This is a genomic window from Sphingobium sp. DN12, from assembly GCF_051058005.1.
In the GTDB taxonomy this organism is placed as follows: Bacteria; Pseudomonadota; Alphaproteobacteria; order Sphingomonadales; family Sphingomonadaceae; genus Sphingobium; species Sphingobium yanoikuyae.
In genome coordinates this window covers 2,250,272-2,696,914 of the sequence record NZ_CP173717.1, presented here as the reverse complement: position 1 = coordinate 2,696,914, position 446,643 = coordinate 2,250,272, and the positions used below count along the sequence as shown (strand labels likewise).

Genomic DNA, 446,643 nt, shown 5'->3' with positions numbered 1-446,643 from the left:
AGGCCCTGCGCCTCATTGCCGACGAGCAGGAAGCTGGGGCTCTGATAGCTCGGCTCCTGATAATCCTGGGTCGCTTTCAGGCTGGTGCCGATCAGTTCGCCCGGCCCCTGGCGTAGCCAGTGCATGAACTCGCCCCAGCGTGCCTGGGTGATCGACTGGGTGAAGAGGGCGCCCATGCTGGCGCGCACCGATTCGACCGAGAAGGGGTCGACGCAATCGTCGATCAGGATGAGGCCGCCAGCGCCCACCGCGTCACCTGTGCGCAATATGGTGCCGAGATTGCCGGGGTCGCGCAGCGACTGGGCGACGATCCAGATGTCGGCCGTGCTGCGATCGAGCTTCTCCAGCGGGGTCAGCCGGTCGCGATAGACGCCGACCACGGCCTGGGCATTATCCTTGCCACTGATCTTGGACAGGATGTCGGGCGTGGTTTCGATCACGTCGCCGCCGTCCGCCTCGATCGCGTCGATCAGGTCGAGCGCGAGCGGGTGGGTGGAGCCGGCATGGAAGAGCATTTCGGGCAGCACGCCTTCCTCGCGCGCTTCGGTCAGGATGCGCAGCCCTTCGGCCAGGAACAGCCCTTCGGCCTTGCGATATTTCTTTTCCCGCAGCGAGCGCACGCGCTTGACCAGCGGGTTGGAAAAACCGGTGATTTCGCGTGCCACGTTCTGCGTCCTGCCTTCTGGTCCGCGACCAGTGCGGACGAAGCGGCCTCTCTATCGAGGGAATGGGGAAAAGGACAGCCTTTCGGTGTCAGTCGGGCTGGGCGGCGTCCGTTTTCGCGATGACCACGCGATTGCGACCGCCATGCTTGGCCGCATAGAGGGCGACATCGGCGGCGGCGATCCAGGCGTCGCTGCTGATCCGGTCAGGCCCGATCTCGGCAATGCCGAAGCTGGCGGTGACGCGCAGCGGCGGCATATGGACGATTTCCAGCGCGGCGATGGCATCGCAGAAACGCTGGGCAGCGGCCCCGGCCTGCGCCGCATTGCTTTCAGGGAGCAGCACGCCGAACTCTTCCCCGCCAAGCCGGCCCAATATGTCGTTCGGGCGCTTGGTCCGGTCGCAGCAGGCCGCGACCTCGCGGATCACGATATCGCCGGCGGGGTGGCCGTGGCTGTCATTGACCCGCTTGAAATGGTCGATGTCGAACAGCAGCAGGCTGGCCGGACGCGTATAGCGGCGGAAGAGGGCGATATGCTTGTCCATCTCCGCCACGAAGGCGCGGCGGGTGAGGGCGCCGCTCAGATGGTCGCGCTCGGCGATGCGGCGCAGTTCCAGTTGCTCCACCACCAGCGCGCCGAGATTTTCGAGGATGGCGATCTGGCCGGGATCAAATTCGCGCGGCACGGTATCGATCGCGCAGAGGGTGCCGACATTATAGCCGTCGGGCGTCGCCAGCGGGACACCGGCATAGCTGCGGATATTGGGATCGCCGGTGACCAGCGGATTGCTGCTGAACCGCTGGTCGGAACAGGCATCGGGGACGACCATCGGCACGCGGTCGCGGATGGTGTGGTTGCAGAAGGCGATGTCGCGCGGGGTTTCGGTCGCGTCGATACCGGTGCGCGACTTGAACCATTGGCGATCGCCGTCGATCAGCGACACGACCGACATCGGCACACCCAGGATCGACCGGACAAGCTGGGTGATGCGATCAAAGGCGGGCTCGGGCGGCGTGTCGAGAATTTCGTAGCGCCCGAGCGCAGCCAGGCGGGCGGCTTCGTCGTTCAATTTCGTGTCGAGCATGGCGCCTATCCACTTGAACCGGTGGCGAATGCTGCCTCCCGATCAGCGGTCGCCCTATATTGCAAGATGGGGCGGCGGGGCCGTGACGTCAATGTCGGGATGGGAACCCGTCGCGGCAACGCGGCCGCTGGTCGCGCGCCTATTCCTCGCCGAACTTGTCTTCGACCAGGGCGACAAGCTGGTGAAGGCTGTCATGCGCGTCGGGGCCGGCGGCACTGATGGTGATGCTGTCGCCCATGGCGGCGCCGAGCATCATCAGACCCATGATCGACGTGCCGGTGACTTCGCTGCCATCCTTGCTGACGGTGATCTGGGCGGGCAGGCCGCTGGCCAGGGTCACGAATTTCGCGCTGGCGCGGGCGTGGAGGCCGCGCTTGTTGCTGATCCTGACTTCCCGGCTGATATCATTCATGAGGTGCTGCCCAGCAATTCCGATGCGACGCTGATATATTTCTGGCCTGCTTCGCGGGCAGCGGCGACGGCGGCGCGCACGTCCATCACCTTGCGGGCGCTTTCCAGGCGGATGAGCATGGGCAGGTTGATACCCGCGATCACCTCGATCTCGCCGGCCTTGAGCAGCGAGATGGCGAGATTGGAGGGGGTGCCGCCGAACAGGTCGGTCAGCAGGATGACGCCGGCGCCGTCGTTGACGCGCGCGACCGCCGCCGCGATGTCCGCGCGGCGCAATTCCATGTCATCCTCCGGCCCGATGCAGATCGTTTCGATCTGCTGTTGCGGTCCCACGACATGTTCCATGGCCACGACGAATTCCGTCGCAAGCGACCCATGGGTGACGAGTACGAGTCCGATCATCTGCTTCCGCGGCCCACCTTTGTCATGATATTGCTTTCGGGCCTCCCGGTCTGCGCTTCTCCAGACTGTCCTGGGGCGCTGATTCCATATTGCGGTGCGAGACGGTGGGCGAAAAGCCCGCATCTTGCAAGTATCTAGCGACATGTTCGGCGACATGGACCGAGCGATGGCGCCCGCCGGTGCAGCCGAAAGCCACGGTAATATAGGTTTTGCCGGCTTCGGCGTAGCGCGGCAGCAGGGTCGTCAGCAGATCCTGGATCTTGCCCAGCGCCTCCTGATAGGCAGGGTCGGCCTGGATATAGGCGGCGACATCGGCGTCGAGGCCGGTCTTGGGACGCAAATCCTCGTCCCAGAAGGGGTTACGCAGGAAGCGCATGTCGAACATCAGGTCGACATTGCGCGGCACGCCGCGCGAATAGCCGAAGGAGAGGATGGTCAGCACCGGGTCGGAGAGCTGTTCGCGGGCGAAGCGGGCGCGCATTTCCTGCTGCAGCGCATTGGTCGACAGGCTGGTGGTGTCGATCAGCTGAGCCGACCAGCGGCGCAGGGGTTCGGTCAGTTCGCGTTCGCGGGCGATGCCGTCGGCGGCCGGGCGATCCTGCGCCAGCGGGTGGCGGCGACGGGTTTCGGCATAGCGGCGTTCCAGCTCGGCGCCCGAGCAGTCGAGGAACAATGTCTCGATATCATGGCCATGGCGTTCGCGCAGCGCCTTGATCCGCTGGACGATGGCATTGGCGTCGAAGCCGCGGGTGCGTGCGTCGATGCCGAGCGCCAGCGGCCGGTCATCCTCTCCGCCATGACCCGCGGGCAGGGGCGTGTCGAGCAGGCGGTCGAGCAGCACCAGCGGCAGATTGTCCACCACTTCCCAGCCCATATCCTCCAGCGTCTTGAGCGCCGTGGTCTTGCCGGCGCCCGACAGGCCGGAGACGAGCAGGATGGTCTTGGGCGCGCTATCGCTCATGTCTTGCCCAGGGCCTTGAGCGCGAGTTCGACCTTGATCGGGGCGGACGCCTCATGCGCGACGACGGCGACCAGCGGAATCTCGACCCCGGCGATGGTGCGGGTGGCGGCGTGCATCGGCATGCGTTCGACCGTTTCGGCCAGATCGACGATCAGCGCGACCGGCGAATCGCCGACATGGGGCACGGGCACGATGCCGATGCCGCGCACTTCCATCTTGCCGCTGATGGTTTCGGGGGCGGTGGCGATCAGCCGGCCGTCGACCCGCTTGAGCAGGGTGTAATCGTCGGAAACCAGCGTCGCACCGCGATCGATCAGGCGCAGGGCGAGGTCGGACTTGCCCATGCCGCTGGCGCCATAGAGCAGCACCGAGCGTCCCTCGATCGCGACGGTCGTTGCGTGAAGCGTCTCTGATGAAAGTGCCCGCACCATGTTCCCCTGCCTTCCTGCTTCTAGCCCCAGTTCGCCGCGTTGGAAATCGAATTGCGTCGATTCACGCGACATCGCAGCGGAGTATTGTGGCCAGCAGGAATGAACAGCTTATTGCTTTCATTCGGACATTATGCCGGGGTCGCGTTCCACGGCCATGGGAAGACGGACGATGAAGCGGGCGCCGCTCTGCATGTCCTCGCGATCGGCGATGCTGATCTTGCCCTGATGCCCCTCGACGATCGAGCGGGCGATGGCGAGGCCGAGGCCCGAATGCTTGCCGAACGCCTCGCCTTCCGGGCGGACGCTGTGGAAACGGCGGAAGACATGCTCGCGCTCGCCCTCGGGGACGCCGGGGCCTTCATCCTCGACGCTGACCAGCACTTCATTGTCGGCGACGGTGGCGATGATCTGGACCAGCCCGTCGTCGGGCGAGAAGGAAATGGCATTGTCGATCAGATTGTCGAGCACGCGCACGATCCGCTGTTCCTCGCCCAGGACGACGGCGACTTCCTTGCGCGGGCGGGCGAAGGCGAGGCGGATGCCGCGCGGCACGCCGCGCGCTTCGCGGGCGAGCACCATGCGCTCGATCAGCAGGCCAAGGTCGATCGGCTCGAACCGGGTGCGGGACAATTGGGCGTCGATGCGGGAGGCTTCGGCGATGTCGGTGACGAGCCGGTCGAGCCGGCGGACATCATCCTGTGCGATCGCCATCAACTGGTCGCGCAGGTCCGGCCGGTCCACCCGTTCGAGCGAATCGAGCGCGGAGCGGAGCGAGGCGATCGGGTTCTTGAGTTCATGGCTGACGTCGGCGGCGAAGGCGTCGGTCGCGTCGATCCGCTGGCGCAGCGCATGGCTCATGTCCGACAGGGCGCGGGCGAGCATGCCGATCTCGTCGCGCCGCTCGGGCAGGCGGGGCACGGTGACCTCCCGCGCCCGGCCGAGGCGAACGCGCACGGCGGCACGGGCCAGGCGCTGGAGCGGCTGGACGATGGTGCGGGCGAGGAACAGCGACAGTAGCACGGAGGCGAGGACGGCGGCAGCCAGCACGATGCCCAGGCGCAGCCGTTCGGCGCGGACGATGCGGGTGATGTCGCGCGCATTTTCGGTCGCGAGCAGGCCCGAGCCGTCGCGCACGGCGACGGCGGCCGAAATCATGAAGGTGCGATCGGGCGCGTAGCGGTTCATCGCCTGGGGCTGGCGCGTCTTGGCGGCCAGCACCAGTTCGGGCCAGGCGCTGGCGCGATCGACGGCGGGTTCCTCGAAATTGGGCGGGCGATCGGCGGAGACGACGCGGTCGACCGCCTTGTCGAGGAAGCGGGCGACATGACGCTGCCATTCTTCTTCCGAGGGCAGGCGCAGCCGGTAGCGCGGGGCATCCATGGCGAAGCTGTCGGCCATCAGATTGCCGGCCGCGTCATAGCGGCGCACCCGGTCGCCGGTCTGGCGCGCATAGGCGGCGATCAGCGCATTCTGCCGGTCGGCAGGTGCATTTTCCAGGCCAATGGCGAGCAGCTTCAGCTCGCGCGCCGACTGTTCCAGCCGATCGTCGACGATCCGCGTGCGATAGCTGTCCAGATAGAAAAAGCCGCCCGCCAGCAGGGCGAGCGCGAAGACATTGACCGCCAGGATGCGCGGGGTGAGGCTCAATCGCCCCGACCAGCGCACCGCGAGCGGCGCGTCCTCATTCTTCGGAGAAGCGGTATCCGGCGCCATAGAGCGTGTCGATTGCGTTGAAGTCAGGGTCTACCTCTCGGAATTTGCGACGCAGCCGCTTGATATGGCTGTCGATCGTGCGGTCGTCGACATAGACGTCGTCCTGATAGGCGGCGTCCATGAGCTGGTTGCGGTTCTTCACCACGCCGGGCCGTGCAGCAAGGGTTTCCAGGATCAGGAACTCGGTGACGGTCAGCGTCACATCCTTGCCGTCCCATTTCACCCGGTGGCGGGGCGGGTCCATTTCCAGCCGGCCGCGCACGATCGGATCGGATGGCGGCTCATCGGCGGCTTCGGGCGTGCGGCTGATCTCTGCGCGGCGCAGGATGGCGCGGATGCGCGCGATCAGCAGCCGCTGCGAGAAGGGCTTGGAGATATAATCGTCCGCGCCCATGGCCAGGCCCAGCGCCTCGTCCAGCTCGTCCGCCTTGGAGGTCAGGAAGATGACCGGCATCTGGCTCTTTTCGCGCAGGCGGCGCAGCAGTTCCAGCCCGTCCATCTGCGGCATCTTGATGTCGAACACGCCAAGGTCGGCCGGATTATCGGTCAGCGCCTTCAGCGCAGCTTCCGGGTCGGTATAGATGCGCGTGACGAACCCTTCGGTCTGCAGCGCGATCGACACCGACGTCAGGATATTCTTGTCATCATCCACCAGCGCGATGGTTGCGGTCATGCTGCGTCCCGGAACGTCATGATAAAATGGGTGAAGGCATCCAGCGTTAGACGATGGCTGCCGGGCCTGCAAGGAAGGGGCGTTGCAATTGTTGCTGCGACCCATGCGTCGTTTTTCGGGACGGGCTGTGGTTCGCCCCTATTTGACGGCCGTAGCGCAAAGCCCTATGCCGGTATGGCTTGAAGGGGAGGATGTCCGCGCGACAAGGATCGCGGCGCTCCCGGACGGGCCGGTCGCATAAAAAGACAAGCGACTAAGGGACTTTTTACATCAGGAGCTAAGGCGTGCAGGCCAAATCCTCAATCACCCTGGTCGACCAGGGCATCTCCACCCATGCCACCCAGTTTTGGAACCTCGGCACTGCGCCGCTGGTCGAGGCCGCGCTTGCCAATGGCGAGGGCATTTTGGCCAAGGACGGCCCGCTGGTCGTCAAGACCGGCAAGCATACCGGCCGCAGCGCCAGCGACAAGTTCATCGTCCAGGATGCCGAAACGCAGGACACCGTTTGGTGGGGCAAGACCAATGTGCCGATGACGCCGGCGCACTTCGCCGCGCTGAAGGAGGATTTCTTCAAGGCGCTGGGCGAGAAGGACAAGCTCTATGTCGCCGACCTCTATGGCGGGTCGCAGCCCGAATATCGGGTCAATGTGCGCGTCATCAACGAGTTCGCCTGGCATAACCTGTTCATCCGCACGCTGCTGGTGCGGCCCGACGCGGCGGCACTGGCCGATTTCGCACCCGAATATACCATCATCGACCTGCCGACCTTCGTCGCCGATCCGGCCCGCCATGGCTGCCGCAGCGAGACGGTGATCGCGGTCAACTTCACCGAGAAGCTGATCCTGATCGGCGGCACCCGCTATGCCGGCGAGATGAAGAAGTCGGTGTTCGGCATCCTCAATTATCTGCTGCCGACCAAGGGCGTGATGCCGATGCACTGTTCGGCCAATATCGGCCCGAACGGCGACACCGCGGTCTTCTTCGGCCTGAGCGGCACCGGCAAGACGACGCTGTCGGCCGATGCCAGCCGCACGCTGATCGGCGATGACGAACATGGCTGGTCGGACCAGGCGGTCTTCAATTTCGAGGGCGGCTGCTATGCCAAGATGATCAACCTATCGGCCGAGGCCGAGCCGGAGATCTTCGCCACCACCAAGCGGTTCGGCACGGTGCTGGAAAATGTCGTGATCGACGAGGAAAGCCGCGAGATCGACCTGGACGACAACTCGCTGGCGGAAAATAGCCGCGGCTCCTACCCGATCGACTTCATCCCGAACACGTCGGAGAAGAATCTGGGGCCGGTGCCCAAGAACATCATCTTCCTGACCGCCGACGCCTATGGCGTTCTGCCGCCGATCGCGCGGCTGACCCCGGAACAGGCCATGTATCACTTCCTGTCCGGTTACACCGCGCGCGTGGCGGGCACCGAGATTGGCGTGACCGAGCCGACCGCCACCTTCTCGACCTGCTTCGGCGCACCCTTCATGCCGCGCCACCCCAGCGTCTATGGCAATTTGCTGAAAGAGCGGATCAACAAGGGCGGCGTCACCTGCTGGCTGGTCAATACCGGCTGGGCCGGTGGCAAGGCGACCATGCCGGGGATCAAGCGCATGCCGATCAAGGTCACGCGCGCGCTACTCAACGCCGCGCTCGATGGCAGCCTGAACAGCGCCGAATTCCGCACCGATCCCAATTTCGGGTTCGAGGTGCCGGTGGCGGTCAATGGCGTCGACAGCCAGATCCTCGACCCGCGCGCGATGTGGGCGGACAAGGACGGCTATGACGCGACCGCGGCGACGCTGGTGAAGGCCTTTGTCGACAATTTCGCCCAGTTCGAGGAGCATGTCGACGATGGCGTGCGCAGCGCGGCGCTGACGGCGGCCTGAATGGGCGCCTGATCGGACGCAGCATTCTAGTGAAGGGCCGGGGCGGAAACGCTCCGGCTCTTTTGCTTTTGGCGGGGGCGCGGCGGTGCTATGCTGCCCGCCTATCATGGCAGCGGAGATTAGCATGGGCATGTTCGACAATCTGATGGGTAATCTGGGCGGGCTGGAAGCGATCGCGCAGAAGGTCGGGCTGGAGCCGGAACAGATGCAGGGCCTGCTGAACGAGATCGGCGCCAAGATCGGCAGCGGCGAAACCAGCGTGTCGGCACTGGCAGAGACGGCGGCCGAACATGGCGTGTCGGCGGATGCGCTGCAGCAGTTGCTGGGCCAGTTTGGCGGACCGGAGGCGATATTGGGGCAGCTCGGCGGCTTCCTGGACCGCGATGGCGACGGCAATCCGCTCAATGAGCTGAGCGGCCTGGCCAAGGGGCTGTTCGGCTGAACAGGTTGCGGCGCGGGCCGGCAAAGCCGGCCCTTGGTTGCCCCCAAGTTTTTTTGGCCTTGCCTTCGCGATGCGGTGGGGCCATTTGCGGACTACACCATTATTGCGAATGATCCGCAACTAGCGCCGCCCGATCATGGCGGCGCCGACGAAATGCAAGGATAAGGTCTTGACCGACGTGACGATCGAAAAGCCGGTTCTGGAACCCACCGGCGCGCTTTCCGTGGAAACCGTGCTGTCGGTGAAGCACTGGAACGAGCATCTGTTCAGCTTCCGCATCACCCGCCCGGCAAGCTTCCGCTTCCGCTCGGGCGAATTCATCATGATCGGCCTGAAGGGCGACAACGGCAAGCCGCTGCTGCGCGCCTATTCGATTGCCAGCCCCGCCTGGGACGAGGAAATCGAATTCCTGTCGATCAAGGTGCAGGATGGTCCGCTGACCAGCAAGCTGCAGAAGATCGAGCCGGGCGACCAGATCTATCTCGGCCGCAAGCCGACCGGCACGCTGGTGACCGACGCGCTGCTGCCGGGCAAGCGGCTGTTCATGCTGTCGACCGGCACCGGCCTGGCGCCGTTCCTGAGCCTGCCGCGCGACCCGGACGTGTATGAGTTCTACGAGCAGGTCGTGGTGGTGCATTCGGTGCGCCGCGTCAGCGACCTCGCCTTCCGCGAAGAGATGGAAGGCAAGTGGGCCGAAGACCCGCTGGTGTCGGAACAGGCCGCCGGCCAGTTCCATTATGTGCCGACCGTGACGCGCGAAGAATTCCCCAACAATGAGCGCATCGACAAGCTGGTCGAGAGCGGCAAGCTGTTCGAGGGGATTCCGGGCGCGGCGAAGTTCGACCCCGAAACCGACCGGATCATGATGTGCGGCAGCATGGAGATGATCAAGCAGTTCGCGGCGTTCTTCGAGGAGCAGGGCTTCACCGAAGGCTCCAACGCGGCGCCGGGTCAGTTCGTGATCGAGCGCGCGTTCGTAGGCTAAGGGTCGGACGCAAAAAGATAGGAAAGGGCCGGGGGAGCGATCCTCCGGCCTTTTTTGTTGTCCTGTCCCCCTCCCTTTCAAGGGAGGGTTAGGGGTGGGTGGCGAGCGGAGCGAGCCTCCTTCGGAGGCTACCCACCCCCGGCCCCTCCCTAGAAGGGAGGGGAGATAGGCCGTTACGCGCCCTTCCTCTGGGCGACATAGGCGTCGACATTTTTCGCCAGCACGGTCATCGGCACGCCGCCGCCCTTGACCACGGCGTCGTTGAACAGGCGGAAGTCGAACTTGTCACCCAGCGCCTGTTGCGCCTGTGCCCGCAGGCGGACGATTTCGCCATGGCCGACCTTGTAGCCGCAGGCCTGGCCCGGCCAGGCGCAATAACGGTCGACCTCGCCCTGGACATCCTCGACCGTGGAGCCGTTGGTGGTAGCGAACCAGTGGATCGCCTGGTCGCGGGTCCAGCGCTTGGCATGAAGGCCGGTGTCGACCACCAGGCGGCAGCAGCGATAGGCGATCGACTGGAGATAGCCCAGCCGCCCGGCGACATCGCCATCATAGGCGCCCAGCTCGTCGCCCAGTTGCTCGGCATAGAGCGCCCAACCCTCCGAATAGGCGTTGAAGGCGAGCAGCGAGCGGATCAGCGGCAGCTTGTAGGTATATTCGCCCTGCCAGATATGGCCCGGAATCCCCTCATGATAGCAGAGGGTCGGCAGCGAATAGCGCGGCCAGATGCTGGTATCGCGCAGGTTGATATAATAATTGCCCGGCACGCTGCCGTCGATCGTGCCCGCGCCGGCATAGGCGCCCGGCGCCCCGGCCTCGATCTCCACCGGCACCCGCTTCACCACCAGCCTGGCCGGCACCAGGGTCGCGAAGGCGCGGGGCAAGCGGGTGCGGATGTCGGCCAGGCGCCCGTCGATATAGGAGAGGATCTGCTGGCGACCCTTGTCGTCATTGGGGAAGAGATAGCGCGGATCCTTGCCCATCGCCGTCATCCGCTCGCCCACGGTCCCCTTGGTCATGCCGAGGGATTTCAAGAGCCGGTCCATTTCCGACTGGAGGGCTTTGAGCTGTTCCTGGCCCAGCGCATGGACTTCGTCGGGCGACATGGTGGTGGTGGTGCCGGCCCGCAGCGCCCAGCCATAATAGGCATCGCCCTGCGGCAGTTTCCACACGCCCGCATCCATGGTGGCAAGGCCACTCTGGCGGGTGAGTTCGGCGGCCTGGCGGGCGAGGGCGGGGGCGATGGCGGTGCGGGTGATCTGCGCTGCCTTGGCGGCATAATCGCCCTGCATGTCGCGGGTGCGGCGCGCGATCGAGGCGACCGGCACCCACTGGTCGATCGGCTGGCCCTGCACCGCCTTCATCTGGCCCAGCGTCTTGTCGAGCAGGAAGGCGGGGGCGACGACGCCGATGCCGGCATCATGGCGGAGTCGCTCGGTCTCGCCGTCGAGATTGGCGGCATATTGGGTCAGGCGTTCGAGATAGGCGTCGGCGTCGGCCGGGGTGGCGATGGCGTGATTGGCGTCGAGGAAATCGGGCGTCTCGATGAAGGCGCCGGTATTCTGGGCAACGGCATAGGGCGCGTTGCGATAGGACCAGTTGCTGTTCATCATCGCCATGTCGCCAAAGGGGAAGGCGAAGCCGGCATCGGCCAGTTCATGGGCGGCGCGCACTACCTCCACATCGGTGCGGGTGGCGGGGGACAGGGCGTCGAGATCGACGGCACGCAGCTGGGTCAGGCGATCCTTCACATGGGCGGCGATCCGGGCCTGGCCGGCCGGGCTCTTGTCGCCAAGGCGCGCTTTGAGCGGGGCGCGGGCGCCGGTGTCGAGGCCAAGGCCGCTCGCCGTTTCGGGTGCATCGGCCAGCATCGCCTCGGCCATGCCGGCGAGCAGGGCTTCGGCGCGGGCGTCGGCTGTCGTTGCCTGCGCCAGGGCGCGGGCGGGGAGGGCGGACAAAGCGAGGGCGGAGGAGCCGGCGACGAGGAAATCGCGGCGGGAGGTCGTCATGGCGAAAAGGGTCTCCGTAGGAATTCACGCGGCTGGCGCGATTTCCGAGTCATCCGGCGGGGCGCCGGATTGGAAATCGCCCTCTTAACTTCGCATATTTCCCGCACATTTCGACATCTTATTTCCTACCCGCGACAGATCATAATAATCGGGCGATGCTGCCCAGGTCGATCTCCGGCGCGCTGATCGAGAGTTCCGCGACCAGTTCGCGCAGGGCGATGCGCTGGCGATGGGGCATGGCGGCGCGGGCGCCGCTGCGCTCGGCACAGATGGTGCGCATCGCCGCCAGCATCACCCGATTGTCGGGCGCGCGGCGATGGCCGACCACCACGCCGCGCCGGACGATGGGGCGGACCTACGCGCAGCGGGTCAGCGCGATCGCCTGGGCACGGGCGGCGTCCAGCCCCATCTCCAGCGCCCAGTCCCAGGCGGCGGCAAAACTCTCCGCCCCCTGTTTCTGCCGCAGCTGATAGGCCGAGCGCGGCGAACAGCCGACGCTGCGCGCCGCCTGCGCCACCACGCCGCAGCGCGCCAGCATGTCGATAAAGGCCCGCTGCGCGGCCGGCGACCATCCCGACGCGCGCCGGCGCAGCATCGGGACGGAGGTGAAATGGAGAAGGGGCATGTCGGTCATGCCGGCGAGGCTATCATGCGGGGGGAGGTGTAGGACAGTATGGCTGATAGGGGAGCGGCGGGTTTGTGAGTGACTAGAGATGGACCTGAGCCTTCGTTCAAAATACTAGAGAGGCAAAATCTCAATTCAGTAGCCACTATCCTTCGTCCGCCTTACGCGATCCAGAGATAGATTTGCCACCCACCTCCCCCGAGGCCCACGAGAGTCCCGATCAGGCCGATGGCTTTCGCCATCCGACTTTCAAAAAGGCGATCAAGTGCAACGCCAATGCCCTTAGAAGCGGTCCGGAGCCTACTCTTTATGAATTTCCTAATGACCGAATGAAAGAACCCCACTTTGGCGAGCGTGGAGTTATGCATCCGGATGAACTCGTTATTCTGAAATGCGTGGACCTCTTCCTCACCGCTCAAAAAATGTCGATGAATTCCACCGTTTAATTCCATGAGCGATTTGAGTTTTGGGTGAGCTGCATAATTGCTCCCATAGCGGTCGCTCAACAGATCGTTAAGATTTAGACGCCGTTCCACTGGAATGACCGGAGCATCCCCACCCCCAAGGACGCGGTAACGGTGCTCGAGGTGCTCGAAACCAAACGTGAGGTTGCGCATATTCCAATGCACCCAGAACTTGTCACGGCGATCACGGACAAAAGCGTAAAAATTAGCCAGCAGCCTCCGCTCAACCTCGTCAAACCTATCTCGTACTTCCTCGCGAGGAATGCTTAACTCCTCTGCAACTGCATGAGTCGAGAAGCTAACGGTTTGCTCTGTTGCAAAATGCGTGACAGCGATAGACGTTATGCGAGGGGACAAGCCCTGATCATTTTCATCATATAAGCTCTGGCACGAGTAATGGATGATATAGAAGTTCTCTGGATGCTTTTTAAGCTCCGCCAAAAATTCCCCGCTATTATTAATTCCCACCCTGTATCTGAACCGCCCCGGGTTTGCCGGAGGCTCCAACTCCTGAGAAGGTGGAGCCTGTATGAGCAAGACAACGAACAAGTTTGCGCCGGAAGTCCGCGAGCGCGCGGTGCGTATGGTGATCGATCACGAACGTGATTACCCCTCTCGCTGGGCAGCGGTGGTTTCGATTGCGGAGAAGATCGGCTGCGTTCCGCAGACGCTGCATGAGTGGGTGAAGAAGGCTGAGGTCGACAGCGGCAAGCGCGCGGGCGTCCCGACCGAGGTAGCCGACAAGATGAAGGCACTGGAGCGCGAGGTCCGCGAGCTGCGACAGGCCAATGAGATCCTGCGCAAGGCATCGGCATATTTTGCCCAGGCGGAGCTCGACCGCCCGTTCCGGCGATGATCGCCTTCATCGACGATCACCGCGATGCCTATGGGGTCGAGCCGATCTGCCGTGTCCTGCCGATCGCCCCATCCACTTACCACGAGCGCGTCGCAAAGCGGCAGGATCCGACACGCCTGTCGGCGCGGGCGCAGCGGGACGTCGCCCTGAAGCCCGAGGTCGCGCGCGTATTCGCCGAGAACTTCGCGGTCTACGGCGTGCGCAAGGTCTGGCGGCAGATGATGCGGGAAGGCTTTCCGGTCGCCCGCTGCACAGTCGCGCGGTTGATGCGGGAGATGGGCTTGGCAGGGGTGATCCGGGGCAAGCCGGTGCGCACAACTATCAGTGACAAGGCGGCGCCATGCCCTCTCGATCACGTCAACCGCAAGTTCTACGCGCCAGCGCCGAACATGCTGTGGGTGTCGGACTTCACCTACGTCGCGACCTGGGCGGGGTTCGTCTACGTTGCCTTCGTCATCGATACCTATGCTCGGCGGATTGTAGGTTGGCGGGCCAGCAGAACGGCCCATGCCAGCTTCGTGCTCGATGCTCTGGAACAGGCGCTTCACGATCGTCGGCCGGCCCATCGGGGCGGCCTCATCCATCATAGCGATCGCGGGTCGCAATACGTCTCCATCAAGTACACCGAGCGTCTCGCCGAAGCCGGGATAGAACCCTCAGTCGGCAGCGTCGGCGATAGCTATGACAACGCTTTGGCCGAGACGATCAATGGCCTTTACAAGGCTGAGGTGATCCACAGGCGTGGACCATGGCGCAGCTTCGAAGCAGTCGAATATGCCACGCTCGAATGGGTCGACTGGTTCAACCATCGTCGGCTGCTGGAGTCCATCGGCAACATCCCTCCTGCCGAAGCCGAAGAACAATATTATGCTGCCGCGGCCAACATCGATATGGCAGCGTGACTCACAACCCAATGCCTCCGGCAGACCCGGTGCGGTTCAATCTCCGCGCAAATCACGCCATTTGGATAGCAGCGCAGCGAGGTTCGATGAAGCGCAAGTTTATGTAGCTGCTCGCTCCTCCGAGAACCCCGAATTTATGTCCGCTTCCAAGTGTAGAGAAGTTGCAGGCGAATGGAGGAGAGTAGTGCAAAGCCGTCCCGCGCTGCCCTCTCATTGAGCTGTAATATTTTTTGGTATATCCTCGCCTCGCTCTGCAACAGGAAGGTGCGGCGATGGCGCGCAACACATCGGTGACGATCGGCGATCATTTTACTCGCTTCATCAGCGATCAGGTGCAGACCGGTCGCTATGGATCGGCCAGCGATGTCGTGCGGGCGGGGCTGCGTCTGCTGGAAGAACATGAGGCGCAGGTGCAGGCGTTGCAGGCGGCGCTGATCGCCGGGGAGGAATCGGGCGCGGCGATGCCATTCGATTTCGAGGCGTTCAAGGCGGCCAAGCGCGGCGGCTGAGGCGAGCGTGGCGGTGAAGCGGCTGCTTTTTACGCCGGCGGCGCAGGCCGACCTGTCCGACATTTGGGATTATAGCGCGGCGACCTGGGACATGGATCAGGCCGATCTCTATATCGACGCGATTCGCGATGTCTGCCTAGCATTGGCGGATGGGCGGCGGCCGGGGCTGCCGGTCGATGTGCGGCCCGGCTATCGCAAGGCACCGGCGGGATCGCACATGATCTATTATCGCGACGGGGGCGATCATCTGGTCATTGTCCGTGTCCTGCATGGGCGGCAGGATACAGGGCGGCATTTGATCTGAGGGAGCGGCCGCTCCGTTCGTTGTGGTGCGCGCGTGGCGCTACGATCGGGGGCGAGTGCCGAATGGATCCCGGATCAAGTCCGGGATGACGGCGGTTCGGTGGGGATGGCGTGGGGTTATGTTCCCTCCACCCATAGTACCGCGCCTTCTGCGCCCGTCACGCGCACCCGCGCGCCCGCTTCGCTGTCCGGGCCGCGGGCGGTCCAGACGCTGTCGCCGACCTTGACCCGGCCTTCGCCGCCGCGGATCGGCTCTGCGACTGTCACCAGTTCGCCGATCAGGCGGGCGGTGCGGTCGTTGAGATTGGGGTCGGTCGAGGGCACCGGATTGTCCACATACCAGCGCCGCCCGGCCCAGACCGAGACGACGCAGAGCGCGGCGAAGATCAGCAGCTGGAGCGGAATGCCGATCGGCAGCGCCAGTGCGGCGAGGCCGGTGATGGCGGCGGCGATCGCAATCCAGATCAGGAAGACGCCGGGGATCAGCACCTCCGCAATGGCCAGCAGCGCGGCGAAGACCAGCCAGGCCCAATGATCCTGGAGCAGGGTTAGCCAGTCGTTCATGGGGTGGTCCTGTGGTTGGTGGTGTGGGGTGTTTTTGCGTCGTTTCGGTGGCGGCGGGGCGCAATTGCTCTGGCGTCGCGGATAGCGGAAAGTGCGGGAGATGTCGAAGAGAGGCGCGGGCCTCTCTTCGACTCGCTTTCGCGGGAATGACGGGGGTGGGTGGGGCCAGCTTTCGTCCGTTCGGGCTGAGCTTGTCGAAGCCCTCGCCTGAGCGGAGCGAAGGCCTCACTTCGTTCGGCTGAGCCCTTCGACAGGCTCAGGGCGAACGGTGTTTGGGGCGGGCGTTGCGCTGCTGGCTTCTCGACTTGGCTCGAAGCGAACGGATGTGGTGGGCGCTTCGGGATGGTGGGGATGTTTTGGGCGCGCGGGATGGCGATGGGGTGTGTGGCGGGCCAGCCGGCTTTGCCTGACAGTGCTGCCCGATGACCGCGCATCGCCACGCGCCTCAGCCCTGCGCCTGGCCGAATGGGCCCCGGCGGGACGCGGCGGGTGGGGCTGGCGGGGTGGGGGTGTCGGCCAGCGCTTCCTTGGCGAGCTGGCCGATGCCGCCGAGCGTGCCGATCAGCTGGGTTGCCTCGACCGGGAAGAGGATGGTCTTGGCATTGGGCGAGGTGGCGAATTGTTGCACCGCGTCGGTATATTTCTGGGCGATGAAGTAATTGAGCGCCTGCGGATTACCGGCCGCGATCGCGTCCGACACCATCTGGGTCGCCTTGGCTTCGGCTTCCGCCTCGCGCTCGCGGGCTTCGGCATCGCGGAAGGCGGCTTCGCGGCGGCCTTCGGCTTCCAGGATCTGCGACTGTTTCTGGCCCTCGGCGCGCAGGATCTCGCTGCTTTTCAGGCCCTCTGCCTCCAGGATGTTGGCGCGCTTCTCGCGCTCCGCCTTCATCTGTCGGCCCATGGCGTTGACGATGTCGGCGGGCGGGCGGATGTCCTTGAGTTCCACGCGGGTGATCTTGATGCCCCAGGCGTTGGTGGCGTGATCGACCACGGAGAGGAGGCGGGCGTTGATCTCGTCGCGCTTCGACAGGGTTTCGTCGAGGTCCATCGAGCCCATCACGGTGCGCAAATTGGTGGTGGCGAGCTGCATGATGGCGACATAGAGTTCGGACACTTCATAGGCGGCCTTGGCGGCGTCGAGCACCTGGAAGAAGACCACGCCGTCGACCGACACCATGGCATTGTCCTTGGTGATGATTTCCTGCCCCGGAATGTCGACGACCTGCTCCATCATGTTGATCTTGCGACCGACGGCGTAGAAGAAGGCGGGGTAGAAATTGAGGCCGGGCTTCGCCACCTCGGTAAAGCGGCCGAAACGCTCGATGGTATATTGATAGCCCTGCCGCACCACCTTGACGCTGACCGCCAGGTAGAAGAGCACCAGAAACGTGACCGTGAGTGCGAAGGTCGTCACCATATGTCCTCCCCAATGTGGGAGCGCACTATGGCGGCTATTCGTTAACGGGAAAAGGCAAAGTGATGGAGAGACATAAGATGCAGTTGCGCCACGCCCGATCCCTGTTGTTCCTGCCCGCGTCCAATCCGCGCGCGGTGGCCAAGGCGCGCACGCTGGCGTGCGACATGGTGATCCTGGACCTGGAGGATGCGGTGCCCGACGCGGACAAGGCGGCGGCGCTGGACGCGGCGGTGGAGGCCGTGGGCGAGGGCTTTGGTGGGCGGCTGATGGCGGTGCGGATCAATGTCGAGGGGATGCCCTCGCATGGGCCCGAGATGGTGGCGCTGAAGCGCACCGCGGCCGACTATGTGGTGCTGCCCAAGGTCGAGAATGCCAAGCAGGTGAAGGATGTCTATTCCGTCGCGCAGAAGCCGGTGATCGCGATGATCGAGAGCGCGAAGGGCGTGCTGGCGGCGCCGGGAATCGCGGCGGGCGAGGGCTGTGCGGCGCTGTTCGTGGGCACCAATGACCTGCGCAAGGATCTGGCGATACCGCCGTCGGCCGGGCGGGCGGGGCTGGCCCATGTGCTGCAGAGCGTGGTGCTGGCGGCGCGGGCGGCGGGGATCGCGGTGTTCGACGGCGTGTTCAACCGGCTGGACGACGAGGCGGGGCTGGAGGCGGAATGCGCCGAGGGCCATGGCTTCGGCTTTGACGGCAAGACGCTGATCCACCCCGGACAGGTGCCGGTGGCGAACCAGGCGTTCGGCCCGGACGCGCAGGCGGTGGCGGATGCGCGCCGGTTGATCGAGGCGGCGACGGGCGGGGCCGAGCGCTTCGAGGGGCGGATGATCGAGGCGATGCATGTCGACGAGGCGCGGGCGCTGGTGGCGCGGGCGGAGGCGGTCGGGCAATAGCGAAAGGCGACAAGGCATGGCGGTGCGGTTCGACAAGGTTGCGATCATCGGGACCGGCCATGTCGGTGCCACGGCCGCCTATGCGATGATGCTGCGCGGGCTGTTTACCGAGATCGTGCTGATCGACGCGGACGGGCCGCGCGCACAGGCCGAGGCGCTGGACATTGCCGACGCCAATGCGCTGGCGCGGCCGGCCCATGTCCTGCGCGGCGACTATCGGGATGCGGGCGATGCGGCGATCGTGGTCATCACCGCCGGCGCGACCACCCATGGCGAGGAAAGCCGGCTGTCGGTCGCCGGACGCAGCGCCGCCATCGTGGCGGACTGTGCGCGGCGGGTGGTGGAAGCGGGCTTTGGCGGGGTGATGATCGTCGCGTCCAACCCGGTCGATGCGATGGCGCAGGTGGCGCAGCGCGCGTCGGGGCTGCCGGTGGGGCAGGTGATCGGCACCGGGACGCTGCTCGACAGCGCGCGCTTTCGCCGACGGCTGGCCGACCGGCTGGGGGTGGCGCCGGTGTCGGTCGAGGGACAGGTGCTGGGCGAACATGGCGACAGCGAGGTGGCGGTCTTTTCGGGCGTGCGGATCGGCGGGGTGACGCTGGACCAGTTTCGCGGCGGCGCGGTGCTGGACCGGGCGGAACTGGCGCATGAGACGATGCGGGCGGGCTATGCGATCAACTATGGCAAGGGCCATACAAGCTATGGCGTGGCGACGGCGATCGTGCGGCTGTGCGAGGCGGTGCGGCGCGACGAGCAGGTGGTGCTGCCGGTGTCGACGCTGGCCCATGGCGAATGCGGGGTGGCGGGCGTCTATCTGAGCCTGCCCTGCGTGATCGGGGCGCTGGGGGTGAGCCGGGTGCTGGCACCGGACCTGGATGCGGAGGAACGGGCGGCGCTGCAGGCGTCGGCGGCGGTGCTGCAGGGCATCATGGACGGGCTGGAATCCCATTGAAAAATCGCCGGCGATATCATCCTTCGGGCAGGTCCACCCTGGGCAGAAGTTCTGCCTCCAGCGCGGGATAGAGGTGCGCGACGCTGCGTTGCAGTTCGTAGCGGGCGGCGGCCATGGTGGCGAAGCGGTCGGGGATGGGGAGCGTGCCGGCCTCCACCATGTCGAGGCCGGACTGCACGGCGGTTCGCAGCGTCGCATCGAGCCAGTCGAGCCAGTCGCGGGTCTGGGCGATGGCGCGGGTGCCGGCGGGATCGAACGGGCCATGGCCGGGGATCGCCGCCTTGTGCGGCAGCTTTGCCAGCGCATCCAGACTCTCGCGCCAGCGGGCGAGGTTCGCGGTCGGGGTGCTGGGCGCGCGGTCGAGGAAGAGCAGGTCGCCCGCGATCAGCGTGCCGGTGCGTTCGTCCAACAAGGCGAGATCGGCATTGCTGTGGCCGGCGAGCGGCAGCAGTTGCAGGCGGCGGCCGCCGAAATCCTCCGCCGGCTGGTCGATCCGCCGGCCCGGCAGGGCGAGGTCGGTGCCGCGCATCCAGTCGCCCAGCAGGCGATAGAGCGCATCGGAAAAACCGCGCCCGTCCCGTTCCATGTCGGCGATGGTGCCGGGCAGGGCGGCGACGATGGCGGGATCGAAAGCGGCGATGCCCATGCCATGGTCGGGATGGAGATGGGTGACATAGACCCGCACGACCGGCTGGCCGGTCAGCGTCTCCGCCATTTTCCTGAGCATGTGGCCATAGCGGATCGACGGGCCGGCATCGACCAGCAGCGTGCCGGCCGGGGTGGCGATGATCGTAATATTGGCGATCGCGCCGCCATTGGCGAACAGCATCGGTTCATCGGCGCCATGGATCATCCACAGGCCATCGGCGACCGGCTGCGGATCGATGCGATAGTCATCGGTTGCGGCGCCGGTCAGCAGCGGGAGGGCGCCGGTCATGCCGGCCAGCGCCTGTCGGCGGCTGAGCATCATCGGCCGGTCGCGCCGGTGGCGGCGGGCAGGGGCGACTGGCGGGCGACCATCACCTTGGCGAGATAGGCGCGGCCATTGGTGTCGCGCGCGGCGATGGAGAGCGTGTCGCCGGGATGGGCGCGGGGCATCAGGGTGATGGCGGGGTCTTCGGCCACGGCGGCCCATATCTCCATCTGACCAAGCAGGCGGCCGTCAGGGCCGGTCACGCGCATCTGTTCGATATGATAGGTCGGGATATTGGCGACGAAGCCGGTGTCCATCGGATGGCGGAAGGTGACGCGCAGCCGGCTGGCGCCATCGGCCATCGGCCAGGCTTCGCCCCGCATTTCGCCCAGATGCTGGGCCCAGTCGCCCTTCACCCGGCTGACCGGCGGGGCCGAGCAGCCGCCGCCTGCCGCATCGACCCAGCCGCCGCTGACCAGCCATTGGCCGTCCGCCAGCTGCACCGCGCCGCGCACCGGGGTGCGCTGGTCGAGCTTGATGCGGGTGGCGACATAAGGTTCGGCGCCGTCGGGCCGATAATCGATGGCGATCGGGATGGGATTGAGATCGGCGAGGATCAGCATGCGCCTGATTGGACCGAGGCCGCGCGCGTCGAGCGCGACCGGGAAGCTGCGCTGGTTTTCCGCGATTTCGGGATAGCTGACCTTCACGCGCGGATCGAAGCGGACCGGATCGTCGCCGAAGATGGTCTGCGCATGGGCGGTCCACATGGGCGAATGCAGCGGATCGGCGGGATAGGGCGCGCGGGCAGGCGCGACGCCGCCGATCGCCAGCAGGCAGGACATGGCCATGGCTGTCAGGGTCTTGCGCCTGTTCATCCTCTTCTCCCAAAGTCCATGCCTAGCGCCGGGAAAAACCGGCTACCATTGCACCTTGGGTCGTGGAGCCTGGGAGGGATGGGGATGCGGGCAAGGATCGGGCTGATGGCGGCGCTGCTGCTGGTGCCTGGCGTGACGGAGGCGCAGGCGCAGGAGGCCGGGCTGTTCGATGCGGCTGGCTATCGCATCGCTTATTATCGCAGCCCCGTGCATCGCCCGCCCGAGGGGGTGGGGCGGATCGCACCGGCTGCTATCGCGGGGTTGCGGCCTGATATCGACATGATCCTGATAGATGTGCTGCCGGCCGAGGGCGGCCATCGCGCGGCGGACGGACGCTGGCAACTGGCCCAGCCGCATGAGAGCATCCCCGGCGCCCACTGGTTTCCCGAAAGCGGGCGGGGCGCGCCGATGCCGGATATCGCCGACTGGTTCGCGCGCGGGGTTGCGCGGCTGACCGGCGGGAGGCGCGACCGGATGATCGTCACCTTCTGCCGCGCGGATTGCTGGATGGGCTGGAATGCGGCGCGACGGCTGCGGGCGATGGGCTATCGCAATATCTGGTGGCTGGCCGAGGGAACGGACGGCTGGCGCGATCTGGGACGCGACCTGACGCCCGTCCAACCCGCGCGCCGATAGGACCAAAGGTCAATTGTCTGGCCCCCGTTTCTGGGCATGTTGCACGCTAACGGGGTAGTTCAAACCATTGATTTTCGGGAGAGAGTAAATGCTTCATCGTTCGGCGCTGGCGATCATCGGCGGCCTGGCCATGGCCAGTGCGATGCCGGCCGCGGCCAAGGATATCACCGTCCATATGAAGAACAAGGGCGCCGATGGCGCGATGGTGTTCGAGCCGTCCTTCGTGAAGGCGGCGCCCGGCGACGTGATCCATTTCCAGCCGACCGATCCCAGCCATAATGCCGAGACCATCTCCACCATGTTGCCGGCCGGCGCGACCCCGATGAAGGGGGCGATGAACAAGGAGGCGGTGCTGACCGTCAGCAAGCCGGGCCTCTATGGCATCAAGTGCATGCCCCATTATTCGATGGGCATGGTGGCGCTGGTGCAGGTGGGCAAGCCGACAGCGGCCGATGTGACGGCGGCCAAGGCGGTCAAGCTGCCGCCCTTCGCCGCCAAGCGGATGAATGCGGCGCTCGCCCAGGTGAAATAAGCGCGGGCCAGTCCCGCAAACAGGCAGGCCGGTCATCCACCAGGATGGCCGGCCTGTTTTCTGTCATTCGTAGCGCAGCGCGTGGATCGGGTTGGTGCGCGCAACGCGGAAGCTGTGCGCGCCGATCGTGAGGATCGCGATCAGCAGCGCCAGTCCGCCGGCCAGCAGGAAGGGCAGGGGCGTCAGCGCGATGCGGGAGTCGAAGCCGTTGAGCCAGTCGCGCATCACCCACCAGGCGACCGGCCAGGCGATGAGGTTGGCGATCAGCACCGGGCGGGTGAACTGCCAGACCAGCAGTTGCACGATCTTCCCCGTGCTGGCGCCCAGCACCTTGCGGATGCCGATTTCCTTGGTCCGGCGTTGCGCGGTGAAGGCCGACAGGCCGAACAGCCCAAGGCAGCCGACGATCACCGCCAGCAGGGCGAAGGCGGCGAAGGCCTGGGCCCGTGCTTCCTCGGCATGATAGACTTCGCGCACGATGTCGTCGCTGAAGCGGGCGGTGAAGGGCACTTCGGGAGCGAGCCGCTTCCACACGCTTTCGATCCGCGCCAGCACCGTCGCCGGATTGCCATGATAGCGGATCAGCATTTCGTTATGATTGTCGCGATCGAAGAGGAAGAAGATCGGGTCCATCGGATCGCGGATCGAGCGGAAGCGCGAATCCTGGACGACGCCGATGATGGTGATGGGCACGCTGCCGCCAAATTCGTCGCGCACCAGACCGCCGCGCACCTGCTTGCCGATCGCGTCCTGCGGTGAGGCAAAGCCCAAGCGCTTGACCGCCAGTTCGTTGACCACGGTATTGGCGCCGCGCGCGGCAAAGGCCCGCTCGGCCTCCGGATCCTCCGGGAAGGGACGGGTGATGTCGTCGATCGGCCGGTTGATGTCGAAGCTCCGCCCGGCAAGCAGCTTGATGCCCATCGTGTCGAAGAATTTCGTGTCGACCTGATAGATGCCCATGCTGATCGGCTCTTCACGGCCGGGCACCAATATGCCGCTGTTGGTGTTGTTGGTGGTGCTGATGCCGATATTGGTGCGGCCGACCGAGGTCACGCCGTCGACCTTCTCGATTTCCCGCACCATCGTGTCGAGCACCGGGTCGAGCTGGCGGCGGCTGATGCCCGAAATCTGGATCAGCCCTTCGCGCTTGTAGCCGGGATCGGAATTGCGGGCATAGAGGGTCTGGGCATAGACCACCGCGGTGCAGATGATGAGGCCGATCGACACGGCGAACTGGGCGACCACCAGTGCGCTGCGCAGCCGGCCCGATCCTTCCGCATCGGCGGCCGACTTGTTGGCCTTGAGCACGCGGGCGGGCTGGAAGCGGGACAGGTAGAAGGCGGGATAGGCGCCGCCGGCCACGCCGACCAGCAGCACCAGGCCGATGATCGGCAGGATGAGGCCGCCGCTGCCGAAATAATGGAGGCTGAGGTCCGCGTCGAGGAAGCGGCTGACCAGCGGCAGCAGCAATTCGGTCAGCGCCAGCGCGACCAGCATCGCCACCGCCGAGACCAGGATGGATTCGCCGATGAACTGCAACACCAGCTGGCGGCGATTGGCGCCCAGCACCTTGCGCAGGGCAACCTCCCGCGCGCGCTGGCTGGCGCGGGCGGTGGCGAGGTTGACGAAATTGACGCAGGCCATGCCCAGGATCAGCAGGGCGACGATGGCGAAGGTGATGATCGAGCCGCGATCATTGCCCGGCGTCATCGACCCGTTCTGGGCCCGGCCAAGATGGACGTCGCGGACATTGACCAGGGCGAAGTTCATGTCGTCGCCCTGGTTGAAGCGGCGGCCGCCGAAAAACTGGTCGGGGATGTTGCGCTTTTCCCATTGCGGCAGCTGGGCGTTGATCGCCTTGACATCGGCGCCGGGCTTCAGCCGGACATAGATCCAGCCCGACTGCCAGCCATATTGGCTGAGGAAATCGGGTGTCTGCGCCCAGTAGCTGGGCGGATCATAGCGGGCGAGCATGGTGAGCTTGAGGTGCGAAGCCTTGGGCAGATCCTTGAGCACGCCATTGACGCGATAGTCGGTCGAGATGCCGCGCGAGATGAGCGTCAGCGTCTGGCCCATCGGGTCTTCGCTGCCGAAGCGGCGCTTCGCCTCGCTGTCGGTCAGCACCATGTCGCCGGGCTTGGCCAGCGCGGTGCGCGGATCGCCCTTCACCAGCGGCAGGTCGAGCACGTCGAATACCGGGCCGTCGACGAATTTCATGTCGTCCACTTCGGTCGCGACGCCGTTGCGCAGCACGACTGGCCCCGCCGACAGCAGATGGACGGCCGCCGCGATCTGCGGGAAATCCTTCCGCAGCGCCGCCTGCGCGACATAGGGCGCCATCTGCAGGTTGTTTTCGCGGCCGCCATGCGGATCGGTATAATAGGTCTGGAACTGGAAGGTCCGGTCCGCCTGCGGCATCCAGGCGTCGAAGGTCAGTTCATTGCGGACGAACAGCAGGATGATGAGGCAGGCCGCCATGCCGGTCGCCAGCCCCAATATGTTGATCGCCGCATAGGTGCGGCTCTTGAGCAGCGACCGCAGGCCGACCGTCAGATAATTGCGCCACATGGGAAGTCTCTCCGTCTTGGGCTATCAGGCGGCGCGGCGCCGTTCCTGCAGGATGCGGCCGTCCAGCATGTGGACGACGCGGCTGGCATAATCGGCATGGGCGGGCGAATGGGTGACCATGACGATGGTCGATCCTTCGGCGTTGAGCGTCTGGAGCATCTTCATCACTTCCTCGCCATGGCTGGTGTCGAGATTGCCGGTCGGTTCGTCGGCCAGGATCAGGCGCGGTTCGGACACCAGCGCGCGGGCGACGGCGACGCGCTGCTGCTGGCCGCCCGACAACTGGCTGGGGCGGTGGCGGGCGCGATGGGCGATGCCGACCCGGTCCATCACCGCCTCGACCTTCGCCTTGCGCTCGGCGGCGGGCATGGCGTGATAGAGCAGGGCGAGTTCGATATTCTCGGCCACGCTCAGTTCGTCGATCAGGTTGAAGCTCTGGAAGATGAAGCCCAGATGCGTCTTGCGGATGCCCGCCAGCTTGGGTTCGGGCAGGCCGGCAATCTCGGTATCGCCAAAGCGGTAGGAGCCGCTCGACGGGCTGTCGAGCATGCCGATCATGTTCAGCAGGGTCGACTTGCCGCAGCCCGACGGGCCCATGATCGCGACAAATTCGCCCTGGAAGATGTCGAGGTCGATCGCGTCGAGCGCGGTGGTTTCGACCATGTCGGTGCGATAGACGCGGCTGAGTTCACGCAGGCTGAGCAACGCTTGGGTCATGTCTTTGCCTTTCACTTCTTTTCGAGGACCAGCCGATCCTTGTCGGCAAACCCGGTATAGGGGGATGTGAGCACCTGCTCGCCGGGCTCCAGCCCGTCGAGAATCTCGATATAATCGGCGTTGCGCCGGCCCAGGCGCACGGCGCGCTTCACCGCCTCGCCGCCGTCGGGCGTCACCACGAACACCCAGCTGCCGGTGTCATTGTAGAAGCTGCCATTGGGGATGAGGCGCGCGCGCACCGGATCGCCCAGCGTCAGCTTGGCCTGGAGCGTCTGGCCGCGCTGGATCTGGGGCGGTTCGCCGTCGAGGAATTGCAGGTCGATCTCGAACTGGCCGTTGCGCACGGTCGGATAGATTTTCGCGACCTTCATCCGATAGCTCTTGCCGGCCCAGTCGACCGTCGCGGTCTGGCCAAGCTGGACGCGGGGCAGATAGAATTCGTCGATCCCGGCGACCAGCTTGTTGCGGCCGGGGCTGTCGATCTGGCCCAGCCGTTCGCCGCGCGCCATCGACTGGCCGACCTGGATCGAGAAAGCGGAGACGGTGCCGGCGACCGGCGCGCGCAGATTGAGCGCCTCCAGGCTGGCGCGGGCGACACCGAGGCTGGACTGGAGGGTTTCGGCCGAGGCGCGCAACTGGGCGAGCTGGCTGGTCTGGAGCCGCTCGTCGGTCTGCTGGGTGCGGGCGAGGACGGCCCGGCGATCGCGCTGATAGCTGAGGTCATCGCGCGTGTCGGCAAAGGTCCGGCCGGCGACGAAGCCGCGCGCGGCCAGCGGCGCTTCCCGCTCATATTGGCGCTGCGCCTTCTTGAGGTCGAGATCGGCCTCCAGCATGGCGCGGTTGTTGGTGAGCCGGTTCTGCGACAGCGCCAGTTCCTGGCTGCGCATCGAATTGAGCTGCTGCGTCACTTCGGTCTGGCGGGCGAGGACCGACAGTTGCAGTTCGGCGTTGGACAGGCGGGCGAGCAACTGGCCCTTCTGGACGGTGGCGCCATCCTCGACCAGCACCTCTTCGACCCGGCCGCCCTCGATCGCGTCGAGATAGACGGTGATGAGCGGGGTGACGCGCGCGCGCAGCGGCAGGAAATCGTCGAACCGGCCCTGGCTGACGGTGGAAACGACGATGCGGTCGGCCGGCAGGGTCTGGCTGTTGCTGCTGGGCATATAATACCAGGCGGTGCCGAGCAGTGCGATCGCGCCGGCGGCGCCCAGCGCGATCTTCGCGCGCAGCGGCAGGGTCTTGCGCGCCACCACCCGGTCCATCGCGCCGCCACTGGTGGGCGCGGCGGCCCGCGGCGTTTCGCTGGGCATGCTGACGACGCTCATGCGCGGCGGCTCCACTGTCCGATTCCGAACATTGCTTGTCCGATACCGAACATCAGGCGAGGAAGGGCTTGCAGCCGGTGCCGGCGCGGGCGGGACAGCGGAGATGCCCGGCCTCGGCCGCCATCTGGCGTGGCGCTTCGCAGCCGAACGGCCGGGAAGCGGCCTGCGGCGCGGCCATCACCAGCAGGGTGGCGGCGATGCCGAGCAGGATCGAAAGCGGTTTTGACAGCGAGGAGCCGGGCCGGCGATACATTGTCAGTCTCCATCTGGACATGGGCGCGCACGCCCTTTGCCCGATGCTTCGCAAGCGGCGTGCCAGTTGCCTTTTTGCGGGCATGTGCGGGACAGAATCCGGGTCGTGACGGGTCTGGCACGGATATTGATTGCACGGTTCCGGACAGGCGCTGTACGGGAGCGAACGGATGACAGAGGGGCGGATGACACAGGAGAAGCCATTCGAGCTGTGCGTCGTCATCGATGATGATGATGACATATTGCTGGCCGCGCGCCTGTTGCTGCGCGCGATCTTTGGCGAAGTGCTGACCTTTCGCGACCCCGAATCCGCCTTTGCCGCGACCGCCGGCCTGACCCCCGAAGCGTTCCTGCTCGACGCCAATTTCTCGCGCGGGGCGACCAATGCGGCGGAAGGGTTCGAATGGCTCGGCCGTTTCCTGGCGCGCGATCCGCAAGCGGTGATCGTGATGATTACCGCCCATGCCGGGGTGCAGGTCGCGATCGAGGCGATGAAGCGCGGTGCAACCGATTTCGTGACCAAGCCCTGGTCGAACGAGCGGCTGCTGGCGACGGTGCGCACGGCCGCAGCGCTGCGCGCGTCGCGCAAGGCGGTGGCGCAGAAGGACAAGGTGGCGATGATCGCGGCGGCGCCGGCGGGGGAGACGCCGCTGCTCGGCACGTCGCCGGCGATGGCGCGGGTGCAGCAACTGATCGACCGTGCCGCGCCGACCGACGCCAATGTGCTGATCCTGGGTGAGAATGGCACGGGCAAGGAACTGGTCGCGCGCGAACTGCATCGCCGATCGCGCCGGGCCGAGCGGATCATGCTGCCGGTGGACCTGGGCGCGGTGGCCGAAAGCGTGATCGATTCCGAATTGTTCGGGCATGTGAAGGGCGCCTTCACCGATGCGCGGGCCGACCGGATCGGTCGGTTGCAGGCGGCCGATGGCGGCACCCTGTTCCTGGACGAGATCGGCAATCTGCCGCTGCACCTGCAGCCCAAGCTGCTGACCGCGCTGGAGCAGCGCAAGGTGACGCCGGTGGGCGCCAACAAGCCGGTGGCGGTGGACATCAGGGTGATCGCCGCGACCAACCTGAGCGCCGGGCAGATCGCGGACGAGGGGCGGTTCCGCCAGGATCTGCTGTTCCGGCTCAATACGGTCGAGATAGTGCTGCCGCCGCTGCGCGAGCGGCGCGAGGATATTCCCGCGCTGGTCGCCCATTATCATGCGCTTTATGCCCGCAAATATGCCCGGCCGGTGCATCCGATCGCGCCCGATCTGATGGCGGCGCTGATCGCCTATGACTGGCCGGGCAACGTCCGCGCGCTGCGCCATGCGATCGAACGGGCGGTGATCCTGGCCGGGGACGCGCCCTTTGGCATCGAGGATATCCCGCTGCGCAGCCATGGCAGTCCCGAGCCGGTCCGGATCGACCGCGCCGCCGTGGTGGAGGCGCCGCCACCGCCCGACGACATGAATCTGGAACGGGTCGAGCGGCGGCTGGTCGAGACCGCGCTGATGAAGCATGGCTATAATATCTCCAGCGCCGCCGCCGAACTGGGCCTGACCCGCGCCTCCCTCTATCGCCGCATGGAAAAACATGGGCTTTGATCGGCGCTTCTCGATCGGCCTGGCGCTGCGGCTGGTCATGGCGATGGCGTGCCTGGCGGCGCTCGCCTGGGCGCTGATGACGCCGGACCTTGGCGCGGTGCGCATCCTGTGCGCGATCGGGGCGGCAGTCAGCGCTATGGCGCTATGGCATCATGTGCGCCGCGCCAATTTCGAACTGGCCCGCTTTGTCGAGGCGATCGAGTTTGGCGACCTGCAGGCGCGCTTTGCCCGGCCGGGGTCGGACAGCGGCTTCGACCAGCTGGGCGCGGCGCTGGATCGCGGCATCCGCAAGCTGCGCGACGATCGGGTGCGCTTGCAGGAGGCGTCGCGCTTCTACGAGGCGCTGGCCGATGACGCGCCCGCCGCGCTGCTGACGATCGCGCCCGATGGCCGGATCGAACCGGTGAACAAGGCGGCGCGCAAGCTGTTCAACCGCCATGCCGGGGTGCGGCCGGACGATTATGCCCCCTATGGCGGCCATTTCGCCGCGACGCTGACGGCGCTGGAGCCGGGGCGCAGCCAGACCATGTTGATCGAGACCGATATCGGGCCGCAGCGCGTGCTGATCCGCTGCGCCAGCCTGACCCGGCTGGGCGGGGCGACGCGGGTGATTGCGGTGCAGGTGATCCAGCAGGCCCTGAACGCGGTCGAGGTGGCGGCGCAGAGCGACCTTATCCGCGTGCTGACGCACGAGATCATGAATTCGATGACGCCGGTGACATCGCTCGCCCGCACCGCGTCGGACCTGATGGCGCAGGCGGACGATGGCGGCGATCCGCTGATCGCCGATGCCCGTGCCGCCGTCGATACGCTGGCCCGGCGCGCCGACGGGGTAATGCATTTCGTCGAAACCTATCGCACCATCACGCGCCCGCCGCTGGTCGATCGCCGCCTGTTCGCGGCGCGGCCCTTTGCCGATGAACTGGCCAAGCTGTTCGCGGCCGATGCCGATCGCGCGAGCGTGCATCTGGAGGTGCGGGTCAGCCCGGCGGACCATCGCATCGATGCCGATCCCGACCTGTTGGCGCAGGTGGTCATCAACCTGCTGCGCAATGCGGCGGATGCGGCCGAATGCCATCGCGACCGGCCCGAAGTGTCGCTGAGCATCGCCGCGATCAACGCCGGGCGCACCCGGATCGAGGTGGCGGACAATGGCCCCGGCGTGCCCGAGGCGCTGCGCCACGACATTTTCCTGCCCTTCTTCACCACCAAGAAGACCGGCAGCGGCATTGGCCTGAGCCTTGGCCGGCAGGTGCTGCTGGCGCATGACGGCACGATCGAGATCGACAGCGCGCCGTCGGGCGGCGCGCTGTTCCGGCTGACGTTGTAGCGCGGCGGCCGGCCCCGGTCAGGGGCAGGGATCGGGCAGGTCGCGATGGACCGCCTCGATCGCGGCGATGGCGTCGGCGCTGAGCGTCAGGTTGACGCTGTCAATGTCGGCCCTGAGCTGGTCCAGCGAGGTTGCGCCGATGATCGTCGCAGTGACGAACGGGCGGCTGTTGACATAGGCGAGCGCGAGCTGTGCGGGATCAAGGCCATGGGCATGGGCGATCGCGACATAGCGGGCGGCGGCCGGGGCCTGGCCGGGCAGGTCGTAGCGGACGAACTGGCGCGCCACGTCGCGGCGGGTGCCGGGCGCGATCACCCCGCCCAGATATTTGCCGGTCAGATTGCCGCCGGCGAGCGGCGAATAGGCGAGCAGGCCGACATCTTCACGCAGGGCAAATTCGGACAGGCCGATTTCGAACACGCGGTTGAGCAGATTATAGGCGTTCTGGATCGACGCGATGCGGGGCAGGCCCTGGTCCCGCGCCAGGCGCAGATATTCGCTGACGCCCCAGGGCGTTTCGTTCGACACGCCGACATGGCGGATCTTGCCCGCCTTCACCAGATCGGCAAGGGCATCGAGCGTTTCCTCGATCGGCACGGTGTCGGGCCGGTCGGCCAGAGCGGACAGGCCGCGCACGCCGAAGGAGGGGACGGGCCGGTCGGGCCAGTGGACCTGATACAGATCGATATAGTCGGTCTGCAACCGGCGCAGGCTGTCGTCGATTGCCTGTTCGATGTTCCGACGATCCAGCCGGTCCGCGGTGCGGATGCCGCGCGAGGGGTCGCGGGCGGGGCCGGCCACCTTGGTCGCCAGGATGATGTCGTCGCGCTTCTTCCGCCCGGCGATCCAGCTGCCGATATAGGCTTCGGTCAGGCCCTGGGTGTCGCGGCTGACCGGGGTGACCGGATACATTTCGGCGGTGTCGATGAAATTGACGCCCTGGCCGATCGCATAGTCGAGCTGGGCGTGCGCTTCGGCTTCGCTGTTCTGCGATCCCCAGGTCATGGTGCCAAGGCAGATCAGGCTGACCCAGAGGTCGGTTCGACCGAGCGTGCGATATTCCATATGTCATGGCCCTTTCGTGGCAAGCGACTGGTTTCTAGCCGTTTGTCGGGAAATGCAAAGCCATGGCGGGATCGGTTGAGAAACTATCATTGACAGCATCCGTCCGGCCGCAGACAGGAAACAACTCGTCCATCGGTTAACCAAAGGCTCATCGGATCGCCCTAGGTTGCGACTCCTTCCCTGTTGGTGCGTTGATCGAGCATGTCTGACCTGTCTGATCTCATCCTGGACATGATTACCCGCTATGGCTGGTGGAGCGGGCCGATCATCGGCGTGCTGGCCTTTTTCGAATCGCTGGTGGTGATCGGGCTGTTCGTGCCGGCGATCGCCACGATGATCGCGGTCGGCGGGCTGATCGGGGCGGGGCTGGTCGATCCGGCGCCGGTGTTCGCCTGCGCCGTGTTCGGCGCGATCCTGGGCGACTGGGTATCCTATACGCTGGGGCGGTCGGTCGGGCCGGCCATCTATCGCCATCGCTGGCTGCGCGGGCATCGGCTGGCCTTTGCGCGGGCGCGGCTCTTCTTTCGCCGCTATGGCTTCATCTCGGTGCTGCTTGGCCGCTTCCTGGGGCCGGTCCGCTCGACCGTGCCGGTGGTCGCGGGCGTGGTGAAGATGCCGCATGGCCCGTTCCAGATCGCCAATATCCTGTCCGCCCTGTTGTGGGTGCCGGCGCTGCTGCTGCCTGGCTATCTGGCCGGCGGCCGTCTGACCCATTTCGATTTCGAGGCGGAGCATTTCGCCATGATGGCGCTGGGCCTGTGCCTGGTGCCGCTGCTGCTGGGGTGGCTGGCGATCCGTTTCTTCAACAAGCCGCGCCAGCGGCATCGCACCATGTCCGCACAGCGCGGCTGAAAGGTTGATGACAGGCTGCTTCGCTAATCGGCGGCGGCCCAATTCACACCCAATAGGCTGTTCGCTGCGGCGGTGATGTTCTTCACGTCGTTGCCTTGCGGGACGGCGAGAGGATTTATGAACGACATCTGGACTCACATAGTCGCCGATTTTTCCAATCTCGGCTCTCCATCCGCGCTGGCCGCCTTTGGCCAGGTCGTGCTGATCGACATCATGCTGGCGGCGGACAATGCGATCGTCGTCGGCGCGCTGGCGGCCGGCCTGCCGCCTGCGTCGCGGCGCAAGGTGATCGCGATCGGCGTGATCGCCGCGCTGGTTCTGCGCATCGCCTTTGCCCTGCTGGTGACGCAGTTGATGCAGCTTGTCGGCCTGGTCTTTGCCGGCGGCCTGTTGCTGGTCTGGGTCGGCTGGAAGATGTGGCGCGAACTGCGCGCGCATGGCGAACCGGAAGATGCCGAGGATATTGCCGGCAAGGCGGCGCCCAAGGGCTTTGCCCAGGCGGCCTGGGCGGTCGCGATCGCCGACGTCAGCATGAGCCTGGACAATGTGCTGGCGGTGGCCGGGGCGGCGCGGGAGCATCCCGGCATCCTGGTGATCGGCCTTGTCCTGTCGGTGGCGCTGATGGGCGTGGCGGCGAACCTGCTGGCCCGCGTGATCGAACGCTATCGCGCGATCGCCTATTTCGGCCTGGTCGTGATCCTCTATGTCGCCGGCAAGATGATCTATGAAGGGGCGATCGACCCGGCCACGGGCCTCATCACCCTGTTCTGAGAGCTGGTTTGGAAAATGCGCGGGAGCGCGCATTTTCGATGCGGCACCGGATGCGCCAGAGGTGCATTTCCAAATAAGAAGGCGGGGCCGGTCAGTCGGCCCCGTTCTTCCTTCCCATGGAGGCAAAGCCGAGCGGCGCGCCGATCAGCACCAGGATGACGCGGGTCAGATGGTGGATGACGACGACGCCCGGCTCCAGCGCCAGGCTGAGCGCGACCATGCTCATTTCGGCGAGGCCGCCCGGCGAATAAGCGAGCGTCAGCAGCACCGGATCGACCCCGGCAAGTGTACCGATCCCCGCCGCCCAGGCAAAGGTGACGGCCAGCAGGATCGCCGTCGACCCTGCCGCCAGCGCGAGGATGCGCAGCAATTCCTTCAACGTCAGGCCGACGAAGCGGCAGCCCATGGTGGCGCCCAGGCCGACCTGTGCCGCGGCCAGCGCCCAGCCGGGAATGCGGAAATCGGCGAGGCCGCTCATATGCACGGCGGCGCTGACCGCCAGCGGCCCGACCAGATGCCAGGCCGGCAGGCGTAGCAGCCGGCCGATCAGCAGGCCCAGAAGCGCGCAGCCCAGCCCCCAGAAGAGCAGCGACCAGCTGGCGACGTCGCCAGTCACCGGGGTGATGGCGCTGGCCGCGACCGGCGCATGGTCGAGCCGGATCAGGAAGGGCAGGATGAAGACGACGAGGAAGATGCGCGCGCCATGGATCAGGCCGATGGCGCGTTCGTCAGCGCCGCGCTCCGCCCCCATCACCACCATCTCGGCAATGCCGCCGGGCATGCCGGCGAAATAGGCGGTGGCCGGATCGAACTTCGCGACCTTGCGGAAATAGGTGACGCACAGCAGCGCGGCGGTGGCGAGGAAGAAGGGCAGGGCGGCGAGCGGGATGATCCAGTCGCGCGCCTGTGGCAGAAGATGCGGGCCAAAGCTGCTGCCCAGCACCACGCCGATCACCGCCGCCATCGGGCGGCGGGTGGCGGCGGAAGCCTGAATCGGCAAACCGGCGACGCTGGCGACCGCGCAGGCCGCCATCGATCCGAGCACCCAGGGCAGTGGCGCATGGATCGACCAGAAAAGCGCGCCGCCGGCCGCCCCGACGGCAAGCGCCGCCAGGAAGCGGAGAAGTGTGTCCAATCCCCTAGGCGACAAAGGGGAAGGCCAGGGCGATCATGCCGACCAGGGTCATGACGATGCCGACCGCGGCGGCGGGCAGCAGGGTGAAGCGCTGATGATCGGCCAGGTCCACGCCCGCCAGGCTGACCAGCAGATAGGTGGAGGGGACCAGCGGGCTGAGCAGATGGACCGGCTGGCCCATCAGCGACGCACGGGCGATCGCCATCGGTTCGACGCCATAATGGGCGCCGGCTTCGGCGAGGATCGGCAGCATGCCGAAATAGAAGGCATCGTTGGAGATGAAGAAGGTGAAGGGCATGGAGAGCAGGGCGGTGATCGGCGCCATATAGGGGCCGAGCGCGGGCGGGATGACGCCGACGACTTCCTTGCTCATCGCCTCCACCATGCCGGTGCCGCCGAGGATGCCGGTGAAGATGCCGGCGGCGAAGATCAGCGACACGACCGACAGGACATTGCCGGCATGGGCGGCGATCCGTTCCTTCTGCTGGGCGACGCCGGGATAGTTGACGATCATGGCGATGGCGAAGGCGATCATCATCAGCACCGAGAGCGGCAGCACACCCCAGACCAGCAGGACGAGCAGCGCCACCACCAGCAGGCCGTTGAACCAGCGCAGATGCGGCCGGCGCGCTTCGGGATATTGCGAGACGCCCAGGTCCGACGGGGCGACCGACTGGCGCGCCTGCACCTTGCCCAGGCGCCGGCGTTCCTTGATCCCGAACCAGAAGGCGAGGCCGAGCAGGAAGGCGAGGCCGGCGATCATGCCGGGGATGAGCGGCAGGAACAGGGTGGCCGGGTCCAGCTTCAGCGCGCTCGCGGCGCGGGCGGTCGGCCCGCCCCACGGGGTCAGGTTCATGATCCCGCTCGTCACCATCAGCAGGCAGACGAGATAGAGCCGGTTCATGTCGAACCTTTTGTAGAGGGGGAGCAGCGCAGCGATGGTGATGATGTAGGTGGTCGACCCGTCGCCGTCGAGGCTGACGACCGAGCAGAGCACCACCGTGCCCAGCAGGATCAGCAGCGGATCGCCATGCACGATCTTCACCAGCCGGGCGACCAGCGGGTCGAACAGGCCGGTGTCGGTCATGGTCGAGAAGAAGAGGATGGCGAACAGCAGCATGACGCCGGTCGGCGCCAGATTCTTGATGCCGTCGATCATCATGTCGCCAAGGCCGGCGGCCTGGCCGGCGATCACGCCGAACAGTGAGGGGATGACGATCAGCGCGACCAGCGGGGTCATCCGCTTGGTCATGATCAGCGTCATGAAGGTGGCGACCATCAGGAAGCCGAGCAGGGCAAGATTCATCGCTGCGTCCTTGAGGGGGCTGGAGGAAGGAGGATCAGAAGGTCACGCCGACACGGGCGCTGACGGTCTGGCCGTCATCGCCGCCCGTGTAGGTGCCGGCGCGGTTGTTGGTGTGCCACTGGATGCCGTTGAGCTGAATCCGGGTGAAGCTGTTGAGATACCAGTTGACGCCCAGCGTCGCGGCCCAGCCGTCGCCGCCCAGCACCAGGTCGGTATAATCGAGATTTTCGTAGCGGGCGGTCAGCTCGATCGCGCCGAGGCCGCCGTCCAGCACGGGATCGAGCACATTGGGCTGGCCGAAGCTGCCGAGGCGCGGGTTGTAGGGCGGCAGTTCGCCGGTCAGGAACAGGCCGCTCGACAGGCTCCAGGCCTTGCTTTCGAAGCTGGGGCGTCCGCCGTCGAGGCGCGCGATGCGGCGACCGGCCTCACCCATCACCCACAGGCCGCCGACATAGCCGCCCAGTTCCGCGCCATAGCCGGTGGTCGAGCGGCCGCCGAGCAGTTCGCCGGTGGTGACGCGGACCGCGCCGTTGAAGCGGCCGCCGATGACGGTGCTGCGGGTGAGCGTGGTCGCGGCGGAGGACAGGGCTTCGTCGAAGAACCATCCGCCGACATGGAGCAGCGAGCGATCGGTCCTGATCGGGTTCCAGTGCGCACGGCCGCTGAAGGTGCGGCTGTCATTGGTCGCCTGTTCGCCATCGACGCGGTCACCGGTCACGCTGAGCGAGGCATGCCAGTTGGGGCCGAACATGCGGCCCATGATGCCGATGCCGTAGAAGCCGCGTTGCGGGATGATGGCGGTCGACACCACGCCCCGTTCCAGGAAGGGGGTGGAGTCCGAACCGGTGCTGCCTTCGAAGGCGCGGTCGTTGAACAGGTGCCCCGCGCGCACGTCATAATCGACCTTGCTGCTGATCTTGTTGCGATAGCCCAGGAAGGCGGTGACGATGTCGACCTCATTCTCCGAAAAATCGCTTTCGAACTGGTAGAAGAAATGCGGGCCGACGCCGCCTTCCAGGCCCAGGCGCAGCGCGCGCATGCCGGTCGTCGTCGTGTTGCGGCCGCCATATTTCGACCCCATGGTCGAGCTGACGTCGACCAGAATGCGGCCGCGCGGCTTGTAGGTGAAGACGCCGTCGGCCGAGCGGAAGACGGGCAGGCCCGCGCCCCATTCGGTGGTGACGCCGGACGGGTTGGCGGCGACCGCGCGGGCCTGGGCCACGTCGATATCGGCCGGGCCGGGGGGCACGATCTGCGGCGCGAAGGGGGCGATGACCAGCGGCTGGGCCGCGTCCTGCTGCGCCATTTGCGGCGCGGGCTGCGCAGCGGCGGGGGGCGCCGCGGCCTGGGCGGCGGCCTGTTGCCCCTCGATCTTGTCGAGCCGGGCCTTGAGCGCGGCGATCTCGGCGGCCTGGGCCTTTACCAGTGCGGCCAGGTCATCGGCGCTGGGCGTCTGAGCAAGGGCGGGCGTGGCGACGATCAGTGCCAGCGCGGCGCAACCGCCGCGCAACATCAGATGGGACATGCTTATCGGGCTCCGGAAATAAGGGCCGCCTGCCATTCGCGCAGGAAGCGCTGGCGCGTGAGGCGGTCGAGATTGACGAGAAGCTGCGGGCCGACGCGGATCGAGCGGGCCTGGGCAGCGGGCAGGCGGCGACCGTTGATATCGGTCCGCACCGGCCAGAGGCTATGTTGCGCGAGCAGCGATTGCCCTTCGCGCGAGAGGAGGAAGTCGAGGAACAGCTTGGCGGCGGCAGGGTGCCGCGCCTCGCGCGCGATGAAGGCGATGCGCGACATCACGATGGTATAATCTTCGGGAAAGACGACGCCGATGCGCGGGTCGCGGCGGGCGCGTTCCTGCGCGTAGGAGCCGATCACATTATAGGCGATCGAGAATTTGCCTTCGGCCACGCCGCGCAGCATCGGTTCGGTGGTGATGTGCAGTTGCGGCCGGGTCGCGGCCATCGCCTCGACCAGCGAACCGGTGTCGCGGGTGATGGCATAATCCTGGGTCAGATAGAGATAGCCGGTGTTCGAGCGGGCAGGATCGAAGGTCGCGACCTTGCCGGTCAGTGCCTTGCGATCCTTGCGCAGCATCGCCTCCAGCGCGGCATGGCTGCGCGGCGGATTGGCAATCGCCTTCTTGTTGTAGACATAGGCGATCGGCTCTGCGGTGACGCCAAAGCCCATATTCTTCCACACCGCATTGGCGGGCAGGGCGGGCTTTTCGGGGCTGGCATAGGCCTGGGCAAAGCCGTCGTTGATGAGCTTGACCTGCTGGTCCATCGCCGACGACCAGACCAGGTCGGCCGACATCCGGCCGCTGCGCGCCTCGCTCGAGAAGCGGCGGAACATCTCGTTCGACCCGAGGTCGGAATAGCTGACGGTGACGCCGGGATAGCGGCGCTGGAACGCCAGGATGACCGGTGCCATTTCCGACGTGTCGGCATTGGCATAGACGATGACCTGCCGTTCGGCACGGGCATCGCCGATCAGATCGTCATAGGAACGCGGATAGCCGGTTGGCCTTTGCGCTACCGCTGTCGCGCTGGTGACGGACAGGCTTGCCAGCGCCGCCACTATCTGAATAACCCTTCGCATCGACCCTGCTCCTCACATGTTCCGTTCTTCTGTCGGATTGGGAGAGGCAGTTACGAAGCCAAGCTGTCATCAACCTTTCAGCATCGGGTGCCCTATTCGGATTTTGATGATCGAGGATGACGCCGCACTGGCGCGCAGCATTGCAGCCCTGCTGCGGGCGGGCGGCCATGCGGTGGACCATGTCGCGACCGGCGAGGATGCGCTGGCGGTGGTGGGCGGGGAACCCTATGCGCTGGTGATACTGGACGTGGGCCTGCCCGATATCGATGGCTTCACCGTATTGGCGGAATTGCGCCGGCGCGGCGAGAAAGTGCCGGTGCTGATGCTGACCGCGCGCGATGCGCTGGACGACCGGGTGCGGGGGCTGGACCTAGGCGCCGACGATTATCTGCGCAAGCCCTTCGAGCCGCAGGAACTGGAGGCGCGGGTGCGGGCGCTGGGGCGGCGGCGGGGGGGCGATCCGACCCCGGAAATCACGGTCGGGCCGCTGACCATCAATCGATCGACCGGGGCCGCCGATGTCGCCGGACGGGCGCTGGACCTGCGCCGGCGCGAGCTGGCGGTGCTCGAGTCGCTGGCGACCAGGGCCGGGCAGGTGGTGCCGCGCGAATTGCTGATCGGCGAGGTGTTCGGCTTTGACGAGCCGGTCGGCAGCAATGCGATCGAGGTGCATGTGACCCGGCTGCGCGGCAAGCTGGCGCCCGACGGGCCGGGCATCCGCACGGTACGCGGCGTGGGCTATATGCTCGATGCCCAATGAGGGACGGCCATCGGGCGAGGGGCGGGCCATTGCCCTGCGCACCCGCCTGCTGGCGGCGATGCTGGGACCGATGCTGGGCGCGGCGGCGATCATCGGCGTGGGCGGCGCGACGCTGATTTCCGACGTGGTCCGCCGGACCAACGACCGGGTGCTGGGCGGCGCGCTGGGCGCGATCGCCGAAACCGTGCAGGTGGAGCGGGGCGAGGTGACGCTGGACCTGCCGCCCGCCGCCTTCGGCATGCTGGAGAATAGCGAGCGGGACAATGTCTATTACCGGATCGCGGTGGGCGGCACGTTGCTGACCGGCTATGCCGATCTGCCCGCGCCCGACCCGCGGACCATGCCGGTCGACCAGCCGCGGTTCCGCTTTGCCCGGTATCGCGGGCAGGACATCCGCATCGGCGAGGTGAAGCGCAGCCTGCCGCGGATCGCCGACCCGGTGATCGTGCAGGTGGCCGAGACGCTGGATAACCGGCGGGCGCTGATGCACCGGCTGATGATCGCGCTGCTGATCGGCGAACTGACGCTGGTGGGGGTGGCGATCCTGCTGCTGCGGCCGGCGCTGGGCTGGAGCCTGCGGCCGTTGCTGCGGCTGCGGCGCGCGGTCGAGGTGCGCGATGGCGGCGCGCGGCCGGATTTCTCGGCACTCGAAGCGGGGCCGCTGCCGAGCGAATTGCGGCCATTGGCGCGGGCGTTCAACCGGCTGCTGCGCCAGTTGGACCAGGCGACGGGGGGCGTGCGCCGCTTCACCGCCGATGCCTCGCACCAGATGCGCACGCCGATTTCGGTGCTTAAGGTGCAGATCGAGTTGGCGCGCCGGGGATCGCGCGAGGCGTTCGACGAGATTGCCGATGCGGCGCAGCGGCTGGAGCGGCTGGTGACGCAGTTGTTGGCGCTGGCGCGGGCCGAGGAAGCCGGGGCATCGCCGCCGCTGGAGACGGTGGACCTGAAGGAAGTGAGCGCGGTGGTGGTCAACCGGCTGATCAACCAGGCGATCCAGGCGCAGGTCGAACTCAATCTGGAGGCATCGGACGCGGAAAGCTATCGCGTCGAGGCGCATCGCACGCTGGTGTTCGAGATATTGGCCAATCTGGTCGACAATGGCATCCGCTATAACCGGCCCGGCGGTACGGTGACGATCGCGCTGGCGCAGGGCGAGGACGCGACCCTGATGACGGTCAGCGACGACGGCCCCGGCATTGCGGTGGAGCATCGCGACAAGGTGTTCGAGCGCTTCTTCCGCGTGGGCGGCGCCAGCGCGCCGGAGGGGACGGGGCTGGGCCTTGCCATCGTCCAGTCCGCCGCGTCGCGCATGGGCGCGCAGGTGGAGATTGTCGAGAGTGGCGCGGGCACGCATATCCGGGTGCGCTTTCCGCGACGGGGGGAGGATGGCGGGGTTTAGCGCTTCTGCCCACTGGCGCGCAGGCGGCCGCTTCGTGGCGCACCCACCCCCGGCCCCTCCCTGGAAGGGAGGGGAGCAAAGGCGCGCATGATCAGCGCGGCGGCAGGTCGGGATAGCTGTGCGCGATCGGCCCAAGTGCGTCGGCCAGTGGGGCCAGCCAGGGTTCGAAGCGCCGCCAATGATCGACGCCGCCGGTATAGATGGGCTGGCGCACCTGTTCGGAACTGGCGGTGCGCACCGCCCGGTCGGTCTGCCAGAAGGACAGGCAGGCGGTCTCGAAATCGAGGCCGAGATAGGCGAGCAGCCGGTCGACCTCGCCCGGCGTGTCGGCGACCATCCGTTCATAGATGACGCGATGGACCCGGCCCGGCGCGGCCGCGTCATAGGCGGCCATCAGCGCGACATAGTCGCGATAATAAAGGCCGATGTCGGTGAGGTCATAGGTGAAGGCCTGGCCGCGCGCAAAATGCTGTTTCCAGCCGGAAAAGCAGCAGCCCATCGGATGACGGCGCGCGTCGATGATGCTGGCATTGGGCAGGATCAGCTTGATGAGGCCGACATGCTGCCAGTTGTTGGGCATCTTGTCGATGAAGCGCGGCTTGCCGCTCTGGCGGTGGACGCGGGTCTGCTCGACATATTCCTCGCCCAGCCGCCGGCGGTCGGCCGGGGTCAGCGACGCCGCCATGGTCGCGAAATCGGCAAATTCGCCATCGTCCACCCGCGATTGCAGGCGGCTGGCGATCATCATCATCTCGGGCAGTTCCATCGTGCCTTCGACCTGGCTGTGGCTGGCGAGGATCTGTTCGACCAATGTCGATCCCGCGCGCGGCAGGCCGACGATGAAGATCGGGTCGGGCGCAGTGCAGCCGCCGTCGCCCATGGCGGCGATGAAGGGCGCGCTGAAGGTCGTGGCAGTGGCCGCGACTTCGGCGGAAAATTCGCCGGCATCATGGCGGATCATGGCGCGGCGCAGCCGGTTGCCGGCGTCATAATGGCGGAAGGCCGCTTCGTCCGCCTTGCGATCCTCCTGCGCCTTGCCGAGCGAGAAATGGAGGTGGAAGACATCCTCGCCCTCCGTCTGGCCATCGCGGGCCAGGGTTTCGAGCGCGCGCTCCATCGTGGCGAGGTCGTCGGCGTCGAGCGTCACGGTCTTGAGGTTGGCGAGGCTCCACCAGGCTTCGCCCATGGTCGGGCGATGATGGACCGCCTGGCGATAGGCATGGACCGCGTCGGCCTGTCGCCCCAGCGTCTTGAGCGCATGGCCCAGATTCTGCCAGACCTGCGGCTGGTCGGGACGATCGGCCAGCAGGCTTTCATAAATGGAGCGTGCCGCGTCCTGATCGCCCAGCCGCACCAGCACCGATGCGCGGATGAGGTCATAGCCCGGATTATGGATCGGCGAGCGGGCGAGGATTTCGGCATGGGCCAGCGCTTCGTTCAGGCGGTTGTTCTGCAATAGCAGGCGGATGAGGAAATCGCGGGCGAGGTCGAAGCCGGGCGCCAGCGCGACGGCGCGCTCGACATGAGCGAGGGCGGCATTCATGTCGCCGCGCCGCCATTGCACCTCACCCATCAGGCGGATGCCGGCTGGATCGTCGGGCAGGCGACCGGCGCGCGCCGTCAGCAGCGCGGCCGCGTCGTCCAGCCGCCCCTCGTTCATCGCCATTGCGGCTGCCAGCAGGTCGCGATCGCGCGAGGCGGCATGAACCCCCGACAGGTCGGCGCGCCAGGCATCGCCATCGCGCCCAACCGTGCGTAGCAGCCCGGCCAGCAGGAACCAGCCGCCGGGGACGCCGGGTTGCTGGCGGGTCAGGCTTTCCAGCGCGCCGATTGCCTGCCGATGGTCGCCGGCTTCCTGCGCGGCCTGGGCCAGTTCCCACAATATCGCCGGGACGCTGGGATGCTGGCGGGCGAGGGGATTGAGCCGGGCCAGTGCGGCCTTGGGCTTGCCGAGGCGGCGTAGCGCCTGGCCGATCAGCAGTTCGGCGGGGGGCAGGCGCCCGGCCCGGCGCAGGATCGCCTCGGCCTGCGCCAATGCCGCCTCGGGGCGGGCGTCGAGCAGGGCTGCGGCGTCTGCCAGCGCCGTCTGGATGCTGTCGGTTGCCGGTACGGCGGACGCGTTCCCCATAGCCCCTCATATTTGTGCGACTGCTCAAAATCTTATGTCGGCTGCAGGCGGGCGTCGAGTCAGCTTGTCGTAAAAGTTTCAAAAAGTCGCCGAACAGCCGCTTGACAGGGCGTGTCCGATCGGCAGTATCGAATTTAGGACAGTTGTTCTGATTGCTGCAAAAGCGAACTGTCCGGGGATTATGGAACAGATAAACAGCGTGGCCAGCGTCTGGCGGCGATCCTGAAAGAGTCTCTCTTTCGGGCGGGGCATCCTTCGCCCTGTCGGCCGTCGGTGCGCGAGGCCATGCGAACGCGTCAGGGAAGGAGACCCGGAGCACCGGGCGAATTTCGCAGGAGAGGACGAGTCGCAACGCGTATCAGGGGGTATTCGTATGGCCATTCGTCTCCGCTCGCGAAGAGTGCGCACGTTCTGCGCGCTTGGCACGGGCACGTTCCTCACACCGATGATCCTGTCCGCGCCGGCACTGGCGCAGGCTCCGGCGGCGGATGCCGCCGCCGCCGATGCGGCCGCAGCCGAGGCCGAACAGGGGCTGGGCGAGATCGTCGTCACCGCGACGCGCAGCGCGCAGAGCATCCAGAAGGTGCCGATTTCGATGCAGGCGCTGGGCGCGGAGAAATTGCAGGAGCGACAGGTGAAGGGCCTGAGCGATTTCGCCGCCCTGCTGCCGTCGGTCTCGTTCGAGGGCATTGGCCCCGGCCGCAACACCGCCTTCTTCCGCGGCATCGTGCCCGCCGGCGGCGCCTATGCCTCGGTAGGCTATTATCTCGACGACATGCCGATCACCGGCACCGAAGTGCCCGATATCCATGCCTATGACCTGGAACGGGTCGAGGCGCTGTCCGGGCCGCAGGGCACGCTCTATGGCGCGGGCTCGCTGGCCGGCACCATCCGCCTGATCACGAACAAGCCCAAGCTCGACAAGTTCGAGTTCGGCTATGACGTGGAAGCCAATAAATATGGCAAGGGCGATTTCGGCGGCCAGCTGGAATCCTACATCAACGTGCCGTTGGCGCCGACGCTGGCGGTGCGGGCCATGGGCTATTATCGGCGCGACGGCGGCTATATCGACAACACGCCCAACAATGGCACGTTCAACGATGGCAGTTCGTCGACCCTGACACTGGGCGACAACAACCCCAACACATCCTACACGCTCGACAATAGCGATATCGCCAAGGATGATTACAACACCATCCGCGAATTTGGCGGCCGCTTCCAGCTGCTGTGGCAGCCGACCGAGGGCTGGGACATCACGCCCGAGATCACGGCCCAGAAGCAGGTCGCGCGCGGCTATTTCGGCTATGATCCGCGGGTCGGCGACCTGGAAGTCCATGACTATGACCAGACCAAGAATGACGATCGCTGGTATCAGGCGGCGCTGTCGATCCACGGCCATATCGGCGACTGGGACATCGTCTCGGCCACCGGCTATTTCAAGCGCCGCACCCGCACGCTGAACGACTATACCTATTACACGGTCACCTATGACGGCTTCGGGCCGGGCTATGAAAGCTATCTGCAATTTTTCGACAATTGCACCGGCTCTGGCGCCAGTCAGCAGTGCCAGATGATCAACCCGACCCAATATTATCATGCCGACACGCACCGCAACAAATTCACCCAGGAATTGCGGATTTCGACGCCCAAGGACTGGCCGTTCGACGTGACCGTCGGTGGCTTCTACCAGCGGCAGAAGAATGAGCTGAACACCAGCTATGCGATCCGCGGGCTCGACACGATCACCGGCTATACCGCGACCGGCGGCGGCGATGTGGCGGGCGGGCTGATCGGCGTGCCGGCCATGTATGGCATCACCTATGATGACGACGGTAATCCCGTCTTCGATACCAGCGATGTCATCAATCCGAACGGCAATCCGCTGGGTACAATGATCCTGGGCACCCAGGCGGTGAAGGGCGACGCCTTCTATTATGTCGAGCAGGACCAGCTCTATCATGACAAGGCGATCTTTGCCGAAGGCCATTACAACATCACGCCGACGCTGAAGCTGACCGGCGGCATCCGCTATTTCTGGACCGACTATAAGGTTCGGGGCTTTGCGGGCGTGGCCGGATCGGCCGCAGGCGTGGGCTGTACCACGCCGCTGCCCGATGACGAGCGGCTGACCTGCGTCAACACCAACCCCAATGCGGCGGACGGCACTGGCCGCTACAAGGAGGATGGCGAGACCCACAAGGTCGCGCTCGACTGGCAGTTCCAGCCCGACAAGATGGTCTATTTCAACTATTCGACCGGCTTCCGCCCCGGCGGGTTCAACCGGCCTCTGCGCATCCGCAGCCTGGGCAAGATCGTCAATGTCGCGCCGTTCAAGTCGGAAACGCTGACCAATTTCGAGGTCGGCGTGAAGACGACCTGGAACAATATCTTCCGCTTCAACGCGGCCGTCTATTATGAGAAGTGGAACAATATCCAATATGGCGTGGTCGTGTCGGGCGCACAGGGCGCGGGCATGACCGGCAATGCCGGCAAGGCCGAGGTCAAGGGCATCGAATATGATGCCGACCTGCGGCTGGGCAAGGTGACGATCTCCACCTCCGGCGCGTTCAACGATGCCAAGCTGAAGGGCGATTTCTGCAACTTCGCGCTCAATACCGAGACCGAGTCCATTGCGCAGCTGAGCAGCTGTACGCTGGGCGAGTTCGTCGAAGGATCGAGCCCGCCGACGCCGCAGGTCGCGGCCGCCAACGGCACCCGCCTGCCGCGCCAGCCGCGCTTCAAGGGGACGACATCGATCCGCTATGACACCGACCTGGGCGACTATGCCGCCTATATCCAGGGCGCGGCGCTCTACCAGACCGGCGCGACGCAGGATCTGAACGTCGAGAGCAACGAGCTGCTGGGCAATACCAAGGGCTTTGTCAGCTTTGATTTTTCGAGCGGGATCAAGAAGGATAATTGGAGCGTCACCCTGTTCCTGCAGAACGCCTTCGACAAGCGTGGGCAGCTGACGCGCAACACCTTCTGCTCGATCGACTTCTGCGCCAACAGCTCGCGCACCTTCACGATCAAGCCGCAATTCTTCGGCATAAGGTTCGGCCAAAAATTTTAAACAGGTCGCCGAACAGGATGGCCATGCCCCGCACGATATGCGCGCGGGGCATGGCCATTTTCATGGGGGTGGCGGGCATGCTGCTCGTCATGCCGGAGCGGCCGCGCGCGCAGGAGGATCATTCCGGCCTGACGCGGGCTGCCTATCGCGCCCGATGCCTGATGTGCCACAGCCGCGCCGCGCCAGAGGGTGTCTCACCGGATATTTTGGCGGGGCTGCATCCCGAACCGGGGCTGAAGCCGGCGATCGCGATGCCGGGCGTCAGTTGCTGGCGGCGCTGCACCAATTGCTGGCCCGCAGAGCCGCGGGAGGGACGGAAGTAGATCCCTATTTCTTCTCATATTTCCAGTTGCGGCCCTTGCCCTCGCCAATCCAGTCGACGGCCTGGGCGATGCGCTTGTCGCGGGTGGCGTCGGTCTTCGCCTCATTGATCCACTCGCAATAGTCGCGGATCTTGCCGGGCGGGAAGGCGGCCCAGATGGCGGCGGCGGCCGGGGCAGCGGCAATGGCGGTCGCGAAGGCAGGATGGACGGGCAAGGGCGCTTTGGGTGTCTTGGGGCCGGTGCGCGGGCGGTCGCCGGCGTCGATCAGGGCCATGGCCTGCGCGATCAGCCCGGCGATGTCGGCATCGGAGGGGAGGTCGGAAAGGGCGGTGAGGCGGCCGAACTGGCCCATGGCGTCGTCGCTGGCGCCTTCACGCCCAACCTTGTCATGCCAGAAGCCGAAGGCGGCATGGCCCTTGAAAGCGGCCATGTTGGCGAGATTCTGGTCCCTGTAGGTGAAGAAGGGCATGCCCCATTTGACCGCTTCGCCCATGTCCGGTGACGCGGCGTGCATCAGCGCCCGGATATGGTCGAGGATGGGGCGGGCGAAATCCGCCTGGGCGGCGATATAGGCGTCGATCCGCGGATCCATGGCCATAGGATGATCCCCCTCGCTGTGCCGCGGGCTTAAGCGGCTGTCCCGATCGGCTGGTGATGCCATCAGCCGGCGGGCAGTGCAACGCACGGGGCGCAGCGAGGGGGACTGCGGGCGCGCGCCTTTACGCGCCCGCAGAGCCTGGCTCAGTTGGCGGCGCGCGGGGTGTCCGGCGTGTCGAGCAGGGCGATGGCCATGGCCGGGCCACCCGCGCGCCGGGCAAAGCGGGCATTATTGTCGAGCGCCTGCCGCCGGAGATCGCGGATCTGCCGGTTGTAGCTGGCCTGGGTTGTGGCGAAGAGGATGGTGGCGACATAATTCTGCCCGGCGCCGATGCCGGCGGGCAGCGGATGCAGGGTCGGGATGCTCTGGATGGCGCGCATCGCCGCCTTGTCGAGCTGGCGCGAGCCGGACGAGTTGAGCAGGGCGATGCCGGCCGGCGCACCGCTGTCGCTGCAGGCGAACTTGACCTGGACGATGCCTTCCTCCGGCCCGGACAGGATGGTGGGATAGCGCAGCCGGTTGGAAAGGATGTTGCCGGTGCGTTCGACCCAGCGGTCGAGCGTGGGCGGGGCGGTGGTGGGCGCCGTCACGTCGATCGAGGGGGCGGATGATTGGGCGCGGGATGCGGCCGGCAGCAGCAGCGGCACGGCCAGGCAGAGGCAGAAAAGCAGTTTCATGTTTCGATCTCCTGAGAGCGGATGATCGGCCGGGGGCGGGAAGGACGTCGTTGGTCGGCCCGCATGCGGTCGAAGGTGCAGACGGCGACCCGGCAATGTCTGCACCCGCATTTTTTATCAGGCGAAAGATGAAATGACAATTTTGCAAATGAATTTGCCATTTAGATGCTTAAGATGTTTGGTAATTAAAATTTAGTTGCAAATGCTTTTCGTGAGAACAGCGTTTCTTGGGCGACCTCTCTGGCGCTGGATGGCAGGGGAAGGGAAGAAGTCACGGAAAACCGCGCGCTATTCCGGTGCGTGGGCCGGCATGGCGCAGGATGGCGGGGGCGCGCTCGACCATGGCGGGGCGGTCGACTTGAGGCTGGCGCGCCCGAGTCTTCGTCAGCCCTTGTGACGCGCCGTCAGCAGATAGTTGATCGCTGTGTTGGCCGACAGGGTGAAGCCGCGCGCCGGATCGAAGGCAAGGCCGCTGCTGTCGGTGACTTCAAGGCCGGCGTCTTCGAGCAGGGCGGTCAGTTCATCGGGGGTGATGAACTTGGACCAGTCATGCGTGCCCTTGGGAATGCCGCCGATGCTTTCGCCGATGGTGATCATGGCGAGGCGGGACATGGGCGTGCGGTTGGGGGTGGAGAGGATCATCAGCCCGTCGGGCGCGAGCTTGGCCGCGAGGGCGCGAACGAAGGCGGCGGGATCGGCGACATGTTCGATCACCTCCATCGAGGTGACGAGGTCATAGCCGCTGTCGCTGACCTGCTCCACCGGGGTGGCGCGATAGTCGATGGCGAGGCCTTGGCCGTGTGCATGGGCGACAGCGACGGCGATATTTTCCGGCGCCGCGTCGAGGCCGGTGACGCTGGCGCCGAGGCGGGCGAGCGGTTCGGCCAGCAGGCCGGCGCCGCAGCCGACATCGAGCGCGCGCTTGCCGCTGAGCGGACGGAAGCCATGATCGTCGCTGTCCCAATGCCGGTCGATCGCGGCGCGGATATAGGCGAGGCGGACCGGGTTCAGCTTGTGCAGCATCGCGCTCGACCCCTTGGGATCCCACCAGTCGGCGGCCATGGTGCCGAAATGGGCGGCTTCCTTCGGGTCGATCGTCGCGGTCGTCTCTGTCATCATGCACCTTGGGTCTTGCTGGGTGGCGAAGCACCCGTGCCGCCGTTCTAGCAGCGGGCGGTGGGAAGGCCAATGTGCCATGCTGTCATAGCTATGTCTTTGAAGGCGGGGCATGGTGCGGTAAATGGACCGCTGCTGCGGCGGGCGGTGAGGCAGGATTGCTTGCCATATCCGCCGCGGCTGCTAATAGGAGCGCCGTTTTGGCCCTTTGGGACATTTTGTTTCACAAACTGGAATAGGTTCGACAAGCAAATGGCGCGCATCGTGATGAAATTCGGCGGCACCTCCATGGCGGGGATGGAGCGAATTCGCAACGTGGCCGCGCGCGTCAAACATGTCGTCGACCAGGGCCATGAAGTGGCGGTCGTGGTATCGGCCATGGCCGGCGAGACCGATCGCCTGGTCGGCTTCTGCAAGGAAGCCTCCGCCCTTTACGACCCGGCCGAATATGATGTCGTCGTGGCGGCAGGTGAGCAGGTCACCAGCGGCCTGCTGGCGATGACGCTGAAGGCAATCGGCGTGGACGCGCGCAGCTGGCTGGGCTGGCAATTGCCGATCCGCACGATCGAGGCCCATGCCAAGGCGCGCATCAGCACGATCGAGACCGACGCGCTGATCGCGGCGATGCAGTCCGGCCAGGTCGCCGTCATCCCCGGTTTCCAGGGCATGATGGACGATGGCCGGGTGTCGACGCTGGGCCGTGGCGGTTCCGACACGTCGGCGGTCGCGGTGGCCGCGGCGGTCAAGGCCGATCGCTGCGACATCTATACCGACGTCGACGGCGTCTATACCACCGACCCGCGCATCGTGGCGCGCGCCCGCAAGCTGGACCTCGTAACCTATGAGGAAATGCTGGAGCTGGCCTCGGTCGGCGCCAAGGTGCTGCAGACCCGGTCGGTCGGCCTCGCCATGAAGGAAGGCGTGGTCGTGCAGGTGCTTTCCTCCTTCGATGATCCCACCCAGGACGACCTCCCCGGCACGCTGATCGTGAGCGACGAGGAACTGGAAGCCAAGCTCAAGGAAACCAAGATGGAACGTCAGCTCATCACCGGCATCGCCCATGACAAGAATGAGGCGAAGATCATCGTCACCCGCGTGCCCGACAAGCCGGGCGCGGTGGCCAGCATCTTCACCCCGCTGGCCGATGCGGCGATCAACGTCGACATGATCATCCAGAATGACAGCAAGGACAATGAGGAGACCGACGTCACCTTCACCGTCCCGCGCGCCGACCTCGCCCGCAGCGTCGACATCCTGGAAGCCAACAAGGACGCGATCGGCTTCCGCCGGATCATCACCGACACCGAAGTCGCCAAGATCAGCGTCGTGGGCGTGGGCATGCGCAGCCATGCCGGCGTCGCCGCCACCATGTTCAAGACGCTGGCCGAGCGCGGCATCAACATCGAGGCGATCTCCACCAGCGAGATCAAGGTTTCGGTGCTGATCGACGAGGACGAGACCGAACTGGCGGTGCGCGTGCTGCATACCGCCTACGGCCTCGACGCCCCGGCGGCTTGACAGACATACTCCCCTCCCTTCTAGGGAGGGGCATGGGGGTGGGTGCGATTGCGTCAGCAATCGCCGCCTGCCTTGGTGGATAGGGAGGAAGCTCGCTTCGCTCGCTACCCACCCCAACCCCTCCCTTGAAAGGGAGGGGCTTTTTTATGTTGTAGGATATGACGATGACCACTGCCAAACTCGCTTCCCTGATGGCCCGCGGTACCGAATGTCTCGGCTGCGAGAGCGCGATCCTGTGCGGGGCGATGAGCTGGGTCAGCGAGCGGCATCTGGTGTCGGCGATCTCGAACGCCGGCGGTTTCGGCGTGATCGCCTGTGGCGCGATGTCGCCCGAACTGCTGGACGCGGAAATCGCGGCGACCAGGGCGCTGACCGACAAGCCGTTCGGCGTGAACCTGATCACCATGCATCCGCAGCTGTTCGACCTGATCGCGGTGTGCGCCAAGCATGAGGTGAGCCATGTCGTGCTGGCCGGTGGCCTGCCGCCCAAGGGCAGCATCGAGGCGATCAAGGCCAATGGCGCGAAGCTGATCTGCTTCGCCCCGGCGCTGGCGCTGGCGAAGAAGCTGGTGCGGTCGGGCGTCGATGCGCTGGTGGTCGAGGGCATGGAAGCGGGCGGCCATATCGGTCCGGTCGCGACCAGCGTGCTGGCGCAGGAAATCCTGCCCGAAATGGCGCAGCAGGTTCCGGTGTTCGTGGCCGGCGGCATCGGCCGGGGCGAGGCGATCGCCGCCTATCTGGAAATGGGCGCGGCCGGCGTGCAGCTGGGCACCCGTTTCGCCTGCGCGAGCGAGAGCATCGCCCATCCCGCGTTCAAGAAGGCCTTCTTCCGCGCGTCGGCGCGCGATGCCATTGCCAGCGTGCAGATCGACCCGCGCCTGCCGGTGATCCCGGTGCGCGCGCTCAAGAATGCCGGCACCGAAGCCTTCACCGCCAAGCAGCGCGAAGTCGCCAACCTGCTGGACAGCGGCGCGGTCGACATGGGCGAGGCGCAGTTGCAGATCGAGCATTATTGGGCCGGCGCGCTGCGCAAGGCAGTGATCGACGGCGATGTCGAGGGCGGGTCGCTGATGGCGGGCCAGTCGGTCGGCATGGTGACCAAGGAAGAGCCGGTCGCCGACATCATCGCCGAACTGATGGCGCAGGCCGCAACGGCGCTGGAGCGCCGCGCGGCCTGATCCCCGCTGCCTGGAAAACAGGCTTTATCGGCTTTTAACCAATATCGGGCATGGTTTCCGGCATCAGATTTGCCGGAGACCGTCCATGCGTGCCTCGATCCGTCGCCTGCTCTTGTGCCCGCTGGGCGGGATTGCGCTGCTGTCGGGCTGCGCGGGACAGCGGGAGGTGGCGGTTGCGCCGCCGCCCGCGCCCGTGCGGGCACAGCCCGTGCCCCAGCCGCTGCCGCCGCTGGGCGCGACGGCCACCATGCAGATACCGCCGATCGGCGCCGATGGCCTGCGCGTTACGCCCAACCGCGACCTGAGCGGGGCGGCGACGCTGTGGCATATGCGCATGGCGCTGAACGTGGCGGCCCTGTCCTGCCAGGGGAGCGGCGACGCGGCGCGGCTGCAATATAATGCGCTGCTGGCCCGGCACAGGGCGGCGCTGACGCGGGCCAATGCGCAGGTCGAGGGCGAATATAAGGCGCAGTTCGGCGGCGGCGCGATCGCGCAGCGCGAGCGGCTGAATACTATCGTCTATAATTTCTTTGCCCTGCCGCCGGCGCAGGCGGGTTTCTGCGCGGAGGCGGTGCGGGTGGGGGCGACCGTCAACAGTCTGCCGACGGACCAGTTGCTGGCCTATGCGCCGACCGGCCTCGCTGCGCTGGAAAAGCCCTTCACCGACTTCTTCGATGCCTATGCCCGCTATCAGACCGACCTGGCGGCATGGCGTTCGGGGCGGACGCTGGCGATGGCGCCGGTGGTGCTGGAGGTCGGGCTGAGCCGGGCGGAGCTGATCGCGGATGATGGCGTGACGGTGCCGAAGGGGGCGATGCCGCGTCTGCTGGCGCGGGCCGACTGAGAAAAATCGGTTATTTCCGGCCTTTTTCGCGCTGCTCGGCTTGCTGCATTGCAACCAATTGGGATAGCGGGCTTTTAACAGCAACCGGGCGGGGGTTCAGCGGTGAACCACAGGCGGGGCCGTCCCTGGCTGCGCGTTAAGCATATTTCCTCCGGTGGAAATGCCCGGCATGTTGGTCGGGCCAGATCGTCGGAGTAGTTGATGTTCCTGCCACGTTCCCTGTCTTCCCGTCTGTCGCTGCTTGCCCTGACGGCGCTGGCGGCCTGTGCGACGCCGGTGAAGCAAGTGCCGCCCGCGCCGCCGCCCGCGGTGGTGCCCACGGTGATGCCGACCCCGCCGCGCAATTCCGCGCCCGACATGGTGCCGCCGGACAAGGACGAGGCCGGGAAGTTCATCACCCCCAATCGCGATTCCGAGGGCGACCAGGCGCTGTGGCATGTGCGCATGGGGCTGAACGTCGCGGCGCTGGGCTGTCCCGAGACCAATGGCCAGACGCGCATATTGTACAACCAGATGCTGACCGTGCATGGCGCGTCGCTGAAGCGCGCCAACGACACGCTGGAGGTCAGCTATCAGCAGCGTTACGGCAGCAGCGCGATCCGCATGCGCGAAGTGCTGAACACGCTGGTCTATAATTTCTTCGCCCTGCCGCCGGCGCAGAAGGCCTTCTGCCAGAAGGCGGTGGCGACGATGACGATCATCAACGGGCTGACGCCCGAGGCGCTGGCCGCCTATGCGCCCAAGGCGCTGGATGAGCTGGAACAGCCCTTCCGGGATTTCTGGGCGGAATATGAGGATTATCTGCGGCGGCTGGAGGAATGGCGCAAGCGTTTCGGCGCGACGGTGAAGCTGGTCGGCCCGGTCGGCGGCGATGATCTGAACGACCATGAACCGCCGGCGCCGACCGCGCCCGCGCCGATGGGGCAGGTGCCGGCCACGCCGATGCAGCGGCCGTCGGACATGATCCTGCCCGATGCGCCGGCTTCCGCGCCCGCGCCTGCTGCTCCAGCCCTGTCTGTTCCGGGAACGCCGAGCGTGCCGCCGCCGGTGGTGCCGACCCAGCCGCAGGCGCAGGCGCCCAAATTGCCGTTGCAGCCGGTTCCCGCGCCGCCCGAAAGCTGATCGCCGGTCAGGCGTCGCGCGCGTCGAAGCGGGCGCGGGCGTCCTCGACCGTGGCGAGATTGCGTTCGGCCCAGACCCATACGCCGCAGAAGGCGGCGCTGAGGCTGTTGCCGAGCGGGGTGAGGGCATAGTCGACGCGCGGCGGCACGACCGGATGGACGGTGCGGGTGAGCAGGCCGTCGCGCTCCATCTGGCGCAGCGTCTGGGTCAGCATCTTCTGGCTGATCCCTTCGACCGCGCGGCCGACCTCGGTAAAGCGCAGCGTGCCGCGCTCCTCCAGCAATTCCAGGATCAGCATCGTCCATTTGTCGGCGACCCGGCCGATCAGTTCATTGACGAGTCGCTCGACCCGCGGATCGAGTTCGGTCGGCGGATCATGGTCGAGATATTGCTCGGCGGCCGCTATTTCAGCGGTGGCGAAGCGGGATTCCAGAGGATTTGCCATTTCTTACCTTTGGGTGCCTATGGCACTTTTCGGTGCCTTCTTTCCAAAAGAGAGTATAGGCCTAAATTAATGGGCAAGCCACCAAACTAAGGAGCTTTCCCATGAAAAATTCCGGCAACACCATCCTCATCACCGGCGGCGGTTCGGGCATCGGCGCGGCGCTGGCCCATGAATTCCACGCAGCGGGCAACCAGGTCATCATCGCCGGGCGGCGGCAGGCGGCGCTCGACGAGGTGGTCGCGGCGCACCCCGGCATGGCGTCGATGGTGATCGACATGGAAGATCCGGCGGCGATCGCGGCCTTCGCGGACAAGCTAGTCGCCGACTTCCCGGCACTCGACGCGGTGCTGCTGAATGCCGGCATCATGGTGGCGGAGGACCAGATCGACCTCGCCATCGCCGAGGCGACGGTGGCCACCAATCTGCTCGGCCCGATCCGCCTGACCCATGCCCTGCTGCCGCATCTGCTGGCGCAGAAGAGCGCGACGATCCTGACCGTGTCGTCGGGCCTGGCCTTCGTCCCGCTGGCGGCGACGCCGACCTACAGCGCGACCAAGGCGGCGATCCATAGCTGGTCGATCTCGATGCGCGAGCAGCTCAAGGGCACGGGCGTCGACGTGGTGGAGATCGTGCCGCCGGGCGTGCAGACCGACCTGATGCCGGGCCATGCCGAAAATCCGCAGATGATGCCGCTGGCCGATTTCATCAGCGAGACGATGGGCCTGTTGCGGCAGGAGCCGACCCCGGCCGAGATCCATGTCGAGCGGGTCAAGTTCCTGAGCGAGGCGACCAAGCGCGGCGAATTCGAGCAGGTGTTCGGGATGCTGAACGGGGCGCATTGACGCCCGCAAAGCTTGCCTCCTGCATCGGGGAGGACTATCTGGGCTTCGTCAAGCGAGGCCACGTCCTCCCCCGTCATGCGGGTTTCAAGTCCGGGACGGCCCGGCGCCCCTTGTGAAGGAGCGCCATCATGGCCTGGATTGCCCTGTTTTTTGCCGGATTGCTCGAAATCGTCTGGGCCTTTGCGATGAAGCAGTCGCATGGCTTCACCCGGCTGATACCGAGCCTCATCACCCTTGGCGCGATGATCGCCAGTTTCGGCCTGTTGTCGCTGGCGATGCGCAGCCTGCCACTGGGCACCGCCTATATGATCTGGACCGGGATTGGCGCGCTGGGCGCCTTTGCCGTCGGCGTCGCCTTCCTGGGGGAAGCGATCAGCCCGGCGCGGCTGGCGGCGGCGGCGCTGATCCTGTCGGGCCTGGTCATGATGAAGCTGGCGTCGCCTGGCTGACTGTCGAGGGTGCCTTGGGCGGCAGCGGGAAGAGGCGGACGAAGCGCGCCGCCAGTGCCCGGTCGCCCTCCATTTGCAAGGCCGGCGCCATCGCCGCGAAGGACTGGCCGCCATAGACGATGGCGGCGAGCGCATTCTGGTCGCCGGTGAAGATCAGGTCGGCGCCGGCCGCTTCGCCCCGGTCGATGGTGAAATCGCCATCATGGAGCGTGGCGCGAAATTCCTCCTCGCCGAAGCGGAAGCCGATGGTGGCATCCAGATCGCCGATTGCGGTGCGGTCGATCATCGTGCGCATCGACATCACCACCGACACCTGGCTCATCGGCATGCCCGGCTGCATCGTCGGCGATCGGCAGGCCCAGCGGCCCAGCACCATGAACAAGATTTCCGACTCGCGGCCCCATTGGGTCAGCTCGTAAATCTGGCTGGCGGCGGGCGGGGGCAGGCGGCGGCGGACAAGGATGCTGGCCGCTTCCAGTTCCTCCAGCCGCTGGGTCAGCACATTGGCGCTGATTCCGGGCAGGCTGGCGCGCAGGTCGGTGAAGCGCTTGGGGCCGAGCAGCAATTCCCGCATGATCGGCATCGCCCAGCGATCACCGATCAGATCGAGCGCATGGGCGGTGGCACAGCCATCCAGATAGGCGCGTTTGCGCGGATTGGGACTCATTGGTTATCTTTTCTAACTTGTCTGTTGCATAATGTAATCTTCGGGCGCACAAAGTTCAAGTCGGCGACTCACGACAAGGTGCGAGCCGCCATGAAAGCATGAGGAGAGAGACGATGGCCGATGCGCCCGCGCCGAAGATGATCTTCGTCAACCTGCCTGTCACCGATCTGCCCGCCGCGATCGCCTTCTATGAAGCGGTCGGCGCCGTGCGGAACAATGATTTCGCCGATGACAGCGCGCAGATGATCAGTTTTTCCGAGACGATCCACGCGATGCTGCTGACCCATGAACGGTTCGCCGGCTTTACCCCGCGCAAGATCCCCAATGCCCATGAAACCGCACAGGTGCTGCTGTGTTTGAGCGAGACGAGCCGGGACGCGGTGGACGCGACGGTGGACAGGGCGCTGGCGGCGGGCGGGACCGAGCCCAATCCGAAACAGGATCATGGCTTCATGTATGGCCGTAATTTCGCCGATCTGGACGGCCATATCTGGGAAGCGATGTGGATGGATGTCGCCGCCGCGATGGCCGCGAACCAGGGAGAAACTGCCGACGCCTGATGTCGACGACCTTGCACAAGGAGAGAGACGATGAGCTATATGGACGGGTTCGTGATCCCGGTGCCCAAGGGCAACAAGGAACGCTACAAGGAGGTCGCGGCCTTCGCCGCGCCGATCTTCATCGAATATGGCGCGCTGCGCGTGGTCGAATGCTGGGCCAACGATATCAAGCCCGGCAAGGTCAATGATTTCCGCACTGCCGTCATCGCCGAAGAGGATGAGGAAGTCGTCTTCTCCTGGATCGAATGGCCCGACAAGGCGACCCGCGATGCCGGCGCCGAGAAGGTGATGAAGGACGAGCGCATGCAGCCCAAGGAGGGCGAGGACATGCCCTTCATCGGCGCGCGGCTGATCTATGGCGGGTTCGAGGTGCTGGTCGACGCGACCGCCTGAGCTTTCCCAATATCGTTTTCGGGAGAAAGAGGATGACCGACTTTAGCGGCAAATTCTTCTGGTATGAACTGATGACCAGCGATCCCGCGGCGGCGCTGGCCTTTTATGGCGATGTCGTCGGCTGGACGGCAGAGCCGTTTGGCGGCGACCTGCCCGACGGGCCCTATCAGGTGATTTCCGGCAGCGCCGGGCCACTGGGCGGGGTGATGGCGATCCCGGCCGAGGCGAAGGAGTGCGGCATGACGCCCTGGTGGGGCGGCTATGTCGGGTCGGCCGATGTCGATGCCGATGCGCAACGGCTGAGCGCGGCGGGTGGCAACGTGAAGCGGCCGCCCGAGGATATTCCGGGCGTCGGCCGCTTTGCGGTGATGGCCGATCCGGGCGGCGCGGTGTTCATGCTGCTCAAGGGATCAAGCCCCGAGGGGATGGATGCGCCGCCGCCAATGGCGCCGGGCCATGTCGGCTGGCACGAGCTTTATGCCGGCGATTTCGACAAGGATCTGGCCTTCTATACCGGGCAACTCGGCTGGTCGAAGGGCGAGGCCATGGATATGGGCGAGATGGGTAGCTACCAGCTTGTCTCGCAGACCGGCTCGACGGACTTTGACGGCATGACCGGCGGCATCATGCCGGTGCCGCCGATGATGCCGGTGCCGCTATGGCTGTTCTACTTCACCGTCGGCGACATCGACGCGGCGGTCGAGCGGGTGACGACCGGTGGCGGCACGGTGCTGCAGGGGCCGATGGAGGTGCCGGGTGGCGCCTGGATCATCCAGGCGACCGATCCGCAGGGCGCGATGTTCGCGCTGGTCGGCAGCAAGGGAGAGGGGTGATGGACAAGATTTCCCCCTGTCTGTGGTTCGACGGTCAGGCCGAGGAAGCGGCGCATTATTATGCGTCGGTCTTCGGCGGGTCGGTCGACCATGTGAGCTATTATCCCGAGGTCAATCCGTCGCCTTCGCCGCTGCCGGGCGGGAGCGTGCTGCTGGTCGAGTTCAGCCTGTTCGGGCAAAGCTATCAGGCGTTGAACGGCGGGCCGCAATTCAGCTTTGACGAGGCGATATCGCTGTCGGTGGCATGCGCGGACCAGGCCGAGCTGGACGGCTATTTCGACCGGCTGACCGGTGACGGTGGCACGGCCGGGCCGTGCGGCTGGGTAACCGACAAATATGGCCTCTCCTGGCAGTTGGTGACGCGCCAGATCATGGACAATTATCATACGGGCGATCGCGCCGGCATCGCCCGCATGATGCAGGCGATGATGGTGATGCAGAAGCTGGACAGCGGCGCGATGCATGCGGCGTTCCTGGGAGAGGCGGCATGAGCGGGGCGGAGCATGAGCTGTCGGTCACCTGCCTGATCGAGGCGCCACGCGAGATTTGCTGGAAGGTGTGGACCGACCTGAAGGACGAATGGTTCTGTCCCAAGCCCTGGCGCGCCGAGGTGATCGAGGAGGATATGCGCCCCGGTGGCCGCAGCGCGGTGCAGATGTTCGGGCCGAATGGCGAGGAAACCGGGCCGATGGAAGGGATATTCCTGGAGGTGGTGCCCGGCGCGCGGATCGTGACGACCGACGCCTATGCCGCCGGCTGGATACCGCAGAGCCCGTTCATGACCGCGATCTGGGACTTTGCGGCGGAGGGCGATGGCACCCGCTTCACCGCGACCGCGCGCCACTGGGACGCGGAGGCGAAGGCGCGGCATGAGGAAATGGGCTTCCATCCCGGCTGGGACGAAATGATGGCCCAGTTCAAGGCGCTGTGCGAGACGTCGGCCGCGAGCGCCTGAGCGGATCGCCGGCGGGCTGGTCGGGCACCAATATTTCCGCCGGGTCCATTTTCGACATGGCGATGGCGGCGCGCATGAAGAGCAGGGCGGGGCGCAGCGATGTGTCGCCGCCTTCCTGCACCTGTTCCCGCAGCGCGCGGACGAACAGGTCGGGCCAGCGTTCGATATCCACGCCCTGGCCACGCAGGATCAGCGCGGTGGCGCTCCAGTGCCGCTGGAGCAGGCCGATCATGTCGGCATAGTCGCGGGAGTCGCCGACACAGGCATCGGTCATCTCGCGGAAGATCGGGCCGAGCAGCAGCGCCGGCTTGCCATCGCCCACGCCCGCCCAGAGCGAGCCGGGATATTCGGCGAGCAGGCCATTCAGGGCATCGCCGAAATAGCGCAACCGCCCGTCATGGGTCGCGACCTCGATCAACGGGGCGGCGGTGCCTTCCTGCTCGGCGCGATGGCGCAGCAGCATCTGGCAGGCGAAACCGGCCAGGGCGCCCAGCGTCGCTTCGGCCGAACGGGTGCGCGGCGGACGGACCCGGTCGAGCAGGCGGCGGGCGAGCGCCTCGTCCGGATCGAGCAGGGCGGGGATGCCCTGTCGCGCGCGATCGACGCGGTGCAGGCCGCGCGTGGCGTGGCGGACCCAGAGGAAGAAGGTGATGCTGAACAGCGCGAAGCTGGCCGCCATCGCGCCGAGCAGCGGCAGGGCGTAGGCGTTGCGCAGCGGCGGCAGGAACAGCGCGAACAGGCAGAATATCGGCAGCAGGGCGAGCGGCAGCAGGCGCGCGACGCCACGACGCAGGCGCTGCGCGGTGGCCATGTCGGGGATGGCATATTGGCCGCCGATCAGGCCGAAGGGCATGAACAGCGGGCGGCCGTCCGCGCCATGGCCAAAGGCGCTGTCGATGAAGCTGGTCGTGAGGCGGCGCATGGCAAGGGTCCGGCAGGAAGGAATGCGGGCGCGCCGCGGCGGCAGCCTGACGGGGAAGCTGTTACCAGAATATGAGGGAATGGGCTGAAAGGGGTGTTTACCCTGTTGGGCCAGATCGCCCGAGACGGAAGCGTCACGCGCATTCGCCGATGGTGTGAAACGGGCGCTATTCTTTGGTTCGGGGCTGCGTGGACAAATTCGGACTGTCTGCGAGCGACCAGAAGCAGACATTCCTCCCCGGAACGGGGAGGTGGCAGGCGCGGAGCGCCTGACGGAGGGGCAGGTGCCTATTGACGCTGCGCTATTGGGCCTGTGCCCCTCCACCACTCGCTGCGCGAGCGGTCCCCCTCCCCGTGCCGGGGAGGAATGTCTTGTTCCCGCCCAACTCCGTCACCCCGGCGAAGGCTGGGGTCTGAGGCGGTGGCAGAAGGAGGCCAGCCGTCTTGCGCTATCCGTTTATGTCGCGTGCGCCTGCCTGAGATGCCAGCCTTCGCTGGCATGACGGGATAAGGGGCATTGCGCACCCTACCCATCCTTGCCATTCGGCGGGCGTCGGACTTGTGTGCGCGCGGTCTAGCGTGGTTTCGCGATTTCCACCGCATAGATGGCGGGGCTGCCGGCGACATTGCTGCGATAGACCAGCCATTTGCCGTCGGGCGTGAAATGCTGGTTGGGTTCGAGCGTATAGTCATGGCTCGCCAAATCGACGAGCCGTTCCGTCTCCAGCGTGCCGGTGGCGATCAGCGTGTCGCCGTTCAGCGTGTTGCGGGCGCGGGGATTGTCGTCGGGGCGGGGGTGAAAGAGGCTGATATATTTGCCGTCATTGGCGCCGTCGCCCGAGAAGCTGCGGCCGTCGGGCGATGAGGCGAAATGATAGGAGCCCTGGCCGGGGCGGATCGCATACCAGCGACGCGCGCCATTGGCGACGTCATGGCCGGCGAGCCAGCGCATCCCCTGCGGCATGATGAGGTCATACCAGATGGTGCGGCCGTCGGGCGCCCAATATTCATGGCCGGCAATCTCGCCCTGCAGGATGCGCTGATGCACCTTGGTTTTGGCGCTGCCGTCGGTGCGGATGGTCCAGATACGATCGACTTGCTGCCAGGGGCCTTCATGGCAATACATGAGCAGATCGGGATCGGTCGGCGAGAATTGGACATGGTTGAGCCAGTCCTTCGACGCGGTGATGCGGCGCTGCTGACCGGTGGCGATGTCGATCGCGAAGATTTCCATTGGTACGCCGGCGGCGAGCCGGGCCTCCATCCATTTTTCCTTGGCGGCGGCGAAGGAGAGGGGGCGGCCCTGATCGTCGGTGCCGCTATAGCTGGGCGAGCCGGTTTTCGGATCGCGCTTGCCCTGGGCGGCGATGGCGGGCGGCGGCGGGGCGAGTTCGCGATGGCCGGCGAGCAGCGTGTCGTTAGCATTGATGGATTCGATGCGGCCGCCCGGCATTTCGGCAATGCGGCGGCGCTTGCCGCTGTCGAGATCGACCGACCATACGATGAAGGACGGCTCGCCCTCGCTGCTGCCGGTCGGGTTGGTGGTATAATAAGCGACATTGGCGCGGTGGCCGACGAACAGCAGCCGGTCGACCTTTTCCTTCAGCACCAGCCGGGTGGTCCAGTCGCTGGTGTCGGCGACGCGGATCCCCTCCGGCGTCAGATAGACCATGCGCTTTCCGTCGGGGGTGAAGGGATTATAGTTGAAATAGAGGCCGTAATTGCCCGGCCGGTCATCGACGCGGACGATGCGGTGGCCGGTGGTCGGGTCGGTCCAACTGGCGGGGGACGCGGCGGGTGTGGGTGCTTGCGCCGCGACGAGCAGGGGAAGGGCCAGCCCGATCATTGCCTGCCTCAACCGCATCCCATCCTCCCAGCTCAAGTTCAATTTGCGGGATTGGATACCGCATATCGGGAATTTGGCAAGGCGGCTGTGATCTCGGCGCGGCGCGTGCTTGCCGGGCCAAGTCTTTGACAGAGGAGGGCAATAAGGCGCGGGCTTCTGAAATATTCGTGAAATGACGGGGCAAAATCGGGTGGCCACAGACGGGGCGGAGATTTTCCACCCAGATGAAAGGCCATGACATGACTTATCCCTCGCTCCTGACCCTGGGCGCCGCCGCGCTGATGGCGACGCTGGGCGCGCCGGCCATGGCGCAGGCGCCGCATCATGGCGCGAGCCAGCCGGTGAGCAGCAAGACGCCGGCCAAGAAGCCTGCCCCGGCCAAGGCTCAGCCGGCCAAGGCCCCACCCGCCAAGGCCCAGGGCCGTTCGACCGGCGCGGCGCACCAGAAGGCCTGCCGCAATCGCTACAAGAGCTATGACGCCAGGCTGGACAGCTATCTCTATCGCGGCAAGCGGGTGCGCTGCACGCTCTGATCGCGATCGACGCGGGACGGCGCCGGGGGACGGCGCCGCCCCGTTCCTGTTTTCATGAAGAAGGACGAGGCGCGATGCGCAAGATGATGATCGGGGCGGCGCTGCTGCTCTGTTCGGCGCCGTTGCTGGCCCAGGGGGGCATGGGTGGCGGTATGGGCGGCGGCGGCATGGGTGGCATGGGCGGTGGCCCGCCCGGCGGCGGCGGCGGCCCTCCCGGTGGCGGCGAAGGCCGGCCGCAAAAGCCGCGCGAGATGAAGCCGATCAAGCGCAGCCAGATCGACAGGATCGTGACCGCCATGTTTGCCGAAGCCGACAGCAATCGCGATGGCATCGTGACGATCGACGAATTGCGGCTGGTGGTGCAGGCGCGGCGCGAAGCGATCATCCGCACGCGTTTCGACGCGATCGACAACAATCATGACGGCACGCTGAGCCTGGCCGAGTTCCAGGCCTGGCAGAGCAGCATGGGATCGGTCGCGCTGTCGGAAACGGGCGCGATGGGCGATCAGGGCGGGCCGGTGGCCGAAGCGATCATGCCCAAGCTGGGCGACGACCCCGAGGATGCGATACTGGGCCGGCTGATTGAGCCGCTCAATGCCAGCGCGATCGCCCAGGCCAACAGCAATTATGATGCCGGCGCCTCGCTGGAGGAAGTGCTGGCGTTCGAACATGCCCGCTTCGATGCGGCGGACGCCGATCATGACGGCGTGCTGTCGGCCGAGGAGATGCGCAGCCTGATGCCGCGGCGTGGTCCGGGTGGAGGCCCCGGCGGTCCGGGTGGACCGGGCGGCGCGGGCGGACCGCCGCCGCGCAACTGACGGGATAGATGCCGATGCCTTGCCTATCCTTGTCCTGCCGTCGGGCGGGCAGCGCCCTGCTGCGCGCCGGATGCAGCCTGTTCGCCCTGTCCCCGTTCGCCCTGTTGACGCCGGCTGTGGCGCAGGGCGTGGCGAGCGACGATATCGTCGTCACCGGGCAGGCGCCGCCGGGGGCGGTGATCGGCGACATTCCCGCGCAGAACCAGCTGGGCCGTGCCGACATCGATGCCTATGGCGTCGGCACGGTCAGCGAATTGCTGGACGAGATCGCGTCGCAGACCAGCAGCAACCAGGGGCGCAGCGACGACGGCCCGGTGGTGCTGGTCAACGGCAAGCGGATTTCGGGCGTCAACGAGGTCAGCGACCTGCCGACCGAGGCGATCTTGCGGCTCGACATCCTGCCCGAGGAGGTCGCGCTCAAATATGGCTATGATGCGCAGCGCAAGGTGGTGAACATCATCCTGCACCGCCGCTTCCGGTCGCAGGTGGCCAATGCGGGCGGCGGGATCGCGACGGCGGGGCAGGGCGAAAATCTGGCCGGCGATGTCGGCTATACCCGCATTCGCGACAATGACCGGGTGAGCGTGACGGCGCGGGCCAAATCCTCCGCCTCGCTGCTGGAGAGCGAGCGCGACGTGATCGTCGATCCGGAGGCGGCGGGCGATCCGACCGGGCGGGTCAGTGACGACCGCGCCTATCGCACCCTGTCGCCCGCCACCCGCAGCTATATGCTGAACGCCACGGTCGCGCATCAGTTGAGCGAGACGGCGAACCTGTCCTGGAACGGGCGGGCGGACTACAAGACCAGCAAGGCGCTGAATGGCCTGCCCACCGGCAGCCTGACCGATGGCGACGAGACGGTCGACCGCATCCTGTCGCTCGATCCGCTGCATCAGGACACGCGCGCGCTGACGCTGAGCAGCGGCGTCAGCCTGAACATCGACCTGTCAAAGACCTGGCGCATGTCGGTGATCGGCAGCTACAGCCATAGCGATAGCCGGACTGACAGCGATCGCGGCTATGATCTGGACGATGTGCAGGCGGCGCTGGACGCGGGCGATGTGGCGGCCAATGGCGTGCTGCCCGCGAGCCTGCTGGGGGCCATGGGCACGCAGAAGGCGCGCGCGTTGCAGGACACGGGCAGCGCCAGCCTGCTTGTCAATGGCAAGCTGTTCAAGCTGCCGGCCGGCAATGTCGGCATGAACCTGCGCCTGAGCGGCGACACGAGCAGCCTGCGATCGTCCAGCACGCTGGATGGGGTGATGTCGCAGCGGACCGCGAGCCGCACCAATGGCGGCGCGCAGATCAGTTTCGACCTGCCGATTGCCAGCCGGCGTAATGGCTTCCTGCCGGTGCTGGGGACGCTGACCGCCAATATGAACGCGTCGGTGACGCAGGTTTCCGACTATGGCACGCTCGGCACGCTGGGCTATGGCCTCAGCTGGACGCCGCGCACCGGCATCACCATCATCGCGGCGGTCAATAATGACCGGACCGCGCCGACGCTGGACCAGCGCAACAGCCCGACCATCACCACCAGCAATGTGCGCGTCTATGACTATGTGCGCGGGCAGAGCGTGACGGTGACGCAGGTGAGCGGCGGCAATCCGGCGCTGACCGCCGACAATCGCCATCAGTTCAAGCTGGGCGCGACGGTGAAGCCGCTCACCAAGGTCAACCTGACCCTGTCGGCCAATTATGTGAGCAGCGAGACGCGCGACGCGATCATCAGCCTGACCGGCGTATCCTCGGCATTGGAGGCGGCCTTCCCCGATCGCTACAGCCGCGACGAGGACGGGATGCTGACGCGGATCGACACACGGTCCGTCAATGTCGCGCGCGAGGAGGTGAAGCAGCTGCGCTGGGGCCTCAATTTCACGCAGATATTGCGCAAGCCCAAGCGACCCGAGCCGCCGGCCGGTTTCGTGCCGCCATGGCGGCGGACGGCGGCGCAGGGCGATGAGGCGCAGATGGCGGCGCCAAAGGCGGAGGGTGGCGACGGGCAGCCCGCAGAGGGCGCGCCCGGCGGTGGTCCCGATGCCGAGCAGGATGCGATCCTGGTCGATGGCCACCGGCCCGATGATGCGACACCGATGGGGCCGCCCGGCGGCTTTGGCGGGCCGGATGGCTTTGGTCCGCCGCCAGGCCCTCCGCCCGATGGCATGGGGCCGCCCGATGGTCCGCCGCCCGGTGGTGGACCTGGTGGTCCGGGCGGTCCCGGTGGACCCGGCGGACGGGGCGGCTTCGGTCCGCCCGGTGGCGGTCCGTTCGGCGGCGGCAGCGACAATGGCGCGCGGCTGCAACTCTCGCTCTATCACAGCATCATGCTGCGCGACGCGGTGCTGCTGAGCGAGGGCGGTCCGTGGGTCGACCTGCTGAACGGCGGCACGCTGGGCGGCAGTCCGCAGCCGCGCCACAAGGTGCAGCTGAGCAGTGGCGTGATCGACAATGGCGTCGGCATCCGGCTGGACGGCAACTGGCAGAGCGCGTCGCATGTGACCGGCGACCAGACGGCGTCGGGTGGCGACCTGCGCTTTGGCCAACTGGTGACGTTCGACCTGCGGCTGTTCGCCAACATGGCCAACCGGTTCCGCGGCCAGGACTGGGCGCGGGGCATGCGGGTGAGCTTCACCGTCGGCAATCTGCTCAACCGGCGGCAGAGCGTGACCGATGGCACGGGCGCGACGCCGGTCGCCTATCAGCCCGCCTATCTCGATCCCGAGGGGCGGACGCTGATGCTGTCGGTGCGCAAGATATTCTGAACGGGAAAGGGGCGGCCGATGACCGGCTGCCCCTTCAACCTGATTGAAAATGCGTCATAAAATGCGCATCTGACGCGGATGAGCAAAATCTCTTTCCTTGCCCGGATCGGGGCGCCGATCGGCGTCCTGCTGGGGACGCCCGCCGCTGCGCAGGAGGCACCGGACTTTTTCGGCGCGGCGCTGTGCCAGCCGCCCTATTCGACCGACAGCGCGACCGCCCTGTATGAAGCCGCCGAAAAGGTCGCCAAAGCAGATACATCGATGTTGGGGGCGGCGATCTATACGCTGCCCACGCCGATCGAGCGGGACGGCTTTGCGGCGCGGGCGGTGGTCTTCGCCGGCATGTCGGTCGGCGTGCTGCTGGATGGCGAAGTCGCGGAGGCCGCGGCCGCCCGTTATGGGCTTGCCAGGGAAAAGAGCCGGTTGTTCGGCGCGTCGAGCCTGGGCTTTGCGCGGCAACTGGACGATGGGGCGCAGGACATGCGCGAGATGGGGCTGATTTCCGTCGTTGCGCGGCAGGGGCCTGCCCTGGCCGGGCGGACATTGCTGACCTGCGAGTTCGTGTCGCATGAGGATCGCAAGGCGCTGGACAGTCAGGAAGGCGATGCGCCCTGATATGAAAAGGGGCGCCCGGTTGTCCGGACGCCCCTCCTTCGTGACGGCTTTGCTATGGGATGCCGTGGCTCAGGCCTTGTAGACCTTGTCCACAGCCGCACAGAATTTCGTCATGTCTTCGGCCGAGCCGACGGTGACGCGCGAGACATTGGGCCAGATCGGCCAGTTGCGGCCAATCTGCACCTTTTCCGGCGAGGCGAGCAGGGCGGCCTGCATTTCCTTGGCCGGCTTCTTCCAGTTGACCATGAACATGTTGGCCTGGCTGCCCGGCTGGACTTCGATGCCCTTCTTGGTGAGCCAGGCGATGGTCTGGTCGCGGGCGGCGATCATCTCGTCGCGGCGCGCCTTGATGAGCGCGGCTTCGGGATAGACGGCGTTGCCGCAGGCCATGGCGGTGATCGACAGGCCGCCGGCCGACGGGCCGAACAGCATCAGGCGCTTCTGCACTTCGGGATCGGCGAAGGTGAGGCCGAGGCGGATGCCGGCCATGCCGAACAGCTTCGAGAAGGTCCGCATGACGATGATGTCCTTGCGGTTGCCGATCAGCGAAGCGGCGCTGGGTGCGTCCGAGAAGTGGATATAGGCTTCGTCTACCAGCAGCATGGAATCGGCCGGCTTGTTGTCGAGCAGCCACTTGATGTCGGCGATCGGCGTGATCGTGCCGGTCGGGTTGTTGGGCGTGCAGATATAATAGAGGCCGGCGTTGGGGTTGGCGGCCAGCATGGCCTTCACGTCATGGCCCTTGCCGACGGCCTGGGGGGCCTTGGCGATCGGCGCCTTGAGGTAATCGGCGGTGCGCCAGGCGGATTCGAAGGTCGGATCGGCGGTCACCAGGCCCTTGGTCGGCGAGCAATAGGCCGCGACGGTCGAGACCAGCGGGCCGCCCGAGCCGGGCCACAGCATTACCTGCGCTTCGGGAATGCCCTCCACCTTGGCGATGGTCGAGACCAGGTCGCCACGATAATTGTCGGGATCATACCAGTTGCCGACCGCGCCGGCCTTGGCAATGGCGTCGACGCCCGAGGGGAAGGGGCCGGTCCAGCATTCGTTCGAGCCGATGCGGACCGCGCCCTTGATGCCGCGGGCGGCCTGCTGCTGCGCGAAGGCGGGCGCGGCCAGCATTTCGTGCATCGCGGCGCCGGCGCCGATCAGGGCGGCAACCTTGGCAAGCTGGCGGCGCGAATAGCCGCGCTCGATCAGGTCTTCCCGCGCTTCCTTGTCCAACATCATGGTCATGCCGATTGTCCCCTTGTTTTCCTGCGAAATGCCTTGGATTTCGTCTGGAGAAACGAAGGCGGAAACAATTTCCGCAATGCAAAAGGGGCTGCGGCACGCTTTATTTTGCGCGCCGCAGCCCCTTTTTCGCAAGGTCAGGTCAGATCAGGCTTTCCAGACCGCATCCACGGCCTTGCAGAAGGCGTCCATTTCGCTGGCCGAGCCGACCGAAATGCGCGAGACATTGGGCCAGATCGGCCAGTTGCGGCCGATCTGCACCTTCTGCGTCAGCAGGGCGGCCTGCATGTCCTTGGCGGGCTTGCCCCAGTCGACCATGAACATGTTTGCCATGCTGCCCGGCAGCACCTTGATCCCCTTCTTGGTCAGATGGGCGATCGCCTTGTCACGGTTGGCCGCCATTTCGACCTGGCGCGCCTTGATGAGATCGGCCTGGGCGACCGAGACTGTGCCGCAGGCAACGGCCGTCATCGGCAGCATGGCGGTGACCTGGCCACCGTCATAGCGCATCATCTTTTCCATCAGCGAGGGCGCGGCGAAGGTGAGGCCCAGGCGCATGCCGGCCATGCCGAACAGCTTCGAGAAGGTGCGCAGCACCAGCACGTCGTCGCGGGTGGCGGCGAGCTTGGCGGCGCGCGGCGTATCGGTCCAGTGGATATAGGCTTCGTCGACCACCAGCACCGAATCCTTGGGCTTGTTGGCGGCCAGCCATTCGATGTCGGCGATCGGCGTGATCGTGCCGGTCGGGTTGTTGGGCGAGCAGATATAATAGACGCCGGCATTGGGATCGGCCGCCAGCATCGCCTTCACGTCATGGGCATTGTCCTTGGTCAGCGGCACCTTCGTCACCTTGGCGCCGAGCCAGGCGCCGGTGCGCCAGATCGCTTCATAGGTCGGGTCCGCGGTGACGATGCCCTTGGTCGGCGAGGCGAAGGCGACGGCGACGCGGCTCAGCGGATCGGACGAGCCGGGCCAGGCGACGATGCGGTCGGCCGGAATGCCCTCCACCTGCGCGACGGCGGCGAACAGCTTTTCATGCTCATTGTCGGGTTCGTAGCGATTGCCTTCGGTCACCAGCTTGAAGGCGGCTTCGGCGGCGACCGGGAAGGGGCCGGTCCAGCATTCGTTGGCGCCGATGCGGACCGCGCCCTCGACCGGCTTGGCGGCCTGCTGTGCGGCGGCACCGACGGTGCGCATCGCGACGGCGCCGGCGCCGAGTAGCGCGGTCACCTTGGCCAGCTGGCGGCGCGAATAGCCGCGGTCCAGAAGCTCCTGTTCAAACTCCGTTGGCGTGGTCGTTTCCATGATCCCTGACTCCCAGACATGCTTGATGCTGCCTTTGTGGCGTTAGACGAATGTACAGCATGTATCCGCCACGCAAATGAGGAAGATGACCTAGCTTATCAGCGATGCGCAACAATCGTGCTTTTCTGCGGTGTTCATCAACATATCGCGAGGAAAGCGCTTGGAAAGAAAGCCATCCATCTGTTAGCGATTTGCCATGCCCAGTACGCCCGCCGCCGCCGCCCGCCAGATCCTCGTCCGCCTTCAGGAGGTGATGGCGGCGCGCACCAGCGCGCAGGCCAAGCTGAACAAGGTGGTGGAGATCATCGGCGAATCGCTGTCGAGCGAGGTCTGCTCCATCTATCTGGTGCGTGAGGGCGTGCTGGAACTGTTCGCGACCCGCGGCCTGAAGCAGGAGGCGGTGCATGTCACCCGCATGGCCAAGGGCGAGGGGCTGGTCGGCCTGATCGCCACCAATGTCGAGCCGCTGAACCTGGACGAGGCGGCGGCCCATCCCGACTTTTCCTATCGCCCGGAAACCGGCGAGGAGCTGTTCCACAGCTTTGCCGGCGTGCCGATCGTGCGGCGCGAGCGGGCGCTGGGCGTGCTGTGCGTGCAGCATGTCGAGCCGCGCAAATATGAAGAGGTCGAGATCGAGGCGTTGCAGACGGTCGCCATGGTGCTGTCCGAGCTGATCGCCAATGCCGAGCTGGCCGATGACGGCCCGACCGATGCGCGGGTGCAGGAAACCGGGTCGAACATCATGACCGGCCTGCAGCTGGTGATGGGTATGGCGCGGGGCCATGTCGTCTTCCACCAGCCGCGCGTCCATATCGAGCATACCGTCGCCGAGGATACGGAAGCGGAGCGGCAGCGGGTCATTTCCGCCTTTGCCAAGATGCGCGAACAGATCGACCGGATGACCGGCACGGCCGATTTCGGGACCGAGGGCGAGCATCAGGAGGTGCTCGAAACCTACAAGATGTTCGCCTATGACGAGGGCTGGATCCGCCGCATCAACGAGGCGATCGACAGCGGCCTGACCGCCGAGGCGGCGATCGAGCGGGTGCAGCAGCGCACCCGGATGCGGATGCGCCAGATCGACGATCCGCTGTTGCAGGACCGGATGCACGATCTGGAGGACATGGCCAACCGGCTGCTGCGCATCGTGTCCGGGCAATTGGGCACGGCGGCGCAACTGGGGTTGCGGCAGGACGCCATCCTGATCGCGCGCAACCTGGGGCCGGCGGAGCTGCTAGAATATGACCGGCGGCGGCTGAAGGGCGTGATCCTGGAGGAAGGGTCGCCGACCGCCCATGTCACCATCGTCGCCCGCGCCATGGGCGTGCCGGTGCTGGGCCGGGTGCGCGACATTCGCCACCGGGTCAATGAAGGCGACCTTATCCTGATGGATGTCGCCGAAAATGCGCTGCTGATCCGGCCGACGCCCGACATGGAGGAGGCGTTCGAGACCAAGCTGCACATCACCCAGAAGCGGCGGGCGGAATTTGCCGCGCTGCGCGACCTGCCGTCGGTGACGCAGGATGGGGCGCGGATCGAGCTGATGGTCAATGCCGGTCTGCGCGAGGATGCGCAGGCGCTGGACATGGTCGGCGCCGACGGCATCGGCCTGTTCCGCACCGAATTCCAGTTCCTGGTGTCGGCGACGCTGCCGCAGCGCGAGAAGCAGCAGCGGCTCTACAAGGATGTGCTGGACGCGGCCGGCGACCGGCCCGTCATCTTCCGCACCGTCGACATCGGCGGTGACAAGGCGCTGCCCTATATGACGCGCGAGGATGACGAGCATGAGGATAATCCGGCGATGGGCTGGCGCGCGATCCGCCTGGCGCTGGACCGCGACGGCCTGATGAAGGCGCAGGCGCGCGCCTTGCTGGAGGCGAGCGCGGGCAAGGTACTGAACATCATGTTCCCGATGGTGTCGGAACCCTGGGAGTTCGAGGAGGCGCGCACGCTGGTCGAGCATCAGCGGCAATGGCTGATCGGGCAGAAGAAGAAGCTGCCGGTGGCGGTGCGCTATGGCGCGATGCTGGAGGTGCCGGCGCTGGCCGAGGTGCTGGACCTGCTGTTGCCGCAGCTCGATTTCCTGTCGATTGGCACCAACGACCTGACCCAGTTCCTGTTCGCCGCCGACCGTGCCCATCCCAAGCTGGCGGAGCGTTATGACTGGCTGAGCCTGGCGATCCTGCGTTTCCTGGATCGGGTGGTGCGGATTTGCGAGATCTACAAGGTGCCGGTCGGGGTCTGTGGCGAAATGGGCGGACGCACGCTGGAGGCGATGGCGCTGATTGGCCTGGGTGTGCGGCGGCTGTCGATCACGCCGGCATCGGTCGGGCCGGTCAAGGCGATGATCCGCGCGATCGACGCGGCCGAATTGCAGGCGTTGATGCGCGATCTGCTGGACAGCGGGGCGAGCGATCTGCGCGCGCAACTGACCAGCTGGGCCGAGCAGCGGAACATCGAGCTGGCCTGAAAAGACACCGCCCCGGCGTTGACAAGCGCCGTCCCGCAATGAGACAAGGCCGCCAATCAAGGTCGCGGAGCAGCATGGCAGACGAACCCGAATTCGAACCCGTCGCGGACGACGCGACGGCAGCGCAGCCCAGCACCCCCGGCGCCAAGTTGCGCGCCGCGCGCGAGGCGCAGGGGCTGTCGGTGCAGGATATCGCCACCCGGACCCGCATCGCCCAGCGCCAGCTGGAGGCGATCGAGCGGGACGATTATGGCGCCTTGCCGGGCATTCCCTATGCGGTGGGTTTCGCCCGCGCCTATGCCCGCGCGATCGACCTGGACGAGGTGGCGATCGCCGCCGACGTGCGCAATGCCGTGCATAATTCCGACATGGGGGCGACCCGCTACGAAGCGTTCGAGCCGGCCGATCCGGCGCGGGTGCCGTCGCGCACCTTGGCCTGGACCGCGGCGGTGATCGGCATCATCGTGATTGCCGGCTTCACCATCTGGCGCACCCAGTTGCTGACCCCGCCGACCGGCGAGGAAATCGCCGAGCAGCAGGCGGAAAAGCCCGCCGCCGCGCCCAAGGCCGGCGTGCAGGCGCCGATCGCGGCGCCCGTCACCGGGCCGGTGGTGTTCACCGCCAATGACGATGTGTGGATGCGCATCGTCGACGAGGCGGGCGAGCGGCTCAAGGACGGGCTGCTGAAGAAGGGCGAGAGCTTCACCCTGCCGGCCGGCGCGCGCAATCCGACGATCCTGACCGGTCGCCCGCAGGCGCTGGACGTGACCGTGGGTGGCAAGGCGATCCCGCCACTGGGCGCGGCCGACCGCACCATCGCCGACGTTCCGGTCAGTGCCGAGGCGCTGCTGGCGCGGGCGGCTGCACCGGCAGGGGCTCCGGTGGGCGCTCCGGCGCCGGCTGGCCAGCCGCCGCGCACACCGACGACGCCCGCGGGCGGGCAGGGGAGCGTGCCGACGCCGGCTTCGTCCCCGCCGCCGACCGCCGCGCCGCAGCCCAGCGCAGGCAACTAATCCGTCCCATAGCCGGACAGGTACGAGCGGGCCGCGCTTTGTTGCGTGGCGCGTCCGCCTATGGTTAAAGGCGGAAAGATTTAGTCGGGGATCATCATGCGTTACGCCTTTTTCGCCACCACCGCCATCGCGCTGGCGGCCCCGCTGCTGTCGGCCGTGCCGGCCGCTGCCCAGCAGAATCCCACGGTCGAACTGCGGGTCGACCGGCTGGAAAAGGAAATGCGGGCGGTGCAGCGCAAGGTGTTCCCGGCCGGCACGCCGGTAGAGGCGGAAATCACCCGTCCCCAGACGCCGACCATCGCGCCGGGCAGCCCGACGTCGAGCCCGGTGGCCGACCTGACCGCGCGGGTGGGGGCGCTGGAGTCGCAGCTCGCCTCGATCACCGGCCAGGTCGAGGAAAACAGCTACAAGCTCAAGCAGCTGGAAGAGGCGTTCAACCGCTACAAGGCGGAAGCCGAAGCGCGGGCCGCGACGCCGGTCGAGGCTGGCCCGCCGGTGATGCGTCCGACGGTCGCGACCGATGCGCCCGCGCCCAAGCCGGCTGCTGCCAAGCCGACGACCCCGCCCGCAAAGTCCGCCGCCGCGCCGGCGGCCAGCGATGCCCGCAAGACGGCGGTGGCGGCGATCGAGAAGCCGGATACCGGCGATGCGGCGGGCGATGCCTATAGCTATGGCTTCCGCCTGTGGGACGCGAAATTCTATCCCGAGGCGCAGGCCCAGCTGAAGGCGACGGTCGACAAATATGGCGACGGGTCGGTCGGCAGCCGCGCCGCCAACCTGCTGGGCCGCGCCTATCTGGACGATGGCAAGCCGGCGCTGGCGTCGGTCGCCTTCTACGAAAATTACCAGAAGCGCCCGCGTGGCGAGCGCGCCCCCGACAGCCTGGCCTATCTGGGCGAGGCGCTGATCCAGCTCAAGAAGCCTGCGGATGCCTGCAAGGTCTATGCGGAGCTGGAACAGGTCTATGGTTCGACCCTGTCGAGCGGCCTGCGCGGCATGATGGACAAGGGCCGGACCAAGGCCAAGTGCAGCGTGTGAGCCGATAGACGTGCCGGAGCTGGCACCTTCCCATCGCCCCGATGCGCTGCGGCTGGCCGTGCGCGCGCTGGTGGACGGGGAGGAGACGGCCCGGTTCGGCATCGCGGTGTCGGGCGGGCCGGACAGCATGGCGCTGTTGGACCTGGCGGTGCAGGCCTGGCCCGGCCGGGTGGCGGCGGCGACGCTGGATCATGGATTGCGGGCTGAATCCGCGGCCGAGGCGGCGATGGTCGCGCGCTGGTGTGCGGAGCGGCGCGTCCCTCATGCGACCCTGGCGCCGGAGACGGAAGTGTCCGGCAATATCCAGGATTGGGCGCGGCGGCAGCGTTATGCTCAGCTGGAGGCATGGCGGGCCGGTGCCGGGCTGGACTGGATATTGACCGCCCATCATGCTGACGACCAGCTGGAAACCCTGTTGATGCGGCTCAACCGGGGATCGGGGGTCGGCGGCCTGGCCGGGGTGCGGGCGCGGGCCGGCCGGGTGCTGCGGCCGTTGCTGACGGTGCGCAAGGCGCAGTTGCAGGCCCATGCCGACCAGGCCGGGCTACCCTATGTGCTGGACCCGTCCAATGCCGATCCACGCTTCGACCGGGCGGCGCTGCGCAAGCGGCTGGATGGTGTCGACTGGATCGATGCCGAGGCGGCGGCGCGCAGCGCGGCGGCGCTGGCGGAGGCGGAGGCGGCGCTGCAATGGACGGTGGCGGGGCTGGCGGCCACGCATATCCATCCGTCGACCGACGCCTGGGTGCTGGACCGCACCGACCTGCCGCGCGAGCTTTTGCGGCGGCTGCTGATCGAGATGCTCTGTTCCGCCGACCCGGAGATCGTGCTGCCGCGCGGCGAGGCGCTGGACCGGGCGATTGCCGCGGCGCGGGCGGGGCGGCAGGCGAGTCTGGGCGACTGGCTGCTGCGCGGTGGCGCGGTCTGGACCCTGTCACCGGCACCCCCGCGACGCTGAGATTTTCGGAAAAGTTCCACCGTCCGACGCAAGGTGCCAACGGCCGGTCGCTTTTGGGCGGCATGCTGACCGGTTCTTAACCCATGGGCCGTTAACCACATGGCGTGACCAATAGCGGGATTTGTTCGGAATGATGGAATTTGCGGCGCTGACCTATGGCTTGCTGGTCAGCGTGATCCTCTCGGCCGTGAAGCGGAACCGGAAGCTGAACAAGGCGCATCCGCCGCTGCTTCTCTACATGGGCTATCTGCTGTGCGGCCTGTCCGCCGGCCTGGCGCTGGTGCTGGCCTATGTCGCGCTGTTCCAGCTGACCGGGAACTGACCATCTGACAATCGACAGGGCCGGAAATCGGCAGCGGACGGCGCGTCCAGCTTGCGCTTTGCCGGCCACACCCTATCTTGCGGGGTGAAAGAGAGTGATGATGAACGACGAAAAAGACCCACAGGGTAATCCCTGGATCAAGAGTGCGATGATTTGGGCAGGGGTCATCATCGCCCTGCTCCTGTTCGTTTCGCTGTTCGAGCGCCCGACCACCCAGGCCGGTAGCGCCATCGCCTATTCGGAATTCCGCGCCAAGGTGCAGGAAGGCCAGGTCAAGGATGTGGCGATCGCGCCCGACCGGATCACCGGCACCCTGTCGAGTGGCCAGGGTTTTAGCACGGTCCCGGTCAATGATCCCAAGCTGACCGACCTGCTGGACGATTATAACGTCAAATATTCGGGCCAGGCCGAACAGCAGCCCAGCTTCTGGCAGATCATGCTCTATCAGTCGCTGCCGTTCCTGCTGATCCTGGGCATCGCCTTCTTCGTGCTGCGCCAGATGCAGAAGGGCGGAGGCGCCGGTGGCGCGATGGGCTTTGGCAAGTCCAAGGCGAAGCTGCTGACCGAAAAGCATGGCAAGGTGACGTTCGATGACGTCGCCGGCATCGACGAAGCGCGCGAGGAACTGCAGGAAATCGTCGAGTTCCTGAAGGACCCGAGCAAGTTCGCGCGGCTGGGTGGCAAGATTCCCAAGGGCGCGCTGCTGGTCGGTTCGCCGGGCACCGGCAAGACGCTGCTGGCCCGCGCCATCGCGGGTGAAGCGGGCGTGCCCTTCTTCACCATTTCGGGTTCGGACTTTGTCGAGATGTTCGTCGGCGTCGGCGCGAGCCGCGTGCGCGACATGTTCGAACAGGCCAAGAAGAACGCGCCGTGCATCGTCTTCATCGACGAAATCGACGCGGTCGGCCGCCATCGCGGCGCGGGCCTGGGCAATGGCAATGACGAGCGCGAGCAGACGCTGAACCAGCTGCTGGTCGAGATGGACGGCTTCGAGGCGAATGAGGGCATCATCATCGTCGCGGCGACCAACCGCCCCGACGTGCTGGACCCTGCGCTGCTGCGTCCAGGCCGCTTCGACCGTCAGGTCGTCGTGCCCCGTCCCGACATCGAGGGCCGCGAGAAGATTCTGGCCGTCCATATGAAGAAGGTGCCGCTGGCACCCGACGTCAATCCGCGCACCATCGCGCGCGGCACGCCGGGCTTCTCGGGCGCTGACCTTGCCAACCTGGTCAACGAAGCCGCCCTGATGGCGGCCCGTCGCGGCAAGCGTCTGGTCGCCATGGACGAGTTCGAGGCGGCCAAGGACAAGGTCATGATGGGTAGCGAGCGTCGCTCGATGGTCATGACCGACGACGAGAAGAAGATGACCGCCTATCATGAGGCGGGCCATGCCATCGTCGCAGTCCATGAGCCGGCCTCCGACCCGATCCACAAGGCAACGATCATCCCGCGCGGCCGTGCGCTGGGCATGGTGATGCGCCTGCCGGAACGGGACAGCTACAGCTATCATCGCGACAAGATGCACGCGAACATGGCCGTGGCCATGGGCGGCCGCGTCGCCGAGGAAATCATCTTCGGCTATGACAAGGTGTCGTCGGGTGCGTCGGGCGATATCCAGTACGCCACCAAGCTGGCGCGCGACATGGTCACCCAGTGGGGCATGTCGGACAAGCTGGGCCCGCTGCAATATGAAGAGCAGCAGGGCGAGACCTTCCTTGGCTATTCGCAGAGCCAGCGCGTCCATATGTCGGACGAGACGGCGAAGCTGATCGACAAGGAAATCCGTGGTCTGGTGGAGCAGGGCTATGCCCGTGCGCAGGAATTGCTGAAGGGCCATGAGGACCAACTGCACCTGCTGGCCAACGCGATGCTGGAATATGAGACGCTCTCCGGCGAGGAGATCAAGGCGCTGCTGGAAAAGGGCGAGATCACCCGCGACGACGGCACCACGATCAAGCCTTCGGTGATCCCGGCGGCGGGGTCGTCCATCCCCAAGACGCGCAAGCGCAAGGGTCCGTTCGGCGATCCGACCCCGGCTGGCGCCTAAGCGCCGAGCAGGCAATGGAATGAACAAGGGGCGCGGCCATGATGGTCGCGCCCCTTTTTCGTTTCCGGTAGTTTTGCGTTTCGGACCATTGCGTTGCGTGCGCGAGCGGACCAGAAGCGGGGCCAGACACCATCAATTTTGGGGAAATATCTTGGCCCATTCCCGCCGTGACGCGATGTTTCTGGGACTGGCTTCGACGGCGGGGCTGGCGATGCCGGGGCTGGGCAAGGCGAGGGCGTCGGATAGCTGTGCCTCTGCGCCGGCCTGGCGCCATGGCGCTGAGGGCGAGCGGCTGGCGGACCTTGGCAATGGCCGTTTTCTGAACCCGGTGCTGTCGGGGGATCGGCCCGATCCCAACATATTGAAGGATGGCGACGACTATTGGGCGACCTTTTCGTCCTTCGACTATTTCCCGGCGGTCGTGATCTGGCATTCGCGCGATCTGGTGAACTGGCGGCCGGTGGGGCCGGCGCTGACCGCGCCTCTGGGTTCGGTCTGGGCGCTGGACATCGCCAAGCATGAAGGCCGCTATTTCATCTATATTCCGGTGTTCAATCCGACCGATCCCAGCTTTTCGGCGGGGCCGGCCATTCCTTGCAAGATTTTCGTCGTCCATGCCGACCGGATGGAAGGGCCATGGAGCGCCCCCGTCGACATGGACATCAAGGGCTATATCGACCCCGGCCATGCGGTGGGCGAGGACGGTAAACGCTATCTGTTCCTGAATGGCGGCGCGCGGGTGCGGATCAGCGATGACGGGCTGCGCCGGGACGGGCCGATCGAGCAGGTCTATGAGGGGTGGCCGATCCCGGACGACTGGATCATCGAGGCGCTCGCGCTGGAAGGCCCCAAGGCGCTGCGCCGGGATGGCTGGTTCTACCTGTTTTCCGGGCAGGGAGGGACGGCCGGGCCGCCGACCAGCCATATGGTGATTGTCGCCCGGTCCCGTTCGATCAACGGACCGTGGGAAAATTGCCCGCATAATCCCATCGTGCGGACGGCGCTGGCGGGGGAGCCCTGGTGGTCGCGTGGCCATGGCACCGCGGTGGAAGGGCCGGCGGGCGATTGGTGGCTCGCCTATCATGGCTATGAAAATGGCTATCGCACGCTGGGACGGCAGATGCTGCTGGAGCCGTTCGTCTGGGACGCGGATGGCTGGCCGCGCATGACCGGTGGCGATCTGTCAGCGGCGCTGCCCATGCCGGCGGCCAGGCGCGCGGGCGGATCGGGGCTTGCGCTGTCCGGCCCGTTCAAGCCCAGCGACATGGGGAGCCGGCTGGCCTTCTTTGCGCCGCAGAAGGATTATCTCGATCGTGCCGCTTTCAGGGATGGTGCGCTGGTGCTGAAGGCGCAGGGCAAGGGGCCGGCGGAGTCATCACCGTTGGCCTTCATCGCCGGGGATCGTTCCTATGAGGTGAGCGTCGATGTCGAACTGGAGGGGGGCGCTCAGGCGGGGCTGCTGCTCTTCTACAATCCCCAATATTTTGTCGGCCTGGGGTCGGACGTGGGCGCGCTGCACAATTACAAGGTCGGGCGTGAGCAGGGCTATCCGCCGCCCGGACCGGCGGAAGGCGGCCGTTTTTCGCTGCGGGTCGTGAATGACGACAATGTCGCGAGCTTCCATATTCGCGGTGCAGGCAAGGCATGGCGCAAGATCATTTCCTATGAAGTGTCGAGCTATCATCATAATCTGGCGGACGGCTTCCTGAGCCTGCGCCCGGCGCTGTTCGTATCGGGAGCCGGGCAGGCGCGCTTTTCCAATCTGGTCTATCGCGGGCGGGGCAGCCAGGGGGCATAGCGACCAGCCGAACGCCAAGATCGGGATCGCAAGAAAGGCGGCAAGAAAATCCCCAAGGGGTCTGGCCGTTTTGCGGGTTAATGGTTACATGGGCCGCCACGAATCCCCAGCGGTCCGGTTCCCCTCCGCCCGACCCGCGCAGCAGAAAGTGGCTTTCACATGGACATCCGCCTTGGCCTCACCTTTGACGACGTGCTGTTGCAGCCCGCCGAATCCGATGTGCTGCCCAGCCAGGCGGATACGTCGACCCATGTGACCAAGGCGATCAAGCTGAACATCCCGATCCTGTCGTCGGCGATGGACACGGTGACCGAGGCCGACATGGCGATCGTCATGGCGCAGCTGGGCGGCATCGGCGTGCTGCATCGTAACCTGACGGTCGAGGAACAGGCCGATGCGGTCCGCGCGGTCAAGCGCTTCGAAAGCGGCATGGTCGTCAATCCCATCACCATCCTGCCGACCGCCACGCTGGCCGACGCGCAGATGCTGATGCAGCGCCACAGGATTAGCGGCATTCCGGTCGTCGAGGCGAACGGCAAGCTGGTCGGCATCCTGACCCATCGCGATACCCGCTTTGCCGAGAATCCCGGCCAGCCGGTCAGCGAGCTGATGACCAAGGACAATCTGGCGACGGTCAAGGCCGGTGTCGGCCAGGATGAGGCGATGCGCCTGCTGCACGCCCGCCGGATCGAGAAGCTGCTGGTGGTGGACGATAATTATCACTGCGTGGGCCTGATCACCGTCAAGGATATCGAGAAGGCCGTCACCTATCCGCAGGCGACCAAGGATGCGTCGGGCCGGCTGCGCGTCGCCGCCGCCTCGACAGTGGGCGACAAGGGGCTGGAGCGCAGCAAGGCGCTGATCGACGCGGAATGCGACCTGATCGTCATCGACACCGCCCATGGCCACAGCAAGCAGGTCGCGGTCGCGGTGGAAGCGGTCAAGAAGCTGTCCAACCATGTCCAGGTCGTGGCCGGCAATGTCGCCACCGCCGAAGCGACCAAGGCGCTGATCGACGCTGGCGCGGACTGCGTGAAGGTCGGCATCGGCCCCGGCTCCATCTGCACCACCCGCGTCGTCGCCGGCGTGGGCGTGCCGCAGCTGACCGCTGTCATGGATTCGGCCAATGAAGCGCACAAGCATGGCGTGCCGGTGATCGCCGATGGTGGCCTGCGCACGTCAGGCGACGTCGCCAAGGCGCTGGCGGCGGGCGCGGGCTGCGTCATGGTCGGGTCGCTGCTGGCCGGCACGGCCGAAGCGCCGGGCGAAACCTTCCTGTATCAGGGCCGCGCCTATAAGAGCTATCGCGGCATGGGCAGCGTCGGCGCGATGGCGCGCGGCAGCGCCGACCGCTATTTCCAGGCCGACATCAAGGACCAGATGAAGCTGGTGCCCGAGGGCATTGAAGGCCAGGTGCCGTTCAAGGGCCCGGCCAAGGATGTCATCCACCAGCTGGTCGGCGGCGTGAAGGCGGCGATGGGCTATACCGGCAGCCGCACCATCAAGGATCTGCAGGAGCGTGCCCGCTTCGTCCAGATCACCAATGCCGGCCTGTCGGAAAGCCATGTCCACGACGTGACGATCACGCGTGAGGCCCCCAACTATCCGACGCGCTAACCCATTTCATTCCTCTCTCTTTCAAGGGAGGGGGTAGGGGTAGGTGGCGAGCGGAGCGAGCCTCCTGCGGAGGCACCCACCCCCAAGCCCCTCCCTGGAAGGGAGGGGGGAAGGTATAAATGACTCCATCCGCCCGTATCCAAGCCGCGATCGACCTGCTGGACGCGATCATTGCCGCTGCCCGTGATGGCGGGCCGGCGGCGGACACGCTGATCGCGCGCTATTTCAAGGAACGGCGCTATGCCGGGTCGCGCGATCGCCGTGCGGTGCGCGACCATGTCTATGACGCGATCCGCCGCGTCGCCGATCGGCCCGAGACCGGCCGCGCGGCGATGATCGGCCTGGTCGAGGCGCAGCCCGAGCTGGCGGCGCTGTTCGACGGATCGGCCCATGCGCCGCTGCCGATCGAGCCGGGCGAAACGGGCGCGGCGGCCGGCGCGGTGCCGGGCTGGTTGCAGCCCCTGCTGGCCGCGCCGGTGGAGCAGGACGCCCTGCTGGGCCGCGCGCCGGTGGACCTGCGCGTCAACCGGCTGAAGGCGACGCCCGCGCAGGTTGCGCCCGAATTGCCGGATGCGACGCCGATCGCCGGCATAGCTGACGCGCTGCGCCTGCCCGAAGGCTATCCGGTCGAGCAGAGCGAGGCGTGGAAGCGCGGCGCGGTCGAGGTGCAGGATGCCGGCAGCCAGCTCATTTCCGCGGCATGCGGCGCGCAGGCCGGCCAGACGGTGATCGACCTGTGCGCAGGCGCGGGCGGCAAGACGCTGGCGCTCGCCGCAGCGATGGGCGGCAAGGGCCGGCTGATCGCCGCCGATACGATCCGCAACCGGATCGACCGGCTGGCGCCGCGTGCCGAGCGGGCGGGCGTGACCTGTATCGAGAGGCTGCTGCTGGATCAGGGGCATGAGGCGCGCGCGCTGGCGCCGCTGGCGGGGCGGGCGGATATCGTGCTGGTCGACGCGCCCTGTTCAGGTACGGGCACCTGGCGCCGCAATCCCGAGGCGCGCTGGCGCCTGACCCAGGCGCGGCTCGACCGGCTGGTGTCGGAACAGGCCCGGATCCTGGATTTTGCCGCGCCCTTGCTGGCGCCCGGCGGTCTGCTGGTCTATGCTACCTGCGCATTGACCGACAGAGAGGGGCGGGATCAGGTGGATGCGTTTCTGGCGCGTCAGGCCGGCTGGAGTGCCGAGCCGATCGAAGCGGATATGGGCCGCGCCCATGGCCATGGGCTGCTGCTGACGCCCGGCCATGATGGCACTGACGGCTTCTACTTCGCCCGGCTGCGGAGGACCGCCTGAAACAGGCCATGGACAAGCGCGCGCAAAATAGCGACACTTGCCCTTCGGTCTGCGGGCCTGAGTCAATGCCTGAAACATGGCTGGAGATTTTGATGCGTTTCACCCCGGCCTCGATTGCCCTTGCCGTCCTTCTGACCACCGTTTCCAGCGTGGGCCTGACCCAGCGCCCCGATACCCAGATCGAACCGCGGTCGATCGAATGGCAGAAGGCGGGCGAGGCGGCACGCAAGGCGGGCAATCTGACTGGCGCGACCGACGCGCTGGAAAGCGCGCTGGCGGTCGATCCGCGCAATCGCGCGGCCTATATCGAACTGGCCGAAGTGGCGCGCGCGCAGGGGCTGCAGGGCAAGGCCATCCGCCTCTACAAGGAAGCGCTGCTGCTCGACCCGACCGACGTGACCGCGATCGCCGGGCAGGGCGAGGCGATGGTGGCCAAGGGCGCGATCGCCAAGGCCAAGGAAAATCTGGCCCAGGCGCAGAATCTGTGCAAGGGCAGCTGCCCCGAGGTCGCGCAGCTCAATGCCGCGATCCAGAAGGGACCGCCGGCAGTGGCGATGACCAGCAAGGAAGCGGTGCCCGGCGCCAAGGCCAACAGCACCGATAATCCGTAATCTATCCGGCTTTCGCCGGTTCGATCGATTTTTCGTAGAAGCGCGTGTCGACCGCCATCCTGGGGAAGGCGGGCGGCAGGCCGTCGGCGTCGACCAGCCCGAACCCATTCTTCTCGTAGAAGCGATGCGCCGCCAGGAAACGGGCGGTGGTGCCGAGATAGATTTGGGCCAGCCCGCGATCAGCCGCCGCGTCGAGCAGATGGTCGAGCAGCGCCTGGGCGACGCCAGCGGCGCGGCCGCGATAGCTGGATGCCACGAACATCTTGCGCAGCGCGCCCTGACCCTGGCCGATATCCTTGAGCGCGATCGTGCCGATGATCCGGCCATCCTCCTCCGCGACCCAGAAGCCGCCGGCGCCGGGCAGGTAGAAGCCGGCTATGTCAGTGAGGTCCGGCTGGTCCGCTGCGGTGATGGCGATGCCATATTCGTCGCGCTGGATGCCCAGGATCAGGTCGAGAATGCCCGGCTGGTCGGCGGGGGCGAAGGGGCGGATCAGGGGCAAGGGGCTGGGCTTCCTGGCAGCGGTTCGGAATGATCGACGCGGACGGAAACGAACGAGGGCGCCGAAAGCCGCTGGTCAGTTGCTGGCGTTGGCTGCCGGTGCGGGCGTGGCCGTGGCGCTGGCCCCCTCCGGCGTCTGGGCCTTGGGCGCGAAGATGCGCAGGCTGTCGAGCAGGGCCTGTGCGATCGGCTGATATTGTTCGCTCAGCATCTCGGGATAGACGAAGGTGGCGGTGACGATCGCGCCGTCAGGCTGTTTCAGCAGGCGCAGCGCAACATTATTGCCTTCGCCGTCATTGGCGGTGCCGCGATATTCATTCTCGCCGATGAAATCGCCATCCACGCCCTCGGCGCCGTCGGACAGCGCCTCGACAATCTGCTGCAGCGTCTGGTCATTGTCATTCTTCTGCCAGAAGACGCGGACGTCGGCCCCCGCACCGGGATCCTGATAGACGACGCCATCGGCATTGCTGGCTTCGCCATCCTTCATCCAGCCTTCGGGCATGGTGACGGAATAGCCATGGTCGATATTCACATAGTTGCGGCTGTCGCCGGCATCATCCTTCTGCGCGTTGGCCAGCGCATTGGCAGCGGCCGCATTGGCGGCGGCGGCCAGTTCCTCCTGGCTCGGCATGTCCGCGACCGGTTCGGCGCGGCCACAGGCGACCAGCAGCAGGAGGGGGGAGCAGGCGGCGAGGAGGGGCGCTTTCATGCCCCGTTCAAAAGCATAGGCGCGGGGATAATTCAACGCCGTAGCGGAACCCCCGCGACAATATGCCCCAGCCGCAGGGCGCCCGGTCCCGCGATCAGGCCGCGTTGTCGATGCCGAGTTCTGCGAGCTTGCGATAGAGGGTCGAGCGGCCGATCCCCAGCCGGCGGGCGACTTCGGTCATGCGGCCGCGATAATGGCCGATGGCCAGGCGGATGACGTCGGCCTCGATCTCGGCGAGCTGGCGGACATGGCCGTCGCCTTCGAACAGGGTGATGCCGGCCGCTTCGCGCGGCGGCGTGGCGGCAGCGCGCTGGCGCGGACCGCTGGCGCCGCGCGACAGGATATGGGCGGCGACCTGCGGGAAGTCATGCGGGGTCAGCGCATCGCCCTCGCACAGCACGGCAGCGCGGAACAGGGCGTTCTGGAGCTGGCGGACATTGCCCGGCCAGTCATGCTGCATCAGCAGCGCCAGCGCATCGTCGGTGAGGCCCAGGCCCCGCAGGCCCGGCTGCGTCGCGATGCGGGCGAGGAGATGGCGGCAAAGGGCGGGAATGTCGCCCATACGCTCCCGCAATGGGGGCACGGTCAACTGGACGACGTTCAGGCGATAATAGAGATCCTCGCGGAACCGGCCCGCCTCGATCTCGTCGCTGAGCTTCTTGTTGGTGGCGGCGATGACGCGGACATCGACATGGACGGGGCGACGGGCGCCGATCGGCTGCACCTCGCCATCCTGAAGCACGCGCAGCAGCTTGACCTGTGCGTCGAGCGGCATTTCGCTGACTTCGTCGAGGAAGATGGTGCCCATGTCGGCCGACAGGAATTTGCCGACATGGCGGTCGAAGGCGCCGGTGAAGGCGCCGCGTTCATGACCGAACAGTTCTGATTCGACGAGGTTGGCGGGGATCGCGCCGCAATTGACGGTCACCATCGCCTGCTTGTGACGCGGCGAGGCGGCGTGGATGGCGCGGGCGACGACATCCTTGCCGACACCGCTTTCGCCCTCGATCAGCACCGGCACGCGGGCGCGTGCGGCCTTGGCCGCGATGGCGAGGGCAGTGCGGAACTGGGGCGCGGCGCCGACGACATCCTCGAACGCCAGCGGGGCGCTGATCTTCTCGGTGAGCGGGCGCAGTTCGCCGCGCACATTGCCCTCCAGCGTGGCGTTGAGCGCGGCGAGCAGCCGTTCGGGTGCGATCGGCTTGGAGAGATAGTCGGTGGCGCCCGCGCGCATCGCCTGGACCGCGACGGCGACGCTGTTATGCGCGGTCAGCACCAGGATCGGCAAGGCGGGGCGCTGCGCATGGATGTCGCCGATCAGGTCGGCCGGATCGAAATCCGGACTCCATTGATCGATCAGGACCGCGTCGAGCTGCATGCCGTCCTGCGTGCCGAGCGTGGCCAGGGCGGTTTCGGCATCGCTGGCGAAGATGGTCCGCCATCCCGCGCGCGCGGCCAGCGCGGACACCAGCCGGCGCTGCGCGGGCTCGTCGTCGATCAACATCAGCAAGGGAACGCCTTCGCGAACCATCTGGACCCCTCTTGTGCAAACAGGAGGTCATCCTAGGCGCCGGGGGTAAAAGCGCCCTTAACCTGTAAAGATTTTCTTGTGCCCCTACGGCTTGAGGGGGGTGGGGGGACAGGATAAGAGGTTGCACAACGATGTAATAACTAGGGGAACGGATATGGCTTCTGACGGGAACATCAAGAGCGCAACCCAGACCTATGAAGGGTTTGTCGGCTTCGTGAAGTGGGGCACCATTGCCTGCCTCATCGTCGCCGCGATTGTCGTGCTGCTGATCTCCAGCTGAGCCATGTCGACGCTATAGGAGGGGGATGCTGATATAATGAAAATTGCGATATTGAAGGAACAGGCTGCGGGCGAACGGCGCGTGGCCGGTACGCCCGAGACCGTGAAGAAATTCATCGCGCTGGGCGCAAGCGTGGCCGTCGAGGCTGGCGCTGGCGCGACGGCGTCGATTGCCGACGACGCCTATGCGGCTGTCGGTGCCAGCGTTGGCGATCGTGCCGCGACGCTGGCGGGGGCCGATATCCTGCTGGGCGTGCAAGGCCCCGATCCGGCCAGCCTTGGCGGTGCGGCACCGGGGGCCTGGATCGTCGCGGGCCTCAACCCGTTCGGCGAGCGGGCGCGGGTCGATGCCTATGCCGCCGGTGGCTATGAGGCGCTGGCGATGGAATTCATGCCGCGCATCACCCGTGCGCAGTCGATGGACATCTTGTCGTCCCAGTCGAACCTGTCGGGATACAAGGCGGTGCTGGACGCGGCGGCCGAATATGACCGTGCTTTCCCGATGATGATGACAGCGGCGGGCACCGTGTCGGCGGCCAAATGCTTCGTCATGGGCGTGGGCGTGGCCGGCCTTCAGGCGATCGCCACCGCGCGGCGGCTGGGCGCGCAGGTGAGTGCGACCGACGTGCGCGCCGCGACCAAGGAGCAGATCGAATCGCTCGGCGCCAAGGCGATCTTCGTGGAGAAGGTGGCCGGCATCGAGGGGGAAGGCACCGGTGGCTATGCCACGGAAATGTCGGACGAATATAAGGCGGCTCAGGCCGAGCTGGTGTCGTCGCACATCGCCAAGCAGGACATCGTCATCACCACCGCGCTGATCCCCGGCCGGCCTGCGCCGCGCCTGATCAGTGACGCGCAGATCGCATCGATGAAGCCGGGCAGCGTGATCGTCGACCTGGCCGTCGAGCAGGGCGGCAATGTCGAGGGCGCGGTCGCGGGCGAAGTGGTCGTGCGCCACGGCGTCAAGATCGTGGGCCATCGCAACGTGCCCAGCCGCCTGGCCGCCGACACCTCCGCCCTGTTCTCGCGCAATCTCTATAATTTCCTGTCCGCCTTCTGGGACAAGGACAAGAACGCGCCGGTGCTGGACGAGGAAATCGGCAACGCCATCCGCCTGACCCAGGGGGGCAAGGTCGTCAACGAACGACTGCTGGGCTGAACGCATATCGCTGCGCGTTTTCGGTCTCAGGCCGGGCGCGAATGGCGCAGACGCTTCGCGAGCGATGCTCCGGGGCGAACAGGGAGTAGGAACGATGGACTTCATTGCCATCCTGTCGATTTTCGTGCTGGCGTGCTTCGTCGGCTATTATGTGGTCTGGTCGGTGACGCCCGCGCTGCACACGCCGCTGATGGCGGTTACCAACGCCATTTCGTCGGTCATCATCGTCGGCGCGCTGGTCGCGTCGGCGGAGGCCGGTAGCCTGGCGGCCAAGCTGCTGGGGCTGGTCGCGGTGGTCTTTGCATCGGTCAACATCTTCGGCGGCTTTGCCGTGACCGAACGCATGCTGGCCATGTACAAGAAGAAGGAGCGCAAGTGATGCACGAGCTTGCGCCCGTCTCGCCCTTCGTAGCGCTGGCCTATCTGGTTTCCGGCGTCCTCTTCATCCTGGCGCTGCGCGGCCTGTCGAGCCCGTCGACCAGCCGTCGCGGCAACCGCATGGGCATGGTCGGCATGGCGATTGCCGTGGTCACGACCCTCTATACCCATGATGTGCTGAGCCTGCCCGAAATCCTGGGCGCCATCGCCATCGGCGGCGGCATCGGCTTCATCATCGCCCGTCGCATCGAGATGACGGCGATGCCGCAGCTGGTTGCGGCCTTCCACTCGCTGGTCGGCCTGGCCGCCGTGCTGGTCGGTGCGGCCGCCTATCTCAATCCCGGCGCGTTCGGCATTCTCGATCCGCTGACGAACGAGATCCACAATGCCAGCCGCATCGAGATGGGGCTGGGCGTCGCGATCGGCGCGATCACCTTCTCGGGGTCGGTCATCGCCTTCCTGAAACTGAACGGCAACATGTCGGGCAAGCCGATCATGCTGCCGGGCCGCCATGTCATCAATCTGGCGACGCTGGCGGCGATCCTGGGCCTGATCGCCTATTTCGTGACCGACCAGTCGCCCTGGATCTTCTGGACCGTCACCGCGCTGAGCTTCGTCATCGGCTTCCTGCTGATCATCCCGATCGGCGGCGCGGACATGCCGGTCGTGGTGTCGATGCTGAACAGCTATTCGGGCTGGGCCGCAGCGGCGATGGGCTTCACCCTGGGCAACACGGCGATGATCATCACCGGCGCGCTGGTGGGCAGCTCCGGCGCGATCCTGTCCTATATCATGTGCAAGGCGATGAACCGCAGCTTCATCAGCGTGATCGCCGGCGGATTCGGCGCGGAAGCCGGCCCGTCGGGCGGTGGCGCGGCAGCGGTCGACCGTCCCTACAAGCGCGGCAGCGCCGAGGATGCGGCCTTCCTGATGAGCCAGGCGGACAATGTCATCATCGTGCCCGGTTACGGCATGGCGGTCAGCCAGGCGCAGCATGCGCTGCGCGAAATGGCCGACCTGCTCAAGAAGGAAGGCGTGAACGTCAAATATGCGATCCATCCGGTCGCAGGGCGCATGCCCGGCCATATGAACGTGCTGCTGGCCGAAGCGAACGTGCCGTATGACGAGGTGTTCGAGCTGGAGGACATCAACAGCGAATTCGGCCAGGCCGACGTCGCCTTCGTCATCGGCGCCAATGACGTGACCAATCCGGCCGCCAAGACCGACAAGACGTCGCCCATCTATGGCATGCCGATCCTGGACGTGGCCAACGCCAAGTCGGTGCTGTTCGTGAAGCGCTCCATGGGCGGGGCCGGCTATGCCGGCGTCGACAATGAGGTCTTCTATATGGACAATACCATGATGCTGCTGGCCGACGCCAAGAAGATGGTCGAGGAGATCGTCAAGGCGCTGGCCCATTAAAGTGACCCGATCCACCCGCGCCGGATCGCCCCGTCGACGGGGCGGGTGGATCGTCCTGACTTGTCGAAGCCGGCATCTTTCGTAAAAGAAGGGCTGGGGCACCGACATGCCCGGCCCGCACGGGGCCGGACAGGCGCCCCCATATTGGGAGCGACATGCGTAAACTCGGTCTGATTGGTGGTCTCAGCTGGACGTCCACCGCCCGCTATTATGAGATCATCAACCAGGCGATCCACCGGGCCAAGGGTGGCCAGCACAGTGCGCGGCTGCTGATCGAGAGCCTGGATTTCGCACAGGTTTCCGGCTGCATCACGCAGGAAGACTGGGATTGCGCATCGGGCCATCTGATCGGCGCGGCCCAGCGGCTGGAACAGGGCGGGGCGGAAGCGCTGCTGATCTGTGCCAATAGCATGCACCGCATCTATGACCGGATCCAGGCGAGCATCGCCATTCCCATCATCCACATCGCCGATGTCGTCGGCACGCGGATGAAGGCGGACCGGATCGATCGCGCCGCGCTGATCGGGACGCGCAACGTGATGACCGAGAAATATTATCGCCAGCGGCTGGTGTCGCACGGCGTGTCGCTGCTGCCGGCCGATGTCGCGCTGGCCGAGCGGATCGACCGGATCGTCTATGACGAACTGACCGTCGGCAAGATCAACCGCGATTCCGAGCGTTTCATGAAGTCGGAACTGACCGACATCGCCAAGGAGGATGTGCAGGCGGTTGTGCTGGCCTGCACCGAACTGGAGATGATCGTCGACGTGAAGGCCAATGTGCTGCCGATCTACGACTGCACCGAAATCCACGCCATGGCGGGCGTCGACTTCATCCTGGGCGAATAAGGATGGTGGTGGCCGGGCGCGGTGTCAGACCGCGCTCAGCCCCGCATCGGCCAGGCCCCGCCACAGATGGAGCGCCTGGACGCTTTCCTTGACGTCATGGACGCGCACCATCTGCGCGCCGAGTTGCGCCGCGCGGAAGGCGAGGGCGACCGAGCCACCGAGCCGGTCTGGCGCCGGTGCCTCGTTCGACAGGGCGCCGATCAGGCGCTTGCGGCTGCCGGCGAAGAGCAGCGGTACGCCCAGCCCCTGGAAGGTCGCAAGGCCGTTCACCAGCGCCAGATTGTCGGCCAGGCTCTTGCCGAAACCCAGGCCCGGATCGACCATGATCTTCTCGCGCGCGATGCCAGCGTCGAGGCAGGCGGCGATGCGGGCATCGAGATAGTCGAACACGTCGGTGACGACATCGGCATAGCCGTTGGGATTGTCGTGCGGATCGTCGCCGGTCGAAGGGGCGTGCATCAGGATCACCGGACAGCCGGCGCGGGCCGCGACCTCCAGGCTGCGCGGATCATGTTCCAGCGCGCTGACATCGTTGATGACATGGGCGCCGGCGGCCAGCGCCGCCTCCATCACCGCGGCCTTGCGCGTGTCGACCGACATGGCGACGCCGGCCGCGGCTAGCTTCTCGATCACCGGCACGATGCGGGCGATCTCGTCGCCCTCCCATAGCTTGGGCGCCTTGGGCCGGGTGGATTCGCCGCCGACATCGATCAGCGCGGCGCCGGCCGCCGCCATGGCAAAGCCGGCATCGGCCGCCGCCTGCGGGTCGGTCATATGCTTGCCGCCGTCGGAGAAGCTGTCGGGCGTGATGTTGAGGATCGCCATCGCCTGGGGCGCGTCGAAGCGGATGACGCGATCGCCAAGGCTGAGCGGCGCGCGCTGGGCGGAGATGTTCGCGGCCAGTTGGCGGGCACGCTCGGCCAGCGGGTCGGGCAGGGTGGCGGTGATCGCCTCGAACGCGGCGACCGGGATGGTTTCGCGGGCGATGCGGCGGCCGGCATGGCGCGCCGTCAGTTCATAGGCCTGGAACCAGATCAGGCCATTGCCCATCCGCGCCGTCGATCCGTCCGCCAGGCCGATCGGGCTCGGCACGAACCAGGTCGGCTTGAGGTAGAGCCGGGCATCAGCGGGGATGGAGGAGAGGGTCATAAAGCTCCGTTCGCCCCGGACGGGTCGGGGCCATGTCTTGGAAGAACTATGGCTGCCTCAACCCGAACGAGGGACGGAAATCAAGGCTCGTTGGCGAGCAGATAGGTCTGGCGCAGCGTGTCGATCGGGTGGAGCTTGCCCGCCTTCTCGATATGCCAGAAGGTCCAGCCGTTGCAGCTCGGCGCGCCCTGAAGCGTGGCGCCCAGCTTGTGGATCGAACCGGTGTCGCTGCCCACGGCGAGCGAGCCGTCGGCGCGCACGGTGGCGCTCCAGCGGCGCTTGCTGTCCATCACCACCGAACCGGGCTGGAGATAGCCGGTCTCGACCAGCGTGCCGAAGGCGACCTTGGGCTGCTGGCGCGCGGTCTGCATGATGGCGAGCGCGGATTCATCGAGCGGCAGCGCCTCGGCAATGCGTTCCTCGGCAACTTCGATATAGTCGGGCTCGCGCTCGATGCCGATCCACTGGCGACCCAGGCGCTTGGCGACGGCGCCGGTGGTGCCGGTGCCGAAGAAGGGATCGAGCACGATGTCGCCCGGCTTGGTGCAGGACAGCATCACGCGATAGAGCAGCGATTCCGGCTTCTGCGTCGGATGCGCCTTGGTACCGTTGCGCTTCAGTCGCTCCTGGCCGCCGCAGATCGGCAGCACCCAGTCGGAGCGCATCTGCAACTCGTCATTGAGCGTCTTCATCGCCTTGTAGTTGAACGTGTACTTCGCATCTTCGCCCTGGCTGGCCCAGATCAGCGTTTCATGTGCGTTGGTGAAGCGGGTGCCCTTGAAATTGGGCATCGGGTTCGCCTTGCGCCAGATGATGTCGTTGAGGATCCAGAAGCCCTCATCCTGCAAGGCAGCGCCGACGCGGAAGATGTTGTGATAGCTGCCGATCACCCAGATCGTGCCATTGGGCTTGAGGATGCGGCGCGCCTGCGCCAGCCACGCCTTGGTGAAGCGGTCATAGCTGCTGAGCGTGTCGAACTTGTCCCAGTCATTGTCGACCGCATCGACGCGGCCGCCCTCGGGGCGGAACAGGTCGCCGCCCAGTTGAAGGTTATAAGGCGGATCGGCAAAGATCATGTCGATGCAGCCGTCGGGCAGCTTGGCCATTTCCGCGATACAGTCACCGCGCAGCAGGCGGTTTGCCTCGATCGCCGGTGCCGGCGCGAGCGCAACCGCCTTCTTCCGCCGCGGTGCGACGCGTTCCATGACACCCATGTGTGCAACCCCCATATGTTTCGTCCATCAGCACTGAGTCCTCAGGAGTCTGCCGTCAAGGTCAGGGATTTAGCGGTCGTCGCTGTCAGGATTGCGAGGATGGTGGAGAACGAAGCGGGTAGCCACAACATATTGAGTCATGCGAGTCGCGGGAGACTCATCATCGGGTGGTGTGACTCAAAAGACTCAGCGAGGAGGCGGTTCGCACTTTTTTTAGTTAATGGCGCGACCGAGACGAAAATCATCCTCCGCTTGACCAACTCATAACCAGATGATTATGAAATTTGCATGACGGAAGTGAAATTCAGAGGCGATCTTGGAGCGAACAGCGATTCACTCTTCAAGGCGCTGTCCGACGGCACGCGACGTGCCCTGCTGGAATATCTGGTGCGCGAAGGGGAGCAGAATGTCGTTGCGCTGACCGCCGTGGCCGGCGTGTCGCAACCGATGGTGTCGCGCCATATGGGCAAGCTCAAGCGCGCCGGTCTGGTGACGGCCCGGCGGACGGGGCGCGAAACCTGGTTTGCGGCGCGGACCAAAGGGCTGGGGCCGGTGGTGCAGTGGATGGCGATCTATGGCGCGCTCTGGTCGCAGCGCTTCACGCCGATGGAACATGCCGGGGATTGAACGGGGCCGTATCGACAGAAAAAAGGGGCGCCATTTGGCGCCCCTTTCGTTTTCCAGGCTGTGCGCGGGATCAGCGCAGCGGCGTCCAGGTCTGGGTCTTGCAGAAGAAGGCGATGCAGCCCTGAACCTTGAGCGTGCCGTCGCCATTGCGGCTGACCTTGGACGTATAGCTCTTGCCGCTTTCCGGGTCGTAGATCGTGCCCTTCCAGATGTCGCCGGCATCGCTGAAGCCTGACAGCAGGGCAAGGCCGACCAGCGGCTTGGAGCGCAGCGCCGGATCGGGGTTCTTGATGTCGGTCTGGGGGCGGCCGGGCGTGGGCTTCACGATCTTCTCGATCTTGCCGCAGATGCTCTTTCCGCAGGGTGCGATCTGGACGATCGCCTTGCCATCGACGGTCGACCAGCGGCCGGTGATGGGCTGGGCCGCATAAGCGGGCAGGGCGGTGGTGAAGGCGGCCAGAGCGGCGATGGCGACGCGAGCGCCGGTCTTGATGGTCATGATGCGATCCTCTCCTTTTGGGTTGAGGGTGAGAATAAGGGAGGAAAATGCGGCGCGCCAGCGCTTCGCTTGCAGTTTACGGAAACGGAAAGAGGGGACGCTACGGCAGCGCCCCCTCCTTGCCCTGAATTTTTTTAGAAAGCCGTGCTGATCGAGCAGGCGGCCGGACCCAGGATGACGACGAACAGGGTCGGCAGGATGAAGAGAATCAGCGGCACGGTCATGATCGCGGGGAGACGGGCGGCCTTTTCCTCGGCGCGCATCATGCGTTCATGGCGGAACTCGGCCGACAACACGCGCAGCGCGGAGGCGAGCGGCGTGCCATATTTTTCGGTCTGGATCATGGTCGTGACCACGCCCTTGACTGCATCCAGCTTCACGCGCGTGGCGAGGTTTTCGAAAGCCATGCGGCGTTCGGTAAGGAAGCTGAGCTCGATCGCCGTCAACTGGAACTCGTCGCCCAGTTCGGGATAGGCGCGGCCCAGTTCGCGGGCGACGCGGCTGAAGGCGGCGTCGACGGTCAGACCGGCCTCGGCGCAGATGACCAGCAGGTCGAGCGCATCGGGCAGGCCCTTGCGGATCGCGGCGGAGCGCTTGGCGATCTTGTTGTCGATGAAGAGGTCGGGCGCCTTGTAGGCGAGCAGCAGTGCGCCGGCGAAGGCCATGAAGCGCTTGGCGCCGCCCCATTCGGGATAGATGCCCACGGCATAGAGCAGGATCGCGGCAGTGCCGCCGATCAGGATCGGCATGATCATGCGGCCGAAGATGACGGCGACGGCCCAGTCCTTGGACCGGATGCCGGCCTGGGCCAGGCGGATCTGGGCGTCCTTGAGCTGATCGTCCTGCAGCACCTTGAGGCTGGTCAGGAAGGACCGCATCTGGTCGGTCGTCTGATTCTTGTTGACCAGCTTGGCGCGGCGCTTGGCGGTCGAGGCGGTGATGCCGGCCTTGAGCTGCTCACGGCGTTCGTTGAGCGCCTTGACCCGCTTGGCCATCGGATCGCGCACGGTCATCACCGCATAGAGCGCGTAGAGGGTGGCAAGCGTGGCCAGTGCGGCGAGCAGCGTTCCGAAATCGGTCGCGGTCATGCCGAACAGGGTGCCGGTGGGGGTAGGGGCGTCCATATCTCTATCCGTTCCCCGTCAAATCTCGAAGTTGATCATCTGGGCCATGATGAAGGCGCCGATGGCCATCCAGCACATGCCGCCAATGCCGACGACCTGCATGGTCGAGAGCCCGAAAATGCCCGCCGGATCGGGGGTGAAGAAGGGGCTCATATAGCCAAAGTTGATGTAGCAGATCATGCCGAACACGAGGAAAGGCAGGACGCCGATGATATAGGCCGATGCCTTGGATTCCGACGACATGGCGCGGATCTTGAGCTTCATCTGGGCGCGCTGGCGCAGCACGGTGGCGAGGTTCTGCAGCGTTTCGGCGAGGTTGCCGCCGGTTTCGCGCTGGATCGCCAGGGTGATGACGAAGAACTGGAATTCCGGCGTGCCGAGGCGATCGGCGGTTTCCTGCAGCGCCTGGTCCATGCTCTTGCCGATCTTGATCCGTTCGGTGATCAGCTTGAACTCCTCGCCGACCGGTCCGGGGATTTCGCTCGACACGATGCCCAGCGTCTCGCCGACCGGCAGACCCGAGCGCAGGCCGCGGGTCAGCAGTTCGAGGGCGTCGGGAAATTTCGTCGTGAACTGGTTGATGCGCTTCTTGATCAGGCGGCCGACCCACAGATGCGGCAAGGCAAGGCCTGCCGCCAGCCCGACCATCAGGGCCAGCAGGAAGGGGAAGCCGCGCATCAGCAGGAAAAGCGTCGCGACCAGGAAGATCACGGCGCAGGACGTCATATATTGGCTGAGCGTCCATTTCTTGCCGGTCATGCGGATGCGCTTGGCCAGATTCTCCGGATTGGGGATCAGCGAGACCAGCATCTTGGCTTCGTTGCCGGTCGCCCGAGTGGAGATGGCCTTGCGCATGCGCGCTTCCATCATCGCCTCGGTGGAATCGCTGTGACGGCCCCGGATCAGGGCGACACGGCGTTTCTGCGCCTTGTCGGGCGAGGGGCCGGCAAAGGCGACCACGACCAGGCCAAGCATGGTCGCGACCAGCACCAAGATCAGAAGGAAATTGCCGTCCATTGTTCGCCCGTTCCCCGTGCGTGAATATGGCTGTGCGGGGCCGCCCTGAAGCGGCCCGCGCGTCAGCCTTCCAGTGCCGTCGCCTTGTCCTTGCGGCGCGACGGGATCATGCTCTTGAAATCGCCGATCTTGCCGAGCAGGGAATCTCCCTTCCTGGCTGTCGACTTGGCGCCCGGATTATCGGCTTCATCGCCGGCCAGACCCAGAACTTCGTCCATCATGGCGGTGCAGGCGGCGCCGACCTTGCTGCCCTTGGCGGTTTCGGCCAGCGTCTTGCCGAGCTTGGCGGCCTGGGCCGCGATGCGCAGGTCGAACGGCACGATCACATCGACCTTGCGTTCGATCGACTGTTCGAAATCCTTGCGGCTGATTTCCGGCGCGCCGGGATGGACGCGATTGGCGACCACCAGGATGCGGGCCTGCGGTGCATTCGACTTGAGCCAGGACAGGATGCGGATCGTGTCGCGCGCCGCCGCCAGGCTGAGTTCGGTCACCACCACCGCGACATTGACGTCGGTCATCAGGTGCGTGTGCTGGATCAGCATGTTGCGCGGCAGATCGATGATGCTGCATTCGAACGCCTGACGGAACTCCTCCAGCAACTGGTAGAAGGCGCCGCCGTCGGTCATCATCGGCTGGTTGATCGGCGCTTCGGCCGACAGGATGGCCAGCATGTCGCTGGCGCGGACCATGGCGCGCTCGATGAACAGGCCGTCGATGCGGCTGGGATTCTCGATCGCGTCGGTCAGGCCACGGCCCGGTTCCAGATCCATCGCCAGCGCATTGGTGCCGAAATGGATGTCGAGATCGAGCAGCGCGGTCGGGCGCTTCTTCTTCTCGCTCAGCATCCAGGCGAGCGATGTCGCCATGCTGGATGCGCCGACGCCGCCACGGGTGCCGACGACGGCAACCGTCATGTGCGGGCGTTCCGGCCCGGCGTCGCGCGGGGCGAGGAAGACGGCCTGGGCCTGGGCCAGTGCGTCGCGCAACTGGTCGGCGCCGAAGGGCTTGAGCAGATAGTCCTGGATGCCGCTGGCGACCAGATCACGATAAAGGCGCACGTCATTGACCTGGCCCGCCGCGATCACGACGGTGCCGGGTTCGCACACTTCGGCGAGGCTGTTGATGTCGTTCAGCGGATCGCCGCTTTCCGACATGTCGACGAACAGGATCTGCGGGCTGGCGGTGATCGACAGGCTCTGCACCGCATTGCGCATGCCGCCCTTGTTCACCTTTTCCGGTGCCCAGCCCATTTCGGAGGCGACCGCACGGAGCAGGTCGAAGCTGTGGTCGTCGCAGACGAAGGCGTGGAAGGGGTCGCGCTGGCCCACGGAACCATGTTTCCAGGGTGCGTTCATCTTACTGGCCTCCGTTCGAGAGCTGCTTGAGGTCGCCCGAGCCGGTCGGCGCCTTGTCGCGATAGGTGGAAATGGCGCGGTTCGAGGTCGCGGTGCGCAATTCGCTGTCCGTGCTCTGGCCACGAACCAGATCTTCGGGATCGGCAACCATTGCCGCCAGATTGCTGTTCACGCCGCAGCCGAAATTGGATGAGGAACCGAGGCTCATGCCGGTTTCCGACTTGTTGGACCAGTCGGGGCAGCCGGGGACCGAGGCGGTGGTGCGGCGGACGACCAGACGGACACTGCCTTCCGGCGCGGAGCCGGCGGCGGCCGAGCTGTCCTGGCCCAGCAACATACCGTGGCGGGCGACGACATTGGCAATGTCCTCGCCAAGATCGGGGCTGTAATAGCCGGCGTCAGTGACAATCGCGACCTGGTCGCCATAGCCAAGCTTGATCGTGGCAAACCAGTCGTCGAGGCGCGCGGCTTCGGCGGGTGCGAGGCGAGCGCCACCGGCCTGCACGTCGAACGTGTAGCTGGCATAGCTGACGACCGGCTGATGGACCGAATCCACGCCACGATTGACGCTGTCGGTCGAGCAGGCTGCCAATGGCAGTGCCAGCAGGGCGATGGCGCCGAGGCGGACGAGGGTCTTGCGGGAGGTGGAAGTCATGTCTTTCGTCCTTCCGTCAGAAACTGAAGCCGGGGGTTGCGCCGCCCGACTTGCCGGACGACCGGCTGTCTTCGCGCGCAGCGAGCGCCGGCGCGGCGATCGAAGCCTGCGGGCCGGGCGCGGGCGCCACGGGCGAACCGGGGGCGCGGGTCGGCATATTGGGCTGGGCCCCGCTGACGCCGTCATGCATCTGTTCCAGGAACAGGCCCTGACCGACATTGGCATTGCGGAAGCCGTCGGTCGGCAGACGAATGTCGGAGGCGTTGACCGGCTTCACCAGATAGGGGGTGACGACGATCACCAGCTCGGTCTCGTTGCGCTGGAAGCTGCGCGACTTGAACAGGCTGCCCAGGACCGGGATATTGCCCAGGCCCGGCACCTTGTTGATCGTGTTGCCGGTTTCATTGTTGAGCAGGCCGGCAATCATGAAGGCCTGGCCCGAACCCAGTTCAACGGTGGTTTCCGCCGTGCGGCTCTTGAGCGCGGGCACCGAGCTGCTGACGCTGAAGTCGAGGCTCGACACCGTCGGGCGGACGCGCAGCGAGATACGGCCGTCGGCAAGAACCGTCGGGGTGAAGGCCAGTTGCACGCCATATTGCTTGAACTGGATGCTGTTGCCCGACGAAGGGCCGTTGTTGACCGTATAGGGATATTCGCCACCGGCCAGGAAGCTGGCGGTTTCGCCCGACAGAGCGGTCAGGTTCGGCTGGGCCAGGGTGCTGGCCAGGCCGCTGGATTCGGCGAGGTCGAGCGCACCGGCAATGTCCATGCCGAACAGGCGAGCGACGCCACCAAGGCTGTAGGAGCCGTCGGTCGGAGTCGTGAAGGACCAGCTGTTGTTGGTCGAATCATAGCTGGCGAAGTCACGGGTGCCGCCGCCAATCGCGCCACCCCATTTGCCACCGCTATTATCCTGGCTGGAAAAGTTCGTGCCGATCTTGTGGCCGACATCCTTGCTGACTTCGGCGATCTTCACCTGCAGCATGACCTGCAGCGGGGTTGCCATCAGCAGGCGGCTGACGACGGTCACGTCCTTGCCAACGAAGGCCTGGGTCAGGCGTTCGGCTTCGGCCGCATCCTCGGGCGCCTTGATCGTCCCGGTCAACAGCACCATGCCGTTCATCTTGTTGACGGCGATGTTGGCACCCGGCATCGCCAGGCGCAGCATGTCGTCGATGGTGGTCAGGTTGTTGCCGACCCGGACCGTGCCGGAGAACAGCACCTTGCCATTGCCGGCGGTGACGAAGATGGTCGTTTCACCCGGCTTCTTCGCGATCAGATAGAGCTGGTTGTTGGTCCGGACATGGACATCGACGACTTCGGGGTTGGCGATGACGACGTCCGACATCTTGGCCGGCAGGTTGACGACCTTGCTGCCGCCGACCGACATCAGGATCGCATTGTCCTGATCGGCTGCGGGGGCGGCATTGAGGGCGGTGGTCGGCGCGGCAACCATGGCAAGCGCCAGGCCAAGCGCGATCGCCGGCGCGGCGAGCGGACGGGCCGCCTTGTGCCGCGCGAGCATCTGGTAAGCGTTCATCTTACTTCCCCCCGACCGGAACTTCGGTCACATTGGTGCCGCGGGCGATGCGGACGGTCGGCCCCTTGAAGACGGCCGTGCCGACCGGTGCGCCACCCGGAGCTGCCATCGCGGGCATGGCCGCATCAGGCTTGGCCGGGACGCTGCTGCGCTGGTAGCGCGACACGTCGGCGCCCGTGGAATAGGTGGAGCCGCGATCGACCGGGCGGGCCGCGATCTTGGCAATGATCGACTTTTCCGAACCCGGATTGGTGCCATCGGGCAGGTCGACGTCGGAACCGGCAATGGCGGCGTCAAGGTCCGATGCGGTGTCCGCGATCGAGCGCAGCGACAGCGACAGTGAGCCGATGGTCTGCGACACGGCGAGCTTTTCGGCGATCTTGGGCGTCACTTCGACCGTGACGTTGGAATAGGTCTGGACGACGGGCTTGCCATCGGGGCCCATGGCGTCGGTCCGCTGGTCGGTGGCGAGCACGCGCAGGTTACGCAGGATCGTTTCCGAAACCTTGAGCGGAGCGCCATCGCCGCCGCCCGAGACCGTCTGGGTCAGCACCAGGTCGATGCGGTCGCCAGGGAAGACGAAGCCGGCAACCGCATTCTGGGCCGAGACCGGCACGGTGACGGCGCGCATGCCGGGGCCGAGGGCTGCGGCCAGGAAGCCGCGGTCACCCGGACGGATGACGGCGCCCTGGGTCAGCGGCTGGCCGGCGGTGATCGCGTTGCGCACGACGCTGCCTGCAAGCTTGAGCGGATCGGTCTGGCCCTTGAGATAATAGGCGGCTTCGATCAGATCCTTGGGCCAGGGCTGGAAGCGGAAGCTTTCCGCGTCCAGGATGGTCCCCACCGGCAGGGCCTTGGTCGCCACCAGAACATGCGGCTGATCCGCCTCGTTCGGCATTGCGGCCGCGTTCACCTGCGGCGTAGATGAAGAACTCAGCATGCTGCGCGCAAGCAAGGCTGTAGTGACCGCTATGATTAGCGCCCCCACCAGCAGCACGATCTTCTTAGCATCCATGACGAAACTCGCCTTTCTCAAATGGGCGGCCTGCCCCCAGGGGCCCAATCATCACGCAAATTGGTTAAGATATCGTTCGCCAAGTAACCAAAGGGCGGCGATCGATATGGCTACGCCGTAGGGTATTTCGGGTTGGCCCTGCTTCCGGCGGAGGCGGTGGTGGATCACCGTGACGATCGTCACGGCGCCGCCCAGAATCGCCATCAGCGTCAACAGGGTCAGCACCGCCTGCCACGGAAACCACAGCGCCAGCGCGCCCAGCAGCTTCACATCGCCCCCGCCCATCATGCCGAACGCGAACAGCGCGGCGAACAGGACGAAGACCAGCAGGCCGACCAGCAACTGCACCGCCATGCCCGGCCAGAGCGGCAAGCCGCAGGCGATCCACCATAGTGGCGCCAGGGCGGCGACGCCCAGGTTCAGCCGGTTGGAGATGATGCGCGCGCGCAGGTCCGTGATCGCGGCTGCGATCAGCAGAATGCCCAGTGCGGCGATCAGCGCCAGTCTGAAATATTCCCCCAACATGAGGGTCAGGCACTAGACCATATGGCTTACCAAACCGTAACCATGGCCCATGGATTCGCCGATCTTCCCGTCGCTCGCCCTTGACCGTCGCGCCTGGCCGATGGGTGGCCAGCTCGATTATTGGCAGGCCCCCGACGGCTGGCCGATCCGCCGCTATCGGCTGGGCGCTGGCACCCGTGGCCGGATGCTGATCCTCAACGGTCGTGGCGACATGATCGAGAAATATCTGGAGGTGATCCACCACTGGGCACAGCGGGGCTGGGCGGTGACCAGCTTCGACTGGCGCGGGCAGGGCGGGTCGGGCCGGCTGACCGATGACCCGCTGTGCGGCCATATCGACGACTTCGCCCGGTGGATTGATGATTTGCGCGCGCTTTCAAATGATTGGCGCGCGGAGGGCAGCGGCCCTACGGTCATGCTGGGGCACAGCATGGGCGGGCATATGCTGTTGCGGGCGCTGGCTGAAGGACTGCCCGAACCGGATGCGGCCGTGGCCGTGGCGCCGATGCTTGGGCTGCATACCGCCCCGCTGCCGCGCTGGCTGGCGGTGGCGATCGCCAATTTCATGTGCGCGATCGGCCAGGAGGAAAAGCGGGCCTGGACACAGAAGGAAGAGAGCGAGCGGCAGCGCCAGATGCGGCAGAAGCGGCTGACCCATGATCCCGATCGCTACGCCGATGAAATCTGGTGGCGGGACCATAGCCGGGACATCGCGCTGGGGCCGCCGAGCTGGAACTGGGTGCGGCTGGCGCTCGAGTCGACTCGCGCCTTGGAGGCGGGAAACGGGCCGGAGCGAATCGCGGTGCCGACCCTGGTCCTGGCCGCCTGTCGCGACCGGCTGGTGGCGACGCCGGCCATCCGGCGCATTGCGGCGCGCTTGCCCGATGCCCGCCTGCATGTCTATGGGCGCGAGGCCGCGCATGAAATCCTGCGCGAGCTCGACCCGGTGCGGCTCGATGCGCTGGGGCGGATCGACCGTTTCCTGGATGAGGTTGCCCGTTGAACAGACCCGATATCGTGATTGTCGGTGGCGGGATTGCAGGCGCCAGCCTGGGCGCGGTGCTGGCGGAAACGGCGCGGGTGCTGATCCTGGAGATGGAGGACAGCGCCGGCTATCATGCGACGGGGCGATCGGTCGCCTTCTGGGAAGAAACCTATGGCGGGCCGGTGGTCCAGCCGCTGACCACGGCCTCGGGCGTGTTGCTGGAGTCGCCCGATCCCGATTTCTTCGATGGCTCCTTTTTGTCGCCGCGCCGCACGCTGCATATCGGCCGGGCCGGGGATGAGGGGCTGCGCGACGCGCTGCTGGCCGATTTTGCCGGGGCGGTCGAATTGCAGCCGGTGGCGCCGGCGAGTCTGGTGTCGGGGTTGCGGCCCGACTGGGTGCTGGGCGTGCTGGAACCGAGTTGCCGCGACATCGATGTCGCGGCGCTGCATCAGGCCTATCTGCGCCGGTTCCGCAAGCTGGGCGGCGAAATGCGGCTGGGTGCCAGGCTGGAGCGCGCGGAACGACAGGGCGATGGCTGGCGGATCGAGACCCGTGACGGGCCGATCGAATGCGGCCTGCTGGTCAATGCCGCCGGGGCTTGGGCGGATGATGTCGCTGTGGCCTGCGGTGTCGCGCCGGTCGGCATCACGCCCTACCGCCGGACGGTGGTGCAGTTGCGGCTGGAGGATATGCCAGCCGACGAGATGCCGCTGGTGATGGACATGCAGGGCGGCTTCTATTTCAAGCCGGAGGGGCAGGGGCGGATCTGGCTGACGCCGCATGACGAGGTTGCCTCGCCCCCCTGTGACGCCGCGCCCGAGGAACTGGCGATCGCGCAGGCCATCGACCGGTTCCAGGCGGCGGTCGACTGGCGGATCGCGGCGGTCGAGCGCAAATGGGCCGGGCTGCGCAGCTTCGCGCCTGACCGGGTGCCGGTCTATGGCTTCGAGCCGGCGGTCGAGGGGTTCTTCTGGTTCGCCGGGCAGGGCGGTTTTGGCATCCAGACCGCCCCGGCGGCGGCGCTGCTGGGCGCCAGCCTGTTGACCGGCACGGCCTTGCCGCAGGCGATTGCCAGCCTCGATATCGCTGCTTATGCTCCCGAACGGTTTCGATAGCGCAACCAGCAGGAGAGCATGATGGCGCACAAGTTCGTGATCGAGAAGAACAAGGCCGGCGAGTTCGTGGCCAAGTTCAAATATAATGCCGAGATCATCTTCTGGACCGAGGGCTACAGCTCCAAGGCCAGCGCGAAGAATGCGATCGAGTCGATCCTGAAGAACGGCCCTGGCGCGCCGATCGAAGAAGCCGAATAATCCGTGCGGCGCGGGGAGGGTGACCTCCCCGTCCGTCCCTATTTGCGGAAGCTTTCCGCCGCGGCGCAGGCGAGGGCATCGGCCCGCTCATTTTCCGGGTGGCCGGCATGGCCCTTGACCCATTGCCATGTCAGCTTGTGCCGGGCGGCGGCCTTCACCAGTTCCTGCCAGATCTCGACATTCTTGACCGGCTTGTTGTCGGCCGTCTTCCAGCCGCGCTTCTGCCAGCCGAAGATCCATTTGGTGATGCCGTCCATGACATATTTGCTGTCGGTGTAGAGCGTCACCTGGCACGGCTTCTTGAGCGTGTTGAGCGCCTCGACCGCGGCCATCATCTCCATGCGGTTATTGGTGGTCATCGCCTCGCCGCCGGAGATTTCCTTCTCCTGGTCGCCAAAGCGCAGCACCGCGCCCCAGCCGCCCGGACCAGGATTGCCCTTGCACGCGCCGTCGGTGAAGATCTGGACTTGGGGCAGGTCGCTCATGCGCCGAGCAGCTCCGCCGGGTCGGCCTTGGCGTAGAAATCCATGCGGCGCAGATAGGCGAGCGGATCCTTGCGCGTCACCAGTGCATCGGCGGGCGTGTTGATCCAGTCATAGGCGCGGGTCAGCAGGAAACGCAGCGCGGCGCCGCGGCACAGGATCGGGAAGGCGGCCCGTTCCGCATCGGTCAGGCCATGGGCTTGGCCATAGCCTGCGCCAATCGCGGCCGCGCGGTCGCCATACCAGGTGGCGCCGTCATTGCTGAAGCACCAGGCGCTGTGGGTGACGGCCAGGTCATAGGCGCGAATGTCGGTGCAGCTGAAATAGAAGTCGATGAGGCCGGTGACTTCATCGCCCAGCATCAGGACATTGTCCGGGAACAGGTCGGCATGGATCACCGAGCGCGGCAGATCGGCCGGCCAGTGGGCGTCGAGAAAGGCCAGTTCCTCCGCCACGCGGGCGCCGAGGTCCGGCGCGATCTGGTCGAAATCATCGCCACACTTGGCCGCCAGCGCGTGCCAGCCATCCTTGTCGAGCGCATTGCGCCGTTCGCCGGCAAAACCCTGTGCCGCCTTGTGCAGTTCGCCCAGCGCCACGCCGCAGGCGCGCGCCTGGGCCGGGGTCGGTTCGGTCACGGAAATGCCGGTCAGAAACTCGATCAGGCAGGCCGGGCGCCCGCCCAGCTGTTGCAGCCGCTTGCCATCGGTGTCGGCGATGAAGCGCGGCACCAGGCAGCCGCGCGCGCCCAGATGGTCGAGCAGGTCCATGAAGAAGGGCAGGTCCGCCTCATCCACCCGCTTTTCATAGAGGGTCAGGATATAGCGGTGGCCGTTTCCGTCATGGCCGGTGGTTTCGAGCAGATAATTGCTGTTTTCCACCCCTTCGGCGATGCCCTTGGCGGACACCAGCCGGCCGGCATCATAGCGGGTGAGGAAGGCGTCAATCTCTTCGGCGGGAACGTGCGTATAAACGGCCATGGGGGTTATGCGACCTCCAGTCCGCGCGGCAGCTTGAAGGAGATATTCTCCTGCGCCGTTTCCACCTGTTCCTCGGTCACGGCAAAGCGCTCGGCGATCCGGTCGACCACTTCGCGCACCAATATTTCGGGCGCGGAGGCGCCGGCGGTGAGGCCGAGCGTCGTCACGCCGTCCAGCCAGGCAAAGTCGATCTCCTCGGCGCGCTGGATCAGGCGGGCGGGGGTGCCCTCGCGCTCGGCGACCTCGACCAGGCGCAGCGAGTTGGAGCTGTTGGGCGCGCCGATCACATAGACGGCGTTGCAGCGGGCGGCGATCGCCTTGACCGCCGTCTGGCGGTTCGACGTCGCATAGCAGATATCCTCGCCCTTGGGCGCGATGATCGAGGGGAAGCGACGCTCCAGCGTGGCGACGATCGCGGCGGTGTCGTCGACCGACAGGGTCGTCTGGGTCAGGAAGGCGAGATTGTCGGCATCGCTGGGCGCCAGCGCCTCGGCATCCTCGACCGTTTCGATCAGCGTCATCGTGCCGTCGGGCACCTGGCCGAAGGTACCGATCACCTCCGGATGGCCCTTGTGGCCGATGAACAATATGTGGCGGCCGGCGGTCACCATGCGTTCGGCCTGGCGATGGACCTTGCTGACCAGCGGGCAGGTGGCGTCGAGATAGTCGAGGCCGCGCTCCTCCGCCTTGGCCGGCACCGCCTTGGGCACGCCATGGGCGGAAAAGACCACCGGCACACCGTCGGGCACCTGGTCCAGTTCCTCGACGAAGATCGCGCCCTTGGCCTTCAGGCTGTCGACCACGAACTTGTTGTGGACGATTTCATGGCGGACATAGACCGGCGCGCCATATTTCTCGATCGCGCGCTCGACGATGATGATGGCGCGGTCGACACCGGCACAGAAGCCGCGCGGGGCAGCGATCAACAGGGTCATCGGCGGGCGAGGGGCGGGGCTCTGCGTCATGGGCGCGGCTTAGGGCAATGTCGCGCCCGAAGGAAGGGCCAACGCAAATCACCGCGCTTTGTGTTGCGTGGGCGGCGGGGGATGGATAAGGAAGCCGGACGCCTCTGTCCAAGGGGCATGCTGAGGAATTGCTGCCTGTGACATTGTCCCGAATTGCGTTGACCGGAATGCTCGCCCTTGCCCTTGCCGGCTGTTCTCGCCGGGGGGAAATCGACCCGACGGGCGGTATCGTCACGGTGCGTTCGGCTTGCCCGGTGGCTGCAATCCCGGCCTATACCGGTGACGTGACCCTGTTCAATCCGGCCCAGAGCCGCGATGCCTCCGCGATCGACGTGGTGGCGAACATCACCGATCTGCGCTCGACCTGTTCCGATGGCGCCCAGCTTTATACCCAGGCGACCTTCGTGGTGAATGCGCGTCGCAACGACGCCAGCGCCGCGCGCCAGGTGACCTTGCCCTATTTCTCGGCGATCGTGCGCGGCGGCAGCGCCGTCGTCGCCAAGCGGATCGGCCAGGTGACGCTGAACTTCGCGCCGGGCGAATATCGCGCGACCGCGACCGCCACGGCCGGCTCCTATGTCGACAAGGCATCGGCCACGCTGCCGCCGGAAATTCAGCAGAAGATCACGCAGAAGCGCAAGGCGGGCGACGCGGATGCCGCGATCGACCCCTTCGCCCAGCCGGACGTCAAGGCGGCGCTGCAGCGAACCAGCTTCGAGCTGCTCGTGGGTTTCAACCTGACCCAGGATCAGCTCAAATATAACGCGACCCGTTAAGGTCGTTTCCGCTTAGATTTTTCCCCGTTCGTGCTGAGTAGGGACTGAGCGAAGTCGAAGGCCCATATCGAAGCATCTTGTGTCACATACATCCTTCGATACGCCATTTCGACTGCGCTCAATGGCTACTCAGGACGAACGGATTTTGTGACGCAGGATAGTTTGATGTCCCTTTACACCCGTTTCACCGCCCATCTCGATGCCGTGCTCGACGCGCTGGAGGCTGAAGGCACGCTGCCCGCCGGCCTCAACCGCAAGCCGGTGACGGTGGAGCCGCCGCGCGATCCCAGCCATGGCGACCTGGCCACCAACGCCGCGATGGTGCTGGCCAAGCCCGCCGGCACCAATCCGCGCGCGCTGGCCGACGCGATCGTCACCAAGCTGCAGGCGCTGGACGAGGTCGAGGCAGCCAGCATCGCCGGTCCCGGCTTCATCAACCTGACCCTGACCGACCCGACCTGGCGCGCCGAACTGGCGGCGATCCATGCCGAAGCCGCCGATTATGGCCGGTCCGATTTCGGCGCGGGCACGACCGTGAACGTCGAATATGTCTCGGCCAACCCCACCGGTCCCATGCATATGGGCCATTGCCGCGGCGCGGTGGTCGGCGACGCGCTCGCCACCCTGCTGGAATATGCCGGGCACAAGGTGATCCGCGAATATTATATCAATGATGCCGGTGGTCAGGTCGACGTGCTCGCCCGTTCCGCGCATGTCCGCTATCGCGAAGCGCTGGGCGAGGATGTCGGCGCGATCCCCGAGGGGCTTTATCCGGGCGATTATCTGGTGCCGGTGGGGCAGGCGCTGGCCGCCGAATATGGCGACAGGTTCGTCGGCGCGCCCGAGGGTGACTGGCTGGTCCTGTTCCGCACCTTTGCCGTTGCGAAGATGATGGACATGATCCGCAGCGATCTCGCGCTGCTGGGCATCCATCACGACATCTTCTCGTCGGAGGCGGAACTGCAGGCGGCAGGCAAGCCGGCCGAGGCCGAGGCCTGGCTGCGTGCCCATGATCTGGTCTATGATGGCGTGCTGGAAGCGCCCAAGGGCGAACTGCCCGACGATTGGGAGCCGGTGGAACTGCCGCTGTTCCGTTCGACCAGGTTCGGCGACGACCAGGATCGGCCGATCAAGAAGTCGAATGGCAGCTGGACCTATTTCGGCGCCGACATGGCCTATCATTTCCAGAAGGCGCGGACCGCCGATCAGCTGATCGACATCTGGGGCGCGGACCATGCCGGTACGGTGAAGCGCATCCAGGCCGCCGTCGCCGCCCTGACCGAGGGCAAGGCGCGGTTCGACGTGAAGCTGATCCAGATGGTCCGCCTGCTGCGCGATGGCGAGCCGGTGAAGATGTCCAAGCGCGCCGGCAATTTCGTCACGCTGGCCGATGTCGTGCGCGAAGTGGGCAAGGATGTCGTCCGCTTCACCATGCTGACGCGCAAGGCCGATGCCCAGATGGACTTCGATTTCGCCAAGGTGGTGGAAGCGTCCAAGGACAATCCGGTCTTCTATGTGCAATATGCCCATGCCCGCATTTCCTCGCTCGGCCGCCGTGCAGAGGAGGCCGGGATCGAGCTTCCCGCGCCCGACCTGTCCCTGCTTGGGACGGCGGAGCTGAACCTGGTGAAGCTGGCAGCGCAGTTCCCGCGCGTCGTCGAAGGATCGGCGCAGGCCCGTGAGCCGCATCGTATTGCCTTCTATCTCAATGACTTGGCTTCAGCATTCCATGGCTGGTGGAATATGGGCAATGATGATCCGCGCGCGCGCGTCGTGCTGGCGGACGATCCGGCCCTCACCTCGGCCCGGCTTTTCTTGAGCCGCGGAATCGGGCAGATCATCCGCAACGGCCTTGCCCTGATGGGCGTGGTCGCGCTGACCGAAATGCAGTGAGCCGAGCGGAGTTTCGATAATGGGTGACTATGCACGTGGGCGACTTGACCTCGATGACGAGGACCGGCTGCCCTGGCTGGAACCTGCGCTCGACGAGGCGGATGAGGAACGGATTTCGCCCTTGCGCCTGCTAGGCCTCATCATCCTGGGCCTGGTGCTGATCGGCGCGGTGGTCGCGGGCATGTGGTGGCTGCAGAACCGCAACGGCGGTGGCGCGGGCGAGGGGCAACTGATCGCCGCGCCGCAGGGCGACTACAAGATCGCGGCCAAGGAAGCGGACGCCAAGAAGTTCCAGGGCGAGGGCGATGCCAGCTTCGCCGCGAGCGAGGGCGTGGCCCGCGATGGCCAGATCGACCCGAGCCGCGTGCCCGAGGCGCCAATCACCCCGACCGGCGCTGCCCCTGCAGGCACCAAGCCCGCTGTTCCCGCCAAGCCCGCGCAGAGCGTCACCGCCAAGGTCGAGGACGAGACCAGGGCCGCGCCCAAGGCAGCCGCGCCCAAGGCCGCCGGCAGTGGCGTCATCCAGCTGGGCGCCTATGGCAGCGCGTCGGGCGCCAAGGATGCCTGGGGCCGCCTGTCGAAGCGCTTTGCCTATCTGGCGCCGCTCGCCATGTCGGTCGAGCCGGCCGAAGTGGGCGGCAGCACCGTCTATCGCCTGCGCGCCAGCGCCGGCGGACAGGCGGGCACCGTTTGCGGCAAGCTGAAGGTCGCGGGCGAAAGCTGCATCATCGTCAATTGACCCAAACAGGGCGCGGGCGTCGACAGCCCGCGCCTTAGTCATTAGCATCGGCGTCATGAAACCCGTTATCTTCGGCCTATCCGGCGAAACCTTGACCGCCGACGAGCGCGCCTTCTTTGCCGAGGCGCAGCCGGCCGGCTACATCTTGTTCAAGCGCAACATTGCCGATCGCGCGCAGGTGCGGGCGCTGACCGACGAACTGCGCGCGCTGCACGGGCGCGACGACCTGCTGATCATGATCGATCAGGAGGGCGGCCGGGTCGCGCGGATGCAGGCACCGGTCTGGCCCAGCTTTCCCGCCGGCGCCGTGTTCGACCGCCTTTATGACATTGCGCCGTCCAGCGCGATCGCGGCGGCACGGGCCAATGCACGGGCGCTCGCGCTGATGCTGGCGGAGGTTGGCATCACGGTCGATGCGCTGCCGCTGCTGGACGTGCGGCAGGAAGGCGCAAGCGACATCATGGGCGACCGGACGCTGGGCGCCGAGCCGATGCGCGTCGCGGCGCTTGGCCGCGCCGTGATCGAGGGGCTGGCCGACGGCAATGTCGTGGGCATCGTCAAGCATATGCCGGGCCATGGCCGCGCGCTGGTCGACAGCCATCTGGAGCTGCCGGTCGTCCATGCCGGGACGGAGGAACTGGAAACCGACCTCGCGCCGTTCCGCGCGCTCAAGGACGCGCCGATGGGAATGACCGCCCATGTCGTCTACACCGCCTGGGATGCCGACCGGCCGGCCAGCCTGTCGCCGATCGTGATCGAGGAGATTATTCGCCAGCGCATCGGCTTTGACGGGCTGCTGATGTCCGACGATCTCGACATGAAGGCGCTCAAGGGCTCGATACCCGAACTGGCCGCCGGCGTGGTCGCGGCCGGGTGCGACCTGGCGCTCAATTGCTGGGGGCGGATGGACGATATGGTCGGCATCGCCAATCTGCTGCCGGATATCACGCCGGCTGCGCGGGCGCGGCTCGATCGGGCGATGGGCTCGGCCCATGTCGCCGACCTGCCGCCGTTCGAGGAGTTGCTGGCGACCCGCGACACGTTGCTGGCGCTGGTTCCGGCCTGATCGCGGACGCGGGGGCGATGGACGATCTCTTCACCGCCCCGGCCGCGACGCCCGCCGAGGTTCTGACCGTCAGCTTCGAAAGCTGGGAGGGGCCGCTCGACCTGTTGCTGGCGCTGGCGCGGACGCAGAAGGTCGACCTGCGCGAAATCTCCATCCTGGCGCTGGTCGAGCAATATCTGGCCTATGTCGATGGCGCGCGGCAGCTGAAGCTGGAACTGGCGGCCGACTATCTGGTGATGGCGGCCTGGCTGGCCTATCTCAAATCGGCGATGCTGCTGCCCAAGGAAGCGCAGCCCGAGCCCAGTCCCGAGGAAATGGCGCTGCGGCTTCAATTGCGGCTGCAACGGCTGCACGCCATGCGCGAGGCCGGCGCGCGGCTGATGGCCGGCGATCGAATCGGGCGCGACGTGTTCGTCCGCCCCCGGCCCGAGGGGCTGCACATGGTGCGGCGGGCGAAGTGGAGCGCCAGCCTTTATGATCTGATCCAGGCCTATGGCCAGATCCGCGCGCGTAACCAGCCGGTGGTGCATATGGTCGCGGTGCGGCCGGTGATGACTCTGGACGAGGCGATCCAGCGGGTGAGTGCATTGGTCGGGTCGGCGCTCGACTGGACGACCCTGGAATCCTTCCTGCCCGACGATCGCGACGGACCGATGGCGAAATCGGCGCTGGCCAGCAGCTTCGTGGCGATGCTGGAACTGGCCAAGCAGGGGCGGGTGGACATAAGGCAGGACGGAATATTCGAGCCGATCTATTTGCGGGCGGCGCTGTCGGGCGATCAATGGGAGCAGTTGCGGTGATCCGGGAGATGGATGATTTCGCGCGCGCGGTGGAGGCGGCCTTGTTCGCGTCGGAGGAGCCGCTGACGCCCGCCGAACTGCGCGCCCATGTCGGCGATGGCGGCGACCTGCCCGCGACGCTGGCCGGGCTGGCGCAGGATTATGCCGGACGCGGCGTCAATCTGGTCGAACGGGGCGGGCGCTGGCATTTCCAGACGGCCGCCGACCTGGCGCATATCCTGCGGCGGGAACGGGACGAGACGCGCAAGCTGTCCCGCGCGGCGATGGAGACGCTGGCGATCATCGCCTATCATGAGCCGGTGAGCCGCGCGGAGATCGAGGCGATTCGCGGGGTTCAGGTGGCCAAGGGCACGCTGGATGTGCTGATGGAGGCCGGATGGGTGCGTCCGGTGGGGCGGCGCGAAGTGCCGGGTCGCCCACTCATCTATGCGACCAGCGTAGAGTTTCTGTCACATTTTGGCCTTAGCAGCCGCCGGGACTTGCCGGGTCTGGACGATTTGCGGGCTGCGGGGTTGCTGGATCCGGTGGATTTGGCGCTGGAGGGTCTGGGCGGTCAATCCGTTCTGGAAAAGGATGAGGAAGAGGCCTAGAAAGGCCTCCTTTCAGGAGTATGTGAAAATGGGTTCTTTCTCGCTGATGCACTGGGTGATCGTGCTCCTGGTCGTCATGCTGCTGTTCGGTGGCGGCCGGATTTCCGGCCTGATGGGTGACGTGGCCAAGGGCATCAAGAGCTTCAAGAAGGGCATGGCCGACGACGAGGATGACGCGACGCCGGCAAAGCCAGCGACCCGGATCGAGGGTCATCGCGTGCCCGAACAGGATGCGCCGAGCGCAACCGAAGAAAAGACCAAGGCCTGATCTCTAACGCAGGCTGGTAGTCGCGCATGTTTGGCATCGATTCGACCGAATTTCTGGTGATCGTGATCATTGCGGTGATCGTGATCGGCCCGAAGGATCTTCCGCGCGCGCTCTACAAGGTGGGGCAGATCGTGGGGAAGGCCCAGGGCATGGCCCGGCATTTCCGCACCGGCATTGATGCCATGGTGCGGGAAGTCGAGCTGGAAGAGCTGGAAAAGAAATGGGCCGAGCAGAATAAGCGCATCATGGCCGAGCATCCGCCCGAGACCCAGGTTCCCGAAACCCAGGTCATCGAGCATGGTTCGGCCAGCGATGCGCCCGCTGCTTCGGCTGTAGACGACAAGCCGCCTTATGTGGCGGAAGCGCCGGCGGCCCCCGCTGCCGATGCGCCGCCCTATGTGGCGGAGGCTGCGCCGCCGCCGGTGGCGGACAAGCCGCCCTATGTCGCGGAAGAACCCGCTGCACCCAAGCAGGGGGATGCGGCGGCATGATCGGCGATATTGACGACAGCAAGGCGCCCTTGCTGGACCATCTGATCGAACTGCGCAGCCGCTTGCTCAAATGCGTCTACGCGCTCGCCATCACCGGGGCGATCTGCTTCTATTTTTCGGAGCAGCTCTTCGCCATCCTGGTGCATCCGCTCAAGGAAGCCTTTGGCGATGCCGGCGGCAAGCTGGTCTATACCAAGCTCTATGAAGCCTTTTTCGTGCAGATCAAGATCGCGCTGTTCGGCGCCTTCTGCCTGTCCTTCCCGATCATCGCCAACCAGCTCTGGGCGTTCGTCGCGCCGGGGCTATATGCGAAGGAAAAGAAGGCACTGCTGCCCTTCATCATCGCAACCCCCTTCCTGTTCGCTCTGGGCGCGAGCCTCGCCTATTTCGTGGTGATGCCGACCGCCTTCCATTTCTTCCTGGGCTATCAGGGCAATGGTAGCGGGCTGCAGGTCGAGGCGCTGCCGAGCGCGGACAGCTATCTGGGCCTGGTGATGCAATTCATCCTGGCTTTCGGCATCTGTTTCCTGCTGCCGGTGCTGCTGATGCTGCTCAACCGGGCCGGCTTCGTGTCGCGCGAGCAGCTCAAGGGCATGCGCCGCTACATGATTGTCGGCGCCTTCATCCTGGCCGCGGTGCTGACCCCGCCGGATGTGGTGTCGCAGCTGATGCTCGCCATCCCGTTGCTGCTGCTCTACGAAATCACGCTGGTCGCGATCTGGTTCACCGATCGCAGCCAGGCGAAACGTGCCGCCGCAGAAGCGGCGGCCGAGGAAGCATCCGCATAAGAAAAGGCCCGCGAAACGCGGGCCTTTTTATGTGATCAGTTGGCCGACTTCTCGACGGCCTTGCCGGCGCTCTGCACATCCCTGCCAGCGCCTTCCACCGTGTTGCAGGCGGATACCAGCAGCGAGCCGGTGAGCAGCAGGGCGGTGACGATTGTCTTGGTCATCGGTTTCTCCTTCCGAAATTCGGCCGACCGCATGGCGAGCCATATCGGTGACCGCTGGAGAACACGCCTGGACGGGAAGGGTTCCGCCGGCTGACGCTGGTTCGGCGATGAGGGAGGGTGGCCCGAAAAAGTCTGAGCCCGGAACGCGTCGGGGGGGGATGATGCGTTCCGGGCTCATATTTTTTGGATAGCAAGAGCGGGGGGCAAAAGATTTGCTATCCGAAATGCAGAACGAGCGGCAAAGCGGGTGGTTCCCGATTTCCGCTCCTGATCGCGAATTTTAATTACCCTTGTTTTCAGGCATTTCGCTGGTTAATTGGATATTAACCTAAAATAATCTCGCCAGGCGAGCGCAAAAAGATGGTGCGGTTCAACCGAGCGGCCGGCCGCTGTTGCGATATTCGGGGCGGATCGTCGATTCCGGCAGATTGTCGATCGGCGCGGTGAGGACGGGCGCGGGGGCGGGCTGGGGCACCGGCGTGGAGGGCGCGACCGGCGGCAGGGGCACATAGGCGGTTGCCGGTCCCGCGCTCATCAGTTCGACGGGCGTAACCGGCTGGACCGGCCAGATCCGGCGGGCAGGGCCGGATATCAGTTCGCGCCCCGGATAGGCGTCGCTGAAGGCGGCGGGCGTGCCGTTGAAGCCCATGCCGCGATAGAAGATATGGGCGCCGATCACGGCAACCGGCTGCAGCGTGGCGGACCAGGCCGGGCGGACGGCCAGCGTATGATAATGGGTGGCAAGGCCCACCGGGGCATAGGCTTTGCCCGACAATGCCTGCTGGGCGATGCCGCGCGCGCGGACCCAGGCGACGGCGTTGGGCAGGCGGGCCATGGCGCCATCGCAGCTGAAGGTGAACTGGCAGTGGAAGTCGGTGCGTTCCGACCCCTGATAGACGACGCCGCAGACGCTGTTGGGCCAGAGCGGGCTGCGCACGCGGTTCAATACCACCTGTGCGACGGCGCGCTGGCCCTCCTCCGGCTCATTCCCGGCTTCATAATAGATGGCCGATGTCAGGCAGTTGAGCGCGCGATAGCTGTCTGTTGGAGTGATGCCGCGGAAGGTGGCGGCCGGTGCCGCCTTGACCTCGGCCAGGCCCATGACATGCGGGCTCTGGATGGTGAGTGCGCCGGGCGCCGGATCAAAGGCGCCTTCGGCATAGAAGAAGGCGGAGCCGGGGAAATTGGCGCCCGCCTGTTCGGCCGGGTCGGGGCCATGATGATCCTCGGCCAGCATGTCGAGCGGCGCGGCGGTGATGAGATGCGGCACGACCAGCACCGCAAGCGCCAGTGCGCCCAGGCCGCCATGCCAGATCCATCGTTCCTGTTGTCGCGAAAGCCGCATCATCCAGCCGGTATCGAGCGGGCCCGATTGCCGCGCGGCCTTGGCCATAGCCGATTTTCCTTTCCAATTCCTCCACGGAATCGGGCGGGGCATGTGTCGGGAGTGGGGGGGGGCGGCGCGCAAAGCCGGGGCAAACCGGCTCTTTTCGTGATGCAGCATTCCCTTGCTTGGCAAGCACGTATCGGCTCCGCTATGCGGGGTGCATGCTGCTCCAGAAAGATAGCCTCGCCCTGATCGGTAATACCCCGATGGTGCGTCTCGCCGGTCCGTCCGAAGCCACCGGATGCGATATCTACGCCAAGTGCGAATTCGCCAATCCCGGCGCATCGGTGAAGGATCGCGCCGCCCTGTTCATCGTCAATGATGCCGAGGAGAAGGGGCTGTTGAAGCCCGGCGGCACGATCGTCGAGGGGACGGCCGGCAATACCGGCATCGGCCTGGCGCTGGTCGCCAATGCCAAGGGCTACAAGTCGATCATCGTCATGCCCGAGACGCAGAGCCGGGAAAAGATGGACACACTGCGCGCGCTGGGCGCGGAACTGGTGACGGTGCCGGCGGCGCCCTATTCCAACCCCGGCCATTTCGTCCACACCTCGCGCCGCCTGGCGGAGGAGACGGAAGGTGCGATCTGGGCCAACCAGTTCGACAATATCGCCAATCGCAAGGCGCATATCGTCGGCACGGCCGAGGAAATCTGGACCCAGATGGAAGGCCGGATCGACGGCTTCATCTGTGCGGCGGGCACCGGCGGCACGATCGCCGGCGTGGGCCTTGGCCTCAAGGCGCATGACGAGAATATCGTCATCGGCCTCGCCGATCCCCATGGCGCGGCGCTCTATAATTATTATGCCCATGGCGAGTTGAAGGCGGAGGGCAATTCGGTCGCCGAAGGCATCGGCCAGGGGCGCATCACCGCCAATCTGGAAGGCGCACCGATCGACACCCAGTTCCGCATTTCCGACGAGGAAGGGCTGGAGTGGGTCCGCCGCCTGCTGGCCGAGGAGGGGCTGTGCCTGGGTCTGTCGTCGGGCATCAATGTCGCGGGTGCCGTTGCGCTTGCGAAACAGCTTGGGCCGCGCAAGAAAATCGTGACAATCCTGTGCGATACCGGATTCCGCTATCTGTCGACCCTCTACAACCGGCAGTGGCTCGAATCGAAGGGCTTGACGATATTCCCCTGGCTCGCGCACAATTGACGGGCCGACACGGGTCGCGGCGGCATAAAATAGAGCATGTTCATGGCTGATCATTCCCGCCGACAGGAGGGGTTGCAGCGCGTTCAGATAGGGCTGACCGGCCTGGCAGGCGTTGTCCTGCTGGTCGGACTGGCGAACATCGTCATCGACAAGGCGCGGGTGGACGATATCGCGTCCGCGCCGCCGGCCGTGCCGACGATCGACGTCAATGCCGCTGTTGCCGCCACCACGCCCAAGGAGCCGCTCGCCGAACTGGGCGTGCAACCCGCGCCGGAAATGGCGCCGATCGTCCCCGATCTGCAGCCCGATCCCAAGATCCGCAAGCCGATGGACCAGGAACCCACGCCGCAGACGCCCTGACGGGCGATGATGTCGTTCGTTCGCTGTCTTTCGCGATTGCTCACCCTGTTGCTGCCGGCGACGCTGATGCTGCTCGCCGGTCTGGCGGCTGCCTGGCGCACCGGGCAGGCGGATCCATGGTGCTGGGGCTGGCCGGCACTGCTGTTGCTCGTGCCAACGGGGTGGTGGCTGGCGCGGCAGGGCTTTCTGCAGGCGCTGTGGGTGGGGCTGGGTGGCGCCGGGATGGCGCTGCTCTTCTGCGCCCTGGCTGCTGCACGCATGCCTGCCCCCTGGGCCATCATCGGCTTGCTGCTGCTGGCGCTGGCGGCGGCCGGCGGTGGCGCTTTGCTGTGGCAGCGGCGCTGGCTGCCGGCATGTGTCGCATTGGCCGCGGCGCTGCTGCTGCTCGGCTTCGGTCCGGCCCGTCCCATTTCCTCCCAGCCTGATCGTCCGGTGCTTGCCGTCATCACCGCGCTGCCGCTCTTCTGGGAAGAGGGTGGGGCTGGGACAAGGCGGGACGCGCCGATCGTGACGCTGCTGCGCAGCCGGTTCGACGTGCGGCCGATCGATGATGTGCGGGCACTGGCCGCATCCGGCGCGCCCGTGCTGCTGCTGGCGCAGCCCCGACCGATGACGCCGCAGGCGCTGGTCGCGCTTGACCGCTGGGTCCGGGATGGCGGCCGGCTGCTGCTGCTCACCGATCCGCGTCTGCGCTGGCCGTCCGGTCTGCCGCTGGGTGACCGGCGCCGGGCGCCGATGGTCGGCACGCTTGGCCCTCTGCTGGCGCATTGGGGCGTGCGGGGCGGGGCGGTGCGCGATCAGGAAATACGCCATTTCCTGCCCGATGACCGGCTTTTGACGATGGCCGGGATGCAGCCCCTGTCATTGGAGGGGCAGGAGGGCGCTGTTCCGCTGCGGCTGCGGATCGGTCGCGGGGAGGCGCTGCTGCTGGGCGACGCGGACCTGATCGACGACCGGTTGTGGCTGGCCGATCCGGCGCGTCCGCTCGATCCGCGCGCCTGGAGCGCGGATACGCCGGCGCTGGTGGCGCAATGGCTGGGGGCGGAGATGCCGGATGGTCGCCGCTGGATGCGGAATGTCGCGGATGTCCGGCTGGGGCTGCGATCGGCGCTTCTGGCTGGGACAGGCTGGGCGATAGTGGGTCTGATGCTGCTGCGCCGTCGTCCGGGCGGAATGGCATGAGAACAAAAAGTGAAAATAAGCTGGTGAAAGGAGGAAAAAACGGTTAATCCCGTTTCTGACCGGCTTTTCCCAACTTCACCCAACATTTCCCTTTGCAGGCCGCCTCATGCTTGGTAGATATTCCAACATTGGGGTTAGTCAGGCTTTGCGAGAGTCTTGCGCCGGGATTCGAAAACGCGATTCCGGCGACGGGAGGCCTGCGCCCTGCTTAAAAGGGGCGAATTTCCAGCGTGTCGGACGTCATTCTCTATTCGGGCAACGCGTTCAGCGTCGCGGACGGCAAGGGCCGTTTCGTGCTGCCCCTGGAGATGCGCCGCCAGGTGAAGCTGGCGAGCGGCGGCGAGAACCGTCTGTGCCTGTCGGTCCATATGGACAATGGCTGCGCCACCGGCTTCGGCCTGTCCCACAAGCTGTTCCTGTTCGAGGAAGTGAATGAGCTGGAGCGCGAGGCACGCGCCGCCAATCGTCCCTTCAACGGCGATCTGGAGCGCGAAAATCGCCTGGGCACGATCGAGGACGTGAATTTCGACGAGGGTGGCCGCTTCTTCCTGCACCCCGATATCAAGGAAGAGGCCGGTATCACCGACGTCGTGTTCTTCTATGGCGTTGGCCGCTATTTCCAGATCTGGAAGCCCGAGGCGCTGGTCGAAAGCCCGGATCGCCCGGCGCTGATCCGCAACAAGGTGCGCCGCTGGCTGGAACAGCGCGCAGCGGAGGGCGGCAAATGAGCGCCGCGCCGCATATCCCTGTCCTCCTGACCGAAGTGCTCGATGCGCTCGCCATTACCCCAGGCGAGCGACATGTCGACGGCACCTTCGGCGCGGGCGGCTATTCCAGCGCCATGGCGGCGGCTGGCGCGCAGGTCTTCGCCTTTGATCGCGACCCCGATGCGATCCGGGAAGGGCAGGCGCTGGCCGATGAAAAGGGTATCACCCTGATCCCCGGCGAATTTTCGCGGATGGAGGAACTGCTGGCCGAACGTGGCGTCAGCAGCGTGTCGGGTATCACGCTGGATATCGGCGTGTCGTCGATGCAGCTTGACCGGCCCGAACGCGGCTTTTCCTTCCAGGCGGACGGTCCGCTCGACATGACGATGAGCCAGGGTGGCATGAGCGCGGCCGATTTCCTCAACACCGCCGCGGAAGAGGATATTGCCGACGTCATCTATCGCTATGGTGAGGAGCCGCGTTCGCGCCGGGTTGCCCGCGCGATCGTCGATGCACGGCCGCTGGAGCGGACCGGGCAGCTTGCTGCCGTGGTGCGCCGGGCGCTGGGCTACAAGCCGCATGACAAGAAGGATCCCTCGACCCGCACTTTCCAGGCGATCCGCATCCATGTGAATCGCGAACTGGAGGAGCTGGAGCGCGCGCTCGAAGCGGCGGTAGCGCTGCTGGAGCCGGGCGGCCGGCTTGCGATCGTGACCTTCCACAGTCTGGAGGACCGCATCGTCAAGCAGTTCCTGCGCAAGCGCAGCGGCAGCGAGGCGGGCGGATCACGCCACCTGCCCGAGAAGAAGGCCGAGGTCGCGCCTGCATTCGAAAAGCCCGCCAAGGCCGTCAAGCCCGGCGAAACTGAACTGGCGCGCAATCCGCGTGCCCGTTCCGCCACCCTGCGCAGCGCCGTGCGGACCGGCGCCCCTGTTGCCAATGCCCATCGGAGTGCCCGGCCATGATCGCGGTCAAGAGATTGCAGAGCCTGATCTGGGTGTTGCTGGTCGCGCTGGGCGCGCTCGGCGCCTATCTCGTCTCCTTGAAGGTCGCGACCGAGCGCAATGACGTGATGCGGGTGCGGATGCAGATCGCGCAGGCGCGCGGCGATATCCGCTATCTGGAAACCGAGTTCAGCGCGCGCGCCAGCATGCGCCAGCTGGAGCGGTGGAACCAGGACGACTTCATGTATGCGACGCCGACCGCCGGCCAGTATCTGGCGGGCGAACAGGCGCTGGCGCATCTGGATGGTGTCCAGCCCAACGGCCCGGACTATGTCGCGCCGCCGGTGATGGTGGCGATGGTCGAGACGCCGGCCGATCTGCCGTCCGCGCCGCAGGCCGCGCCGGCCAGTCCTGCCGCCAGCCAGATCCGCAGCGATATCGCCGTGATCCGCGAGGCGCACGCCGCCGACAATGTCGAGAAGCTGGCCAAGCCCGCCGCGCCGGTGAAGCTGGCCGAACAGCGCGCCAAGGCCGACGCCGACGTGTCGCGGCCCAATCCGGTCGCGCGCCGGGCCGAGCGCATGGCGATGCTGGACGCCAAGCTGCTGGACGACAGCACCATGGGTGACCTCAGTGCGCGTGCGGCGCGCGAGCGAAAGGGAGGCCGCTAATGGCCACGATCATCGTCCAGCCGGGCGGCGCCCGTGCCGGGCGGCAGCGGGTCAACCTGACGGCGATCGCGCATAATCGCCTGATGTTGCTGTTGATCCTGTTCATGATGATCACGGCCGTGCTGATCCTGCGACTGACCTGGGTCGGCATTTTTGCGAGCGGCAACGGCAATGGCGATGGATTGTCGGGCTTCACCCCGGCGCGCGCGGACATTGTCGACCGCAATGGCGTGCCGCTGGCGCGGACCATGGACGCCTATTCGATCGCGGTGCGCCCGTCCAAGCTGATCGGTGATCCCGACGAGCTGGCGCGCAAGCTGCACGAAATCTTCCCGGACGAATCCGAAGCAGTCTTCGCCAAGAAGCTGACCGGGCGCGGCTGGGCCTATCTGCGCCGCCGTGCGCTGCCCGAGGAAGTGGCGGCGGTGAACGCGCTGGGCGAGATCGGCATCGAATTTCCGCGCGAGAAGGAGCGCCTCTATCCCCAGCGCACGCTGGCCGCGCATATTCTCGGCTTTGCGCCCAATGCCGAGGGCAAGGGCGGCATGGGCGTGGAGGCCGCGTTCAATGATCGGATGATCGATCCGGCGCAGCGTAGCCGGCCCTTCGCCATGTCGATCGACAGCCGGGTGCAGGGCGCGCTGGAAAGCGAGCTGTATGCCCAGCTGGTCCAGACACGGGCCAAGGGTGCCGGTGGCATTATCCTGGACGTCAATACCGGCGAAGTGATCGCCATGGCATCGATCCCGGTGTTCGATCCCAACAAGCTGCAAAATTATGCCGGCAAGCGCTGCTCCGAATCGCCGCTCTGCAACCATATGGTGCAGGCCCGCTATGAGCTGGGTTCGGCGTTCAAGCCGCTGTCGATCGCGGCGGCCATGGATGCGGGCGTCGTGACATCGATGAGCAAGCGCTATGACGCGACCGCGCCGCTGGCCGTTGGCGGCTTCCGCATCAAGGACGACCACTCGCTTGGCCGCTGGATCAACGTGCCGGAAATCCTGGTCCACAGCTCCAACATCGGCACCGCCCGGATCGCCGACGAAATGGGCGCCGCGCCGTTGCAGAAGCTGTTCCGCAGCCTGGATTTCGACCAGCGTGCGCCGATCGAGTTCAATGAGCGTGCTGGTGGCCTGTGGCCGACCAATTGGGGCCGGATCACCAGCATGACCACGTCCTACGGCCATGGCATCGCGGTGACGCCGCTGCATCTGGCGGCGGCCTATGCGGCGCTGGTCAATGGCGGCATCTGGCGTCCGGCGACGATCCGCAAGCTCAAGGCCGATGAAGTGCCCGAGGGGCGCCGCGTCTTTTCCGCCGCGACCAGCGCGCGCATGCGCCAGCTGTTGCGGATGATCGTGTCGGCAGGTACAGGGCGTAGCGCCGACGCCAAGGGATTCCGGGTGGGCGGCAAGACGGGTTCCGCTGAAAAGCCCCAGGAAGGGCGCTACAACAAGACTTCGCTGGTGACGACTTTCGCTTCCGCCTTCCCGATGGACAATCCCCGCTATGTGGTTCTCGTCACGATGGACGAGGCGACGGGCCAATATGGCCTGCGTACCGCTGCATGGACGGCGGCGCCGGTGGTGAAGCGGGTGGTGGAGCGCACCGGGCCGATGCTTGGCGTAATGCCGGACGAGCGGCGGGACGTGGATATTTCGGATTTGATGCCGCTGTTGCACGGCGACAAGGAGACAGAGTGATGCGCCTCGGGTCGCTAATCGAGGAGCTGGGCGTCGAGGTCGGTGGCAACACCGGCCTCGACACGTCCGTGACGGGTTTTGCCATCGACAATCGCAAGGTTGCGCCGGGCACCATCTTCGGTGCCTTTCAGGGCCTGCGAGTCAATGGCGAGGATTTTATTGCCGACGCGGTGAAGGCCGGTGCGGTCGCGATCGTCGCCCGGCCGGAGGCGAAGGTCGAGGGCGCGGTGCATATCGCCGACGCCAATCCCCGCCGCCTGTTCGCGCAACTGGCCGCGCGCTATTTCGCGCCTTTCCCGGATGTGACCGTCGCCGTCACCGGCACCAATGGCAAGACCAGCACGGTCGAACTGGCGCGCCAGCTGTGGCGCATGCTGGGCCACAAGTCGGCCTCGATCGGGACGCTGGGCGTCACCACCTCGGTCGATCAGGTATCGACTGGCCTCACCACGCCGGACATCGTCACCTTCCTCGCCAACATGTCGGGCCTCAAGCGCGAGGGTATCACCCATGCCGCGTTCGAGGCGTCCAGCCATGGCCTCGACCAGTATCGCACCGAGGGGCTGCCGGTTGCGGCCGGCGCCTTCACCAACCTGTCGCGCGATCATCTCGATTATCATGGCGACATGGACAGCTATTTCGACGCCAAGATGCGCCTGTTCGACGAAGTCGTGGGCGACGGCGGCGCGGCCGTCATCTGGGCCGACGATGAATGGTCGGACAAGGCGATCCAGCGGGCTACGAAGCGGGGGCTTCGTGTGCTGAGCGTCGGGGTGCAGGGGCAGGCATTGCGTCTTGCCAACCGCACCCCGACCCAGTTGGGCCAGACGCTGGAAATCGAAGCCGATGGCAAGCTCTACAAGGTCAATCTGCCGCTGATCGGTGCCTATCAGGCGGCTAATGCGCTGACGGCGGCCGGTCTGGTCATTGCGACCGGCGGCGATACCGCCAAGGTGCTGGAATTGCTGGGCCGGGTCCAGCCGGTGCGGGGCCGTCTGGAACGCGCGGTCATCAGCAAGGCGGGCGCGCCCGTCTATGTCGATTATGCCCATACGCCCGACGGCCTGCGCGCCGCGATCGAGGCGCTGCGTCCCCATACCAGGGGCAAGCTGATCGCTCTGTTCGGCGCGGGCGGTGATCGCGATGCGGGCAAGCGCCCGCTGATGGGCAAGGTCGCCGCCGATCTGGCCGACCATGTCATCGTGACCGACGACAATCCCCGTTCGGAAGAACCCTCCGCGATCCGCGCCGCCGTGATGGCGGGCGCGCCGGGGGCGGAGGAAATTGGCGGGCGCCGCGCGGCGATCGCCGCCGCCATCGGTCAGGCAGGGGGCGACGATATCGTCCTGCTCGCCGGCAAGGGGCATGAGCAGGGGCAGATCATCGGCGACCGGGTGCTACCCTTTGACGATGTCACCGTGGCACGGGAGTGCGCGGGTTGAGCGATCTCTGGACCTCGGCCGAGATCGCAGACGCTACGGGCGGCGCCGTGTCGGCGCCGTTCGCCGTTTCTGGCGTCGCCTTCGACAGTCGCGAGGTGGGCGCGGGCGACCTGTTCGTCGCGATGAAGGGCGAAACGACCGACGGCCACAAGTTCATCGACAAGGCTTTCGCCCAGGGCGCGGCCGGCGCCATCGTCAGCGAGCCGGTCGATTATCCCCATGTGCTGGTGGCCGACAGTGCCGCCGCGCTGGAAGCGCTGGGCCGTGCATCGCGCAAGCGCAGCAACGCGAAGATCATCGGCGTGACCGGATCGGTCGGCAAGACTGGCACCAAGGAAGCGTTGTTCCATGCCCTTGAACGGGCCTGTCCGGGCGGCGTTCATCGGTCGGTCAAAAGCTATAACAACCATGTCGGCGTGCCGCTGAGCCTGGCGCGGATGCCGCGCGATGCGGCCTGTGGCGTGTTCGAAATGGGCATGAACCATGCCGGCGAACTGGCTGCGCTGACGCGGCAGGTGCGCCCGAACGTGGCGATCGTCACCGCCATCGCGCCGGCCCATATCGAATTTTTCGGGACCGAGGAAAAGATCGCCGAAGCCAAGGCCGAGATTTTCGAGGGGCTGGAGCCGGGCGGCACCGCTGTCATTCCCTATGACAGCCCGCATGTCGCGACCCTCTATGGCAAGGCGGAGCGTCATGCCGATCATATCCTGACCTTCGGCTTCAGCCCGGAGGCGGATATTTTCGTGCGCGATACCGTGCCGGCGCCGGGCGGCGGCACGCTGGTGACCGCGGCGCTGCCGGGGGTGGAACTGTGCTTCACCGTCGGCGCGCCGGGCGACCATTGGGTGTCCAATTCGCTCGCCGTGCTGGCCGCAGTCGAGGCGCTGGGCGGCGATCTGGCCGCGGCGGGCCTTGCGCTCGCGGAAATGCCGGGCCTGCCCGGACGCGGCGCGCGCCGCATCCTGCCGGTGGCGGGTGGCGAGGCGCTGCTGATCGACGAAAGCTATAACGCCAACCCCTTGAGCATGGCCGCGACGCTCAAGCAATTGGGGCGCGAGCAGGCCGACCGCCGCATCGCCGTGCTGGGCGGCATGCGCGAACTGGGCAGCCGCAGTGCCGAACTGCACGCCGCACTCTCGCAACCGTTGAGCGAGAATGGCGTCGACTATGCGATATTGGTGGGCGAGGAGATGGCGCCGCTGGCCGACGCCCTTGGCGGCCTCGTCGCCTTCGACCATGTGCCGGACGCTGCGTCGGCCACTGATCTGATCAACAAGGAAATGCGTGCGGGTGACGCGATCCTGGTCAAGGGCTCCAATGGCATCGGGCTGTCCCGCCTGGTCGCCGCCCTTGGCGATGCCACCCGCGACGGAGATAAAGACTGATGCTCTACTGGCTTGCCCAGACCCTGGATTTTGCGGGGGCCTTCAACCTCATCCGCTACCTGTCCTTCCGGGCGGGCGCGGCGATTGCGACCGCGCTGATCATCGGCCTCGTCATCGGCCCCAAATTCATCGGCTGGCTGCGCGTGCGCCAGGGCAAGGGGCAGCCGATCCGCAGCGACGGGCCGCAGAGCCATCTGGCCAAGCGCGGCACGCCGACCATGGGCGGCCTGATGATCCTGACCTCCATGGTTGTATCGGTGCTGCTGTGGATGGACCTGTCCTCCACCTATGTCTGGGCCTGCCTGTTCGTGACGCTGGGCTTCGGCGCTATCGGCTTCCTCGACGATTATGACAAGGTGACCAAGGCCAGCCACAAGGGGCTGTCGGCCAAGATGCGCCTGGCCTTCGAGTTCCTGATCGCCGGTTTCGCCGCCTGGATGATCGTCAACCAGCATGGCAACACCGCGCTCTACGTGCCCTTCTACAATGGCCCGGCGATCGAACTGGGGCCCTTCTATTTCCTGTTCGCCGCCTTCGTCATCGTCGCGTTCGGCAATGCGGTGAACCTGACCGACGGGCTTGATGGCCTCGCCACCATGCCGGTCATCATCGCCTGCATGGCGTTCATGGCGATCGTCTATCTGGTCGGTCGCGCGGACTTCGCCACCTATCTCGGCATCCCGCATGTGCCGGGCGCGGGCAACCTCACCATATTGTGCGGGGCGATCATCGGCGCGGGGCTGGCCTTCCTCTGGTTCAACGCGCCGCCCGCTGCCGTCTTCATGGGCGATACCGGCAGTCTGGCGCTGGGTGGCACGATCGGCGTGATTGCGGTCACCGCCCATCATGAAATCGTGCTCGGCGTCGTCGGCGGCCTGTTCGTGGTCGAGGCGCTGTCGGTCATCATCCAGGTCTTCTTCTACAAGCGGACCGGCAAGCGTGTGTTCAAGATGGCGCCGATCCACCATCATTTCGAACAGCTTGGCTGGGCCGAACCGACCGTGGTGATCCGCTTCTGGATCATCTCCTTCGTGCTGGCGCTCGCCGGCCTCGCCACGCTGAAGCTGAGGTAAGCGGATGATCGTTTCGCAGGCCTTCAAGGGGAAGACCTACGCCGTATTGGGGCTGGCCCGTTCGGGGGTGGCCACGGTCGAGACGCTCGTCGCCAGCGGCGCGCGCGTCGTCGCCTGGGACAGTCGCGAGGAAGCGCGGGCTGCCGTCGCCGACAAGGCGGAGTTGGGCGACCCGATGGAGATCGACCTGGCCGGTTTCGACGGCATCGTCGTGTCGCCGGGCGTGCCGCTCAACAAGCATCCGATCGCGATGCGCGCGAAGATCGCCGGCGTGCCGATCATCGGCGACATCGAACTGTTCGCGCTCGCCCGGCCGACGCTGCCGCCGCACAAGGTCGTCGGCATCACCGGCACCAACGGCAAGTCGACCACCACCGCGCTGATCCATCATATCATCGAACAGGCTGGCTTCCCGGCGCGGATGGGCGGCAATATCGGCCTGCCGATCCTGGGCCAGGAACCACTGGAACCGAACCTGCACGGCATGGGCGTCTATGTGCTGGAATTGTCGAGCTATCAGATCGACCTGACCCATAGCCTCGACTGCGATGTCGCGGTGCTGCTCAACATCACGCCCGACCATCTCGATCGCTACAATGGCTTTGCCGGCTATGTCGCGTCGAAGGCGCGGCTGTTCGCGATGCAGTCGGCCGACCATGTCGCGGTGATCGCGACCGAGGATGAACCGAGCCGTGGCATCGCCGCATCGGCCCCGGCGCAACTGCGCGAAGTGAAGGCCGCCGATATCGATCCGGAGGCTCAGCTTGGCTGGCCATCGCTGCAGGGGCCGCACAATGCCCAGAATGCCGCGGTCGCGATCGCGGTCGGCCGGGCATTGGGCATCGACGACGCGACCATCATGGCCGCGCTCGCCAGCTATGCCAGCCTGCCGCACCGGATGCAGGCGGTGGGCACGCATAATGGCGTGCTCTATGTCAATGACAGCAAGGCGACCAATGCCGCCTCGACCGCGCCGGCGCTGGGCGCCTGGCCGGCCAGGGATGGCAAGCCGCGCATCCACTGGATTTTGGGCGGCGTCGCCAAGTCCGACAATCTGGACGAATGCGCGCCTTATTATGGCAATATCGCCCATGCCTACACCATCGGTGAGGCGGGTCACATGTTTGCCGACCTGTTGCGGCCGCACATGGCGGTCGATGACAGCGAGATGCTGAGCGCCGCCGTCCGTCGCGCCGCGCGCATCGCCCAGCCGGGCGATGTCGTGCTGCTGTCGCCGGCCTGCGCCAGTTTCGACCAGTTCCGGGATTTCGAGGCGCGCGGCGATGCCTTTGCGGCGGCCGTGAGCGCGCTGGAATAGAACGCACTGGAATAGACAGGGCGATCGGGGGCAACGGGATGGATAGCGAGGGACGTAAGGGCATGTTCAGGGCGGGCGAACTGGTGAAGGGCTTCAAGACCCGCACCGTGCCGCGCGAGCGTACCGCGCTGGCCATCTGGTTCTGGGAAATCGACCGGGTGCTGCTGTCGCTGATCGTCGCGCTGATGGCGATCGGGCTGGTCGCCGTGGCCGCGGCATCGCCGGTGGCCGCGATCGACCGCTCGACCGCGCAGGTGGCGGTCAATCCGCTGATCTATTTCTATCGCCAGCTGATGTGGGTGTTCATCGGCCTGCCGATCATGCTGGTCATCTCCATGCTGCCGCGGCCGCAGGCGCGGCGGCTGGCGATCTTCCTTGCCGTCTTCTTCTTCCTGATGCTGCTGTTCGTACCGCTGCTGGGTTCCACGGTGAACGGCGCCAAGCGCTGGATCGACCTGCCGGGATTCCGCTTCCAGCCCTCGGAATTTCTGAAGCCGGTCTATGTCGTGACGCTGGCCTGGCTGTTGTCGCTGCGCGCCAAGGACCAGAGCCTGCCGGTGATGCCGCTCACCGGCGCGATGACGCTGCTGATCGCCGCGATCCTGATGAAGCAGCCGGACTTTGGCCAGACGGTCATCTTCCTTGCCTGCTGGGGCGTGCTGCTGATGCTCTCGGGGCTCGAAATGCGCTGGATCGCCATGCTGGGCGGGCTGGCGCTCGCGGGGCTTGTCGCGGTCTACATGTTCTATGAAAATGGCCGCCAGCGCATCAACGACTTCCTCGGCATCGGCGTCCAGATGGATACCGGCCCGGACCAGACGGACCTGGCCTTCCGCACCATCACTCATGGCGGCTTCACCGGCGTCGGGCCGGGCGGCGGCCAGAACAAGTTCCGCCTGCCCGAAGCCCATACCGACTATATCTTCTCGGTGATCGGCGAGGAGTTCGGCCTGCTCGCCTGCATCGCCATCGCCTGCGTCTATCTGGCGATCGTCGTGCGCGTGCTGCTGCGCCTGCTGGACGAGGAGGATAATTTCACCATCCTCGCCGCCGCCGGCCTCACGACCCAGTTCGGGCTGCAGGCGATCATCAATATGGGCGTCAATGCGCAGATTTTTCCGTCAAAGGGCATGACGCTGCCCTTTATCAGCTACGGTGGCTCCTCTATGCTCGCGCTTTGTATCGGCGTCGGCCTGCTGCTCGCATTCACGCGGCGCAACCCCTTCATGGGTCGGCACACGGTCGTCAAATGGAGTGGTCGATGAGCATTTCCCGTCACTTCGTCCTCGCCGCCGGCGGGACGGGTGGTCATATGATTCCCGCTCATGCGGTGGCCGAGGAACTGATGGCGCGCGGCCATCATGTCGCCCTCGTCACCGATGAGCGGGGCGCGAAGATCCCCGGCATCTTCGATAAGGCACAGGTCCATGTCATGCCGGCGGGCCGCATGACCAAGAATCCGGCGAGCTGGCCGGGCGCCCTGAAGGCGATCCTGGCCGGGCGCGCGATGGCCCGGCGGCTCAACGACACGTTCAAGCCGACCGCCGTGGTCGGCTTTGGCGGCTATCCCGCCATGCCTGCTTTGCTGGGCGCGCTGGCCGATGGTATCCCGACCGCGATCCATGAACAGAATGCGGTGCTGGGCCGGGTCAACCGCCTGCTCGCCGGCCGGGTCGACGCGATCGCCACCGCCTATCCGCTGGTCGAGCGCCTCAAGGACAAATATGCCGGCAAGGTGCATCTGGTCGGCAATCCGGTGCGCGAGGAAGTGAAGGCGCTGCGCGACGAGGAATTTCCCGCGCTGACCGACGAGAGCGTGTTCCGCGTGCTGGTGATCGGCGGCAGCCAGGGGGCGAGCATCCTGTCGAGCGTCGTGCCCGAAGGGCTGTCGATGCTGCCGATCGCGCTGCGCCGCCGCCTTCAGGTGACGCAGCAGTGTCGCGCCGAGGATATCGAACGCGTCCGCGCCACCTATGCCGAGATGGAGATCCCGGCCGATCTCGCCACCTATTTCAACGACGTGCCCGAAAAGCTCGGCTGGTCGCACCTGATGATCGCGCGGGCAGGGGCATCGACCCTGGCCGAGCTGACCTGTGCCGGCCGTCCCGCCATATTGGTGCCGCTGCCCAGCGCCATGGACGATCATCAGACCGCCAATGCGCGCGAGATGACCGAGGCTGGCGGCGCCCGCACCATCCCCCAGTCGCGCTTCACCGCGGTGGAACTGGCCAAGCAGATGCAGAAGATGGCGCTGGAACCGGGCGCCCTGCAAAATGCCGCCAAGCGCGCCCGTGCCTGTGGCCGCCCGGATGCGGCGCGCGACATGGCAGACCTGCTCGAAAGCATCGGCCCCGCGCCGATCATGAATGACCCGCTTCGCGTCGGCCCCACGCCGACCACGCTCAATTTGCAGGGCGTCCCTGCATGATCCGCACATATCTCTCCCCGTTCGGGCTGAGCCTGTCGCAGCCCTCTGCTGAGCGGAGCGAAGCCGCTTCGCCTGCGGCTCTGCTGGGCCCTTCGACTTCGCTCAGGGCGAACGGATATTGGAACAAGGAATATCAGGCATGAAGGGTGTCGGCACCGACATCGGCACGATCCATTTCATCGGCATTGGCGGCATCGGCATGTCCGGTATCGCCGAAGTCATGCATAATCTGGGTTACAAGGTTCAAGGATCCGACGTCGCCGAAGGCTATGTCGTGGAAGGGCTGCGCGCCAAGGGCATCAAGGTGATGATCGGCCACAAGGCCGAAAATCTGGGCGATGCCGCGGTGGTCGTCACCTCGACCGCGATCAAGCGGGGCAATCCGGAAGTCGAACTGGCGCTGGAAAATCGCGTGCCGGTGATCCGCCGCGCCGAAATGCTGGCCGAACTGATGCGCCTCAAGTCCACGGTCGCCATCGCCGGCACCCATGGCAAGACCACGACCACCTCGATGGTCGCGGCGCTGCTGGACGCGGGCGGGGTCGATCCGACCGTTATCAACGGCGGCATCATCAACAGCTATGGCTCCAACGCGCGCCTGGGCAACAGCGACTGGATGGTCGTGGAAGCCGATGAGAGCGACGGCAGCTTCCTGCGCCTCGACGGCACGATCGCGGTCGTGACCAATATCGATCCCGAACATCTCGACCATTATGGCTCGTTCGACGCGGTGAAGGACGCCTTTGTCGAGTTCGTCGAGAATGTGCCCTTCTATGGCGCGGCGATGCTCTGCCTCGACCATCCCGAGGTGCAGGCCATCCTGCCGCGCGTGCAGGACCGCCGCATCGTCACCTATGGCTTCTCCGCCCAGGCCGATATTCGCGGCGAGAATGTCCAGCCGGTGCCCGGCGGCAATCGTTTCGACGTCCAGATTCGCGAGCGCGACGGCGCGACCCGCCGGATCGAGGGCATCGAACTGCCCATGCCCGGCCGCCACAATGTGCTGAACGCCATGGCCGCGATCGGCGTGGCGCTGCAGATGGGCATTGATGACGCGACCATCCAGACCGGCTTCGCCAAGTTCGGCGGCGTGAAGCGCCGCTTCACCAAGGTCGGCGAAATCCCGGCCGGCGCAGGCGTCGCCACTGTCATCGACGATTATGGCCACCATCCGGTCGAGATCAAGGCGGTGCTCGCCGCTGCGCGCGAAGGCGCCAAGGGCCGGGTGATCGCCGTGGTCCAGCCGCATCGCTTCACCCGCCTGCGCGACCTGATGGATGATTTCCAGCAGGCCTTCAACGATGCCGACATCGTCTATGCCGCCCCGGTCTATACCGCTGGCGAGCAGCCGATCGAGGATGTCGACAGCGCAGCGCTGGTCGCCGGCCTCAAGCGCCGTGGCCATCGCAACGCCGCCACCGTCGCCGATGCGGACGATCTCGCCCGCGTCATCGCCGCCGATGTCCAGGCCGACGACATGATCATCTGCCTGGGGGCCGGCGACATCACCAAATGGGCGGCGGGCCTGTCCGCTGCGGTCACCGCCAAGGTCAAGGAAACCGCCTGATGTTCGAGCTCTTCAATGTCGGCCTCGAAATGCAGAAGCGCATGATCGACATGCAGATGCAGGGCGTGGAAGTCGCGCGCGACATGGTCGAGGCGGCGCAGAAGCAGGTGCAGACCGGCATGGCCGCGCATCAGGCCGGCGAGGCGGGCATGAAGGCGATGAAGAGCTGGATGAATCTCTGGGGCGTGCGCGGTTGACGATGATGGCTTCTCTCCCGGCCGTTCGCGGCGCGCTCAAGGCCGATGCGCCGCTGGCACCGCTCGTCTGGTTCAAGGCGGGCGGGGCGGCGCAATGGCTGTTCGAGCCCAAGGACGCCGACGATCTGTCCGATTTCCTCGCCATGCTCGATCCGGCGATGCCGGTGATGGCGCTCGGCCTCGGCTCCAACCTGATCGTTCGCGATGGCGGCGTGCCGGGCGTGGTCGTGCGCCTGGGCAAGCCCTTCGCCAGGGTGGAGGCGCTGGATGCCACGACGCTGGTCTGCGGCGGTGGTGCGTCGGGCATCCTCGTCTCCTCGACCGCGCGGGATGCCGGCATTGCTGGTCTCGAATTTCTCCGCTCCATCCCCGGCACGGTCGGCGGCTTCGTGCGGATGAACGGCGGCGCCTATGGCCGCGAGACCGCGGACATATTGGTGGAATGCGAGGTGGTGCTGCGCTCGGGCGAGCAGGTGACCTTGCTCGCGAGTGATCTCCATTACAGCTATCGCCATTCCAACATGGTCGACGGCGCGGTTGTCGTGTCGGCCACCTTCCGCGGCGAACCCGGCGATCCGGCCGCGATCCAGGCGGAAATGGACCGCATCGCCACCGCGCGCGAGGAAAGCCAGCCGCTGCGCAGCAAGACCGGCGGATCGACCTTCAAGAACCCGGACGGGCACAAGGCCTGGGCACTGGTCGATGAAGCGGGCTGTCGCGGCCTCGCGCTGGGCGGCGCGCAGGTGAGCGAGAAGCACACCAATTTCCTGCTCAACACCGGCGATGCCACCAGCGCCGACATCGAAGCGCTGGGCGAGGAAGTCCGCCGCCGCGTGAAGGAAAAGAGTGGCGTCGAGCTGGAATGGGAAATCCAGCGTGTCGGCATGTTTGCCGACGGCGCAAACAGAGATGCCGTGGGGTTGGCGAAGTGATTTGTGCTTCCAATCCGTCATCCCAGCGAAGGCTGGGATCCCTCTTTTCTTCCTTCGCTGCGTTCAAAGGCAGTGAGATGCCAGCCTTCGCTGGCATGACGATGTATCTGGAGTGTCTTGCATGAGCCGTGGTCCCTGGCATGTCGCCGTATTGATGGGCGGCTGGTCGGCGGAGCGGCCGGTGTCGCTGTCGAGCGGCGAGGGCGTTGCCAAGGCGCTGGAATCGCGCGGGCATCGGGTCACGCGGATCGACATGGATCGCGACGTCGCCGCGCGCCTGACCGAGACCAAGGCAGACGTGGTGTTCAACGCGCTGCATGGCGTGCCGGGCGAGGATGGCACGGTGCAGGGCATGATGGACCTGATGGGCCTCACCTACACCCATAGCGGCCTTGCCACATCGGTCATCGCGATCGACAAGCAACTGACCAAGCAGGCGCTGGTGCCGCACGGTATCCCCATGCCCGGTGGCCAGATCGTGGCGAGCGAGAGCCTGTATGCCGGCGATCCGCTGCCGCGCCCCTATGTTCTCAAGCCCGTCAATGAGGGCAGCTCGGTCGGCGTCGCGATCGTCACGGCCGAGGGCAATTATGGCAATCCCATCGCCCGCGACAGCGTCGGCCCATGGCAGGAATTTCCCGAGCTTCTGGCCGAACCCTATATTCGCGGGCGCGAACTGACCACCGCCGTGCTCGGCGATGAGGCGCTGCTCGTTACCGAGCTGCGCCCCAAGAGCGGCTTCTATGATTTCGACGCCAAATATACCGACGGCATGACCGAACATGTCTGCCCGGCGGAGATACCGGACGAGATCACGCAGGCGTGCAAGGCGATCGCGCTCCAGGCGCACCAGCTGCTTGGCTGCAAGGGCGCGTCGCGCTCCGACTTCCGCTGGGACGACAGCCAGGGCGTCGAGGGGCTTTACCTGCTGGAGGTCAATACCCAGCCGGGCATGACCCCCTTGAGCCTGGTGCCGGAACAGGCGAAAAAGCTGGGCATCGAATATGCCGAGCTGGTCGAGCGGATCTGCGAGGAAGCATTGACGAGGGGGCCGAACATGGGGGCTGGCAATGGCTGAGGCACGGATCCGGCGCGGCGGCACGGCGCGGCTGAGCACGGCGCGGGGCAAGGTGCGCGCCAAGGCCGGATCGGGCCGTGGCCGCCAGCTCAAGCGCCAGTCCTCGTTCGACCGGCTGCTCGAACTGCTGCCGATCAGCGAGGATACGCTGCAGAAGCTGGCGACCTGGGCGATCTTCGCGATCTTCGGTGGCATCGCCATCGCCATCGCCATCTATGCGGGGCTGCCCGACATGGCGCGCGAGCAGGCGGCAAGCCTGGCCGCGCGCGCCGGTTTCGAGGTGGAGAAGGTCGAGGTGCGCGGCGTCGAGCGCATGGACGAGATGCCGGTCTATAATATTGCGCTCGGCCAGGTCGATCGCTCGATGCTCTCGCTCGACCTGCCCAAGGTTCGACAGGAAATGCTGAAGCTTGGCTGGGTCAAGGATGCGCGCATTTCCCGTCGCCTGCCCGATACGCTGGTCGTCGATATCGTTGAGCGTGATCCGGTCGCGGTGTGGCAGCATGACGGGCAACTGCATCTGATCGACGTGGCGGGCGTGGTGCTGCAATCGGTGTCGGCCGGCGCGATGCCGGACCTGCCGCTGGTGGTCGGCCCCAACGCCAATCTCCAGACCGCCGGCCTCAACAAGCTGATGGAAAGTGCGCCGGCCTTGAAGCCGATGCTGGCTGGCGCAACCTGGGTCGGGAACCGTCGCTGGGATCTGCGCTTTCAGTCGGGGGAGACGCTGTCGCTGCCGGAAGGCGAACAGACATCGGCGGCAGCGCTGGTGAATTTCGCGCGCATGGATGGCGTCAACCGGCTGCTCGGCCGGGGCATCGTCAAGTTCGACATGCGCGATCCCGATCGTTTCGTGCTGCGTCTGCCGCAGGGCCAGACCAGCGATAAGCCGGCAGCGGCGGACGCCAAGGCGGAAAAGACCGCAAGTGCGCCTGCCGCGGGCGAGGAAGGCTAAGTCATGGCGCAGCCCAAGGTCGAAAAGCTCATCACCGCGATCGATATCGGATCGTGGAAGGTGTCCGCGCTGATCGCGGGGCGCACCGATACGGGCGAGCTGGCGATCCTGGGCACCGGCCAGCGCGAGAGCCGGGGCGTGCGCCGCGGCTTCATCGCCGACATGGAACGCACCGAACTGGCCGTGCGCGAGACGGTGGAACAGGCCGAGCGTGTTGCCGGCACCAATATCGAGGATGTCTGGGTCAGCTTCTCGGGCGGCAGCCTGGTGAGCGACGTCGTCACGGTCGAGCGCGACATGGGCGGCTATCGTGTCGAGCAGCCGGACATCGACGATCTGCTGACCACCGGCCAGCAGGGCATCGACCCCGATGGCCGCATCATCCTGCATGCGCAGCCGACCTGCTTCACCATCAATGGCAAGGTGCCGGTGAAGAAGCCGCTGGGCATGCACGCCGATCTGCTGGGCGTCGACATCCATGTCGTGCTGGCGGATGGCGCGCCGCTCGCCAATCTCGACCTGTGCGTGCGTGGCGCCTATCTGAACGTCAATTCGATCGTCGCTTCGCCGATCGCGACCGGACTTGCCTGCCTGTCGGAAGAGGAGCGCGACCTGGGCGTGGCGCTGGTCGAGATGGGGGCAGGGGTCACCAATGTCTCGCTCTATGCCGGCGGCATGCTGGTGGGGCTGCATTCGATCCCGATGGGCGCGTCCGATATTACCGACGATATCGCTTCGGCTTTCGGCATTCGCCGCAGCCAGGCGGAGCGGATAAAATGCTTCTATGGTTCGGCGATGCAGAACCGCCGCGACTTCCGCGAGATGATCGAGATCGCGACGCCCCATGGCGATGTCGCCATTCCGGGGCAGAGCGCCGGCCCCAATGCGGAAGGCGGCAAGATCACCCGCGCGGCGCTGGTCGGCGTCATTTGCGAACGACTGAACCAGATCATGGCGGAAGTGAATGCGGCGCTGGCCGGCATGGGTTTCAACAGCACCGGACGCCAGGTCGTGTTGACCGGCGGCGGCGCGGAGATGAAGGGCATTGCCGACTATGCGCAAGGTGCATTGGGGCGTGCGGTGCGGGTCGGTCGCCCACGCGGCTTGTCAGCCATGCCCGAAGCGCATAGTGGCCCGGCCTTCGCTACTTTGGCCGGATTGGCGCTTTACGGCGCTTCAAACCCGGTTGATCTTAGGGCGATGGCGCCTGCGCCGCAAACCGTGCATCGTCTGGGCGCCCCGCAATGGTGGCAGCGCATGATGCGGGCGATGCGGACGAATTACTGAGCGAATTTGAACGAAAACGAAAATAGCAGGTGAAATACTCTATTTTCTGGTGTTAACAATTGATGACGGTTGTCACTTCCTGACGAGGAAGCTGAGGGAGCAAAGTATATGAGCATCGAGATCAGCCCGCCGCATGTGGACGAATTGAAGCCACGCATTGCGGTGATAGGCGTTGGCGGTGCAGGCGGTAACGCCATCGCGAACATGATCGCGGCCAGCGTCGAGGGCGTCGACTTCATCGTCGCCAATACCGATGCGCAGGCGCTGAACGCCTCGCCGGCCGAACGGCGCATCCAGCTTGGCCCGCAGATCACCGAGGGTCTGGGCGCCGGTTCGCGCCCCGAAATCGGTCGCGCGGCTGCGGAAGAAACCATCATCACCGTCGAACAGGCGCTGGAAGGCGCCCATATGTGCTTCATCACCGCCGGCATGGGCGGCGGCACCGGCACCGGTGCGGCCCCGGTCATCGCCAAGGCGGCGCGTGAAAAGGGCATCCTGACCGTCGGCGTCGTGACCAAGCCCTTCACCTTCGAGGGCAATCGCCGCATGAAGTCGGCGGAAAGCGGCATCGACGAGCTGCAGAAGCATGTCGACACGCTGATCGTCATCCCGAACCAGAATCTGTTCCTGATCGCCAACCCGAACACGACCTTCAAGGAAGCGTTCCAGATGGCGGACGAGGTGCTGCAGCAGGGCGTGCGTTCGATCACCGACCTGATGATCATGCCGGGCCTCATCAACCTCGACTTCGCCGACGTGCGGTCGGTGATGGGCGAGATGGGCAAGGCGATGATGGGCACCGGCGAAGCGGAAGGCGACGGCCGTGCGCTCCAGGCCGCGGAAAAGGCGATCGCCAACCCGCTGCTCGACGGTGTGTCGATGCGCGGCGCCAAGGGCGTGATCGTGTCGATCGTCGGTGGCGACGACATGCGCCTGATGGAAGTTGACGAAGCCGCCAACCATATCCGCGAACTGGTTGACCCGGACGCGAACATCATCTGGGGCAGCGCCTTCAACGACAATCTGAACGGCAAGATCCGCGTGTCGGTCGTCGCGACCGGCATCGACAATGAAGTCGGCAGCCAGGCCGCGCCGCTGACCCAGCCGTTCAGCTTCGCCAGCCGTCCGGCCGTCGCCGTGCCGCAGGCACCGCGTCCGGCACCGGTGGCCGCACCCGCCCCAGCCGCGCCGGTCGCTGCTGCACCGGCCCCGGTCGCCGCGCCCGAGCCCGAAGCGCTGGAACTGGACGTGCCCGAAGCCCCGGCGCCCGCGCCGATCGCCGCGCCTGCCGCCGAAAAGGCACCGCCGGCCTTCGCGCCTGCGCGTCCCGCGGCCGTCTTCTCCGACGAGGATCCCTCGCAGGATGAACTGCTGCTCGGCGCCGAAGCGGCCGAACCGACCGCACCGGAAGCCGCGCCCAAGCCCGCCCAGCCGGCGCCGCGCGTCGCGACCGGTGGCACGCTGTTCGAACGTATGGCTGGCCTTACCCGTGGCAGCGAAAAGGCACCGGGCGCCGAAGAAGGCACGCAGGGTCTGGATATCCCGCGCTTTCTCAACCGCCAGAACAACCAGTAAGGCCAGCGTGCGGGCATAGGCCCGCACCGGCCTGCCAAAGGCGCGCCGTCGGTCGCTTCGGGCGACCCGGCGCGCTTTTTTGTGCAGGTCATTTCCCATTGCTTCCGCGATCCGCTAAGGGAGCGATGTGACACGATCTCATCTATGGATTCTCGGCAGCCTGCTTCTTGCCACGGCTGCGCAGGCGCAAACCGACCAGGCCGATCTGGTCCGGCCCTCGGGCGCCGCGGACCTCAACAATAATCTGGCGAAACTGGCCACAAATCCGCGTGATTTCAGCGCGTTGGTGGGGGCAGGGGAAGCCGCGCTGGAGCTGGACGATGCCCGCGCGGCCGCCGGTTTCTTTGCCCGCGCCGACGCGATCCAGCCCAATAATGGACGCACCAAGGCGGGCCTGGGCCGGGTCATGCTGAAGATGCAGAACCCGGCCGAAGCGCTGCGCCTGTTCGACCAGGCGACCCGTGCCGGCTATCCCGAAGCGACCATCCAGGGCGACCGTGGCCTTGCGCGCGACATGACCGGCGATCAGGCCGGGGCGCAGCGCGATTATCATGCCGCCCTGCAACGCACCCCCGACGATGCCGAACTGGTGCGCCGCTACGCCGCCTCGCTCGGTATTTCGGGACAGGTGGATGCCGCCGACAAGGTGTTGCAGCCGCTGCTCTACAAGAGCGACCGGGCCGCCTGGCGCTATAATGCCTTCATCCTGGCGATGAACAACCGCCAGGCCGAGGCCAAGAAGGTGGTCGACCAGACCATGCCCGCCCAGCTGGCGAGCGCCATCACCCCCTATATGCAGAAAATGCCCTATCTGACGGCGGCGCAGAAGGCGGCTGCGGTCCATTTCGGCCATTTCCCGCAGGTGGTCGCGACCAGCATCACGCCGATCATGCCGACTCCGCCGGCGCCGGGCGTCCAGCTGGCGTCGCGCGACGCCGCACCCGCCGCCGCCGCGTCGACCGCGCCGGCCCAGGGGGATCGCCGTACGACCCGCAACGGCAGTGGCCGGCAGCGCGGCACGTCGCTGGCCCGCGCGCCGCTCAGCACGCCCCCCTCTAGCCAGTCCCGCGCCCGCCAGCCTACTGCCAGCCAGCCTGCCGCCAGCCAGCCCGCGCCGACCCAGAGCCGGACGCAGATGGCCGCACAGGCCACGCAGCCTGCTGCCCCCACGCCGACGCCTGCGCCCGCAACGGTCCAGCCGCTGCCCGCCGACATGCGCGGACGCCAGCCGGTTGTCCAGCCGACGCGGAGCCAGAGCGCTCGTTCCGAGGTGGTGCAGCCGGTGCCCGGTCAGACGCCAGCGCCCGCGCCAACCCCGGCACCAACTCCCGCCCCGGTCCGCAGCGCATCGGCCGATGTGCAGGGGCCGCCCGCGCCGGGCCTCGACGCGCTGGATGACGGCGCGCCGCGCTCCACCGCGCCGGCGCCGACCACCGGCCAGCCGAGCGCCGCCTCGCAGCTCAATTCGAGCGCCCTTGCCCAGGCGTCGAGCGTGACCCCGCCCGCGCCGCAGGGCACGCCGCCCGCGCCGACGCCATCGGCGCCGGTCGCCACCCAATTTACGCCGCCGGCCGACAGCGCCGCGCCGCAGCCGGCGCCGGAGGCGACGCGCAGTCTGGCCGACATCATTCACGCCATCGACGTGCCCGACAGCGAGCGCCGCTCGAACGTGGTCGCGGTCGACCTGGCCGAGGTCGAGAAGCTGCAGGCTGCCCGCCGCGCCGCTGCGCGCCAGGCGGAGGCGGACAAGGCGAAGAAGGCGGCCGCCGCCAAGGCCAAGGCGGAAGCCGATGCCAAGGCGAAGAAGGAAGCCGAGGAAAAGAAGCGGCTGGCCGCCAACCCCGCGCGCAACTGGGTGCAGATCGGCACCGGGCAGAAGAGCGCGCTGGCCTTCACCTTCAAGCGCTTGCAGGGCAAGTATGACGCGGTTGCGCCGCAAGATGGCTGGAGCGCAAGCTGGGGCCAGACCTCGCGCCTGCTCATCGGTCCCTTTGCCAGCTTCGCCCGCGCCAAAGCGGTCGAGGCGGACCTCAAAAAGGCCGGTGCCGACGCCTTCGCCTGGCAGAGCGACGCGGGCGAGGTGGTCGAAAAGCTGGGAAGCAAATAAGGGGTTCGCATGACGATGCTCGCATCCTACGCCTCTCAGCCCGACCAGAGCCGGGGACGGCTCCATGCCGAACCGGGCGGCGAGATGCGCGGCCCGCGCGATGTGTTCCAGCGCGACCGCGACCGCATCATCCATTCGATCTCCTTCCGCCGGCTGCGGCACAAGACGCAGGTGTTCGTGTCGCCCGACGGCGATCATTATCGCGTGCGCATGACCCACAGCCTGGAGGTGGCGCAGATCGGCCGCGCCATCGCCCGCACGCTCGCCCTCAACGAGGATCTGACCGAGGCGCTGTGCCTGGCCCATGATATCGGCCATCCGCCCTTCGGCCATGCCGGCGAGGATGCGCTGGAGGCGGCGCTGGAGGATCATGGCGGCTTCGATCATAATGCGCATACGCTGCGCACGCTGATGCTGCTGGATTCGCCCTATCCGCGCTTTCGTGGGCTCAACCTCAGCTGGGAAATGCTGGAGGGGCTGGCCAAGCATAATGGGCCGGTGACCAAGCCCGGCTGGGCGATGCGCGAACTGGACGCGCTGTTCCCGCTTGATCTCACCAGCCATGCCTCGCTGGAGGCGCAGCTGGCGGCGCTGTCGGACGACATCGCCTATGACAATCACGACATTGACGATGGCCTGCGCGCCGGGCTGCTGAGCCTGGAACAGCTTTTGACGGTGCCGCTGGTGCGCCATTGCTGGGACCGGGTGACGGCCCGCTATCCCGATGTGCCGCAGGATCGGCTGCTGCGCGAACTGGTGCGCGAACAGATTGGCGTGATGGCCAATGACCTGCTCACCACCACCCGCGCCAATATCGCGGCCGCCGGGGTGGAAACGGTCGCCGATGTCCGCGCGCTGGGCCGCACGCTGGTTGCCTTCTCGCCCGAACTGGCGGCGCAGGAACGCGAACTGAAGCGCTTCATGTATGCGACCCTCTATCATCATCCCGACCAGCTGGCCGCCGCCGACCGGGCGCGGGTGATCGTGATGGACCTGTTCCGCGCCTATCTGGCCGATCCCGCGCTGATGCCGCCAGAATGGCGCGACGAATGCGCGCTGGAGGAACCTACCCGCAGCCGCCACATCGCCGACTTCATCGCCGGCATGACCGATCGCTATGCCGAAAAGCGGCATGCCGAGATTTGCGGGGCACTGGTCTAGGGGCGCACCGCCGGTCGGGGGTCAATACAAAGTACCGGAATGGAAAAAGGGGGCGATGGTGGCATCGGGCTGTGACGCTTAACGACCAGAAGCTGACGTTTCCAGTTCCTCCCCAAGCTTGCTTGGGGAGGTGGCAGCGCGAAGCGCTGACGGAGGGGCAGGTGCCTCTTAGCGATGCGCTATCCGGCCTGTGCCCCTCCACCACTCGCTACGCGAGCGGTCCCCCTCCCCGTGCCGGGGAGGAATGTCTTGTTCCCACCCTTTAGCGCTGTTCCGAAGACCGAACTCGCGGGGGAGGGACCGAACGGGCAGCATTCGGGGATCAGTTTTCGTTCCCTCCCTCTTCCAACTGGCACATGGGGCGGGGGACTTCATCCTTCTCCCTCCAAGGGAGAAGGAACGGCAAAAACAGGTCGAAACCTCGCCGGCCATTTTCGGCCCATCAGTCGGCGTCGTTTTCCGTAATCTGGAAGCTGCGGATGTGCAGTTTCTCCCCGGGGCGGCGGATGCGGGTGTGGCTTTTTTGCGGAAGTTCCAGGTCGGCCGTCAGCAAGAAGCGTTCGCGTTGCCACAGGCCCGGCGATCCGGCCGCCAGAGCGAGAGGCAAATAGCGGCGCTGGGCCAGCGCTTCGCCGACCAGGTCGGCCCAGGCTTCCGGGGCGACATGGCTGGTCGCTCGGCCTCTACCCACCTGCTCGATCGCGTCGATCCGGCCATCGGGCGTGATGAGATAGCGAAACTCCGCCCAATGGCCCGATGGATTGGCGGGCAGCAGCACATGTTTGCGCCGGTCGTCGGTCCACAGGACCAGGCTGTTACCCTGGGCTTCTATCCGCGGGCCGACCACCAGCAGGGGCGACGCGGAACGCTGGCCCGACAGGCGGCGCGTCAGTTCCTCCTCGGACAGGCCATTTTTCATCAGTTCCAGTTTCGCCAGCATGAGTAGCGCAGCGTCCTGATAGGGGCGGATGGCAGGAGCTGTCCGGCTTTTCAATGCGGCGTAGCGGCGTTGCGCCTCGTCATCATAGGCCGGGTCGACACTGGCTGCAGTCGCATAGGCGGTGAGGCCGCGAAACAGGGCGAACCCTTCCATCTCGGGCCAGCCCTGGGCGCTCGCTTCCTTGGCTACGCGGTCGTAAAAACCGGTGGCGCTGCGCATCTTGCCCTGACGCAGAAAGACGTCGCCAACGTGCATCCGCTGCATGGCGATGCGGCGATCCTGCGGGGGCAGTCCAGCCTTGAGCGCGTCGAGCGCATCGATGGTGCCGGTGCGGCTATAGTCCGCCAGCCCCCTGTAGGACGCGACCTCGGCATCGAAGTCGAGCAGTTGGCCGACCTGAACCGCATAATCCCGCTGGTGGCGCTGGTTGCGGGCGCGGGCCTGACGTAGCGTATCGCGCGCGCCCTGATGATCGCCCGCCAGCAACTGATTTTCAGCGTGGACGGTGGCAGCCTCCATATCTTCGTCTGGAGGGCATGACCGGGCGAGGCAGGCCGCCAGCGCCGCAGCGCTGGCATCGATGCGCACGCCGTCGACGATCAGCATGGTATCTTCGTTGCCGACCGGCGATGGTGCAGGGGGCGTCGAAGGGCGCGAGACGGTCATGGATGCCATGATTGTCGGCCGCGTGGAGGCGGGCAGGGCAGCGCCAGCGTGCGCGGCCATCATCATCGCGATCAGCATGCATCCTCCATCGGAGCGTCAGCGGCCGTCGGGGCGACTATGATCCTGCACCGGGGCGACCGCAATCCGGAAATGCGATCTGGCCTGCCGCCTACGCGCCGCGGAAACGCTGCTGGATCTTGCTGCGATGGGCCTTTTCCATCACGAAGATGGTGTCGGCCCAGCGCAGCATCTCATCGTCCAGCGGCGTTTCCGTATCATGGTTGGTGCCCGCCGACAGGGTTTCGATGCCGGGATGGTCAGCGAAAATCTGTTCGGCGGTGGGGCTGCGCAGCTTGTTCTGGCTGCAGACGAAGAGATAATGGCGGTCCCGCGCCTTCACTTGCCATAGCCGGTCATGGAGAAGGGCCGCGCCTTCACGCCGGTCGCCCATGTCTTGTTGGGGCTCGCCTGCATGGTGAAGCGTAATTCGCCGCCCGCGCGGATTTCCGCGTCGGTGATATAGCCGCGATCGAGCGGCTTGCCGTTCAGCGTCACCTGGCCGACATAGCGGTTGGCGTCGGACAGGTCATCGGCAATCACGGTGAAGCGCTGGCCGCTGAGCAAGGTCATCTCCGCACGGTCGACGAAGGGGCGGCCGATCACATATTCGTTGCTGCCCGGCGCCACGGGGTAGAAGCCTAATGCGGTGAAGACCAGCCAGGCCGACATCTGGCCCAGATCGTCATTGCCGGCGAGGCCATCGGGCGTGGGCTTATACTGGCTGTCGACGATCTGCTTCAGGCGCTCCTGCGTGCGCCAGGGCTGGCCCGCATAGCTGTAGAGATAGGCGACATGGTGGCTGGGTTCGTTGCCATGGATATATTGGCCGATCAGGCCGGATATGTCCTCGGCATGGCTATAGTCGATCTTGCTATTGTCATAGTCGAACATGGCGTCGAGCTTGGCGACGGTTTTCGTGTCGCCGCCCAGCAGGCGGAACAGGCCGCCCTGATCATGCGGCATGAACCAGCTATATTGCCAGGCATTGCCCTCCGTATAGTCGCTGCCATAGTTGATCGCGGTCGGATCGAAGGGGGTGCGGAAACTGCCATCCGCCTTGCGCGCGCGCAGGAAGCCGGTCTTGGCGTCGAAGCTGTTGCGCCAGTTTTGCGACCGTTTCTCGAAGCGCTGGGCCGTGGCGGTGTCGCCCAGCTGGCGGGCGAGGCGGGCGATGGTCCAGTCGTCATAGGCATATTCGACCGTCTTGGACGCGGCTTCCGGCTCGCGGTCGATGGGGACATAGCCGAGCGTCATATAGTCGCCGAGGCCGCCATAAGGGGCATAATCGGCGCTCGCGACCATGGCCTTGAGCGCGCCGACGCAATCGATGCCCCTGATCCCTTTCAGGCAGGCGTCGGCGATGACCGGGACGGCGTGATAGCCGATCATCGTCCAGGTTTCCTTGCCGCCAAACTGCCAGACGGGGAGGATGCCGAACGGGCTGGTCTTTTGCCCTGCGACCAGCGAGTTCACGAAATCGGCATTCTTCGCTTCGGGCTGGATCAGCGTCAGCAGCGGATGTTCGGCGCGGAACGTGTCCCATAGCGAGAAGGTGGAATGCATGGTGAAGCCGGCTCCGGCATGCACCTGGTCATCCGGTCCGCGCCATCGGCCATCGGCATCGCTCCAGACGCTGGGCGCCATCAGGCTGTGATAAAGGGCAGTATAGACATTGGTCCGCATCGGCTTCGGCGCGTCGATCTTCACCGCGCCCAGCGCATCGTTCCAGGCGGTGCGGGTCCTGGCCCGGATCGCGTCGAAATCGCCCGGCTCGCTGGCGAGGTTGGCGATGGCGCCATCCTCATCCACACCCGACAGCGCGACCTTCGCCTCCAGCGGCTTCGTCAGCGTGCCAAAGTCGAGTTGCGCCACCAGCGCGCGGCCGGAGAGGGAATCCAGCGTCTCGGGGCCGCGACCGGGGCCCTTGAAGCCCTTATACAGAATGTCCTTTTCGGTGCTGACGAACTGATGGCTGGTCAGCGGCGCGGAAAAGCGAATGGCGAAGAAGATGCGCCGCGGCGTGGCCCAGCCGCGCACCTCGCGCGATCCGGTAATCGTGCCGTCGGGACGGATGCGGATCGAGGACCAGAGGATCTTGCCGGGATAGTCATAGATGATCGAGCGCAGGTCGAGCACCAGATGCGCGGCCTTGCCGGTGGGGAAGGTATAGCGGTGGACGCCGATACGGGTGCCGGCCGTCATTTCCGCACGCACGCCCGGATCGGTCAGGGTGACGGCATAATAGCCGGCCGAGGCGACCTCATCGGCCTTGTGCGAGCGGAAGCCCGGCGTCTTGTCGTCGCCGGCCTCCAGCGGGACGCTGTCGCTGCTGACCGGCATCACCAGGAAATCGCCCAGGTCGCTATGGCCCGCGCCGGAGAAATGGGTGTGGGAGAAGCCGAGGATCACCGGGTCTTCATGGCGGTATCCGGCGGCCCAGTTATAGGTCTGGCGCGCCGGGCCGACATGGGTGTCGGGCGAGAGCTGGACCATGCCGAAAGGGGCGACGGCGCCGGGGAAGGTGTGGCCTTCGCCCGAGGTGCCGATGAAGGGATCGACCGCATCGACCGGCGCGGAAGGCGCTTCGCGGGTCTGGGCGGAAAGGGCGGTGCCGGCGAGCAGGGCGGCCAGCAGGAAAGGGCGAGCGATGCGGGTCAGGATCATGGCGCTGGGTTAAATCATGGCCGGGCGGTCGGGCCAAGCCGATAGCGGCAATTTTCTGTCCCCAAGAAAGGCTGGGCTGGCGTCGGCGGGTTTGGCTGGCTAGCTATCGCAGGTAATGAAAAGAGCGTTGATCGTCCGACATGTGCCGCGCGAGGGTGCGGCAGGCTATCTCCAGCCGATCGAGGCGGCCGGCTATCAGATCGAGCGGATCGATGTGGCCAGCCCCGATTTCGCCGATATCGACCTGACCGAACCGGACCTGCTCATCATGATGGGTGGGCCGATGGGCGTTTATGAACAGGATGTGCATCCCTGGATTCCGGTGCAGATCGGCAAGCTTTCCGCGCGGCTGTCGGCGGACCGGCCGACGCTGGGCGTGTGCCTGGGCAGCCAGATGATCGCGGCGGCGCTCGGCGCGCGGGTCTATCCGGGTGGGCATATGGAATTGGGCTTTGCGCCGGTCAGCGTCAACGCGGCGGGGGCGGGTTCGCCGCTGCGCCATATCGATGGGGTGCCGGTGCTGCATTGGCATAGCGACACGTTCGACCTGCCCGATCAGGTCGAACTGCTGGGATCAACCGACCGCTATGCGCATCAGGCTTTCCGGCGCGGAGCCAATCTGTTGGCGCTGCAATTCCACGCCGAAATGGGCGAGGATCCGCGCTTCGAGGACTGGCTGACCCATTTCTGGGCCGATCTGGACGTGGCCGGAAAATGCGGCATCGCGCTTCGGAAGGATCATGACGATCATGGGCCGGGCGCGGTGGCGGCGGGCCGGGCGATGATCGGCGAATGGCTGGTGGGAATCGAGGCGTAAGGAACCCACCTCCTTTCGCTAGCCACTGCGGGCTATCAGCGGCACTGCGGCCAGCCGGTCGGCCGACGTCAGGAACAATGTTTTGCCGTCCTCACCGATGCAGCAATTGGCGATCGCCTTGCCGGTGCGGATCTTGCCGAGCAGCCTGCCGTCGGGTGCGCAGACATGGACGCCGCCGGGGCCGGTGGCAAAGACGGTGCCGTCGGGCGCGGTCTTGATGCCGTCGGGCAGGCCCGGCTCGCCGGCGGCCAGTTCCTTGCCCATATCGCGGAACAGGCGCTGCCCCGTGGGCATGCCGTCCGCGCCCAGGCTGTAGGCCAGAACCTGCGGCCGCTTTTCGTCCGACAGCGCCAGATAGAGGGTGCGGCCGTCGGGCGAGAGGGTGACGCCATTGGGCCGGCGATGACTGCCATCGATCAGCGTCACCGTGCCATCGGGCGTCAGCCGGTAGAGGCCGTTGAAGCCGATCTCGCGCAGCGATGACGTGTCGCCATCGGTCAGGCCATAGGGCGGGTCGCTGAAATAGATGCTGCCATCGGCCGCGATCGTCAGGTCATTCGGGCTGTTGAAGCGCTTGCCCTGGTAACGGTCGGCGAGGATGGTCCGCGCCCTGGTCTTGAGGTCCACCCGCACGATCGCCCGCGTTCCGCTGTCGGCGCCGACCAGATGGCCGTCCTTGTCGATCGCGATGCCGTTGAGGCCGGCTTCGCGTATCTCCTTCGGGATCGCGGCCTGCAGGCCGGAGGGCGACAGGAAAGGCGACACACCATCCTTGCGGGTCCAGCGATAGACGATGTTGGAGGGCGGATCGCCGAACAGCAGCGCGTCGATCGGCGCGGCCCAGGTCGGCCCCTCGGCCCAGCGATAGCCCTGCGCCAATATCTCCACCTGCGCGCCGGGCGCGATGATGCGGTCCAGCGCCGGGTCGATCCGGTCGATCCGCGCGGACGGCAGGTCGGCGGCGTGGGCGAGCGCGTGGGTGAGCGGCAGGGCGGCCATCCCGGCCAGCAGGGTGCGACGATCGATCATGCGGTCAGGCTAACCGAACGATGCTCCGCCGCCGAGCGATAGATCGCCTCGATCACGCGCAGGTCGGCCAGCCCCTCCTCGCCCGCGACGATCGGCGCGGTGCCGTTGATGATGCATTCGGGCAGATGGTCGAGCTGGGCGGCAAACTGGTTCTTCGCCGGCACCGGCAGGCTGCGCGGCGCGGTCACGCCATCCTTGCGGATCATCATCGTCTGGCCGCTATATTGGGTCGCCGGCTCCATATCGATCCAGCCCTGGGTGCCGATCACCCGATAGCCATTATGGGCCGAGCTGTAGCTCGACACGCAATTGGCGATGATGCCCGACGGAAAGCGCAGCATGAAGTCGATCCGGTCCTCCACGGTGGCAAAGCGCGGATCGCTGCGGTCGGTGCTGGCGATCGCGCTCACCTCCACCGGCTCCTCGCCGGTCAGGTAGCGCGCGGCGTTCAGGCTATAGATGCCGATGTCCATCATCGATCCGCCGCCCGACAGGGGCCTGTCGAGCCGCCATTGCCCGGCCTTGATCGGGAAGCCATGTTCGGCGGTGATGATCCGCGTCGGCCCGATATGGCCGCCGCGCGCCAGCTCGATCGACAGTTTATTATAGGGCTCGAAGCGCGAGCGATAGCCGATCATCAGCTTGCGCCCAGCCTTGGCGCAGGCGGCGATCATCGCCTGGCATTCGGCCACCGACACCGCCATCGGCTTCTCGCACATCACATGCTTGCCCGCCTGCGCGGCGCGGATGCTATATTCGGCATGCAGGCTGTTGGGCAGGACGATATAGACGATGTCGATATCGGGATTGTCGCGGATGCGGTCGAAATCGGCATAGCTGTAGCGATGCGTCTTGGGGATGCCATATTGGTCGCCATATTGCGCCAGCTTGGCGGGCGTGCCGCTGACCAGCGCGACCAGCTTCGCATGCTCGCAGCCGGCGAAATTGGGCATGATCTGCTGCGTGGCATAATAGCCCAGGCCGACGATGGCATAGCCCAGCTTGCGCTGTGGCGCGGCGCAGGCGGCCGTGCTGCCCATGCCGGCCAGCACCAGCCCGGCGCCGATGCCCCCCAACAATTCCCGTCGCGAACGATCCATGCGGCGTCTCCCGCCAAGAGGGCAATTTTCAGTCGGCGGCGCGGCTCAGCGCCGGGCGCATCCAGCCGAAATGGCTGGCGGCGATGGCGACTTGGGTGCGGTTGCGGACGTTGAGCTTGCGCATCAGCGCGGTCATATGGACCTTCACCGTCGCCTCGGCCATGCCCAGCTCATAGGCGATTTGCTTGTTGAGCAGCCCCGAATGGACGCAGCGCATCACCTTCATCTGGGTCGGCGTGAGATGTGGGGCTTCGGGGACCATCTGGTCCTGGCGATCGAGAATGTGCAGATCCTGCATCCTGCCTCTCCCTATGATTGATCCGCGTTGGAGCCTGGTTTGGCCCAGGATTCGTTAGCGCTAACGATACTGGAATCAGTCAGACAGGTTCAAGCGGAATTTTGCAATATTCGGGAAATAACCTAGCGTGTGGCTGAAATACAGCTATAACCTGTCTAACAGATTTTCGGGATTCGCCCTGCGGATGACCGGCTACGCATAGGAAAGAGAGGGTGGGGATGGCGTTACCATATCGTCGATCGGTGCCATGTGGCCGGGCGTTCAGCCAGGGCAGACTACAGGGAGGCATGATCCGATGACCCCCGCCGACTATCGCCTGCTGATCGCCGCCGTCATCGGCATCGCCCTTTCCATCGCCCTCATCATCCGCGGCCGGCTCCATCCCTTTGTCGGCCTGCTGTGCGGTGCCTTCACCGTCGGCCTGATCGCCGGCCTGCCGATGGAGGAAACCGCCAAGGCGGTCGAAAAGGGCGCGGGCACCATATTGGGCGGCACCGGCCTGGTCGTGGCGCTGGGTCTGGGCCTTGGCGCGATGCTGCAATTGTCGGACGGCGCCGGCGGTCTCGCCCGCTCGGCGCTGCGCATCTCCGGCGTGAAGGGCGCGCCCTGGGCCAGCCTGTTCACCGCCATCGTCATCGGCCTGCCGCTCTTCTTCGAGACTGGCCTCGTCCTGCTGCTGCCGATCGTCGCGTCGGCCGCCGCCGCGCTGCCGGCCGGGCAGAATGGCGATACGGCGAAACTCAAGCTGATGCTGCCCGCGCTGTCGGGTCTGTCGGTGGTCCATGCGCTGGTGCCGCCGCATCCGGGGCCGCTGCTCGCCGTCAACGCGCTCGGCGCCAATCTCGGCCTCACCCTTCTCTATGGCCTGATCGTCGGCATCCCGACCGCGATCATTGCCGGCCCGCTGCTGGCGCGCTTCACCGCCCCCGGCGTGAAGCTCAATCCGCCCTTGCTCGATACGGTCAAGGTCGATGTCGCAACCCCCTCGGTCGGCCGTGCGCTGGCCGCCGTGCTGCTGCCGGTGGTGCTGATCGCCGCGGGACAGGCGGTGGCGCTGCTGCCGGCATCGGTCGCGCCGCATTTCCACTGGCTTGGCTGGGTCAGCGATCCGGTCGTCGCGCTGCTGATCGCGGTGCTGGTGGCGCTGCCCTTGCTGTTCGGCCGCCGCATCACCGACGCGAAGATCCAGAACGCGATCTGGTCCGAAGCGATGATCCCGGCCGGCGGCATTATCCTGGCGATCGGCGCGGGCGGCGCGCTCAAGCAGGTGCTGGTGACGGCCGGCCTTTCCGACCTGCTGGTCCGCTTTGCCGCTGGCGGCGCGATCTCGCCGATCCTGCTCGCCTGGGGCGTGTCGGTCTGCATCCGCCTCGCCACCGGCTCGGCCACCGTCGCGACGATCACCACCGCCGGCGTGATGCAGGGGCTGGTCGCCGCATCGGGCGTGGAGCCCGAATGGATGGTGCTGGCGATCGGCGCGGGCTCGCTCTTCTTCTCCCACGTCAATGATCCCGGCTTCTGGCTGGTCAAATCCTATCTCGGCACCGACATGCCGGGCACGTTCAAGACCTGGTCGATCATGGAAACCGTGGTCGCGGTGGTCGGCCTGCTGCTGGTGCTCGTCGCCAGCAGCATCTTCTGACTAGGGCGCTGCTGACGCTTGTCGTCGGCAGCCTCTCATGACTAGGAGGCACAGGATGTTGCCCAGCGATCCACAGGTGCGCCGATGAACCAGGCTCGATTGTCCGACCATGCCTATGCCGGCATAGTCGAGATCATCAATGACCAGGATCTGGCGGTCGGGGACCGTCTGCCGTCGGAAGCGGCGCTGGCGGAGCGGTTCGGCGTCTCCCGCGCGATCGTGCGAGAGGCGCTGGTCCGCCTCGCCTCGGACGGCATTACCGAGGCGCGCCGGGGTGCCGGCTCCTTCGTGAAAAGCCGCCCGTCGCAGCGCCTCGCCGCCTTCATGCCGGCGACCGAACTGCCCGCGACGCTTGGCAGCTATGAGGTGCGCTTCGTGCTGGAGGCGGAGGCCGCGCGCCTCGCCGCCACCCGCCGCAGCCCGATCGAAATGGCCCATGTCGAGGAAGGGATGGAGATGCTGCGCACCGCCCTGCTGTCGAGCGAACCGGCCCATGCCGAGGATATGGAACTGCACCGCCGCATTGCCGAGGCGACCGGCAACCCGGCCTTCCTGATCGCCTTCGACGCGCTCCATGCCGATGTCGACAAGGTGATGCGCGCCGGCGTCGACATCAGCCGATCGCGCCCGCCCGAAGTGATCGCGACCATGCTGCGCGAACATGAACAGATCGTCGCCGCCATCCGCGCCCAGGATGCCGAGGGCGCCGCGCTGGCGATGCGCTGGCATCTGTGGGAAGGGCGCCGCCGGCTGATGCCGTGAGGGTGGGCGGATAGCGGCGCACGATGACGGGACAGGAAGGGAGCAAGCTCCACCCAAACTCCCCCAACGGAAACGCTGCGTTGGCGTTCCGCCGGCTGGTCCGGTCGTCGCGCGGGCTTTATCTCTCTGCCCATGACACTGCATCCCCAGATCGCGGCCTTTGCCGCCCAGCTTGACGATCTTTCCCGCCTGTTGCGGGCACAGGGCGCGCGGCCCTGGGCAGATCGGATCGACCTCATCCAGCGCGCTGTCGCGGACTCCAACTATGCCGGCGTCACCCGCTTCCTGGAGATGTTCGACGGGGAAGGCGGCTTTGCCGAGCTGACCCTATCGGACGAAGCAGCCGATGCCGCGCTGACCCAATGCCGGGCGGCGGCGCTGGCGATGGCGCAGCGGCTGGCGCGCGAGGAAGGCTGATCCGGCTATAACCTGCGTCCCTGCGACATTTGCCCGATTGACGCCGCCCGCGCTTTGGGCAAATGCGTGGGGCGTCTCCGGTGCCGAGGATTCGGCAGCGGGCACGATGCGGGAGAGCATGGGCGCCTTTCAGGCTTGAGCCCGTCGCCGAAGGAGCAACCGCCCCGGAATCTCTCAGGCCAAAGGACCGCATCGCGCGTAGATACTCTGGAAAGCGGATGGCCCCCGTGCCGTCCCACCGAAGGGGTAAGCCAGCCGGTCCCAGGCCGCTGGTCAAAGCTCTCAGGTTCCGTGACAGAGGGGGTGGCATGCCGGAAGCGCCGATTCGTCGGCTGCGCTGGCCTGTCGCCGCATCCCTCCTACGGAAAGGTCTTGCCATGACCGCCACTGACGACGTCGCCGCCCTCGAAGCGGAACTGCCCCTCGAAGCCCTGCCGCTGGACGCCTGGCACCGTGCCAAGGGCGCGCGCATGGTCGGCTTCGCCGGCTATCACATGCCGATCCAGTATGAAGGCATCATGGCCGAACATAGCTGGACCCGCGAACATGCCGGCCTGTTCGACGTCAGCCATATGGGCCAGTTGACCTTCTCCGACGAGACCGGCGGCGCCAGCGTCGATGCCGCGCTCGAAACCCTGCTGCCCAGCGACATCAAGGGATTGAAGCCCTTCCGCCAGCGTTATTCGATGCTGCTCGATCAGGAAGGTGGCATCCTCGACGACCTGATGGTTTCGCGTCCGGGTGACGGCGCGTTCGATGGCTCGGCGATCTACATGGTCGTCAATGGCGCGACGAAATATGACGATATCGGCTGGATGATCGAACATCTGCCCGACGACGTCACCATGAACCATATGGCCGACCAGGCGCTGCTGGCGCTGCAGGGCCCCGAAGCGGGCGAGGCAATGGCCGCGCTCATCCCGGAAACCGCCGACCTCATCTTCATGCAGTCCGGCCCCTTCACCTGGCGCGGCGTGCCGCTGTGGATCAGCCGTTCGGGCTATACCGGCGAGGATGGCTTTGAAATCAGCGTGCCGGGCGATTCCGTCGCGCTGCTGGCCGATGCGCTGTGCGCGCTGCCGCAGGTCAAGCCGATCGGCCTTGGCGCGCGTGACTCGCTCCGTCTGGAAGCCGGCCTGCCGCTCTATGGCCATGACCTGTCGCCCGCCGTCAGCACCATCGGCGCGGACCTGGGCTTTGCCATCCAGAAGCGCCGCCGCGAGGAAGGTGGCTTCATCGGCCATGCCCGCGTGATGAAGGAACTGGCCGAAGGCCCCGGTTCCAAGCGCGTCGGCCTGAAGATCGAAGGCCGCTTGCCGGCCCGCGAGGGCGCGCAAATCTATGCCGGCGATGTGCTGGTAGGCGAAGTCACCTCGGGCGGTTTCGCGCCGAGCGTGGGCGCGCCGATCGCCATGGGCTGGGTCAGCCTGCCTTATTCCGCGCTCGACACCGCGCTGGAGATCGAGGTGCGCGGCAAGCGGATTGCAGCGGCGGTTGCGCCGATGCCGTTCGTTCCGCATCGTTATCGCCGCAAGGCCTGAATTACCGCTTTTCGAGGAGAGCAAGCATGAGCCGCTATTTCACCGACGAACATGAATGGATCGACGTTGCAGGCGACATCGCCACCGTCGGCATCACCGACTATGCGCAGGAACAGCTGGGCGACATCGTGTTCGTCGAACTGCCCGCCGAAGGCACGACCTTCGAAAAGGGCGATGACGCTGCCGTCGTGGAATCGGTCAAGGCCGCGTCCGACGTCTATGCCCCGATCTCGGGCGAAGTCGTCGAAGCCAATGGCGCGCTGGAAGACGAGCCGGCGCTGGTCAACAGCGATGCCGAGGAAGATGGCTGGTTCTTCAAGCTGCGCATCGCCGACGCCAGCGAGCTGGAAGGCCTGATGAACGAAGCCGCCTACAAGAAGTTCGTGGCGAGCCTCTAAGCAACATTAGCCCCTCCCCTTCAGGGGAGGGGTTGGGGTGGGGGACCGCCCCAGGGCGCCGCGCCAGGCGGACAGCCCCCACCCCCCGGCCCCTCCCCTGAAGGGGAGGGGAGAAGGAGTCAGAATGCGCTACCTACCCCTTACCGACACCGACCGGCAGGAAATGCTGTCCGTCATCGGCGCCGAGACGATCGATGACCTGTTCATCGACGTGCCCGCCGAAGCCCGCCTGAGCGGCACCATCGCCGGCCTGCCCGATCATGCCAGCGAACTGGCGGTCGAGCGCCATATGGGCGCGCTCGCTCGCAAGAATCTGTCGGCAGGGGAAGCGCCCTTCTTCCTGGGCGCCGGCGCCTACAAGCATCATGTCCCCGCCAGCGTCGATCATCTGATCCAGCGCGGCGAGTTCCTGACCGCCTACACGCCCTATCAGCCGGAAATCGCGCAGGGCACGCTGCAGGTGCTGTTCGAGTTCCAGACCCAGGTCGCCCGCCTGCTCGGCGTCGATGTCGCCAACGCCTCCATGTATGACGGCTCGACCGCCTGCTGGGAAGCGATCGGCATGGCCCGCCGCATCACCAAGCGCGGCAAGGCGCTGCTGTCGTCCGGCCTGCACCCCCATTATGTCTCGGTCGCCAACACCATGGCGAAGTTCACCGGCGACGCGCTGGTGCATCAGGCGCCGACGCTGGACGCCGCGACCGACATCGACGCGCTGATCGCATCGATCGACAAGGACACGTCCTGCGTCGTCGTCCAATATCCCGACATCCTCGGCCGCATCGCCGACCTGACCCCGCTGGCCGAAGCGGCGCACGCCGCCGGCGCGCTGCTGGTCGCGGTGGTGACGGAACCCGTCGCTCTGGGCGCGATCAAGGCACCGGGCCATATGGGCGCGGACATCGTCGTGGGCGAAGGCCAGTCGATCGGCGTCGGCCTGCAGTTCGGCGGTCCCTATCTGGGCCTGTTCGGCTGCAAGCAGAAATATGTTCGCCAGATGCCGGGCCGCCTGTGCGGCGAGACGGTCGACGCGGCCGGCAAGCGCGGCTTCGTGCTGACGCTTTCCACCCGCGAGCAGCATATCCGCCGCGAAAAGGCGACGTCGAACATCTGCACCAACTCGGGCCTGTGTGCGCTGGCGTTCAGCATCCACATGACCCTGCTGGGCGAGAAGGGCCTGCGCGAACTGGCGACCCTGAACCACGGCCTGGCCGTGCAGGCTGCCGATCGCCTCGCCAAGGTGCCGGGCGTGACCCTGCTCAACGACGGCTTCTTCAACGAATTCACGCTGGTCCTGACCAAGGATGCGCGCGAGGTCGTCCGCAACCTCGCCGACAAGGGCGTGCTGGCCGGCGTCTCGCTCGGCCGCCTGTTCCCGGACGCGCCGGCAATCGGCAACGGCCTGGTCGTCGCCGTGACCGAGACTGTCACGCCGGAGGATATCGAAACCCTTGCCGCAGCGCTTGAGGAGGAACTGGCATGACCATGTTGAAGGAAGGTCGCCCGACCACCCCGCAGGCCGTCGCGCAGGAGCATATGGCCCCGGCAACCGCCACCGGCAACCGCGCGCTGATGCTGGAGGAAAAGCTGATCTTCGAGATCGGCTCGACCGACACCACTGGCGTCGATTTCGCCGACGCGCCCAAGGTGGCCAGCCGCCTCGGTTCGCTCGCCCGCACCGACAGCATCGGCCTGCCGGGCCTGTCGGAACAGGAAACGGTGCGCCACTATACCCGCCTGTCGCGCCAGAACTACGCCATCGATCTTGGCCTGTTCCCGCTCGGCAGCTGCACCATGAAGCACAACCCGCGCCTCAATGAAAAGGTCGCGCGGATGCCCGGTTTCGCCGACATCCATCCGCTGCAGCCGCAGTCGACGGTGCAGGGCGCGCTGGCCGTCATCCATGAACTGGCCGCCTGGCTGGTCACGCTGACCGGCATGCACTCGGTCGCGATGTCGCCCAAGGCGGGCGCCCATGGCGAACTGTGCGGCCTGCTGGCGATCCGCGCCGCGCTCGAAGCCCGTGGCGACGCGCGCAGCGTCATCCTCGTCCCCGAAAGCGCCCATGGCACCAACCCGGCCACCGCTGCCTTCTGCGGCTACAAGGTCGAGGATATCCCGGCGACCCCGGATGGCCGCGTGGACCTGGAAGCCTTGAAGGCCCGTCTGGGACCGGACGTTGCGGCGGTGATGATCACCAACCCCAACACCTGCGGCCTGTTCGAGCGCGACATGAAGACGATCTCCGACGCGGTCCATGCCGCCGGGGCCTTCGTCTATTGCGACGGCGCGAACTTCAACGCCATTGTCGGCCGGGTCCGTCCCGGCGACCTGGGCGTCGACGCCATGCACATCAACCTGCACAAGACCTTCTCGACGCCGCATGGCGGCGGTGGTCCGGGTTCGGGTCCGGTGGTGCTGTCGCAAGCGCTCACACCCTTCGCGCCTTTGCCCTTCGTCGAGAAGCAGGGCGACAAGTTCGTGCTGGTCGAGGAAGAAACGGCGGAGGATCATCACGCCCAGACCTTTGGCCGCATGGTCGCCTTCCATGGCCAGATGGGCATGTTCACCCGCGCGCTGACCTATATCCTCAGCCACGGTGCCGATGGCCTGCGCCAGGTCGCGAGCGATGCGGTGCTGAACGCCAATTACATCCTGCGCAGCCTGGATGACGTTCTGGATGCGCCCTTCGGTGCGGCCGGCCCGTGCATGCATGAGGCGCTGTTCAGCGACAAGGGGCTGGCCGAAGGCTTCACGACGCTCGACATCGCCAAGGGCCTGATCGACGAAGGCTTCCACCCGATGACCATGTATTTCCCGCTGGTCGTCCATGGCGCGATGCTGGTCGAACCGACGGAAACCGAAAGCAAGGCCGCGCTCGACCAGTTCATCATGGCGCTGCGCAGCCTCGCCGAACGGGCCAAGGCAGGGGACGAAGCGCTGAAGGGCGCGCCCTATCACGCCCCGCGCCGTCGCCTCGACGAGACGCTGGCCGCGCGCAAGCCGGTGCTGACCTGGTCCGAACCGGATCTGGCGGTCGCCGCCGAATAAGGCGGAAGCAAAGGGCGGTGGAGGATCTCCACCGCCCTTTTTGCATCGGTCGGCCACAGACAAGGATTTGTCCATGACACAGGACGCCCCTGCACCCTGGACGCCGCAGGGCGACGGCCCCGATCCGCGCCGCCATGCCCCCGCGACGCTGCGCAATCGCGATGCGATCGCGACTGTCCTGCGGGACGAACTGCCCGATGCCGGGCTGGTGCTGGAAGTGGCGAGCGGCAGCGGTGAACATGTCGTCCACTTCGCTGTCACTTTCCCGGCGCTCGATTGGCAGCCCAGTGATCCCGATCCCGCCGCGCTCGCCTCGATCGCGGCGCTGCGCGGCGACGCCAATCTGCCCAATCTGCGTGCGCCGCTGCTGCTCGACGCGGCGGGTGCCGACTGGCCGATCGATGCGGCGGACGCGGTCCTGTGCATCAACATGGTGCATATCAGCCCCTGGGCGGCGACGCTGGGGCTGCTGGCGTGTGGCGCGCGATTGCTGGCGCCGGGCGCGCCGCTGATCCTCTACGGTGCCTATGTCGAGGATGATGTGCCGACCGCCCCCTCCAATCTGGCGTTCGACCGATCGCTGAAGGATCGCAACCCGCAATGGGGCCTGCGGACCCTGACCGATCTCGACCGGGCAGCGGCCGATGTCGGGTTCGACCGCACCCGGCGGGTGGCGATGCCGGCCAATAATCTGATGCTGGTCTATCGCCGGGGATAGGGCGCTGATGGTCGTCCGCGCATGATCCGCGCAAGATGCTTCCACCCGGCGGGATCTGGCTCTAAAGCGCTTGGCGATGACCAACAGCCTGTTCTCGCTTGTCGCTGCTGAACTGTCCGCGCCGGCCGATCCGCGCGCGGCCGCCATGGCCGGGGCGCTGGCGGCGAAATATCCCGGCGCGGCACGGGCGGTGCTCTTCTACGGCTCCTGCCTGCGCGAGGCCAATCTCGACGGGCTGATGCTCGATTTCTACCTGATCGTCTCCGATTATGAGGCGGCCTATGGCAAGGGCTGGCTGGCGCGCGCCAACCGGGCGATCCCGCCCAATGTGTTTCCGTTCGAACATGGCGGCCTGATCGCCAAATATGCCGTGCTGTCGGAGGCCGACTTTGCCCGGCTGAACAGCATGAAGGCGGACAATGTCTCGGTCTGGGCGCGCTTTGCCCAGCCCTCGCGGCTGCTATGGTCGGCGGACGATCTGGCGCGCCAGCGCGCGCTGGCGGCGGTGGCACAGGCCGCACCGACCCTGTTGTCGCTCGCCCGGCCGATGGCGGACGGGCAGGGCGATGACCCGATCCTGTTGTGGAAGACCGGCTTCACGCTGACCTATAACGCCGAATTGCGGGCGGAGAAGACGGGGCGCTCGCTCTCGATCGTCGATGCCGATCCCGAGCGCTATCGCCGTTTCGGCGCGGCGGCGCTGGCCGAGGGGCTACCGCCGTCGCCCGACCATGCGGACAAGGTCTGGCGCGGACTGCAGCGACGCGGCAAATATCTGTCGGTGGTGCGCCTCGCCAAGGCGAGCTTCACCTATGCCGGCGGGATCGATTATCTGGCGTGGAAGATCAACCGCCATGCCGGCACCGCAATCGAGATCAAGCCCTGGCAGCGGCGCTGGCCGCTGCTGGGCGCGGTCACTCTGCTGCCGCGGCTGTTCCTGGGTGGTTCGATCCGCTGAGCGCGTTCGACAGCGCAAGGCCCAGGGCATTGAGCGTGTAGGGCTTGCGCAGCACCTCATGCCCCCGGAAATCGTCGCTGTCGGTCGCGTCGCCGGTGAAGCCGGTGACGAACAGCACCGGCAGATGGCGCATATGGGCGGGCAGGGTGCGGATCATTTCCGGCCCGGTCATGTCGGGCATCAGCACGTCGCTCATGATGAGGCCAATATCGGCATTGTTGCTGAGCAGCTTGGCCGCCTTGCTGGGATGGTCGCAGGCGATCGGCAGATGACCGAGTTCGGCCAGCGCCGCCATCGTCTGGTTCAGCACGCGCGGATCATCCTCCACCACCAGGATGCGGGTCGGGGGATGGAGCGTGTGCAACTGCTCGCTCGCCGGGGCCTCTGCGGCGGCCTCCTGCTCGGTCAGGATGCGGCGCGGCAGGTAGATATGGACGCTGGTGCCGGTGCCCAGTTCGGACTCGATGCGGATTTCGCCCTGGCTCTGGCGCACGAAGCCGAAAATCTGGCTGAGGCCAAGGCCGGTGCCCTTGCCGACCGGCTTGGTGGTGAAGAAGGGTTCGAACACGCGGGCGGCGACCTCGGCCGTCATGCCGCAGCCATTGTCGGTGACGCTGACGGTGACATAGTCGCCGGCCGGGCATTCGCCGATCTGGTTGGCGGCAAGCTGGGCCTGGCCGGTCGAGATGGTCAGCTTGCCCCGGCCCTCCATCGCGTCGCGGGCGTTGACGCACAGGTTGAGGAGGGCGTTTTCCATCTGATGCTGGTCGACGAAGATGCGCCAGCCGCTCGCCTTGTGGGCGAAGCTGACGATGATCTGGTCGCCGATCGTGCGATCGACCAGATCGGCCATGCCGCGCAGCAGGCTGTCGGGATCGACCGCATTGGGCAGCAGCGGTTCGGATCGGGCAAAGGCAAGCAGGCGGCGGGTCAGCGCGGCGGCGCGGTTGGCGCCCTCCATCGCATTGTCGAGATGATGGCCCGCCTCGGCCGGCTTCAGCCGCAGCTTGCGCTTGGCCAGTTCCAGCCCGCCGACGACGACCGCCAGCATATTGTTGAAGTCGTGTGCGATGCCCCCGGTCAACTGGCCGACCGCGTCCATCTTCTGCATCTGGCGCAGATTATCCTCGGCGGCGGCGCGCTCGGCGGATTCGCGCTTCAACTGCTCATAGGCATCCGACAATTCGCTGGTGCGGGCCGAAACCGCCTCTTCCAGCCGGTCGGCGCGTTCGGCCTCCATATCCGCCATGCGGCGCGCGTTGCGCCGTTCGGTATAGGCCGCATTGACCAGCCACAGCGCGAACAGCACGCAGACCAGCAGAGCGAGGCCAACCATGCGCGACGTCTTGCCGACCAGTTCGGTGCGGTCGCCCGCCAGGCTGACGGCCAGGCTGCGTTCGCGCAACCGCGCATTTTCGGCCTGGATCACCAGGTCGATCAGCGCCGTCAGCCGCTTGATATCCTGCGATCGCCCGGCCTGATGGAATTGCGCCAGCGCGCCCATCTTCTGGTCATAGGTGGTGCGCAGGCCGATTTCGCTCAGCGTCTTGCCGCGCTGTTCGAAGGCGGCCTGGAGCGCGCGGACATTGCCGCGCTGCCAGTCGGACTTGCGGGTGGCATAGGTCAGCGACTTGAGCTGGCTGGCGGCGGTGCGCCACTGGTCCTGGAACAGGCGGCCGGTGTCGGGATCAAGGCTGATGACATAGCGGGCCAGCGTCACTTCGGCGCGGGCGGTCTTGGCCTCGAAGGCGCGGGCGAGCGCCATGATTTCCCAGCTGCGCTGCTGTTCGGCGAGGGCGCGCTGATGATCGCGCGAGGCGCTGCTGGCGCTGTAGAGCAGGGCGCCGAGCGATCCGATCAGCAATATGCCAAGGACCAGGGGCATGTAGCGCCGCGCCGCGGCGCGCCAGCCCCGGTCCTGTTCATCGATCACTTCGCGTTCCGCCATATACCGTTACACTAACCGAACTATGTTAACCGCGCGAATATGCAGGTTAGATGGTTCCGCTGCTGTAGCAGATTCTATCGCAGGAAATACCCGGTCGATCGTCGGAGTATCGAAAAGCGCGATCAGTTGATCGCGCCGGTGGCCTTGCCGGCGGCTTCGAACATGGCGATGATCTGTTCGACCTGCTCGTCGCTATGTTCGGCGCAGAGCGAGCAGCGCAGCAGGAAGGTGCCGGCCGGGGTTGCCGGCGGGCGCGCCATGTTGACGTAGAGGCCCAGCTCCAGCAGCGTCTGCCACATCGCTACCGCCTGCATCTGGTCGGTCAGGATGACGGCGATGATCGCCGACTGCGGCGTGGCGCTGCCCAGCTTGAAGCCGAGGTCGGTCAGACCCTGGTGCAGGCGCTGGCTGTTCTTCCACAGATGGGCGCGCTTCTCGCCGGCGTGCATCAGCTTGCGGATGCTGGTCGCGGCGGTGGCGACGACGCTGGGCGGCAGCGAGGCGGTGAAGACATAGGGACGGCAGACGAGGCGCAGTATCTCGAACTTGGGGTGGTTCGATACGCAGAAGCCACCGACCGTGCCGACCGACTTGGAGAAGGTGCCGACCACGAAGTCGATCTCGCCCTCGACGCCCTGTTCCTCGTATGCGCCACGGCCGTTGGGGCCGAAGAAGCCCATGCCATGGGCCTCGTCGCACAGGATCATGCAATTGGGGTGCTTGCGGATGGCGGCGACCATTTCGGGCAGCGGGGCGACGTCGCCGAGCATCGAATAGACGCCTTCCAGCACCACCAGCTTCAGCGCGTCGGCGGGCAGGCGGCCGAGGCGCTTGTCCAGATCCTCGACGCTGTTGTGGCGGAAGCGGACGATCTCCGCATTGCCCATGGCGCAGCCATCATAGATGGAGGCATGGCTGTCGGCGTCGAGCACGACATAATCGCCCTTGCCCGCGAGGGTGGAGATGATGCCCAGGTTCGCCTGATAGCCGGTCGAAAAGACCATGGCGCCCGACGTGCCGTAGAACTCCTTGAGCGCGTCCTCGACTTCCTTGTGGCCCTGATAGGTGCCGTTGAGGACGCGGCTGCCGGTGGTGCCGGCGCCGAACTCGTCCAGCGCCTTCTTGCCGGCTTCGACTACATCCGGGTCGAAGGTCATGCCCATATAATTATAGGTGCCGAGCAGGATGGTTTCCTTCCCCTTGATGATCGCGCGCGTGGGCGAGAGCACCTGGTCCATGACGATCGCATAGGGATCGCGCACGCCCGTCGCCAGCAGCGCCTCGCGCTCGTTGATCAGCGGATCGAACTTGGAGAAGAGATCGCGGGTTTCGGTAGCGATGGCGGCGTCGGTCATGATCTTGTTCCTCAACCCGTTCGTGCTGAGTAGGGACTGAGCTTGTCGAAGGCCCATATCGAAGCACTTCGCGCTGGTCCCCGATCCTTCGATACGCTGCTTCGACTTCGCTCAGCAGCTACTCAGGACGAACGGCGTAAAATTCTCAGGCGGTCTTGAGCTTGGCGACCGCGTCGACCAGCTGGCCCACGGTCTCGATCTCGGCCTGCATGTTCATGGTGATGATGATGTCGAACTCGTCCTCGATGGCGGCGACGAAATCCATCACGGTCAGGCTGTCCCATTCCAGGTCGCCGGCAAAGGTGGTGGCTTCGGACAGTTCGACGCCCTTCTTGTTGAAGGGGGCGATCTGCGCTGCGACGCTGTCGAAAATCTCGCTGCGATCGGTCATTATCTCTTCAATCTTTCCATGAAAGCACGGCTTTTGCCGCCTCACGCCGCTCTTTGGCAAGCGAATAAGGCGTCAATCGGGCAGCATCTGGGGCAAAATGCCTTGTTCGCGGCGCGCCGTGTCGCGCCGCGCTCTGCTATTCCAGCCTCGAACGGGCTGAAGGATCAGCGGAAATTGTCGGCGTAGGCCTGAATTTTCAGCGTCTTGGGCGGGGTCGCGATGACGGTGTAGGCGATCTTCTCGCGCTCGGCATAGGCGACGGCGGCGTCCTGCGAGGAGAAGCTGAGCTTCAGCTGCTGCTTGGTGTCGCCCGAACCGGCCCAGCCGGTCAGCGGATCGGCCTTCTTCGCTTCGGCGGGCGCATATTCCAGCACCCACTTGTGAGTCAGCGCCTTGCCGGACTGGAGGGCGTTCTTCTGGATCTGGTAAATGCGCGCGGTCATCGCGATGAAACTCCGTAAAATCGTCATTGTGCGTTGCACCAGCGGTCGCCGTGAAGTCAAGAGTTCCGGCGCGCGTCCGCATTTTTGGTGCGCAATGTGGCATTGGCGCTCGCCGGATCGTCGGGCCAGGGGTGGCGGGGATAGCGACCACGCATTTCCTTGGCCACGTCGCGCCAGTTGCCGGTCCAGAAGCCGGGCAGGTCGCGCGTCGTCTGGATCGGCCGGCCGGCGGGGGAGGTGAGCGAGAGGACCAGCGGGATGCGCTGATTGCCGACGGTCGGATGCTGCGACAGGCCGAACAGCGCCTGCACCCGCAATTCCACGCGCGGGCCACCCTCGGCCGCATAGTCGATCGCATGGGTGGAGCCGGCGGGTGACCGGAAATCGGGCGGGGCCAGCCGGTCGAGCTGCTGCTTGCCGTCCCAGCCGATCAGTGTTTCAAGGACGCCCGACAGTTGCGACCGGTCGATGTCGGACAGGCGGCGCTTGCCCGGCAGCAGCGGCGGCAACCAGTCGTCCAGCGTGTCGATCAGGGCGGCGTCGGACAGCGCCTCGATTCCTGCAAACTCGGCCCGCATCCGCAGCGATTGTGCGGCTTCCGACCAGGGGAGGAGGGCAAGGCCGCCCTGCCGCACGCCATCGACCAACGCGGTGACCACGGCATCGGGGTCGGGCCGGTCATCGGAGCCGGAGGACAGGCGCACGGCGCCCAGCCGGCGCTCCCGCAAGGCTTCGATCCCACCATTGGCAGCGCGGAATTTTACCGTGCGATGCTCGGCGATGCGCTCGCCGAACAAGGCGATCACGTCTGCCTCGCCGATCGGGGCGGCGGAAAGGATGCGCGCGCCGGCGGCACTGCCCTGCACTTCGCCCACCGCCAGCCAGGCTTCGCTGGCCAATGGCGAGAGCGGATCGAGCCGGAAGCCGCGCCCGCCCACGCTGGCCCAGTCGGCACCGTCGGCCGAGCGGCGCTTGGCGACGCGATCGGGAAAGGCAAGGGCCAGGCAGAGGCCGACATCGTGCAGTCCGCCCTCTGCGGGCGGGCGGCCGTCGACCAGGCGCGCCCAGCGCTTGGCGAGGCCGCGTCCTGCTTCGGCCCGCTTGCCGCCCTCGCGCCGCCAGCGCTGGAGCCGCAGGGTGAGGTCGGTATCCTGTCCGCCCAGGCCGCGTTCGCCCAGCAATACCGCGATCTCGGCGGCGGTGCGGGCAAGGCCGCGTTCGCCGGCACGCACCAGCATATGGGCGATGCGCGGCGCCAGCGGCAGCGTCGCGAGTGCCTTGCCATGGGCCGTGATGCGGCCGTCGGCGTCGAGCGCCTCCAGGGCGGTCAGTCGCTTGGCGGCCTCGGCCACGGCGGCGGCGGGTGGCGCGTCGAGCCAGCGCAGGCTGGCCGGATCGCTCACGCCCCACAGCGCGCAGTCGAGCAGCAGGCTGGACAGGTCGCTTTCCAATATTTCGGGCGGGTCGAAGGGCGGCATGCCCGCGGTCGCTGCCGCTTCCCACAGGCGATAGGCGACGCCGGGTCGCTGGCGTGCAGCACGGCCGGCGCGCTGGGTCGCCGACGCCTGGCTGGCGCGTTCGGTGACAAGGCGGGTGACGCCGGCGGCGCGGTCATAGCGCGGGCGGCGGGCAAGGCCGGAGTCGACGACGATGCGCACGCCGTCGATGGTCAGGCTGGTCTCGGCGATCGAGGTGGCGAGGATCACCTTGCGCCGCCCTTCGCGCGACGGGCGGATGGCGGCGCGCTGGGCACCCGGATCGAGCGAGCCGTGCAACATGTGGACCTCAAACGCGCCCCCCTCAATCCGCTCGGCGGTGCGCTCGATTTCCCGGACGCCGGGCAGGAAGGCGAGCAGGTCGCCCTGCGTTTCTTCCTCCAGCGCGCGGCGGATGGCGGCGGCCATCTCGTCCTCGATCCGCTTTTCGGCATGGCGGCCGATATGGCGCAACTCCAGGGGCTGGATCTTGCCCTCGCTCTCGATGACGGGTGCGCCATCGAGCAGTGTCGAGAAACGCGCGCCGTCGAGCGTGGCCGACATCGGCAGGATACGCAGGTCCGGGCGCAGCGCCGCCTGCGCATCGAGCGCCAGCGCCAGGCCGAAATCGCTGTCCAGGCTGCGCTCATGCACTTCGTCGAACAGTACCGCCGACACGCCCGCCAGTTCGGGATCATCCTGGATGCGGCGGACGAAAATGCCCTCGGTCAGCGCCAGCAGCCGCGTCTTCGCGCTGACCTTGCTGTCCATCCGCGTCGCATAGCCGACCGTGCCGCCGGGCTGTTCGCCCAGCATCTCGGCAATGCGCTCGGCCGCGGCACGGGCGGCGAGGCGGCGGGGGGAGAGCAGCAGCACCTGCCCCTCGCACCAGGGCTGGTCGAGCAGCGCCGGGGCCACCGCCGTTGTCTTGCCCGCACCCGGCGGCGCCACCAGCACGGCATTATTGCGAGCGCGCAGGGCGGCGAGCAGGTCAGGCAGGACGGCATGGATCGGCAGGGCGGGGGCGGTCATGGCCGTTCCTCTGACGCCAATGCGCCGCGACCACAAGTCGGCTGTGCGGCTATCGTGCTGGCGGCCTGGGCTTGGAACAGCAGAGCACGTCTACGATGATCCAGTGGTCGGCGAATTTCCCGATGGGGGAATGGTCATGACCTGGAGCGTCGGGAAGGGAGGGCTGTGGTCCCGAGCGATGTTGTGCCGGTCGGGGCGGACGGCACGGCAAGCGCTTCCTGTTCAAAAGAGAAAGGGGCTGCCGCAGGCTTGTCTGCGGCAGCCCCTGACTTCAATCCTGCGCTGCGTGTTCCTTGAACTTCTCGATCAGCTTGGAAAAGTCGCCCGACATGGCCTCCTGCCGTGGCGGGAACTCCTGAAAGGTCATGACATGCCTCGTCATGAAGTCGATGATCGGCAACAATACCCAGCCCTTATGTTCGGCCAGCTTGCGATTGACGTCGCCCCATTGCCGTTCGAACGGGTCCATCAGGATGTTGGTGATCATCGGCCGGCCGAGATGGACAAGCGGGTTGTCCCACTTGCCTTCCATCTTGGCGGCGATCGTCACCTTCCATGGTCCGTAGCGGACCGCCGTCAGGTTGGTTTCGTCATAATAGAAATAATGTTTGCGGGCCGACGGCCCCTTGCCGGTGAACAGCGCGGTCTGGTCATAGCCGTCGAGATGCACCTTGTAGGTCTTGCCGTCATGCTCGACCCCGGCCTTCAGCTTCTTGTCGATGTCCGGCATGCCGACCAGCGCCGCGAAGGTCATGAAGAAATCTTCCATCGCGACGATTTCGGGGCTGACCTGCCCGGCCGGAATCTTGCCCGGATAGCGGATGACGCAAGGGACACGCACGCCGCCTTCCCAGGTCGTGCCCTTGTCGCCGCGGAACGGTGACGTGCCGCCTTCGGGCCACATATATTGATAGGCGCCGTTGTCGGTGGTGTAGACGACGATCGTGTCCTCGACGATGCCGAGGTCCTCCAGCTTGGCCAGAAGCTGGCCGACATGGCCATCATGTTCGGCAAGGCCGTCGCCATAAATGTCGGCCTCGGACGCCCGCGAGACACCCTTGCGCTCATCAAGCATATGCGTGAACACATGCATGCGGCTGGCGCAGTGCCAGATGAAGAAGGGCTTGTCCGCCTTCACCTGCCGCTCCATGAAATCGGACGACTTGGCGACGATTTCGTCATCGATCGTCTTCATCCGTTCCGTCGTCAGCTGGCCCTCATCCTTGGTCGGGCCGTCCGCGGTTCCCGACACGACGCCGCGCACGCCCCATTTCTGTTCGAATTCCTTGGTCTGCGGGCGATCGGGATCTTCCGGATCTTCATTGGCATTGAGGTGATAGAGATTGCCGAAAAACTCGTCGAAACCATGGCGATGGGGCAGATGCTCCTCGCGATCGCCCAGATGGTTCTTGCCGAACTGCGCGGTGGCATAGCCTGCCATTTTCATGATCTGGGCGATTGTCGGGTCTTTTTCCGACATGCCCTGCGGCGCGCCGGCGCAGCCGACGGTCGTCAGGCCCGTGCGCGCCGGCATCTGTCCCGTGATGAACGCCGCGCGCCCGGCCGTGCAGGATGGCTGGGCATAGAAGGACGTCAGGCGGATGCCTTCATGGCCGATCCGGTCGATGTTGGGCGTGGCCACCCCCATCGTGTCGCCGCCAAAGGAACTGATGTTCCAGTAACCGATGTCATCCCCGAAAATGACCAGGATGTTGGGTTGCTTCTTCGCCATGCCGAGTCTCCGATCCTGATGGATGGACGGGAGGCTAGCGGCGAGCGGGCCGCGACGCTGCATGGGGATAATCCCGAGAAGCGGCGGGGACATCCCCTATGCCCGGCGAAGGGGGGGGCGCCTAGCCGAACAGGTAGATGTGGATCGGGTTCTTGGGATCGAGCAGCATCTTGGTGGTCAGCGCCAGCGACATGATGATGAGCAGCGGCTTGATCAGCTTCGATCCGAAACGCATGGCAAGGTGCGATCCGATCTGGCCGCCGGTGATCGATCCGACCGCCATGGCCAGGCCCGCGATCCAGATGACATGACCGCCCGCGACCATGGTCAGCAATCCCGCGACATTCGAGGCGAAATTGGCCGCCTTGGTCTGGGCGGTGGCGCGCAGCAGCGACAGGCCGCCCAGCGCGATGAAGATGGTGGTGTAGAAGGCGCCGGCACCGGGCCCGAAAAAGCCGTCATAGAAGCCGACCACGCCGATCATGCCGGACAGGCCCCATAGGCCGACGCGGGCATGGCGATCGGCATCGCTGAGCTTGGGCGAGAAGGTGAAATAGGCGGCCATCGCGATCAGCAGCGCGGGCATCAGCCCGGCTAGGATCGACGGATCGACCCGTTGCAGCAGCCAGGCGCCGCCGATCGACCCGATGAAGGCGGCGATCACCGGCCCCTTGTAGGTTTTGAGGTCCATATGGCCGCGCCGGGCATAGGCGACGCAGGCGCCGAAGGTGCCAAGGCAGCTTTGCAGCTTGTTGGTGGCGACCGCCGGCACCGGCGGCACGCCGGCGGCGAGCAGCGCGGGCAGGGCGATGAGGCCGCCCCCGCCGGCCATCGCGTCGATGCAGCCGGCCATGAAGGCGGCGGCCATGAGGAAGGCGATGGTTTCGGGGGACAGGATCATGATATTTACCCCGTTCGGGCTGAGCGAAGTCGAAGCCCGCACCAGAGCGAAGCGAAGGAACTTCGCCTGCGGCTCAGTTTTGCCCTTCGACTTCGCTCAGGGCGAACGGATATTGGAAGGGGAAACGAGCAGAAGTGCCCGTCTCCTCAACTTATGGTTTGCCGCATTTTCCGAGTCAGCGGACCTCCGTCCGCTTCGAAAATGCTTCAGTACGCCCGTGCTATCGCGAATTCGACCGCTTCGGTAAGGGCCGCTTTCGCCTTGCCGGCATCGAACATGCCCAGCGCGTCGATCGCGCGCTGGCCATAATGGCGGGCGCGGGCCAGCGTGTCGGCGATGGCGCCGGTCTGGCGCAGCAGCTGCGTGGCGTGGGCCAGATCCTCGTCGCTGATGCGATGGCCCGAGATCGCGGCCTTCCAGAAGGCCTTGTCCTCGTCCGAGCCGCGCGCATAGGCCAGGATCACCGGCAGGGTGACCTTGCCGTCGCGGAAATCGTCGCCGGCATCCTTGCCCATGGTGGCGCCGTCCGATTCATAGTCGATCGCGTCGTCGATCAGCTGGAAGGCGATGCCAAGATTGCGGCCATAGACGTCGAGCGCATGTTCCTCCGCCTCGCTGCGGTCGGCGACCACGGCGGAAATGCGGCAGGCGGCGGCGAACAAAGCGGCGGTCTTGGCGCCGATGATGTCCAGATATTGTTCTTCGCTGGTGTCGATCTTGCGCTGGGCGGTCAGCTGGTTGACCTCGCCCTCGGCGATGATCGCCGATGCGCCCGACAGGATCTTGAGCACCTTGAGCGACTCGGCCTCGACCATCAGCTCGAACGAGCGGGAGAAGAGGAAGTCGCCGACCAGCACGGAGGCGCTGTTGCCCCAGATGATGTTGGCGGTCTTGCGGCCGCGGCGCAGGCCCGATCCGTCGACGACATCGTCATGCAGCAGCGTGGCGGTGTGGATGAACTCGACCGATGCGGCCAGCTTGTAATGGCGCGATCCGGCATAGCCGACCAGGTCGGCGCAGGCGAGCGTCAGCATCGGCCGAAGCCGCTTGCCGCCGCCGGCGATCAGATGGCCGGCCAGTTCCGGGATCAGCGGGATGCGCGACTGCATCCGGTCCAGGATCACGCTGTTCACCTGGTTCATGCCATCGGCGACGAGCGCCATGATGGGAGCGAGCGAAGGGGCGCTGGTGCGGCCGATCGGGTGGACGTTGCCGGGGGAGGATGCAGTCATGACAAGCGTCCTCTGGCGGGGCAAAAAGCAGATGGCAAGCGGGAATAGCTTGCCTGCGCGGCGCAATGGCGCAAAAAGCGCGCCGGACGATTGATTGACGCATCGCAGTAACGGAAAAGCCACGCCTTTTCCCGCCGCGATGCCCCTGTGGAGAATGCCAGGTGGATGAGACTTTGAAGCGCTATCGCGAGAGCATCGACAATATCGACGCGGCGCTTGTCTTCATGCTGGCGGAGCGGTTCAAGGTCACCCAGGCGGTGGGCGAATATAAGGCGACCCACGACCTGCCGCCGGCCGATCCGGGCCGGGAGGAACGCCAGATTTCGCGCCTGCGCCAGCTCGCGCTCGACGCCAATCTCGACCCCGACTTCACCGAGAAATTCCTGCGCTTCATCATCGACGAGGTGATCCGCCATCATGAGCGGCTGCGGGAAGGCTGATTTTAAAAAAATGCGCGAAAGAGCGCATTTTTGAGGCGGTGGTGCGGCAGGATGTGCGGCAGCACATTCTCCAGACAACGCTCTAACCCGCTGGATAATTTTCATGGCCCGCATTGGGCCAGTGGAAATGCGTGTAGGTCAGCATGGTCGAGAAGCTTTCCGACCGGACCTGATGCCACCAGCCGATCGGGATGAAGAGCAGATCGCCCGGCGTCAGGCGCACTTCGTAGCGCAACACGTCGCGTGCGCGCGGGTATTGATCCAGCCGCGCCGGATCGGTGAGGTCGCCGACATCGCTGAAGACATGGCGGTTATGCGCCAGCCGGCTGGTCTGCGACGGCGGCACCAGAATGACATGCTTCGTGCCCGTCACCTGCGCCAGCAGATTGTTGGTGAGGTCGAAATGCAGCGGGGTGAAGGCGCCCGCGCCGCCGATCCAGAGCATGCCGGGCGTCGGCGCCAGATAGGTGTCGGGATGGCCAAGGTCGGCCTGCAGCGGCGCGAGGGCCGGGCCGTTCGCTGCGCTGTTATAGGCGGTCAGATAGGCATCATTGCCGCCGTCGCGCACCAGGGCGATGAACTGGCGGAAGGGCGCGCGGCGCTTGTGCCGGTCCTTGGCCAGCTCATAGTCGGCGGCCTGTGCGCGGCCGCCCTGATATTCGATTTCCGCCGCGCCAATGGCATCGACCAGATAGTCCGGCGTCCATTTTGCGCAGGCGGGCCAGCCCTCCATCGCCCCCTTGATCAGGACCGGGCGGCCGGGCGCGTAGAAATTATGGAGGAAATCCTCGCCTGACAGCGCGTCGGCGGTCAGCAGGCCGGAGGCGTAGGGGGACAGGGCGCGCTGCTGTTCCATGACATTCAGCAGCCAGTCGCGCCGCTTGAGCGCGAGCGCGCTGTCGTCGCGGGGCGCTGGTGCGGGCTTGGGCGGCACATGGGGCATGGCATTGGCGGACGGCGCGCCAAAGCCGACCTGGCGCAGGGTCATCTGCATCTGCATGTCCGCCGCCTGCGACAGGATCGAGGGCAGCGGCGGGGTGCGGCCGGATTTGCTCATGACCCGCCCTAGCGCGCGATCATGACCGCCATGTTGCAGGATGTGACGAACCTGTGACGGCGCGGTGGCGGCTCAGGCCGGCTCCACCACCTCGGTGGGTTTCGGCTGCGACCGGCCCAGCAGCACGCCGCCCAGCGCCAGCGCGAAGCCGGCGATCTGCACCGGGCCGAGCTTCTCGCCGAACAGCAGCCAGGCCTCGACTGCGGCAAGCGGCGGCACCAGCAGCAGCAGCATCGACATGCGCGTCGGCCCCTGGGTGCGCACCAGCCACACCAGCAGCGACAGGCCGGCCGCCGACAGGCCCAGCACCGACCAGCCAAGGCCGATCCACATCATCGGGCTATTGTCCCAGCGCCATTCGCCCACGATCAGGGTAGCGGCGATCGCCACCAGTGCGCCGCCGGCATTCTGCACCGCGCCCGACACCCAGATCGGATCGCCGCCGATCGTGCCGCGCTGGATCAGCGTGCCGCCGGTCATCGCCAGCACCGCGACAATGCCGGCAACGGCGGGGATCAGGGTGATCGCGCCCGCGCCTGATTTGGCGATCGCCGGCATCAGCACGCAGCCGACGCCAAGGATGGCGATGGCAAGGCCGGTCCAGGCGCGCGCGGGCAAGCGCTCGCCCAGTATCGCGACGCTGGCGACCGCGACCATCAGCGGCTGGGTCGCGCCCAGCAGCGACATGATGCCGGCCGGCATGCCATGGCTGACCGCCCACCAGCTGAGCGTCAGGTAAAGGCCATGCAGCATCGCGCCTGCCGCCAGATGCAGCCCCAATTGCCGGCCGCGCGGCCAGGGCTGGCGGCCATGCAGTGCCAGCGCGCCCAGCAGCAGCGCGGTCAGGCACAGGCGCGCGGCCAGGATCAGCTCAGGCGCGCCATGGGGCACCATCGCGCGGGCGACGATGAAGCCGGTGGACCAGATCAGGACGAACAACAGGGATGCGATAATGCCGAACATGGCGCAGCCCATGGCCGATGCGCGCGCGCCTGTCGACCCGGCCAAGGGGCGAAGGGATCAGAAGCTGCCGATCGTTGACCCGATCAGGATCACGGCGACCAGTGCCGCGAGCGAGCTGACGATGCCGGCCATGGCGATATCCAGATAGGATTCGCGGTGGGTCACGCCGCTCAGCGCCAGCAGGGTGACGATCGCGCCATTATGCGGCAAGATGTCGAGTGTGCCCGATCCGATCACCGCCACCCGGTGCATGATGGCGGGATCGGTGCCGGTCTGCGCCGCAATCTCCATATAAGTTGGCCCCAGCGCCTCCAGCGCGATGGTGAGCCCGCCCGAGGCCGATCCGGTGAGCGCGGCGAGCAGGTTGGTCGCCACCGCCAGCGACACCAGCGGCCCGCCGCCCATGCCCAGCACCCAGTCACGGATCATGTGGAAGGCGGGCAGCGCCGCGATCACCGCGCCGAAGCCGACCAGGCTCGCCACGCTGATGATCGGCAGCACGGCGGCGTTGGCGCCCGAATCGATGCTGTCGCGCAGGCTGACGAGGCGGCCCCGGTTGCACAGGATGATGGCGAGCGTCGCGATCATCAGCGCCGCCGTCACCGACCATATGCCCGCAACCGCGCCCAGGCTGGTGCTGCCCCACAGCGGCTCCGCCAGGAAGGGCGCATCCCAGGTCGGGAACAGCCAGAGCGAGAGGATGAGGTTGCAGCCGATCATCACCCCGATCGGCAGGAAGGCGATGGCGAGCGAGGGGCGGTCGTCGGTCGGCGCCCCTTTGTCCATCTCTGCGGGGTCGAAGGTGGAGGCGGTGGTCGTATGCTCGCGCATCCGCGCGCTGTCGACCGGCGCGGCGGGGGAGAGGCTCGGGTCATAGCCTTCCAGCCGGGCGGCGGCGGCCGCCTGCGCCCGCAGCAGCCAGCCCAGCCCCACCGCCAGCATGATGACCGCAGCGATCAGGCCCAGGCCCGGCGCCGCATAGATGGAGGTGCCGAAGAAGGGCATGGGAATGACATTCTGGATCGCTGGCGTGCCGGGCAGGGCGGTCATGGTGAAGGTCGATGTGCCCAGGATGATGGTGGCCGGCACCAGCCGCCGGGGGATATTGCCGGCGCGGAACAGCGCCTGCGCCATCGGCACCAGCACGAAGAAGGCGACGAACAGGCTGACCCCGCCATAGGTCAGGATCGCGCCGGCCAGCACCACCGCCATGATCGCGCGGCCGGACCCCAGCCAGCCGATCATGGCATCGGCGATGCTGCGCACCGATCCGCTGTCGTTCATCAGCTTGGCGAAGATCGCCCCGAGCAGGAACAGCGGGAAGAATTGGGCGAGGAAGCCGGCGGCGGCGACCATGAATATCTGGGTCCAGCTCGCCAGCATCGGATAGCCCGAAAAGCTGGCGGCGATCATCGCCAGCGCCGGGGCGAGGAACAGGACGCTCCAGCCGCGATAGGCCATGGCGATCAGCGCACCGAGCGCGACCAGGATGCCGAGGAAGCTCAATGCCTCAGACATGGGCGAGCAGCGCGTCGATATCGAGCGTCGATTCCCGGCCGATCGCCTGGCCATGATCCTTCAGGAAATCGTCCGCCGCCTTGCGCCCGATCTTCTTGAGCTTCCACAGGAAAGCCCATTCGGCGTTCAGCTTGGACGAATGGCCGAATTGCAGCATGTCGGCGCTGGCGATGCGGTGGATGCGCATCTTCGCCCATTTCTCGCCCTCGCCATGGCCGGGGTCGGCGACCTGGCGCAGCAGCGCCATCATCCGGATTTCCTGCAACAGCACGGCGTTGAAGGAAATCTCGTTCAATCGGCTGGCAATGTCGCGCGCGGCGTAGAGGTCGGTAGCGCGCTCGACCGGGTTCACCTGGATCAGGATGGTGTCGTCGGAATCGCAATCGCGCACCAGCGGCGTCAGCGTCGGATTGCCCGAATAGCCGCCGTCCCAATAGGCCTCGCCATCGATCTCGACCGCGTGGAACATGGTGGGCAGGCAGGCGGAGGCTAGCAGCACGTCGGGGGTGATTTCGGCATTGCGGAACACGCGGGCCTGGCCGGTGCGCACGCTGGTCGCGGTGATGAACAGGCGGATCGGGCTGGCGGCGAGATGGTCGAAATCGACGCACTCGTTGAGGATGTCGGTCAGCGGATTGAAGCCGCCCGGATTGAGATCATAGGGCGAGCAGAGCCGCGCCATCAGGTCCATGCCGACATAGAGTGGCGAATAATCGAGCGTCCAGCGGCCGAGCGCTATGTCGAGCGGGCTGCGGCGGAACGGGCTGAACATCGCCCCGTCCGACACCTTGCTCCAGAAACGGGTGAGGGCGCGGCGGGCACCCGGCGCGCCGCCATGGGCATAACCGCTGGCCAGCACGGCGGCGTTCATCGCCCCGGCCGACGTGCCGGATATGCCATCGATCCGCAGCCAGGGTTCCTCCAGCAGGCGGTCGAGCACGCCCCAGGTGAAGGCGCCATGGGCGCCGCCACCCTGCAGGGCCAGGTCGATCAGGCGGCTTTGCGGTGCGGCAGTCGGATCGGGCATCGGGCACCTCGCGCTTGGCGGGCATGGCCCGCTGTCGGAGCTTGTTGCGATGCAGCATGGGACCATTGCGGCCCGCCAATGTCAACGCCCTGCGCGTTGCACAAACCTCATTCCCGACCCGCGCGGATCGCCGCGCCGCCCGCGATCGGCGTGATCGCGACCAGCAGCAGGGAGGCGGCGCCCAGGAATTTGAACGCGGCGCCGCTGCCGTCGCCCAGCGTGCCCGCGCCAAAGATCAGCAGCGGCACCGCCAGCGGCAGGGCGAGCAGGCCCGCCAGCGCGCCCGACGAGCGCAGCCCGGCGGTCAGGGTCGCCACCAGCAGGCCAAGCGCGGCCAGCGCGGGCGTACCGATCAGCAGCCCGGCCTCCAGCGTCAGGATCGTGGCGCCGTCCAGCTTCAGCAGCGCGGCGGCGGGCAAGGCGGCGATCATCAGCGGCGGACCGAAACCCAGCCAATGGGCGATCAGCCGGGCGATCACCACCATCTCCTCGCTGATGCCGCGCAGCGCGATCTGGTCCAGGATGCCGGCATCGCGATCCGGCGCGACCAGCCGGTCGACCGGCAGCAGGCTGGCGAGCAGCGCCGCGATCCACAACATGCCGCCACCGGTGCGGGCGAGCAGGGCGGCATCGGGGCCGACCGCGAAGGGATAGAGGCTGGCGACCAGCAACAGGAAGGCGACCGGCAGCCACAGGCCGGCCGAGCGCCAGGCCTGTCCCAGGTCGCGGGCGACGAGCAGGGCGATCAGTCGCATGACGCCTCCTGCGCCGGGTCCGGCACATGGGCGGCCATGGCGATCCGCACCGGATCGGTCAGCGGCAAAGGCTGGTGCGAGGCGGCGACGACGATGCCGCCGGCCGCCAGATGGTCTGCCACCGCGGCGCCGAGCAGCGCGACCGACGCATCGTCCAGGCCATTGGCCGGCTCGTCGAGCAGCCAGATATCCGCGCCGCTGGCGATCACGCGGGCGAGCATGGCGCGCTTGCGCTGGCCGGTGGACAGCATGCGCACGGGCACATCGCGCAAGGGGGCGAGCGCCAGGGCGTAGAGCGCGCGGTCGAGCGCGGCCGCATCCACCCGGTCAAGCTGTGCCCAGAAGCCGAGTGCGCGATGAAGCGGCAATTCCATGTCGAGTGCCAGCCGCTCGTCGGCCAGCGCGACGCTGCCCTGGCGGTCGATCGTCCCGGCATAGGCGGGCAGCAGTCCGGCGCACTGGCGCAGCAGGCTCGACTTGCCGATGCCGTTGGCGCCGTGCAGCAAGGCGCTGCCGCCAGCCGCCAGCACCAGGTCGACGCCGGCAAAGAGCAGGCGTCCGCCGCGCAGACAGGCCAGGCCCGACAGGCGCAGCGCCGCGCCGCTCATGGGGCGACCATATCCTCCAGCACATGCATGTCGATGTCCGACAGGCCGAAATGATGGCCGATCTCATGCACCACGACATGGGTGATGAGCGCTTCGAGCGGCACGCCGGTTTCGACCCATTCGTCGAGCAGCGGGCGGCGGAAAAGATGCACGGTCGGCGGCAGGTCGCCGGTCTGCGCCTCCTGCCCGAAGGGACGGCCGCTATAGAGGCCGGTCAGGCCGAACGGATCGTCAATCTCCATCTCCTTCAATATATCGGCGTCGGCGAAATCCTCGACCAGCATCACGACATTGGAGAGATAGGAACGGAAGGGCTCGGGCAGGCGGTTCAGGGCCTCCAGCGCGAGTGTCTCGATTTCCTGTGGGGTAGGGGCGAAGCGGAACGATTGACCAGTGTCAGGCATGGCTGTCACATAGGCGAAAGAAATAACGCAGGATAGAGAAATGCTTGCCAGACTGAACGAAACGGAACGGGCGATCGCGCTGGCGGATTTGCCCGAATGGACGGCGGTCGCCGAACCGGACGGGATCGCGCGCAGCTTCACCTTTCCCGACTTCGTCGCCGCCTTCGGCTTCATGACGCGGGTGGCGCTGCTGGCGGAAAAGGCGGACCATCATCCCGAATGGTCGAACGTCTATAACCGGGTCGAAATCACGCTCACCACCCATGATGCCGGCGGCCTGTCGCAACGGGACATCGATCTGGCGAAGGGGATAGAGGCGCTGCTGCGCTGACGCTTGACGCGGCATCGCCCGGCCGATAATCGCCCCGGCAACATCAAGAGTCGGGCCAACGTCCGACACCAACCTGCTCCCCGAGCAAGGTGGTGCCTTTCGAAAGAGGGGGATGTGGCCGGACCGGCAATCCAACGGGACATGCAGCCACGACGACGTTGATCCGATGCTTGGTCACACACCAGCAGACGGAAGCATGACGTGCCCATTTCCACACAGCAATTTGCCAGCGACAATTATGCCGGGGCCTGCCCCGAGGCGCTCGACGCGATGCTTGCGGCGAACAGCGGATCGGCAACGGCCTATGGCGAGGATGAATGGACGCAGCGCGCGGCCGACAATTTCCGCACCCTGTTCGGCGGCGATGCGGAGGTCTTCTTCGTCTTCAACGGCACGGCCGCCAATTCGCTGGCGCTCGCGGCGCTGTGCCAATCCTATCATAGCGTGATCTGTTCGGCGTCTGCCCATGTCGAGACCGACGAATGCGGTGCGCCCGAATTCTTCTCCAACGGGTCGAAGCTGCTCGCCGCGCCCTCGGCCGACGGCAAGCTGACGCCGGATGCGATCCGGCAGCTCGCGACCAGCCGGTCCGACATCCATTTCCCCAAGCCGCGCGTCGTCACCATCACCCAGCCGACCGAGACCGGCCTTGTCTACACGGTCGAGGAAGTGCGCGCGATTTCCGCCGTGTGCCGCGAACTGGGGCTGAAGCTGCATATGGACGGCGCCCGCTTCGCCCATGCCTGCGCCAGCCTTGGCTGTGACCCGTCGGAGATCAGCTGGAAGGCGGGCGTCGATGTGCTCTGCTTTGGCGGCACCAAGAATGGCATGGCCGTGGGCGAGGCGGTGATCTTCTTCGATCGCGCGCTGGCGCAGGATTTCGACTATCGCTGCAAGCAGGCGGGGCAACTGGCGTCGAAGATGCGTTTCCTATCGGCGCCCTGGATCGGCCTGCTGGAAAGCGGCGCCTGGCTGCGCAACGCTCGCCACGGCAATGATTGCGCGCGCCGGCTGGCGGCGGCGATCGCCGACCTGCCCGATGTCAGCCCGATCTTCCCGGTGGAGGCCAATGCGCTGTTCCTGTCGGCCCCCGCACCGGTGCTGGATGCCCTGCGCGCGCGCGGCTGGCGTTTCTACACCTTCATCGGCGGTGGTGCGCGATTCATGTTCGCCTGGGATGCACAGGTGGAACGGGTCGACGAACTGGCCCGCGACATCAGGGAAGCCTGCCTGGCAGTCGCCGCCTGACCGGATGGCGCTAGTGCGGGCGAGGCGGCCTCAGGGTTCCTCGCCCTCGATGCGGGCGTCATAACTGCTCAGCGCGCTGATGACGTCCGGCATCTTTTCGTAGCGCTTGCGCAGCAAGGCCAGCTTCGCGTCGGTGCCGGAGCAGAGTTCGGCGACGCTTTCCTCGATATAGGCGCGCCGTTCCGCATCATAGGGTTCCTCGCCGCGGAAATGGTCGCAGCTGTCGCGGTCGACCATGAAGGCGGTGACTTCGCGCGGGAAGGGGGCGGGCTGGGCTGCATTGCTGGACGGCGGCAGGTCGAGCGAATTGGTCGGGCCGGGCGGGCCGACGGTGACGATCGGCGCCGGGCGCGAGGGCAGGACGGCGGGCGGAGCGGGCGGCGGCGGATCGGGCTGGACGACGGCAACGGCCACCTGCTGCGGCGTGCTGACCGGGGCGGCCTGTGCGCTGTCATCGGACGAGCCCTTGCAGCCGGTGACGAGCACCAGCGCCAGCATCATCGGAAACAGCTTCAAACGCCCCTTCACCCGATTTCCTCCCGCAGTCCGGCGATCAGATCCGCAACATGCGGCAAGCGCGACTCTTCCTCGTCGAGGATCGCCAGAAACGCTGCCCGCCTATAGTTGCGCAACGCCCCTTCGGGAAGACGGGTTGGGGCAGGAATTGCGGAAATTACGATATCCAGCAGACGCTCCACCCCATGGAGCCTGCCCCACAGATAGTCATTCTCCCGATAGACCCGGCTGAAGAAGGCACCAAAATTGTTGAATTCTATGCCTTTTAGCGTGGCGTTGGCGCCGCCGGCGCGGATGGCGGTGCAATCTTCGGGCGAAATCCGGTCGACCTTGATCGGATCATATTCATCGACAGCGTCACCCTGAAGCAACGGTAGGGTCGCGATGTCGGAGAAGGGGAAGCCGAGATAGGCCAGCAACATGGTGCGGCGCCCGGCCTTGGGCAAGTTGGCGAGCGCTTCGGCCAGCAGCATGTCGGCGGCTTCGTCGCGGGCGCGCAGGCCGCGCGCCTGCGCCATCGCCTCCAGCGCGGCACCGGCGTCGGTCGGCACCTGCGCCGCGGCGGCGCGGACATGATCATTGTAGAAATCATTGCCCTCGCATTCGGTATAGAGGGCGAGCGCGCGATAGATGGCGTCGTGCATCGCCTGCACCGCTTCGCTGTCGGCATCGGCCTCCAACTCCAGCGTCTCGGCCAGCCGCCGCGCCAGGAAGCGCAGCCGGCGGATGCGGAAGGGGAGGTCATGGGTGCGGAAGAAGAGGACGGGCGCGGCGGCGGAGCCGGCATCCTCGGTCAACTGGTCGGCACCGATCGCGCGCACCTGCTTCCAGATCGCCTGGCGATAGGCTTCGCGCATCATCGGCGCATCCTCGCCGCTCAACTGGAACAGACGCGCGGCCAGATCCTCGACGATACCCGACAGCTTGAGATGGGCATAAGCGGGGAAGGCGAAACCGGCCGAGGCGGCGGCACGCTGCTGCGCCTTGCCGCGCCAGGCCGACAGGCGCGCCGGCGTGGGCCGGTCGAGGAACAGCATGCGGCCGATAGCCCCCTCCACCTCCGCCTCGATACCGGGGCGCAGCGCCTGGATGATCCGGCCCATGCGGCGGATGCGGGCGGAATGGCGGTCGATCGCCTCCAGATTGTCGCGGATCGGCTGTTCGCGCGGAATGTCCGACAGCGCGCCGAAGATGGTGCGGAAAAAGCCGGGGAGCGGCATATTCTCGCCGATCGGCGCTGCTTCCTCCTCGCCCTCGCGGTTGAGGTGGATCGACCGGTGGCCGGGCTTGGGATCGATATAGACGAACCGACGGTCGACCTCGCGCCGCGACGGCCGGTTCTTGAGCGCGCCGATCGCCTGGGCGAAGGGGGCGTTGGCCAGCACCGATCCGTCGATCAGCACCGCGTCCTCCGCCTCGCCCCGTGCCGCCCGGCGCGGCAGTACGCGCGCCAGGAAGGCGTCGCGGCCGGGCCAGGCGCGGTGGCGGCGCTTCAGCACCCGGTCCAGCTCGCGCACGGTGAAGGGCGGGAAGGCGCCGGGGAAGCTGGCGGTGGCGCGCGCGGCAAAGACCAGCTCGGCCGGATCGGCAAAGCCGCTGGCGCTGCCGCCCCGGCCGCGAAAGCCGATCGACAGCCGATGTTCGGTCTCGATCACCTGGGGCGGGCTGTTGAGGCTCAGGCTCTGCACATGGCCGTCGAAATCGGTGACGGTGACGAACAGGTCGAGCGGATGGCCGTCGGGCAGCAGCGACGGGCCGGCCGGCGTCGCCGCCATCGCGTCGAACGCGTCGAGCAGCATGGTCGAGAATATCGCCCCGCCAAAGGGCGGCTCGAACCAGCGCGAGCGGATGAAGCGCGACAATTTCATCCGCACCTCTTCGCGCGTGTCCGGGGCGACGGTGCGCTCGACCGCGTCACCGGGGCGGCGCGCGGCCATCCATACCAGCGGCGTCGCCCAGAATTTGGTCAGCGCGCGGGCGGGGCGGGCATCGGGATCGAGCAGTTCGTCGACATCGGCATTGTCGAGCCACAGCGCGGTCAGCGGTTCCAGAGACTGGCCGGTCTCGATTGCCTGGGCCAGGAAGATGCCGTTGATGCCACCCGCGCTGGCGCCGGCGATGATGTCGGGCAGGATGCGCAGCCGCGTGCCGCTCGCTGCCTCGATATCGGCGAGCAGCCGATGATAGACCGTCTCGCTCGCCTCCTGCGGCGCCACCCCGTCATGAAAAGCCCGGCTCGCCCGCGTCAGGTGCCAGATTTCCTTGGTGATGCCGTGCATGTAGACGGCCAGGCTGATCCCGCCATAACAGACGAGCGCGAGGCGTAATTCCTTCTCCCTCATGGGGATAGGGATCGCAAAGCCAGGCCGCCTTGTCGAGAGGCGGAATGTCCCACCCCCTGTCCGAAAGCGGGAAGGGGGCGGAGGTGGGTGGCTAAGCAACGGCCTGTTTTCCACCGTCATCCCCGCGCAGGCGGGGATCCATCTCCCCAGCGTCGGACCAGATGCAAGGTCAGGGGATGGATTCCCGCCTACGCGGGAATGACAAAATGGGTTGGGGAGCGGACTGTCCGAAAATCCTCCCCAAGCTTGCTTGGGGAGGGGGACCGCCGAAGGCGGTGGAGGGGCAATAGCGTTGCGCTTGCGCCATTTCCCCTCCGTCAGCGCTTCGCGCTGCCACCTCCCCAAGACAAGCTTGGGGAGGAACTGGGAACGACCAAAAATGGTCGATTTATGGCGAGCCGCTAAAAGCCTAGCGCCTTGAATAAAGCGTTTTCCTCTTCATCACTGATGCGTCGGGTGCGCAGGCTATGTATCTCATTTATCAGCAATCCGCGCCTCGTTATTTTCCCAGTAAAATCAGCTTCGATCAATTCGCTCGAAATTCCGGGATGGTAGAGCGCGCTGTAGAATTGGTCGCTTAAACGTCTATTTCCAAACATGATGGCGATGCCTCTTCGACTGCACTCAGTGCTGACAAGCGCAAAGCCGTGCTCGAATGTGCCGATAAGGATGCCTTTCCACCGCACCGAAGTGCCCCACCAGCCCGGAAACCCGCGCGGGATTTGACACATTGACTTCGGCGCTTCGACAGGTGGTGCGCACGACATCAAGGAGAGGAGCAGTAAGGCTATTGAAGGACCGCGCATCTCACACCTATGCGTGATCAACAGGCCATCTGCAAATTCCGCCCCCCCCCCATTGAAGTGACTGGTTTGAGGCGCCGGAAAAGCGACCACGAATGGCAAAGAATGGCCGTCTTCAGACCCTCTGCCGTCCCCCCAACACGCGCCGCATTCACCCCAGCTTGAACTCCGCCCAGATCGGCAGATGGTCCGACGCCTTGCGCGCGGCGGCGCTTTCGTGGACGCCGCTGTCGACCAGGCGGATGCGGCCGCAATGCATGATCCGGTCGAGCCGGGCGACCGGGCGGCGGGCGTGGAAGCTGCGGCCGCAGGGTGCGAAGCTGTAATGGCGGGCAAAGTCGGCGAGGCAACCGCGTTCGGCGCTCCATTCGTTGAGGTCGCCCATCAGCACCGTCGGCAGGGCATGGCCCTGGGCCGCGGCATGGATCACCGCCGCCGCCTGCTTGCGCCGCCACAGGCCCGACAGGTCGAGATGCATGCCGAATACGCGCAGGGTCGCGCCCTTGATCGCGACCTCCGCCATGGTCGCGCCGCGCGGTTCCAGGCAAGGGAGGTGCAGCACGTCATAGGCGGCGACCTCCGCTTCCTTGCGGACGATGATGGCATTGCCGTGCCAGCCCATGCTGTCGGTCTGGACATTGAGCGGCACCGGCTTGTAGCCGCTCTGGCGCTCGAGCAGCAGCGGCGGGATCGCGGCATAGCGTATGCCGAAACGCCGGTCGGCCTCCTGCAGCGCGATGATGTCGGCATCCACCTCGTTCAGCACGTCAATCACCCGCTCGGGTGAACGGCGGCGGTCGGTGCCGATGGCCTTGCGGATATTATAGCTGGCGACGCGGATCGTGGCGGACATGCTGCTTCAATGCGCCAGCGGCGCGGGGGTTTCCAGCCTCGATGCAAGATCGCGTTTGTGTTCCTTTTATGTTCTGTTATGCGTGGACCATGGCCAAGGCAAAGCGCAAATTCGTCTGTCAGCAATGCGGCACCGTCTCCGGCCGGTGGCAGGGGCAATGCGATGACTGCGGCGAATGGAACAGCATCGTCGAGGAAGCGGCCGAGACCGTCTTTTCCGCCAAGCATGACCTGCAGGGCGGCGGCCGAGCGATCACCCTCATCGGCCTCGACAGCAAGGTGGAACTGCCCGCGCGCACCAGCACCGGCATCGCCGAGTTCGACCGGGCGCTGGGCGGCGGCATCGTGCCGGGATCGGCGACGCTGATCGGCGGCGATCCGGGCATCGGCAAGTCGACCCTGTTGCTGCAGGCGGCGGCGCGGGTCGCATCGCGCGGGCTGACCGTCGCCTATATCAGCGGCGAGGAGGCGTCGGACCAGGTGCGGCTGCGCGCCCAGCGGCTGGGCCTGGGGAATGCGCCGGTGCAACTGGCGAGCGCGACATCGGTGCGCGACATATTGACGACGCTGAGCGAGGGCGTGCCGCCGGCCTTGCTGATCATCGATTCGATCCAGACCATGCACAGCGACCTGATCGAGGGCGCGCCCGGCACCGTCAGCCAGGTGCGCGCGTCGAGCCAGGAACTGATCAAATTCGCCAAGCAGCGCGGCACCGCCCTGATCCTGGTCGGCCATGTCACCAAGGATGGCAGCATCGCCGGTCCGCGCGTGCTGGAACATATGGTCGACACGGTGCTGGCGTTCGAGGGCGAGCGCAGCCACCAGTACCGCATCCTGCGCGCGATCAAGAATCGCTTTGGCGGCACCGACGAGATCGGCGTCTTCTCGATGGTCGCCGAAGGGCTGGAGGAGGTCGCCAACCCGTCCGCTTTGTTCCTCACCAATCGCGACGAGACGGTGACGGGTGCCACTGTCTTCCCCGCGCTGGAAGGGACGCGGCCGGTGCTGGTCGAGATCCAGGCGCTGGTGGTGCGGCTGTCAAGCGGGGCGACGCCCCGGCGCGCGGTGGTCGGCTGGGACAGCGGCCGGCTGGCGATGATCCTCGCCGTGCTGGAGGCGCGCTGCGGCCTCAGCTTCTCGACCTGCGAAGTCTATCTCAATGTCGCGGGCGGCTATCGCCTGTCCGATCCGGCCGCCGACTTGGCCGTCGCCGCCGCTTTGATGTCGGCCTTGTCGGAACGGCCGGTGCCCGCCGATGTCGTGCTGTTCGGCGAGATTGCGCTGTCGAGCGAAATTCGCCCCGTTTCGCACACGCCGCTGCGGCTGCGGGAATCGGCGAAACTGGGCTTCAACCGGGCCTTCGTGCCGGCGTCGGGCGCGGACGGGGTGAAGGGGATTTCGGTCAGCGGTTTTCGCACCCTTGCGCAGCTGGTTGACCAGATGCTCGGGCGCGGATAGCCAGCGCGGCATGAACGCCGTCGATATCCTCGTCCTCCTCCTCATCGGCGGTTGCGCCATATTCGGCCTGCTGCGCGGGTTCGTGACCGAAACCCTGTCGCTGATTGCCTGGGTCGCGGGCATCTTCGCAATCAGCCTGTTCCACGCTTCCGTCACCGAATTGCTGACCAGCTTTGTCGGCAGCGAGAGCGGGGCGGCGGTGCTGGCCTTCTTCCTGATCTTCGCCGTCACCTTTGGTGCTGGCAAGCTGCTCGCCCGCGCGATCGGCCAGCGCACCCGCCAGTCGGTGCTCGGCCCGATCGACCGGGTGCTGGGCGGCGGCTTCGGCGCGATCAAGGGGCTGATTGGCGCGACTCTGGTCTTCCTCGCCTTCTCCCTGGTCTATGACACATTCTACGGCAGCGCCGCGCGCCGCCCCGACTGGCTGTCCGACGCCCGTACCTATCCGCTGCTCAACGCCAGCGGCAAGGCGATCAGCGAATTTGTCGACGAACAGCGCGCGCAGAAGCCGGCGGAGTCCGATCCGGCGGCGTGACCGGGGTGGGTGGGAAGCGGACTGACCGAATTTTCACCCGCGGTCCAAGGCTTGTGATTGCGCCTGGTCGCATAATGGAGCGCATTTCGGGTACGACCACGATGCGTAGCACTGAAGAGCCCAGGAGTCGGCTAATTTATAATAATACAGGATCAAAAAAGCTGCGTATCATTGTCAGGAAGGTTCATCGCGTTGGAAGCAAGCCCACACAGATCCACACAAAGTTCCGCGGCATCTAAATCCTTTTGGGTGATTTTCCCACAATTCACATTCGCCGATAACCATCCCCCATCCATGAGAAATTAAATTATAATTTGCATTAATTTTTAACTGATCTTGAATCCATCTCTCGACAGCAATTTTCCACTCAGAATTAATTTTATGCTCATGACAGAATTTATCCGCCTCAATCCATCTGGCGGAAACTTTTCCTATTTTTATCGTGTTGGAAGTCGCGAAGCTGTCGATATCAAAAGCGGATACTGATCCGTCCAACTTGATGGAACGTGTTTCAGTGGGCTGCCCCCATTCATCATTTCCTTCTGTGCCAGTTTTACTCATGCCCCCTCCCCCCAGAGAGACGTTATCACCGCGTTAAAAAATATGTCACGCTGTCGAAATGAAATCTAGGGCAGTGTTTTACGCCCGTGCGATGGCTCATCTATAGCGCTGCTAGCATTGATTTCTCGTGGAAGGATGGGTCTGAATCTTAACGGGCCATTATAAAGCGAGAGAGCCTTTCTGCGTTATGGTCGATGTATTTGGAGCCCTAAGCTACAGCTGGCGAAGCGCTTCGCTTGGGCTCGGGCGTATCCACCGATCTAGCTGATGCCACTTGGACGGTCCAAAGCAGCAATATGGCCACAGGAGGCATCCTTGGACAACCTAGCGCGCAGGCCGCTACATGTCTGCTACTGGTAGCTTTGAGACCACCCTCCCCAGGAAGGGGAGGTGGCTGGCCGAAGGCCAGACGGAAGGGGGGCTTCCCCTCTCGATAGGGCGACACCCCTCCACCACTTCGTGGTCCCCCTCCCCTTGCAGGGGAGGATTTTACAGCCGCTTCTGGTCGTCAGTCGTCAAGGCCTGACATCGTCATTGTTTCGCTCCGCTCGCAACGACGGGAGATGGTCGAAACTCGCTCCGTCACGCCCGCATGCCGCTGTCCTACAGCTCTGCCCCTGTTCTAAGCTGGGGCATGCCGCTGCCGCTCATCCTGTCTCCGCTATCCATGCAACTGGCGCGAGACGGGGGCGTCGCTGTCGCTGCGCAGGTGCGCGGGTGGGGCCTTGTCGGCGCGCGCCGGGCGCGTCTGCCGAACCTGCCATGGCGCGTTACCGGTGCGTGGGCGGTGCATCATGGGGGCGAAGCAGGCGCAAAAGTCCCGGAAAGGCCGTTTACACTGTGAACTTCGGTCGTGACCCGCGCGGACTCGTGTCCTTGGGCAGGCTACAGCCAGCCCTTGGCGCGATAGGCTTCGACCGTTGCCCTGAGCCCTTCCTCGGTCGGGATCTGCGGCGTCCACAGCCGCTTGGGCGGCTGCTTGCGCTTGGCGACGACCCAGTCGGGGTGGCAGAAATAATCGACCCGGTCGGGGGTCAGCTTGGCGTTGCGGCCGCGCACCAGCCGGTCGAGCCGGGCGGCGGTCGCCAGCAGCCATTGCGGCGTCGCGAAGGTGCGGACATTGCGACCCACCGCCCGGCCGATCGCCTGGCCGAATTCCTGATGGTCCCAGCCGCCGGGCGTCGCATCGTCCGCCTCATAGGTGCGGGTCTGGCTCTGCTCCTTCTCGCAGGCGAGCGTCAGCAGCAGGCGGGACAGATCGGCGACATGGATCACCGACAGCCGGCCGCCGGGCGGCAGCAGCATGATGCCGCGCTTGGCCATGCGGAACAGTTCCAGCATTTCCTGGTCATTGGGGCCATAGATGGCGGGCGGGCGCACGATCGTCCAGTCGAGGCCGCTGGCCTTCACATGGCGTTCGGCCAGTTCCTTCGACCATCCATAGTCCGACATGCCCGGTTCGCGCGCGGCGAGCGAGGAGACATGGACCAGCCGGCGCACGCCGCGTTTGCGCATGGCGTCGACCACCGCCATCGTGCCGCGCGCATTGCCCGCCTCGAACCCGTCGCGGTCGGGCGCGTTCACCACGCCCGCGATATGGATCACGGCGTCGGCGTCGCGCACCAGCGTGTCGAGCGCGGCGGCATCGTCGAGCGAGCCGGGCACCCATTTGAGATGGGCGCGTGGCGGCTGCGCCCGGCGGGTGAGGGCGTTGACCTGGAGACCGGCGGCCAGCGCCTGATCGAGCGTTTCGGCGCCGACGAAACCCGTCGCGCCGGTCATGGCAATTCTAAGGGACATAATAGGTCAGACCATCGCCATATGGTCGCGATGGACCAGCACGGTGCGGGACATTTCGCCAAGCAGGGCGGGGATATCCTCGCTGCGGCGGCCGGCGATCTTCGCGGCGGCCTCGCTGTCATATTCGATGAGGCCACGGGCGATCACCCGGCCATCCTGATTGAGAATGTCGACCACGTCGCCGCGCGCGAACACACCCTCGACCCGCGCGACGCCGGCCGGCAACAGGCTGTTGCCCTTGCCCAGAGCGGCTTCGGCGCCGGCATCGACGATGATCCGGCCAAGCACGGTGAGGCGGCCCGAGAGCCAGCCCTTGCGCGCGCCCTGGCTTTCGGCGGCCAGGAAGATGGAGCCACGGCCGCCATTGGCCCAATGGCTGAGCGGGGCGTCGACCTTGCCCGAAATGATGGCGAGATGGGCGCCGGCGCCGGTGGCGATCTGTGCCGCCTGGATCTTCGACACCATGCCGCCCGATCCCATGCCCGAAGCCGAACCGGTGTCGGCCATGGCGGCAATGCGCGCGTCGATGCGCTCTATCCTCTCGATCAGCATGGCATTCGCATCGGCGTGCGGGTTGGCGGTGTAAAGCCCGTCCACGTCCGACAGCAGCACAACCGCGTCGGCCCGTGCCGCCTGTCCGATGCGCGCCGCGAGGCGATCATTGTCGCCAAAGCGGATCTCCGCCGTGGCGACGCTGTCATTCTCGTTCACCACCGGCACGACGCCGAGCGCTATCAGCCGCTCCAGCGTGGCCGACGCGTTGAGATAGCGGCGGCGATGCTCCAGATCGTCGAGCGTCACCAGCATCTGCGCGGCGGTGATGCCCTTTTCATGCAGCAGGCTGGCCCAGCATTGCGACAGGGCGATCTGGCCGGTGGCGGCCGCCGCCTGCGCATCCTCCAGGCTGCCGCGCCCGCCCTTGGGCAGTTTCAGCCGGCGCGCGCCCAGCGCGATCGCGCCCGACGACACGATGATGACCTGTTGCCCGGCCGCCTTGCGCGCGGCGACATCGGCCACCAGCGTGCGCAGCCAGTCGACGCGCACTTCCCCGGCCGGATCGACCAGCAGCGCCGACCCGATCTTGATGACCAGGCGGCGGACCAGGGCAGGGGGAAAGCCGGACAGGGCGTTCGTGGCCACTTTTACAACAACATCCGTTCGGTTCGAGCTTGTCGAGAACCTCGCGCGCAGTTCTCGACAAGCTCGAACCGAACGGAGATAAGTCTATTGATGCCTTAGATCGGCGACCAGGTGGCTTCGCCGTCGCTGTCGTCGGCGTCGTCCTCTTCACGATCCTCGTCGAGCATTTCCAGCACGGCGTCGAGCAACGGGGTGACGCCTTCGCCGGTCGCGCCGGAAATGATGAAGACATCTTCCACGCCGGCCTGCTCGCGCAGCTGCTCGGCAATGTCTTCCATCAGTTCCTGGCCCAGCAGGTCGCCCTTGTTGAGCACCACGATCTGCGGCTTTTCGTCCAGCCCGCCGCCATAGGCGGCGAGTTCGTCGGTGACGATGCGGAAGGCTTCGACCGGATCGTCGCCGGTCGCGTCGATCAGGTGCAGCAGCACGCGGCAGCGTTCGATATGGCCCAGGAACCGGTCGCCGATGCCCGCGCCCTCGGCCGCGCCCGCGATCAGGCCGGGAATGTCGGCCAGCACGAATTCGCGATCACGGTGCAGCACCACGCCAAGCTGCGGCTTGGTGGTGGTGAAGGCATAGGCGCCGACCTTCGCCTTGGTGTTCGTCACCTGGTTGATCAGGGTCGACTTGCCGGCGTTGGGCATGCCGACCAGGCCGACATCGGCCAGCAGCTTGAGGCGCAGCCAGACCCACATTTCCTGACCTGGCCAGCCGGTGCCATGCTGGCGCGGCGCCCGGTTGGTGCTGGTCTTGTAGGACAGGTTGCCGCGGCCACCGTCACCACCGCGCAGGAAGCTCACACGCTGGCCCACCTCGGTGAAGTCGGCCAGGATTTCCTGTTCCTCATATTCGGGATAGCCGTCTTCGTCCTCGGTCCCCTCGATCGGCTGGGGATCGGACAAGATCTGGGTGCCGACCGGCACCTTGACGATCAGGTCGTTGCCGCCGGCGCCATAGCGGTTCTTGCCCATGCCGGGCATGCCGCGCTGCGCCTTGAAATGCTGGGTGTAGCGGAAGTCGATCAGCGTGTTGAGGCCGGCCACGGCCTCGAAGATGATGTCGCCGCCCTTGCCGCCATTGCCACCGTCCGGGCCGCCATATTCGACATATTTTTCACGCCGAAAGCTGACCGCGCCGGGACCGCCCCAGCCGGACTTGATATAGATTTTTGCTTGATCGAGAAAATGCATGGCGCGCCCATAGCGTCTTCTTGGGCAAAATTAAACCTTAGCTTGCGACACTTTTGCCGTCGCCGTCAACCGGGCTTCTTCGGTCAGGGCGGAGACCAGGCTGCGGGCCGCCAGTTCGCGTGCTTTCTCGCGATTGAGGCCCAGCGCAGCGGCCATCGGACCGCCCATCTGCGAATCGCCCAGCGCCAGCAGGACCAGCATCAGCGTATTGTCGCGGATCACCTCGGCCAGTTGCGGGCGCAGCGCGGTCGCGGCCAGCTTGTCGACCAGTCGATGGATTGCATCCACAACCGGGTCGAGCGCATCCTCATTACCCGACGCCAGCATCCAGCTGGCCAGCGCGCCGGCGCCACCTGCGTCGAACGCGTCGAAGGTCATGTCGACGATCCGCCGGGGTTCGACCTCGCCGCGCCGGGCAGCGTTCACCGCGTCGCCGATCGTGGCGGTGATGGCGTCGGCCAGATAGCCGGCGAGCGCCTTCTGCAGGCCGGCGGCCGATCCGAAATGGTGGAGCAGATTGGCGTGGGTGCGGCCGATGCGATTGCCCACCGCCTTCAGCGTGACGGCCTGCGGCCCTGCTTCCAGCAGCAGGTCGCGGGCGGCTTCCAGCGCGATCAGGCGACTTTCGTCGGGGCTGAGGCGCGAGCGCTTGAGGGGGATCGGTTCGGGCAACGTGCCCTGCCCATGACACAGGGGCGGGGGGAAGGCCATAGCCATGTGCGGGGTTGCTTGACCGGCCCCTGCGCGGCCGCCCATAGATTGGCGATGACCGATGCACCGATCCTCACCACCGACCGCCTGATCCTGCGCCCGCATCGGGTGGAGGATTATCCCGCCTGCCAGGCGCTATGGGCCGATCCGGACGTGGTGCGCTTCATCGGCGGCGCGGCGCTCGATGCGCAGGCGGTCTGGTTCCGCATCCTGCGCTATGCCGGCATGTGGGCGCTGCTCGGCTATGGCATGTGGGCGATCGAGGATCGCGCCAATGGCGAATTGCTGGGCGAGGCCGGGCTGCTGAGCGCGGCGCGGGGGCTGGCCGAACTGGACGGCGTGCCGGAGGCGGGCTGGGTGCTTGGCCCGGCGGCCTGGGGGCGTGGCATCGCGACCGAGGCGATGGCGGCGATCTTTGCCTGGACCGATGCGCATCTGGCGGCGCCGTCGATTCGCTGCATCATCGCGCCCGACAATGGCGGGTCGATCAAGGTGGCGGAGAAACTGGGCTTTGCCGCCCTGGCCGAAGTCGATTTCCATGGCGCGCCGACCCGTGTCTTCGATCGGCCCTGTCAGAGGTGAGACGCGGGCGCCCTGATCGGCGCCCGCGCACATCAGTCAAGCGGCAAGCGCCGGCAGCGCGTCGCCATATAGGTCCAGGGCAAAGTCCACGCTCATGCGGGCGGCCTCGCCCTCGTCGAAGACCAGGCAGTCGGCCTCGGCCCCGCGGGCGGGGCTGTAGCGCCGCTCGACCGTGCCGTTGGCGCGGAAGCCGATCTTGCGCAGGACATGGCCCGACGCGCGATTGTCGGCGAAATGGACGGCACGGACCGCCGGCAGATTATGCGCGCGGGCGATGCTCATGACGGCGCGGGCCGCTTCCGTGGCGAAGCCCAGGCCCCAATAGGGGCGGGCGATCCAGTAGCCCAGTTCCGGCGTGCCATCCTCGGCCTCATGGATGCCGCAGCCGCCCACCAGGCGCGGCGCGCCTTGGGTGCGGGTGAAGGCCAGCAGGCGCGGCATGCGCGAATCCTGCGGCAGTGCCAGGAAGGCTTCGGCATCGGCCAGGCCATAGGGGGCGGGAGCGCGGCTCAGATTGCGCAGGACCGCGTCATTGCCGATGGCCTGGGCCAGGGCGGGGGCATCTTCCATCCAGCCTGGCCGCAGCAGCAGGCGGGGGGTACGGGCGAACATTCACGTCTCTCCTCTTCGTGCGCGCCAATAGCTGCCAATCATGACGGCTTGACGACGGTCTTCTCTGGCTGAGCCCCGCCCGCACGACGCGCGAGAAGGCCAGTAGTTCCAGAGGTTTGAGGGAAATCGGGAGGAGTGCCCGGTGATGTTCGTCAGAACGGAAAAAGGGCGCTCCCTGTGAAGGGGCGCCCTTTTTTCCCTCGATCCCGATCGACGCACTTATGTGCGCAACCGATCAGGCGGGACGTCCCTTTTGCGAAGGACGACCCGTCATCGATCGTCCGTTATTCGGCTGCCGCGGCTACCGCGTCGACCGATACATATTTGCGGCCGAGCTTGCCGTCGTGGAACACGACGCGACCTTCGCCCAGGGCGAAGAGGGTGTGATCCTTGCCCATGCCGACGTTACGGCCGGGATATACGCGGGTGCCGCGCTGGCGAATGATGATGTTGCCGCCGATCACTTCCTGACCGCCGAACTTCTTCACGCCAAGGCGCTTCGACTCAGAATCGCGACCGTTACGCGACGAACCGCCAGCTTTCTTATGTGCCATGACCTAAACTCCTTATCTAAGCTGCGCTCAGGCGATCGACACGATCTTGAGGATCGTGTGATTCTGGCGGTGGCCGTTCTTGCGGCGATAGTTGTGACGACGACGCTTCTTGAAGACGATGACCTTTTCGCCCTTCGCCTGCGCAATGATTTCGGCTGCGACGGTCAGCTTGGCTGCGTCCTTCAGGTCGCCGCCTTCGCCGGCCAGCAGGACGTCGTCCAGCGTAACCTTGTCGCCGGCTTCGCCAGCGAGCTTTTCAACGACGATCTTATCTCCGGCGGCGACGCGATACTGCTTGCCGCCCGTGCGCACGATAGCGAACATGGCTTGGTCTCTTCTCGTTCAAATCTGCTTTACGCAGATCGTCGAGGACAAAAAGCCTGTTCGACCCGCGCGGGAATGTGGCCCGGTAGTGGAATGACTCGATTCTGTCAACCGCCATGGGCCCAGCTTGTGGGCTGGTTTTTGGCTCTTAGTCTTCCTACATCGGTGATGGAAGGGAATATAAGCGCCGATGTGCAGATTACATCCCCAGGATGCGACCGGCAAGGGCAGGCTGCCCTTCATCGCATCGCTGTGGGCTGCGATCCTGGTCGCGCTTCTGTGTGCGATCGCGCCGGACGGTCCGCCTTCCAGCAAGCTCAACGGCTCGGCCTTCAGTTCCGCCACGACCGGCGTGGTGCTCAAGGCGCGCTCGCTGCCCGCGCCGCATCTGGCACGTGCGCCCCGCCCCGATGGGGATGGGATGGCGTTGCCCTGGCTGCTGGCGGCGGCGCTCGCCCTCATGCTCTCCTGGCGCCGTCTGGCGCCCGACGCGCCCCTGCCGCTTCTGGCAGGCCGTTACAGCCATCTTCGCGCGCGGAGTCGCCGCGCCCGCGCCCCGCCCGCCTTCCTCTGATATTTTCCCCGCCCGCCATGGCGGGCGTCCGTCAGACAGAAGGAATTGAGATCATGCCCCGCAGAAGAAAGATGCGCGGTGGCCGGCGCAATCCGCCCGGCTGGTTCATGCCCGTCGTCATGGCAGGGCTCGGCGCCGCCGGCGCCCTGCTCTCGATCGCGATGCTCGGCATCGTCGAATAATAGACAATGTTCCGCGCCGGCGGCAGGATGAAGGCCTGCTGCCGGCGGACAGGGAAGGAATTTCATGCCCCACCACACGCCCCTTATCGGGACGATCGTTGCCGGCCTCGTCGTGGCCTTCATCATGGGCGCCATTGCCCATCGCCTGAAATTGTCGCCGCTGGTCGGCTATCTGGTCGCCGGCATCATGGTCGGCCCCTTCACCCCCGGCTTCGTCGCCGACAGCGGCCTGGCCAATGAACTGGCCGAAATCGGCGTCATATTGCTGATGTTCGGCGTCGGCCTGCATTTCTCGCTCAAGGATCTTCTGTCGGTCAAGGCGATCGCCGTGCCCGGCGCGATCGTGCAGATTGCGGTCGCGACCCTGCTCGGCATGGGCCTTGGCTATCTGATGGGCTGGCCGCTGATGGGCGGGCTGGTCTTTGGCCTGGCCCTGTCCGTCGCCAGCACGGTCGTGCTGCTGCGTGCGTTGCAGGGGGCGGACCTGGTCGAAACCCGGCGCGGACGCATCGCGGTCGGCTGGCTGATCGTCGAGGATCTGGTGATGGTCCTTGCTCTCGTCCTGCTGCCGGCGCTGGCGGGGGTGATGAACAATGCCGATGCGGGCGGCGGGGCGAGCGCGCTGATCGCGCCGCTGGTCGGCACCTTGCTCAAGGTCGTCGGCTTCGTCGTGCTGATGCTGGTTGTCGGCCGCCGCCTCATCCCCTGGGCGCTGCACTGGGTCGTGCATAGCGGGTCGCGCGAACTGTTCCGCCTCGCCGTGCTGGCGATTGCGCTGGGTGTCGCTTTCGGTGCCGCCATCGTGTTCGACGTGTCCTTTGCGCTGGGCGCCTTCTTTGCCGGCATGATCCTGGGCGAAACCCCGCTCAGCCGTCGCGCGACCGAGGAGACGCTGCCGCTGCGCGACGCCTTTGCGGTGCTGTTCTTCGTGTCGGTCGGCATGTTGTTCAACCCCGCGGTGGTGGTGGAACAGCCGCTGCCGCTGCTGGCCACGGTCCTCATCATCGTCGTCGGCAAGTCGATCGCCGCCTGGGGCATTGTCCGTGCCTTTGGCCATCCCAATGTCACGGCGCTGACGATCGCCGCCAGCCTGGCGCAGATCGGCGAATTTTCCTTCATCCTGGCGTCGCTGGGAGCGGGGCTGGGCGTGTTGCCGGCCGAGGCGCGCGATCTGATCCTTGCCGGTGCGATCGTGTCGATCTTCATCAACCCGATCCTCTTCTCGCTGATCGTGCGCGATCACAAGAAGGAGGAGGATGAGGCGCAGGCCGAACCTGCAACCGATCAGCCGCGCCTCGGCCATGTCATCCTGGTTGGCTATGGCCGGGTCGGCAAGCTGATCGCCAAGCGCCTGGCCGAGCGTCATGTCCAGTTCGTGGTGATCGAGGGCGATCCCGAACGGGTCGAGGAAGCGGAGGAGGCCGGCCTGTCGGTGGTGCGCGGCAATGCGCTGGAGGACCGGCACCTGCTGGCGGCAGGCATATGCGAGGCGCGTTACCTGCTGATCGCCGTGCCCGAAGGGTTCGAGGGCGGCGCGATCAACGAGCATGCCCGCCATCTCAACCCCAATTTGCAGGTGATCGCCCGCGCCCATAGCGATGCCGAGGTCGCGCATCTTGAAGCGCTGGGCGTGCGCCATGTCGTGATGGGCGAGCGCGAACTGGCCGGGCGCATGCTTCAGCTTTGCGGCGTCGGCTGACGGACAAGGAAAAAGGGCGGTGAACGATGGTCGATCGTTCACCGCCCTTTTTGTTCAGGAGGCTATGCCGAAGCGCTTAGCCGCGCGGCTTGCGCGGGCCGCCGGGGCGCTTGGGTCCGCCCTTGAAGGGGCGGGGCGCGTAGCCGGCCGGACGCGGGCCACGGTCGTTCGAGCGATTGCCCTGGCGGCGATTGTCGCGGGCCTGCTCGCGCGGGGCGCCGTCGATCATCTCGAACGCCACGTCGGCGCCCTCGTCATTGGCCTCGCCCGAGCGCTTGACGGCCGACATGAAGCGGCTGGCGATCGCGCGCGGGATTTCGAACATGGTTTCGTTGGTGGTGATGCGGATCGCGCCGATGTCGCCGCGCGACACATGGCCGCGGCGGCAGATCAGCGGCAGGATCCAGCGCGGATCGGCATTCTGGCGACGACCGATGTCCATGCGGAACCACTGGGTATCCTCGAAGCCCGGACGCGGCCCTTCCTGGCGCGGCGGCGCTTCGCTGCGGTCCAGCAGTTCCTCGGGCGCGGGCAGCGAGGCGCGGGCGCTCTTCACCAGCATCGCGGCGATTTCCTTGGCCGACTTTTCCGCCAGCAACTCGGCGCCCAGCGCCCAGTCGGCCTCGTCCAGTTCGGCCTTTTCCATCAGGGTCGAGCGCAGGCGGGCATTGTCCTGTTCCAGGATCGCTTCCTTGCTGGGCGGGGTGCCCCATTCGACCGGAATCTTGGCGCCACGCAGCATCGATTCGACACGGCGGCGACGCGGATAGGGGACGATCAGGACGGCGGTGCCCTTCTTGCCGGCGCGACCGGTGCGGCCCGAACGATGCTGCATCGTCTCGGCGTCGCGCGGCAGTTCGACATGGACCACCAGCGTCAGGCTGGGCAGGTCGATGCCGCGTGCGGCGACGTCGGTGGCGACGCAGACGCGCGCGCGCTTGTCGCGCAGCGCCTGGAGCGCGTGGTTGCGCTCATTCTGGCTATGCTCGCCCGACAGCGCCACGGCGGCGAAGCCACGCTCGGTCAGGCTGCTATGCAGATGGCGGACATTGTCGCGGGTGGCGCAGAACAGGATCGCGGTTTCGGCTTCATGATAGCGCAGCAGGTTGACCACCGCATTCTCGATGTCCGACGGGGCGACGGTGACGGCCTGATAGCTGATGTCGCCATGGCCGCGTTCTTCGCCCACGGTCGAGATGCGCAGCGCGTCCGACTGATAGCGCTTGGCCATCGCGACGATCGGCTTGGGCATGGTGGCCGAGAAGAGCAGGGTGCGGCGATCTTCCGGCGCGCTGTCCAATATGCCTTCCAGGTCCTCGCGGAAGCCCATGTCGAGCATTTCGTCCGCTTCGTCGAGGACGACGGTGCGCATTCCCGACAGGTCCAGCGCGCCGCGTTCCAGATGGTCGCGCAGGCGGCCGGGGGTGCCGACGACGATATGGGCGCCATGGCTGAGCGCGCGGCGTTCCTTGGCGGCGTCCATGCCACCGACGCAGGTGGCGATGCGGGCGCGGGCGGCGCCATAGAGCCATTCCAGCTCGCGGCTGACCTGCAGCGCCAGTTCGCGCGTCGGCGCGATCACCAGCGCCAGCGGCAGGCCGGCGACGGGCAGCTTGTCGCCACCGGTCAGCAGTTCGGCGGCCATGGCCAGGCCGAAGGCGACGGTCTTGCCCGAGCCGGTCTGTGCCGACACCAGCAGGTCGCGGCCCTGCGCTTCGTCCTGCGTCACTTCGGACTGGACCGGGGTCAGGCTCTCATAGCCCTTGGTGGTCAGCGCCTGGGCGAGCATGGAGGGGAGATGTTCAAAAGACATTTTTTCGTTTTCCATCGGTAAAGCGACCCGCCATTCCCGACGGATACGTGAAGACCTGCCATGCTCCCGCCGTGGAGAGCCCAGGGGTAGGTCGCGTCCCTGGTTCCAAAATCCTCCCCTTGTCGGGGGAGGGGGACCGTCGACATCGCCGACGGTGGAGGGGTGTCCCCCTATGGCGCAGGCGGCGAATGCCCCTTTGCCCGGCCTTGTGGCCCTCGGGCCGCTTCTTGAGTGAGCGGCTGGTCCTATAAAATAAGAAGGCCGCCTTCCCCCGCAAGGAGGGAAGGCGGCCCCTTTAATTCTTATCCCAACGGGATCAGATCGAGGCGACTTCGGCCACGTCGACCTTCACGCCCGGACCCATCGACGACGACAGGGCGATCTTGCGGACATACTTGCCCTTCGAGCCCGAGGGCTTCGCCTTGACGATCGCGTCGACGAACGCGTCGAAATTCTTGCGCAGGTCTTCAGCCGAGAAGCTCGACTTGCCGAGGCCAGCGTGGATGATGCCGGCCTTTTCGACGCGGAATTCGATCTGACCACCCTTGGCGGCCTTCACGGCTTCGGCGACGTTCGGCGTGACGGTGCCCAGCTTCGGGTTCGGCATCAGGCCCTTGGGGCCCAGAACCTTACCCAGGCGACCCACCAGACCCATCATGTCGGGGGTGGCGATGACGCGCTGGAAGTCGATGTTGCCGGCCTGGATCGATTCGAGCAGGTCTTCGGCGCCCACGATGTCGGCACCGGCGTCGAGCGCCTGCTGAGCCTTGTCGTTGCGGGCGAACACGGCGACGCGAACGTCCTTGCCGGTGCCGGCGGGCAGGGTGACGACGCCACGGACCATCTGGTCGGCGTGACGCGGGTCAACGCCCAGGTTGATCGCGATTTCGACGCTTTCGTCGAACTTGGCGGTGGCGTGGGTCTTGATCAGGCCCAGCGCTTCGTCAACGCCGTGCAGCTTTTCGCGGTCGATCGCGGTCGCCAGGGCCTTCGCCTTCTTGGTCAGCTTTGCCATGGTCTTAGCCCTCCACCACTTCGAGGCCCATCGCGCGAGCGGAACCTTCGATGATCTTCGTTGCAGCGTCGATGTCGTTCGCGTTCAGGTCAGCCATCTTCGCCTGGGCGATTTCGGCGAGCTGGGCGCGGGTGATCTTGCCAGCGACGACCTTGCCCGGCTCCTTCGAACCCGACTTCAGGTTGACGGCCTTCTTGATCAGATAGGTGGCCGGCGGCTGCTTCGTTACGAAGGTGAACGAACGGTCCGCATAGACGGTGATGATGGTCGGCAGCGGGGTGCCCTTGTCCATCTTTTCCGTCGAGGCGTTGAACGCCTTGCAGAATTCCATGATGTTCACGCCGCGCTGACCCAGGGCAGGGCCGATCGGCGGCGAGGGGTTGGCGGCTCCGGCGGGCACCTGGAGCTTGATATAGCCCGTAATCTTCTTGGCCATTTTCACTCACTCTATAGCTGGTAAATCTGCGGACAGATTCACCGGTTCAAGTTTAGCGGTCTAACGGCTCCCGCAAGGGAACCTCCCGCACATGTCCAGCCGCCCCGTGGGGAGGCATGGAAGCGCGGCCCTATAGCGACCTTCTTGTCCAAAGGGAAGGGGGAGTCTGTCATTCGGCCGATTCGGCCGAAAGCGCAGGGCTTCCCCAACAAAAAGGGCCGCCGGCTGAAAAGCGGGCGACCCTTTTTGAACAGCCTTGCGGCGGCTGGTTACTTCGACAGTTCGACCTGTTCGAAGTCCAGTTCCACCGGGGTGGCGCGACCGAAGATCGACACCGACACCTTGACCCGGTTCTTTTCGAAATCCAGTTCCTCGACCACACCGTTGAAGCTGGCGAAGGGGCCGTCCAGCACCTTGACGCTGTCGCCGATTTCGTAATCGACATTGACCTTGTGCTTCGGGGCGGCGGCGGCTTCCTTCTGGGCGCCGAAATAGCGGGCGGCTTCGCTCTCGCTGATCGCCTGGGGCTTGCCCGACGAACCCAGGAAGCCGGTGACCTTGGGCGTGTTCTTGACGAGGTGATAGACGTCGTCGTTCATCGCCAGCTTGGCAAGGACATAGCCCGGCATGAACTTGCGTTCGACCTGGACCTTCTTGCCGCGCTTCACTTCGGTCACGGTCTCGGTCGGAACCTCGACCTGCTCGACCAGTTGCGACAGGCCCATGCGCTCGGCCTCGGTCAGGATCGATTCCTTGACCTTGTTCTCGAAGCCCGAATAGGCGTGGATGATGTACCAGCGCGCCATGTTACCGTCTTAAACTCCCTTTTGAACGCCGAGCGTTCAACGACCCGATGCGAGGCTCAGCAGCCACTGGACGATCGCACCGAAGAAGGTGTCGATACCGAAGAAGAAGATGCCCAGCAATGAGGTCATGATGACGACCATGATCGCGGTCATGATCGTTTCACGGCCGGTCGGCCAAACGATCTTCTTCGCTTCGGTCTGCACCTGATTGACGAATTCGCTCGGAGAAGTCTTCGCCATCGCGCTGTCAGCTCACCTTCAAAATCAATACCAAAGCGCGAAACGGCGGTCCGCCCTCCCGTTTCCCGCGATAAGTCGGTGTCGGGGGAGGCAGTCGCGCTTCGCGACCGATGCTTCGCTAAGCGCACTTAGCCGCGAACCCGTGATTGTTCAAGGTTCGCGGCTAGTTCGCTTGGCAGGAGTGGAGGGACTCGAACCCACGGCATTCGGTTTTGGAGACCGACGCTCTACCAACTGAGCTACACTCCTGCACTGGCCCGAGCCAGCGAAGGAGGGCGCTTTAGCGTGGCCTATCGGGGAGGGCAAGCGACTTTATGCAACTTCTTCAACAAGAATATGCGCGCTGGTCTGGCGCTCGGCTTCCGCGTTGATCTGGGCCCCCAGCAGCACGATATAGGCGGAGACGAACAGCCAGAGCTGCAGGATCACCACGGCCGCGAGCGAGCCATAGGTCTTGTTGTAATCGCCGAAGGTCGAGACGTAGAAGGAGACGCCCAGCGTCGCCACCAGCCAGAACAGCGTCGCGGCGATCGATCCCACGGTCAGCCATTGCCATTGCACCCGGCGGCGATGCGGGCCGAAGCGGTAGATCAGGCCGAAGATGCTGCTGGCGAGCAGGCCGGCGCAGATCCAGGTCGTCGCCTTGATCGCGAACAGCGCGCCCGGTCCCCAGTTGGTCAGCAACTTCTGGAGCAGGCCGATGATCGTCGCGGTCACGACGCCGGCGACCACCACCAGCACGGCGGAAAAGGTGATTCCCATCGACACGCGATAGAAGGCGAAGATATTGCGCCCCTCCTTCTGCGCATAGACGATGTTGAGTGCCTCCATGATCGCGGACGCGGCGCGGGTGGCACCATAGACCGCCAGGCCCAGCGCCAGGAACAGGCCGAACCCGATCGCCGGCTTGCGCGCGCTGACCATGCCCAGCAACTGGTCGTTGATCAGTTGGGCGGCATCGGCGGGCACGACGGTGATGATCGCCTGCATGTGGCGGGCGACGATCTGCGGATCGCCGACCAGGCCATAGGTCAGGACGACCGCGGCCAGCAGCGGGGCGATCGACAGGAAGGCATAATAAGCCACGCCAGCGGACAGCAGGCCCAGATGATTGGCCGACATGGCGGCATAGACGCGCTTCAATATCTCCCACCAGGCACGCGGCGGTATTTTCCATGGCGCATCGACATGCACCTGCTGGGCGATCGTTTCGGTCATGATTGTCCCCTGCTGAACAGGGGTAGCGCCTGAACGGCGATAGGGTTCCCTGATTCGCCTCCCTCATGGTTTTCCCCGGTTAGGGTTTCCCGTTGTTGGAGGATTAACCTCCTTTCGCTACCAACGGCCGCTCGCAGCGAGGCGGCAGGGAGCGGACAAGTGGCGGAAAAGCGCTGGCAACAGCGGCTGAAGGGCTGGGACGGCCCGTTCACGGCACCGGTGCCGGACAGCGCGCGCGAGGCTGTGCTGGATACCCAATATCGCCGTTTCCATCAGGCGCTGCCGCTTTTGTGCCTGCTGATCATGGCCAATGCCGTCGCGATGGCGCTCGCGGTGATGGGCGATCTGCCCTTGTGGCAACAGGTGACGCCGCCTGCGCTGATCTTCCTGGCCTGTGCGATATCCCTGCTGCGCTGGCGCGGCGTGCCGATCGCGACCGACGCCAGGGTGCAGGCGCGCAGCCTGAAGCGGGTCGCGCATGTCGCGACCGGGGCTGGACTGGTGGCGGGGCTGTGGGCGGTCAACGCCTTCACCGAAACCGAAATCTATTATTGCATGGTGGCGCCGGTGTTCATCGGCATCGGTGCGCTGGTTGCGGCGACGACCTTGCTCAGCGTGCCGCGCGCCGCGATCGGGGCGATGGGCGCGGCGGTGTTGCCGATCCTGGTGAAGATGGCGCTCTATGACAATCTGGGCGTGCGGGCGATGGCGGTCATGATGGCGATCGTCACGGTGATGCAGGCCAATCTGGTGCTGGGCAAGTTTCGCGAGACGGTAGCGATGCTGGTGTCGCAGCGCGAACTGGCGCGGCTGGCCGGCACCGATGCGCTGACCGGGCTCGACAACCGGCTGAGCTTCATGCGCGCGATCGAAGAACGGGTGGAGCGGGGCGCGGCCTTCAGCGTGCTGCTCGCCGACCTCGATGGCTTCAAGCAGTGCAACGACTTGCACGGCCATCAGGCAGGGGATGTCCTGCTGACATCCTTGGGTGGTCGGTTGCGGGCCTTGATGCCGGACGCGGTGAGCATTGCGCGGCTGGGCGGCGACGAATTTGCGTTGCTCCATGACGCGGAAACCGATGTCGACGCCCTGCATCGACGCATGCCGGGCATCCGGCAGGCGATCGCTGCGCCGGTGGGCTGGCAGGGGCGCAGCCTGTCGGTCGGCAGCAGCTTTGGCATCGCCAGCTTCCCGCAGGACGGGGCGGAAGCCGCCGCCGTCCTGCATGTCGCCGACACGCGGCTCTATGCGGACAAGCGGCAGCGCAAGGGACGGCGGCTCGGCGAACCGCAACGCCAGTCCGCTTAGGCCTTGATTCAAGGAATAGAGCCTGATTCACGCCATCGGTGAAAGCGCCGAGCGCTTCCACCTCCGACGATCAGGCTCTAGAAAAACTGCCCGCCTTTCATGATGCGGCGCGCGCGGCCCTGCACCGGCACCTTGTCGAACGGCGTGTTGCCGGCCGAGGCCGCCATCTTCGCCGAATCGACGATCCATGGCGCGTCGGGATCGACCAGGATCAGGTCGGCGGCGCTGCCGGGCGCAAAGCTCCCGGCATTGACGCCCAATATCTTCGCCGGATTGGCGCTGAGCAGGGTCATCAGCCGGTTGAGGCTGACATGACCCTCGCGCACCAGGTTGAGCGAAAGCGCCAGCAGCGTCTCGGCGCCGGCCATGCCGGGCGACGCGTCAGCGAAGGGCAGGCGCTTGTCCTCGGGCCCGCGCGGATCATGGCCCGATGTGATGACGTCGACGGTGCCGTCGGCGACGGCGGCGATGCTGGCATGACGGTCGGCATCGGATCGCAGCGGTGGCGACAGGCGCGCGAAGGTGCGGAAGTCGGTCATCGCCTGATCGTTCAGGAACAGATAGGCCGGGCTGATGCCGCAACTGACCTTCAGCCCCTCCGCCTTGGCGGCGCGGATCAGGTCGAAACCGGCCTTGGTCGTGACCAGGCGGAAATGGATGGCAGCGCCGGTCTCGCGGGCCAGCATGATGTCGCGCGCGATCGCCATCGCCTCGGCGCAGGCCGGGGCATGGGCCAGGCCCAGGCGCGTCGCAGTCTCGCCGCTGGTCGCCACCGCCTTGGTGGACAGGCCGCCATCCTCGGCATGGGCGATGACGGTGAGGCCCAGGCCCGAGGCGTAGGAGAGGATGCGCAGCATCACGCCCGAATCGGCGATCCACTGGCGACCGGTGCCGACCGCCTTGGCCCCGGCGATCTGCATCAGGCCCATTTCGGCCATTTCCGTGCCCTTGAGGCCGCGGGTCGCGGCGGCGATCGGGTGGACCCAGAAGTCGGGCTTGCCCGCGCGGGTCGCTTCGCGGATCAGGCCGACCTCGTCCAGCGGCGCGCGCTGGTCGGGCATCAGGGCGGCGCGGGTGATGCCGCCGAAGTGGAAGGCGGGCTTGTCGGTGGCGAAGACGCCCAAATCTATGAGGCCCGGCGCGACCACCAGCCCGCCGGCATCGACCTGCTGCGCATCGGCAGGAATGTCGACCGCGCCGGTGGCCAGGATGCGATCACCTTCGATCAGGACGGTGCCGGGGGCAAGGGCGTCGCCCGCCAGATCGGCCAGCTTGCCGTTGACGATTGCGATCCTGCTCATGCCCAGCCTTCCACACCACGCGCCTGGCGCGTCAAAACATCCAGGCACGCCATGCGTACCGCCACGCCCATCGCCACCTGTTCGGTGATCGCCGACCGATCCGGATCGTCCGCCACCGTGCTGGTGATCTCGACGCCGCGGTTCATGGGGCCGGGGTGCATGACCAGGGCATCGGGCTTGGCGATCGCCAGCCGTTCGGGCGTCAGCCCGTAAAGTGCGTGATATTCGCGGGCCGACGGGATGAAGGCGCCGTCCATCCGCTCATTCTGCAGGCGCAGCATCATGACGACATCGGCGCCATCCAGCCCGTCTTCCATCCGGCTATAGGGGGTGGCACCCAGCATCTCGACCTCGGGCGGCAGCAGGGTGGGCGGGGCGACCGCGCGTACCTGTGCGCCGAGCGCGGCGAGGCAGAGCATGTTGGACCGGGCGACGCGGCTGTGCAGCACGTCGCCGCAGATGGCGACCACCAGCCCCTCGAACCCGCCCTTGCGGCGGCGGATGGTGAGCGCGTCGAGCAGCGCTTGCGTGGGATGCTGGTGCCAGCCATCGCCCGCGTTCAGCACCGGGCAGTCGACCTTGTCGGCGATCAGTGCGACCGCGCCGGAACTCGCATGGCGGATGACGATCACGTCGGCGGCCATGGCATTGAGCGTCATGGCGGTGTCGATCAGGGTCTCGCCCTTCTTCACGCTGGACGTAGCCGCGGCCATGTTGACGACGTCGGCGCCCAGCCGCTTGCCGGCGATCTCGAACGACAGCAGGGTGCGCGTGCTGTTCTCGAAAAAGGCGTTGATCTGGGTCATGCCCGCCAGCCGGTCGTCATGCTTGCGCGCCTGGCCCTTGTTGGTGCGGGCCCAATGTTCGGCCTCATCCAGCAGGAAACGGATTTCCCAAGGCTTGAGGTCGGCGATCGACAGCAGGTGCCGGTGCGGGAACAGCGCCCGGCCGGTCAGCTCGGGCGTTGCATCAGGAATGAAGATGTCGGGCATGAGCCGGGTCTTTAGGCCAGGCTTTCGGTTGGGGCAAGGCGGGGAAAGACCCGATCAGGCCCGGCCGCGCCATTTCCCCCACAGGGCGCGATCCTTCAGCACCTCGCGCGCGGCATTATGGCCTGGCGCGCCGGTGACGCCGCCGCCCGGATGGGTGCCCGCGCCGCACATATAGAGGCCCTTCACCGGACCGCGATACGCGCCATGCCCCAACACAGGCCGCGCCGCCCACATCTGGTCCAGCGTCAGATTGCCATGCATGATGTCGCCGCCGACCAGACCGAACTTGCGTTCCAGGTCGAGTGGCGAATGGATCTGGCGGGCGATCACGCTCTTTGCAAAGCCCGGCGCATGGGCCTCGACCGTGGCGATGATATGGTCGGCCGCTATCTCGCGCTCATCGTCCCAGCTTCGCCCGTCGGGCAGTTCGGGCGCGAATTGCTGGCAGAAGAGGCTGGCGACATGGCATCCCTCGGGCGCCAGGCTGTCGTCGATGGTCGAGGGGATCAGCATCTCGACGATGGGGGCCTTCGACCAGCCGTCGCGCTTCGCATCCAGATAGGCGCGGTCCATATAGTCGAGCGTCGGCGCGATGATGATGCCGGACTGGTGATGCTCGCCAATGCCGGGCAGGCAGGTAAAGTCGGGCAGGGCAGAGAGCGCGACATTCATGCGGAAGGTGCCCGATCCCGCCTTGAACGCCGTGATCCGTTTCAGGAAATCGGCGGGCAGGTCGGCCGGTTGCATCATTCGCTCATAGAGCAGCTTGGGGCCGACATTGGCGATGATGCTGGCACCCATCACTTCCTCGCCGCTGGCCAGCTTCACGCCGACGGCGCGGTCGCCATCGACCAGCACATGATCGACAGGCGCCTCCAGGCTGATCTCGACGCCCATCGCCTGCACGACCTTCGCCATGGCCTGGGTGATCGTGCCCATGCCGCCGACGCTGTGACCCCAGGCGCCCTTCTTGCCGTTCACCTCGCCGAACACATGGTGCAGCAGCACATAGGCGCTGCCCGGCGTGTCGGGCGAGGCGAAATTGCCAACCACCGCGTCGAAGCCGAAGGCGGCCTTGACCGCCTCGCTCTCGAACCAGCTGTCGAGGAAGGTTCGGGCCGATTTGGTGAACAGGTCCAGCACGTCACGCTGTTGCTCGATATCGAGCCCTGCGACGCGGCGGCCCTGTTTCAGCGCCTCGACCACCATGGTCAGGCCATCGCCGACATTGGGCGGGCTTTTGAGCACCAGATCGCGGAGCACATCGGCCACCACTTCCAGCGCGTCATAATAAGCGGGCAGGGTCGCGGCATCGCGCGCGCTGAACCGGGCGAACTCGGCCTGGGTCCGCTCCAGCCCGCCGCCCAGCTTCAGATAGCCGCCATCGGGCTGGGGCAGGAAATTGCTGATCGGCCGCTCGATCACGCGATAGCCATGGTCGGCCAGCTTCATGTCGCGGATGACCTTGGGATTGAGCAGGCTGACCGTATAGCTCGCGGTCGAGTTGCGGAAGCCGGGGTGAAATTCCTCGGTCACCGCCGCGCCGCCGACGACATCGCGGCGCTCCACCATGCGCACCGTGTAGCCGGCACGGGCCAGGTAGAAGGCGCAGACAAGGCCATTATGGCCCGCGCCGATGATGACGGCGTCATAGGCTTTGGTCACAACATATCCCTCCCCGAAAAAGCGCCGTCATCCCCGCGCAGGCGGGGATCCATCTCCAGCCATCTCCCCATAGGTGAGGTCGGGGGATGGATTCCCGCCTGCGCGGGAATGACGAGAATCATGATAGTCGAAAGACCATCCCATTTTCGGCGCGCGATGCTGGCGCGCCTGCGGAATGATGGTGCGCATCCGCGCGCAGAAATGGCGCAGCGCGACTTCCTGGTCGCTTAAGGGGCCGACGGTGAAACTGTCCGACGCCATGCCCGCCTGCACGCGGGCGACAAGCTCGGTATCCTCGGCATTGACCTGGCGGTTGATGCGCCAGTTGAGATAGCGGGCCGCCTTCATCTCGCGGCGGTCATCGGGCAGGGCGTAGCTGATCTCGCGGATCAGCGTCTGGGTCGGCGACACCGGCAGCCACTGCATGAAATCCACCTGGTCGGGATAGATGTCGAAGGCGAAATTGGGCCAGAGCTTGAAATAGGTCCAAAGCCGCTGCCGATCGGGCGGAAGATGCGGGACGGCCGGCAGGAAATGCTGATAGGCGCGCTCGGACAGGTTAGTGGACGGGCGATCGAGGATCGGCCCCCACATCTTGTCGGCATAGGGGCTGGCTTCGACGCCATAGCCATCGCCCATCAGCCGCTTGAGGCCGGGGTGGGCGACCGCGATATGCAGGCCATCGGAATAATTGTCGCCGATATTCTTCCAGTTCACCGCACGCGGGCGCAGCGTGACGCGGCCAAGCGCGCGCAGTTCGGAAAAGCGATAGGGGGCGATCTCGTCGATATAGGGCGCCATCATCTGCGCCACCGACGGCCCGCCATCATCCTCCAGTCGGACGAACAGGAAGCCGTGGAAATTCTCGATTTCTACAGGGGAAAGTCCATGCCTGGACCGGTCGAGATTGCCATAGCTGCCCGCCATTGGCAGGCCCGTCAGGCAACCGTCCAGACCATAGGTCCAGGCATGGTAGGGACAGACCAGCTTTCTGGTGCGACCCGAGGGCCCGTCCACTAGGCGCGCGCCGCGGTGGCGGCACACGTTGGTAAAGGCGCGGGCTTCGCCGTCATCCCCGCGGACGACGATGACGCTCTCGCCAAGATAGTCCAGCACATGGAAATCGCCCGGCGCCGGCAGGTCGCTGTCATGGGCGACGATCTGCCAGCTCGGACGGAAGATGCGGCGGGTCTCGACGGCGAAAAATTCGGGATCGCTATAGGTCCATGCCGGCAGGCTATAGCCCGCGTCCGGATCCGGTCCGCATCCCGTCTCGCCCATCTACCCCGCATGCCCCATTGCAGTTGTACGCTTGTATAACGAGCGGGCGGGGAATTTCCATTATATTTTTGTGACAGCTATTCTCAGCTGGTCCGTTCGGGCACTTCGCCCCAGTCCGACAGGATCGACGCGCGGCTGGCAACCGCTTCCCAGGGGAAGACGAACCAGTCCTTGGTGACGACACGGTCGATCGTGGTTGCGCGATATTCGACCTTCGCGGCCGAGCTGACATTGTCGATCAGCACGGCAAAGCGCAGATGATCGGCCGGCGCGCCGGCCAGCGCCGCGCGCAACTGGTTGATCGTGCGGCCGCTGTCATTGATGTCGTCGACGAACAGCAGGCGCGATCCTTCGAGCGCCATCGCCACCAGCTTGTCGAGCAGTTCGTCGCAAAAGCCCACGACCTGGGCCGACAGGTCGACCGACAGCATCGGCTGGCTGATGGCGTGGGACAGATAGGTGGCCGGCACCAGCCCGCCGCGCCCGACGCCGACAATATAGTCGGGCCGCCAGTCCGATTTGGCGATCGCGCCGGCCACGGCGTCGATGTGGGAGAGGAAGCTCTCCATCGGAATGTCGGTCAGGATCGGTTGGGTCATGATATGGTTGCCATCTGCGAATCGGCCCTATCGGCCGCCTGCGCCCCATAGCGCCGTGCCAGCAGGGCACAAGCCATCAGCTGAATCTGGTGGAACAGCATGACCGGCAGGATGATCGGCCCGACGGCCGCTGCGGGGAATAGGACACCGGCGATCGGCACGCCCGAGGCGAGGCTCTTCTTCGAGCCGCAAAATTGCAGCACGATCGCATCTTCGCGGGAAAAGCCGAGAAGCCGGCCAAGCCCCCAGGTGAAGAGCAGCACGATCACCAGCATGGCGATGCAGAGCAGCGCCAGCAGCGCCAGCTCCGCGCGCGATACCCGGTGCCACAGTCCTTCGACTACCGCCGCGCTGAAGGCGGAATAGACCACCAGCAGGATCGATGTGCGATCGACCCGGCCGACCAGCGTCTTGTGCCGCGACACGAAGCCGCCGATCCAGGGACGGGCGAGATGGCCGAGCACGAAGGGCAACAGCAATTGCAGCATGATCCCCTCGACCGAGGAAAGGGAGATGAGGTTGCTGCCGCCGCGCTGCATCAGCAATGCCACCAGCAGCGGCGTCAGCACGATGCCGAGCAGGTTGGAGAAGGAGGCGCTGACCACCGCCGCGGCGACATTGCCGCGCGCGATCGCGGTGAAGGCGATCGAGCTTTGCACCGTCGAAGGGAGCAGGGCGAGAAACAGCAGGCCCGCGCGCATATTCTCCGGGATCGCGCCGATCTGTTGCAGCAGGATGCCGACCAGCGGGAAGAAGAGGAAGGTCGTGCCCAGAGTCGCGAGATGGAGTTGCCAGGCCTTGGCGCCGCCCCAGATCGCCTCGCGCGACAATTTTGCCCCATGCAGGAAAAAAAGCAGCACGATGCCCGCGTCCGCAACGATCGACGCGACATGGGCGCCCTGGCCGCGCGCGGGCAGGACCGACGCTAGGGCAACGGTGCAGAGCAGCAGGACGAGGAAGGGATCGAGGATCAGGCGCAGGCGAGTCATCATGATTTCGGGCATAGGGAAGGGGCTTGGAAAAGGATAGACGCCGCCCCATCCTCTGGGCCAACAGCCTTGGCACAGAGTATCGGGAGAGAATTTGCGTGAGCGACCATATCGCCATCATCGAGACGAACGGCGTGCTCGAAATCCATATCGACCGGCCCGACAAGAAGAATGCGCTGACCGGGCCGATGTACCGCGCGATGATCGCCGCGCTGGCCGATGCGTCGAGCCGGCCGGAGATTGGCGTGGTGCTGTTTGCGGGGCGGGGCGACGCCTTTTGCGCCGGCAATGACCTCAAGGACTTCATGGCCGGGCCGGAGGGCGGCGCTGCCGCCTTCGATTTCATCAGCGCGATTGCCGCCTTCGACAAGCCGATCGTCGCGGCGGTGCAGGGGCTTGCCGTGGGCGTCGGCACGACGATGCTGTTCCATTGCGACCTGGTCTATGCCGCGCCCGACGCGCGCTTCGTCATGCCCTTCGTCAATCTGGGCATCGTGCCGGAGGCCGGCTCCAGCCTGCTCGCGCCCGCGATCATGGGCCATGCCAGGGCGGCGGCGATGCTGATGCTGGGCGAGCCGATGGATGCGGAAGCGGCCGATCGCGCTGGTTTCGTGACGGCGATCGTGACAGGCGAAACGCTGCTCGACCATGCCCGCGCCAAGGCGGCGGCGCTGATGGCCAAGCCGCCCCAGGCACTGATGGCGACGCGCCGGCTGATGAAGGGTGACCCCGCCGCCTTGCAGGCGCGCATCGCCGAAGAAGCCCGGCTGTTCCGCGAAGCGCTGGCCTCGCCCGAGGCGCAGGAGGCGTTCATGGCCTTTTTCGAAAAGCGCGCGCCGGTCTTCAAGCGGGCCTGATCGAAGTGCGGCCGGGGGGAAGGGATCAGTCCTTGCCCCGCCGCTCGAACTTCAGTTCGCTCACGATCACGGCGGCGATGATCAGCAGCGCGCCGGCCAGCGCCGTGGCGGGCTGGCGGTCGCCCGCGATCCGGCCCAATATCCCGGCCCAGACCGGCTCGCCGGCATAGATCAGGGTCGCGCGGGTCGGCGATACGGTGCGCTGCGCCCAGTTCATCACGAACTGGATCAGCGCCGTCATCGCGCCCAGGCCACAGGCCGACAGGATCACCGTCCAGGAAAAGGGCGGAATCGCCTCGCCCATCGGCGCCATCAGGCCGAAGGCGAGCAGCGACGTGACCGCCAGTTGCACCAGCGTGACGCGGGCAATGTCGACCTTGCCGGCCCACAGGCTGATGAAGATGATCTCCAGCGCGATCGCCAGCGTGCTGATCAGCGTCAGCGCCTCGCCCTTGCCCAGCGACAGCCCTTCGCGCGGGGCGGCGATCAGGATCAGGCCGGCAAAGGCCAGCGCGACGCCGACCCAGCTGGTCCAGCGCGGCCGGCGCCGCAATATCGCCCATTGGAGGATCGGCACCAGCGGCACATAGGCGGCGGTGATGAAGGCGGACGTGCTGCTGGATATGGTCTGCAGCGCCCAGGTCTGGAGCGTGTAGCCGCAGAAGATGCCAAGGCCGATCATCGACCCGGCCAGCAGTTCGCGCCCCGTCAGGCCGCGCAACACCGGCCAGGCGAGCGGCAGCGCCAGCAGCGCCGCCGTGCCGAAGCGCATCCCCACGAAGAAGAGCGGCCCGCTCTGCTGCATGGCATGATGCACGATCAGGAAGGTCGCGCCCCACAGCACGGTGATCCCGATCAGCGCGAGTTCGGGACGGCCGATGATCAGCCGGGGCGCTGGGCTCTTGTCGAGGGCGGCATTGTGCAACATAATGCACATCGCGTTATGAGCAATATATTGCACAGTCAAGTCGAAGTCCCGCGCCCGGACGTTCTTTCCCATGTCGCGGGCAATATCCGCCGCCTGCGCGCCGCCAAGGGGCTGAGCCAGGATGCGCTGGCCAGCGCGGCCGGGGTCAGCCGGCGCATGCTGGTGGGGATCGAGAGCGGCGAGGCCAATGTCAGCCTGTCGACGCTCGACCGGCTGGCGCAGGCGCTGGACGTCAGCTTCTCGCACGTCGTGCGCGCGCCCGACATGCCCGACAATAGCCGGATCGATACCCTCGCCTGGCAGGGCGAGGATGCACATAGCCGCGCGACCCTGCTCGGCACCGTGCCGGCCGCGCGCGAGGCGGAGCTATGGACCTGGTCGCTGGCGCCGGGCGATCGCTACCCGGCCGAGGCGGACGCCGCCAACTGGCACGAGATGCTCTATGTGGTGGAAGGGGTGCTGACGGTCGAGATGGATGCCGGCACGCGCACCATCACGGCGGGCGACTTCCTCATCTTCAGCAGCGACCGCCCCTATGTCTTCGTCAACCGCGGAACCGACCTGCTGCGCTTCGTGCGCAACGTGGTGTTCTAGGCGGCGCGGACGAATGCCGGGAGGGGTGGGGTGCGGACTGGCCCTTATCCCGTCATGCCAGCGAAGGCTGGCATCTCAGGCCGGCGCACGCGACATAAACGGATAGCGCTAGACGGCTGGCCTCTTTCTGCTGCCGCCTGAGACCCCAGCCTTCGCTGGGGTGACGGAGTTAAGCGGTTTGCGGACAGACTGCTTTTCTGCAGAAACAGTGGAAAGCGGTCGCTAGAGGCGATAGCCCGTCGTCATGCAGATCAAGGTCATGGCAGATTATGGATGCGCCCCTCTCTGGTGGGATGAAGGAAGCCCCGAGAAGATGGGAGATATCCAACCGGATTCTTTGGGGCTCAGTGATGGGCTTTGTGCCGATCTATGGGCATGGTCGAAGGACTATGATGCCACTCTGAATGTGGATGATCCTTCCAGATCGGGTTTCAGATCTAGCGCTGATGAACAGGCTTTTGAAGAACGGGGACGGCAACTGAGCGAGCGTTTAGCTGGCGAGTTGGAACCGGAGGTAAAGGTTCGCTATTGGCGTGGCGATCAATAGGTGGTGATCGGTTAGTGCGCTTCTGAGGCCAAAAAATTAGCGGTTCATTGCCCAAATTGGTGGAAATCCGACAATCCCCACAGGCGTCATCCTGACGAAAGTCAGGATCCATTCTGGGCTACGGCGGATAGGGAGCGCTCAAGCGATCCCGGATCAAGCCTGTCCTGAGCCTGTCGAAGGGGCCGGGATGACGAAGAGGGAAATAGCCACTTCCGGTCGCGTCCAGGCCGCCCGGATATAGCCTCGCGGCCTGAGGCCGGGCCTCCCCATGGGGAGGCCCGGCACGTCTCAATGGCTGTCGTTGCGCAGATCCTTGCCGGCCTGCTCCAGCGAGGCGCCGACATCCTGCTTGGCTTCCTTGCCCTCGCGCTTGGCATCGTCGGCGGCCCGGTCGGTCGCGGCGCCGATCCGGTCTGCGCCATTGTCGATCGCGGCGCCCGCGCGGTCGAGGCCGTTGTCGATCTTCTCGCCGGCATCGTCGACGGCGTTGCTGACGTCATTGCCGATCGCGGAGCCGGCATTTTCCAGATTGTCCGACGCCTTTTCCGAGCAGGCGGACAGGCTCAGGCCCAGGGCGGACAGGGCCGTGATGGCCAGAAGGGGTGCGCGCATGATGTCTCCTCATTGCGTTGGCAAGGCTTGGGCAGCGCCGCATCATATCTGACGCGGCGCTGCCTAATCTCTCGTTGTCGCATCGTTTTAAGCGGAAAACCGGTTCCCACTTTTCCGCACGACGCTCGTAAAAGCGCGGCAGCGGCCATAAGGTTGCGTGGTTTCGCGATCAGCCGCCGCTGAGGCCGAACACCATCGACCGGTCGGCATCGGGGATCAGGCCCTCCATCACCCGCCAGAAACCGGTGACGGACCCCTGTCCGGCCTGGGCATAGGCAGCCGCCATCTTCTCGCGCAGGGCGCGGAAAAGCTCGGCCTCCAGCGCGCGCCCGGCGGCGCTGAGGCGCAGCAGTTTCTGCCGCCGGTCGCTGCTGCCCGGCCGGGTCTCGATATAGCCGCGCTCGATCAGGTCATTGAGCACCCGGCCGAGCGATTGCTTGGTGATCGCCAGCAGGCGCAGCAGATCCTTCACCGTCAGGTCGGGCTGGCGCGAGATGAAATAGAGGGCGCGGTGATGGGCGCGACCCAGCCCCTGCGCCGCCAGCCCCTCGTCGATCGATCGGGTGAGCGCGGAATAGCCGAAATAGAGCATCTCGATGCCGCGCCGGATTTCGTCCTCGCGCAGGAACAGCGGCGAGGCCGGTGCGATCTGGCTGGGCGAGGGGGCTTGGACGGACATCGGCGCGGGTTTCCGGTTGCGGGGGCGGGGGCGTGGCGTTGATCCCTAAGATGGGTTGGGCGGGAAGGAAAGGGAAAGGCGAAGTCCATCGTCAGGAGGGCTTTTCTTTCGTGCATCAGCCGCTATATGGCGGTCCCGCGCTGACTTGGATCGGCGCATTGCTGGGGCGTCGCCAAGCGGTAAGGCAGCGGCTTTTGATGCCGCCATGCGCAGGTTCGAATCCTGCCGCCCCAGCCAAAATTTCGGTATCCGACGCCGCGTCGCTTTCCTTGCTTCCGGTTTCCGTTTCGGCATCTTCCGTCGGTATGCCTTGGGCGTCGAGCCGGCAGCGGGACTGCGGATACCCATTCCATGTCTTGGCTAAGCCCGATGTTTCGACTAGGGCATCAACGATGCGCCGGTTCATGCTGGCGCATTGCATAACTGACGCCGGTGTTCCGCAAGGAACTTAATCGGGAATGCGGTGCGGGGGCCTGGCCCCTTATTCCGTGGCTGTCCCTGCAACTGTAAGCGGATAGCGCGATGCACGAGCCCGTGAGGGCAGCCACTGGACAGAGCGTCCGGGAAGGCGTGCATCCCGCAACGACCCGCGAGCCAGGAGACCTGCCGGCGTTTCGGTCGCTCTTGTCCTGACCCAGGGATTGGTCATGGCACGGTCTCTCTTCCGTCTGGGCGGCGAAGCGTGTGGCTGGGGCTGCACGGCCGCGTGGTGTCGGGCGCCTGTCGCGCCTGCCTGCCGCCTCGCGCCGACCGGTGATGCCGGCAAGCCCCGCCTGGTTGCGTCCCGGCGCGCGGAGGATTTGCCTGTGAGCCAGACCGGCGCGGGCAGGGATAGGGCGACCGCGAACCATGCGGTGGCCCACGGGCCGGCCGTTCGGGGCTGGTGTCCCGATGCCTGGCGCCCGATGGCGGCGGGCGACGGGCTGATCGTGCGCGTGAAGCCGCGCCTCGGCCGTCTTTCGGCCGACGACATGGCGGCGCTGGGCGAAGTGGCGATCGCCCATGGCAACGGCCTGATCGACATGACCCGGCGCGCGAACCTCCAGATCCGCGGCGTGCGCGACGAAAGCTGGCGCCCCTTGCTCGACCGGCTGCTCGACCTTGGCCTGGTGGACCGCGATGCCCGGCGCGAGGGCGCGCGGATGCTGATGATCGCGCCGGACTGGCGCGAAGGGGATGACAGCTATCGCATCGCCAGCCAGCTGCTCGATCGCCTGGACGAACTACCGGACTTGCCGGGCAAGATGGGCTTCGTCATCGATGCCGGCGCCGCGCCGCTCCTGTCGAGCGAAGCGGGGGATTTTCGCATCGAGCGGGCGCGCGATGGCGGCCTGATCTTGCGTGCGGAGGGGCGGGCACAAGGCGTGCCGGTGGACAGCGGCGGCGAAGTGGATGCGCTGCTCGCACTCGCCCGATGGTTCGTGGAGAGCGACGGCGCGCGGGCGGGGCGCATGGCCCGGCATGATGCGCCCCTGCCGGATTGGGCAACGGGCAGGGCAGAGGCCGCGTCGCCGCGCCCGCGTCTGACCTCCGGCGCATGGGATGGTGGCATGGCCTATGGTCTTCCCTTCGGCCGGATCGACGCGCGGCATCTTCTCGACGCGCCGGCCATGCGGCTGACCCCGTGGCGCATGCTGCTGGCCGAAGGGCAACTGCCCGGCCTGTCCGCCGACGCGGCCGACCCGCTGATCCATGTGGAGGCTTGCCCCGGCGCGCCTGCCTGCCCGCAGGCGAGCGTGGCGACCCGCGACCTCGCCCGCCGGCTGGCCCCCCATGTGGCGGGCCGCCTTCATGTCTCCGGCTGCGCCAAGGGATGCGCCTGTTCGATGCCGGCCGATATCGTGCTGACGGGGCGGGACGGGCGCTACGACCTGGCCTTCCACGCCCGTGCAGGATCGGCGCCCGTCCGTCCTGACCTCACCGCCACCGACCTTCTTGCCCATTTCGGAGCCTGTTGATGCCCCATGATTATGAGAGGGACGGCGCGGCAATCTATCGCCAGTCCTTCGCCACCATCCGCGCCGAAGCCGATCTCGGGCGCTTTGCTGCCGAGGAGGAGCCGGTCGCCGTGCGTATGATCCATGCCGCGGGCATGGTGGACCTGGCGGCCCATATCCGCTTTTCGCCGGGCTTTGCAGCCGTGGCGCGGCAGGCCCTGGCTGCAGGGGCGCCGGTGCTGTGCGATGCGCGCATGGTGTCGGAAGGGGTCACGCGTGCGCGCCTGCCCGCCGACAATGCCGTGCTTTGCACCCTGCACGACACCGCCGTGCCGGACATGGCGCGGGCGATGGGCAATACCCGGTCCGCCGCCGCGCTGGAACTGTGGCGGCCGCATCTTGCCGGGGCACTGGTTGCCATCGGCAATGCGCCCACGGCGCTGTTCCACCTGCTCGACATGCTGGACGACCCGGCCTGTCCGCGTCCCGCGGCGATCATCGGCTGCCCGGTGGGCTTCGTGGGCGCGGCGGAATCCAAGGCGGCACTGTGGGCGGCGCAGCCGGTCCCCTGCTGCGTCGTCGACGGGCGGCTTGGCGGCAGCGCGATCACGGTCGCGGCGATCAATGCGCTGGCGAGCCACGCGGAATGAGCGGCACCGTCTATGGCGTGGGCCTTGGCCCCGGCGCGCAGGACTTGCTGAGCGTGCGCGCCGACCGGCTGGTGCGGGGCGGAAGGCATGTCGCCTATTTCCGCAAGGCCGGCCGACCGGGACAGGCGCGCCGCATCGCGCAGGGCATGTTGCGGGACGATGCGATCGAACTGGCGATGGAATATCCGGTGACAACCGAAATTCCGCTCACCGATCGGCGCTACAATGACTGCCTTGCCGCTTTCTATGCCGACTGCACCGGCCGGCTGCTGGCGATCGCGGAGGCGGGCGAGGATGTGGTCGTATTGTGCGAGGGCGATCCCTTTTTCTACGGCTCCTTCATGCATCTGCACAGTCGGCTGTCGGGGCTGGTCCCGGTCGAAGTGGTCCCCGGCATCATGGGCATGTCGGGCGCGTGGAATGCGACCGGCCTGCCGATCACCTGGGGTGACGATGTGCTGACCGTGGCGATGGCGACGCTGCCGGAAGAGGAACTGGTCCGCCGCATCCGCGATACCGACGCGCTGGTGGTGATGAAGATAGGTCGCCACCTGGCCAAGCTGCGCAGTGCGGTGGCGGCGGCCGGGCGCAGCGATGAAGCATGGCTGGTCGAACATGCCGCCATGCCGGAACAGCGCGTGACCCGGCTGGCCGATGTCGACAGGGTGACGCCCTATTTCTCGATCCTGCTGATCCACGGCCAGGGGCGTCGGCCATGAGCCTTGCGGCGGCAGAGGGGGGCTGGATCGCGATCGCGGGGCTTGGGCCGGGGGACGAAGCGCTGGTGACGCCGGAGGTGGATGCCGCGCTGGCTGCCGCGACCGACGTGGTGGGCTATATCCCCTATGTCGCGCGGGTCGCGCCGCGTGCGGGGCTGATGCTGCATCCTTCGGACAATCGGGTGGAACTGGACCGGGCGGCCCATGCGCTGGAGCTGGCGGCGCAGGGGCGTCGGGTTGTCGTCGTCTCCTCGGGCGATCCGGGCGTCTTTGCCATGGCGTCCGCCCTGTTCGAGGCGCTGGAGGCCGGCCCCGCTCCCTGGCGCGACATCGACATTCGCGTGCTGCCCGGCATCACCGCGATGCTGGCCGCCGCGGCGCGTGCGGGCGCGCCGCTTGGCCATGATTTCTGTGCGATCAACCTGTCCGACAATCTCAAGCCCTGGTCCCTGATCGAAAAGCGGCTGCGGCTGGCGGCGGAGGCGGATTTCGCCATGGCCTTCTATAATCCCCGCTCGGCGTCCCGGCCGGAAGGGTTCGTGCGCACACTGGCGCTGTTGCGGGAGCTTTGTGGCGATGCGCGCCCGATCCTCTTCGCCCGCGCCGTCACCACCGCGCAGGAGACACTGCATATCGTGCCACTGGGGCAGGCGCGGGCGGACATGGCGGACATGCGCACCATGGTGATCGTCGGGTCGAGCCGGACCCGCATCATCGAGCGCGCGCGCGGGCCGATCCTCTACACGCCGCGCGGCATCCCCGACGAGGTGGCGGGATGAGCGATCCAGTCGAGCACATCCTCGGGCCGGTGGAATTCCTGCCGGTCGGGCAGCGGGGGCCGGTCGATCATCAGCACGCGCAGGCCCAGCGCGCGCGCGGCGTCCAGCTTGGCGGCCGCGCCCGTGCCACCGGCATTCTTGGCGACGATCAGGTCGATGCGATGATCGCGCAGCAGCTTTGTGTCGTCCGCCACCGTGAACGGGCCGCGATCCACGACCAGGGCATGATCGGGCAGGGGCGGCACCGCATCCGGCGCATCCACGAAGCGCAGCAGATAATGATGCTGGGGCTGGGCGGCGAAGGCTTCCACATGCATGCGCCCCAGGGCCAGCATGATCCGCTGAGGCGGGCCGTCGAGCGCGGTCACCGCCGCGGCCATGTCCGGCACCGCGATCCAGCGATCGCCGGCGACGGGCGTCCAGGGCGCTCGGGTCAGCGCGGCATGGGCGATCCCCGCCCCATGCGCGGCCTCGACCGCATGGGCGCTCATCGTCGCGGCAAAGGGGTGGGTGGCGTCGACCAGATGGGTGATGCCTTCCGCGCGCAAATGCGCGACCAGTCCCGCCACCCCGCCAAAGCCGCCGACCCGCACGGGCAGCGGCTGCGCCCGCGGGCTGACCGTGCGTCCGGCATAGCTGAAGGTCGCGCGGATGCCGCGCGCCGCCAGCAGGACCGCCAGCGCGCTTGCCTCCGTCGTGCCGCCAAGCAGCAGGATATTGGGCATGGATGACATGAATTCTCCCCCCTGGTTGACGATCGTCGGCATCGGCGAGGACGGGATGGACGGCCTGTCTGCGGCAAGCCGCGCGGCACTGGCGGCGGCGGACCTGGTCATGGGGCCGGCCCGGCACCTTGCGCTGCTGGGCGGGATTAGCGCGCCGATGGTCGAATGGCCAGTGCCCTTCGCGGACGGGATCGCGCGGCTGCTGGCGCATCGTGGGCGGCCGGTGGTGGTGCTGGCGTCGGGCGACCCCTTCTGGTTCGGCGCGGGCAGCAGCATCGCGCGCCATCTGGCGGCCCATGAATGGTGCGCGCATCCCGCGCCCTCCACCTTCGGGCTGGCGGCGGCGCGGCTGGGCTGGGCGATACAGGATGTCGCGTGCCTTGGCCTGCATGCCGCGCCGCTGGAACGGCTGCGTCCGCACCTTGCGCCGGGCGCGCGGGCGCTGCTGCTACTGCGCGACGGGGCGGCGGTGACGGGACTTGGCGCCTGGTTGTCGGCCAGGGGATTTGGCGCGTCGCGCCTGCATGTGCTGGAAAGCCTCGGCGGCCCGCGCGAACGGATCCGGTCGATCGAGGCGGGGGCGACGATACCGGCCGACATCGCCCATCCCGTGGCGGTCGGGCTGGAGGTCGCCGGTGACGGCCCCGTACTGACCGTCGCCAGCGGTCGTCCCGACGCGCTGTTCGACCATGACGGACAGATCACCAAGGCGCCGGTGCGCGCCCTGACCCTGTCGGCGCTGGCGCCCCGGCCGGGGGATTATCTGTGGGACATCGGCGCCGGGTCGGGATCGATCGCGATCGAATGGCTGCTGGCCCATCCCGCCAATCGCGCCTGCGCGGTGGAGGCCGATCCGGCCCGTGCGGATCGCGCCCGCGCCAATGCCCGTGCGCTGGGCGTGGATCGGCTGGAGCTGATGATCGGTCGATCGCCGGACGTGCTGCCTGATGGTCCGATGCCGCAGGCGGTCTTCATCGGTGGCGGTCTGTCGCAGGTGCTGCTGGAACGGCTGGAGGCGCTGCTGCCACCCGGCACAAGGCTGGTGGCCAATGCCGTAACGTTGGAGTCGGAGGCGCTGCTGGCGCTCTGGCACGGGCGGCGGGGCGGCAGCCTGCTGCGGATCGAACTGGCCGACGCCGCGCCGCTCGGCAATCGCCATGGCTGGCGGTCGCGCTATCCGGTGGTGCAGTGGAGCATCACGCTATGATCGTCGCGGGCTTCGGTTTCCGTGCCGGCGCGACCACCGCGTCCCTGCACGCGGCGTTGGTGGCGGCCGGCGGCGGACGGGACGTCACCCATCTTGCCACGCTGGCGGACAAGGCCGGGGGACTGGCGGAACTCGCCGTGCAACTGGCCCTGCCGCTCATCCCCATTGCGGCCGATCGCCTCGCGTCCCTGCCCACCATCAGCCGGTCGCCGGCCTCGCTGGCCGCGCGCGGCACCGGCAGCGTCGCCGAGGCCTGTGCCCTGGCCGGCGCGGGGGAAGGCGCCCGCCTGCGCGCCGCCCGCAGCCTTTCCCCCGATCGCATGGCGACCTGCGCCATCGCTCAAGGAGCATCATCATGACCGTCCATTTCATCGGCGCCGGCCCCGGCGCGCCCGACCTGCTGACCCTGCGCGGCCGCGATCTGATCGCGGCCAGCCCGATATGCCTCTACGCCGGGTCGCTGGTCCCGGCGGAGCTGCTGGGTCATTGTCCGCCCGGCGCGCGCATCGTCAACACCGCGCCCATGGACCTGGACGCCATCATGGCGGAGATCGCCACCGCCCACGCCGCCGGGCAGGATGTGGCGCGGCTCCATTCCGGCGACCTGTCGATCTGGTCGGCCATGGGCGAGCAGATCCGCCGCCTCCGGGCGCTGGACATTCCTTTCACCGTGACCCCCGGCGTGCCCGCCTTCGCTGCGGCGGCCGCGGCGCTGGAGGTGGAACTGACGCTGCCTGAACTGGCCCAGTCGCTCGTCCTGACGCGCACGCCGGGGCGCGCCAGCACCATGCCGCCGGCCGAGAGCCTGACCAATTTCGCGGTGACGGGCGCGACCCTGGCCATCCATCTGTCGATCCACAATCTGGCGCAGGTGGTGGCGGATATCATGCCGGCTTATGGCGTGGACTGTCCGGTCGCGGTCGTGTGGCGGGCAAGCTGGCCCGACCAGCGGATCGTGCGAGCGACCCTCTCGTCGATCGAGGCGGCGGTCGCGGGCAGCATGGAGCGCACCGCCATCATCCTGGTCGGCCCGGCGCTGGACGCGGCGGATTTTGCCGAAAGCAGCCTCTACGCGCAGGGTTATGACCGGCGTTTCCGGCCGCAGCATGCCGGATCGCGCTATGCCGGGTCGTCCGAGTGACGGTGCCGGGCCTGCTCGTTTCGGCGCCCGCATCGGGCACCGGCAAGACGACCGTCACGCTCGGCCTGCTCCGTGCGCTGCGCGACGCGGGCGTGACGGTGCAGCCGCTTAAATGCGGGCCGGACTATATCGACCCGGCCTTCCATCGCGTTGCCTGTGGCCGGCCGTCCTTCAACCTCGACAGCTGGGCGATGGACGGCGCGCTGCTGGACCGGGTGGTGGCCGAGGCCGGCGATGCCGACATGATCGTGGCCGAAGGGGCGATGGGCCTGTTCGACGGGGTGGCGGGTCGGGGCGCCACTGGCCATGGCACCGCCGCCGACGTGGCACGCCGCATGGGCTGGCCGGTGCTGCTGGTGCTCGACATATCCGGACAGGCGCAATCCTGTGCGGCGACAGCGCTCGGCTTTGCACGTTTCGATCCCGACGTGACGATTGCAGGCGTCATCCTCAATCGCGTGGCAAGCCCGCGCCATGAACGGCTGGCGCGCGCGGGACTGGCGGCGGCGGGCATTGCGGTGTTCGGCGCCTTGCCCCGGCACGCCGACCTCAGCCTGCCCGAACGGCATCTGGGGCTGGTGCAGGCCGGCGAGCAGCAGGGGCTCGATCAGGTGCTGGAGCGCTATGGCGCACTCATGCGGGAGCGGGTCGATCTCGCCGCGGTTCGGGGCGCGGCCCGCTCGCACGGCATCAGGGGCGGCGGGCGCCTGCCCGATCCCCCGGCGCAGCGGATCGCGGTGGCGCAGGACGTGGCTTTCTCCTTCCTCTATCCGCATCTTCTGGAGGGCTGGCGACAGGCCGGGGCGCAGATCATGCCCTTCTCCCCGCTGGCCGATGAGGCGCCAGCCGACGATGCCGACCTGATCTGGCTGCCCGGCGGTTATCCCGAACTGCACGCCGGGACCATCGCCGGCGCGCAGCACTTCCTGACGGGCCTGCGCCGCCATGCTCAGGATCGGCCGGTCCATGGCGAATGTGGGGGCTATATGGTGCTGGGCGACGCGCTGATCGACCGGGACGGCACCGCCCATCGCATGGCAGGACTGCTCGGCCTTGTCACCAGCCATGCGGACCGCCGGCTGCATCTGGGCTATCGGCGGGCGGAGCTGCTGGCGCCTGTTGCGGGGCTGCGAGCCGGCACCATGTTGCGCGGCCATGAGTTCCATTATTCGACCATCATGGGCCAGGATGACGCGCCGCTGATGCGGGTGACCGATGCCGATGGCGCGGCGGTCGCGGAAACCGGCTCGCGGCGCGGCTGGGCCAGCGGTTCCTTCTTCCACATGATCGCGAGCGCATGATGATCGACCTGCACCTCATCGGCATCGGCACCGGCAATCCCGATCATCTGACGGCCCAGGCGGTGCGGGCGATGAACAGCGCCGACCTCATCCTGTTGCCGCGCAAGGGCAGTGCCAAGTCCGACCTTGTCGATCTGCGCCGCGCGATCTGTGCGGCCGTGCTGACGCGGGCGGTGCGCGTGGTGGAGTTCGACCTGCCCGTGCGCGATGCGCGCGGCGACTATATGGGCGGCGTCCAGGACTGGCACGATGCCATCACCCAGGCCTGGGCCGGACAGATCGCGAGCCACCTGCCCGATGGCGGCCGCCTTGCCCTGCTGGTCTGGGGCGACCCCTCCCTTTATGACAGCAGCCTGCGGATCGCCGACCGGCTGGCGCAGAGGGGGCTGGCGATCCGGGTAAGCGTCGTGCCGGGCATCACCAGCCTGCAGGCGCTGACTGCGGCGCATGCCATCCCGCTCAATCGGCTCGGCGCGCCGGTCGTCATCACGACCGGGCGCCGGCTGCGCGACGATGGCTGGCCGGCCGACGGCGACAGCGTCGCCGTGATGCTGGATCAGGGCTGCGCCTTCGATGCGCTCGATCCCGCCGGCATCCATATCTGGTGGGGGGCCTATCTCGGCATGGAGCATCAACTCCTGGTCGAAGGGCCGCTGGCGGTCGTGCGGGACAGGATCGCGGGGCTCCGCGCGCAGGAACGGGCCCGGCATGGCTGGATCATGGACATCTATCTGATGCGCAGGGGGGCATGATCCTGGCGGCGGCGCGATGCGCGAAAGCGGGCCGGTGCTGCTAAATTCCGCGCTCCCCGCTTGTCGAAAGGGGCTGGTTTCCAGCGCCATCCGGCAATAATTTGACCTGCAATTGCCGGGAGATGATTGCCTTGCCAGAGTTGAGCGCCGCCAGGAAGCGGGTGCGCCATGCAGAGCCGCCGATGGTGCGGCTCGTCCGTGCCGCCGAAACATTGTTTGCGGCGCGCGGCATCGATGCCGTATCGATGCGCGAGATTGCCACGGCCGCCCGCTGTGGCGACACCAATGCCGTCACCTATTATTTCGGATCGAAGGATGGGCTGCTCGCCGCCGTCTTCGGCGCTCGCGTGGAGCAGATGGATCCGGTGCGCGGCCGGATGCTGGAACAGGCGCAAGCGAACGGCCATCTGCGCGATCCGATGGCATTGCTGGGCATATTGCTGTTGCCGCAGCTCGACCTGAAGGATGAAGCAGGCACCCATCCCTATGCCCATTTCCTGCTGCATTTCGCGACCCAATATTGGTCGCTGACCTCCAGCCTGTTTGCGGCGGTCGAAGACAGGGCGCAGAACCTGTTCCGGGTGATCGGCCATCTGCGCGCGCTGATGGAGGGGGTGCATCCCGACGTCGCGCGCAACCGCATCCTGCTGTGCAACATGATGCTGCAGAGCCTGCTGGTCCGCTGGGACCATATGCCGTCCGAGGATCGCACCGTGCCGCTGGAGGCGCATGTCCGCGACGTCATGATGAGCGCGCGCGCCAGCCTGCTGGCTCCGCCGGGCGAAGCCGAACTGCCGGTGTCGGTGGAGGCCTGGCTGGCGCGCTATTGCTAGAGCATTTTGAAGTCAGCTGGCACAGCGGACGGCTCGCAAAATGCGAAAAGCAAAGGCACCCTAGGGCAGGCTGATATCCACCCGCTCGATCGTCCCGGTGAAGTGGCCGCTGGCCACATCATAGGCAGGATCGACCGGGCTGATACTGTCCTGGCCGACCTCGAAATCCTCGGTGTGCGACACGACGAGCGCGAAGGTGCGGTCGATCCGGCCGCGCGCGACCTCTTTGCCATCCACCAGCAGCGTGGCGGTGGCGCCACTGGTCGGTGCTTCCTGGTCCATGACGAAGCGCAGGCCGATATCGTGCCGCCCCGCAGTCAGGGGCGCGGTGCCGGCAATCCGGCTCATATGGGCCGGGGTCAGATTATAGGTGAAGCTGGGTCGCCCCTTGTCCAGGAACAGGCTGTAGCCGCCGAAGCGGCCACCATGCACGGCGATAACACCCTGGCCGCCATCGGCCGGCACGCTCACCTGCGCGCGGATGGTGAAGGAATGGCCGACCAGGCCCGGCGCTGCGCTCTCTGGAATAGGACCGATCGGGCCATGATAGGTGAAGTGGGCGCGCCCGGCATTATGGTCGGGCCGGCCCTTCTGCCCGCCTTCGCTGCCATGGATCGGCAGGATGCCGGCGGTCGCCGCTTCGGCCCAGAACAGATCCTTGAGCGCGGCAAGTTTTTGCGGATTGGCAGCGGCCAGATCATGCGCTTCGCTGAAGTCCGAGCGGGTATCATATAGCTGCCAGACGCGCTGGTCGATCGGCACGGGCGGCGGCGGCGTGCGTTCCCACGGCGTCACCATCGGCGCGGTCGCGGCCACCCAGCCATCCTTGTAGACGCTCAGATTCTGCGCCATCGCGAACACCTGGGTCGTGCGGTGCGAGGGGGCGTCCTTCGCGGCAAAGCTGTAACCCATGCTGGTTCCGGTGATCGGCTTTTGCGGTACGCCGTCCAATATCTCGGGCGCCTTGACCCCGGCGGCCTCCAGCACGGTCGGCATGATGTCGCTGACATGGTGGAACTGGCTGCGCAGCCCGCCCGGATCCTGGATATGGCGCGGCCAGGACATGACCATGCCGTTGCGTGTGCCGCCGAAATGAGAGCCATAGCGCTTGGCCCAGGGGAAGGGAGCGTTGAGCGCCCAGCCCCATCCGCCGGGGATCAGATTATAGGCATGTCGCGTGCCGATATCGTCGATATGGGCCAGGGCATAATCGGGATTTTCCTTCACCCCGCTCAGCGCCGACTGCTCGAACAGCTTGCCGTCGAAACTGCCTTCCGCGCTCGCGCCATTGTCACCCTGGATATAGATGATCAGCGTGTTGTCGATCTCGCCATTGTCGCGCAGCCGCTGGATGACGCGGCCGATCTGCGCGTCGGCATAGGCGAGCGACGCGGCATAAGCCTCCATATAGCGGGCATAGAGACGCTTCTGGTCGGCGGTCAGGCTGTCCCAGCGCGGCAATGTGTCGGGCCGGGGGGCATCGTCCGTCCCCTGCGGGATCACGCCCAGCCGCTTCTGCCGGGCGACCGTTTCCGCCCGCATCGCGTCCCAGCCGGCATCGAATTTGCCACGAAAGCGCGCCATCCAGTCGGCGGGCGGCTGGTTGGGGGCATGGGCGGTGCCGGTCGCATAATAGAGGAGAAAGGGCTTGTCCGGGGCGGCTGCATGCTGCTCGTCGATCCAGCGGATAGCATGATCGGCCAGGTCATGTTCCAGATGATAGGTGGGATCGGCTGGGGCCTGCACATGCGCGGTATTTTCGACCAGATTGGGTTCGGCCATGCTGCTGTCGGCCCCCAGGAAGCCGTAGAAATATTCGAAACCCAGGCCCGTGGGCCAGCGATCGAACGGTCCGGCGCGGCTCATTTCCCATTCCGGGGTGACATGCCCCTTGCCGATCATCGCCGTGTTATAGCCATTTTCCTTCAGGATCTGGGCCATGGTGCCGGCGCTTTTGGGGATGACGCTGTTATAGCCATCATAGCCGGTCGCCCAGTTGGCGACATAGCCCATGCCCACCGCCTGCGGATCGCGCCCGGTCAGCAGTGAGGCGCGGGTCGGCGAACAGATGGCGGTGGTGTTGAACTGGTTATAACGCAGCCCGGCCTGCGCGAGCGCGTCGAAGGTCGGCGTCGGGATCGGGCCGCCAAAGGTGCTGCTGGCGCCAAAGCCGACATCGTCGGTCATGACGATCAGGATGTTGGGAGCCCCCTTGGCGGCGCGGACTGGCTGAGGCCAGCTGGGCGGCGAGGATTCCGCCGGCGTTCGGCCGTAGATTTTCGCGGCCGAAGCATCGGAGGTCTGGGCGACGGCAGGCGCTGAGAGCGCCATGAGCAGCGCGAGGGAGGATATCGCGCTCAAGACCCCGCTGGACGGGCGACGGACGGGACGGGGCGAAGCATGGGGCAAGGCGACCTCCTTGGACAAAAAAAGAGACGCCGGTTGCATTGGCAGCCGGCGCCCAGGGAGAGAGATACGGCGGCACCAGGCCGCCGTCCGGCTTTCAGAACTTGAAGCGGATGCCGCCCGTGAAGGCGCGGCCCACCGTATCGTAAAGCGCGAAATTGGTGGCGATGTTGACGCCCGGAATGGTGCCAGGGATCAACGGCGGATCCTTGTCGAACAGATTGTTGACGGTGCCGAAGAATTCGACATGGCCATTGGCGACCGGCAAGCGGTAGCTGAGCGTCATGTCGGTATAGCCGACCGCCCCGATCGTCTGGCCAAGGCCGTTTTCCAGCCCGCCGGGGATGCCCAGCTTCACCTTGCCGATCAGTTGCTGGTTGAGGAAGACGCCGACCCGGCCAATCTCGTAATTGAAGCTAAGCGTGCCACGCCAGCGCGGGCGGCCTTCCGGTGTGCTGCTGATCGTGCTGATCCCGGCATATTCCAGCACCGGCGCGGTCGATGACTGCTGGGTCTGATAGCTGTCGAGATAGCTGGCATAGAGGCGCAGGCCCAGATTGCCGCCGGCCAGTTCGGTCCGGTAGGACGCGTCGAAATCTATGCCGCTGGTTTCCAGGAAGGCGATATTGGCGGGGGCCACCCGGATCTGGCTGGGGAAGGATGTCGGCGTGTCGCGGGTGACGAGCGCACATTCGGGCGCGGTGCCGCCGCTCTGGCTGCAATTGTTGACGATCTGGGTCAGGCTCAACGTGCCGATCGCATCCTTGATCTTGATCCGGTAATAATCGACCGACAGGCTGAGCCCCGGCAGGAAGGACGGCGTGATGACCGCGCCGAAGGTCAGCGTGTCGGCCTTTTCCGGTTTCAGATCGGGGTTGCCGCCCGTCACCTGCGGCACATTGGCGGTGATGCCGCTGACCGGATCGACCAGCAGGCTGATCGCGCTCTGGTCGCCGGCGAACAGTTCGAACAGATTGGGCGCGCGAATGTCGCGCGAGACCGACCCGCGCAGCAGCAGGTCGCGGATCGGCTTCCAGATGGCGCCCAGCTTCCAGGTCTCGACCGATCCCGACGTTCTGTAATCGGTATAGCGGCCGGCCGCGTTCAGGCTCAGTTCCTGCGCAAAGGGCTGGTCCTTGAGCAGCGGCACCGCCAGTTCGCCGAACACCTCCTTGACGCTCAGGTCGCCCGACGCCTCGCCGACATTGGTCAGCCAATAATAATAGACCGACGAAGGCACGCCGCGCAGGCCGGCGAAATAAGCATTGCGTTCCGCCGTCGTGTCGAGATCGGCGGGGTTGGCGTTGCTGGTCAGGCGCAGGCTCTGGCGGCGATATTCCGCGCCCAGCGCAACATCGACCGGGCCGGCTGGCAGGTCGAACAAACCGCCCTGGATGCTGGCCGACATGGCGTTCTGCCAGATGCGGGCGCGGTAACGCGACGTGCCCACGACATAGTCATAGCCAGGCTGACTGGCATAGGTGCCGCCGGTGGCCAGCAGATTGAAGGGCTGGCAATTGGCATAGCGGGCTGCGATTGTCGGATCGGCATTCAGGCTGGCCCGGCAGACGGTCTGGCCGCTGCCATTGCGCACGGCATCGGTCGCGGCATAGAAATGCTGCCAATCCCAGACGCCTTCCTGTGCGACCGAGAAATTGGAATCTCCATGGTTGAAGGCGACATTCCATTTCCATTTGTCCGCCAGCGTCCCTTCGAACCCGGCATTGACCATCCAGTAATCGGTGCGTTCCGTCGTGTGGGGGCGCGGCGAATTGGCGCCATAGCGGGCGAGCGTGATCGACTGGCTGGTCGGGGTGAAGGCCGCCTGGAGTTCGGCCGGCAGATAGGGATTGCCGCTGTAGAGCGTGGCGGCCGTTGGCGGCACTAGGCTGTTGGCCAGCGAGGTGTAGGACAGGTCGCCGCGCGAGAAGCTGCCCTGGACATAGCCGGTCACGTCCGGCGTGAAGTCCCAGCTCGCCCGGCCAAAGGCCTGATAGGTGTGCAGCGGGGCGACCGCCTGGGTATCGGGCGAGATCGCATAACCGTCTCCCCCGACAAAATAGCCCGGCGATCCGGTTGCCGTGCCGTTGCTGAACGGCACCAGCGCGCCATTGGCGTCGAAGCGGTAATTGGTGAACGGCCCCGACGTGATCTTGCCATATTCCGACGCGGCGCTGAGCGTCACGCCGGATGCGATCATATAGGGATTGAGCGAGCCGCCCGGCGAGCAGGCGGTGGGATCGGTCGCAGCATTGGGATTGGTGCAGCCGACCGTGCTGCCGACATAGCTGTAGGCGCCACGTCCCAGTTTGCGGTCGCTGCGCAGCATGCCGTTATTCTTGAAAGTCTCGGCGCTCAGCAACAGGTGGCCGCGATCGCCACCGAAGTCGAAGCCGCCGGCGATGCCGAAGCGATAGCCCTGATTGTCGCCGCGCTGCGAGGTAGACCCCTGGGCGACGCCGGTCAGGCCGGTAAATTTCTTGTCGAGCACGAAGTTCACCACGCCCGAGACCGCGTCGGAGCCATAGGCCGCCGAAGCGCCGCCGGTCACCACGTCCACCCGCTGGATCAGCAGGTTGGGGATGACATTGACGTCGACCGTGCCGAGATAGGTGGTCGGCGCCACCCGCTGGCCATCGAACAGGATCAGCGTGCGCAACGGCCCGACGCCACGCAGGTTCAGCACATTGCCGTGCGCCGCGGTGTTGGCGAAATTCATCGAGCTGCGCGACGGGCTGGACGAGTTCTGGAACTGCGGCAGCTTGTTGAGCGCGTCGGGAATGTTGGACGGGGTCGCCTTCACCAGCTCTTCGGTCGATGCGACGGTCACCGGCGTCGGCGCGGTATAGCCGTCGCGCACGATGCGGGTTCCGGTGACGACGATATCCTGGGCTGATGCCTGTCCGCTCTGGGCGTCCGCCGGCGGCGTGGCCTCCTGGGCGGCGGCCGCGCTGGCCATCGTGAACAGGGCGGTACCCGTCAGGAATAATGAAGACGCTCGTCCTCGCATTGCACTTCTCCCCATCCTCTCGGTTTATTTTTATCCGATAGTGCAATTTTGATATTAACGCAGTTGATTGAAGTCAACGCAAATATGCGTGGAGGGTCATATTCTCGGACGGCGAGCGGTCTGGGCAGGGGGCGTGCGCATCACTGAGCCGCAACGCCGGGTTACGACGGCGAGGCTTTGATGGGCGAAGAGGGGTAAAAGGGGAGCGGCTTTGTGCCTGCGCGATGCAGCACAGCCGCATCCATTCGCGCGCGCCGGGATGCAGCACCTGCACCCCGGCGCGCGCTCCTTGTCAGAACGCGGTCTTCTCTTCCAGATGCCCTTCCACGTCAGCACGACTGATCCACAGGGTGCGGAACTTCTTGTCGGCCAGCAATTGCAACTGGTCGCTATTGTGTCGGGAACCGGGCTGGCTGCTATTGCCATAGCTCATCAGGCCCAGGGCCTTCATCGGCGTGCCGAATTCGACCATGGAAACCCATGTTTCGCCATGAACGGGCATGCGCTCGCCATTCTTCATCGGCCCCCAGGTGATGGTGCGAAACACGCCGGTATTGCCGAAGCCACCATTGGCCGGCACGCTGACATCGCCGATATGAAAGCGCGAGACATCGCCGAACGGACGGTCGATCGCGCCGTATAGCTGCTTCGTCTTCGCGACCGCTTCCTTCAGCATGGCGACGGCCGCCGTCGGGTCTTTCAGGCCGCGTGGCGTTTCCAGCGGGTCGTCCAGAGTCCATTTGACGGCATAGTTGGACTGGTCGGTGAAATTCTTGGGCGCGAAGAGGCCGGCCCAGGTTTCGAACAGCAGCGCAGCGCGGCTGTCGGGTTCGAACCGATGGTCCCAGCCCTTGAGCAACGCCGTGGCCGCCTGCACCTCGGCATCGTTCGATCCGGCGGCTGCCGCCAGCAGGTCGGGCAGCATCCGTTCCGCCATCAGCGAGGTGGTGGTCAGCTTGCGCGACACGAAATCGTCGAAGCTGATCTTGGGCGTCTGGCTCATCAGCTTGACCGACATCTGTGCCCGCTGGCTCATCGGCCCGACCGGCGCGACATAGGCGGGGAAGCTCTGGGGATCGAGTGCGCGGGGCCAGGTAGCCAGCCATGGCGGATCATTGGCGTTCTGGACGAAGCCGGTCGCCGGATCGAGCAGCTTCGGCATGTCGTCATAGCTGTGGACATCCTTCCACAGCGTCGCCGAGGTATCGCCCGGCACCGGCGCCGACCAATATTTGAGGTCGCCGCTCGCATGCTTGGGCAGCAGGCCGTTGTCGAGATAGAGGATATGGCCGGCGCGGTCGGCATAGATGATGTTGAACATCACCACCTGCATCTTGCGCAGCGCCTTTTCGAACGCGCCCCAGTTGCGCGCCTTGCCCATCTCCAGATATTGCTCCAGCACGCCGGGCCGATCGAGGCCGGCGACCTTGAGCGCGACCGTCGTCTTGCCGTCAGGCAGGGTGAAGACCGGGCCATGGACCGTGCTCTTCTGTTCGAAGCTGACGCTCTTCAGCGTGCCGTCCGCCTGCTTGACCTTGTAGCTCTTCGCCACCGTGTCGAACGGCAGCGTCTTGCCGTCGAAGCGATAGCCATCGCCTTCCAGCACCAGCTTGTAGCTGGTGAAGCCCTGCATCGTATTGACGGTGTTGGTGAAACCCAGATCATTGTTGAAGCCGAAGCGCAGCACTGGCAGGCCGACCTGCGTCGCGCCGTAGATGGCCAGGCCCGGCGCGGTGATCTGTGCCTCATAATAAGTAAGCTGGCTCGGCGCCCAGGGCAGATGCGGGTTGGCGAGCAGCATTGCCTTGCCGCTGGCCGAGCGCGAAGGCGCGACCGCCCAGGCGTTCGACCCGCCGGCCTCGTTGATCGACGGATCGGTCAGCACCTTCCGGTCGGATGCGATATAGCCGAAATTCATCAGCCGCTGGGCATGGGCGATGATGTCGACGCCCCGGAGCGGTAGCACGACCTTCACTTCCGGCGCGATTCTGTCGGGATGGGCGGCGGCATAGGCATTCACCCCGGCTGCAAAGGCTTCGAGATTCTTCTGCATTTGCGGCGTCTGCTGTCTGAACCACTGGGCGGAGCGGGCCGGCACGTCATTGGCGACCAGCCATTTGTCCTGGCTCTCATATTTCTCGCCCCAATATTCGGCAGCGCGAGCGCGGCTTTCGCCATACATGCGCAACAGCAGGTTGCCGTGGCTCTGGGCCTGGGCATAGCCAAAGCCGTAGAAGCCGCCTTCCTCGGTCTTTGCGTAGATATGGGGCACGCCGAAACTGTCCCACAATATTTCGCCGCCGCCCCAACGGGTGGAGGGGGCCGCTACCGAGGCGGTCATCGCGGAGGAAGCAGCCAGGGCCGCCAGCCAGATCGTCATATGGCGCATAGCCATCATTCTCCCGTCAGTGCAGAAAATGCGCCGCCCGGTGCGGAGCCGCGCCTTGGTCGGTGATGGATCAGAAGCTCAGGCCTACGCGGCCATAATAGAAGCCGCCGGTGAACCCGATCGGCGAGGTGCCGGCATAGAGCCCCTGGCCCAGCGTGGCGCTGACGTCGCTGGCCCGGTTCTTGTCGGGATAGACGTTGAAGATATTGTTCGCGCCGATCGCGATGTTGACCAGTGGCGTGACCTGCCAGCTGGCCTCCAGGTCGGTGATCCACTTGGCACCATAGCTGCGATCATTCGGATAGGTGGTCACGCCATTGCTGGTGACGCCGTTCTGATAGGATTTGAAGCCGCCGAAGCGCGTCAGGCGCGACGAAAGGGTGAAGTCGCCCATGGTGGCGAGGTTGCTGATCGACAGTTTGGTGCGCGGCAGATTGTTGGTCATGTTGCTGCGACGCGCGCGATCGAACAGGACATAGTCGCTGCCCAGCGCGGCCAGTTCGGGCGGATTGTCGATGATGTGGGTGATCTTGGTCTTGTTGTAGTTGAAGCCCAGATTCCACTGCATGTTCACCGTGTCGAACAGGCCATGTTTGTAGGATGCGACGACGTCGATGCCGCGGGTGCGGGTGTCGATCGCGTTGGTATAATATTGCGCCGTCAGCGTCCGCGCTTCCGCTTCGGGTACGCCGCTGGCGATCAGGATGTTGGAAATCGCCGTGCCCGTCAGCGTGCTGGTGATGGTGATGCGATCATCCACATCGATCTGATAGGCGTCGATCGTCAGGTTGAAATTGGGGAGCGGGGTCAGCACCACGCCAGCGGAGATGTTGAACGACGTTTCGGGCTGGAGCGGTTTGGCGCCCAGCGCGATCGCCGCCGGATCGTCGACGGCCAACGTCTTGATCTGCAGCAACTGGTTGGGAACACCGTTGACGGTGCGGAACTGGTTGGTCGTCTGGGTATAGATTTGCTGGGCGACGGCCGGCGCCCGGAAGCCGGTATTGGCGGCAGCGCGGAAGGCGATCCAGTCGGTCGCCGCATAGCGCCCATTGACCTTCCAGATCAGCGTGTTGCCGCTGCCATCGTCATAATGTTCGAAGCGTGCGGCGGCGCCGATCGTGATGTCCTTGTTGGGATCCCACGCCACGTCGGCATACAGCGAATAATTGTCGCGGGACATATAGGCCGCGTCGCCCGGCTGGAAGCCGGCCGAGCTTTGCGCGCCCGGCGTCATGCCCGACACGATCGCCGGGCCTACGGCATAGCTGGCCTCATCCCCGGCGAAGGTCTGGTAGCGTTCATGGCGCTGCTGCGCGCCGGCCGACACCTGCAGATTGCCGCCGCCCACATCATAGCCGCGGGTCACGTCGAGCGAGGTGACGAACTCCGAGGATTTGAGCGTGCCGATGTAGAATTCGGTCGGGCTGAGCGTCCCCAGCGAAGGGTTCAGCGTTCCTTCCGACGATTGGCGGGCGCGATTGCGGCCATAGCCGGTGGAAAAGTCCCAGTCCCAACCCGCGACTTCGCCCTTGGCGCCGACGGTGAGTTCGAAATCCTCCTCGTCGATCATGATATGGGGGCGATAGCCGTTGGGGTAGATGCCCATGACATTGTTGATGTCCTTGGGGTAGCGATAGCTGTACCACAGGTCCGACCGCCGCTGGCTGTAGGTGCCGAAGGCGTAGAGTTCGACGCCGCCCAGATCATATCCGGCATTGAGCGCAGTATTGATGCTGCGCGAGGGCATGACGCCATAGCTGGTGGTGACGATGCGTTCGGTGCCGACCGCGGCTGCGTCGCGCGGATCGAGCTGTCCGTTCACCAGCGGATAGAGGCAGGTGGTGGTGGCCGTGACCGAACAGTCGGCCAGCGGCAGCGCCCGGTTCGACATTTCCTGTTTCTTGAGGTTGAGCGACAGGTTGGCGAAGCCATTTTCGCCCAGCTTCATCCCGAAATTGAGATCGGCCTGATAGAGTTCGCCGTCGGAGCGGTCGAAATTCTGGCCGGCGGTGAAATTGGCGGAGCCGCCGTTGCTGTCATCCTTCAGGATGATGTTGATGACGCCGGCGATGGCGTCCGACCCATATTGGGCCGCTGCGCCGTCGCGCAACACTTCGATATGATCGACCGCGGCGGTCGGGATCATGTCAAGATCGGCCGGAACCGAACCGTTGTAGAGCGTCGACACCGCGTTGATGAGCGAGGTCTTGTGGCGGCGCTTGCCGTTGACCAGGATCAGCGCCTGGTCGGGATTGAGACCGCGCAGGCCACCGGTCGCGATGACGGTGGAAGTGGCGCCGCCCGCCCGCACCGGCAGGTTGAAGGATGGCACCAGCGTGTTGAGCGCCTGGAACACGCCCGCCTTGCCGGTGCGGGTCAGATCCGCACCCGAAATGACGTCGATCGGCGTCGGGCTGTCGGTCACGGTACGGGCCTGGCCGCGCGACCCGGTCACCACGATCGCCGGGCCGGGGGCTTCCTCGGCCGCGGCGGTGCTGGCCTGTTGCGGTGCGCTGGCCTGCATCGCGAAGGGAAGGGCGGTGATGCCCAGGCTCGCGACTTCGACGGCGCGGCTCTTGTGCGCCTGGGCGCTCAGCGACAGGGCAATGACATTGTTGTTCGACAGCGTGATCTTCAGCCCCGATCCGGCGATCAGCCGCTGCAACGCGACATCGGGCGCCATCTTGCCGTTGACCGACTGGGCATGCAGACCGGCGACCTGGTCATAGGGAAAGAGAAGCTGGATGCCAGACTGCTTGGCGAAGAGCGTCAGCGCCGTCTGCATCGACTGGGCCGGAATCTTGAACTTCGCCGGCTCCGCGGCTGCCGCCGACTGGGTGCTGAGGGCAACAACTGTTGCGACCGCGCACAGAGAAACGTTCCGAAAATTACGCGACATCATATCCCCCGTGAAATGATTGGGCTGCGAAATTATTTGCCCTTCGGTGGTGGATACGGAGGCCGATCGCGTTTCTGCTAACGACGCTTAAAAATATCTCATTTTTGTGACGAGGGGGCCTTCGCTATCGGTCTGGCACTGCCTCGACGCAGCGCCGGATCGGGCGCGCCGGAGGGGAGAATGATAAGCACAGGGGGACGAGCGTGGCTGTGGATGTGGACTCGATCAGGGCAAGGCTGGATTGGTTCAAGCAGGCCATCCTGCCCCATGAGGGCGCCTTGCGCTCCCGCCTGCGCCGGATAGTGTCCCATCGCCAGGATGTGGACGACATCGTGGCCGAATGCATGACCCGCGCCTATGCGAATGGCGACATTCACCGCGCGCAGAGCGGCAAGGCCTTCCTGTTCCAGATCGCGCGCAACCTGCTGATCGACGAAGCCCGGCGCGAGAAGATCGTATCGCTCGAACTGGTCGCCGAACTCGACGTGCTCCAGACTGACAATTCGACCGAGGAAGCGCTGCACGCGCGCGACGAGCTGCGCCATCTCCAGGCCATTCTCGACACGCTGCCGGCGCAATGCCGGCGGGCCTTCATCCTGCGCCGGGTCCATGAGAAATCGGTCAAGGAGATAGCAGAGGAGATGCAGCTATCCGTCTTTACAGTGGACAAGCATTTGACGCGCGCGGCTGTGAAGATAATGCAAGCCATCGGACAGTTTGAGGGTTCTGGATTTGGTTGGTCGCTACAGAAGCGCGGAGGACATGCAGGCGATCGAGGCCGAAGCGGCTCGTCTGTATCTTAAGGCGCGGGCGAGCGACGCCCCGGAAGACTGGAATGACGCCTATGCCTGGGTGGCGCTGGACCCTGCCCATGGTTTCGCCTTTGCCAAGGCGGAGGCCGGCTGGGAACTGACCGAGCGGCTCAATGAGTTGCCCGCCAGCCAGCAGGACGAACCTGCAGCGCCGGCAATCGCGCTGCCCGACGATCCCGCCCCGGAAGAACCCGTTGCCGAAATCCGGCCGCGACTGGTCGGCCGGCGTGGCCTGCTCATCGGCCTGGCGACCGCAGCCGCCGCGATCGGCGTCGCCTCCACCGTCGCGCTGCGCCTGCTCGGCACGGTCGATCATTATCGCACGGCCCTAGGCGAAACCCGCACGGTGCAGCTTGCCGACGGCTCCCGCATCCATCTCAACACCAACAGCTCGGTCGAGGTCGCCCTGCGCGACGACATCAGGCAGATCACCCTGCTGAAGGGCGAGGCACAGTTCGACGTCGCGCATGACAAGAAGCGGCCCTTCATCGTCAATGCCGACGGGACGCTGGTGCGCGCCGTGGGCACGATGTTCAACGTCCGCCTGCGCGCCGATGTCACCGAACTGACCGTGATCGAGGGGATCGTGGCGGTGCGCAACGGCGACTCCGCCGTCCGTCGGATCGAAAGCGGGCGCAGCGCCGCCGTGCGCAGCGGCAGCATCGCCGTCACCCATCTGGAACCGGCCAAGATCCGGCAGCGCACCGCCTGGCAGGCCGGCATGGTCGAGTTCGAGGGCGACACGCTCGCCCAGGCGGTCGAGGAGTTCAACCGCTATCGCCCCACCCCGCTGGTGATCGGCGATCCGGCGATCGCCAGCCTGCGGGTCGGCGGTGCCTTCCGCCTCGACCGGTCGCAGGATTTCGTCGACGCGCTCGAAAGCGGCTTCGGCATCCGCGCCGTTCCGGGCAGCGACAATTCGATAATCCTGGTGTCTGCCGACGGCAATTAGAGCCTGTCTGGGCATGCGCCTCTGGCGCATCCGCATCGAAAATGCGCTCTTCCGCGCATTTTCTAGTCAGCCTTTTAGCAGAACGCACCGGGCCGTCCGTATCAACGGGGATGGAACATGTTGCGTCTCTCTCCCCAGCCAGTCTTTCCCGCCAGGATCGCCTGAAATCCATCCTTGGCGGATCGATCGGCAATCTGATCGAATGGTATGACTGGTATGTCTATTCCGCCTTCACCCTCTATTTCGCGCCGGTCTTCTTCCCTTCGGACGATAGCACCGCCCAGCTGCTGAATGCGGCGGCGATCTTTGCCGTCGGCTTCCTGATGCGGCCGATCGGCGCCTGGGCGATGGGCATCTATGCCGACCGCAGGGGGCGCAAGGCGGGTCTCACCCTGTCCGTCATGATGATGGCCGGCGGATCGCTGATGATCGCCGCCATCCCCGGCTATGCCAGCATCGGCGTCGCCGCGCCGGCCCTGCTGCTGCTCGCGCGCCTGATGCAGGGCCTGTCGATCGGCGGCGAATATGGCGCCAGCGCCACCTATCTGTCGGAAATGGCGCAGAGCGACCAGCGCGGTTTCTTCTCCAGCTTCCAATATGTGACGCTGATCGCCGGCCAGTTGCTGGCGCTCTGCGTCCTGCTGCTGCTCCAGCTTTTCCTCACCGAACATCAGCTCGAAAGCTGGGGCTGGCGCGTGCCGTTCGTGATCGGCGGGGTGATGGCGGTCGGCGTCTATCGCCTGCGCCGGGGCCTCAAGGAAACCGAAGCCTTCGAGGAAAGCGCGGCGGTCAGCGAACAGCCCCACTCCAGCGGCCTCAACCTCATCCGCCGCCATCCGCGCGAAGTGCTGCTGGTCATGGCGCTCACCGCCGGCGGCACGCTCGCCTTCTATGCCTACAGCACCTATATGCAGAAATTCCTGGTCAACAGCGCCGGCTTCGGCCGCCAGACCGCGACCGCGATCATGGCGTCGGCGCTGTTCATCTACATGCTGCTGCAGCCCATGGCCGGCTGGCTGTCCGATCGCATCGGCCGCAAACCGCTGCTGATCGGCTTCGGGATCAGCGGCGTCCTGTTCACCACCGCGATCTTCACGGCGCTGGAACGCGTCACCTCCTCCTTCGGCGCCTTCCTGCTGGTGCTGGGCGGCCTGGTGATCGTCACCGGCTACACCTCGATCAACGCGATCGTGAAGGCAGAGCTGTTCCCGGCCAATATCCGGGCACTGGGCGTCGCGCTTCCCTATGCACTGGCCAACACCCTGTTTGGCGGCACCGCCGAATATGCCGCGCTCTGGATGAAGCATGCCGGGATGGAAGGCGGCTTCTACTGGTACGTCACCGCCATGATCGCGGTGTCGCTGATCGTCTATCTGCGCATGCCCGACACGCGCAAAACCGGCAAAATTTGACAGGAAGAGGGGAATATCCATGCCATCGCTGAACCGGACGCTTTGCCATATCCTGCCGCTGATGCTGCTGTGCCAGCCGGCAACGGCGCAGGATGCGGCACCGCCTGCCGAGCCACCCTTCACCTCCATACAGCCGGGCGATTTCGCCATCGCCGGATCCCTGTCCAACAGTTGGGCCGACTTCGACAATGATGGCGACCTCGATCTCGTTGTCTCGCTCAAGGGGGGCGATATCCGCCTCTATCGCAATGACAATGGCACGTTCGTGAACGTCGGGCCGGAACTGGGACTTCCCACATCCGGCCCGGAAATGCGCGGCGTCGCCTGGGGCGATTATGACGGCGACGGCTGGATCGACCTGCTGGGCGGGGCGACCATGCCGGGCGAACAGAGCCTTGTGTTCCGCAACGAAGGCGGCAGGAAGTTCACCAATGTCGCGCCCGAACTGGGACTGACCATCCCCAACCGTTCCGCGCGCCAGACCAGTTGGGTCGACTATGACAATGACGGCGACCTCGACGTCTATGCTGCCAATCGCATCGGCCCCAACAGCCTCTATCGCAACGACAAGGGCAAGTTCGTGCAGGTCTTGGCCGGCACCGGCGTGTCGGATAGCCGGCCGACCGTGGGCGCCTGCTGGTTCGACTATAATCGCGACGGCTTTCTGGACGTCTTCCTGGCCAATCAGTCAGGCGCGGCCGATGCGCTGTGGCGCAACAATGGCGACGGCAGCTTCACCGATGTCGCGCCCGAACTGGGCCTGGACAATCCGGGCCGTTCCAAGGAGGAAGGCGGTGTCGGCTGCGCCGTTGGCGACTATGACAATGACGGCTATCTTGATCTGTTCGTGCCCAATTATGGCGTGAATGCGCTCTACCATAATAATGGCGACGACACCTTCACCAACGTCGCCAAGGAGATGGGGGTCGGCATCGACAATCATGCCGTCGGCGCGGTGTGGGGTGATTATGACAATGACGGCTATCTCGACCTCTATGTCACCTCCTATCATGGCCCGCGCGACCAGCAGCAGCCCAGGGACAGCCTCTTCCATAATGAAGCGGGCAAGGGCTTCCGCCAGGTTCTGGCCGAAACGTCGCAGCTCAATGTCGGCGACCATGGCGTGCAATGGGTCGATTATGACCGGGACGGTGCGCTCGATCTGTCGGTGATGCGTGGCTATACCAGCCAGGGCGGCCATTTCCTGTTCCACAATGATCTGGACCGGGCAGCGGCCAGGCGCAGCCTGTCGGTTACGCTGCTCGACGCGAAGGCGCGTTTCACCCGTATGGGGGCAGAAGTGCGCCTCTATGACAAGGCCGGCAACATATTGGCCACGCGACAGCTGTCGACCGGCGACGGCTATAATTCGGAGAATGCGGCGCCTCTGCATTTCGGCCTGAAAACCATGGACGCGGTCAAGGTCGAAGTCACCTGGATGAGCCGCAAGGGGCGCAAGATCCAGACCTTGCCGAACGTCGATCCGGCGAAATATGCGGGTAAATCGCTCGTCATCAGGGAGCGGTAAGTCTCGCGAGATCGGGGGCTGCGGGCAGGGCATCCGCAGCCCCCGACGCTTTCAGGTCGCGTCGAACCGGGTGGCGCCGGCTGGCAGCGAGACGCGCTTGAGCGTGCGCGCCTCCGCTTTGGGCGCATAGATGGTCGACATGGCGATATAGTCGCCGGTCGCCTTTTCCCGTGTCAGCGTCAGCAGGATATAGCCCTTGGCGCGCTGGTCGCAAAAGGCGACCTCCGGGCTTGCCTGTTGCAGCAGATCGCCGATCGGCATTTTCGGCAGCATGTCGCCGATCGACGGGCTGCTGATCGATGATGTGCCAAATTCCACGCCGATGGCATTGCCCTGTGCGTCGGCCAGTTGATTGGCCCAGAAGGCATGGCTGTCGCCGGCCAGCACCAGCGGATGGGCGCCGGCCCGGCGGATACTCTGGTACAGCCGCTCGCGCGCGGCGGGATAGCCGTCCCAGGCATCGAGGTTGAAGGGCAGGCCGGCGCGATAGCCCGCTTGCGCCAGTTCCACCTGCGCCCGCACCGACGGTTCCAGCGTCGCGATCATGGCCGCGGCCTTTTCCGCGCCGAACAGCTTGGCGAGGTCCGGGCCGTTGACCCGCGCCATCACCACCTGATTGCCCAATATCTGCCAGGGCGTGCCGGCCTTGACCGACGCGGCCAGTTCCTTTTCCAGCCAGGCGCGCTGCGGTTCGCCCAGCATCTCGCGGTCCGGCCGGTTGCGTTCGGCCAGCACCGCCGCGACTTCCGATCGGCCCGGCGTCTCGCCCTTGAATCCGGCCTGTTCGCTGCGGGCGAGCAGGCGCGTCTCGACCATCAGCAGGGTGGCGAGATCGCCAAAGTCGAAACGGCGGTTGATCGCTTCCCAGGGATCATTGCCCTGCGGATCGCGGATCGGCATCCATTCGAAATAGGCCTGCATCGCGGCCGCCTTGCGCTTCGCCCAGTCGCCCTCGGTCGCGGGCTGGTGATTTTCCGCGCCGCCGATCCAGCTGTCATTGGCGGTTTCATGATCGTCCCAGACGCAGATGAAGGCGGCACGGGCATGGGCCGCCTGCAGGCTTCTGTCGCCCTTGTAATGGGCGTGGCGGGTGCGATAGTCGGCCAGCGTCACGATCTCATGCGCGGGTTCCAGCCCGCGCCCGATCTTCTGGCCGATCTCCGCGCCATAGCCGTCGGCGCCATATTCATAGATATAGTCGCCCAGATGCACGATCGCATCGATCCGGTCGAGCGCGGCGATCGAGTCATAGGCGGTGAAGAAGCCGCCGGGGTAGAGCTGGCAGGAGACCACCGCCAGCACCGCATCGGCCGAGGCGCCTCTGGCTAGGGTGCGAAAGCGGCCGACCGGCGATGGCGTGCCGTCCGTCAGTTCGAACCAGTAATGATAGTCATGGCCGGCCTTGAGCGTGCGCGGCTCGACCTTGACCGTGAAGTCGCGGGCGGGGCGGGCCTGCGCCGCGCCGCTTTCGACCGGCTTGCCGCCGGCGCTTTCGGCGACATGCCAACGCAGCGCGATCGCCGCCTGCTGCGCCGGGTCGGCCGGGGTGACGCGGGTCCACAGGATCGCGCCGCGCTCGGTCGGGTCGCCGCTGGCCACGCCATGGACGAAGCTGGCGGCGGCTTGTGTCGCCGCCATGCCGATGCCGGGGAGGGCGGCACCCGAGCCGATCAGGCCCAGCGCCGCGCGACGGTCAAGCTTCATGCTGTCCTCGCTCATTGCGCACCGCCAAAGCGGAAGCTGGCCGACACGCCATAGAAGCGCGGCGCCCCGCCGATGAAGGTCGGCATGCCCAGGCTGTCGCCGGTATTGCCCGCATCCATGATATATTTCTTGTCGAAGGCGTTCTCGATGCAGCCCTCGATCCGCCAGGCGCCACCGGGCGCTTCATAGCCAAGCCGCGCATTGACCAGCGCATAGCTGCCCTGCCATTCGTCCTGGATATTGTCGGCGACCAGAGCGGCGGGCGGCTGCTGCAGGTCTGGGCGGTCATTGTCATCGTCGAAATAGGCCTTGGACTGCCAGGTGACGCTGGGCGTGAAGACGATGCGGCCGGGGCCGGCGGGCAGGGAGGCCTGCGCACCGAAGGACGCGCTATGGTCGGGCGACAGGCGGAAGTGGTTGCCGTCGCGCACGCCCGTCTTGAAGCGGCTGTGGTTATAGGCATAGGTCGCGAACAAGGTCAGCACGTCGCTCGGCACCCAGCGCAGCTGGCCCTCGAAGCCATAGCTTTCCGCCTTGCCGGCATTGGTCAGGACGAACTGCGTGCCCTGCTGCACCGTGGTCTGGAAATTATCATATTGGTAGAAGAAGGCCGCCCCATCGACGAACAGGGTGCGGTTCATCAGCGCGGTCTTGGCGCCCAGTTCGAAACTGTCGACCGTTTCGGAGTCCAGCACGGAAAAGCGGGTGGCGCCCAGCGGCGCGGACGGCGCGCTGGCGGCCAGCACTTGCGGGCGACGGCCACGGGCATAGGTGGCATAGAGGCTGGTGTCGGTGCCCGGCTTGTAGCGGGCGGTCAGCCGCCAGGAAAAGCCGCCATTGCTGAGCGTGTCGCTGTCGACCCCGCCATTGCCGGCGGTCGGCTGGGCGCCGAGGCCGAACATCGGCACCGGATAGGCGGCCGAGGTCGGTATGTTCGCCGCGCCGGGCACGGCCAGCGCCTGCAGCAGCGCGGTGCGCACCGCCGCCGGCTGGCTCAGCGCGCCGATCAGCCCGCCCAGGATCGAGCGGCCATTGTCGACCGACGACATATAGGTGCTGCGCTTGTCGTCATGGGTGTAGCGCAGACCGCCGCCAAGCTCGAACTGATCGGACAGGCGCAGGGTCACGTCGCCGAACAGGTCGAAGGCGCGGGTGCGCGCGCCATTGGTGGTGCTTTCGAGATGGTTGGACTTGAGGTTGGCGGCGATCGCCTGGGCCTGCGCGCTCGACAGCGCGACGCCATAGGCGCTGGCGACACCCTGCAGCAGCGCGCCGGTGAAGGCGGGGCTGGCGAGCAGGGCGGCCGGCACCGGATCACTCGCGGCGCGGCCGGGGATGGCACCGCCGCCGTTCAGCGCGCCGGCCAGCCGAGCGAGGGTGGCGCGCTCGTCAAACTGGGTGGGAACGCGCTGCGTGCCATTTTCCCAGAAATAGCTGCCGCCCAGGAATGCCGTGATCGGGCCGCTGTCATAGGTCAGGCGGAATTCCTGGCTGAACTGGCGACCGCGCGCATCTTCCGCCGCGGTCAGCATCGGCAGGGAAATGCCGTCCGCGTCGAAGATTTCCAGCGCGTCGAAGCGGCGGAAGGCGGTGGTGGACGTGAGGTTGAACTGGTCGTTGAGCTTCAGCCTGGCGATGCCGGTGACGCCCCAGACCTGGCGATCAAGGCCTAGGCCCTTGCCACCCTCGAAGCCATCGGCCGCTGCCAGCGCGGCGCCGCTGTTGCGGCCGCGATCGCCGATCACCACGCCGGTGGCCGGATCGGTCGGGTTATAGGCGATCGACTTGAAGCCGGTGCCGCTTGGCGTGTCCTTCTGATAATTGCCGATCAGGTCGAAGCTCAAATCGCCCTTCTCGCCATGGAAGCTGCCGCGCACCGCCTTGGTGTCGGCGGAGTTGAAGTCGGCGCCGCCCAGCAGGTTTTCGGTATAGCCGTCGCGCTTGCGGATGCGGCCGGCCAGGCGGATCGCCATGCCTTCGCCGATCGGCGCATTGACCATGCCCTCGGTCAGCCAGCTATTATAATTGCCATAGGAGACCCGGCCCGCTGCTTCGACATTGTCGAGCTGCGCCTTGTTCTGGATGATGTTGACCGCGCCGATCAGCGCACCGCGACCATAGAGGGTCGATTGCGGCCCCTTGGCGATCTCGACCCGCTCAATATCGAACAGCTCGACATAGGAGCCGCGCGACTTGGAGATGGAGACGCCATCCTGATAGACCGACACGCGCGGTTCGTTGCTGGCGGTGCCGCTATCCGACGTGATGCCGCGCATCACGAAGCCGGGATTGTTGGGCGACTGGTTCTGGACGTCGAAACCCGGCACGAAGCGCGACAGCGCGTCGAACTCATAAAGGCCCATACGGTCCATCTGTTCATTGCCGACGACGCTCAGCGCCATCGGCACGTCGATCGGGTCCTGTTCGCGCAGCTGTGCGGTGACGATGATCGAATCGGCCGACGCGGCATCGGGCGTTTCGGCATGGGCGGTTGCCGTAGCGAAAACGGGCAGGCTGATAGCGGCCAGAGCAAGAGAACGGAAGTGCATGATATTTCTCCCCTTTCGGCGCTCGGGTAGGAGGGGAGTATGAAGCGCGCATGACAGTGATGCGCAGCTTATATGACGGCGGCACTGGACGCGCTCTGCCGTCATCTGGCACCGACCCGCATCAGCCGGCAACTGGTCCGCCGCGGGGATATATAGGCGCCGCCCGGCTCAGGCCACCAATACAGGTCGCGTCAGCCGTTCCGCCAGGAAGTCCACGAACACGCGCAGCCGTGCCGGCACATTGGTGCCGCCCAGGAACACGGCATGGATCGTCTCGATATCGCCCGGATTATAGTCTTCCAGTAATGGCACCAGATCGCCCGACGCCAGTTCGGGCTGGACGCTGAACCGGCCGACCCGCGTGATGCCGACGCCATCGGCCGCCAACTGCCCCAGCGTCTCGCCATTATTCGCCTCGATCGTGCCGCGCACGCTCAGTGCATAGTCACGCCCGTCCTTGCGGAAGGGCCAGACCGGTTCGGCGCGGCGAAAATTGAAGTTCAAGCAATTATGGTCGTGCAGATCCTCCGGCACGACCGGCGTGCCATGCCGGGCGAGATAGGCCGGGGAGGCGACGATGACGCGGCCATTTTCGCCCAGCTTGCGGGCGGTCAGCGGACTGTCGGCCAGCGGGCCGAAGCGGATCGCGACATCGGCCTGGCCGCCGGCAATGTCGACCAGCCGGTCGCTCAGGCTGATGTCGACCAAGATATGCGGATAGAGCTGGGCAAATTCGCCGAGCAACGGCACGATGCACAGCCGGCCATGGGAGTGGGCAGCGCTGACCCGCAGCCGCCCGCGCGGCGCGCCGCGATCGGCGATCGTCTGTTCCGCCTCGTCCAGATCGGCCAGGATGCGGCGCGCGCTGGCCAGGTAGGCCTGGCCCTCCGCCGTCATCGTCAGCGCGCGGGTGGAGCGCAGCAATAGCCGCACCCCCAACCTGTCCTCGATCCGGTCGACCGCGCGGCTGACCGCCGACGGCGTCAGCCCGAGGACTCGCCCGGCGGCTGAAAAACTGCCCTCGGCCACCACGGTCGCAAAGGTTTCCAGCGCCCGTGCCCGATCGGCATGAAAGGGTATCTTTTCATCCATTGCAAAGATCCTTCGCCTTGCGGCCCTCTAAACGCGGGGAGTCCTGCCTTCCATTTATGCGTCCATCACGGAATGGAAAGGGATGATGATGGAATATCGGCAATTGGGGGCATCAGGCCTGCGCGTGCCGGCGCTCAGTTTCGGCACCGGCACCTTCGGCGGCTCAGGGCCCCTGTTTGGCGCCTGGGGCAACAGCGACGCGCAGGAGGCGCGCCGGCTGCTCGACATCTGCCTCGACGCCGGCATCACCCTGTTCGACACTGCCGACGTCTATTCGAACGGTGCATCGGAAGAGGTGCTGGGCGCGGCGATCAAGGGACGGCGCGATCGGGTTCTGATCTCGACCAAGCTCGGCCTGCCGACCGGCGATGGCCCCAATGACTGGGGCGTGTCGCGCGACCGGCTGATCGGCGGCGTGGAAGCCGCGCTCCGGCGCCTTGGCACCGATCATATCGACCTGCTGCAACTGCACGCCTTCGACGCCTCGACCCCAGTCGAGGAATTGCTGGCGACGCTCGACGGGCTGGTCCGCGCCGGCAAGCTGCGCCATGTCGGCGTGTCCAACTATCCCGGCTGGCAGTTGATGAAGGCGCTGGCCGTGGCGGATCGCCATGGCTGGCCGCGCTTCGTCGCACACCAGGTCTATTATTCGCTGATCGGCCGCGCTTATGAGGCCGATCTGATGCCTCTCGCCGCCGACCAAGGCGTGGGCGCGCTGGTATGGAGCCCGCTCGGCTGGGGCCGCCTGACCGGCAAGATCAGGCGCAGCAGCCCGATCCCGGAGGGCAGCCGCCTGCACCAGACCGCCGCCTTCGCGCCGCCGGTGGAGGAGGAGCATCTCTACCGCGTGGTTGACGCGCTGGACGAGATTGCGGCGGAAACCGGCAAGACGGTGCCGCAGGTCGCGCTCAACTGGCTGTTGCAGCGGCCGACCGTGTCGTCGGTCATCATCGGCGCCCGCAACGAGGAACAGTTGCGCCAGAATCTGGGTGCGATCGGCTGGTCGCTGACCGCCGATCAGGTCGCCCGGCTCGACCGGGCCAGCTACCAGACGCCGGCCTATCCCCATGCCCCCTATCATCAACAGGCCGGTTTCGCCCGGCTGAACCCGCCGCTTGTCTGACGGGAGGAGCATCATGAAGATCAATCCACCGCTGCTCGCGCTGGCGGCCGGTGCCTTCGGCATCGGCGTCACCGAATTTGCGCCGATGGGCCTGTTGCCCGTCATCGCCACCGACCTTGGCGTCTCCATCCCCGCCGCCGGCCTGCTCATCAGCGCCTATGCGATCGGCGTCATGCTGGGCGCACCGCTGATGACGCTGACAACCGGCCGCTTGCCGCGCCGCACCCTGCTGATCGGCCTCGCCGCCATCTTCACCATCGGCAATCTGATCGCGGCGCTCTCCACCAGCTATGCGATGCTGCTGTTCGCGCGCATCATCACCTCGCTCAACCATGGCGCCTTCTTCGGCGTCGGATCGATCGTCGCTGCTAGCCTGGTCCCGCCCCAGCGGCAGGCGGGCGCGGTCGCCGCCATGTTCATGGGGCTGACCATCGCCAATGTCGTCGGCGTGCCGCTGGCGACCTGGGCGGGTGAAGTCATGGGCTGGCGTGCGGCCTTCTGGGGCATCGCGGCGCTGGGCTTCCTCACCATCGCGGCACTGCGCCTGACCCTGCCCGACATGCCGGCCCCGACCGAGGGCGATGCACGGTCCGAACTCCGCGTGCTGATGCGCGGGCCAGTGCTCGCCGCGCTCGGCCTCACCGTGGTCGGCGCCAGTGCGATGTTCACCGTCTTCACCTATATCACGCCGATCCTGCGCGATCAGACTCATGGCTCGATCGGCTTCGTGACCGCGATGCTGGTGCTCTATGGCGTGGGTCTCACCATCGGCAATTGGTTGGGCGGACGCTTTGCCGACCGGTCGGTGGACAGGACGCTGATCGTGACGCTCGCTGCGCTGACGGCGATCCTCATCGCCTTCGCCTTTGCCATGCCCTTTGCCGGGCCGACGGCGGTGCTGATCTTCCTGTGGGGCATTGCCAGCTTCGCGCTGGTGCCGCCGCTGCAGGTGCGGGTGATGAGCGCGGCGGCCGAAGCGCCCAACCTCGCATCCTCGATGAACATCGGCGCCTTTAACCTCGGCAATGCGATCGGCGCGGCATTGGGCGGTGCCGTGATCGCCGCCGGCCTCAGCCTGCCGTTCGTCGCGATCGCTGGTGCGGGGGCTTCGAGCCTTGGGCTGATCGCGCTGCTGCTCAGCCGCCGCAGCGGCGCGCCGCGTGCCGCCACCACCTGACGCTCACAGATAGGCGACACGGGCCGGCACGGTCACGCGGATGGTCGTGCCGGTCCTGGCGGTGGAGATGATCTCCACCGCGCCATCCATCCGCCGCGCCCGTTCGCGCATGCCGACCATGCCATAATGGCCTTCGCGCGATCCGGCCGCCAGCACCGCTGCGGATAGGCCGATGCCATCATCGATGATCGCCAGTGACAGCCGGTCGGTGCCATGATGCAGTTCGACGATGATGGTCCGCGCCGCCGCATGGCGCAGGCTGTTGCTGATCGCCTCGCGCGCGATCCGCATCATCTCGTCAGCGACCGGGGCGCAGACCAGCCGCGCGGTGCCGGCCTCCTCAAGGCGCCAGTCCAACTGGTCGCCGACCATCTCGTCCAGCAGTGCGCGCAGGCGCATCGCCATCGCAACCGGCTGCAATGCCTGTCGCAGCGAATGGACCCGCTCGCGACTGTCGACCAGCACATCCTCGGCCCGGTCGAGCGCGCCTTCCAGCTCGGTGCGGGCGCGTTCGCCGCGCGGCAGCAACTCGACCACCGCCTGGAAGCGCAGCATCAGCCCCTGGAACCCCTGCAACAGCGTGTCGTGCAGTTCCCGTGCGATCCGTTCGCGCTCGGTCAACTGCGCCTCGACCCGGCTGCGTGCCCGTTCGGTCACGACATGCAGGCGCCGGCGGTAGAGCAGCCAGCCGGCCAGCAGGATCAGGCTGACGCACAGGATGCGGAACCAGCGCGTCTGGTAGAAGGCTGGGGCGATCTCGAACGCGAGTGCCGCGCCCTGCCTGTTCCATACCCCGTCATTGTTGGCCGCGATCACATGGAAGCGATATTGGCCGGGCGCCAGATTGGTATAGAGCGCCTGCCGCTCCGTCCCGGCATCGAACCAGCCGGTGCCGCTGCCCTCCAGCCGATAGCGGAAACGGTTCTGCGCCGCATCGGTCAGGCTGAGGGCGCTATAGTCGATCTGCACCCGGCCGCTATGGGCGGGCAGGGCGATGCTGCCCGCGGTCAGCGGATAGGCCTTGCCATCGACCCGCAGCGACCGGATCGCCACAGGCGGCGGAACTGCGTTGCGAGCCAGCCGGGCAGGGTCGGTCCAGGCCAGGCCCTGGTCGGTGGCGAACCAGAGCTGGCCGTCGCGATCGAGGGCGATGTCGTTCGCCTCGAACAGGTTGGATCGCGCCCGATAATCGGCTTCCTGGCCGACCCGCTGATAGGGGATGGGGCGATCGGGCTGGGCAAGGCCCTTGTCCAGCGCATCGCTGCGCATCCGCACGATACCGGTTGCGCCGTTGATCCAGGTCCAGCCATCGGCGGTGCGGGCGATGCCGGTAATCCCGGCCAGATAGGGATGGGTGCGTTCGCCCAATGACTGCAACCGGCCGACCTTCAGGCGCGCCAGCCCCTTCATCCCGCCGATCAGCCACTGGTCGCCATCGGCCCGCAGGGTCAGGATCGATCCGATCGGACTGGTCCCGGCGGGCAGCAGCGCCGTCTCCTCGCCATCGCGAATGCGCAGCAGCCCGCGCCGGCTGCGCCCGGCGATCAGGCCGCCATGCGCATCGGCGCGCAACAGGGTGATGGTGCCGCCCGGCTGCCCCGCCGCGCCGCTCGCCGGCACCAGCCGCTTGCCGTCCAGCCGGTAGAGCCGGTCCATCCCGGTCCAGAACTGCCCGCGATCGTCGCGTGCGCAACTGACCGACAGCGGCCCCTCCACCGACGTCGTGCGGCGGACATCGCCGCGATCGTCCAGGTCGAGCAGGAAGGCGCCATCCAGGCTGATCGCCAGCAATTGCCGGTCATCGCCGCACAGCACGCCGATGTCGGCGCGCGGGAAGATCAGCCGGGGCTGGCGCTGGCCTGGCCCGACGCGATAGACGCCGCCGATACCGGCATAGAAGATATGGGCCGATCGCGGCGGCGCGACGAAGCCGGTCACCAGCGCCTCCTCGCCCGCGCCGATCAGGCTGGCGGCGGCATAGCGCTCCACCCCTGTCTCGGTGCCGACCCAGATATTGCCTTCCCGGTCCTCCAGTGCGGCAAGCGACAGCGGCATGTGCCCGGCCGCGACCTCGACCTTGTCGCCGCCCGCAGGAAGCCGTGCCAGGCCACCATTCTGGCCGGTGATCCAGGCCGTGCCCTGGCGATCGACATGGATATGGCGGGTGACATAGGGGGTGTTGACCGGATCGAGCCGGGCCGCGGCCTGCCCGCCGGAAATCGGCCGGATGCCGCCGTCGTCCGCCAGCCAGATCCGGCCCGCCTTGCCCTCGTCCAGCGCGGCGAAGGGGGCGACCTGCATCGCCAGCGGGGTGAAGCGCGCGGCACCGGGCGCCAGCCGCAGCAGGTGCGGCGGCAAGGCGAGGTAGAGGCTGCCGTCCGACGCGGCCAGCATCGGCCCCATCAGGCCGTCGGTCACGCCCTGCTGCGCGCCATAGCGGCGCCAGCGGCCATGCTGGTAACGCGACAGCAGCATCTTGCCGCGCGCTTCCGCCGCGACCCAGATCGATCCGTCGCGCGCTTCCACGATGCCAGCGACGCCGCCCTGCGCCGGCCAGGGATTGGCATCGCGCAGATGGCCGTCGCGATAGCGGGCGATGCCGCCGAAATCATGGCCGACCCAGATGTCGCCATTGCGCGCCGCCAGCAGGGCGGTGACCTGCAAGGATCGGCGCGGGTCGTCGCGATCGGCCAGCATGCGCTCGAACCGGATGCCGTCAAAGCGGTAGAGGCCGGTCGAAGATCCCAGCCACAGATAGCCGTCCTTGCCCTGCGCCAGCGCACGGACATTGCCCGGCGCTCCGTCCTTCAGCGTCCAGCGGCTGTGGCGCAACTGGCTGATCGACTGGCTCGGGTCCAGCGCCTGCCCCGGCTGGGCCAGCAGCATGGCCGCGATCGCCGTGATGATCGCCCGGCGCTTCATGATCTTCTGCTCGGTCGCGACATGGGGGCCTTGGGGCGGGAGGAACCGACAGCCGTAGCGCTGCGGGCCGATGCGATACAAGCCCCCCGTTAGAGGGACGCTCGCCCCCTCCATCCGGGCTTTGGGAAATCGTGACGCAGCCGCATCATTCCCGCCATGCCGGATATCGCCAGTCTCAACCCCCGCCCCAACCTGCCGTATCGGCTCGACGCCGCGCCGCTTCTGGACCTGCTGGCGCGGGCGCAGACGCTGCTGCATCGCGACCCCAACCGGGCGGACCTGTGCCTCGATCAACTGCGCGACCTGCTGTGGCAGGGCACGGACGCGGACGACGGCGCCGTCATGCTGGCCCGACGTCCCGACAGCCATTGCCCGCCGCCGACCGGCGGGCTGGCCGGCTGGCAATTGCGCAAGGTGACCGCCTATGTCGAGACGCGGCTGGGCCGCACGCTGGTGACGGAGGAACTGGCGCTGGTGGCGTGCCTGAGCCCCGGTCATTTCTGCCGCGCGTTCAAGGTCAGCATGGGCGAAACGCCGCATGCCTATGTCATCCGCCAGCGCATCCGCCGGGCACAGCGGCTGATGCTGGAAACCGGCCACAGCCTGTCGGACATCGCCAGCGCCTGCGGCCTGACCGACCAGGCGCACCTGACCCGGCTGTTCAAGCGGCTGGTCGGCACCACGCCGCTGTCCTGGCGCCGGACCTGGCAGGGATCGCCATTGGCGGCACAGGCATGAACAGCAAAAGGCTGGAGGCGTTCACCGACGGGGTGATCGCGATCATCATCACCATCATGGTGCTGGAACTGAAGGTGCCGCGCGGGGGATCGCTCGCCGATCTCACCCAATGCCTGCCGTTGCTGATCGCCTATCTGCTCAGCTTCGTGAATGTCGGCCTCTACTGGAACAATCACCATCATCTGTTCCAGCTCAACCCGCGCATCGACGGCGGGTGCTGTGGGCCAATCTCTTCCTGCTCTTCTGGCTCAGCCTGGTTCCGTTCGTCATCCGCTGGCTGGACGAGAGCGCCTGGTCGACCGGAGCGACGGCGGCCTATGGCATGGTGTTGGGCGCGGCGGCGATCGGCTATTTCCTGACCGAACGGGCGATCATCGCCTGCAATGGCGCAGGCTCCAGGCTCGCCCGCGCGCTCGGCATGGACTGGAAGGGCTGGGGAACGCTGGCCATTTATGGCGCGGCGGTTCCCCTGAGCTTCGTCAGCCGCTGGCTGGCGGTCGCACTCTATGTGCTGGTCGTCGCGCTCTGGTTCGTGCCCGACCGGCGGTTCGCGCGGGTCGCGCTGCCCTGATCTTCAGCCCCCGTGGGGCAGGGCGGCCGCCGGGTGGCGGACGCACAGCAGGGTGCCGACCAGCACGATCGCGCCCGACACCAGCAGCGGCAGCGCCAGCCCCATATGCACAACCATCAGCGCGCCGGCCGCCGCGCCCGCGAAGATGGCGACGATCGCCGCGATCCGCCGGCCAAGATTGGGATTGGCGCCGCCCGCCAGGCTGGAATCCGCCGCAATGCCGGTGACGGTCAGGGTCAGCACGGTGGTGGTGAGGTCGGGCACCTTCAACTGCCGGATGGTGGCGTTGCGAAAGCCCATCGCGATCGCGGTCAGGCTGATGATCGCGAACAGGCCGGCAGCGGGCTGGAGCGTGGGCACATGGAAGTTCAGCGCGACCACCGCCGCGATCCACAGCAATGCCGCCTCGATCAGCGCGGCGACCGTCAGCCAGTGGCGCAGCGGGCGTTTGCCGAAGCCCTGGCCAACCCGGCCGGCGATCAGCGCGCCGATGAAGAAGGTCAGCAGCGCGACCAGATAGGGCGCCACCCTGAAGCCCGGCGTCTGCGCCGCGGCGAAGCCCAGGAACACGACATTGCCGGTCATGTTGGCGGTGAACACCTTGCCCAGGCCCAGCACGCTGACCGCGTCGACCAGGCCGGTCGTCGCCGACAGCAGCAACAGCAGGCCGGGTAGGGGGGATGCGCTTTGGGACGCTGGCGGCATGATGATGCTCCTCACAGGATCTAGAAACGGAAATTGGCTTCAAGGCCGGTCATGGCGATGGTCTGGGCCGGGCCGGTCTCACGGATGAAGGCGCCCGGTGCGAAGAAGGACAGCGAAGTTGACAGTTCCAGCTCCGCCGTCGCCTGCCAGGCCAGCGTCGCCTCCACCTCCTTGCCGATGAAGCGGGCGCGGCTGTCGCCGGGGCCACGGACCAGGTTGCCGGGAATGTCGTAGACGCCGTCATGGCGGGCGTAACGCCAATAGGCCATGCCGGCGACGCTGGCGGAAAAGCCGTCGCCCAGCGGCGCGCTGATCCGGGGATTGAGGCTGACGATGTTGGTCGGTCCGACGGGCGAGAGTTCGCCGAAATATTTGCCCTTGGGGAAGAGCGCGTTGAACGTGCCCAGCCTGTCATCTTCGCTGTCACGATCGCCGCTCACGATGTTGAAGCGCAAGGTGGCGTCGGGCGACAGCGGCAGGCCGGGCAGGGTGCGGCCGACTTCGGTGCCGAGCGTCCAGGCGGTAATGCGCTGCCCGTCATAATGGCCGAACTGATAGACGCCCTCGACATTCCAGTGCCAGTCGCCCCGCACGCCATGCGAACGAAGGCCGAGACTGTGGCGCTCCTCCCGCCCGGTCAGCCCGCCGAAGCGCGCGGCGCGGTTGCGATAGCCCAGATAATAGAGGTCGAGATCCGGCAGCGTCGCATAGGCGCCCCACAGCCTGCGGGTGTCGGACGTGCGATCGTCGAAACTGGCGGGGCCGGGCTGGACCGGGTTGAGCAGGAACAGGTCGAGCGCGCGGCCTTCGCCCAGGGACAGGCTGCCGCGCACGCCGTCGAAGGCCAGCGGGGTGTTGGGGCCATAGCGGGTGCCGACCAGCCTTTCGGTGCCGAGTGAAATCATCTGGCGCCCGGCGCGCAGGGTGACGGGTCCGGCGCCGACTTCGGCAAAGCCCTGGAGCAGGTCGAGCCGGCTCTGGTCGATCGGGCTGGCCGAGGGCGCGACGCCGACCGCATGGCTGATGATCGGCTGGACAAAGGCACGGGCATGGAGCCGGTCCGGCGCGCCGACATGCAGGTCGGCATAGGGCATGGCGCGTGCCCATAAATAGCTGTTGTCGGGCGCATCGGCCCCGCCCCAGAGATTGTCGGCATAATTTTCGTTGCGCAGCCGCAGCTCGACGCCGGTGGACAGCCAGACATCGTCGCCCAGCGGGATATATTTGAACTGCCCCGTCCAGTGATGGCCGCGCTTTTGCGCGTCCGCCAGATCCGACCAATCCTCGTCATAGCGGGTGATCGACAGGGTCGGCGCCTGCCAGGCCTCCCGCGTCTGCGCGGCCAGCGGCGGGCAAGCGCAGAGCGAGAGGGCAAGGCAGACTGATTTTTTACACACGGCGCTGCGCCTGTTCGGCGACCAGCGCCGCCAGGATGAAGCCGCCGATCAGGCCCAGATGCTCGAAAAAGGCATTGGTGGCCATGAACCGCTCCTGCCCCATCGGCATCGTCCAGAAGGCGTTGGCGGTGAAGGCGGCCAGCAGGGTGAAGACGCCCAGCATCCCCGCGCCCAGCCAGGCCATGCGGCCGGTCAGGATCAGGATCGGCCCGATCAGTTCGATCGCGATGGTAAGCGCGGCCCAGAGCGCTGGCGGGTTCATGCCGAAATGCGCCTGCTCGGCAACCGCCGCCGGCCAGTCCGTCAGCTTGACGATGCCGCCCAGCAGATAGGCGCCGACCAGCAGCAGCCGCGCGATGAACCAGGTCGGCTTCCAGTCGAGGATCGCGTCAACGAAGCGGGGATCGCGGTCTGCGCGCATCCTACTTCGCCTCGGGCGCATGAACTTCGGCGATATAGCCGCCGGGGAAGCGCAGGATCACGCTCTGGCGACCGGCGATGCTCTGCGGCGCGACCAATGTTTCGACGCCGGCGGTCTTCGCCTTGGCCAGCGTGGCGTCCATGTCGGCGACCTCATAGCCGGTCATGTCGCGGCCATAGGGCCAGGGGAGTTGGCCGTCCGAGACGAAGACGGTCATCTTGCCATAGCCGCTCTCGATGGCGACGCGGCGGATGGTCTTGCCGGGTTGGCCGATTTCCTCGCCCTTGGCGGCGCGATCGTCAGAGACGATCCTGCCATGGGCAAAGCCGGTCCAGTCCCTGATGAACCGGTCGGCGACGTCGGCGGTCAGGTAGATGCGGTTTTCCGGCACGGTGGTCAGCGCGGGATAGCTGGGCTTGGCGGTGTGCCAGTAAAGCTGCATGTTCACGCCGCCGGCCCATTGCACCACCACGTCGCGGCCGATCGGATCGGGGAAGGTGGTGATGCGGCGCACCGCGCCATGCTTGAGCGCGGAGGCAACGGCACCGTCCATGTCGCTCACCAGATAGCCGGTCCGCTCATCGCCGAACGGATAGGGGATCGGCGTCTTGAAGCCGAAGACCGAGACGGTGCCGGCCGGGGTCAGTGCCAGTTGCGACTTGGTCAGGCTGGGCGTCGGCGTCACCTGGAACTCGCCCTGCTTCGACGTGGTGCCACCGAAGGTCGCGACGAAGCTGGTGACGAAGGCGTCGAACTGGCCTTCGGGCACATAGACATGGGTCGTGTCATATTGCGGGCCGACCGCATAATCGGCGCTGGCGGCGGGCTTTGCGATGGCGACCGGCATAGGCATCAGGATGGCGGCGGCGAATAGGAAGGCGAAGCGCTTCATGGACTATCTCCAGGCAGGAAGTCTTTCTCGTCATCCCCGCGAAGGCGGGGATCCATCTCCGGGCGTTGCGCCGTCGGGCTTGGTTGCGAGATGGATTCCCGCTTGCGCGGGAATGACAATGATTTGCGGTTATCGTCAGACGGCCCAGCAGCCGCAGCCGAGCGATCCCCAGAAGGTCTGGACATCGGCGGCCGGCACATCTGCGCCCAGCGCCGCGGCATGGTCATGGCCATGGACGCCGCAGGCCGAATGGCAGCCACAGGCTGACGCCAGCTGCGCGCGCGCCTCGCGGGTCTTGTGATAGCCGCCGAAGGTGGCGACCGGCGACCAGTCGGGCATGGGCTTTGGCAGGTCGGGCGCGAGCGGGGCATAATCGCCCTCGCCATGGACCACCTTGCCGCCGAGCAGGGTCAGGACCGATCGGATATGGACGATCTGATCCTCCGGCACCGCAAAATAGTCGGCCGACAGCAAGGCGAGGTCGGCCAGTTGCCCGGCCTTGATCTGCCCCTTCTTGCCGATCTCGTTGGAGAACCATGTATTCTCATGCGTCCACATCGCCAGCGCCTTTTCCCGGCTGACGCGATTGTCGCCGCGATAGAGGGCGAAGCCGCCGACGGTGCGGCCGGTGACGAGCCAGCTCAAGGATACCCATGGATTGTAGCTGGCGACGCGGGTGGCGTCGGTGCCTGCGCCAACGGGGATGCCCGCCGCGATCATCCGGGCGATCGGCGGGGTGCGCTCGGCCGCCTTGGCGCCATAGCGCTCGACGAAATATTCGCCCTGATAGGCCATGCGATGCTGCACGGCGATGCCGCCGCCCAGCGCGGCGATGCGGTCGATATTGCGGTCGCTGATGGTTTCGGCATGGTCGAAGAACCAGTGGATGCCGGTCAGCGGGATATCCCGGTTCACCTTCTCATAGACGTCGAGCGCGCGGCCGATCGTCTCGTCATAGGTGGCATGCAGGCGCCAGGGCCATTTATGTTCGGCCAGCAGGCGGATGACCGGCTCCAGATCGCCTTCCATATTGGCCGGCATATCCGGCCGGGGCTGGCGGAAATCCTCGAAGTCGGCGGCGGAATAGACCAGCATCTCGCCCGCGCCATTATGGCGATAGGTATCGTCGCCCTGCCCCGGCGTGACTTGGCGAACCCAGCCGGAGAAATCGGCCAGCTCTTCCTTGGGCTTCTGGGTGAAGAGATTATAGCTGATGCGGACGGTCAGTTGATCGTCCTGATGCAGCTTCTCGATGATCTCGTAATCGTCGGGATAATTCTGGAAGCCGCCGCCCGCGTCGATCACGCCGGTGACGCCCAGCGCATTGACGTCGCGCATGAAGTGACGGGTCGAATTGAGCTGATAGTCCTGCGGCAGCTTCGGCCCCTTGGCCAGGGTCGAATAGAGGATGGTCGCATTGGGCTGGGCGAGCAGCAGGCCGGTCGGGTTGCCGGCCGCGTCGCGGACGATCTCGCCGCCCGGCGGATTGGGCGTGTCCTTGGTATAGCCCACGACGCGCAGCGCGGCGGCGTTGAGCAGCGCGCGATCATAGAGGTGCAGGATGATGACCGGCGTGTCGGGCGCGACGGCGTTGAGTTCGGCGATGGTGGGCAGGCGCTTTTCCGCGAACTGATGTTCGGTGAAGCCGCCGACCACGCGGACCCATTGCGGAGCAGGGGTACGGGCGACCTGGCTTTTAAGCATATCCATCGCCTCGGCCAGCGTCGGCACGCCGTCCCAGCGCAGCTCCATGTTGAAATTCAGGCCGCCGCGAATGATGTGCATATGGCTGTCGATCAGGCCGGGGATCAGGCGATGGCCCCTGGCATCGATCACCGTCGCATCCGGTGCGGCGGCGCGCACCTCCGCTTCGCTGCCCACGGCCAGGAACTTGCCGTCGCGGATCGCGACCGCTTCCGCCACCGGATTGCTCCGGTCCAGCGTCGTCACCTTGGCATTGACGATGATCGTGTCGGTCATGGGGCGGTCCTTGGCTTGAGCAGGAAAGGGGGAGAGAAGGGCGGAGGCGGCCACCCCGGCCATGGCGTCGCGGCGGGTAATCACGCGTCGCCCTTTTGATTGTCGGCCCGATTGTTCGGGAGCGTGCCCAGTACATGGTCGCGGCATTCGTTGCGCACGAAGCGGGTCAGTTCATGGGCATCGGCCCAGCGCCTGGCGATCGGCACGATCTGTTCGCCGACCAATATGCCTAGCAGGCCTATCAGGGCCACTACCGGGGGCGCGGGCGAGCGCACCCCCAGCAGCGAATAGACGATGCCGACCAGGAGACCGGCGCCGAGGGAGAGAAGATAGACTTTCATCGCCGGTCTCCTGCGTCTGCGATCAGGACTGGATGAAGGCGAGGATGTCGGCGTTCAGCACGTCGGCATTCACCGTCAGCATGCCGTGCGAATAGCCCTCGTAAATCTTGAGGGTCGCATTAGGCAGGATCTGCGCCTGCAGCACGCCGGCATTCTTGTAGGGCACGACCTGGTCGTCATCGCCATGCAGCACCAGGGTCGGCACGGTGATCGCGGTCAGATCGTCGGTCTGGTCGGTTTCGGAGAAGGCCTTGATGCCTTCATAATGGGCCTTGGCGCTGCCCATCATGCCCTGGCGCCACCAATTGTCGATGACGGCCGGCTTCACGTCCGCACCGTCGCGGTTGAAGCCGTAGAAGGGGCCGGCGGCGACATCGTGGAAGAATTGCGCACGGTTGGCGGCGAGGCCGGCGCGCAGCCCGTCGAACACGTCCATGGGCAGGCCGCCGGGATAACGGTCGGTCTTCAGCATGATCGGCGGCACCGAACTGACCAGCACGGCCTTGGCCACGCGGCCTTCGGGCAGGCCATGGCGGGCGACATAGGCGGCCACTTCGCCGCCGCCGGTCGAATGACCGATATGGATGGCGTTCCTGAGGTCGAGATGGCGGGCGACGGCGGCGGCGTCGGCGGCATAATGGGCCATGTCATGGCCTTCGCTCACCTGGGCCGAGCGGCCATGGCCGCGACGGTCATGGGCGACGACGCGATAGCCCTTCGACAGGAAGAACAGCATCTGCGCGTCCCAGTCGTCCGACGACAGCGGCCAGCCATGGTGGAACATGATGGGCTGGGCGTCCTTTGGACCCCAGTCCTTGAAGAAGATGTCGACGCCGTCATCCGTGGTCACGAAGCTCATGGGGATTTCCTTTGCTCGGGTGGGGAAAGGGGAGAGGGGAAAGGGCCGGCGGTGCATGGGAAGAGGGGGAGACACCGCCGGTCCCTGGCGCAGGTCAGTGGCCGCCTTCGGAGGCGCCGAACATGGCCTTCGCATATTTGATGCCCAGGCCGTATGCGCCGCCAAATTCCTTGGCGATGCCGGTGGTGGACTCATAGGTTTCGGTGCGCGCCCAGTCGCGTTGCAGTTCCAGCATGTACTGGAGCGAGGTCATCGGCTTGGCGCCGAGCTGGATCATGCGCTGCACGGCGCGCTCATGCGCTTCCTCGCTGATGTCGCCACAGGCGTCGGCGATGAAATAGACGTCGAAGCCCTGGTCGATCGCGGAGGCGACCGGGCCGACGATGCAGACGCTGGTCCACAGGCCGGCGAAGATGATCCGCTCCTTGCCGATGCGGTTCACTTCCTCGATCACGGCGGCATCTTCCCAGGTGTTCATGCTGGTGCGGTCGAGCAGGGGCTGGCCGGGGAAGGCGTCGGTGATCTCGCTGAACATCGGCCCCGAAAAGCTCTTTTCGGCCACGGTGGTCAGGATGGTCGACACGCCGAACGACTTGGCGGCGCGGCTGATCAGGGCGGCATTGTTGCGCAGCAGTTCCGGCGCGATCGACTTGGTGGCGAAGGCCATTTGCGACTGGAAGTCGATCAGGACCAAAGTGTGGTCGGTCGGCGAGATGAGGGACTTGCCCGGCGTCGGCGTGGCGGTGATCGTCATGGGTCGGCTCCTTGGTTTCGAGCAGTCGTCGCTGCTGTGAAGACAGTGTTAGCCGGCGTGCCTGGTCCGAAATATCCAGATAAAATGCACCGGCTTGTTCTAAAAAATAGAAATGGTCAGTCACTGGCCTGACGCGCGCGATCATAGCTGTCCGTCGCCGCCCGATCTTGGATCAGGCTGACATGTTAGCGATCATTCCGATACAAAGGGGGCGCTCGCGCGCCGTGTCGTCAGAGGTCGATCAGTCCGCGCTTGATCGCCAGCGTCACCGCATGGGTGCGATCGGTCGCGTCGAGCTTCGAGAAGATCGACTTCATATGGCCCTTCACCGTCTCTTCGCTGATATCGAGTCGCGCCGCGACCTGCTTGTTGCTGTTGCCCCAGGCCGCCAGCGAAAGCACCGCGATCTCGCGCTCGGTCAGCGGGTCTTCCAGCACATGCAGGGCGATCGCGGTGGCGACGGTGGCGTCGAGATGCTTGCCGCCCAGATGCACGGACCGGATCGCGTCGAGCAACTGCTTGCGCAGGCTGGCCTTGAGCAGATAGCCCATCGCCCCTGCGCGCAGCGCCTTGATCGCGCGGCCATCGCCCGAATAGGTGGTCAGCACGATGATCCGGGCGTCGGGATGGATGGCCCGGATCGCGGCGATCGCGTCGAGCCCCGGCATTTCCGCCATCTGCAGGTCCATCAGCACGATGTCGGGGCGCAACCGCGCATATTCCTCTACCGCGCGCCGGCCATTGTCGGCCTCGCCGACGATCCGCATATCGGCCTGGGTCGCCAGCATCGCCCGCACGCCCTCGCGCAGCAGCGCATGATCGTCCACCACCAGGATCGATATGGGGGTGATCGCAGGCTGCATGTCGTGGCTGTGGATCGGACCGGGCTGCATCGCGCCAGAGTGGCGTGTTCCGCTTCCCAAGTCCATGCGATAGTCGTGCCTCATCGCGGCGCGGCCGGCCATTGTGCGATGATCGTGCCCAGCACGTCGGCGGCGCTGTCGGGCTGGTCGAAGGTCCAGTTCAGGCCGGCGAACCGGCCGGGAGTGGGACCGGGAGAGAGATAGGCGTCCAGCGCCGTCAGCACGCCGGCCATCATCGCACGGGCGGCGGCGCGTTGCGCGACCTTCGTTGCCGCCGGATCGAGCAGCCGCAGCAGGCAGGCGATCGAACAGCTGTCGAGCCGGAGCGCCGCGCGCATCGCCACGGCGGCCAGCCGGCCCAGCCGTTCGGCATCCAGATCGTCGATTTCCCCCATGCCCACGATCATCAGCGACCGGCAGCGCACCGGCGGCGGCGGGCTGGACAGGATCATCGTCTCGCCGAACCTGCCGTCGAACAGGCCGCCCGCGCGCAATTGCGACAAGGTGCCTGACAGGGCGGCGTCGAGCGCGCAGGCGCCAGGATCGATCCGGCTCGTGGCGGACAGGACCGGCATGCCGACGATCAGCAGATCGACATCGCTCGCGATCGCATCGACCGGCCCGGCGCGGAAGCGGACGGTGCGATATGTGCCGACGATCGGCGCATCCATGCTCGCCACCCTGTTGATCCTCCCGCCATGACGCAGCCATGCGGGTCGGCGTCTCCTTGGGTCACGCTAGAGGGACATGGCGCCCGCGTCGTGGCCAGGGCGCGCGGGATTTGGACAATCATGCGGAATTGCCGTGGTAGGAAAGGGGGGGGCGTGCATCCAGGCATCCCGGCTGCCAACGGCTTTGGTGATTAACTTCTGTGGGAAGATCGGGAATGTCGGTCGCTTTCGGCGCGGCTCTTCATCAGCGGCTGGATGCGGGTGCCGAAGGCTTCCACGCCTTCCAGGAAATCGTCGAAGGTCAGCAGCACGCCGCCGGTATTGGGCACCTGCGCCATTTCGTCCAGCATTCGTGCCACGCTGGCATAGCTGCCGACCAGCGTGCCCATATTGATGTTCACGGCCCCTTCAGGCGCGGCCAGCTGGCGCACATTGGTGTCGATGTTGACGGTGTCCTTCGCGCCCTGATCGGCCAGCCAGGCGATCGCCTCGATATCGACCCCGTCATTATAGCTTTGCCACTTGGCCATGGCTTCCTCGTCCGTCTCCGCCGCGATCACCATGACCAGCACGAAGACCGACACGGTGCGGCCGGTCCGTGCCGTGAATTTCGCAAGCCGGTCATTGTTGAAGGCGAAGGCGGTCGGCGTATTGACGCCCTTGCCCAGGCAAAAGGCATAGTCCGCCCATTTGGCCGAGAAGGCCAGGCCCGCGTCCGATGAGCCGGCGCAGATGATCTTCATGTCCGCCTGCGGCTGGGGCCGGACCAGGCAGTCGTCCATCTGGTAATATTGCCCCTTGAAGTCCGATCGGCCGGTCTCCCACAATTCCCGAAGCACGCGGGCATATTCGTCGAGCACATCATAGCGATTGCGGAAATGCTCGTCCCCCGGCCAAAGCCCCATCTGGGTATATTCGGGCGGCTGCCAGCCGGTGATGAGGTTCAGCCCGAAGCGGCCATGGCTGATGGAGTCGATGGTGTTGGCCATGCGCGCGGCGAAGGCGGGCGGGATGATGAGGGTGGGGCAGGTGGCGAAGATCTTGATCCGGTCCGTCACCGCCGCAAGGCCGGCCATCAGCGTGAAGCTTTCGAGGCCATATTCCCAGAATTGCGTCTTGCCGCCGAAACCGCGCAGCTTGATCATCGAAAGCAGGAAATCCAGACCATGTTTCTCGGCGCGCTGGGCGATTTCCTTGTTGAGGTCGAAGCTCGGCAGATATTGCGGGGCGTTCTCGCTGATCAGCCAGCCATTATTGTTGATGGGAACGAAAACGCCGACCTGCATGGCTTCAACTCCTGAGGAAGGGGAGGACGAGGCGATGGAAAGCATCCGGGTCGGTCACGTTGCAGGCGTGACCACCCCAATCGAAGCTGGCAGTCCTGGCCCATGCGATCGGCGCCGCGACATCGAGGGCGCTGGCATGGGGGACGAGGAAATCGTCGCGGGTGGCGATGGCCAGCACCTTGGCGACGGCCGTCAGGTCGAGCAGGTGCGGGCTATAGGCCTGTACGGCGGCGATCCGCTTTTCCATCGTCGCCGCGCCGGGGAAGGTGGCGAGATGATGCGCCAGTTCAGCCTTCAGCGCATCGTCATGAGCCGTGATCCAGTCCGGCGGGAACAGGAACAGCGGTTGCGCCCGCAGGAACGCCTCGACGCCGGCATGGCGCAACAGGGCCAGCCGCGTTTCGAAGCAGCGGCGGGTATGGGGTGACAGCGTCCGCCAGCCGTTGATGACGATTAGGCTGTCGAGCCGTGTGGTGGCGATCGCCAGTTCCATGCCGATCGCGCCGCCCAGCGCATGGCCGATGAAATGCGCGCTGCCGATGCCCAGCGCATTCATCAGGACGATGACGTCGCCCGCCATATCCTCGACCGAGGTGGTTTCGGGCAATGTCCGGTCGCTGCGGCCGGTGCCGCGATGGTCATAGGCAATGACGTGGAAATGCTCGGCCAGCGCCGGGATGTTCGGCGCCCAATAGCTGGCCGATCCGCCAAGCCCGCTCGACAGGATCAGCGGCGGGGCGTCCGCGCGCCCATGGGTTTCATAATAGAGGCCGGCGGCCTCAGCCAAGATGCGCGACCGAGGCGATCTCGACCAGGCAATCGGGCTTCACCAGATCGCACCTGATGCAGTAGCGCGCCGGCTTGTCGCCGGGAAAATATTCGGCATAGACGGCGTTGAAGGCCGCGTAATCGTCCAGATCCTTGAGGAAGATATGGTTCATGGCGATGTCGGCCATGGTGCCGCCGGCTGCCTCGACCGTGATCCTGATGACGTCCAGCACATGGCGGGTCTGCGCGGCGGCGTCGCCGACATGCAGAACCGTGCCGCCTTCGCCCAGCGCCAGCACGCCCGAGACATAGACCGTATTCCCGGCCCTGGCGCCCGCCGAATAGGGGGCGATCGGCGTCGGGAACTGGGGCGGGTTGATCGGTTCGAAGGGCATCAGATCTCCTTGGGCGGAAGCTGGCCGACGGCGGTGCGGAAATCGGCGACATTGCTCACCCAGCCGAAGAATTTCTCGACATTGTAGAGACTTGCCTCGCGGATGAAGTCCGGCCCCAGATGATGCACCGCATCTTCCAGCAGCACGCCAAAATATTCGAGATGGAAACCGTCGCGCAGGGTCGATTCCACGCAGACATTGGTGGCGATGCCGGTGAAGACCAGGGTGCGGATGCAGCGCGCGCGCAGCACGCTATCCAGTTGCGAGTTGAAGAAGGCGGAATAGCGCGGCTTGTGGACGCGCAGGTCGTCCTCGCGCGGCGCCAGCGCCTCCACCAGTTCATAGTCCCATCCGCCGCGCGCCAGGAATTTGCCCGCCAGGTCCGGCCGCGCCCGCATCGTCTTGAGCGCATTGGACTTGTGCCAGTTGGGCGACAGCGGCGTGCCGGCCTCGGCATAGCCGCTGTCCCAGCCATTCTGCAGGAAGATCACCGGCATGCCCGCGGCCCGCGCCACATCGACGACCTCCGCGATCCGGGGGATCACACCCGCCGCCGGGCTGACGTCGAAGCCGGCCTCGTCGACATAGCCGCCCTTGCTGGCATAGGCATTCTGCATGTCGACGACGATCAGCGCCGTCGTCGCGGCATCGATCCGGATTGCTTCGGGTCGGGCCGGCAGCACCACGCAGGGACCGGAACGGGACGGGGCGGGATCGACGATGGCTTCGCTCACCGGCGCAGGATTGAGCAGATGCACCCAATGGTCAAGCGCGGCCGTCATGGCGCGGTTGATCCCGTGCAATGACGGCCGTCGTAACATAGGAGGGGGCGGCATAGAGGCCGCGAGGATCTTCGGCCAGTGCCTGCCTCTTTCCATGACGCTGACGCGGCTGGCATGGCGCCATCGGGCTTGTTCCTGCTTGTCGCATCGATGTCGCTTGGTCTTGCGGCCAGCGTCGCGCAGCAACTGGTTCCATTGGCTGCGCATCTGTCCCCGCCGGAAAAGCGCAGTGCATCGGTCAGCACGGTGATGTCCGGATTGCTGGTCGGCATCCTGCTCAGCCCTACCCTCGCGGGGTGATCGCGGCCCATTGGGGCTGGCGCGGATATTGCCGCGGTTGCCGCATAGGGACGGCCTGTCCTATCCCGTGCTGGCGGCGCCGCTGGCCGACCGCTTCCCGCAGGAAGATTGACCGGCGCATGGGGTTCTGCGCATTTTTTTCGGCCGAAGCGATGATGAAGGGGGATGGTGTTGGACCGCTGGCAGGCCATGAAGATATTCGTTCGCGTGGCGGAAACCGGCGGTTTTGCCGAAGCCGCGCGGCAATTGCATCTGAGCCCGCCGGCGGTCACGCGCGCGATCTCCGCGCTGGAGGAGGAGATCGGCGTGCGCCTGCTCACGCGGACGACGCGATCGGTGAAACTGACCGAGGCGGGCCGTGGCTATCTGGACGATTGCCGCCGGATATTGGCCGACATGGCGGATGCGGACGCGGCGGCGGCGGGCGCCCATGGCAATCCCACCGGCACGCTGATCGTCACGGGATCGGTGATCTTCGGCCAGATGTACGTGCTGCCGATCCTGCTCGACTATCTGGATCGCTTTCCCGCGGTGACCGGGCGCAGCCTGTTCGTCGACCGGCTTGTCAACATCGTCGAGGAGGGCATCGATGTCGCCATCCGGATCGGTCATCTGCCGGATTCGGGCCTCAGCGCCATTCGGGTCGGGACGGTGCGGCGGGTCATCTGTGGCGCGCCGGCCTATTTCGAGCAGCATGTCATGCCCCGGACCCCGGCCGACCTTGTCCATCATCGCATCATCGGCCCGACCGGGGCATGGGCCTCCCCCGAATGGCATTTCGGGCCGGAGGGCCGGAGCAGCGTCACCGTCCACCCCCAACTTTTCTGCAACACCAATGAAGCGGCGATCGCCGCTGCCGAGCAGGGCTGGGGGCTGACCCGCGTGCTGTCCTATCAGGTCGAGCCGGCACTGGCGGCCGGGCGGCTGGTCACGGTTCTGGACGAGCATATGGAAAAGCCGCTGCCGATCCATGTCATCCATGCCGAAGGGCGGCGGGCGGCGGCCAAGGTGCGCAGCTTCGTCGATCTGGCGGTCGATCGGCTGCGGGCCAATCCTCTGTTCCAGCAGGCATGACAATTATTCCATCATAAGGAATAATGACTTCCAGTTTTCCAGAATTATCAGGAATGAGGGCAAGGATTATCTCTGTCTCCAGAAGCTGAAGCCCTTGCTCAGCAACCCCAACAGGGTGGAGGACATGATGAAGAAACTGGTCATTTCGATGCTGCTGGCGACCGCCGGCATCGCTGCCTCGGCCGACGCGATCGCCGCGCCCGCCAGCGCCGTCGCCACGCAGGCTGCGGCCGCCACCGTCCATTATCGCAGCGCCACGATCGATGGCGTCAAGATGTTCTACCGCGAAGCCGGCCCCGCCGATGGCCCGGTGGTGCTGCTGCTCCACGGCTTCCCGACCTCGTCGCACATGTTCCGCAACCTGATTCCGCTGCTCGCCGACCGCTATCATGTGATCGCGCCGGACTATCCAGGCTTTGGCCAGAGCGACGCGCCCGACCATCGCCAGTTCACCTACAGCTTTGCCCATTATGCCGACATGGTCGACACGCTGATGGGCAAGATCGGCGCCCGGCGCTACGCCATGTATGTCATGGATTATGGCGCCCCGGTCGGCTACCGCCTCGCCATCAAGCATCCCGAGCGGGTCAGCGGCCTCATCATCCAGAATGGCAATGCCTATGAGGAAGGGCTGGGCGCCTTCTGGGATCCGATCAAGACCTATTGGCAGAGCGGATCGGCCAAGGATCGCGAGGCGCAGGCCTGGCTCGTCGGCCTCGACGCCACCAAATTCCAATATACCGATGGCGTGCGCGACCTGTCGCGGATCAGCCCCGACAATTGGGTGCAGGACCAGGCCTTGCTCGACCGGCCGGGCAACAAGGATATCCAGCTCGACCTGTTCTACGATTATCGCACCAATGTGCCGCTCTACCCGGCATTCCAGGCCTTCTTCCGCGAACGCAAGCCGCCGACGCTGATCGTCTGGGGCAAGAATGACAAGATCTTCCCCGAACCCGGCGCGCATCCCTACAAGCGTGACCTGCCCGACGCGGAGATGCATATTCTCGATACCGGCCATTTCGCCCTGGAAGACAAGCTGGATGAAATGGCGCCGCTGATCCGCGACTTCCTCGATCGCAAGGTCGCGGTGCGCTGAACCCCCGGCGGGGCCATGGTGATGCATGGCCCCGCAACGGACGGATGATGGGAGATAGACCATGTCCTACGGTTTTCTGGATATCGCCACCACGCCGAGCGTCCGCGCGGCGCAGGCGGAGATGGGCGCGGACGCCCATTGGGCGGCGTTCAGTGGCAATCGCGCCTTTGATCGTTTCACCGACAATGAAGCCCATTTCCTGGCGGCCCGCGACAGTTTCTACATGGCAACCGTGTCGGAGGATGGCTGGCCCTATGTCCAGCATCGCGGCGGCCCGGCCGGCTTCCTCAAGCTGGTCGACGACCGGACGCTGGCCTTTGCCGACTATCGCGGCAACCGCCAATATATCAGCACCGGTAACTTGACCGCGAACGACCGGGCCTGCCTGATCCTGATGGACTATCCCCGCCGCGCCCGGCTGAAAATCTATGTCCATGTCGAGAAGCTGGCGCTCGATGCCGATCCGGCGCTCACCGATCTTGTCATGGACAAGGATTACAAGGCGCGGGCGGAACGCATCTTCCGGCTGCGGCTGGAGGCGTTCGACTGGAATTGTCCGCAGCATATCACGCCGCGCTTCACCGAGCGCGAGATCGAACAGGCGGTCCGGCCGCTGCATGAACGGATGGCGCAACTGGAAGCCGAAAATAGGGCGCTGCAGGATCGCCTTGCCAAGATGGGAGACGCATGATGGACAATGTGAGACCGCCGCTGCCACCCTTCACCCTGGAGAGCGCGACACAGAAGGTGCGCCTGGCCGAGGATGGCTGGAACAGTCGCGATCCCGCGAGGGTCGCCATGGCCTATACGCCGCTCAGCCAGTGGCGGAACCGGGCCGAGTTCGTCAATGGCCGCTCCGCAATCATCGCCTTCCTGACGCGCAAATGGCAGCGCGAACTGGATTATCGGCTGATCAAGGAATTATGGGCCTTTGCCGACAACCGCATCGCGGTGCGCTTCGCCTATGAATGGCATGACGATAGCGGCAACTGGTTCCGCTCCTATGGCAACGAGAATTGGGAATTTGACGAGAGCGGCCTGATGCAGCGACGGCTTGCCTGCATCAATGATGCACCGATCAGCGCAGCCGACCGGAAATTCCACTGGACGCAGGGGCGCCGGCCCGACGATCATCCCGGATTGAGCGAGCTAGGGATGTAGGATTGGCCTGCAGCAATCGCATCTTCCTTGGGGCGCGCCATTTTTACACGCTATTTCAGATGCTTAGGAAAATCTGGAGCGGGTGAGGGGAATCGAACCCCCGTCGTCAGCTTGGGAAGCTGCTGCTCTACCATTGAGCTACACCCGCGTCTGGACCGGCCATGGCATGGCCATGGGGCGCGGTCAACGGGGCTTGATGGACGCGCGCGAAATTAGCCGACCTGGCGTTTCGCCAGCTTGCGGGCGAGGGTGCGGCGATGCATCCCCAGGCGCCGGGCGGTTTCGGAGATGTTGAAGTCGCAATCCTTCAGCACCTCATGGATATGTTCCCATTCCAGCGTCTTGATCGATGTCGGGCGCGGCGCCAGCGGTGCGGCGGGGTCGCCGCCCGAGCGGGCGAAGGCGGCTTCGATATCGTCGGTGTTGGAGGGTTTCGCCAGATAGTTGGTCGCGCCGAGCTTGATCGCCTCGACTGCGGTGGCAATGCTGGCAAAGCCGGTCAGCACCACGATCAGCATGTCGGGATCATGGGCGTGCAGCGTCTGGACGCAGACCAGGCCCGATTCAGGGCCGAGCTTCAGGTCGACCACGGCATAGCCGGGGCGGTTGCCCTTGAGCACCTCCTCCAGCGCGCCATGGCTGGCGGCGGTCAGCACCTCATAGCCACGCCGCTCGAACGAACGTTTGAGGGTCTTTGCAAAGGCCTCGTCATCCTCGACGATCACCAGCAGCCGTTCAGCTGTCATCTTCGCTGTCACTTTCCTCTTCCAGTGCGACCGTATCGAGCGGCAGGCGCAGCAGGATCAGCGCGCCGCCATCGGCGCCATTGCTGGCCGATACGCTGCCGCCCAGCTTGCGCACGACATTGACCACAAGGAAGAGGCCGAGGCCATGGCCTTCCTTGCCCTTGCTGGAGCGATAGGGCTTGCCGAAATCCTCCAGCATCGCCTGCGAAAAGCCGCTGCCATTGTCGCGCACCGCGATGTTGAGCGAGGCGCTGTCGCGTCCGACCAGCAGGTCGATATAGGTGGCGCCGGCCTCGCGCGCATTGTCGAGCAGATTGCCGACCGCCTGGCGGATCACCGGGTCGGCGATGATGCGCGGATAGTCATGCGGGCCGAAGTCGCAGCGCAGCGGCATGCCCGGATTGGCACGGCGCCATTCGGCCGCAATGCCCTCGATGAAGTCGCGGACATTGGTGACGGCCGGTGCCTCGCCCCGCGCCTCGCCCGAGGAAAGGAGGATGCCGGTGACGATCGCCTTGCAGCGCAGGACCGCGCTCTGCATCTCGCCCACTTCCTCGACCAGGGCGGGATGCTCGGTGATTTCGGGCATGCGGCGCCAGTCGCCCAGCACCACGGCGAGCTGGGCGAGGGGGGTGCCCAGTTCATGCGCCGCGCCCGAGGCGAGCAGGCCCATGCGGACGATATGTTCCTCTTCGGCCGCATGCTGGCGCATGCTGGCGAGATAGGCCTCGCGCGCCTGCAGGTTGCGGTTGATCCGGGTGATGAACAGCACCAGCAGCACCGCGATCATGGTGAAGCAGATCCAGGTGCCGATGATATGCAGGTCAAACAGCCGGCCCGCCAGCCGGTCGCTCAGGTCGAGCGGGCGATAGTCGAGCGCGAGCAGGCCGGCGCACAGTGCCGACACGGCGGTGATGCCCCAGGCGCTCGCCCGGTCGAGCAGCAGCACGCCAAGCGCGACCTGGAGCAGATAGAGCGAGACGAAGGGATTGGTCGCGCCGCCCGACAGATAGAGCTGGGCGGTCAGCAGCAGCACGTCGAACAGCAGCGATACCGACAGTTCGGCGCGGGTGATGTCGGTCCGGGGCCGCAGCGCCGCAAAGCTGGCGGCGTTGACCAGCACGGCGACGGCGGCGACCAGCAGCATCGGGGCAAGGGGCAGGCGCACCCCCATCAGGAACTGGACGATGAGGATCGTCACCAGCTGCCCGGCGATCGCGATCCAGCGCAGCTGGATCAGCAGCGCCATATTCTTGCGACCGGCGGCATCGGCGGGCCACTGGCTGGGCAGCCAGCGGCGCCTGACGGCTTGGGTCTCGCTCATTCGGCGCTGTCTTCTGGATCCCGACGCATGAGGAAGATGTAGGCGCCTGCGACCATCGCCGCCAGTATGAACCAGGTGATGGCATATTGGAGATGGTTGTTGGGGAAACGGACGACGGTCAGGCCGCCGACCGGCGCGGTGTCGGGCGCGCAATTGGCACCGGCATCGACGAAATAGTCCGCGACCGGCGGGGCGACATGCTGCGCGGCGGCGATCGCGGCGACATCGCGCGAATGCCAGCGGCCGGCGGCGGGATCATTGCTGCGCAGGAAACCACCCTTGGGCTCGGTTAGGCGCAGCAGGCCGACGATCTGGACCGTGCCTTGGGGGCGGCTGTAGCGGGTGCGATTGTCCTGCGGCACGAAGCCGCGATTGACCATCAGGGTGAAACCGGCGTCGGTCATCAGCGGCGTCATCACCCAGAAACCGGGACCGCGCACGGTGACGGCCTGGGTCAGCACTGCCTTGTCATGCAGGAAATGGCCCGATGCGGTGACGCGGCGATATTCGTCGTCGCTGGTAATGCTGCGGGGGGCGGGGACGGGCGCGGCATGGATGCGGGCGTCGACCCGTGCGATCAGGTCGCGCTTCCAGGCGAGGCGATAGACCTGCCAGCTGCCGAGCGCGCAAAGACCGGAAAACAGGATGAGGGCGATCAGCGTCAGGCCGATCGTAAAGCGCGGGGAGCGCCGGCGGCGCCCCCCGATCTTAGCGGATGTCACGGCATCTCGCTCATATTGTGCATCGCCGACATGTCGGCGTGCGGCATCATGTTCGCGTTGAGGTGGAACATGACCCACATCGAACCCGACAGCACGATGACGACCAGGACGATGGTCAGCATCATCGCCATGAACGACCAGCCGCCTTCGACGCGGGTGTTCATGTGCAGGAAGTAGATCATGTGGACGATCACCTGCACCGCGGCGAAGGCCATGATGACGATGCCGGTCAGCTGGGGATTGCCCAGCACGCCCGACATCACCAGCCAGAAGGGAATGGCCGTCAGGATCACCGACAGGCCAAAGCCGATCATGTAGCTGCCGAAGCTGCCATGCGATCCTTCTTCATGATGGTCATCGTGATGATCGTGCCCATGTCCGTGGGCGTCGTGGCTATGGACAGCGTCGCTCACCGCAGGACTCCCATCAGATAGACAAAGGTGAAGACGCCGATCCAGATGACGTCGAGGAAGTGCCAGAACATCGACAGGCACATCAGGCGACGCTTGTTGGCCGGGATCAGACCCTTCTTGGCCACCTGCACCATCAGCGTGATCAGCCAGATCGAACCGAAGGTGACGTGCAGGCCGTGGGTGCCGACCAGGGTGAAGAAGGCCGACAGGAAGGCCGAACGCCACGGACCCGCGCCCTCATGGATGAGGTGCGAGAATTCGTAAAGTTCGATGAACAGGAACGCCCCGCCGAACAGGAGGGTGACGAACAGCCAGCCCTGGGTGGCGCTGATCCGGTTCTTTTCCATCGCCAGCATGGCGAAGCCGTAGGTGATCGACGAGAAGAGCAGCATCGCGGTGTTGAGCGCGATGAGCGGCAGGTCGAACAGATCCTTCGGGCCGGGGCCGCCGGCGAAGCTGCCGCCGAGCACGGCATAGGTGGCGAACAGGATGGCGAAGATGAGGCAGTCGCTCATCAGGTACATCCAGAAGCCCAGCATGGTGCTGTGGCCTTCGTGGAGGTGCGGCTCCTCGGGCAAATGATATGCCCGAGGTTCCGTGGTTGCAGTTGCGCTGCTCATGTCAGTCAGACTCCAGCGGCGAGGATTCGCGTGCGCTCTTCCTCGGTGCGCGTCACATCCTCGACAGGGATGTAGAAGTCGCGCTTGTAGTTGAAGGTGTGGCCGATGGCGACCGCGACGATGCCGATGAAGCTGAGGCCCGCGAGCCACCAGATGTACCAGATCAGCGCGAAGCCGCAGAGCGTCGACAGGGCGGCAAGGATGACGCCGGCGCCGGTGCTGCTGGGCATGTGGATCGCCTGATAGCCGGTCAGCGGACGCTGATAGCCATTCTTCTTCATGTCCGCCCAGCTGTCGGCGTCATAGACGACCGGCGTGAAGGCGAAATTATACTCCGGCGGCGGCGAGCTGGTCGCCCACTCCAGGGTACGGCCATCCCACGGATCGCCTTCGACCTTCAGTTCGTCGCGCTTCCAGATGGAGATGGCGAACTGAAGCAGCATCGCGCCGATGCCGGCCGCGACGATGGCGGCGCCGATCGCGGCGATGACGAAGTAGATCTGCAGCGACGGATCGTCGAACACGCGCATGCGGCGGGTCACGCCCATCAGGCCCATGATGTACAGCGGGGTGAAGGCGAGCCAGAAGCCGACCTGCCAGCACCAGAAGCTGACCTTGCCCCAGAACACGTTCAGCTTGAAGCCGAAGGCCTTGGGCCACCAGTAGTTGATCGCCGCGAACAGGCCGAACAGCACGCCGCCGATGATCACGTTATGGAAGTGCGCGATCAGGAACAGCGAGTTGTGCAGCACGAAGTCCGCCGGCGGAACGGCGAGCAGGACGCCGGTCATGCCGCCGACCGTGAAGGTCAGCATGAAGGCGACGGTCCACATCATCGGCAGCTCGAAACGGATCTTGCCGCGATACATGGTGAAGAGCCAGTTGAAGAGCTTCGCACCCGTCGGGATCGAGATGATCATCGTCGTGATGCCGAAGAAGCTGTTGACGCTGGCGCCCGAGCCCATGGTGAAGAAGTGGTGCAGCCACACGAGGTAGGAGAGCACCATGATGCAGCAGGTCGCGTAGACCATCGAGGTGTAGCCGAACAGGCGCTTGCCCGAGAAGGTCGAGGTGACTTCCGAGAAGACGCCGAACAGCGGCAGGATGAGGATGTAGACTTCCGGGTGACCCCAGATCCAGATCAGGTTCACGTACATCATCGGGTTGCCGCCGAAGTCGTTCGTGAAGAAGTTGGTGCCGGCATAGCGGTCGAGCGACAGCAGGACCAAAGTGGCGGTCAGGATCGGGAAGGAAGCGACGATCAGGATGTTCGCGCAGAGCGAGGTCCAGGTGAACACCGGCATCTTCATGAGGGACATGCCCGGCGCGCGCATCTTCACGATGGTCGCGATCAGGTTGATGCCCGACAAGGTCGTGCCGACGCCTGCCACCTGCAGGGCCCAGATATAATAGTCGACACCCGTGGCCGGGCTGTAGTCGATCCCCGAAAGCGGCGGATAGGCGAGCCAGCCGGTCTGGGCGAATTCGCCCAGGAACAGCGAGGCCATCACCAGCACCGCGCCGCCCGTGGTCATCCAGAACGAGAAATTGTTCAGGAAGGGGAAGCTGACGTCGCGGGCGCCGATCTGCAGCGGGACGATATAGTTCATCAAACCGGTGATGAACGGCATCGCCACGAAGAAGATCATGATCACGCCGTGGGCCGTGAACACCTGGTCATAGTGATGGGCGTTGAGGTAGCCCTCGGACCCGTTGAAGGCGAGCGCCTGCTGGAGGCGCATCATGACGGCGTCGGCAAAGCCGCGCAGGAACATGATGAGGCCGAGCACCATGTACATGATGCCGATCTTCTTGTGGTCCACGCTGGTGAACCATTCCTTCCAGAGATAGCCCCAGAGCTTGAAATAGGTCAGCGCCGCAACGACGGCCGCGCCGCCCAGCACCACCGCGCAGAATGTCGCGACGACGATGGGTTCATGCCATGGGAACGCGTCCCATGTCAGACGACCGAAGATCATCTGTGCTGTTGTGAGTGTACCGGTCATGTCTCTTACCGATGCTGCGCGTGCGCGTCAGCGCCGCTGTGAGAGGAGTGATCGGCCGAGGCCTTTTCGGCACCGGGCGCATCGGGGGCGGTTTCCTTGCCCTCGTTGCGATCGGTCTGGTCGATCACATGGCTGTTGGGGAAGTCGTACTGGAGGCCTTCGGTCTCCTTGGCCGACTCCTTGCCCGCGCCGCCCATCTGGTTGATGTGCATCAACTCGCCCATGCAACGCTGGCCGGGCTTGGGGCAGAGATTGACGACCGCGTCGAACAGCTTGGCATCGGCGGTCGAGAAATAGGCGACGGGCGCCTTTTCGCTGGGCTTGGCCAGGTTCAGATAGACATTGCGGTCGAGCGACGCATTGCTGGCCTTCACCTTGGCGACCCAGGCGTCGAAGCCGGCCTGGTCCAGCGCCTTGTAGCCGAAGCGCATGTGGGTGAAGCCCGCGCCCGAATAGTTGGCGGAGAAGCCGGTGCCGGTGACCGGCTTGTTGGCGACGGCGTGCAGCTGCGTCTTCATGCCGGGCATCGCGTAGATCTGGCCGGCGAGTTCAGGGATGTAGAAGCTGTTCATCACGGTCGAGGCAGTGATGTCGAAACGGACCGGAACATTGGTCGGCAGCGCCATTTCATTGACGGTGGCGATACCCTGTTCAGGATAGATGAAGAGCCATTTCCAGTCGAGCGCCACGACCTGGACGACCAGCGGCTTGACCTTGGGGTCGATCGCGGTCTGCGCGTCGATGCGGTCGAGCGGACGATAGGGGTCCAGCTTGTGGGTGCTCACCCAGGTCAGCGCGCCCAGGCAGATGATGATGAGGAGCGGGGCCGACCAGATCAGCAGCTCCAGCTTGGTGGAATGATCCCAGTCGGGGTCATATTCCTTTTCGACCGCCTTGTTCGCGGCGCGGTAACGCCAGGCGAAATAGACGACCAGTGCCATGACGGGGATGACAATGAGGAGCATCAGCGCGGTCGAGATCAGGATCAGATCGCGCTGCTGCACCGCAATGTCGCCCGACGGGTTCATCACGACCCAGTTGCAGCCCGCCAGCGGCGCCGCAAGGATCGCGGAGGACCAGCGCAGAAGCCGGCTCCAGTTGGGTGAGAGAGGGTGTGACATGGCGCGCGGTTACCGATTCCGCACGCCATGCGATAGTGGGCAATTTGTCCAATTATGTGCGGACGCAAAAAATGTTTCACATGTGGGATACTGCTTAGACTCTGTGGGTTTTCTGTTATGTTGCCATTCTCTGGCCGTCGGGAGACCCAAAACAGGCACCGTCGGCCCAGCCAGGGAGCGGATGCCTATGACTTCACAGGCCATTGCCTTCACCTCCAGTTCGCTTGAGGATGATGCGCGCAAAATCAATGCACGCGACCACAGCATTGCACCGGGAGACATCTCCATTGGTGTGATCATTGGCCGCACCTCCGAATTTTTCGACTTCTTCGTTTACGCCATTGCTTCGGTTATCGTTTTTCCGAACCTGGTCTTTCCCTATGTCGATGCCCTGACGGGCACGCTCTATTCCTTCGCGATCTTCGCCGTCGCCTTCATCACGCGTCCGATCGGGTCGCTGATCTTCATGGCGATCGACCGGCGCTATGGCCGCGGGACCAAATTGACGGCGGCCCTGTTCCTGCTGGGCGGGTCGACCGCGGCGATCGCCTTTATGCCCGGTTATGCGACGATTGGCCACTATGCCGCTGTCGTTCTGGTGATCCTGCGCGCGGCGCAGGGCATTGCGCTGGGCGGGACATGGGATGGCCTGGCGTCGCTGCTGTCGCTCAACGCGCCGCCGCACCAGCGTGGCTGGTATGCGATGGTGCCGCAGCTCGGCGCGCCGCTGGCGCTGCTGGTGGCGAGCGGTCTGTTCGCCTTCTTCCTGCTGACGCTGTCGGAAGCGGACTTCCTCGACTGGGGCTGGCGCTATCCCTTCTTCGTCGCCTTCGCGATCAACGTCGTGGCGCTGTTCGCCCGGCTGCGCATCGTGGTGACGCATGAATTCGAGCGTTTGTTCGAGCAGAAGGATCTGGTGCCGTCGCAGGTGCTGCCGACGGTCAAGGCGGAAGGGCGCAACATCATCATCGGTGCGTTCGCGCCGCTGGCGAGCTTTGCCCTGTTCCACATGGTCACGGTGTTCCCGCTGAGCTGGGTGGTGCTGTTCACCGATCAGCCGATCGATCGCTTCCTGGTGATCGAGATGATCGGCGCGTCGGTCGGCCTGCTGGCGATCGTGGTGTCGGGCTTCATCGCCGACCAGATTGGTCGTCGCTCGCTGCTCGGCTGGTCGGCTCTGGGCATCGCGATCTTCGCGGTGGTGGCGCCGCTGCTGCTCAATGGCGGGGATCTGGGCGAGGTTGCCTTCATGATCCTGGGCTTCATGCTGCTGGGTCTGGCGTTCGGCCAGTCGTCGGGCGTGGTCGCCTCCAACTTTGCGACCGAGGCGCGCTATACCAGTTCGGCGCTGACGTCGGATCTGGCCTGGCTGGTCGGTGCCGGCTTCGCGCCGCTGCTGGCGCTGCTGCTGTCGGTGAAGTTCGGCCTGGCCGCGTCGGGCATCTACCTGCTGTCGGGCGCGATTGCGACGATGGTGGCGCTCTACGTCAACAAGGAACTGGCGGCGCGGGATCGCTGATCCCGGCCGACGGCCTTGGTAAAACGGAAAGCGTGATCGGCCCGGCCGGTCACGCTTTTTTTGTGGCGGCGACCCGTGCCTTCATCCGGGCGAGGCCCTTGCGGTCGAACCAGCCGATCGGGCCGGGGCGGGGGCGCCAGCGCGGCAGCCAGTCGGGATAGAGGCTGACCAGTTCGCGCGGCAGGCCGGCGGGGCCGACCTGGCTCATGATGTCGGAGACGATGCGGTTCTGATAATAGCGGACCGAATAGTTGATCAGCCGTTTGTAATGCATCCGCCAGGTCAGCGGCCGGGTGAGGCCGACCGGTTCGCAGGCGAAGCCCGCACCCTCGCACGCCAATACCCGCTCCAGCTGCCAGTCGGCATCGCTTGCCAGATCGGTATGCGCCCAGGAGGCGACCAGCCCGTCATCGCCGACCAGATCGTCGGGCAGGCGCAGGCCGCTCGCGCGGATGGCGGCGACGAAGCGGCCGGACAGGGCATAGAGATCGCCGAAGATGCCGCGCTCGATCCGCAGGTTGCGGCGATAGGTTTCCACTTCGCGGCCGTTGACCGGCATGCCGGCGGCGGCGTTGGCCTGGGGATGGGCGGCAAGGTCTGCCACCAGCGCGTCGATCGATCCGGGCGCGATCTGGGCATCGCCGTCGAGGAAGATGACGGCATCCTCCGTGCCGGTGAGCAGGTGATGGACGAAATGGTTCCAGGTGCGCGACTTGCCGCCGGCGGCGATGTCATGGACGATCACATGGGCGCGGCCGGCGGCGGCGGCGCGGGCACGCGCCACGGTGCGGTCGGTGGTGCCGTTCACCAGCACATGGAAGATCGTGTCCGGGCGGTCGAGCGGCAGCGAGCCGAGGCAGCCGGCGATCCGGCGTTCCTCCTGATGGGCGAAGATGGCGACGGCGACGGCCATGGCGGGATCAGCGGAAGTCCCAGCCCTGCTGGCCATGCTCGACGGCGTCCGGGCCATCGGCTTCGGCCTGGGGCGTGGCGCGCAGCGGGACCAGGATCGAGACGATCAGCGCGGCGATGGCGGTGCCGACCAGCGCCCACAGCGCAATCACGACCAGGCCGATCGCCTGGGCGAGCAGGCTGGCGGTGGCGGTGATGCCGGCGTCGAACCCGACCCCGCCGAGCAGCGGCAGCACGAACAAAGGCAGCAGCAGCGCGCCCGTCGCGCCGCCCAGGCCATGGACGGCGAAGATATGGGCGGGATCGTCGATCCAGGCGCTGACGAAACCGGCGCCGATGCGGGCGATGATCGCGGCGGCAAGGCCGATCAGCATCGCCCCGCCGGTGCCGACCAGGGCGGCCGAGGCGGAAATGGCGGCGAGGCCGGCAATGGCGCCGGACAGCAGGCCGGTGGCGCTGGCATGGGCGCCGAGCAGCCGGTCGACCAGTGCCCAGCCGAGGCTGGCGGCGCAGGCGGCGAAGAAGAGGTTGAGGATGGCGGTGGCGGCATCGTCGGTGGCGCCCAGCGCCCAGCCGCCGACCGCACCGGCATAGCCGACCCAGAAGAGCGCACCGCCGGCGATGGCGAGGATATGGGCATGGCCGCCACCCTGGGCATCGCGGGGGCGCCCGGCGACGAGGGCCAGGGCAAGGGCGGAGAAGCCGGCGAGGGCATGGACGACCAGGCCGCCGGCAAAGTCCATCGCGCCAAGCTGCGCCAGCCAGCCGCCGCCCCACATCCAGTGGACGATCGGGGCGAAGACCAGCAGCAGCCAGAGCGGCGCGAAGGCGGCGACCCAGCCAAGACGGGCGCGGCCGGCGATCGCGCCGACGGCGATGGCGCCGGCCAGCACGGCAAAGCCCATCTGGAACAGGACGAAGGCGGATTCGGGCACGGTCAGGCCGTCGCGCAGCGGGGCGAGATTGGCGAGCAGCAGATTGCTGCCGCCGCCCAGCCATTCGCTGCCCGGCGCATAGGCAAGGCTGTAGCCGGCAAGGCCCCAGCCGAGCAGGATCGTCGCGCCAGCGACCAGCGTCTGGGCCATGGCGGCAAGCCCGTGGCGGACATTGGCGAGCCCTGCATGACGCAGCATCAGGCCCGGCAGCGCGGCGAGCAGCAGCAACAGGGCGCAGGCGATCATCCAGCCGGTGTCGCCGCTGTCGGGCGCCGCCACCTGGGCCGCGGCCGGCTGGGCCAGCAACAGGGCGGCAAGGACGGGCAGGGCAAGGGCTGGGCGCATGGAGGACGGTCCGGTTGGGGTCAGGTCGCCCTGACTAGCGCGGGCAGGGTAAAGACTTCCATAAGCATGGCAATGTTCCGGCAGGTTGATCCGCCGCCGCGCCGGTCAGAAGCCCTCGGTGCCGCACTGGATGCGGCCGGTGCCTTGATTTTCGACGGTGCAGATCGGCCGGCCGGCGACGCTGACATCGCCCGATCCGGTCGAGCGGATGCTGACCGGGCCGTTGGCGGTGAGGGCGACATTGCCCGAGCCGTCGTTGAGGATCGCGGCCTGGCGCGCGACCAGATGGTCGGCGACGATCGCGCCGGGGCCGCTGATGCGCAGATTGGCGACGCCGGCGGTGCCGGCGAGCGTGGTGCGGCCACCGCCGGCGAGCGTGACCTGAAGATTGTCGAGCTGGAGCGAGGCGACGCTGACATCGCCATTGCCGCCCTGAACGATCTCGCCAGTGAGCCCCTTCATCGCGCTGACCGCGACGGCGCCGCCGCCGGTCAGGACGACGCGGTTCACTTCGCCGGTGGAGAGGCGGATGGTGGCGGGGCCAAGACCCTTTTCGCCCGGTTCGGGCCGCTCCATCGAGATGATGGCGAGCCGGCCCGAGACATCGACGCGCAGCCGGTCGAGCGCGCGCTGGTCCCCCTCCGCCCGTGCCGAGACGCCGGTGCCGGTGGTGATGATGACCGTGACCGGGGCGTCGACGCGGATCTGGTCGAAGCTGGTGATGGTATAGCCGCGGGTGGCGGCGCCGGCGGGGGAAGCCCCGACCAGTGCCGCCGCCGCTGCCAGCATCAGGGGCCGCAATGCGCCTCGCCCGGACCCATAGTGTTCGTCGTGCATTGCGCCTTGCCCTTCACCTTGACGTCGCCGGTGCCCATGATCTTGATAGCGACCGGACCGTCGGAGGCAAAGTCCATGTCGCCGGTGCCCATGATATCGGCTTCGGCGCGGCCGAGCTTCAGCCCGGCGGCGTCGATGTCGCCGGTGCCGGTGATCGACAATTCGCCCTGATCGGCGGTGCCGGCGAGGGTGATGCTGCCCGATCCGGTGATTTCCGCCTTGAGGCTGCCAAGCTTCACCTGGCCGATGTCGAGGTCACCCGAACCGGTGAGCGACAGGGCGAGTTCGGTCCCTTCCGCCTTGTCGAGGGTGAAGTCGCCCGAGCCGGTGACGTCGATCGCGCGGATCGCGGGCAGGGTGACATGGATCGTTGCGCCCTTGCCGCCGTCGACCTTGTTCCACATGCCTTCGGACTTGCGGCCGATCTGGAGCGTGTCGGCCTTCACCCGGATGTCGAGCAGGGCGACGGACTTGGGATCGCCATCGGCGGTGACCGAGAATTTGGGGCCGATGGTGACGACGACATTGTCAGGTCCGGTCACGTCGATGCGGCTGAACTGGCTGAGCTTTGCCCAGTCCTGCGGGGTGCTGGCGGCGGCCGGGGATTCGCCGTTGCCGCCGCCGGACTGATGATCGTTGCCGCGCGAGCAGGCGCTGGTGGCAAGACCGACGGCGAGCAGGGTGGCGAGGGTCAGGTGACGGGACAGGTGATGGGACAGGGGCAGGCGCGGCATCATTATCTCCATGCTGTATTATCTTTACAATACACTCTTGCCGTGGCGGTTCCAAGCCCCCTTGTTCGTCGGGCAGGATAAGGCATGATATCTGCAGGATAAAAGAAGGGTATTCCACCGATGCGCAAGCTGTTTTCCGCTCTGCCGCTGGTCGCGATGATGGGAGCGGCGGCCAGCGCCGCGCCGGCTGAGGATGATCTGGCGGCGCGCGGCGCGACATGGTGGCGCCATGTCCAGATATTGGCGGCGGACGACATGCAGGGGCGCGGCACCGGCACGCCGGGCTATGACAAGGCGGCCGACTATGTGATCGGCCAGTTTCAGGCATTGGGGCTGAAACCCGCCGGGGTCGAGGGCTACAAGCAGCCGATTGCCTTCGTCGAGCAGACGGTGCTGTCGGGCGAGAGCAGGGCGAGCCTGGTCGGCGCGCGTGGCGAGACGGCGCTGGCAGTGCCGGGCGACATCATCTTTTCCGGCAGCGGCGGCCCGGTGCCCGGCGCGATCGACGCGCCGATGGTGTTTGCCGGCTATGGCCTGCATCTGCCCGAAGTGGGCCATGACGATTTTGCCGGGCTGGACCTGAAAGGCAAGATCGTGGTGGTCGTTTCGGGCGGGCCGGCGGAGATCAGCGGCGCGCTCAAATCCCATGCCCGATCGGAACGGGGCCACTGGCTGGCGGCGCAGGGGGCGGTCGGCATGATCAGCCTGGTGACGCCGGGGCAGGTCGAGATCCCCTGGGACCGGCGCAAGGCGCTGGCGAGCGCGCCGGCGGTCTATTATGAGGATGTGGCGATGCGCGACACGCAGACGCCCTTCCTCAATGCCCAGTTCGATCCGGCTCGGTCGGCCGACCTGTTCGCCGGCACCGGCCAGGATTTCGCCGCGATCGCGGCGGCGGCCGATGCGTCGAAGCCGGTCGCCAGCTTCCCGCTGACGCTGCGGCTCAAGGCCGCGGTCGCGGCCAAACGGGTGGCCTTGTCCTCGCCCAATCTGGTGGCGGTGATGCCGGGCAGCGACCCCAAGCTGGCCAAGGACTATGTCGTGCTGTCGGCGCATCTGGACGGCTATGGCGTCGGCACGCCGATCAAGGGCGACGCCATCTATAATGGCGCGCTGGACAATGCGTCGGGCGTCGCCAGCCTGATCGAGATCGCCAAGGCGTTGAAGGCAGGCAAGGTGAAGCCGAAACGATCCATCCTGTTCACCATCGTCACCGGCGAGGAAAAGGGCCTGCTGGGATCGCGCTATTTCGCGCGGCGGCCGACCGTGCCGAGCAAGAGCATCGTCGCCGACCTCAATTTCGACATGGCGCTGCCGATCTTCAAGCTGACCAGCGTGACCCCGGTCGGCTATGACCAGAGCAGCCTGGGTCAGGATGCGGCAGCGGTGAGCGAGGCGATGGGCCTGCCGATCACGCCTGATCCCTTCCCCGACCGCAACGTCTTCATCCGGTCCGACCAATATGCCTTCATCCGCGAGGGGATACCGGCGCTGTTCTTCAAATATGGCTTCAAGGCCGGGACGCCGGAAGCGACGGTGGAGAAGGCGTGGCGCGCGAACATCTATCATTCGCCCTTCGACGACGCGAACCAGCCGGTGATGCCGGCCGAGACGGCGAAGCTGAACGATTATGTGACCGCGGTGACGCTGCGGGTCGCCAATGCGGACACGCGGCCGAGCTGGAACAGCGACAGCTTCTTCAAGCGGTTCGTGAAATAGGCGGTTCGTGAAATAGGGCGCAGGGCGAGCGGCGGAGAACGATTATGAACCAGACCAGGCGCGTGCTGACCGGATGCGGGCTGGTGCTGGGGGCGGCGGGCTTTTTCCTGCTGGGCCTAGGGCCAATCGACATTCAGCCCTGACGGCCTGCAAATGGCGGCCTTCCGCGCTTCCGGTGCTCACGTACTTTAAGTACGCTGCGTTGAAACGAGGCACGTGACTCGTTTCAAGGGTCACGGAAAACCACCATTTTCGTCACGTCATCATCTGAATGTCGACCGGCCCTAGGGGTGTCGCAGCGCGCGGCGCATCGGCAGGAGGCGGCGCCTTCTGCCATGTCGTCGGGCGGGCTGCATCGGCGCCATCGGGCAGGCGGATATTCTCTCCCTCGATCGCGGGAGACCCCTATGTCCTGCAGCAATGGAAGGAGGCCGTCGAGAAGATGGAGCGGCGCTGTCGCGAGGCGGGGGAATTTTGCGCCGAAGCCAAGGCTGCTAGGGAACAGATGGACGAAATAAGATAATCGATTGGTTATGGGTTTGACTTTGCCAGTGGCGCAAGGCCGTGGCCTGTTTCCCCGTTATGATGGCCCAAGCGAATCGCGGCAGGGCAGCGGAAATTCCAATTCGCCATCCATGGAGGCGCCCTAGTCACGACTGGCCCGGCAGGGAATGGTTGCCGGGCCTGCTGGTCAGCCTAGCGCCTTGGTCACGACACCAATGGCCTGATCGATGGCCTGCGCCCGATCGCAGTTGGCGGCGCATTTCCCCTTCTGATATTCCAGCTTCTGGAGCAGGTCGCGCGCTGCATCGGGATTGCCGAGGCGGATTTCGGCCAGCGCCAGGCCCGACATGGCGCCGGGATGGCCGCTGCGCCCATGGGGCAATGCCCGTTCGAAATAGCGCCGTGCGCCTTCGGGATTGTTGAGCGCCAGCGCCGTCACCCCTTTCAGGAAGCGCGCCTCAAGATCGTTCGATCCGCTCATGATCCTGTCCAGCGCCTTGTCGGCCTGGGCATAAAGGCCTTGCTGCATCAAATGGCGGACCTGGCCATATTGCGGCGATCGAAAATCCCCATAGACGCCCGAATCGACGTTGTAGAGATTGTCCCAGCTGGGACGGAGCCCTTCGTAAGAGCGGGCCTGATCGGGCGACTGGGCTGTCGCCGGGACGGCGAGTACGGAAGCGATTACCGGTAGAAGAAACGCGAAACGCATCGGGGCACTCCTTCGCTAGACGAAAGGAGGTTATGGTGACAGCAGGGGTCTGTCAATTTTGGTTTCAATTCGGAACTGTTGCCGGCGATCCGGGCCAATTGTTCGATATCCGATGCCTTCTCCAGCCACATGGCTATCGGCTCGACACCGAGCCGCGCTCAGCGCCGGGGCCTGCAATCGCCGACGCGGGTGCCGGTGATCGACATGAGAAATTCTGCGTCGCCACCCATGGGGCTGCCCAGATCGCGGGCGGGCGCGCTGTTGACCTCGAACAGGCGGATGTTGCGTTTTATCTCGACACTGCGCGGGCCGATTGCGCCTTCCAGCTTGCCCTGCATCCGCACCCCCGGCCCGAGCCAGCAGCGCTGATTGCCGTGTATGGCGGCGCCGTCGCCGTCCAGTTTCCATTGCCGGCAATAGCTGGACGTGGCGGGGCCGGCGAAACTGTCGTCCAGCATGGTTTCGATCGTCGCGTCGATCGTGCCGTCGGGGATGCAGAGGTTCCAGGTGCGGATCGGCAGGGTGCGGGTGCTGAAATCGCGGATCACGGTCTGGTGCTGGCTGAACGCCCATTGGCCCGCGAGGATCGGGTTGGGGCGGCCGGTGACGACGATCGGCGGCCCCTTTGGCGGGGCGGGCGGTTGGTCTGGCGAGGTCGGGGACGGGGCGGCTGGAGGCGGGCCGGCCATTGCGGCGACGACGGCCGGCGCGGGCGGGGGCGCAGGCACCGGCACGACCTCATCCTCGAAACTGGCGATCTTGGCATTGATGCAGGCCTTGCCACCGGCCGGATCACTGACGCCTTCGCGCACGCAGGCGCTGAGTATCGCGCACATGATCCGGTCGATCCGGGCGTCGCCGCTGGAACGGGTGATGACGCATTGGCGCAGGTCGGTGCCGAACGCGGCATAATCGATCTTCACCCGGCGCATCTTGCGGGCGATGACGACGATCTCATCGTCGGCGGGGGAGGCGGCGGTCGGCGCGGGCGGATGGTCCTGCGACCGGGCCGGGATGGCGGCCAGCAGGGCGAGCGACAGGCCGCAGCGCAGCGAGAATGAGGGGAATGCCCAATGCCCTGCCATGAACCCTCCCGCCATGGGGCGTCACGCGTGCGCGCCCATGGCGAAGAATAGGCGAAAAGCCGGGGCGCGGCCAGAGGGGCCGGCATTGCGGCTGCTTCGCGAAGAGGGCGTGGCGAGGGGGCTGCGAACTGGGGGGGCGGCAGCTTTGGGTGGGAAGCGGACTGTCTGAAAATCCTCCCCAAGCTTGCTTGGGGAGGGGGACCGCTGAAGGCGGTGGAGGGGCAATAGCGTTGCGCTTGCGCCATTTCCCCTCCGTCAGCGCTTCGCGCTGCCACCTCCCCAAGCAAGCTTGGGGAGGAACTAGGTACGTCAGATTCTGGTCGAAACCTGCCAATCTCCATGGGGGTCATCCCGGATCAAGTGCGGGATGACGGGACGGCGAGGGCAGCTTTTCTGAGCGGTGATCGAATAAACCGATGGCAGTGCATGGCCGGAGCCTGTCCGGGGCGGGCATAATGTCCCATGGTCATCCCCCTGTTCCCGACATAGGAGGGGACGTTCGATTGCCGTCGCGGCGATCCTGAAGAACATGGTTTCTTGTTGGCCCGGATGTGTTCAAGATCATGGACTGGTTTCCTGTTGTTTTCATCCTGTTCAAGGTCGTCGTGCTGGGGGCGGGCATGTTCTTTGCCGTCCGATGGCATTATGAACAGGACAGGAAGGCGCAGAAGGGGGCGGTGCTGAGCGCGGTCGGCAAGATCAGTCTGGCCCTGCTGCTGGCGCTGGTGGGCCTCCTGTCCCTCACCTTCATGCTGGCGCGGATGCTGGGCATGGATATGGCCCTGTGATTTTGGCGCTGTGATTTTGGCGCCGTGATCGTGGCCCGCGTCGTGCGTGGCGCGTTCGGATCATCGTTGCGCTGACGGGCGGCCTGTGCCGGAGGGGCGCCTGTGCCGGAGGGGCGTCAGCCGCGCAGGCGGTCGAGGCGGTGCTTCAGCTTCCTCTGCAGCAATTCCCAGTTGGTCACGCCCTGGATCACGCCGCCATTGGCGACGATCATCTGTTGCAGCCGATAGGTGTCGACATCCTGGATATCGACCCGGTCGCGGTCGATCACGGCCAGGGCGGCGGCGGTGCCGGCCGCTTCGCCCAGTGCCATCGAGGTCGGTTCCATGCGGATGGTGGAGAAGGCCTGGTGGGTCGCCGCGACGCAGAAGGGCACCATGAGGTTGGTGCACTGGTCGCGATGCGGCACCATCAGTTCGAAGGGCAGCGGCGAGCGCTGATATTTGCCGCCGGCGGGCAGCATGAAATGGCCTTCGTTGACGATGCCCCATTGCCCCCGTTCGTCCCGGACCGCGATGCGGCTGGCGGCGTGGCTGTCCTGCCAGTAGGAGGCCATGGCGACGATCGAGGGGAGGCGCGGGGGCACGCCATCAATATCCGACACGTCCCGGCCCGACCAGGCAAGGCCATTGTCCAGCCGCCGCGCCTCGCGCACATAGAGCTGGGGCGACCAGCCGGGCGTGTCGGCGGGATGGCAATCGGTGTGGCGGCCACGCACCAGGCCCCAGTTGCGCACATCGCGTTGCAGCCCGGCGGGAATGCGGGGATCGCGGCCATGGGCCATGGCGTGGAACCAGCCGCGAATATAATTTTCATGCGCCTTCCATATGCGTTCGCGCGCATCATAATCGGCCGCCGGATAGGCACGGTTGAGGCCGACCGCGTCGAGCGACATGGTGCCGCGATTGTTGATGTCGTAGATGCCCGGCGCGACCTCGTCCGCCTTCACCAGATCGCGGGCGAAATGCCAGTCCCGGCCATAGAGCTGGCCAGCGCGCCGGCGCCGGTCGAAATCGCGGAACAGCAGTTCATAGTCGGCCTCGCGATAGCCATCGGGCGCGGTGGCGGGCAGGTCGAGCCGCAGTTCGGGCCGATCGGTCATGGTCAGGCGGAAGCAATAGGCCTGCACGCCATCGTCGGCGGCGCCGACCGGCCGGTTCGGCGCGGCATCGACCCCGGCGATCAGGCGGCCCGACGGCTGGTCGGCGAAAGGGTCGATCGGCAGGATATTGTCCTTTTGCGGCGGATCGGTCCGGGTCAGCAGCTCATAGCGTGACCCGCGATAGCCATTATAGGGATTGGCCCGGTCGGCGGCTTCGCGCCCGACCCTGGTGCTGATGCCGGCGCGGGCCATCAGGTCGCCCTCATAGGAGGCGTCGATGAAGATGCGGCCATGGGCGCGAACGCCCGAGCGGGTGATGATCTCGCGGATGGCGCGATCGGTCCGGTCGACGGTCTCGACCCCGTCCGACCAGAGGACCGGCACCCCGGCGGCATCGAGCAGGTCGCGGAAATAGGGGGCGGCAACGGCCGGGTCGAAGGCGTAGCGATTGCCCGGCATGCCGCCGGACGCCGCCAGCGTGGCCATGGTGGTGCGGGCATAGCCGCCGACTGCATCGATATCGCGTATGTCGGTCCAGCTGAGTCCGCCGGCCAGCATGCCGCCGGGCTGGATTTCGCGCCAGCCGCCGATCAGCACCGCCGAAGCGCCCAGATTGGCGGCGCTGACCGCGGCGATGACGCCGGCGGGGGTGGCGCCATAGACGACGACATCGGCATCGGCCCAGGCCTCCCCGGCGAGCGCGGTGCGGCGCGGATGGATGAGGGCGGCCGGCTTGCCGCTGGCCTGATGGCAGCTGACCAGGCCGGCTGCACCCGCTGCGCCCGCCATCGTCGCCAGAAACGCGCGTCTGTCCATGACCGCCCCCATCCCGGATTGCCCCTGCAAAGGCTTTCCGATTTGCGGGGGCGTGGAAATTCCGGTCGAACACCTAATGGATTGCGCGGTCAGGGCCGGGCAGGGCAGGAGTGGACAGTTGCAATATGCGACTGGTCTGGCAGGATCGGCGCTCCACCACCAGAAAAGCAGGAGTGGGTGCATGATCATCTATGGTGCGCGGCCGTCGCCCTTTGTGCGCAAGGTCATTGTCTTTGCAGCGGAAAAGGGGATCGCGGTCGAGGTGCGGCCGGCCGGGTTCGGCAAGGGCGGCGCAGAGTTCGAGCGGGCGTCGCCCTTTGGCAAGATCCCGGCCCTGGTCGATGGCGATTTCGCGATCAGCGATTCGACCGCGATCATAACCTATATGGATGCGCTGCATCCCGAGCCGAACCTGATCCCGACCGAACCCAAGGCGCGGGCGCGGACGATATGGTATGAGGAATTTGCCGACACCATCGCCCAGCCGGTGGGCGTCGACATCTTCTTCAACCGGGTGGTCGGCAAGCTGCTCGACATGCCGCATGATCCGGCCCGTGCCGACCGGGCAGAGGCGGAGAAGATGCCGGGCATCTATGATTATCTGGAGGCGGTTCTGCCCGAGAGCGGCTGGCTGGTGGAGGATCGCTTCACCCTGGCCGACATTGCCGTGGCCTGTCCGCTGATCAATGTCTGCTATTGCAGCAGCGGGTTGAAGGACGGCCGCTGGCCCAGGGTGAAGGCCTGGCTCGACGGGCTGCGGGCGCGGCCGAGCTTTGCCGCGGCGATGGCGCTGGAGGCGCGGATGCTGGGCAAGGCGGCATAACCCATATGGAACATTCTGCTTGACATCGTCACGCTGATCGGGCAGAGAAGAGGAAAGTCGATAATTGCGACTCGCCGGCGTCGGTCGGTGGTGGCGCGATGGGTCGGCTGGGCTGTGGAAGGCGGGGTTTTCGAGGGCGGCTTTGGGCTGGGTCTTCCAGGTCGGGATTGGCAGTCGGTCCTTGAGGGCTGGTGCTTGAAGACGCGGGGCTTTTGGGAAGCTGGCGCCGCGATGCGACGCTGACAGATATTGCTATCAGGTGAGGCGAAAGGGGCTGGTCCGGTTGGGCCGGCCCCTTTTGCGTTGGGCGAGCGCGCGGGTCTGAGGCTGAGGCTGTCGGGGCGGTGTGCGGGGAGCCGTCGAGCGGCGAGGCCGCGCGGGGCTTGCCGATGGCGGCGTGCGGCGCGTGGTCGCGCGGCGGCGCGATGGTTCGGGACAATCTGGGGAGGGGGCGATGGCGGCGCGAAAGGGAGCGGCCGGGCGGCCGGAGCGCGTGGCGCAGCGGCAGGCGGCGGGCGAGGGGGTGCGGACGCAATTGCGACAGGTGCGCAGGGATGGCTGGGCGCAGAAGGACCGCGCGCGCTTCCTGGCGGAGCTGGCCGAGACCTGCAATGTCAGCGAGGCGGCGCGGACCGTGGGGAAGAGCCGGCAGGCCGCCTATGGCCTGAAGCAGCGCGACGCGGAGTTCGCGCGCGACTGGGATGCGGCGATCGAGCAAGGCTATGGCGAGATCGAGGCGATGCTGATCCGGCTGGCGCTGCATGGCTGCGAGAGCGAGGAAATCATCGAGGATGGCGAGGGCGCGGTGAAGACCCGCAAGGTCAAGCGCGCGCCCAATCCGTCGCTCGGGCTGCAATTGCTGAAGCTGCATGCCGCCCAGGTCGCCGCGCGCCGGGCGGCGCGGGGCGATGCGACCGGACCGGGCAGCCCCGCAGCGATCGCCAGCGTCGAGCGGGTGCTGGCAGAGATACGCCGGCGCCGCGCGGCGGCGGGGACGTGAGGGGAAGGCGAGAAGGTCGCGCGACAATGCGCGAACGGCCGCGCCGATCGCCCGTGGATCGGGCGGCCGCGGTCAGCTGGCCGGCTCGTCCGCTGCCATTGGAAGTGTCGTCGGCGCGGCCGGTTGATCCATGAGCAGATGGTCGGGCGTGGGCGCCGGTGCGCGGCGATCATAGCGCTCGACCGTGTCCCAGACGTCATAGAGCGACCGCTGATCGGTGTCGGCAACCGCGCGATTGCGTGGCAAATCAAGACGATACTTCATATCAAGGCGCTTAGGTCATCGATGCGGCAGGTCGATGACATTAAGGTGAGCGGAGCGTTTTTGGCGATGAAGCGAGTGGTTGAGCGATGGTGGATTGCCGGGCGACAATCGTGCCGGGTGCATGGCGGCAAGGGATTGTTTCTTCCTGGAAGTGTAAGCCTGCTTCCGGTCGCTCCGCGCCGGGCAACTATCGGGAAGCCTGGCGCCATTTGATCCCGCGAGCGACGGTCATGGCTGGTAAGCGGATTGATCCTTGTCCGGTCACCCCAGCGAAGGCTGGGGTGTGGACTCACGTTTGAAGTGCAACATGTGACTGACATTGAGAGAATGCCTCGGCGGGCGTTTTGAAGTCGAGGCATTTCCTGGGCGTATGGTTATATTGGTGGGCGGCAGCGAGAATGCTTGCCTGATCGATGGCGTCGAGGTTGGTTTTGCGCGGCAGGAAGCGGCGCAGTCGCCCGATGGCATTTTCGATGCCACCTTTCTGTCAGGGTGACCTGACGTCGCAAAAATAGGTCTGGATGCCGATCCGGTCAGCCAGTTGGTGATGCTGGGCGAACTCTGGGCCATTGTCGAAGGTGATGGTGCGGCGCATGGCTTGGGGCATGGCCATGAGCATGCAGGCAAGATGCTGCGCTGTCGTCTGGGCCTTTCGATCACGGGGCCGCTGGATGATCGTGAACCGCGAACTGCACTCATGGGCGACCAGGATGGACTGGCCACATTGGGCAAAGAGCATGAAGTCGGCTTCCCAATGCCCTGGCCTTTGCCGGTCCTGAACCTCTGCAGGGCGCTCACTCAAAGGGCGCCGATGCTTGATGATATCGACCATGCTGCCACCGAAACGGCCAGGACGGCCGCGCTTGTGCTTGGCCCGCGGCAACAGGCGATGCCAGTAATCCTTCTGTGCAGAGCGGTGATAGATGAAGCGGTAGATTGACTCTGGACTGATGAGGGTGCGACCATTTTCCAGCGTCAACCGGCCGGCGATCTGTTTGGGAGACCATCCCATCGCAAGGCCGTCTCTCACCCGGTCGCGCAGGTCTGGTTGGCGTTCCAGCTTAAAGCGGCAATCCCATCGTCGTCGGCGCTCGGCGAGATGATGGGCGCGCACTGGCTCGTAGCCGCCAGGCCAGGCCTTCGTCCTGACGCTGTTGCGCCGCAGTTCGCGACTGATCGTGGACGCTGAACGCCCCAGACCCGTCGCTATACTTCTTCGAGATTTACCGGCTGCATGCAGCCGGTAAATCTCGATCCGCTCTTCAAGGCTGAGCTGGCCATAATCTTCTCCCATCGCGGCAACATCCTAACAGCTGTTGCACTTGTTCCGTGAACTCAGGGCGTTTCAGGCAGGCGGACGCCGCGTAAACAGATAGCGCGAGGCAGTTGGCCTCCTTCTGTCACCGCCTGAGACCCCAGCCTTCGCTGGGGTGACGGAGTTGGGTGGCTACTGCGCTCTTCGCGGCTTCGCGTGATTCATTATTCGCGCGGAGCCGCAAAGAGCGCAGAGGAGAAAGAAGCAAGGGCGGGAATGGGTGGGTTGCGGAATGTCCGGTTTTCGCAATTTTTCGTCGCTTTCGGACGTTCAATAACCGCCTGTTGCCTTTTCCTCGATCAAGCGACCGTTGCGATTATCGTAGCAAGCCAAGTAGGTGCCAGCAGGAGCCTTCGAATATGGGCGCAACTCAACGCATGTGCGATCAGACATCCGTATGACCACGGGCAATCTGGAAGCTTTATTGATGGCTTCCGAGCGGAATAGTTTTTGAGCGTCGTTCAGAGCGTTGCTCACGACAGGCTCATCGCCCGGCTGGATGGCAGTAGCATTCGCCAGTGGATAGAGCCTTGCCATTATCAATCCAGATGTAATGATCAGCGCGATCAACACCAAGGACACATAGCGGCTGTATTTTAGCATCGCGGCTTTATGACCACATGATCGACCTTCTGCAAATCTTCGATTCCCGTTTCCCTGCGCAACCGAGGATTATTTCTCTGTTTATCCTTTTAAAGCTTCTGGTCTGAAATTTTTTTCAGTAGAACTTTCGTGAATTTCAATGGGTAAATTCCGCCATTTGACGCTGAGAATATATTTCCATTTTCGTCTTTTGCGTATGTTATAACTTCTTCATTTTTCTGAAAATGGATGATAATATTATTTTTTGATATGGAATATTTCTCTTTTACCCGAAACTCGCCAAAATTGCTTTGATAGATATAGTCGTCCGTAAATATCTGCCCATCTAGAGGATCTTGCTTATCAGGCCTTGTCGCGCTGAATTGAATTGATCCGACGATCATCCTCTCAAGTTCGTCCTCGGTTAGCGCTCGTAACCGTACTTCATTGGCGCAAGGCAATCCTGATTGAGCGCAGGATGAAAGAAAAATCAGCCCGAGCAGAGGTAACAGTCTGCATGTGTGATTGTGCAGCGATTTCTCCAGCATAGTAGGGGTATTCTCCTTCCGCCGTTTTAGCCTTATCGCTTGATGTCCGCTATCAGGAATGCGTTGAAGCCTATCGACCGGCAAAAAATGGTCGAAACCAGCCAATCCCTCCGGCGTCATCCTGACGAATATTAGGATCCATTCCGCGCTATGCCCGAGCGCGAGCGCTGAATGGATCCCGGATCAAGCCTGTCCTGAGCCTGCCGAAGGGTCCGGGATGACGAAGAGGGAGGATAAGGGGGCTTGCCGGCTAAAGGCCATGGATGGGTGGGGCAATATTTGGTTTCAATGTGAGACCTTTATTCCTGGGGCGGTGGGCGCTACATCGGAGCGTCATGGGGCGGGCTTAGGCTGGCGCCGTTGCAATATAAGGATTTCTCATGCTGATCGACCGTCTGAACTGGCGTTATGCCACCAAGAAGATGAACCCGGATAAGGTGGTGGCCGAGGACAAGGTGGAGCGCATCCTGGAGGCGGTGCGGCTGGCGCCGACGTCGAGCGGGTTGCAGCAGTTCGAGGTGATCGTCGTCACCAACAAGGATATCCGCGCCAAGATCCGGGCGATCGCCTGGGACCAGGCGCAGGTGACCGACGCGTCGCATCTGGTCGTCTTTGCCGCCTGGGACAATTATACCGCCGACCGGATCAACGGCATGTTCGACCTGGTCAATGACGAGCGCGGTTTCCGCAACGAGGGCTGGGAAGCCTATCGCCAGATGCTGCTCAACACCTATCCGCAGCGCGACGCGCAGACCAATTTCGAGCATGCCGCGCGCCAGGCCTATGTCGGCCTGGGCATCGCGCTGACCGCCGCCGCCTTTGAAGAGGTGGACGCGACGCCGATGGAGGGCTTCGACCCGGCTGCGCTCGACGAGATACTGGATCTGCGGGCGCGCGGGCTGCGATCGGTGGTGATGATGCCGCTGGGCTATCGCGCGGACGAGGGCGACTGGCTGGTCAATCTGAAGAAGGTGCGCCGCCCGGCCGCCGACTTCATCTCGCGCATCGATTGATGGCGCCCGGATAGGGATTAACCGCAATAGGCGGCGATCCGTGACGGCCCCTATATGGGGCTGTGAACAAGGAGGATGGGCGCCGGAACAAGGCGCTCTCCTGCTTCGTTTCGCACCGATCAGGAGTGACGGACATGAAGATGGTCAGGATGATCGCGGCGGTGGCCGCTGTTACGATGGTGGCAACCCCGGTGCTGGCGGCGAGCCTGAACAGCAAGGACCGGGCGCGGGTGGCGCGGGCCAATCCGCGCGATCGCGACGATGTGCGCTATTGCCTGCTCCAGGGCAAGAAGGGCCGCGACAAGGGCACCGCGATCGGCGCGGGCGTGGGCGCGGGTGCGAGCATCATCGCTGGCGGCGGCGTGGGCGAGACGGTGCTGGCCGGTGCCGGTGGCGCGGCGGCGGGCCGGTTGATCGGCAAGGGATCGGGCACCAATTCCCGCTGCGACGAGGTGCTGCGGCGGAACAGATGATCCGGGCCTGAGGCCGGACGATAGGGGCGCGGATTTCCGCGCCCTTTTTCGTGGGCGACGTCAGAGGCTGGCGGCGAGCGCGCGCAGGGCGGCGTGGGGCGAGGCGGTAAGATGGTCGCGCATCATGGTGCGGAAGGCGGGGGTGGCGCTGGTCGCGGCGGTCTGCATCCAGTGGGTGGCGGCAGCGATGTCGCCGGCGTCGGCCAGCAGCCGGCCATGGTTGAACTGGCCGCGAAAATCGCCGCCCTCCGCCGCGATGCGATAGCATTCGCCGGCGCGGGGCAGGTCGCGGGGGAGGAGGCGGCCTTCCTCATGAAAGGCGCCGAGGAAATTGATCGACTTGGCATGGCCGAGGGCAGCGGCCTTCTGGAACCAGCCGAGCGCCGCCAGTTCATCCTGGGCCACGCCGGCGCCGAGGCCGAGCGCACTGCCCCAGTTATACATGCCCCAGTCGAGGCCCGCTTCGGCTGCGCGGCGATAGCAGACGGCGGCGGCGGCCGGATCGACCGGCGTGCCCCAGCCCTTTTCATGGCAGCGGCCGACCATGTTGATCGCCATGACATGGCCCGACGCGGCGGCGAGGCCGAACTGGCGAAAGGCTTCGGCCGGGTCGGCGGCGACGCCCTGACCGTCGAGCAGCAACTGGCCATAATAGGCCTGGGCATCGGGCAGGCCGGCGTCGGCACCGGCGCGGATCAGCGCGGCAGCGGCTTCCGGCGAGGTGGCGAGCTGCGCGCGCATCTGGTCGGCGGTCTGGGACAGGAGGGGCGAGGGGGCGGTCATAGGGGCAGGTCTCTGGCTTGGATATTGCGACTGATTAGCAGGGTGGGGCGGCGCTGGAAACAGGGTGGCAATATTTTGGACGGATCACCTGTCCCTCTCCAAGTTCCGGTAGGCGGCTGGGCGCCGCCAACCTCCACTATCCTCTCCCCAAAGGGGCGAGGATTTCTGTTTATGGGGATGCTCCGATGAAATGGTTCGGGATGAAGGCGGCGGCGGGAGAAGCCGGACAGGAGGGGCGGGAGCGGCCGGTGCTGGCGCGGGCCTGGGGATCGGGCGCGGTCGCGTTGGGGGAATGGCCCGCCAGCTATGAGGCGCAGTTGCGTGCCGGGGTGATCGGCAATCCGGTGGCGCAGCGGGCGATGCGGCTGGTGTCCGAAGGGGCGGGGGCATGCGTACTGAAGGTCGGCGGGATGGATGCTGGCACGGCGGCGCGGGTCGGCGCGCTGGTGGCGCGGGCGTCGGCGGGGCAGGGTCTCATTGAGACGCTGGCGAGCCATGTGCTGCTGCACGGCAATGGCTATGTCCAGGTGATTGCGGGCGCGGACGGGATGCCGGCCGAGCTGTTCGCGCTGCGGCCCGAGCGGGTCAGCGTGGAGGCGGATGCGCGCGGCTGGCCGGCGGCCTATCTCTATCGGGTGGGGGAGAGCGTGACCCGGCTGTCGCCCGAGGATGGCGCCGGGCGGACCAGCCTGCTCCATATCCGCGCGCTCCATCCGCTCGACGATCATTATGGCCTGGGCTGTGTCGGCGCGGCGGCGGGGGCGGTGGCGATCCACAATGCCGCCACGGTGTGGAACAAGGCGCTGCTCGACAATGCGGCGCGGCCTTCGGGCGCGATGGTCTATGCGCCGGGCGACGGATCTGTGCTGAGCCCGGACCAGTTTGAGCGGGTGCGGCGCGAGATGGAGGCGGCGTTCAGCGGCGCGGCCAATGCCGGGCGGCCGATGCTGCTGGAGGGCGGGCTTGACTGGCGGGCGATGAGCCTGTCGCCGGCCGAGATGGACTTTGTCGGATTGAAGGCGGCGGCGGCGCGCGAGATCGCGCTGGCCTTTGGCGTGCCGCCGATGCTGATGGGGCTGCCGGGCGACAATGCGTACGCCAATTATCGCGAGGCGAACAAGGCGCTGTGGCGGCAGACGATCCTGCCTTTGGTGGGGAAGATCGGCGCGGGGCTGGCGCAGGGATTGCAGGGCTGGTGGCCGGGGCTGAGCCTGGCGCCGGATCTGGACGCGGTGCCGGCGCTGTCGGACGAGCGCGCGGCGCTGTGGGAGCGGGTGGCGGGGGCGGATTTCCTGACGCCCGAGGAGAAGAAGGCGATGCTGGGGATTTGAGGTTCGCGCGGAGGCGCGGAGATTTTTGTGCTGCCGCCTGCGGCGGCCTTTTCTCTTCTCTGCCTCTTCGCGGCTCCGCGTGAACCCTGTTTGTCTTTCTTCTAGCGCTGGCAACTGCCCTGTGGGGTCCAGCGGCGGCCGCTGTCGAGGCAGCGATCCTGGGCGAGCCAGTCGCTTTGCCAGAGGCAGAGGGCGGCGGCGATCAGGACCAGCAGCGCGCCGAGCAGCGCGCGCCTCATATCGGCTGCGCAAGCCTGTCGAGACGGCAGAAGCCGTTGTCCATGTTCCAGCTGCCGCCCTGCAACAGGCAGTCGCCGGCGCGGAACAGGCCGAAATGCCAGGCGATGAGGCCGAGTGCGAGGATGACGAGGGCGATCAGCAATTTGCGAGGGGTGCGCTTCATGCGGGCCCAGATAGGGGCGCGCGGCGCCCAAGGGAAGGTGGGGCCATGAAAGAGGAGATGCTGGCGCGGCTGGTGGCGCAGGCCGAGGGCGCGGGGCTGCCGGGGCGGGGGGACATGGTGATGATCCGGGCGCTGATCGAGGAGGCGAGCGAGCTGGGCGCCGGGCGGGCGCTGGCGCGGCTGGGGCTGGAGGACCGGCGGGCCGAGGCCGACATGCGGGAATTGCGCGAACTGCTGCGCGCCTGGCGCGACGCGAAGAAGGCGGCACGCGGGGCGGCGATCGGCTGGGCGGTGCGGATCGTGATGGCGCTGATCCTGCTGGGGATGGCGGTGAAGATGGGGTTGATCGGGCTGGTGAAGGGATGAGCGGGCGGGGGGAAGCCGGCCCGCTGCGCTTTGCCGGCTATGCCGCGATCTTCGACCGGGTGGACCGGGGCGGCGATGTGGTGCGGCCGGGCGCGTTCGGCGCGGTGACGGCGGCGCATGTCCCCTTGCTGTGGCAGCATCGACCCGGCGCGCCGATCGGCCGGATCGAGATGGCACGCGAGGACAAACGCGGCCTGCGGGTGATCGGCCGCGTGTCGCGGGCAAGCGCGGCCGGGCGCGAGGCGGCGGCGATGCTGGCGAGCGGGGCGGTCGATGGGCTGAGCTTTGGTTACCGCGTGAAGGCGGCGCGGGGCGCGGGGCCGCGCGAATTGCTGGCGCTGGAACTGGTGGAGGTGAGTCTGGTCACGCACCCGATGCAGCCGCTGGCGCGGGTGATCGGGGTGGAGCAAAGGTTGAGTGTTTGATGTCGGCGAGATGAAATGGGAAGCGAATTTAACGACCGCTATCGGATCACTATTGGCAGACGGCTGCGTAAGCGCATAATGATTTTTTATGAGCCAACCACATGCGCCCTATATCGTGAAATGGATCGCCGAAATTCTTTGGACGATTCCTGCGCCAACGCAGACTTGGGCTGACATTTTAGGCCATATGGCTTGGCCGGCAGTGACAGTGTTCCTGGTTTTTAGGTTTAGAATTTCAATAAGAAGGATGCTGAATATCTTAATCGAGAGGTTCAAAACCGATCATGTAAAGACACCATTGTTCGAATTGACGCCTAATTCCCAGGTCATGGTTCTTGATCCCGATGAGGTCGATGAGTCTACCGATCATTATGAGTCAGCCGACATTCAACGAATCGAAGCTATATTCGCGTTCATTGGCACCGAAGATGGGTGGGAAAAAATTTCCCGCTGGATCAACCAAAATTTCGGTCAGACGTTGGATATAGAGGATTTCGTAACCAGCCCGGATCATGCTAAGGACCGCGAACGAGCCTTCATCGAAATTGAAGGATTAGAGATATGAGCAAGAAATTTTTCACCAAGGTTTCCCCGAAGGCCGTTGGAGGAATCCGCCGCCTTTATGAGGCGCAAGGTGGAGAGGTCCACGCAAAGCTACAAAGCGATGGTTCGGCTATTGTGGTCGTTACCATGATGGATAACAAGGATAAGCGCCGGAAGACCCCGGTAGCTGCCTGATATGTGAAGCACATGTTTTCCGGGGTGCAGCTAGACGCTGATGATATGTGGAAGCATTCAGGGTCTTTGCAAATTCGCCTTGAATAAAACTGAAAAATTGCATGGCGCCTTGAGATTCGGATTAGGCGCTTTTGCAAGAGCGTTTCATCATTCAGGGGAAGTGTCTTCCCCTCATCCAACTTCGCTTAGGCAGCGCTGCTGCTGAGGCTTCATATCCTTCTTCCACAATGGGAGAAGGAAAAGGCGGGCGGTCCCAATCGGGGCCGCCCTTTTTCGTTTTGGCAAGCGGGAGATGGTTATGACGGAAGTGGTGACGGACGGGCTGGAGGGCGCTTTCGAGGCGGTGGCGCAGGGCGAGCGGATCGCGGCGCTGGAGGCGCAACTGGGGGCGATGCGGGTGCAGATGGGGCGGCCGGCGCTCGATGGGGTGAAGGGCGGCGAGGTCGACCCGGCGCGCGGCGCCTTTGTCGAGCGCTATCTGCGGCAGGGACTGGAAGCGGGCGTCGAGCTGAAGAGCTTTTCCGGCGCCAGCGGGGCGGCGGGCGGCTATGCGGTGCCGCGCGAGATCGACCAGCTGATCGGGTCTACGCTGAAGGCGATTTCGCCGATCCGCGGCATCGCCAACGTCGTGCGGACCGGGACGGCGGGCTATCGCAAGCTGGTGACGGCCGGCGGCATCGTGTCGGGCTGGGCGAGCGAAACCGGGGCGCGGGCCGAGACGGGCACGCCGAGCTTCAACGAGATCGCGCCGCCATCGGGCGAGCTTTACGCCAATCCGGCGGCGAGCCAGGCGATGCTGGACGACGCGCAATTCGATGTCGAGGGCTGGCTGGCGGGCGAGATTGCCCGCGAGTTCGCGGTGGCGGAGGGGGCGGCCTTCGTCAACGGCAATGGGACGAACAAGCCCAAGGGCTTCCTGACCTATACCACCACCAGCGAGGCGGACAGCGTGCGCGCCTTCGGATCGCTGCAATATGTGGCGTCGGGGGCGGCTGGGGCCTTTGCGGGCAGCAACCCGCAGGACAGGCTGATCGACCTGGTCCAGAGCCTGCGCGCGCCCTATCGCCAGGGCGCGAGCTTCGTGATGAACAGCGCGACGCTGGCGGCGATCCGCAAGATGAAGACCAGCGATGGCGCCTTCATCTGGCAGCCGGGACTGGCGGCCGGGCAGCCCGCGACTTTGCTCGGCTATCCGGTGGTCGAGGCGGAGGACATGCCCGATATCGCCGCGAACAGCCTGTCGATCGCCTTCGGCAATTTCCAGGCCGGCTATGTCATCGCCGAACGCAGCGACACCAGCATCCTGCGCGATCCGTTCAGCAACAAGCCGTTCGTCCATTTCTACGCGGTCAAGCGGATCGGCGGCGCGGTGGCGAACAGCGAGGCGATCAAGTTGATGAAGGTCGCCGCCTCGTAACGGGTGGGAGGGGGAGGGCGTGTGCCTTCCCCCATTTTGCATTTGAGGGCTGTTGTTTGGGGGGAGGGCGCAGATGCTGACGGAAACGGAGAGCGACGCGGAGCTGGCGGCGTCGATGGCGGAGCTGAAAGCCTATCTGCGGATCGAGAGCGATGGCGAGGATGCGGTACTGGCGGGATTGTTGCGGAGCGCGGGCACGCTGTGCGAGCAATTTGTCGGCCAGTGGCTGATCCGGCGGGGCGCGCGCGAGACGGTGCCGGCGGACGGGCGCTGGCACAGGCTGGCGGCGCGGCCGGTGGTGGCGATCACCATGGTTGCGGCGGTGGACGATGCGGGGGCAGTCACGCCGCTGCCGGTCGAGGCCTATGCGATCGACATCGATGCGTCGGGCGATGGCTGGGTGCGGGCGGTGCGGCCGGGGAACCGGCTGGCGGTGGACTATCAGGCGGGGATGGCGACGGACCTGAATGGCGTCGCCGAGCCGCTGCGCCAGGGGATCATGCGGCTGGCGGCGGAGCATTTCGTCGCGCGCGGTGACGAGGGGGCTGCCCCACCGGCCGTCGTGAGCGCGCTGTGGCGGCCGTGGCGCAGGATGCGCCTCTCGTGACGGGCGATGTCATGCGGATGACGCTGACGCGGCGGATGGAGGAACGGGCGGCGCGGCGGCGGGCGGCGATTGTCGATGCGCTGGACGCGCAGGGCGTGGCGGCGACGATTGAGGGTGAGGCGGTGCGGGCGTCAGCGCCGGGGCTGAAGGCGCGCTGGATGGCGGACCTCAGCCTGCGCGAGGCGGGAAGGAGCAGGGCATGAGCGCAGAGGTGGCGATACGCAGCGCGGTGATCGCGGCGCTGAAGGCCGACAGCGGCCTGATGGATCGGTTGAACGGCCTGTTCGACGGCGTGCCGGCGCGGGCGAGCGCCCCCTATGGCGTGGTCGGCGAATGCCTGGGCAGCGACTGGGGCGCCAAGGATGTCGAGGGACGCGAGCTGCGCCTGTCGATCAGCCTGCATGACATGGCGGAGACGGCCGGGCGGCTGGGCGAGCTGCTGGCGCGGATCGACCCGGTCATCCGGACGGCGCAGGCGAGCGGCTGGCGGATCGTCACCACCAGCCTGTTGCGGTCGCGGATCGCCCGGACGGGCGCGCGCGGCGAAGGCGGGTGGCTGGCGGTGGCGGATTACCGTATGCGCGTGGTGCACGAGGCTGTCGGCACCTGATCAGGTGCCGGGCTTATTATAGTCCTCATATTCGCCGATGATCTTGTCGACATATTCGGACACCTGATCGTCGGCATCGGCCTGCGCATCCTTGTCCGACATGCCGTCGGCCTTGTCCTGCGCAAGGATCGCGGCGCGGAAGGCGGCTTCCTTGTCGGCGCAGGTCTTTTTGAGCCGACCCTGAAATTCGCCGAGCGACACCTTCTTGTCGAGCGAGGGCTGGACCTGGGCCGAGAGGCAGCCGGCAAAAGCCTTGCGGGCGGCGCCGATGGCGTCGGCCGACGGCGCGGCCGCGAGCATCATCACAAGGGGAGCAACCACGAGCATCAGACCTCTCCTTTAATCCGCGTTTTAGAACGCTTTGTCTGACGGGAGAATGCGCCATGGGCGTCGAAAAAGGAAGTGCGTTTCTGTTGAAGGTGGGAAATGGCAACGTCCCGGCAACATATGAGACGGTGGCCGGGATGCGCACCACGCAGCTGTCGGTGAATGGCGAGGCGGTCAACATCACCAGCAAGGATTCGGGCGGCTGGCGCGAGCTGCTGTCGGGCGCGGGGGTGCGATCGGTCAGCGTGTCGGCGGCCGGCATCTTCACCGGATCGGCGGCCGAAATCCGGGTGCGAAACCATGCGCTGGCCGGCACGATCGAAGATTATGAGCTGAGTTTCGAAAGCGGCGAGCGGATGCGCGGCCGCTTCCTGGTGACGCGGCTCGACTATGCCGGCGACTATAATGGCGAGCGCAACTATGCGCTGAGCCTGGAAAGCAGCGGCGCGGTGGTGAGCGAATGAGCGGCGGGGCAGTGAACCCCGTGCGGGGGGAGGCGGCGCTGGACCTGGGCGGCGAGACGCTGGCGCTGCGGCCGAGCTTTGCCGCTTTGGTGGCGGCGGAGGAGGAACTGGGGCCGTTGTTCGCGCTGGTCGAGCGAGCGGCGGACGGGAAGCTGACGCTGGCCGAACTGGTCGGGCTGTTCTGGCATTGCCTGGTCGAGCGCGAGGGGCTGAGCCGGGAGGCGCTGGGCGAGGCGCTGCTGGCGGCGGGCCTCGCGCGGGCGACGCCGGTGCTCAAGGCGATATTGCAACAGATATTGGCGGGGCGATGACGCGCTTTGCGGAAGGCGAAGTGATGCGCTTCGCGCAGGGGGCTGGGCGGCTGGCGGGGATCGCCGGCTGGCTGCTGGGGGGGGCGGCCGGACGAGTTCTGGCGCGCCACCCCGGCGGAACTGCGCGCTGTGCTGGCGGCGATGCGCTGATCGCGTCGGCGCAAGGGCGGGGCATGACGCCGGCGCATCGCGGCATCGCTTATGTGGTTTTCGAGAATCTGCTGCTGTCCGATTATGGCAATCGCATTCCATCGCTGACGTTCGAGGTGGAGGCGGATGCGGGCGCGGTGACGATCAATTCGATCGCTGGCGCGCTGAGTGAAGGGCAGATGGGGTGCGTGGCGGAGAGCCAAGTCGAGGGCTTTGCCGCGACCGGGGCGGACCTGTCCGAGGCGATCGCGCCGCTGGTCGAGGCCTATGGGCTGGCGCAGCGCGGCGCTCTATGTGCTGGATACGGGTGGGACCGCCGAGCCGATCGGGCGGACGGCGCCGCGCGCGGTGATGGGGCGGATCGACGCCGGCTTGCCGCCGGGCAGCACGTTGCTGCTCGATTGGTGAACAGCCTGTCGGCGACATTGCTGGCCGAGGATCTGGAATTGGCGAGCGCGGACAGCGCGGCCTTGGCGCAGGGGCGCAATCTGTGCCTGGTGGGGCAGGAACTGATCCAGTTCGGCCGGGCGGTGCGGACCGGGGCGGCCAGTTGTCGGCTGGAGGCGCTGCGGCGCGGGCTGCGCGGCACCGAATGGGCGATGGCGGGGCAGGCGGCCGGCACGCGCTTCCTGCTGATCGAGGCGGACCGGCTGGTTGATCCGCTGGCGGGGATGGAGGGGGACATCGGCGCAGCGATGCGGCTGCTGGCGATCAGCATCGGGGACGTGGAGCCGGCGACGGCAGAAATCACGATCAGCGGCACGGCGCTGGTGCCGCCGGCGCCGATGCATCTGGAGGGGGCGCCGGACGGGGCAGGCGGATGGCGGATCGGCTGGACCTGGCGGAGCCGGGCGGGCTGGCGCTTCGTTGCGCCGAAGGCCGGATTGCGGCTGGCGGTGGCGGATCGCGGCCATGCCATGGTGCATGACGGTACGGCATGGCGGGATGATGCGGTGCGCAGCGAAGGATTTTATGTCGCCGGCCAGCAAATCGTCGGCGCGCGCCAGCCCGCGATCACCGGGCCAACCGGTGGAACGACCGTCGATAGCGAGAGTCGTGGCGCAATTGCCGCGATATTGGCGGCTTTGCAGGGGCATGGCCTGATCTCCATGTAATTCTGGAGTATCGGCGATCTTTTCATGGAGAGGGGTAGGTATTAGCTTGGAGGCGAGCCTCGGGGATGTCCCTACTGCGTTATTTTTGCAACGGTTTCACGAATTGTGGACTTGCCATGAAACCTTCTTGCCGATACATGGTTTCAGCAGTCCTTCGTGACACTTTTGAAAGGGGAATTCAAATGCGGAAGCTTGCCCTCGCGGCTGCGCTTGCGACCAGTGCCCTGGCCACCCCGGCCTTGGCGCGCGACAACAGCTGGTATGTCGGCGTCGACGCCGGCGTAATGATCGTTGAAGATCAGGACATCACCTTCACCCCCGGTAACGGTACCGTAGCCAGCAACACCGTGGCGGCTGACTACCATAAGGGTTATGATTTCGACGCCAATATCGGCTACGACTTCGGCGGCTTCCGCCTCGAAGCCGAAGCTGCCTACAAGCGCGCCAAGGTCGACCTCGACGATAGCGGCTTCGGCGGTGCGGCCTCGGCCCTCTCGTTCATGCTGAACGGCCTGCTCGACTTTGGTCCCGATGACGGCCTGCAGGGCTTCGTCGGCGGCGGTGTCGGCGTGTCGCGTGGCAAGCTGGCCAACGACCTGGTGAACGACAGCGACACCGGTTTCGCCTGGCAGGCGATCGCCGGCGTGCGTTACCCGGTCACCAACAATGTCGACGTCTCGCTGAAGTATCGTTTCTTCAACCAGGACGACATCAAGCTGATCCCGGCCTACACCACCATCGGTGGCCCCGCCGGTTCGGAAGCCAGCACCAAGCTGCGTACGCACAGCCTGCTGCTCGGCCTGACCTACAACTTCGGCGCTCCGGCTGAGCCTGCTCCGCCGCCCCCGCCGCCTCCGCCGCCCCCGCCGCCCCCGCCGCCGCCCCCGCCGCCCCCGCCGGCGCCGGAATGCTCGCCTGGGCCGTACATTGTCTTCTTCGAATGGGACAAGTCGGACATCACGCCTGACGCCGCCACCATTCTGGACAACGCGGTTTCGGCCTACAGCGCTTGCGGCAACGCCCAGGTCATGCTGGCCGGTCACGCTGACCGTTCGGGCGCAGCCTCGTACAACGTCGGTCTGTCGCAGCGTCGCGCTGACGCCGCCAAGGCCTATCTCGCCTCGAAGGGTATCCCTGACGGCGTGATGACCACCCAGGCCTTCGGTGAATCGAAGCCGCGCGTCGACACCGCGGACGGCGTTCGCGAAGTCCAGAACCGTCGCGTGGAAATCAGCTACGGTCCGGGTTCGGGTCAGTAAGAAATTTCCGTCCTTCGGGATGGAATATGAAGAGGGGCCGGTCGCAAGATCGGCCCCTTTTTCTTGTCCTGCGTTGCGCGCACTGGCTTGTCGGGCGCTGACCTGTCGTGCGTTGGAGTCTGTTGCGATCCGGGGGGAATGGATATCTGTCCGGCATGTCATGTGCTGGGCAGCGTAGACGATCGGCGCATGGGCGGTTGATCATGTCTGCGCTCATGACCGGCCAGCTATTTGCCGGGGCGAACCGATAACGCTGCGATCTGGATTGCTACCGGGCTTCGGCCTGACATATGACACATCGCGATCTCAGGCTATTGCCTCCGGACGGCTCTTTGGGGCGGTGAAGGAGGGGCGTCAGCATGGATGCCATGCTATCTCCCTGCTTTTATTGCGAACGATATGCAGAAGGGCATGACAAACCGGATCGGATCGGCAACAAAGACGCGTCTGCCGCGTTCGCGCAGTTGTTTCCGTGATCGGGAGTTTGCCATGAAGACCGCCGCCCTGTTCCTTGCCCTGCCTTTGCTCGCTGCCGTGACGGCCTGTGCCGCGACCAGCCAGAGCGCGCCCGCCGCGCTGACCGCCAAGGCCAAGCTCGCCGCTGGCGATGGCAGCGCGCGCGGCACCGCCGTCGTGACCCAGGCGGGCGATGGTTTGCATGTCGTGGTCAAGGCGCAGGGGCTGACACCGGGCATCCACGCGGTGCATATCCACACCACCGGCATCTGCACGGGGCCGGACTTCACCAGCGCTGGGGGGCATTGGAACCCGACCAGCCATCAGCATGGCAAGGATAATCCGCAGGGCATGCATATGGGCGACATGCCCAACATGCAGGCCAAGCCCGACGGCAGCGGCGAGATCGAATATGTGGTGCCGGGCGGCACGATCAGCGACGGCGCGACGCCGCTGCTGGATGCCGATGGCGCGGCCATCGTGATCCATGCCCAGGCCGACGACTACAAGAGCGACCCGACCGGTAATGCCGGCGGCCGCGTTGCCTGTGGCGTGCTGAGCGTCGGCTGATGCCTGATTGTCCCGGCGTCCGCGTCAATCGTCGCGGACGCCGGGATGACCGTCCGCGCGATAGGTTTCGACCACATGATAGCTGGAGCCGGCATGGCCGAGCCGGCTTTCATAAAGGCTGAATTCGTCCACGGTGAAGGTGGGTGATGCAAGGCCGGCGTGCAGCGCCAGGAAGGGCGCGACATTGCCGCCGTGCCGGCTGAAGCGGGCGAGCGTGATGTGCGGCAGATAGGCACGGGCTTCGGGCGCGATGCCGGCCGATGTGCAGGCGCGATCCACTTTGGCATGAAGATGGGCGAGCGGATCGCGCGGCTGCACCCCGGCCCATAAGGTGTCGACCACGCCGCGCCGGTCGAAATAGCCTGTGCCGGCGAGCGCGATGGCGAATGGCTGGAAGCGGATGCCGGCGAGCGCATAGGCGATATCATCCGCCCGATGGCGATCCACTTCCCCGATAAAACGCAGGGTCAGGTGCAACTGGCCATCATCCTGCCAACGCGCGCCGGGAACGCCGGCCATCTGGGCCAGAAGCTGGCTGCGGATCGTGGCGTGCGGACGAATGGCGACGAACAGGCGGTGCATGAGGAGTAGATAGGGAGAAAGGGGGCTTGCGGATAGGGGCGGGGTGGCGCGGGGAATAGGCGCAATGTCGGCGTCGCGCTTTGACGGCTGACGACCAAGAGCGGCGGTAAATTCCTCCCGTGCAAGGGGAGGATGGTCTCGAAGCTACCAGTAGCAGACATGTAGCGGCCTGCGCGCTAGGTTGTCCAAGGATGCCTCCTGTGGCCATATTGCTGCTTTGGACCGTCGAAGTGGCATCAGCTAGATCGGTGGATACGATCGAGCCCCAGCGAAGCGCTTCGCCAGCTGTAGCTTAGGGCTCCAAATACATCGACCATAACGCAGAAAGGCTCTCTCGCTTTATAATGGCCCGTTAAGCTTCAGACCCATCCTTCCACGAGAAATCAATGCTAGCAGCGCTATAGATGAGCCATCGCACGGGCGTAAAACACTGCCCTAGATTTCATTTCGATAGCGTGACATATTTTTTACCGCGGTGATAACGTCTCTCTGGGGGGCGGGGGCATGAATAAAACTGGCACAGAAGGGAATGATGAATGGGGGCAGCCAACTGAAACACGTTCCATTAAGTTGGACGGATCAGTATCCGCTTTTGATATCGACAGCTTCGCGACTTCCAACACGATAAAAATAGGAAAAGTTTCCGCAAGATGGATTGAGGTGGATAAATGCTGTAATGAGCATAGAATTGTTGATTTCCGCTGAGAAGTGACCCGGGTTTTCCATCGAGAAGTGACCCGTCTGCGGATTATGTTTCGGGTGTCATGGGTGGGTCAACTCGTGGTTTTCTCCTTTGGGTTCTGGCCTGCTTGGCAGAGCTGTTTTTGAAGCGGAAGCTATCGTTGCCGGTCTCCAGGATATGGCAGTGATGGGTAAGCCGATCGAGAAGCGCCGTGGTCATTTTGGCGTCGCCGAACACGGTGGCCCATTCGCTGAAGCTCAGGTTTGTGGTGATGATGACGCTGGTGCGCTCGTAGAGTTTGCTCAGCAGATGGAAGAGCAGCGCGCCACCTGAAGCACTGAACGGCAGATATCCAAGCTCATCCAGGATAACGAGATCGGAGTGCAGGAGGCGATTGGCGATCTGACCGGCCTTGCCCTGTGCTTTTTCCTGCTCGAGCGCATTGACCAGTTCGACCGTCGAGAAGAAGCGGACGCGCTTTCGATGATGTTCGATGGCCTGGATGCCCAGCGCCGTTGCCACATGGCTCTTGCCGGTGCCAGGACCGTCGACCAGCACGATATTGTCGGCGATGTCGATGAAGTCGCAGCGATGCAACTGACGCACCAGAGCTTCATTGACCTCGCTACTGGTAAAGTCGAAGCCGGCCAGATCGCGATAGACAGGGAAGCGCGCGATCTTGAGCTGATAGGCCACAGATCGAACCTCCCGTTCTGCTGTCTCGGCTTTGAGCAACTGGGAGAGGATCGGGATGGCGGCTTCGAACGCTGGAGATCCCTGTTCCATAAGATCGGTGACGGCCTGTGCCATGCCATGCATCTTGAGGCTGCGGAGCATGACGACGATGGCGCCGCTGGCAGGGTCATGACGCATGACGCTTCTCCTTGCGCAGATCATCATAGCGTTCGACATTGGCCATCGGCTCGCTGACCAGCTTGAGCGCCTGGGGCGCCGTCACCGGCGGCGTGGAGATCGGTTTTCCGTCGACCAGCCTATAGAGCAGATTGAGGATATGGGTCTTGGTCGGAACGCCAGCCTCCAGCGCCATGGTGACCGCCGTCAGCACCAGTTGCTCATCATGATGAAGAACCAGCGCCAGTATTTCGACCATTTCCCTGTCGCCGCCGGGATTGCGCAACAGATGTCGCTGCAGACGCTGGAACGCATCGGGTAGCTCAAGGAAGGGCGCTCCGTTGCGCAGGGCGACGGGTTTGCGCTGCACGACCGCCAGATAATGGCGCCAGTCATAAACCGTATGACCTGGACCGTCGTGAGAGCGGTTGATGATGCGCTGATGTGCGCAGATTGGCTGCCCCTCGGCGACGACCTGAAAGCGATCAGGATAGACGCGCAGGCTGACAGTGCGATTGGCGAAAGAGGCCGGTACGCTGTAGCGATTGCGCTCAAAGTGGATGAGGCAGGTCGGCGATACCCGTTTGCGATATTCCACAAAACCATCGAAGGGCCTGCCCGCAACCATCAGACACTCAGATTCATCGGCCCGGGCATTGGCAACCGATCCGGGTTCGATCCCGTGAGGGATGTCCTCCCATAACGCCTTGCAGCGCTCCTCCAGCCACAGGTTCAGCGCATCAAGGCTCTCAGCCTGCGGCGTGGGTTGCCACAGACGGTGCCGCGCATCCTGGACATTCTTCTCGACCTGCCCCTTTTCCCATCCCGCAGCCGGGTTACAGAACTCAGCTTCGAACAGATAGTGGCTGACCATCGTCAGGAAGCGTGCGTTGACGGTGCGTTCCTTGCCACGCCCGACCTTGTCGACGGCCGTGCGCATATTGTCATAGATACCCCGGCGCGGCACGCCGCCCAGCACGCGGAAGGCGTGATTATGGGCGTCGAACAGCATCTCATGGGTTTGCAGAAGGTAGGCGCGCACGATGAATGCCCGGCTGTAACTGAGCTTGAAATGCGCAACCTGCAGCTTGGTCCGAACCCCGGCAATGATTGCCCAGTCCTCACTCCAATCAAACTGGAAAGCTTCCCCGGCGCGAACGACAGGGGCACGAATGTCCCACGCCCGCCAATCTGTTGCTGGCGCCGATAATCTTCGCGCCAGTCGCGAGCAAAAGCGGCAACCCGATTGTAGGATCCTTCATAACCCAGGCTCACCAGATCGGCGTGAAACTGCTTGATCGTGCGCTTCTGCTTGCGCGATCGGCCCATCTCGCGCCGCAGCCAGGCCGCCAGATGCTCAGCAAATGGGTCCAGTTTGCTTGGTCGATCCGGCACCTTGAACCGCGGATCGATCGTCTCGGACCGCAAATATTTGCGGATCGTGTTGCGTGATAGTCCGGTGCGCCGCGCTATCTCCCGGATCGGTAGATGATCGCGAAAATGCCAGCGCCGGATAACGCTCAATAACGCCATGTCCAACACTCCATATACCCTCGCTTGTCAAAGCCAGGGACGAGTTCAACATGGGTCAATTCTCAGTGGAAATTTACGCCCTACCCGGGTCACTTCTCAGCGGAAATCAACACGGATCGAGATTTACCGGCTGCATGCAGCCGGTAAATCTCGAAGAAGTATAGCGACGGGTCTGGGGCGTTCAGCGTCCACGATCAGTCGCGAACTGCGGCGCAACAGCGTCAGGACGAAGGCCTGGCCTGGCGGCTACGAGCCAGTGCGCGCCCATCATCTCGCCGAGCGCCGACGACGATGGGATTGCCGCTTTAAGCTGGAACGCCAACCAGACCTGCGCGACCGGGTGAGAGACGGCCTTGCGATGGGATGGTCTCCCAAACAGATCGCCGGCCGGTTGACGCTGGAAAATGGTCGCACCCTCATCAGTCCAGAGTCAATCTACCGCTTCATCTATCACCGCTCTGCACAGAAGGATTACTGGCATCGCCTGTTGCCGCGGGCCAAGCACAAGCGCGGCCGTCCTGGCCGTTTCGGTGGCAGCATGGTCGATATCATCAAGCATCGGCGCCCTTTGAGTGAGCGCCCTGCAGAGGTTCAGGACCGGCAAAGGCCAGGGCATTGGGAAGCCGACTTCATGCTCTTTGCCCAATGTGGCCAGTCCATCCTGGTCGCCCATGAGTGCAGTTCGCGGTTCACGATCATCCAGCGGCTCCGTGATCGAAAGGCCCAGACGACAGCGCAGCATCTTGCCTGCATGCTCATGGCCATGCCCCAAGCCATGCGCCGCACCATCACCTTCGACAATGGCCCAGAGTTCGCCCAGCATCACCAACTGGCTGACCGGATCGGCATCCAGACCTATTTTTGCGACGTCAGGTCACCCTGACAGAAAGGTGGCATCGAAAATGCCATCGGGCGACTGCGCCGCTTCCTGCCGCGCAAAACCAACCTCGACGCCATCGATCAGGCAAGCATTCTCGCTGCCGCCCACCAATATAACCATACGCCCAGGAAATGCCTCGACTTCAAAACGCCCGCCGAGGCATTCTCTCAATGTCAGTCACATGTTGCACTTCAAACGTGAGTCCACACCCCAGCCTTCGCTGGGGTGACGAAATAGGGGAGTGTCCGCTAGCCGCTCATCTTGGTCTTTTGATGGGTGGCGCACTTGTCCAGGCGGCTTGGAGCCGGATGTCTCGACATGCTCGAAACGAACGGATGTTGATTTCGGCTCTGACTTCCTATTAACTCCGACAAATGATGAGGATGACATGGAAGGCCAGCCGCCGCGATATGCTCGCGGGTGGTGTGGCGGGGCTTGCGGCTGCTGGCGCAGTGCGGGCGGGGGCAGCACCGGCGGAAGCGGGGAAAGCGGTGCTGGCGCCGCGTCCGCCGATGGGATGGAATAGCTGGAACAGCTTTGCCACCACCATTACCGAGGCGCAGGCGCGCGAAACCGCCGGGATCATGGCGGAAAAGCTGCTGCCCTTTGGCTATGACATCTTCACCGTGGACATTCAGTGGTATGAGCCCGAGGCGTCGAGCTATACCTATAACGCCAAGCCCAGGCCGGCGATGGACGGCTATGGCCGGATGATCCCGGCACTCAATCGCTTCCCCTCCAGCGCCGGCGGCAAGGGCTTCACCCAGCTTGCCAAGGATGTGCATGCGCTGGGCATGAAATTCGGCATCCATGTGATGCGCGGCATCCCGCGCGCGGCGGTGGAACAGAATCTGCCGATATTGGGGACGAAATATCGCGCGGCGGACATTGCCGACAGGAAGAGCATCTGTAGCTGGAACCCGGACATGTATGGCGTCGACATGACGCGGCCGGGCGCGCAGGCCTATTATGACAGCATTTTCCGCCTCTATGCCGACTGGGGCGTCGATTTCGTCAAGATGGACGATATGAGCCGGCCCTATGATGCCCATGCGGCGGAGATCGAGGCAGCGCACAAGGCCATCGTTGCGACCGGGCGCCCGATCATCCTGAGCCTCTCGCCCGGCGAGACGCCGGTGGTCCGGGGCGATCATGTCCGCAAATATGCGCAGATGTGGCGCATCTCCGACGATTTCTGGGATGACTGGGCGATGCTGGAGGCGCAGTTCACCCGGCTGGAGAATTGGACGCCCTATCGCGGGCCGGGATCATGGCCGGATGCGGACATGCTGCCGCTGGGACGGCTGGCGCTGGGCGAACGCGACACCCGCTTCACCCCGGACGAGCAGCGGACGCTGATGACCCTGTGGGCGATCGCGCGGTCGCCGCTGATCATGGGCGGCGATCTGCGGCATCTGGATGCGGCGACGCTGGCGCTGCTGACCAACAAAGAGGTGATCGCGGTCAATCAGGCGAGTTACGACAATCAGCCTCATTATATCGAGGATGGCGGGCGCATCTGGTCGGCGAAGGCGGAAGGGAGCGCGGACCGTTATGTCGCCTTGTTCAACGTCAGCGACAAGCCGCGCGAGGTCTGGATCAGGCTGCGCGATCTGGGGCTGAACGCTCCGGTGGCGGTGCGCGACCTGTGGGCCGGGCAGGCCCTGGGGCAGCAGGCGGACCGGATATCGGTGACGCTGCCGCCGCATGGGGCGGGCCTGTATCGGTTGAGTGCTGCATAAGTATCTCCCCTCCCTTTCAGGGAGGGGATTAAGGGGTGGGTGCCTCCGAAGGAGGCTCGCTACGCTCGCCACCCACCCCCGGCCCCTCCCTTAAAAGGGAGGGGAGTAGAAGGGGATTACTTCCGGACCGCCGCGCTCTTGTCGCGGATGGCCTTGAATTCGGAGCCGGTTTTCCATTCGGGCCAGCGGGCCGAGAAGGCGAGGTCGCGGCCGATGTCATACATCAGGTCGACATCCTGCGCGGCGCCGTCCAGTTTCCAGCTGTCGTCGACCGCGTCGCAGGCCTGATGATAGCATTTGCCGGTATAGGCATCGATCCAGGCCTGGCCGGCGGCGCGGCCGCCATCGACCATGTCGGATGCGCCGGCGAGGCCCATCATCAGCAGCACGGGCACGCCGCGCTTGGCCATGGAGAAATGGTCGGCGCGGTAGAAGAGGCCGCGTTCGGGCAGGCTTTCCTGGGTGATGACGCGGCCTTGGCTCGCGGCGAACTTGGCAAGGTCGTCCTCAAGGACATTCTGGCCCTTGCCGATCAGGATCACGTCCTTGGCCTTGCCCGCAGTCTGGAGCACGTCGATGGTGAGGTTGGCGACCGTCTTGTCGAGCGGATAGACCGGGCTCTGGGCATAAAATTCCGAACCCAGCAGGCCGCGTTCCTCCGCCGTCCAGGCGGCGAAGACGATCGAGCGGTCGGGGGCGGGGCCGGCCTTGAAGGTGCGGGCGATTTCGAACAGGCCGGCCATGCCGAGCGCATCGTCATTGGCGCCGGCGCGATAGATGCGGCCCTGTGCGTCGGGCGCGCCCTTGCCATAGGCGTCCCAATGGGCGCCATACATGACCGTTTCGTCCGGCCGCTTGGCGCCGGGGATACGGGCGAGGACGTTCGCGCTCTTCACCACTTCCTGGGTGACCGGGAAGGCGGCCGAGAAGGTCGCGCCCTTGAGTTCGACCGGCTTGAACTTGGCGGAGCGGGCCTGTTTGCGCAGGGCGGCCAGATCCTGACCGGCACCGGCGAAGAGGGCCTTGGCCGCTTCGCCTTCGACCCAGCCCTGCACCTGCAGGCTGGTCAGCTTGTCGGCGGGGCGGACAAGGTCGTAATTCTCGCCGCCGGGGCTGACGACCACATTCCAGCCATAGCCGGCGCCCGGCGTGTCATGGACGATCAGCGCGCCGATCGCGCCGTGGCGGGCGGCTTCCTCGAACTTGTAGGTCCAGCGGCCATAATAGGTCATGGTCTTGCCGCCGAACTTGCCGAACGGGTCTTCGCCCTTTGCGGCTTCAAAATCCGGGTCGTTGATCAGGAAGACGGCGATCTTGCCCTTGAGGTCCACGCCCTTGAAATCGTCCCAGCCGCGTTCCGGGGCGGAGACGCCATAGCCGACGAAGACCATCGGTGCGTTGGCAACGGCAACCTTGTCCTTGGGCTGGAGAGTCGAGAGATAAACCTGCTTGCCGAAGGTCCAGGGGGTGGCGGTGCCATTTTGCGCGACCGACAGGCTTTCCGATTGGCCAAGGCGGGTATGGAGCAGCGGCACGGTCTGCACCCACTGGCCGTCCGGACCGCCCGGCTCCAGCCCCAGTTGCTCGAAGCGGGCGACGAGATAGCCGATCGTCCGTTCCTCTCCCACGGTGCCGGGCGCGCGACCCTCAAACAGGTCGGACGCCATGGTGCGGACCGACTGTTCCAGCTTGGCCGGATCGGTTTTCGCCGGGTCGGTCTGGGCGCTGGCGGGGAAGGAAAGGGTGGCAAGGCCAAGGGCCAGGAGGGGGAGGGCGTGTTTCATGCCCGTGCCTTAACCCCCGCACAGGGCGGGGGAAAGGGCCGTTTCAGAACTCGATATCCAGTTCCTCGATATCATCGGGTTCGGCGCGGGCGGCGTCGATCCATTCGCGCATCAGCGGCCAGCCGTTGATCGTGTCGCAATAGGCCGCCGACCTGGGCGAGAGTGGCACGGCATAGGTGAGGAAGCGCTGCGCCACCGGCGCGAACATGGCGTCGGCCACGGTCGGCTTTTCCCCGAACAGCCAGGGGCCGCCATAGGCGTCCAGGCATTCGGTCCAGATCGTCTCGATCCGCTCGATATCGGGCTTGGCGCCCGAGAAGATCGGGAAGCGGTCATGGCGGACCTTGAGGTTCATCGGCAGGGCAGAGCGCAGATTGGCGAAGCCCGAATGAATTTCGCCCGAGACCGACCGGCAATGGGCGCGGATGATGCGTTCGGCGGGATACATGCCGACCTGGGGATAGAGTTCGTGCAGATATTCCGCGATTGCGAGCGTGTCCCAGACGCTCGCCCCTTCATGGGTGAGGCGCGGCACCAGCACCGATGGCGACAAGAGCAACAGTTCGGCGCGATTTTCCGGATCATCGATGGCGATGATCCTTTCCTCCACCTTCAGCCCGGCGAGCCGGCACAAGAGCCAGCCGCGCAGCGACCAGGAGGAATAGTTCTTGCTGGATAGAGTGAGTTCCGCGACGGCCATCCATGCTCTCCCGATACACGGTTCCCGGCCCCCAAACGCAAAATCGCAGGGGCGGTTCCCTGGCAGACATGCCGAATGTTATTTTCCATCATTCATGATGCAGTGCAACATGAAAAGCATGTATAGCGTTTAAGGGAAGAACCGAGTCGTCTCCCCCAGGTTGAACAAGGTTGTTTTGGTAATATGCGAATGCTTTACGACGGTTACCAGGCCATGGAAGACATGCTGGCCCCGGCCCGCTTCGGGGCGCAGATGGCGCTGGCGATGCGCGACCATATGGGTCCGGTCGCCGACTGGCCGATGCCGCGCCGCATGTTCGCGCTGATGGACGTGTTCCAGGGCGCGCGAATGACCCACAAGCGACCGGCCTATGGCATTGACCGCGTCCAGACCGGCAATGCCGAGGTCGAGGTGCGCGAGGAGATCGTGCTCGACCTGCCGTTCGGTGACCTGCTGCATTTCGTGAAGGATGATGTCGAGACCGCCCAGCCCAAGGTGCTGGTGGTGGCGCCGATGTCGGGGCATTTCGCAACCCTGCTGCGCAGCACGGTGGCGACGCTGTTGCAGGACCATGACGTCTATATCACCGACTGGAAGAATGCCCGCGATGTGCCGATGGAAGCGGGGCGCTTCGGTTTCGACGAATATGTCGATTATGTGATCCAGTTCCTGCAGGATATCGGCCCCGGCGCCCATCTGGTGTCGGTGTGCCAGCCCTGCGTGCCGGCGCTGGCCGCCGTGGCGCTGATGTCCGAGGATGAGGATGCGGCGACGCCCAAGTCGATGACCCTGATGGGCGGGCCGATCGATCCGCGCGCGGCGCCGACGGTGGTCAACGAACTGGCGAACGAGAAGCCGATCGAATGGTTCGAGGAGAATCTGATCTCCACCGTGCCGTTCCGCTATGCCGGGCGCGGGCGTGAGGTCTATCCCGGATTCCTGCAACTGTCCGCCTTCATGTCGATGAACATGGAACGGCACGGGTCGCAGCATCGCGAACTGTATCAGTTGCTGGCCGACGGCAAGACGATCGAGGCCGACAAGATCAAGACCTTCTACCAGGAATATTTCGCGGTCCTCGACATGACCAAGGAATTTTACCTGGAAACGGTCGACATGGTGTTCCAGCGCATGCTGTTGGCCAAGGGGGAATTGACGGTCCATGGCCGGGCGGTGAACCCCGGCGCCATCCGCAAGACCGCGCTGCTGACGGTCGAGGGCGAAAAGGACGATGTCTGTGCGGTTGGCCAGACGTCGGCCGCCCATGGCCTCTGCACCGGCCTGCGGCCGCATCTGAAGCGCCATCATCTGCAGCCGGGCGTTGGCCATTATGGCGTCTTTTCCGGCAGCAAGTGGGAAAAGCAGGTCTATCCCCAGGTGCGCAACATGATCCTGGCGATGAACTGACATCACCGGGAATGGATGTGAAAAAGGGGCCGCTTCCTGTGGAGGAAGCGGCCCCTTTTCGTTGGGTTGATCAGGCGGCTGCGCGATTGAGATAGGGCAGGCGGCTGGCGAGCGCCGGCGGCAGGCCGGTGACGATCGCGGCGCGGGCGCGGTGCCAGAAGGCCGAGAGCAGCAGCAGCGTGCCGCCGATCACCAGCGCGGTGAGCGCGGCGGACAGTTCGACCGCGCCGACCTTCTGGAACAGGCTGTAGAGCGCATAGAGGACATAGGCGAGGCTGGAGACCAGCAGTGCGCGGCGGTCGATCGCCAGCGCCACCAGGCCGAAGGCGAGATAGAGCAGGATCACCAGGAAGGCCTGTCCCGCATCGACCAGCCCATGGGTGATGCCCAGCAACTGGAACAGCGAATGGGCGATCATCGGTGCGGCGGTCAGGTGCAGCCAGAAGGCGACGTCGGAGCGGCGGCTGGTGCGGCCCGGATCGCTCATGTCCCAGCGCATGGCGAGGGTGAAGATGGCGAGGCCCGCGACCAGCAGCAGGATGAAGGGCAGGGTGTGGCTGAACGGGATCAGCCACATGGCAAGGCCGCCAACGATCGCGGCCGCGCCGGCTGCGCCGGCGGCGACGGTGATCGGCACCATGAAGCGGCGCCAGTGGAACCAGGCGGCGATCGCGGCGCTGAGGCCGGCGAGTGAGGCGACCAGACCCGCGCCGTCATTCTGCGCGTCCGGGATCATCGGTCCGATCAGCAGCGCTGCGGCGAAGGCGATGCCGCCGACAAAGGCGAGCAGCAGCAGGATCGAAGGCAGCGCCATGCGCAGGCGTCGCGTGAAATATTCGGCCAGGCCCCAGGCGGTGCCGGCGACGAACAGGCCGGAGACGAAGGAAGGCTGGTGCGGGGTGGTGATGCCGAGGTGAACCTCGTTGCCGAGTCCCGCGACCGCGACCAGCAGGATCACCGAGGCGATGGCGACGAAAATATCGTTGAAGCCGGTCAGCAGGCGAAAATGTTCCTCGTCCACCGAACTGGCGCGTAGCCGGGCGACATGGTCGCGCAGCGCCTGGGCGCTGGCGGGCGTCAGCGCGCCGGCCGCTACGGCATCTTGCAGATCGCTCTCGCTATACATTCTGGGGCACTCCTTGTCGGGCCTGGATCGGGATCATAGCATCACTGTATTGCTTGAGCAATACGGTTGATTTTGGCCTTTTTCCGGGCGCGGAGCGATGATAGCGCGGTTCGGACAGATAAAGGAGAGACCCTGATCATGACCCTGCCGGCTTCGCTTCAAGGCCGTTTGTCCCTGCCGCTGATCGGGTCGCCGATGTTCATCATCTCGCAGCCGGAACTGGTGATCGCCCAATGCCGCGCCGGCATCGTCGGCGCCTTTCCGTCGCTCAATGCGCGTCCGTCCGGCACGTTCGAGGCCTGGTTGCAGCAACTGGGGGCTGAACTGACCGGCCAGGACGCGCCCTTCGCCGTCAATCTGATCGTCCACCGCACCAATGCGCGGCTGGAAGAGGATCTGGCGCTGTGCGTCAAATATAAGGTGCCGATCGTCATCACCTCGCTGGGCGCGCAGGAGAAGGTGAATGAGGCGATCCACAGCTATGGCGGGATCGTGCTGCACGACGTCATCAACAATGTCTTTGCCAGGAAGGCGATCGAAAAGGGCGCCGATGGCCTGATCGCGGTGGCGGCGGGGGCGGGCGGTCATGCCGGCACGCTGTCGCCCTTTGCCCTGGTCCAGGAAATCCGCGAATGGTTCGACGGGCCGCTGGCGCTGTCGGGCGCGATCGCGACCGGCCGGTCGATCGCGGCGGCGCGGATGATGGGCGCGGACCTTGGCTATATGGGGTCGCCCTTCATCGCCACGACCGAGGCGAACGCGCTCGATGCCTACAAGGACATGATTGTCGACAGCGCATCGGCTGACATCGTCTATTCCGACGTCTTCACCGGCGTGCTGGGCAATTATCTGCGCCCCAGCATCGTCGCGTCGGGGCTGGACCCGGACAAGCTGCCCAAGGCGGCCGACATGGATTTCGCGAGCCTGGCCGGCGACAAGAAGGCGTGGCGCGACGTGTGGGGCGCGGGTCAGGGCATCGGCGCGATCAAGGCGGTGCAGCCGGCGGGCGCCTTCATCGCCCAGCTGAAGGCGGAATATCAGGCGGCGGTTTCGGGCTTCATGGCGTGAGGCCGTACCTCATTCCGCCAGGAAGACGCGCAGTTCCTTGACGAACATCTCGAACTGGTCGTGATGCAGCCAGTGGCCGGCATGGGGAAATTCCACCAGCCGGGCCTGCTGGAAATGGGCGATGCGACCATCCTTGACCGGGTTCGACGCCCAACTGTCGAGGCCGAGGCACAGCAGCGTCGGGCAGGTGATGCGGCGCCAGAAGTCGGGCAGATTTTCGTCTGTGCCGGCCTGGGGGGCGGCGCCGTGCAGATAGGGATCGAACTTCCAGCTATAGCTGCCATCCTCGTTCCGGTTCACGCCGTGGAGGGTGAGGTGCAGCGCCTGTTCGACCGACAGATGGTCGTTGCGTTCGCGCATGCGGGCGACCGCGGCCTCGATCGTGGCATAATGGCGCGGCGAGCGGCGGGCATTGGTGCGGCGGGTGTCGATCCAGCCCTTCCATGTCTCTTCGGTACTGCGTTTGGCCTGTTCGGCGATGCGGTCGGGCGACAGGCCCAGCCCCTCGATCGCGACCACGCGCGCGACGCTTTCGGGATAGAGGCCGGTATAGCGCAGGCTGATCGATCCGCCGAGCGAATGGCCGACGATGGTGACCGGCCGGCGATCGAGCAATTCGACCAGCTGGGCCAGGTCATAGACGTAATTGGCCATCATGTAGGAGCCGTCCGACGACCAGCCGCTGTCGCCATGGCCGCGCAGGTCGGGGCAGATGACATGATAGTCGCGGGCGAGCGAACGCGCGGTCCAGTCCCAACTGCGTGCATGGTCGAAACCGCCATGGACCAGGATCAGCGGCGGCGCCGACGGATTGCCCCAGTCGAGATAGTGAAGCCGCGTCCGCAGGGATGTGAAGAAATGCGATGTCGGCGTCGGCTGTGTGGCTTTGTTCATGCGATCCTGTGGAGTTGCTGGCGGTCAGGATGCAATTGCCATCGGCCATGCGCATGACGATGGCAAGACATAAGGCCAAGAAAATATGTGAAATTCTGTCACATATTGTCGGGTAAGACTTTAGGGGTGGCTGTCCGTGCCGATGGGAACCAGTCGCCGGAGAGCGCTGTCGTGGCGGATGCGATGCACCATCATCGCCAGTTCCGCCTGGCGGAAAGGCTTGTCGAGGCGCAGGCGACGGCTGGCATCGGCGGGCAGTTCGGCATAGCCGGTGATGATGAGCACGGGCAGGTCGGGATAGGCCTGCTCGATCGCGTCGGCCAGTTGTGCGCCGGTCATGCCGGGCATGGCGTGATCGGTAACGACCAGGTCGATGCGCCCCTGCTCCAGCATGTGCAGCGCTTCCCGACCCGATCCGGCCTGGAACACGGTATGGCCCATCGTTTCGAGCATACCGGCGGTATTGGTGAGCACCAGTTCGTCATCATCGACCGCCAGGATGACCAGCGGTTCGGTTTCCAGCTCGTCCGGTTCGCACGGGATGGCCGTCCGCTCGTTGCTGGCGTCGGTCAGGGCGACGGGTAGCCAGATGGACACGCTGGTCCCCTTGCCGGGCTGGCTGGCGATGGTCATCGCGCCACCACATTGCTGGGTAAAGCCATGGATCATCGACAGGCCAAGGCCGGTTCCCTTGCCCACCCCCTTGGTGGTGAAGAAGGGTTCGCGGGCGCGGGCCAGCGTTGCCTCGTCCATGCCTTCGCCTTCGTCCGTCACGGTCAGGCGGATGAAGCTGCCGGCGGCGAGATCGGGCTGGTCGCCCAGCGCCAGGGTGATTTCGCTGCCCTCGATCAACAGGCGGCCCCCGTCGGGCATGGCGTCGCGCGCATTGACCGCCAGATTGATCAGCGCCAGTTCCAGCTGGGCCGGGTCGGCATGGGCCGGGCGCAGCGATAGCGGGAAGCGCGTCTCGATCGCGACGCTGCTGCCGATCGTGGTCTTGAGCAGATCGGCCATGCCATGGACCAGGCCGATGCAATCGACCCGTTCCAGCTTGAGTTCCTGCTTGCGGGCAAAGGCGAGCATCCGCTGGGTCAGGGTGGCGCCGCGATCGGCGGCGGTCATGGCATTGTCGAGATAGCGGCTGATATCGGCGCCGGCCGCAAGACGCTGTCGCGCGAGATCGAGGCTGCCGACGATCACGGCCAGAAGATTGTTGAAATCATGGGCGACGCCGCCGGTCAGCTTGCCGATGGCGTCCATCTTCTGGCTCTGGAAGATCGCCTCGCGCGCCTGTTCCAGCGCCTGGGCCGCCTGGCGCCGTTCGGTAAGATCGCGGGTGATCTTGGCAAAGCCCAGCAGTTCGCCGGCGGAATCGCGGATCGGATCGATCACGACGCTGGCCCAGAAACGGGTGCCATCCTTGCGGATGCGCCAGCCCTCCGCCTCGAACCGGCCTTCGCGCTGGGCGGTGTCGAGGGCGCGGGAGGGGAGGCCGGCCATCCGGTCTTCCTCCGAATAGAAGCGGGCGAAATTCTGGCCCATAATCTCTTCGGCGCTATAGCCCTTGAATCGTTCGGCACCGCTGTTCCAGCTGGTGATCGTGCCGACCGGATCAATCATGTAGATGGCATAGTCTGTGACGCTCTGCACCAGCAGGCGGAAGCGTTCCTCGCTGCGGCGCAATTCCTCCTGCGCGGCGCGGCGTTCGGTCAGGTCGCGGGTAACCTTGGCAAAGCCGAGCAGATGGCCGGCGGGGTCGCGGATCGGATCGATCACCACATTGGCCCAGAAACGGGTGCCATCCTTGCGCAGGCGCCAGCCTTCCGCCTCGAACCGCCCTTCGACCTCGGCGGTGCGCAGGACGGCGGCGGGCACATGGGCGGCGCGGTCCTCCTCCGTATAGAAAGCGGAGAAGTGCTGGCCGATAATCTCGTCGGCGCTGTAACCCTTGATGCGCTGCGCCCCGCTATTCCAGCTGACGACGAAGCCCGCCGGATCGAGCATGAAGATCGCATAGTCGGTGACGCTCTGGACCAGCAATTCGAACCGGTTGACCGGCTGGCCTGTCTCTGTCGTCCCCATTTCCGCCCCTGACATTTTCGATCCTGTATCTTTGCCTGTGGCAAACGCGGCACGATGCAATCTGTTCCGCCATATGGGACGGGATTGCAACGGCTTGACTTCATGGGGCGGGGCCCGCACGACGCTGCTGCAATCAGAGAGGATCACATGGCAAGCGACGCGACTATCACCGTCATCGGCGAGGCAATGCTGGAACTGAGCCGGGGCAGCGGCGATAGCTGGAACCTGCGCTATGGTGGCGATGTCATCAACACCGCGATCCACCTGGCGCGGGCCGGCGACAAGGTGCGTTTTGCCAGTGCGATCGGCGCCGATCCGATGAGCGAGGATCTGCGCAAGGCGTGGGAAGCGGAAGGCGTCGATACCGGCCTTTTGATCGGTACGCCCGGCCGGACCACCGGCCTCTATGCGATCGAGACGGATGAGACCGGCGAGCGCAGCTTCCATTATTGGCGCGGCGAAGCGGCGGCGCGGGCGATGTTCGACCTGCCCGAAAGCGGCGCCATGGTTGATGCCGCTGCCCAGTCGGACCTGCTCTATTTTTCGCTCATCACCCTGGCCATCCTGCCTGACGCCGGGCGCGAGGCGTTGCTGGCGCTGTGCGAACGGGTGAAGGCGCGGGGGGGGCGGATCGCCTTCGACGGCAATTATCGGCCGCGCCTGTGGAGCGACGCCGCGACCGCGCGGGCCTGGCGCGACCGGGCGATCGCGCTGTGCGACATCGGGTTGCCAACGCTGGCGGACGAAGTGGAAATGGGCGAGGCGGATGATGCCGCCGACGCCGCGGCCCGCTGGGGCGCGGGTGATGGGCGCGAGATCGTGGTCAAGCTGGGCGCCGAAGGCTGTCTGGTTGGTGGCGTGCTGGTGCCGCCGCCGGCGCGGGTTGATGTCGTGGATTCGAGCGGCGCGGGCGATGCCTTCAACGGCGGCTATCTGCATGCGCGGCTGGCCGGCGCGGAGCCGGCAGAGGCGGCATTGGCCGGACATCGTCTGGCCGGGTGGAATATCGGTCGGCGCGGCGCGATCCCGGCGCGCGACGCCGATGCGCCCTATGGCCAGAAGGTGCCGGCCTGAGCCGGGAGCGATCGCACGGGACGTGGCCTGTGGTCACGCCCTGTGCTAGCGCGCTGACATGACAATCGGGGATGCCGCATCGGCGGGCGCGCGCGACGAAGGATCGGGTCGCCGCCGCCAGATATTGGAAATCGCCGCGCAGCTTTTTGCGCGCAAGGGCTATCGCGGCACGTCGATGCGCGACATTGGCGAGCAGGCCGGGGTTCTGGGCGGATCGCTCTACCACCATATTAAGTCGAAGGACGCGCTGTTCGTCGAACTGCATAATGGCGCATTGGATGCGGCCGAGGCGCGGATCGCGGCGGCGGTCGCGGCACAGGCCGATCCCTGGGCGCGGCTGGAGGCGGCCTGCGCCAGCCTGCTGGATATCCAGCTGGCGGCGGATTCGCTGACCATGCCGATGATGAATGATTTTCGGGCCGTGCCGGATGGCGTGCGCGACCAGCTTGTCGCGCGCCGCGACCGGTTCGAGCAATTATTCCGGGATCTGGTGGCGGCGCTGCCGCTGCCCGCGGATATTGATCGTTCGCTCTATCGCACGTTGCTGCTCAGCCAGCTCAATTCGGCGGCCGACTGGTATCGCGATGGTCGGCTGACGCGGGCGCAGATCGCCGCGCAGATCGTCGCCATTTTTCGCCACGATCGGTTATAGTCTGGGCGTCAACGGTGTGCGTCGCAGCGGCTAGGATGCCGTGCTCGTTTGACTGTAACAGATGTTTGGTATAGCTGATCCGCAGCAAATTTGGAGAGGTTCGATGTACAGCTATGTTCCGCCGATCGACGATTATCGCTTCCTGCTGAGCGAGGTGCTGGGCTTCGACCAGGCGATGGCGGAGCTGAACAAGGATGTCGACGCCGACCTGGCCGTGACCGTGCTGGACGAGGCCGGGCGCATGTGCGCCGAGCGCCTGGCGCCGCTCAACCGCGAAGGCGATGAGCATGGCAGCCAGTTGATCGATGGCGCGGTGCGGACGCCGCCCGGCTTTGCCCAGGCCTATCGCGACTTTGCTGATGCCGGCTGGGCGGCGCTGTCGGCCGATCCCGACCATGGCGGTCAGGGGTTGCCCTTCATCCTGCAACTGTGGCTGGACGAGATGCTGTCGGCCGCGAACCTGTCCTTCGGCCTGTTCCCCGGCCTGACCCGTGGCGCTTGCGAGGCGATCGCCGCCCATGCCAGCGAGGAACTGAAGGCGACCTATTTGTCGCGCATGGTGAGCGGCGAATGGACTGGCGCGATGGCGCTGACCGAAAGCAGTGCGGGCACCGACCTTGCCCTGCTGAAGACCAAGGCCGAGCCGCAGGGCGATGGCAGCTATGCGGTGACCGGCACGAAGATTTTCATCTCGTCGGGCGATCATGATTTTGGCGGCAATATCGTCCATCTGGTGCTGGCGCGCCTGCCCGATGCGCCGGCCGGGGTGAAGGGGATCAGCCTGTTCCTGGTGCCCAAATTCCTGCCCGGCGCGGATGGCGCCTTCGATCAGCGCAACGGCATGTCGGTCGGCGCGCTGGAGAAGAAGATGGGCATCCATGCCCAGCCGACCTGCGTCATGAATTATGACGGCGCGACCGGCTGGCTGGTGGGCGAAGCGCATCGCGGCCTGGCCGCCATGTTCACGATGATGAATGCCGAGCGGCTGATGGTCGGCATCCAGGGACTGGGCATCGCTGGCGCTGCCTATCAGCAGGCGGCGGGCTATGCCAAGGAACGGCTGCAGGGCCGCAGCGCGGATAATGCGCGCGCGCCGGTGGCCATCATCGAACATGCCGATGTCCGCCGGATGCTGCTCAATATCCGTAGCTTCGTGGAGGCCGGGCGCGCGCTGGCGGGCTGGACCGCGCTGCAGCATGACCGGTCGCAGCACCACGCCGACGCCGGCGAGCGCGCCAGGTCCGACGCTCTGGTGGCGCTGCTGACGCCGGTGGTGAAGGCATCCTTCACCGATTTCGGCTTCGAAAGCGCGGTGCAGGCGCAGCAGGTCTTTGGCGGCCACGGCTACATCCGCGAATGGGGCATGGAACAATATGTGCGCGATGCGCGCATCGCCCAGATCTATGAAGGCACCAATGGCGTGCAGGCGGCGGACCTGGTCGGGCGCAAGCTGCCGATGGCGGGCGGCGCGGTGGTCGAAGGCTATTTCGCCCTGATCGCGGCCGATGTGGAAGCGGCCGGTGGGAGCGTGATCGCGCGCAGCACCTGCACGGCGCTTGAGGCGCTGCGCACGGCGACGGCGGCCCTGCAGGGCGCGGACACGGATGCAGCCGGCGCGGCGGCTGTCGATTATCTGCGCCTGTTCGCGCTGGTGTCGATGGGCTGGATGTGGACCCGGATGGCGCAGGCGGCCGCGCAGGGCGACAGCCCGCTGCATCAGGCGAAGCTGAAGCTGGCCGACTATTTCGCGCTGCGTGTCCTGCCGCAGGCGCAGGGCCTGGCCGCCACGATCGCCGCCGGTGAAGCGTCGATCATGGCGTTGGAGATCGGCGCCTTCTAATCGCGCACCATCAACACGTCGCAGGGCGCGCCTTCGAGCAATTCGGAGGCGCGGCTACCGATCAGCGCATGGACGAAGCCGCTGCGACCATGGGCGCCCAGCACCAGCAGGTCGATATCGCGCTGTGCGATCAGGGTCGGCAGCACCTCGCCGGCGCGACCCTCGATCAGTTCGACCTGGAAGGGGCGGGCGTGGCCGGCCAGTTCCGGACGAGCGGCAAATTCGGCGCTTTCCCGTTCCGCTTCCGACCGGGCGAAGGCCAAGGTCTGGTCGGGATCGAGGCGGGAGGGGAAGCCGCCATCATAGACATGGACCAGATCGAGCCGCGCCTTGGGGAACAGCATCGCGGTCATCTGCACGGCATGGAGCGAACAGTCGGAAAAGTCGGTCGCGATCAGGATGCGCCGATAGGGATGGCGCGGCCGTTCCTTGACCACCAGCACCGGCACGGGCGAACGCCGGACCAGATAGTCGACCGCCGTGCCCAGGATGAAGTCGCTGACATGATTGTGGCGGGCCGGGCCGACGACGATCACCGCGCTGCCCCGCTCCTTGCCCAGTTCCGCGATGGTTTCGGGCGCGCGGCCCTGGATCAGCACCGGTTCTACCGGCGCGGCGACGGCCTCGGTCAGCTTCGCGATGACCCGTTTGGCGCGATCGGAGGCGTGGGCGACATGGGCGGCATCGCCCTTGTCCAGCGCATGGGCGACGAGCAGCGTGCCGCCCAGATCGGTCGCCAGTTCGACGGCCCGGTCAAAGGCCCGATCGCTTCGGGCGGTCAGATCGGTGGCGATGAGGATGGTTGGCGGCACGAACATCTCCCTCTTGTGTCGGGCGGTGGCTAAGCGCTTGCAAGACAAAGCCTATCATCCTCACGCCGCGCTTGCCACTCCGGGTAGACCCTGGCCCGGCAGGGGGGCGATGGCCGACACCGGCACCTGTCGGTCGGTCAGCGTGAGTGGCGCGGGGCGGTGCGAAATCAGGATAAGGCCAGTGCCGGTCCGGTCGAGCCAGATGCGCAGCCGGCTGATCAGAAGCGCCTCGGTCGCGGCATCCAGCCCCTCGGTCGGCTCATCCAGCAACAGCCAGGGACGGCCGGTCAGCAGCGCGCGTGCCAGCGACAGCCGCTTGCGTTCGCCGCCCGACAAGGTGCCGCCGGCTTCGCCCAACCGATAGTCGATGCCACCGGGCAGGCTGGCGCTGCGCTGGTCGAGACAGGCGACATGCAGGGCATCGACCATATCGGCCGCATCGATGCCGGGCCGGGCGAGGCGCAGATTGTCGGCGATGCTGCCGGCCAGCATCGGCGCGTCCTGGGGCGAGAGGGCGAACTGGTCACGCAGTTCCGTCCCGGAGCAGGCTGCCAGCAGATGGCCGCCAAGCGCGATATCGGCCGTGACCGGACGCAGCCCGGCCAGACCCTCCGCAAGCAGGCTCTTGCCCGAACCGGAGCGGCCAGTGACGGCGACGCGCGCACCGGGGCGCAATTCGATGTTGCCCAATCGGATGGCTTGGGGCGTCGCGGTGAATGGCGCAGGCGCATCGTCCAGCGGCAGTGCATCAAGCGCGGCCAGCCGGGCAAGGCCGGCATCGACGCTGGCCTGGCGGAAGGCGGTGCGTGACAGCCCGGCCATCGCCTCCACCGCGCCGGCGCTGGCCAGCAAGGCAAGCGCGACCTGCGGCGCGGGGGCATCGGCGCCGAGCAGCACCAGCATGACCGCCAGCGCGCTATAGGCCGCGAGCAGGGCTGCCTGCACGCCTTCGCCGATGAACAGGCGGGCGCGGGCCCGGTCGAGCCGGCTGGTGAGCGGTGCCAATTCGGCCATCACCCGATCCCCCAGCCCATAGGCAGCGATTTCCGCGCGAGCGCTCGCCAGTTCGACATAGCGGGTGCGCAGCGCGCCGAGCGCGTCGGCGGCCTGTTGCGCAGGGACTTCGGTCAGGCGCCGGGCAAGGCTGCGCAGCAAGAGCGGCAGGGCGGCGAGCATGGCCGCCAGCAGCAGGGCCGACAGCCAGCCGCCGCTCGCCGCCAACATCACGCCCGCCAGCGCTGCCATCAATCCGGCGATCCGGCTCGGCAGGCGCACGACCAGATCCTCCAGCGCGTCGATGTCGCCGGTCAGCCGCGCGGCGGCGTCGCCGCTGGACAAGGGCAGGGCGGTGCGGCTGTCCTGCGCGGCGAGGCGCGCGAACAGGCTGGCGCGCAGCCCGCCCATGGCTTCGAGCGCGGCGCGGTGCGACCAGAGCCGCTCGCCATAGCGCGAGGCGGTGCGCAATATGGCGAGCAGCCGGATCGCCGCGCTGGGCACCAGATAGTTGAACGCCTGTACCGCGACCGCGCCAGCCGCGCCGGCCATGGCGGCGGCGGTCAGGAACCAGCCGGCCAGTGCGAGCAGGGCAATGCCGGCCAGCGCCGCAATGACGGCGCACAGCGTCGCCCGGCGCAGCAGCATCGCGGAGCCTGTCGCCTTGTCGAGCGCGATCTGGATCGGATTCACAGCATCACCTCCATCCGCGCGGCGGCGGTCAGGCGATGATCGTGGGTGGCGACCAGGATCGCGCGCTCGGTCGACAGGGCGACCAGCAGGGCGATGATGTCGGCGGCACTCTGCGCATCCAGATCGGCGGTGGGTTCGTCGCACAGCAGGACCGGCCGCCCGGACAGGATGGCGCGGGCAAGCCCGATGCGCCGCCGTTCGCCGCCCGACAGGCCAGCCCCCTGATGATCGATGGGCAGGTCCAGCCCCTCCGGCCGTGTGGCCAGCATGGGCGTCAGACCGACCCGCGCGGCAACCTGCGCGATTTCGGCCCGGTCGGCATCGGGGCGGGCAAGGGCGATATTGTCGGCCAGGCTGCCGGGCAGCAGCAGCGGCCGCTGGGCCGCCCAGGCGATGCGCGCGGGATCGACCGGAGACAGTTCGCCCGAGGCCGGGTCAATCTGTCCGGCGATCGCGGCGAGCATGCTGGTCTTGCCGCTGCCGGTCGGTCCGGTGAGGGCGATCAGGTCATGCGGCTTGAGCGTCAGGCTGACCGGGCCGATCCCAGAACCGATGCCGATCCGCAAATCCTTGAGATGAAGGCCATCGAACGGTGCGCTGGCCGGATGCAGCGCGGCCTCCACGTCCGGCAGGGCGCCGGTGATCGCCTTGTCCGCCGCTTCGCCCATCTGCTTGTCATGATAGGCCGCGGCCAGCCGGCGCATCGGCAGATAGAATTCCGGCGCCAGCGCCAGGGCGAACAGCGCGGCGCGCAGGTCGAGCGCTTCAGGGGCGGGGAAGGGCAGCAGCCCAAGCAGCGCAAAACCGCAATAGACCGCGACCAGCGCCACCGAGAGCGCCGCGAAAAATTCCAGCACCGCACCCGACAGGAAGGCGACGCGCAGCACCGCGCCGGTGCGGGTCGCCACTTCCTGCGCGGCGCCCGCCACCTGTCGGCTGATCCGCGCCTGCGCGCCATGATGACGGATCAGCGGCAGCGCGCGCAGCCGGTCCACGAACAGACCCGACAATTCGGCCAAGGCCGCCAGTTGCCGCTCCGCCGCCGCGCGCGCCGCCGTGCCCGCCAGCACCATGCCGAAAGCGAAGGGGATCAGGGTCGCCAGCATGATCGCGGCGCAAACCCAGCTTGCGGTCGCGACGATCGCGGCGACCAGCAGCGGCCCCAGCACCGCCGCCTTGCGGATCGGCAGGAAGCGGGCGCCATGCGCCTCGATCGCGGCGAGATGGTCGATCGCCAGCGTCGCATTCTCGCCCGCCAGCAGCGGCCGGGCCAGCCGTCCGCCGAGCAGCCGGGGCAGCAGTTTCGATCGCCGCGCGGCGACGATGCGCTGGGCCGACCGGATCGCCTGGACATGGGCCAGCATCAGCCCGGCCGCACGCACCAGTCCGCCGGCCAATAGCAACACCGGCGACAGCCAGCCGATCGCGACGCCATCGGCCAGCGCACTGACGCCCTGCGCCAGTCCCGCCGCGAAAAGAGCGGCGCCGATGATGTCGATGACCCAACCCATGCCTGCGGTTTTCCCTAGCTAGACCTTGCGTCCCATTCATTTAGGTTTGGCGGCAGAATATAATTTGATCTGTCTCAATGATGTAGCGCCGTCACGTCCATATTTCGCCAGCCAACTTGGTTCAGGGAAGAAAGGGGGTCGCGATGATAAGCATGGCCGTCGTTGAATTATCCAGGCTGCAATTCGCTCTCACAGCTTTATACCATTTCCTGTTCGTGCCCCTGACGCTGGGCCTTTCCTTCATGCTCGTCATCATGGAAAGCGTCTATGTCATGACGGACCGCCCGATCTGGCGGGACATCACCCGCTTCTGGGGCAAGCTGTTCGGGATCAACTTCGTCCTTGGCGTGGCCACCGGCCTCACCATGGAGTTCGAATTCGGCACCAACTGGGCCTATTATTCGCACTATGTCGGCGACATATTCGGCGCGCCGCTGGCGATCGAGGGCCTGATGGCCTTCTTCCTGGAGGCGACCTTCGTCGGCCTCATGTTCTTCGGCTGGGATCGCCTGTCGAAGCGCGGCCACCTGCTCACCACCTTCATGGTGGCGCTGGGGTCGAACCTGTCGGCGCTGTGGATCCTCGTCGCCAATGGCTGGATGCAGCATCCCACCGGTGCGACCTTCAACCCGCAGACGATGCGGATGGAAGTGACCGACTTCATGGCGGTGATCTTCAATCCGGTCGCCCAGGCGAAGTTCGTCCACACCGTCAGCGCCGGCTATGTCTGCGCCAGCGTCTTCGTGCTGGGCGTGTCGGCCTTCTATCAGCTCAAGGGCAAGCATATCGCCATTGCCAAGCGCTCCTTCACCGTCGCGGCCGCCTTTGGCCTTGCCGCGTCGCTGTCGGTCGTCGTGCTGGGTGACGAAAGCGGCTATGCGCTGACCGAGAACCAGAAGATGAAGCTCGCCGCGATCGAGGGCATGTGGCAGACCGAGCCTGCACCGGCCGGCCTGACCCTGTTCGGCCTGCCGTCCAACAGCGGGCGCGAGACCACGCATGAGATCAAGGTGCCCTATGTGCTGGGCCTCATCTCCACCCGCAGCCTGACCGGCGAAGTCACCGGCATCAACCAACTGGTCAACACGGCCAAGGTGCGGATTGCCGCCGGCATCATCGCCTATGATGCGGTCGAGACGCTGAAGGTCGATCGCAACGACCTGGTCGCGCGGGAAGCGTTCGAGCGGAACAAGGCGGATCTGGGCTATGCCCTGCTGCTGAAGCGCTTCATCGCCGATCCGCGCCAGGCCGATGCCGCGACGATCGAGAAGGCAGCCTGGAGCACCGTGCCCAATGTGCCGGCGATCTTCTGGATGTTCCGCATCATGGCGGGGCTGGGCTTTGCCTTCATCGCCTTCTTCGCGACCGCCTTTGCCTTCTCGTCGATGCGGCGGTTCGATGCGCGCTGGTTCCTGAAACTGGCCCTGTTCATGATGCCGATGCCCTGGATCGCGATCGAGGTCGGTTGGGCCGTGGCGGAAATCGGGCGCCAGCCCTGGGCGGTGGACGGCGTGCTGCCGACCTTCCTTGCCGCCTCCAGCCTGACGGTGCCGCAATTGTGGACCACCATCATTGGCTTCACCCTGCTCTACGGTATCCTGGCAGTGATCGAGGTGAAGCTGATGCTCGCCACCATCGCCAAGGGGCCGGAACGCTATGTCCCCTGGCGGCCCGACAGCCCCGCCGAGCCGGCGCCCGATTTCCGCGCCGTGCCCGCCGAATGACGCCCGCCAACCGGAGTTAGGACAATGACCATTCCGCTCGATTATGAAACGCTGCGCGTCATCTGGTGGCTGCTGCTGGGCGTGCTGCTGATCGGCTTCGCCCTCACCGACGGCTTTGACCTGGGATCGGCGGCCTTGCTGCCCTTTGCCGGCCGGACCGACGAGGAACGGCGCATGATCATCAACAGCGTCGGCGCCACGTGGGAAGGGAACCAGGTCTGGTTCATCCTGGGCGGCGGCGCCATCTTTGCCGCCTGGCCCTTCGTCTATGCCGTCAGCTTTTCCGGCTTCTATCTCGCCATGTTCCTGGTGCTGTCGGCGCTGATCCTGCGGCCCGTCGGCTTCAAATATCGCTCGAAGAAGCCGGATGCCCGCTGGCGGGCCGGCTGGGACTGGGCGCTGTTCGTCGGCGGCCTGGTGCCCGCGCTCGTCTTCGGCGTCGCGGTCGGCAATGTGCTGGTCGGCGCGCCCTTCCGCCTCGATGGCGATCTGCGCATGGTCTATGAAGGATCGCTGCTCGGCCTGTTCACGCCCTTCACCCTGCTGACCGGCCTGCTGTCGGTCGCGATGCTGGTGCTGCATGGCACCGGCTGGCTCAGCCTCAAGACGCAGGGGCCGGTGCTGCAGCGCGTGCGCCTTTATGGTCAGGGCGCGGCGATCCTGTCGATCCTGCTGTTCGCCATCGGCGGGCTGTTCGTCGCCTGGAGCGGCATGGGCTATCGCGTCGATGGCGTGATCGATCCCAATGGCCCGTCCAACCCGCATCTGGGCGGCGCGGTCGCGGCGGCGGGCGCATGGCTCGACAATTATGCGGCGCATCCCTGGATGCTGCTAGCGCCGATCCTGGGCTTTGTTGGACCAGTGCTGGCATTGCTGGGTATTCGTGGCCAGCGCGACACGCTGGTCTTTGCCGGCTCGTCGATCGCCAATGTCGGCATCATCAGCACCGTCGGCCTGTCGATGTTCCCCTTCATCCTGCCCAGCTCGATCGATCCGGGGTCCAGCCTGACCGCGTGGAACGCCTCGTCCAGTCACGGCACCTTGTTCACCATGCTGATCTGCACCGTCATCTTCCTGCCGATCGTGCTGGCTTACACGGCCTGGGCCTACAAGGTGATGTTCGGCCGGGTGACCGACCGGGAAATCCGCCTCAACCCCGACTTTTACTAAGGATCCGACCTATGTGGTATTTTGCCTGGATATTGGGCGTCGGCCTGGCTGTCGGCTTCGGCATCCTCAACGGCGTCTGGCACGAGTTCCATTCGGAACCCGGCGAATATTGAGCTGACAGATAGCGCCCCGGCGGTTTGACACGGCCGGGGCGTCACGCCACCCCGTTGCGGCCATGGATATGCAGGGGAAGGGCATGGACGAAGAGGCTGCAGCCGCCCGCATCGCGCGCCGCCATGCCCAGATATTGGGCGATGCGCCCCGCATCGAAGCGCTGAGCATCGACGAATATAGCGCCGATCTCGACCCGCTGATCCGGCAGATGATCGCCATCAACCAGAGCATCGACGCGCGCGAAGCGGACCTGCTGACCGACGTGACCGATGCGCAAGCACAGGGGCAGGGCGACATGTCCGCCGTGCTGGCACGCCTGCCCGAAATCATCCGTACCATGATGCGCCATCCGGCGCTGTTCACCCGCCAGACCGATGTCGGCGTCACGCTGCTGACGCAGGGCAAGCTTTCCGCGCGCGATCGGGAAATGGCGATCCTGCGCGTCGCCTGGCTCTGTCAGGCGCCCTATGAATGGGGCGAGCATGTGATGATCGCGCGCCATGCCGGCATTTGTCGGGAAGAGGTGGAGCGGATCGTGACCGGCTCGGTCGATCCGGGCTGGAACGACCATGACCGGGCGATCCTGCGGGCCGTCGAGGAACTGCATGGCGACGCCATGATCGCCGACGCGACCTGGGCCGTGCTGGCTGCGCGTCTGGACGAGGCGCAATTGATTGAACTGACGGTGCTGATTGGCCAATATCAGGCAGTGGCCTATTATCAGAACAGCCTCAAGCTGCGCCTGCACGGCGGCAACAAGGGGCTGTCCGCCCGATAGGCCCGGCCGTCAGATCGGTTCAGCCGATCCGTTCACTCGGCATGTTTCGGGGCGGGACTGTCCACCCTGACGAAGCCGTGCGGGGTCTGGACCCACTGGCCGGCCTTCTTGCTGGTCGGCGTGAAGGCGACGCGGGCTTGGGGGCTGCTAGCGCTACGAATTGGCTTCATGGCTGGATACTCCCTGTTCCTTTTCATTCTATCCAAAATCACGCCGAACGAACCTCGGGAATTTTACGGGGATCGCACATTTGGGGGACATTTTCTTGGATTGGATATTGTCGAGGCCTTGATAGGGAAATCCATGAGGCCCCCTTTTGTTCCGACTTGAATAGCGAAATTTCTAGGGCTGAGGTGCATCGCTACAGTGATTGGTTTGTCCAAATTGGTCATGCCAACTTGTGGTGCCGCAGGCGCCGGGTTAGCCTCCCGCAAAATCGAGGGAGGATGCCGTGACGAAGGGCCACATGTTGATGGTGGGAAGCCTGTCCCTGCTGGCGATGACGGGCGTGATGCTGGGCGCTGCCACGCCTCCCTTCGACCCCGGCCGCTTTGCTCAGGTCGCGAAGGTCGATGACCAGTATCAGGCCTATAATGTCGAGATGGTGGAGGTGGTCGGCGGCCGCTTCTGGGCACCCTATCCCAAGCCGGGCGAGGCGCGGCCCCAGCCGGCAGCCGGCGGCAGTGGCGGCGTCGACATCGCCGCCGTCATGTTCCGCAAGCGCGAGCCGATCGACCTGACTGGCGACACGCAGCTGCGCAACCTCGCCCGCGCGCTGGGGCCGGCCTATGTGCGCGTGAGTGGCGGCTGGGCCAATGCCGTCTATTTCCATGACAGCGATACGCCTCCACCTGCCACCCCGCCCAAGGGCTATCAGAGCGTCCTGACCCGTGCCCAATGGGCCGGCGTCGTCGATTTCGTTAAGACCGTTGGCGGCAAGCTGGTCGTATCCTTCCCCGTGAGCGACGGCGCGCGCGACGCATCGGGCGTGTGGGATCCCGATCAGGCGCGCCGGCTCAACGCCTATACCGAGAAGTTGGGCGGCCATATCTATGCCGCCGAACTGATCAACGAACCCAATGCGGGGTCTATGGTCGGCCTGCCCAAGGGCTATGACGCGGCCGCCTTCGCCCGCGACATGGCCGTCTTCCGCGCGTTCCGCGATGCCGATGCGCCGCAGATGAAGATCGTCGGGCCGGGCAGCACGGGCGAGGCTGGCTTCGTCATCATGCCGCGCAATATCGGCGTGGTGCCGACCGATGCGCTAATGAGCGCCGAGCCGCGGCCCAAGGTCGATATCTTCTCCTATCATTTCTACGGCACCGTCTCGCAGCGCTGCGCCGCGATGGACAAGAGCGCCGGGATCAGCCCCGACCGGGCGCTGGACGAGGATTGGCTGGCGCGAGCCGATCTCAACGCGACCTATTATAAGGAACGGCAGCAGCGTTTCGCGCCCGGCACAGACATCTGGATCACGGAAACGGCGCAGGCGGCCTGTGGCGGCGACGCCTGGGCAGCGACGTGGCGCGACAGTTTCCGCTATGTCGACCAGTTGGGGCGGCAGGCGAAGCAAGGCGTGTCGGTGGTCTTCCACAATACGCTGGCGGCCCGCGACTATGCGCTGATCGACGAGGCGACGATGATGCCGCGGCCGAGCTATTGGGCGGCGGTCCTATGGGCGCGGCTGATGGGCAATGTGGTGCTGGATGCGGGGCAGAACGCGGGCAAGCTGCATCTCTACAGCCAGTGTCTGCGCGGCACACCGGGCGGCGTCGCGCTGGTCGCGATCAATCTCGATACCGCCAATCCCGCCAGCCTGTCGCTCGCCGGCAAGGCGACCCGCTATACGCTGACAGCCGACAATCTGGACGCGGGCAGCGTGAAGCTCAACGGCCGGACGCTGGCGGTGGGGCAGGATGGCGTGCTCCCCGATCTCAAGGGCGTCGCCGCGCACGGCATGCAGTCGTTGCCGGCGGCCAGCATCAGCTATTTGACCTATCCCGATGCCCGCAACCCGGCCTGCCGCTGACCTCTGATGGGTCGGGCAGGCCGGGCAGGGGCTGTCCGGCGCATCAGGCCAGGGCCAGGGCAAAGGCGCCCATATGGGCGATGATGGCGCAGCACATGATGGCGATGGCGCTCTTGGTGCTCAGAAAATCGGTCATGGTCGGTCTCCTTGGCCGGTCGGGGCGGATGATCCATTCATCGGCCCGCCGGTATGAGGGGGAGCGATGGCAGCCCACGATTGACGGGCAAGCGGCTTTTCGTCACGCAGGGAGAACAGAAGAAAAAGCGCGGAAAACCGGGCCCTTCGCGGTTCGCGTTTCGCGAATGGAGAGGGGGATTGCGTGAAACGTCTCCGCCGTGTGCTGCTCGAACTCTGGGCGATGCTGCCGGTCGCGGCGGTGGTCGGCTTTCTTGGCCCCTTCGGCACCTATTTGTCGGGCGACTTCCTGCTGCGCGCCGGGCGATGGTGGATCATGCTGATGGGTGCCTATATACTCGCGCGGCCGACGCTGATCGCCTGGCGGGCGATTGCGCGGGCGACCCGCCTACCGCGCGGGTCTCTGGTCTTCTGGGGCATGGTCGCCTCCAGCTTTCCGATGGCGCTGATCTGGCGGCTGGTCGGGCGGGACGAGGTGCGGCTGCTGGGCGGCTATGCCGGCCTTTTGCCCTTCACCTTGCTCTGTTGCCTGCTGGTGATGACCATCGCCTGGTGGGCGGAGCGGGCGGACGCGCATCTGCTGCGCTATTATGATGAGCATATGGGGCCGGCTTCACCCTTCGTGTCGCCATCGACCGATGGTGCGCCGCCGCTCACGCCGATGGCGGGAAAGCAGGTTCGCCTTCATCAGCGTCTCAGTCCGGCTTTTCCTGGTCCCATAATCGCCCTGGAGAGCGAGGATCATTATGTCCGCATCCATGGGCCGCATGGCAGCGAACTGATCCTGATGCGGCTGCGCGATGCCATTGCCGAAATGGATGATGTGCCCGGCGCGCAGACCCATCGCAGCTGGTGGGTGGCCAAGGCGGCGCTTGCCGAAGGAGCAAGCGTGGGCAAGGGTCGGGAAATCCGGCTGATCAACGGCCTGTCCGCGCCGATCGCGCGCGATTCCCTTGATCGCCTGCGTCAGACCGGTTTCCTGCCGGACTGACGCAGCAGGATCAGAAGATCAGGTTCAGCGCGACGATGATCAGGATCGTCGCCAGGATCGTGCGCAGCACCGCTTCGCGCACATGCGAGGCGAGCAGGCTGCCGACGATGATGCCGGGGATCGACCCGATCAGCAGCGATGCCAGCAGCGACATGTCGACCGTGCCCAGCCACCAATGGCCGATGCCCGCCACCAGCGTCAGCGGCACGGCATGGGCGACGTCGCTGCCGACGATCCGGGCGAGCGGCGTGCGCGGATAGAGGATCAGCAGCGCCGTCGCGCCGATCGCGCCGGCGCCGACAGACGTGATGGTCACCGCCACGCCCACGACCACGCCCAGCAATATGGTGAGGTTGCGGGTGGTGGCGGGGCTGCGATCCTGGCCATGGGTGCGCGACCAGGCCGTGATCCGATCGCGGAACAGCAGCACCAGGCCGGTGAGGAACAGCATCACCCCCAGCGTCACCTTGATCGGATCGACCACGGCGGCCGACGGCGGCCCCATTGCCCGCAGCGCCATCAGCGCGCCGATCGCGGCCGGCATCGATCCCAGCGCCAGCCAGCCGACAATCGCCCAGTCGACCGATCGCTTCCAGCCATGAACCAGGCTGCCCACGCTCTTGGTGACGCAGGCATAGAGAAGGTCGGTGCCGACGGCCGCAGCCGGGTGGAAATTGAACAGCAGCACCAGGATCGGCGTCATCAGCGATCCGCCGCCAACGCCGGTCAGCCCGACCAGCGTGCCGACGATGAAGCCCGTCAGGGAATAGAGCGGATTGATCGTCACGGCCGCTCCTGCGGTGCATGACGACAGGCGGTGCGACCCATCATGGCGTCACCTAAGGGCGTTTGCGCCGCCCATGCAAGTCCCTGCACTCGATCCATATCCCTGCGTCCCCCTTATGTTTCGCGGTGGGACATAGCGGACGCCATGGCGGGGTGAAACCCGCCCCTTGCTTGAGGGGGGTGATAGCTTTGCTATGGACGGCGCGCGCCACATATCGCTCCCGCGGCTGTCTGGCCTGCGTTCGAGCGCCTAGCGTGCCGGGATAAGCGACAGGAGCAGGATATGGTGGAACAGGCACGGGTGGCGGTGGTGACGGGCGCGAGTTCGGGCATCGGCAAGGCGATCGCGAAGGCCATGGCGCGGCAGGGCTGGCGGGTGATCGGCACCGGCCGTGATCCCGAACGGCTGGCGGCCGCCGAGGCGGAGATAGTGGCGGAGTCGGCCGGCGCGCCGGTCACCATGCTGCGCGCCGACCTGTCGCTGCTGGGCGCCGCCGCCCAACTGGCGCAGGATATCGCCGCGCTGACCGACCGGGTCGACCTGCTGTTCAACAATGCCGGCGGCATGACCGATAAGCTGGTGATGACGGACGAGGGGCTGGAGGCGAATTTCGCCGGCAATCATCTGGGGCCGTTCCTGCTGACGCAGCGCCTGCTGCCGCTGTTGCGCAACGCCGCGCAGGATCAGCCGGCGGGCGCCGTGCGCATCCTCAATACCGCCTCCGACGCCAGCGAGATGATCCCGTCGATCAACCTGGACGACATGCAGAATCTGGGACGGTTCAGCCCCGGCATGGCCTATTGCACCGGCAAGCTCGCCAACGTGCTGTTCGCCCGCGCGCTGGCGGATCGGCTGGCGGGGGACGGGATCGTCGCCCATGCGGTCCATCCCGGTGCGGTCGACTCGAACTTCTTTTCCCATGCGCCGGCCGACACGCAGGCGCGCTCGCGCGGGCTGGACAAGGCGAGCGAGGCGGAGGGAGCGGACACGCTGGTCTGGCTGGCGACCGCACCGGAAGGGGCGGCCAGCAATGGCGGCTATTGGTATCGCCGCGCACCGCGCACGCCCAATAAGCTGGTCGAGGATGCAGCGATCGTCGATCGCTTCTGGCAGGAAAGCGAAAAGCTGATCGCGGCGCATGGCCGCTGAGAAAGCAAGGCGCCCCGGACTGGCAATCCCCATCGCCGGTCCGGGGCAGTCCCTCCCCCAGAGAACTTATTCCGGCACCCTCACCTGCGCCAGGCGCGGCGAAAGCAGGTGGATCGCCAGTAGGGCGATGAAATAGGCGCTGCCTGCGACCGCGAAGAGCGGCGCATAGCTGCCGATGCTGTCGAGGATGTAGCCCGCATATTTGGCCATCAGCATGCCGCCGATCGCGCCGGCCGTGCCGCCGATACCGACCACCGATCCGACCGCCGCACGCGGGAACATGTCCGACGGCAGGGTGTAGAGATTGGCGGAAAAGGCCTGATGCGCGGCGGTGGCGATGCCGATCACGAGGACGGCGACCCACAGATTGTCGATCGACTGGGCAAAGAAGACAGGCGTGACCGCAGCGGCGCAGACCAGCATGGTCAGCTTGCGCGCGGCGTTGACGCTGTGTCCGGCCTTCATCAGCCGTCCCGACAGCCAGCCGCCGGCCACGCTGCCAAGGTCCGACAACAGATAGATGGCGACCAGCGGCGGGCCGAAGCTGATGAGGTCGAGGCCATAGCGCTCGCCCAGATAGCCCGGCAGCCAGAAGAGGAAGAACCACCAGATCGGGTCGATGCAGAATTTGCCGATGGCAAAGGCCCAGCATTCGCGCACGGCAATCAGCCGGCGCCAGCCGATCGGCGTGACCGGGTCGGCCGGATCCTGCTGGATATAGGCAAGTTCGGCGGCGCCGACGCGTGGATGCTCCTGCGGCCGGCGATAGAAGATCAGCCAGGCGGCGAGCCAGACGACGCCGAATATGCCGGTCGCGATGAAGGCGAAGCGCCAGCCATATTGGATGGTCAGCCATGGCACCAGCAGCGGCGTGATGATCGCGCCGACATTGGCGCCGGCGTTGAACAGGCCGATCGCGAAGGCGCGCTCCTTCTGCGGGAACCATTCGGCCACCGCCTTGATGCCCGCGGGAAAATTGCCGGATTCGCCGACGCCCAGGCCAAAGCGGGCGAAGGCGAACTGGGTCACGCTATGCACGCCGCCATGGGCGACATGGGCGATCGTCCAGATGATTATCGCGACGGTATAGCCCAGCCGCGCGCCGATCGCATCGACCAACCGGCCAAAGCCCAGATAACCGATCGCATAGGCCGCCTGGAACCAGAAGACGATATTGGCATAGTCGGTTTCCGACCAGTGCATCTCGGCCGCCAGCGTGGGCTTCAGCACGCCGATCATCTGCCGGTCGACATAGTTGATCGCGGTGGCGGCGAACAACAGCCCCACGACCACCCAGCGATAGCGCCCGACCCTCTGGGTTGCTCCGGCGACGGCCTCGTTCATTCTCTTCCTCTCCTCTTGCCCTGCGGCCTTGTCAGGCGGCCGCTTGGGGGCGGATGACGCAGTGTGCGGTGCCGAGCGGTCCGAAGTCCGCAACCACCGTCTGCCCGACGCGCACTTCATGCACGCCGGTGACGGCGCCTGTCGATATCCATGCGCCCGGTTGCAGCCTTATGCCGCGCGCGGCGAGATTTTCGAGCAGGAAACGCACGGAGCCGATTGGCCCGTCGGGGAAGCTGACCGCGCGGCCGGTGCCGGCGACGACGCCGTCGATGCTCAGGCTGATGTCGATCTCGGCAAAGGCTAGGCTCTGCCAGTCCGGCACGGCGGCGCCGATCAGCAGGCCGTTATTATTGCCGAAATCCGAAACGGTGACGGCCGGACCATGCTCGTTGATGCCGGTGAAGGGCGAACTGGCGATTTCCAGCCCGATATGTACGGCGTCGACCAGCGCGGCGGCTTCCTCCAGGGTGAAGCTGGTCTGGGCCGGGTCGGGCGCCTGGCCGATGCGCAGCAGGAATTCCGCCTCCGCCGCGCCAAAGCCCTGGGCAAAGACCAGCCCGGTGGCATTGGGGGTCAGTTCATGGATGGTCGGGGTGAAGATCGGCCCGGCCAGCCGATCCGCGCCGAAACGCTCGACCAGCGGGGCGGGCACGCGGCCGACCTTCCAGCCGCCGACCGGCGCATCGACCAGCGCAAGTGCCTCCGCCTGGATTGCATAGCCGTCGGCCAGGCTGGGCGGGATCGGGCCGGGATAGTCGGAAAAGCCCGTCGCCTGCTGTCGGGCGGTGACGAAGGCGCGCGCAATGGCGGCGGGGGAAGCGGCGGTCACGATGATCCTCTCGGCTGGTTCTCCTCTCGGGATGCCTGCAAGAGTAACCGGTGTCAATAGATTTGCCGAGCGACACATATTGCGCTGGTTGCGGGGCATAAGCGCGCTATAAAAGGGCCATGACAAAGACACCCAGGGACGAGGGCGCCACCGCCAAGCTGACGATCAACGACATTGCCCGCATGGCCGGCGTGTCGAAGAAGACGGTCAGCCGCGTCATCAACCGATCGCCGCTGCTGAACCAGGAAACCCGCGGCAAGGTGGAGGAAATCATCCGCCAGACCGGCTATGTCCCCAATCCGCAGGCGCGTGCGCTGGCGCTGGGGCGCAATTTCCTGATCGGCCTGATCTACGACAATCCCAATGCCCAGATGGTGCTGAGCATGCAGAAGGGGATATTGGAGGCGCTGCACGGCACCGAGTTCGAACTGGTGGTGCGCCCGGTGGACAGGGGTGCGGCGATGGTGATGGAGGATATCCATAATTTCGTGACGCGCCAGCGCCTGTTCGGCGTTGTCGTGCTGCCGCCGCTCTCCGAAAATGACAGTCTTTCCAAACTGTTCGACGATGCCGGCTGTCGCTATGTGCGGATGGGTTCGGCCCTGCTCGATGACCCGGAACATATGGTCGCCTCCAATGACCGCGACGCGGTGGCGGACGCGGTGCGCTATCTGATCGCGCAGGGGCATCGGCGGATCGGCCTGATTGCCGGGCCGCATGGCTTCCGCTCGGCCAAGGAGCGGCGCGAGGGTTTTGAAATGGCGCTGGCGGAAGCCGGCATCAGCCTGCCGCGCAGCCTGGTTGCGGACGGGCAATATACTTTTGAATCAGGGGTTTCCGCTTCGGAAAACCTGTTCGACCTGACTTCGCCGCCTACCGCGATCTTTGCCAGCAATGACGAGATGGCGGCCGGCGTCCTCTATGCGGCGCGGCTACGCGGGATCGAAGTGCCAGAGCAATTGTCGATCATCGGCTTCGACGATACGCCACTCACCACCCGCGTCTGGCCGCCGCTGACCACGGTGCGCTGGCCGATCGCCGCCATGGGCCGCGCCGCGGCGCTCAAGCTGATCGGCACGGCCATCGGCGAGGAGGCGGAGGTCAGCGAGCCGTCGCTGTTCAGCTCGACCCTGATCCGGCGCAGTTCGGTGGCGCCTGCTTCGGGCTGATCCACGCGAAGGTTGACACCGGTTTCCGAATTTGCTTCCCAAGGGAGAAATTTCAGACAAACGGGCGAGGATATGATGTTCGACAAGACCTATTATGCGACCCACCCCGACATGATGGAGTGCGTGTCGAACGAGGAGCTGCGGGATCGCTATCTGATCGGCGGCCTGTTCCGTGACGGCGAATGCGTGCTGAACTACACCCATGCCGAGCGTTTCGTGATCGGCGGCGTGGCAGTGGCCGATGCGCCGGTGACGCTGCCGGCGCAGACCGAGCCGGCCTCGGCCGCTGGCCATCCCTTCCTGGAGCGGCGCGAGCTGGCGATCGTCAATGTCTCGGGCGTCGAAGGCACCGTGACCGTCGATGGCGAAGTCTTCACGCTCGGCAACAAGGATTGCCTCTATGTGACGATGGGCGCCAAGGACGTGGAGTTCGCCGGCACCGGCGCGCGTTTCTATCTCGCCTCCTGCCCGGCGCACAAGGCGTTCACCACCCGCAAGCTGGGCATCGCCGACGCCAATGCGCTGGAGCGCGGCTCGCTGGAGGAATCGAACGAGCGCACCATCTTCCAGCTCGTCATCCCCGGCATCTGCGACAGTGCGCAGCTGGTCATGGGCCTGACCGTCCTCAAGCCTGGTTCGGTGTGGAACACCATGCCGCCGCACATCCATGAGCGCCGCAGCGAGATTTATTTCTATTTCGAGCTGGATGGCGATGCCGACCGCGTCTTCCACTATATGGGCGAGGGCGATGCGATGCGTCACATCGTCATGGCCAATGAGGAAGCGGTGATCTCGCCGCCCTGGTCGATCCATATGGGTTCGGGCACCAAGGCCTATGCCTTCATCTGGGCGATGGCTGGCGAGAATCAGGACTATACCGACATGAACGTGCTGGACATCTGCCAGCTGGCCTGACGGTTTTTCGCCCCTTTCGCGCGAGCGGAAGGGGCCAGGGAGTCCTGGACATGAGCAACATCTTCGATCTTGGTGGCAAGGTCGCCATCGTCACCGGCGCCAATACCGGCATTGGCCAGGCGATCGCGCTGTCGCTCGCGGCGGCCGGCGCCGACATCGCGGCGGTGGGCCGCACCCCGGCGGAGGAGACCGTCGAGAAGGTCCGCGCACTCGGCCGCAAGGCGGAGATCGTCTCGGCCGATCTTTCCAGCATCGAACCGGTGCAGCGCGTCGTCGACGAGACGATCGAGAAGCTGGGCGGCCTCGACATCCTCATCAACAATGCCGGCATCATCCGCCGCGCCGACAGCGTCGACTTCACCGAAGAAGACTGGGATGCGGTGATCGACACCAATTTGAAGTCCACCTTCTTCCTCGCCCAGGCGGCCGGGCGGCACATGCTGGCGCAGGGCAGCGGCAAGATCGTCAACATCGCCTCGCTGCTGTCGTTCCAGGGCGGCATCCGGGTGCCGAGCTATACCGCGTCCAAGAGCGGCGTCGCCGGCCTGACCAAGCTGCTGGCGAACGAATGGGCGGCCAAAGGCGTCAACGTCAACGCGATCGCGCCGGGCTATATCGCCACCAACAACACCGCCGCGCTGCAGGCCGACGAAACCCGCAACCGCCAGATCCAGGAACGCATCCCGGCCGGCCGCTGGGGCGACCCAGCGACATTGGCGGGGCGGCAGTGTTCCTGTCGTCGCCGGCCGCCAACTATATCCATGGCCATGTCCTCGCCGTCGATGGCGGCTGGCTGGCCCGCTGATATCCCGTCCTGCGCCCGTTGCTTCAAGGCGGGCGCAGGACAACCTTGACCAAAGAGGAGGGCTCAGCCTCCCGTTTCATCACAGGAGGACGGATGCCCGATATCGACCGGCGGAGCGCATTGACCGGGGCTGCGGCCCTGCTGGGCGCCAGCCTCGTTCGCCCGGCCCATGCCGGCACCGCCAGCATCGTGACGACCCGCAAGGGCCGGGTTGCCGGCACCCGCGAGGGCGGCCTCCATGTCTTTCGCGGCCTGCGCTACGGCCAGGATACCGCGCCTCGCCGCTTTCAGGCACCGCTTGCGCCCGATGGCTGGACCGGCACCGTCGATGCCGGCGCTTTCGCGCCCTCCTGCCCGCAACAGGGCAAGCAGGAGCCGGAGAGCGAGGATTGCCTGTTCCTCAATATCTGGACCCCCGGCCCGGACCCGCGCGCCAAACGGCCAGTGATGCTCTACATTCATGGCGGCGCCTATTCCAACGGCTCCGTCGTCGATCCGCTGACCTATGGCGACCGGCTGGCGGCGCAGGGCGATGTCGTGGTGGTGACGGTCAACCACCGCCTCAACATCTTCGGCTATCTTTATCTCGCCCGGCTCGATCCGCGCTTCGCCGACAGCGGCAATGCAGGCCAGCTCGACCTTATCCTCGCGCTGCAATGGGTGCGCGACAATATCGCGGCCTTTGGCGGCGACCCCGGCAATATCCTGGTCTTCGGTCAGTCGGGCGGCGGCGCCAAGATCGCGACGATGATGGCAATGCCGGCCGCTATCGGCCTGTTCCATCGCGCCATCACCATGAGCGGGCAGCAGGTGACGGCTTCCGGCCCGCTCAACGCGACGAAGCGGGCGCAGGCCTATCTCGCCCGACTGGGCGTGAAGGCCGATGACCTGTCATCCTTGCTGTCACGATCGACCGCGCAACTTGTGGAGGGGCTGGCAGCGCAAGACCCGATCTTGGGCGGCGGCCTTTACATGGGGCCGGTGCTCGACATGACGCATCTTGCGCGCCATCCCTTCTGGCCCGATGCGCCGCCCCAGTCGCAGGCGATCCCGATGATGCTGGGCAACACCCATGACGAGACCCGTGCCTTCATCGATCCCCATGGCCCCAGGCTCCAGGGGCTGGATTGGTCCAACCTCGCCGCCCGGATGGCGCCGGAACTGCGCATGGACCTTTCGCCCGAATGGATCGTTGCCCAATATCGCGCGCGCTATCCCGACTGGTCGGCGGAGCGCATCTTCTATGCCGCCACCACGGCCGGGCGCAGCTGGCCGGGGCAGGTGCTGGAGGCGGAGGCGCGCGCCCGCGCCGATGCGCCGACCTGGGTCTATCAGGTCGACTTTGCCTCGCCGACCCAGCCCGAACGCGGCGCGCCGCACACCATGGATATCGCGCTCGCCTTCGGTACGCTCGATGCGCCGGGCAGTTTCACCGGCACGGGTGCAGGTGCGCAGGCTGCGTCGCGCGCGCTGATGCAGCGTTTCCTGGCCTTCGCTCGGCGCGGTGATCCCAATGGCAGCGGAATGGCGCCCTGGCCGCAATATCGGCTGGACGAACGCCAGACGATGATCATCGATCTCGACAGCCATGTGGAAAGCGATCCGCGCGGCTGGGAGCGGGAACTCTTCGCCCGCGTCCCCTATATCCAGCCGGGCAGTTGAACGCCGTTCGTTGCCGGGCCGCAACCAAAAGGGGGCGGGTGCGTTGAGTCCGCCCATGCAGTTGGAGGAACCGCATGGATACCCAGGATGTCGATTATGTCTCGGAGCGCGGCGAGCTGCACTTTCTCGCTGCCCTGGTCGATGAGTTGATGCGCCGGCTGATGCTGTCGGGCGTGCTCAGCCAGGCCGAACTCAACGCGATCGAGGCGGATGTCGCCAAGCGCATCGGCAATGTGCCGCGCGCCTGGTAACTTGCCTGGTCAGTGAACCACCGGATAGCTGATGATCAGTGCCAGCGGTTCCTTGCCGACCTGCCGGATGCCGACCTTGGCATCCTTGTACAGATAGGCAGCCATGCCCGGCGTCAGCGACTTTTCCACGCCGTCGGACGTCACCATCCCTTCGCCCGACAGGACATAATAGACCTCGTCATGGGCGATCGGATGGACGCCGATCGCCGCGCCGACATGCAGCACGCGCTTGCGGAACTCCATGCTGCGTGGCTGCGGCACGGCGTCGCTGATGCGATAGGCGGTCGACATGCCGATCTCGCCATGGGGCGGCGGCTCGTCCCGCATCACCTCGCGCTCGTCGATGACTACCATCGGCGGCGCTGCGGCTGCCGCCAGCAACAGCATCAGGCTCATGGCTTCGGCTCCTGTCGCATCATCTTGTCGCGGTCCGACAGATGTTCGGTCGTCTCGTCCTTCTGGCCGGGATAGCGCCCCGATTTCGGCTCCATCGTGTCGAGATTCCAGTCGCCCTCGACAAAGGGCGCGCGGGTCGGCGCGAATTTGGGATAGCCGCCGACCTGTTTCTCATTGTCGATAATCTCGCCGCGCCCTTCGGCGACGAAGAACAGCACACGCAGGTCGTCGGCATCCCGGTCCCAGGGGCGAGCGCCCGCGCGCCATAGAACATGGGTCTCGACATCGCGCACCGGCAGAACGTCCAGCCCCTGCCACCAGGTTGGCGGTGTCTGCGTCTCGATCAGCCTGGCCTTGGTCTCGCCATAGCGGCCGAACATCGGCAATGGCTTGCCGAACTTGTCGACCGCCAGATTGTCCTTGCCATAATATTCCAGGTCGCCGTCGCCGCCCAAGGTCAGGAAGGGCAGGCCGGTCGCCGTCGATACGCCGCCGCGCATGACATTGCCGACCGCTGCCAGCTTGCCATTCTGATAGGGATGTTCGCCCCATTCCAGCGCCATCAGATTATAATGCACGCCGCGCTCGCCCGGATCATAGATGATATTATTGACCACGGCGGCATGGACGCCGCCCTTCAATAGCGGGTTGCGCTCGACATTATGGGCGTAGATGTTGCGATAAATCAGGATGTTGGTCGCATTGTCGTGGATCAACGTGCCCTTGCTATGCTCGCCCTTGGGATGGCTGGCATTGGCCAGGCCCTCGGCCGCCAGATTATAGGAAAAGGTGATGTTGTGCGCCGTGTTGGCGCGCCATTCGTCGGGCGTCTTGCCATTGAAGCGCGGGCCGGACGCCGACATATTCTCGTCGATCGCCCAGGTGAAGCTGCAATGGTCGACGATGATGTCATGGCCGCCGACCACCGACATGGCATCCGCCTCCCATCCGCTCAGCAGCGGCTGGTCGTCCACCCCGGTGCGCACGCGGATATGCCGCATGATGACGTCATGGGTGGCGATGTCGATGCCCGACCGGATCAGGGTGATACCGGGGGAGGGGGCGGTCTGACCCGCAATGGTCAGATAGGGTTCGCGGATAGTGATGGTCTGGCGCGCCATGTCGATGACGCCGCCGACCTCGAACACGACGATGCGCGGGCCCTTCGCCTCCAGCGCGGCCTTCAGGCTGCCGGGGCCATCGGCCGCCAGCGTGGTCACGCGGATGACGCGGCCCCCCCGGCCGCCGGGCGTGGGCGATGCCCAGCCGACGGCGCCCGGAAACGCAGTCGTTGCGCTGGATGCGCTGGTCTTGGCCGAGGCGGCGGACAGGGTTGCTGGCAGGGGGATCAGGGCAAGGCCGGCAAGCGGCAGGGCGATCAGTCTGGCGGTTATTTTCATGCTTCCGAAGGCTCCTCTCCTGGTCAGACTTGCACCGCGGCGGCGATGATGCAAGCAATTTGACACCGGTGTCGAATCTGTTTGCAGTCATTGTGGCAGCGAGGGGAAGGTGCGGGCTGCGCTCCGTCATTCTACACCATGTGGCCCATATTGCGGTGCAAAATGGCTCGATATGGACGCTTTTCCGACAGGAGGGTGCGGAAAATCGCCTTGGACGCTGGCTTGGCCGCTTCAGACATAATTGCCGCAATGATCATTGACATTGATCCGCAGTCGGGTCACAAGTTTCTGACACCGGTGTCTTCAAGGGGACAACATCGGGCCGCACCCCCAAAGAGGCGTGGCGGAAATATGGAGGGATGTTTCTATGATTGCGTTCGTACAGGCTTCGTCCGCCCGGAAATGGCTGTCCGCAGCCTCGACCCTGGCATGCGCCATCGCCTGCGTTTCCGCCGCTCAGGCCCATGCTCAGTCCGTGCAGGGCGATGCCGCGGTTGCGCCGGATCAGGGGCAGGCGGATGCCGCGGCCCAGGAATCCGACATCATCGTTACCGGTTTCCGCCAGTCGCTGGGCGCGGCGATCAACCTCAAGCGCCAGTCGGTCAGTTCGGTCGATGCGATCGTCGCGGAGGATATCGCCAAGTTCCCCGACCAGAATCTCGCCGAATCCCTGCAGCGCATCCCCGGCATCTCGATTCAGCGTGACGGCGGCGAAGGGCGCGCGATCACCGTGCGCGGCCTGGGAGCGCAGTTCACCCGCGTGCGCGTCAACGGGCTGGAAACGGTCGCCACCTCGACCGATGGTGCCAGCTCGAACCGCGATCGCTCCTTCGATTTCAACGTTTTCGCGTCCGAACTGTTCAGCTCGCTGGTTGTCCACAAGACCGCCGAAGCCTCGCTGGACGAAGGCTCGCTCGGCGCCGTGGTCGATCTCAACACCGGCAATCCGCTCGGTGGCAAGGAAGGGCTGACCCTCGTCGGTTCGGCGACCGCCTCCTATAATGATCTGGCCAAGAATTGGGGGCCGCGCCTGGCCGGCATCGCGTCCTGGAAATCGGCGGACGGGCGCTTCGGCGTCGCCCTGTCGGCGGCCTATTCGACGCTCGATACCAAGGAGCTGGGCAATAACAGCGTGCGTTGGGCCCAGGCCCGCTTCGACAATGTCGATGGCACGGCCTGCTTCACCCAGCCAAATTCTGGCGGCACCTATCGCGCCAGCGCAGCCTGCGATCAGGCCGCGCTGTCCTTCCACCCCCGCATCCCGCGCTATGGTGAGGTGCGCCATGATCGCGAGCGGCTGGGCCTGACCGGATCGGTCCAGTTCGCCCCGACGGACGCGACCAAGATCTCGATCGACGGCCTCTATTCGCGCTTCAAGGAAACCCGCGAGGAAAAATGGGGCGAAGTGCTGCTGCGCTCCAACGAGCGGTCGATCAATGTCGTCAATCCGGTCTATGACGATAATGGCAACATGATCTCGGCCACGCTCAACGATGCCTGGGTCCGCACCGAACATTATCTGCGCAAGTCGAGCACCGAATTCTATCAGGTTGGCGGCACCTGGGACCAGGATGTGACGGACAAGTTCCGCTTCACCCTGCTGGGCGGCCTGTCCAAGTCCAACGCCGACATTCCGGTCGAAACCACGGTGGTCTTCGACGATCGCGATGCCCAGGGCTATAGCTATGACTATAGCGACATGAAGCATCCCAAGCTGACCTTCGGCACCAGCGTGACCGATCCGGCCAATTTCCAGCTCGCCGAAATCCGCGACCGTCCATCCAACACCACCAACCGGTTCAAGACCGCCCAGTTGCGCACCGAATGGGATGCGGCGGAGGGGCTGACCGTGAAGGTCGGTTCGATGTGGCGCCGGTTCGACTTCAAGACCGTCGGCTATCAGCGTGATACCGCCGTCTGCGGCAATGGCGGCAAGGATCTGGTGCTCGGCACCATCACCTGTTCGCCGACCAGCCTGTTCGGCCCGAGCGCCGTCTATGGTTTCCAGGCCACGCCGGAATTGAGCGAACTCTTCACCCTGGGCAAGGCGGGCCAGCCGTCGGGCACCACCACCCAGTGGCTGATCCCGAACCTCGACGCGGCGACTGCCTACACCAAGCTCTATGACCGCGCGCTGGCGCTCGACGTCGGCAACAACCGGTCGGTGCGCGAGGAAGTGACCGGCGGCTATTTCCAGTTCGATGCCAAGGGCGACCTGTTCGGCCTCGAATATGCGCTGAACGCGGGCATGCGTTATGCCAAGACCGACCAGCGCTCGACCGGCCTCAATGGCGGCATTCCGGTGACGATCAAGCGCAGCTATGAGGATTGGTTGCCGGCTGCCAACCTGGCCCTGTTCCCGACCGACAAGCTGGTCATTCGCGCGGCGGTGGCCGATGTGATGACCCGCCCGACGCTGGGCAGCCTGACGCCGGGCGGTTCGGCCGACGGCTTCCAGTATCGCGTCAGCTACGGCAACCCCTATCTCAACCCCTATCGTGCGACCGCCTATGACCTCGCCGTCGAATGGTATTTCGCGCCCCAGTCGCTCTTCTCGGTCGCCCTGTTCAAGAAGGATGTGCAGAGCTTCCCGGTCGCCGCGACCATTTCCAACGCGACCTTCGCGGAAACCGGCCTGCCGGCTTCGGTGCTGGTCAGTTCCTCGCCCGCCGCGCTCAATCCCGCGCTGCAGGCCGAACCGATCTGGACCATCGCGACCACGGTCAACGGCACCGGCGCCTCGCTCAAGGGGGCGGAAATCGCGCTGCAGCTGCCCTTCACCTTCCTTCCGGGCATCTTCAAGCATTTCGGCATCCTGGCCAACGCGACCTTCATCGACTCCAACGCGACCTATAATGTGTCGGGGCCGGCGGTCGTGCCGGGTGGCGGCCTGGTCAATGTCGCGCGGGAGAACACGTTGTTCGGCGTGTCGAAGCGGGCCTATAACGGCACCCTCTATTATGACGACAACCGCTTCAGCGCGCGCGTCTCGGCCAGCTATCGCGGGCCTTATAGCGACCAGAACAGCGGCACCGGTAACGTCTTCGAAGGCTATAATTCGACCGTCAATGTCGACGCCTCGGTCCGTTACAAGGCGACCGACTGGCTGGAATTCACCCTCGACGGCATCAACCTGACCGATGAATATCGCGGCCGCTACACCGACCTCGATGCCAATCGCAACTATGAGTACAACCATTTCGGCCGCACCTTCCAGTTCGGCGCGCGCGTGAAAATGTAGCCTGTCCTTTCGGGTCGCGCCGTCACGGGCCAGCTGCCTTCTGCACGAGGTGGCTGGCCCTTTTTCTTGGACCCGGCGGTGCGGCAGGGGCGACGCCGGGCAGGCAACAGCAATAGTCCATTCATATAATGACATTGACTCGCGTTAGCGTTCTCAAATATGGCGCCGCCAAGAATATTTGGGGGATTATATGGTGCGGTCGTCTTTCTTCTTTTCCGGGGCGGCGATCGTCGCACTGGCCAGTGCTGCTCTGGCCAGCACAGCCATGGCGCAACAGGCGCCGGACGCCGATATGGACCAGGCTCGCGCCGACATCATCGTCACCGGCGAAAAGAGCGCCCGCACCCTGCAGCAGACGCCGACCAGCATCGCCGTCGTTACGCCCGAGACGATCGAGCGCGAGGCGCTGATCACCATCCAGGACGTCTATAACCGCACCGCCAACCTGTCCGAAACCTATGGTTCGTCGGGCTTCACCATCCGCGGCATCAGCAACAGCGGCGTCGGCGCGGGCGGGCAGGCAGATGCCGCCAGCGTCTATGTCGATGGCGCGCCGGTGCCCAAATGGGCGCTTTATGGCGGCCCGACCGACCTGTGGGATGTGCAGCAGGTGGAAGTGCTGCGTGGCCCGCAATCGACCATCCAGGGCCTCAACGCGCTGGCCGGCGGCATCGTCATCACCAGCAAGGATCCCTCGCTGACCCGTTGGGGCGGTGACGCGCGCGTATTGTGGAGCGAATATGATGATCGCACCTTCTCCGCCGCGATCGGCGGGCCGATCATCAAGGATGAACTGGGCATCCGCCTGTCGGCCGAGCGCCGCAACGATCGCGGCCTCATCTATAATGTCACCCGCGACGAATATAGCGATGCGCTGGAATCGCTCAATCTGCGCGGCAAGATCAAGTGGACGCCCCAGGCCATTCCGGGATTGGAGGCAGTCGCCAGCTATAATCGCGTGCGGCGCGACGGCGGCTATCTCTACGAATATGCCCGCACCGATGTGCCCAATTATTTCAATCACCGTATCGCCACCGGCGATCAGCCCAGCCGGGGCAAGATCGACAGCGACCTTGCCGTCTTCAACATCAGCTATCCGCTGGCCCAGGGGCTGAAACTGTCGAGCGTCACCTCCTGGAACCGCTCGCGCGTCCATTCGGTGATCGATACCGACGGCACGCCGCAGGATATCCAGGCGATCGACAATCGCTATAATTACCGCACCCTGACCCAGGAAATGCGCCTCAACTATGATGGCGAACGGCTGAGCGGCCTGCTGGGTGCCTGGTATTATCGCCGCACCGGCAGCATCGACCAGAATAGCCGGGTGAACATCGATACGCCGACCGCCACCATCGCCGCCCTGCTGCGCGCCAATGGCGCGACCGCGGCGCAGGCGACTTTCCTCAGCAATGCCTATGCGGCACAACTGCCAGTCATCCCGGTCGCCTATTCGGCCGACCAGCCCGAAAAGGTGGAGACGATGGCGCTGTTCGGCGACGCCCGTTTCAAGCTGACCGACCGGCTGACCCTGATCGGCGGCTTCCGCTACGATCATGAGCGCAACCGCTATGCCGCGCAAACGGTGGCGACCTTCAACGGCACGCTGCCCGATGCCAACTTCCTCGGCGCGGCCTATGCCCCGATCATTTCGCTGATCAACCAGGGCGTTCTGGGGCTGGTCGACGATGCCTCCTCGCCGCTGGCGTCCAACAGCCGCAGCTTCAACGCCTTCCTGCCCAAGGCCGGGATCAGCATGGACTGGACGCCAGACCTCACCACCGCTTTCACCGTCCAGCGCGCCTATCGCTCGGGCGGCTCCAGCCAGAACCCGGCCCGCGCCCTGCTGGTCGCCTATGATCCGGAATATAGCTGGAACTATGAAGGCTCGCTGCGCTCCAAATGGCTGGACGGGCGCCTGACGCTCAATGCCAATGCCTTCTACATGACGTGGAAGGACCAGCAGGTCACCGCCTATTTCGGCCAGAATGCCTATGATTACAACACGGTGAACGCGGCCGGATCGCATCTTTACGGGTTCGAGGTGGAAGCGAATGCGACGATCGCGCGCGGCATCGATCTCTATGGCTCGGTCGGCCATGTCCGCACCAAATTCACCGATTTCGTCCTGCCCGCCGGGGCGACCAGCACGGTTGACCTTACCGACACACAATTCCCCTATGCGCCGCGCTGGACCCTGTCGGGCGGCATCAATGCGCAGTTCGGGCCGGGCTTCGTCGCCAATCTCAACGCCAATTACCGGTCGTCGGTCTTCACCGGCGTCGGTCAGGATCAGGGCCAGTACAAGGTCGGTGGCCGCACCGTCGTGAATGGCAAGATCGGTTATGAAACCGATCATTGGTCACTGTTCGTCTTCGCCCGCAACATCCTCAACGAGGATTATATGCAGTACCAATATGCCGCGATTCATCATGCGATCCTGGGCGAACCCCAGACCGTCGGCGTCGGCGCGAGCGTCCATTGGTGATCGCACTCGCCAGCCTGCTGCTCATCGCCGGCGGCGCCCTGGGCGCTGCCCTGCTGCGCCGTTCCTGGGTGCGGCGGGACCGCTCCGTGCTTGGCCTGCTGCTGGCGGGATGGGGCGTATTGATCGGCCTGCTGGTCGCTGCCTTCCTGCTGATCGGGCCGGTCAAGGGGCTGGCCTTGGGACTGGCGATGGAGGGGATCGGCGCGCTCGCGATCATCTGGTTCGGTCGGGTCCGGCGCAAGGCGGCGCGGGTGCGCGATGGCGATGTCGCGCCCGAGCCGCTGGAGGAACCGGGCCGCTTCTGGCGCGGGGTGCTCCGCGCCTTGCTCGCCGGGCCGCTCGGCATGACGGCGGCGATGGGTGTGGCCTTTTGCGTCACCGTCTATCTGCCCGGTGATCCGCGCACCCGGATCGTGCTTGGCGGCCTGTTGCTGCCGATCCTGTGGGGGCTGGCCATGACCTGGACCCTTGCGGACCGCCGCCTGCTCCGCGCCACCGCCGTGCTGGTCGGCACCAGCATCATCGGCTTCGGCCTCGCCGCCTTGGGAGGGGCCGCATGAACGACCAGAGCGTCCAGACCAACAGCCGGGCAAAGAAATGGCGCTGGCCCTTGTCGCCCGAAACGGTGCGATCGGTGCTCAGCAGCCATTCGGTGCTGGGCCTCGCCTTTGCCGCGATCATCTATATCGTCTGCCTGACCGGCACGGTTGCCGTATTCGCGCCCGATCTGGAACGGTGGGAAGTGCCGGCGACGCCGGTGGTGACCAGCCTGTCGGATGCCTCGGCCGCCCGCGCCATCGCCGAAGCGGCCAGACGCGCGCCGGCCGACACCACCCTCTATCTGTCGCTTCCCACCGCGAAACAGGATGGCGCCAGCCTCACGGCCTTCAGCGCGACCTATGAACATAAATGGGCCGTGGCGGCCGATGGTGCGCTGTCCGATCTTGAAGCGGTCTGGACCGAATTTCTGATCCACCTCCATATCAACCTGCATCTGCCGCGCAGCTGGGGGCAGTTCATCGTCGGCCTGACCGGCGTGGCGCTGCTTTCCTCCCTGGTGTCGGGCATATTGGCGCATCCGCGCGTGCTGCGCGATGCCTTCCACCTGCGCCTGGGCGGTTCGCGCCGCCTGCAGGAGGCGGATCTGCACAATCGCCTCGGCATCTGGGCCTTGCCCTTTCACTTCACCCTGGCGCTGACCGGCGCGCTGCTGGGCCTCAGCACCATCATCGTCGCGATGCTGGCGATGCTGCTCTATCGCGGCGACATGGGGAAGGTCTATGAGCTCTTCCTCGATCCGCCGCCCAAGGTTGACGCGCGTGCCGTGCCCATTCCCGATATCGCCCGGTTGATCGCCGATGCCCGCGCCCGCGCGCCGGCGGCCGTTGCGGACAATATCATGGTCGAACGGCCCGGCCGCGCCGATATGCGCATCTCGATCCATAGCGGCCGGCCGCACTTGCTGACCCAGCAGGACGAGGTGCAATATGATGCGCGGGGGCAGTTGCTCCATCAGGAACGGCCGCAGGATCTGGTCGCCGGCACCCGGATGCTGAGCGGCATCGGCCAGCTGCATTTCGGCTGGTTCGGCGGGCTGCCCGTGCGGATCGCCTATGGCCTGCTCGGCATTGCGCTTTGCATCGTCACCTCCAGCGGCGTGACCATCTGGCTGGCCCGCCGCCGCGATCGCGGCCGACCGGCGCCGCAATGGGAACGGATCTGGGCGGCGATCTGCTGGGGCCAGCCGGTCATCCTGGTCCTCACCGCCGCGCTGGCCTTCGCCTTGCCGCATGTGTCGCTACCGCTGGTCTGGCTGGGCCTCACCATCCTGTCGGTGCTGGCCGCCGGCATGGCGAAGGCGCTGCCTGGTCGGCGCCTGTCGCGCGGCCTGCAATGGGCGCTGGTCGTGGGGCTGCTGGCGGTGGCGCTGCTTCACGGCGCCCCACTGCTGGCAGGCGGGCAGGTGCTGATGGTCGACCTGCTGCTGCTGATCGGCGGCATCGGCCTATTGCTCGCGCTGCTGCGCAGCCGCGCTTTAGCCAAGGCCTAAGGCAGAAACTTGCCATTCCCCTCCCGTAAACGGAAGGGGCAGCGAGATTTGCGCGCGCAGCGCGCCAGTCGCAGCGGGGTGGGCTTTCGCGACGCTGCCCCGGCTTTCCTACTCGCCCCTTCTCTGCTCTACCCTTGAGGATGGAAGCGCCGCCCATCTCCTTGCCAGACCACCCGCCTGTCGCGTGGCTGTCGCTTCACTGTCGCGTCGGCGCCGCGTTGAAGGTGCGCGGGCGTGACCCGATTTCCCCGCCGCTGTCGCGTCACAGGCGCGTCGCAGGCGCTTTAGCGGCGCATTGGCCCGAAATAGCCCGCACGACACTGTGAACTTCGACTGTCGCTTCCCGTATCGGCCCAATCGGCCTTAGAGCGCGCGAAAACGGAAGTCGGTGAAGCGCGCTTCACCCGCACCGGCGGAATAGAGGCCGGGGCGCAGCATCAGGAAGCCGCCGCGCACATTATGGTGATAGCCCGACACTTCCATCCCCCGGTCGAACCGCTTCCAGCTCCTGCCGTCATCGCCGCTGATGTGAAAGCGGATGATATGCCGGTCGTTGGTGACGCGCATCCGCATCCGGCGGCCATGGGGATTGGCGGGGCGGCCGCGCTCGATCCCATATTGATGGGTGACGAACCGCTCCTGGTCGAAGCCAAGCCCGCAATAAAGCTGCTCGTCATAGAAGAGCAGCAACCCGGCGACGCCACCCGGCGCGATCTCGACCGTGCATTCGAACTGATAGGCCTGGTCAGCTGCCACCAGCAGCAGCGGCGACGAACTGGAGGGGGCGGTGCCGCTGGCCTTCAGGATCAGCGATCCGTTCTCGACCCGCGCCCGCTGCGCCTCCTGCGGCGCTGGCTTGAAGAAGTTCCAGCGCGATCCGATGTGCAGCGCGCTGAAATCATCCGACAGTGGCTGCCCATGCGGTCCGACCTGACCGCCCCTGGGTTTGGCGATCGGTTGCGACAGGTCGCCGCCGGTCATGCGGAACCAGCCGTCCGCCGTCCATTCGACCGGGTCGAGCAACGTCTGGCGTCCCAGTGTCCAATAGCCATTTTCATAGCCATGATAGACCGACCACCAGCTGCCATCCGGTCCCTCGATCAAGGTGGCATGGCCGCGCGACCACCATTTTTCGGCGCGGTCGACGGTCCGCACGATCGGGTTGGCCGGGCAATTTTCCCAGGGGCCATGGATCGACCGCGACCGGGCGGCGATCACCATATGCCCGGTCGGCGGTCCGGCCGTGCCGCCCACGGCGGTCACCAGATAGAACCAGTCCTTATGGCGCAAAATCTTGGGGCCTTCGGGCGAGAAACCCTCGACATCCCAGTCGTCGGGATAGTGCCAGGGGTCATAGACATGTTCGGGCTGGCCGACGGTCGCCAGGCCATCGTCGGTCAGGCGCACCCGGTCGCCGCCCGACAGGAACAGCCAGCGCGACCCATCCTCGCCCACCGCATGGCCGGGATCGATATGGTTGGGCAGATTGAGGTCGATCGGATCGCTCCACGGCCCCTCGATCCGGTCGGCCCAGATCACATAGCTGGTGTTGGGCGATGCCTTGACCGGGATGTAGAGATAATAGCGGCCCTTGTGCTTGCACAGTTCAGGCGCCCAGACCGATCCGATATTCTTGTGCAGCGCCGGGCCGATCGGCCGCCAGTTCACCAGGTCGCGCGAATGCCAGATGATGAGGCCGGGATAGGAATCGAAGGTCGAGAAGGTCATGTAATAATCCGCGCCATCCTTCAGGATGGTGGGATCGGGATGGTCGCCCGCGATCAGCGGATTGAGGAAGCGGCCATCGCCCAGATCGGCGACGCGCTGATTGTCGAAGCCGCGCCGCCAGTCGGGCGCGGGGGCAGGCGTGACCGGTGGAGCAGGGGGCGCCGCCCGCGCCTCGCTCAAACCACCTGCCAGCGCCGCCGAAGCCGTCGCCAGCAATGCGTCCCGTCGGCTGACTGCCATGACCCTCTCCCGTTTATTGATACCGGTTACCTAAGGGCCATGACCTGATGCTGTCAAATGGCGCGGACCTGATCCTCGTAAAGCTCCAGCGGCAGTCCGTCAGGGTCGGCGAAGAAGGTGAAGCGCCGGTCGGTATATTCGTCCACCCGCACCGGTTCGCACGCCACGCCATGGCTTTCGAGTCGGGCGACCTCCGCATCCAGGTCGCTGACGGCAAAGGCAAGGTGGCGCAGGCCACAGGCTTCCGGGCGCGAGGGGCGCGGCGGCGGATTGGGGAAGGAGAAGAGCTCGATCTGCGCGTCGCCGACCGCCAGATCGCATTTCCAGCTGTCGCGTTCGGCGCGATAGACCTCGTTCAGCACGGCAAAGCCGAGAATGTCGACATAGAAACGGCGGGACCGGGCATAGTCGGACCCGATGATGGCGATATGATGGATGGCGTGCATCGCCCAGCGCTATCGCGGGATGCATCCACCGCGCAATGGCTATCCGGCGATCAGTGCCTGAAGATCGAGCAGCGCCCGGCCGAAGGACAGGCCCTGCGGCCCGGCGACGAAGCGGGGTTCCCATTCCGGCCCGAACTTGTCCTTGTAGGCGCGCAGCCCTTCAAAACCGTAGAGCGCATTGCCATGCTGGTAGAGCAGCGCGCCCAGCTTCGACCAGAGCGGTGCCAGTCGGCGCGCCTCCAGCCCGGAAAGCGGGGCGAGGCCGAGGTTGAACCAGCGATAACCCTGTGCCTTGCCCCACAGCATCAGGTGGATGAACAGAAAGTCCATCGTGCCATAGGGGGCGCCGTCATCATGGCGCATCAGGTCGACCGACAGTTCGGACCGGTCGGCCGCGGCCCAGATATTGGCGAAGGCGACGATCCTGCCCTCCTGCCGCACCACGGCGCAGTCGAACTGCGCCATATAGGCGCGATCGAAGCGGCCGACGCTGAAGCATTTTTCCTTGTGCCCCTTGGACTGGAGCCAATGGGCGGAAATCTCGGCCAGCCGGTCCATTTCCTTGTCCAGCATGGCGGCGGGGATGATTTCGAAACTGGCGCCCTCCCGCGCCGCGCGCCGCTCGGCATAGCGCAGCGGCTTGGCATCCGGGCCGTCCAGCGTGAAACCGGCCAGATCGACATGCGCCTCCTCGCCATATTTGACGATCTGCAGACCCAGTTCGATCGCCAGCGGCAGCATGTCCTGGCTGATCTGGTAGAGCAGCAGCCGCCCTTGTGCCGCATCGGCCTGTTCGCGCAGCCGCCAGAGCAGGTCCGCCCATTCGCTGCGGGCGCCGATCGGATCGCCCATGACGATCCAGCTATGCCCTTTGATCTGGTACATCAGGCAACAGGTGCCGCCATCCGACACCAGGAAGCGCTTGTCGCCGATATAGGCGAGATTGGCGTCGGTGCGCTCGGCCAGCGCCAGCGCAGCCTCCGGCGGGACGGTGGCATTGCTGGCCAAGGCGGGAATGGTCGCGGCCGGGCGCAGCAGGCGCCAGAGCGCCACGCCAATCAGCAGGACGGCAACGGCGAGGCTGGCGCGCAGGAAGCGCGAGGCATCGGCGCGGGCGGCAAAATGCCACCAGAGGTCGTTCTGATATTCGACATGCTTGTAGGCGAAGAAGCCGATCCAGACGCAGAGGCCCAGAACCACTGCGACCGTCGCCAGCCAGCCGGGGGTGAAGGCGTCGGCGATGAGCTGGGTCCGGCGATAGAAGGCCGGGCGCGCCCATTGCAGCAGCGCAGCGATCAGCAGCATCGCCGCCGCCTCCTCATAATCCAGCCCCTTGAGCAGCGAGAAGATCGCGCCGGCCAACAGCAGGATGCGGGTCAACCAGAAGGCGCCGTCCAGCCGCCGATAGAGGCCGGCCGACAGGATCAGCAGCGCCGCGCCTACCAGGCTGCCAGCCATGTGGGAGGCTTCGAGGAAGGGGAGGGGCACGACGCTGTTGAGGGTCGCGACCCGGTGCGGGATGGCCGGGAGCGAACCCGATACCAGCAGGATGGCGCCGCCCAGGAAGACGAGCGCTGCCGTCATGATCGGCGCAAGGCCGGTCGTGACGGCTTGCAGCCCGCGCAGGGTCCGGCGCAACGGCTGCCGCCAGCGCCAGCCCTCCTGCGCAACGATGATGCCGACCGCGATCAGCAGCGGCAGGATATAATAGACCAGTCGATAGGCGAGCAGCGCGGCGACCAGTTGCGGCCGGTCCACGCCGGGCAGGGCGGCGAGCATCACCAGTTCGAACACCCCGACGCCGCCGGGCACATGGGTCAGCAGCACGGCGACGATGGCGAGCGCATAGCCCAGGAAGAAGGCAGGCCAGGCGTGCAGGCCGACGCCGGGCACCAGGACGAACAGCGCCGCGCTGGCCGCAGCGAGATCGATCACGCCGATGCCGATCTGGCAGAATATGCGCGAGGCAGGCGGCAGCGGCAGGGACATGCGGCCAAAATGCAGCATCCGTCCCTGCCGGCCGGCATAGAGGATCAGGCCGATGATGGCCGCGAGGGTCAGACTGCCCGCCAAACGCAGCATTGGCGCGGACAGGCGAACATCGCCTATCGACAGCGTCTCCGGCCGCCAGACCAGCATGATCGCCGCCAGCGTCAGAACCCCGCCCCAGAAGGTGGCACCGGCGATCGCGACCACCCGCGCTACATCAGCAACACCCAGCCCCGCCGCGCTGTAGATGCGGTAGCGTGCCGATCCGCCGGTCAGCAGCGACAGGCCCAGATTATGGCTGAGCGTATAGCTGGTGAAGGAAGCGAGCGCAGCCGTGCCATAGGGCAAGGGGCGGCCGATCGAGCGCAGCGCCAGTACATCGTAGAAGGTGAGGGTAACATAGCTGATTGCGGTCAGCAGCAGGGCGGGGATCAGGGCTGCCGGGCCAAGTGCATGAAAGGCCGCGCGGATGTCGCGCACATGCACATCGTGCAAAAGATGGTAGAGTGCGACGAAGCCGAGCGCGGCAAGCAGCACGACCAGCCCAACCGACAAGGGCGTCTGGTAACGGCGCAAATATGTCATGGCCCCCATCCGCCGCTACCCCGTCTTGACCCGGTGCCAGAGCTGGCTGCGGCAGAACAGCCCGCCCAGGATGCAGCCGGAAATCTTCAACTGATCCGGCCCCTGCTGATCGATGGTGGAATAGAAGGTGCGGCCCATGTCGGGCACATAGACCCGCCCGGCCCAATGGCCCGGTCCCTTGGGGCGGTAATCCTGCAACAGGGTGGTGCCGACCAGATGCGGGATGCCGGCATCGCTGGCATCGGCCAGCGCTTCTGCATTGGCGTGACTGACCCAGCCGCACAATCTGTCCTGACAGGCGCCGGTCGTGACCGTGACGCTGCCGCGCGGATTGATCCAGGAACCCAGCACCGGATCGGCCGCCATCGCCGGAACGGCGATGATCAGGCTGATGCCGGCAAGGAACGGGCGCAAGGCATGAGGCATGGGTCAGGTCTTCCGGATCAATCCCTGCCGGGCAAAAGCTGCGTGCAGGACATGGTAGAGCGCATCGACATCATGGTGCAACGGATGTCCGCCCGGCAGCGCGACGGTCTGCACATTGGGCTGGTGCAGCAATGGGCACAGGCTGGCCGCTTCCTCCTGCCCATGGACGCAGAGCAAAGGCGCCCAGTCGAGTTTGCGTGCTGTCGGCAGGGCATCCGCCTCCGCCATGGCAAAGGTGAATATCTCGCCGGGCGAAGCGCGATATTCGACCGTGGCGCCTGGCACGACCAGCGCCACCATGGCGATGGCCCGGCGTTGCGCGGGGGGCAGCGTGGCAAGGCCGACATGCGCCATGTCTGCGCCGAAGGACTGGCCGATCAGGATGACCGGCGCAGCGGGATCGATGCTGTGGGCCTGGGCAAGGGCTTCGCCGATCAGTGCGGTGGCCTCTGCCGGGCTGCGAGTCTTGCGAAAATAGGTCAGCGAATTGACGCCGACGGTCGGCAGGCCGCCTTGCGTCAGGCGGGCCATGATGCCCGGCCCCATGCCGACCTTCATGCCCATGTCGCCCGACAGGATGATGGCGATCGGCGTGCCATGGCCCGGCCGATAGCCCCGGGGGCGGGAGAGAGAAAAGGGATCGCCGCCCAGATAGCCGAGCCATTGGAAGGCCGCCGCCAGCAGAGCGAGGATCAGGATGGGCAGGATATACCGGATGCTCTTGCCACCGCGCGCCATCATGCCGTCTCCTCGATCGACCTGAGCGCCCGGCACGTCGGGAGGAGACCGACGTGCCGGGCTGTGGGCGGCCGGAACAAGACCCACGCGTTCCGGCCGTTCGGCCAGCTGGTCCAAGCTGGCCTGTTTCGTGCCACCCAAGGGGGAGGGGAGGTGGCAGGACCGATATGGTCCATGACGGCCTGCGATAGCGTGGCTGGAAGATGAACTTTTGGAGAGGTGGGCGCTCAGATGCGACGGGCGACTGCGCCGGCGGCCCAGCCCATGCCAACGGCCAGGGCGATGGCGGTCAGGCCATAGAGGAAAGACCAGCGTTCGGCCGCGACGGCCATGAACTGTTCGAAGCCCGATTTGCGAACATGGATGTCGCGCACCGCCGCTGCCACGACGCGGCCGTCCTGCACCAGGAAGGTTTCGGCGGTATAATCACCCACGATCACACGGGCCGAAAGCGGCAGGCGGGCGCGATAGAGCACGCCGTCGCTGATCTCCACCGTGCCGGGGCGTTCGACGAACAGGCCGTTGCGCTGGCGCAGGTCGACCAGGCCAGCCTGGAACCGGTCCAGTTCCGCGCTGTCGTTGAGCGAGGAGGGGGAGAGTTGCAGCTTGTCGACGCCCAGTTCGTAGATTGCGGCGGTGCGCTCATCGACGATCCGGTCGATCGGCCGAGAGGAGGCCATGGCGTAGAAGCTGGGCGCTGAGCGAAATCGGGCGCGGTCGGCATTGACCCAGATGCCGGCCACCTTCTGCTTTTCGCGCATGGTGATCGACTGTTCGGGGCCCTTCAGCACGACGACGATGTCCGCCGGCTTGTCCGGCCGTCGCCCGTCCGGATAGACGATCGCACCGAACAGCAGCAGGTCCGCGCCGGTGAAGCTGTACTGGATCTCGACCTCGCGCTGCGACACATCGGGCACCAGTTGCGGTTCGTCCGCGGCACTCAGCAGCAGGGCCAGGGCCGGCAGGATGAGGCGGGATATCCTCATTTCACGTCGATCGTGAAGATTTCGTCGGGCCGCCAGCCCAGCCCCAGCGCCATGCGCGCGGCGACCAGCAGCACGATCGCGGCGAGCAGGATACGCAGATATTCAGGCCGTATCGTCATCGACAGCCGGGTGCCGACCTGCGCGCCTGTGACGCTGCCGATCAGCAGCAGCATGGCCAGCACCAGATCGACCGCCTTGGTCGTCATCGCGTGCATCATCGTCGTCGCCATGGTGACGAACAGGATCTGGAACAGCGATGTGCCGACCACCGACTGGGTGTTCATGCCGAGCAGATAGAGCATCGCCGGCACCAGGATGAAGCCGCCCCCCACGCCCAGCAACATGGTCAGGATGCCGGTTGCCATGCCCAGCAGCAGCGGAGCCAGCGGCGAGATATAGAGGCCCGAGCGATAGAAGCGCCAGCGCATCGGCAGTGCGGCGACCAGCGGATGGTGGCGGCGCTTGCGCGCCTGCATGCGCTTGCCGGTCTTGAGCGCGATAAGCGCCTGGATCGACTCCTTCGCCATCAGCGATCCGATGCCGCCCAGCATCAGCACATAGAGAATGCCGATCACCGTATCGATCTGCCCCAGCGACTGGAGCAGGCGGAAGATGAGAACGCCAAGGCCCGCGCCGACCACGCCGCCGGCGATCAGTACGCCGCCCATGCGGAAATCGACGGTGCCGCGCGACATGTGGGTGACGACGCCGGACACGCTGGCGCCGGTCACCTGGCTGGCAGCGGAGGCTGCTGCGACCGTGGGCGGGATGCCATAGAAGATGAGCAGCGGCGTGGTGAGGAAGCCGCCACCCACGCCGAACATGCCCGACAACAGGCCGACGACGCCACCCAGTCCGATGATGACCAGGGCGTTCACCGACAGATTGGCGATGGGCAGGTATAGATCCATGCCCCATCGGGTTAGAGACAAAAGACTCCGAGCGAAAGCCGCGAGATGGCTAGAGGCTTAAAAATCGGCGGCGAGCGTGACCGCCAGGCCGGAAGCCGGTTTGGCTTGGCCGGCGACACGTTCACGCCATTCGATCCCGATGCGTGCGGCGATCGCTGGAAGGGGCAGACGAAACTGGATTTCGGGGCCGATATCCAGTCGTTCGACATCGGGTTGCGCACCACCAGACAGGCTGAAGCCAACGCGCAGGGGGCTGTCCTTGACCGGCGCGAGCAGCGAGAATTTTCCGTCGATGAAAAGGTCGCGCTTGTGCAGCCCTACCATGCCGGTCTGCGCATAAAGGCTGGCCTCTATCGGTCCGGCAACGGGTTTGGGGCCAAAACCGCCGACGAGCAACAGAGCGAAAGCGTCGCGCGCCTGGGTATCGAGCGCGATCCGTCGCTCGGCGGCAAGGCTGACGGCAATATGGCGTATTGGCTGATAGGACAGGCCGACCGCAGTTTCGGGCGCTTCTGGCGACTGGAGGGCCGTCGTGGCCCGACCATAAGCTGCAAGGCGCCCCGAGGATCGGGGCATCAGGTCGAAGTCGATCCGCGCGCCGGCCTGCGACCCGCCAAGGCGCCCCACGGTGGCGAGGTCTGCCGATGAACCACCGCCGGAGCGCCAGAGCAGCCAGGCGCTGCCTTGCCAGCGATCATGGCCGACGGGCGATATGGTTGATACCGAAATGGCGAGGGGATCCATGGCTTTGGGTCGGGCTAGGGGAGGTCTTTGTCTGGAGGCGCCAGAGTTCAACGACCATGTAGTCGATAGTGGCGCGATGGCATAAGAGGTCCGGACTGGCTTGAAGGGCGAACTCGCTCGGATGGGTTGCCACTTATTGCCAGAATATATTGCTGTCTCTGCTCTGTGGATGATCGGGATCATGCGCTCCTGACGAGTGGGGGAGTCGATCCGACTGCCTTTGGCCGGGGCTGGCACTGCCGCTGGTAGCGGCGCTGTCGAAGCGATCGTGCCGAACAGGCGCATGCCGGTCCAGCCGATGCACAGCATGAAAAAGAAGCGCACCGGCCGTCCATCGGCCGATGATCCGATCATGCCTGCTCCTCCATGTCGGGGAAACGATGTTGCGTCTTGTCCCACACCAGCGGCTTGCCAAGCAGCGACTGGACATAGAGGATCACGGCGCGCCGGGCGGCCAGGATAGCGATCGCGTTGCCGACGAACATGCGCGGCACGGCCGCCAGTCCATGCCGCCAGCCATAGGCATGGCCGGCAAAGATCGCGCGCATCGTGATGCGCCATGCCATGAGCCAGAGATTGAGCGTCAGCAAGCTGTCGATCAGCGGTGTCGATGGGCGCATTTGCGGCGCCAGGAACGGGCGCGCCAGTTCCAATATGCTCCAGAGCAGCAGCGTGGCGTAGGCGGCGACGATGATCAGGGCCGCAAGGGTGGCGCGCCGGTCCCTGATCCGCATCCACCATTCGGCCGGGCCACCCTGCCAGCCCATCCGGTCCCAGCCGGCAAGCGAAATGCCGATGATCCAGCGTGCCTTCTGGCGGATGGCGGCCGGGGCGCTGTCGGGAAAATATTCGCGGGTCGCGACCAGTCGGCCTTGAGCGTCACGGATGCGCAGGAAGATGCCCCGGCCGCCCATGTCTGCGATCCGCAACCCCGCCTCATAGTCTTCGGTCAATGACCCCGGATCAAATGGCCCCGCGCCGTCATGAGGGGCGAGAGCGGCCAATATATTTCTTTCAAAGGCGCAGGCGACGCCGGCAGAGGGAATGGATGCGCCAAGAAATTCCCTCACTGTCAGGGACTTCCCATGAGCTTCAGCAAACTCATCACAATAATGATTGGCGATGGCACGGGAAAACCAGGTGCCGCGACCCGGTAGTGGCAGGACCGGCAATTGCACCAGCGCGAACCGGTCGATCATATGATCGAACAGCCGGATTTCATCGGGATGCACAACGTCTTCGGCATCATGCATGACGATGGCCTTGAACCGGATCCCGCTGCGGTCTTCCTCCGCCAGCATGCTGCGCCAGTTGATGTTCAGGCAATCGGCCTTGGTGGTCGGACCGGGGCGGTCATTCACGCACAATATGATATGCGGTTGATCGATGGCGGCCGATGCGATCGCGTCGATCGTCGCCGGATCATTAAGATAGGCGCCGACGAATATGCGATAATCGGCATCGCCCCAGCAATGTACGGCATGGCGCAGCATCGCGCCGATGACCTCCGCTTCCTGCCAGGCGGGAATGAAGATGGCGATACGGCCGGGCGTCGATGACGGCGGCAATGTCGCCATCGTCATGCGGAGGCGGCGAGGGTATCGGACCGCCCGCCAACCGCGACGCATCAGGAACAGAAGGTCGATCGCCAGATCATCCAGCCCGCCCAAGGCGAAGCCGATGACCGCGAACAACAATATCTCATAATGCAGCGCCTGTAGCGCGCCAAAGAGCATGTCCCCCACGATCCCGGATTTCCCCTGTCCCGATCGCCATGCGGCTGGGTGAATTTATGTCATGAGAACAGCGGTCTTCCAAGTATTTTGGAGAAAAGCTGTCAACATTGGCCGGCGGATCTGGGTTGGACCTGAGCGGAAATTTCCCTAAGGGGGAAGAATGGCAGCACCGGCAAGCACTTATGGAGAAGAGACGTGACCGAACGGCCCGTGTCCGCCCTCAGGAATTTCCTGAAGGGAGAAGCAGGCAGTGGCGTCTTGCTGATGATTTCGGCCGCGATCGCAATGATCATGGCGAATCTTCCTGGTGCTGCCGGCCATGTCTATCATGACATCTTCCATATGGTGACGGGTCCGGTGCTTGCTCCTGCACTCGGTCCCATGACGATCCATTTGTGGGTCAATGACGGACTGATGGCGATCTTCTTCCTGCTCGTCGGGCTGGAGATCAAGCGTGAGTTCGTCGATGGCGGGCTGTCCACCTGGGAGAGGCGGCGCCTGCCTTTCATCGCGGCTGGGGCGGGCATGATCGCGCCGGCGCTGGTCTATCTGGCCGTTACGGCTGGGGAACCGGCCCTAGCGCGCGGCTGGGCGATCCCGGCAGCGACCGACATTGCCTTTGCGATCGGGGTTCTGGCGCTGCTGGGATCGCGGGCGCCCGCATCGATCAAGCTGTTCCTGACGGCGGTCGCGATCGTCGACGACATGGGCGCGGTGGCGATCATTGCGCTGGCCTATAGCCAAGGGCTGGATATCATGGCTTTGGCCGGCGCCTTTGTCGTCCTGCTGGTCATGTTCGGCATGAACCGTGTCGGCGTGCGGGCCTTGGCACCTTATCTCATCGGCTTCCTGCTGCTCTGGTATCTGATGCTGCTGTCGGGCGTACATGCCACGATCGCGGGCGTGCTCGCCGCCATCACCATCCCGGTCAATCGCACGCCGGGTGCGCCGGATGCGGTGGACAGTCCGCTCCATCGCCTGGAACATCTGATCCATCCCTGGAGCGCCTATCTGATCGTACCGCTCTTCGGCTTTGCCAATGCCGGCATCACGCTCAATGGCGAAGCGATCGGCGCTCTGCTCAGCCCCTTGCCGATCGGTGTGGCGCTGGGGCTGCTGCTTGGCAAGCAACTGGGCGTGTTCGGCAGTATCTGGCTGGCGCAGAAACTGGGTATCGCGGCGCGGCCTTCGGGGGCGAGCTGGGTGCAGATTTACGGCATGGCACTGCTGTGCGGGATCGGTTTCACCATGAGCCTGTTCATTGGCGCGCTCGCCTTTCCGGGGCAGCCATTGCTGCTCGAGGAGGCCAAGATCGGCATCCTCGGCGGATCCTTGCTGTCCGCGCTGTGCGGTTATGCGGTGCTGCGTTTTGCGCCAGCGCCGCGTTCGGTCGAGCGGGGCGCAGGGTGAGGGGAATCGCGTAGCATTAACCTTCATGCTACTATCGCCTTGCCGTTGCCGCGACTCGCTTCGCGTCAGCGCGCCGACCGCACTTTCGAAAAATACGGGAGGAGGGCGAACCGATGGAGACGGACGTCAACTATCTGCTGCATCGCCAGCAGATGTCGCTGATAAACGCGCAGGCAACAACATCGCCCGAGGGGCGCGCTGCCTATGAAGGGCTGGCACGCGGTTATATCGATCAGGTCGAAGCCTATCGCAGGCGCAATGAGCAGCGGGAGAGGCTGATCATTCCGGCACATTGATTCTCCGGCCGTTGCCTCATCGCGCTATCGACGGGAAATCAGGCGATCGATCACGTCCTGATGCGGGCCATCGGCACCGCATTCGCGCTCCAATATCGTCTTGATCTTTTCCAGTTCGGCTTCGGTCAGATGTTCGATGCCGATGAAATCGTTGCGCGCGGTCTCGATCGAACGGATCAGTTCGTCGAGCTTGGCCTGGATCGCGGCGCCGTCGCGGTTCTGGGCATTCTGGATCAGGAAGACCATCAGGAAGGTTACGATGGTCGTGCCGGTATTGATCACCAGTTGCCAAGTGTCGGAATAATGAAAGAGCGGGCCGGTCACGCCCCAGATCAATACCACGCCGACCGCCAGGATGAAGGCGAGCGGCTGGCCAGTCCAACTGGCGATCCGTGCCGACAGGGCGGAAAATATCCGATCCATGCAAACTCCTTTGGCTGTCCTGCGCATTTAGGCTCTGTTCAGCCATCTGCTGTCATGGCCGTGCCCATGGCAACCATATCTTTTCGTGCAACGATCGGCGCGCTCGCCGGCTCCCTTCTGCTGGCCTCCTGCGCCAGCGTTTCCCCCGAATCACGCGTACGCGCCGGGCTGATCGATGCTGGTCTTTCGCCGCGAATGGCGGGCTGTATGGCCGAACGCATGGTCGATCGGCTCAGCCTGGTGCAGTTGAGGCGGCTCCAGTCGATCGCCTCGCTCCACAAGTCGCACATAGGCAAGATGAGCATGGACGAACTCCTCTATAAGGTCCGCGCGCTGGAGGATCCGGAGATTTTCCTGGTGACCAGCAAGGCCGCCATCCACTGCTCCTTCTGACGCTGATTTCACAATAAAGCAGGGTTGGGCTTCGTAAGGGTTTTGCAATTTTGCAAAGTCGTTTTGCGAAATGGCTCTGGCCCTGCTTCCTCGCCTGTGCTTAACCCGCCTCAACAGTTTTCCTGTGAACAAAGGACGGGCTAGCCCATGAACATTCACGAATATCAGGCGAAGGAACTGCTCGCCAAGTATGGCGCGCCGATCGCCGCCGGTCACGCCGCCTTCACCGTCGAGGAAGCCGTCGAGGCCGCCAAGAAGCTGCCCGGACCGCTCTATGTCGTGAAGTCGCAGATCCACGCTGGTGGCCGCGGCAAGGGCAAGTTCAAGGAACTGGCCCCCGAAGCCAAGGGCGGCGTCCGCCTGGCCTTCAACCTGGACGAGGTGAAGGCCCACGCCACCGACATGCTCGGCAACACGCTGGTCACCATTCAGACCGGCGAAGCGGGCAAGCAGGTCAATCGTCTGTACATCACCGACGGCGCCGACATTGCCAAGGAATTCTACCTGGCGTTGCTGGTCGATCGCGCCACCAGCCGCATCGCGTTCGTCGTGTCGACCGAAGGCGGCATGGACATTGAAGAGGTCGCTCACTCGACCCCCGAAAAGATCCACAGCTTCTCGGTCGATCCGGCCACCGGCTTCCAGCCGCACCACGGCCGCGCCGTTGCCGCTGCTCTGGGCCTGACCGGCGACCTTGCCAAGCAGGCTTCGAAGGTTGCTGCCTCGCTTTACGCCGCGTTCCTCGACACCGACGCCGAGCAGATCGAAGTCAACCCGCTGGCGCTGACCGAGCAGGGCAACCTCCTCGTCCTCGACGCCAAGGTCGGTTTCGACGGCAACGCCATGTTCCGTCACAAGGACATCGCCGAACTGCGCGACCTGACCGAGGAAGATGCTGCCGAAGTCGAAGCGTCGAAGTACGACCTCGCCTACATCAAGCTGGACGGCAATATCGGCTGCATGGTGAACGGCGCTGGCCTGGCCATGGCGACCATGGACATCATCAAGCTGAACGGCGAATTTCCCGCCAACTTCCTGGACGTGGGTGGCGGCGCCACCACCGAAAAGGTGACCGCAGCGTTCAAGATCATCCTGAAGGACCCGGCCGTTAAGGGCATTCTGGTCAACATCTTCGGCGGCATCATGAAGTGCGACATCATTGCCAATGGTATCGTCGAGGCTGCCAAGGAAGTGAACCTGTCGGTTCCGCTGGTTGTCCGCCTGGAAGGCACCAACGTCCAGCAGGGCAAGGACATTCTGGCCAATTCGGGTCTTCCGATCGTCCCCGCCGACGATCTGGGCGATGCGGCCAAGAAGATCGTGGCAGAAGTGAGGAAGGCGGCCTGAGCCCCCTAATCACCTGAGAAGATACGCCATAGGGCGTGGGTGACCCGGAAACGGGTCGCCCACGTCCGTGTTCGCGTTGGCGGGCGATGGCGTGAAAATGGAGGATGTTGAAATGAAGATCCTTGTGCCCGTGAAGCGGGTTATTGATTACAACGTAAAGCCGCGCGTGAAGGCGGATGGCACGGGCGTGGACCTGGCCAACGTCAAGATGAGCATGAACCCGTTCGACGAAATCGCCGTCGAGGAAGCCATTCGTCTGAAGGAAAAGGGCGCGGCGACCGAGGTCGTGGCGGTATCGATCGGCGTCGCCAAGGCGCAGGAAACGCTGCGCACCGCGCTGGCGATGGGCGCGGACCGCGCCATCCTGATCCAGACCGATGACGAAGTCGAACCGCTGGGCGTCGCCAAGCTGCTCGCCAAGGTGCAGGAAGAGGAAGGCGCTGGCCTGATCATCCTGGGCAAGCAGGCGATCGACGATGACAGCAACCAGACCGGCCAGATGCTCGCCGCGCTGCTGAACCTGCCGCAGGGCACGTTCGCCAGCAAGGTCGAGGTCGAGGGCGACAAGGTCAATGTCACCCGCGAAGTCGATGGCGGCCTGGAGACGGTGAAGCTCAACACCCCGGCGATCATCACCACCGACCTGCGTCTCAACGAGCCGCGCTATGCGTCGCTGCCGAACATCATGAAGGCCAAGTCCAAGCCGCTCGCGACCAAGACCCCGGCCGACTACGGCGTCGACATCGCCGCCCGTCTGGAGACGCTCAAGGTCTCCGAACCGCCCAAGCGTTCGGCCGGCATCAAGGTTGCCGATGTCGATGAACTGGTGGCCAAGCTCAAGGCTCTGGGAGTTGCAGCATGACGAAGACGCTCGTTTGGGTTGAACATGAGGGCGGCGCCGTCAAGGACGCGACCCTTTCCGCCGTGACCGCCGCCGCCAAGCTGGGCGAAGTCCATCTGCTGGTCGCCGGCCAGGGCGTCGACGGCGTGGCCGCCGAAGCCGCCAAGATCGCCGGCGTGGGCAAGGTCCATGTCGCCGACGACGCGGCCTTTGGCCATGCGCTGCCGGAGAATGTCGCGCCGCTGATCGTCGAGCTGATGGGCCATCATGACGCGTTCGTTGCGCCGGCCACCAGCAACGGCAAGAATATCGCCCCGCGCGTCGCCGCGCTGCTGGACGTCATGCAGATCAGCGACATCCTGTCGGTCGAGAGCGAGGACACGTTCACTCGGCCGATCTATGCCGGCAACGCGATCGCGACCGTCAAGTCGAAGGACGCCAAGAAGGTCATCACCGTGCGCGGCACCGCCTTTGAAAAGGCGGCCAAGGACGGCGGCAGCGGCGCGGTGGAAGCCGTGGCCTCGACCGGCGACAAGGGCATTTCCTCCTTCGTCGGCGCCGAGATCGCCAAGCTGGAACGCCCCGAACTGACCAGCGCCAAGATCATCGTGTCGGGTGGCCGCGCGCTGAAGGACGGTCCGACCTTCGAGGAATATATCATGCCGCTGGCCGACAAGCTGGGCGCGGCCGTGGGTGCCTCGCGCGCTGCGGTCGATGCGGGCTATGTCCCCAACGACTATCAGGTCGGCCAGACCGGCAAGATCGTCGCGCCGGAAGTCTATATCGCCGTCGGCATTTCCGGTGCGATCCAGCATCTGGCCGGCATGAAGGACAGCAAGACCATCGTCGCCATCAACAAGGACGAGGATGCGCCGATCTTCCAGGTGGCCGACATCGGCCTGGTCGGTGATCTGTTCAAGGTGGTGCCGGAACTGACCGGCAAGCTGTAAGCCGAATTGGCTTGAGTAGGAAAGGGCGTGGGGAGCGATCCCCACGCCTTTTTTGTCATTCGCAGTTGATGTCGTTCTTGTCGATGGCCCGGCCGGCAAGGGCGCCGCCGGCGCCGCCCAGGATGGTGCCGAGCGTCTTGGAGCCGCCGGGAGCGATGACATTGCCGAGCACGCCGCCGGCGATGGCGCCGACGATGGTGCCGGTGGTGCCGTCATCCCGCTTGCAATAATAGCGGCCGTCGCGGTCGCGGTAGATCTGGTCATTGTCGCCGAGATGGCGGCGCGGCGGGCGGCGATCCCGGTCGCGGTCACGGCCGCCGGGCGGGCGGTTGTAGCCGCCGGGGCGGTCATAGCCATAGCCGCCGCCATAATTGTCCGAGGCGCAGGCGCCGAGCGGGAGCATGGCAAGGGCGGCAAGCGCCATTATGGGGGTACGCACGGGATAGTCTCCTCTTCTTTTCCCTGTCGGGAGGAGAACCCGCAAGCGACGCGAAGGTTGCGCCAAGATACTGATCAGAAACGCGAAACCGCCCGCCGCTGCCATCGAGAGGGGAGTGCGGCAGCGAGCGGACGGCATCAACGGCGCGTCGAGGGGACGTGCCGCCGAGAGGATGGGGCTTAATGCGCCAGGGGCGAGGCGCCGCTGGCCGTGGCCGGGGTGACGACCGGGGCCGGGCTGTCCTGGATGCGCTGGTCCTCCAGCTTGGCCTTGGCGTCGTTGTAGCGGGCGACGAGGTCGTCCTTGAACTCGGTCAGCTTGCCGTCGTCATAGAGCTTCTTGCCGACATAGCCGGCGATGGCGCCGAAAATCAGGGTGCGGATCATGGGGAACTCCTTGGTTGCCAGTCGGGGAAAAGAACCGGCGTCGGCGACAAGGGTTCCGAGCATGATTGCGTCCGCGACGGGCCTTGCTAGTCTTGCGACGGACGGTGGCGGGGGCCGCCGTGACAAGGGGGGGGCAATGTCGGCATTCGATCTGGTGTTCGCGGTGTTCGGGTTGCTGCTGGGGCTGGCGATCGCCGAGGTGCTGGGCGGCTTTGCCCGCGCGCTGAAGCTCAAGCGGACCGCCAAGCCGGTGCGGATCGGCTGGCTGACGCCGCTGCTGGGGCTGTTCGTGCTGCTGGACCTCACCAGCTTCTGGGGCAGCGCCTATATCATGCGGGACCAGATGGATGCGAGCTATCTGACGCTGGTCGTGGTGCTGGCGATCGTGGGCGTCTATCATCTTGCCGCGTCGCTGATCTTTCCCGACGAGCCGGAACAATGGCCCGATTTCGACGACTGGTATGACCGGCAGAAGCGGATGGTGATCGGCGGGCTGCTGCTGGCCAATGTCGCGGTCACGATCGGCCAGGGCGTGCTGGAGGAGGTAAGGCCGGTGGCCGATGCCCCCGCCGGGCCGCTCGCCCCCTATGCCGCGCCGATCCTGCTGGGCGGGCTGGTGGGGCTGCTGACCCTGCTGGTCGCGCTGCTGCGGGTGCGGAGCCGGCGCGCGAACATGGCGATGCTGATCGCGGCGAACCTGATCCTGCTCGGCGCCAGCATCGCCGAGGATTATATCTGACCGGGACCGGGCGCCACCGCGCGGCGGCGCCCGATCCCGGTCATTCGCTTATCGGCCGATCCCGGCCGGGGGCCGATTATTCGGCGTGGGCGATGTTCACCGCGGCCATCTTGCCGCGCTTGTCCTGCTCCAGGTCATAGGTGACGCGGTCCTTCTCGCGCAGGGTGGCGAGGCCGGCGCGCTCGACCGCGCTGATGTGGACGAACGCGTCCTGGCCGCCGGTGTCGGGCTCGATGAAGCCATAGCCCTTGTCGGCGTTGAAGAACTTCACGGTTCCGGTGATGCTGCTCATGATATTTCCTTCTTTCATGCGGCGGACCCATGGCGGGCACGCCGGGTCGCTAGAGGGGCAGGGAAAGAAGGAGATAGGTGCCGCAAAGCGCCGAAGACCGTCGATTTGCGACTATAGCAGCGCCCTTGTACGGCATTGCGGGCGTCCTGGCAAATCACTGGCCGTTTCGGCGGGGTCTGCCGCCGCATCCTCCTCTTCCGCCTCGTCTTCCTCCTCCTCGCTCAGAAGCTCGTAACCGGCGGCTTCCAGCACGGCGATTTCCTCGTCACTGCCGGGCGCGAAGCCGAAACGGGCGTCGCGGGCGCGGGTGGCGGCTGCCTCATAGGGACGGGCCTGCGCCTCCAGCTCCGCGGCATAGGCGGCCTCCTCGGCTTGTGTCAGGGCGCGGTCATACTCGTCGATATCGTAATAATCCTCGCTCTGGTCGCCGGTGAAGCCGGGCGGGGCGGGGTAATCGGTGCGCAATTGCTCGCGATCCTCATCCCACCAGACGCCGCGCAAACGGGTCGCGGCCTCCTCCGGCGGCAGGTCGGCGCGGTGGATATGGGGCGGAAGTTCACACCGTTCATTGCGGTCGGAAAAGGGCGAGATTCCGGGCTGCACAGGCGGGCGTTTCGCGCCGGGCTGGAGCGGCAGCCGGGCGGCGATGAAGAGCGCGACCGAGGCGGCGGGGGCGAGGGCGGGTGCGGCTTCCGGCGCGAGGGGTTCGGGCGTCTCGGGCTGGTCGCCGTTGAGCAGGCGGGCGTCGGCCATGTCGCGGGCCATGCGCTCCATGCCGGTGCGCGGCAGGCCGATCAGTTCGGACTCCTTGTCGGCATCCTCGGCCGGGCAGATGAGGTCGAGATAGGCGGTGAAATCCTGCGCCACGACGCGGGCAAGCGCGGCATCCGACCCTTCGGGCGGGCTGTCGGCCATGCGATCGAGCCGCGCGAGCATCGACATGGCGAGGCGATTGTCATGGCGGTGGCGGCGGACCTCGTAATTGTCGGGATCCTTGCGGATCACCTCCTCGCTGCCCATGATCGCGCGCGACAGGAGATCGTCGGCAAGGCGGGCGCGGGCGATCAGGATCGCGGCGTCCCAGCCCAGGCGAAAGGCGGCGCCGTCATGGCGGATGCGCAGCGTGTAGGCCGAGCGCGCGGTGATGCGCACCCCTTCGCAGGCGAGCATGATGACGCCGGTGGCGGCGAGTATCTCCAGGAAGCGCCGCTGGCGCGCCGGGCTCCAGCCATCGACCCGCCGCTGCGGTTCGGGCGTGGGGACTTTGTCCGGCAGGGGCGGCGTGATCGGCGGAAATGCGCAGGACATGGCAAGGCCCTTTCAGGGAAAGAGGACGCGTTGCCGGAAGGGTAGGCAGAAAGCCGGGGTGTAGGACAGCGGAATAGGAATTGGCCACCAATGCGCCCATGCGGGCCTGCAAAGCGCGCCTTTCTGCGTTCCGGTGCTCAGGGATATTGCTGGCGAGTGTGCCGGACGGCCAATATCTCGATGATGGCGGTCACGCGATAGACGATGACATAGTTGGGCGTGACCAGTGCTTCCCGCGTGCCGGGGACGCGGCCGGAACGATAGAGATAGGGATGATCGGGTAATCGCTCGGCGACATGGCGGATGGCATTGCCGATGCGCTCTGCGGCGGCGGGGTTCTGCGCTTCTATGAAGTCGACGATGCGTTCCAGGTCATCCAGCGCCGCAACGTGCCAGATGAGCGGCAGCATCAGCCTTGCTTGCGGCGGTCGATGATCGCCTGCATCCGCGCCATCGCCTCGTCATGGGGGATGCCGGGTTGGTCCGACGCCATGCGGGCTTCGACCGTCGCGCGGAACCAGACGTCATAGGCTTCGGCCTCTTCGGTCGAAGCGAACTCGGACTCGATGGGGGTGAGCTTGGTCATATTTCGGAGAGTATCAGGGATGCGGTGCGGTGTCGACTGAGGGGAGAACGGTTTGGGGGTATAGTAAACTGTCACCGTAATCCCGACTGAAGTGATTTAATCGTATAGATTAAGTTTGCGTGATAACCACGCTACGAACTTGAATCTCCGTGTTTCAATCACCGATTTTTTTACCGAATTAAGGTTGTCTACATCGTCGTTCGCCGATTTAGGAGGCGTAGCTTGGCAGTTTTCGTGTCGGGGTGCCATTCGTCCCAAACGAAACATCGCCAAGGATACCGAAAGAAGCAAAACAACGGAGTATATTGTAAAGAAAAATCCGAATAAATCTCCGAAGCTTTTGCTAAAATCGACCATTTTTGTAGATATTTCAGTTTTAAGTGGGCTCATTCTCCATAGTTGCGGAAAGAGGGACCCTTCCGACAATATAGCAAACAGCAGAGATATAACTTGGCAGATCACTACGTGAAAAAACGTAGAATTCACTATGCTGATAAGTGGTATTCCTCGAGTTTTGTCTATTTTCGAGGATAGTGCACGATGAAGTGCACTGCCCATAAGTGAAAAGGTGATGGCATATGCTGCGATGCTGAAGCCCAATATGGTAGGCAGTGCCTGAAGCGCTAAATTGCGCCAATTCAGATTAATGCTGCCAGTCCAGTAGAGAAATGTGCAAAGTGCAGAAAAATGAACAAATGGGGATGAAGCGAGTTCACGGATTCCGCCGTACTCGCTCCAATATATATGAATCATTTTAAATAGGGAACGGTACATTCTATCGCCTAAATGCTCTAGCTAGCCTTCGGAAAACTGTTCCTGATTCAACATCTTGTTCGTACATTTCCTGGACGACCTTAGGGTATTCGTCGGTGCTTACGACCATATGGCCGTCAGTACCGTATCCCTTGGCGACTGACCTGCCGTTATTCAGACTGGCGCGGATAAGCGCATCCAAGTCTTCGTCTCTCTGTATCCCCAATCCTCTTTCCGCCTTGTAGTGAACATTCATTGACCGAGCGTTCTTGTCTCCAAGGTGTTCTTCTGCTTGCTCTTCAAAATCTTCACCCCAGAGGTCTGAGTTCGGACGTTCGATCAAGATATCAAGGTCGGTGATCCGTGGTATCGAAAAAATTCGGTCTACACCGCCTTTTTCCGTAATCACGTTTATCTTTATATCGCCGAAAGATCGAAAAATAGAATCTTCTGAAGTTAAATTTCTAAAGAAATTTAAGGCAGAATTATGTGTTAGTCTCTCGCCATCGCAATAATGCTCAAATACTAGCTCATGTCTTTTTGTATTAAACATAAACCGAAATGTTTTTAGATTTGGATGAAGGTTGTCTGGAATGTTTATTGAGCTAACATCGTTTGCGGTAGCTTCTTCCATGGTTTCAGCATTGAACCAATCACCATCAATTTCTATCTCAAGGAATGTTGAAAGTACTCCGAATATAAGATTTTCGTCCTCACTAGATCGGCTAACCATTGTAATGAGGCCATGCCTGTCACCATAGATTTTTGTAATTTTCTTAAGACGATATAGAGAATTGATAAGACTGGTATATGTATCCTCATCATGAGGATGAGCCTTTATGTTCAAGCCTCCGATTTCCATCTTGTGGCGACGAGCCATCTCTTCCCCCAATGTAACCAACTAAATTATGGTCACTTATTCTATCGCCTCATAGTCTGCAAGTTTCGTTAAAAAAGCGAAATGATCTACTCCGACCTAGGTTCAGCTTCACTCAACGCGATCACTCCGCCGCCACAGCCTCTAGCCCCAGCAACGGCGCCAGATAGCGCCCGGTAAAGCTTCTCGGCTCCTTCACCACCTGTTCCGGCGTGCCTTGTGCGACGACTTCGCCGCCCTTGACCCCGCCCTCTGGTCCCATGTCGATAATATAATCCGCCGTCTTGATGACATCGAGATTATGTTCGATCACCACGACGCTGTTGCCCTGTTCGACCAGCGCGTGGAGGACTTCCAGCAGCTTGCGGACATCCTCGAAATGCAAGCCGGTGGTGGGTTCGTCGAGGATATAGAGGGTGTTGCCGGTGGCGCGGCGCGACAATTCCTTGGCGAGCTTGATGCGCTGGGCTTCGCCGCCCGACAGGGTGGTGGCCTGCTGGCCGACCTTGATATAGCCAAGGCCCACTTCGGCGAGCATCGCCATCTTGTCGCGGATCGGCGGCACGGCCTTGAAGAATTCGACCGCATCCTCGACCGTCATGTCGAGCACGTCGGCGATGCTCATCCCCTTGAACTTCACCTCCAGCGTCTCGCGATTGTAGCGGGCGCCATGGCAGACGTCGCAGGTGACATAGACGTCGGGGAGGAAGTGCATCTCGATCTTGAGCACGCCGTCGCCCTGGCAGGCTTCGCAGCGGCCGCCCTTGACGTTGAAGGAGAAGCGGCCCGGCTTGTAGCCGCGCGCCTGCGCTTCGGGCAGGCCCGCGAACCAGTCGCGGATATTGGTGAAGGCGCCGGTATAGGTGGCCGGGTTGGAGCGCGGGGTGCGGCCGATCGGCGACTGATCGATGTCGATCACCTTATCGCAATGTTCCAGGCCCGTGATCTTGTCATGCGGGCCGGCGACGATGCGGGCACCGTTGAGGGTGCGGGCGCTGGCGGCATAGAGGGTGTCGATGGTGAAGCTGGACTTGCCCGATCCCGAGACGCCGGTGATGCAGGTGAAGGTGCCGAGCGGGATCGACGCGGTGACGCCGGTGAGGTTGTTGGCGCGGGCATTGTGGACGGTGAGCTTCTTGCCAGAGCCCTTGCGGCGCTTGGCCGGGACTTCGATGCGGCGGGTGCCGTTGAGATAGTCCGCGGTCAGGCTGTCCTTGTGCGCCAAGAGTTCGGGCAGGGTGCCCTGGGCGACGATGGTGCCGCCATGGACGCCGGCGCCCGGCCCCATGTCGACAATATAGTCGGCGGCGCGGATCGCATCCTCATCATGCTCGACGACGATGACGCTGTTGCCGAGGTCGCGCAGGCGCTTGAGGGTCACGAGCAGCCGGTCATTGTCGCGCTGGTGCAGGCCGATCGAGGGTTCGTCGAGGACGTAGAGGACGCCCGAGAGGCCCGAGCCGATCTGGCTGGCGAGGCGGATGCGCTGGCTTTCGCCGCCCGACAGGGTGCCTGATGTGCGGTCGAGGTTCAGATAGTCGAGGCCGACATTGTTGAGGAAGCCGAGGCGCTCGACAATTTCCTTGAGGATGGCGCGGGCGATCTGGTTCTGCTGGTCATTGAGCGCGTCGGGCATCGCGGTGAAGAAGGCGAGCGCGTCCACCACCGAGCGGCGGGTGGAGACGGAGATGTCCTCGCCGGCGATCTTGACCGCCAGCGCTTCGGGCTTGAGGCGCGCGCCGTGGCAGGTCTCGCAGGGCATGGCGGTCTGGTATTTGCTCAGTTCCTCGCGCATCCAGGCGCTTTCGGTCTGGAGCAGGCGGCGGTTGAGGTTGCCGATCACGCCCTCGAACGGCTTCTTGACCTCGTAGCTCTTCTTGCCGTCGACGAAGCGCAGGGTGACGGGCTTGCCGCCGGTGCCGTGGAGGATGATGAGCTTCACCTCGCCCGGCAGATCGGCCCAGGGCGTGTCGAGGGAGAAGCCGAATTCCTTGGCGAGGGAGCCCAAGACCTGCATATAATAGGGGCTGGGCGGGTTGGACTTGGCCCAGGGGACGACGGCGCCCTTCTTCAGGGAGAGGGCTTCGTTGGGGACGACCAGTTCGGGGTCGAATTCCTGCCGCTCGCCCAGGCCGTCGCAGGCCGGGCAGGCGCCCATGGGGGCGTTGAAGGAGAAGAGGCGCGGCTCGATCTCGGGAATGGTGAAGCCGCTGACCGGGCAGGCGAATTTCTCGGAAAAGACGATGCGGTTGGCGGGGATGCCGGCATTCTTCATCTTGCCCGCGGACTGGGCTTCGTCTTCGCGGCCGGGGACGACGCCCTCGGCCAGGTCGACGAAGGCGAGGCCGTCGGCGAGTTTCAGCGCCTGCTCGAAACTGTCGGCGAGGCGGGTGGCCATGTCGGCATTGACCGCCAGGCGATCGACCACGACCTCGATGTCATGCTTATATTTCTTGTCGAGGGCGGGGGCATCCTCGATCAGGTAGAGCTCGCCGTCGATGCGGACGCGGGTGTAGCCCGCCTTCTGCCACTCGGCCAGTTCCTTGGCGTATGTGCCCTTGCGGCCGCGCACGACCGGGGCGAGCAGGTAGAAACGGGTGCCTTCGGGCAGGAGCATCACCCGATCGACCATCTGGCTGACGGTCTGGGCGCTGATCGGCTCGCCGGTGGCGGGCGAATAGGGGATGCCGACGCGGGCCCACAGGAGCCGCATATAGTCGTAAATCTCGGTGACGGTCGCGACCGTGGAGCGCGGGTTGCGGCTGGTCGTCTTCTGCTCGATCGAGATGGCGGGGGAGAGGCCCTCGATATGCTCGACATCGGGCTTCTGCATCATCTCCAGGAACTGGCGCGCATAGGCGGAGAGCGACTCCACATAGCGGCGCTGCCCCTCGGCATAGATGGTGTCGAAGGCGAGGCTGGACTTGCCCGAGCCGGAGAGGCCGGTGATGACGATCAGGCTGTCGCGGGGCAGATCGACGTCCACGCCCTTGAGATTATGCTCGCGCGCGCCGCGGACGCTGATGTGGGTCAGCATTCGGTAAACCTCTGCTTCGGAATATGGGTCAGACTCATGGCGGCGTTGTTCCAGATTTGTTCCGTGGGGGCAAGGGGGCGTTGCCCGGTCGGGAGGCAAGATAGGAAGGGGGAGCGGCCAGGGGAAGATGGCCGGGCGTGGACGATGGCGCGCTGCGCCGGCCGGAGGGCGTTTCTGGGTCGGCTGCGGGCGCGTCTCGGCCTGTCTCGGGGTTTCCATGGATGGCCGCGGCTATGGGATCGCACGTAGAAACGGGGCATGACCTATTGGCGGCTCCATTGGCATGCGGGCGTCCTGAGCGTGGCGGGCAGCGTCGCGGGCATGACATTGGCGACGACGGGGGCCATGGCCCAGAGCGAGACGCCCGCGGGGCGGATCATCTTCCTGGGCTGGACCGAGGGCAAGGACCATTCGGTGTGGCTGTCCGGCGTCGATCCGGGCGAGTTTTTCGTCGTCTTTCCCGAGACCGGGGAGCGGGTGGACAGTTGGACCCAGCCCGATACCGGCCTGCACCTGACGGTATCGCCCATCGTGCGGGAAAATGGCGGCACCCATAATCTGTTCGCCCATATTCGCACCGAATATGCGGAATATGACAATTTCGTCGATTCCGCCGACCAGCATCCGGGCGGCATCAATTTCCCCGATCACTGGAACCGGCCCGACCCGGAATTGCCCGATCTGATCACGCCGGAATTGCGGCCGAACCCGGATACGGTAACGCCGGGTCTGCGGCCCAATCCGGATCTGATCACACCCGGCCTGCGCCCCTTGCCCGGGACCGTGACGCCGGAGCTGCGGCCGAACCCCGATACGGTGACGCCGGGCTTGCGGCCGAACCCTGATCTAGTGACGCCGGAGTTGCGGCCGAACCCCGATACGGTGACGCCAGGCTTGCGGCCCAATCCGGATACGGTGACGCCGGAATTGCGGCCGAACCCGGACACGGTGACGCCGGGTCTGCGTCCTGATCCGGACACGGTGACGCCGGGTCTGCGTCCTGATCCGGACACGGTGACGCCGGGTCTGCGGCCCGATCCGGATACGGTGACGCCGGAATTGCGGCCTGATCCGGATACGGTGACGCCGGGGCTACGGCCTGACCCGGATACGGTGACGCCGGGCCTACGTCCTGATCCGGACACGGTGACACCGGGCTTGCGGCCCGATCCGGATACAGTGACGCCGGAATTGCATCCTGATCCCGAAATCGTCACGCCCGAATTGCGGCCGGTGCCCGTTCCCATCACGCCGGAGGAGCGGCCGGATCCCGACACAGTGACGCCGGAAGTCCGCCCGGACCCTGATACACCGACACCCGAATTGCGACCTGACCCCGATACGGTGACGCCGGGACTACGGCCTGATCCGGACACGGTGACGCCGGGCTTGCGACCCGATCCTGATACGGTGACGCCAGGTCTGCGTCCTGATCCTGATACGGTGACGCCGGGCTTGCGGCCCGATCCGGACACGGTGACGCCGGGACTGCGGCCCGATCCTGATACGGTGACGCCGGGACTGCGGCCCGATCCGGATACGGTGACGCCGGGCTTGCGACCCAATCCGGATACGGTGACACCGGGACTGCGTCCTGATCCGGATACAGTGACGCCGGGGCTGCGACCCGATCCGGATACGGTGACGCCGGGACTGCGGCCCGATCCGGATACGGTGACGCCGGGCTTGCGACCTGACCCCGATACGGTGACGCCGGGGCTGCGTCCTGATCCTGATACGGTGACGCCGGGCTTGCGACCCGATCCGGATACGGTGACGCCGGGACTGCGACCTGATCCTGATACGGTGACGCCTGGTCTGCGGCCCGATCCTGATACGGTGACGCCGGGCTTGCGACCTGACCCCGATACGGTGACGCCGGGGCTGCGTCCTGATCCTGATACGGTGACGCCGGGGCTGCGGCCCAATCCGGATACGGTAACGCCGGGACTGCGTCCTGATCCGGACACGGTGACGCCGGGACTGCGGCCCGATCCGGATACGGTGACGCCGGGCTTGCGACCTGACCCCGATACGGTGACGCCGGGACTGCGTCCTGATCCGGACACGGTAACGCCGGGGCTGCGGCCCGATCCGGATACGGTAACGCCGGGGCTACGGCCCGATCCGGATACGGTGACACCGGGACTGCGGCCCAATCCGGACACGGTGACGCCGGGACTGCGGCCCGATCCTGATACGGTGACGCCGGGACTGCGGCCCGATCCTGATACGGTGACGCCGGGACTGCGGCCCGATCCTGATACGGTGACGCCGGGGCTACGGCCCGATCCTGATACGGTGACGCCGGGACTGCGGCCCGATCCCGATACGGTGACGCCGGGGCTACGGCCCGATCCTGATACGGTGACGCCGGGCCTGCGTCCTGATCCTGATACGGTGACGCCGGGCTTGCGACCCGATCCGGATACGGTGACGCCGGGACTGCGACCTGATCCTGATACGGTGACGCCGGGGCTGCGGCCCGATCCTGATACGGTAACGCCGGGGCTGCGGCCCGATCCGGATACGGTGACGCCGGAATTACGGCCGCGCCCCGAGACGCTGCCGCCGATCGCTCCGCCCGGTGTCGCGCCGGGCCGCGATGAGCGGCGCCCGATGCTGATGACCGCCGATGAGGTCTGCCGGGCCGGGCGCGAGGGGCGGCTGAAAGGCGATCCGCAGCTTATTGAAAAGGCCTGCAGGATTGCAGCCAATGCCCGTCGGCGCTGGACCGCCTGGGCAGAATGGAACCATTCGACGCTGAAAGACGACCGTTCCGGTGCCCGGACCAGGGGCAGCGCGAACCAGTATAATATTGGCCTGGATCGCTGGATCGACAAGCGCACCGTCGCCGGCATGGCCATCCAGTTCGGCAATTCGGATTATAAATCCTTCAATGGCGGCATGCGCCAGCAGGCCGATTCCATCACGGTGAAGCCCTATATGGTGCATCGGATGGCAGATTCGGACGTGGTGCTGGATGCCAGCATCGGCTTCAACTTCGGCGAATATGAACAGCATGTGCTGATGCTGTCGGGCAAGCATGACAGCTTCACCCTGTCGGGCACGGTCGGGATCAGCGCGCAGCGTCCGCTCGGCAGCTTTCTGCTGCGGCCCCGCCTGTCGTGGAGCTATGCCAGCATCTGGCACGACGATTATGTCCTGCAGGGCGAGGTGGGCGGTATCGACCTGCGCGTGCTGCAGGGCGATGCGCGCTATGATTATGGCGCGGTGGCGACGTCGCTGGAGATCAGCCGGCCGTTCCGATCGGATGATATGGTCATCACCCCCTATGTCGAGGGCGGCGTCGATTTTGCCTATCTGCGCCCCAATGGCGGCCGTGTCCTGGGGCCTGACCTGCGCCTGATCGCGACCACGCCTGCGGTGGGATCGGTCCGGTTCGGCACGCGCATCCAGTTGCGCGGCAATGTCGCGCTGATCGGATCGGGCGAATATTACGGGATCGGATCGGGCGGCCTGTCGAGCTGGCAATGGCGGGCCAACCTGTCCTTCCGCTTCTAGCGCGGCGGGACGGGTTCCAGGCCTGCGGGCGATGGGAGCGGAAATGGCCGTCGCGCCGCAGGTATGGGGTATCGGCGCAAAAACACTGGCCAATCCGGTCCGGCTGCGGCACAGGCGAGGGGCATGAGCCTGCCCGATCCTTCCACCTTCATTGCCGAGGGCGCTTCCGCCGCGGTCTATCGGCTGGAGGGGGGGAGGGTGCTCAAGCTGTTCCATGAGGGCGTCGATGCCGGGATCATCGCCCGCGAACATGCGACGGCGCAGGCGATCCAGGCGACCGGGCTGCCGGTGCCCTGTGTGTTCGGGCGCGCGGAGGCCGGCGGGCGACAGGGCATCATCTATAGCGAGATAGAGGGGCCGAACCTGCTCCATTATATCGTTCGCCACCCGCACCGCCTGGGTTGGGCGATGCGGGCGATGGCCGCGCTGCAGCGCGCCATCCATGCGCATGATGTGCCCGAACTGCGCAGCCGCAAGGCGATATTGGCCGAGGATATCGCGATGGCGCCGATCGGCGATCGGCTGCGCGCGGCGGCGATCGACCGGCTGGACCAACTGATCGAAGGGAATAAATTGTCCCATGGCGATCTGCATCCGGCCAATCTGATCGTGAGCGGCGACGGGCTGGCGGTGATCGACTGGTCCAAGGCCGCCCGATCGGCGCCGGCGGCCGATGTGGTGCGTAGCGAGATGCTGATGCGGTTCGGGCCGGGGCAGTCGGCCGGGAGGCTGGAGGGCACGCTGCGCGATGCGACGACGGCCTATTATGTCAGGCGCTATCGCAAGCTGGCGGGAATGGAGCCGGAAGCGCTCAATGCCTGGCGGGGGCTGGTGGGGCTGGCCTGGCTGCGGCATCGGCTGCCGGGGCGGGACGCGGCCTTTGCCGCCTATCTGACCGATGCGTTGCGGCGCGCCGGATTGCCGCCACTGGACGCCTGATAACGGCGCGCGATGTCGTTGGTGGATGGCGGTGGGCGGTTCATCCCCGGCCGATGCCGCCCGGCGGATGCTGTGCCCCGGTCATCGAAGCATCGTCCCGCATGCCTGCACTGTCGCTATTCTGACATGGAAACAGGCCAGAGAGCAGCGCGTTAAGCGACGGTTCACGGCCGATGGTGCCGTGTTGACGGTAACAGTTGAGACAAGATCTGGAGTGCCCGACAGCATCCGGATACGCCCCCGGCATTCCCTTGCGCCGGGGGCGTTTTCATGTCCGCTTGCCTTGAATCTCCGTAAATTCCCTTAGGGAATAGGCTGTCGTTTCGTAGACGAATGCCATTCGTCCGGTCGTTCGTCCCCGCAAATCCGCGCTTGGTCGATGGATCGGTCGTTGGCCGATGACGAGGGTTGCCGGTCGAAGCGGACGGGCGGCGAGAGGACCGGGCGCGTACACAGGATGGGCGAACGGGATATGGCGCAACGCCCCCACAAGACCCCCGCCGAACCGTTCGCATCCGGCGCGTCGACGCCCCCTGACGACGCAGGCCGGATGCCATGACAGTTTTGAGGAGACACGCCATGTTCGCCACCGCCAAGATCATCACCGCGCTGAGCGCCGCCGCCCTGCTGGCCGGTTCCGGCATCGCTTCGGCGCAGGAGTTCACGTCCAACGGCCGCACCACCGAGGTCCGCTTCGGTGACCTGGACCTTACGCGCCACGCCGACCAGCAGGAACTGCGCACCCGCATCTCCCGCGCGGCCAGCCGGGTCTGTTTCAGCACCGACATCAATACCATGAGCGCGTGCCGCGCGGCGGCGATCGCCCAGGTTGAGGCGCCGATCGCGACCGCCATCGCCCGCGCCCAGACCAACGAGCGCTATGCCGATGCCAAGGATGCCCGGCCTGTCGTCGGCAACTGACGCCTATCATCCCGCCAAGGGAGGGAGAGGGCCTGGCGCGAGCCGGGCCCTTTTTGCGTGGGAAAAGGCTCGTCGCCCCGGCCATTCTCGGTATTTCTCCCGATGGCGGAGCCCCGGATTTGCGACGATCAGAAGGGACAGGCTCAAGGGGATAATGGTCATGCGCGCGCGTCTTCCCGGCACTTCGCCCGTCATCATGGCAACGCTGTTGGCCGGGGGGCTGTGCGCGCCCCATGCCTGGGCGCAGAGTACGGAATCGCTCTACGAACCGATCGGCCATCATAGCGGTGGCGACGTGCATGCGGTGGACGAGACGCCCCATTATATCATTCCCGATTTCGCGCCCGCCAAACCGGCCGACCCGAACAAGGAACAGCCCTTCTTCAAGATCCGTCTCAGCCTGTCGCTGATCGGCGACTGGACCGATTTCAGCCAGGATGCAGTCAATGAAAGCCAGATCGGCCGGCAGGAGGACGAGTTTCAGGTGCGATCGGCACGGCTTAGCCTGATCGGATCGGTCGGCGGCGATTATCGGGTGAGCTATCAGGTCAGCGGCGAATATAAGGGGTTCGACACCAACCCCGAGCAGAAATGGAAGCTGACCGATGCGTCGCTGACCTTTCCGCTGGGCAGCCGCACCAAGATGACGGTGGGCAAGACCAAGGAGACATTCTCCTACGAAATGGTCGGGGATTCGGCGAACCTGCCGCATAGTGAGCGCGTGCTGACGCCCTTTTTCACGTCGCGCAATTTCGGCGTCCGCTTCGTCCAGGTGCTGGGCGCGAACAAGGCGGCGACCTTTTCGGCGGGTGCCTACAAGGATAGCTGGGATTTCGGCAGTTCGACCGACCGTGGCTGGGACTATTCGGCGCGCATGACCGGGCTGATCTGGGACCGGCCGGATCATAATGAATTCCTGCATGTCGGCGTGGCCTATCGCCATGCCGCGGCGGACGGCACGATCCGCTATAGCGGCCGGGCGGAAACCAATGTCGGCGACGTCGCGATCGACACCGGGAAATTCGCGGCGCAGAGCAGCGACGGCTTTGCCGGCGAGGCGCTGCTGAATGTCGGGCCGGTGTCGTTCCTGGGCGAATATATATTGAACCGGACCAATTCGCGCGAATTTCGCGACCCGGTCTTCCATGGCTGGTATGTCACCGGCAGCTGGATATTGACCGGCGAAACCCGGCCCTATGACCGCAATGTCGGCTATGCCCGGCGCGTCATTCCCAAGGGCCGCTGGGGCGCGCCCGAACTGGTGGCGCGCTATTCGGAAATGGACCTGGACGATAATGGCATCGAGGGCGGCCGTTTCAAGAAGACGATGCTGGGGCTCAACTGGTGGGCAACGACGCGCTGGAAATTCGGCGCGACCTGGGGCCATACCTGGCTCGACCGGTTCGGCGAGCGCGGCGAGAGCGACACGGTGCTGACCCGCATCCAGTGGATCTATTGAGCGGGTAGCGTCTGTTTTGGAAAATGCGCGGAAGGGCGCATTTTCAGTTCGGCACCGGCCCGCACCCCCACCCGACCACCCAGACATTCTACCCTGATGGGTGGTCGGGTGGGGGTGCGGGGCCGTCCAGACATTCCTAAGAGGACTCTCAGCGGCCGGTCATGGCCCGTGCATTGGCGAGATAGGTGCGGCCGATGCGGATTTCATTGCCGTCGGCCAGCGCCGCGAACCAGACGCCGCTGCCATCATGGCGCAGCCGCGCGATATGCGGGCGCCGGACGATGTGCGAGCGGTGCAGGCGGACGAACGCCTGCGGATCGAGCCGTTCCTCCAACGAACTGATGGTCTGGTGCAGCAAATAGCTATGGGCGCCGACATGGAGGCGCATATAGTCGCGCTCCGCCTCGATCCGGTCGATCTGGTCGGCGGCGATGCGGACCAGTTCGGAACGGTGCGGCACCCAGAATTCCTCGGCCCATTCGGGCGCCGGCTCGGCCGGGGTGAGGGGGGCATCCTCCTCGCCGTCGCGGCTGCGCAGCGCCTGTTCGACCCGGTCGACCGCGCGGGTCAGGCGATCATGGGCGACGGGTTTGAGCAGATAGTCGACCGCGGCAAGATCGAACGCCTCGACCGCGAAGCTTTCGAAGGCGGTGACGAAGATGATCGCCGGGCGGATGCCCATCTGGCTGATCGCGCGGGCGACGCCGATGCCGTCGAGCAGCGGCATGGCGATGTCGAGCAGCAGCAGGTCGGGCTTGAGCCCTTCGACCAGGCGCAGCGCCGCCTCGCCATCATTGGCGGTGCCGACCAGCGCGATGCGCGGTTCGCGCGCGCACAGCATCTGCAATCGCTCGACCGCAAGCGGCTCATCATCGACGATCATGGTGCGGATGGACATGGGCGTCAGCACCCCCGGCGGTTGAGCGGAAGGAAGAGGTTGACGGCAAAGCCGCCATCGGCCTGCGGACCATAGTCGATCCGGCCCTGATCGCCAAAGCGGGCGGACAGGCGGTCGCGCACATTGGCGAGGCCAATGCCGCTGCCGCCATCGCCGGGGCTGGGCGGCTTGTCGCCATTGTCGGCGACGGTGAGGTGCAGCAGGCCATGCTCCTCGCGCGCGCGGATGGTGATGGCGACCGGGCTGGACGTGCGCGAGACGCCATATTTGATCGCATTTTCGACCAGAGGCTGGAGGATCAGGCCCGGCACGCAGGCGGTCAGCAGATCGGCGGGAATGTCGATCCGGGTGGCCAGCCGGTCGGGGAAGCGCACCGCCTCGATATCCAGATAGAGTTTCTGGAGATGGACTTCCTCTTCCAGCTGCACGTCATCGAGCGGATCGCCGGTGAGGCTGGTGCGGTAGAAATTGGACAGCGACATGATCATCTGTTCGGCCTCGTCGCGCCGGTCCTTCATCACCAGGGAGGAAAGCGAGTTCAGCGTGTTGAACAGGAAATGCGGGTTCACCTGATAGCGCAGCGAGCGCAGTTCGGCCTGCTGTGCGGCGCGTTCCAGCCGGGCGGCGCGGCGTTCGGTGCGATGCGCCTCGCTGGCATAGGAGAGGCCGAGATAGAGGCCGGCCCAGGCGGACAGGAAGAAATAGCGGCTGACGGCGTCATCGACGATATAGATCAGCGCATGGGACTGGGCCTCATATTTCTGCTGGTCCATGTCGGGAAACATGCCCATCGGGTCATAGATGTTGAAGACATAATAGTTGGCGACCGCCATCGCGAGCGCGAAGGGCGCGGCGAGCGAGAAGGCGGCGACGATGCGGACCGCCAGCGGCTTGGCATCGAACCGGCGTATCGCCAGATAGAGAATCCAGGTCACGATGATGCCGATCAATGTCACCACGGCGCGGCGGGCGGCCATTTCGCCCTGATAGTCGAAGCCCACCACCAGCGCCCGCACGCTGATGAGGATCGCGTAGAAGAACCAGAAGCCGATGATGGAATAGAGGGCGGCGGTCGGCGAAACGCCGCGCGGCCCCTCTTCGGTGGGAAGTGTCATGGAGGATATCTACGCCAGCTTGGCGACGCTGTCGCCCCCTGCGCGCGATGCTGGTCGAAGCGGCTTGGCGGTTGGTCGAAGCGGTGGCGCGGGGAACCGGGGCGGAACCGGCATTGGCCCCTGTCGGTTGATCCGGCAGGAGAAAAGGAGACGCGCAGATGAGCGATACCAGGCGCGAGAGCGAGAAGAAGCTGGACGAGGCACTGGAAGACAGCATGGATGCGTCGGACCCGCCCGCGACCAGCCGGCCGGACGATGACGGCGAACCGGTGCCGTCATCGGGCTTTCCAGAAAAGCCCGAGCGTCCCTGATAGCGGACCGCGAAAATCCATGTTATTCCAGTCGGGCAAGCGCGGCCCCGACCGCCATCAGGCGGCAGGCCGGCTTCCCCGCGCGAGAGGAGCAGACGACGATGCCGACTTCCACCACCCCCGCGATCGAACGCATTGCCCGCGTGCTGGCCGGGCGCCAGCTCAGCCTGAATGGCGGCGGCCAGGATCCCCATGCGGCGGGCGCGGTGGATGCGGCCTGGCCCGACCATGTCGACGACGCCTATGCGATATTGCACACGCTGCGCGAGCCCGATGCCGACATGGCGCGGGCCGGCGATGTGGCGGTGTGGCGCAGCATGATCGGCGCGGTGCTGGAGCGGCGTGCGGGCTGAACCGGCGACACGCGAAATATTAACCCGGTCGTGGCAGGGAGCGCGCAGGAGACTGCGCCATGTACCACATCGAATTTCGCCATGATCTGAACCTGCTGGACATCAAATGGTCCAAGCTGTTCACCGCGGAGGAAGTCGCGGCCTATGCCCGCGAGTGCAAGGCCCGCTTCCTGGCCGAGGGGTTCAAGCCGGGCTATCTGCTGCGCATGGACATGAGCGCCAGCAGCGCCCAGCCGCAGGAGGCGGTCGCGTCCTTCCGCGCGAATCTGGGCGATTTCCCCAAGGCGCGGCGGATCGCCATCATCACCGGCAGCGCGATCACGCGGTTGCAGGTGAAGCGCGAAATGACGCAGCCCTATCTGCGGATATTCGATGATGCGACGGCCGGCCTCGCCTGGTTGCTGGAAGCCGAAGCGGTTGAAGCGCAGGCATAATTCTCCGTCCGTCGCATTTCACAAAAATATCATGTTGCACTGCAAAACGAAATCTGGTCCCTTGTGACAATCGGTGGGACAGGTGCCCGTTAAGCCTTTGCTAACCATGCGGGGCGCATGTTCTGCTGATCGACTTCAAGTCGGAGGGCATGAGCAATGGGCACGAGTGCAAGACCGGCGGACGGGGCCATTACCCTGGCGGAATTGCGGGAATTCGCCAGTTTCCCGTCGGCCACGCAAAGATATATTCGCAGATCGCTGGACATCGGGCTGCATCGCCGCGACGCGATGAAGCTATGGTCGCGCGACATGGTCGAGGAAGCCAGCATCCGCGCCCAGGCGCGCATCTATGGCCGGCTGGACGAGATCAAGGCGCATGTTCCCGACGATAGCGGGCTGGACCAGGTGGAGCCGTTCATGGCGCCGCTGGTGACGGTGTCCGCCTTTGACCTGGGGCAGGACCGGCTGGCGAGCTTCTCGGCCTATCGCTTCCTCTATGAGCGACTGCTGGGGGCGGGCGCGCGGCCCTGGCTGCCGGGCGCCTTCTGCGCGGCGGCAAGCCTGCCGCATCTTCACCCCGAAAAGCGGCGGCTGCTGTTGCAGTCAATCAGCGAGGCGGCAGCCACGGCGGTCGGTTGGTCCAATCGCGAGCCGACCTTCTACCCCGAATGGGTCGAGAAGGTGGACCTGTCCAAGGCCAACTGAGCCGGCCTGATCCTGCCGGCGCCCCTGGGGAGGGCGCGGGCGGGATGGCGGCTTGGTTGCTGGTCTGGCGGCGGCATTCGGCCTGTCCTTCCTCCGCTTTCTTCACGGCGTCGCGCGCGCATGAACCGCGCGACGCTCGAGCGCACTCCACTATCGCCCGCTCTTGAAGAACAGGAAAATCACAGCCTTTGCCGGGCGGGATTTGGCTGGGAAGCGGACTGGTCCTTATCTCGTCACTCCAGCGAAGGCTGCGGTCTCAGGCAGGCGCACGCGACAAAAACGGATAGCGCTAGACGGCGGCCTCCTTCTGCCACCGCCTGAGACCCCAGCCTTCGCTGGAGTGACGCATTGGGGTGGATTTCAGACCTTCAGTTTTTGGAGTGATGACCGGCGATAGCGGACGATGCGCGAAGAAAAATCGACCGGCAGCAATCGCCCCATTAGCGGACGTTGACTGATTCAGCGTTCGGTTCAGAGTTCCCGAATGACAAAAATGGAACGAGCGCGCAGCGTCCTCGCGAAAGCCGTTGAAGTGCTGTTTTTTTTGGTCGCGGGCGCTTGGTTCTTGATCTGGTATATTGAAGTGATGGAACCGACGCTTGCTCCCCACGTCAAGCATCTGGGCCGCGCCATAGGTCCTGTGTTCTGGATTCTGTTGATATTCCAAAACTACCTTAACAGTAGCAGTCGAAATGGATCGGATGCGCCTGAAAACTCACCTCCACGTTTGAGTGGCGTTTTTGTGGTTCTGGCCGTCGGGTTAGCGTCGGCGTTTCTCTTCTGGCGATCGTCGGGTGAAGGTAGTCTTGTGCTTGCGATCGTAACGGCAGGCGCAACCGTCATCGTGGCGGGGCTTGTATGGCGTTTTGCAACCAAGCACGCTTCGGATATCGGAGAAGCTCGATTTGCTCCGAGTGGACTTAAGGACACGCCTGCAAACGGCGGCTAACTATCAGATTTCGTGATTCAGCCCTCCAAATGACATCTGAATGAATGGCCGGTTTCAGGGATGCGGATCATTCTGGGAATGACGAACAATGGTCGAAACCTGATGGGGTGGACGCCCCCCGACAGCCTTTATGGCAAAGTGGAGGTGTTGAAGCACCACTGAGGAGGCGTCCGTGTCACAGGTTACCACAATCGGTCTGGATATCGCCAAGAACGTTTTCCATGCGCATGGCGCTGACGAGCGGGGTGCGATGGTGTTCAGCCGCAAGCTGACGAGAGCAAAGCTGCTCGAGTTCTTTGCAGGTCAGCCGGTATGCATAGTAGCGCTCGAGGCGTGCGGCGGCGCCCATCATTGGGCGCGTCAGTTACAGACGATGGGGCACGATGTGCGGCTGATCCCACCATCTTACGTGAAGCCATTCGTGAAGCGGAACAAGAACGATGCGATTGATGCTGAAGCGATTGCCGAGGCTGCGCAGCGCCCAGGCATGCGCTTCGTGGCGGTGAAAAGCGAAGAGCAACAGGCCGCAGGGCTCGTGTTCCGCACACGTGACCTAGCGGTGCGGCAGCGCACTCAGCTGATCAACGCCATTCGCGGGCACCTAGCGGAGTATGGTTGGGTAGCACCGCGCGGCACAGCGCATATGACAATGCTCGCCGACCTGCTCGAGGATGAGGAAATGACTTCAAGTCTGCCTGCAGCGGCACGGCCCATGTTCAAGCTCATGGTCGACATGCTGGCCGATCTCGACAAGCAGATTGCCGTGCTGGACCGTGAGATCGCACGGCGTGCTAAGGAGGATGAAGCGGCCAGGCGGCTAATGACCATTCCAGGGATCGGTCCTATCGCTGCGACCGCCATCATCGCGCTGGCCCCGCCGGTCGAGACGTTCCGTAAGGGGCGCGACTTCGCGGCTTGGCTTGGCCTCGCCCCCCGTCAGCACTCGACCGGCGGCAAACAGCGGCTCGGCAGCATATCGAAGATGGGCGAGCGGACGATCAGGCGACTACTGATTATCGGAGGTAGCTCGATGGTGCGTCAGGCCTGCCGGTTCGGCGCGCCGGCCGGCTCGTGGCTGGAGCGGATGCTCGCGCGCAAACCGCGCATGCTCGTCTCGGTGGCGCTCGCCAACAAGATGGCGCGCATGGTCTGGGCACTGCTCACCAGAAATGAAGATTACAGAGCTCCGGCAGCAGTTGCGGCGTAAGCCAAGGCAGCGGCCAGAGGCGTCGGGGACGTAGGCGGTCGAAGGAGGGTATGGCACAACAGTCGGCGAGACGGGGCTGGAAGAACCAGGGAATGGCAGAGCGCTAACCAAGCGCGTAAACCTGTAATGGATCCGGTCCGCGAACTCCCATACTGGCCCGCAGCATATGGCGCTGCTCATCGAGGCCGGACAGATGACAGCATCCGACTACGTGCCAACAAACCCCGATTTACTGCTTGCATCCGAAGGGGCGTCCACAGATGCCAATCGCAACGGGCGTCATCCTGACGGAGGTCAGGATCCATTTTGCACTACGCCAGATAGGGAGTGCTGAATGGATCCCGGATCAAGTCCGGGATGACGGATATGCCAAGGTCAGCTTTTGGGAGAAGCCGTGGAGTAAGTGGAGGGCGCTCCTTCTGGGCGCCAGCCATCAAGGCTTCATGGCGGGAGACGGTGGGCGTCCCGCTGCAAAAGGCCAGAGGCGGGGGCTGGAGATCACGAAGGTCAGGCTGATCGACATTCGGTTGCGGGCCGGTACTGGATGCGGCTCGGCAGATTTCCGGTCCTGGCGGCCAGGCGGATCGTGCGGGCAAAGAAAAAGGGGCTGCGCGGCGGCAGCCCCTCCATGGTCCCGATCGGGCCGGTCCTCAGCGGATCGGCGAGTCCGGCGACAGGCGCATGTCGAGATAATTGTCGACCGACTTCATCAGCTGGTCCAGCTCATGCTCGAAGAAGTGGTTGGCCCCCTTGATCTCGTCATGATGGATGGTGATGCCCTTCTGGGTGCGCAGCTTGTCGACCAGTTTCTGCACCGCGCTGGCGGTCACCACTTCGTCCGCCGTGCCCTGGACGATGATGCCCGACGAGGGGCAGGGCGCCAGGAACGAGAAATCATACATATTGGCCGGCGGCGCGACCGAGATGAAGCCGCGGATTTCCGGGCGACGCATCAGCAGCTGCATGCCGATCCAGGCACCGAAGGAGAAGCCGGCGATCCAGGTGGTCTGCGCTTCGGGGTGGAAGCTCTGCACCCAGTCGAGCGCCGCTGCGGCATCGCTGAGTTCACCGATGCCATTGTCGAACGTGCCCTGGCTGCGGCCGACGCCACGGAAGTTGAAGCGCAGCACGGCAAAGCCGCGCTTCACGAAGGTCTTGTAGAGTGCCTGGGTGATGCGGTCGTTCATCGTGCCGCCGCCCTGCGGATGCGGGTGCAGGATCATGGCGACCGGCGCGCGCGGGCGGGGCGGGGGGCTGAAGCGGCCTTCGAGGCGACCTTCGGGTCCGGGGAAAATGACGTCGGGCATGGCACCTGTTATGGTCTGGGCTGCCACGGGGCAGCGGGGAAAGGGTCCGTGCGCGCGCCGGGGCTTGGCCATATGGCCTTCACGCTGGCGCAGCGCGGCAATCCGCCTATATAGATGCCGCCGCCATTTCCGCAATCAATGAGTAGTTCCGCTTGGCCGCCGACCGCCTTTATCTCGATCATGCCGCGACCACCCCGATGCTGCCGCAGGCGCAGGCCGCGATGGTCGCCGCGATGGCCGGCTGGGCCAACCCTTCCAGCCCGCACAGCGACGGGCGCGCGGCGCGGGCGATGCTGGAGGATGCGCGGCGGCGGATCGCGGCGGCGCTGGGATGGGATGGCCATGTCCTCTTCACCTCCGGCGCGAGCGAGGCGATCGCCATCGCGCTGACCCGCGCCAAGGCCGCGCGAATCATCACCTCGCCGGTCGAGCATGATGCGGTGCTGCGCGTGACCAGGGATGCCGAACGGCTGGCGGTGGATGGGGATGGCATCGTCCTTCCCCCTCGTCATCCCAGCGAAGGCTGGGATCCCGCTTCTTGTGGGATGTCGGATGAAGAAAAGAGAGATCCCAGCCTTCGCTGGGATGACGCAATATTCGCGATCCAGCATGTGAACAACGAAACGGGCGTGATCCAGCCACTGGCGGATTTCCGGCGCGCGGGGTTGCTGCTGTTTGCCGATTGCGCCCAGAGTGCGGGCAAGCTGGCCCTGCCCGACGCCGACATGATCGCGATCAGCGCGCACAAGTTCGGCGGGCCGCCGGGGATCGGCGCGCTGTTGATCCGCGACCTGGCGCTGGTGGAGCCCAGCGGCGGGCAGGAGCAGGGCTATCGCGCCGGCACCGAAAATCTGCCGGCGATCATGGCGATGGCGGCGGCGCTGGAGGCACGGGGCGACTGGATGCCGGTGGCGGCCGCGCTGCGGGCAAGGCTGGACGCCGGGATCGAGGCGGCGGGCGGGCAGATCGTCGCGCGTGACGCGCCGCGCCTGCCGGCGATCGCCAGCTATCGCATGCCCGGCCTGTCGGCGCGGGCGCAATTGATCCAGTTCGATCTGGCCGGCATTTCCGTGTCGGCGGGCAGCGCCTGTTCGTCCGGATCGCTCAAGACCAGCCATGTGCTGGGCGCGATGGGCTGGGATGCGGCGGCGGCGGGCGAAGTGGTGCGGGTGAGTTTCGGCCCGCAGACCAGCGCGGGCGATGTCGATCGCTTCCTGGCCACATGGGCCGCCATGGCGGAGCGGGCGGGCCGGTGATCTATCTCGACTATCAGGCGACGACGCCGCTGGCGCCCGAAGCTTTCGAGACGATGGTGCCGCTGCTGCGCGACCAGTTCGCCAATCCGCACAGCGCGCACCGCGCCGGGCGCATGGTGGCGGCGCAGGTGGAACTGGCGCGCGATGCGATCGGCCAGCTGCTGCCGCCGGGCGGCAGGCTGCTCTTCACCTCCGGCGCGACCGAGGCGCTCAATATCGCGATCCAGGGCGCGCCGGCGGGCGGCATCGTCACCATCGCGACCGAACATGCCGCCGTGCTGGATACGGTGGCGGCGATGCGGCGGATGGGCCGGGCGGTGACGGTCCTGCCGGTGGATGGCGACGGGCTGGTCGACATGGAAGCGGCGGCGCGGGCGATTGTGCCGGGCGTGGCGCTGGTCGTCGCGATGCTGGTCAATAACGAGATTGGCGTGATCCAGCCGGTCGGTGCGCTGGCGGAACTGGCCCATGGCGCGGGCGCGCTGTTCCTGTGCGACGCGGTGCAGGGCTATGGCCGGGTGCCGATCCCCGACCCGTGCGACATGGTGGCGATCAGCGCACACAAGATCCATGGGCCAAAAGGCATCGGCGCGCTGTGGCTGCGCGACGGGGTGAAGATCGACCCGCTGATCCATGGCGGCGGGCAGGAAGGCGGGCTGCGGTCGGGCACGCTGTCGCCCGCCCTGTGCGCCGGCTTTGGCGTGGCGGCGCGGCTGATGCGGGAACAGGCGGAGGCCGACCGCGCGCATGTGGCGGCGCTGTCTGCGCAGGCGCGCGCACTGTTCGCCGACTGGACGCTGAACGGCAGCGCCGACGCGCGCTATCCCGGCAATCTCAACATTCGTCGCGCCGGGATCGACGGCGCGCGATTGTTGTCCGATTGCCGCAATATGTCTTTTTCGCTCGGCAGCGCTTGCGCGAGCGGGTCCGGGCGGCCTAGCCATGTGCTGCGCGCCTTGGGTCTTTCAGACAGTCAGGCGCGCGGATCGGTGCGGATCGGTTTTGGCCGATACACGACACCGGCCGAACTGGAGGAGGCTGCGAAGGTGATTAACGGGGCGGCGACCGCACAAGCGGCGCCGTGAGCAGGGAGCATCGCATAGCATGACCATGGTCACCTTCATCAGCGCCGACGGCGAAAATCGACTGGAGGTCGATGCGCTTGCCGGGTCCGTCCTGCTGGAGGTTGCACAGGCGGCGGGTCAGCCGCTGGAAGGAACATGCGAAGGGCAGATGGCCTGTTCGACCTGCCATGTCATCGTCGATGCCGCCGATTTCGACCGGCTGCCGCGCGCGAGCGAGGATGAGGAGGATATGCTGGACCTGGCCGCTGCGGCGACCCGCACCAGCCGCCTGGCCTGCCAGATCATCCTGTCCGAGCAACTGGACGCGCTGACCGTCCGTATCCCCGGCGAATTCAACAATATGCAAGGTATGTAAGCCATGGCGCTGCGCAAATCCCTGTCGCTGGCGGCGCTGACCGCCTGTCTCGTCGTGGCCCTGCCGCTGTCGGCCGCGCCCAAGAAGAAGGCGCCGGCCAAGAAGGCCGAAGAGGTGCCGACCCTGCCGACCTTGATGCCGCCCGCACCACGCTATCTGGTGCCGCAATCCGCGCTCACCTCCGTCCGCAATCCCAAGGAGATCGAGGAGGAGACCGGCGGGCGCATGGGCATCGCGCTGGTCGATCGCGACGGCGCGCTGATCCTGGGCTTCAACCGCGATGATCGCTTTGCCATGTGCTCGACCTTCAAGGCGCCGCTGGCGGCTGCTGTGCTGATCGGCGCGCAGGGCGGCAAGTTCGGGCTGGAGGGGGAGATACCCTTCACCAAGGACGATATTCTCGATTACGCGCCGGTGGTGAAGAAGAACAAGAAGCGCGGCCGCATGTCTATGGCCGAACTGGCCGCGGCGGCCGTGGAGGTCAGCGACAACAGTGCCGCCAACCTGTTGCTGCCGATGCTGGGCGGGCCAGAGGGGCTGACCTCCTTCATCCGTGCCCATGGCGACAAGATCACGCGGCTCGATCGTATCGAACCCGAGTTGAACGAGAATATTGCGGGCGATCCGCGCGACACGACCAGTCCGGCGGCGATGGCCGGGCTGATGGGGCGGCTGTTGTTTCGCGATATGCAGGCGGCCGATGCCGACAGGCTGCGCGGCTGGCTCAATGCCAGCACCACCGGCGACAAAAGGATCAAGGCGGGCCTGCCCGACGGCTGGACCTCGGGCAGCAAGACCGGCAGTTGCGGCACCGCCTATAATGACGTCGCGCTGGTAAAGTCGCCGGCCGGCGAGGAATATATATTGGCCATCTATCTCGACCGGCCGACGGTGGACGACAAGAAGGCCGAGGCAGCGATCGCCGAGGCCGCCCATTCGGCGCTGGAATTCGTCAGCAAGGCGCAGAAGAGCGGGCTGGACTAGGCTTATGGCATGGCAAGGGCATGGAAGCCCTTGCCTTCCTGTCATGACTTCGCCATATGCCCGGCCGGGAGTCGGGCGGACGTAGTCGTCGCCAACCTGGTCAGGTCCTGACGGAAGCAGCCACAACGATTTTTCTGCGGGTCGTTCCGGCTCCCACCTTTCCGCACAGCATCATCTCTTCGCAAGGTCCGAACGGGCTTCGACAAGCCGCATCTGAACGGTTAGGAAACAGGCATGTCCGATTCCCCTCAGCCCTATCGCGTGCTTGCGCGCAAATATCGTCCGCGCAACTTTCGCGAGCTGATCGGGCAGGACGCCATGGTCCAGACGCTGGGCAATGCGATCCGGCGCGGGCGCCTGGCCCATGCCTTTCTGATGACCGGCGTGCGCGGGGTCGGCAAGACGTCGACCGCGCGGCTGATCGCCAAGGCGCTGAACTGCATCGGCCCGGATGGGCAGGGCGGGCCGACGATCGACCCGTGCGGCGTATGCGAACCGTGCATGGCGATTGCCGAGGGCCGGCATATCGACGTGGTCGAGATGGACGCCGCCAGCCATACCGGCGTCGACGACGTGCGCGAGATCATCGAGGCGGTGCGCTATGCCGCCGTGTCGGCGCGCTACAAGATCTACATTATCGACGAAGTCCATATGCTTTCGAAGAACGCGTTCAACGCGCTTCTGAAGACCTTGGAGGAGCCGCCAGCCCATGTGAAATTCCTGTTCGCCACGACCGAGGTGAACAAGGTGCCGGTGACGGTGCTGTCGCGCTGCCAGCGGTTCGACCTGCGCCGCATCCCGGCCGAGATGCTGGCGGGCCATTTTGCCCATGTGGTCGAGGCCGAACAGGTCGCGGCCGAACCCGATGCGCTGTCGCTGATCGCGCAGGCGGCCGAGGGCTCCGCGCGTGACGGCCTGTCGATCCTCGACCAGGCGATCGCCCATGCCGAAATGGGCGAGGGCGAGCCGATGGTCACGGCCGCGCAGGTGCGCGAGATGCTGGGTCTGTCGGATCGTGGCTCGACGCGCCGGCTGCTCGGCCTGCTGCTGGAGGGCGATACCGCCGCGCTGCTGGGCAGGGTGCGCGATCAATATGCGCTGGGGGTCGAGCCGCTGTCGCTGATGCGCGGCCTGCTGGAACTGGTGCATGCGGTCACGCTGGTGAAGGCCGGGCGCGACATTGCAACGCCGGGCCAGTCCGACGAGGAACGCGGCGCGCTGGCCGACTGGGCGTCGCAGATCGGCTTCGGCCCGCTGCATCGATTGTGGCAGTTGATGCTCAAGGGCCATGACGAGGTGGCGACCGCCGCCCTGCCGATCGAGGCGTGCGAGATGGCGCTGCTGCGCGTGATGCATGCCGCGACCATGCCTGATCCGAGCGACCTTGCCCGGATGCTGCAGGGCGGGGTGCCGATGGCCGCGCCGGCGCTGCCGGGCCAGGCGCCCGCCGCCGCCGCGCCCGCGCCGGAACCCGCGTCCAGCCTGCCTGCCAGCTTCGAGGATCTGATCGAGGCCTTCTGGCAGAAGAGCAAGGGGCATCTGGCGCAGGAAATGCATGATTGCGTGGGGATCATCCGCTATGATCCGCCAATGCTGGAATATCGCGGCACGGCCAGCCTGTCGCCCGACTTCGCCACCCGGATCATTCCGGCGCTGCGTGAAGTGACCGGTGTCGCCTGGACGGTGACGCAGGGCGAGGGAGAGGCGCAGCCGACCCTGCTGGCCAATGAACAGCGCCAGCTGGCCGACAGCCGCGCCGCAATTTTGGAAACCCCGGTGGTCAAGGCGGCAATGGACGCCTTCCCCGATGCCGAGCTGGTCCATTCGGACGAGCCGGAACAATGGAGTGCCGAAGCATGAAGGATCTGAACGAAATATTGGGGATGGCCAGCCGCGTGCAGGAAGAGCTGCAGCGCGCGCAGGACAATCTGGACAAGCTGGAAGTCGAAGGCGCGGCCGGTGGCGGCCTGGTCAAGGTGAAGGCGTCGGCCAAGGGCCGCATCCTGGGCGTGTCGATCGACGACAGCCTGCTGGCACCGTCGGAAAAGCAGATGCTGGAAGACCTTATCACCGCCGCGTTCAACGATGCGCGCAAGAAGGCGGACGAGGTCAGCAACACCGAAATGGGCAAGATGACCGCCGGCCTGCCGCTGCCGCCGGGCTTCAAGCTGCCCTTCTGAGCCGGCGCGCATTGCCGTTCCGGGGCTGCCGCTGGCGGATAAGCCCTTGTTCATCGTTGCAGCAATATGGTGATCGCTGATTGATTGACGCGACGGGCATCCCCATAAAGGCGATGAACCGCATGACGGGCCGCAAGTCCGGCCCTGGAGAGTGAATGACTACGCAATATCCCCTTCTGCCGCTGCGCGACATCGTCGTCTTCCCGCAGATGATCGTCCCGCTCTTCGTCGGTCGCGACAAGAGCGTCGCCGCGCTGGAAGCGGCGATGGAGGGCAATAAGGAAATCTTCCTGGTGTCCCAGCTGGACCCGGCCGAGGATGATCCGGGCAAGGACGCGCTGTATGACACCGGCGTGGTGTCGGTGGTGCTGCAACTGCTCAAGCTGCCCGACGGCACGGTGCGCGTGCTGGTCGAGGGCAAGCATCGCGCCCAGCTGGCCGATCTGGCGCCGGCCGAGGCGGGCTATCTGGTCGCCGAGGTCGCGCCGGTCGAGGAGATCGTCGCCGAAGGTCCGGAAGCCGCTGCGCTGATGCGCTCGGTGGCCGAGCAGTTCGAGAATTACGCCAAGCTCAACAAGAAGCTGCCGGCCGAAACGCCGGTGCAGCTGCGCGAGATCGACGATGCCGGTCGCCTGGCCGATTCCGTCGCCGCCAACATCAACGTCAAGGTTGCCGACAAGCAGTCGCTGCTGGTCGAGCCCGATCCGGTCAAGCGGCTGGAGATGGTTTTTGCCTTCATGGAAGGCGAGCTGGGCGTGCTGCAGGTCGAGAAGAAGATCCGTGGCCGCGTGAAGCGCCAGATGGAAAAGACCCAGCGCGAATATTATCTGAACGAGCAGCTCAAGGCGATCCAGCGCGAGCTGGGCAATGGCGAGGGCGAGGAAGGCGACGAGCTTGCCGAACTGGCCGACAAGATCGCCAAGGCGAAGCTGAGCAAGGAAGCGCGCGCCAAGGCGACGGCCGAGCTCAAGAAGCTCAAGGGCATGCAGCCCATGTCGGCCGAAGCGACGGTGGTGCGCAACTATCTCGACGTGCTGCTGGGCCTGCCCTGGGGCAAGAAGGGCCGGGTCAAGACCGACCTCAAGAAGGCGCAGGCGATCCTGGACGAGGATCATTTCGCGCTGGAGAAGGTCAAGGACCGGATCATCGAATATCTGGCGGTGCAGGCGCGCACCAACAAGCTGAAGGGGCCGATCCTGTGCCTCGTCGGCCCGCCGGGCGTCGGCAAGACGTCGCTGGGCCGTTCGATCGCCAAGGCGACTGGCCGCGAGTTCGTGCGCCAGTCGCTGGGCGGCGTGCGCGACGAAGCCGAGATCCGTGGCCATCGCCGCACCTATATCGGGTCGCTGCCGGGCAAGGTCGTGTCGAACCTGAAGAAGGCGGGCACCATGAACCCGCTGTTCCTGCTCGACGAGATCGACAAGCTGGGCCAGGATTTCCGCGGCGATCCGGCATCGGCGCTGCTGGAGGTGCTGGACCCCGAACAGAACAGCAAGTTCCAGGACCATTATCTGGAGATCGACGTCGACCTGTCCGACGTGATGTTCGTGACGACGGCCAACTCGCTGAACCTGCCGCAGCCGCTGCTCGACCGCATGGAGATCATCCGGCTCGAAGGCTATACCGAGGACGAGAAGGTCGAGATCGCCCAGCGCCATCTAGTGCCCAAGCAGATCGACGCCCATGGCCTGAAGAATGGCGAGTTCGAGGTGACCGAGGCCGCGGTGCGCGACCTGATCCGTTACTATACCCGTGAAGCCGGCGTCCGCACGCTGGAGCGGGAAGTGGCGCGTCTGGCTCGCAAGGCGCTGCGCAAGATCCTGGAAGGCGCGTTCGACAAGGTCGAGATCACGCCCGAAAACCTGGCCGACTATGCCGGCGTGCGGAAATTCCGTCACGGCGTGGGTGAGGAGGAAAACCAGATCGGTGCCGTTACCGGCCTGGCCTGGACCGAGGTGGGCGGCGAACTGCTGACGATCGAGGCGGTGACCGTGCCCGGCAAGGGCCTGATCAAGACGACCGGCAAGCTGGGCGAAGTGATGAACGAATCGGTGCAGGCCGCCTTCTCCTATGTGAAGGCGCGCTCGCCCGGCTATGGCATCAAGCCGAGCCTGTTCAATCGCAAGGACATCCATATCCACCTGCCCGAGGGTGCGGTGCCCAAGGATGGTCCGTCGGCCGGCATCGGCATGGTCACGACCATCGTGTCGACCCTGACCGGCATTCCCGTCCACAAGGATGTGGCGATGACCGGCGAGGTGACGCTGCGCGGCCGGGTGCTGCCGATCGGCGGCCTCAAGGAGAAGCTGCTGGCGGCGCTGCGTGGTGGCATCAAGACGGTGCTGATCCCGCAGGAAAACGAGAAAGACCTAGCGGAAATTCCGGCCAACATCCGCGAGGGGCTGGAGATTGTTCCGGTGTCCCATGTCGACGAGGTGCTGGCGCGCGCGCTGGTGTCCAAGCCCGAAGCGATCACCTGGACCGAGGAAGATGATCTGGCGGCGCAGCCCAGCGCCGGCCAAGGTCGCGACGGCGATCCCGCTATCCGTCACTAAAAGCCCGGTTTTCGGCGCGTTTATGCCCATGGGGGCAAAAACGCGCCGACGCCGGCTTTTTTGACGCTTTCCCTTTGACACCGCTTGAAAGCTGGGCCTTATTGCCCCGCCTACGCCGCGATTCCTTGACTATCCAACATCTATAAAGGGGGTTCCCAAGGCATGAACAAGCAGGATCTTATCAGCGCGGTCGCTGAAAGCAGCGGTCTCAGCAAGAGCGACGCCAGCAAGGCGGTCGAGGGCGTGTTCGACGCCATCACCGGCGCGCTGAAGAAGGGCGACGAAGTGCGCCTGGTTGGTTTTGGCACTTTCTCCGTGTCGCAGCGCAAGGCTTCGACCGGTCGCAACCCGCGCACCGGCGAGACGATGACGATCAAGGCGTCGTCGCAGCCGAAGTTCAAGGCCGGCAAGGGCCTGAAGGATTCGGTCAACTAAGGATGCAGGCGCGCCCGCTCGGGCGCGTTTACGTCCGATGATCTGCCGGCGTCGCGGTCGGAAGTAGGTTTGCGGGAGAGTGGCGCTGCGGCAGGGGAAACCCGCCCGGCGCATGCATGTCGAAAGGAAGGGGTAGGGGCCGGGGGCCTCTGCCCCTTTTTTCATGGCCTTGTGCGGCGGATCGCGGCGATGACCGGTCCGCTGCCCTCGACCTGCTCCGCCTGCGGGGGTAGGAGGGGGCATGAGAGCGATCAGACGGGGTATCGGGACTTCGGGGGCGGCCTTGGCGCTGCTGGGTGCATTGTCGGCCTGTGGCGGGGGCAATTTCCGTCCGGTGAGCGACATGCCGGTGCGCATCGGCAAGCCCTATACGGTGCGCGGCACCACCTATGTGCCGGCTGACCAGCCGGGCTATGACCTGGTCGGCTATGCCAGCTGGTATGGATCGGAATCGGGCAATCGTACCGCCAATGGCGAACGCTTCCGGCCGGGCTGGATCACGGCGGCACATACCAGCCTGCCCTTGCCCGCTTATGTCGAGGTGACGGCGCTCGATACCGGGCGGACGATCCTGGTGCGGATCAACGACCGTGGCCCCTTTTCGCGCGGCCGGATCATCGACCTGTCGCGCGGCGCGGCGGAGGAACTGGGGATTCGCGGTCAGGGCCATGCGGCGGTCCGGGTTCGTGCCGTCGATCCGTCGGAAAAGGATCGCAAGAAGCTGCGCAAGGGCAAGCCGGCGGAGGGGCGGCCGCGCGTCGGGGCGGACGAACTGGCCGTGCTGCGCGCCCGTCTGGCGGCGTCCGGCAACGATGCCGGGCGATAATTTTCATCCTTTGACATAAGCTGCTTGACGGGGGAGGGGCGGCCGCATATGTGGCCCTTCTCGCGGGGCAACAGCCCCTGTGGCGATCGTAGCTCAGTTGGTTAGAGCGCCGGTTTGTGGTACCGGAGGTCGCGGGTTCGGATCCCGTCGATCGCCCCATTTCCTTCGGGAATGCGCGAAATGAAACCCCGTCCTGCCTTGGCAGGATGGGGTTTTCGCGTTTCTGGATTCGGTGATTTTCCTGGCGCGTGGCGGCGGCTTTCCGCTGCCCTGGGCGCAACAAGAAAGGGCGCCCCTTGCGGGACGCCCTTCCTCTGCCGACTAACGCCTATGGGGCGTTGAGACCCAGGTTTAGAAGCTGGCCTTGATCATGCCGCCGATGATGCGCGGTTCGTTGATCATGCCGGTCAGGTTGTTGAAGTCGATCGCGCTGACGGCGCGGATCTGGTTGGTGATGTTGCGGGCGAAGGCCGCGATCTCATAACCATGGTTCGACTTATAACCGACCTTGAGGCCGCCCTCCAACGACGAACGGCCGCGGAATTCGGCCGCTGAGTAGAGGAAGTAGTTGATTTTGCTACGATAGGCCCAGTCGGTATAGGCGAAGACTTCGCCCGCGTCGCCGACCGGAATGCCATAGCGCAGGGTCGCATTGGCGATGTAGCGCGGCGCCTGGGGCAGGTCATTGCCGTCCAGATAGCTGTAGGTGGTGCCGCCATCGACGAAGGTGTTGCCGGTGGGCGTACACATGCCCGAGCCGCAGACCGCCACGAAGGCGTTCTTGTCGCGGATTTCGGTGAAGTTGTAGCTGCCGCCCACGGTCAGGTTCAGGTGATCGAGCGGCTGTGCCTCCAGATTGCCTTCCAGACCATAGCCGACCGCCTTGTTCACGTTGATCAGGCGGGCCGAGTTGCCGACGCCGCCGACAGCCGTCAGCTGCAGATCGTCGGTGTTCCAGTAATAGGCCGACAGGTCGAAGCGGACCATGTTGGCGATCGCGCCCTTGATGCCGCCTTCATAGGAGATGGTGGTCTGCTTCTTGGCGACCGAGGGGACGCTGAAGAAGGTCACGCGGTCCTGGATCGCCGGGCCCTGATAGCCGGTGGCGACGCGGCCATAGAGGTTGACGTCGGGGCTGAGCGCATAGGTGGCGCTGACGTCCCAGGACAGGTTGCTGCCCTGCGCGGTGTTGCTGAGCGGCAGGTCGACGCCGATCAGCTGCGACGAGATGCTGCTGGCGGCGAGCGCCGGATCGAGCGTGATCGTGTCGCGCTTGTCGTCGTGCGAATAACGCACGCCGGCGCGCAGCGTCAGGGCCGACGTCACCTTGGCTTCGCCCGAGGCGAACAGGCCGATATTCTCGTTGGTGTTGTTGTGCAGGATCGCACTCACCCGGTTGCCCGCGAGATCATAGGCATATTCGTTATATTTCAGGCGCTGGTGGAAGAAGTAGGTGCCCGCCTGCAGGCGGATGCCGTTCATGTCGTCCGTCGCGAAGCGGAATTCCTGGCTGAATTCCTCCGGCTTGGTCACGCCGCCGGTGTTGGAGTCGAACGAGCCGACGCCGAGCTGGCCGGCGGTGCAGCCGGTATAGGGGTAGCAGCCGCCACCATCGATGTCGCCGGTGCTCTCGACGCTGGCCTTCTCATAGCCTGTGGTCGAGAAGAAGGTACCCAGGCCGTCGACATGGAGCTGCATGCGCAGATTGCCGCCGCCCTGCTTCATCGACTGGCTGGTATAGCCGTCCAGGTTCACATGATCCTTGTCGAAGCCGTCGACGAAATGGTTGCTGCCCTGCTTGAAGATGTTGGCGCGGAACACGCGCGGGCTGCCGTCCAGGTCACGATAATGACCGCTCAGCACCGCCTTGAAGTCGCCGGCTTCATAGGCCAGCTGCACGCGGCCGGCCATGTCGCGATAGCCTTCCAGCTCGCTGGCGGCGTTGCCGCCTTCATTGTCGTTCTTGACCCAGTCGTCGCGACGCTGGAGCAGGCCCGACACGCGGAAGCTGAGGCCGTCGGCGATCGGGCCGCCGATCGCGGCTTCGGCATTGACGGTGTTGTAGGTGGCCCAGGAGGCGCTGGCATAGCCGGTGAAATGATCGGTCGGCGCGGCCGAGGTCATCTTGACGACGCCCGCCGGGGTGTTGCGGCCGAACAGCGTGCCCTGCGGGCCGCGCAGCACTTCAACGCTGGCAAGGTCGAACACCGGGAAGCTCTTGAGCATCGGATTTTCGAGCGCGACATCGTCGAGCACGACCGAGACCGGCTGGGCGGCGTTGGGATCGAAATCGGTGTTGCCAAGGCCGCGGATGTAGAAGCGCGGGAAGGTGCGGCCGAACGAGCTTTCGACCTGAAGGCTGGGCGTGCGCGCGGCGAGGAAGCGGACGTCGAGGCCGCTGCTGTTGAGCGCGTCGAGCTTTTCGCCGCCGATGGCGGTCACGGCGACCGGCACGTCCTTGGCATTTTCAGCCCGGCGCGAGGCGGTAACGACGATTTCACCCAGGCCTTCGCCCGATGCGGCGGGCGCTTCGGTCTGGGCATGGGCGGCGCCGATCGGCGCCAGAGCGGTGAGTGCGACGGCGAGCGCGCCGCGCGAAATGCTGGTGAAGATATGCGAAGATGTCATATTTGGCCCCCTTGATTGGCCTGGCATCCGTTTCCCTGATTGTGTCCGCTGTTGCGGATCGCGCGCGACGCTATGCGCGCGCGGGCCTGGGAGCAAGCAGGACTGTCGCCATTCTGTAGCATCCGTGCAACAGATTTGCCAAAATGCGACAGTCCGACCCGATGGCGCTGTCAGGCCGTGCCCCAATGCAAAGCGCCGAAGGGACTTCGCACGGGCCGCATTGCCGATTATAGCGCGCGGATGGATGACGCACGCGACCGGGGGCTGACACTCAACCCCAAATATGACGATCATGGCCTTATCACTGCGGTGGTGACCCATGTCACCTCGGGGGAAGTGCTGATGGTGGCGCATATGAATGCGCAGGCGCTGGCGCTGACGGTCGAGACCGGCCTGGCCCATTTCTGGTCGCGCAGCCGCCAATCATTGTGGAAGAAGGGCGAAAGCTCCGGCCATATGCTTGGCGTGCGCGACATCCGGATCGACTGTGACCAGGATGCCGTCTGGGTGCTGGCCGAGCCGGCGGGGCCGACCTGTCACACCGGTGCGCGCTCCTGCTTCTTCCGCCGGATCGGACCCGATGGGCTGAGCGCGGTCGATGAACCGGGTGTCGATGCGGCGCACTAGCCTTTTCCTCGCATGTCTTCTGGCCGGGTGCCAGCAGGCGGCAACGCCGGGCGCCGCCGCGCCCGATCGCGCCGGGGCTGCGGCTTCGGGGCTGGAGCGCGCGGCGATCGCGACCGGCGCCATTGCCGATGCGTCGAAGGTCGCGCCGGTCGGGCTGTTCCAGCGCCGGCATGAGGCGGGGCGGGATTCGCTCTGCGTCCTACCCGCCAAGTCGGGCGACTATCGTTTCGGGCTGGAGGCGATTTTCGGCACCGAGCAGAGCTGCCATGGCGCAGGCACGGCGCGGCGGGCCGGCGACAAGCTGATCCTGAGCTTTTCCGGGGGCAGGAAGTGCATCATCGTCGCCCAATATGATGGCGACCAGGTGGCGCTGCCCGGCGTGGTCGACATGGCCTGTGACCGGCTGTGCGACGGGCGCGGCAATCTGGAAGGGGTGACCTTCCCGCGCATCGCCAATGATGCGGGCGCGGCATTGCGCGCGCGCGATCGCGAGGACGAACCGCTGTGCGAGGCGGACTGAACGGGACGGACTGAACGGGGCTGGCATGTCTGCCAGCCCCATCAGGTTGATCAGCGATAGCCGGCTGCGGCGAGCAGGGCGACCAGGTCCATCCGCTTGACCTTGAGCGATTCCGGCGCCGACACGTCGATCCATTCGTCGGGCGAGTGACCCCGGCCGCCGGTCGCCGCGCGCGGGATGGTGATGGCCGGGATGCCCAGGCTCATCGGCACATTGGCGTCGGTCGAGCTGAAGCTCATGCGCGCGGTGACGCCTTCGGCGGCATAGGCGGCGGCGGTCTGGCGGACCAGCGCCGTGTCGGCGGCGGTGCTGCCGGCCGGCCGATCGCCCACGACCTTCTTGTCGACGCGGATCGGGCCTTCCCTGGTCGAGCGGGCGCCATTTTCGGTCTCGACCGCCTTGTCCACCGTGGCCAGGAACGCCTGTTCCAGCTTGGCCAGTTCAGCCGCGCTTTCCGATCGCATGTCGACCTGCAGCCAGACTTCCTGCGGGATGGCGTTGACCGAGGAGCCGCCGCCCACGACGCTGGCGCTGTAGGTCGTCTTGGGCGACTGGGGCACCGGGATCTTGTAGAGGTCGACGATCGCCTGGCTCATCGCCGTCATCGGATTGACCAGGCCAAAGGCGCCGAAGCTGTGGCCGCCGGGGCCGGTGAAGGTCAGGCGATAGCGCTTCGATCCGACGCCGCCATTGATCAGGCCATCGACCGAGCCATCGTCGATCGAGAAGAAGCTGGCGATGCGGTCCTTATATTTGCCCTTGTGGAAGAGCTGCTTCATGCCGCGCAGGTCGCCCAGGCCTTCCTCGCCGACATCGCCGACGAACAATATGTCCATCGGCGCGCTGATATTGGCGCCGACGATCGCCTTGATGAGGCTCAATTGGGTGGCGAGGCCGGCGACATCGTCCCCGACGCCGGGCGCATGGAGCTTGTTGCCTTCACGCCGGACCGTGACCGGCGTGCCTTCGGGAAAGACGGTGTCGAGATGGGCGGACACGACGATCAGCTTGCCGCCCGGCTTGCCGCTGCCACGGCGCAGGCCCAGCACATTGCCGCCCTCGTCAATCTCCACATCGGTAAGGCCGGCGGCGCGGAACATGTCGGCATAGGCCTTGGCCCGTGCCTCTTCCTTGAAAGGCGGCGCCGGAATCTGGGTCAGGGTGACGATATTGTCGACCCACTGGTCATGTTCGGCCTCCAGCGCGGCGAAGGCGGCCTTGACCGCCGGGCGCGCGCGGATCGCGGCAATGGCGCGGGCATCGGCCGGTGCGGTCGCGCTGGTGGGCGTCGCGGCACGGACCGGAACCGACAGGGCCGTGCTGGCCAATATTATACAGAGCGCGAACCGCTTCATTCTGGACCCCTTTTATGATGGGCGCACCGGCGTGGGCGCCGGGGTCCGTCTAGCCGGGGAGGCCGGCGCGCATCAATGGCCGATATAGCGGCCGGGTCGGTGGTTGACGAACAGCACGGCGTTGATCGCGGCGGCCGACAGGACGGACAGGCCAAAACGCTCCGCATTGAGGATCGGCAGCGAGGCGAGCAGGATCAGCACGTCGCAGGCCATCTGGGTGCGGCCGGCATTCCAGCCGCGCGATTTTTGCAGGATCAGCGCGACCACGCCGACACCGCCCACGCCCGCGCCATGGCGGGCGATGGCCAGGATGCCGAAGCCGATGATCGAGCCGCCGAACAGCGCGGCAAAGAAGGGGCTGATCCGGGCGATCTCCATCGCATAGGGCATGGCAAGGCCGACGCCCATGATCGCGATATTGGCGAACAGGGTCTTGAGGCCGAAGGCCATGCCCATCGCCCGCCCGGCGAACAGGAAGAAGGGGATGTTGATCAGCAGGAACAGCGTCGCGGGCGACAGATGGATCAGATAGGACAGCAGCAGCGCGATGCCGGCCATGCCGCCGGTCACCAGCTTTGCCTGTTTCAGCAGCATCAGCCCCATGGCGATGAAGGCGCAGCCGATGGCGATCGCATAGAAATCCTCGGCAGGACTATGCGGCCGCGCGACATGGGCGGGCGGAACGGGCAGGGCAGGAGACGGCGCCGGGGGCGTCGGGTCGATCGAGGTCATGGCATGTCCGAAAAGCGTGAGCGCCCCGTGCCATCCTCTCTTGTCGTCTTTGTCCGCGCCCATAGTCGCAGACGGGCATTCTGAAAAGGGGCGTTAACCGGCGTCGACCTGTTTCGGGCCGAACTGGTCGATCGCCTCGAACAGGCGTGTGAGCGCGATCCGTTCCTCCGCGTGGATTTCCGGGCGCCAGACTTCGAACAGCAGGACGACGCGGGTGTCATTGCCCCGGTTCCAGGCCTCATGTTCGATGCTGTCGTCAAAGATCAGCATTTCGCCCGGCACCCAGGCGCGGGTTTCGGCACCGACCCGCAGCGCGCAATTGTCGGCCACGATCAGCGGCAGATGACAGATCAGGCGGGTGTTGAGCACGCCATGATGGGGCTGAATATGGGTGCCCGGTTTCAGCAGCGACCAGAGCGCCATCGGCGATCGGCCAGCGATGACAGGCCGGGGCACCAGTTCCAGCGCGGCCATAACGGCCGGGCAGCGCGCAGCATGGTCGGCCACGATCTCGCCATCCTGCCAGAAATAATAGGCACCCCAGGAGGGGTCGTCGCGCAGCGGATTATTGGGCGCCGGGCGATCGGTGGGCGTCTGGACATAGGGCGCGAAATCGGGCGCACCGGCGCGGACGTCGTTCAGTTCGGCGATGATGGCGTCGGTTGCCGCTTCAACCGCCGGTACCCAGGCAAATTCGTCGCGCTCGTAAAAGGCGCGCTGCGGCAGGCCAGGAAAATAGAACATGCTGGGCTGCTGGAGATAAAGCTGCGTCTTGCCCAGCAGCAGGTCGGTCGCCTGGGCAATGCGCGGGAGCGTGGGGAGGCCAGCCATCGCCGCGTCGAGATGATCCTCGAAATCCCGGCTGGCGCCGGCGATCGCCTCCTGCGCGCGTTGAAGCAGCGGTTGTAAAGCGGGCGGGGCGCCATGGGCGGCGGCCTGTGCCAGGGCGCTGCGGAACCAGGATGTCGCGCCGCGCAGATCGCCGCGCCGCTGGAAATTCTGCCCCATCGCCAGCATGGCGGGCAGGTTGCGCATATCCTGTTGCAGGATGCGGTTGAGTGCCGCCTGCTCGCCGTCCAGATCGCCCAGTCGATTGCAGGCCTGGGCCAGCAGCATGGCCGGGGGATCGGCCATTTCGGAGAGGGTGGCGCGCGCCACGGCCGCGTCGCCGCGGCGCAATGCGGCGATCGCCGCGTCCTGCAAAGTCTGTTCGCGTGCCCGATCCGTCATCCACCCGCCTTAGCCAGCGGAACGGATGGAAGGAAGCGGCTTATTCGCAGGGGACCAGCGCGGGCTGGGCGCTGCGCCGTGCGGTGGCGATGGCGACCAGATAGATGGCCAGGCCGCCCAGCGACAAGGCGCAGCCGATCCAGCCGGTCGACACCAGGCCATAGCCTGCCGCGATCGACAGGCCGCCGAGCCAGGGGCCGAGCGCATTGGCGATGTTGAAGGCGCTGTGGTGCAGTGCGGCGGCCAGCGTCTGGGCGTCGCCCGCGACATCCATCAGTCGCGCCTGCAACGGCGTGCCCATGCCGCCGCCAATGCCGATCAGGAAGACGATGAAGCTGAGGCTCCAGATATTGCCGGCCATGAAGGGGAAGAGAGCCAGCGCAACCGCGCTCCACACGAGGATGCCGATGACGGTGCGGTTGAGCGCGCGGTCGGCGAGCCAGGCGACGGCAAGATTGCCGACGGTCATGCCCAGGCCAAAGACGATCAGGATCAGCGGCACCAGGGTTTCGGACACATGGGTCACCTCGATCATGGTCGAGGCGACATAGGTGTAGACCGCGAACAGGCCGCCAAAGCCGATCGCGCCGGTCAGCAGGGTCAGCCAGACCTGCGACTTGCCGAGCGCGCTCAGTTCGCGCATCGGGCTGGCCTTCGGGTCGCCGGCATCGCGCGGGGCGTAGAGCGCGACCAGGCTCATGGTCAGCACGGCGAGCGCGCAGACCACGAAGAAGCCCGAGCGCCATCCCAGTATCTGGCCCATCCAGTTGGCGACCGGCACGCCCAGCACCGTGGCGATGGTCAGGCCCGACATCACCTTGGCGATCGCCAGCGTGCGCTTCTCGATCGGCACCAGGCTGGCCGCGACCAGGGCGGCGACGCCGAAATAGGCGCCATGGGGCAGGCCCGAAAGGAAGCGGAAAAGCAGCATCCAGTGATAGCTGGGCGACAGCGCCGACAGGCCGTTGCCGACCGCGAACATCGCCATCAGCGCGATCAGCAATGTGCGGCGCGGCAGGCGCGCGGCAAAGGCGGCGATCAGCGGCGCGCCGACCACCACGCCCAGCGCATAGGCGCTGATGGCATGGCCGGCGGTCGGCAGGTCGATGTGGAGGTCGCGCGCGAAGAAAGGCAGCAGGCTCATGGAGGCGAATTCGGTCGTGCCGATCGCAAAGGCGCCCACGGACAGCGCGAAAAGGACGAGCGCGGGGTGCGCCTTGTGGGACTGGCTGCCCATGACAAGCTCCATGCTGCAATGCAAAATGACGGAAGTCCGCCAGATGGGCCGAGTGACAGCGATGGTCAAGGCTGCATACGTATGAGATTCTTGCAACTGGCAACGCATCTGGTGCAACGCGGCATCGAATGACGCTTCTCTAATTAATCGTATATGGTATTCATTGAATATGGGCAGGAATGAGATGAACGGGCAGGGTGCCGTGCTGGCGGGGGCTGGCGCCGTGCTGGCGTCGCTGCTGTCGATGAACATGGGCGCGGCCTTTGCCAAGACATTGTTCCCGATCGTCGGTGCCTATGGCATTGCGGCGCTGCGCATCTTCCTGGCGGCGATCCTGCTGATGCTGTTCCGGCGGCCATGGCGCCGACCGATCCCGGCCGATGTGCGCTGGCCGCTGCTGATCTATGGCGCGACCCTCGCGCTGATGAACCTGCTCATCTACCAGGCGTTCGCCCGCATTCCGCTGGGCATCGCCATGGCCATCGAGGTGACGGGGCCGCTGGCGATCGTGCTGTTCGGGTCGCGCCGGCCGCGCGATTTCCTGTGGCTGGGGGCGGCGGTGATCGGCCTGCTGCTGCTCTTGCCGCTGCGCAGCGACGCCGTGCTTGATCCTTTGGGTGTCATTTTCGCTGTCGGGGCGGCGGCCTGCTGGGCGCTGTATATCCTGACCGGCAAGCGGGTGTCGGGTGCGCTGCGCGGCGATGCGGTTGCCTGGGGCATGCTGGCGGCGGCGATCCTGGTGCTGCCGGTCGGGCTGACCCATGCCGGCGCGTCGCTCTTTTCGCCCTGGGTGCTGATGGTCGGGCTGGCGATCGCCCTGCTGTCGAGCGCCTTGCCTTATTCGCTGGAGATGGAGGCGATGCGGCGCCTGCCCGCGCCGGTGTTCGGCCTGTTGCTGAGCGCGGCGCCGGCGATCGGCGCGCTGGCCGGCTTCGTCGTGCTGGGCGAGCGGCTGACGGCGCTGCAGGGCGTGGCGATATTCTGCATCATCGCGGCATCAGGCGGCAGCGCGCTGACGGTGCGTCATGCGCCCGCGATCGAGGATGCGCCGCAATAGGGCGGTCAGCCGCTGACGACGGCCTTGCTGGTGTCCAGCATCTTGCCATTGGTGATGATGACCATGTCGCCGACCTTGGTGACGCCGAACAGCTTCTGCGCAAATTCCTTGGGCACGCCGATGCAGCCATGGGTGGCATAGCCCCATTTGACGTCGCTGCCATGGATGGCGACGCCGTCGCTGGTCAGCCGCTGCATATAGGGCATGGGCGCGTTGTTGTAGGTGCTGGAATAATGGTCGGCGTCCTTCTGCATGATCGGGAAGGCGCCCAAGGGGCTCTGCTTGTCGGTCGCGCCATAGAGGATGACGGCGGCGCCGATTTCATAGCCGTCGCGGAAGACGGAAAGGGTCTGGGCTTTCAGATCGACGGTGATGATGACCGGCCCCTTGGCCGGTGCGCCTTCCTCGTCCCAGGCATAGTCGCCATGCTCGAAAGGCCCCTCGATCTTGAGCACGCGCTTGACCGCCAGGGCGTGGGGATCGACCTTCATGCCCTGGTCGCTGCGCCGCTCGACCAGCGGCAGCGGCTTGGGCGCGGCGGCGGCCTCGGCCGGTTTGGCCTGGGTCGCGGTGCCGACGTTGCGATCGATCTTGTCGGTCAGCAGCAGCGCGCCGCCGCCCAGGACGGCGCCGATCAGCAGTTTCGGGCCAAGGCTGCGAGCCAATGTGCCGATGACGCCTGCCATGATCTTCCTCGCTTCATCCTTTGCCGGTCAAGCTAACAGCCTAACCGGCAAAGGTTAAGGTCAGCCTTCGCGCGCCACTTCGGCGGCGGCGATGGCGGTCAGGTTGAGGATGCCGCGCGCGGTGACGCCGGGCGTCAGCACATGGATCGGCTGGGCGGTGCCGATCAGCATCGGCCCGACCGTGGGCGAGCTGGACGAGGCGCCGAGCGCCGTCAGCGTGATATTGGCGGCGTCGAGGTTCGGCATCACCAGCAGGTTGGCCGGCCCCTCGAAGCGGGAGTCGGGGATCAGCCGTTCGCGCAGCGCCTGGCTGAGCGCGGCGTCGGCGTGCATTTCGCCATCGACCGCCAGCTCCGGCGCGGCCTGGCGCACCAGGTCGAGCGCGGCGCGCATCTTGCGGGCGCTGGGGCTGTTCGACGCACCGAAATTGGAGTGCGACAGCAGCGCCACGCGCGGCTTCAGGCCGAAATGCTGCAACTCGGTCGAGGCCAGCAGTGTCATTTCCGCAATCTGGTCCGGCGTCGGGTCCGGCACCATATGGGTGTCGGTGATGAACAGCGCGCCGGCGTCGAGGATCAGGCCCGACAGCGCATAGATGCGGCTGTGGTTGGGCGCGCGATCGATGATGCGCAGCACATGTTCGACCTGGCCCCAATATTCGGAGCGGCCACCGACCAGCGCGGCGTCGACCCGGCCGGTGCGCAGCAGCATGGCGGCAGTGACGGTCGGGCGGCGATAGACATGGCGCAGGATTTCGTCTGGCGGCACGCCCTTGCGCGCGGCGATGGCGCGATAGGCCTCGACCAGTTCGCGCATGATGTCATGATCCGTCTCGGGATCGATCACCTCGACATCACGGTCGAGCTGGAAGCTGAGGCCCATGTCGGCCAGCTTCTGTTCCAGCAGGCGGCGGCGCGCGACGATGGTCGGCTTGACGATGCCTTCGTCCAGGCCGTCCTGGATCGCGCGCAGCACGCGCTCATCCTCGCCCTCGCCATAGACGATGCGGCACTGGCTGCCGCGTGCGGCATGGAAGACCGGCAGCATCAGCTGGCCCGAGCGGGTGTTCTGGTGCGACAGGGCGCGCTTATATTCTTCCAGGTCCAGCGTCTTGGTGGCGACGCCGCTGTCCATCGCCGCCTTGGCCACGGCACCGGCAATCTCGCCGATCAGGCGCGGATCGAACGGGGTCGGGATGATGTAATCGGCGCCGAACACCAGCTTGCGACCGCCATAGGCCTGCGCCACGCTGTCATGCGCGGGCATGCGGGCGAGGGCGGCGATCGCGTCGGCGGCGGCGACCTTCATCGCTTCGTTGATCTGGGTCGCGCCGCAATCCAGCGCGCCGCGGAAGATGTAGGGGAAGCACAGGACATTGTTGACCTGGTTCGGATAGTCCGACCGGCCGGTGGCGATGATCGCGTCCGGACGCACTTCGCGCGCGGCTTCCGGGCGGATTTCCGGTTCCGGATTGGCGAGCGCGAAGATCAGCGGATTGGGCGCCATCAGCGGCAGCCATTCCGGCTTCAGCACGCCCGGCGCCGAAAGCCCCAGGAACAGGTTGGCGCCCGGCAGCACGTCGGGCAGGGTGCGTGCGTTGGTGTCGCGGGCATAGCGCGCCATGTTGGGCAGCATGCCTTCGCGGCCCGAATGGATGACGCCGTCCTTGTCGGTCATCGTCACATTGTCGATCGGCAGGCCCATCGAGACGAGCAGGTCGACGCAGGCGAGCGCGGCGGCACCGGCGCCCGAAGTGACGAGCTTGGCGTCGGCCAGGGTCTTGCCCTGCAGCACCAGCGCGTTGCGTACGGCGGCGGCGACGACGATGGCGGTGCCATGCTGATCGTCATGGAAGACCGGAATGTTCATCCGTTCCTTCAGGCGCCGTTCGATCTCGAAACATTCGGGCGCCTTGATGTCTTCCAGATTGATGCCGCCAAAGGTCGGCTCCAGCAGGGCGACGGCTTCGACGAACTTGTCCGTGTCGGTGGTGTCGACTTCGATGTCGAACACGTCGATGTCGGCGAACTTCTTGAAGAGGACGGCCTTGCCCTCCATCACCGGCTTCGACGCCAGCGCGCCGATCGCGCCGAGGCCGAGGACGGCGGTGCCGTTGGAGATGACCGCGACCAGATTGCCGCGCGCGGTATAGTCCAGCGCCTTGGCGGGATCGGCAGCGATCTCCTCGCAAGGGGCGGCCACCCCCGGCGAATAGGCCAGCGCCAGATCGCGTTGGTTCACCATGCGCTTGGTCGGCTCGATCGCGAGCTTACCGGGCTGGGGAAGGCGGTGATAGTCTAGGGCGGCGCGGCGGGTGTTATCGTCCATGCGATGCGCCTTAGAGACTGTGTTCCGCTAGGGCAAGCCAGTGCGGTCCGTCCGCGACTCCCACGGCGGCGCAAGGGCATATTGCGCAGCAAGAAAGTCGACGAAGGCGGTGATGGCCAGCGGCGGATTGGCCTGTGGCAGTTGCACGGCATAGAGGGCGACGTCGCTCGATCCTTCATGATCGGGCAGGATCTGGCGCACGTCGCCCTGCGCCAGCGCGTCGCTGATGTCCCACAGCGAACGCAGCGCGATGCCGCTGCCCGACAGCGCCAGTTCGCGCACGACTTCGCTGCTGTTCGTGCGGATATGGCTGTGGCCGTCGATCGCGACCGGCCCCTTGGGACCGATCAGCCGCCAGGGCAGCTGGCCATCGGCGGCGAGCAGGCGGTGCTGCTTGAGGTCGGCGATGCGCCGCGGCGTGCCGAAGCGGTCGAGATAGGCGGGTGCGGCGCACAGGATGCGGCGATTGGGCGCCAGCCGCCGGGCGGTGAGGCCGGCGCCCGGATCGGCGGCGATGCGGATGGCCAGGTCCGCGCGGCTTTCGATTAGGTCGACATAGTCGTCGGACAGGTCGAGTCGCAGCTCGACGCGCGGATGATCGTCCAGGAAAGGCTGGAGATAGGGGGCAAGATGCATGCGGCCAAAGGATGTCGGAGCGGTGATTCGCAGCGGCCCGGACGCAATCGCCGACACGCCCGACACGCGACGTTCGGCTTCGTCGAGAGAGGCGAGGATCGCGCGCAGGTCGCCATGGAGCCGCTCGCCCGCCGGGGTCAGCGCGAGCCGGCGGGTGGTGCGGTGGATCAGCCGGGCGCCCAGCCTGTCCTCCAGCCGGGCCAGCCGCTTGGACATCATCGCGGGCGAGATGTGGAGCCGCCGTCCGGCGGCCGCCAGCCCGCCTTCATCGACGATGCTCACGAACAATTCATGGTCCGGGTCCATCATATTCGTTCACCACAGGAAAGTCTCTATTCGAATAATAGCGTCTACACGGCATAATTGGAAAGGCGTAAAAGGATGGCATAGCAAGGAGTGGATTGCATGACCGACCGTATGACGGACCGCGCCGGCCTGAAGGTTGCCGCAACGCTGGCCGACTTCATCGAGCAGCGCGCGCTGCCGGGCACGGGCATTGATGCCGACGCCTTCTGGGCGGGCACTGCCGACATATTGGCGCGATTCACCCCCGACAATGCGGCGCTGCTGCGCACGCGCGATGAGCTGCAGACGCAGATCGATGCCTGGCATCAGGTGCGCCGGGGACAGGCGCATAATGCCGCCGCCTATCAGGCCTTCCTGCGCGAGATCGGCTATCTGGTCGAGGAACCCGCGCCGTTCGAGATCGGCAGCGGGAATGTCGACGCTGAAGTCGCCCGCATGGCCGGGCCGCAACTGGTCGTCCCGATCCTCAACGCCCGTTTCCTGCTGAATGCCGCCAATGCCCGCTGGGGCAGCCTCTATGACGCGCTCTATGGCACCGATGCCATAGCGGGCGCGGCTTCGGGCAAGGGCTATGATGCGGCGCGCGGGGCGCAGGTCATCGCCTGGGCCAAGGCGTTTCTGGACGATGCCGTTCCGCTGGCGACGGGACGCTGGGCCGATCTGGCGGGCGGAGAAATCGTCCTGGCCGATCCGGCGCAGCTTGTCGGCTCCAGCGCGAAGGGCAGGCTGTTCCGCCATCATGGCCTGCATATCGAGGTCGTCTTTGACAGCGCGCATCCGATCGGCGCGACCGATCCCGCCGGCATATCCGACGTCATCCTGGAATCCGCGCTGACCACCATCTGCGATCTGGAGGATTCGGTCGCGGCGGTCGATGCGGCGGACAAGGTTACCGCCTATGCCAACTGGCTGGGGCTGATGCAGGGCGACCTGACCGAGACGTTCGAGAAGGGCGGGCGGCAGATGACCCGCGCGCTCAATCCCGATCGCGCTTATGCTGCGCCCGATGGCAGCAGCTTCACGTTGCCGGGCCGCAGCCTGTTGTTCGTCCGCAATGTCGGTCATCTGATGACCACGCCGGCGATCGCGCTGGCCGATGGGCAGGACGCGCCCGAGGGGATCATCGACGGCATCGTCACCAGCCTGATCGCGCTGCATGATCTGGCCAAGGCGGATGGCAACAGCCGCGCGGGCAGCGTCTATATCGTCAAGCCCAAGATGCACGGGCCACAGGAAGCCGCCTTCACCAACCGCCTGTTCGACGCGATCGAGGATATGCTCGGCATGGCGCGCCACACGATCAAGGTCGGCGTCATGGATGAGGAGCGGCGCACATCGGCCAATCTGGCGGCCTGCATCCACGCCGTCCGCGACCGGATCGTCTTCATCAATACCGGCTTCCTCGACCGCACCGGGGACGAGATGCACACGTCGATGCAGGCCGGGCCGATGATTCGCAAGGGCGAGATGAAGGCGAGCGACTGGATCACGGCCTATGAGGATCGCAATGTCCAGATCGGCCTCGCCTGCGGCCTGTCGGGCCGGGCGCAGATCGGCAAGGGCATGTGGGCGGCGCCCGATCGCATGGCCGACATGCTGGAGCAGAAGATCGGCCATCCCAAGAGCGGCGCCAACACCGCCTGGGTTCCATCCCCGACGGCGGCGACGCTGCACGCGACCCATTATCATCGCGTCGACGTCTTTGCCCGTCAGGAAGAACGCAAGGGCGAGGGCATTGCGTCGCTCGACCGGCTGCTGACCATTCCGGTCGCGGTCGGCCGCAATTTCTCCGACGAAGAGATCGCGCAGGAACTGGACAATAATGCGCAGGGCATATTGGGCTATGTCGTCCGCTGGATCGACCAGGGTGTCGGCTGTTCCAAGGTGCCCGATATCCATGATGTCGGCCTGATGGAGGATCGCGCGACCTTGCGCATTTCCTCGCAGCATATGGCCAACTGGCTGCTGCACGGCGTCTGCACCGCGGAACAGGTCGATGCCGCGCTGATCCGCATGGCGGCCAAGGTCGATGCGCAGAATGAAGCCGATCCGCTCTATCAGCCGATGAGCGGGCGCGAGGGCGAGAGCCTGGCCTTCCAGGCGGCGCGCGCCCTGGTGTTCGAGGGTGTCGCGCAGCCCAATGGCTATACCGAGCCGCTGCTGCACGCCTATCGCGCCCGTGCCAAGGCGGAGCAAGTCCTCGAGATAGCGTAAACTTCGCTGTCACTCTTTCCCATGCTGCGTTAGCCCTGATCGGGTCGCAGCATGGGAGAGGCGCCATGACCATCATCGTCCATCATCTGAACAATAGTCGATCGCAGCGCATCCTGTGGCTGCTGGAGGAACTGGGCGAGGCTTATGACGTGCGCCGCTATGAGCGGGACCGCAAGACGATGCGGGCGCCCGCCGCTCTGCGCGCCATCCATCCGCTCGGCCGGTCGCCGGTGGTGGAGGTGGATGGCCATCGGCTGATCGAGACCGGGGCGATCATGGAATATCTGGTCGCGCGGGCCGGTGGTCGCTTCGGCGCGCCGGCCGATGCAGAGGGCGCGATCCGCTGGCGCCAGTTTCTCCATTATGCCGAAGGATCGATGATGCCGCCGCTGCTGGCCCTGCTGGTGGTCGGCAAGCTGGGCCTGCTTGGCCGACCGGCACGGCCGACGGTGCAGGGGATGCTGGACGATCATCTCGACTGGCTGGAAAGCGAACTGGCAAGCCGGCCCTATGTCGCCGGACCGGACTTTTCCGCCGCCGACATGATGATGAGCTTTCCGATCGAGGCGTCGCGGGCGCGCGGCGGGCTTGACGAATCGCGTCCGCATCTGATCGGGTGGCTGGAGAGAATACAGGCGCGGCCCGCCTATCAGGCCGCGCTGCGCACCGGGGGACATTATGCTTACGCCTGATCGCCGCACCTTGTTTCGCTATGCCGCTGCCGGGGTCGCCACCGCGCTGGTCAGCCCGCGCCTGTTCGCGCAGGAAAAGGCGGTCGAGGCGCTTCAGTCGATCACCCGCGACGTCACCCCGATCGGCAAGGCCGAGCGCGCCGACCGGCTGGCGCGGGCGCAGAAGATGATGCAGGCGCAGGGCATCGACGCGCTGCTGGTTGAGCCGGGCGCGAGCCTCATCTATTATAGCGGCATCCGCTGGTGGCGTTCCGAGCGGCTGACCGCGCTGGTCATTCCGGCCAGCGGCACGCCTCTGGTCGTCTGTCCCTTTTTCGAGAAGCCCTCGATCGACGAATCGCTCGCCATTCCGGCCGAGGTTCGCGTCTGGCAGGAGCATGAAAGCCCCTATGCGCCGATCGCCGATTATCTGAAGGCGCAGGGCCTCGACAAGGGGCGGATCGGCATCGAGGAGACGGTCCGCTATTTCGCGGTCGATGGGCTGAAGGCCGCGCTGCCCGCCGCGACCCTGGCGAAAGACCCGGTGACCCGCGCCATCCGCATGCGCAAGACGGCGGCCGAGATCGCGCTGATGCAGAAGGCGGCGGATGTCACCATGGGCGCCTATCGCTGGACCCATCCGCAGGTGAAGGCGGGCATGACCCCGGCCGATATCGGCGCGCTGATGAGCGCGGCGACCAGCGCGCTGGGCGGCAAGGGCGAGTTCAACCTGATCCTGCTCGGCGAAGCGGCTGCCTATCCGCATGGCTCGGGCAAGCCGCAGTCGGTGCGCGCGGGCGAGGTGGTGCTGATGGATTGCGGCTGCACCGTCGAGGATTATCAGTCCGACATCAGCCGGACCTTCGTTTATGGCGCGACGCCGACTGCGCAGCAGCGCAAGGTTTGGGACGCGGTCGCGCAGGGGCAGCAGGTCGCGATCCGGGCGGCGAAGCTGGGCGTGGCGGCCGGATCGGTCGACGATGCGGTCCGCACTTATTATGAGAAACTGGGCTACGGCCCCGGCTACAAGCTGCCCGGCCTGTCCCACCGCACCGGCCATGGCATCGGCATGGAGGGGCATGAGCCGGTCAACCTCGTCCATGGCGAGACGACGAAGCTGGACATCGGCATGTGCTTCTCCAACGAACCGGGCCTCTACCTGCCCGGCACGATGGGCGTGCGCATGGAGGACTGCTTCCACATGACCGCGCAGGGGCCGCAATGGTTCTCCAGGCCGCCGATGTCGATCGAGAATCCGATAGCTTGATAAGCGCTCGTCACCCCGGCCTTGAGCCGGGGTCTCGCTGCCTTGCGTCGGCAGGAAGAAGCGGGATCCCGGCTCAAGGCCGGGATGACGGAGTGAGTGCTTCAACCCGCGATCATTTGCTGAAGCCGCCGTTGTTATTTAACATGCTCCCATGAGCTTCTTCATTTATCACCGATATGGTGTTTGCGAGCGTGATCCTTCGCCCTCTATCTTTTCCGCTCTGCTCGATGAGCTTGAGGAGCGGTTGGACGATGAGGAGCATGTTTCCGTCTCCGTAATCCATGAAGGCGAATGGGGATTAGGCATTTCGCGCGGCTACTATGTCACGTTCGAGAATGTCGAACTGGATGATGAGCCTCGACATATGCGCGGTGTGTCGCGCGACGAGACTTTAGAAATGATGCAACGTTTATCGGTTGGCGATCTTGCCGCATTGGAAAGCAAGCCGTGGCAGCCGGGTTATTGAGCGATCAGTAGTTGCCAGCCTTCGCTGGCATGACGGATGTTGCAGCGCGACCAAATCCCCCGCTTGTGCGGCGGGCCGCTTCCCACTAAATCGCGCGCATGACCTCGACCAACGACATTCGCCGCAGCTTCCTCGATTATTTCGGGGCCAATGGCCACACCATCGTTCCGTCCGCGCCGCTGGTGCCGCACAACGACCCGACGCTGATGTTCGTGAACGCCGGCATGGTGCCGTTCAAGAATGTCTTCACCGGTCTGGAAACGCGCCCCTACAAGACCGCGACGTCGAGCCAGAAGTCGGTCCGCGCCGGCGGCAAGCACAATGACCTGGACAATGTCGGCTATACCGCGCGCCACCACACCTTCTTTGAAATGCTGGGCAATTTCAGCTTCGGCGACTATTTCAAGGAACAGGCGATCCATCATGCCTGGACCCTGCTGACCAAGGAATGGGGCCTGCCCGCGGAAAAGCTGACGACGACCGTCTACCACACAGACGACGAGGCGTTCGACCTGTGGAAGAAGATCGCGGGCCTGCCCGATCACAAGATCATCCGCATCCCGACCAAGGATAATTTCTGGGCGATGGGCGACAGCGGCCCGTGCGGTCCCTGCTCGGAAATCTTCTACGACCATGGCGACCATATCTGGGGTGGTCCTCCCGGATCGCCGGAAGAGGATGGCGACCGCTTCGTCGAGATCTGGAACCTCGTCTTCATGCAATATGAGCAGGAAGCCAACGAGATCGTTTCGGAACTGCCCAAGCCCTCGATCGACACCGGCATGGGGCTGGAGCGCATCGCCGCGGTGATGCAGGGCGTCCACAACAATTATGATATCGACACGTTCAAGGCGCTGATCGCCGAGAGCGGGGCGCTGACCCGCACCGCGACCGACGGCGAGTTCCAGGCCAGCCACCGCGTCATCGCCGACCATCTGCGCTCGACCAGCTTCCTGATCGCCGACGGCGTTCTGCCGGCGAACGAAGGTCGTGGCTATGTGCTGCGCCGGATCATGCGCCGCGCCATGCGCCACGCGCACATCATCGGTGCCAAGGATCCGCTGATGTATCGCCTGGTGTCGAGCCTGGTGTCGGAAATGGGCGGCGCCTATCCCGAACTGGTCCGCGCCCAGCCGCTGATCGAGGAAACGCTGCTGCGCGAGGAAACCCGCTTCCGCAAGACGCTGGAAAACGGCCTCAAGCTGCTGGACGAGGCGACCGCCGATCTGGCCGAGGGCGCGACCCTGCCGGGCGAGACCGCGTTCAAGCTCTATGACACCTATGGCTTCCCCTATGACCTGACCGAGGATGCGCTGCGCACCCAGGGCCTGTCTGTCGATCGTGCCGGCTTCGACGCCGCCATGGCCGAGCAGAAGGCCGCCGCGCGCGCCGCCTGGAAGGGGTCGGGCGAGAAGGCGTCGGACGAGATCTGGTACGACATCGCCGAAACGCTCGGCAGCACCGAGTTCATCGGCTATGCCTCGACCAAGGGCGAGGGCGAAGTGCTGGCCCTCCTCAAGGATGGCGCGCGGGTCGATGCGGCGTCGGCTGGCGACAAGGTGACGATCATCACCAACCAGACGCCCTTCTATGGCGAGAGCGGCGGCCAGAATGGCGACGCCGGCACGATCACCACGCTGGGCGGCCTGGTGGCCGAAGTTGCCGACACGTCCAAGCCGCTCGGCCGCCTGCATGCACATCAGGCCGTGATCAGCGCGGGCAGCGTCAAGGTCGGCGACACCGTCAACCTGACGGTGGATGTCGAGCGTCGCGATCGCATTCGCGCCAACCACAGCGCCACCCACCTGCTCCATGCCGCGCTGCGCAAGGAACTGGGTGGCCATGTCACCCAGAAGGGCAGCATGGTCGGAGCCGACCGCCTGCGCTTCGACTTCTCGCACCCCGAGGCGCTGACCCAGGCGCAGATCGCCAAGGTCGAGGCCGATGTGAACGCGCAGATCCGTCATAATGACGAGGTCATGACCCGGCTGATGACCCCGGACGACGCGATTGCCGCCGGCGCGATGGCGCTGTTCGGCGAGAAATATGGCGATGAAGTCCGCGTCCTCTCGATGGGTAAGGGCGACGACCATAGCTATTCGGTCGAACTGTGCGGTGGCACCCATGTCCGCGCGCTGGGCGACATCGCGCTGTTCAAGATCGTGTCGGAAAGCGCCGTATCCTCGGGCGTGCGCCGGATCGAGGCGCTGACCGGCGAGGCGGCGCGCCTGTGGCTGGTCGAGCGTGACGAGAAGCTGCGCCAGACGGCGGCGGCGCTCAAGACCACGCCGGAAGAGGTGCCCGCGCGCATCGCCGCGCTGGTCGAGCAGAGCCGCAAGCTGGAGCGGGAACTGGCCGAGGCCAAGAAGGCGCTCGCGCTGGGCGGTGGCGGTTCGGCCAAGCCGGCCGGTCCCGAGAAGGTCGGCAGCGTCGACTTTCTGGGCCAGGTGATCGACGGCCTCGACCCCAAGGAACTGCGCGGCATTGTCGACGGCAACAAGAAGACGCTCGGCAGCGGCGTGTCCGCCGTGCTGGCCGTGGTCGATGGCCGCGCGACCATTGCTGTGGGCGTGACCGACGACCTGACCGGCAGCTTCAGCGCGGTCGATCTGGTCCGTGCGGGCGTCGAGGCGCTGGGCGGCAAGGGCGGCGGCGGCCGTGCCGACATGGCCCAGGGCGGCGGCCCCGATGGCGACAAGGCGCAGGCCGCGATCGACGCGGTCAAGGCCGCGCTCGCCAGCGTTCCGGCCTGACGCGATGGGAAGGCGCGCCGCCGGTGCGCCTTGACGTCCCTATGTTGCGCCTGATCCTTGCATCCTGTCTGCTCGCCCTGCCGATGACGGCGCGGGCGGCTGAGGCGGTGACCATCACCTCGCCCGATCCGTTGCCGGCCGCGCATGATCGCGCGCGTCTGTTCCTGGGCGGCAGCATCGACATGGGCAAGGCGACCGACTGGCAGCGCGACATGATCGCGGCGCTGGCCGACGAGAAGGTGACGATCCTGAACCCGCGCCGGGCCGACTGGAACCCGGCCTGGAAGCCCGAAGCCAGCGAGCCGCATTTCCGCCAGCAGGTGGAGTGGGAACTGGCCGCGCTGGACAGCGCCGACATCATCATCCTCTATCTGGCACCGGGCACGCGGAGCCCGGTCAGCCTGCTGGAAATGGGCCTGCATGCGCGCGGCGGAAAGCTGGTGGTGCTCTGTCCCGACGGCTTCTGGCGCAAGGGCAATGTCGACATCACCGCGACCCGCTATGGCGTGGAACAGGTGTCGACGATCGAGGAACTGACGCGCGTGGTGCGGCGACGCATAGGCGCGGTCAACAAGGCGCTGCCCGCAGCTGATTGACCCGCCCCTGCGCGCCTGACAGGGTGCGGTTCAGGGGGATATATGGCCAGCATTGCAAGCACATCGTCGCAGCCCAAGGGGATTGCGCCCGACCGTTATGAACGCGTCCTGGCGGTGGCGTCCGTCATCCTGCTCGCCGTGGTGCTGACCGCGATCGGGCGGGGGCATGGGCAGTGGGGGCAGATGCCGGGCCTTGTCTGGTTCCATCTGCTGACGATCCTAGTCGCGCTGGCGTTGACGCCGGTGATGCTGTTGCGGCGGCGCGGCGACGGGCGGCATCGCTGGCTGGGCTGGGTGTGGAGCGGCGCGCTGTTCCTGACCGCGCTCGACAGTTTCCTGCTGCACGGGCCGGGCGGCCGGTTCAGCATCATCCATATCCTGTCGATCTTCACCCTGATCCAGGTGCCGATCATCGTGCTGTCTGCGCGGCGCCATGACCTCAAGCGCCACCGTCGGTCGGTGCGCGGCATGGTGACGGGCGCGCTGCTGATCGCCGGCTTCTTCACCTTCCCGTTCGACCGGATGCTGGGCCACTGGCTGTTTGGCTGAATCTCCGTTTGAGAAAGCCGGTACCAGCCCGCGCCCCCGCCCAACCACCCGACAGGATGACACTGGATCGGGTGGTTGGGCGGGGGCGCGGGCTGGTACCGTACCCAAAAAATCGCCCTTTCGCGATTTTTGAAACAGGCTCTAAGAGGCTGCCATGGATCTGACAGCTTTGATCGACGATATCGTGGCCGCCATGGCCAGGGAGACGGAGCGGGGCACGGTCGCCAGCTATATTCCCGAACTGGCGAAGGTGGATGCCGGCCAGTTCGGGATCGCCATCGCCACCGCCGACGGGCGGCTGTTGACCGGCGGTGATGCTGACACCGGCTTTTCGATCCAGTCCATTTCCAAGGTGTTCGCGCTGACGCTGGCGCTGGGCAAGGTCGGCGACCAGTTGTGGGACCGGGTCGGGCGCGAGCCGTCGGGCAATGCCTTCAACTCCATCGTCCAGCTGGAGCAGGAACATGGCATCCCGCGCAATCCCTTCATCAATGCCGGGGCGATCGTGGTGGCCGACGTCAATCTGGGCGGGCATCAGCCGCGCGTGGCGATCGGCGAGATGCTGCGCTTCGTCCGCTATCTGGCTGGTGACGACGCGATCCGCATCAATGAGGAGGTTGCCGCGTCGGAAACGGCGACCGGCTATCGCAACATGGCGCTGGCCAATTACATGCGCGCCTTCAACAATGTCCGTCATCCCGTCGATCTGGTGCTGGGCAGCTATTTCCATCAATGCGCGATCGAGATGAACTGCCGGCAACTGGCGCTGGCGGGCCGTTACCTGATGCTTGACGGACGCCATCCCGAGGGCGGACGGGTCGTGTCGCCCAGCCGGGCACGGCGCATCAATGCGCTGATGCTGACCTGCGGCCATTATGATGCATCGGGCGATTTCGCCTTCCGGGTCGGCATTCCCGGCAAGTCGGGCGTGGGCGGCGGTATATTGGCGATCGTGCCGGGCCGTGCGGCGATCGCGGTCTGGTCGCCCGGCCTCAACGCCAGCGGCAACAGTGCGCTGGGCACCAAAGCGCTGGAGATGCTGGCGCGGCGGACCGGCTGGTCGGTGTTCAGCCCGCCCGAAGTGCATCAGGGCTGACGCGGCGACGCGACAGTCGAAGTTCACAGTGTCGTCAGCATGGATTTGGGCCATTTGCACCGGAAACGCGCCTGCCACGCGCCACCGACGCGACAGTGACGTAACAATCGGGTCACGGCCACGCGCCTTCGACGCGACAGGGAAGCGACAGCCAGGCGACAGCGCCGCAACAGTCACTGCCGATCAGCCGCGATGTGGTGCGTGCGTTCCATCGGCAAGGATAGAACAGAGACAGGCGAAATAGGAAAGCCCTAGCGCCTCAGGGCACTTCGTCCTGGCGCAGGCGGCGCAGGCGGGGGGCGGACTGGAGCTGGGCGGCTTCCTTGATACCGACGCGCAGATCCTCGCGCGCCTGATGGATTGAGGCGATCACCGGTCCCATGGCGACGCCGAGGTCGACCAGCGCGGTTTCGGCCAGTTGCAGCGAGCTTTCGAGCGTTTCGGGCACGGCGTCGCTGGCCCCGGCCTTGTAGAGTTGCGCGGCATGATCGGCGTCGCGGGCGCGGGCGATGATTGGCAGGTCGGGCACCCAGCCACGCACCCGCTTGGTGACACGCACCGACAGGACCGGATCGTCCATCGTCAGGATGAGCGCGCGGGCATGGCCAAGGCGCAGGCGGTCGAGCATTTCCGCTCGCGCGACGTCGCCGAAGAGTATCGGATAGCCCAGGCGTCGGGCCTCGGCGACGACATCGGGATCGGATTCGACGACGATGAAGCGCTGGCCATGGGTCTTGAGCAGGTCGCAGACCATCTGGCCGACGCGGCCGAAACCGATGACGACGGCCGCTGCCTCGGTCTGGTCCGGTTCGGTCTCGACCCGTTCCTCGCCAATGGCATTTTCCAGCCGCTGGGCGATGTCATGGCCGAAGCGCGCGAGCAGCGGCGTGATGGTGAGGCCGATGGCGGTGACGATCTGCCAGAAGGCGGCGGTGGAGGGCAGGATCAGCTTGGCCGCCGCCGCCGCCGACAGCACGATCAGCGTGGTTTCCGACGGGCTGGACATCAGCACGCCGACTTCCAGCGCGACGCCCTTGCGCACGCCCGAGAAATAGAGAAGCAGGCCGGTCACCAATGTCTTGGCGACGACGACGCCCAGCACGGCGAGCAGCAGGCTGGGCCAGTTGGCGAGGATGACGCGCAGGTCGAGGCTCATGCCCACGGTGATGAGGAAGACGCCGAGGGCCAGCCCCTTGAACGGCGCGGTCATCACCTCGACCTCGCCATGATAGTCGGTCTCCGCGATCAGCAGGCCTGCGAGCAGGGCGCCGACGATCGGCGACAGGCCGGCGATCGAGGTGGCGAGGCTGGAGAGGATGACGACCAACAGGCTGGCGGCGAGGAAGACTTCCGGGCTCTTGGTGCGCGCCGCCTGACGGAAGATATGGGGCAGGAAGATGCGGCCGAAGACCAGCATCACCGCGATGGTGAGGCCGCCCTTGAGCAGGGTGGTCGCCAGTTCGTTCCAGGCGGCGTCCGGGCTGGTCGCGACCGATGGCGCCAGCGCGCCGAGCATGAAGATGATCGGCACCAGTGCCAGATCCTCGAACAGCAGCATCGAGAAGGCGGAGCGGCCGACCGCGCTCTGGGTGCCGACCATCGGCAGCACCACGGCGGTGGAAGACAGGGCGAGGGCAAGGCCGAGGCCGATCGCGCCGGCGGTCGGCTGTCCCAATAGATAGAGGCCCATGGCAATGAGCGCGGCGCTGCCCAGCAATTCGGTCGCGCCGACGCCGAACACCTGCGCGCGCATACTCCACAATCGCCGGAAGCTCAGTTCCAGACCGATGGAGAAGAGCAATAATATGACGCCCAGTTCGGCAAATGGCTCAATCGCTGCCCGGTTGGAGATGGTGATATGATAGAGCCAGGGATATTGGCCGACCAGCGAGCCAAGTCCTGCCGGGCCGACGGCAAGTCCCACCAGGATGAAACCGATGACGGGACTGATGCGGAAGCGGGCGAAACCAGGAATGACCAATCCGGCTGCGCCCAGGATGACGAGGGAGTCGCTGAAGCTCTGGGGATTGATTGCATCGGTCATGAGGCATCATTGCGGGTGACGCACGGAAATGCCAGCCTTTTGCCAAAAGAATTCCGGGCAAATCGCCGGCACAGGCGGGCTCTGATGGGTGCGGGGCGATGTGACATTTGCGTTACCGGCCTGTAATTTTCCGGACATCCCGGTGCAAAATCGGCGGCGCTAGAAGGGCGGTCGGTTTTGCTATGGACGAATGGTGATGGGAATGATGGCTGCGCCGCTGCAAGATGCGCCGATCAGCGCCGGGGATATCCTGATCTGGGCAAGGGTCGAGCAGGCCCTGGCCGGCAAGAATGCCGCCCTTGCGGCGCAGATCAATGCCCGCGGATGCGGCCGCAGCATGAGCCCCACCGCCGATGTCGAGATTGCGTCCGAACTGGCGCGGATGGAAGAGGGGCAACTGGTCAGGCTGTGGCTGGGCGCCGACGATCCCGAACATCCGACCCGCCGGGAAATGCTGGCGCTTGATCGCCTGGCGCTGATCAGCGCTGATTTCTAATTGTCGAGAAAAGCCGCCTGGTGCGGACGATGGGACTTGAACCCATATTCCCAGGGGGAGGCGGATTTTAAGTCCGCTGCGTCTACCGATTTCGCCACGTCCGCGCTGCGCCTTCCCCTGAAGGCTCAGGCGCGGCAGGTCAAGGGGCTGATCAGTCGGCGGCCTTGCCGTTCAGCCGTTCGCGCATTTCCTTGCCCGGCTTGAAATAGGGCACACGCTTGGCCGAGACCGGCACCTGTTCGCCGGTGCGGGGATTGCGGCCGGTGCGGGCATCGCGTGCGCGAGTGGTGAAGGCGCCGAAACCGCGCAGTTCGACCCGGCCGCCACTCGACAGGCGATCGACAATCTCGCGGAAGAAAAGATCGACGATCCTTTCCACTTCCTGCAGGCTGAGGCCCGGATTTTCTTCGCCGAGTTTCTGGATCAGTTCAGAACGGATCATAGTTCCTCCAGCACCCCTAATTTCCCCTGCCGACATTTATAAACAATTGGAAAGCTGTTGACAATCGGGGAGCAACGAAATCGTTTCGATAGGGCAAGGAAGTGGCGGGCGGGCATGAAAAAGCCCGCCGGAACATGGGTTCCGGCGGGCTTTTCTTTGCCTGTTGGCAGGAAGGAAGGGATTAGCCTTCGTTCTTGGCCTTGAGCGCTTCGCCCAGGATGTCGCCCAGCGACGCGCCGCTGTCCGACGAGCCATACTGTGCAACAGCCTGCTTTTCTTCGGCAATCTGCATCGCCTTGACCGAGAAGGTCGGCTTCTTGGCGCGGTCGAAACCGGTCACCATGGCGTCGAACTTCTGACCGATCTGGAAGCGTTCCGAACGCTGTTCGTCGCGGTCGCGGCCCAGGTCGCTGCGCTTGATGAAGCCGGTGGCGCCATCTTCGCCAGCCTGGACTTCCAGGCCGCCGTCGCGAACTTCCAGAACGGTCACGGTGACGATCGCGTTCTTGTTGAGGCCAGCAGCAGCGGCGGTGGTGCCGCCAGCGGCCGGGCCGCCACGCTCAAGCTGCTTCATGCCGAGGCTGATGCGCTCCTTCTCGACGTCGATGTCGAGAACGACGGCCTGAACCGTCTCGCCCTTGCGGTGCAGCGCCAGCGCGTCTTCGCCCGAGATGCCCCAGGCGATGTCCGACATGTGGACCATGCCGTCGACGTCGCCGTCCAGGCCGATGAACAGGCCGAATTCGGTCGCGTTCTTGACTTCGCCTTCGACGGTCGAGCCGATCGGGTGACGTTCTGCGAACGAATCCCACGGGTTCGACTGGGCCTGCTTGAGGCCGAGCGAGATGCGGCGCTTCTCGGGATCGACTTCGAGAACGATGACTTCCACTTCCTGGCTCGTCGAAACGATCTTGCCGGGGTGGACGTTCTTCTTGGTCCAGGACATTTCCGAAACATGGACCAGGCCTTCGATGCCCGGCTCCAGTTCGACGAACGCACCATATTCGGTGATGTTCGTGACGCGGCCCGACAGCTTCGCACCGACCGGATACTTGGCGGCGGCGCCTTCCCACGGATCATTTTCCAGCTGCTTCATGCCGAGGCTGATGCGCTGGGTTTCGCGGTTGATGCGGATGATCTGGACACGGACGGTGTCGCCGATGTTGATCATCTCGTTCGGGTGGTTGATGCGCTTGTACGACAGGTCGGTGACGTGCAGCAGGCCATCGATGCCGCCGAGGTCAACGAACGCACCATAGTCGGTGATGTTCTTGACGACGCCTTCGATGATCTGGCCTTCGGCCAGGGTCTGGATCAGGCCCGAGCGCTGTTCGGCGCGGGTTTCTTCCAGGATGGCGCGACGCGACACGACGATGTTGCCACGACGGCGATCCATCTTGAGGATCTGGAAGGGCTGCGGGATGTCCATGAGCGGGGTGACGTCGCGAACCGGGCGGATGTCGACCTGCGAGCCGGGCAGGAAGGCGACGGCGCCGTCGAGGTCGACGGTGAAGCCACCCTTGACGCGGCCGAAGATGACGCCTTCGACGCGGGCGCTTTCGGTGAACTCGGCTTCGAGCTTGTCCCAGGCGGCTTCGCGGCGGGCGCGGTCGCGCGACAGCATGGCTTCGCCATGGGCGTTTTCGACGCGGTCGACATAGACTTCGACTTCGTCGCCGACCTTGAGGTCAGCCTTCTGGCCGGGAGCGGCGAATTCGCGCAGCGGCACGCGGCCTTCCGACTTCAGGCCGACGTCGATCAGCGCCATGTCGTTTTCGATGCCGGTGACGGTGCCCTTTACGACGCGGCCTTCAAAGCCGCCGTCTTCGCCACCGAGAGAATCATTGAGAAGCGCGGCGAAATCGTCGCGCGAGGGGAATGCCGTAGAGGCCATGGTTGGTCCTTCACTCATCATTGCTGGCCAATCGGTTGTGTCCGATGGTCTTTGGCCAAACCACGCATGCGGCCGAATACCGCCTGCGTATCCAAGGGGTTGGGCGTTGGAACGCCAAGCCTGGAAAAGCGAAAAGGGCGCCCGGAATTTCCGCGCGCCTTATCGGGTCGCACGCCTACGGGCGACCTTCAAGCTGGGCGTCCACAAGCGCGATGGCCCGCTGGACGGCGGCGTCTATAGTCAAATTGCTGGTATCTAGCAAGTCGGCGCCGTCGGCGATCTTGAGCGGGGCATGGTCGCGGCTCATATCGCGGGTGTCGCGGGCCTGGATGTCGGCGATCAGGCTGTCCATGTCGGGCGCGCCGCCATGGGCCTGGGCATCCTTGAAGCGGCGTTCGGCGCGGACATGGACGCTGGCGGTTACGAAGATCTTGGCATCGGCGTCCGGCGCGATGACGGTGCCGATGTCGCGCCCGTCGAGGATGGCACCGCCCGGCTGGGTGGCGAAGTCGCGCTGGCGCTGGACCAGCGCGTCGCGCACGCTCTGATGTACCGACACGCGCGAGGCGAGGCTGCCGACCGCTTCGCTGCGCAGTGCCTGATCGGCGAGGATGACGTCGTCAAAGCCGCAGGCGGCCAGCGCGTCGACCTGATGATCCGGGTCGCCGCCATTTTTCAGCACGGACAGGCCGACCGCGCGATAGAGCAGGCCGGTGTCGAGCACCGGCAGGCCATAATGGCGCCCCAGCGCCTTGGCGATCGTGCCCTTGCCCGAGGCGGCGGGGCCGTCGACGGCGATGATCATGCGATGGCTCCCAGCGTCTGGAGCAGGGTGGTGAAGGTCGGGAAGCTGGTCGCGACCGGGCGCATGTCGTCGATGGTGACGCCATCGCGCGAAACCAGGCCGGCGACCGCGAAGCTCATGGCGATGCGGTGGTCGAGCCTGGTGGCGATCGGGCCGCCGCCGGGCAGGGGCTGGCCGCCGCTGCCTTCGATGATGATGCCGTCCTCCAGTTCCTCGACCGTGACGCCGATCGCGCGCAGGCCAGTGGCCATGGTGGCGATGCGGTCCGATTCCTTGACGCGCAGTTCGTCGAGGCCGCGGAAGATGCTGCGGCCATGCGCGAAGGCTGCCGCGACGAAGGCGACCGGATATTCGTCGATCATGCTGGGCGCGCGGGCCGGATCGGGCTCGACGCCGTTGAGGGCCGAGGCTGTGACGATGAGGTCGCCGACCGGCTCGCCGCCGACTTCGCGGGCATTGATGATCTCGATCGACCCGCCCATCTCGCGCAGCAGGTCGATCAGGCCGGCACGAGTGGCATTGAGGCCGACATTGGCGATCGTCACCTGCGATCCCGGCACCAGCAGCGCCGCGACCATCGGGAAGGCGGCCGACGAGGGGTCGCCGGGCACGACGATATTCTGCGGCTTGAGCTCGGCCTCGCCCTTGAGCGTGATGATCCGGGTGCCGTCGGCCTGGACCTCGACCTCAAGGTCGGCGCCGAAGCCCCTGAGCATGCGTTCGCTATGGTCGCGGGTCGGGATCGGTTCGACCACGCGGGTGATGCCGGGGGTGTTGAGGCCGGCGAGCAGGATCGCCGACTTCACCTGGGCCGAGGCGACCGGCAGGGTGTAGTCGAGTGGCACGGCCGGGCAGACACCGGTCATGGTCAGCGGCAAGCGATCACCGGGACTGGTGGTGAAGCTGGCGCCGACGCGGGAGAGCGGCTCGGTGACACGCGCCATCGGGCGCTTGCTGAGGGACGCGTCGCCCACGAATGTCGCGGTGATGCCATGGCTGGCGACCAGGCCCATCAGCAGGCGGGTCGAGGTGCCGCTATTGCCCATGTCGAGCGCTTCCTGCGGCTGGAGCAGGCCGCCGACGCCGACGCCATGAATATGCCAGATGCCGTCATCGTCACGGCGGATGTCGGCGCCCATCGCGCGCATCGCGGCCGCGGTGGCCAGCACATCCTCGCCCTCCAGCAGGCCTTCGACCCGGCTTTCGCCCACGGCCAGGGCGGACAGCATCAGCGAACGGTGGGAAATGCTCTTGTCGCCCGGAACCGCGACGCTGCCGGACAGGGCAGGGGCGGCGGTGAAGGTCATCGGGCTGGGTTGGTCATTAAGGCTGGTCACGGGGTATCCATCATCTTGGAACCGAAAAAATGCGCCCGGCTTTTGACAGCGCGGTTTCGCTATGGCAAGGCGCCCGACGTTTCGTGGCCGACTTCCGTCGTGCCGCGTGATTTCTGTTTGAGCATCGAAGAAGGAACAGGCCGGACATGGTGAAGGCTGAATGGGGCACGAAGCGGACCTGCCCGAAATGCGCGACTCGCTTCTATGACCTGGGCAAGGACGACCCGGTGACCTGCATCAACTGCGGCGCCGCCTGGGAGCCCGAACCGGTGCTGAAGTCGAAGCAGCCGCTGCCCTATGAAGAGGCCGCGCCCAAGAAGGTCGTGGAAACGGCCGATGGCGAGCTGGAGACGGCGGACGATGATCTGGACATCGATCTGGACGTCGATGATGACGGCGATTCGCCGGATAATGACGTCGATCTGGGCGGCGATGACGACCTGGGCGTCGATGCCGGCAACGATGACGGCGACGACGACAATTAAGTGAAAATTCTGCTTGCCAACGGGATCGCCTGATCCTAGAGGCAGCGACCTCCGAGGCGCCGGACCCAACGGCGCCTCAAGATGGTACGGGGCCTTAGCTCAGCTGGGAGAGCGCCTGCATGGCATGCAGGAGGTCAGCGGTTCGATCCCGCTAGGCTCCACCAATTTTTTCGGCCGACGGCTTGTGCCGGACATGGTTTGATCCATCGGGACGCGGTTCGCGCCGTATCAGGATGGGGCCTTAGCTCAGCTGGGAGAGCGCCTGCATGGCATGCAGGAGGTCAGCGGTTCGATCCCGCTAGGCTCCACCAATTTTTCGGCCGACGGCTTTTGCCGGACATTGTCTGATCCATCGGGACGCGGTTCGCGCCGTATCAGGATGGGGCCTTAGCTCAGCTGGGAGAGCGCCTGCATGGCATGCAGGAGGTCAGCGGTTCGATCCCGCTAGGCTCCACCATTTTTCTTCACATGGCATCATGCACACGCAACCCATCGGATTGCGTTGATGGCCTTCGGATTCGGTCGGGCTGGCTGCGGTGTCGGTTGGTGGCAAATTTCACTACGCTTGCAATGGCGATGTCGGGTTCTGACGGCTGATGACCAATCGCAGTCATTCCTCCCCGGCACGGGGAGGTGGCAGGCGCGGAGCGCCTGACGGAGGGGCAGGAGCCTATTAACGCTGCGCTATCCGGCCTGTGCCCCTCCACCACTCGCTGCGCGAGCGGTCCCCCTCCCTGTGCCGGGGAGGAATGGCCGTAAGCCACCCTCTTAGGCCATTCCTGCTTTTGCGAATGAGGACGGGGCAACGCCGCTCAGGCCAGCGTGACGAAGCTGTCCATCACCCGCTTGCGGCCGGCGGTTTCGAAGTCGATTTCCAGCTTGTTGCCCTCAATCGCGGCGATCGCGCCATAGCCGAATTTCTGGTGGAAGACGCGCTGGCCGACGGCCACATCGTCGCGGCCCTTGTTGCCGAGCGACACGGCGGAGGTGCGGGCTTCGACGATTCGCACGGGTTCGCGGCTGAACTGGCCGCTGGTCTGGGCGCGCTGCCAGCCGGGGCCGCGCGACGAGCCGCGCGCGACATTGGCGAAGGGATCGTCCCGTTCGGACCAGTTGGCGCGCCAGAGCGAGGCGCCGCCGGACATGCTGCTTTCCTCATCCACATGTTCGGGTGGCAATTCGCCGACGAAGCGGGAGGGGATGCTACTGGTCCACTGGCCATAGATGCGGCGATTGGCGGCGTGGAGGATGGTGCAGCGCTTGCGCGCGCGCGTGATCGCCACATAGGCGAGGCGCCGTTCCTCCTCCAGGCTGTTGAGCCCGCCTTCGTCCAGCGCGCGCTGCGAGGGGAAGATGCCTTCCTCCCAGCCGGCGAGGAAGACATTGTCGAATTCCAGCCCCTTGGCGGCGTGGATGGTCATGATGGTGAGCTTCTGCTCGTCCTGCTGCGCCTCATTGTCCATGACCAGGCTGACATGTTCGAGGAAGGCGCCCAGCGTCTCATATTCCTCCATCGCGCGGGTGAGTTCGCTCAGATTTTCGAGGCGGCCGGCGCTTTCGGTGGAGCGTTCGGCCTGGAGCGTGGCGGTATAGCCGCTTTCGTCCAGGATCTGGCGCGCCAGTTCGGCATGGGGCAGTTGTGCGGCGCGATCGCGCCAGCGGGCGAGGTCGCCGATGAAGGCGCCGAGCGAACGGCGCGCCTGGGGCGTCAGTTCGTCGGTGTCGAGGATGCGGGCAGCGGCGAGGGCTAGGGGAACGCCCTCCGCGCGCGCCAGCCGATGCAGCTTCTCGACCGCCTTGTCGCCCAGGCCGCGCTTCGGCACGTTGACGATGCGTTCGAAGGCCAGGTCGTCGGCCGGCTGGTTGACGAGGCGCAGATAGGCGAGCGCGTCGCGGATTTCGGCGCGCTCATAGAAGCGGAAGCCGCCGACGATGCGATAGGGCAGGCCGATCTGGATGAAGCGGTCTTCGAATTCGCGGGTCTGGTGCTGGGCGCGGACAAGGATCGCGACCTCGTCCAGCGAACCGCCGGCGCGAGCGATCGCCTCGATCTCGTCGCCGACGCGGCGGGCTTCCTCCGGCCCGTCCCACACGCCGAGCACGCGCACCTTCTCGCCAACGTCGATGTCGGTCCACAGGGTCTTGCCCAGGCGATTGCCATTTTCCGCAATCACCCCGGAGGCGGCGCCCAGGATATGCGGGGTGGAGCGGTAATTCTGTTCCAGGCGAACGATCACAGCACCCGGAAAATCCTTTTCAAACCGTAGGATATTGGCAACTTCTGCGCCACGCCATGAATAGATGGACTGATCGTCGTCACCGACGCAGCAGATATTCTTGCGGGTCTGGGCGAGCAGGCGGAGCCAGAGATACTGGCTGGAGTTGGTGTCCTGATATTCGTCCACCATGATATATTTGAAGCGTTGCTGATATTGCTCCAGCACGTCGCGGTGGCGCTTCAAGATGGTGAGAGAATGTAGCAGCAAGTCACCGAAATCACACGCATTCACTTCACGCAGGCGGGCCTGATAGGCGGCATAGAGCTTCTGACCCTTGCCATGGGCATAGCCTTCCGCCTCGCCGGCGCCGACTTCCTCCGGCGTGAGGCCCTTGTTCTTCCACTGGTCGATCAGGCCGGCGAGCTGGCGGGCGGGCCAGCGCTTCTCGTCAATCCCCTCCGCCTGGATCAACTGCTTCATCAGGCGCAACTGGTCGTCGGTGTCGAGGATGGTGAAATTGGACTGGAGCCCGACCAGTTCGGCGTGGCGGCGCAGCATCTTGGCGGCGATCGCGTGGAAGGTGCCGAGCCAGGGCATGCCCTCGACCGCCGGGCCGATCATCCGGCCGACGCGCTCGCGCATCTCCCGTGCCGCCTTGTTGGTGAAGGTGACAGCCAGGATTTCCGACGGCCAGGCGCGCTGGGTCGCGACCAGATGGGCGAGGCGGGCGGTGAGCGCTGCGGTCTTGCCCGTGCCCGCGCCGGCCAGCACCAGCACCGGCCCCTCCGTTGTCAGCACCGCTTCGCGCTGCGGTTCGTTGAGGCCCTTCAGATAGGGCGGATCGTTGGGAGAGGGGGCAGGCACGGTCATGGGCGATCAACTAGGGATGGGTGGTTGCGGGGGCAAGGGCGGATGGCCTTGCAGCGGGACGCAATCTATGAGAACAAAAAGGGAATCACGCAAGATGCGAATGGAGCAAGATGATGGTGACGGGGCGGTGCCAGTGCGGGGCGATCCATTATGCGGCGGAGGGCGAGCCGGTTTACAGCGCGCTCTGCCATTGCAGCGATTGCCGGATGAGCGCGGGCGCGCCGATGGTCGGCTGGGCGCTGTTCCCGCATGACAAGGTGACGATAGAGGGCGATCCGGTCACCTATCAGTCGTCGGACAATGCGACCCGCCATTTCTGCGGCACCTGTGGCACCGGGTTGTTCTACACCAACCCGACGGTCTTTCCCGGCATGATCGACATCCAGAGCGCGACGCTGGACGACCAGAGCGCCTTTCCGCCGGCGGTGCATGTCCAATATGCCGAGGCGGCGCCGTGGATGGCGGCGGCGCATGACCTGCCCCGGTTCGATCGATACCCGGCGGACTGAGTGCGGTCGGCGTCAGCGGCGGCACGGTTCGTCGCTGACGCGGAACAGGGAGGCGGGGCGGCCGGTTTCTCCCTTGCTCGGGGCAAGGAGTAGAAGGACGAACCCGATGAAGATCATCATGATCGCCGGCTTTGCCGCCCTGTCGATGGCGGCGCTGCCCGGTCAGGCCGGGGCGCAGGCGATGTCGTCGCCGGCCCAGAAGCAGGATCCCAATGCGGCCCAGCCGACCGGCGCGGTGCCGGCCGAGACGGGCATGGTGCCGGCGCCGGCGGACGTGCCGCGCGATCCGGCCGCGCCGGTGGGCACGGCGGCCAATCCTGTGACGGTGGGCGGCAACATGACGCCGCCGCCGACCGAGGCGAAGGCCTATCCGGTCTGCGGCAAGGGCGTGCAGGACGGTTGCGTCAATCCGGGCGAGGCGAAGAAGAGGATGCGCAGGCCGGGCTGAGATCCGGATTGGGATCGGCGGCGGCAGGGCCGGGCAGGGCGGCGATGAGCGCTGCAAGGCCAGCCCGGTCACGCGCCGCGTCGGCCAGGCTATAGCCGTCCAGCACCGTCAGGAAGGCGCCGACCGCCTGGGCCAATATGCCTGACAGGCCGCAGGCCGGGCGGATCGCGCAGGACGCGCAATCGGCCATCGCCATGTCCGGCTCGCTATGGCGCACCACTGTGCCGATGCGGATATCGGCAGGATCGGCGGCAAGGGCGAAGCCGCCGCCCCGACCGCGCTGGGTGCGGATGAAGCCACCCTGGCCCAGACCATGCACCACCTTCATCAGATGATTGCGCGACAGGCCATAGGCGTCCGCAATCTCCGGGATCGTCGCCCGTCCGCCCGGCACGGCGGCAAGATGGATCAGCACGCGCAGCGCATAATCGGTGTGGCGGGTCAATTGCATCGCGCCCTCCTATCCTGCGGGCAGAGCGTCATAAACATATATTCAATTTACATCTTAAAAGATGCATATTAAATGAACCTTATCGAGTCCCCGATAAGGAGCCTGTCATGCGCGAAAATCTGTCCCCCGAAACCATCGCCATCGTGAAGGCGACCGGCCCGGCGCTGCGCCGTCATGGCGTCGAGATCACCACCCGCATGTATGCACGGCTGTTCGAGGATGCGTCGATCAAGGACATGTTCGATCAGGCGGCGCAGGCCAGCGGCGAGCAGCCGCGCCGGCTGGCGGCGGCGATCCTGGGCTTTGCCGAGAATGTCGACAAGTTGCAGGCGCTGGACGGCGCGATTGCGCGCATGGTGCAGCGCCATGTCGATACGGGCGTGCAGCCGGACCATTATCCCAAGGTGGCGGCCGCCCTGCTGCCCGCGATCCGCGAAGTGCTGGGCGAAGAAGTGGCGACCGATGAGGTGCTGGCCGCCTGGGCGGAGGCCTATGGCTTCCTGGCCGATATCCTGATCGGCAAGGAGCAGGCGGCCTACGCAGAGGCCGCCTGATATTTCGCCTGATGGTTACGCGGTGGGCGCGCTGTCCTCTGCGCGGAGCAGGGTGAGGCGAGCCTTGCCGACGTCGCGCACGGCGTCGACGATGAAGCCCTTGACCGCCACGTCTTCGCGCCGGTCGGTTTCGATGCTGATCCAGGTGGCCGGGCTGGTCCAGCCCAGGCGTGCCAGCTTGTCGAGTGCGACCTGGCCCGCACCGGTGTCATAGGGCGGGTCCATGAAGATGAGGTCGAGCGGCGTCTTCGTCGGGCCGAGCGACAGCACGCTGGTCTGGCGGATGTCGGGGCGCAGGCCGAGCTTGTCGCCATTGGCGCGGATCGCGTCGATCGCCGCCTTGTCCTGCTCGACGAACAGGCAGGAGCCGGCGCCGCGCGACAGGGCTTCAAAGCCCAGCGCGCCCGAGCCGGCGAAGAAGTCGCCCACGGCGAGGCCCTCGAACGATCCCAGCCGGCTCGCCAGCATCGAAAAGAGCGTCTCACGGGTGCGGTCGCCGGTGGGACGGGTGGCGTCGCCCTTGGGCGCGACCAGCGGACGGCCGCGCCATTGGCCCGATATGATCCTCATTTCTGTGCTTTCTTCAGGCTGCTGCGGAAGGCGACCAGATCATGCTGGCGCACTTCCTCGACCGCGCCGCCGGCCAGTTCGCCCAGTTCGAACGGACCGTAGCTGGTGCGGATCAGGCGATTGACCTTGAGTTCGAAATGTTCGAGCACGCGGCGCACTTCGCGGTTCTTGCCTTCGGTCAGGGTCATTTCGATCCACTGGTTGCGGCCGGTGCGCCGTTCCAGATTGGCCTCGATCGGACCATATTGGATGCCGTCAATCTCGATGCCGTCGAACAGATCCTCCAGCTGCTGCTGGCTGACCTCGCCAAAGGCGCGGGCGCGATAGGTGCGCGGCACGCCGGTCGAGGGCAATTCCATCTCGCGCTTGAACTCGCCATCGGTGGTGAGCAGCAACAGCCCCTCGGTATTCATGTCGAGCCGGCCGATCGGCATCAGGCGCGGCAGGTCGTCGGGCAGGATGTCGTAGATGGTCGGCCGTCCGGCGGGGTCGCGCTCGGTAGTGAGGAAGCCGGTCGGCTTGTGGAACAGGAACAGGCGCGCGGGCGCGGGCGCGGCGACCGGATTGCCGTCCACGGTGATGCCATGGAGCGAGGTCAGCAGCGTCGCGGGGGTGTCGATCGTGACACCGTCCCTGGCGATACGGCCTTCCTCGATCATCCGCTCGATCTCGCGGCGCGAGGCGATGCCGGCGCGGGCGAGCAGCTTGGCGATGCGCTGGGGTTCGCCCTTGCCGCTGTTTTCCGCGGCGGCGCGGGCCGGGTGCGGGTTGGCGACATGGGGGGCAGCCGGCTTCTTGCTGCCGGGGCGGCGCGGCGGATAGGATGTGCCGGGCGTGCGGCCTTCGGGGCGCGGGCGGGCCGGGCGGTCACCGAAAGCGGGACGGGCGGCACGATCGCCAAAGGGCGCGCGGGCGGGGCGATCTCCAGCGGCGGCGCGCTCGGGGCGCTGGCCTTCGACCGGGCGACCGCTGCGGGCGGGGCGTTCGGCGCGATCCGGCTGGGCGGCGCGATCGGGACGGCCACGGGCCGGGCGCTCGCTGCGTTCTCCGCGCGCTTCGCCGAAGCGGCCACGACCTTCGCCGGCAGCGTTGCGATCGGGACGCGCGCCACGGGCCGGGCGGTCGCCACGGCCTTCTTCGCGGTTTCCGGCAAAGCGACCAGTTCGGCCTTCGCCCGAAGCGCTGCGATCGGGGCGGGCGCCGCGACCTTCGCCGAAGCGATTGCCACGGGCCTCGCCGGGGCCATTGCGATCGGGGCGTTCGCCACGCGGGGCGGGGCGGTTCGAACGGCCTTCGCTGCGGCTGTCAAACCGACCTTCGTTGCGACTGTCCGATCGGGCGTCCGATCGGGCGGGGCCACGGCCAGTGCCGCGATCGGCGCCGCCACGCGATCCGGGGGCGGAGGGACGCTTGGGACCGCCCGGACCCGACCGGCGCGGCGGACCAGATTTTTTTGGCGGTTCCACTTGATGCATTCCTTTTCGTGACGGGTGGCCATCCCCATATCAGGGCGGCATGTGCAATATGATGAACGGTGCCATAGCGCCGTCCATGTGAACGGCAAAGCCCCGGCCGGGCGCAACCCGGCGCCGGGGCGCGGCGTTGGTCGGTTGCATGGCGGAAACGGGGCAGGACAGCAAATGTTTTTCGGGCGAATCAGAGGGGACGACACCGCCAGGGACGGGGCGAGAGACGGGGCAGGTGCGCCGCGCAACGCCATTCGCAGCGTGCTGGTGGTGGAGGATGAACCGCTCGTCGCCTTCGACCATGAGCATATCCTGTCCCAGGCAGGCTATCGCATCGCCGCCACCGTCGACAGCCACACCCACGCCGCCCGCGTGATCGATATGGGATCGGTCGATCTGGTCGTCACCGACATCAATCTGCGCGGTGGGCGCTGCGGCATAGAGGTCGCGCGTCATGCCCATGCGCGCCAATTGCCGGTGCTGTTCGTCACCGGTGCCTGCCCGGCCGATGCGCGATCGCTGGCGGTGGGCTGTCTCGCCAAGCCCTTCGCCCCGCGCGACCTGCTGGCGGCGATCGCGGTGGTCGATGCGGTGCTGGCCGGTCGCGCGCCACCACGCAAGCCGCGCGGCATGAAGCTGTTCGCCGAGATCGCCTGACGCCGGGCTGATCCGGGGCAGGCAGGCGGCCGTGCCGCTTGCCTCTGCCGCATTTGCTCATATGGTGGCGCCCGTAATGAACGGGCGCGGGGAATATGTGTGACAGATATCGCCGAGGGTAAACGGAACTGGCGGGATGTCATGCGTCCCTATTTCGGGAAAATGCCGTTCGTGGCCTTGTTGATCGGCATATCGAGCGGGTTTCCGCTTATGCTGCTGCTTGGCACGATGGGCTATTGGCTATCCAAAGTGGGTATCCAGAAGTCTACGATCGGTTTCGCTATCGGCCTGACGACACCCTATACGCTCAAATGGCTCTGGGCACCGCTGGTTGATAAGCTCCCGCTTCCGATCCTCACGCGGCTTTTCGGTCAGCGGCGCGCCTGGCTGTTTTTCATTCAGTTGCTGCTGTTCGGCGCAATCTGGATGCTGGGGAGCAGCGATCCTGCCAATCATCTGGGCTATTTCGCCTTTTGCGCGATCCTCGTCTCCTTCCTGGGGGCGACACAGGATATCGTGATCGATGCCTATCGCATCGAGATATTGAGCGATGAAGAGATGCCTTATGGCACGGCGACGAACCAGTTCGGTTATCGGCTTGGCGCCTTCTTCTCCGGGGTCGGGACGATCTTCCTCTATTCACCGCAGACTGGGCTCGGCCTTGGCTGGCCGCTTGCATATGGTCTGACCGCCTTGCTGGTGCTGCCCGGCGCGCTGGGCGCGCTCTGGGCTGGGCCGGGCACTTATGTTGATCGCCACGGCGAAATGGCCGGCAAGCGGTTCGGTGCATGGCTGAAGGAAACCGTGCTCAATCCCTTCATCGAGTTTCTGGGGCGCAAGGGATCGGTCCTGATCTTGCTGTTCGTGCTGCTCTACAAAATAGGTGATGCGATGGGGCAGGGCATGCTCAACCCGATGATCGTCGATCTTGGGTTCACCGATGCCGAGTTTATCGCCATCAACAAGGTCGTCGGTTTCTGGGGCCTGATCGTCGGTACGGCGTTGGCCGCGCCTTTCATCGCATGGCTCGGCATGGGGCGCGCCCTGTTCATATCGGGGCTGATGATGATGCTCAGCAATTTGACGTTCGTCATCGTTGCGATGCACGGTCATTCGAATTTGTGGCTGACCATAGCGGTGGCAACGGAGCAGGTGACGAGCGGTATCGGTTTGACGGTGTTCGTCACCTATCTGTCCGGCCTTTCCAGTCTTGCCTATACCGCAACCCAATTCGCATTATTGTCATCGTTCGCTGCTGTAGGTCGCACTTGGCTGGCTGCGCCGGCAGGGATCATCGCTGAGAATGTGGGATGGGTCGGGTTCTGGCTGACGACGGTCGTCGCGGCATTGCCCGGCATGCTGTTGCTCTGGCTGATCTGGCATAAGGGTTTTGTTGTGGACAGCGTTCGTCAGCCCAGCACGACGGACGACTGAGTTGACGAATAGGTCGAACAATCGGGACTTTTGTATCGCATGATCTTCCTCGTCGCGTCCATCTGTATCCAGATCATCTGTGCGGTCGATGTCGTGCGCAGCGGCCGCAACCAGATCTGGATGCTGTTCATCTTCCTCTTCTCGCTGGCGGGCTGCTTTGCCTATCTGATGCTGGAAGTGCTGCCGGCCTATTGGGGCAATCGCCATCTGCGCACGGCGCGCAGCCAGGTGGTCGGCAAGGTCGATCCCGAACGCGGCCTGCGCAAGGCGCGGGCTGATCTGGACCTAGCGGAGACCGCCGCCAACCGGATCGCGCTGGGCGATGCGCTGCTGGACCTCGGCCGCTTTGCCGAGGCGGAGGCGGCCTATCGCAAGGGGCTGGCGCTGGGGCCGGGACAGGATGCGACGACGCAGGTCAAGCTGGCGCAGACCCTGTTCGAACTGGGGCGCAGCCGCGAGGGACTGGCGGAGCTGGACGATGTGCCCGACGTCGGCCGGGGCAGCGAATGGGATCGGCGTGCGCTGTTGCGGGCGCGGATGCTGGCCGATATCGGTGAGGATGCGCAGGCGCGCCTGCTGTTCGAGGATGTGATGAGCCGCTATGCCGGCGAGGAGGCGCGCTGCCATTATGCGGCCTTCCTGCTGGAGCAGGGTGACCGGCTGCGCGCGCGGCAGATATTGGAGGAGGTCGAGCAGCGGGCCAGGCGGCTCGACCGCACCCAGCGCGCCGCCCAGGCCGACATGTATCGCTGGGCCGGCGAGCGGCTGGCGGAGTTGCGGAAGGCGGCGGCTTAAGAGGCGGCGTAGAGGTCCAGCGGCCGGCCAAGGTCGCTATGCGCCTGCGCCACCGCCTGCAGGCAGGTGAGCGCGCCCAGCGCATCGTCATTGCCCAGCAGTCCCGAGACATTGTCGAAGGCGGTATGCGGATCACGCAGCGCATCGCCCACCGCCTGCATGATCGCCGCCTCGTCTGCCGTCATCCGCGCGCAGCAACAGGGCGCGACCAAAATCTTGCGACTGGCGGCGCGCGCCAGTTCCAGCATCATCGCGCGCATCAGTACCAGGGGCCGGCGATAGCTTTTGCCGAAGGCGCCCAGCATCGCATTGGCGGCATGGGCATCATTGACCCCCGCTGTCGCCATGCGGCGCATGACGAACAGGAACAGCCGATTGCCATAGCCGCCCGGAATGGGCCGGGGCAGTTCGACGGGGTAGCTTTCTCCATATGCCATGCGGGTGCGCCTTTATGTGACTCGGGGACACACAAGCTACGCTATTGCGAGGCATTCGCAAGTCAAAATCAGTCGGGCAATTGTCCGTTCAACCGCAAAATCTCTCCGGCCATATAGAGCGAGCCGGCGATCAGGATGATCGGTGCCGCATCCTGGGCCTGGGCGGCATCCTGTGCGATGGCGGCGATCGCCGCTTGCGGACCGTCATGGGCGGTGCAGCCTATGCCCCAGCGGGCGGCGACGGCGGCGAAGCGTTCGGGCGGATGATGGTCATGCCCCGGCACCGGCAGCGCATGGATATGGGCGATCCGGCCGCCGAACGGCGCGAGATAGGCGTCCATATCCTTGTTGGCGAGCATGCCGATGACGAGCTGGATCTGGCGGCTGTGCAACCGGTCGGCGGTGAAGAAGGCGCTGATCGCCTGGCCGGCGGCTTCATTATGGCCGCCGTCAAGCCAGGCTTCCGCCGCGTCGGGCAGGGCGGCGAGCAGCGGGCCGCGCTCCAGCCGTTGCAGCCGGGCGGGCCAGTGCGCCCAGAGCGGCGCGGCCTTCAGGGCTGCTTCGCTGACCGGCACGGCCTGCTGATGGCGGAGCATGGCGATGGCGAGGGCGACATTCTGGACCTGATGCGCGCCGGGCAGGCGTGGCATCGGCACGTCGACATGGCCCTGTTCGTCGCGATAATGGACCCGGTCGCGATAGACGGCCGCGTCCCAGGCGGTACCCATGGCGAGCCATAGGGTGCCGGCGCGATCGGCGGCGTCCTGCATCACCGGGGCGAGGGCGGCGTCATAACGCTGGGTCACCAGCGCCGCGCCGGGCTTGGCGATGCCGGCCTTTTCCGCGGCGATGACGGGCAGCGTGTCGCCCAGGAAGGCCTGATGATCGATGCCGAGCTGGGCGATGCCGCAGACGACCGGATCGACGATGACGTTGGTGGCGTCGAGCCGCCCGCCAAGGCCGACCTCGATGATGCAGGCGTCGGCATCATGTTCGGCAAAGGCGAGGAAGGCGGCGGCGGTCGTCACCTCGAAGAAGCTGGCGCCGATCCCTTCGGCCACGTCCAGCACGCGGGCGAGATAGGCGGCGAGCATGGCATCGTCGATCAGCTTGCCGGCGATGCGGATGCGTTCGTTGAAGCGGACCAGATGGGGCGAGGTGAAGACATGGACGGTCTTGCCGTCCGCCTCCAGCGCGGCGCGCAGGAAGGCGCAGGTCGACCCCTTGCCGTTGGTGCCGGCGACATGGAAGACCGGCGGCAGGCGATGGTGCGGATCATCCAGCCGCTCCAGCAGCCGGGTGATCCGCTCCAGTCCCAATATGTCGGCGCCGGGGGACAGCGACCAGAGCCGGTCAAGCTGGGCCTGGACCTGCGGGTCGTCCGAAACGGCATGGTCGGCCATGGCGCGCTGATCCCCCTATCGCGCTTTTGAGGCTCAGGCGGCGGCGCGCGGCGTCAGATAGCCGATCACGCGGGCCAGCGTGTCGCGCAGTTCGCTGCGATGGACCACCATGTCGAGCATGCCATGGTCGAGCAGATATTCGGCGCGCTGGAAGCCTTCAGGCAGCTTTTCGCGGATCGTGCTTTCGATGACGCGCTGGCCGGCGAAGCCGATCAGGGCATTGGGCTCCGAAATCTGGATATCGCCCAGCATCGCGTAGCTGGCAGTGACGCCGCCGGTGGTCGGATCGGTCAGCACGACGATATAGGGCAGGCCGGCCGCATGCAGCTTCTGGATCGCCACGGTGGAGCGCGGCATCTGCATCAGCGATAGGATGCCTTCCTGCATGCGCGCGCCGCCGGCAGCGGTGAAGATGACATAGGGGCATTTATGCGCGATCGCGTCGTTGATGCCCTGGATGAAGGCGGCGCCCACGCCCATGCCCATGGAGCCGCCCATGAAGGCGAAATTCTGCACGCCCATGACCAGCGGCACATCGTCGATTGCGCCGCGCGCGTTGATGAGCGCGTCCTGGTCGCCGGTGGAGGCGCGGGCGGCCTTGATCCGGTCCGGATAGCGCTTGCTATCGCGGAACTTGAGCGGATCCTCCGGCACGCCGGGCGTCGGCAGCAGGATGAAGCCGGCGTCGAGGATCTGCTCGAACCGTTCCGACGGGCCGATGCGGCCATGATGGTCGCAGCGCGGGCAGACCGAGAGATTTTCCTCCCATTCCTTGATGAAGACCATTTCCTTGCACGACGGGCACTGGTGCCAGAGCGTTTCGGCGGTGGTTTCCTTCTTGGTGAAGGGCAGGGCGTTACGAACGCGGTTGATCCAGCTCATGCTGCGGTCTCCCGGATAGAAGTGGTGAGGGCGCCGCTGAGCGACGCGACGAATTCCTGGACGAAGGGCGCGGCGGCATCGCCATGCGAGCCGACGATGTCGACGATCGCCGAGCCGACCACCACGCCATCGGCGACGCGGCCGATGGCGGCCGCCTGTTCGGGCGTGCGCACGCCGAAGCCGACCGCGATCGGCAGGTCGGTGGCGGCCTTGAGCCGATCGACCGCCATTTCGATATTGGCCTGCGCCGCCTGCTGCTTGCCGGTGATGCCGGCGACGGCGACATGGTAGAGGAAGCCGCTGGCGCCGTTCAGCACGGCGGGCAGGCGGGCGGCGTCCGTGGTCGGGGTCGCGAGGCGGACGAGATGGACGCCGACGGCGCGCAGGGCGGGGCCGAGTTCGGCATCTTCCTCCGGCGGGATATCGACGCAGATCACGCCGTCGACACCGGCGGTCTGGCACTGGTCGGCGAACCATGCGGACCCGCGCGCCAGCATCGGATTGGCATAGCCCATCAGGATCAGCGGCGTATCCGGGTGGCGCGCGCGGAAATCGGCGGCGAGCGCGAAGACGTCCTTGGTCTTGGTGCCGGAACCCAGGCTGCGCAGGTTGGCCAGTTCGATCGCCGGGCCATCAGCCATAGGATCGGTGAAGGGCATACCGAGTTCGATGATGTCGGCGCCGCCCGCGACCAGCGCATCGAGGATGGCGGGGGTCGAGGCGACGTCCGGGTCACCGGCGGTCACGAAGGTGATGAGTGCGGCGCGGCCCTGTGCCTTGCAGGCGGCGAAGCGGGTGGCGAGACGGTCGGTCATGCTCACATCTCCACTCCCAGCGCGTCGGCGACGGTGAAGATATCCTTGTCCCCCCGGCCCGACAGATTGACGACGATGATCTTGTCCGCGTCCAGCGTCGGCGCGACCTGTTCGGCCGCCGCCACGGCATGGGCGGATTCGAGCGCGGGGATGATGCCTTCGAGGCGCGAGAGGGTCTGGAAGCTTTCCAGCGCCTCATCATCCTTGATCGGCAGATATTTCACCCGGCCGATCTCGTGCAGCCAGCTATGTTCCGGGCCGATGCCGGGATAGTCGAGGCCAGCCGAAATGCTGTGGGCTTCGGTGATCTGGCCGTCCTCGTCCTGGAGCAGATAGGTGCGGTTGCCGTGCAGGATGCCCGATGCGCCGCCCGCCAGCGAGGCGGCATGCTTCTTGTCGAGGCCTTCGCCGGCCGCTTCCACGCCGATCATCGCGACTTCGGGATCGTCGAGGAAGGGATGGAACATGCCGATGGCGTTGGAGCCACCACCCACCGGGGCGATCAGCATGTCGGGCAGGCGACCTTCAGCCTCCATGATCTGCGAACGGATTTCCTTGCCGATGATCGACTGGAAATCGCGCACCAACTCGGGATAGGGGTGCGGGCCGGCGGCGGTGCCGATGATGTAGAAAGTGTCATGGACGTTCGACACCCAATAGCGCAGGGCGTCGTTCATCGAATCCTTGAGCGTCGAGGAGCCGGAATGGACCGGGATCACCTCTGCGCCGAGCAGCTTCATGCGGAAGACGTTGGGCTTCTGCCGCTCGACATCCTTGGCGCCCATGAAGATCTTGCATTCCATGCCGAACAGGGCGGCGACGGTCGCGGTGGCGACGCCGTGCTGGCCCGCGCCGGTTTCGGCGATGACCTTCTTCTTGCCCATGCGGCGGGCAAGCAGGGCCTGGCCGATGCAATTGTTGATCTTGTGCGCGCCGGTGTGGTTCAGTTCCTCGCGCTTGAGGTAGATTTTGGCACCCTTGCCCGGTTCGGCCTTGGCGCGCAGCGCTTCGGTCAGCCGTTCGGCATAATAAAGCGGGTTGGGGCGGCCTACATAGGAGCGCAGCAGCTCGGCATATTCGCCGTGAAATTCGGGATCGGCCTTGGCCGCCTTGTAGACCTTTTCCAGCTCCAGGATCAGCGGCATCAGCGTTTCGGCGACATAGCGGCCGCCAAAGGCGCCGAAATGGCCGTTATCGTCCGGTTGGCTGCGAAGGCTGTTAGGCAGGGTGATCGTGTCGGTCATGAATATCTTTCCGGGGACAAATGATGGGCGTTCGCTTGTGGTCAGGAAGCGATCAGCGCCATCGTCCTTCGATGCGCATGGCAGGGGCGTTCAGCGTCAACATGCCGACACCGCTTTGCAGAAGGCCATGATCTTGTCCACACTCTTGATGCCCGGTGCATCCTCGACGCCCGAAGAAACGTCGATCAGCGGCGTGTCGGTCAGGCGGATCGCATCGCACACATTGTCGATGCCAAGGCCACCGGACAGGCCCCAGGGCGCGGGCATGGCGACGCCGCGCAGCAGGGTCCAGTCGAAGCGCAGCCCCATGCCGCCGGGCAGCGCCGCGCCATCGGGCGTCTTCGCGTCGAACAGCAGCCGGTCGACCGTGCCGGCATAGGCCTGGGCAGCGTCGATATCGGCGCGGGTCTTGACCGAAATCGCCTTCCAAACCGGCAGGCCGAAACGCTGGCGGATGGCGGCGACCCGCTCCGGGCTTTCCTTGCCATGGAGTTGCAGGGCGCTGAGCGCACCGGTGCCGGTCAGGCGGGCAAGCTCCTCGTCATCGGCATCGACGACCACGGCAACGCGATCGACATGGGCCGGGACGGCCGCAGCGAGCGCGCGCAGCTGGTCGGCTTCGACATGGCGCGGGCTTTTGGGGAAATGGACGAAGCCGACATGGCTCGCCCCGGCGCGCACGGCGGCGCCCACCGTCTCCGGCGTCGACAGGCCGCAGATCTTGATCGCGATTCGGGACATGGGCGGGCCTTTAGACCGTAAGGGAAGGGAAGTCACATTCAGACAGGCTGGGTCAGGTCCATGTCGTGCAGCGCCAGCCACTGATCGGCATGGTCGATGCAGGCCTGGCCCAGGAAGCGATCGAGGACAGCGACGATCTCCGCATCGCTCATCGTCCGGGGATCGAGCGGCGGATGCCAGTGCAGCGCGAAATGCGGGCCGCTGGTGCGGACCAGATAGAAGGGCAGGAATTGCGCCCCAACCTTGCGCGCGAGGCGCAGGGCGATCGAGAGATTGCCCGACGGTTCGAGCGCGCGGCCGAAGGTCGGGAACCAGACCTGCCGGTCGCGTCGTTCGTCAGCCAGGATATAGAGGGTGGCGCGATCCTTCTGGGTCAGATGCTTGAGCACGCCGCGTGCCGCGCCATCGCCGCCGATCGCCTCGCCCATATAGCTGGATCGCGCCTTCTTGAGCTGGGCGGCGATCCGGGGGTCTTCGGGATCTTCATAAACGCCAAGGCCTGGTCGGTCGGTCGACCATTTGATATGGGCGGCGAGCAGATCCCAATTGCCGATATGGCAGGTGAAGGCGATCATCGGGCCGGGACCGTCCAGCACCGCCTGATAGGCTGGCTGGTCGATGACGGTCACATGGTCGGCATTCACCAGCCGGTCGATATTGGCGAGTTCCGCCAGCGTGCGGCCGACATTCACCCAGCGCCGGGTCAGGATCGCTTCGCGTTCCGCCTGCGGCAGGTCGGGCCGCAGCCGTGCCAGATTGGCGCGGGCACGGGCGTCGCGCAGCTTCATCCGGGGACGGGCGACGTGCGCCGACAGCCAGCCGCCCAGCCAGGAGGCGAGGCTGGCCGGAAGCAGACGGAGCAGGGTGAAGAGAAAGGGGTTGGAGAGCATGGTCCTGCCCGTCATACAGGAGCCGTTGAGGCGGTAAAGAGCCGCGAAGGGGGCTGGTGGTGACGATGATGCTGGCGCTGTGGCTGCTGCTCCAGGCGCTGAGCCTGCTGGGCGTGGTCAATTATTGGCGCCATCTGCCGACGGACCGGCAGGAGGAGGCGCCCGGCGGCGCGGTCATGATCCTGTCGGTGCGCGATGACTGGGAAGGTGACAGCGAACTTGTCACCCGGCTGAAGGCGCAGAACGCGCCGTTCCGGTTGCTGCTGGCGACGTCCGGGCGTTGCGCAGCGGCGGAAGCGCTGGCCGCTGCCGAGCCCGATTGGGTGCAGATCGTGCGCGCCGGCGTGGCGAGCGACGAGGGGCAGAAGGTCCACAAGCTGCGGGCGGCGCTCAAGGCGTTGCGCGACGCGGATCATTATTTGATCTTCATTGATGCCGATATCGAACCGCCGGCGCGGCTGGTCGGGCGGCTGCTCTTCCCGCTGGTGCGGGGCAAGGCGGATATCGTGACAGGCTATCGCCTGCTGCTGCCGGCCGGGCAGGGCATGCCGGCGCTGGTCGGCGCGGTCGAACTGCAACTGGCGACGCTGCCGCGCGCGGCCAGTGCGACCATGCCCTGGGGCGGCGCGATGGCGATGACGCGGATGGCGGCCGAGCGGATCGACATCGACGCGGCGCTGGCCGGGCGCTTGTCCGACGACATGGCGATCGGCCTGGCTGGATGGCGCGCGAAGCTGCGGATGCGGCCGGTGCGCGACCTGCTGGTGGCGAGCCCATTGGACGGAAGGTTGAGTGCGCTCTGGAATTTTGGGGTGCGTCAATATCGCCATATCCTCACCAACAGCCCGCGCATGTGGGCGGTTGCGACCGGCGCCGTCGCGCTGCAAGCAGGATTCTGGCTCTGGGCGCTGGGCTGGGGCGGCTGGCCGGCCATCGCGATCGGCTATGGCGCGGCCTGGGGCCGGGCGGCGGCGCGGCGGCGGATATTGTCGGCCGTGCTGGAGCCGGCGCAGGCGGCGCGGGCGCGCCGATCGCTCTGGTGGGATATGGCCGTGCCCTTTGCCGTCTGCTGGGCGCATCTGGCGGTGCAGCTCCAGGCGTCACTCTCCAACCGCATCCGCTGGGGCGGCTGGACCTATCGCGTCGTGCGTGGCCGGGTGGTGGAGATGGGGCGGGGGTAGTTCCCTTCCTCCCCGAGGCTGGCTCGGGAAGGAAGGGGAATGGATCAGAACCCAGCCGGGAACAAATGATTGCCGGCGTCGTCGAGGCGCAGGATCACCTTGCCGGCGACGGCGCTGATCGGCAGGTCGCCATAGAGATGGGGGAAGAGGGCGCCGCCGCGCGACACTTCCCATTTGATCGCCTCGCCAAAGGGAGCGAGGTCGATCATCAGCATGACCAGCCGATCCTGTCCCGCGAAATGCTTGGCCGCCGTTTCGGCCGCCTGATCGCGCGTGGACATATGGATATAACCGTCCTGCAGGTCGATCGGTGCGCCCTTGAACACGCCGTCGGCTTTGAACTGGTCATATTGCTCGGCCGTCAGGATCTTGTAGGCGAAAAGCTCGCTCACGCCTCGCCACCCTCGCTGCCGGTTTCCGGGGCCGCTTCGGGCGCACCCTCGATGGTGCCTTCGGCCGTGGCCTCCGCATTGTCATCTTCGCCGTCCTCGATCCGGGCGGTGGACACGACATGCTCGTCCTTGGCGACGTTGAACAGGCGCACGCCGGCCGAGTTGCGGCCGATCACGCGCATCGACGACAGGCCCATGCGGATCAGCTTGGCCTGATCGGTCACGAGCATCAGATGATCCTCATGCGCGACCGGGAAGCTGCCGACGACCAGGCCGTTGCGGGCGATATTGTCGATATTGGTGATACCCTGGCCGCCGCGACCGGTGCGGCGATAATCATAGGCCGAACTGATCTTGCCATAGCCATTGGCGCAGACGGTCAGGATGAACTGTTCCGCCTGGGCAAAGGCGGCCATGCGTTCGGCGCTGTTGATCGCCGGGGTCGCCTCATTCTCCTTCCACGGCGCGGCGCGCAGATAGTCGTCGCGTTCCTCGGTGGTCGCGTCGAAGCCCTTGAGGATCGAGAGCGAGATGACCTCGTCGCCATCCTTCAGCGTCATGCCGCGCACGCCGGTCGAGGTGCGGCTCTGGAATTCGCGCACGTCGGTGGCAGCAAAGCGGATCGCGCGGCCCTGGCGGGTGGCGAGCAGCACGTCATCCTCTTCGGTCAGCAGCGCAACGCCGATCAGGCGATCGTCGCTGCCTTCGTCGAAGCGCATGGCGAGCTTGCCGTTGCTCGGCACATTGGCGAAGGCGTCCATGCTGTTGCGGCGCACGGTGCCGTTCGCGGTGGCGAACATGACGTGCAGTTCCTTCCAGCTTTCCTCGTCCTCCGGGAGCGGCAGCACGGTCTGGATGGTTTCGCCCGGTGCCAGCGGCAGCAGGTTGATCATCGGCCGGCCACGGGTGGCGGGGCCGCCCTCGGGCAGGCGCCAGACCTTGAGGCGATAGACCTTGCCGGCGGTCGAGAAGAACAGCACCGGCGTGTGCGTCGAAGTGACGAACAGTTCGGTGACGGCATCCTCATCCTTGGTCGCCATGCCCGAACGGCCCTTGCCGCCACGGCCCTGGGCGCGGAAGCTCTCCAGCGGGGTGCGCTTGATATAGCCCTGCACGGTGACGGTGACGACCATCTCCTCGCGCTCGATCAGATCCTCGTCATCAATGCCGTCGGCGGCAGGGGCGATGACCGACACGCGCGGCGTGGCGAATTCGCTCTCGATCGCTTCGAACTCTTCGCGCATCACGGCGTAGAGCTTCACCCGGTCACCCAGGATGGCGAGATATTCGGCGATGGCTTCGGCCAGTTCGGCCAGTTCCTTGCCGATTTCGTCACGGCCGAGCGCGGTCAGGCGATGCAGGCGCAGGTCGAGGATGGCGCGGACCTGAACGTCGCTGAGCTTGTAGCTCTCGCCGCTGACTTCGGTCTCGATCGCCTCGACCAGGGCGAGATAGGGCGCGATCTCGCCGATCGGCCATTCGCGCGCCAGCAGCGATTCGCGGGCGGCGGCCGGGCTGGCCGAACCGCGGATGATCTTCACCACCTCGTCGAGGTTGGTGACCGCGACGACCAGACCGAGCAAGATATGGGCGCGGTCGCGCGCCTTGTTCAGCTCGAACTTGGTGCGACGGGTGATGACCTCTTCGCGGAACTTGACGAAGGCTTCGATGATCTCGCGCAGGCCCAGCAGTTCCGGGCGGCCGCCACGGATCGCCAGCATGTTGGCGGGGAAGCTCGACTGGGCCGGGGTGTTGCGCCACAGCTGGTTGAGGACGACGTCCGGGGTGGCGTCGCGCTTCAGGTCCATGACGATGCGCACGCCTTCGCGGCTCGATTCGTCACGAATGTCGCTGATGCCCTCGATCCGCTTGTCCTTGGCGGCTTCGGCGATCTTCTCGACCAGGCCGCTCTTGCCGACCTGATAGGGGATGGAGGTGAGGACGATCGAGCGACGGTCGCCGCGGCCTTCCTCCACCTCGTGCCGGGCGCGCATCAGGATCGAGCCGCGACCGGTATGATAGGCGTTGCGGGCGCCCGACTGGCCCAGGATCAGCGGCGCGGTCGGGAAATCGGGACCGGGGACGATCTGGATCAGTTCGTCGGTCGAGATTGCCGGGTTTTCGATATAGGCGAGGCAGGCGCGCAGCACTTCGCCCAGATTATGTGGCGGGATGTTGGTCGCCATGCCAACCGCGATGCCGCCGGCGCCGTTGACCAGCAGGTTCGGGAAGCGGGCGGGCAGCACCTGCGGCTCGCTTTCCGAGGAGTCATAGTTGGGCGTGAAGTCGACGGTGTCCTTGTCGAGATCGTCCAGCAGCGCGGTCGCGACCTTGGCCAGGCGCGCTTCGGTGTAACGCATGGCGGCTGGCGGATCGGGGTCCATCGAGCCGAAGTTTCCCTGACCGTCGATCAGCGGCACGCGCATCGACCAGTCCTGGGTCATGCGGGCCAATGCGTCGTAGATCGAGCTGTCGCCATGGGGGTGATATTTACCCATGACTTCACCGACCAGACGGGCCGACTTGCGATAGGGGCGGTTGTAGACGAAGCCCGATTCCTGGGCCGAGAAGAGAATGCGGCGATGCACCGGCTTCAGGCCGTCGCGCACGTCCGGCAGGGCGCGGGAGACGATCACGGACATGGCATAGTCGAGATAGCTCGACTTCATCTCATCAACGATGCTGATGGGGCTGATGTCCGAAGGGTCGGCGAGGACGGTCTCGTCGGTCAAGGCGATTCTCTTTTTGGATGGGTGTGATGCGTTGCCACTGCACTAGCCGAGCGAAACAAATCTGTCACCCCTCGCGCGCGCCCGCGCGCCCGCATGTGCAGCCAAGGCGGTGATTGGCGGGCGTGAAGAAAAGCGGAACGAAGCGGCAGCATGACAGTTGCAAAATGCGCGGATATAGGCTTGTTCAAAGCCCGTTCACGCGCCGACCCCTAATCGGCGTTCAACCCGGATGTCGCCTGTGGTCCCCCTGTCAGGCGCGAAAAGGAGATGAGGATCATGCGTTTTGTTACCCCGCTGTCGCTCGCGCTGGCTCTGGCGCTGACCGGCGGCGCCGTTTCGGCTCCCGCCTCCGCCGCGAAGAAGGAAGAAAAGCCGGCCGGCCGCAAGCTGAACGTGTCGCCCGAAGTGCTCAAGTCGCTCCAGGCTGCCCAGAAGGCGTCCGACGCCCAGGATTTCGCCGGTGCCAAGACGGCGCTGACCGAGGCCGATGGCAAGGCGGCGTCGAACGACGACAAGTATCAGATCGGCGCGATCAAGCTGAACACCGGCATCCAGAGCAAGGATGACGCGCTGAAGATGGAAGGTCTCAACCAGATGCTCGACAGCGGCCTGACGCCGCCCGAGCAGACCGGCCAGTTCAACATGGTGGCGGCCGACGCGGCTCTTGCCCAGAAGAATTACGACGTCGCCATTTCGCGCGGTCAGGCGGCGCTGGCCGCCGGTTACAAGGCGGAGCAGGTCAACCCGACCATTGCGCAGGCGTATTTCGGCAAGGCCGGCACCGGCAACGCCTCGGCCGAACCGGCGCGTGGCTTCAACCAGCAGGGCCTCGCCGCGCTGAAGGCGGCGGCTGATGCGACCAAGGCGTCGGGCCAGCCCGTGCCGGCGCAATGGTATCAGATCGGCGTCAGCCGTGCGGCCGCCGCGCGCCTGCCGGAAGTCACCGACTGGGCCAAGTGGGCCTATGCCGCCAATCCGAGCGGTGAAAATCTGCGCACGCTGATCCGTCTGTTCCAGCAGGCGAACCCGAACATCACCAACCGCGAAAATCTGGACGTGCTGCGCCTGATGTCGGCGGCCAAGGGTCTGGTGGTCGCTGCCGACTTCACCGAACTGGCCGAAATGGCGTCGAAGACGGGTATCTATGGCGAGGTCAAGTCGACGATCGACGCCGGTCGCGCCAAGGGCGTGCTGAACGCCAGCCAGGCGGGCGACATCTATCAGGCCGCCGTGGGCCGCATTCCGGGCGACAAGTCGTCGCTGGGTGCCGCCGAAGCGGATGCCGGCAAGGCCGCCAATGGCAAGGTCGCGGCTGCGACCGGCGACGCCTATCTGGGCTATGGCGACTATGCCAAGGCGGCGGCGATGTTCGAACTGGCCAAGCAGAAGGGTGGCGTCGACGCCGACGAGATCAACACCCGCCTGGGCATTGCCAAGACCATGGGTGGCGACAATGCCGGCGCCAAGTCGGCGTTCGAGGCAGTCCAGGGCGGTGCGCGCAAGCAGATCGCCGATCTGTGGCTGACCTATCTGGGCACCAAGGCCTGAATCTAGTATAAGGCGCGCAGATCGTCGCTGGTTCGGCGGTCTGTGCGCCTATATTTTTTTGAATGACCGGCCGGGGGCCGGGATATTGCAGTGGGGGAGGCCTGTCATGGCCAAGCGGAATCCTGTTTTTCTGACTATCGGACTGCCGGTCGTGCTGGCCGGCGCCATGTTGGCGACGCCGGCTGCGGCCAAGAAGAAGATCGTGGTGGCAGGGCCGCCGATCGAGATGTCGGACGCCTTTCGCGCCGATGTGCAGGCCGCCGAAACCGCGATCAAGGCGCGTGACGCGTCGACCGCCAATCTGCGCATCGCGTCGCTCAACCCGACCACCGACATGGAAGCCTATGCCGCGGCCGGCCTGCGTTTCGAGGTGGCGGTGCTGCGCCGGGACATCCAGGCCCAGCGGATC

The 446,643-nt window shown here is 65.7% G+C and carries 427 protein-coding genes, 8 tRNA genes, 1 other RNA gene, 6 pseudogenes, 3 riboswitches and 1 other annotated feature (2 of these 446 only partly in view); of the genes and pseudogenes, 230 read left to right on the top strand and 212 right to left on the bottom strand.

Annotated features, from left to right (window positions below; all coding sequences use genetic code 11):
* The 8 genes from ACI6S0_RS12795 to ACI6S0_RS12760 all read right to left on the bottom strand — a co-directional run.
* Positions 1-665: the 5' portion of a TrmH family RNA methyltransferase gene (locus ACI6S0_RS12795; protein WP_037507764.1), read on the bottom strand. It extends 133 nt beyond the left edge of the window; only the first 665 of its 798 coding nucleotides appear in the window; its start codon is at positions 663-665; its stop codon lies beyond the left edge, outside the window.
* Between the two features lie 88 nt (positions 666-753).
* On the bottom strand, positions 754-1,749 hold the full coding sequence (locus ACI6S0_RS12790) for a sensor domain-containing diguanylate cyclase (RefSeq protein WP_434403272.1): 996 nt from the start codon (positions 1,747-1,749) through the stop codon (positions 754-756).
* 139 nt (positions 1,750-1,888) lie between these two features.
* Positions 1,889-2,161, bottom strand: coding sequence for an HPr family phosphocarrier protein (locus ACI6S0_RS12785; RefSeq protein WP_004208085.1), 273 nt, complete (start codon positions 2,159-2,161; stop codon positions 1,889-1,891).
* Positions 2,158-2,562, bottom strand: a complete 405-nt coding sequence (locus ACI6S0_RS12780) for a PTS sugar transporter subunit IIA (RefSeq protein WP_004208084.1) — start codon at positions 2,560-2,562, stop codon at positions 2,158-2,160. Before ACI6S0_RS12780 ends, ACI6S0_RS12785 begins: the two co-directional genes overlap by 4 nt.
* Before the next feature lie 22 nt (positions 2,563-2,584).
* The gene (gene rapZ, locus ACI6S0_RS12775; RefSeq protein ID WP_004208083.1) at positions 2,585-3,523 is read right to left on the bottom strand and encodes an RNase adapter RapZ; all 939 of its coding nucleotides are present in this window, start codon (positions 3,521-3,523) and stop codon (positions 2,585-2,587) included.
* Positions 3,520-3,954, bottom strand: a complete 435-nt coding sequence (locus tag ACI6S0_RS12770; RefSeq protein ID WP_004208082.1) for an HPr kinase/phosphorylase — start codon at positions 3,952-3,954, stop codon at positions 3,520-3,522. Before ACI6S0_RS12770 ends, rapZ begins: the two co-directional genes overlap by 4 nt.
* Positions 3,955-4,071: 117 nt before the next feature.
* A complete protein-coding gene (locus tag ACI6S0_RS12765) occupies positions 4,072-5,667 on the bottom strand; it encodes a sensor histidine kinase (RefSeq protein WP_010335533.1) in 1,596 nt (531 codons plus the stop codon).
* Entirely contained in the window at positions 5,636-6,340 is a 705-nt protein-coding gene (locus tag ACI6S0_RS12760) for a response regulator transcription factor (RefSeq protein ID WP_004208080.1), read from the bottom strand. The genes ACI6S0_RS12765 and ACI6S0_RS12760 overlap by 32 nt, the downstream gene beginning before the upstream one ends.
* 284 nt (positions 6,341-6,624) lie before the next feature.
* Here ACI6S0_RS12760 and ACI6S0_RS12755 point away from each other — a divergent pair, with 284 nt between their 5' ends.
* From ACI6S0_RS12755 to ACI6S0_RS12745, 3 genes are all read left to right on the top strand, one after another.
* Entirely contained in the window at positions 6,625-8,226 is a 1,602-nt protein-coding gene (locus ACI6S0_RS12755; protein ID WP_010335535.1) for a phosphoenolpyruvate carboxykinase, read from the top strand.
* Positions 8,227-8,350: 124 nt separating this feature from the next.
* Positions 8,351-8,668, top strand: a complete 318-nt coding sequence (locus ACI6S0_RS12750) for a hypothetical protein (protein WP_004208078.1) — start codon at positions 8,351-8,353, stop codon at positions 8,666-8,668.
* 136 nt (positions 8,669-8,804) lie between these two features.
* Positions 8,805-9,653, top strand: a complete 849-nt coding sequence (locus ACI6S0_RS12745; RefSeq protein ID WP_004208077.1) for a ferredoxin--NADP reductase — start codon at positions 8,805-8,807, stop codon at positions 9,651-9,653.
* 173 nt (positions 9,654-9,826) lie between these two features.
* Here the strand turns inward: ACI6S0_RS12745 and ACI6S0_RS12740 are convergent, their stop codons facing one another.
* From ACI6S0_RS12740 to ACI6S0_RS12725, 4 genes are all read right to left on the bottom strand, one after another.
* The gene (locus ACI6S0_RS12740; RefSeq protein ID WP_434403270.1) at positions 9,827-11,662 is read right to left on the bottom strand and encodes a DUF885 domain-containing protein; all 1,836 of its coding nucleotides are present in this window, start codon (positions 11,660-11,662) and stop codon (positions 9,827-9,829) included.
* Between the two features lie 139 nt (positions 11,663-11,801).
* On the bottom strand, positions 11,802-11,990 hold the full coding sequence (locus ACI6S0_RS12735; RefSeq protein WP_434403268.1) for a hypothetical protein: 189 nt from the start codon (positions 11,988-11,990) through the stop codon (positions 11,802-11,804).
* Positions 11,991-12,017: 27 nt separating this feature from the next.
* Complete coding sequence (locus ACI6S0_RS12730; protein ID WP_434403267.1) at positions 12,018-12,296, bottom strand: hypothetical protein; 279 nt, start codon at positions 12,294-12,296, stop codon at positions 12,018-12,020.
* A 152-nt stretch (positions 12,297-12,448) separates the two neighbouring features.
* Positions 12,449-13,192, bottom strand: coding sequence for a hypothetical protein (locus ACI6S0_RS12725; RefSeq protein ID WP_434403266.1), 744 nt, complete (start codon positions 13,190-13,192; stop codon positions 12,449-12,451).
* Positions 13,193-13,280: 88 nt separating this feature from the next.
* Between ACI6S0_RS12725 and ACI6S0_RS12720 the strand changes: the two genes are divergently transcribed.
* From ACI6S0_RS12720 to ACI6S0_RS12710, 3 genes are all read left to right on the top strand, one after another.
* A protein-coding gene (locus ACI6S0_RS12720; protein WP_120249343.1) for an IS3 family transposase occupies positions 13,281-14,509 on the top strand; the annotation gives its coding sequence in 2 pieces (ribosomal slippage) (positions 13,281-13,569 and positions 13,569-14,509; 1,230 coding nt in all).
* Positions 13,562-13,678: a sequence feature (AL1L pseudoknot), on the top strand. It overlaps the preceding gene by 117 nt.
* Before the next feature lie 272 nt (positions 14,510-14,781).
* Positions 14,782-15,018 carry a type II toxin-antitoxin system ParD family antitoxin gene (locus ACI6S0_RS12715; protein WP_434403264.1) on the top strand — a complete coding sequence of 79 codons (237 nt, stop codon included), beginning with the start codon at positions 14,782-14,784 and terminating at the stop codon, positions 15,016-15,018.
* Positions 15,019-15,031: 13 nt separating this feature from the next.
* Positions 15,032-15,322, top strand: a complete 291-nt coding sequence (locus ACI6S0_RS12710) for a type II toxin-antitoxin system RelE/ParE family toxin (RefSeq protein WP_434403263.1) — start codon at positions 15,032-15,034, stop codon at positions 15,320-15,322.
* A 116-nt stretch (positions 15,323-15,438) separates the two neighbouring features.
* On the opposite strand, the gene ACI6S0_RS12705 is transcribed toward ACI6S0_RS12710, so the two are convergent.
* Both ACI6S0_RS12705 and ACI6S0_RS12700 read right to left on the bottom strand, forming a co-directional pair.
* Positions 15,439-15,885 (bottom strand): NfeD family protein, encoded by a 447-nt coding sequence (locus ACI6S0_RS12705; RefSeq protein ID WP_434403262.1) that lies wholly within the window; start codon positions 15,883-15,885, stop codon positions 15,439-15,441.
* 445 nt (positions 15,886-16,330) lie between these two features.
* Positions 16,331-17,302, bottom strand: a complete 972-nt coding sequence (locus ACI6S0_RS12700) for an SPFH domain-containing protein (RefSeq protein WP_434403261.1) — start codon at positions 17,300-17,302, stop codon at positions 16,331-16,333.
* Positions 17,303-17,379: 77 nt separating this feature from the next.
* Between ACI6S0_RS12700 and ACI6S0_RS12695 the strand changes: the two genes are divergently transcribed.
* Positions 17,380-18,195, top strand: a complete 816-nt coding sequence (locus tag ACI6S0_RS12695; protein WP_279730958.1) for an HpcH/HpaI aldolase/citrate lyase family protein — start codon at positions 17,380-17,382, stop codon at positions 18,193-18,195.
* Positions 18,196-18,211: 16 nt separating this feature from the next.
* Positions 18,212-19,147: an L-lactate dehydrogenase gene (locus ACI6S0_RS12690; protein WP_434403260.1), complete on the top strand. Its 936-nt coding sequence runs from the start codon at positions 18,212-18,214 to the stop codon at positions 19,145-19,147.
* 16 nt (positions 19,148-19,163) lie between these two features.
* On the opposite strand, the gene ACI6S0_RS12685 is transcribed toward ACI6S0_RS12690, so the two are convergent.
* Together ACI6S0_RS12685 and ACI6S0_RS12680 are read right to left on the bottom strand one after the other, a co-directional pair.
* Complete coding sequence (locus ACI6S0_RS12685; RefSeq protein ID WP_434403259.1) at positions 19,164-20,117, bottom strand: quinoprotein relay system zinc metallohydrolase 1; 954 nt, start codon at positions 20,115-20,117, stop codon at positions 19,164-19,166.
* On the bottom strand, positions 20,114-20,938 hold the full coding sequence (locus ACI6S0_RS12680; protein ID WP_434403258.1) for a quinoprotein dehydrogenase-associated SoxYZ-like carrier: 825 nt from the start codon (positions 20,936-20,938) through the stop codon (positions 20,114-20,116). Before ACI6S0_RS12680 ends, ACI6S0_RS12685 begins: the two co-directional genes overlap by 4 nt.
* 105 nt (positions 20,939-21,043) lie before the next feature.
* On the opposite strand from ACI6S0_RS12680, the gene ACI6S0_RS12675 reads away from it, so the two are divergent.
* The gene (locus ACI6S0_RS12675; protein WP_434403257.1) at positions 21,044-21,574 is read left to right on the top strand and encodes a rhodanese-like domain-containing protein; all 531 of its coding nucleotides are present in this window, start codon (positions 21,044-21,046) and stop codon (positions 21,572-21,574) included.
* Positions 21,575-21,662: 88 nt separating this feature from the next.
* A complete protein-coding gene (locus tag ACI6S0_RS12670) occupies positions 21,663-22,106 on the top strand; it encodes a pseudoazurin (protein ID WP_017501382.1) in 444 nt (147 codons plus the stop codon).
* Between the two features lie 63 nt (positions 22,107-22,169).
* Here the strand turns inward: ACI6S0_RS12670 and ACI6S0_RS12665 are convergent, their stop codons facing one another.
* From ACI6S0_RS12665 to ACI6S0_RS12650, 4 genes are read right to left on the bottom strand one after another with little or no spacing between them, the layout of a single operon-like run.
* Positions 22,170-24,674, bottom strand: a complete 2,505-nt coding sequence (locus ACI6S0_RS12665; RefSeq protein WP_434403256.1) for an ABC transporter permease — start codon at positions 24,672-24,674, stop codon at positions 22,170-22,172.
* Positions 24,675-24,698: 24 nt separating this feature from the next.
* On the bottom strand, positions 24,699-25,391 hold the full coding sequence (locus tag ACI6S0_RS12660) for an ABC transporter ATP-binding protein (RefSeq protein ID WP_313336252.1): 693 nt from the start codon (positions 25,389-25,391) through the stop codon (positions 24,699-24,701).
* An 11-nt stretch (positions 25,392-25,402) separates the two neighbouring features.
* Entirely contained in the window at positions 25,403-26,716 is a 1,314-nt protein-coding gene (locus ACI6S0_RS12655; RefSeq protein WP_434403255.1) for an efflux RND transporter periplasmic adaptor subunit, read from the bottom strand.
* Positions 26,717-26,768: 52 nt separating this feature from the next.
* Positions 26,769-26,969, bottom strand: coding sequence for a hypothetical protein (locus tag ACI6S0_RS12650; RefSeq protein ID WP_004208062.1), 201 nt, complete (start codon positions 26,967-26,969; stop codon positions 26,769-26,771).
* Between the two features lie 184 nt (positions 26,970-27,153).
* Between ACI6S0_RS12650 and ACI6S0_RS12645 the strand changes: the two genes are divergently transcribed.
* Both ACI6S0_RS12645 and ACI6S0_RS12640 read left to right on the top strand, forming a co-directional pair.
* Positions 27,154-28,563: a sigma-54-dependent transcriptional regulator gene (locus ACI6S0_RS12645; RefSeq protein WP_434403254.1), complete on the top strand. Its 1,410-nt coding sequence runs from the start codon at positions 27,154-27,156 to the stop codon at positions 28,561-28,563.
* Positions 28,553-29,893, top strand: a complete 1,341-nt coding sequence (locus tag ACI6S0_RS12640) for a sensor histidine kinase (protein ID WP_434403253.1) — start codon at positions 28,553-28,555, stop codon at positions 29,891-29,893. Before ACI6S0_RS12645 ends, ACI6S0_RS12640 begins: the two co-directional genes overlap by 11 nt.
* An 18-nt stretch (positions 29,894-29,911) precedes the next feature.
* Here ACI6S0_RS12640 and ACI6S0_RS12635 read toward each other — a convergent pair whose 3' ends face one another.
* Complete coding sequence (locus tag ACI6S0_RS12635) at positions 29,912-30,958, bottom strand: NADP(H)-dependent aldo-keto reductase (RefSeq protein ID WP_313228960.1); 1,047 nt, start codon at positions 30,956-30,958, stop codon at positions 29,912-29,914.
* A 201-nt stretch (positions 30,959-31,159) separates the two neighbouring features.
* On the opposite strand from ACI6S0_RS12635, the gene ACI6S0_RS12630 reads away from it, so the two are divergent.
* Entirely contained in the window at positions 31,160-31,810 is a 651-nt protein-coding gene (locus tag ACI6S0_RS12630; protein WP_004208058.1) for a DedA family protein, read from the top strand.
* A 117-nt stretch (positions 31,811-31,927) separates the two neighbouring features.
* Positions 31,928-32,581 carry a YjbE family putative metal transport protein gene (locus tag ACI6S0_RS12625; RefSeq protein ID WP_169860141.1) on the top strand — a complete coding sequence of 218 codons (654 nt, stop codon included), beginning with the start codon at positions 31,928-31,930 and terminating at the stop codon, positions 32,579-32,581.
* Between the two features lie 91 nt (positions 32,582-32,672).
* Here ACI6S0_RS12625 and ACI6S0_RS12620 read toward each other — a convergent pair whose 3' ends face one another.
* Genes ACI6S0_RS12620 through ACI6S0_RS12605 form a run of 4 tightly spaced genes read right to left on the bottom strand, consistent with a single transcriptional unit; the run spans position 32,673 to position 37,623 of the window.
* A complete protein-coding gene (locus ACI6S0_RS12620; RefSeq protein ID WP_017501375.1) occupies positions 32,673-33,716 on the bottom strand; it encodes an AbrB family transcriptional regulator in 1,044 nt (347 codons plus the stop codon).
* A gap of 4 nt (positions 33,717-33,720) precedes the next feature.
* Positions 33,721-35,022, bottom strand: coding sequence for a CitMHS family transporter (locus tag ACI6S0_RS12615; protein WP_097384243.1), 1,302 nt, complete (start codon positions 35,020-35,022; stop codon positions 33,721-33,723).
* 34 nt (positions 35,023-35,056) lie between these two features.
* Positions 35,057-36,547 (bottom strand): OprO/OprP family phosphate-selective porin, encoded by a 1,491-nt coding sequence (locus tag ACI6S0_RS12610; protein ID WP_434403252.1) that lies wholly within the window; start codon positions 36,545-36,547, stop codon positions 35,057-35,059.
* Positions 36,548-36,549: 2 nt separating this feature from the next.
* Entirely contained in the window at positions 36,550-37,623 is a 1,074-nt protein-coding gene (locus tag ACI6S0_RS12605) for an ABC transporter substrate-binding protein (RefSeq protein ID WP_099233676.1), read from the bottom strand.
* A gap of 106 nt (positions 37,624-37,729) precedes the next feature.
* Here ACI6S0_RS12605 and ACI6S0_RS12600 point away from each other — a divergent pair, with 106 nt between their 5' ends.
* Both ACI6S0_RS12600 and ACI6S0_RS12595 read left to right on the top strand, forming a co-directional pair.
* Complete coding sequence (locus ACI6S0_RS12600; protein WP_004208051.1) at positions 37,730-38,383, top strand: response regulator; 654 nt, start codon at positions 37,730-37,732, stop codon at positions 38,381-38,383.
* Complete coding sequence (locus ACI6S0_RS12595) at positions 38,373-39,785, top strand: sensor histidine kinase (protein WP_434403251.1); 1,413 nt, start codon at positions 38,373-38,375, stop codon at positions 39,783-39,785. The genes ACI6S0_RS12600 and ACI6S0_RS12595 overlap by 11 nt, the downstream gene beginning before the upstream one ends.
* Positions 39,786-39,876: 91 nt before the next feature.
* Here ACI6S0_RS12595 and ACI6S0_RS12590 read toward each other — a convergent pair whose 3' ends face one another.
* Positions 39,877-41,913 carry a tetratricopeptide repeat-containing sulfotransferase family protein gene (locus tag ACI6S0_RS12590; RefSeq protein WP_434403250.1) on the bottom strand — a complete coding sequence of 679 codons (2,037 nt, stop codon included), beginning with the start codon at positions 41,911-41,913 and terminating at the stop codon, positions 39,877-39,879.
* Positions 41,914-42,358: 445 nt separating this feature from the next.
* Between ACI6S0_RS12590 and ACI6S0_RS12585 the strand changes: the two genes are divergently transcribed.
* Positions 42,359-44,986, top strand: a complete 2,628-nt coding sequence (locus ACI6S0_RS12585; RefSeq protein WP_434405945.1) for a TonB-dependent receptor — start codon at positions 42,359-42,361, stop codon at positions 44,984-44,986.
* A gap of 50 nt (positions 44,987-45,036) precedes the next feature.
* Positions 45,037-45,309, top strand: coding sequence for a hypothetical protein (locus ACI6S0_RS12580; protein ID WP_434403249.1), 273 nt, complete (start codon positions 45,037-45,039; stop codon positions 45,307-45,309).
* A 4-nt stretch (positions 45,310-45,313) separates the two neighbouring features.
* Here ACI6S0_RS12580 and ACI6S0_RS12575 read toward each other — a convergent pair whose 3' ends face one another.
* The 3 genes from ACI6S0_RS12575 to ubiG form a co-directional block, all read right to left on the bottom strand.
* Positions 45,314-45,907, bottom strand: a complete 594-nt coding sequence (locus ACI6S0_RS12575) for a YdeI/OmpD-associated family protein (protein WP_434403248.1) — start codon at positions 45,905-45,907, stop codon at positions 45,314-45,316.
* Between the two features lie 143 nt (positions 45,908-46,050).
* Entirely contained in the window at positions 46,051-46,584 is a 534-nt protein-coding gene (locus ACI6S0_RS12570; protein ID WP_017501367.1) for an energy transducer TonB family protein, read from the bottom strand.
* A 384-nt stretch (positions 46,585-46,968) separates the two neighbouring features.
* Complete coding sequence (gene ubiG, locus ACI6S0_RS12565) at positions 46,969-47,703, bottom strand: bifunctional 2-polyprenyl-6-hydroxyphenol methylase/3-demethylubiquinol 3-O-methyltransferase UbiG (RefSeq protein ID WP_434403247.1); 735 nt, start codon at positions 47,701-47,703, stop codon at positions 46,969-46,971.
* Between the two features lie 249 nt (positions 47,704-47,952).
* Here ubiG and ACI6S0_RS12560 point away from each other — a divergent pair, with 249 nt between their 5' ends.
* The 4 genes from ACI6S0_RS12560 to ACI6S0_RS12545 all read left to right on the top strand — a co-directional run bounded on the left by ACI6S0_RS12560 (position 47,953) and on the right by ACI6S0_RS12545 (position 52,362).
* A complete protein-coding gene (locus ACI6S0_RS12560; protein ID WP_004208043.1) occupies positions 47,953-49,218 on the top strand; it encodes an aspartate kinase in 1,266 nt (421 codons plus the stop codon).
* A gap of 164 nt (positions 49,219-49,382) precedes the next feature.
* Positions 49,383-50,396 carry an NAD(P)H-dependent flavin oxidoreductase gene (locus tag ACI6S0_RS12555; RefSeq protein WP_434403246.1) on the top strand — a complete coding sequence of 338 codons (1,014 nt, stop codon included), beginning with the start codon at positions 49,383-49,385 and terminating at the stop codon, positions 50,394-50,396.
* A gap of 85 nt (positions 50,397-50,481) precedes the next feature.
* Positions 50,482-51,240 (top strand): hypothetical protein, encoded by a 759-nt coding sequence (locus ACI6S0_RS12550; RefSeq protein WP_434403245.1) that lies wholly within the window; start codon positions 50,482-50,484, stop codon positions 51,238-51,240.
* A gap of 201 nt (positions 51,241-51,441) precedes the next feature.
* Entirely contained in the window at positions 51,442-52,362 is a 921-nt protein-coding gene (locus tag ACI6S0_RS12545) for a hypothetical protein (protein ID WP_434403244.1), read from the top strand.
* A 7-nt stretch (positions 52,363-52,369) separates the two neighbouring features.
* Here ACI6S0_RS12545 and ACI6S0_RS12540 read toward each other — a convergent pair whose 3' ends face one another.
* Positions 52,370-52,807 (bottom strand): winged helix-turn-helix transcriptional regulator, encoded by a 438-nt coding sequence (locus ACI6S0_RS12540; protein ID WP_097384233.1) that lies wholly within the window; start codon positions 52,805-52,807, stop codon positions 52,370-52,372.
* A 101-nt stretch (positions 52,808-52,908) separates the two neighbouring features.
* Between ACI6S0_RS12540 and ACI6S0_RS12535 the strand changes: the two genes are divergently transcribed.
* Positions 52,909-53,649 carry an SDR family oxidoreductase gene (locus tag ACI6S0_RS12535; protein ID WP_434403243.1) on the top strand — a complete coding sequence of 247 codons (741 nt, stop codon included), beginning with the start codon at positions 52,909-52,911 and terminating at the stop codon, positions 53,647-53,649.
* A gap of 128 nt (positions 53,650-53,777) precedes the next feature.
* On the top strand, positions 53,778-54,098 hold the full coding sequence (locus ACI6S0_RS12530) for a DMT family transporter (protein WP_434403242.1): 321 nt from the start codon (positions 53,778-53,780) through the stop codon (positions 54,096-54,098).
* On the opposite strand, the gene ACI6S0_RS12525 is transcribed toward ACI6S0_RS12530, so the two are convergent.
* A complete protein-coding gene (locus ACI6S0_RS12525) occupies positions 54,070-54,765 on the bottom strand; it encodes a winged helix-turn-helix transcriptional regulator (RefSeq protein WP_434403241.1) in 696 nt (231 codons plus the stop codon). The genes ACI6S0_RS12530 and ACI6S0_RS12525 overlap by 29 nt on opposite strands.
* A gap of 113 nt (positions 54,766-54,878) precedes the next feature.
* Here ACI6S0_RS12525 and ACI6S0_RS12520 point away from each other — a divergent pair, with 113 nt between their 5' ends.
* The 5 genes from ACI6S0_RS12520 to ACI6S0_RS12500 are packed head-to-tail and all read left to right on the top strand — an operon-like array spanning position 54,879 to position 57,506.
* Positions 54,879-55,325 (top strand): VOC family protein, encoded by a 447-nt coding sequence (locus ACI6S0_RS12520; RefSeq protein WP_434403240.1) that lies wholly within the window; start codon positions 54,879-54,881, stop codon positions 55,323-55,325.
* A gap of 30 nt (positions 55,326-55,355) precedes the next feature.
* Positions 55,356-55,718: a DUF1428 domain-containing protein gene (locus ACI6S0_RS12515; protein ID WP_374548804.1), complete on the top strand. Its 363-nt coding sequence runs from the start codon at positions 55,356-55,358 to the stop codon at positions 55,716-55,718.
* A 32-nt stretch (positions 55,719-55,750) separates the two neighbouring features.
* Entirely contained in the window at positions 55,751-56,551 is an 801-nt protein-coding gene (locus ACI6S0_RS12510; RefSeq protein WP_434403239.1) for a VOC family protein, read from the top strand.
* Positions 56,551-57,042, top strand: coding sequence for a VOC family protein (locus ACI6S0_RS12505; RefSeq protein WP_434403238.1), 492 nt, complete (start codon positions 56,551-56,553; stop codon positions 57,040-57,042). The genes ACI6S0_RS12510 and ACI6S0_RS12505 overlap by 1 nt, the downstream gene beginning before the upstream one ends.
* Positions 57,039-57,506 carry an SRPBCC domain-containing protein gene (locus ACI6S0_RS12500; RefSeq protein WP_037517294.1) on the top strand — a complete coding sequence of 156 codons (468 nt, stop codon included), beginning with the start codon at positions 57,039-57,041 and terminating at the stop codon, positions 57,504-57,506. Before ACI6S0_RS12505 ends, ACI6S0_RS12500 begins: the two co-directional genes overlap by 4 nt.
* On the opposite strand, the gene ACI6S0_RS12495 is transcribed toward ACI6S0_RS12500, so the two are convergent.
* Both ACI6S0_RS12495 and ACI6S0_RS12490 read right to left on the bottom strand, forming a co-directional pair.
* Positions 57,469-58,428 carry a hypothetical protein gene (locus ACI6S0_RS12495; RefSeq protein WP_434403237.1) on the bottom strand — a complete coding sequence of 320 codons (960 nt, stop codon included), beginning with the start codon at positions 58,426-58,428 and terminating at the stop codon, positions 57,469-57,471. The two genes, ACI6S0_RS12500 and ACI6S0_RS12495, sit on opposite strands and share 38 nt — an antisense overlap.
* Positions 58,429-59,001: 573 nt before the next feature.
* Positions 59,002-60,273: an oligogalacturonate lyase family protein gene (locus ACI6S0_RS12490; protein ID WP_434403236.1), complete on the bottom strand. Its 1,272-nt coding sequence runs from the start codon at positions 60,271-60,273 to the stop codon at positions 59,002-59,004.
* A 239-nt stretch (positions 60,274-60,512) separates the two neighbouring features.
* Here ACI6S0_RS12490 and ACI6S0_RS12485 point away from each other — a divergent pair, with 239 nt between their 5' ends.
* The 4 genes from ACI6S0_RS12485 to ACI6S0_RS12470 all read left to right on the top strand — a co-directional run bounded on the left by ACI6S0_RS12485 (position 60,513) and on the right by ACI6S0_RS12470 (position 65,001).
* Positions 60,513-60,806 (top strand): hypothetical protein, encoded by a 294-nt coding sequence (locus tag ACI6S0_RS12485; RefSeq protein WP_434403235.1) that lies wholly within the window; start codon positions 60,513-60,515, stop codon positions 60,804-60,806.
* Between the two features lie 74 nt (positions 60,807-60,880).
* A complete protein-coding gene (locus ACI6S0_RS12480; protein WP_434403234.1) occupies positions 60,881-61,624 on the top strand; it encodes an EF-hand domain-containing protein in 744 nt (247 codons plus the stop codon).
* A 14-nt stretch (positions 61,625-61,638) separates the two neighbouring features.
* Complete coding sequence (locus tag ACI6S0_RS12475; protein WP_434403233.1) at positions 61,639-64,386, top strand: TonB-dependent receptor; 2,748 nt, start codon at positions 61,639-61,641, stop codon at positions 64,384-64,386.
* A 78-nt stretch (positions 64,387-64,464) separates the two neighbouring features.
* The gene (locus ACI6S0_RS12470; protein WP_434403232.1) at positions 64,465-65,001 is read left to right on the top strand and encodes a hypothetical protein; all 537 of its coding nucleotides are present in this window, start codon (positions 64,465-64,467) and stop codon (positions 64,999-65,001) included.
* A 69-nt stretch (positions 65,002-65,070) separates the two neighbouring features.
* On the opposite strand, the gene ACI6S0_RS12465 is transcribed toward ACI6S0_RS12470, so the two are convergent.
* Together ACI6S0_RS12465 and ACI6S0_RS12460 are read right to left on the bottom strand one after the other, a co-directional pair.
* On the bottom strand, positions 65,071-66,237 hold the full coding sequence (locus tag ACI6S0_RS12465) for a pyridoxal phosphate-dependent aminotransferase (protein WP_017502473.1): 1,167 nt from the start codon (positions 66,235-66,237) through the stop codon (positions 65,071-65,073).
* Between the two features lie 144 nt (positions 66,238-66,381).
* Positions 66,382-67,539 carry a pyridoxal phosphate-dependent aminotransferase gene (locus ACI6S0_RS12460; RefSeq protein ID WP_434403231.1) on the bottom strand — a complete coding sequence of 386 codons (1,158 nt, stop codon included), beginning with the start codon at positions 67,537-67,539 and terminating at the stop codon, positions 66,382-66,384.
* Between the two features lie 196 nt (positions 67,540-67,735).
* Between ACI6S0_RS12460 and ptsP the strand changes: the two genes are divergently transcribed.
* The 10 genes from ptsP (at position 67,736) to ACI6S0_RS12410 (ending at position 80,708) form a co-directional block, all read left to right on the top strand.
* Positions 67,736-70,009, top strand: coding sequence for a phosphoenolpyruvate--protein phosphotransferase (gene ptsP / locus ACI6S0_RS12455; RefSeq protein WP_434403230.1), 2,274 nt, complete (start codon positions 67,736-67,738; stop codon positions 70,007-70,009).
* Positions 70,010-70,083: 74 nt separating this feature from the next.
* Positions 70,084-71,022, top strand: coding sequence for a helix-turn-helix domain-containing protein (locus ACI6S0_RS12450; RefSeq protein ID WP_434403229.1), 939 nt, complete (start codon positions 70,084-70,086; stop codon positions 71,020-71,022).
* Between the two features lie 96 nt (positions 71,023-71,118).
* Positions 71,119-72,060 carry a hypothetical protein gene (locus tag ACI6S0_RS12445; protein ID WP_434403228.1) on the top strand — a complete coding sequence of 314 codons (942 nt, stop codon included), beginning with the start codon at positions 71,119-71,121 and terminating at the stop codon, positions 72,058-72,060.
* Between the two features lie 10 nt (positions 72,061-72,070).
* Positions 72,071-73,018 carry a tRNA lysidine(34) synthetase TilS gene (gene tilS, locus ACI6S0_RS12440; RefSeq protein WP_004208017.1) on the top strand — a complete coding sequence of 316 codons (948 nt, stop codon included), beginning with the start codon at positions 72,071-72,073 and terminating at the stop codon, positions 73,016-73,018.
* 130 nt (positions 73,019-73,148) lie between these two features.
* A complete protein-coding gene (locus ACI6S0_RS12435; RefSeq protein ID WP_017502470.1) occupies positions 73,149-73,340 on the top strand; it encodes a hypothetical protein in 192 nt (63 codons plus the stop codon).
* A 100-nt stretch (positions 73,341-73,440) separates the two neighbouring features.
* Positions 73,441-75,387 (top strand): ATP-dependent zinc metalloprotease FtsH, encoded by a 1,947-nt coding sequence (gene ftsH / locus ACI6S0_RS12430; RefSeq protein WP_004208015.1) that lies wholly within the window; start codon positions 73,441-73,443, stop codon positions 75,385-75,387.
* A 175-nt stretch (positions 75,388-75,562) separates the two neighbouring features.
* Positions 75,563-77,185, top strand: a complete 1,623-nt coding sequence (locus ACI6S0_RS12425) for a family 43 glycosylhydrolase (RefSeq protein WP_434405944.1) — start codon at positions 75,563-75,565, stop codon at positions 77,183-77,185.
* 159 nt (positions 77,186-77,344) lie between these two features.
* Positions 77,345-78,802: an IMP dehydrogenase gene (guaB, locus tag ACI6S0_RS12420; protein ID WP_010336239.1), complete on the top strand. Its 1,458-nt coding sequence runs from the start codon at positions 77,345-77,347 to the stop codon at positions 78,800-78,802.
* Positions 78,803-78,921: 119 nt separating this feature from the next.
* Positions 78,922-80,097, top strand: coding sequence for an RsmB/NOP family class I SAM-dependent RNA methyltransferase (locus tag ACI6S0_RS12415; protein ID WP_434403227.1), 1,176 nt, complete (start codon positions 78,922-78,924; stop codon positions 80,095-80,097).
* 92 nt (positions 80,098-80,189) lie between these two features.
* Positions 80,190-80,708: a tetratricopeptide repeat protein gene (locus tag ACI6S0_RS12410; protein WP_434403226.1), complete on the top strand. Its 519-nt coding sequence runs from the start codon at positions 80,190-80,192 to the stop codon at positions 80,706-80,708.
* Position 80,709: 1 nt separating this feature from the next.
* On the opposite strand, the gene ACI6S0_RS12405 is transcribed toward ACI6S0_RS12410, so the two are convergent.
* From ACI6S0_RS12405 to ACI6S0_RS12395, 3 genes are all read right to left on the bottom strand, one after another.
* Positions 80,710-81,210 carry a GNAT family N-acetyltransferase gene (locus ACI6S0_RS12405; RefSeq protein ID WP_434403225.1) on the bottom strand — a complete coding sequence of 167 codons (501 nt, stop codon included), beginning with the start codon at positions 81,208-81,210 and terminating at the stop codon, positions 80,710-80,712.
* Positions 81,211-81,285: 75 nt separating this feature from the next.
* Positions 81,286-81,921, bottom strand: coding sequence for a hypothetical protein (locus ACI6S0_RS12400; protein WP_004208008.1), 636 nt, complete (start codon positions 81,919-81,921; stop codon positions 81,286-81,288).
* 94 nt (positions 81,922-82,015) lie between these two features.
* On the bottom strand, positions 82,016-83,452 hold the full coding sequence (locus ACI6S0_RS12395; RefSeq protein ID WP_017503171.1) for a sigma-54-dependent transcriptional regulator: 1,437 nt from the start codon (positions 83,450-83,452) through the stop codon (positions 82,016-82,018).
* Between the two features lie 154 nt (positions 83,453-83,606).
* Between ACI6S0_RS12395 and ACI6S0_RS12390 the strand changes: the two genes are divergently transcribed.
* The 5 genes from ACI6S0_RS12390 to ACI6S0_RS12370 all read left to right on the top strand — a co-directional run bounded on the left by ACI6S0_RS12390 (position 83,607) and on the right by ACI6S0_RS12370 (position 87,538).
* Complete coding sequence (locus ACI6S0_RS12390; RefSeq protein WP_004208006.1) at positions 83,607-83,732, top strand: aa3-type cytochrome c oxidase subunit IV; 126 nt, start codon at positions 83,607-83,609, stop codon at positions 83,730-83,732.
* A 36-nt stretch (positions 83,733-83,768) separates the two neighbouring features.
* Positions 83,769-84,890: an NAD(P) transhydrogenase subunit alpha gene (locus ACI6S0_RS12385; RefSeq protein WP_434403224.1), complete on the top strand. Its 1,122-nt coding sequence runs from the start codon at positions 83,769-83,771 to the stop codon at positions 84,888-84,890.
* A gap of 94 nt (positions 84,891-84,984) precedes the next feature.
* Positions 84,985-85,269 (top strand): NAD(P) transhydrogenase subunit alpha, encoded by a 285-nt coding sequence (locus ACI6S0_RS12380; protein ID WP_004208003.1) that lies wholly within the window; start codon positions 84,985-84,987, stop codon positions 85,267-85,269.
* Positions 85,269-86,690 carry an NAD(P)(+) transhydrogenase (Re/Si-specific) subunit beta gene (locus tag ACI6S0_RS12375; protein WP_037517256.1) on the top strand — a complete coding sequence of 474 codons (1,422 nt, stop codon included), beginning with the start codon at positions 85,269-85,271 and terminating at the stop codon, positions 86,688-86,690. The genes ACI6S0_RS12380 and ACI6S0_RS12375 overlap by 1 nt, the downstream gene beginning before the upstream one ends.
* Positions 86,691-86,845: 155 nt before the next feature.
* Complete coding sequence (locus ACI6S0_RS12370) at positions 86,846-87,538, top strand: aspartate/glutamate racemase family protein (protein WP_434403223.1); 693 nt, start codon at positions 86,846-86,848, stop codon at positions 87,536-87,538.
* Between the two features lie 24 nt (positions 87,539-87,562).
* Here the strand turns inward: ACI6S0_RS12370 and folP are convergent, their stop codons facing one another.
* Complete coding sequence (folP, locus tag ACI6S0_RS12365; RefSeq protein ID WP_434403222.1) at positions 87,563-88,687, bottom strand: dihydropteroate synthase; 1,125 nt, start codon at positions 88,685-88,687, stop codon at positions 87,563-87,565.
* A gap of 80 nt (positions 88,688-88,767) precedes the next feature.
* Positions 88,768-89,901 (bottom strand): site-specific DNA-methyltransferase, encoded by a 1,134-nt coding sequence (locus tag ACI6S0_RS12360; protein WP_010336249.1) that lies wholly within the window; start codon positions 89,899-89,901, stop codon positions 88,768-88,770.
* A 288-nt stretch (positions 89,902-90,189) separates the two neighbouring features.
* Between ACI6S0_RS12360 and ACI6S0_RS12355 the strand changes: the two genes are divergently transcribed.
* Complete coding sequence (locus ACI6S0_RS12355) at positions 90,190-90,528, top strand: ArsR/SmtB family transcription factor (protein WP_004207998.1); 339 nt, start codon at positions 90,190-90,192, stop codon at positions 90,526-90,528.
* 70 nt (positions 90,529-90,598) lie between these two features.
* Here the strand turns inward: ACI6S0_RS12355 and ACI6S0_RS12350 are convergent, their stop codons facing one another.
* The 8 genes from ACI6S0_RS12350 to ACI6S0_RS12315 form a co-directional block, all read right to left on the bottom strand.
* Complete coding sequence (locus ACI6S0_RS12350) at positions 90,599-91,027, bottom strand: DUF2147 domain-containing protein (RefSeq protein WP_037510295.1); 429 nt, start codon at positions 91,025-91,027, stop codon at positions 90,599-90,601.
* Positions 91,028-91,161: 134 nt separating this feature from the next.
* Positions 91,162-92,151 (bottom strand): type II secretion system F family protein, encoded by a 990-nt coding sequence (locus tag ACI6S0_RS12345; RefSeq protein WP_004207996.1) that lies wholly within the window; start codon positions 92,149-92,151, stop codon positions 91,162-91,164.
* A gap of 18 nt (positions 92,152-92,169) precedes the next feature.
* A complete protein-coding gene (locus tag ACI6S0_RS12340; RefSeq protein ID WP_434403221.1) occupies positions 92,170-93,168 on the bottom strand; it encodes a type II secretion system F family protein in 999 nt (332 codons plus the stop codon).
* A gap of 62 nt (positions 93,169-93,230) precedes the next feature.
* A complete protein-coding gene (locus ACI6S0_RS12335; RefSeq protein WP_004207994.1) occupies positions 93,231-94,526 on the bottom strand; it encodes a P-loop NTPase in 1,296 nt (431 codons plus the stop codon).
* A gap of 1 nt (position 94,527) precedes the next feature.
* Positions 94,528-95,181, bottom strand: coding sequence for a CpaD family pilus assembly protein (locus ACI6S0_RS12330; protein ID WP_434403220.1), 654 nt, complete (start codon positions 95,179-95,181; stop codon positions 94,528-94,530).
* A gap of 16 nt (positions 95,182-95,197) precedes the next feature.
* Positions 95,198-96,721 (bottom strand): type II and III secretion system protein family protein, encoded by a 1,524-nt coding sequence (locus tag ACI6S0_RS12325; RefSeq protein WP_434403219.1) that lies wholly within the window; start codon positions 96,719-96,721, stop codon positions 95,198-95,200.
* Position 96,722: 1 nt separating this feature from the next.
* Positions 96,723-97,736, bottom strand: coding sequence for a Flp pilus assembly protein CpaB (gene cpaB / locus ACI6S0_RS12320; protein WP_434403218.1), 1,014 nt, complete (start codon positions 97,734-97,736; stop codon positions 96,723-96,725).
* Positions 97,737-97,787: 51 nt separating this feature from the next.
* Positions 97,788-98,261 carry an A24 family peptidase gene (locus ACI6S0_RS12315; RefSeq protein ID WP_010336255.1) on the bottom strand — a complete coding sequence of 158 codons (474 nt, stop codon included), beginning with the start codon at positions 98,259-98,261 and terminating at the stop codon, positions 97,788-97,790.
* Positions 98,262-98,310: 49 nt separating this feature from the next.
* On the opposite strand from ACI6S0_RS12315, the gene ACI6S0_RS12310 reads away from it, so the two are divergent.
* From ACI6S0_RS12310 to ACI6S0_RS12300, 3 genes are read left to right on the top strand one after another with little or no spacing between them, the layout of a single operon-like run.
* Complete coding sequence (locus tag ACI6S0_RS12310; protein WP_434403217.1) at positions 98,311-99,264, top strand: alpha/beta hydrolase; 954 nt, start codon at positions 98,311-98,313, stop codon at positions 99,262-99,264.
* Positions 99,261-100,364, top strand: coding sequence for an NAD(P)/FAD-dependent oxidoreductase (locus tag ACI6S0_RS12305; RefSeq protein ID WP_434403216.1), 1,104 nt, complete (start codon positions 99,261-99,263; stop codon positions 100,362-100,364). The genes ACI6S0_RS12310 and ACI6S0_RS12305 overlap by 4 nt, the downstream gene beginning before the upstream one ends.
* A gap of 21 nt (positions 100,365-100,385) precedes the next feature.
* Positions 100,386-100,562, top strand: a complete 177-nt coding sequence (locus ACI6S0_RS12300; protein WP_004207987.1) for a YegP family protein — start codon at positions 100,386-100,388, stop codon at positions 100,560-100,562.
* 38 nt (positions 100,563-100,600) lie between these two features.
* Here the strand turns inward: ACI6S0_RS12300 and rnhA are convergent, their stop codons facing one another.
* Genes rnhA through ispH form a run of 3 tightly spaced genes read right to left on the bottom strand, consistent with a single transcriptional unit; the run spans position 100,601 to position 102,986 of the window.
* Positions 100,601-101,047 (bottom strand): ribonuclease HI, encoded by a 447-nt coding sequence (gene rnhA / locus ACI6S0_RS12295; RefSeq protein ID WP_004207986.1) that lies wholly within the window; start codon positions 101,045-101,047, stop codon positions 100,601-100,603.
* Positions 101,044-102,021, bottom strand: a complete 978-nt coding sequence (gene thrB / locus ACI6S0_RS12290) for a homoserine kinase (RefSeq protein ID WP_434403215.1) — start codon at positions 102,019-102,021, stop codon at positions 101,044-101,046. The genes rnhA and thrB overlap by 4 nt, the downstream gene beginning before the upstream one ends.
* A gap of 5 nt (positions 102,022-102,026) precedes the next feature.
* Positions 102,027-102,986 (bottom strand): 4-hydroxy-3-methylbut-2-enyl diphosphate reductase, encoded by a 960-nt coding sequence (gene ispH / locus ACI6S0_RS12285; protein ID WP_434403214.1) that lies wholly within the window; start codon positions 102,984-102,986, stop codon positions 102,027-102,029.
* Positions 102,987-103,153: 167 nt separating this feature from the next.
* Between ispH and ACI6S0_RS12280 the strand changes: the two genes are divergently transcribed.
* The 9 genes from ACI6S0_RS12280 to tatC all read left to right on the top strand — a co-directional run bounded on the left by ACI6S0_RS12280 (position 103,154) and on the right by tatC (position 110,397).
* Entirely contained in the window at positions 103,154-103,762 is a 609-nt protein-coding gene (locus tag ACI6S0_RS12280; RefSeq protein WP_010336260.1) for a hypothetical protein, read from the top strand.
* A gap of 165 nt (positions 103,763-103,927) precedes the next feature.
* Positions 103,928-105,655 carry an arginine--tRNA ligase gene (argS, locus tag ACI6S0_RS12275; protein ID WP_434403213.1) on the top strand — a complete coding sequence of 576 codons (1,728 nt, stop codon included), beginning with the start codon at positions 103,928-103,930 and terminating at the stop codon, positions 105,653-105,655.
* A 19-nt stretch (positions 105,656-105,674) separates the two neighbouring features.
* Positions 105,675-106,394, top strand: coding sequence for an SPOR domain-containing protein (locus ACI6S0_RS12270; protein WP_004207980.1), 720 nt, complete (start codon positions 105,675-105,677; stop codon positions 106,392-106,394).
* A gap of 55 nt (positions 106,395-106,449) precedes the next feature.
* Positions 106,450-107,460 carry a beta-N-acetylhexosaminidase gene (gene nagZ, locus ACI6S0_RS12265; RefSeq protein WP_434403212.1) on the top strand — a complete coding sequence of 337 codons (1,011 nt, stop codon included), beginning with the start codon at positions 106,450-106,452 and terminating at the stop codon, positions 107,458-107,460.
* 17 nt (positions 107,461-107,477) lie between these two features.
* Positions 107,478-108,260 (top strand): segregation and condensation protein A, encoded by a 783-nt coding sequence (locus tag ACI6S0_RS12260; protein ID WP_004207978.1) that lies wholly within the window; start codon positions 107,478-107,480, stop codon positions 108,258-108,260.
* 8 nt (positions 108,261-108,268) lie between these two features.
* Positions 108,269-108,850, top strand: a complete 582-nt coding sequence (gene scpB / locus ACI6S0_RS12255) for an SMC-Scp complex subunit ScpB (protein WP_010336265.1) — start codon at positions 108,269-108,271, stop codon at positions 108,848-108,850.
* 28 nt (positions 108,851-108,878) lie between these two features.
* On the top strand, positions 108,879-109,118 hold the full coding sequence (locus ACI6S0_RS12250; RefSeq protein ID WP_004207976.1) for a twin-arginine translocase TatA/TatE family subunit: 240 nt from the start codon (positions 108,879-108,881) through the stop codon (positions 109,116-109,118).
* Positions 109,119-109,144: 26 nt separating this feature from the next.
* Positions 109,145-109,609: a translocase gene (locus tag ACI6S0_RS12245; RefSeq protein WP_434403211.1), complete on the top strand. Its 465-nt coding sequence runs from the start codon at positions 109,145-109,147 to the stop codon at positions 109,607-109,609.
* Positions 109,606-110,397 carry a twin-arginine translocase subunit TatC gene (tatC, locus tag ACI6S0_RS12240; RefSeq protein ID WP_004207974.1) on the top strand — a complete coding sequence of 264 codons (792 nt, stop codon included), beginning with the start codon at positions 109,606-109,608 and terminating at the stop codon, positions 110,395-110,397. Before ACI6S0_RS12245 ends, tatC begins: the two co-directional genes overlap by 4 nt.
* A gap of 35 nt (positions 110,398-110,432) precedes the next feature.
* Here tatC and ACI6S0_RS12235 read toward each other — a convergent pair whose 3' ends face one another.
* The gene (locus tag ACI6S0_RS12235) at positions 110,433-110,561 is read right to left on the bottom strand and encodes an entericidin A/B family lipoprotein (RefSeq protein ID WP_004207973.1); all 129 of its coding nucleotides are present in this window, start codon (positions 110,559-110,561) and stop codon (positions 110,433-110,435) included.
* 370 nt (positions 110,562-110,931) lie between these two features.
* Positions 110,932-111,909 carry a cell wall hydrolase gene (locus ACI6S0_RS12230; protein WP_434405943.1) on the bottom strand — a complete coding sequence of 326 codons (978 nt, stop codon included), beginning with the start codon at positions 111,907-111,909 and terminating at the stop codon, positions 110,932-110,934.
* Positions 111,910-112,109: 200 nt separating this feature from the next.
* Here ACI6S0_RS12230 and ACI6S0_RS12225 point away from each other — a divergent pair, with 200 nt between their 5' ends.
* The 22 genes from ACI6S0_RS12225 to ACI6S0_RS12120 all read left to right on the top strand — a co-directional run bounded on the left by ACI6S0_RS12225 (position 112,110) and on the right by ACI6S0_RS12120 (position 137,177).
* Positions 112,110-113,102, top strand: coding sequence for a cysteine synthase A (locus ACI6S0_RS12225; RefSeq protein ID WP_434403210.1), 993 nt, complete (start codon positions 112,110-112,112; stop codon positions 113,100-113,102).
* 42 nt (positions 113,103-113,144) lie between these two features.
* Positions 113,145-113,462 (top strand): hypothetical protein, encoded by a 318-nt coding sequence (locus ACI6S0_RS12220; protein WP_004207970.1) that lies wholly within the window; start codon positions 113,145-113,147, stop codon positions 113,460-113,462.
* Between the two features lie 6 nt (positions 113,463-113,468).
* Positions 113,469-114,644 carry a Gldg family protein gene (locus tag ACI6S0_RS12215; protein WP_434403209.1) on the top strand — a complete coding sequence of 392 codons (1,176 nt, stop codon included), beginning with the start codon at positions 113,469-113,471 and terminating at the stop codon, positions 114,642-114,644.
* A 230-nt stretch (positions 114,645-114,874) separates the two neighbouring features.
* Entirely contained in the window at positions 114,875-115,372 is a 498-nt protein-coding gene (locus ACI6S0_RS12210; protein WP_004207968.1) for a division/cell wall cluster transcriptional repressor MraZ, read from the top strand.
* Positions 115,369-116,316, top strand: a complete 948-nt coding sequence (gene rsmH / locus ACI6S0_RS12205) for a 16S rRNA (cytosine(1402)-N(4))-methyltransferase RsmH (RefSeq protein ID WP_434403208.1) — start codon at positions 115,369-115,371, stop codon at positions 116,314-116,316. The genes ACI6S0_RS12210 and rsmH overlap by 4 nt, the downstream gene beginning before the upstream one ends.
* Entirely contained in the window at positions 116,313-116,966 is a 654-nt protein-coding gene (locus ACI6S0_RS12200) for a hypothetical protein (RefSeq protein WP_004207966.1), read from the top strand. Before rsmH ends, ACI6S0_RS12200 begins: the two co-directional genes overlap by 4 nt.
* Positions 116,966-118,669: a peptidoglycan D,D-transpeptidase FtsI family protein gene (locus ACI6S0_RS12195; protein WP_037517204.1), complete on the top strand. Its 1,704-nt coding sequence runs from the start codon at positions 116,966-116,968 to the stop codon at positions 118,667-118,669. The genes ACI6S0_RS12200 and ACI6S0_RS12195 overlap by 1 nt, the downstream gene beginning before the upstream one ends.
* Positions 118,669-120,111 carry a UDP-N-acetylmuramoyl-L-alanyl-D-glutamate--2,6-diaminopimelate ligase gene (locus ACI6S0_RS12190; protein WP_010336273.1) on the top strand — a complete coding sequence of 481 codons (1,443 nt, stop codon included), beginning with the start codon at positions 118,669-118,671 and terminating at the stop codon, positions 120,109-120,111. The genes ACI6S0_RS12195 and ACI6S0_RS12190 overlap by 1 nt, the downstream gene beginning before the upstream one ends.
* Positions 120,108-121,499, top strand: a complete 1,392-nt coding sequence (locus ACI6S0_RS12185) for a UDP-N-acetylmuramoyl-tripeptide--D-alanyl-D-alanine ligase (RefSeq protein WP_434403206.1) — start codon at positions 120,108-120,110, stop codon at positions 121,497-121,499. The genes ACI6S0_RS12190 and ACI6S0_RS12185 overlap by 4 nt, the downstream gene beginning before the upstream one ends.
* On the top strand, positions 121,499-122,572 hold the full coding sequence (gene mraY / locus ACI6S0_RS12180; RefSeq protein WP_017501213.1) for a phospho-N-acetylmuramoyl-pentapeptide-transferase: 1,074 nt from the start codon (positions 121,499-121,501) through the stop codon (positions 122,570-122,572). Before ACI6S0_RS12185 ends, mraY begins: the two co-directional genes overlap by 1 nt.
* A 4-nt stretch (positions 122,573-122,576) precedes the next feature.
* Positions 122,577-123,890 carry a UDP-N-acetylmuramoyl-L-alanine--D-glutamate ligase gene (gene murD, locus ACI6S0_RS12175; protein WP_434403205.1) on the top strand — a complete coding sequence of 438 codons (1,314 nt, stop codon included), beginning with the start codon at positions 122,577-122,579 and terminating at the stop codon, positions 123,888-123,890.
* Positions 123,891-123,952: 62 nt separating this feature from the next.
* Positions 123,953-125,155, top strand: coding sequence for an FtsW/RodA/SpoVE family cell cycle protein (locus tag ACI6S0_RS12170; protein ID WP_010336276.1), 1,203 nt, complete (start codon positions 123,953-123,955; stop codon positions 125,153-125,155).
* The gene (gene murG, locus ACI6S0_RS12165; RefSeq protein WP_017501212.1) at positions 125,152-126,318 is read left to right on the top strand and encodes an undecaprenyldiphospho-muramoylpentapeptide beta-N-acetylglucosaminyltransferase; all 1,167 of its coding nucleotides are present in this window, start codon (positions 125,152-125,154) and stop codon (positions 126,316-126,318) included. The genes ACI6S0_RS12170 and murG overlap by 4 nt, the downstream gene beginning before the upstream one ends.
* A 139-nt stretch (positions 126,319-126,457) precedes the next feature.
* Positions 126,458-127,885, top strand: a complete 1,428-nt coding sequence (gene murC / locus ACI6S0_RS12160) for a UDP-N-acetylmuramate--L-alanine ligase (RefSeq protein WP_007711639.1) — start codon at positions 126,458-126,460, stop codon at positions 127,883-127,885.
* Complete coding sequence (locus tag ACI6S0_RS12155) at positions 127,885-128,082, top strand: hypothetical protein (protein ID WP_004207957.1); 198 nt, start codon at positions 127,885-127,887, stop codon at positions 128,080-128,082. The genes murC and ACI6S0_RS12155 overlap by 1 nt, the downstream gene beginning before the upstream one ends.
* A 5-nt stretch (positions 128,083-128,087) precedes the next feature.
* Positions 128,088-129,014 (top strand): UDP-N-acetylmuramate dehydrogenase, encoded by a 927-nt coding sequence (gene murB, locus ACI6S0_RS12150; RefSeq protein ID WP_434405942.1) that lies wholly within the window; start codon positions 128,088-128,090, stop codon positions 129,012-129,014.
* Positions 129,015-129,135: 121 nt separating this feature from the next.
* The gene (locus tag ACI6S0_RS12145; RefSeq protein WP_017501209.1) at positions 129,136-130,092 is read left to right on the top strand and encodes a D-alanine--D-alanine ligase; all 957 of its coding nucleotides are present in this window, start codon (positions 129,136-129,138) and stop codon (positions 130,090-130,092) included.
* A complete protein-coding gene (locus ACI6S0_RS12140) occupies positions 130,085-131,047 on the top strand; it encodes a cell division protein FtsQ/DivIB (protein WP_434403204.1) in 963 nt (320 codons plus the stop codon). The genes ACI6S0_RS12145 and ACI6S0_RS12140 overlap by 8 nt, the downstream gene beginning before the upstream one ends.
* 3 nt (positions 131,048-131,050) lie before the next feature.
* The gene (gene ftsA, locus ACI6S0_RS12135; protein ID WP_004207952.1) at positions 131,051-132,334 is read left to right on the top strand and encodes a cell division protein FtsA; all 1,284 of its coding nucleotides are present in this window, start codon (positions 131,051-131,053) and stop codon (positions 132,332-132,334) included.
* 108 nt (positions 132,335-132,442) lie between these two features.
* Positions 132,443-133,909 carry a cell division protein FtsZ gene (ftsZ, locus tag ACI6S0_RS12130; protein WP_017501206.1) on the top strand — a complete coding sequence of 489 codons (1,467 nt, stop codon included), beginning with the start codon at positions 132,443-132,445 and terminating at the stop codon, positions 133,907-133,909.
* Between the two features lie 127 nt (positions 133,910-134,036).
* Positions 134,037-136,016, top strand: coding sequence for a tetratricopeptide repeat protein (locus ACI6S0_RS12125; protein WP_434403203.1), 1,980 nt, complete (start codon positions 134,037-134,039; stop codon positions 136,014-136,016).
* A 9-nt stretch (positions 136,017-136,025) separates the two neighbouring features.
* Positions 136,026-137,177, top strand: coding sequence for a deoxyguanosinetriphosphate triphosphohydrolase (locus ACI6S0_RS12120; RefSeq protein WP_434403202.1), 1,152 nt, complete (start codon positions 136,026-136,028; stop codon positions 137,175-137,177).
* Positions 137,178-137,619: 442 nt separating this feature from the next.
* Here the strand turns inward: ACI6S0_RS12120 and ACI6S0_RS12115 are convergent, their stop codons facing one another.
* From ACI6S0_RS12115 to ACI6S0_RS12105, 3 genes are all read right to left on the bottom strand, one after another.
* Positions 137,620-138,861, bottom strand: a complete 1,242-nt coding sequence (locus ACI6S0_RS12115) for a hypothetical protein (protein ID WP_434403201.1) — start codon at positions 138,859-138,861, stop codon at positions 137,620-137,622.
* Positions 138,862-138,952: 91 nt separating this feature from the next.
* Positions 138,953-139,183 carry a hypothetical protein gene (locus tag ACI6S0_RS12110; RefSeq protein WP_434403200.1) on the bottom strand — a complete coding sequence of 77 codons (231 nt, stop codon included), beginning with the start codon at positions 139,181-139,183 and terminating at the stop codon, positions 138,953-138,955.
* Positions 139,180-141,507 carry a GH92 family glycosyl hydrolase gene (locus ACI6S0_RS12105; protein WP_434403199.1) on the bottom strand — a complete coding sequence of 776 codons (2,328 nt, stop codon included), beginning with the start codon at positions 141,505-141,507 and terminating at the stop codon, positions 139,180-139,182. The genes ACI6S0_RS12110 and ACI6S0_RS12105 overlap by 4 nt, the downstream gene beginning before the upstream one ends.
* A gap of 115 nt (positions 141,508-141,622) precedes the next feature.
* Between ACI6S0_RS12105 and ACI6S0_RS12100 the strand changes: the two genes are divergently transcribed.
* Positions 141,623-142,324 (top strand): glutamine amidotransferase, encoded by a 702-nt coding sequence (locus tag ACI6S0_RS12100; RefSeq protein WP_434403198.1) that lies wholly within the window; start codon positions 141,623-141,625, stop codon positions 142,322-142,324.
* Positions 142,325-142,342: 18 nt separating this feature from the next.
* Here the strand turns inward: ACI6S0_RS12100 and ACI6S0_RS12095 are convergent, their stop codons facing one another.
* Genes ACI6S0_RS12095 through ACI6S0_RS12085 form a run of 3 tightly spaced genes read right to left on the bottom strand, consistent with a single transcriptional unit; the run spans position 142,343 to position 144,751 of the window.
* Complete coding sequence (locus ACI6S0_RS12095; RefSeq protein ID WP_434403197.1) at positions 142,343-143,353, bottom strand: SMP-30/gluconolactonase/LRE family protein; 1,011 nt, start codon at positions 143,351-143,353, stop codon at positions 142,343-142,345.
* Positions 143,350-144,453, bottom strand: coding sequence for a Gfo/Idh/MocA family protein (locus ACI6S0_RS12090; RefSeq protein WP_434403195.1), 1,104 nt, complete (start codon positions 144,451-144,453; stop codon positions 143,350-143,352). Before ACI6S0_RS12090 ends, ACI6S0_RS12095 begins: the two co-directional genes overlap by 4 nt.
* A 28-nt stretch (positions 144,454-144,481) precedes the next feature.
* Positions 144,482-144,751, bottom strand: a complete 270-nt coding sequence (locus ACI6S0_RS12085) for a helix-turn-helix domain-containing protein (RefSeq protein WP_004211034.1) — start codon at positions 144,749-144,751, stop codon at positions 144,482-144,484.
* 295 nt (positions 144,752-145,046) lie between these two features.
* Here ACI6S0_RS12085 and ACI6S0_RS12080 point away from each other — a divergent pair, with 295 nt between their 5' ends.
* The 9 genes from ACI6S0_RS12080 to ACI6S0_RS12040 all read left to right on the top strand — a co-directional run bounded on the left by ACI6S0_RS12080 (position 145,047) and on the right by ACI6S0_RS12040 (position 154,238).
* Positions 145,047-146,393 (top strand): gluconate:H+ symporter, encoded by a 1,347-nt coding sequence (locus ACI6S0_RS12080; RefSeq protein ID WP_434403194.1) that lies wholly within the window; start codon positions 145,047-145,049, stop codon positions 146,391-146,393.
* An 84-nt stretch (positions 146,394-146,477) separates the two neighbouring features.
* Positions 146,478-147,155 (top strand): FadR/GntR family transcriptional regulator, encoded by a 678-nt coding sequence (locus tag ACI6S0_RS12075; RefSeq protein ID WP_017501752.1) that lies wholly within the window; start codon positions 146,478-146,480, stop codon positions 147,153-147,155.
* A 132-nt stretch (positions 147,156-147,287) separates the two neighbouring features.
* Positions 147,288-147,572 carry a hypothetical protein gene (locus ACI6S0_RS12070; RefSeq protein ID WP_434403193.1) on the top strand — a complete coding sequence of 95 codons (285 nt, stop codon included), beginning with the start codon at positions 147,288-147,290 and terminating at the stop codon, positions 147,570-147,572.
* A gap of 99 nt (positions 147,573-147,671) precedes the next feature.
* A riboswitch (glycine riboswitch) is annotated at positions 147,672-147,772 on the top strand.
* Between the two features lie 177 nt (positions 147,773-147,949).
* Complete coding sequence (gcvT, locus tag ACI6S0_RS12065) at positions 147,950-149,113, top strand: glycine cleavage system aminomethyltransferase GcvT (protein WP_434403192.1); 1,164 nt, start codon at positions 147,950-147,952, stop codon at positions 149,111-149,113.
* A gap of 26 nt (positions 149,114-149,139) precedes the next feature.
* Positions 149,140-149,511 carry a glycine cleavage system protein GcvH gene (gene gcvH / locus ACI6S0_RS12060; RefSeq protein ID WP_004207946.1) on the top strand — a complete coding sequence of 124 codons (372 nt, stop codon included), beginning with the start codon at positions 149,140-149,142 and terminating at the stop codon, positions 149,509-149,511.
* Between the two features lie 124 nt (positions 149,512-149,635).
* Entirely contained in the window at positions 149,636-150,994 is a 1,359-nt protein-coding gene (gene gcvPA, locus ACI6S0_RS12055; protein ID WP_004207945.1) for an aminomethyl-transferring glycine dehydrogenase subunit GcvPA, read from the top strand.
* A complete protein-coding gene (gene gcvPB / locus ACI6S0_RS12050) occupies positions 150,991-152,562 on the top strand; it encodes an aminomethyl-transferring glycine dehydrogenase subunit GcvPB (RefSeq protein WP_434403191.1) in 1,572 nt (523 codons plus the stop codon). Before gcvPA ends, gcvPB begins: the two co-directional genes overlap by 4 nt.
* Before the next feature lie 73 nt (positions 152,563-152,635).
* Positions 152,636-153,280, top strand: a complete 645-nt coding sequence (locus tag ACI6S0_RS12045) for a DUF938 domain-containing protein (protein ID WP_434403190.1) — start codon at positions 152,636-152,638, stop codon at positions 153,278-153,280.
* Between the two features lie 76 nt (positions 153,281-153,356).
* Positions 153,357-154,238 (top strand): hypothetical protein, encoded by an 882-nt coding sequence (locus ACI6S0_RS12040; RefSeq protein ID WP_434403189.1) that lies wholly within the window; start codon positions 153,357-153,359, stop codon positions 154,236-154,238.
* Here ACI6S0_RS12040 and ACI6S0_RS12035 read toward each other — a convergent pair.
* The 8 genes from ACI6S0_RS12035 to ACI6S0_RS12000 all read right to left on the bottom strand — a co-directional run bounded on the left by ACI6S0_RS12035 (position 154,195) and on the right by ACI6S0_RS12000 (position 164,747).
* The gene (locus ACI6S0_RS12035; RefSeq protein WP_004207939.1) at positions 154,195-156,186 is read right to left on the bottom strand and encodes an ATP-binding protein; all 1,992 of its coding nucleotides are present in this window, start codon (positions 156,184-156,186) and stop codon (positions 154,195-154,197) included. The genes ACI6S0_RS12040 and ACI6S0_RS12035 overlap by 44 nt on opposite strands.
* Before the next feature lie 122 nt (positions 156,187-156,308).
* Entirely contained in the window at positions 156,309-157,541 is a 1,233-nt protein-coding gene (gene spt, locus ACI6S0_RS12030; RefSeq protein WP_270091033.1) for a serine palmitoyltransferase, read from the bottom strand.
* 145 nt (positions 157,542-157,686) lie between these two features.
* Positions 157,687-157,932 (bottom strand): acyl carrier protein, encoded by a 246-nt coding sequence (locus ACI6S0_RS12025; RefSeq protein WP_434403188.1) that lies wholly within the window; start codon positions 157,930-157,932, stop codon positions 157,687-157,689.
* Positions 157,933-158,096: 164 nt separating this feature from the next.
* Positions 158,097-158,375 (bottom strand): ETC complex I subunit, encoded by a 279-nt coding sequence (locus ACI6S0_RS12020; protein WP_004207936.1) that lies wholly within the window; start codon positions 158,373-158,375, stop codon positions 158,097-158,099.
* Between the two features lie 56 nt (positions 158,376-158,431).
* Entirely contained in the window at positions 158,432-160,882 is a 2,451-nt protein-coding gene (gene hrpB / locus ACI6S0_RS12015) for an ATP-dependent helicase HrpB (RefSeq protein WP_434403187.1), read from the bottom strand.
* Positions 160,883-161,153: 271 nt separating this feature from the next.
* Positions 161,154-162,614, bottom strand: a complete 1,461-nt coding sequence (locus ACI6S0_RS12010; RefSeq protein WP_051886601.1) for an arylsulfatase — start codon at positions 162,612-162,614, stop codon at positions 161,154-161,156.
* A gap of 121 nt (positions 162,615-162,735) precedes the next feature.
* Entirely contained in the window at positions 162,736-163,515 is a 780-nt protein-coding gene (locus ACI6S0_RS12005) for a TSUP family transporter (RefSeq protein ID WP_270091029.1), read from the bottom strand.
* A gap of 206 nt (positions 163,516-163,721) precedes the next feature.
* Positions 163,722-164,747, bottom strand: a complete 1,026-nt coding sequence (locus tag ACI6S0_RS12000; protein ID WP_004207933.1) for a polyprenyl synthetase family protein — start codon at positions 164,745-164,747, stop codon at positions 163,722-163,724.
* 161 nt (positions 164,748-164,908) lie between these two features.
* Here ACI6S0_RS12000 and ACI6S0_RS11995 point away from each other — a divergent pair, with 161 nt between their 5' ends.
* Positions 164,909-165,187 (top strand): chorismate mutase, encoded by a 279-nt coding sequence (locus tag ACI6S0_RS11995; RefSeq protein WP_004207932.1) that lies wholly within the window; start codon positions 164,909-164,911, stop codon positions 165,185-165,187.
* 82 nt (positions 165,188-165,269) lie between these two features.
* Here ACI6S0_RS11995 and ACI6S0_RS11990 read toward each other — a convergent pair whose 3' ends face one another.
* The 7 genes from ACI6S0_RS11990 to ACI6S0_RS11960 all read right to left on the bottom strand — a co-directional run bounded on the left by ACI6S0_RS11990 (position 165,270) and on the right by ACI6S0_RS11960 (position 171,519).
* Positions 165,270-166,244, bottom strand: coding sequence for a cupin-like domain-containing protein (locus tag ACI6S0_RS11990; protein WP_434403186.1), 975 nt, complete (start codon positions 166,242-166,244; stop codon positions 165,270-165,272).
* A gap of 72 nt (positions 166,245-166,316) precedes the next feature.
* Positions 166,317-167,219: a DMT family transporter gene (locus ACI6S0_RS11985; RefSeq protein WP_434405941.1), complete on the bottom strand. Its 903-nt coding sequence runs from the start codon at positions 167,217-167,219 to the stop codon at positions 166,317-166,319.
* 45 nt (positions 167,220-167,264) lie between these two features.
* Complete coding sequence (locus ACI6S0_RS11980; RefSeq protein WP_434403185.1) at positions 167,265-168,725, bottom strand: GntP family permease; 1,461 nt, start codon at positions 168,723-168,725, stop codon at positions 167,265-167,267.
* On the bottom strand, positions 168,718-169,752 hold the full coding sequence (locus ACI6S0_RS11975; protein WP_004207927.1) for a patatin-like phospholipase family protein: 1,035 nt from the start codon (positions 169,750-169,752) through the stop codon (positions 168,718-168,720). The genes ACI6S0_RS11980 and ACI6S0_RS11975 overlap by 8 nt, the downstream gene beginning before the upstream one ends.
* Before the next feature lie 107 nt (positions 169,753-169,859).
* Positions 169,860-170,507, bottom strand: a complete 648-nt coding sequence (locus tag ACI6S0_RS11970; RefSeq protein WP_010336308.1) for a heme exporter protein CcmB — start codon at positions 170,505-170,507, stop codon at positions 169,860-169,862.
* The gene (gene ccmA, locus ACI6S0_RS11965) at positions 170,498-171,115 is read right to left on the bottom strand and encodes a heme ABC exporter ATP-binding protein CcmA (protein WP_434403184.1); all 618 of its coding nucleotides are present in this window, start codon (positions 171,113-171,115) and stop codon (positions 170,498-170,500) included. Before ccmA ends, ACI6S0_RS11970 begins: the two co-directional genes overlap by 10 nt.
* The gene (locus ACI6S0_RS11960; protein WP_099234354.1) at positions 171,112-171,519 is read right to left on the bottom strand and encodes a metallopeptidase family protein; all 408 of its coding nucleotides are present in this window, start codon (positions 171,517-171,519) and stop codon (positions 171,112-171,114) included. The genes ccmA and ACI6S0_RS11960 overlap by 4 nt, the downstream gene beginning before the upstream one ends.
* Before the next feature lie 40 nt (positions 171,520-171,559).
* Here ACI6S0_RS11960 and ACI6S0_RS11955 point away from each other — a divergent pair, with 40 nt between their 5' ends.
* Positions 171,560-171,850, top strand: coding sequence for a 4a-hydroxytetrahydrobiopterin dehydratase (locus ACI6S0_RS11955; protein WP_004207923.1), 291 nt, complete (start codon positions 171,560-171,562; stop codon positions 171,848-171,850).
* Positions 171,851-171,885: 35 nt separating this feature from the next.
* Positions 171,886-171,994, top strand: a riboswitch (SAM-I-IV-variant riboswitch).
* A 57-nt stretch (positions 171,995-172,051) separates the two neighbouring features.
* Positions 172,052-173,098, top strand: a complete 1,047-nt coding sequence (locus tag ACI6S0_RS11950; protein ID WP_434403183.1) for a threonine aldolase family protein — start codon at positions 172,052-172,054, stop codon at positions 173,096-173,098.
* Positions 173,099-173,128: 30 nt separating this feature from the next.
* Here the strand turns inward: ACI6S0_RS11950 and ACI6S0_RS11945 are convergent, their stop codons facing one another.
* The 3 genes from ACI6S0_RS11945 to ACI6S0_RS11935 form a co-directional block, all read right to left on the bottom strand.
* Positions 173,129-173,626, bottom strand: a complete 498-nt coding sequence (locus ACI6S0_RS11945) for a hypothetical protein (RefSeq protein ID WP_037512401.1) — start codon at positions 173,624-173,626, stop codon at positions 173,129-173,131.
* Positions 173,623-175,956, bottom strand: coding sequence for a patatin-like protein (locus ACI6S0_RS11940; RefSeq protein WP_434403182.1), 2,334 nt, complete (start codon positions 175,954-175,956; stop codon positions 173,623-173,625). The genes ACI6S0_RS11945 and ACI6S0_RS11940 overlap by 4 nt, the downstream gene beginning before the upstream one ends.
* A gap of 954 nt (positions 175,957-176,910) precedes the next feature.
* Positions 176,911-177,612, bottom strand: coding sequence for an endonuclease/exonuclease/phosphatase family protein (locus ACI6S0_RS11935; RefSeq protein WP_010336314.1), 702 nt, complete (start codon positions 177,610-177,612; stop codon positions 176,911-176,913).
* Between the two features lie 89 nt (positions 177,613-177,701).
* Here ACI6S0_RS11935 and radA point away from each other — a divergent pair, with 89 nt between their 5' ends.
* Positions 177,702-179,069 carry a DNA repair protein RadA gene (gene radA / locus ACI6S0_RS11930; RefSeq protein ID WP_004207917.1) on the top strand — a complete coding sequence of 456 codons (1,368 nt, stop codon included), beginning with the start codon at positions 177,702-177,704 and terminating at the stop codon, positions 179,067-179,069.
* A gap of 10 nt (positions 179,070-179,079) precedes the next feature.
* The gene (locus tag ACI6S0_RS11925; protein ID WP_434403181.1) at positions 179,080-179,604 is read left to right on the top strand and encodes a CvpA family protein; all 525 of its coding nucleotides are present in this window, start codon (positions 179,080-179,082) and stop codon (positions 179,602-179,604) included.
* 174 nt (positions 179,605-179,778) lie between these two features.
* Here ACI6S0_RS11925 and ACI6S0_RS11920 read toward each other — a convergent pair whose 3' ends face one another.
* The 5 genes from ACI6S0_RS11920 to ACI6S0_RS11900 all read right to left on the bottom strand — a co-directional run bounded on the left by ACI6S0_RS11920 (position 179,779) and on the right by ACI6S0_RS11900 (position 185,006).
* Positions 179,779-180,165, bottom strand: coding sequence for a hypothetical protein (locus tag ACI6S0_RS11920; protein ID WP_434403180.1), 387 nt, complete (start codon positions 180,163-180,165; stop codon positions 179,779-179,781).
* Positions 180,166-181,050: 885 nt separating this feature from the next.
* Positions 181,051-181,947, bottom strand: coding sequence for an NAD-dependent epimerase/dehydratase family protein (locus ACI6S0_RS11915; RefSeq protein WP_434403179.1), 897 nt, complete (start codon positions 181,945-181,947; stop codon positions 181,051-181,053).
* Between the two features lie 24 nt (positions 181,948-181,971).
* Positions 181,972-183,105 (bottom strand): glutamate 5-kinase, encoded by a 1,134-nt coding sequence (gene proB, locus ACI6S0_RS11910; RefSeq protein ID WP_434403177.1) that lies wholly within the window; start codon positions 183,103-183,105, stop codon positions 181,972-181,974.
* A gap of 95 nt (positions 183,106-183,200) precedes the next feature.
* A complete protein-coding gene (gene obgE / locus ACI6S0_RS11905) occupies positions 183,201-184,295 on the bottom strand; it encodes a GTPase ObgE (protein ID WP_004207911.1) in 1,095 nt (364 codons plus the stop codon).
* A gap of 30 nt (positions 184,296-184,325) precedes the next feature.
* Positions 184,326-185,006 carry a TetR/AcrR family transcriptional regulator gene (locus ACI6S0_RS11900; protein WP_038292432.1) on the bottom strand — a complete coding sequence of 227 codons (681 nt, stop codon included), beginning with the start codon at positions 185,004-185,006 and terminating at the stop codon, positions 184,326-184,328.
* Positions 185,007-185,060: 54 nt separating this feature from the next.
* Here ACI6S0_RS11900 and ACI6S0_RS11895 point away from each other — a divergent pair, with 54 nt between their 5' ends.
* Positions 185,061-185,588 carry a GNAT family N-acetyltransferase gene (locus tag ACI6S0_RS11895; protein WP_099231801.1) on the top strand — a complete coding sequence of 176 codons (528 nt, stop codon included), beginning with the start codon at positions 185,061-185,063 and terminating at the stop codon, positions 185,586-185,588.
* 36 nt (positions 185,589-185,624) lie between these two features.
* Here ACI6S0_RS11895 and ACI6S0_RS11890 read toward each other — a convergent pair whose 3' ends face one another.
* The 3 genes from ACI6S0_RS11890 to rplU form a co-directional block, all read right to left on the bottom strand.
* Positions 185,625-186,200: a GNAT family N-acetyltransferase gene (locus tag ACI6S0_RS11890; RefSeq protein ID WP_004207905.1), complete on the bottom strand. Its 576-nt coding sequence runs from the start codon at positions 186,198-186,200 to the stop codon at positions 185,625-185,627.
* A 284-nt stretch (positions 186,201-186,484) separates the two neighbouring features.
* Positions 186,485-186,754 carry a 50S ribosomal protein L27 gene (rpmA, locus tag ACI6S0_RS11885; RefSeq protein WP_004207902.1) on the bottom strand — a complete coding sequence of 90 codons (270 nt, stop codon included), beginning with the start codon at positions 186,752-186,754 and terminating at the stop codon, positions 186,485-186,487.
* 27 nt (positions 186,755-186,781) lie between these two features.
* Entirely contained in the window at positions 186,782-187,078 is a 297-nt protein-coding gene (gene rplU, locus ACI6S0_RS11880; protein ID WP_004207901.1) for a 50S ribosomal protein L21, read from the bottom strand.
* A 190-nt stretch (positions 187,079-187,268) separates the two neighbouring features.
* Here rplU and ACI6S0_RS11875 point away from each other — a divergent pair, with 190 nt between their 5' ends.
* From ACI6S0_RS11875 to ybaL, 3 genes are all read left to right on the top strand, one after another.
* A complete protein-coding gene (locus ACI6S0_RS11875; RefSeq protein WP_434403176.1) occupies positions 187,269-187,652 on the top strand; it encodes a hypothetical protein in 384 nt (127 codons plus the stop codon).
* A 53-nt stretch (positions 187,653-187,705) separates the two neighbouring features.
* Positions 187,706-187,834 (top strand): hypothetical protein, encoded by a 129-nt coding sequence (locus ACI6S0_RS11870; RefSeq protein ID WP_434403175.1) that lies wholly within the window; start codon positions 187,706-187,708, stop codon positions 187,832-187,834.
* Positions 187,835-187,898: 64 nt separating this feature from the next.
* Positions 187,899-189,533, top strand: a complete 1,635-nt coding sequence (gene ybaL / locus ACI6S0_RS11865; protein WP_434403174.1) for a YbaL family putative K(+) efflux transporter — start codon at positions 187,899-187,901, stop codon at positions 189,531-189,533.
* Between the two features lie 76 nt (positions 189,534-189,609).
* On the opposite strand, the gene ACI6S0_RS11860 is transcribed toward ybaL, so the two are convergent.
* The 7 genes from ACI6S0_RS11860 to ACI6S0_RS11830 all read right to left on the bottom strand — a co-directional run bounded on the left by ACI6S0_RS11860 (position 189,610) and on the right by ACI6S0_RS11830 (position 195,061).
* Positions 189,610-191,346, bottom strand: coding sequence for a DEAD/DEAH box helicase (locus ACI6S0_RS11860; RefSeq protein ID WP_004207897.1), 1,737 nt, complete (start codon positions 191,344-191,346; stop codon positions 189,610-189,612).
* 316 nt (positions 191,347-191,662) lie between these two features.
* Positions 191,663-192,361 (bottom strand): 50S ribosomal protein L1, encoded by a 699-nt coding sequence (gene rplA, locus ACI6S0_RS11855; protein WP_004207896.1) that lies wholly within the window; start codon positions 192,359-192,361, stop codon positions 191,663-191,665.
* Between the two features lie 4 nt (positions 192,362-192,365).
* The gene (gene rplK / locus ACI6S0_RS11850; protein ID WP_004207895.1) at positions 192,366-192,797 is read right to left on the bottom strand and encodes a 50S ribosomal protein L11; all 432 of its coding nucleotides are present in this window, start codon (positions 192,795-192,797) and stop codon (positions 192,366-192,368) included.
* Positions 192,798-193,066: 269 nt separating this feature from the next.
* Entirely contained in the window at positions 193,067-193,603 is a 537-nt protein-coding gene (gene nusG, locus ACI6S0_RS11845; protein ID WP_004207894.1) for a transcription termination/antitermination protein NusG, read from the bottom strand.
* Positions 193,604-193,639: 36 nt separating this feature from the next.
* Entirely contained in the window at positions 193,640-193,843 is a 204-nt protein-coding gene (gene secE / locus ACI6S0_RS11840) for a preprotein translocase subunit SecE (protein WP_004207893.1), read from the bottom strand.
* 173 nt (positions 193,844-194,016) lie between these two features.
* A tRNA-Trp gene (locus ACI6S0_RS11835) sits at positions 194,017-194,092 on the bottom strand.
* 63 nt (positions 194,093-194,155) lie between these two features.
* The gene (locus ACI6S0_RS11830) at positions 194,156-195,061 is read right to left on the bottom strand and encodes a YihY/virulence factor BrkB family protein (protein ID WP_434403173.1); all 906 of its coding nucleotides are present in this window, start codon (positions 195,059-195,061) and stop codon (positions 194,156-194,158) included.
* A 159-nt stretch (positions 195,062-195,220) separates the two neighbouring features.
* Here ACI6S0_RS11830 and ACI6S0_RS11825 point away from each other — a divergent pair, with 159 nt between their 5' ends.
* Complete coding sequence (locus tag ACI6S0_RS11825) at positions 195,221-196,369, top strand: diguanylate cyclase domain-containing protein (protein WP_434403172.1); 1,149 nt, start codon at positions 195,221-195,223, stop codon at positions 196,367-196,369.
* Between the two features lie 77 nt (positions 196,370-196,446).
* Here the strand turns inward: ACI6S0_RS11825 and ACI6S0_RS11820 are convergent, their stop codons facing one another.
* The 6 genes from ACI6S0_RS11820 to ACI6S0_RS11795 form a co-directional block, all read right to left on the bottom strand.
* Positions 196,447-197,670, bottom strand: coding sequence for a dihydroorotase (locus ACI6S0_RS11820; RefSeq protein ID WP_434403171.1), 1,224 nt, complete (start codon positions 197,668-197,670; stop codon positions 196,447-196,449).
* The gene (locus ACI6S0_RS11815; RefSeq protein ID WP_017499831.1) at positions 197,667-198,662 is read right to left on the bottom strand and encodes an aspartate carbamoyltransferase catalytic subunit; all 996 of its coding nucleotides are present in this window, start codon (positions 198,660-198,662) and stop codon (positions 197,667-197,669) included. Before ACI6S0_RS11815 ends, ACI6S0_RS11820 begins: the two co-directional genes overlap by 4 nt.
* Positions 198,663-198,716: 54 nt before the next feature.
* Entirely contained in the window at positions 198,717-200,327 is a 1,611-nt protein-coding gene (locus ACI6S0_RS11810) for a phytoene desaturase family protein (protein WP_434403170.1), read from the bottom strand.
* A 27-nt stretch (positions 200,328-200,354) separates the two neighbouring features.
* Positions 200,355-201,608, bottom strand: a complete 1,254-nt coding sequence (locus ACI6S0_RS11805; RefSeq protein ID WP_434403169.1) for an aromatic ring-hydroxylating oxygenase subunit alpha — start codon at positions 201,606-201,608, stop codon at positions 200,355-200,357.
* A gap of 83 nt (positions 201,609-201,691) precedes the next feature.
* A complete protein-coding gene (locus ACI6S0_RS11800) occupies positions 201,692-202,207 on the bottom strand; it encodes a phosphoribosyltransferase (protein WP_125987611.1) in 516 nt (171 codons plus the stop codon).
* Positions 202,204-203,196 carry a bile acid:sodium symporter family protein gene (locus tag ACI6S0_RS11795; RefSeq protein ID WP_026108894.1) on the bottom strand — a complete coding sequence of 331 codons (993 nt, stop codon included), beginning with the start codon at positions 203,194-203,196 and terminating at the stop codon, positions 202,204-202,206. The genes ACI6S0_RS11800 and ACI6S0_RS11795 overlap by 4 nt, the downstream gene beginning before the upstream one ends.
* A 98-nt stretch (positions 203,197-203,294) precedes the next feature.
* Here ACI6S0_RS11795 and ACI6S0_RS11790 point away from each other — a divergent pair, with 98 nt between their 5' ends.
* The gene (locus ACI6S0_RS11790; RefSeq protein WP_434403168.1) at positions 203,295-204,053 is read left to right on the top strand and encodes an enoyl-CoA hydratase; all 759 of its coding nucleotides are present in this window, start codon (positions 203,295-203,297) and stop codon (positions 204,051-204,053) included.
* Positions 204,054-204,078: 25 nt separating this feature from the next.
* On the opposite strand, the gene ACI6S0_RS11785 is transcribed toward ACI6S0_RS11790, so the two are convergent.
* The gene (locus tag ACI6S0_RS11785) at positions 204,079-204,981 is read right to left on the bottom strand and encodes a DMT family transporter (RefSeq protein ID WP_434403167.1); all 903 of its coding nucleotides are present in this window, start codon (positions 204,979-204,981) and stop codon (positions 204,079-204,081) included.
* A 27-nt stretch (positions 204,982-205,008) separates the two neighbouring features.
* On the opposite strand from ACI6S0_RS11785, the gene ACI6S0_RS11780 reads away from it, so the two are divergent.
* The gene (locus ACI6S0_RS11780) at positions 205,009-205,575 is read left to right on the top strand and encodes a helix-turn-helix domain-containing protein (RefSeq protein WP_234792486.1); all 567 of its coding nucleotides are present in this window, start codon (positions 205,009-205,011) and stop codon (positions 205,573-205,575) included.
* A gap of 244 nt (positions 205,576-205,819) precedes the next feature.
* On the top strand, positions 205,820-206,122 hold the full coding sequence (locus ACI6S0_RS11775) for a hypothetical protein (protein ID WP_434403166.1): 303 nt from the start codon (positions 205,820-205,822) through the stop codon (positions 206,120-206,122).
* A gap of 288 nt (positions 206,123-206,410) precedes the next feature.
* Here ACI6S0_RS11775 and ACI6S0_RS11770 read toward each other — a convergent pair whose 3' ends face one another.
* Both ACI6S0_RS11770 and ACI6S0_RS11765 read right to left on the bottom strand, forming a co-directional pair.
* A complete protein-coding gene (locus ACI6S0_RS11770; protein WP_434403165.1) occupies positions 206,411-206,734 on the bottom strand; it encodes a hypothetical protein in 324 nt (107 codons plus the stop codon).
* A gap of 169 nt (positions 206,735-206,903) precedes the next feature.
* Entirely contained in the window at positions 206,904-207,413 is a 510-nt protein-coding gene (locus tag ACI6S0_RS11765; protein ID WP_004207880.1) for a MarR family winged helix-turn-helix transcriptional regulator, read from the bottom strand.
* A 162-nt stretch (positions 207,414-207,575) separates the two neighbouring features.
* Here ACI6S0_RS11765 and ACI6S0_RS11760 point away from each other — a divergent pair.
* From ACI6S0_RS11760 to cobJ, 5 genes are all read left to right on the top strand, one after another.
* Positions 207,576-207,650, top strand: a tRNA-Gln gene (locus ACI6S0_RS11760).
* Between the two features lie 176 nt (positions 207,651-207,826).
* Positions 207,827-208,038, top strand: a riboswitch (cobalamin riboswitch).
* 280 nt (positions 208,039-208,318) lie between these two features.
* Positions 208,319-209,371, top strand: coding sequence for a cobalamin biosynthesis protein CobG (locus ACI6S0_RS11755; RefSeq protein ID WP_434405940.1), 1,053 nt, complete (start codon positions 208,319-208,321; stop codon positions 209,369-209,371).
* A complete protein-coding gene (locus ACI6S0_RS11750; RefSeq protein WP_434403164.1) occupies positions 209,371-210,000 on the top strand; it encodes a precorrin-8X methylmutase in 630 nt (209 codons plus the stop codon). Before ACI6S0_RS11755 ends, ACI6S0_RS11750 begins: the two co-directional genes overlap by 1 nt.
* Entirely contained in the window at positions 209,997-210,719 is a 723-nt protein-coding gene (gene cobI, locus ACI6S0_RS11745; protein ID WP_434403163.1) for a precorrin-2 C(20)-methyltransferase, read from the top strand. Before ACI6S0_RS11750 ends, cobI begins: the two co-directional genes overlap by 4 nt.
* Positions 210,716-211,498 carry a precorrin-3B C(17)-methyltransferase gene (gene cobJ / locus ACI6S0_RS11740; RefSeq protein ID WP_434403162.1) on the top strand — a complete coding sequence of 261 codons (783 nt, stop codon included), beginning with the start codon at positions 210,716-210,718 and terminating at the stop codon, positions 211,496-211,498. The genes cobI and cobJ overlap by 4 nt, the downstream gene beginning before the upstream one ends.
* Here cobJ and ACI6S0_RS11735 read toward each other — a convergent pair.
* Positions 211,459-212,223: a cobalt-precorrin-6A reductase gene (locus tag ACI6S0_RS11735; RefSeq protein ID WP_434405939.1), complete on the bottom strand. Its 765-nt coding sequence runs from the start codon at positions 212,221-212,223 to the stop codon at positions 211,459-211,461. The genes cobJ and ACI6S0_RS11735 overlap by 40 nt on opposite strands.
* Between ACI6S0_RS11735 and cbiE the strand changes: the two genes are divergently transcribed.
* From cbiE to ACI6S0_RS11705, 6 genes are all read left to right on the top strand, one after another.
* Positions 212,222-213,430 carry a precorrin-6y C5,15-methyltransferase (decarboxylating) subunit CbiE gene (gene cbiE / locus ACI6S0_RS11730; RefSeq protein ID WP_434403161.1) on the top strand — a complete coding sequence of 403 codons (1,209 nt, stop codon included), beginning with the start codon at positions 212,222-212,224 and terminating at the stop codon, positions 213,428-213,430. The genes ACI6S0_RS11735 and cbiE overlap by 2 nt on opposite strands.
* Entirely contained in the window at positions 213,427-213,789 is a 363-nt protein-coding gene (locus tag ACI6S0_RS11725; protein ID WP_434403160.1) for a cobalamin biosynthesis protein, read from the top strand. Before cbiE ends, ACI6S0_RS11725 begins: the two co-directional genes overlap by 4 nt.
* Positions 213,786-214,571, top strand: coding sequence for a precorrin-4 C(11)-methyltransferase (gene cobM, locus ACI6S0_RS11720; RefSeq protein ID WP_434403159.1), 786 nt, complete (start codon positions 213,786-213,788; stop codon positions 214,569-214,571). Before ACI6S0_RS11725 ends, cobM begins: the two co-directional genes overlap by 4 nt.
* Entirely contained in the window at positions 214,568-215,872 is a 1,305-nt protein-coding gene (locus ACI6S0_RS11715; protein WP_434403158.1) for a cobyrinate a,c-diamide synthase, read from the top strand. Before cobM ends, ACI6S0_RS11715 begins: the two co-directional genes overlap by 4 nt.
* Entirely contained in the window at positions 215,872-216,624 is a 753-nt protein-coding gene (cobF, locus tag ACI6S0_RS11710) for a precorrin-6A synthase (deacetylating) (protein WP_434405938.1), read from the top strand. Before ACI6S0_RS11715 ends, cobF begins: the two co-directional genes overlap by 1 nt.
* A 131-nt stretch (positions 216,625-216,755) precedes the next feature.
* Positions 216,756-217,457 (top strand): TetR/AcrR family transcriptional regulator, encoded by a 702-nt coding sequence (locus ACI6S0_RS11705; protein WP_434403157.1) that lies wholly within the window; start codon positions 216,756-216,758, stop codon positions 217,455-217,457.
* 60 nt (positions 217,458-217,517) lie between these two features.
* Here ACI6S0_RS11705 and ACI6S0_RS11700 read toward each other — a convergent pair whose 3' ends face one another.
* The 4 genes from ACI6S0_RS11700 to ACI6S0_RS11685 all read right to left on the bottom strand — a co-directional run bounded on the left by ACI6S0_RS11700 (position 217,518) and on the right by ACI6S0_RS11685 (position 228,050).
* Positions 217,518-219,788 carry an arylsulfatase gene (locus tag ACI6S0_RS11700; RefSeq protein WP_434405937.1) on the bottom strand — a complete coding sequence of 757 codons (2,271 nt, stop codon included), beginning with the start codon at positions 219,786-219,788 and terminating at the stop codon, positions 217,518-217,520.
* A gap of 172 nt (positions 219,789-219,960) precedes the next feature.
* Positions 219,961-222,822 carry a TonB-dependent receptor plug domain-containing protein gene (locus ACI6S0_RS11695; RefSeq protein WP_434405936.1) on the bottom strand — a complete coding sequence of 954 codons (2,862 nt, stop codon included), beginning with the start codon at positions 222,820-222,822 and terminating at the stop codon, positions 219,961-219,963.
* 343 nt (positions 222,823-223,165) lie between these two features.
* On the bottom strand, positions 223,166-225,262 hold the full coding sequence (locus ACI6S0_RS11690; protein WP_434403156.1) for an acylase: 2,097 nt from the start codon (positions 225,260-225,262) through the stop codon (positions 223,166-223,168).
* A 70-nt stretch (positions 225,263-225,332) separates the two neighbouring features.
* Positions 225,333-228,050: a TonB-dependent receptor domain-containing protein gene (locus ACI6S0_RS11685; protein WP_434403155.1), complete on the bottom strand. Its 2,718-nt coding sequence runs from the start codon at positions 228,048-228,050 to the stop codon at positions 225,333-225,335.
* Between the two features lie 317 nt (positions 228,051-228,367).
* Here ACI6S0_RS11685 and ACI6S0_RS11680 point away from each other — a divergent pair, with 317 nt between their 5' ends.
* From ACI6S0_RS11680 to ACI6S0_RS11665, 4 genes are all read left to right on the top strand, one after another.
* Positions 228,368-228,967: an RNA polymerase sigma factor gene (locus tag ACI6S0_RS11680; RefSeq protein ID WP_313393808.1), complete on the top strand. Its 600-nt coding sequence runs from the start codon at positions 228,368-228,370 to the stop codon at positions 228,965-228,967.
* Positions 228,927-229,928: a FecR family protein gene (locus ACI6S0_RS11675; RefSeq protein WP_434403154.1), complete on the top strand. Its 1,002-nt coding sequence runs from the start codon at positions 228,927-228,929 to the stop codon at positions 229,926-229,928. Before ACI6S0_RS11680 ends, ACI6S0_RS11675 begins: the two co-directional genes overlap by 41 nt.
* A 110-nt stretch (positions 229,929-230,038) precedes the next feature.
* Positions 230,039-231,340 (top strand): MFS transporter, encoded by a 1,302-nt coding sequence (locus ACI6S0_RS11670; RefSeq protein ID WP_434403153.1) that lies wholly within the window; start codon positions 230,039-230,041, stop codon positions 231,338-231,340.
* 19 nt (positions 231,341-231,359) lie between these two features.
* Positions 231,360-232,868, top strand: a complete 1,509-nt coding sequence (locus ACI6S0_RS11665) for a CRTAC1 family protein (protein ID WP_434403152.1) — start codon at positions 231,360-231,362, stop codon at positions 232,866-232,868.
* A 51-nt stretch (positions 232,869-232,919) separates the two neighbouring features.
* Here ACI6S0_RS11665 and ACI6S0_RS11660 read toward each other — a convergent pair whose 3' ends face one another.
* The 3 genes from ACI6S0_RS11660 to ACI6S0_RS11650 form a co-directional block, all read right to left on the bottom strand.
* Positions 232,920-234,572, bottom strand: coding sequence for an alkaline phosphatase D family protein (locus ACI6S0_RS11660; protein WP_434403151.1), 1,653 nt, complete (start codon positions 234,570-234,572; stop codon positions 232,920-232,922).
* A gap of 11 nt (positions 234,573-234,583) precedes the next feature.
* Positions 234,584-237,121: a TonB-dependent receptor gene (locus ACI6S0_RS11655; RefSeq protein WP_434403150.1), complete on the bottom strand. Its 2,538-nt coding sequence runs from the start codon at positions 237,119-237,121 to the stop codon at positions 234,584-234,586.
* Positions 237,122-237,289: 168 nt separating this feature from the next.
* Positions 237,290-238,213: a LysR family transcriptional regulator gene (locus tag ACI6S0_RS11650; RefSeq protein WP_434403149.1), complete on the bottom strand. Its 924-nt coding sequence runs from the start codon at positions 238,211-238,213 to the stop codon at positions 237,290-237,292.
* Positions 238,214-238,301: 88 nt separating this feature from the next.
* Between ACI6S0_RS11650 and ACI6S0_RS11645 the strand changes: the two genes are divergently transcribed.
* Together ACI6S0_RS11645 and ACI6S0_RS11640 are read left to right on the top strand one after the other, a co-directional pair.
* Entirely contained in the window at positions 238,302-239,336 is a 1,035-nt protein-coding gene (locus ACI6S0_RS11645; RefSeq protein WP_434405935.1) for an aldo/keto reductase, read from the top strand.
* A 13-nt stretch (positions 239,337-239,349) separates the two neighbouring features.
* Positions 239,350-240,513: an MFS transporter gene (locus tag ACI6S0_RS11640; protein ID WP_434403148.1), complete on the top strand. Its 1,164-nt coding sequence runs from the start codon at positions 239,350-239,352 to the stop codon at positions 240,511-240,513.
* A gap of 3 nt (positions 240,514-240,516) precedes the next feature.
* Here ACI6S0_RS11640 and ACI6S0_RS11635 read toward each other — a convergent pair whose 3' ends face one another.
* Entirely contained in the window at positions 240,517-243,435 is a 2,919-nt protein-coding gene (locus ACI6S0_RS11635) for a ligand-binding sensor domain-containing protein (RefSeq protein WP_434403147.1), read from the bottom strand.
* Positions 243,436-243,591: 156 nt separating this feature from the next.
* On the opposite strand from ACI6S0_RS11635, the gene ACI6S0_RS11630 reads away from it, so the two are divergent.
* The 3 genes and pseudogenes from ACI6S0_RS11630 to ACI6S0_RS11620 all read left to right on the top strand — a co-directional run bounded on the left by ACI6S0_RS11630 (position 243,592) and on the right by ACI6S0_RS11620 (position 244,744).
* Positions 243,592-244,173, top strand: a complete 582-nt coding sequence (locus ACI6S0_RS11630) for a helix-turn-helix domain-containing protein (RefSeq protein WP_434403146.1) — start codon at positions 243,592-243,594, stop codon at positions 244,171-244,173.
* Positions 244,170-244,328, top strand: a pseudogene (locus ACI6S0_RS11625) (TMEM175 family protein); the annotation flags it as partial. The gene ACI6S0_RS11630 and the pseudogene ACI6S0_RS11625, both read left to right, overlap by 4 nt.
* Positions 244,329-244,387: 59 nt before the next feature.
* On the top strand, positions 244,388-244,744 hold the full coding sequence (locus ACI6S0_RS11620; RefSeq protein ID WP_434405998.1) for a TMEM175 family protein: 357 nt from the start codon (positions 244,388-244,390) through the stop codon (positions 244,742-244,744).
* A gap of 3 nt (positions 244,745-244,747) precedes the next feature.
* On the opposite strand, the gene ACI6S0_RS11615 is transcribed toward ACI6S0_RS11620, so the two are convergent.
* The 14 genes from ACI6S0_RS11615 to rutB all read right to left on the bottom strand — a co-directional run bounded on the left by ACI6S0_RS11615 (position 244,748) and on the right by rutB (position 256,858).
* Entirely contained in the window at positions 244,748-245,449 is a 702-nt protein-coding gene (locus ACI6S0_RS11615; RefSeq protein ID WP_434403145.1) for a YoaK family protein, read from the bottom strand.
* Positions 245,450-245,469: 20 nt separating this feature from the next.
* Entirely contained in the window at positions 245,470-246,846 is a 1,377-nt protein-coding gene (locus tag ACI6S0_RS11610) for an alginate export family protein (protein ID WP_434403144.1), read from the bottom strand.
* Entirely contained in the window at positions 246,839-247,267 is a 429-nt protein-coding gene (locus ACI6S0_RS11605; RefSeq protein WP_004212559.1) for a DoxX family protein, read from the bottom strand. Before ACI6S0_RS11605 ends, ACI6S0_RS11610 begins: the two co-directional genes overlap by 8 nt.
* A gap of 1 nt (position 247,268) precedes the next feature.
* Entirely contained in the window at positions 247,269-248,159 is an 891-nt protein-coding gene (locus ACI6S0_RS11600) for a VOC family protein (protein WP_434403142.1), read from the bottom strand.
* Between the two features lie 135 nt (positions 248,160-248,294).
* Positions 248,295-250,139 (bottom strand): amidohydrolase, encoded by a 1,845-nt coding sequence (locus ACI6S0_RS11595; protein ID WP_434405887.1) that lies wholly within the window; start codon positions 250,137-250,139, stop codon positions 248,295-248,297.
* A gap of 80 nt (positions 250,140-250,219) precedes the next feature.
* Positions 250,220-250,480, bottom strand: coding sequence for a XapX domain-containing protein (locus ACI6S0_RS11590; protein WP_097383020.1), 261 nt, complete (start codon positions 250,478-250,480; stop codon positions 250,220-250,222).
* Positions 250,481-250,502: 22 nt separating this feature from the next.
* Positions 250,503-251,339 carry an alpha/beta fold hydrolase gene (locus ACI6S0_RS11585; RefSeq protein WP_434405886.1) on the bottom strand — a complete coding sequence of 279 codons (837 nt, stop codon included), beginning with the start codon at positions 251,337-251,339 and terminating at the stop codon, positions 250,503-250,505.
* Between the two features lie 94 nt (positions 251,340-251,433).
* Positions 251,434-252,093 (bottom strand): hydrolase, encoded by a 660-nt coding sequence (locus tag ACI6S0_RS11580; RefSeq protein ID WP_010338169.1) that lies wholly within the window; start codon positions 252,091-252,093, stop codon positions 251,434-251,436.
* 230 nt (positions 252,094-252,323) lie between these two features.
* Positions 252,324-252,986, bottom strand: a complete 663-nt coding sequence (locus ACI6S0_RS11575) for a response regulator (RefSeq protein ID WP_052076695.1) — start codon at positions 252,984-252,986, stop codon at positions 252,324-252,326.
* A 50-nt stretch (positions 252,987-253,036) separates the two neighbouring features.
* Positions 253,037-253,627: a M17 family peptidase N-terminal domain-containing protein gene (locus ACI6S0_RS11570; RefSeq protein WP_069338305.1), complete on the bottom strand. Its 591-nt coding sequence runs from the start codon at positions 253,625-253,627 to the stop codon at positions 253,037-253,039.
* Between the two features lie 191 nt (positions 253,628-253,818).
* Positions 253,819-254,913 (bottom strand): pyrimidine utilization protein A, encoded by a 1,095-nt coding sequence (gene rutA / locus ACI6S0_RS11565; protein WP_434405885.1) that lies wholly within the window; start codon positions 254,911-254,913, stop codon positions 253,819-253,821.
* Positions 254,914-254,917: 4 nt separating this feature from the next.
* Complete coding sequence (rutD, locus tag ACI6S0_RS11560; protein WP_434405884.1) at positions 254,918-255,700, bottom strand: pyrimidine utilization protein D; 783 nt, start codon at positions 255,698-255,700, stop codon at positions 254,918-254,920.
* Positions 255,693-256,076: a pyrimidine utilization protein C gene (gene rutC / locus ACI6S0_RS11555; protein WP_048937548.1), complete on the bottom strand. Its 384-nt coding sequence runs from the start codon at positions 256,074-256,076 to the stop codon at positions 255,693-255,695. The genes rutD and rutC overlap by 8 nt, the downstream gene beginning before the upstream one ends.
* On the bottom strand, positions 256,076-256,858 hold the full coding sequence (gene rutB / locus ACI6S0_RS11550; RefSeq protein ID WP_434405883.1) for a pyrimidine utilization protein B: 783 nt from the start codon (positions 256,856-256,858) through the stop codon (positions 256,076-256,078). The genes rutC and rutB overlap by 1 nt, the downstream gene beginning before the upstream one ends.
* A 78-nt stretch (positions 256,859-256,936) precedes the next feature.
* Between rutB and ACI6S0_RS11545 the strand changes: the two genes are divergently transcribed.
* The 5 genes from ACI6S0_RS11545 (at position 256,937) to ACI6S0_RS11525 (ending at position 260,492) form a co-directional block, all read left to right on the top strand.
* On the top strand, positions 256,937-257,158 hold the full coding sequence (locus tag ACI6S0_RS11545) for a hypothetical protein (RefSeq protein WP_434405882.1): 222 nt from the start codon (positions 256,937-256,939) through the stop codon (positions 257,156-257,158).
* Between the two features lie 189 nt (positions 257,159-257,347).
* Entirely contained in the window at positions 257,348-258,232 is an 885-nt protein-coding gene (locus tag ACI6S0_RS11540) for a LysR family transcriptional regulator (RefSeq protein ID WP_434405881.1), read from the top strand.
* 127 nt (positions 258,233-258,359) lie between these two features.
* Positions 258,360-259,331, top strand: coding sequence for an alpha/beta fold hydrolase (locus ACI6S0_RS11535; RefSeq protein WP_434405934.1), 972 nt, complete (start codon positions 258,360-258,362; stop codon positions 259,329-259,331).
* Positions 259,332-259,392: 61 nt separating this feature from the next.
* A complete protein-coding gene (locus tag ACI6S0_RS11530) occupies positions 259,393-260,022 on the top strand; it encodes a pyridoxamine 5'-phosphate oxidase family protein (protein ID WP_169860255.1) in 630 nt (209 codons plus the stop codon).
* On the top strand, positions 260,022-260,492 hold the full coding sequence (locus tag ACI6S0_RS11525; RefSeq protein ID WP_169863232.1) for a DUF1348 family protein: 471 nt from the start codon (positions 260,022-260,024) through the stop codon (positions 260,490-260,492). The genes ACI6S0_RS11530 and ACI6S0_RS11525 overlap by 1 nt, the downstream gene beginning before the upstream one ends.
* Positions 260,493-260,566: 74 nt before the next feature.
* On the opposite strand, the gene ACI6S0_RS11520 is transcribed toward ACI6S0_RS11525, so the two are convergent.
* From ACI6S0_RS11520 to cyoA, 8 genes are all read right to left on the bottom strand, one after another.
* Positions 260,567-260,640 (bottom strand) — tRNA-Gly (locus ACI6S0_RS11520).
* A 64-nt stretch (positions 260,641-260,704) separates the two neighbouring features.
* Positions 260,705-261,238, bottom strand: coding sequence for a response regulator transcription factor (locus tag ACI6S0_RS11515; protein ID WP_010338178.1), 534 nt, complete (start codon positions 261,236-261,238; stop codon positions 260,705-260,707).
* Positions 261,228-262,562, bottom strand: coding sequence for an ATP-binding protein (locus tag ACI6S0_RS11510; protein WP_048937550.1), 1,335 nt, complete (start codon positions 262,560-262,562; stop codon positions 261,228-261,230). The genes ACI6S0_RS11515 and ACI6S0_RS11510 overlap by 11 nt, the downstream gene beginning before the upstream one ends.
* Entirely contained in the window at positions 262,559-263,284 is a 726-nt protein-coding gene (locus ACI6S0_RS11505) for an SURF1 family protein (protein WP_434405880.1), read from the bottom strand. Before ACI6S0_RS11505 ends, ACI6S0_RS11510 begins: the two co-directional genes overlap by 4 nt.
* Positions 263,281-263,697 (bottom strand): cytochrome o ubiquinol oxidase subunit IV, encoded by a 417-nt coding sequence (cyoD, locus tag ACI6S0_RS11500; protein ID WP_017499771.1) that lies wholly within the window; start codon positions 263,695-263,697, stop codon positions 263,281-263,283. The genes ACI6S0_RS11505 and cyoD overlap by 4 nt, the downstream gene beginning before the upstream one ends.
* The gene (cyoC, locus tag ACI6S0_RS11495; protein WP_004207842.1) at positions 263,694-264,317 is read right to left on the bottom strand and encodes a cytochrome o ubiquinol oxidase subunit III; all 624 of its coding nucleotides are present in this window, start codon (positions 264,315-264,317) and stop codon (positions 263,694-263,696) included. Before cyoC ends, cyoD begins: the two co-directional genes overlap by 4 nt.
* A 5-nt stretch (positions 264,318-264,322) precedes the next feature.
* Complete coding sequence (cyoB, locus tag ACI6S0_RS11490; RefSeq protein WP_004207841.1) at positions 264,323-266,323, bottom strand: cytochrome o ubiquinol oxidase subunit I; 2,001 nt, start codon at positions 266,321-266,323, stop codon at positions 264,323-264,325.
* Positions 266,324-266,328: 5 nt separating this feature from the next.
* Positions 266,329-267,444, bottom strand: coding sequence for a ubiquinol oxidase subunit II (gene cyoA, locus ACI6S0_RS11485; RefSeq protein WP_434405879.1), 1,116 nt, complete (start codon positions 267,442-267,444; stop codon positions 266,329-266,331).
* 187 nt (positions 267,445-267,631) lie between these two features.
* Here cyoA and ACI6S0_RS11480 point away from each other — a divergent pair, with 187 nt between their 5' ends.
* Positions 267,632-268,963, top strand: coding sequence for an MFS transporter (locus tag ACI6S0_RS11480; RefSeq protein ID WP_004207839.1), 1,332 nt, complete (start codon positions 267,632-267,634; stop codon positions 268,961-268,963).
* Between the two features lie 49 nt (positions 268,964-269,012).
* Here ACI6S0_RS11480 and ACI6S0_RS11475 read toward each other — a convergent pair whose 3' ends face one another.
* From ACI6S0_RS11475 to ACI6S0_RS11460, 4 genes are all read right to left on the bottom strand, one after another.
* Positions 269,013-269,876 carry a glycosyltransferase gene (locus ACI6S0_RS11475; RefSeq protein ID WP_434405878.1) on the bottom strand — a complete coding sequence of 288 codons (864 nt, stop codon included), beginning with the start codon at positions 269,874-269,876 and terminating at the stop codon, positions 269,013-269,015.
* Between the two features lie 7 nt (positions 269,877-269,883).
* Positions 269,884-271,155 (bottom strand): ammonium transporter, encoded by a 1,272-nt coding sequence (locus tag ACI6S0_RS11470; RefSeq protein WP_434405877.1) that lies wholly within the window; start codon positions 271,153-271,155, stop codon positions 269,884-269,886.
* Between the two features lie 105 nt (positions 271,156-271,260).
* Positions 271,261-271,992 (bottom strand): GIN domain-containing protein, encoded by a 732-nt coding sequence (locus ACI6S0_RS11465; protein ID WP_434405876.1) that lies wholly within the window; start codon positions 271,990-271,992, stop codon positions 271,261-271,263.
* Positions 271,944-272,738, bottom strand: coding sequence for a head GIN domain-containing protein (locus ACI6S0_RS11460; RefSeq protein ID WP_434405875.1), 795 nt, complete (start codon positions 272,736-272,738; stop codon positions 271,944-271,946). Before ACI6S0_RS11460 ends, ACI6S0_RS11465 begins: the two co-directional genes overlap by 49 nt.
* 108 nt (positions 272,739-272,846) lie before the next feature.
* Between ACI6S0_RS11460 and ACI6S0_RS11455 the strand changes: the two genes are divergently transcribed.
* Positions 272,847-274,445, top strand: coding sequence for a M28 family metallopeptidase (locus ACI6S0_RS11455; RefSeq protein ID WP_434405874.1), 1,599 nt, complete (start codon positions 272,847-272,849; stop codon positions 274,443-274,445).
* A 691-nt stretch (positions 274,446-275,136) separates the two neighbouring features.
* Here the strand turns inward: ACI6S0_RS11455 and ACI6S0_RS11450 are convergent.
* Together ACI6S0_RS11450 and ACI6S0_RS11445 are read right to left on the bottom strand one after the other, a co-directional pair.
* Positions 275,137-275,661 carry a tetratricopeptide repeat protein gene (locus ACI6S0_RS11450; protein ID WP_434405873.1) on the bottom strand — a complete coding sequence of 175 codons (525 nt, stop codon included), beginning with the start codon at positions 275,659-275,661 and terminating at the stop codon, positions 275,137-275,139.
* A 158-nt stretch (positions 275,662-275,819) separates the two neighbouring features.
* Positions 275,820-276,746, bottom strand: a complete 927-nt coding sequence (locus ACI6S0_RS11445; RefSeq protein WP_434405872.1) for a hypothetical protein — start codon at positions 276,744-276,746, stop codon at positions 275,820-275,822.
* Positions 276,747-277,309: 563 nt separating this feature from the next.
* On the opposite strand from ACI6S0_RS11445, the gene ACI6S0_RS11440 reads away from it, so the two are divergent.
* Positions 277,310-277,534 carry a hypothetical protein gene (locus ACI6S0_RS11440; protein WP_004207829.1) on the top strand — a complete coding sequence of 75 codons (225 nt, stop codon included), beginning with the start codon at positions 277,310-277,312 and terminating at the stop codon, positions 277,532-277,534.
* Between the two features lie 116 nt (positions 277,535-277,650).
* Here ACI6S0_RS11440 and ACI6S0_RS11435 read toward each other — a convergent pair whose 3' ends face one another.
* Positions 277,651-279,450 (bottom strand): FAD-dependent oxidoreductase, encoded by a 1,800-nt coding sequence (locus tag ACI6S0_RS11435; protein ID WP_254792240.1) that lies wholly within the window; start codon positions 279,448-279,450, stop codon positions 277,651-277,653.
* Between the two features lie 181 nt (positions 279,451-279,631).
* Here ACI6S0_RS11435 and ACI6S0_RS11430 point away from each other — a divergent pair, with 181 nt between their 5' ends.
* Both ACI6S0_RS11430 and ACI6S0_RS11425 read left to right on the top strand, forming a co-directional pair.
* Positions 279,632-280,273, top strand: a complete 642-nt coding sequence (locus tag ACI6S0_RS11430; protein ID WP_434405871.1) for a glutathione S-transferase family protein — start codon at positions 279,632-279,634, stop codon at positions 280,271-280,273.
* A 454-nt stretch (positions 280,274-280,727) separates the two neighbouring features.
* Positions 280,728-281,273 (top strand): hypothetical protein, encoded by a 546-nt coding sequence (locus ACI6S0_RS11425; RefSeq protein ID WP_434405870.1) that lies wholly within the window; start codon positions 280,728-280,730, stop codon positions 281,271-281,273.
* Between the two features lie 72 nt (positions 281,274-281,345).
* Here ACI6S0_RS11425 and ACI6S0_RS11420 read toward each other — a convergent pair whose 3' ends face one another.
* The 4 genes and pseudogenes from ACI6S0_RS11420 to ACI6S0_RS11405 all read right to left on the bottom strand — a co-directional run bounded on the left by ACI6S0_RS11420 (position 281,346) and on the right by ACI6S0_RS11405 (position 284,102).
* A complete protein-coding gene (locus ACI6S0_RS11420; RefSeq protein ID WP_434405869.1) occupies positions 281,346-281,537 on the bottom strand; it encodes a hypothetical protein in 192 nt (63 codons plus the stop codon).
* A gap of 289 nt (positions 281,538-281,826) precedes the next feature.
* Positions 281,827-282,831 (bottom strand): annotated as a pseudogene (locus ACI6S0_RS11415) (IS30 family transposase).
* Positions 282,832-283,122: 291 nt separating this feature from the next.
* Positions 283,123-283,455, bottom strand: a complete 333-nt coding sequence (locus ACI6S0_RS11410; RefSeq protein WP_434405868.1) for a hypothetical protein — start codon at positions 283,453-283,455, stop codon at positions 283,123-283,125.
* Between the two features lie 89 nt (positions 283,456-283,544).
* On the bottom strand, positions 283,545-284,102 hold the full coding sequence (locus ACI6S0_RS11405; protein WP_434405867.1) for a hypothetical protein: 558 nt from the start codon (positions 284,100-284,102) through the stop codon (positions 283,545-283,547).
* A gap of 260 nt (positions 284,103-284,362) precedes the next feature.
* On the opposite strand from ACI6S0_RS11405, the gene ACI6S0_RS11400 reads away from it, so the two are divergent.
* Together ACI6S0_RS11400 and ACI6S0_RS11395 are read left to right on the top strand one after the other, a co-directional pair.
* Entirely contained in the window at positions 284,363-284,995 is a 633-nt protein-coding gene (locus ACI6S0_RS11400) for an NAD(P)H-dependent oxidoreductase (protein ID WP_004207819.1), read from the top strand.
* Positions 284,996-285,129: 134 nt separating this feature from the next.
* On the top strand, positions 285,130-285,468 hold the full coding sequence (locus ACI6S0_RS11395; RefSeq protein ID WP_434405866.1) for a hypothetical protein: 339 nt from the start codon (positions 285,130-285,132) through the stop codon (positions 285,466-285,468).
* A gap of 60 nt (positions 285,469-285,528) precedes the next feature.
* Here ACI6S0_RS11395 and ACI6S0_RS11390 read toward each other — a convergent pair whose 3' ends face one another.
* A complete protein-coding gene (locus ACI6S0_RS11390; RefSeq protein ID WP_434405865.1) occupies positions 285,529-286,251 on the bottom strand; it encodes a tetratricopeptide repeat protein in 723 nt (240 codons plus the stop codon).
* Positions 286,252-286,436: 185 nt separating this feature from the next.
* On the opposite strand from ACI6S0_RS11390, the gene ACI6S0_RS11385 reads away from it, so the two are divergent.
* Positions 286,437-287,582: a phage portal protein gene (locus ACI6S0_RS11385; RefSeq protein ID WP_434405864.1), complete on the top strand. Its 1,146-nt coding sequence runs from the start codon at positions 286,437-286,439 to the stop codon at positions 287,580-287,582.
* 101 nt (positions 287,583-287,683) lie between these two features.
* On the opposite strand, the gene ACI6S0_RS11380 is transcribed toward ACI6S0_RS11385, so the two are convergent.
* Positions 287,684-287,821: a hypothetical protein gene (locus ACI6S0_RS11380; protein WP_434405863.1), complete on the bottom strand. Its 138-nt coding sequence runs from the start codon at positions 287,819-287,821 to the stop codon at positions 287,684-287,686.
* Complete coding sequence (locus ACI6S0_RS11375) at positions 287,818-287,985, bottom strand: hypothetical protein (protein ID WP_434405862.1); 168 nt, start codon at positions 287,983-287,985, stop codon at positions 287,818-287,820. The genes ACI6S0_RS11380 and ACI6S0_RS11375 overlap by 4 nt, the downstream gene beginning before the upstream one ends.
* 45 nt (positions 287,986-288,030) lie before the next feature.
* Between ACI6S0_RS11375 and ACI6S0_RS11370 the strand changes: the two genes are divergently transcribed.
* The 8 genes from ACI6S0_RS11370 to gp17 all read left to right on the top strand — a co-directional run bounded on the left by ACI6S0_RS11370 (position 288,031) and on the right by gp17 (position 292,148).
* Positions 288,031-288,351: a DUF6127 family protein gene (locus ACI6S0_RS11370; RefSeq protein WP_434405861.1), complete on the top strand. Its 321-nt coding sequence runs from the start codon at positions 288,031-288,033 to the stop codon at positions 288,349-288,351.
* Positions 288,348-288,776, top strand: coding sequence for an HK97 family phage prohead protease (locus tag ACI6S0_RS11365; RefSeq protein WP_434405860.1), 429 nt, complete (start codon positions 288,348-288,350; stop codon positions 288,774-288,776). Before ACI6S0_RS11370 ends, ACI6S0_RS11365 begins: the two co-directional genes overlap by 4 nt.
* A gap of 88 nt (positions 288,777-288,864) precedes the next feature.
* Positions 288,865-289,341, top strand: coding sequence for a hypothetical protein (locus ACI6S0_RS11360; RefSeq protein ID WP_214867913.1), 477 nt, complete (start codon positions 288,865-288,867; stop codon positions 289,339-289,341).
* Positions 289,338-289,514 (top strand): hypothetical protein, encoded by a 177-nt coding sequence (locus tag ACI6S0_RS11355; protein WP_164522533.1) that lies wholly within the window; start codon positions 289,338-289,340, stop codon positions 289,512-289,514. Before ACI6S0_RS11360 ends, ACI6S0_RS11355 begins: the two co-directional genes overlap by 4 nt.
* Positions 289,515-289,812: 298 nt before the next feature.
* Positions 289,813-290,931 (top strand): phage major capsid protein, encoded by a 1,119-nt coding sequence (locus ACI6S0_RS11350; protein WP_434405859.1) that lies wholly within the window; start codon positions 289,813-289,815, stop codon positions 290,929-290,931.
* Between the two features lie 73 nt (positions 290,932-291,004).
* Positions 291,005-291,538 (top strand): head-tail connector protein, encoded by a 534-nt coding sequence (locus ACI6S0_RS11345; RefSeq protein WP_434405858.1) that lies wholly within the window; start codon positions 291,005-291,007, stop codon positions 291,536-291,538.
* On the top strand, positions 291,535-291,741 hold the full coding sequence (locus ACI6S0_RS11340) for a hypothetical protein (RefSeq protein WP_434405857.1): 207 nt from the start codon (positions 291,535-291,537) through the stop codon (positions 291,739-291,741). The genes ACI6S0_RS11345 and ACI6S0_RS11340 overlap by 4 nt, the downstream gene beginning before the upstream one ends.
* The gene (gene gp17, locus ACI6S0_RS11335; RefSeq protein WP_434405856.1) at positions 291,738-292,148 is read left to right on the top strand and encodes a tail completion protein gp17; all 411 of its coding nucleotides are present in this window, start codon (positions 291,738-291,740) and stop codon (positions 292,146-292,148) included. Before ACI6S0_RS11340 ends, gp17 begins: the two co-directional genes overlap by 4 nt.
* Here the strand turns inward: gp17 and ACI6S0_RS11330 are convergent, their stop codons facing one another.
* Positions 292,149-292,475 carry a hypothetical protein gene (locus ACI6S0_RS11330; protein WP_434405855.1) on the bottom strand — a complete coding sequence of 109 codons (327 nt, stop codon included), beginning with the start codon at positions 292,473-292,475 and terminating at the stop codon, positions 292,149-292,151.
* A gap of 56 nt (positions 292,476-292,531) precedes the next feature.
* Here ACI6S0_RS11330 and ACI6S0_RS11325 point away from each other — a divergent pair, with 56 nt between their 5' ends.
* From ACI6S0_RS11325 to ACI6S0_RS11300, 6 genes and pseudogenes are all read left to right on the top strand, one after another.
* The gene (locus ACI6S0_RS11325; RefSeq protein WP_004207802.1) at positions 292,532-292,939 is read left to right on the top strand and encodes a phage tail tube protein; all 408 of its coding nucleotides are present in this window, start codon (positions 292,532-292,534) and stop codon (positions 292,937-292,939) included.
* A complete protein-coding gene (locus ACI6S0_RS11320; RefSeq protein ID WP_004207801.1) occupies positions 292,936-293,250 on the top strand; it encodes a GTA-gp10 family protein in 315 nt (104 codons plus the stop codon). Before ACI6S0_RS11325 ends, ACI6S0_RS11320 begins: the two co-directional genes overlap by 4 nt.
* 20 nt (positions 293,251-293,270) lie before the next feature.
* Positions 293,271-293,397: pseudogene (locus tag ACI6S0_RS11315) on the top strand (phage tail assembly chaperone); the annotation flags it as partial.
* Positions 293,398-293,423: 26 nt separating this feature from the next.
* Positions 293,424-294,515, top strand: a complete 1,092-nt coding sequence (locus ACI6S0_RS11310; protein WP_434405854.1) for a phage tail baseplate protein — start codon at positions 293,424-293,426, stop codon at positions 294,513-294,515.
* A gap of 182 nt (positions 294,516-294,697) precedes the next feature.
* The gene (locus ACI6S0_RS11305; RefSeq protein ID WP_010338218.1) at positions 294,698-295,774 is read left to right on the top strand and encodes an OmpA family protein; all 1,077 of its coding nucleotides are present in this window, start codon (positions 294,698-294,700) and stop codon (positions 295,772-295,774) included.
* A 489-nt stretch (positions 295,775-296,263) separates the two neighbouring features.
* Positions 296,264-296,800 (top strand): superoxide dismutase family protein, encoded by a 537-nt coding sequence (locus ACI6S0_RS11300; RefSeq protein WP_434405853.1) that lies wholly within the window; start codon positions 296,264-296,266, stop codon positions 296,798-296,800.
* 24 nt (positions 296,801-296,824) lie between these two features.
* Here the strand turns inward: ACI6S0_RS11300 and thpR are convergent, their stop codons facing one another.
* Positions 296,825-297,382: an RNA 2',3'-cyclic phosphodiesterase gene (gene thpR, locus ACI6S0_RS11295; protein ID WP_434405852.1), complete on the bottom strand. Its 558-nt coding sequence runs from the start codon at positions 297,380-297,382 to the stop codon at positions 296,825-296,827.
* A gap of 504 nt (positions 297,383-297,886) precedes the next feature.
* Between thpR and ACI6S0_RS11290 the strand changes: the two genes are divergently transcribed.
* Entirely contained in the window at positions 297,887-298,087 is a 201-nt protein-coding gene (locus ACI6S0_RS11290) for a hypothetical protein (RefSeq protein ID WP_434405851.1), read from the top strand.
* 43 nt (positions 298,088-298,130) lie between these two features.
* On the opposite strand, the gene istB is transcribed toward ACI6S0_RS11290, so the two are convergent.
* On the bottom strand, positions 298,131-298,937 hold the full coding sequence (gene istB, locus ACI6S0_RS11285) for an IS21-like element helper ATPase IstB (protein WP_434403989.1): 807 nt from the start codon (positions 298,935-298,937) through the stop codon (positions 298,131-298,133).
* A pseudogene (gene istA / locus ACI6S0_RS11280) lies at positions 298,927-300,449 on the bottom strand (IS21 family transposase). The gene istB and the pseudogene istA overlap by 11 nt, the downstream one beginning before the upstream one ends.
* Positions 300,450-300,507: 58 nt before the next feature.
* Here istA and ACI6S0_RS11275 point away from each other — a divergent pair.
* Together ACI6S0_RS11275 and ACI6S0_RS11270 are read left to right on the top strand one after the other, a co-directional pair.
* Positions 300,508-301,530, top strand: a pseudogene (locus tag ACI6S0_RS11275) (IS30 family transposase).
* Between the two features lie 182 nt (positions 301,531-301,712).
* Complete coding sequence (locus ACI6S0_RS11270; protein WP_434405850.1) at positions 301,713-303,071, top strand: glycoside hydrolase family 27 protein; 1,359 nt, start codon at positions 301,713-301,715, stop codon at positions 303,069-303,071.
* A gap of 116 nt (positions 303,072-303,187) precedes the next feature.
* On the opposite strand, the gene ACI6S0_RS11265 is transcribed toward ACI6S0_RS11270, so the two are convergent.
* The gene (locus ACI6S0_RS11265; RefSeq protein WP_434405849.1) at positions 303,188-304,855 is read right to left on the bottom strand and encodes a M28 family metallopeptidase; all 1,668 of its coding nucleotides are present in this window, start codon (positions 304,853-304,855) and stop codon (positions 303,188-303,190) included.
* Positions 304,856-304,898: 43 nt separating this feature from the next.
* Entirely contained in the window at positions 304,899-305,555 is a 657-nt protein-coding gene (locus ACI6S0_RS11260) for a glutathione S-transferase (protein WP_004207782.1), read from the bottom strand.
* Between the two features lie 183 nt (positions 305,556-305,738).
* Between ACI6S0_RS11260 and ACI6S0_RS11255 the strand changes: the two genes are divergently transcribed.
* Positions 305,739-306,962: a polyhydroxyalkanoate depolymerase gene (locus tag ACI6S0_RS11255; protein ID WP_038292992.1), complete on the top strand. Its 1,224-nt coding sequence runs from the start codon at positions 305,739-305,741 to the stop codon at positions 306,960-306,962.
* 70 nt (positions 306,963-307,032) lie between these two features.
* On the opposite strand, the gene ACI6S0_RS11250 is transcribed toward ACI6S0_RS11255, so the two are convergent.
* The gene (locus ACI6S0_RS11250; protein ID WP_434405848.1) at positions 307,033-308,088 is read right to left on the bottom strand and encodes a hypothetical protein; all 1,056 of its coding nucleotides are present in this window, start codon (positions 308,086-308,088) and stop codon (positions 307,033-307,035) included.
* Between the two features lie 138 nt (positions 308,089-308,226).
* On the opposite strand from ACI6S0_RS11250, the gene ACI6S0_RS11245 reads away from it, so the two are divergent.
* Positions 308,227-309,156, top strand: a complete 930-nt coding sequence (locus tag ACI6S0_RS11245) for an NAD(P)H-dependent flavin oxidoreductase (RefSeq protein ID WP_333885323.1) — start codon at positions 308,227-308,229, stop codon at positions 309,154-309,156.
* Positions 309,157-309,165: 9 nt separating this feature from the next.
* Here the strand turns inward: ACI6S0_RS11245 and ACI6S0_RS11240 are convergent, their stop codons facing one another.
* Both ACI6S0_RS11240 and ACI6S0_RS11235 read right to left on the bottom strand, forming a co-directional pair.
* Positions 309,166-310,050: an alpha/beta fold hydrolase gene (locus ACI6S0_RS11240; RefSeq protein ID WP_434405847.1), complete on the bottom strand. Its 885-nt coding sequence runs from the start codon at positions 310,048-310,050 to the stop codon at positions 309,166-309,168.
* Positions 310,051-310,170: 120 nt separating this feature from the next.
* Positions 310,171-312,132, bottom strand: coding sequence for a PAS domain S-box protein (locus tag ACI6S0_RS11235; RefSeq protein WP_434405846.1), 1,962 nt, complete (start codon positions 312,130-312,132; stop codon positions 310,171-310,173).
* Positions 312,133-312,279: 147 nt separating this feature from the next.
* On the opposite strand from ACI6S0_RS11235, the gene ACI6S0_RS11230 reads away from it, so the two are divergent.
* The 3 genes from ACI6S0_RS11230 (at position 312,280) to ACI6S0_RS11220 (ending at position 315,698) form a co-directional block, all read left to right on the top strand.
* Positions 312,280-313,206 carry a sugar kinase gene (locus ACI6S0_RS11230; protein ID WP_434405845.1) on the top strand — a complete coding sequence of 309 codons (927 nt, stop codon included), beginning with the start codon at positions 312,280-312,282 and terminating at the stop codon, positions 313,204-313,206.
* 58 nt (positions 313,207-313,264) lie between these two features.
* A complete protein-coding gene (locus ACI6S0_RS11225) occupies positions 313,265-313,858 on the top strand; it encodes a TetR/AcrR family transcriptional regulator (RefSeq protein WP_434405844.1) in 594 nt (197 codons plus the stop codon).
* A 103-nt stretch (positions 313,859-313,961) separates the two neighbouring features.
* Entirely contained in the window at positions 313,962-315,698 is a 1,737-nt protein-coding gene (locus ACI6S0_RS11220) for an acyl-CoA dehydrogenase (RefSeq protein WP_434405843.1), read from the top strand.
* On the opposite strand, the gene ACI6S0_RS11215 is transcribed toward ACI6S0_RS11220, so the two are convergent.
* Genes ACI6S0_RS11215 through ACI6S0_RS11205 form a run of 3 tightly spaced genes read right to left on the bottom strand, consistent with a single transcriptional unit; the run spans position 315,695 to position 319,707 of the window.
* A complete protein-coding gene (locus ACI6S0_RS11215; protein WP_434405842.1) occupies positions 315,695-316,516 on the bottom strand; it encodes a universal stress protein in 822 nt (273 codons plus the stop codon). The genes ACI6S0_RS11220 and ACI6S0_RS11215 overlap by 4 nt on opposite strands.
* A gap of 54 nt (positions 316,517-316,570) precedes the next feature.
* Complete coding sequence (locus ACI6S0_RS11210; RefSeq protein WP_434405841.1) at positions 316,571-318,196, bottom strand: ATP-binding cassette domain-containing protein; 1,626 nt, start codon at positions 318,194-318,196, stop codon at positions 316,571-316,573.
* Positions 318,193-319,707, bottom strand: a complete 1,515-nt coding sequence (locus ACI6S0_RS11205; RefSeq protein ID WP_434405840.1) for an ATP-binding cassette domain-containing protein — start codon at positions 319,705-319,707, stop codon at positions 318,193-318,195. The genes ACI6S0_RS11210 and ACI6S0_RS11205 overlap by 4 nt, the downstream gene beginning before the upstream one ends.
* A gap of 143 nt (positions 319,708-319,850) precedes the next feature.
* Between ACI6S0_RS11205 and ACI6S0_RS11200 the strand changes: the two genes are divergently transcribed.
* From ACI6S0_RS11200 to ACI6S0_RS11185, 4 genes are all read left to right on the top strand, one after another.
* Complete coding sequence (locus tag ACI6S0_RS11200) at positions 319,851-321,431, top strand: cytochrome ubiquinol oxidase subunit I (RefSeq protein ID WP_434405839.1); 1,581 nt, start codon at positions 319,851-319,853, stop codon at positions 321,429-321,431.
* A 24-nt stretch (positions 321,432-321,455) separates the two neighbouring features.
* The gene (gene cydB / locus ACI6S0_RS11195; RefSeq protein WP_434405838.1) at positions 321,456-322,601 is read left to right on the top strand and encodes a cytochrome d ubiquinol oxidase subunit II; all 1,146 of its coding nucleotides are present in this window, start codon (positions 321,456-321,458) and stop codon (positions 322,599-322,601) included.
* A gap of 11 nt (positions 322,602-322,612) precedes the next feature.
* Positions 322,613-322,714, top strand: a complete 102-nt coding sequence (cydX, locus tag ACI6S0_RS11190; protein WP_004207768.1) for a cytochrome bd-I oxidase subunit CydX — start codon at positions 322,613-322,615, stop codon at positions 322,712-322,714.
* Between the two features lie 83 nt (positions 322,715-322,797).
* A complete protein-coding gene (locus ACI6S0_RS11185; protein ID WP_434405837.1) occupies positions 322,798-323,493 on the top strand; it encodes a carboxymuconolactone decarboxylase family protein in 696 nt (231 codons plus the stop codon).
* A 32-nt stretch (positions 323,494-323,525) separates the two neighbouring features.
* On the opposite strand, the gene ACI6S0_RS11180 is transcribed toward ACI6S0_RS11185, so the two are convergent.
* Positions 323,526-323,663, bottom strand: coding sequence for a hypothetical protein (locus ACI6S0_RS11180; protein WP_004207766.1), 138 nt, complete (start codon positions 323,661-323,663; stop codon positions 323,526-323,528).
* A 281-nt stretch (positions 323,664-323,944) separates the two neighbouring features.
* On the opposite strand from ACI6S0_RS11180, the gene ACI6S0_RS11175 reads away from it, so the two are divergent.
* Together ACI6S0_RS11175 and ACI6S0_RS11170 are read left to right on the top strand one after the other, a co-directional pair.
* A complete protein-coding gene (locus ACI6S0_RS11175) occupies positions 323,945-325,522 on the top strand; it encodes a hypothetical protein (protein ID WP_434405836.1) in 1,578 nt (525 codons plus the stop codon).
* A gap of 319 nt (positions 325,523-325,841) precedes the next feature.
* The gene (locus ACI6S0_RS11170) at positions 325,842-326,648 is read left to right on the top strand and encodes a LytTR family DNA-binding domain-containing protein (protein ID WP_434405835.1); all 807 of its coding nucleotides are present in this window, start codon (positions 325,842-325,844) and stop codon (positions 326,646-326,648) included.
* Positions 326,649-326,658: 10 nt separating this feature from the next.
* On the opposite strand, the gene ACI6S0_RS11165 is transcribed toward ACI6S0_RS11170, so the two are convergent.
* Positions 326,659-327,435: a sulfite exporter TauE/SafE family protein gene (locus ACI6S0_RS11165; protein ID WP_434405834.1), complete on the bottom strand. Its 777-nt coding sequence runs from the start codon at positions 327,433-327,435 to the stop codon at positions 326,659-326,661.
* Positions 327,436-327,717: 282 nt separating this feature from the next.
* Between ACI6S0_RS11165 and ACI6S0_RS11160 the strand changes: the two genes are divergently transcribed.
* Positions 327,718-328,584 (top strand): SDR family NAD(P)-dependent oxidoreductase, encoded by an 867-nt coding sequence (locus ACI6S0_RS11160; RefSeq protein ID WP_434405833.1) that lies wholly within the window; start codon positions 327,718-327,720, stop codon positions 328,582-328,584.
* A gap of 66 nt (positions 328,585-328,650) precedes the next feature.
* Here the strand turns inward: ACI6S0_RS11160 and ACI6S0_RS11155 are convergent, their stop codons facing one another.
* Positions 328,651-329,928, bottom strand: coding sequence for an MFS transporter (locus ACI6S0_RS11155; RefSeq protein WP_303762590.1), 1,278 nt, complete (start codon positions 329,926-329,928; stop codon positions 328,651-328,653).
* A 31-nt stretch (positions 329,929-329,959) separates the two neighbouring features.
* Positions 329,960-330,757, bottom strand: a complete 798-nt coding sequence (locus tag ACI6S0_RS11150) for a 2-keto-4-pentenoate hydratase (protein ID WP_434405832.1) — start codon at positions 330,755-330,757, stop codon at positions 329,960-329,962.
* Between the two features lie 119 nt (positions 330,758-330,876).
* On the opposite strand from ACI6S0_RS11150, the gene ACI6S0_RS11145 reads away from it, so the two are divergent.
* From ACI6S0_RS11145 to ACI6S0_RS11125, 5 genes and pseudogenes are all read left to right on the top strand, one after another.
* Positions 330,877-331,926, top strand: a complete 1,050-nt coding sequence (locus tag ACI6S0_RS11145; RefSeq protein WP_004207757.1) for a LacI family DNA-binding transcriptional regulator — start codon at positions 330,877-330,879, stop codon at positions 331,924-331,926.
* A 75-nt stretch (positions 331,927-332,001) separates the two neighbouring features.
* Positions 332,002-332,841, top strand: a complete 840-nt coding sequence (gene kduI, locus ACI6S0_RS11140; RefSeq protein WP_434405933.1) for a 5-dehydro-4-deoxy-D-glucuronate isomerase — start codon at positions 332,002-332,004, stop codon at positions 332,839-332,841.
* Positions 332,842-332,891: 50 nt separating this feature from the next.
* Positions 332,892-333,646, top strand: a pseudogene (kduD, locus tag ACI6S0_RS11135) (2-dehydro-3-deoxy-D-gluconate 5-dehydrogenase KduD).
* A 93-nt stretch (positions 333,647-333,739) separates the two neighbouring features.
* Complete coding sequence (locus ACI6S0_RS11130) at positions 333,740-335,308, top strand: carboxylesterase/lipase family protein (protein WP_434405831.1); 1,569 nt, start codon at positions 333,740-333,742, stop codon at positions 335,306-335,308.
* A 74-nt stretch (positions 335,309-335,382) separates the two neighbouring features.
* A complete protein-coding gene (locus tag ACI6S0_RS11125; protein ID WP_164488846.1) occupies positions 335,383-335,559 on the top strand; it encodes a hypothetical protein in 177 nt (58 codons plus the stop codon).
* A 9-nt stretch (positions 335,560-335,568) separates the two neighbouring features.
* On the opposite strand, the gene ACI6S0_RS11120 is transcribed toward ACI6S0_RS11125, so the two are convergent.
* Both ACI6S0_RS11120 and ACI6S0_RS11115 read right to left on the bottom strand, forming a co-directional pair.
* A complete protein-coding gene (locus tag ACI6S0_RS11120; RefSeq protein ID WP_434405830.1) occupies positions 335,569-335,955 on the bottom strand; it encodes a cupin domain-containing protein in 387 nt (128 codons plus the stop codon).
* Positions 335,952-337,355 carry a pectate lyase family protein gene (locus tag ACI6S0_RS11115; RefSeq protein ID WP_434405829.1) on the bottom strand — a complete coding sequence of 468 codons (1,404 nt, stop codon included), beginning with the start codon at positions 337,353-337,355 and terminating at the stop codon, positions 335,952-335,954. Before ACI6S0_RS11115 ends, ACI6S0_RS11120 begins: the two co-directional genes overlap by 4 nt.
* Before the next feature lie 367 nt (positions 337,356-337,722).
* On the opposite strand from ACI6S0_RS11115, the gene ACI6S0_RS11110 reads away from it, so the two are divergent.
* The 4 genes from ACI6S0_RS11110 to ACI6S0_RS11095 all read left to right on the top strand — a co-directional run bounded on the left by ACI6S0_RS11110 (position 337,723) and on the right by ACI6S0_RS11095 (position 345,134).
* Positions 337,723-340,596, top strand: a complete 2,874-nt coding sequence (locus ACI6S0_RS11110) for a TonB-dependent receptor (RefSeq protein WP_434405828.1) — start codon at positions 337,723-337,725, stop codon at positions 340,594-340,596.
* Between the two features lie 190 nt (positions 340,597-340,786).
* Positions 340,787-343,084, top strand: coding sequence for a TonB-dependent receptor (locus tag ACI6S0_RS11105; RefSeq protein ID WP_434405827.1), 2,298 nt, complete (start codon positions 340,787-340,789; stop codon positions 343,082-343,084).
* On the top strand, positions 343,078-343,644 hold the full coding sequence (locus tag ACI6S0_RS11100; RefSeq protein ID WP_333885301.1) for a hypothetical protein: 567 nt from the start codon (positions 343,078-343,080) through the stop codon (positions 343,642-343,644). The genes ACI6S0_RS11105 and ACI6S0_RS11100 overlap by 7 nt, the downstream gene beginning before the upstream one ends.
* Positions 343,641-345,134 carry a PepSY domain-containing protein gene (locus ACI6S0_RS11095; RefSeq protein WP_434405826.1) on the top strand — a complete coding sequence of 498 codons (1,494 nt, stop codon included), beginning with the start codon at positions 343,641-343,643 and terminating at the stop codon, positions 345,132-345,134. Before ACI6S0_RS11100 ends, ACI6S0_RS11095 begins: the two co-directional genes overlap by 4 nt.
* A 363-nt stretch (positions 345,135-345,497) precedes the next feature.
* On the opposite strand, the gene ACI6S0_RS11090 is transcribed toward ACI6S0_RS11095, so the two are convergent.
* The 9 genes from ACI6S0_RS11090 to ACI6S0_RS11050 all read right to left on the bottom strand — a co-directional run bounded on the left by ACI6S0_RS11090 (position 345,498) and on the right by ACI6S0_RS11050 (position 355,663).
* Positions 345,498-347,102 (bottom strand): family 43 glycosylhydrolase, encoded by a 1,605-nt coding sequence (locus ACI6S0_RS11090; RefSeq protein WP_434405825.1) that lies wholly within the window; start codon positions 347,100-347,102, stop codon positions 345,498-345,500.
* A 53-nt stretch (positions 347,103-347,155) separates the two neighbouring features.
* Positions 347,156-347,548, bottom strand: coding sequence for a VOC family protein (locus tag ACI6S0_RS11085; protein WP_434405824.1), 393 nt, complete (start codon positions 347,546-347,548; stop codon positions 347,156-347,158).
* 39 nt (positions 347,549-347,587) lie between these two features.
* On the bottom strand, positions 347,588-350,131 hold the full coding sequence (gene mprF, locus ACI6S0_RS11080) for a bifunctional lysylphosphatidylglycerol flippase/synthetase MprF (protein ID WP_434405823.1): 2,544 nt from the start codon (positions 350,129-350,131) through the stop codon (positions 347,588-347,590).
* Positions 350,132-350,137: 6 nt separating this feature from the next.
* Positions 350,138-350,548, bottom strand: coding sequence for a DUF2147 domain-containing protein (locus tag ACI6S0_RS11075; RefSeq protein WP_434405822.1), 411 nt, complete (start codon positions 350,546-350,548; stop codon positions 350,138-350,140).
* Positions 350,549-350,551: 3 nt separating this feature from the next.
* Positions 350,552-351,289: an AcvB/VirJ family lysyl-phosphatidylglycerol hydrolase gene (locus ACI6S0_RS11070; protein ID WP_434405932.1), complete on the bottom strand. Its 738-nt coding sequence runs from the start codon at positions 351,287-351,289 to the stop codon at positions 350,552-350,554.
* Positions 351,290-351,513: 224 nt separating this feature from the next.
* Entirely contained in the window at positions 351,514-352,272 is a 759-nt protein-coding gene (locus ACI6S0_RS11065) for a TIGR02186 family protein (RefSeq protein WP_099233854.1), read from the bottom strand.
* The gene (locus ACI6S0_RS11060; protein ID WP_004207740.1) at positions 352,269-353,183 is read right to left on the bottom strand and encodes a sulfite exporter TauE/SafE family protein; all 915 of its coding nucleotides are present in this window, start codon (positions 353,181-353,183) and stop codon (positions 352,269-352,271) included. Before ACI6S0_RS11060 ends, ACI6S0_RS11065 begins: the two co-directional genes overlap by 4 nt.
* Positions 353,184-353,240: 57 nt before the next feature.
* Positions 353,241-354,251, bottom strand: coding sequence for a hypothetical protein (locus ACI6S0_RS11055; RefSeq protein ID WP_434405821.1), 1,011 nt, complete (start codon positions 354,249-354,251; stop codon positions 353,241-353,243).
* Between the two features lie 26 nt (positions 354,252-354,277).
* Positions 354,278-355,663, bottom strand: a complete 1,386-nt coding sequence (locus tag ACI6S0_RS11050; protein WP_434405931.1) for a glycosyl transferase family protein — start codon at positions 355,661-355,663, stop codon at positions 354,278-354,280.
* Positions 355,664-355,858: 195 nt separating this feature from the next.
* On the opposite strand from ACI6S0_RS11050, the gene nhaA reads away from it, so the two are divergent.
* Positions 355,859-357,073, top strand: a complete 1,215-nt coding sequence (nhaA, locus tag ACI6S0_RS11045; protein WP_434405820.1) for a Na+/H+ antiporter NhaA — start codon at positions 355,859-355,861, stop codon at positions 357,071-357,073.
* Between the two features lie 113 nt (positions 357,074-357,186).
* Entirely contained in the window at positions 357,187-357,369 is a 183-nt protein-coding gene (locus tag ACI6S0_RS11040; protein ID WP_099233850.1) for a hypothetical protein, read from the top strand.
* 24 nt (positions 357,370-357,393) lie between these two features.
* Here ACI6S0_RS11040 and ACI6S0_RS11035 read toward each other — a convergent pair whose 3' ends face one another.
* On the bottom strand, positions 357,394-357,792 hold the full coding sequence (locus ACI6S0_RS11035) for a low affinity iron permease family protein (protein ID WP_099233849.1): 399 nt from the start codon (positions 357,790-357,792) through the stop codon (positions 357,394-357,396).
* Between the two features lie 66 nt (positions 357,793-357,858).
* Here ACI6S0_RS11035 and ACI6S0_RS11030 point away from each other — a divergent pair, with 66 nt between their 5' ends.
* The 4 genes from ACI6S0_RS11030 to ACI6S0_RS11015 all read left to right on the top strand — a co-directional run bounded on the left by ACI6S0_RS11030 (position 357,859) and on the right by ACI6S0_RS11015 (position 361,323).
* On the top strand, positions 357,859-358,185 hold the full coding sequence (locus tag ACI6S0_RS11030) for a hypothetical protein (RefSeq protein WP_434405819.1): 327 nt from the start codon (positions 357,859-357,861) through the stop codon (positions 358,183-358,185).
* 147 nt (positions 358,186-358,332) lie between these two features.
* On the top strand, positions 358,333-359,532 hold the full coding sequence (sucC, locus tag ACI6S0_RS11025) for an ADP-forming succinate--CoA ligase subunit beta (protein WP_004207732.1): 1,200 nt from the start codon (positions 358,333-358,335) through the stop codon (positions 359,530-359,532).
* Positions 359,533-359,644: 112 nt separating this feature from the next.
* Positions 359,645-360,394, top strand: a complete 750-nt coding sequence (locus tag ACI6S0_RS11020; protein WP_099233861.1) for an electron transfer flavoprotein subunit beta/FixA family protein — start codon at positions 359,645-359,647, stop codon at positions 360,392-360,394.
* The gene (locus ACI6S0_RS11015; protein WP_434405818.1) at positions 360,391-361,323 is read left to right on the top strand and encodes an electron transfer flavoprotein subunit alpha/FixB family protein; all 933 of its coding nucleotides are present in this window, start codon (positions 360,391-360,393) and stop codon (positions 361,321-361,323) included. The genes ACI6S0_RS11020 and ACI6S0_RS11015 overlap by 4 nt, the downstream gene beginning before the upstream one ends.
* Before the next feature lie 55 nt (positions 361,324-361,378).
* On the opposite strand, the gene ACI6S0_RS11010 is transcribed toward ACI6S0_RS11015, so the two are convergent.
* On the bottom strand, positions 361,379-361,762 hold the full coding sequence (locus ACI6S0_RS11010; RefSeq protein ID WP_004207729.1) for a glycine zipper 2TM domain-containing protein: 384 nt from the start codon (positions 361,760-361,762) through the stop codon (positions 361,379-361,381).
* 179 nt (positions 361,763-361,941) lie between these two features.
* Complete coding sequence (locus tag ACI6S0_RS11005) at positions 361,942-362,148, bottom strand: hypothetical protein (RefSeq protein WP_010336653.1); 207 nt, start codon at positions 362,146-362,148, stop codon at positions 361,942-361,944.
* Between the two features lie 136 nt (positions 362,149-362,284).
* Here ACI6S0_RS11005 and ACI6S0_RS11000 point away from each other — a divergent pair, with 136 nt between their 5' ends.
* Entirely contained in the window at positions 362,285-362,887 is a 603-nt protein-coding gene (locus ACI6S0_RS11000) for a hypothetical protein (protein WP_037491660.1), read from the top strand.
* Between the two features lie 76 nt (positions 362,888-362,963).
* Here the strand turns inward: ACI6S0_RS11000 and ACI6S0_RS10995 are convergent, their stop codons facing one another.
* The 6 genes from ACI6S0_RS10995 to uvrA all read right to left on the bottom strand — a co-directional run bounded on the left by ACI6S0_RS10995 (position 362,964) and on the right by uvrA (position 369,740).
* Positions 362,964-363,179, bottom strand: coding sequence for a cold-shock protein (locus tag ACI6S0_RS10995; RefSeq protein ID WP_004207726.1), 216 nt, complete (start codon positions 363,177-363,179; stop codon positions 362,964-362,966).
* Positions 363,180-363,290: 111 nt separating this feature from the next.
* Positions 363,291-364,487: a hypothetical protein gene (locus tag ACI6S0_RS10990; protein ID WP_434405817.1), complete on the bottom strand. Its 1,197-nt coding sequence runs from the start codon at positions 364,485-364,487 to the stop codon at positions 363,291-363,293.
* Between the two features lie 137 nt (positions 364,488-364,624).
* Entirely contained in the window at positions 364,625-364,897 is a 273-nt protein-coding gene (locus tag ACI6S0_RS10985; protein WP_270090923.1) for a type II toxin-antitoxin system RelE/ParE family toxin, read from the bottom strand.
* Positions 364,897-365,073 carry a type II toxin-antitoxin system RelB family antitoxin gene (gene relB / locus ACI6S0_RS10980; protein ID WP_434405816.1) on the bottom strand — a complete coding sequence of 59 codons (177 nt, stop codon included), beginning with the start codon at positions 365,071-365,073 and terminating at the stop codon, positions 364,897-364,899. Before relB ends, ACI6S0_RS10985 begins: the two co-directional genes overlap by 1 nt.
* Before the next feature lie 775 nt (positions 365,074-365,848).
* Positions 365,849-366,706 carry a DUF4747 family protein gene (locus ACI6S0_RS10975; RefSeq protein WP_434405815.1) on the bottom strand — a complete coding sequence of 286 codons (858 nt, stop codon included), beginning with the start codon at positions 366,704-366,706 and terminating at the stop codon, positions 365,849-365,851.
* Between the two features lie 121 nt (positions 366,707-366,827).
* Entirely contained in the window at positions 366,828-369,740 is a 2,913-nt protein-coding gene (uvrA, locus tag ACI6S0_RS10970; RefSeq protein WP_434405814.1) for an excinuclease ABC subunit UvrA, read from the bottom strand.
* A 258-nt stretch (positions 369,741-369,998) separates the two neighbouring features.
* On the opposite strand from uvrA, the gene ACI6S0_RS10965 reads away from it, so the two are divergent.
* The 4 genes from ACI6S0_RS10965 to ACI6S0_RS10950 all read left to right on the top strand — a co-directional run bounded on the left by ACI6S0_RS10965 (position 369,999) and on the right by ACI6S0_RS10950 (position 376,584).
* Positions 369,999-373,265 carry an autotransporter domain-containing protein gene (locus tag ACI6S0_RS10965; protein ID WP_434405813.1) on the top strand — a complete coding sequence of 1,089 codons (3,267 nt, stop codon included), beginning with the start codon at positions 369,999-370,001 and terminating at the stop codon, positions 373,263-373,265.
* Between the two features lie 123 nt (positions 373,266-373,388).
* Positions 373,389-374,204 (top strand): phosphotransferase family protein, encoded by an 816-nt coding sequence (locus tag ACI6S0_RS10960; protein WP_434405812.1) that lies wholly within the window; start codon positions 373,389-373,391, stop codon positions 374,202-374,204.
* Between the two features lie 579 nt (positions 374,205-374,783).
* Complete coding sequence (locus tag ACI6S0_RS10955; RefSeq protein WP_434405811.1) at positions 374,784-375,125, top strand: UrcA family protein; 342 nt, start codon at positions 374,784-374,786, stop codon at positions 375,123-375,125.
* 160 nt (positions 375,126-375,285) lie between these two features.
* Positions 375,286-376,584, top strand: a complete 1,299-nt coding sequence (locus ACI6S0_RS10950; RefSeq protein WP_434405810.1) for an OprO/OprP family phosphate-selective porin — start codon at positions 375,286-375,288, stop codon at positions 376,582-376,584.
* 148 nt (positions 376,585-376,732) lie between these two features.
* On the opposite strand, the gene ACI6S0_RS10945 is transcribed toward ACI6S0_RS10950, so the two are convergent.
* Both ACI6S0_RS10945 and ACI6S0_RS10940 read right to left on the bottom strand, forming a co-directional pair.
* Positions 376,733-377,482 carry a LytR/AlgR family response regulator transcription factor gene (locus tag ACI6S0_RS10945; RefSeq protein ID WP_161731907.1) on the bottom strand — a complete coding sequence of 250 codons (750 nt, stop codon included), beginning with the start codon at positions 377,480-377,482 and terminating at the stop codon, positions 376,733-376,735.
* 5 nt (positions 377,483-377,487) lie between these two features.
* The gene (locus ACI6S0_RS10940) at positions 377,488-378,597 is read right to left on the bottom strand and encodes a sensor histidine kinase (protein WP_069338686.1); all 1,110 of its coding nucleotides are present in this window, start codon (positions 378,595-378,597) and stop codon (positions 377,488-377,490) included.
* Between the two features lie 158 nt (positions 378,598-378,755).
* Between ACI6S0_RS10940 and ACI6S0_RS10935 the strand changes: the two genes are divergently transcribed.
* The 6 genes from ACI6S0_RS10935 (at position 378,756) to ACI6S0_RS10910 (ending at position 382,556) form a co-directional block, all read left to right on the top strand.
* Entirely contained in the window at positions 378,756-378,908 is a 153-nt protein-coding gene (locus tag ACI6S0_RS10935; RefSeq protein WP_180275838.1) for a hypothetical protein, read from the top strand.
* A gap of 101 nt (positions 378,909-379,009) precedes the next feature.
* The gene (locus ACI6S0_RS10930; protein ID WP_004207712.1) at positions 379,010-379,261 is read left to right on the top strand and encodes a hypothetical protein; all 252 of its coding nucleotides are present in this window, start codon (positions 379,010-379,012) and stop codon (positions 379,259-379,261) included.
* Positions 379,262-379,320: 59 nt separating this feature from the next.
* Positions 379,321-379,695, top strand: coding sequence for an STAS/SEC14 domain-containing protein (locus ACI6S0_RS10925; RefSeq protein ID WP_434405809.1), 375 nt, complete (start codon positions 379,321-379,323; stop codon positions 379,693-379,695).
* A 156-nt stretch (positions 379,696-379,851) separates the two neighbouring features.
* Positions 379,852-380,400, top strand: a complete 549-nt coding sequence (locus ACI6S0_RS10920; protein ID WP_004207710.1) for a hypothetical protein — start codon at positions 379,852-379,854, stop codon at positions 380,398-380,400.
* Positions 380,401-380,884: 484 nt separating this feature from the next.
* Complete coding sequence (locus tag ACI6S0_RS10915) at positions 380,885-381,349, top strand: hypothetical protein (RefSeq protein WP_434405808.1); 465 nt, start codon at positions 380,885-380,887, stop codon at positions 381,347-381,349.
* Positions 381,350-381,521: 172 nt separating this feature from the next.
* The gene (locus ACI6S0_RS10910) at positions 381,522-382,556 is read left to right on the top strand and encodes an IS110 family transposase (protein WP_423283039.1); all 1,035 of its coding nucleotides are present in this window, start codon (positions 381,522-381,524) and stop codon (positions 382,554-382,556) included.
* A gap of 650 nt (positions 382,557-383,206) precedes the next feature.
* On the opposite strand, the gene ACI6S0_RS10905 is transcribed toward ACI6S0_RS10910, so the two are convergent.
* A complete protein-coding gene (locus tag ACI6S0_RS10905; protein ID WP_004207708.1) occupies positions 383,207-383,863 on the bottom strand; it encodes an alpha/beta hydrolase in 657 nt (218 codons plus the stop codon).
* Positions 383,864-384,015: 152 nt separating this feature from the next.
* Between ACI6S0_RS10905 and ACI6S0_RS10900 the strand changes: the two genes are divergently transcribed.
* From ACI6S0_RS10900 to ACI6S0_RS10850, 11 genes are all read left to right on the top strand, one after another.
* Positions 384,016-385,119, top strand: coding sequence for a cysteine desulfurase family protein (locus tag ACI6S0_RS10900; protein WP_434405807.1), 1,104 nt, complete (start codon positions 384,016-384,018; stop codon positions 385,117-385,119).
* Positions 385,086-386,204: a cysteine desulfurase family protein gene (locus tag ACI6S0_RS10895; RefSeq protein WP_434405806.1), complete on the top strand. Its 1,119-nt coding sequence runs from the start codon at positions 385,086-385,088 to the stop codon at positions 386,202-386,204. The genes ACI6S0_RS10900 and ACI6S0_RS10895 overlap by 34 nt, the downstream gene beginning before the upstream one ends.
* A gap of 19 nt (positions 386,205-386,223) precedes the next feature.
* On the top strand, positions 386,224-386,559 hold the full coding sequence (locus ACI6S0_RS10890; protein ID WP_434405805.1) for a 2Fe-2S iron-sulfur cluster-binding protein: 336 nt from the start codon (positions 386,224-386,226) through the stop codon (positions 386,557-386,559).
* A gap of 3 nt (positions 386,560-386,562) precedes the next feature.
* Positions 386,563-387,543 carry an SGM family class A beta-lactamase gene (blaSGM, locus tag ACI6S0_RS10885; protein WP_434405804.1) on the top strand — a complete coding sequence of 327 codons (981 nt, stop codon included), beginning with the start codon at positions 386,563-386,565 and terminating at the stop codon, positions 387,541-387,543.
* A 63-nt stretch (positions 387,544-387,606) separates the two neighbouring features.
* Positions 387,607-387,704: signal recognition particle sRNA small type (gene ffs / locus ACI6S0_RS10880), an RNA gene on the top strand.
* 73 nt (positions 387,705-387,777) lie between these two features.
* A complete protein-coding gene (locus ACI6S0_RS10875; protein WP_434405803.1) occupies positions 387,778-389,403 on the top strand; it encodes a DNA polymerase III subunit gamma/tau in 1,626 nt (541 codons plus the stop codon).
* Positions 389,400-389,723, top strand: a complete 324-nt coding sequence (locus ACI6S0_RS10870) for a YbaB/EbfC family nucleoid-associated protein (protein WP_004207701.1) — start codon at positions 389,400-389,402, stop codon at positions 389,721-389,723. The genes ACI6S0_RS10875 and ACI6S0_RS10870 overlap by 4 nt, the downstream gene beginning before the upstream one ends.
* Positions 389,724-389,878: 155 nt before the next feature.
* Positions 389,879-392,278 (top strand): endopeptidase La, encoded by a 2,400-nt coding sequence (lon, locus tag ACI6S0_RS10865; RefSeq protein WP_004207700.1) that lies wholly within the window; start codon positions 389,879-389,881, stop codon positions 392,276-392,278.
* Between the two features lie 162 nt (positions 392,279-392,440).
* Positions 392,441-392,713: an HU family DNA-binding protein gene (locus tag ACI6S0_RS10860; protein WP_004207699.1), complete on the top strand. Its 273-nt coding sequence runs from the start codon at positions 392,441-392,443 to the stop codon at positions 392,711-392,713.
* A gap of 241 nt (positions 392,714-392,954) precedes the next feature.
* Entirely contained in the window at positions 392,955-393,539 is a 585-nt protein-coding gene (locus ACI6S0_RS10855; protein ID WP_069338106.1) for a septal ring lytic transglycosylase RlpA family protein, read from the top strand.
* An 82-nt stretch (positions 393,540-393,621) separates the two neighbouring features.
* A tRNA-His gene (locus tag ACI6S0_RS10850) sits at positions 393,622-393,698 on the top strand.
* 192 nt (positions 393,699-393,890) lie between these two features.
* Here the strand turns inward: ACI6S0_RS10850 and ACI6S0_RS10845 are convergent.
* Positions 393,891-396,167: a TonB-dependent receptor gene (locus ACI6S0_RS10845; protein WP_010337130.1), complete on the bottom strand. Its 2,277-nt coding sequence runs from the start codon at positions 396,165-396,167 to the stop codon at positions 393,891-393,893.
* A 240-nt stretch (positions 396,168-396,407) separates the two neighbouring features.
* Here ACI6S0_RS10845 and hisI point away from each other — a divergent pair, with 240 nt between their 5' ends.
* Positions 396,408-396,794, top strand: coding sequence for a phosphoribosyl-AMP cyclohydrolase (gene hisI, locus ACI6S0_RS10840; RefSeq protein WP_004207696.1), 387 nt, complete (start codon positions 396,408-396,410; stop codon positions 396,792-396,794).
* A complete protein-coding gene (locus tag ACI6S0_RS10835; RefSeq protein WP_434405802.1) occupies positions 396,781-397,314 on the top strand; it encodes a hypothetical protein in 534 nt (177 codons plus the stop codon). The genes hisI and ACI6S0_RS10835 overlap by 14 nt, the downstream gene beginning before the upstream one ends.
* Positions 397,315-397,364: 50 nt before the next feature.
* Here ACI6S0_RS10835 and ACI6S0_RS10830 read toward each other — a convergent pair whose 3' ends face one another.
* The 4 genes from ACI6S0_RS10830 to ACI6S0_RS10815 all read right to left on the bottom strand — a co-directional run bounded on the left by ACI6S0_RS10830 (position 397,365) and on the right by ACI6S0_RS10815 (position 401,868).
* Positions 397,365-398,669 carry a M20/M25/M40 family metallo-hydrolase gene (locus ACI6S0_RS10830; RefSeq protein WP_434405801.1) on the bottom strand — a complete coding sequence of 435 codons (1,305 nt, stop codon included), beginning with the start codon at positions 398,667-398,669 and terminating at the stop codon, positions 397,365-397,367.
* A gap of 72 nt (positions 398,670-398,741) precedes the next feature.
* Positions 398,742-399,401: a YitT family protein gene (locus ACI6S0_RS10825; RefSeq protein ID WP_004207693.1), complete on the bottom strand. Its 660-nt coding sequence runs from the start codon at positions 399,399-399,401 to the stop codon at positions 398,742-398,744.
* Between the two features lie 93 nt (positions 399,402-399,494).
* A complete protein-coding gene (locus tag ACI6S0_RS10820) occupies positions 399,495-400,631 on the bottom strand; it encodes an aspartyl/asparaginyl beta-hydroxylase domain-containing protein (RefSeq protein ID WP_434405800.1) in 1,137 nt (378 codons plus the stop codon).
* Positions 400,632-400,671: 40 nt separating this feature from the next.
* Positions 400,672-401,868, bottom strand: a complete 1,197-nt coding sequence (locus ACI6S0_RS10815) for an MFS transporter (protein ID WP_434405799.1) — start codon at positions 401,866-401,868, stop codon at positions 400,672-400,674.
* A 184-nt stretch (positions 401,869-402,052) separates the two neighbouring features.
* Between ACI6S0_RS10815 and ACI6S0_RS10810 the strand changes: the two genes are divergently transcribed.
* Positions 402,053-402,925: an EamA family transporter gene (locus ACI6S0_RS10810; RefSeq protein WP_037507587.1), complete on the top strand. Its 873-nt coding sequence runs from the start codon at positions 402,053-402,055 to the stop codon at positions 402,923-402,925.
* Between the two features lie 5 nt (positions 402,926-402,930).
* Here ACI6S0_RS10810 and ACI6S0_RS10805 read toward each other — a convergent pair whose 3' ends face one another.
* From ACI6S0_RS10805 to ACI6S0_RS10795, 3 genes are read right to left on the bottom strand one after another with little or no spacing between them, the layout of a single operon-like run.
* Positions 402,931-403,611 carry a L,D-transpeptidase family protein gene (locus tag ACI6S0_RS10805; RefSeq protein ID WP_434405798.1) on the bottom strand — a complete coding sequence of 227 codons (681 nt, stop codon included), beginning with the start codon at positions 403,609-403,611 and terminating at the stop codon, positions 402,931-402,933.
* A 60-nt stretch (positions 403,612-403,671) separates the two neighbouring features.
* Positions 403,672-405,939 (bottom strand): NADP-dependent malic enzyme, encoded by a 2,268-nt coding sequence (locus tag ACI6S0_RS10800; RefSeq protein WP_004207688.1) that lies wholly within the window; start codon positions 405,937-405,939, stop codon positions 403,672-403,674.
* Between the two features lie 27 nt (positions 405,940-405,966).
* Positions 405,967-406,884 carry a LysR family transcriptional regulator gene (locus tag ACI6S0_RS10795; protein ID WP_434405797.1) on the bottom strand — a complete coding sequence of 306 codons (918 nt, stop codon included), beginning with the start codon at positions 406,882-406,884 and terminating at the stop codon, positions 405,967-405,969.
* Positions 406,885-406,980: 96 nt separating this feature from the next.
* Between ACI6S0_RS10795 and ACI6S0_RS10790 the strand changes: the two genes are divergently transcribed.
* The 8 genes from ACI6S0_RS10790 (at position 406,981) to ACI6S0_RS10755 (ending at position 416,493) form a co-directional block, all read left to right on the top strand.
* Positions 406,981-409,095, top strand: coding sequence for a malate synthase G (locus ACI6S0_RS10790; protein WP_434405796.1), 2,115 nt, complete (start codon positions 406,981-406,983; stop codon positions 409,093-409,095).
* 65 nt (positions 409,096-409,160) lie between these two features.
* Positions 409,161-409,787, top strand: a complete 627-nt coding sequence (locus ACI6S0_RS10785; protein ID WP_434405795.1) for a glutathione S-transferase family protein — start codon at positions 409,161-409,163, stop codon at positions 409,785-409,787.
* Entirely contained in the window at positions 409,774-411,033 is a 1,260-nt protein-coding gene (locus ACI6S0_RS10780) for a M24 family metallopeptidase (RefSeq protein ID WP_434405794.1), read from the top strand. The genes ACI6S0_RS10785 and ACI6S0_RS10780 overlap by 14 nt, the downstream gene beginning before the upstream one ends.
* Positions 411,034-411,184: 151 nt before the next feature.
* Entirely contained in the window at positions 411,185-411,499 is a 315-nt protein-coding gene (locus tag ACI6S0_RS10775) for a hypothetical protein (RefSeq protein WP_434405793.1), read from the top strand.
* A gap of 98 nt (positions 411,500-411,597) precedes the next feature.
* The gene (gene alaS / locus ACI6S0_RS10770) at positions 411,598-414,252 is read left to right on the top strand and encodes an alanine--tRNA ligase (protein WP_434405792.1); all 2,655 of its coding nucleotides are present in this window, start codon (positions 411,598-411,600) and stop codon (positions 414,250-414,252) included.
* Positions 414,253-414,275: 23 nt separating this feature from the next.
* Positions 414,276-414,848 carry a nucleoside 2-deoxyribosyltransferase domain-containing protein gene (locus tag ACI6S0_RS10765; RefSeq protein ID WP_434405791.1) on the top strand — a complete coding sequence of 191 codons (573 nt, stop codon included), beginning with the start codon at positions 414,276-414,278 and terminating at the stop codon, positions 414,846-414,848.
* A 42-nt stretch (positions 414,849-414,890) separates the two neighbouring features.
* On the top strand, positions 414,891-415,397 hold the full coding sequence (locus tag ACI6S0_RS10760) for a DUF2306 domain-containing protein (RefSeq protein ID WP_434405790.1): 507 nt from the start codon (positions 414,891-414,893) through the stop codon (positions 415,395-415,397).
* A gap of 154 nt (positions 415,398-415,551) precedes the next feature.
* On the top strand, positions 415,552-416,493 hold the full coding sequence (locus ACI6S0_RS10755) for a glutaminase (RefSeq protein WP_434405789.1): 942 nt from the start codon (positions 415,552-415,554) through the stop codon (positions 416,491-416,493).
* 259 nt (positions 416,494-416,752) lie between these two features.
* On the opposite strand, the gene ACI6S0_RS10750 is transcribed toward ACI6S0_RS10755, so the two are convergent.
* The gene (locus ACI6S0_RS10750; protein ID WP_434405788.1) at positions 416,753-418,537 is read right to left on the bottom strand and encodes a cation:proton antiporter domain-containing protein; all 1,785 of its coding nucleotides are present in this window, start codon (positions 418,535-418,537) and stop codon (positions 416,753-416,755) included.
* Positions 418,538-418,733: 196 nt separating this feature from the next.
* On the opposite strand from ACI6S0_RS10750, the gene ACI6S0_RS10745 reads away from it, so the two are divergent.
* Entirely contained in the window at positions 418,734-419,033 is a 300-nt protein-coding gene (locus tag ACI6S0_RS10745) for a hypothetical protein (protein ID WP_004207676.1), read from the top strand.
* A gap of 18 nt (positions 419,034-419,051) precedes the next feature.
* Here the strand turns inward: ACI6S0_RS10745 and ACI6S0_RS10740 are convergent.
* The 5 genes from ACI6S0_RS10740 to aroA all read right to left on the bottom strand — a co-directional run bounded on the left by ACI6S0_RS10740 (position 419,052) and on the right by aroA (position 423,481).
* A tRNA-Leu gene (locus ACI6S0_RS10740) sits at positions 419,052-419,137 on the bottom strand.
* Between the two features lie 47 nt (positions 419,138-419,184).
* Positions 419,185-419,475 carry an integration host factor subunit beta gene (locus ACI6S0_RS10735; RefSeq protein WP_004207675.1) on the bottom strand — a complete coding sequence of 97 codons (291 nt, stop codon included), beginning with the start codon at positions 419,473-419,475 and terminating at the stop codon, positions 419,185-419,187.
* Positions 419,476-419,656: 181 nt separating this feature from the next.
* Positions 419,657-421,369, bottom strand: a complete 1,713-nt coding sequence (gene rpsA, locus ACI6S0_RS10730; protein ID WP_004207674.1) for a 30S ribosomal protein S1 — start codon at positions 421,367-421,369, stop codon at positions 419,657-419,659.
* Positions 421,370-421,544: 175 nt separating this feature from the next.
* Positions 421,545-422,174: a (d)CMP kinase gene (gene cmk / locus ACI6S0_RS10725; RefSeq protein ID WP_434405787.1), complete on the bottom strand. Its 630-nt coding sequence runs from the start codon at positions 422,172-422,174 to the stop codon at positions 421,545-421,547.
* Positions 422,171-423,481 (bottom strand): 3-phosphoshikimate 1-carboxyvinyltransferase, encoded by a 1,311-nt coding sequence (gene aroA, locus ACI6S0_RS10720; RefSeq protein WP_434405930.1) that lies wholly within the window; start codon positions 423,479-423,481, stop codon positions 422,171-422,173. Before aroA ends, cmk begins: the two co-directional genes overlap by 4 nt.
* A 176-nt stretch (positions 423,482-423,657) precedes the next feature.
* Here aroA and ACI6S0_RS10715 point away from each other — a divergent pair, with 176 nt between their 5' ends.
* From ACI6S0_RS10715 to ACI6S0_RS10700, 4 genes are all read left to right on the top strand, one after another.
* The gene (locus ACI6S0_RS10715; RefSeq protein WP_004207671.1) at positions 423,658-423,996 is read left to right on the top strand and encodes a TIGR02300 family protein; all 339 of its coding nucleotides are present in this window, start codon (positions 423,658-423,660) and stop codon (positions 423,994-423,996) included.
* A gap of 88 nt (positions 423,997-424,084) precedes the next feature.
* Positions 424,085-424,160 (top strand) — tRNA-Ala (locus tag ACI6S0_RS10710).
* A gap of 71 nt (positions 424,161-424,231) precedes the next feature.
* Positions 424,232-424,307: transfer RNA gene (locus tag ACI6S0_RS10705), tRNA-Ala, on the top strand.
* 70 nt (positions 424,308-424,377) lie between these two features.
* Positions 424,378-424,453: transfer RNA gene (locus tag ACI6S0_RS10700), tRNA-Ala, on the top strand.
* A gap of 355 nt (positions 424,454-424,808) precedes the next feature.
* Here the strand turns inward: ACI6S0_RS10700 and ACI6S0_RS10695 are convergent.
* Positions 424,809-427,085, bottom strand: coding sequence for an ATP-dependent helicase (locus tag ACI6S0_RS10695; protein WP_434405786.1), 2,277 nt, complete (start codon positions 427,083-427,085; stop codon positions 424,809-424,811).
* A 113-nt stretch (positions 427,086-427,198) separates the two neighbouring features.
* Here ACI6S0_RS10695 and ACI6S0_RS10690 point away from each other — a divergent pair, with 113 nt between their 5' ends.
* Complete coding sequence (locus tag ACI6S0_RS10690) at positions 427,199-427,594, top strand: GFA family protein (protein WP_434405929.1); 396 nt, start codon at positions 427,199-427,201, stop codon at positions 427,592-427,594.
* A gap of 106 nt (positions 427,595-427,700) precedes the next feature.
* Positions 427,701-428,042, top strand: a complete 342-nt coding sequence (locus ACI6S0_RS10685; RefSeq protein WP_434405785.1) for a hypothetical protein — start codon at positions 427,701-427,703, stop codon at positions 428,040-428,042.
* On the opposite strand, the gene ACI6S0_RS10680 is transcribed toward ACI6S0_RS10685, so the two are convergent.
* Positions 427,999-428,493, bottom strand: coding sequence for an Rrf2 family transcriptional regulator (locus ACI6S0_RS10680; protein WP_434405784.1), 495 nt, complete (start codon positions 428,491-428,493; stop codon positions 427,999-428,001). The two genes, ACI6S0_RS10685 and ACI6S0_RS10680, sit on opposite strands and share 44 nt — an antisense overlap.
* A 107-nt stretch (positions 428,494-428,600) precedes the next feature.
* Here ACI6S0_RS10680 and ACI6S0_RS10675 point away from each other — a divergent pair, with 107 nt between their 5' ends.
* Complete coding sequence (locus ACI6S0_RS10675; RefSeq protein ID WP_010336090.1) at positions 428,601-429,047, top strand: globin domain-containing protein; 447 nt, start codon at positions 428,601-428,603, stop codon at positions 429,045-429,047.
* 15 nt (positions 429,048-429,062) lie between these two features.
* On the opposite strand, the gene rsmD is transcribed toward ACI6S0_RS10675, so the two are convergent.
* Complete coding sequence (gene rsmD, locus ACI6S0_RS10670; RefSeq protein WP_434405783.1) at positions 429,063-429,617, bottom strand: 16S rRNA (guanine(966)-N(2))-methyltransferase RsmD; 555 nt, start codon at positions 429,615-429,617, stop codon at positions 429,063-429,065.
* The gene (locus ACI6S0_RS10665; protein WP_434405782.1) at positions 429,614-431,083 is read right to left on the bottom strand and encodes a pseudouridine synthase; all 1,470 of its coding nucleotides are present in this window, start codon (positions 431,081-431,083) and stop codon (positions 429,614-429,616) included. The genes rsmD and ACI6S0_RS10665 overlap by 4 nt, the downstream gene beginning before the upstream one ends.
* 174 nt (positions 431,084-431,257) lie before the next feature.
* Here ACI6S0_RS10665 and ACI6S0_RS10660 point away from each other — a divergent pair, with 174 nt between their 5' ends.
* From ACI6S0_RS10660 to ACI6S0_RS10650, 3 genes are all read left to right on the top strand, one after another.
* Positions 431,258-431,740 (top strand): response regulator, encoded by a 483-nt coding sequence (locus ACI6S0_RS10660; RefSeq protein WP_004207663.1) that lies wholly within the window; start codon positions 431,258-431,260, stop codon positions 431,738-431,740.
* A gap of 99 nt (positions 431,741-431,839) precedes the next feature.
* Entirely contained in the window at positions 431,840-433,174 is a 1,335-nt protein-coding gene (locus ACI6S0_RS10655) for an AmpG family muropeptide MFS transporter (protein WP_037513151.1), read from the top strand.
* Positions 433,175-433,213: 39 nt separating this feature from the next.
* The gene (locus tag ACI6S0_RS10650; protein WP_434405781.1) at positions 433,214-433,969 is read left to right on the top strand and encodes a tetratricopeptide repeat protein; all 756 of its coding nucleotides are present in this window, start codon (positions 433,214-433,216) and stop codon (positions 433,967-433,969) included.
* On the opposite strand, the gene ACI6S0_RS10645 is transcribed toward ACI6S0_RS10650, so the two are convergent.
* From ACI6S0_RS10645 to ACI6S0_RS10615, 7 genes are all read right to left on the bottom strand, one after another.
* A complete protein-coding gene (locus tag ACI6S0_RS10645; RefSeq protein ID WP_069338132.1) occupies positions 433,966-434,406 on the bottom strand; it encodes a DUF6628 family protein in 441 nt (146 codons plus the stop codon). The two genes, ACI6S0_RS10650 and ACI6S0_RS10645, sit on opposite strands and share 4 nt — an antisense overlap.
* A 68-nt stretch (positions 434,407-434,474) precedes the next feature.
* Positions 434,475-435,809: a bifunctional folylpolyglutamate synthase/dihydrofolate synthase gene (locus ACI6S0_RS10640; RefSeq protein WP_434405780.1), complete on the bottom strand. Its 1,335-nt coding sequence runs from the start codon at positions 435,807-435,809 to the stop codon at positions 434,475-434,477.
* A 33-nt stretch (positions 435,810-435,842) separates the two neighbouring features.
* Positions 435,843-436,691, bottom strand: coding sequence for an acetyl-CoA carboxylase, carboxyltransferase subunit beta (accD, locus tag ACI6S0_RS10635; protein WP_004207658.1), 849 nt, complete (start codon positions 436,689-436,691; stop codon positions 435,843-435,845).
* Positions 436,688-437,506, bottom strand: a complete 819-nt coding sequence (trpA, locus tag ACI6S0_RS10630; RefSeq protein WP_434405779.1) for a tryptophan synthase subunit alpha — start codon at positions 437,504-437,506, stop codon at positions 436,688-436,690. Before trpA ends, accD begins: the two co-directional genes overlap by 4 nt.
* A 2-nt stretch (positions 437,507-437,508) precedes the next feature.
* A complete protein-coding gene (trpB, locus tag ACI6S0_RS10625) occupies positions 437,509-438,750 on the bottom strand; it encodes a tryptophan synthase subunit beta (RefSeq protein ID WP_434405778.1) in 1,242 nt (413 codons plus the stop codon).
* 96 nt (positions 438,751-438,846) lie between these two features.
* Positions 438,847-439,491 (bottom strand): phosphoribosylanthranilate isomerase, encoded by a 645-nt coding sequence (locus ACI6S0_RS10620; RefSeq protein ID WP_434405777.1) that lies wholly within the window; start codon positions 439,489-439,491, stop codon positions 438,847-438,849.
* Between the two features lie 38 nt (positions 439,492-439,529).
* The gene (locus tag ACI6S0_RS10615; RefSeq protein ID WP_048938451.1) at positions 439,530-440,381 is read right to left on the bottom strand and encodes a lysophospholipid acyltransferase family protein; all 852 of its coding nucleotides are present in this window, start codon (positions 440,379-440,381) and stop codon (positions 439,530-439,532) included.
* A 65-nt stretch (positions 440,382-440,446) separates the two neighbouring features.
* Here ACI6S0_RS10615 and ACI6S0_RS10610 point away from each other — a divergent pair, with 65 nt between their 5' ends.
* The gene (locus ACI6S0_RS10610; protein WP_434405928.1) at positions 440,447-441,562 is read left to right on the top strand and encodes a glycosyltransferase; all 1,116 of its coding nucleotides are present in this window, start codon (positions 440,447-440,449) and stop codon (positions 441,560-441,562) included.
* Positions 441,563-441,606: 44 nt separating this feature from the next.
* Here ACI6S0_RS10610 and ACI6S0_RS10605 read toward each other — a convergent pair whose 3' ends face one another.
* The gene (locus tag ACI6S0_RS10605) at positions 441,607-441,954 is read right to left on the bottom strand and encodes a DUF952 domain-containing protein (protein WP_010336100.1); all 348 of its coding nucleotides are present in this window, start codon (positions 441,952-441,954) and stop codon (positions 441,607-441,609) included.
* Positions 441,951-444,686 carry a DNA gyrase subunit A gene (gyrA, locus tag ACI6S0_RS10600; protein WP_434405776.1) on the bottom strand — a complete coding sequence of 912 codons (2,736 nt, stop codon included), beginning with the start codon at positions 444,684-444,686 and terminating at the stop codon, positions 441,951-441,953. Before gyrA ends, ACI6S0_RS10605 begins: the two co-directional genes overlap by 4 nt.
* A gap of 276 nt (positions 444,687-444,962) precedes the next feature.
* Between gyrA and ACI6S0_RS10595 the strand changes: the two genes are divergently transcribed.
* Both ACI6S0_RS10595 and ACI6S0_RS10590 read left to right on the top strand, forming a co-directional pair.
* Entirely contained in the window at positions 444,963-446,234 is a 1,272-nt protein-coding gene (locus tag ACI6S0_RS10595; RefSeq protein WP_004207650.1) for a hypothetical protein, read from the top strand.
* A 106-nt stretch (positions 446,235-446,340) separates the two neighbouring features.
* Positions 446,341-446,643 carry the 5' end (the start) of a tetratricopeptide repeat protein gene (locus tag ACI6S0_RS10590; protein WP_072894621.1) on the top strand. It continues 975 nt past the right edge of the window, so only the first 303 of its 1,278 coding nucleotides appear in the window; it begins with the start codon at positions 446,341-446,343; its stop codon lies beyond the right edge, outside the window.

What these genes read in the sequence shown, in the direction of transcription:
- ACI6S0_RS12790 (WP_434403272.1), bottom strand. Translation starts at nt 1,749, where the DNA reads ATGCTCGACACGAAATTGAACGACGAAGCCGCCCGCCTGGCTGCGCTC.
- ACI6S0_RS12785 (WP_004208085.1), bottom strand. Translation starts at nt 2,161, where the DNA reads ATGAATGATATCAGCCGGGAAGTCAGGATCAGCAACAAGCGCGGCCTC.
- ACI6S0_RS12780 (WP_004208084.1), bottom strand. Translation starts at nt 2,562, where the DNA reads ATGATCGGACTCGTACTCGTCACCCATGGGTCGCTTGCGACGGAATTC.
- rapZ (WP_004208083.1), bottom strand. Translation starts at nt 3,523, where the DNA reads ATGAGCGATAGCGCGCCCAAGACCATCCTGCTCGTCTCCGGCCTGTCG.
- ACI6S0_RS12770 (WP_004208082.1), bottom strand. Translation starts at nt 3,954, where the DNA reads ATGGTGCGGGCACTTTCATCAGAGACGCTTCACGCAACGACCGTCGCG.
- ACI6S0_RS12765 (WP_010335533.1), bottom strand. Translation starts at nt 5,667, where the DNA reads ATGGCGCCGGATACCGCTTCTCCGAAGAATGAGGACGCGCCGCTCGCG.
- ACI6S0_RS12760 (WP_004208080.1), bottom strand. Translation starts at nt 6,340, where the DNA reads ATGACCGCAACCATCGCGCTGGTGGATGATGACAAGAATATCCTGACG.
- ACI6S0_RS12750 (WP_004208078.1), top strand. Translation starts at nt 8,351, where the DNA reads ATGGGCATGTTCGACAATCTGATGGGTAATCTGGGCGGGCTGGAAGCG.
- ACI6S0_RS12745 (WP_004208077.1), top strand. Translation starts at nt 8,805, where the DNA reads ATGGCGGCGCCGACGAAATGCAAGGATAAGGTCTTGACCGACGTGACG.
- ACI6S0_RS12740 (WP_434403270.1), bottom strand. Translation starts at nt 11,662, where the DNA reads ATGACGACCTCCCGCCGCGATTTCCTCGTCGCCGGCTCCTCCGCCCTC.
- ACI6S0_RS12730 (WP_434403267.1), bottom strand. Translation starts at nt 12,296, where the DNA reads ATGACCGACATGCCCCTTCTCCATTTCACCTCCGTCCCGATGCTGCGC.
- ACI6S0_RS12715 (WP_434403264.1), top strand. Translation starts at nt 14,782, where the DNA reads ATGGCGCGCAACACATCGGTGACGATCGGCGATCATTTTACTCGCTTC.
- ACI6S0_RS12705 (WP_434403262.1), bottom strand. Translation starts at nt 15,885, where the DNA reads ATGAACGACTGGCTAACCCTGCTCCAGGATCATTGGGCCTGGCTGGTC.
- ACI6S0_RS12700 (WP_434403261.1), bottom strand. Translation starts at nt 17,302, where the DNA reads ATGGTGACGACCTTCGCACTCACGGTCACGTTTCTGGTGCTCTTCTAC.
- ACI6S0_RS12695 (WP_279730958.1), top strand. Translation starts at nt 17,380, where the DNA reads ATGCAGTTGCGCCACGCCCGATCCCTGTTGTTCCTGCCCGCGTCCAAT.
- ACI6S0_RS12690 (WP_434403260.1), top strand. Translation starts at nt 18,212, where the DNA reads ATGGCGGTGCGGTTCGACAAGGTTGCGATCATCGGGACCGGCCATGTC.
- ACI6S0_RS12685 (WP_434403259.1), bottom strand. Translation starts at nt 20,117, where the DNA reads ATGATGCTCAGCCGCCGACAGGCGCTGGCCGGCATGACCGGCGCCCTC.
- ACI6S0_RS12680 (WP_434403258.1), bottom strand. Translation starts at nt 20,938, where the DNA reads ATGAACAGGCGCAAGACCCTGACAGCCATGGCCATGTCCTGCCTGCTG.
- ACI6S0_RS12675 (WP_434403257.1), top strand. Translation starts at nt 21,044, where the DNA reads ATGGCGGCGCTGCTGCTGGTGCCTGGCGTGACGGAGGCGCAGGCGCAG.
- ACI6S0_RS12670 (WP_017501382.1), top strand. Translation starts at nt 21,663, where the DNA reads ATGCTTCATCGTTCGGCGCTGGCGATCATCGGCGGCCTGGCCATGGCC.
- ACI6S0_RS12665 (WP_434403256.1), bottom strand. Translation starts at nt 24,674, where the DNA reads ATGTGGCGCAATTATCTGACGGTCGGCCTGCGGTCGCTGCTCAAGAGC.
- ACI6S0_RS12660 (WP_313336252.1), bottom strand. Translation starts at nt 25,391, where the DNA reads ATGACCCAAGCGTTGCTCAGCCTGCGTGAACTCAGCCGCGTCTATCGC.
- ACI6S0_RS12655 (WP_434403255.1), bottom strand. Translation starts at nt 26,716, where the DNA reads ATGAGCGTCGTCAGCATGCCCAGCGAAACGCCGCGGGCCGCCGCGCCC.
- ACI6S0_RS12650 (WP_004208062.1), bottom strand. Translation starts at nt 26,969, where the DNA reads ATGTATCGCCGGCCCGGCTCCTCGCTGTCAAAACCGCTTTCGATCCTG.
- ACI6S0_RS12645 (WP_434403254.1), top strand. Translation starts at nt 27,154, where the DNA reads ATGACACAGGAGAAGCCATTCGAGCTGTGCGTCGTCATCGATGATGAT.
- ACI6S0_RS12640 (WP_434403253.1), top strand. Translation starts at nt 28,553, where the DNA reads ATGGGCTTTGATCGGCGCTTCTCGATCGGCCTGGCGCTGCGGCTGGTC.
- ACI6S0_RS12635 (WP_313228960.1), bottom strand. Translation starts at nt 30,958, where the DNA reads ATGGAATATCGCACGCTCGGTCGAACCGACCTCTGGGTCAGCCTGATC.
- ACI6S0_RS12630 (WP_004208058.1), top strand. Translation starts at nt 31,160, where the DNA reads ATGTCTGACCTGTCTGATCTCATCCTGGACATGATTACCCGCTATGGC.
- ACI6S0_RS12625 (WP_169860141.1), top strand. Translation starts at nt 31,928, where the DNA reads ATGAACGACATCTGGACTCACATAGTCGCCGATTTTTCCAATCTCGGC.
- ACI6S0_RS12615 (WP_097384243.1), bottom strand. Translation starts at nt 35,022, where the DNA reads ATGAATCTTGCCCTGCTCGGCTTCCTGATGGTCGCCACCTTCATGACG.
- ACI6S0_RS12610 (WP_434403252.1), bottom strand. Translation starts at nt 36,547, where the DNA reads ATGTCCCATCTGATGTTGCGCGGCGGTTGCGCCGCGCTGGCACTGATC.
- ACI6S0_RS12605 (WP_099233676.1), bottom strand. Translation starts at nt 37,623, where the DNA reads ATGCGAAGGGTTATTCAGATAGTGGCGGCGCTGGCAAGCCTGTCCGTC.
- ACI6S0_RS12600 (WP_004208051.1), top strand. Translation starts at nt 37,730, where the DNA reads ATGATCGAGGATGACGCCGCACTGGCGCGCAGCATTGCAGCCCTGCTG.
- ACI6S0_RS12595 (WP_434403251.1), top strand. Translation starts at nt 38,373, where the DNA reads ATGCCCAATGAGGGACGGCCATCGGGCGAGGGGCGGGCCATTGCCCTG.
- ACI6S0_RS12590 (WP_434403250.1), bottom strand. Translation starts at nt 41,913, where the DNA reads ATGGGGAACGCGTCCGCCGTACCGGCAACCGACAGCATCCAGACGGCG.
- ACI6S0_RS12585 (WP_434405945.1), top strand. Translation starts at nt 42,359, where the DNA reads ATGATCCTGTCCGCGCCGGCACTGGCGCAGGCTCCGGCGGCGGATGCC.
- ACI6S0_RS12580 (WP_434403249.1), top strand. Translation starts at nt 45,037, where the DNA reads ATGGCCATTTTCATGGGGGTGGCGGGCATGCTGCTCGTCATGCCGGAG.
- ACI6S0_RS12575 (WP_434403248.1), bottom strand. Translation starts at nt 45,907, where the DNA reads ATGGCCATGGATCCGCGGATCGACGCCTATATCGCCGCCCAGGCGGAT.
- ACI6S0_RS12570 (WP_017501367.1), bottom strand. Translation starts at nt 46,584, where the DNA reads ATGAAACTGCTTTTCTGCCTCTGCCTGGCCGTGCCGCTGCTGCTGCCG.
- ubiG (WP_434403247.1), bottom strand. Translation starts at nt 47,703, where the DNA reads ATGATGACAGAGACGACCGCGACGATCGACCCGAAGGAAGCCGCCCAT.
- ACI6S0_RS12560 (WP_004208043.1), top strand. Translation starts at nt 47,953, where the DNA reads ATGGCGCGCATCGTGATGAAATTCGGCGGCACCTCCATGGCGGGGATG.
- ACI6S0_RS12555 (WP_434403246.1), top strand. Translation starts at nt 49,383, where the DNA reads ATGACCACTGCCAAACTCGCTTCCCTGATGGCCCGCGGTACCGAATGT.
- ACI6S0_RS12550 (WP_434403245.1), top strand. Translation starts at nt 50,482, where the DNA reads ATGCGTGCCTCGATCCGTCGCCTGCTCTTGTGCCCGCTGGGCGGGATT.
- ACI6S0_RS12545 (WP_434403244.1), top strand. Translation starts at nt 51,442, where the DNA reads ATGTTCCTGCCACGTTCCCTGTCTTCCCGTCTGTCGCTGCTTGCCCTG.
- ACI6S0_RS12540 (WP_097384233.1), bottom strand. Translation starts at nt 52,807, where the DNA reads ATGGCAAATCCTCTGGAATCCCGCTTCGCCACCGCTGAAATAGCGGCC.
- ACI6S0_RS12535 (WP_434403243.1), top strand. Translation starts at nt 52,909, where the DNA reads ATGAAAAATTCCGGCAACACCATCCTCATCACCGGCGGCGGTTCGGGC.
- ACI6S0_RS12530 (WP_434403242.1), top strand. Translation starts at nt 53,778, where the DNA reads ATGGCCTGGATTGCCCTGTTTTTTGCCGGATTGCTCGAAATCGTCTGG.
- ACI6S0_RS12525 (WP_434403241.1), bottom strand. Translation starts at nt 54,765, where the DNA reads ATGAGTCCCAATCCGCGCAAACGCGCCTATCTGGATGGCTGTGCCACC.
- ACI6S0_RS12520 (WP_434403240.1), top strand. Translation starts at nt 54,879, where the DNA reads ATGGCCGATGCGCCCGCGCCGAAGATGATCTTCGTCAACCTGCCTGTC.
- ACI6S0_RS12515 (WP_374548804.1), top strand. Translation starts at nt 55,356, where the DNA reads ATGAGCTATATGGACGGGTTCGTGATCCCGGTGCCCAAGGGCAACAAG.
- ACI6S0_RS12510 (WP_434403239.1), top strand. Translation starts at nt 55,751, where the DNA reads ATGACCGACTTTAGCGGCAAATTCTTCTGGTATGAACTGATGACCAGC.
- ACI6S0_RS12505 (WP_434403238.1), top strand. Translation starts at nt 56,551, where the DNA reads ATGGACAAGATTTCCCCCTGTCTGTGGTTCGACGGTCAGGCCGAGGAA.
- ACI6S0_RS12500 (WP_037517294.1), top strand. Translation starts at nt 57,039, where the DNA reads ATGAGCGGGGCGGAGCATGAGCTGTCGGTCACCTGCCTGATCGAGGCG.
- ACI6S0_RS12495 (WP_434403237.1), bottom strand. Translation starts at nt 58,428, where the DNA reads ATGCGCCGCCTCACGACCAGCTTCATCGACAGCGCCTTTGGCCATGGC.
- ACI6S0_RS12490 (WP_434403236.1), bottom strand. Translation starts at nt 60,273, where the DNA reads ATGATCGGGCTGGCCCTTCCCCTGCTCGTCGCGGCGCAAGCACCCACA.
- ACI6S0_RS12485 (WP_434403235.1), top strand. Translation starts at nt 60,513, where the DNA reads ATGACTTATCCCTCGCTCCTGACCCTGGGCGCCGCCGCGCTGATGGCG.
- ACI6S0_RS12480 (WP_434403234.1), top strand. Translation starts at nt 60,881, where the DNA reads ATGCGCAAGATGATGATCGGGGCGGCGCTGCTGCTCTGTTCGGCGCCG.
- ACI6S0_RS12475 (WP_434403233.1), top strand. Translation starts at nt 61,639, where the DNA reads ATGCCTTGCCTATCCTTGTCCTGCCGTCGGGCGGGCAGCGCCCTGCTG.
- ACI6S0_RS12470 (WP_434403232.1), top strand. Translation starts at nt 64,465, where the DNA reads ATGAGCAAAATCTCTTTCCTTGCCCGGATCGGGGCGCCGATCGGCGTC.
- ACI6S0_RS12465 (WP_017502473.1), bottom strand. Translation starts at nt 66,237, where the DNA reads ATGACCATGATGTTGGACAAGGAAGCGCGGGAAGACCTGATCGAGCGC.
- ACI6S0_RS12460 (WP_434403231.1), bottom strand. Translation starts at nt 67,539, where the DNA reads ATGGAAACGACCACGCCAACGGAGTTTGAACAGGAGCTTCTGGACCGC.
- ptsP (WP_434403230.1), top strand. Translation starts at nt 67,736, where the DNA reads ATGCCCAGTACGCCCGCCGCCGCCGCCCGCCAGATCCTCGTCCGCCTT.
- ACI6S0_RS12450 (WP_434403229.1), top strand. Translation starts at nt 70,084, where the DNA reads ATGGCAGACGAACCCGAATTCGAACCCGTCGCGGACGACGCGACGGCA.
- ACI6S0_RS12445 (WP_434403228.1), top strand. Translation starts at nt 71,119, where the DNA reads ATGCGTTACGCCTTTTTCGCCACCACCGCCATCGCGCTGGCGGCCCCG.
- ACI6S0_RS12435 (WP_017502470.1), top strand. Translation starts at nt 73,149, where the DNA reads ATGATGGAATTTGCGGCGCTGACCTATGGCTTGCTGGTCAGCGTGATC.
- ftsH (WP_004208015.1), top strand. Translation starts at nt 73,441, where the DNA reads ATGAACGACGAAAAAGACCCACAGGGTAATCCCTGGATCAAGAGTGCG.
- ACI6S0_RS12425 (WP_434405944.1), top strand. Translation starts at nt 75,563, where the DNA reads ATGTTTCTGGGACTGGCTTCGACGGCGGGGCTGGCGATGCCGGGGCTG.
- guaB (WP_010336239.1), top strand. Translation starts at nt 77,345, where the DNA reads ATGGACATCCGCCTTGGCCTCACCTTTGACGACGTGCTGTTGCAGCCC.
- ACI6S0_RS12415 (WP_434403227.1), top strand. Translation starts at nt 78,922, where the DNA reads ATGACTCCATCCGCCCGTATCCAAGCCGCGATCGACCTGCTGGACGCG.
- ACI6S0_RS12410 (WP_434403226.1), top strand. Translation starts at nt 80,190, where the DNA reads ATGCGTTTCACCCCGGCCTCGATTGCCCTTGCCGTCCTTCTGACCACC.
- ACI6S0_RS12400 (WP_004208008.1), bottom strand. Translation starts at nt 81,921, where the DNA reads ATGAAAGCGCCCCTCCTCGCCGCCTGCTCCCCCCTCCTGCTGCTGGTC.
- ACI6S0_RS12395 (WP_017503171.1), bottom strand. Translation starts at nt 83,452, where the DNA reads ATGGTTCGCGAAGGCGTTCCCTTGCTGATGTTGATCGACGACGAGCCC.
- ACI6S0_RS12390 (WP_004208006.1), top strand. Translation starts at nt 83,607, where the DNA reads ATGGCTTCTGACGGGAACATCAAGAGCGCAACCCAGACCTATGAAGGG.
- ACI6S0_RS12385 (WP_434403224.1), top strand. Translation starts at nt 83,769, where the DNA reads ATGAAAATTGCGATATTGAAGGAACAGGCTGCGGGCGAACGGCGCGTG.
- ACI6S0_RS12380 (WP_004208003.1), top strand. Translation starts at nt 84,985, where the DNA reads ATGGACTTCATTGCCATCCTGTCGATTTTCGTGCTGGCGTGCTTCGTC.
- ACI6S0_RS12375 (WP_037517256.1), top strand. Translation starts at nt 85,269, where the DNA reads ATGCACGAGCTTGCGCCCGTCTCGCCCTTCGTAGCGCTGGCCTATCTG.
- ACI6S0_RS12370 (WP_434403223.1), top strand. Translation starts at nt 86,846, where the DNA reads ATGCGTAAACTCGGTCTGATTGGTGGTCTCAGCTGGACGTCCACCGCC.
- folP (WP_434403222.1), bottom strand. Translation starts at nt 88,687, where the DNA reads ATGACCCTCTCCTCCATCCCCGCTGATGCCCGGCTCTACCTCAAGCCG.
- ACI6S0_RS12360 (WP_010336249.1), bottom strand. Translation starts at nt 89,901, where the DNA reads ATGGGTGTCATGGAACGCGTCGCACCGCGGCGGAAGAAGGCGGTTGCG.
- ACI6S0_RS12355 (WP_004207998.1), top strand. Translation starts at nt 90,190, where the DNA reads ATGACGGAAGTGAAATTCAGAGGCGATCTTGGAGCGAACAGCGATTCA.
- ACI6S0_RS12350 (WP_037510295.1), bottom strand. Translation starts at nt 91,027, where the DNA reads ATGACCATCAAGACCGGCGCTCGCGTCGCCATCGCCGCTCTGGCCGCC.
- ACI6S0_RS12345 (WP_004207996.1), bottom strand. Translation starts at nt 92,151, where the DNA reads ATGGACGCCCCTACCCCCACCGGCACCCTGTTCGGCATGACCGCGACC.
- ACI6S0_RS12340 (WP_434403221.1), bottom strand. Translation starts at nt 93,168, where the DNA reads ATGGACGGCAATTTCCTTCTGATCTTGGTGCTGGTCGCGACCATGCTT.
- ACI6S0_RS12335 (WP_004207994.1), bottom strand. Translation starts at nt 94,526, where the DNA reads ATGAACGCACCCTGGAAACATGGTTCCGTGGGCCAGCGCGACCCCTTC.
- ACI6S0_RS12330 (WP_434403220.1), bottom strand. Translation starts at nt 95,181, where the DNA reads ATGACTTCCACCTCCCGCAAGACCCTCGTCCGCCTCGGCGCCATCGCC.
- ACI6S0_RS12325 (WP_434403219.1), bottom strand. Translation starts at nt 96,721, where the DNA reads ATGAACGCTTACCAGATGCTCGCGCGGCACAAGGCGGCCCGTCCGCTC.
- cpaB (WP_434403218.1), bottom strand. Translation starts at nt 97,736, where the DNA reads ATGGATGCTAAGAAGATCGTGCTGCTGGTGGGGGCGCTAATCATAGCG.
- ACI6S0_RS12315 (WP_010336255.1), bottom strand. Translation starts at nt 98,261, where the DNA reads ATGTTGGGGGAATATTTCAGACTGGCGCTGATCGCCGCACTGGGCATT.
- ACI6S0_RS12310 (WP_434403217.1), top strand. Translation starts at nt 98,311, where the DNA reads ATGGATTCGCCGATCTTCCCGTCGCTCGCCCTTGACCGTCGCGCCTGG.
- ACI6S0_RS12300 (WP_004207987.1), top strand. Translation starts at nt 100,386, where the DNA reads ATGGCGCACAAGTTCGTGATCGAGAAGAACAAGGCCGGCGAGTTCGTG.
- rnhA (WP_004207986.1), bottom strand. Translation starts at nt 101,047, where the DNA reads ATGAGCGACCTGCCCCAAGTCCAGATCTTCACCGACGGCGCGTGCAAG.
- thrB (WP_434403215.1), bottom strand. Translation starts at nt 102,021, where the DNA reads ATGGCCGTTTATACGCACGTTCCCGCCGAAGAGATTGACGCCTTCCTC.
- ispH (WP_434403214.1), bottom strand. Translation starts at nt 102,986, where the DNA reads ATGACGCAGAGCCCCGCCCCTCGCCCGCCGATGACCCTGTTGATCGCT.
- ACI6S0_RS12280 (WP_010336260.1), top strand. Translation starts at nt 103,154, where the DNA reads ATGCTCGCCCTTGCCCTTGCCGGCTGTTCTCGCCGGGGGGAAATCGAC.
- argS (WP_434403213.1), top strand. Translation starts at nt 103,928, where the DNA reads ATGTCCCTTTACACCCGTTTCACCGCCCATCTCGATGCCGTGCTCGAC.
- ACI6S0_RS12270 (WP_004207980.1), top strand. Translation starts at nt 105,675, where the DNA reads ATGGGTGACTATGCACGTGGGCGACTTGACCTCGATGACGAGGACCGG.
- nagZ (WP_434403212.1), top strand. Translation starts at nt 106,450, where the DNA reads ATGAAACCCGTTATCTTCGGCCTATCCGGCGAAACCTTGACCGCCGAC.
- ACI6S0_RS12260 (WP_004207978.1), top strand. Translation starts at nt 107,478, where the DNA reads ATGGACGATCTCTTCACCGCCCCGGCCGCGACGCCCGCCGAGGTTCTG.
- scpB (WP_010336265.1), top strand. Translation starts at nt 108,269, where the DNA reads ATGGATGATTTCGCGCGCGCGGTGGAGGCGGCCTTGTTCGCGTCGGAG.
- ACI6S0_RS12250 (WP_004207976.1), top strand. Translation starts at nt 108,879, where the DNA reads ATGGGTTCTTTCTCGCTGATGCACTGGGTGATCGTGCTCCTGGTCGTC.
- ACI6S0_RS12245 (WP_434403211.1), top strand. Translation starts at nt 109,145, where the DNA reads ATGTTTGGCATCGATTCGACCGAATTTCTGGTGATCGTGATCATTGCG.
- tatC (WP_004207974.1), top strand. Translation starts at nt 109,606, where the DNA reads ATGATCGGCGATATTGACGACAGCAAGGCGCCCTTGCTGGACCATCTG.
- ACI6S0_RS12235 (WP_004207973.1), bottom strand. Translation starts at nt 110,561, where the DNA reads ATGACCAAGACAATCGTCACCGCCCTGCTGCTCACCGGCTCGCTGCTG.
- ACI6S0_RS12230 (WP_434405943.1), bottom strand. Translation starts at nt 111,909, where the DNA reads ATGATGCGGCTTTCGCGACAACAGGAACGATGGATCTGGCATGGCGGC.
- ACI6S0_RS12225 (WP_434403210.1), top strand. Translation starts at nt 112,110, where the DNA reads ATGCTGCTCCAGAAAGATAGCCTCGCCCTGATCGGTAATACCCCGATG.
- ACI6S0_RS12220 (WP_004207970.1), top strand. Translation starts at nt 113,145, where the DNA reads ATGGCTGATCATTCCCGCCGACAGGAGGGGTTGCAGCGCGTTCAGATA.
- ACI6S0_RS12215 (WP_434403209.1), top strand. Translation starts at nt 113,469, where the DNA reads ATGATGTCGTTCGTTCGCTGTCTTTCGCGATTGCTCACCCTGTTGCTG.
- rsmH (WP_434403208.1), top strand. Translation starts at nt 115,369, where the DNA reads ATGAGCGCCGCGCCGCATATCCCTGTCCTCCTGACCGAAGTGCTCGAT.
- ACI6S0_RS12200 (WP_004207966.1), top strand. Translation starts at nt 116,313, where the DNA reads ATGATCGCGGTCAAGAGATTGCAGAGCCTGATCTGGGTGTTGCTGGTC.
- ACI6S0_RS12195 (WP_037517204.1), top strand. Translation starts at nt 116,966, where the DNA reads ATGGCCACGATCATCGTCCAGCCGGGCGGCGCCCGTGCCGGGCGGCAG.
- ACI6S0_RS12190 (WP_010336273.1), top strand. Translation starts at nt 118,669, where the DNA reads ATGCGCCTCGGGTCGCTAATCGAGGAGCTGGGCGTCGAGGTCGGTGGC.
- mraY (WP_017501213.1), top strand. Translation starts at nt 121,499, where the DNA reads ATGCTCTACTGGCTTGCCCAGACCCTGGATTTTGCGGGGGCCTTCAAC.
- murD (WP_434403205.1), top strand. Translation starts at nt 122,577, where the DNA reads ATGATCGTTTCGCAGGCCTTCAAGGGGAAGACCTACGCCGTATTGGGG.
- ACI6S0_RS12170 (WP_010336276.1), top strand. Translation starts at nt 123,953, where the DNA reads ATGTTCAGGGCGGGCGAACTGGTGAAGGGCTTCAAGACCCGCACCGTG.
- murG (WP_017501212.1), top strand. Translation starts at nt 125,152, where the DNA reads ATGAGCATTTCCCGTCACTTCGTCCTCGCCGCCGGCGGGACGGGTGGT.
- murC (WP_007711639.1), top strand. Translation starts at nt 126,458, where the DNA reads ATGAAGGGTGTCGGCACCGACATCGGCACGATCCATTTCATCGGCATT.
- ACI6S0_RS12155 (WP_004207957.1), top strand. Translation starts at nt 127,885, where the DNA reads ATGTTCGAGCTCTTCAATGTCGGCCTCGAAATGCAGAAGCGCATGATC.
- murB (WP_434405942.1), top strand. Translation starts at nt 128,088, where the DNA reads ATGGCTTCTCTCCCGGCCGTTCGCGGCGCGCTCAAGGCCGATGCGCCG.
- ACI6S0_RS12145 (WP_017501209.1), top strand. Translation starts at nt 129,136, where the DNA reads ATGAGCCGTGGTCCCTGGCATGTCGCCGTATTGATGGGCGGCTGGTCG.
- ACI6S0_RS12140 (WP_434403204.1), top strand. Translation starts at nt 130,085, where the DNA reads ATGGCTGAGGCACGGATCCGGCGCGGCGGCACGGCGCGGCTGAGCACG.
- ftsA (WP_004207952.1), top strand. Translation starts at nt 131,051, where the DNA reads ATGGCGCAGCCCAAGGTCGAAAAGCTCATCACCGCGATCGATATCGGA.
- ftsZ (WP_017501206.1), top strand. Translation starts at nt 132,443, where the DNA reads ATGAGCATCGAGATCAGCCCGCCGCATGTGGACGAATTGAAGCCACGC.
- ACI6S0_RS12120 (WP_434403202.1), top strand. Translation starts at nt 136,026, where the DNA reads ATGACGATGCTCGCATCCTACGCCTCTCAGCCCGACCAGAGCCGGGGA.
- ACI6S0_RS12115 (WP_434403201.1), bottom strand. Translation starts at nt 138,861, where the DNA reads ATGCTGATCGCGATGATGATGGCCGCGCACGCTGGCGCTGCCCTGCCC.
- ACI6S0_RS12105 (WP_434403199.1), bottom strand. Translation starts at nt 141,507, where the DNA reads ATGATCCTGACCCGCATCGCTCGCCCTTTCCTGCTGGCCGCCCTGCTC.
- ACI6S0_RS12100 (WP_434403198.1), top strand. Translation starts at nt 141,623, where the DNA reads ATGAAAAGAGCGTTGATCGTCCGACATGTGCCGCGCGAGGGTGCGGCA.
- ACI6S0_RS12095 (WP_434403197.1), bottom strand. Translation starts at nt 143,353, where the DNA reads ATGATCGATCGTCGCACCCTGCTGGCCGGGATGGCCGCCCTGCCGCTC.
- ACI6S0_RS12090 (WP_434403195.1), bottom strand. Translation starts at nt 144,453, where the DNA reads ATGGATCGTTCGCGACGGGAATTGTTGGGGGGCATCGGCGCCGGGCTG.
- ACI6S0_RS12085 (WP_004211034.1), bottom strand. Translation starts at nt 144,751, where the DNA reads ATGCAGGATCTGCACATTCTCGATCGCCAGGACCAGATGGTCCCCGAA.
- ACI6S0_RS12080 (WP_434403194.1), top strand. Translation starts at nt 145,047, where the DNA reads ATGACCCCCGCCGACTATCGCCTGCTGATCGCCGCCGTCATCGGCATC.
- ACI6S0_RS12075 (WP_017501752.1), top strand. Translation starts at nt 146,478, where the DNA reads ATGAACCAGGCTCGATTGTCCGACCATGCCTATGCCGGCATAGTCGAG.
- ACI6S0_RS12070 (WP_434403193.1), top strand. Translation starts at nt 147,288, where the DNA reads ATGACACTGCATCCCCAGATCGCGGCCTTTGCCGCCCAGCTTGACGAT.
- gcvT (WP_434403192.1), top strand. Translation starts at nt 147,950, where the DNA reads ATGACCGCCACTGACGACGTCGCCGCCCTCGAAGCGGAACTGCCCCTC.
- gcvH (WP_004207946.1), top strand. Translation starts at nt 149,140, where the DNA reads ATGAGCCGCTATTTCACCGACGAACATGAATGGATCGACGTTGCAGGC.
- gcvPA (WP_004207945.1), top strand. Translation starts at nt 149,636, where the DNA reads ATGCGCTACCTACCCCTTACCGACACCGACCGGCAGGAAATGCTGTCC.
- gcvPB (WP_434403191.1), top strand. Translation starts at nt 150,991, where the DNA reads ATGACCATGTTGAAGGAAGGTCGCCCGACCACCCCGCAGGCCGTCGCG.
- ACI6S0_RS12045 (WP_434403190.1), top strand. Translation starts at nt 152,636, where the DNA reads ATGACACAGGACGCCCCTGCACCCTGGACGCCGCAGGGCGACGGCCCC.
- ACI6S0_RS12040 (WP_434403189.1), top strand. Translation starts at nt 153,357, where the DNA reads ATGACCAACAGCCTGTTCTCGCTTGTCGCTGCTGAACTGTCCGCGCCG.
- ACI6S0_RS12035 (WP_004207939.1), bottom strand. Translation starts at nt 156,186, where the DNA reads ATGGCGGAACGCGAAGTGATCGATGAACAGGACCGGGGCTGGCGCGCC.
- spt (WP_270091033.1), bottom strand. Translation starts at nt 157,541, where the DNA reads ATGACCGACGCCGCCATCGCTACCGAAACCCGCGATCTCTTCTCCAAG.
- ACI6S0_RS12025 (WP_434403188.1), bottom strand. Translation starts at nt 157,932, where the DNA reads ATGACCGATCGCAGCGAGATTTTCGACAGCGTCGCAGCGCAGATCGCC.
- ACI6S0_RS12020 (WP_004207936.1), bottom strand. Translation starts at nt 158,375, where the DNA reads ATGACCGCGCGCATTTACCAGATCCAGAAGAACGCCCTCCAGTCCGGC.
- hrpB (WP_434403187.1), bottom strand. Translation starts at nt 160,882, where the DNA reads ATGACCGCCCCCGCCCTGCCGATCCATGCCGTCCTGCCTGACCTGCTC.
- ACI6S0_RS12010 (WP_051886601.1), bottom strand. Translation starts at nt 162,614, where the DNA reads ATGGCGAAGAAGCAACCCAACATCCTGGTCATTTTCGGGGATGACATC.
- ACI6S0_RS12005 (WP_270091029.1), bottom strand. Translation starts at nt 163,515, where the DNA reads ATGATCCTGTCCCCCGAAACCATCGCCTTCCTCATGGCCGCCGCCTTC.
- ACI6S0_RS12000 (WP_004207933.1), bottom strand. Translation starts at nt 164,747, where the DNA reads ATGACTGCATCCTCCCCCGGCAACGTCCACCCGATCGGCCGCACCAGC.
- ACI6S0_RS11990 (WP_434403186.1), bottom strand. Translation starts at nt 166,244, where the DNA reads ATGAGCAAATCCGGCCGCACCCCGCCGCTGCCCTCGATCCTGTCGCAG.
- ACI6S0_RS11985 (WP_434405941.1), bottom strand. Translation starts at nt 167,219, where the DNA reads ATGGGCTGCGCCATGTTCGGCATTATCGCATCCCTGTTGTTCGTCCTG.
- ACI6S0_RS11980 (WP_434403185.1), bottom strand. Translation starts at nt 168,725, where the DNA reads ATGTCTGAGGCATTGAGCTTCCTCGGCATCCTGGTCGCGCTCGGTGCG.
- ACI6S0_RS11975 (WP_004207927.1), bottom strand. Translation starts at nt 169,752, where the DNA reads ATGCCCGATCCGACTGCCGCACCGCAAAGCCGCCTGATCGACCTGGCC.
- ACI6S0_RS11970 (WP_010336308.1), bottom strand. Translation starts at nt 170,507, where the DNA reads ATGCGACTGATCGCCCTGCTCGTCGCCCGCGACCTGGGACAGGCCTGG.
- ccmA (WP_434403184.1), bottom strand. Translation starts at nt 171,115, where the DNA reads ATGAGCGGCGCGGCGCTGCGCCTGTCGGGCCTGGCCTGTCTGCGCGGC.
- ACI6S0_RS11960 (WP_099234354.1), bottom strand. Translation starts at nt 171,519, where the DNA reads ATGCCTGACACTGGTCAATCGTTCCGCTTCGCCCCTACCCCACAGGAA.
- ACI6S0_RS11955 (WP_004207923.1), top strand. Translation starts at nt 171,560, where the DNA reads ATGCTTGCCAGACTGAACGAAACGGAACGGGCGATCGCGCTGGCGGAT.
- ACI6S0_RS11940 (WP_434403182.1), bottom strand. Translation starts at nt 175,956, where the DNA reads ATGAGGGAGAAGGAATTACGCCTCGCGCTCGTCTGTTATGGCGGGATC.
- ACI6S0_RS11935 (WP_010336314.1), bottom strand. Translation starts at nt 177,612, where the DNA reads ATGTCCGCCACGATCCGCGTCGCCAGCTATAATATCCGCAAGGCCATC.
- radA (WP_004207917.1), top strand. Translation starts at nt 177,702, where the DNA reads ATGGCCAAGGCAAAGCGCAAATTCGTCTGTCAGCAATGCGGCACCGTC.
- ACI6S0_RS11925 (WP_434403181.1), top strand. Translation starts at nt 179,080, where the DNA reads ATGAACGCCGTCGATATCCTCGTCCTCCTCCTCATCGGCGGTTGCGCC.
- ACI6S0_RS11920 (WP_434403180.1), bottom strand. Translation starts at nt 180,165, where the DNA reads ATGAGTAAAACTGGCACAGAAGGAAATGATGAATGGGGGCAGCCCACT.
- ACI6S0_RS11915 (WP_434403179.1), bottom strand. Translation starts at nt 181,947, where the DNA reads ATGACCGGCGCGACGGGTTTCGTCGGCGCCGAAACGCTCGATCAGGCG.
- obgE (WP_004207911.1), bottom strand. Translation starts at nt 184,295, where the DNA reads ATGCATTTTCTCGATCAAGCAAAAATCTATATCAAGTCCGGCTGGGGC.
- ACI6S0_RS11900 (WP_038292432.1), bottom strand. Translation starts at nt 185,006, where the DNA reads ATGGCCTTCCCCCCGCCCCTGTGTCATGGGCAGGGCACGTTGCCCGAA.
- ACI6S0_RS11895 (WP_099231801.1), top strand. Translation starts at nt 185,061, where the DNA reads ATGACCGATGCACCGATCCTCACCACCGACCGCCTGATCCTGCGCCCG.
- ACI6S0_RS11890 (WP_004207905.1), bottom strand. Translation starts at nt 186,200, where the DNA reads ATGTTCGCCCGTACCCCCCGCCTGCTGCTGCGGCCAGGCTGGATGGAA.
- rpmA (WP_004207902.1), bottom strand. Translation starts at nt 186,754, where the DNA reads ATGGCACATAAGAAAGCTGGCGGTTCGTCGCGTAACGGTCGCGATTCT.
- rplU (WP_004207901.1), bottom strand. Translation starts at nt 187,078, where the DNA reads ATGTTCGCTATCGTGCGCACGGGCGGCAAGCAGTATCGCGTCGCCGCC.
- ACI6S0_RS11875 (WP_434403176.1), top strand. Translation starts at nt 187,269, where the DNA reads ATGTGCAGATTACATCCCCAGGATGCGACCGGCAAGGGCAGGCTGCCC.
- ACI6S0_RS11870 (WP_434403175.1), top strand. Translation starts at nt 187,706, where the DNA reads ATGCCCCGCAGAAGAAAGATGCGCGGTGGCCGGCGCAATCCGCCCGGC.
- ybaL (WP_434403174.1), top strand. Translation starts at nt 187,899, where the DNA reads ATGCCCCACCACACGCCCCTTATCGGGACGATCGTTGCCGGCCTCGTC.
- ACI6S0_RS11860 (WP_004207897.1), bottom strand. Translation starts at nt 191,346, where the DNA reads ATGTCTTTTGAACATCTCCCCTCCATGCTCGCCCAGGCGCTGACCACC.
- rplA (WP_004207896.1), bottom strand. Translation starts at nt 192,361, where the DNA reads ATGGCAAAGCTGACCAAGAAGGCGAAGGCCCTGGCGACCGCGATCGAC.
- rplK (WP_004207895.1), bottom strand. Translation starts at nt 192,797, where the DNA reads ATGGCCAAGAAGATTACGGGCTATATCAAGCTCCAGGTGCCCGCCGGA.
- nusG (WP_004207894.1), bottom strand. Translation starts at nt 193,603, where the DNA reads ATGGCGCGCTGGTACATCATCCACGCCTATTCGGGCTTCGAGAACAAG.
- secE (WP_004207893.1), bottom strand. Translation starts at nt 193,843, where the DNA reads ATGGCGAAGACTTCTCCGAGCGAATTCGTCAATCAGGTGCAGACCGAA.
- ACI6S0_RS11830 (WP_434403173.1), bottom strand. Translation starts at nt 195,061, where the DNA reads ATGACCGAAACGATCGCCCAGCAGGTGCATGTCGATGCGCCATGGAAA.
- ACI6S0_RS11820 (WP_434403171.1), bottom strand. Translation starts at nt 197,670, where the DNA reads ATGAGCAGGATCGCAATCGTCAACGGCAAGCTGGCCGATCTGGCGGGC.
- ACI6S0_RS11815 (WP_017499831.1), bottom strand. Translation starts at nt 198,662, where the DNA reads ATGCCCGACATCTTCATTCCTGATGCAACGCCCGAGCTGACCGGCCGG.
- ACI6S0_RS11805 (WP_434403169.1), bottom strand. Translation starts at nt 201,608, where the DNA reads ATGGGCGAGACGGGATGCGGACCGGATCCGGACGCGGGCTATAGCCTG.
- ACI6S0_RS11800 (WP_125987611.1), bottom strand. Translation starts at nt 202,207, where the DNA reads ATGACCCAACCGATCCTGACCGACATTCCGATGGAGAGCTTCCTCTCC.
- ACI6S0_RS11795 (WP_026108894.1), bottom strand. Translation starts at nt 203,196, where the DNA reads ATGACTCGCCTGCGCCTGATCCTCGATCCCTTCCTCGTCCTGCTGCTC.
- ACI6S0_RS11785 (WP_434403167.1), bottom strand. Translation starts at nt 204,981, where the DNA reads ATGTTGCACAATGCCGCCCTCGACAAGAGCCCAGCGCCCCGGCTGATC.
- ACI6S0_RS11775 (WP_434403166.1), top strand. Translation starts at nt 205,820, where the DNA reads ATGCAGATCAAGGTCATGGCAGATTATGGATGCGCCCCTCTCTGGTGG.
- ACI6S0_RS11770 (WP_434403165.1), bottom strand. Translation starts at nt 206,734, where the DNA reads ATGCGCGCACCCCTTCTGGCCATCACGGCCCTGTCCGCCCTGGGCCTG.
- ACI6S0_RS11765 (WP_004207880.1), bottom strand. Translation starts at nt 207,413, where the DNA reads ATGTCCGTCCAAGCCCCCTCGCCCAGCCAGATCGCACCGGCCTCGCCG.
- ACI6S0_RS11755 (WP_434405940.1), top strand. Translation starts at nt 208,319, where the DNA reads ATGGCGGCGGGCGACGGGCTGATCGTGCGCGTGAAGCCGCGCCTCGGC.
- ACI6S0_RS11750 (WP_434403164.1), top strand. Translation starts at nt 209,371, where the DNA reads ATGCCCCATGATTATGAGAGGGACGGCGCGGCAATCTATCGCCAGTCC.
- cobI (WP_434403163.1), top strand. Translation starts at nt 209,997, where the DNA reads ATGAGCGGCACCGTCTATGGCGTGGGCCTTGGCCCCGGCGCGCAGGAC.
- cobJ (WP_434403162.1), top strand. Translation starts at nt 210,716, where the DNA reads ATGAGCCTTGCGGCGGCAGAGGGGGGCTGGATCGCGATCGCGGGGCTT.
- cbiE (WP_434403161.1), top strand. Translation starts at nt 212,222, where the DNA reads ATGGATGACATGAATTCTCCCCCCTGGTTGACGATCGTCGGCATCGGC.
- ACI6S0_RS11735 (WP_434405939.1), bottom strand. Translation starts at nt 212,223, where the DNA reads ATGCCCAATATCCTGCTGCTTGGCGGCACGACGGAGGCAAGCGCGCTG.
- ACI6S0_RS11725 (WP_434403160.1), top strand. Translation starts at nt 213,427, where the DNA reads ATGATCGTCGCGGGCTTCGGTTTCCGTGCCGGCGCGACCACCGCGTCC.
- cobM (WP_434403159.1), top strand. Translation starts at nt 213,786, where the DNA reads ATGACCGTCCATTTCATCGGCGCCGGCCCCGGCGCGCCCGACCTGCTG.
- cobF (WP_434405938.1), top strand. Translation starts at nt 215,872, where the DNA reads ATGATCGACCTGCACCTCATCGGCATCGGCACCGGCAATCCCGATCAT.
- ACI6S0_RS11700 (WP_434405937.1), bottom strand. Translation starts at nt 219,788, where the DNA reads ATGGCGCTCTCAGCGCCTGCCGTCGCCCAGACCTCCGATGCTTCGGCC.
- ACI6S0_RS11695 (WP_434405936.1), bottom strand. Translation starts at nt 222,822, where the DNA reads ATGGCCAGCGCGGCCGCCGCCCAGGAGGCCACGCCGCCGGCGGACGCC.
- ACI6S0_RS11690 (WP_434403156.1), bottom strand. Translation starts at nt 225,262, where the DNA reads ATGCGCCATATGACGATCTGGCTGGCGGCCCTGGCTGCTTCCTCCGCG.
- ACI6S0_RS11685 (WP_434403155.1), bottom strand. Translation starts at nt 228,050, where the DNA reads ATGCAGACGGCGCTGACGCTCTTCGCCAAGCAGTCTGGCATCCAGCTT.
- ACI6S0_RS11675 (WP_434403154.1), top strand. Translation starts at nt 228,927, where the DNA reads ATGCAGGCGATCGAGGCCGAAGCGGCTCGTCTGTATCTTAAGGCGCGG.
- ACI6S0_RS11670 (WP_434403153.1), top strand. Translation starts at nt 230,039, where the DNA reads ATGGAACATGTTGCGTCTCTCTCCCCAGCCAGTCTTTCCCGCCAGGAT.
- ACI6S0_RS11665 (WP_434403152.1), top strand. Translation starts at nt 231,360, where the DNA reads ATGCCATCGCTGAACCGGACGCTTTGCCATATCCTGCCGCTGATGCTG.
- ACI6S0_RS11660 (WP_434403151.1), bottom strand. Translation starts at nt 234,572, where the DNA reads ATGAAGCTTGACCGTCGCGCGGCGCTGGGCCTGATCGGCTCGGGTGCC.
- ACI6S0_RS11655 (WP_434403150.1), bottom strand. Translation starts at nt 237,121, where the DNA reads ATGCACTTCCGTTCTCTTGCTCTGGCCGCTATCAGCCTGCCCGTTTTC.
- ACI6S0_RS11650 (WP_434403149.1), bottom strand. Translation starts at nt 238,213, where the DNA reads ATGGATGAAAAGATACCCTTTCATGCCGATCGGGCACGGGCGCTGGAA.
- ACI6S0_RS11645 (WP_434405935.1), top strand. Translation starts at nt 238,302, where the DNA reads ATGGAATATCGGCAATTGGGGGCATCAGGCCTGCGCGTGCCGGCGCTC.
- ACI6S0_RS11640 (WP_434403148.1), top strand. Translation starts at nt 239,350, where the DNA reads ATGAAGATCAATCCACCGCTGCTCGCGCTGGCGGCCGGTGCCTTCGGC.
- ACI6S0_RS11635 (WP_434403147.1), bottom strand. Translation starts at nt 243,435, where the DNA reads ATGAAGCGCCGGGCGATCATCACGGCGATCGCGGCCATGCTGCTGGCC.
- ACI6S0_RS11630 (WP_434403146.1), top strand. Translation starts at nt 243,592, where the DNA reads ATGCCGGATATCGCCAGTCTCAACCCCCGCCCCAACCTGCCGTATCGG.
- ACI6S0_RS11615 (WP_434403145.1), bottom strand. Translation starts at nt 245,449, where the DNA reads ATGCCGCCAGCGTCCCAAAGCGCATCCCCCCTACCCGGCCTGCTGTTG.
- ACI6S0_RS11605 (WP_004212559.1), bottom strand. Translation starts at nt 247,267, where the DNA reads ATGCGCGCAGACCGCGATCCCCGCTTCGTTGACGCGATCCTCGACTGG.
- ACI6S0_RS11600 (WP_434403142.1), bottom strand. Translation starts at nt 248,159, where the DNA reads ATGAAGCGCTTCGCCTTCCTATTCGCCGCCGCCATCCTGATGCCTATG.
- ACI6S0_RS11595 (WP_434405887.1), bottom strand. Translation starts at nt 250,139, where the DNA reads ATGACCGACACGATCATCGTCAATGCCAAGGTGACGACGCTGGACCGG.
- ACI6S0_RS11590 (WP_097383020.1), bottom strand. Translation starts at nt 250,480, where the DNA reads ATGAAAGTCTATCTTCTCTCCCTCGGCGCCGGTCTCCTGGTCGGCATC.
- ACI6S0_RS11585 (WP_434405886.1), bottom strand. Translation starts at nt 251,339, where the DNA reads ATGAGCTTCGTGACCACGGATGACGGCGTCGACATCTTCTTCAAGGAC.
- ACI6S0_RS11580 (WP_010338169.1), bottom strand. Translation starts at nt 252,093, where the DNA reads ATGACGATCACCGCCACGCCGACGCCGGGCAAGTCCCTCATCTCGCCG.
- ACI6S0_RS11575 (WP_052076695.1), bottom strand. Translation starts at nt 252,986, where the DNA reads ATGCAGCCCGGTCCGATCCACAGCCACGACATGCAGCCTGCGATCACC.
- ACI6S0_RS11570 (WP_069338305.1), bottom strand. Translation starts at nt 253,627, where the DNA reads ATGGATGCGCCGATCGTCGGCACATATCGCACCGTCCGCTTCCGCGCC.
- rutA (WP_434405885.1), bottom strand. Translation starts at nt 254,913, where the DNA reads ATGCAGGTCGGCGTTTTCGTTCCCATCAACAATAATGGCTGGCTGATC.
- rutC (WP_048937548.1), bottom strand. Translation starts at nt 256,076, where the DNA reads ATGCCCTTCGAACCGATCAACCCGCCCCAGTTCCCGACGCCGATCGCC.
- rutB (WP_434405883.1), bottom strand. Translation starts at nt 256,858, where the DNA reads ATGACGGCCGCGCTTGACCATTGGGTGCATCTGCTCAATCCTGCGCCG.
- ACI6S0_RS11540 (WP_434405881.1), top strand. Translation starts at nt 257,348, where the DNA reads ATGAAGATATTCGTTCGCGTGGCGGAAACCGGCGGTTTTGCCGAAGCC.
- ACI6S0_RS11535 (WP_434405934.1), top strand. Translation starts at nt 258,360, where the DNA reads ATGAAGAAACTGGTCATTTCGATGCTGCTGGCGACCGCCGGCATCGCT.
- ACI6S0_RS11530 (WP_169860255.1), top strand. Translation starts at nt 259,393, where the DNA reads ATGTCCTACGGTTTTCTGGATATCGCCACCACGCCGAGCGTCCGCGCG.
- ACI6S0_RS11525 (WP_169863232.1), top strand. Translation starts at nt 260,022, where the DNA reads ATGGACAATGTGAGACCGCCGCTGCCACCCTTCACCCTGGAGAGCGCG.
- ACI6S0_RS11515 (WP_010338178.1), bottom strand. Translation starts at nt 261,238, where the DNA reads ATGACAGCTGAACGGCTGCTGGTGATCGTCGAGGATGACGAGGCCTTT.
- ACI6S0_RS11510 (WP_048937550.1), bottom strand. Translation starts at nt 262,562, where the DNA reads ATGAGCGAGACCCAAGCCGTCAGGCGCCGCTGGCTGCCCAGCCAGTGG.
- cyoC (WP_004207842.1), bottom strand. Translation starts at nt 264,317, where the DNA reads ATGAGCAGCGCAACTGCAACCACGGAACCTCGGGCATATCATTTGCCC.
- cyoB (WP_004207841.1), bottom strand. Translation starts at nt 266,323, where the DNA reads ATGACCGGTACACTCACAACAGCACAGATGATCTTCGGTCGTCTGACA.
- cyoA (WP_434405879.1), bottom strand. Translation starts at nt 267,444, where the DNA reads ATGTCACACCCTCTCTCACCCAACTGGAGCCGGCTTCTGCGCTGGTCC.
- ACI6S0_RS11480 (WP_004207839.1), top strand. Translation starts at nt 267,632, where the DNA reads ATGACTTCACAGGCCATTGCCTTCACCTCCAGTTCGCTTGAGGATGAT.
- ACI6S0_RS11475 (WP_434405878.1), bottom strand. Translation starts at nt 269,876, where the DNA reads ATGGCCGTCGCCGTCGCCATCTTCGCCCATCAGGAGGAACGCCGGATC.
- ACI6S0_RS11470 (WP_434405877.1), bottom strand. Translation starts at nt 271,155, where the DNA reads ATGCGCCCAGCCCTTGCCCTGCCCGTCCTTGCCGCCCTGTTGCTGGCC.
- ACI6S0_RS11465 (WP_434405876.1), bottom strand. Translation starts at nt 271,992, where the DNA reads ATGCACGACGAACACTATGGGTCCGGGCGAGGCGCATTGCGGCCCCTG.
- ACI6S0_RS11460 (WP_434405875.1), bottom strand. Translation starts at nt 272,738, where the DNA reads ATGGAGATAATGATGCCGCGCCTGCCCCTGTCCCATCACCTGTCCCGT.
- ACI6S0_RS11455 (WP_434405874.1), top strand. Translation starts at nt 272,847, where the DNA reads ATGCGCAAGCTGTTTTCCGCTCTGCCGCTGGTCGCGATGATGGGAGCG.
- ACI6S0_RS11450 (WP_434405873.1), bottom strand. Translation starts at nt 275,661, where the DNA reads ATGCGTTTCGCGTTTCTTCTACCGGTAATCGCTTCCGTACTCGCCGTC.
- ACI6S0_RS11445 (WP_434405872.1), bottom strand. Translation starts at nt 276,746, where the DNA reads ATGGCAGGGCATTGGGCATTCCCCTCATTCTCGCTGCGCTGCGGCCTG.
- ACI6S0_RS11440 (WP_004207829.1), top strand. Translation starts at nt 277,310, where the DNA reads ATGGACTGGTTTCCTGTTGTTTTCATCCTGTTCAAGGTCGTCGTGCTG.
- ACI6S0_RS11435 (WP_254792240.1), bottom strand. Translation starts at nt 279,450, where the DNA reads ATGGACAGACGCGCGTTTCTGGCGACGATGGCGGGCGCAGCGGGTGCA.
- ACI6S0_RS11430 (WP_434405871.1), top strand. Translation starts at nt 279,632, where the DNA reads ATGATCATCTATGGTGCGCGGCCGTCGCCCTTTGTGCGCAAGGTCATT.
- ACI6S0_RS11425 (WP_434405870.1), top strand. Translation starts at nt 280,728, where the DNA reads ATGGCGGCGCGAAAGGGAGCGGCCGGGCGGCCGGAGCGCGTGGCGCAG.
- ACI6S0_RS11420 (WP_434405869.1), bottom strand. Translation starts at nt 281,537, where the DNA reads ATGAAGTATCGTCTTGATTTGCCACGCAATCGCGCGGTTGCCGACACC.
- ACI6S0_RS11410 (WP_434405868.1), bottom strand. Translation starts at nt 283,455, where the DNA reads ATGCTAAAATACAGCCGCTATGTGTCCTTGGTGTTGATCGCGCTGATC.
- ACI6S0_RS11405 (WP_434405867.1), bottom strand. Translation starts at nt 284,102, where the DNA reads ATGACGCCGGAGGGATTGGCTGGTTTCGACCATTTTTTGCCGGTCGAT.
- ACI6S0_RS11400 (WP_004207819.1), top strand. Translation starts at nt 284,363, where the DNA reads ATGCTGATCGACCGTCTGAACTGGCGTTATGCCACCAAGAAGATGAAC.
- ACI6S0_RS11395 (WP_434405866.1), top strand. Translation starts at nt 285,130, where the DNA reads ATGAAGATGGTCAGGATGATCGCGGCGGTGGCCGCTGTTACGATGGTG.
- ACI6S0_RS11390 (WP_434405865.1), bottom strand. Translation starts at nt 286,251, where the DNA reads ATGACCGCCCCCTCGCCCCTCCTGTCCCAGACCGCCGACCAGATGCGC.
- ACI6S0_RS11385 (WP_434405864.1), top strand. Translation starts at nt 286,437, where the DNA reads ATGAAATGGTTCGGGATGAAGGCGGCGGCGGGAGAAGCCGGACAGGAG.
- ACI6S0_RS11380 (WP_434405863.1), bottom strand. Translation starts at nt 287,821, where the DNA reads ATGAGGCGCGCGCTGCTCGGCGCGCTGCTGGTCCTGATCGCCGCCGCC.
- ACI6S0_RS11375 (WP_434405862.1), bottom strand. Translation starts at nt 287,985, where the DNA reads ATGAAGCGCACCCCTCGCAAATTGCTGATCGCCCTCGTCATCCTCGCA.
- ACI6S0_RS11370 (WP_434405861.1), top strand. Translation starts at nt 288,031, where the DNA reads ATGAAAGAGGAGATGCTGGCGCGGCTGGTGGCGCAGGCCGAGGGCGCG.
- ACI6S0_RS11365 (WP_434405860.1), top strand. Translation starts at nt 288,348, where the DNA reads ATGAGCGGGCGGGGGGAAGCCGGCCCGCTGCGCTTTGCCGGCTATGCC.
- ACI6S0_RS11360 (WP_214867913.1), top strand. Translation starts at nt 288,865, where the DNA reads ATGAGCCAACCACATGCGCCCTATATCGTGAAATGGATCGCCGAAATT.
- ACI6S0_RS11355 (WP_164522533.1), top strand. Translation starts at nt 289,338, where the DNA reads ATGAGCAAGAAATTTTTCACCAAGGTTTCCCCGAAGGCCGTTGGAGGA.
- ACI6S0_RS11350 (WP_434405859.1), top strand. Translation starts at nt 289,813, where the DNA reads ATGACGGAAGTGGTGACGGACGGGCTGGAGGGCGCTTTCGAGGCGGTG.
- ACI6S0_RS11345 (WP_434405858.1), top strand. Translation starts at nt 291,005, where the DNA reads ATGCTGACGGAAACGGAGAGCGACGCGGAGCTGGCGGCGTCGATGGCG.
- gp17 (WP_434405856.1), top strand. Translation starts at nt 291,738, where the DNA reads ATGAGCGCAGAGGTGGCGATACGCAGCGCGGTGATCGCGGCGCTGAAG.
- ACI6S0_RS11330 (WP_434405855.1), bottom strand. Translation starts at nt 292,475, where the DNA reads ATGCTCGTGGTTGCTCCCCTTGTGATGATGCTCGCGGCCGCGCCGTCG.
- ACI6S0_RS11325 (WP_004207802.1), top strand. Translation starts at nt 292,532, where the DNA reads ATGGGCGTCGAAAAAGGAAGTGCGTTTCTGTTGAAGGTGGGAAATGGC.
- ACI6S0_RS11320 (WP_004207801.1), top strand. Translation starts at nt 292,936, where the DNA reads ATGAGCGGCGGGGCAGTGAACCCCGTGCGGGGGGAGGCGGCGCTGGAC.
- ACI6S0_RS11310 (WP_434405854.1), top strand. Translation starts at nt 293,424, where the DNA reads ATGACGCCGGCGCATCGCGGCATCGCTTATGTGGTTTTCGAGAATCTG.
- ACI6S0_RS11305 (WP_010338218.1), top strand. Translation starts at nt 294,698, where the DNA reads ATGCGGAAGCTTGCCCTCGCGGCTGCGCTTGCGACCAGTGCCCTGGCC.
- ACI6S0_RS11300 (WP_434405853.1), top strand. Translation starts at nt 296,264, where the DNA reads ATGAAGACCGCCGCCCTGTTCCTTGCCCTGCCTTTGCTCGCTGCCGTG.
- thpR (WP_434405852.1), bottom strand. Translation starts at nt 297,382, where the DNA reads ATGCACCGCCTGTTCGTCGCCATTCGTCCGCACGCCACGATCCGCAGC.
- ACI6S0_RS11290 (WP_434405851.1), top strand. Translation starts at nt 297,887, where the DNA reads ATGAATAAAACTGGCACAGAAGGGAATGATGAATGGGGGCAGCCAACT.
- istB (WP_434403989.1), bottom strand. Translation starts at nt 298,937, where the DNA reads ATGCGTCATGACCCTGCCAGCGGCGCCATCGTCGTCATGCTCCGCAGC.
- ACI6S0_RS11270 (WP_434405850.1), top strand. Translation starts at nt 301,713, where the DNA reads ATGACATGGAAGGCCAGCCGCCGCGATATGCTCGCGGGTGGTGTGGCG.
- ACI6S0_RS11265 (WP_434405849.1), bottom strand. Translation starts at nt 304,855, where the DNA reads ATGAAACACGCCCTCCCCCTCCTGGCCCTTGGCCTTGCCACCCTTTCC.
- ACI6S0_RS11260 (WP_004207782.1), bottom strand. Translation starts at nt 305,555, where the DNA reads ATGGCCGTCGCGGAACTCACTCTATCCAGCAAGAACTATTCCTCCTGG.
- ACI6S0_RS11255 (WP_038292992.1), top strand. Translation starts at nt 305,739, where the DNA reads ATGCGAATGCTTTACGACGGTTACCAGGCCATGGAAGACATGCTGGCC.
- ACI6S0_RS11250 (WP_434405848.1), bottom strand. Translation starts at nt 308,088, where the DNA reads ATGTATAGCGAGAGCGATCTGCAAGATGCCGTAGCGGCCGGCGCGCTG.
- ACI6S0_RS11245 (WP_333885323.1), top strand. Translation starts at nt 308,227, where the DNA reads ATGACCCTGCCGGCTTCGCTTCAAGGCCGTTTGTCCCTGCCGCTGATC.
- ACI6S0_RS11240 (WP_434405847.1), bottom strand. Translation starts at nt 310,050, where the DNA reads ATGAACAAAGCCACACAGCCGACGCCGACATCGCATTTCTTCACATCC.
- ACI6S0_RS11235 (WP_434405846.1), bottom strand. Translation starts at nt 312,132, where the DNA reads ATGGGGACGACAGAGACAGGCCAGCCGGTCAACCGGTTCGAATTGCTG.
- ACI6S0_RS11230 (WP_434405845.1), top strand. Translation starts at nt 312,280, where the DNA reads ATGGCAAGCGACGCGACTATCACCGTCATCGGCGAGGCAATGCTGGAA.
- ACI6S0_RS11225 (WP_434405844.1), top strand. Translation starts at nt 313,265, where the DNA reads ATGACAATCGGGGATGCCGCATCGGCGGGCGCGCGCGACGAAGGATCG.
- ACI6S0_RS11220 (WP_434405843.1), top strand. Translation starts at nt 313,962, where the DNA reads ATGTACAGCTATGTTCCGCCGATCGACGATTATCGCTTCCTGCTGAGC.
- ACI6S0_RS11215 (WP_434405842.1), bottom strand. Translation starts at nt 316,516, where the DNA reads ATGTTCGTGCCGCCAACCATCCTCATCGCCACCGATCTGACCGCCCGA.
- ACI6S0_RS11205 (WP_434405840.1), bottom strand. Translation starts at nt 319,707, where the DNA reads ATGGGTTGGGTCATCGACATCATCGGCGCCGCTCTTTTCGCGGCGGGA.
- ACI6S0_RS11200 (WP_434405839.1), top strand. Translation starts at nt 319,851, where the DNA reads ATGATAAGCATGGCCGTCGTTGAATTATCCAGGCTGCAATTCGCTCTC.
- cydB (WP_434405838.1), top strand. Translation starts at nt 321,456, where the DNA reads ATGACCATTCCGCTCGATTATGAAACGCTGCGCGTCATCTGGTGGCTG.
- cydX (WP_004207768.1), top strand. Translation starts at nt 322,613, where the DNA reads ATGTGGTATTTTGCCTGGATATTGGGCGTCGGCCTGGCTGTCGGCTTC.
- ACI6S0_RS11185 (WP_434405837.1), top strand. Translation starts at nt 322,798, where the DNA reads ATGGACGAAGAGGCTGCAGCCGCCCGCATCGCGCGCCGCCATGCCCAG.
- ACI6S0_RS11180 (WP_004207766.1), bottom strand. Translation starts at nt 323,663, where the DNA reads ATGAAGCCAATTCGTAGCGCTAGCAGCCCCCAAGCCCGCGTCGCCTTC.
- ACI6S0_RS11160 (WP_434405833.1), top strand. Translation starts at nt 327,718, where the DNA reads ATGGTGGAACAGGCACGGGTGGCGGTGGTGACGGGCGCGAGTTCGGGC.
- ACI6S0_RS11155 (WP_303762590.1), bottom strand. Translation starts at nt 329,928, where the DNA reads ATGAACGAGGCCGTCGCCGGAGCAACCCAGAGGGTCGGGCGCTATCGC.
- ACI6S0_RS11145 (WP_004207757.1), top strand. Translation starts at nt 330,877, where the DNA reads ATGACAAAGACACCCAGGGACGAGGGCGCCACCGCCAAGCTGACGATC.
- kduI (WP_434405933.1), top strand. Translation starts at nt 332,002, where the DNA reads ATGTTCGACAAGACCTATTATGCGACCCACCCCGACATGATGGAGTGC.
- ACI6S0_RS11130 (WP_434405831.1), top strand. Translation starts at nt 333,740, where the DNA reads ATGCCCGATATCGACCGGCGGAGCGCATTGACCGGGGCTGCGGCCCTG.
- ACI6S0_RS11125 (WP_164488846.1), top strand. Translation starts at nt 335,383, where the DNA reads ATGGATACCCAGGATGTCGATTATGTCTCGGAGCGCGGCGAGCTGCAC.
- ACI6S0_RS11120 (WP_434405830.1), bottom strand. Translation starts at nt 335,955, where the DNA reads ATGAGCCTGATGCTGTTGCTGGCGGCAGCCGCAGCGCCGCCGATGGTA.
- ACI6S0_RS11115 (WP_434405829.1), bottom strand. Translation starts at nt 337,355, where the DNA reads ATGAAAATAACCGCCAGACTGATCGCCCTGCCGCTTGCCGGCCTTGCC.
- ACI6S0_RS11110 (WP_434405828.1), top strand. Translation starts at nt 337,723, where the DNA reads ATGATTGCGTTCGTACAGGCTTCGTCCGCCCGGAAATGGCTGTCCGCA.
- ACI6S0_RS11105 (WP_434405827.1), top strand. Translation starts at nt 340,787, where the DNA reads ATGGTGCGGTCGTCTTTCTTCTTTTCCGGGGCGGCGATCGTCGCACTG.
- ACI6S0_RS11095 (WP_434405826.1), top strand. Translation starts at nt 343,641, where the DNA reads ATGAACGACCAGAGCGTCCAGACCAACAGCCGGGCAAAGAAATGGCGC.
- ACI6S0_RS11090 (WP_434405825.1), bottom strand. Translation starts at nt 347,102, where the DNA reads ATGGCAGTCAGCCGACGGGACGCATTGCTGGCGACGGCTTCGGCGGCG.
- ACI6S0_RS11085 (WP_434405824.1), bottom strand. Translation starts at nt 347,548, where the DNA reads ATGCACGCCATCCATCATATCGCCATCATCGGGTCCGACTATGCCCGG.
- mprF (WP_434405823.1), bottom strand. Translation starts at nt 350,131, where the DNA reads ATGGGGGCCATGACATATTTGCGCCGTTACCAGACGCCCTTGTCGGTT.
- ACI6S0_RS11075 (WP_434405822.1), bottom strand. Translation starts at nt 350,548, where the DNA reads ATGCCTCATGCCTTGCGCCCGTTCCTTGCCGGCATCAGCCTGATCATC.
- ACI6S0_RS11070 (WP_434405932.1), bottom strand. Translation starts at nt 351,289, where the DNA reads ATGATGGCGCGCGGTGGCAAGAGCATCCGGTATATCCTGCCCATCCTG.
- ACI6S0_RS11065 (WP_099233854.1), bottom strand. Translation starts at nt 352,272, where the DNA reads ATGAGGATATCCCGCCTCATCCTGCCGGCCCTGGCCCTGCTGCTGAGT.
- ACI6S0_RS11060 (WP_004207740.1), bottom strand. Translation starts at nt 353,183, where the DNA reads ATGGATCTATACCTGCCCATCGCCAATCTGTCGGTGAACGCCCTGGTC.
- ACI6S0_RS11050 (WP_434405931.1), bottom strand. Translation starts at nt 355,663, where the DNA reads ATGCTCTTTGGCGCGCTACAGGCGCTGCATTATGAGATATTGTTGTTC.
- ACI6S0_RS11040 (WP_099233850.1), top strand. Translation starts at nt 357,187, where the DNA reads ATGGAGACGGACGTCAACTATCTGCTGCATCGCCAGCAGATGTCGCTG.
- ACI6S0_RS11035 (WP_099233849.1), bottom strand. Translation starts at nt 357,792, where the DNA reads ATGGATCGGATATTTTCCGCCCTGTCGGCACGGATCGCCAGTTGGACT.
- ACI6S0_RS11030 (WP_434405819.1), top strand. Translation starts at nt 357,859, where the DNA reads ATGGCAACCATATCTTTTCGTGCAACGATCGGCGCGCTCGCCGGCTCC.
- sucC (WP_004207732.1), top strand. Translation starts at nt 358,333, where the DNA reads ATGAACATTCACGAATATCAGGCGAAGGAACTGCTCGCCAAGTATGGC.
- ACI6S0_RS11020 (WP_099233861.1), top strand. Translation starts at nt 359,645, where the DNA reads ATGAAGATCCTTGTGCCCGTGAAGCGGGTTATTGATTACAACGTAAAG.
- ACI6S0_RS11015 (WP_434405818.1), top strand. Translation starts at nt 360,391, where the DNA reads ATGACGAAGACGCTCGTTTGGGTTGAACATGAGGGCGGCGCCGTCAAG.
- ACI6S0_RS11005 (WP_010336653.1), bottom strand. Translation starts at nt 362,148, where the DNA reads ATGATCCGCACCCTGATTTTCGGCGCCATCGCCGGCTATGTCGGCAAG.
- ACI6S0_RS11000 (WP_037491660.1), top strand. Translation starts at nt 362,285, where the DNA reads ATGTCGGCATTCGATCTGGTGTTCGCGGTGTTCGGGTTGCTGCTGGGG.
- ACI6S0_RS10995 (WP_004207726.1), bottom strand. Translation starts at nt 363,179, where the DNA reads ATGAGCAGCATCACCGGAACCGTGAAGTTCTTCAACGCCGACAAGGGC.
- ACI6S0_RS10990 (WP_434405817.1), bottom strand. Translation starts at nt 364,487, where the DNA reads ATGTCCTGCGCATTTCCGCCGATCACGCCGCCCCTGCCGGACAAAGTC.
- ACI6S0_RS10985 (WP_270090923.1), bottom strand. Translation starts at nt 364,897, where the DNA reads ATGCTGCCGCTCATCTGGCACGTTGCGGCGCTGGATGACCTGGAACGC.
- relB (WP_434405816.1), bottom strand. Translation starts at nt 365,073, where the DNA reads ATGACCAAGCTCACCCCCATCGAGTCCGAGTTCGCTTCGACCGAAGAG.
- ACI6S0_RS10975 (WP_434405815.1), bottom strand. Translation starts at nt 366,706, where the DNA reads ATGGCTCGTCGCCACAAGATGGAAATCGGAGGCTTGAACATAAAGGCT.
- uvrA (WP_434405814.1), bottom strand. Translation starts at nt 369,740, where the DNA reads ATGCTGACCCACATCAGCGTCCGCGGCGCGCGCGAGCATAATCTCAAG.
- ACI6S0_RS10965 (WP_434405813.1), top strand. Translation starts at nt 369,999, where the DNA reads ATGACCTATTGGCGGCTCCATTGGCATGCGGGCGTCCTGAGCGTGGCG.
- ACI6S0_RS10960 (WP_434405812.1), top strand. Translation starts at nt 373,389, where the DNA reads ATGAGCCTGCCCGATCCTTCCACCTTCATTGCCGAGGGCGCTTCCGCC.
- ACI6S0_RS10955 (WP_434405811.1), top strand. Translation starts at nt 374,784, where the DNA reads ATGTTCGCCACCGCCAAGATCATCACCGCGCTGAGCGCCGCCGCCCTG.
- ACI6S0_RS10950 (WP_434405810.1), top strand. Translation starts at nt 375,286, where the DNA reads ATGCGCGCGCGTCTTCCCGGCACTTCGCCCGTCATCATGGCAACGCTG.
- ACI6S0_RS10945 (WP_161731907.1), bottom strand. Translation starts at nt 377,482, where the DNA reads ATGTCCATCCGCACCATGATCGTCGATGATGAGCCGCTTGCGGTCGAG.
- ACI6S0_RS10940 (WP_069338686.1), bottom strand. Translation starts at nt 378,597, where the DNA reads ATGACACTTCCCACCGAAGAGGGGCCGCGCGGCGTTTCGCCGACCGCC.
- ACI6S0_RS10935 (WP_180275838.1), top strand. Translation starts at nt 378,756, where the DNA reads ATGAGCGATACCAGGCGCGAGAGCGAGAAGAAGCTGGACGAGGCACTG.
- ACI6S0_RS10930 (WP_004207712.1), top strand. Translation starts at nt 379,010, where the DNA reads ATGCCGACTTCCACCACCCCCGCGATCGAACGCATTGCCCGCGTGCTG.
- ACI6S0_RS10925 (WP_434405809.1), top strand. Translation starts at nt 379,321, where the DNA reads ATGTACCACATCGAATTTCGCCATGATCTGAACCTGCTGGACATCAAA.
- ACI6S0_RS10920 (WP_004207710.1), top strand. Translation starts at nt 379,852, where the DNA reads ATGGGCACGAGTGCAAGACCGGCGGACGGGGCCATTACCCTGGCGGAA.
- ACI6S0_RS10915 (WP_434405808.1), top strand. Translation starts at nt 380,885, where the DNA reads ATGACAAAAATGGAACGAGCGCGCAGCGTCCTCGCGAAAGCCGTTGAA.
- ACI6S0_RS10905 (WP_004207708.1), bottom strand. Translation starts at nt 383,863, where the DNA reads ATGCCCGACGTCATTTTCCCCGGACCCGAAGGTCGCCTCGAAGGCCGC.
- ACI6S0_RS10895 (WP_434405806.1), top strand. Translation starts at nt 385,086, where the DNA reads ATGGGCCGCCATGGCGGAGCGGGCGGGCCGGTGATCTATCTCGACTAT.
- ACI6S0_RS10890 (WP_434405805.1), top strand. Translation starts at nt 386,224, where the DNA reads ATGACCATGGTCACCTTCATCAGCGCCGACGGCGAAAATCGACTGGAG.
- blaSGM (WP_434405804.1), top strand. Translation starts at nt 386,563, where the DNA reads ATGGCGCTGCGCAAATCCCTGTCGCTGGCGGCGCTGACCGCCTGTCTC.
- ACI6S0_RS10875 (WP_434405803.1), top strand. Translation starts at nt 387,778, where the DNA reads ATGTCCGATTCCCCTCAGCCCTATCGCGTGCTTGCGCGCAAATATCGT.
- ACI6S0_RS10870 (WP_004207701.1), top strand. Translation starts at nt 389,400, where the DNA reads ATGAAGGATCTGAACGAAATATTGGGGATGGCCAGCCGCGTGCAGGAA.
- lon (WP_004207700.1), top strand. Translation starts at nt 389,879, where the DNA reads ATGACTACGCAATATCCCCTTCTGCCGCTGCGCGACATCGTCGTCTTC.
- ACI6S0_RS10860 (WP_004207699.1), top strand. Translation starts at nt 392,441, where the DNA reads ATGAACAAGCAGGATCTTATCAGCGCGGTCGCTGAAAGCAGCGGTCTC.
- ACI6S0_RS10855 (WP_069338106.1), top strand. Translation starts at nt 392,955, where the DNA reads ATGAGAGCGATCAGACGGGGTATCGGGACTTCGGGGGCGGCCTTGGCG.
- ACI6S0_RS10845 (WP_010337130.1), bottom strand. Translation starts at nt 396,167, where the DNA reads ATGACATCTTCGCATATCTTCACCAGCATTTCGCGCGGCGCGCTCGCC.
- hisI (WP_004207696.1), top strand. Translation starts at nt 396,408, where the DNA reads ATGGATGACGCACGCGACCGGGGGCTGACACTCAACCCCAAATATGAC.
- ACI6S0_RS10835 (WP_434405802.1), top strand. Translation starts at nt 396,781, where the DNA reads ATGCGGCGCACTAGCCTTTTCCTCGCATGTCTTCTGGCCGGGTGCCAG.
- ACI6S0_RS10830 (WP_434405801.1), bottom strand. Translation starts at nt 398,669, where the DNA reads ATGAAGCGGTTCGCGCTCTGTATAATATTGGCCAGCACGGCCCTGTCG.
- ACI6S0_RS10825 (WP_004207693.1), bottom strand. Translation starts at nt 399,401, where the DNA reads ATGACCTCGATCGACCCGACGCCCCCGGCGCCGTCTCCTGCCCTGCCC.
- ACI6S0_RS10820 (WP_434405800.1), bottom strand. Translation starts at nt 400,631, where the DNA reads ATGACGGATCGGGCACGCGAACAGACTTTGCAGGACGCGGCGATCGCC.
- ACI6S0_RS10815 (WP_434405799.1), bottom strand. Translation starts at nt 401,868, where the DNA reads ATGGGCAGCCAGTCCCACAAGGCGCACCCCGCGCTCGTCCTTTTCGCG.
- ACI6S0_RS10810 (WP_037507587.1), top strand. Translation starts at nt 402,053, where the DNA reads ATGAACGGGCAGGGTGCCGTGCTGGCGGGGGCTGGCGCCGTGCTGGCG.
- ACI6S0_RS10805 (WP_434405798.1), bottom strand. Translation starts at nt 403,611, where the DNA reads ATGGCAGGCGTCATCGGCACATTGGCTCGCAGCCTTGGCCCGAAACTG.
- ACI6S0_RS10800 (WP_004207688.1), bottom strand. Translation starts at nt 405,939, where the DNA reads ATGGACGATAACACCCGCCGCGCCGCCCTAGACTATCACCGCCTTCCC.
- ACI6S0_RS10795 (WP_434405797.1), bottom strand. Translation starts at nt 406,884, where the DNA reads ATGATGGACCCGGACCATGAATTGTTCGTGAGCATCGTCGATGAAGGC.
- ACI6S0_RS10790 (WP_434405796.1), top strand. Translation starts at nt 406,981, where the DNA reads ATGACCGACCGTATGACGGACCGCGCCGGCCTGAAGGTTGCCGCAACG.
- ACI6S0_RS10785 (WP_434405795.1), top strand. Translation starts at nt 409,161, where the DNA reads ATGACCATCATCGTCCATCATCTGAACAATAGTCGATCGCAGCGCATC.
- ACI6S0_RS10780 (WP_434405794.1), top strand. Translation starts at nt 409,774, where the DNA reads ATGCTTACGCCTGATCGCCGCACCTTGTTTCGCTATGCCGCTGCCGGG.
- ACI6S0_RS10775 (WP_434405793.1), top strand. Translation starts at nt 411,185, where the DNA reads ATGAGCTTCTTCATTTATCACCGATATGGTGTTTGCGAGCGTGATCCT.
- alaS (WP_434405792.1), top strand. Translation starts at nt 411,598, where the DNA reads ATGACCTCGACCAACGACATTCGCCGCAGCTTCCTCGATTATTTCGGG.
- ACI6S0_RS10760 (WP_434405790.1), top strand. Translation starts at nt 414,891, where the DNA reads ATGGCCAGCATTGCAAGCACATCGTCGCAGCCCAAGGGGATTGCGCCC.
- ACI6S0_RS10755 (WP_434405789.1), top strand. Translation starts at nt 415,552, where the DNA reads ATGGATCTGACAGCTTTGATCGACGATATCGTGGCCGCCATGGCCAGG.
- ACI6S0_RS10750 (WP_434405788.1), bottom strand. Translation starts at nt 418,537, where the DNA reads ATGACCGATGCAATCAATCCCCAGAGCTTCAGCGACTCCCTCGTCATC.
- ACI6S0_RS10745 (WP_004207676.1), top strand. Translation starts at nt 418,734, where the DNA reads ATGGGAATGATGGCTGCGCCGCTGCAAGATGCGCCGATCAGCGCCGGG.
- ACI6S0_RS10735 (WP_004207675.1), bottom strand. Translation starts at nt 419,475, where the DNA reads ATGATCCGTTCTGAACTGATCCAGAAACTCGGCGAAGAAAATCCGGGC.
- rpsA (WP_004207674.1), bottom strand. Translation starts at nt 421,369, where the DNA reads ATGGCCTCTACGGCATTCCCCTCGCGCGACGATTTCGCCGCGCTTCTC.
- cmk (WP_434405787.1), bottom strand. Translation starts at nt 422,174, where the DNA reads ATGATCATCGCCGTCGACGGCCCCGCCGCCTCGGGCAAGGGCACGATC.
- aroA (WP_434405930.1), bottom strand. Translation starts at nt 423,481, where the DNA reads ATGACCTTCACCGCCGCCCCTGCCCTGTCCGGCAGCGTCGCGGTTCCG.
- ACI6S0_RS10715 (WP_004207671.1), top strand. Translation starts at nt 423,658, where the DNA reads ATGGTGAAGGCTGAATGGGGCACGAAGCGGACCTGCCCGAAATGCGCG.
- ACI6S0_RS10695 (WP_434405786.1), bottom strand. Translation starts at nt 427,085, where the DNA reads ATGACCGTGCCTGCCCCCTCTCCCAACGATCCGCCCTATCTGAAGGGC.
- ACI6S0_RS10690 (WP_434405929.1), top strand. Translation starts at nt 427,199, where the DNA reads ATGGTGACGGGGCGGTGCCAGTGCGGGGCGATCCATTATGCGGCGGAG.
- ACI6S0_RS10685 (WP_434405785.1), top strand. Translation starts at nt 427,701, where the DNA reads ATGAAGATCATCATGATCGCCGGCTTTGCCGCCCTGTCGATGGCGGCG.
- ACI6S0_RS10680 (WP_434405784.1), bottom strand. Translation starts at nt 428,493, where the DNA reads ATGCAATTGACCCGCCACACCGATTATGCGCTGCGCGTGCTGATCCAT.
- ACI6S0_RS10675 (WP_010336090.1), top strand. Translation starts at nt 428,601, where the DNA reads ATGCGCGAAAATCTGTCCCCCGAAACCATCGCCATCGTGAAGGCGACC.
- rsmD (WP_434405783.1), bottom strand. Translation starts at nt 429,617, where the DNA reads ATGAGGATCATATCGGGCCAATGGCGCGGCCGTCCGCTGGTCGCGCCC.
- ACI6S0_RS10660 (WP_004207663.1), top strand. Translation starts at nt 431,258, where the DNA reads ATGTTTTTCGGGCGAATCAGAGGGGACGACACCGCCAGGGACGGGGCG.
- ACI6S0_RS10650 (WP_434405781.1), top strand. Translation starts at nt 433,214, where the DNA reads ATGATCTTCCTCGTCGCGTCCATCTGTATCCAGATCATCTGTGCGGTC.
- ACI6S0_RS10645 (WP_069338132.1), bottom strand. Translation starts at nt 434,406, where the DNA reads ATGGCATATGGAGAAAGCTACCCCGTCGAACTGCCCCGGCCCATTCCG.
- ACI6S0_RS10640 (WP_434405780.1), bottom strand. Translation starts at nt 435,809, where the DNA reads ATGGCCGACCATGCCGTTTCGGACGACCCGCAGGTCCAGGCCCAGCTT.
- accD (WP_004207658.1), bottom strand. Translation starts at nt 436,691, where the DNA reads ATGAGCTGGATCAACCGCGTTCGTAACGCCCTGCCCTTCACCAAGAAG.
- trpA (WP_434405779.1), bottom strand. Translation starts at nt 437,506, where the DNA reads ATGACCGACCGTCTCGCCACCCGCTTCGCCGCCTGCAAGGCACAGGGC.
- trpB (WP_434405778.1), bottom strand. Translation starts at nt 438,750, where the DNA reads ATGACCGACACGATCACCCTGCCTAACAGCCTTCGCAGCCAACCGGAC.
- ACI6S0_RS10620 (WP_434405777.1), bottom strand. Translation starts at nt 439,491, where the DNA reads ATGTCCCGAATCGCGATCAAGATCTGCGGCCTGTCGACGCCGGAGACG.
- ACI6S0_RS10615 (WP_048938451.1), bottom strand. Translation starts at nt 440,381, where the DNA reads ATGCTCTCCAACCCCTTTCTCTTCACCCTGCTCCGTCTGCTTCCGGCC.
- ACI6S0_RS10610 (WP_434405928.1), top strand. Translation starts at nt 440,447, where the DNA reads ATGATGCTGGCGCTGTGGCTGCTGCTCCAGGCGCTGAGCCTGCTGGGC.
- ACI6S0_RS10595 (WP_004207650.1), top strand. Translation starts at nt 444,963, where the DNA reads ATGCGTTTTGTTACCCCGCTGTCGCTCGCGCTGGCTCTGGCGCTGACC.